Below are 461,373 nucleotides of genomic sequence, written 5' to 3'. Positions count from 1 at the left end.
GCGTTTTCTCAGGCCCTATCAGCTCAAAGCCATCCACAGCATTCAGGCCGCCGTTGGCGAAGGCAAAGACCGTTTCCTGTTCGAGATGGCCACCGGCACCGGCAAGACCCTGACCGCCGCCGCCGTGATCAAGCTGTTTCTGCGTTCCGGCAACGTGCGCCGCGTGCTGTTCCTGGTGGATCGCCTGGAACTGGAGAACCAGGCAAAGAAGGCCTTCGCAGCCGTGCTGTCCGCCGACTTTCAAACGGTGATCTACAAGGAGAAGCGCGACGATTGGCGCCGCGCCGAAATTGTCGTCACTACGGTGCAGTCGCTGTTGTTCAACAACAAATACCGCAAGCTGTTCTCGCCGACCGACTTCGATCTGGTCATCTCCGACGAAGCGCACCGCTCCATTGGCGGCAACGCCCGCGCCGTGTTCGACTACTTCATCGGCTACAAGCTCGGCCTCACCGCCACGCCGCGCGACTACCTGCGCCGCTTCGACAACGCAAACCCCACGACCCGCGACCCACGCGAGGCCGAGCGACGCCTGCTGCTCGATACCTATCGCACCTTTGGCTGCGAGAACAGCCAGCCAACCTTCCGCTACTCCTTGCTTGATGGCGTGAAGGAAGGCTTCCTGATCAATCCGACCGTGGTCGATGCGCGCACCGAGGTCACCACCACGCTGCTCTCCGAAGAGGGCTTTGTCGTCTCGTTCACCGATGACGCCGGCGACGACCAGCAGCAGGCCTTCAAGCAGCGCGAGTTCGAGAAGCGCTTCTTCGCCGACACCACCAACCAGCTCCTGTGCAAGACATTTCTGGAACACGCCATGCGCGACCCGGTCAGCGGCGAGATCGGCAAGTCGATCATCTTTGCCGTCAGCCAGAATCACGCCGCCAAGCTGGCGCAGATCCTCAATCAAATGGCCGACCGCATGTTCCCCGGCAAGTACCAGTCGGATTTTGCCGTGCAAGTCACCTCGCAGATTCCAGATGCCCAGCAGTTCACCATCAACTTCGCCAACAACAATCTGCTCGGCTCCGGCAATTTCATTCCCGCCTACAAGACCAGCAAGGCGCGCATCTGCGTGACCGTCGGCATGATGACTACCGGCTACGACTGCACCGACATCCTCAACATCGGCCTGTTTCGCCCGATCTTCTCACCCACCGATTTCATCCAGATCAAGGGACGCGGCACGCGCACGCACGATTTCCGCGAGGTGCTGTTCGACGACACCCGCAAGGAAGGCGTGCAGCAGCCGATCAAGACCGCCTTCAAGCTGTTCGACTTCTTCGCCAACTGCGAATACTTCGAGGAAGATTTCAACTACGACGAAGTGCTGAAGCTCCCGCCGCCCACGGGCCAGGCCAAAGAAGGCACCGCCGGCGGCGACCAAGGCGCCGTTGCCGTGGGCGGCTCCTACGAGCATCTCGGCGCCGACATCCTGGCGTCGATACGGGTCGAGCAGATAACGGACGAAGGCATGAGGATCGACCGCATGTTCTTCGAGCGGTTCGAGGACGCGGTCCGCGCCGATGACACTGTCGCCGCCGCCGTGGAAGCCGGAGAGTGGGACCGCGTCATCGACTACGTGAACCGAGAAGTGTTCGACAAGCCCGAGGAGTACTACACCCTCGACAAACTGCGCAAAGCCGCCGCCGTGGACCGGCGCCTGACCCTGCGCGAGATCCTGGAGAAGGTCTTCGGCCTCATCCCGCGCTTCAAGTCCAGGGATGAACTGCTGGAAGAGGAATTCTCGAAGTTCGTTGCCGACCGCGTGCCCGAGCCACCCTCGGCCATTCCGGCCATCAAGACCTTCTTCAAGGCCTACGTCACCAGCAACCGGGTGCGCGACATCATCGATAGCCGGCAATTCACCGATCTGGCGACCAACCCCTACTTCACCACCCACGATTTCAGAGCCGTGCCGCAGCCGTACCGCATGCTCGTCCCCGAATACATCAAGGACTACGTGCCCTTGAACCAGTTCGCGCCATAGGAACCGCAGTGAGCAAAGCCATGAAAAGCACCATCGAAGTCAAAGGCACTGCGGTCACGGTTCTCAGCCAGGCGAGTGATGACTATATTTCCCTGACGGACATTGCCAAGCACAAAGAACCGGATCGATCCGACCATGTCATCCAGAACTGGATGAGAAACCGCAACACCATCGAGTTCCTGGGCGTATGGGAGCGACTGAATAACGCCGGTTTCAAACCCCTCGAATTCGAGGGGTTTAAAAACAGGGCAGGGCTCAACAGCTTCGTCCTGACGCCACGTCAATGGATAGACGCAACCCATGCCAGCGGGCTGATCTCCAAGTCGGGGCGTTATGGCGGTACCTACGCACACAGAGACATCGCCTTCGAGTTCGCTTCCTGGATATCGGTTGAGTTCAAGCTCTACCTGATCAAGGAATTCCAGCGACTCAAGGTGGACGAGAACCGCCGCCTGTCGCTGGCCTGGAACCTCAATCGCACCCTGTCCAAGCTCAATTACCGCATCCACACCGACGCCATCCGGGCGCATCTGATCCCCGCTGCGGTCACGGCAGCGCAGGCCGCGATTACCTATGCCAGCGAAGCCGACCTGCTCAATGTCGCCCTGTTCGGCCAGACCGCCAAGCAATGGCGCGACGCCAACCCCAAGCTGGACGGCAACATGCGTGACTATGCCGGCGTCGAGCAACTGCTGGTGCTGGCCAACATCGAGGGCATGAACGCCGAACTGATCCATATGGCGCTGCCGCAAGGCGAGCGCCTCAAACGCCTCAACGAAATCGCCATCCGCCAGATGCAGGTGCTCACCGGCGCCACCGCGATCAAGCAACTCAAAGGTTAGCCCGTGCTCGACACCGACACCAAACGCCGCATCGACACCGCCCGCAACATCCTCGTCGGCAAAGTGCCCGACCCCAAGTCCCAGGTCGAGCAGATCACCATCGCGCTGATCTACAAATTCATGGACGACATGGACGCCGAGAGCGAGGAACTCGGCGGCAAGCGCAAGTTCTTCACCGGCGACTACGCCCGCTACGGCTGGGCCAAGCTCATGGCGCCCTCGCTCGGCGGCCACGAGATGCTCGGCCTCTACGGCGAAGGCATTGCCAAGATGCCCGAAAACCCCGGCATCCCGCCGCTGTTCCGCGACATCTTCAAGAACGCCTACCTGCCCTACCGCGACCCCGAAACGCTCAAGATGTTCCTCAAGATCATCGACGAGTTCAGCTACGACCACAGCGAGCGGCTTGGCGACGCCTTCGAGTATCTGCTCAGCGTCCTCGGCAGCCAGGGCGATGCCGGCCAGTTTCGCACGCCGCGCCACATCATCGACTTCATGGTCGAGGTCCTCGCTCCGAAGAAGACCGATACCCTCCTCGACCCTGCCTGCGGCACCGCCGGGTTCCTGATTTCGGCCTACAAGCACATCCTGCGCAGCAATACCGACGTCAAGGGCAACAGCACGCTGACGCCCGATGACAAGGGCCGCCTCGCCAGAAACTTCAAGGGTTACGACATCTCTCCCGACATGGTGCGGCTGTCGCTGGTGAATCTCTATCTGCACGGCTTCACCGATCCGCACATCTTCGAGTACGACAGCCTGACTTCCGAAGAGCGCTGGAACGAGTTTGCCGACGTGATCCTCGCCAACCCGCCGTTCATGTCGCCGAAGGGCGGCATCAAGCCGCACAAGCGCTTTTCCATCCAGGCCAAGCGCAGCGAAGTCCTGTTCGTGGACTACATGGCCGAGCACCTCACGCCCACCGGCCGCGCCGGCATCATCGTCCCCGAAGGCATCATCTTCCAGAGCCAGACCGCCTACAAAGACCTGCGCAAGATGCTCGTCGAGAACTCTCTCGTCGCCGTCGTCTCGCTGCCAGCGGGCTGCTTCAATCCCTACTCCGGCGTGAAGACCAGCATTCTCATCCTCGACAAGTCCCTCGCCAAGTCCGCCGACACCATCGCCTTCTTCAAAGTCGAGAACGACGGCTACGGCCTCGGCGCCCAGCGCCGCGCCATCGACAAGAACGACCTGCCGCAGGTGCAGGCCGAAGTCGCCACCTACCTCCAATCCCTGCGCGCCAAAACGCCCACCGACACGCTCACCCTCGCCACCGGCCTGATCGTGCCGAAGGAAAAGATCGCCGCGAATGGCGACTACAACCTCAGCGGCGAGCGGTATCGGGAGGGAGCGGCCTCCAATCATTCCTTCCCGCTCGTCTCTCTCGGCGAAGAGACCCTCTTTCGAGTTGAAAGCGGCGGCACTCCCAAGTCCGACGTCGAGGAATACTGGGGCGGTGGCATTCCTTGGGCGACGCTCGTTGACCTTCCGGCGACCGACTTCATCTCTGAGATCTTGGCAACGAAGCGGACAATCTCCGACAAGGGCCTGCGCGAATCTTCCGCGAAGATGATCCCTACAAATTCAGTCGTTGTCTCGACTCGTGCGACCATCGGACGCATTGCCATCAACCGTGTTCCCATCGCGACGAATCAAGGCTTCAAGAACATCGTCATCGAAGATGCTGCGCGAGCCGTGCCGGAGTATGTGGCGCTCGCGCTCACGAAGCTCGTCCCTACGATGCAGGCGTGGGCGACAGGCGGAACCTTCGCGGAGATTTCCAAATCCAAATTCTGCGAACTCCAAATCCCCCTGCCGCCGCTGGAAGTGCAGAAGGAGATCGTGGCGGAGATCGAGGGCTACCAGAAAGTCATCAACGGCGCCCGCGCCGTCCTCGACCACTACCGCCCCCACATCCCCATCCACCCAGACTGGCCGATGGTGCCAATCAAGGACGTGGCCGCAGTCGAAAGCGGGTTCGGGTTCCCCTTGGATTACCAAGGCAAGACCGATCAGGAGATTCCTTTTCTCAAAGTGAGCGACATGAACCTTCCCGGAAACGAGAAGGACATTGTCTCTTGGAACCACAGCGTATCGCGCAAGGTGTTGCGCGAACTGAAGGGCGATGCCTACCCTGAAGGCACTGTCATCTTCCCGAAGATTGGTGCGGCAATCGCCACCAACAAGAAGCGCATCCTCACGCGCGATTCGACCTACGATAACAACGTCATGGGCATCATTCCGGATACAGCGCGGCTGCTCCCCGACTTCCTTCATACTTATCTGCTCGCGTTCGACCTGTCTCGCTGGGCCAGCGAATCACAGCCGCCGTCCATGCGGAAGACAACAGTCGAGGCGCACGAAATCCCCATCCCGCCCCTCGCCACCCAGCAAGCCATCGTGGCCGAGATCGAAGCCGAGCAAGCGCTGGTCGCCGCCAACCGCGAGCTGATCGTCCGCTTCGAGAAGAAGATCCAGGCAACCCTCGCCCGCATTTGGGGCGAAGAAGAGCCGCTATCCACGGAGGCTGGCGCATGAATCTGCAGGACGCCTACTACGAACAGAGATTCGAGGTGGAATTTCTCCGCGCGAAGGGCGACGCGTTTCAGTCTCTCTTCGAGCGGCTAATGGGCTTGGCCTACAAGGCCGATTTCATGCCCTGCCGGCCGTGGGGGAATCAGGGAGACCGCAAGAACGACGGCTTCCTCAAATCGGAGCGCCGGCTGTTCCAGGTGTACGCGCCGAATCAGATGGATGCTGCCAAGGCGAAGGCCAAGATCACCGAGGACTTCGCGGGTGCGAGGGAGCATTGGGGCAAGCATTTCGACGCCTGGACGTTCGTCCATAACGCGACGGATGGGTTGCCGCCGCATGTTCAAGAACTGTTACTCGACTTCGAGGCGGCAAACCCTGGAATTCAGTTACAGCCATGGAGTCAGGAGGAGCTTCGGCTGATCTTCCGAAAGCTCACCGCAGACGACAAAGCGTCATGGTTCGGTCCTTCCCTGACCGACGCGACTAGGATCAAGTTGGGCTTCGGTGACTTGAAGGTCGTGCTGGAGAGAATCGCTGCGCTCCCAGCGCCTCCGATGACCGACGTGAAGGACGTGCCGTCGGGAAAGATCGAGGCAAACGCCTTGTCCGAGGCCGTAGCGCGCTTGCTCAAGGAAGGCATGATCAAGTCGCCGTTGGTCGCCGAGTTTCTCGCCCAATGGCACGATGAGACGCTTGGCGAACGATTGGCCGAGGCCTTCAAGGCCGAGTATCGGCGGTTGCGCGGGAGCGATGGCCCGAACCGGATTTTTGCCGCGCTTCAATCGTGGGTCGGGGGCGATCATCGCGGGACGCCGGAGCACGAGTTGGCTGTACTAGCGGTCATCGCGTACTACTTCGAGCGCTGCGACATCTTTGAAGAACCACGGAGAGCCGCACGATGATTCTTCCCTCCAAGCACCTGCCCCAGGATCGTGCCCTGCTGACTGCCGGCGCGGCGATCCTGCGGCGCCTGTCACACCCCGTCACCGTGTCAGCCTTGTGGGAGCAGATGCCGCGCACTGTCACTGACCCGAAGGCATCGCGATCCATGCACTACGACGGATTCGTGCTTGCGCTCGACCTGCTTTTTCTCATCGGGGCGATCGAGTTGCGTGACGGGCTGCTGGTTCGGAGGACATCATGATCCATCGCATCTACAGCAGTCTCGCGACATTCAAGGCGCTGGAGTTCAAGTCCGGATTGAATGTGCTGATCGCGCAAAAGGAAGCAGGCGCGACGGACAAGCAAACCCGCAACCGGGCGGGCAAGACCAGCTTGATCGAGATCGTGCACTTCCTGACCGGCTCGGATGCCGGGGAGGATTCCCTGTTCCGTTCGGACGCGCTCGACAACGCATTGTTTGGCATGGCATTCGATCTCGGTGGCGAGAAGCTTCGGGTTGAACGCTCTGGGCATCAGAAATCCAAGATTCATCTTGAAGGCGACAGCTTCGCGAAGGGGAAGACCAGCATCTCGAATTCCGAGTGGGTAGAACTCCTCGGCGAAAAGTTATTCGAGTTGCATGAGGTGCCTGAGTACGATGGGCGCGTCCCAACATTTCGTTCCTTGTTCGCCTATTTCGTGCGTCGGCAACTCAGCGGACCGTTCACCACACCTGAGAAGCAGGCAAACATGCAGCAGCCCGGTGACTATCAGGTCGCCCTGCTTTTCCTGCTTGGCCTGGATTGGAGGATTGCCAGCGACTGGCAGAAAGTTCGGGATCGGGAGAAGACCCTGGCTGAACTGAAGAAGGCGGCCGGGGCCGGTGCGTTCGGCAGTATCGTCGGGAAAGCGTCTGTTCTGCGCACCCAACTGACTGTGGCCGAGGCCAGACTGACAGATATCAAGTCCCAGGTTGCCTCGTTCCGAGTGCTGCCTCAGTACGCAGAACTGGAAGCGGAGGCTGATCAGCTCACGCGCGCAATCAATGACCTGTCGAACGCCAATGTGATTGACGCGGCAACGATCGGAGACCTGGAGCGCGCCTTACAGGCAGAAGCGCCCCCGTCACTCGCCGATCTTCAGAGTATCTACGCAGAAGCGGGCGTTGCATTGCCGAGTGTCGCCATCAAGCGCTACGAAGACGTGCGAAGTTTCCATGAGTCGGTCATTCGGAATCGGCGAGATTACCTCGCCGGAGAGCTGGATACAGCGAAGCAGCGCGTTGCGGTGCGCGAGCAGGAGAGGGTCCGGCTCGACGCACGGCGTGCTGTCGTGATGGGCGTCCTACAAAGTCACGGCGCGCTGGATCAGTTTTCTCAACTGCAAGGTGAAGCCGTGCGCATGGAAGCGGCGGTCGAGTCGCTGCGGCAACGCTTCGAGGCTGCCGCGCAACTGGAAGGCACGAAGAACGAACTGGAAATCGAACGAAACCGCCTGACACTGCGCCTGCGGCGCGACTTTGCCGAGCAGAGGACGCGCTTGTCTGAAGCAATTCTCGCGTTCGAGGAGACGTCAAAGCGGCTGTACGAGTCCGCCGGCAGCATGACCGTAGAGGAAACATCCAATGGGCCGGTATTCAAGTTTCCGATGCAAGGCTCACGCAGCAAGGGCATCAAGAACATGCAGATTTTCTGCTTCGACATGATGCTCATGCGGCTCTGTGCTAAGCACGGCATGGGGCCAGGATTCCTGATCCACGACAGCCATCTCTTCGACGGCGTTGATGGCCGACAGTTGATCAGCGCACTGAAAGTTGGCGCGGAAACGGCTGCGGAGCTGGGCTTTCAGTACATAGTCACGATGAATGAAGACGATGCGTTCAAGGAGACCGCCGCCGGCTTCGACCTGCGGGACCACGTGCTCCCGACGGTCCTGACTGATGCCAAGGAAGATGGCGGCCTGTTTGGCTTCCGTTTCTGAGCGATCGCCATGGAAGAAGCCGCCGAACTCGCCAACTACCTGCCGCTCTCCTTCAAGACCCCGAAGGAGCAGGAATACATCGAGTTCCTGTGGGACGCGTTCGAGACGAACCACACGCACGGCAAGTACCAGTTCGCCTTCCTCGCCTACCACATGCTCACGATGAGCTTCGTCTATTTCAGCATCTGGCAGATCAAGCAGACCGAGCCCGGCGACTTCGCCAAGGGCCTGATCGGCTTCGGCAAGGACGTGGAGAAGAACCTGCTCGAAGCGAGCTCGCCCTTCGTGTTCAGCGCCGTGAACGAGCGCAGCATCCTGCGCTTCCTCAAGCTCATCGCCTGCGACAACAGCAAGATCGGCACCTACGCCAAGCTGGTGGACGACCGCAACGAGTCCGCCCACCCCAACGGCAACATCTTCTACAGCACCGAGGCGGCGCTCGACATCAAGATCACCGAAATCCTGCGCGTGGTGGCGGAGATTCAAACCCACTCGAAGCCGGTCATCGAGCACTGCTACCGCGAGTTCCTGCTCCAGAACCACGACACCGACGGGCGCGAGTATGCCGATGCCGCCGACCAGATCCGCGAAGTGCTGATCTACGGCAACTACCTTTCGCAGAAGGACATCGAGATTTGTCTAGCCTTCGAAATTGAGACGCTTGCCGGCCAGCCTGGGATCGAAACAATGCGGGAGCTGCACGCGTCTCTTGCGGAGACCTATAAGTACGAGCATGCGAAAAGCGCGGCTTAACGACAGTTCGCATCAGTCTTCGGCTGAGCGCAGGTACTGCTTGAGGGCGCGGTAGAGGCGTTGGCGGTCCACTGGTTTCGACAGGTAGTCGTCCATGCCAGCGTCGAGGCTGGCCTGGCGGTCTTCGGGCAGGGCGTGGGCGGTCAGGGCGATGATCGGCACGTGCTTGAGCGTCTCGTCGGCGCGGATGCGGCGAGTGGTTTCGAGGCCGTCGATGCCGGGCATCTCGCAGTCCATCAGGATCAGGTCGGGATGGCGGGCGAGGTGCTGTGCGATCGCCTCGGCGCCGTCGCGGGCAGTGAGCACTTCGACGCCCATCGACTCCAGGAACAAGCGCGTGATCTCCAGGTTCAGCGCGTTGTCCTCGGCCACCAGCACGCACCCGGACAGCAGCGCGACCGACTCCTCCGGCTGCGCTTCGGGTTCCGACGCGAGCGCCGGTGAGGGCAGCAAGGGCAAGGTCATGATGAAGCGACTGCCGCGCGCGGGCAGACTGTCGCAACGGATGTCGCCATCCATCAATTGCACGATCTGGCGCACGATCGACAACCCGAGCCCGGTACCGCCGTAGCGGCGCCCAGCGGTGGCGTCGACCTGGGTGAACGGCTCGAACATGCGCTGCAGATCCTCGGCGGCAACGCCGATGCCGGAGTCCTCGACCGTCAGCGACCAGTGAGCTTCATCGACCCGATTCAGTTCGACGCGCAGGTGCCCGCGCTCGGTGAACTTCAGCGCGTTCGACAGCAGATTGCCGACGGTCTGCGCGAGGCGCTGGGCATCGACCAGCACGCGCGGCGGCAGCGCGGGGTCGATGCGCACGTCGAACTTGAGCCCGCGCTGCGCAGCCAGCATGCGGTAGGGCTGCACGCAGCGCTCGATCCATGCTGCCAGATCACAGGGCTCGGGGCGCAAGCTCATCTGGCTGGCCTGGATCTTGGCGAAGTCGAGCACGTCGTCGACCACCGCCAGCAGCGTACTGCCCGCGTGCAGCACCGAACGTGCGTGGTGATCGTGCGGTGCCGGCAGGTTGGCGTTGGCCAGCAACTCGGCCATGCCCATCATGCCGTTGATCGGGGTGCGGATCTCGTGGCTCATGCGGGCCAGAAAACGCGACTTGGCCTCGCTCGCCGCGCGCGCAGCGCGGCTCAGTTCGTCCGCACGCCAGCGTGCGCGGATGACGTCTGCGGCATTGGCGCTGACCAGGCTCGAACCGACCACCATGATCACCCCGAACAGCGGCACCATGATCGCGACCTCGCGCGCCAACGCCACCTCTCCAGCCACAACCGTGAACAACATCGAGCACACCAGCGGCAGCAGGAAAGCGGCGAATGATTCCGCCATCGCGTGGAAACTGAACAGTCCGATCGCGGCGATCGCCATCAGCAGGCAGTAGACCAGCAGGCGCACATCCGGCCCCATCTCGAGCAACGGCCAGGCCAGCGCGCTCCAGCCGACCCCGACCAGGGCCGCGACCAGCATGAAGCCGAAGCGCCAGCGGCCGAGCGCATCGGCCCGCGGCGGTTGGCGCAGATAGCGCTGCACGACCACGGCGCGCAACAGCGCCGCCACGACCATCAGCCATGCCCAGTAATGGAACTGAAGCGCAGGCGCGTGCAGACCGAGCCGCCACGCCGCAAACGGCACCAGCACCAGCGTCAGCCAGACGCCACGCTGGTTGGCGCGCGCATTCGAATCCAGGCATTCGCGCAACACCACTTCTTCGAGCAGACGCGTGCGCGCTGCCGATTCGGTGCCCTCTTGTTGCATACGCGAAGCCCCAAGCATCGGCGCAGTTTGGCAGTGCCCGGCAGACACTGCCAGCAAGGTCGCCGCGAGATCTAGTCGAAGCCGTCGGCGAACAGCAGCGCGGCATCGTCGCGTTCGACCGCGCCGATGTCCGGCGCCGCGCCGACGAAACCGTCGTTGATGCCAGCGATCACCACGCCGCCATCGATCGCCGGACTGGCTGCTGCGGGACGGAAGTCGCCGGCGTCTGGCGCCACCAGCTGCGGCGCGCCACTGCGCCCGTTCGCTTCGGCGCCGGTGCCGACCTGCAGCGCGGACAGACTGGCGTAGTGGACGCCCTGCCAGCGCACGAAGCGCGTCGGGTCGGTGCTGTGCAGCAGGTCGTGGTCCAGATCGAGCGCGATCGGGTTGATCTTCTCCAACGCATACCGCGTGCCGGCAATGATGTTGTTGCGGCTGCGCAGCCAGGTGCTGGCACCGGGATCGAGCAGCAGCAGCGAATCGGTATTCGGTGCGCGCGTGTAGAAGGTGTTGTGGTAAAGCAGCAGCGGACCGACCGGCGTCGGATAGCCGCTGTTGATCTTGAGCGCGCTGGCGCCGTAGCCGTCGATCTGGCTGGTGCGGGTGCTGCCGGTGTCGAGTGCGGTGTTGCGCACCAGGAACGTCGGCCCGGGTGCCGCCGGCGCGACGGCGAAGGCCATGTGCGAATCGCGAATGGCGTTCTCGAACAGGCGCAGGTTGGCGCAGTAGCCTTCGGGTTCGAGGGCATCGTCGTTGTGGTCGCGGAAACGGTTGCGATAGACATCGACTTCGCTGGTGATGCCATCCGGTCCGACGCTGCCGCCGCAAGGGCCGATGCCGTTGAAGGTGGCGCTGAACTGATTGCGTCGCACCACGTGACCACGCCCGGGGTTGTCGGTGAAGGCGACGCCGTTGTTCTCGGCGCTGCTGCCCTTGGTCAGTTCCCAGGGCCAGCCCGGGATGGATGTGTCGCTGAAAACGTTGTCCTCGATGCGATGGCGCGCACCGCCCTTGACCCAGACGCCGGCGGCGCCGATCTCGTGCATGCGGTTGTTGCGCACGATGCAGTCGCTGCTGAAGCGCAGGTACACGCCCTTGCCGTAGTCGCCGGAGCCAAAGTGGCGGATCGCGAAGTTCTCGATGCGCACGTGGTTGCGACCATCGAGCACGAAGCCGCTGTCGAAACGCGCCACGTGCAGGCTGCGTGCGGCCGGCGCGCTGGCGTCGGCGAACTTGAGGTAGAGATCGGTGCCGTCGAAGTGATAGCCGCCAGGCGCTCCGGCCGCAAGCGCCTCCAGTTCGGCCAGCGAGTCGTAGCGATAGAGCCGGCCCTGGTCGCTGCTGACATGCCCGGTGGCGAAACCGAGCGTGCGCCGGTATACGCCGTTCGCCAGCGCGGTCCAGCTGACGCCGGCGGCGATCGCGGCGTCGCCGCCATCGAGCAGCACGGCGTCGCCCACGCCGCGGAACACGATCGGCTGCGGCGCGGTGCCCGAGCGCGGCACGGTGACCGATTCGCGATAGACGCCCGCGGCGACGGCCACGACATCGCCGGCCTGGGCCAGGTCAGCGCCGCGCTGGATCGTGCGCACCGCGCTCGCCGGAGCGAGCCCATCATTGCTGTCGTTGCCGTCCGGGCGCACATACAGGGTGCGCAGCGTCGGCTCGACCAGCACGTCGGCGCGGGTCGAAAAGCCGCCGAGCATCATGGCGGCGCCGCCCACGCCATCGGGGTCGGCGAGGGTGACGCGCAGTTCGTGCGCGACTCCGGGCGCGAGTCCGAACAGGCTGCTGGCGAAATGCGTGGCGTCGAAGCGCACGCCCGGGTGGGCGACGCGATACACGGCATCACCGCTGCGCCGCCACTCGACCTGGAGGCTGGCATCTCGGTCACTGTCGCCGCTGATGGTGACGACCACACCCGCGGTCTCCAGATTGCCGTAGCCCTCCAACGCCACCAGGCTGGACGCGGTCTGTGCGCCCGCAGGCAGGGCGGCGAGCCAGATCGGCAGGCCAGCCAGGATCGATCGGATGGGTTTCATGGCGTCACTGTAGGGAAGCCGACGGCGGTCGCGGCGTGCGCGCGGTCACAGCCGGCGCAAGTTCAGATTGAACAAGACATATCCCGGCCAAGCCGCGATAATCCCGCGAGTTTTTTCCTTCACTTGAGGTGGTTTCGAGCAACCGCCGGGAGCGCGCCATGGCCGAACTTGCCCAGATCGACAAGGCCGCGCGGCAGATGAAGACGCTGTCGCAAGCGCTCGATTCCGGCCGACTCGGGCCGGTGCGGCGCATGGTCAATACCTTGTCCCCGGCCGAGATCGGCAACCTGCTCGAATCGTTGCCACCGGCCAAGCGCCTGATGGTCTGGGGACTGGTCGACGCCGAGGACGACGGCGAGGTGCTGGTGCACGTCGGCGAAGAGGTGCGCGAAAGCCTGCTGCGCGACATGGACGAGGACGAGATCGTCGCCGCCGCCGAGTCGCTCGACATCGACGACCTCGCCGACCTGTTCGACGACCTGCCGGACACGGTCACCGACAGCGTGCTGCAGTCGCTCGACCGCAGCGACCGCGACCGTCTGGAACAGGCGCTGTCCTACCCCGAGGACAGCGCCGGACGACTGATGAACCCGGACGCGGTGACGGTGCGCCCGGACGTGACCGTCGATGTCGTGCTGCGCTACCTGCGCCTGCGCGGCGAACTGCCCGACCACACCGACCATCTGTACGTGGTCAGCCGCCGCAACCAGTACCTCGGCCGCGTGGCGCTGTCGCGCATCATCACCTCGCAGGCGGAGACACCGATCAACGAACTGGTCGACGACACCCAGCCGCCGGTCTCGGTCGAGATGTCAAGCGAGGCGGTGGCGCAGAGCTTCGCCGACCACGACTGGATCACCGCGCCGGTGGTCGACGACAACAACGTGCTGCTCGGGCGCATCACCATCGACGACGTCGTCGACATCATCCGCTACCAGGCCGAGCACCAGGTGATGAGCGCCGCCGGCCTCGACGAGGAGGAAGACCTGTTCAGCCCGGTACCGCGCGCGGTACGTCGGCGTCTGGTCTGGCTTGGCATCAACCTCGCCACCGCGTTCCTGGCGGCGAGCGTGGTCGGCCGCTTCGAGGGCACCATCGAGAAGATCGTCGCACTCGCGATTCTGATGCCGATCGTCGCCGGCATGGGCGGCAATGCCGGCACCCAGGTGCTGGCGCTGATGATCCGCGGACTCGCGCTCGGCCAGGTCAGCGCGTCGAATGCTGCGGTACTGCTGTGGAAGGAAGTGCGCGTCGCGCTGATGAACGGCATCGTGCTCGGACTCCTGCTCGGCGCCATCGTCTGGCTGTGGTTCGGCGACCCGGCCTTGTCGGCGGTGATCGCGAGTGCGCTCACCATCAACCTGCTGTCGGCCGCGAGCGCCGGGGTGATGGTGCCGCTGACGCTCAAGCGCCTCGGTTTCGATCCGGCGCTCGCCGGTGGTGTGATCCTGACCACAGTCACCGACGTGATGGGTTTTCTCGCCTTCCTCGGCCTCGGCACGGTGTTCCTGCTGTGAACGCGATGCACAGCGATGTGCTGGTCGTGGGTGGCGGCGTCATCGGGCTGTCCTGCGCACTCGCGTTGGCGCGCGGCGGACGCAGCGTGACCGTACTCGAACGCGCCGGCGTCGGTTCCGGCGCGTCGCACGGCAACTGCGGCACGATCACGCCCTCGCACGCGCTGCCGCTGGCGCAACCGGGCGTCATCGCGCAGGGCCTGCGCTGGATGATGCAGGCGGACGCGCCGTTGCGCATCGCCCCGACACTCGACCCGCAGCGCCTGGCCTGGCTCGCACGCTTCGCCCTCCATTGCACGCATGGCCAAGTGGAACGTGTCGCACCGGCCAAGGCCGCGCTGCTGAACCGCTCGCGCACGCTGATCGAAGCCTTCGTGCAGGCCGAAGCGATCGACTGCGAATTCGCCCACGACGGCGCGCTGCAAGTGTTTCGCAGTCAACGCGGATTCGACGCCGGCTGCGCCGAGCTCGAACTGCTGCGCGCGCATGGCGTGCCGGTCGAAGTCTGGGACCGCGCCCGTGTCGAACGCGAGGAACCGGCGCTGAAGCCCGGCGTCGTCGGCGGCCTGTACTGGCCGAACGACGCGCACCTGCGCCCGGACCGCTACGTCGCCGCGCTCGCCGCGCGTGCCCGCGACGCGGGCGTCGTGATCCGCGAACAGACCGAAGTCGCCGGCTTCGACCGCTCCGGCGGGCACATCAGCGGCGTGCGCGTCGGCCAGGAAACCTGGTCCGCAGGTACTGTGTTGCTCGCCGCTGGCGCCTGGTCGCCACCGATTGCGCGCGATCTCGGCCTGCGCCTGCCGATCCAGCCCGGCAAGGGCTACTCGATCACTTACTCGCGCCCGCCGCAGACGCCGCGCTGCCCGCTGGTGCTGGCCGAACCGCGCGTCTGCGTCACCACCTGGGGTTCGGGTTTTCGTCTCGGCAGCACCATGGAATTCGCCGGCCACGACGAGACGATGAATCGCGTCCGCCTCGACGCCCTGGTGCGCGGCGCGCAGGAATTCCTGCACCACCCGATCGGCCCCGAACACATCGAAGACTGGTGGGGCTGGCGTCCGATGACCCCCGACGACCTGCCGATCATCGGCCCCTCGACCCGCATCGCCAACCTCTGGTTCGCCACCGGCCACGGCATGCTCGGCATGAGCATGTCCAACGCCACCGCCGAACTGCTCGCGGCGCAGATGCTCGGGCAGGACAGCGTGATCGATCCGCGCCCCTACCTGCCAGCGCGCTTTGCGCTTTAACGGCTCGACTGCATCGCCGTCACGCGTTCCCCGATTCGTTCTCTGGCGAGAGAACCGATCAAATTCTTCCCTTCTCCCACCGGGAGAAGGTGGCGCGCAGCGCCGGATGAGGGATGCCCTTGATGTGCGCGCACAAAGATCACCAGTCAAGAGCCCCTCATCCGCCCTACGGGCACCTTCTCCCGGCGGGAGAAGGAATGACCGCAGCTCCGGCGTGGTGGCAGGGCGTGATCCGCTTCTTCCGTTACGATCGCGTCCCTGACCGTTCCGGAATCCGCATGATCCACAACGACGTACTGCGCACCTCTCGCCCCCGGCCACCACCAGCGAGGGCGATCAGTATCATGGTGCAGCGGTTCCTGACGTGGGTCTTTCAAGGCTGCGGATCTGGCAAGTAGCGCACCGCGGCCCCAGAGGCAGTCCAACCCTGGTCTAGCACTGCCAACCAAGTCGATTGCCCCATCCTTACCGGAGATCTGAGTGAACAAGCTCAAAGTAGTCCTCCTGCTGTTGGGCGCGCTGGTGCTCTCGGTACTCTGCGGCTTTCAGGGGCTCGCCCGCCACGACCAGATTCCGGATGGCAATCGCGCACTCGTCATCGGCGGCGAGATCTTGTCTGTCATGCTGAGCTTTGCGTTGCTTGCGACGCTCTACCTGATACCGAAAGCAAACAGGAATTGGCTGTCCTACCTCTCAGCATTCAATGTGCTGGCCCTGCTGCTTATGCTCGGACAATGCAGCGACTGGAACGCCAGGTTCTCTGGTCCAGACAAAGTGATCACGAGTGCAGACGGAAGGTACGCCGCCGATGTTCCGTCGGATTGGGCAATCGTGCAGTCGAACAACCCTGCACTTCAGCTCTTGACTGCGGATTGGGCGGGCACCCGGTCGATGAGCGTGATGTCCGCCGGATTCGTCGAAGCGGAAACCAAAGATCTGGCCCTTCAGGAGACCCGCGAGTCCATCCACAGCCAACTCGGTCAGCTAGGTGCCGTCCCGGTGAGGGAATACAGCTGTGGCATCGGCTGTTCCGGAGATCTGTTCGCCGTTACTTCACGTGGCAAGGACATGCTCATGCTTTCCACTGCCAAGCTCATCGGATTGGAAATCGTCATAGTGCAGGGCACAATCATGAAATCCAGCGAAGACGAAGGTTTCGCCGTTCTCGAGCGAGTTGTTGGCAGCGCACGCGTAGCGAGGCAACAGTAATCGGCCGGATTTCGCGCGCTCTCTTACCCCATTCCCTCGAAGCAACCCGGTCTCGCCTTGGTGGGGCTGGCGTCCGATGACCCCCGACGACCTGCCGATCATTGGCCCCTCGACCCGCATCGCCAACCTCTGGTTCGCCACCGGCCACGGCATGCTCGGCATGAGCATGTCCAACGCCACCGCCGAACTGCTCGCGGCGCAGATGCTCGGGCGTGGACGGCGCGATTGATCCGCGCCCCTATTTGCCGGGGCGCTTTGCGCTTTAACGGCTCGACTGCATCGCCGTCACGCGTTCCCCGATTCGTTCTCTGGCGAGAGAACCGATCAAATTCTTCCCTTCTCCCACCGGGAGAAGGTGGCGCGCAGCGTCGGATGAGGGATGCCCTTGATGTGCGCGCACAAAGATCACCAGTCAAGAGCCCCTCATCCGCCCTACGGGCACCTTCTCCCGGCGGGAGAAGGAATGACCGCAGCTCCGGCGTGGTGGCAGGGCGTGATCCGCTTCTTCCGTTACGATCGCGTCCCTGACCGTTCCGGAATCCGCATGATCCACAACGACGTACTGCGCACCGCGCGCCCCCGGCCACCACCAGCGAGGGCGATCAGTATCATGGTGCAGCGGTTCCTGACGTGGGTCTTTCAAGGCTGCGGATCTGGCAAGTAGCGCACCGCGGCCCCAGAGGCAGTCCAACCCTGGTCTAGCACTGCCAACCAAGTCGATTGCCCCATCCTTGCTGCCCGGCTCGCTGTCGGCATTCATCCCGCTCGCCGTCACGAGCCTGGCTGCGCTGTTCTGGCTCGGCGCCCGTCTGTTCCATGCTTTGCTGCGTCGACTATCGCTGCATGCTGCTGCAGCCAACGCAACGCGCTCGATCGCATGGGCATCGAGAAACTACTTCTGCACGAGCATGCTGTGGCTGAGCATCGCTCCCGCTGCACCGCTCGCGTTCGCGCTTGCATTTGGCCTGCCCGACGCCTGGCTGCTCGCGATCGGCGCAGCCTGCACGCTGGCTACCTGCCTGCTGCCGGTGCTGGCACTGAACGTCGACTCCCTTAGCGCAACGCAACCCGGATTTCGCCGCAGCCTGCGATGGCCGGGATGGCAGCACGCAGCGCTGTTCCTCGCGGGGCTCGTTGCGCTCCCGGTGGGTGGTTTTCTGCTCGCGGCGCTGACTCCAGGACGATGGCCGTGGGAGGCGGCCGTCGGCTTGAGCCATTACCTGCTCGATGCCATTGTCACCGGCGCGGTGCTCGCGCTCGTGATCCATCGCGCGCCGCTGTCGTCGTTCGTCGCGGAGATCCGTCGTCGAGCCAGACCGGACTTCATCGCGGCGTGGATCATCCTCGATCTGCACCTTGGGGAGATCCTGGCGTGGCTGGCGCCACCGCTGGTGCTGTCCATGCTGGCTTCGATCTACGTCTGGCCGCAGCTGCAGCACACCCTCTCAGCAACCGGGGAGGGCGCCGGATCGAACTTGCTCGCAGTCGCCGGCCTGATCGACTGGATGGCAACGCACTGGATTCTGATTGCCCTGCCCTTGAACACTTGGCTGACCATGATCTCGGCGAAGTTCCTGATGGATTTCGATGCAGGGCAGCGGCAGAAGACGATTACCTAGCCATCCGGCACGAGGACGCATCATCAGACTCGCAATCGGCGGACGCCACCTTCCCGCGCCCGCATCATGCTGCAACCGCTCGACTGGCCCTTGTCACTTGTTGCCGGATAGGTTCCCGGCCGAGCCCGCAGCGGTGGTGTCGTGCTGAATCGCACGCATGGCGCGAAGGCCGGTTTCGAGTGGCAGATACAACGTCATCGGTCGGTCGGTAATCACAAGGAATCCGTGCCGAAGGTAGAAATCTCGGGCCTTGGCGTCGACGGCATCGACCACCAGCGCAAAAACTCCGCTCTGCTGGCCGACCAGCACTGTCCTCTTCAAGGCATCCATCAGCAACCAAGTTCCCAATTGCTTGCCCTGTTCGCGCCTGTCCACCGCGAGTCGGCCCAGCATCACGGCGGGGATGGGATGTCGGGGCAGCGTCTTGCCGACATCTTCACTCAGCAGTTGACGGTCGATCTGACAATTGCTGAGGCTGTAGTAGCCCAGAATGCGTCTCGGATCAGCTTCGGAAACGAGCACGAAAGTTCGCGAGATCCGCTGCGATTGATGCTTCGCGGCTTTGGTCTGCAGGAACTCGTCAAGATCCGGATTCCCGCACTGAAAGGCAGCTCGATCGTGCGCAGACTTGTCGAGTGCGCAAATGATCAGCGCCACTGGATGCCAGCGGCTTCGTAGTCGCGCATGGACAGGATCAATGCCGCGGTCGGCGGCGGCGGATTCGCGAGCGCGTCGAGCACGTCCTGATAGGCCTTCGCCGAAACCGTCAGCTGCTCAGCATCAGCAATCACCTGGCGGGCGCGCTCAAGGGCAGGCGCCAGAACAAACTGACTCACCTTCACCCCTTCCAGCTGCGCAGCACGCGCCAGCACCCGCTTCTCGTCGGGCGGCAGTCGGATATCCAGGCGATCGGTGGCGGCGTTCATCGGCGACCTCGGCGCTACTCCCGTACATTGTACGGAATCACAGCGTGTTCAACAACGCTCCCCTGCGCACCGATCCCGCGGTGCTGACTGAGACATCGTCCTGTGAACGCATCGGGCGCCGGCTTCGGGCCACTTTGGCTCTTCCAGTAGGATCGCGGCCCCAACGTTCCGGAATGGCCATGATCCACAACGACGTACTGCGCAGCATCCGCTACATGCTGGATCTCAGCGACCAGATGGTGATCGATATCGCCAAGTTGGCCGATGCCGGTTTCGCGATCGACAAGGATCAGGTGCAGGGGTTCCTGAAGCGCGACGATGATCCCGGGCATGTCGAGTGCAGCGATGCCGTGCTCGCGCATTTCCTCGACGGGCTGATCATCCACCGCCGCGGTCGCGACACCAGCCGGCCGCCGCGGCCGGTCGAGAAGCGCATCAGCAACAACCTCGTGCTGAAGAAGCTGCGCGTGGCGTTCGAGTTGCAGGATGCCGACATGCACCAGGCCTTCGAGGAGGTCGGCTTCCCGGTGTCGAAACCTGAATTGTCGGCCTTCTTCCGCCAGGCCGATCACCGCAACTACCGCGCCTGCGGCGACCAGATCCTGCGCAATTTCCTCAAGGGACTGACGATCATGGTGCGCGGCGCCTGAACGGCGCAGGGCTACTTCGGGTCGAGCGAGTACGTGTAGCGCAAGTAGCCGACGTTGTCTTCGTAGGCGCCGGGCTCACCGTAGAAGCCGCCAGCATCGGCGAAGCCGAGGTAGAGCGTGGTCGCGCCTTCGGGTTTGACGAAGGACTGCAGCTGGCCGTCGGCGGTCTTGCCATCACCGATCACGAATACCTGGTTCGCCTTCGGCGCGATGCGCGCTTCGCTGTCGGTCTCGGGTGCGACACCCGCCTCGACTTCCACTTCCGGTTTCGGATCGACTGGGAACACGCCGACCAGGAACAGCGAGCGGTTGCTCGACTTCGAACCCGAGTAGCCGTTCTTGGCGGTGATGTCGGTCGACGGCGACACACACTGGCCACCGTCCGGGCCATCGACCGGTTCGCCGCCGGCGCAGCCGAGCAGGCCTTCGATCACCGGAAACTGGATGGTGGTGGCGGTAGCCAAGTTGATCGCGACCGGCAACATGCCCTGCCCGGGGTCGGCTGCCGGCGCCTCTGCTTGCCCAGCGAGGTAGATGTTGGCGCGAGCGTCGACGCGCGCCGCATCGTCGGACAGCGTCCACTTGTGGTGGACCAGCGGATCCGCGGCCGCCATCTCATCCGGTGCCGGTTCCTGCACCGGCATTTCTTCGGCGGGTGGGGCGGCTTCGGGTACGGCCACCGGTCGCTCTGTTTCCTCCTGCCTGTCGCAGGCCAGGAGCGCGGCAATCGACAGGGACAGCATCAGGGTACGGTGCAGGCGCATGGGACTCTCCGTCAGAATGGCGGGAAGTCTCGCAAGAACTTCGGGATGCGACAATCACCAACATGGACATCGTCTCCCTGCACCGCGGCACCTCGCCGCTGATCCTCAGCTGTCCGCACGATGGCAGCTTCATCCCGGAACCGATCCGGGCGCGCCTGCAGCCGCGGGCGCAGCTCGCACCGGATACCGACTGGCATATCAGCCGGCTCTACGGCTTCGCGCGCGCGGAACTTGGCGCGTCGATGCTGGTGCCGGCGCATTCGCGTTATGTCGTGGATCTCAACCGGCCACCGGATGGCATCGCGCTCTATCCCGGGCGCCGCGAAACCGGCCTGGTGCCGACGACCCGCTTCGACGGCGAGCCGGTGTACCTCGACGGTGGTGAGCCCGAGGCCGACGAGATTCGCGCTCGCGTCGACACCTACTGGCGCCCTTACCACGAGGCGCTGGCGGCCGAGATTGCGCGCGTGCACGCCGTGCACGGCCGCGTGCTGCTGTGGGAAGCGCACTCGATCCGCTCACAGGTGCCGATGTTCTTCGACGGCCGCCTGCCCGACCTCAACCTCGGCACCGCCGATGGCGCCTCGGCGGGCGCGGCGCTAACCACGCGCATGCGCAACCTGCTCGAGGGCCAGTCCGCGTTCAGCCACGTGATCAACGGCCGCTTCAAGGGCGGCTACATCACCCGCCACTACGCCGAGCCCGCGCGCGGCATCGAGGCGGTGCAACTGGAAATGGCCCAGTGCAGCTACATGGACGAAGACAGCTTCGCGTACCGCGACGAACTCGCGGCGATGGTCCAGCCGGTCCTGCGCGCCCTGCTCACGGCAGGCCTCGGATGACCGGCGTCGCGATGCCCAGCAACTGCACCCCACCCCAACCCTCCCCTGCGCTGCGCGCAAGGGAGGGGGCCATGTCCGCTGGTCTCCTCCCCTTTGCGCAGCAAGGGGGAGGCCGGGAGGGGGTCCGGTCGGTATGAGCGACGCCCTCAAGGAATTGCTGGAAAAGCACGGCAAGCGCCTGCGCATGCTGATCGAGGTGCATTGCAGCCGCGACCAGGGCCTGGACGCCGACGATATCGAGCAGGAAGTGCGCATCAAACTGTGGAAGGCGCTGGAGAGTGACAAGAATCTCGTCGCGGCTGCGTCTTATATCCAGAAGGTGGTCGTCACGACCGTGGTGGATGCAGTGCGCCGGGCCCAGGTCCGGCATGCCGAATCCATCGAGGACAAGGACGAATCCGGCTTCGACCCCAGTGTTTCCAGCCCCTTGCGGCCGGAAGCGCAGGCCGGTCGGGGCCAGTGGTCGGACCTGCTGATGCGCTGCATCGGGGAATTGCCGGAACGCCGGCGTCTCCCGGTCCAGCTCGCCCTGCAGGGTTTTACCGCCGACGAAGTGGCCCGGCTGACCGGGTCGAGTGTCACGGCCGCACAACAACTGTGCTACCGCGGCATCGAGGAATTGAAGACGCGCCTGCGTGAGTTGGGCGCGGATGCCATCGAGGACTGAGCCATGGACCCGCTGAACCTCAACGCCCTGTATCGCGACGCCACCCGCGGCCTGCCGCAGGACGCCGATCGTCGCCTGACGCTGGACGAACTCGCCTCGCTCGGTCGTGGCGAGTCCCTCGGCGCGCGTCACGACGCCGCGCTTGCCGGGCTGGCCAGCTCGTCGGACCAAGCACTCGCCGCGCGCATCTCGATGACAACCGCAGACTGGTCACAGGCCCTGGCGTCCGATCTCGCCGACCTGCGCCGTCCGCGCCTGGCCGCACGCATCGGCGAGTGGTTCAGGGCCGCCACCTTGCCGCCGGTATTCGCCGCCTGCGCCATCTCCTTGCTCGCCGTCGCCGCCTGGCGCGTCGGCGAACCCGCGGTCGGTCCGATCATCGCGCCGACGCCACAATTGGCGGCCGACGATGTGCTGTTCTCCGGCGAGTTCGACGGAAGCGTGGCCCAATACTCGGATCCAGACCGACTGTTCGGCGGCGATTTCGACAGCTGAGTACTGCCCCTACCCATTGCATTCGCCACGCGGCGGTTTAGGATCGAGCCCGCCGCAGGCGATCGGCGTCGGCGGTCACATTCACTGGAGAGTTCGCAATGGCCAAGGGCATGGAACAAAAGAAGCAGGCAAAGAAGGCACCGCAGAAGACTCCCAAGGAAAAGAAGGCTGCAAAAGCCGCGAAGAAAGCCAGCAAGTAAGCCGACCGCTACAATGACGACGCCCGGGACCACCGGGCGTTTCTTTTTGCCGCGATGACCGATGAAAGAGCCGGCCAGCTCGCGACGACATGAGCGCCGGAGCAGTTCCTTGACGATCAGGCGCGCATCGCTTCCTGCGCAGCGCGAGCCAGAAAACCGCTGCGGCTCTCGCCGCGCGCGCGGGCGTATTCGTCCACCCGCACCAGCAGGCGGCGCGGGATGGTGATGTTGATCTTCTCGGCCTTGCCCTGATACCGGCTCAGATCGACATCCACCACAGCCCAGACGCCACTCGCGTAGTCGGGATTGGCCCGGTGTTCGGTGATCGCGTGAGCCACTGGCAAGTCTTGATCTTCTGCGGCGAGACCCTCTGCATGCAGGTCAATGGCCTCGCGCGCGCTGTCGAGCGCATCGTCGAAGGTATCGCCCGCCGAGAAGCAACCGGGCAGGTCAGGGACGGTCACGCCGTAGCGGATTCCGTCGTCGGTGTGCAGCACGATGGGGTAGCGCATGTGAGCCTCCTATTTCCAACCCGCCTGCCTGCGGATGCTGAGCAGCGTTCCCGTGGGGATGTCGCCGTCCGGGTGTTTCACCGTCACCAAGCCCGGCTTCGTCGGATGCTTGAACTGGTGATGCGAGCCCTTGACTCGCGCCAGAACCCACCCCTCCGCCTCCAGCTTCTTGATGAGCTTGCGGCTGTCCATGGTGGTTGTTATACCCACCGATTTCGAAAAGTCAACACCATAACCACCGCAGCGTCGCGCAAGGTGCTGGCGCACCTCCGTGAACCGATGCCCGACTGACTCCGGGCCATGGCGGAAGGCGCGGACGTCTGATCGTGCGGCTTCTCCGCGGCGTCTTCGATGCGAGATGCGTGGAGAATCACCTAGACTTCGAGACCCAATGCGTGCGGACGATCACCCGCATCCGCCGGCATCGCTTCTGGCATGCCGCCCCGTGGGCCACCGCACCATTGGTACCCGAATGGCGCGGGCGGCTCGAAAATCCGAGGCAAGGAAACCGCCCTTCAGGTAGGCACAGGTCAAAGTGGACGCAGCAGAATCAACGACATCGGCACCACGCTTGGACTGGCGCCTGTGCGTCGCGCCGATGATGGAATGGACGACAAGTCCGTGCCGCATCTTCCATCGGCTGCTGGCGCCGCATGCGCGGCTGTATACCGAGATGGTTCACGCGAATGCGGCGATCCACGGCGATCGCGCGCGCCTGCTCGACTTCGACGCCAGCGAGCATCCGCTCGCACTGCAGCTCGGCGGCTCGGAACCGGCACTGCTGGCACAGGCCGCGCGCATCGGCGAAGACTTCGTCTACGACGAGATCAACCTCAACTGCGGCTGTCCGAGCGAGCGGGTGCAGTCGGGTGCATTCGGTGCCTGCCTGATGCGCGAGCCGGAACTGGTCGCCGACTGCGTCGCCGCGATGCGCGCAGCGGTGAAGATTCCGGTGACGGTGAAATGCCGCATCGGTGTCGACGAGCAGGATGACGACGCCGGCCTGCATGCCTTCATCGACACCGTGCACCGCGCTGGCTGCGACGTGTTCCTCGTGCATGCGCGCAAGGCCTGGCTGAAGGGCCTGAGCCCCAAGGAAAACCGCGAGATTCCGCCGCTGAACTACGAGCGCGTGCGGCGCCTGCGCAGCGAATTCCCGCAGCTGACCCTCGTGCTCAATGGCGGTCTGGCTACACGTGCTGCGGTAGCCGCAGTGATCGATGATTTCGACGGCGTGATGCTCGGCCGCGCCGCCTATCACCAGCCCTACCTGCTCGCTGAACTCGAACGCGACCTGTTCGATGCCGACTACGCCCTGCCCGATCGCGCCGCGGTCCTGCGCGCACTGCGCCCGCAGATCGAAGCCCGCCTGGCGCGCGGCGAATCGATCGCCCATTTCACCCGCCACCTGCTCGACCTCTACCAGGGCCAACCCGGGGCGCGCCGCTTCCGCCGCGTGCTCAGCGAGAACGCCCACCGCCCCGGCACCGGCTTTGAACTGATCGAGCAGGCGATCACAGCCGTAGGAGCGCCGCCGATCGCGGCGTGATGCACGCGCTCAGTAGCCGGCTTCGCGGTGATGGCGAACCGCCAGGACTACGACGGTCGTCCCGTCCCAGCGATAAAGCACGACGTAGCCACTATTGCCGAAGTCGATCAGCCACTCGCGAAACTCGACCGGCAGATCAACCGTCGTACGACCCGCCTCCGGGTGCTGTGCAATCGTTCGCATGCCCAAACGGATCGCTCGAACGGCCCTCGTTGCTGCCTGCGGATACTTGCCAGTCAGGAATGCGTGCAGCCGTTGCACATCCAGGAGCGCACGCGGTGACCAGATCAGCTTCGCCACGGCGGAAGGTCTGGGGTTTTGCCATCTTCCAGCTCGGCCAACCACGCATCGGCGACCGCTGATGGCACGTGCTGCCCGGTCAGCTGATACGCGTTCCAGGCATTCACGCCATCTTGATGAAACGCCGTGCGCTTCTCCTCGCGATCGACATATTCGCGCACAGCCTCTGCGATGAGCCAGTCCGTACTGCGCTGACGAAGCTCAGCCAACTTTCGAGTTCGCGAGCCCACATTCGCATCGAGTGCAATGGCGACTGTCGTGGTTTCAGCTTTGCTCATGACCGGGTTCCCGCTGTCGCCTCATTGAAATCCTACTCCGAACAGCGACCAGCAACACGACTGCTCAGGCCGATCCGCCCTTGCGCGCATGACGTGGACCAGACCGTCCAGGTGAAGCGTCCGTGGCCGGCGTCTGCCCGGGAAACCGCCGAACCTGTGCCAACCCCGACTTGGCGGCTCGGCGGCCTTCACGCACAATCGGGCGAAGGTCGCTTCCCTCCCCGCGGCCGGGTTGATCCCATGTCCACCGGCGTCTCCGACCAGGCCGCGAGCAGCGGCCTGCATTCCGACCCTGTCGCCTTTCGCGATGCGCTGCGCGCGCAGGCGCCGGCGCTCGATCGGCCGGCGACGGCGCGCGCCGCGTTCTTCGTGCGCCCGGATCATTTCGCGCTCGCCCCCGAGTCGGCGACCGACAATCGCTACATGGCCACCGGCGGGGTCGATCGCGAACGCGCGCTGCGCGAGCACGCGGCCCTGGTCGAGGAAATCGGCCGCGTGATCCCGACCCAGATTTTCCCCGGCCTGCCCGATGCCCCCGACGCGGTGTTTCCGAACAACGTGTTCGCGACCGTGCCCGGCAAGCTGATGATCGGCGCGATGCGCCATGCGGTGCGCCAGCGCGAGGCGCAGCGCGACGACATTCCCGACTGGTTCCGCACGCGCCATGGCTACGGCGTCGAATCGCTGATCGCAACCGGCATCGTCGCCGAACTCACCGGCGCGCTGGTGCCGGATCGCGCTGCCGGCATCGGCTACTTCGGCCTGAGCGAGCGCCTGAACCGCGCCGGCGCCGAGACCATGCATCGCGCCTTCGGTTTCGGCAACAGCATCATGTTCGATCTCGCCGCCGGCGAGTACCACACCAATGTCGTGATGAGCGTGCTCGCCGGACGCGCGCTGGTGTTGCACGCGGGATCGTTTGCCGACCCGCGCGTGCCCGCGATGATCGCCGAGCGCTACGCGCCGAACGTGATCTGGCTGGACGACGACGAGAAAGCAAACTTCGTCGGCAACTGCATCGCGCTCGCCCCCGGCACCGTGTTCATGAGCGCGCGCGCCGATGCGGCCCTGAGCACCGCGCATCGCGATCTGCTCGGCAATGCCGGTTTCAGCGTGCGCAGTGTCGACCTCACCGAAATCGAAAAAGCAGGCGGCAGCCTTCGCTGCTGCGTCGCGGAGATCTTCTGATGAACCAGTCCCACGCATTCGTCGCCCACAAGTTCGGCGGCTCCTCGATGCGCGACGCCGAACGCATCGCCCAGGTTGCGGCCATCCTGGCGGCGCGCAGCGACGAACGCCAGATCGTGGTGGTCTCGGCGATGCAGGGCGTCACCGACGCGCTGATCGATCTCGCCAACAGCGCTGCGGCACGCAGCAAGCATTGGCGCGAGGCCCTGTCGCAACTGCGCGAGCGCCACCTTGCCGCCGCGCTGGCCCTGCTCGGCGCCCGCGCCGAAACCACGGTCGAATGGCTGGAACAGGAATTCGCCGACCTCGCCGACGTGCTGCACGCGCTCGCTTTGCTCGGCAGCCCGTCGCGCGAGGCGCTGGACCTGGTGCAGGGACTCGGCGAGGTGTGGTCGTCGCGATTGCTGGCCGAGCACTTCCTGGTGCGCGGCGACGCCGCGGTCTGGTGCGACGCGCGCGAAGTGCTGCGCGTGCGCGCCGAGGAACTCGGGGTGATGGTCGACTGGGCGCAGTCGCAGACGCTGTTTGACACCTGGCGCGAACAGCATCCGAGCACGCGCTACGTCGTCACCGGCTTCGTCGCGCGCGACGGTGAAGGCCGTGCGACCACGCTCGGGCGCAACGGCTCCGACTACTCCGGCGCGATCTTCGGCGCCCTCGCCGAAGCCGCGGAAGTGCATATCTGGACCGATGTCGACGGCGTTTACAGCGCCGACCCGCGCGCGGTGCCGGAAGCGGTGCTGATCCCGGAGTTGAGCTACCACGAGGCCTGCGAACTGGCCTACTTCGGCGCCAAGGTGATCCATCCGCAGACCATGGCGCCGGCGATCGAACGCAACATCCCGATCTACATCCGCAACACCTTCAACCCCGAGCACCGCGGCTCGCGCATCAGCGCCGAGCGCTCGCTGGAACCGCCGGTGAAGGGCGTCAGCGCCTTCGGCGGTCTGGCCATCCTCAACGTCGAAGGCGCCGGCATGATCGGCGTGCCCGGCACCGCCGAGCGCGTGTTCGGGGCGCTGCGCCACGGCGGCATCTCGGTGGTGATGATCTCCCAGGGTTCAAGCGAGCACTCGATCTGCTGCGTGGTGCGCGAAGCCGAGGTCGATCGTGCCGAACGCCTGCTCGCCGAGGCGTTCGCGCGCGAACTGGACCGCGGCATGATCGAACGCATCGCGGTGACGCGCGGCATCAGCGTGCTCGCCGTGGTCGGCGACGGCATGGCCGGGCACCCGGGCACCGCGGCGCAGCTGTTCGATCAACTCGGTCGCGGCCGCATCAATGTTCGCGCCATCGCGCAAGGTGCGAGCGAGCGCAACATCTCGGTGGCGATCGACAGCGTCGATGCCGCCCGCGCGCTGCGCGCCGTGCATGCCGGCTTCTACCTCTCGGCGCAGGCGATCTCGGTCGGCGTGGTCGGCCCCGGCCATGTCGGTGCGGTGCTGATCGACCAGTTGCGCGAAGCCGCGCCGCGCCTGCGCGAACGCTTCGGCATCGACCTGCGCGTGCGCGCCATCGCCGGCAGTCGCAAGCTCGCAACCGCGGAAACCGGCATCGATCTGGCGCACTGGCGCGACGCCTGGGCGCAGGCCGGGGAAGCCGATCTCGACGCCTTCGCCAGACACGTACATGCCTCGCACCTGCCGCACGCACTGATCGCCGACTGCTCGGCCTCGCCGCTGGTGGCGGCGCAGTATCCGAAGTGGCTGGCGCACGGCATCCACATCGTGACTCCGAACAAGCAGGCCGGCAGCGGGCCACTTGCACGTTATCGCGAGATCCAGCATCAGGCACGCGAATCCGGCGCTCGTTTCCGCTACGAGGCCACGGTCGGCGCCGGCCTGCCGATCATCTCGACGCTGCGCGACCTGATCGACACCGGTGATCGCATCGACCGCATCGAGGGCATGTTCTCGGGCACGCTCGCCTTCCTGTGCAACCGCTTCGACGGTTCGCAGCCGTTCTCGGAACTGGTCTGCGAAGCGCGCCGCCTCGGCTACACCGAGCCCGACCCGCGCGACGACCTCGACGGCCGCGACGTCGCGCGCAAGCTGGTGATCCTGGCGCGCGAGCTGGGCCTGTCCACCGAACTCGGCGATGTCGAGGTCGACAGCCTGGTGCCGGCTTCGCTCGCCGGCGGCTCGGTCGAGGAGTTCATGGCGAAGTTGCCCGAGCTCGATGCCGCGATGCAGGCGAAGCTCGACACGGCGCGTGCGAATGGCGAGGTGCTGCGCTTCGTCGCCTCGCTCGATGCCGAAGGCCACGCCCGCGTCGGACTGCGCGCGTTGCCCAAGTCGCATGCGTTCGCCAACGGCAAGCTCACCGACAACTTCGTGCAGTTCACCACCGCGCGTTACAACCAGAACCCGCTGGTGGTGCAGGGACCGGGCGCCGGCCCGGACGTGACCGCGGCCGGCGTGTTCGCCGACCTGCTGCGCGTCGCCGCCTATCTCGGGGCGCGCGTATGAGCCACGACCGCGCCGTCGCCTTCGCCCCGGCCAGCATCGGCAACTGCGCGGTCGGATGCGACCTGATCGGACAGGCCCTGGAAGGCCCGGGCGATCGCGTGATGGCGACCCGCACGGCGACACCCGGCGTGCGCGTCGACGCCATCCGCGGCCTGCCGATGGAACTGCCGCGCGAGATCGAGAAGAACACCGGGCGCGCGCCGTCGCGTCGCTGCTGCATACGCGCGGTGCCGATTTCGGCGTCGCGCTCGAGATCGAGAAGGGCATCGCGCTCGGCTCGGGCATGGGCGGTTCGTCGGCCTCCGCGGTGGCCGCGCTGGTCGCCGCGAATGCGCTGTTCGACGCGCCGCTGCCGCTCGAAGCACTGTATCCGCATGCACTCGAAGGCGAGTTCGCGGCGAGCGGAGGTCACCACGGCGACAACGTCGCACCCAGTCTGCTCGGCGGCCTGGTGCTGGCCGCGCGCGATCGACGCGTGCAACTGCCAGTACCTGCCGGCCTGCATGCGCTGATCGTGCATCCGGACCTGGTGGTGGAAACCCGCGTCGCCCGCGAGCGCCTGCGTGCGCCCTTCGCGATCGGCGAGTTCGTCCCGCAATCGGAGGCGCTGGCCTTGTTCCTGGTCGGCCTGTACACGAATGATCACGCGTTGATCCGCGCCGGCCTGCGCGACGTGCTGGTCGAGCCGCGTCGCGCCGACCTGATCCCCGGATTCGCCGCGGTGAAACAGGCGCTGCTCCACCACGATGCCTACGGTGCCAGCATCTCCGGCGCCGGACCGAGCGTGTTCGGCTGGTTCGCCACGCGCGCCGCCGCGGAAGCCGCACAGGACGACGCCGTGCGCGCCTTTGCCGCAGCCGGCCTGTCGGCACGCACCTTCGTCTCAGCCGTCGCCGCCCCCGGCGCGAGGATCGAAACATGCACGTGATCTCCACCCGCGGCGGCGACCGCTGCAGCGTCGTCGATGCCTTGCAACGTGGCCTGGCGCGCGATGGCGGACTGTATGTGCCCGAGCACTGGCTGCGGCTCACCGCCGCGGATTTCACCGGCCAGGACGCGCTTTGCGACGTCGCCGCCACGCTGCTGCGCCCGTTCCTCGCCGATTCGCCACTGGCCGACCAGGTCGATGCGATCTGCCACGAGGCGCTCGACTTCGACACCCCGCTGGTGGCGCTGAACGACGGCCGCACGCATCTGCTGGAGCTGTTCCACGGCCCGACCGGCGCGTTCAAGGATGTCGGTGCGCGCGTGCTCGCGGCCTGCCTGTCGCGTCTGCGTGAACCGGATGCCGCGGATTTGACGGTCTTGGTCGCAACCAGCGGCGATACCGGTTCGGCGGTCGCTGGCGCTTTCCACCGACGTTCTGGCTTCAAGGTTGCGGTGCTGTTCCCGGACCACGGCGTGTCGCCGCGCCAGAAGCACCTGCTGTCCTGTTTCGGCGACAACGTCGCCAGCTTCGCCGTCGATGGCAGCTTCGACGACTGCCAGGCCATGGTCAAAGCCGCGTTCGCCAACGCCGAACTGCAGGCGGCAGTACCGCTGACCAGCGCCAACAGCATCAGCATCGGCCGCTTGCTGCCGCAGATGGCCTACTACGCACAGGCCGCCCTGCGCCACGCGCGACGAGGCGGCGCGCCCCTGAACTTCGCGATCCCGAGCGGCAACCTCGGCAACGCGCTGGCTGCGGTCTGGGCACGCGCGCTCGGCCTGCCGATCGGCGACATCGCGATCGTGACCAATGCCAACCGCGTGCTGCCCGAATTCTTCGCCAGCGGCGAATACCGGCCGCATCCCTCGATCGCCACCATCGCCAACGCGATGGACGTGGGCGCGCCGAGCAACCTCGAACGCCTGCGCGCAGGGTTCGCCGACAGCAGCGGTCTGCATGCGCTCGCGGTCGACGATGACACCATCCGTCACCGCGTCGGGGCTTTCCTTGCCGAGTTCGACACGGTGATTTGCCCGCACACCGCGACCGCCGCCGAGTTCGTCGCGCAGCGGCGCGAAGCCGGGGATCGGCGTGACTGGGCGATCGTCGCGACCGCGCATCCGGCCAAGTTCGAGGCGGTGGTCGAGCCCCTGATCGGTCGCCGCGTGCCCGTTCCGGAGACGCTGGCACGCTGGCTGCGCGAACCGGCGCAGGCACGCCCGCTGCGCGCCGAAGCTGAAGCGCTGGCCACTGCGCTCGGCGCCGGTTGATCCGCTTCAGCCGAGATTCAATGCCACTGGACCATCGTGGCCTCGTTTCCCGGGGACTGGCCCGGGGCTATGATCCAGCCATGACCGCAACCCGCCCGCTGTTGTTCGCCTGCCTCGCCGCTCTCGCGGCGGCATCGGCGCATGTCGCGGCCGAGCCCCCGGAAGCCCCGACCAGCGCGCGTGCACCCGAAATCGGCGGCGGCGCGCCCGCCGATGCTGGTTCGCGCTTCAGTCGCTCCGGCTACGAGCGCATGCCCACTGCTCCCGCAAGCCAAGACCGCTTTGCGCCGCGTGGCGACGCGCGCGAACTGCGCGCGCAATCGCTGCGCAGCCGCTACGAAATGCCGCGCGAAATCAGCCAGGACATGCACCGCGCAATCGAGGATGCCCAGCGCCAACACGGCGGCAAGATCCTGTCGGCAGACCGCATGCGCAACGAGGGTCGCGATGTCTACCGCGTCAAGCTGCTGACTCCGGCCGGCCGCGTACGCGTGGTACAGATGCCCGACAACGAAGCGCCGGAAGCTGCCGGACGGCCACCACAACAAGGAGAAAAGTGAATGCGGATCCTGCTCGTCGAAGATGAAGCGCCGCTGCGCGAGACCCTGGCCGCGCGCCTGAAGCGCGAAGGCTATGCCGTCGACACCGCCTGCGACGGCGAAGAAGCGATCTTCCTCGGCAAGGAAGTTCCGTTCGATGTCGCCATCATCGATCTCGGGCTGCCGAAAATGACCGGCCTGGAACTGATCCAGAAGCTGCGCGGCATGGGCCAGAAGTACCCGATCCTGATCCTGACCGCGCGTTCGAGCTGGCAGGACAAGGTCGAAGGCCTGAAGACCGGCGCCGACGATTACCTGGTGAAGCCGTTCCATGTCGAGGAACTGCTCGCGCGCATCAATGCCCTGATGCGCCGCGCCACCGGCTGGAGCAAGCCGCAGCTCGAATGCGGCCCGATCGAACTCGACACCACGGCGCAGACTGTGGCCGTTTCCGGCAACAGCGTCGAGCTCACCACCTACGAATACAAGGTGCTCGAGTACCTGATGCTGCACGCCGGCGAACTGGTTTCCAAGGCCGACCTGACCGAACACATCTACCAGCAGGACTTCGATCGCGATTCGAACGTGCTCGAAGTGTTCATTGGGCGCCTGCGCCGCAAGCTCGATCCGGATACCACACTCAAGCCGATCGAGACCGTGCGCGGCCGCGGCTACCGCTTCGCGATTCCGCGCACGAACTGAAGCCGGCCGCATGCGTCGCGCCCTGTCGTTGCAGACGCGACTGCTGTGGGCGGCGAGCCTGGCGCTCGCCGCCTTTCTCGGCGCCACCGGCTACGCCCTCGACCTGGCCTTCAAGCGCAGCGCGTTGCAGGCGATGCGCGACCGAATGCAGAGCTATGTCTGGGCCTACCTGTCCGGCTCCGACATCAACGTCCGCGGCGGCCTGATCCTGCCCGACATCCCGCCCGAGCCGCGTTTTGATCGACCGCAGTCCGGGCTCTACGCCGGCGTCGTCGGGCCGGAGATCGAATGGCGCTCGGCCTCGGCGCTCGGACGGCAGCTGCCGTTCGACCTGCGCCTCGAACCCGGCCGTACTCAGTTCGACGGCCCGATCGAAACCAACGTCGGTGGCGTCTACCGTTTTGCCCAAGGCGTGGCATGGGAGATGTCCAGTGGCGACAAGGAGATGCGGCTCACCTTCTTCGTCGCCGAGCACGAGGCGGTGCTCAAGCGCCAGATCACGGTGTATCGGCGCACGCTGTTCGCACACCTTGGAACCTCTGCGCTGATGCTGCTGCTGGTGCAATTGCTGATGCTGCGTTGGAGCCTGCGCCCGCTACGCCAGGTCACCAGCGATCTGGCGCGCGTCGAGCGCGGCGAGCGCGATGCCCTGCCCGACCGCTATCCGCGCGAATTGACGCCGCTCACCTCGAGCATCAACGACATCATTGCCGACGAGCGCGAGCAGCGCCTGCGCTACCGCAATACGCTCGGTGATCTCGCGCACAGTCTGAAGACGCCGCTGGCGGTGATCCGCGGCCAGCTCGAACAACCTGATCCGGACGCCGCGACGCAAGGCACTATCGCCGAGCAGGTGCGCCGCATGGATGAACTGGTCGCCTACCAACTGGCACGCGCCGCCGCCTCCGGCCACGCTCCGTTTGCGGCGCCGATCGAGATCGAGAAGCACGCCGAAGCGATCGTCTCCGGTCTCGAAAAGGTCTATGCCGGCCGCGGCATACTGTGCGAGTTCGAGATCGACCCGCAGGCGCGCTTCTACGGCGAAACCGGCGATCTGCTCGAACTGCTCGGCAACCTGCTCGAGAACGCATTCAAATGGGCCAAGGGCCGGGTCGTGCTGCAGGCCACACGCATCCACCCACCCGGCACGCGCCGCCCCGGCCTCGACCTGTGTGTCGACGACGACGGCCCCGGCATCCCCGCAGACAAGGTTGAAGCCCTGCTCAAGCGCGGCGTCCGCGGCGACGAACGCGTCCAGGGCCACGGCATCGGTCTCGCCATCGTCCAGGACATCGTCCGCAGCTACCGCGGCAACCTCAACGTCGAACCCTCCCCCGAACTCGGCGGCGCCCGCTTCCACGTCCGCTTCGAAGCCACGCGCTGAGAAACGGGGTCAGCGTCCCGCCCCCGTTTTCAGCGGCGCAACGGCTGCCACTTCAGATAGGTGGCAGAGCGCCACAGCCATTCCATCGGGCCGTAGTGGAAGTGCGCGAGCCAGACGCGTGAGCCGATCACTTGCAGGCTGATCATGGCCAGCACCAGACCCATCTGCGGGAAGCGCGAGACCTGGCCGAACCAGCCGGCGCCGTAGCCGTAGAACAGGGTGGAGAACACCAGCGAGTGGGTCAGGTAGTTGGTCAGGGCCATGCGTCCGAGTGGCGCCAACCAGCCGAACAGCCGCTTGAAGAAGGCCTTGCGCAGCAGCAGCACGAAGCTGCCGACGTAGGCAGCGCACAGCAACATCTGGCCGCACCAGTGCAGCGACTGGGTGACGACATCCGGACCGCGCGCCTCGACCCAGGCGGGGTGGTAGGTCAGGATTGCGGCCGCCATCGCGAACACCAGCCCGAATGGCCACCCGACCCAGACCATGGCGCGGAACAGGTTCAGATGCGCTTCCGGATTGCGCATCTTGCCGGTCTCGACCAGCCACCAGCCCAGCAGGAAAATCGGCAGCAGCAGGAACAGCGCGAAGAACGGCGCGCCGGCCATGCTCTCCAGCGTCTGCCCCCAGCGATAGCGCGTGGCCACGGCGTAGCTCGGGCTGGTCATCGCCTGCTCTTCCCAGAAGATCGCCTTGGTCTGGAATTCGCGGCGCTTGAACCAGTTCTCGGCGGGCAGCTTGTCCTTTGCTTTTGCCTTCGCGTCGCCCTTCGACTTCTTTTCGTCTTCCGCCGCCTGCTTGCTCGCGGCCTTCTTCTCGCGCGCACTGGGCTTGGCGCCTGCTGCCTCCACTGCCTGCGGAGCTGCGCCAGTGAGCGGAGCGAGTTTTGCAGCAGTCTCGGTCGCGGGCGCGTCGGCTGCGTCTTCCTCGTCTTCATCGGGCCGCTCGCCGACCTCTCCCGGCGCGATCTTGCGCGCCTCGGCCAGTAACTCGGCCTCGCGCTTCGGCCAGGCCTTTTCGAGTTCGGCGCGCTTGGCCTCGCTCAGCACGAAGCGCTCGCGCATATCGGTGGGATCACGGGTCACGGCACTGCCGATCCCGACCGCGGACATGATCAGGATCGGCACGATCATCATGCCGATCGAGATTCGCAGCAGCGACTGCGGATTGCGCAGGAAGGCGAAACGCGGCTTGGTGCGCAGCCAGGCGATGCCGAGCAGCAGGAAGGCACCGATTGCATAGTCGTGCAGGATGTCGCCGGTCCACAGGAAGATGCTGTGCGCCAGGCCGATCGCGAGCAGCACGCCGGCACGACGCGCGAACCAGGCGAAGAACGGGCGCCCGGCTTCCTCGGCGCGCAACAGCATGACCGCGAAACCCATGCCGAACAGCAGCGAGAACAGCTTGTAGAACTTGCCTTCGACAAACACCTTGACCAGGAATCCGGCGCCGTGATCGAGATCGCGCAGCCCCATGTCGCCCATGGTCAGCACCGCGATGGCGCGATTGAACCACTCGATGTTCATCAGCAGGATGCCGATCAACGCAAAGCCACGCAGCACGTCGAGCACATCGAGGCGCTGGGCCTCGGCCACCGGCGTCAGTTCAACCGGTTCCGCTGGTGCCGGCTCTGGCCTTGCATCGATCGCGTCGCCAGCGACCGCAGGCAGTTCTTGCGTCATGGTCCGGTTCCGTTAGGTGCGCCGTCCGCACGGCGTCGCGGCAGACTAGCAACGCCATGGTGAAAACCGCCGTGCCGGGAGTCATGGCAACGCCAGCGCCACATCAGGCATCGCCGATGCTGAGCTCGTGGCGCGGATGGCCGGAGGCCGCGTACTTGCGCTCGAACGGCGTCAGCAACTCGGCATCCGCGGGCAGCGTCACCACCCGGCCACGGCGTCCGCACAACGCGGCCGCGCGCGCGAATTCTTCTGCATAGATGCGCCAGTTGCTGCGCAGCACGATCCCACGTGCGTTCGCGAGCAAGATCGGGAGCACCGGATGCCCGTGCCAGCGCCGCATCAGGTGCTCGGGTTTCGGCCACGGATTCGGATACAACAGGTAGAGCCGCTCAATCGGCAGCGCCTGCGCCGCGAGCAGGCGCAGCAGCGTCGCGCCTTCCGCACGCATCAGCACGACGCGGTCATGCACCGCGAACCCTTCCGGCGCGAGCCGCGACAGCCGATGCGCGGACTGATCGATCCCGAGCACGATCGCATCCTCATGCCGTTGCGCCAGCAACACGCTGCTGTCGCCGTGGCCGCAGCCGAGATCGAGCACCAGGGGTCGCGCGCGCTCATGCTGCGCCAGCCAGCGCCCGAACTGCGCCACGCTGGGCGCATGCAGCGGCGCGCGCCAGGCATGTTCGCGATGGCGCTGCACGATCTCGTCGAGGCGCGGGTGCAGGCCTGACTGCGCACTGGTGACTTGCGGCGAGTTTCCGTCCATGGCGCCATCTTGCCTGCATTGAGCCACGCCGCGCGCTGCGGCTAAGCTCGCCGCTCCCGATCTGCCCGGACCCGCATGAGCGCCACCCGCTATCTCGACTTGCCATCGCCCTACACGCTGTATCGTGGCGGCCAGTTGCACGGCGCGCGCCTCGCCTACGAAACCTGGGGCGAGCTCGATGCCGAGCACGGCAACGCGGTGCTGATCCTGACCGGATTGTCCCCGGGCGCACACGCGGCCTCGTCCGCTGCCGACCCGAGCCAGGGCTGGTGGGAAGCGATGGTCGGCCCGGGCAAGGCCATCGACACGTCGCGTCACTTCGTCCTCTGCGTGAACTCGCTCGGCAGCTGCAAGGGCTCGACCGGCGCCGCCTCGATGAATCCGGCGACCGGGCAACCCTATCGACTCGACTTCCCCGAACTCGCGCTCGAGGACATCGCGCTTTCGGCGCGGCACGTGCTCGATGCGCTCGGCATCCAGCGTTTGCGCGCGCTGGTCGGCCCGTCGATGGGCGGCATGACCGCGCTTGCCTTCGCGGTGCTGCATCCCGGCCTGGCGCCGAACCTGGCATTGATCTCGACCGCCCCGCACTCGCTGCCGTTCGCGACCGCGATCCGTTCCGTGCAACGCGAAGCCATCCGCCGCGATCCGAACTGGAAGAACGGCGACTACAGCGCCGACGCTTGGCCCGAGAACGGCTTTCGCATCGCACGCAAGCTCGGCATGGTCACCTACCGCTCGCCGCAGGAATGGCGCAACCGCTTCGGCCGCAAGCGCATGCACGATCCCGACCCGCGCCCGTTCGAGCGCGAGTTCGAGGTCGAGGCCTATCTCGACGCGCACGCCGACCGCTTCGTCGGCAGCTTCGATCCCAACAGCTACCTGTACCTGTCGCGCGCGATGGACTGGTTCGACCTCGCCGACCACGGCGGCGCCGTCGACATCGCGCTGGCCCGCACCCAGGCGCGGCGCGCGCTGGTGATCGGCGTCACCACCGACATCCTGTTCCCGATCGAGCAGCAACGCGAAATCGCCGAAGGCCTGCGCGGCGGCGGTGCCGTGGTCGAATACCACGCGCTGCCGAGCCTCCAGGGCCACGACTCGTTCCTGGTCGACTTCGAACGCTTCGCGCCCCCGGTCGCCGAGTTCTTGAACGCGCTGTAGCTGCACCAGCACCTTCCTCCCACCGCGCCCGCCCGCTATGATGCGCGCCCCTGCACGGCCGGTGTGGCGGAATTGGTAGACGCGGCGGACTCAAAATCCGTTTGTGGTGACACAGTGTGGGTTCGAGTCCCTCCACCGGCACCAGCACTTGCGGCAATTTCCTAGAATTCGCATTAAGTGTTGGGATACCTCGGGGATACCCTGAGAATACAAAAAGGCCACCCATGCGGTGGCTTTTTTGTTGCCTCGATTCCAGGTGATTGCCGGCATCGGTCGCAGGCGGTCCCGGCAGTGATCGCAGGCTCGGTCCCGATGTTTCGCAGCAACGGCGGCGCCAGGTCGCAGATGGTGAGGCGCGAGCCTTGGATCGTCGCGCCAGATCGGCCGGCGTCGGGAGTGCAGGACGTTCAGCGCTTACCGCCGCGACGGCTCGGCCTTCGTGCAGGTCGGGCAATTCAGCGATTCGCCCACTTCGCCCTGCGACATTTCGCACCCCATTCTCCGATTCCGTCCGATGTTGGATCGGGCCGCACGGCCGAGAATGGCGACATGTCTCCGGAAGCCGCCATGACCGACACCGAATCCGCGCGCCAGTGGATCAAGCGCCTGCAAGCCGAACTTGCCGAACTCGAATCGAGCCCCGACTATCTCGGCACGCAAGCCACGATCGAAGGCATCCGGGAGGAGATGGCCAGGGTGGAGCGGTTGATCGCCGACGCCGCGCGCCGTCATTCAGAGCCGGCGCCGGCATGAACTCGATCAAGCTCTCCAAGGTCAGCCGGTCAATCTCGGCTTGCTCGTCCGAGGATGCCCGAGACCGCACTCGGCACTGCGCGAAGTCGCGATGCCTTGAAGCTCGTCCAACGCCGCCCGCAGTAGCGCATCGGTTCCGCAGTCGCGCAGGAAGTGAGCCGCACCACGCCGACCATGATGCGCGTCGCCGAGCACGCGGCGCGCGGCGAAGCGGAGCACGTGCCCACGCTCCACGATGCAGCGATTGACCGCCCAGGCTGAATAGGCTTCCGCCATGCGATCGGGCCCGCATCGCGGTTCGTAGCAGTCAACGGCATCCGGCGCCAGACGCGCAGCAAGCTCGCGCAACAGCGCATGGCATCGTGAGGCAGCCAGCGTGTCCAAGGCGCCTTGCTGAAGCGCTTGCGCTTGATCCAGCGCGGCCGCAACAAGGTCGGCAGTCAGAACGAAACGGAAGTCGGAGCCGGTGGTCATGCGACGCAAGGTAGGCGCGCCGCGTCTCAGCACATGATCCGCACAAGCGTCAGCCGATCGGCTTGCGCTTCAGTGCTGAAAATGGATTGTCCGCGCCGCTCGATCCGATGCCGGCGGCGACGCGGCTTCGATCCGCAGGCGTCATCCCGAGGCGCGCGAGCATCGTTTCGAGCCGCGTCAGCATCGCCGGCGGCATCATGCCGACGCCACCAACGCGGAACGTCGCGAGCAACGCGGCAGTGACTTCAACCGCGATGCGATCGCCGAATCGCAACCATGGCGCCAAGCGCTCTATTTCGAGCCAGGCGGCGCGTTGATCGGGTCGCATGGTGTCCGGTGGCGGGCCGAGCGCGCGATCGTCTACGGGCTCGCTGGCGCGGTCTGCGTAACGGCCGGGATTCTTGGCCAGGGTGCCATTGATCGCGAGCAGCGAAGTCGGTTTGCGTGGTCTGGCCATGGTCGGTCTCCTACAAACTGCCGGGACTCCGGTTTCGTGGACGGGTTTTTGTGACTCCGGCCGCGTGCCTTCATTTCAGGCATTCCAAGTTCGCAACCACGTACCGGGGGTAGGTGCCCCGAGCCGGTGGATAGTCGGCTCGGGGCGTGCTCGATTGCTACGCGGCACGAGCAGGCCGCACTGACGACGGAACAAGTTGCAGCCGGGCATCGTCAGTCCATCCCGGCAACATCAGGTGAGTGAGCCCAGGTCAACCCGGCGAAATGCCGATTCGTTGAAGATCGCGAGACCGAGGCGAGCCTCGACCAGGATCAGGACCAGATTGCGCGTGCGGTAGTCCAAGTGATCGCGCGACAGGAAAACCGTCGGCTGCATGCGGTCGCGGACTTCGGTTTGCGCCGTGTCGCCGATGACTGCGGTCCCGGCCGGAACGTTCGGATTGGTGATGATGGCGCGGTTCCACAACGTCGGCGCTGCCGGCGCGGCGGGGTTGCCGAACAGGTAGCGGGCATCGGCGGACTTCATGGTTTGGACCGTGAACCAATCCGTCGGGTTCAGCAAAATCACGTTGGGCGAATGGCCGTCGGTTTCCATGGCAACGATGGCGGTGCCGAGGCGATCGACGATTGAATCCGGCGATGTCGCGATCGCCGTGGCGGCAGTGTGCAGCCCTTCAATGTGCAGTCCGGTTCCGGAGCCGACGATCAATTGCTGTTCGATCTTCGCCACCACCGAATGCGCCAGGATGCGCGACAGCTCGGCCTGCAATTGCGTGTCGTCATCCAAGACTTGCGCGCTGCAAGTCGTGTGCACCGCGATCGTCGCGACGCGGCCGGTGACGAGTTCGCCGTCGAATCGCATCGGGGCCTTTTCGTCGCCCTCGCCGTCTTGGACTTCAGCGCCGCCGGATGCCGAAATGCGGACATACTCAAACGTGCCGGTCGTCTGCGGTACTGCCGTCAGAACATCGAGCAGGCGAAGCGGACGCATCGCGTAGCCGTGCAGGCCGGGCAGGCGTTCCACGCGGCCAGGATAGAGACCGTTTGCAGTGTCCGGGTCGCCGGTGTCCGTCAGCAGCGCCTTGATCGACAGCGGCAGCGAATAGCGCTCGCTGCGATCCATGCGGCGCTGGCGGAAGTGCTCGAAGGATTCGGATTCGGTGATGCTCTTGAACTGCATGCGGCCGGCGTTCGTGGGCGCGGCTGCGCCATAGCCGTCATCGCGTGCGAGCTTCTGTTCCGTTTCCTGCAGGCGCGCCAGAATCTCGCCGTGCTTGGCCTTCATTTCCTTCTGTTCGGTGGCGACGGCCTCGATCGTCTGCGCGGCCTTCGTCAACAGCGCGGCGGCGGCGTCGCCGTCGGCGCCCTGATAGTTCTTCGTGCGAATGGTTGCGGTGTTCATGTCGATTACCTCGCGTTGGCGATTCGAGAAAGTGCGGCCTTGACGGTCGCGGATAGTGGTGCGTGTTCGGCCGCTTCGGACTCGTCGCGAGTCAGGGCAGCCCATCCGCCGGCAGCGAGACGTTTCGCTTCGTTTGCCGACAGGTGCAGCGCGTCGCGAGCTGCATGTTCAAAGTCTTTGCGGCTGGAGAATCGTTCCGCCATGGACTTGACGGCGGTCACGATCGCGCCAGCCTGCGCCGGCACTGATACGAGCGACAGCTCTGCCCAATCAATGCGCGTGAATGTCGGGACGCGCGCGCCGTGGTCCATGTCCAAGACGACGAAGCCGGGCGACAGCGCGAGCGCGCCGGGTCCGGCTTGCAGCAGCGCGTGGGCGCGCCGGCCGCTGTCCGTGCCGAGTGCGATGCGTCCAACGACTTCGAGGCCGGCGGCGGTTTCCTGCGCGTCGATCAGGACGCCGATCGGTTCGGCTGGGTCGTGTTGCCAGAGCAGCGGCGGCAGCGAGCCGCGCTTGCGCCAGGACGCGAGTGATTCGGCGAAGGCACCGCGGCGGAAGGCTTCGCCGTCGCGATCGACGGCCCAGGTTGCGGCGATGCCGGAAAACTCGCCGGCCGCATCGGGCTTGGCGAGTTTCAGAACGAAAGGCGTTGCGGTTGCGATGCGCATGGAAACGGCTCCGGGAAGCGGATGGATCAGGCTTCAAGCTGGAGCGCGTTGCGCGCTTTGTCGACGCGTTGCGCGGCGACGTGCGCATGATAGCGCGCTCCGTGAGGAACTGGTCAATGCATCGGAGCGCTCGGTGTGATGACTTGAACCGACGCGAGCGCGACGCGATTTCCGCGCCCGTCTTTCACCGAGAGCACGATTCGCGATTGCGCGCCGAACTCGAATTCGAGCGCGAGCTTCGAGCCGTGTTCGACCGCGGCACGGGCCTTGCTCATCACCTCGCCGCAGCGGGCGTCGCTGCGCGCTACGTCCAGCATCTCGCGCGCCAGCGCTTGCGCCGCGCCCAAGGCGTCCTTGGCCGCGCTGTGCTGTTCGTCGGCCCCGTCAGCGGGTTGTTGTCGCCGGGTGCGTGCCATATCACGCCGCTCCGGCCAGGACGGCAAACGTCGCGATTTCTTCGCGGCGCTTGGCGTTCGCCACGGCGATCGTCGCCGTTCGCCTGCGGCCCATGCCGAGCGTGATCTCGACGTGTCCGCGCATCCGGCGCACCGCGTGCGCTGCGCGGGTCCTTGCGCGCTGGGTCGCCGGGTCTGGCGACGCGAGCAGCGCTTGGAGGATTGCATCGGCGGAAGCGGACGCACGGGAGATGGCGATTGCGGTGGTTGCGGTGGCGATCATGGTCTTGCTCCTTTCGGTGGGTGGGAATTGCTCAGAATTCGCCGCGGGTCAGTGGATAGCGCCGCCGGCCAGATCAACGGTGACGTTCGCGATCGGGAAGCGCGCGTCGTCTGCGTCGTCTTCGCCAACCACTGCGAGCAAAATCTCAGTCTTCGCGCCGAACGCGAACGTCACCGCGTAGCGCGCGCCGCATTCGACCAGTTGGCGCGCGGCCGTCGTCGCTTCCGCGCATTCCGGATCGGCGCGCGCAGCCCGGAGCATCTCGCGCGCCAGGTCGAATGCGGCATGCAAGGCGGCGGCGGTCCGGTCGTTCTGACTGGTGGTTTCGGGCGTCATGGGTCGTTCCTTGGTTGGGCTGAATCAAGTTTCGCCGTCGCGGCGGCGTCGGTAGTCGGCTGCGCCGGTTTCGCCGGTTTCGCCGGTTCTCGGCAATTGGCGCAACCCGCGAGACTGGCGGACCGGCTGCGCCGGTTTCGCCGGTTCGGCGGTAGGGGGTGTGGGGGATTGGAGCGGCGCAGAAACCAGCGCAAACCGGGAGCGTTCGCGTAGCGCTTCGCAGTCATTTCGGCGCTCCGACGACATGGGTCTGCCAGCGGCCAAAATCGTGTACGCAGATCTCGACGGCCTTGGGCCGCAAAATCGCATCGGGTCCAGAAGGCGGGATTACGCCGCGCTGCGAAGGGCCGGCGAGGATGACGACCGAGTTCGTTTCGCGCAGGCGATCGGCGACGCGCTCGCCGAGCAACGCGGGCAGCTCTTTTTCGCGAGCGTTGCTTGCGATCAGGGTCGCCGCGCGCTGCGTGTAGCGGCCATCGACCAGCGCGAACAACGTCGCCGCCTCGAACTCGGTCAAAGCCTTGACGCCGATCTCGTCCAACGCCAGCAGATCGCAGCTCATCGGGCCTTCCATCGGCGAACGGTCGTCAGCGTGGCGCTCGCCGAATGACGCCTTCAGGTCAGCGACCAGCTCGGGGAAGCCGACGTACTGCGCCGCCACGCCGTCTTTGCACAGCGTGTTGACCAGGGCGCACAGCGCCAACGTCTTGCCGGTGCCGACGGGCCCGAGCAACGTCAGCCCATCGCCGTCGGCGAGCCGATCGCCGATGTTCGCCATGTAGTTGGCTACTGAACTCCGAAGCCGCTTCGCGCTCGCGTTCACCGGCTGGATGTGGCCGATCGTCGCGCACCGATAGCGCGTAGGCACGCCGGCGTTTTCGTCCCACGCGCGGAATGTGCGCATGCTTTCGGCGTGCTCGCGCTCGATCTCGCGCAGGCGATCGCTGCAGCCGCTGCAGTCCGTTGGAGTGCGGCCGTAGACGGTCCGATCGCCGTAAACGCCATGCTCGGGGCATTGCCACGGCCCGCGGTTCGCCCTGCCCCGCGCCATCGCCTCGTCGAAGCGGTTCATGTCGTTGCTCCCGTTTTCCAGCGCGCAAGTTGTTGCGCAGCCGCGGCATCGAGTTCGTCGTCGGTCCGGCCGTCTTCGCCAAGGCGCTGATGTGGCGTTGTGGAATCGTCAGAGCGCCATTCGTCGTTCCATCGTTTCCCGCGCAGGTATGTGGCAGGCAACGGCACGAAGCGGCGGTCTTGCCATTGATCGCAGGCGGCAATGCGTGCTGCAACATCAGCGTTGATCGCGTCGGCGAGTTGATCCAGCTTGCCGGATGCCCACGCCTTTTCTGCAGGCGCTTTCGCTTCCTTTCGTGGATAGATCGCCCAGAACTCATGGAAGCGATATCCAGGCGAAGCCGGTGATTGATTGCTCTTATCAAGTTGCTCTTTGGTTAAAGAGCAAGTTCGGGTCGCATCTATGCGACCGGTCTTGTGCACGGATGCGACCGGTTTTGTGCGTGCATGCGACCGGTCGGATACACGGATGCGACCGGTCACTTCCGCACTACCGGTTGCGTCGATATGACCGGTCGCGTTTGCACTACCGGTCGCACTCGCGCGACTGGTCGGCCACTCGTTACTTGTCGGCCACGCGGTCAGCAGGTAACGGTTTGGCCGATTCAGTTCGCGCTGAACCTCTATGTAGCCGAATCGCTCAAGCTCTGCGGCGCCGCGCATTCCCGACGTGCGGTGCAATCCCGTGATGCCGCGCATTCGATCGAAGCCGGGAAATGCCTTGCCGGTACGACTGTTCACGTGGTCAACGACGACGGCCAGGACGGCGACAGCAGCGGCGGACAAGCGCCTATCGACTGACGCATTTCGCAGCAGCAAATAGCGCTGCAACAGCGTTATCTCTGCCGCTGTATCATCGGCCTGCCTGAACTCGCCAAAGTCGGCAGCCGCGTCCCGCATCGTCGGGGCGTGTGCGTTTTCAGGCCCGTCCATCCGCCTCTCCCATGCACGCGCGCAGGCGCAGCAGGTGGCGGCGCAAGCCCTCCACAGTCGCGAGCGCGGCGTCGATATGCGCGACGGTGCGGAAGTCGCCTGCAGACTCGCCCAGGGCGTATGCGGCGGCTTCGACCGTGTTGCGCAATTCGCCGGCGCCGGGACCGTAGAGGCGACCGAGCGCGGCCAGGTGGTCGGCGGTGTTCATGCGGCGGCCTCGCGATCGTGCAGGTTCTCAGCGATCAATCGCGCGAGGTCGGGCTCTCGATAGCGAACAGCGTGGCCGATCTTCACGTAGGCGAGTGCCGGCCCGCCTCCGCGGCACCGCCACGCTTCGAGCGTGGATTCTTTGACGCCGAGCCGTTCGGCGACTTCGGACGGTTTCAGCAGTTTCATGCGGCGTGCTCCGGTGACGTGGGACGCCAGCGGGTGCGCTTGGCGTCAGCCCGGTTTCGTCGGGCTGACGTAGATTGGATATCGCGGAATGCGGAACTGCACCCTATCGAATGCGGTGCATTTATTTTCGCTTCTTCGGGTCGGCGAATTCGATCTTGGCCTCGCGCATCAATTCCGCTCCGTGCTTCTGCCACGCGGCGCTGTAAGACTTCGCGCTCGACGCCGGCACGGGGTGCTTTTTCTCCATGTTGTACTCGACGACGCGAATGATCGCATCCTCCGGGAGGAGGTCCTTCCACTCCATGAAATGCAGCACCTCGCGCGCGCGCGATTCGGATCGCCGGTCAGTCGCCACCTTGGGAGGCCTGCCCTTCTTTCCCGCGCGCTGCACTTGCAAGTCCACGGCAAGTTGCTGTGCCATTTCGCGTCCGCCACCGCGCGCCGCTCCATGGGTTCGACCGATGTCGTCATGGCGCCGGGAATGGACTGTGCGGGCGACCGCCAGCAGCCGGGCCGCCAGCCACGCGGCAATCGGTGCGGGAACAGGCACGCCGGCCGCGACGAAGGCGCTTGCGTGGCCGTAGAGCAGGGTCAGTGCCTCCTTATCGCCGGCCTCGGCGCGTTCGATCAGCTCGCTTGTGCCCGGCCGAAGCACGATCTCAACATCAACGCTGCGTTCACTTGCCATCGGAGTCCCCCTGATGCGAAACGCTGGCCAGCTCGATAACGCGATCCTCGATTCGCTGCATTGCACCGCGAAGCCGCTCCGCACTTGGAACGATGTAGCCCTCGGTCACGTCACTGCGGCCGGTGCGGTGATTGAGCAACCGCTTGACGGTGCTGCCGCTGATGTCCAACGACTCCGCGATGGTCGCGAATGTGCGGCGACAATCGTGCGCTGACACTCGGACACCGCACTCCGCGGCGACGGTCTCGAACCAGCCGCGAAGCGTGTTGTAGTTGAAAGGTTCATCCGGTTCCGACTTCGATCCGAAGACGTAGCGTCCACGCCTGTGTTTGGACCGTTCGCGAAAAATCGAGTGCAGCTCTTTCCCCAATGGCAGAACGTGGGGGTCACGGTTCTTGGTGTCGGGGATCTCGATCATGCCGCCGCGATCGTCGACGTAGGCCCATTCAAGCGCGCAGGCCTCGCCAGCGCGTAGCCCGGTCAACAACAGGCATCGCAGCAGGTCGGATGCGTCACGCGCGCCTGAGTCGCGCCGCCGGCCGCTCAATTCGGACACGGCGACCCACCATGCTGGAAGGTCTGAATCACGGATCAGCGTGCGCTTGCGGTTCACGTCGAACAAGAACGCGCCGGCCTCGCCTGCCCGTTTGCGCTTCGGGTTCGATGCCGGATTCGGAACAACGCCCGCGAAGTTGTAGAGCGCGCGCAATACGCGCACCGCGTTGTTCGCCCGCGCGCGCGATCGTTCTGCGCCGTGGCGCGTATGCCGGGACTTCAGATGCTCGCGTGTGATATCGGCAAGCGGCTTTTCAAGCCAATCCGCGCAGAACTCGCGCAGCACGTTCTGATAGTCGCTGCGTGTGCGCGGTTTCAGATCGCGGTTTGCTTCCAGGTACTCCGCCAGCCAATAGGCGACGCTCCGACCAACAGCGCGCTCGGCTCGCTTCGCCGCGTTGACGTTCTCGCCGGTCGCGATCTTCCCTTCGGCCTTCCTGAGTTCTTTGCGCGCCATGTCGACCGTCATGCGCGGCTGCAAGTCGGTTGCGCGCTTGAACGTCCCGAGCGTGACGCGAACGAATCGGCCGGCCACTTTGCGCCCAACGCAAAACGACTTCGTGCCACTACTCGCGACGCGCAGAACGAGAGCTGGATTCTTGGCGTCGCGGTACTCGACACGACCGGTCGGCGGCGATGGCAGCGCGTCTATCGCCGTGTTCGTGAAGTCGAACGAAAGCGCGGCCACTAGACGCAACTCCGCAAGAGTCCGTTGTGCACGCGGGGATACCGCGGGGATACCTTCTGCATCGAACTAGGCCCGGTTAAATCCGTTGCGCCTAGGCTATAACACGCTGCCTTTGTTGGCAATTTACGGCTGCATCCAATTGCGCCGGGATACCGCAGGAATGGCCGTTTTCGGACTCAAAATCCGTTTGTGGTGACACAGTGTGGGTTCGAGTCCCTCCACCGGCACCAGGCTCCACAAGAACCCGCGCGAGCGGGTTTTTTGTTGGGTGCGGGCGTAGGATCGTGGCCATGAACGAAGCTCGCGACACCCGCATCCAGATCGATCCCGCCATCTGCGGCGGGTGCCCGACTCACGCACGGTTGCCGATGTGGTCGGCCTGCGATCGCGCATTCTCTCGGCAACGGCGCTTGTCCTTCGGATTCCTGGCCGCTTGGCCTTCCTTGAACACGATCGTCTTCGGCGCCTCATCCATGAGTCGTTCGCGGCCGGCTCTTGCTCCGGCACGGCCGGCGGAGCCCACTACTTCATGCGGACGCCTGCTCGCGGCGCGTCTGAGATTGCGCAATGGCCTGCTCTACGCGCTGAATCTCTTCGCGAATGTCGTCGGCAATGTGCAACTGCTCCCGATAGTCGGAGCACGCTTCGAGTTTGGCCAACTCGGCGCGCAGGCGGCGGATCCACTGTTGGGCGTCAGCGATGCAGGTCTCGGTCACAGTGCGGCTCCAGGTACGTTGTCGACATAATCGACACGAACGGGCCGAGCGGCGTCGGAGGGTTTCGGATTCTGGCCTAGGAAATTTCGCAACTTTGCGTCTAGACGGCGGACTGACCCCAAAGCCCCCCGGCGTGAACGACGAGGAAGTCTTCGAGCTGTGCCAAGCGTTGGCGCGCGACGCGCGCGACAGCGACTCGGCGCTGCTGACCAGTGCATCCCAACCTTGGTGTGAGTAGATTCGTGAGTAGATTTGCGGCCTCGATCGCGACCGTCGAGGCGCATCAACGCGTGGAGCCGCGAGTTCGACGCCCTCCATCGCACCAGGCTCCACAAGAACCCGCGCAAGCGGGTTTTTTTTTGAGCGCGGGCGTAGAATCGTGGCCATGAACGAAACTCGCGACACCCGCATCCAGATCGATCCCGCCATCTGCGGCGGGCGCCCGGTGATCGGCGGCACCCGCGTTCCGGTGGCCATCATCGTGGGTAGTCTCGCGGGCGGCATGAGCATGGAGGAAGTGGCGCGCGAATACGACCTGCTCCCAGAAGACATTCGCGCTGCGCTGAAATTCGCGAGCGAGCGCTTGGGCGACGAATCGTTCCATCTCCTGCCTTCGCAGGCCGCGTGAAGTTCCTGCTCGACGCGAACATGCCGCGCTCGGCACTTGTGGTCCTGCGCGAAGCCGGACATGAGGCCAACCACGTTCGCGATCTGGGCTTGGGTGACGCCACCGATGCCGCCATTGACGATCGTGCACGCGCAATGGACGCGGTGATCGTCAGCCGCGATCTCGATTTCGCCGACGTTCGCCGATTTCCTCCGGAACTGCGCCCGGGTCTGCTGGTTCTGCGCATGTCCGACTCCAGCACAGCCGCCGATGTGGCCGGGCTGCTCTCGCGCTTTCTCTCGGCAACAGCGCTCGTTCAGCAGATTCCTGGCCGCTTGGCCATCCTCGAACCCAATCGCCTGCGCTTCCGTCCAGCGCTCCATCCATAAGTTATCTACGACCAGCACGAGCCCACTCGCCACGATTGTTCCGCCGGTCGTGGTCACAGCTCGGCAATGTCCTGCGACCCCGATCGCGCGCTGCAATTCGACGCCAACCCATCAATCGACCATCTGGCTCCAGTTGCTGGTGGCGTCGAAGCGCACGAAACGGATATGCGGCGCCTGTCGGAACAACTCGCTGTAGGAAAATTCCTGGCCGCGTTCGAGGCGCGCCAGGAAGGGCTCGAACCAGTCGAGCGGAAACTCCGGTCGGCGCTTGCGCACCTGTTCGTAGTCGGCGCGAAACTGTTCGATGCTGCACGGACAGGGTCCATCGTAATCGCCGCCGGAAAGAAACGGCGTGTCCGGCTGGCCGATGCGATAGATCAGCCCGTCGGCCTTGTCGTAGATCAGGCAGATGTCACGGACGCCGCGTGCGCGCGCCTCGCGTGATTGTCGCGGGCCATAGTCGCGACCGTGTTCGCGCAGCACTTGTCCGGCTTCGTTGTCGTGGCGTTGGGCAGCCAGGGCAAAGGCGTCCAGGCCGTCCGCATCACGCAGTTCGGGCACTGCGCCCAGGCGCAGCAGTTCGTGCACCAGTTCCGCCCGTTCGGCGGGCGCCAGACGCGCGCAGCGCAGGGCGAAGTGCAGCGGGTAGCCGTGACGCCGCCAGGCGACATTGGGCTTCGCTCCCGCCGCGACCAGCAGCCGCAGCGCATCGATGACACCGGCTTCGGCAGCAGCGACCAGCGGCACTTCGCCAAGCGCACTGGCGCCGTACTCCTGGGCGGACGTGCAAGTCGCTGCCAGACGCTGAACCAGCGGCAAGCGCCCGCAACGCAGCGCCTGCACGAGAAATGCACCACGGTTCGTGCCACAGGCGGCAACCACAGACGCCACGCGCTCGTCCTCCAGTTGCATTTCGGCCACCACCGCCATCGCCACCCGATCGACCAAGGCCACGTCGTGACCCAGTGGGGGCAACACCTCGCCCAGCATCAGCAACTCGATCAGGCAGCGCAGCTTTCCCGTCGCCAAGCAGGCTTCGGCCAGTTGCGTCAGCAACGCGCGCGAGTAGATTCCGAAGAGGTCGTAGATCTGCCCGGAGCGCCCCAGATCAAGCAAGTCGCGCAAGGCCTCGGCACGATCGAGACGCACCGCGCTTTCGACCAGATCAAGCCCGTCGCGCCGCAACGCGACACGCTCCTTGCGCACGCGCTGAACGCCGCTCCGCAGCCGCGGCAGGTCATCGCGCTCGAGCGCGTCGAGCAGTTCCAGCGCAACCGCGGTCGCATCCATGTACGCGCTCCTCAGGTTCAGCGGCTGCCGCGATTGTGCCGCGAAACACGGGCTCCCGGTCAGCCGCAACCGCGATTGCTCGGCACCATCACCCCGGGCTGGCCGCTTGACTGCCGCTTGCGCATGCACATACTGTATGCATGCCATGACGCAGGAAATCGAATTCGATCCGGACAAGGCCAATGCGAACCTGCGCAAGCATGGCGTGAGCTTTGCGGAAGCGGCATCGTGCTTTCTGGACCCGAACGCGCTCGCAATGGAAGACATGAGCGAGGGCGAGGCGCGGTGGCTTCTGGTCGGACGCAGTGAAGTCGGGCGCACCCTGACGATTGCCTATACCTTGCGCGGCGAAATCCCGCGCATCATCTCGGCCCGCAAGGCCAGCGCACGCGAGAGGACGAGTTATGCGAGCTGAATACGATTTCTCCAAGGCCAAACGCGCAAAGGATGTTCCGCATCTGGCACGGCTGCAGGCGGCGCAGAGCAAAGGCAAGACCCGAATCACGATCATGCTCGACGACGACATCATCGAGACCTTCCGCGCGCGCGCCGAAGCGGAAGGGCGCGGCTATCAAACCGCGATCAATGCCGCTCTGCGCGCCGCGCTCGATGCCGATCAAGCGCCAGTCACGCTCGCGACCCTGCGCAAGGAACTGCGTCGAGCGCTGAAGTCGGCGGCATAGGGCCCGTCCCGCGTTCGCTGCCCCTCAATCTCCGCCACCCCCAACCGCTCGCTGCAATTCGATGTGAGCGCGCGCCAGCGCCAGACGTGCGTCGAGTTGCTGGCGTTGGGCGGCGAGCACGTTGCGCTGCGCGTCGATGCGCTCGATCAGGCCGATGCTGCCGTTGCGGTGCTGGCGTTCGGCGAGTGCGTCGGCGGTTTGGGTGCGGGCCAGGTGCTCGGCGGTGCCGGCGACTTGATCGGCGGCAGCGAGCAGCAGATCCAGCGCGCGCTCGACCGCCAGCAACACATTGCGGCGCTGGGCTGCGTCGCGATGAGCGGCCTCACGCACCATCGCGCCGGCGCGATCGGCGCGGGCGCGACCGTTGTCGAAGATCGGCAGCGCGACGCGCAGTTCGGGACCGGTCATGGCCATGCCCTCGGCATCGCGCTCGATGCGCGCGCCAAGATCCGGCTCGGTCTTGCGCCAGGTGCCGGTTTCGAGTGCGCGCTCTGCCTTCGCCGCGTCGACCGCGGCAGTACTCGCCGACAGCTCTGCGCGCTGGGCGAGCGCACGTTGCTGCCAGGCGGCAGCCTCGCGCATTGGCAATTCCGGCAGTTCGAAGTCCGCAGGCAGCTGCAGCCCGTGACGGGTATCCAGACCGATGCGCTCGGCCAGCATCGACAGCGCATCGACTTGCTCGGCATGCAAATCATGCAGCATGTGCCGGCGCTCGTCCTGCATCGCCTGCAGCTCCAGCAGTTCGCGCTGCGCTGCGAGACCGCTGTGGGTGAGACGCGACTGCAGATCGAGTGCCTGGGCGTCGAGTGCGAGTTCCTGCTGCAGCAGCTGTGCGCGCTGTGCGGCGGCGACCGCGTCGTAGAACGCGGTTTGCGCCGACCAGCCGACGTCGAGCAGACGCGCGCCGACCTCGGCACGCGCGCGCCGCGCGTTGGCATCGGCCAGGTCGATGCGACGCGTGCGTGTCAGCAGATCGAACAGGCTCTGCATCCACCCGGCCTCGATCGCCAGGCGCCCACCGCCCTCGGGCTGCAGCAGCATCAGGCTCAGCATCGGATTGCGCAGCAGCCCGGCCTGCACGCGCTCGGCCTCGATGGCATCGAGCCGCGCCATCTCCGCCTGCAGTTCATGGTTCTGCGCGAGCGCGGCCTGCATCGCGCGCACTGCGGTCAAGGGTTCGTCCACTGTCAGCGGTGCCGCGGTGTCGTCGCTCGCAGCCGCCGCTGGCGGTGTCGGACGCGTCGTAGCGCAGGCCATCAACATGCCAGCCAGCGAGATCGCAAGGATCGATTTCATGGCACGGCCCTCCGCATCCGCCGCAGCCAGAGTCGTTTGTAGATCGCCGGCAAGACGATCATCGACAGCAGCGGCGCGCTCAACATGCCGCCAAGCATCGGTGCGGCGATGCGACTCATGGTCGCCGCGCCGGCGCCTTCGGCAAGCAGGATCGGCAACAGCCCGGCCAGGATCGTGACCACCGTCATCGCCTTCGGTCGCACGCGCCGCAATGCACCTTCGCGCAGTGCCGCGTCCAGCGCCGCCTCGTCACGCAAGTGACCGGCCTGCTGCGCGTGTCGCACCGAGCCATCGAGGGTGATCAGCATGACCACACCGAACTCGGCGGCAACACCGGCGAGCGCGATGAAACCCACCGCGACCGCGACCGAGAACGCATGCCCCAGCGCCCACAACAGCCACAGCCCGCCGACCAGCGCGAACGGCACCGTCAGCATGATCAGCGCCGCCTCGCCGAAGCGCCGGAACACCGCGTACAGCAACGCGAACACGATCAGCAGCGTGAACGGCACCGCGACACGCAGGCGATCGCCGGCACGGCTCAGCGCCTCGTAGCTGCCGACCCAATGCCACTGCGCCCCCGCCGGCAGCGCACCTTGCGCCAACGCCGCATCGGCGCGCGCGATGTAGCCGGCCAGGTCGGGCGTGTCCAGATCGACGAAGACATAGGTCGACAGCTGTGCATCCTCGCTGCGAATCATTGGCGGCCCGGACTCGATGCTGACCTCGGCCAACTGCCCGAACGGCAACTGCACGCCGCTTGGCGTGACCATCGGAATGGCGCGCAGGGCTTCGGGCGAATCACGCCACTCCGGTGCCAGACGCAGGCTCACCGGATAGCGTTCGCGGCCCTCGACGGCGCGCGTGACCGACGCACCGCCAACCGCGCTCGCCAGCCATTCCTGCGCCTCCTGCATGCTGAACCCGTACTGCGCCAGACGCGCGCGATCAGGCACGACATGGAGCTCGCGCGCGTCGGCGGCGCGCTCGGCGAAGGCCGTGCGCGTGCCCGCGACCGGCCCGAGCAGCACCGCGATCCGCTCCGAAGCCTGCGCCAGGGTTTCCAGATCAGGCGCGCTCACGCGCAGGCCGAGCGGCGTGCGGATGCCGCTGACCTGCATGTTGATGCGATTGAGGATCGGCGGCACGAAGGCATTGGTCAGCCCGGGCAACTGCAGCTTCTCGTGCAGTTCCGCGCGCAGCTTCTCCGCGGTCATGCCGGGGCGCCATTCGCTCTCGGGCTTGAACTGGATGACGCTCTCGATCATGGTCAATGGTGCCGGATCGGTCGCGGTCTCCGCACGTCCGGCCTTGCCGAACACGTGCGCCACTTCCGGCACCGACTTGATCAGGCGGTCGGTGCGCCCGAGCAGCGCCTGCGCCTGCGATGGCGACAAGCCCGGCAGCGTCGTCGGCATGTACAGCAGGTCGCCTTCCTCCAGCTCCGGCATGAACTCGGAGCCGGTGCGCGACAACGGCCACCACGCGCTCGCCAACCCGAGCAGTGCACAGAGCACGACCACGCCCGGGCGCCGCAACGCGAACTCAAGCAGCGGCCGGTAGCCGGCAACCAGCAGCCGCGTCAGCCCATGTTCGGATTCGTCCTTGAAGCGGCCGCGCACCCACAGCGCGATCAGCACCGGCACCAGGGTGATCGACAGCAGCGCGGCGACGGTCAGCGCCCAGGTCTTGGTCCAGGCCAGCGGCGCGAACATGCGTCCTTCCTGGGCTTCGAGCAGGAACACTGGCAGGAACGAGAGCGCGGTGATCAGCAGCGAGAAGAACAACGCCGGACCGACTTCGACCGCGCTCGCGGCAATCACCCGCGCGTGGTCGAGACCGGCGGCCTCGACGCCATGCTCGCGCGCGTGGCGCTCCAGATGCGCGTGCGCGTTCTCGATCATCACCACCGCGGCGTCGACCATGGCGCCGATGGCGATGGCGATGCCGCCAAGCGACATGATGTTCGCGTTCAGGCCCTGCCAGCGCATGATCGCGAGCGCGACCAGCACGCCGAGCGGCAGGCTCAGGATCGCCACCAGCGCCGAGCGCGCATGCCACAGGAACAGTGCGCAGACCAGCGACACCAGCAGCAACTCCTCGACCAGCTTGACGCTGAGGTTGTTCACGGCGCGCGCGATCAGCGCCGAACGGTCGTAGGTGGTGACCACTTCGACCCCCTGCGGCAGGCGCGACTTGACCTGGTCGAGGCGCACCTTGACCGCATCGATCACCGCCTTGGCGTTTTCGCCGTCGCGCATCACCACGATGCCGCCGACCACCTCGCCCTCGCCGTCGAGTTCGGCGATGCCGTTGCGCGATGCCGGGCCGAAGCGCAGCTCGGCGACATCGCGCAGCAGCACGGCGCGGCCGTCCTTGAGCACGCCGGTCGGCACCGCGCCGAGATCGTCGAGCGAGCGCAGGTAACCGATACCACGCACGATGTACTCGGCCTCGGCCATCTCGATGCGCGCGCCGCCGTCTTCCGCATTCGCGGCGCGGATCGCCATCAGCAGCTGGTTGAAGCCGATGCCGTAGGACTGCAGCCGGCGCGGATCGACCACGGCTTCGTACTGACGGACAAAGCCACCGACGCTGGCCACTTCGGCAACGCCGGGCACGCGCTGCAGCTCGAAGCGCAGGAACCAGTCCTGCAACGAACGCAGTTCGGCCAGATCGTGGCCGCCGCTGCGATCGACCAGTGCGTACTGGTAGACCCAGCCGACGCCGGTTGCGTCCGGACCGAGCACCGGGTCAACGCCATCGGGCAGCTCGCCGCGCACCTGCGACAACGCTTCCAGCACGCGCGAGCGCGCCCAGTACAGGTCGGTGCCGTCCTCGAACAGCACGTAGACAAAGGAGTCGCCGTACATCGAGAAGCCGCGCACTGCCTTCGCCTTGGGCAACGCCAGCATGCGCGTGGTGATCGGGTAGGTGATCTGGTCCTCGACGATCTGCGGCGCCTGCCCCATGGCCGGGGTGCGGATGATGACCTGCACGTCGCTGAGATCGGGGATGGCATCGAGCGCGAGCCCACGCAGCGAGAGCAGGCTCGCCACGGTCAGCAGCACGGTCGCGACCAGCACCAACGCGCGCTGCGCCAGCGACCAGCGAATGATGCGCTCAATCATGGCGATGGCCCGCGCTGCGCACTTCCATCTGCTGCGGGCCACGCAGCTGCGCCTCGCTGTCGAGCAGGAACTGTCCGGAAACGACGATGCGTTCGCCCGCGGCGAGCCCGTGCAGGATCTCGACTTCGTCGCCATAGCGCGCGCCGAGGTGTACCGGCACTGGCACGAACACGCCGCGCTGGTCTTCGCGCAGCACGCGCGCCTGGTCAGTGGTGCGGATCACCGCCGCAGTCGGCACCACCAGCACGTCGCTGCGCAGCGGGCCGCGCAGCTCAGCGTCGAGTACGGTGCCGAGCGCAAGCTCGCCGCCGGCATCGACACGCCAACGCAGACCGAGCGTGCGCGTGACCGGATCGACCACGTCGAGCCACTGAGGATCGCGCCCGGCCCAGCGCGCGTCCGCCACGCCCGGTTGCGTGAAGTCGGCCTCGACCGGCGTCCCGAGCAACGGCCGCTGCGCCGGGAACAGCTGCGCTTCGACGCGCACGCCGCCGCGCCCGGCGATTTCGACCAGCACGTCGGCGGCGTCGAAGCTGCTGCCTTCGCGCACGCCGATCGACGTGATGGTGCCGCTCGCCGGCGCTCGCAGCGGCAGCCGGCGCTGCGATGTACCGGCAGCGCGTACCGCATCGATGTCGCGCTCGGCGATGCCGTAGCGGCGCAGGCGCTCGGCTGCCGGTGCGGCGGCATCGCCACCCAGCAGCAGTTCCTCCTGCGCCTGCACCAGTTCCGGCGCGTAAACCTCGGCGACGACGCTGCCGGCCGTGATCGCAGCACCGGTGTTGCGCACCCGCAAGCGCTCGACGAAGCCGGACACGCGCGCCTGCAGCCGCACTTCTCCGCCCGCGTCGGCCACCACCAGCGCCGGCACCCGCAACACCGTGCGCAGATCGCGCCGCTGCACCGGCGCCGTGCGTACCCCGAGCGACTGCAGCACGGCGGCATCGACCACGACCGCATTGGCCGCAGGCGCCGCTGCCGGCGTCGGTTTCAGCGGCTTCTTCAGCACCAGGTCCATGCCGCAGATCGGGCACTTGCCGGGTTCGTGCGAAGTGATGTGCGGATGCATCGGACACACATACAGCGGCGCCACTTCCGCGCCCGGCAAGGCCAGGGCTGCGGGCGCGGCCTGGGCGGTGGCGACCGGCACCTCACGCGCGCAGGCGCCGAGCCACAGCAGGGAGATCAGCGCGGCGAACGCCAGCGCGACAGGCCGCAAGCGCGGCAAAGAACAACGGGACATGGCAATTCCTCGGGAACGCGAACACGCGCGAACGCCAGCAGCGCCGCGATGCGGATCAGTCGTTCAGGCGAGGATCGGAGGAGGCGTCGGCGGAACCCGCGGCCCCGGCAGCAGGCGTGCGACGCGCACGGTCACGGGCGCAGCGACCGGCGCAACCCGCGGCGGCAGCGGCAAATCGATCGTCAACGAAGCCAGTCCGGCGCGATAACACGCCACGCCGCAATCCTCGCCCTCGTCACAACACGGCATCGACGCCGGCTCGCGTCCACCGGCCGCCGCATCGCCCACGTCGCCAGCGCGCGGCGGCGTCACGTTCAACGCATGCCCGCACGGCGTCATCACTGTCTCGACCACCTCGCGCAGCGCAGGCGCCTGCTCCCCCACCCGCCCCGGCAACCACGCCACCCCGCCCAACGCCTGCACCACCGCCAGCACGCAAAGCGCGCAGCGCATGCAAACTTCCATCCAGCGGGCTCGAAACCGTTTCATCACGCCTCAGACTCTACCGCCGCAGGGAAGTTCCGCCAATGGCGCGGCCTTCAGATCGGCGCCCAGCGGGCGAAGGCGCGCACGTAGTCCTCGACCGTTTCGATGGAACCGCTTTCGAAGCGCGCACCTCGGGCCGCGGCCCAGCGGCGCAGCTCCGCAGCCAGCAATCCATGTCCGGAGTCGAATTCCCACCCGGGGTCCGCACACAGTTCGTGCGCCAAACGATCGGTCGGCAGCAAGCGTTCCAGGGGCGCATCCAGTTCTGCCGCCAGATGCCACAGCGCCGGCTCGACGCGATCCGAAGGCAAGTCCGCGAAGTGCGTTTCCGCAAGTTGTTGCGGCGTCCGCACGGCCCGTCCCGCGAAGCGCGCCGCCATGCGCCGCCTCGCCAAACGCGAAGCATGCACGACACCCCCGACCAGCAACCCGCCCACCGTCGCCGCCAGCGCCCAGTTCAAGTCCGCACTCCCGTGTCCCGCTCGTAGCGCCGCAGCAACGCAAGATGCGTCCATGCGCAGGGAATCGCGAACTGCCAGCCACCCGAGCCCGCTGCCGCGATCAACCATGACCCCACCGGCACCGATGCAAAGGTCGTTGCATCGGTCATCACCACACAGCCGAAGAACGCCAGCACCCACCCCAGAAACACGGCCCAGGCAAAGGTGCCCGCATAGGCCGGAAACGAGCGCCTGCGCGCAGCGGCGACCCCCACCAGCCCGATCGACAGCACCAGCGTCGGCAGGAACACCCGCGCGAACGGCACGAACGCCAGCGCCTGGTCGTGGTACCGGCCCGAGCCCGGGAAGTACACATCGAGCCACGGTATCCCGCTGCCGAAGAAGCCGAACAGCAACGCCCAGAACAACACCACCACGAACGCCAGTGCCAGCGAGATCAACAGCCGCTCAGCCCCCACCGCGCCCGCACTCCTGCCGTGCGCGGCGCTCTGCCCAGCAAGATGGCCTCGATCATTCTCCATGCGGCATCCTCAGCCCCATCAGCAACCCAAGCAGGAACATCGAGATCCACAGCCCGTGCAGAACCGTCAGCGGGCTCATCCCATGCGCATTCGCGACCACGATTCCCAGCCCGAGCAGCGCGGTTTGCACCAGCGTTGCGAACGCCAATAGAACCAGCGCGAGGCCAGATCGCAGCGAAGCCCGCGAGCCATTCCACGCACCGCGCACTTCTCGCCCCAGAACCCATGGCACAACGAACGACACCACTGTGCCAAACAAGAGCCCCCACAGCGACGGCACCGGATTGCCGTTCACCACGAAGCCGGATGTCGCTTGCACGCATATGACGCCGCCCAACCCAACCGCCGCGGCGAGGCAGAGCACAGTCAGTGCGACTCGCCTCATCGACTCACCCGTTCCGTTCACCGCCGCATCCAGCCGCAACGATGCATGCGGTCGCGTCGACCGGAGTTGATTCCCATCCGGCTCCGCCGTCATAGCTCGGCCTTCCGACTGACGGCCAACAGCAGCCCTTCCGCGTCGCGCAACACGAACTCGCATTCGATGCGCTGGCGTCCGCGCACGTGTTCTGGCGTCAATCGAATCTCGCCGAGGATGAACCCGCGCCCGAGCACCGAGACCACCTCGTTGCGTCCTTCCTCCGCAATGGTCGAGGTCCAAGCAACGGGCGTGGAGCAGGAGAGGTCGACCAGCGCTGGCGGGCGTCTGCCCTCGCGCGCGCCATAGACCTGCACGAAATATGGCCCCACGTACCGTCCGAACAGGAACTGCCGCGAAACGCTTCCCTCGACACGACCAAGCGCGATCGGCGCATTGTGGTCCGCCGGAGAGAACACGAGCGAAATCGTCCGCCGACACCACACGCAGTCAACATCTTTCAAGACCACGTCTCGCAATCCGAGCAATGCCAAGCCCGAGACCCCGCCGATGCACAAGAGCAGCGCCATTCGCCCCAGCAGCGTCGTCACTTCAATCCCGCCCTCGCTCTCTAGAACAACTTGTCGAGTCCGCCGGTCGCAAAGTCGTTGGTGGAAGTCTCGACAAAAACGAAGTCACCGTCCACCATTTGCCGACCGCACTCTGCCGGATACCGTGCATGCTGCAACAGGCTGAACTCGAACCTGATCTTGATTCCAAGGCCAGCCTCGGTGCGCTCGGCCACCTGCAGCGACCCTTCGGTTGGATAGCCGAGACACCCAGATCGCGCTCCCGCGTGACGATCGCCATGGAACAAACCCGCAACACGGATTCTCCTGTCGCCAAGCCTGAGTGTTTCACCAGCAACCGGGAGAGACTCAAGTTCAATGACCATCAACCACTGTCCATCGCAGCCTGAAGGGGCGTATCCCGGCGCTGGTGAACGACCGCATTCGTTGTTCAGCACTCCCAAGACGATGCCGCGCCCTGATGCAAATGCGTCGATGTTGCTCGGCATGTGCCTAGGCCAGGGACCGGGTTGCTCGCGTGGTGCCTGAACAAACTCCACCAACTCTTCTGCGTAAACCAGCTTCGCGGGAATACCTCAGCGTCCGCGCCCCGCCTGGATCCTTGACTCAGGGTTAGTCTGAAATCTGTACTTCTTCAAACCCGTCTCTACGCCAATAGAAGAGTGTCTCGGATGATTCAGGCTGGGCCAAGGCTACAACCATCCCATTTATCGCAATTGGCACCGAACTACTGCCCTTTCCGGCGGCCGTTGACGTGATTATTTTCGCATAGCGACAAGAGACCAGCAAATTACCTTCCTTGCCGCGGTAGAGCACGCGCCCGTCATAACCCGATTCTCTGTGCAACAGGACAATCAGTTCCACGAGGCCATCTCGCCGAACAAGAAGTGCGAGATCGTCCAGCCGATCACGATCAAAGTCTACCGCGCACCCACCCTGAAATGCGACCGCATTGCCGGAGAGCGCGCCTGCTGCATACAACACAGCCCCAGTCAAAACACCGAGCGCAAGACACTTAGTCAGGATCATATTCGCAATGTACATGATCGCCTTCATCGATAACATCGTAATCATCTCCGAGGTTTTCAATCAGATTGTCCACGAATTCTTGGCGCTCTTCATCAGTCAGATCTCTGACTCGCAGATCAATCGCATCACCATCGTCGTGCAGAGAATTTGCACCATGCCGTCCATTTGTAGTGTAGGTGACAGTTGCTTCGGCTTCTTCGTCTCCGCTGGCATCTCGATACGCTTGGTCAACGATGTCCTCAACTGCTGTCATGTTCTCAGTTAGGGCATCACCCGTCGTGCTGTATTCGCTGGCGTAATTCCAAAGCCCGAGGGGATCAAGCCAATTAACTGGGTTACTCCTAACGTAGGCATAGAGATTGGTATCAAGACCGCGAAATCTCGTCGGATCCTTCGCCGTCCACCTCCCCGCCACCGGGTCGTAGTCACGCGCGCCGAAGCGGGTAAAGCCGGTATCGGGGTCGTAGAGGCCGCCGGCGTAGGCGAAGGGTTGGAAACCTGGTTGGGTGTCTTCGACGACGTTGCCGTATTCGTCATACGCGAGGCGTTGGGCGATGCTGCCGTCGGCAAGGTCGATCACCAGGCGGACGCTGCCGAGGTGGTCGCTGAGGATGCGATAGGTGTGGCCGCCCTTGAGCATCAGGCTCGGCACGTGCGGGCGGTCGGCGTAGAGGAAGCTCGCGACGATGTTGCCGGCGCCGTCGAGTTCGGCCACCGGTTCCAGCTGGTTCGCGTACAGCAGGCCCCACTGGCGCACGCCGTCGATGCTCTTGCCGACGCGGCGATTCAATCCATCGATGTGGTAGGTGACCACGCGAGCGTCCGCCAGATCGACGCGGCGCAGGTTGCCGAACTCGTCGTATTGGTAGTTCGTCACCGCGCCGCTGGCGCTGTCGGTGCGCCGCGTCAGCTCGCCGTTGCGGGTGTATTCGTACTGGCAGGTGCCGTAGCTCAGCATGCGATCCTGCGCATCGAAACTGCCCGCGACCGTCACCTCGGCAGTCCCCGCCAGATCGCCCAGGCAAGGCCACACCCTACCCCGCAACGGCGACGCCGCACCAATGCGGTGGCTGGTGCGATTGCCGTTCGAGTCGAAGCCGTAGTCGCTCACCAGCGCACCGCCGCGATGCACCGTGTCGAGGCTGGAGAGTTCACCAATGCGAATCCATGAACAATTGTTTGGATCCATTGCGCCGAACATCCAACGCCCGAGACTCGACTTCGAACGTCCGGTTGATCGTTCGTTCGCCGCAATCGCGTGGCTTCGCGGCCTGACTCCTCAGAGAGAATCGAGCGTTCAACTCCAGCCGCACCTTGTTGCCGTCGGCCGAAACCCGCTTCACGACGGCCCGTGTTGCCAACCCGAGACATGCGGACCGAGTCGGACCGAAGCGCGACCCCAGCATCATGCCCGCCGCGCGCACCGACAGCTCCACAGCCTCACTCTCGACCGAATCGGCAGGGCCATCGAGTTCGAAGACGACGACTTCCTCGTCTCCGCAATGAGAGGGGGCGTAGTCTCCCTCGGCATATTCTCGACACTCGGCGAGGTGCAGTCCGAGCACGACGCCGGAACCTGAGGTATCCCCACGTTTTTCATGATAGCGGGCAGGTCTGAAGCGGTGGTGGAGCGCCATGCGCCAGGTGCGAGAGGAAGCGGAGGAGTTGATGCGGCGACGGCCACCAAGCGGGTCGGCGCAGGACTTCGAGGCCGAGGCGCATGGTGGAGTGGTGGCTGCGCACGCAGGTGTTTTTGCCTTCGAGCCTGCCGCCGCGGCCCTGGTGTTCTTCGTGCAGTCCGACAAGCCAGGTCGCGAGTTGCACGAGTGCGAACAGCAGGAGCAGGTTGGAGAGGCGGGAGTCTTTCCGGGTCAGGCTGTGTTCGAAGCCGGCGCCAAAGGTTCCGCTCTTGAGGTCACGGAAGCCTTGCTCGATGGTCATGCGGCGCTGGTAGAGGCACGCCAGTTGCACCGGTGTGCCGCGCTCGGGTGGAAGCGATGTGGCGAGAACCCACGGTTCGCGTGCCGAGCGGGCAGCGCTCTGGCTGGTGCTGTCGCGTCGACGCGCACCGCGCCGGGTCAAGGCGCGACGCCCCTTCGGCCGCGACTGGTGGACAACGATCCGCGTTGTTACGGTCTTGGTGCGCCCGAGATGAAAGGCACCGAGTTCACGGCTGCGTTCCGGCAAGGCCAGTTCGTGGAGCGCGCTGCACGGCAACCAGTCGGCGGCGTTGATCGCAGCCTTCCGGACGGGCTGCACATGGACCGTGCCGCGCACTCGTCCAACGTAATCCCAGCCGAGTGCGGTGACTGCCGTGAACCATGGTCGACGGAATCCGGCGTCGCTCAGGATGACCGGTCGACAACCTTGCGGCAGCAAGCTCGCCAGCTTGCGCAGGAAGGCGCGCTCCACGACTGCCGAACCGGCGCTTTTCTCGGGGGTGGACTTCTTCCCAGAGCGTCAGCGTTCGCCCGCGCACCGCCAGGCCGGCGCGCAACAGTTTGAAGCTGCCATCGGGCTTGAGGTCGGACCAGTCGACGACGATCAACGGGTGGGGTTCGCGAATCAGCCAACGCAACATCGCCTGATAGATGGCGGCACGCTGTCGTTCGAGCGGTGCACTGCGCAGCAGGCGGTCGATCGCCTTGAGTGGTGCGGCGACGCGCATCGCACCGGGCCAGTGGCGCGCGATCTCGGTCATGGTCAACCAGCTACCGCTAGCCAGCGCATCGAGCGCCTTGAGCAGCACGGTGGCGGTTGCTGCGTGCAGGGTGGAGAAGACAGAGGGGAGGCATTGCGGCAAGATGGCGCTGGGGCGCATGAGCGTCGGTGATCCTTGGTCTAGACACCCGAACGATTACCGACCTCATGTCGCTCCGCAAGCTATCGCTTTGATTTCGCAGGGCATCGTCGCGCGAAAAGGTGGGGATACCTCAGCGCCGGAACCCGCAGCAACCGTGTCGATGCGTTGTGCCATCCGGTCCGATGGGGCGTGCTTCGGCCCATTTCCAGCGCTTTGTGTCAGATCGGCGAGTTCGGCAGCAAACACCAGCCTCGCGTTTGTGACCAAGCGCGCGTCGTAGAATTCGTCATCATCCGAGCACCGAGACTCACCGACCCACAGTGCGCTCAAAAGCAGTCCGCAAACGACGATTAATCGCATTTCCATTTTCGCCTCTCGTCGTGAAACTTGTCACGCAAATCAATGGCCGTATTTGCGGCGTCGTGCGTCAGCTCCTCGTGAAACGCTCGCTTCTTCTCCGGATTCGGCTCAGTCCACGCAGAATCAGGCTGCGCCACGTGCATCGACTCGTGAACCAGCGCCTCCAACAGATCATCCAAACCAGCCCTTTCTAAAGGTTCTAAGAACGTGTCATTGACCTGAACCGTATACTCGCCAGGATTTGGATTTTTCTGATCTTTCGGGTGAAACGTGCGTCCGAGATGCCCTGGATGCGATGTGATCGTGCCAATTTCGGCGGGCATATTTGCTCCAGGCAAGTTTGCCTGAACAAAATCTCGCGTAAAATCTATATCGCATCTGGTAAATCCGCTCGGATCAAACGCGTTTAGCGGCTCACCCGCCAAATACGAATACAAGCCAGAGCTTCCACCCCCAAACCCAATCGGATCCTTCGCCGTCCACCTTCCCGCCACCGCGTCGTAATCGCGCGCGCCGAAGCGGGTGAGGCCGGTGTCTCGGTCGTAGAGGCCGCCGGCGTAGGCGAAGGTTTGAAGCCTGGGTTCGTGTCTTCGACGATGTTGCCGTATTCGTCATACGCGAGGCGTTGGGCGATGCTGCCGTCATTGATGTCGATCACCAGGCGGACGCTGCCGAGGTGGTCGCTCAGGATGCGGTAGGTGTGTCCGCCCTTGAGCATCAGGCTCGGCACGTGCGGGCGGTCGGCGTAGAGGAAGCTCGCGACGATGTTGCCGGCGCCATCGAGTTCGGCCACCGGCTCCAATTGGCTCGCATAAAGCAGGCCCCACTGGCGCACGCCGTCGATGCTCTTGCCGACGCGGCGATTCAATCCATCGATGTGGTAGGTGACCACGCGAGCGTCCGCCAGATCGACGCCGCGCAGGTTGCCGAACTCGTCGTATTGGTAGTTCGTCACCGCGCCGCTGGCGCTGTCGGTGCGCCGCGTCAGCTCGCCGTTGCGGGTGTATTCGTACTGGCAGGTGCCGTAGCTCAGCATGCGATCCTGCGCATCGAAACTGCCCGCGACCGTCACCTCGGCACTACCCGCGAGATCGCCCAGGCAAGGCCACACCCGACCCCGCAACGGCGACGCCGCACCGATGCGGTGGCTGGTGCGATTGCCGTTCGAGTCGAAGCCGTAGTCGCTCACCAGCGCACCACCGCGATGCACCGTGTCAAGCCGGCCCGAGAGCTCATAACCATACGCCTCCGCAAACCCCACCCCGCCCGCGCTCTCGCTGCGTGTGCCGATCCGGCCAAGCCGGTCGCGGGTGTAGGTCGATTCCATCACAGCGGCGCCACTGTAGGTCGCGGTAGCTCATTGGTTAGGCGAAGTCGCTGTCATGGCTCAAGCATCAACGACATCGCCCGGGTAAACCGAAAATTCAAGCGTGGCACCCATTTGAGCCAGCAGGTTCGCGGTTGCTGGCTCAAGCCTAACGGTAAAGCACATTGTCGCAACAAACACACCCACTCGAACAAGTGGCGAAAACCCATGATTGCTAACTCTAGCGATCGAATCATGTAAAGGTTCGATAAATGAATGAATCAAATCTGAGATCCTTCTGCGATCCCCACTCCATCCCTCCTCCAAACGAATCGTTGGCCCCCATCCACTTTGAGAGCGATCTTCAATACCATGATTCTTCGGAATGATGTGGAACGAACCGCTAACCAGTTTCATCTCTGCCCCAGGAAAACACACTTCAATATCACACACGACAGACCATGAATCACTCATATTCATACGCCTCCTACATTATCAATCATCGCTGCATGGAATGCCGTTTCCTATCACGACATCCCTGTCGTCAATGCCGTCACGCGGATTGCAGTCGAAGTCAGCACAGCCAAACTCAGAAGGAGCAAACAGAAACCCAGTTGGCCCCATGGCATCAAAAATCATCTCGGGATCAAAAAAACCCTCTTCATACTTGCGGTATCTTCCCTTGCTGTCTGGCCCCGGCTGCCCCAGTTTCTTCCATTCATCAAACAACTCCATCGCAGCCTCGCGATCTGGAATATCCGGAGCTCCGTCGACCTTGCTGTTCCTGTGATACCAACGCCTGAACTTTTCTGGCAGCCCCCACCACCTGTCAAATTTCGACTTTCCACCTATATCTACATAGTTAATAGCATCCGAGCCAACATAAGCAAAGACGTTACTGTCTCCACCCCAGAACCGTATCGGATCCTTCGCCGTCCACCTCCCGCTGATCGGGTCGTAGTCACGCGCACCGAATCGCGTCAGGCCAGTGTCTCGGTCGTAGAGGCCGCCGGCGTAGGCGAAGGGTTGGAGGCCGGGGTTGGTGTCTTCGATGACGTTGCCGTATTCGTCATACGCGAGCCGTTGGGCGATGCTGCCGTCGGCAAGGTCGATCACCAGGCGGACGCTGCCGAGGTGGTCGCTCAGGATGCGATAGGTGTGGCCGCCCTTGAGCATCAGGCTGGGCACGTGCGGGCGGTCGGCGTAGAGGAAGCTGGCGACGATGTTGCCGGCGCCGTCGAGTTCGGCCACCGGTTCCAACTGACTCGCGTACAGCAGGCCCCACTTGCGCACGCCGTCGATGCTCTTGCCGACGCGGCGATTCAATCCGTCGATGTGGTAGCTGACGACGCGGCCGTCGGGCAGATCGACGCCGCGCAGGTTGCCGAACTCGTCGTACTGGTAGTTCGTCACCGCGCCGGTCGCGCTGTCGGTGCGCCGCGTCAGTTCGCCGTTGCGGGTGTATTCGTACTGGCAGGTGCCGTAGCTCTGCATGCGATCCTGCGCATCGAAACTGCCCGCGACCGTCACCTCGGCAGTCCCCGCGAGATCGCCCAGGCAAGGCCACACCCGACCCCGCAACGGCGACGCCGCACCGATGCGGTGGCTGGTGCGATTGCCGTTCGAGTCGAAGCCGTAGTCGCTCACCAGCGCACCACCGCGATGCACCGTGTCAAGCCGGCCTGAGAGCTCATAGCCATACGCCTCCGCAAACCCCGCTCCGCCCGCGTTCTCGCTGCGTGTGGCGATGCGGCTAGCGAACATCGTCCCCCCGAACGCCGTCAGCGCGTGTCCGGTTGATCTGGCACTTCCCATGGTTGCTGGGAGGACACTCGTACGCGCGCACGGCGTGCTCTAGATCCAGACAGATACTCCGGCTGTCGGCGTCCATGATCGTTTGCCCCAGCGTCTTCTCCAGCTCGCTGAGGATTGCGTCCGCGACCGTGGCCTCGCCGCTATACATGACCTCGATCACCGGTTCTCTCGGCAACACAACGTACAAGAGTCGAACGGCACCGACAGTCGCGAGCAGGCATTGCCCACCGTCTCGACCGAAACCGCGCATGCAACCGCGCTGGTTCGGGCCGCACGCTTGATTCCGCTCCGCAATACGCATCATCAGGTATTCGCCACCGATGTTCACCGACGCCCCCTTCTGGATGTCATTGAACAAGATCATCGTCGCACCTGTGCTCCGATCCAGACCGCCGCTGCGTCCCTGCCCCGGCACGAAAGTAATGGCCTTGCCTCCAAATTGAACGGTCGACTCGAACCAGGCCCGAATCGCCAGCAAGGCAACCCCGAGCACCGCGACCAGCAGCCAGACGCCGAAGATCACCTTCCTCACTTGGCGGCCTCCAGAATCTTGTGCAACTTCCCAAGCGCACGCAGTGCGTCGAGTTGGTCAGGCACCAGAGTTTCCTCCGCCACGTCCGCCGTTTCACTGAGCAGGTGATTGAGGGCCTCTCGTTGACCGTCTCTCGCGCTGTTGAACTGCTCCAGGAGCAGGAGGTTCATCATATCCGGGTCTGGACAGATGGCTTCTTGCTGCTCCTGCGATAGTTTTTCCCACTTATCCAGTGCTTCGCGGGCTGCACGATTGCGATCCATCTTCTCGGCCATTTCTGAGCCAGCACTCGCAGCGTCCAAGATTTCAGAACCCACTTCAACCGCAGCGATCACGCCGGCAATTACCACCACAACCGCCAGCCATGCAGGCTTTCCTTCGACATCCAGATAGTTGATCGGGTCCAGCAGTGCGTATGCATAGAAATTGGTCTCTCTTCCCGAAAACCCCACCGGATCCTTCGCCGTCCACCTTCCCGCCACCGCGTCGTAATCGCGCGCGCCGAAGCGGGTGAGGCCGGTGTCTCGGTCGTAGAGGCCGCCGGCGTAGGCGAAGGGTTGGAAGCCTGGGTTCGTGTCTTCGACGATGTTGCCGTATTCGTCATACGCGAGGCGTTGGGCGATGCTGCCGTCATTGATGTCGATCACCAGGCGGACGCTGCCGAGGTGGTCGCTCAGGATGCGGTAGGTGTGTCCGCCCTTGAGCATCAGGCTCGGCACGTGCGGACGGTCGGCGTAAAGGAAGCTCGCGACGATGTTACCGGCGCCGTCGAGTTCGGCCACCGGTTCCAGCTGGTTCGCGTACAGCAGGCCCCACTGGCGCACGCCGTCGATGCTCTTGCCGACGCGACGATTCAGTCCATCGATGTGGTAGGTGACCACGCGAGCGTCCGCCAGATCGACGCGGCGCAGGTTGCCGAACTCGTCGTATTGGTAGTTCGTCACCGCGCCGCTGGCGCTGTCGGTGCGCCGCGTCAGCTCGCCGTTGCGGGTGTATTCGTACTGGCAGGTGCCGTAGCTCAGCATGCGATCCTGCGCATCGAAACTGCCCGCGACCGTCACCTCGGCAGTCCCCGCCAGATCGCCCAGGCAAGGCCACACCCTACCCCGCAACGGCGACGCCGCACCGATGCGGTGGCTGACGTTCATTCCGATTCCGCCCTCGTTTCACTAACCGACATTCTCAACTCTTGAGTCGGCTCGCTCTCGGTTTCAGGACCGTCGCTTACCGGTGCACGCCACGCTGGAACGTAGCCGCTCGGCCACGCCCCCTCAAAACAATGTGCGGTGGGCCTTTCTATCAACGCATCCGCGATGCTCTTCATCTCACGGGGATCGGTCCACCAGTATGAGAATCGGACGCCCAAGTCGCGCCTTCTTGAAAGCACTTCGGCCGACACATCGAGCAAACCTTCCTTCAGTCGAAAGACCCTCACGTAGCACAGGACATCGCCATCATCGAAATGCGTAACCAGGACGCAATTTCGATTGCCTGCACAAATCTTCTTGGAAATCACCCGAGGCATTCTGGATTCAATCTGTTTGCTCGTCCCAATCTCATACCAGATCGGCGGCCGGCCTCGCTTCCCTGCTTGGTACGCAGACGTGAGTGGATTGTCACCTTGCCCCCTCTCCAGAACCCATCCACCAGAGGGCAAGATAACTGGCCTTCCGCCGATGATGGCAACGTGCCCAAAGAAGTGAATTGTCGATCTCGCGGCTGCACCAACAAGTATGCAGACCAGCACGAAAACGAACCATCTAGCCGACCGCCTCATCGCGGCTTCGACAAATCATTGATCGATGGCAACGGCATGTTTGACTTCACCGCCTCCTTCGCGTGTTCGCCGGCCTGCCACGCTTCTCCAATTTGTTCCTTCTTAAGTTCCAAGATCCTGTCTTCAACCGTACCGTCACTGCACATAGCCTGTTCTTCTGCTGTGCATTCGTTGTATAGACACCTATCTAGCATGTCATTCAGTCTATCGATTTCCTTATCTATATTATCGACGTCAATTTTTGATTGTGCCATTTCAGCAAAATGCTCGCTCGTTTCAGACGGCGAAATAACATGTTTGTCGACAATGTACCAACCCACACCTATTGCAATCGCAGCAACCGCAATAACGTAATAAACTTCGCCATTTATGTCCAAAAGGTTTATTGGATCATCGCCGCAGTAGTAGTAGCGATTTGGGTAGGCAGAAATCACATTGAGTCGATCCTTCGCCGTCCACCTCCCCGCCACCGCGTCGTAATCGCGCGCCCCGAATCGCGTGAGGCCGGCGTCTCGGTCGTAGAGGCCGCCGGCGTAGGCGAAGGGTTGGAAGCCTGGGTTCGTGTCTTCGATGACGTTGCCGTATTCGTCATACGCGAGCCGTTGGGCGATGCTGCCGTCGGCAAGGTCGATCACCAGGCGGACGCTGCCGAGGTGGTCGCTCAGGATGCGGTAGGTGTGGCCGCCCTTGAGCATCAGGCTCGGCACGTGCGGGCGGTCGGCGTAGAGGAAGCTGGTGACGATGTTGCCGGCGCCGTCGAGTTCGGCCACCGGCTCCAGCTGGTTCGCGTACAGCAGGCCCCACTGGCGCACGCCGTCGATGCTCTTGCCGACGCGACGATTCAGTCCATCGATGTGGTAGGTGACCACGCGAGCGTCCGCCAGATCGACGCGGCGCAGGTTGCCGAACTCGTCGTATTGGTAGTTCGTCACCGCGCCGCTGGCGCTGTCGGTGCGCCGCGTCAGCTCGCCGTTGCGGGTGTATTCGTACTGGCAGGTGCCGTAGCTCAGCATGCGATCCTGCGCATCGAAACTGCCCGCGACCGTCACCTCGGCAGTCCCCGCGAGATCGCCCAGGCAAGGCCACACTCGATCCCGCAACGACGACGCCGCACCAATGCGGTGGCTGGTGCGATTGCCGTTCGAGTCGAAGCCGTAGTCGCTCACCAGCGCACCACCGCGATGCACCGTGTCAAGCCGGCCCGAGAGCTCATAGCCATACGCCTCCGCAAACCCCTCCCCGCCCGCGCTCTCGCTGCGCGTGCTGATCCGGCCAAGCCGGTCGCGGGTGTAGGTCGATTCCATCATCGGGGCAACGGGGCAACGTCGGATGCGCGCTCAATTCTCAGCAGGCGCCAGCGGCCATCGGCGGTACGCTGGTATGAAGCCTGAAACTGCAGCTCGCCAGTCGGCGGTGCATCCTCACCAATGCAATCGACGCCCGGTTGACCCGAACATCGCACCTCCACGGTCACACTCAATTCCACGCCATCGCTCCATCCGTCTTCCGGCATCACGCGCAGCACCGACTGTGCCCTCACACGACTTCCGGACGATTGCAGCATTTCATCGATGTCCGTGCGAATCTGCTCTGCGTTCGGAGGGTCCCCGTGCATGCATCCGCCGACGACGATTGCGCATCCGACGACAACAATCGCGATACTTGATCTCACGGCGCCGATCCGACTATCGGTCATCGCTGTTCCGAACTTCCGGCACTGCCGATGCCTTCGTGACGGTTAGCCACCCACTGTAGAACTCTCCCGGCGTGTTATCGCCGTAGCGGAATACACCTTTAACCATTACCGGACGACCGGTCAGCTTGTCGATCTTGGCCGCACTCGCCTTGCGCGTCAGAAAAATGCAGTCACTGGTCCATGCCATTCGTGGTTGAGGACACAGCGCAGATTGCTCAACACCGACTAGGTAATAGCCGAACGTCGTCAACTCCTGCCCATCGAAGCGACTTGGGTTGGCGACGAGTGCGGTCAGCGCCACCCATCCCGTGTGCGCGCCAGATTCTTCGCGTCCGTGTGATACCAACTGCGTCACCAGGATCGCACCGAGTGCCGCAAGGATCGGAGCCGCCGATATAGCTTTGTTGTACATGCGCCCTCCTCCGCTCATCAGTCAGGGACGGGGATGAACGGCTGCGAGCTAGCCGCATCCACATCCCAACCCGGTTCAAAGTGATGAAATGACTCAGTACCCGAAGCGTCCTTGACGCCCGAGTATCCGGTCTTCTCGAAATGATCGGTTACCACCTTGTCGGGACCAGAAAAAGCGGGGTCCTTGATGTGGTTGTGGTACCACGCCACATCGTCCGAATCGGGCCTTCCGACCCGACACTCACCCCTCGCACCATCTCCGACATCATCCGGTGGCGTTCCCGGCTTGGGCTCCTCGTACGTGAAGCAATCGCCGTCCTGCCGAATCCATCCGCAATATTCACGGATTGGGCTATCCGGGTATTTTTCCCAGATATGCCGCAGCGCGTCGACCGCAGCGGCTTGGTGCGTATCAAACCTGTCCCCCGGTGCCAAACCGGAGGGATCAATCAAATTGATCGAGTCCCCCGCAGCATACCGATACATGTTGGTGTCGCGCCCTCGGAACCCAATCGGATCCTTCGCCGTCCACCTCCCGCTGAGCGGGTCGTAGTCGCGCGCGCCGAAGCGGGTGAGGCCGGTGTCTCGGTCGTAGAGGCCGCCGGCGTAGGCGAAGGGTTGGAAGCCTGGGTTCGTGTCTTCGACGATGTTGCCGTATTCGTCATACGCGAGGCGTTGGGCGATGCTGCCGTCGGCGAGGTCGATGACCAGGCGGACGCTGCCGAGGTGGTCGCTGAGGATGCGGTAGGTGTGGCCGCCCTTGAGCATCAGGCTCGGCACGTGCGGGCGGTCGGCGTAGAGGAAGCTGGCGACGATGTTGCCGGCGCCGTCGAGTTCGGCCACGGGTTCCAGCTGGTTCGCGTACAGCAGGCCCCACTGGCGCACGCCGTCGATGCTCTTGCCGACGCGACGGTTCAGGCCGTCGATGTGGTAGGTGACCACGCGAGCGTCCGCCAGATCGACGCGGCGCAGGTTGCCGAACTCGTCGTATTGGTAGTTCGTCACCGCGCCGCTGGCGCTGTCGGTGCGCCGCGTCAGCTCGCCGTTGCGGGTGTATTCGTACTGGCAGGTGCCATAGCTCTGCATGCGATCCTGCGCATCGAAACTGCCCGCGACCGTCACCTCGGCAGTCCCCGCGAGATCGCCCAGGCAAGGCCACGCCCGACCCCGCAACGGCGACGCCGCACCAATGCGGTGGCTGGTGCGATTGCCGTTCGAGTCGAAGCCGTAGTCGCTCACCAGCGCACCGCCGCGATGCACCGTGTCAAGCCGGCCTGAGAGCTCATAGCCATACGCCTCCGCAAACCCCGCTCCGCCCGCGTTCTCGCTGCGTGTGGCGATGCGGCCGAGGCGGTCGCGGGTGTAGGTCGATTCCATCATCGGGGCGCCATTGTAGGTCGCGCGGTAGCTCAGCGGTTCGGCGAAGTCGTTGTGGGTCCAGGTGTCGCCGAGACCGCCGATCTGCGTGCCGGTGAGCAGGCCATTCGCGGCGTGACGGCTCAGCGTCAGCGTTGCGCCGGCGACGCTCGCCGAAGTGACCAGACTGTCGTTGTCATAGCCATAGGTCACCGCCGCACCGCCGACCACGCTCAGGCTTTGGATGCGGCGGCCGGAGCCGTAGGTGTAGTCGACGCGGCCGTTGAGTTCCGGGCCGAACCAGATCTGGGCACCCAGGACTTCCTCGTTCCAACTCAGGTTCAGCTGGTTGTCGCCTTCAGAGACTGCATCGATCCGACCGGCCGTTCGCGCAATTCCGCGATTCCCGCCCGAGTAGGCAACGCTGTTGACCGCGGAGCTTCCGAAACTGCGCCCGAGCAAGACGCTGCGCCCATCGGGCCGCACGGCTGCCGTCAGCTCCGAATCCAGATCGCGCGGGTAATTCGTGTGCCAGTCGCCCGCACCCGCCGACGGTGGTCGGTAGGCCGCCAGCTTGTTGGTGGGTGTGTAGTCGAACTCGTGGGCCGGACGACCGGGCGGAGTCACCCGCGTCAGGTTCGACTCGGCGTCCCAACCGAGCCCGATCACGCGCGAGTCCGGCAGCGTGATCTGCTCGGGACGACCGGCGTCGTCGCGGTCATAGCTGACGCGGCGGCCGGCGGGATCTTCGACCCATTCGAGGTAACCCTGCGCGCCGTAACCGACACGGATCACGCGCTGGTCTGCACCAGCGCCGACGCGAACTTCGTCCAGTCGACCGTCGGCGCGATAGTGATAGGCCACATCGGCCAACCCACCCGCCGTCTGCCGCACCGGCTGCCCCTGCAGGTTGAACTGCGCCGTGTGCTGGCGGCCCTGCGGAGAGGTGGAGGTCCAGGTGCGCGTGGCGCTGTCGTAATGGCGCGTGTAGGTGCGACCATCGACCACCGTCGTCTCGGTGCGGTCGATCGTGCCGAGCGAGCCATCGCCGGCGACCTGGAAATCACGGCGCTGCTCGACCACGGCGCCGAGACCCTGGCTGCGCCCGGCGTAGCTGGCGAGCGGAAATTGCGGGTCGAACGCGCCCCGCGTCTGGACTGTGCGACCTTGGCTGTCGCTGAACTGCTCCGATCCATCCTGGCGTTCGCTCGAACGCGTAAAGGAGCGGTCGCGGCGCACACTGTAGCGGCTGACACCACCCAGCCGATCGAACTCGACGCTGGTATGGCTTTGGCGGAGATGAGGTGAAATGCGTTCACCGCTCTTTGCCCAACGACTGGGCCAGACCCGGGGGAAGGAGTTCCAAGTGCGGCCGCTCGCATCCGTGGTGGACAACAATCGTCCCAGCCTGAGTGGATGCCATTCGTAGGACTTTTGACTGCCGCGCGGCGTCACTGCGCTGGTGTAGAAGCCATTGATGTCTGGCTCGAACGACCATGTGTCTCCTCCCGACAGTTCCGCGTGCACCATGCGCCCTTGCGGGCTGGTCTGGAACGTGGACGTACTCCCCCAAGGTCCGGCTATGGCGAAGCCGTTCGCATTGCGGGTGATCGACGTGCGATTGCCGAAACCATCCTCGATGGCGTTGATTCTGCCGCTGCCATCATATTGATAGGACCGCAGCACGCCACCGGTGAGCGGATGCAGCGTCCGCAGATGCCGACCGCGGGCGTCGAATTCCTGCACTGCCGAGCCATCTTGTTCTGCAATCAGGTGCTTGGACACATGCGAGGTATCGGCAAAGGTCTGGCCCAAGGTCAGCAAGTCGTTGGAGAAGCCGTAGTCAACCAGTCGAACCACCCCGTCGGGCAGCAGCATGGGCCGGACGCCAATGCCCAAGCGCAAATTGCGCGCGAACGCCCGGTTACCCCCGGCCGCGTCCCAGCCAAGCGCGCCGCCACCCGCTCGGGTGAAGATCCGGCCGTCCCGCGAAATTTCGCGTAGCCGTCCACCGCTGGCCCCGTCCCGGTCCGTAAAGTAGAGGACTCCCTCGCGACCTACGGCCAGGACGAGCAAATTGCCGAGAGGTTGGCTGGTGGCTGGCGCTCCCTCCTCCGGCGAGCCGACCAGTCCGTTGCCGGCCAAGGTCGTCACCAGGCCCTGTGCAGAAATGCGGCGAACCCGTGTGCCGGCGATGACGATCAGATCGCCGTCGAGGTCGGTATCGAGCGCCCGGATTTCGCCGAGCAGCGCTTCGCGCGCTGGAACGCTCTCGCCGGTATCGGCGCCGCCGCCGGCGACGTGGCTCAGACCACCCTGATCGGCGACGTAGATCTTCCCGGCGCAAGCGAGGTAGACCTGGTCCATGAATGCTGCGATCTGACGTTGAGGGCCAGACGCACAATTCGCCGCCGCGAGCGTCTCGATGGGAACCAGCCGCTGCAATCGACCCGTACGATCAATCCGCAGGAGCCCCTGCGCGTCCATCAACAGGATCCGACCGCGATGATCGGGTTGCGGCGCCACAGTTTCCTCAGACCAAAGCGTTGAGCCCGCGGGGCAACCGAGCCCGTCCTCTCCCGTGCTTCGACCGAGCATTCCGATGCAAGATCGCGCAATCTCCCGCCACTGTCCGTCCGGCCGTTGCTCACCCAGTGTTTCCCAGTACAGGTAGTCTGCATCCTCGTGCCCGCTGAGCGCGATGATCCCTCCCTCGGGCGTAAGCCGGTTCGACAACCGGCCCAAGGGAACGCCTCCTGTCGACCTCGTCAATGTCGCGCCGCCGATGCCGGCACGGCCAGGTTCGATCTTGCGCTGACCACCGCTGCCGCCAAATACCACCATCGCGGCCGGATCCAGCACCTGATGCAAGTCGATGCTCCAGCCTCCCATCCCCTGCCCGTCGGCATTCCACGACACGGACTTGGCGAGCGGCAATGACTCCGGCCGCCACTGCTTGGTCAATGTGATCTCCGAACCGCCACGCCCAGTCACAGTCAGACCGCCAGTCGACAACGAGCCGGAAAAACGCGCGAAGGCGCGCGCGAATTCGCTCGGCGCCACGTATCGAGCCGGATAGCGGTAGTGCAATTCGAACGAGTAGGGAATCGCGCCTTGCCAGCCTGGGCGGCGGTAGGCATCTTGAGTGGGGACATCGAACAGCGCCTTCGAGTCCTGCAGCCGCTGTCGGCCACCCTCGGCCGGCAGCAAGGTCAAGTTTCGAGTTTGCCGAACACCGAGTAGCTGAAAACTGACCGCTGCACTGCGCAGACTGCCCGGCAGCGTGTTGGAGGTGAGTCGCAACGAAATCCGCGTCCGTATCGCTGCGCCACTGATCCGGTCGCTGCGATAGCTCAGACCATTGCCGGTGCCGGGAAGCGGCAATTTCAGGCCCATCGACTGCGTCTTGCAGTAGTAGATGCTGCCCTCCTCGCAATCCTCCTTTTCGGGATCGTCGGTCTCGTCGTCGTCTTCGGCACTATCGGGATCGTTCGCCGGATCATCGTCGTAGGGGTCGTCCTCAAGGTCTGGGTCGGTCGGTTCCTCAACGTCATCTGGTGGCACATAGGGCCAGTTGCAGTCCCAGGGTGTGAGGTGATCGAGCGGCGTGCGCCAGAGTTCGGCGCCGACGGCGTAGGTTTGCGCGAGGCGCGCGCGCTCGGCGCCGGAGATGCCCATTTCGGTCAAGGCCTCGGCAGTTGCCGCCAGCCCGCTCCCGTCGATGTCGATCTGCGCCAGCGCGTTCTCGACGCCGACGATCTTGATCACGCGGCCGTTGTCGGAAGGTGCCCACGATCCCGCACGGAAGTCGTACCAGCCTGCCGGCACGCTCTGACCCACCGGAAAGCCGAGGAAATTGTCGACGTAGAGACCCACCGGCTGCGAAAACTGCACACGCTTGGCGCCAACAGCCAACGCCTGGTCGGCCGACAACTCCACCGCATAGGTGTAGGCAGATGTCGGCGGCAACTGCCCCGGCATGCGCTCCGGCCCACCCGCGCCCACCGTGTACTCGGTGGCACGGAAGTTCAGCACCGGCATCGCTACCTCGCGCCCATCGGACAGCGTCATCGTCGCTTCGGTTCCGGCCGGGAAGAACACGCGCGCCTGGCGCGTACCGTCTTCGTCGAGAATGCTGCTGCCCGAAACCAACTGCGCCGGCGCGGAGGGACCGAGCACCACTGCGGTCATCTGCGCATCGAGCGCGATCATGCGCAGATCATCGACCAGCGCCCAGTCACGCCAGGTGGTGCGGAGCTGGCGTTGCACGCGCAGCCGGTCCGACTTCTGGAAGTCGAGGATCAAGTCGCCGCCGCCATTGACCAGCAGGTCGTAATGACCGTCGAAGCGGCTGTAGGTGTAGCCGAACTCGGGATGATCGAGGATGCGCACCAGCACGCCGGGCAGCGGCTGTCCGTCTTCGTCGAGCACGCGCCCGCGCAGGATCGCCGCGCTGTAGCGCTCGACCAATCCCTGCGGCAGCCCGCGCTGGATCGGCTGCGGACCAAACGCGATGAACTCGCTCACATCGAGAAAATCGGTGGCGACGGTGGGATCGATCGGGGGCGCGACAACGGTGGGATCGGGCGGCACGAACTCCTCGATGCAGGCGAGATCGAGCAGGCCGTCGTCGTCGGCATCGCCCTGCGTCGCGCAGTTCTGCTCGCCTTCCTCGAAGCTGCTGCCAAAGATGCCGTCGGTCTTTGCGGCAACGACTGCCGACGCGCCGGCAGCCGGTACCACGATCGCGGCCGAGCCGACCGGCAACGCGCCGAGGCCGAGCATCAGCATCGAGAGCACCGCCAACCACGGCGGCAGGCGCAAGGCATGCGAGCGAGGCAAGACGCCGGCGTGCGCAGCGGTGGCGCGGGAAGCATCTGAGCGCCCGAAGACTCGCGCCGAAGAGATGCACGCAAGTGGAGTTTGGGTGACGGAGGGCATCAGGGGATTCCTCAAGGAAAAGGACACCCGCCGCGACCAGCGCCGCAGGTTGGAAAACAGGGAGATTGCTGGCTCCGCCGAGAGACGGACCCGGGCGGGCGCAGAACGCGGCCCGAGCGAGGGCGGGGATCTTAGCGCCGTGTGTCAGTTTGTCAACGAAGCGTGACGACGCATGGACAGATGATTCTGCGGGAAATGGCGCGATTGCCGCGCGCAGTAAAGCCGATGAGACGCGACGAAACCGGAAAACTGGCGGCGGTCGTCACGCCGCTCGCTTACATCGTATGCGTCGGTCGCTCGGCGTTGAGGGTGGCGCCGAGGAGGGCTTCGATCTTGGACTTGGCGGTTTCACCGTCGGCAGTTTCGTTGAACTGCACGCCGATGCCGGCGGTGCGGTTGCCCTGGGCGCCTTGCGGGGTGATCCAGACGACTTTGCCGGCGACCGGGAGGCGGTCCTTGTCTTCCATCAGCGAGAGCAGGATGAACACTTCGTCGCCGAGGTTGTAGCGCTTGGTGGTTGGCACGAACAGGCCGCCGCCTTTCACGAACGACATGTAGGCGTTGTACAGCGCGCCCTTGTCCTTGATCGCGAGCGAGAGGATGCCCTGACGCGGCATGCCCCCCATTGCACCTGGTGTTGCGCCCATCTCCGACTCCTCAGGCGGCGTTCGCGTTGACCGCAGCGCGCCATTCGTCCAGCAATTCGATGATCGCGAGATCCTTGCGCAATGGCGTCGACAAGCGCGCCCGCGCCAGGTTCAGGTGATCCCACCATGTCTGCAGCTTGCGGAAATCAGCCGGCGCGGTCAAGCGCGCGATCGCGCTGACGCGCGCGGACGACGGCAACGGCAGCGGCGGGCGCAGTGACAGCAGCACCAGCCGCGCCAGCATCGCGAACAGGAATTCGCAGTCCTGCTCGCCCCAGCGCGCCGCGATCGCAGCAAGCGGTTGCCCGCGCGCGGCATCCCCCAGATCGCCGATCAGCGCATCGAGCACGCGCCCGGCATCGGCATCGAGCAGGCCCTTGGCGGCGCCGGGATTGCCATCGGCGAGCAGCAGCGCTTCGTCGACGCTGGCCGCAGCCGCGCCCTGCGCGATCAGCCAGGCACGCGCAAGCGCGAGTTCCGGCGGTCGCAGTTCGATGCGCTGGCAACGGCTGCGGATGGTCGCCGGCAGCCGCGCCGGGTCATCCGCGATCAGGATCAGCGCGGTGTTCGCGGCCGGTTCCTCCAGGGTTTTCAGCAACGCATTCGCGGCTGCGGTGTTCATGCGCTCGGCGGGATCGATCACCACCACCTGCCAGCCACCGAACGAAGGACGCGACGCAAAACGCTCGCCGAGTGCACGGATCTGATCGATGGTGATTTCGGTGCGCAGCTTGCCGTCGTCGCGTGCCTCCAGTTGCACCGTCACCCGGTCCGGATGCGTGCCGGCGCGCTGCAGGGTGCAGCCACGGCAGCGGCCACAGGCGAAGCCGTCGAGGCCCGGCGCGGTGCACAGCATGCGTTCGACCAGGGCCGCGACCAGATCGCGCTTGCCTAGACCACTCGGTCCGGTGAGCAACAGCGCATGCGGAAAGCGTTGCGCATCGATGCGCGCGCACAGCCCTTCCCACAATGGCTGCAGCCAGGGTTGCAGGCTCATGGCGCGTCGATCCAGCGGCGCAGCTCGGACTTCACCGCCGCCGCCACTTCGGCCTGCGACTGGCGCGCGTCGATCACGCGGAAGCGCGCCGGATCGGAGGCGGCACGCGCGTGATAGGCGTCCTGCACGCGCTGGTGGAACTCGGCCTGTTCGCGCTCCATGCGGTCGCGTTCGCCGCGCGAGAATGCGCGTGCCAGGCCTTGCTCCACCGGCACATCGAGCAGCAGGGTGAGATCGGGCGCAAGCGGCGCTGCCCATTGCTCGAGCGCGGCGATGCGCTCCAGCGGTTGCCCGCGTCCGCCGCCCTGGTAGGCATAGCTCGCGTCGGTGTAGCGGTCCGACACCACCCAGCGACCCGCCGCCAGCGCCGGCAATATGCGCTCGCGAACATGCTGCGCGCGCGCCGCGAACACCAGCAGCAGTTCGGTCTCCGGCTGCATCACGCCAGTCCAGCGGGCATCGAGCGCGAGCGCGCGGATGGCTTCGGCCAGCGGCGTGCCGCCCGGCTCGCGGGTCAGTTCACAGGCGATGCCGCACTCGGCCAGGGTCGCGGCGATCACCGCCATCACCGTGCTCTTGCCGGCGCCCTCGCCGCCTTCGAGCGTGATGAAGCGCCCGCGGCTCATCGCAACTGGTACTCGCGCACGGCGCGGTTGTGCTCGGCCAGCGTCGCCGAGAAGGCATGCTCGCCATTGCCCTTGGCGACGAAATACAACTCGTCGCCCGCGGCCGGACGCGCGACCGCGAGCAGCGCCGCATCGCCGGGCAAGGCGATCGGCGTCGGCGGCAGGCCGAAGCGGGTGTAGGTGTTGTAGGGCGTGTCGGTCTCGAGATGGCGGCGGGTGATGTTGCCGTTGTAGCTGTCGCCGATGCCGTAGATCACGGTCGGGTCGGTCTGCAGCATCATCGGCATCTTCAAGCGCCGCACGAACACGCCGGCGATGCGCGACCGTTCTCCGGCACGACCGGTTTCCTTTTCGACGATCGAGGCCAGCGTCAGCATCTCGTCGGGCGAACCGAGCGGCAGTTGCGGATCGCGCTCGGCCCAGCGCTGGGCAAGCCGCGACTGCATCGCCTTGTAGGCGCGTTTCAGCACGTCGACATCTTTCTGGCCGCGCACGAACGAGTAGGTCTCAGGCAGGAAGCGGCCTTCGGGGTGCACGCCGCCGGCACCGATGCGCTCCATCACGTCGTCATCGGACAGCGCGTTCAGGGTCTGTTCGAGTCTCTCTTCGCGCGACAGTGCCAGGCGCAATTCGCGAAACCGCCAGCCCTCGATGATGGTGAACTGGTGGTGGATGACATCGCCGTCGGCCATGCGCCGCAGCAGCCGCCGCGGCGTCATGTTCTGGGTCAACGCATACTCGCCTGCGTGCAGACCGTCGAGCACGCCCATTTCGTGCGCGAGCGCACGCCAGTACCACCAGGGCGCATCATTGCCGGTCGCGGCCTTGATCTTGCGCACGATGCTGCGAAACGAGGTACCGAGATGCACGTCGAGCACGACTTCGTGCGCCTGCATCCGCAGTGCCCGGTCGGAAAACAGCCGGTAGTCGCGATACAGGTAGGCGCCGGCACCGAGGGCAATGACGAGGAGCAACAGCAACAGTCGCTGGATCATGCGCATCTCAGGGCACCGGAAGTCCGAGTTCGGGGTGGAAACGACGCTGCAATGCATCGATCGCATCGCGTCGCCGGTAGTGACGCTCGCCAAGGCGCGCGACCGGCACGAACCCGCGCACGGCATTGCTCAGGATCAGGGCGTCGGCATGCGAGAGGGCGTCGCGGTGCATGGCCTGCACCCTAACCGAAAACCCCGGCGGCGGCGATTGCAGCAGCGTGTGGCGCGTCACACCGGCGATCACGCCGACGCCCACTGGTGGCGTCGCCAGCACGGTTCCGAACTGCGCAAACAGATTGGCCGACTGCGCGCCGAGCACGAAGCCATCAGCGTCACAGCGCAGCGTCGCACGATCCGGCATTGCGGCGGCTGCCAGCACCTGATCGAGTCGCGACAAGGTCTTGCAACCGCTGGTGTTCCCATCCAGCTGCAACGCTGGCGCAAACTCGGCGACGACGCCATCGCGATACTGCGCCGCCAGCAGTGCCGGCGCCGGATACACCAGCACGAACACATCGCTCGGGCTTGGCCATGCGCGCGCATAGCCGCGACCGCTCGCCCGCGCCACCAGCATCAGCTTGATCACGCCCGCCGCGGGCGCCGCGGCTGCGCGCGCCAACAGCGCTTCGACCTCCGCCCACAGCGGCTCGATCAGATGCAGCAGCGCGCACGCCGCACGCAGACGCGCGTGATGCGCCGGCCACCAGCAAACCTGCCCGTCGTGCACGCGCAGCGTCGTGAACGCACCATCGCCGTAATGCGCGGCGCGCGAATCCAGCGGCCACGACTCGATCGGCTGGCCATTGCACCAGGCGGCGATCATTGCGCTTCCTCGACCAGCGCGCGGATCAGGCCGCGCGCCTTGGCCCGGGTTTCCTCGAGCTCGCGCTGCGGGTCCGAGTCGGCGACGATGCCGGCGCCGGCGCGGAACTCGATCGCGTCGCCCGCGATCGTCATGCTGCGGATCAGGATGTTCAGGTCCAGCTCGCCATCGCTGCCGAGATAGCCGAGCGCTCCGGTGTAGAAGCCGCGGCCTTCGCCCTCGAGCTCGGCGATGATCTCCATGCAGCGCACCTTCGGACATCCGGTGATGGTGCCACCGGGAAACACGGCGCGGATCGCGTCCACCGGACCGAGCCCGGCGCGCAGCTCGGCGCGCACGTTCGACACGATGTGGTGGACATGGGCATAGCTCTCGACCGTCATCAGCTCATCGACCACGACCGAACCCGGCACCGCAACGCGACCGAGATCGTTGCGTTCGAGGTCGATCAGCATGATGTGCTCGGCGCGTTCCTTCGGGTGACCGACCAGTTCACGCATGCGCGCAGCGTCATCGTCGCCGGCAAAGCGCGGCCGCGTACCCGCGATCGGCCGCGTCTGCAGCACGCCCTGATGCAGCGACACCAGGCGCTCGGGCGAAGAACAGGCGAGCGCCCAATCGTCCCACTGCACCAGCCCCGCAAACGGCGCCGGATTCGACTCGCGCAGCGCCGCATAAATCGAAGCCGCGTCCAACCCATGCGGGCGCTGCGCACGCCAGGCCCGCGACAGGTTCACCTGGAACACGTCGCCGGCGGCGATGTAGTCGAGCGCGCGACGCACGCCGTCGAGATAGCGCGACGGCGCTTCCTCTGCGATCGCGGCAAGCCGGCGCTGCGGCGGAATCGGGCCGCGTTCGATCGCAGCATCGACGCAGGCACGTTCGATCAGATCCGGGTGCGTCGCCTCGCCGGCGACCCATGCGCGGCCAAGGATGCGGTCGCGCACGATCGCCACCGGCGTGCGCCAGGCGATCGCCTGCGGCACCGCCAGTCGCGACGGCGGCAGCCGCAGGCTTGGCTCGACTTCTGCCGCGAGTTCATAGCCGAGCAGCAGCGCAAAGCCGCCGCGAAAGGGCTGTGTGGCCGTGACCACGGGTAGCGCGACTTCGCGCTGCCAAGCCGCCAATGCCGCGAGAAAGCTGCCGCACTCGGCATGCGGCCCCAGGATTGCTCCGTCGCCATCGCGCAACAGCACCTCGCCGGTGGTCGCGAACAGCAGGTCGTAACGGGCACTGTCGCCACCGCTGGCGACCGACTCCAGCAACACCGGATAGCGCGCCGGCTCGGCTGCATGCAGCGCGAGCAGGTCCGGGATGCACGCCAGCTCGCGGATCAGGATCATGCGCGGTGAGGTCAGAGCTTGCGCATCACCACCGACGCATTGGTGCCGCCGAAGCCAAAGCCGTTGCTGATCGCGACCGTGATCTGCTTCTCGCGGGCCACATTCGGCACGTAGTCGAGATCGCAGCCTTCGCCCGGATTCTCCAGGTTGATCGTCGGTGGAATGATGCCGGTGTGCAGCGCCATGGCGGTGAAAATTGCCTCGACGCCGCCGGCCGCACCGAGCAAGTGCCCGGTCATCGACTTGGTCGAGCTGACCATGGTCTTGTAGGCATGTGCACCAAGTGCGCGCTTCACCGCCAGCGTCTCGGCGAGATCGCCGAGCGGGGTCGAGGTACCGTGCGCATTGAGGTATTCGATCTGATCGGCGTTGACGCCGGCATCGCGGAACGCCGCCGCCATGCAGCGCGCCGGACCGTCGCCGTCTTCGCTCGGTGCGGTCATGTGGAAAGCGTCGGAACTCGCACCGAAACCGGCGAGCTCGCAGTAGATGCGCGCGCCGCGTGCCTTCGCGGCTTCGTATTCCTCCAGCACCAGGATGCCGGCACCATCGCCGAGCACGAAGCCGTCGCGGTCGCGGTCCCAGGGGCGCGAGGCGCGGGTCGGGTCGTCGTTGCGCGTCGACATCGCGCGCATCGCGCAGAAGCCGGCGACCGAAGTCGGCGCCGAGCCGAACTCGGCGCCACCGGCGACCATGGCATCGGCATCGCCATACTGGATCAGGCGCATGGCCATGCCGATCGAATGATTGGATGTGGCGCAGGCGGATACCGCCGAGAAGTTCGGGCCCTTGAGGCCCTTCAGGATGCAGAGCTGGCCGGAAACCATGTTGATGATGGTCGAGGGCACGTAGAACGGCGACACCTTGCGTGGACCGCCCTTGTCGAGCGTCAGCGTGGTTTCCTCGATACCGCGGATGCCGCCGATGCCGGAGCCGACGATGGCGCCGATGCGTTCGGCGTTGGCGTCGGTGATTTCCAGCCCGGAGTCCTGCAACGCCATCATCGACGCGGCCAGGCCGTAGTGGATGAACGGGTCCATCTTCTTCGCGTCCTTGGGGGACACGAAAGTGGTCGGATCGAAATCATGCACCTCGCCGGCAATGCGGGTGTTGTAGGCACTGCAGTCGAAGCCGGTGATCGGCCCGATGCCGGAGCGGCCGTTGACGATGTTGTCCCAGGCCTGGGCGATGGAATTGCCGACCGGCGAGACGATGCCCATGCCGGTGACGACGACGCGACGCTTCTGACTCATGGCTCACTCCACAAAGTTCGATCGGCAAAAACGCAAACTGCGCCACGCGGGCGCAGTTCACATCCGCCGCAACGGGCGATCAGGCCTTGACGTGCGCCTTGACGTAGTCGATCGCCATCTGGACGCTGGTGATCTTCTCGGCGTCTTCGTCCGGGATCTCGCACTCGAACTCTTCCTCGAGCGCCATGACGAGTTCGACCGTATCGAGCGAGTCGGCGCCGAGATCATCGACGAACGACGCGTTCGCAGTGACTTCGTCTTCCTTCACGCCGAGTTGTTCGACGACGATCTTCTTGACGCGTTCTTCGATGCTGCTCATTGCTTTGAAACCTCCGGGATGGAAAACCCCGGAGGAGGTCCGGGGTTGAAAGCGGCGCGCATTGTAGAGCAAAGATTCGGCTTTGGCTCAAACACACGTTGGAGCGGGGGCGTATGGTGCGCGCTCAGACCTTCCCCCCCCCCCCCCCCCCCCCCCCCCCCCCCCCCCCCCCCCCCCCCCCCCCCCCCCCCCCCCCCCCCCCCCCCCCCCCCCCCCCCCCCCCCCCCCCCCCCCCCCCCCCCCCCCCCCCCCCCGGCCCCCCCCCCCCCCCCCCCCCCGCCCCCGCGGCGCGCCCCCGGCCGCCGCCCGCCCCCCCCCCCCCCCCGCCCCGGGCGCGGGGGCGGCGGCCCCGCCCGCCCCGCGCGCCCCGCCCCCGCGGGCGCCCCCCGGCCCGCCCCCCCCCCCCCGCCCCCCCGCGCCCCGCCCCCGCGGGGCGCGCGCCCCCCCCCCCCCGCGCCCCGCGCCCCGCCCCCCCCCGCCCGCCCCCCCCCCGCCCCCCGGCCCCCCCCCCGCGCGCGCGCCGCGCCCCCCCCCCCCCCCCCCCCCCCCCCCCCCCCAGGGGGGGGGGCCGCGGGGGGGCGGGGGCCCCGGGGGCGCCCCCGGGCGGGGGGCCCGCCCGCGCGCGGCCCCCGGCCGGCGGCCCCGCCCCCCGGGGCCGGGCCCCGGCGGGGGGCGGCCCCCCCGGGGGCCCCCGCGGGCGCCGGCCCCGGCGCCCCCCCCCCCCCGGGGGGCCGCCCCAGACCACCCCCCCCCCCCCCCCCCCCCCCCCCCCCCCCCCCCCCCCCCCCCCCCCCCCCCCCCCCCCTGTGCATGCCGCCATTCACGTGCAAAGTCTCGCCGGTGATGTAGGCGGCCAGCGGCGAGGCGAGGAACAGCACGGCGTTGGCGATGTCTTCGGGCGCACCGAAGCGGCCGAGCGCGATCGCATCCATCATCGCCTTCTTGTTCTCTTCCGGCAACGCACGGGTCATGTCGGTTTCGATGAAGCCGGGCGCGACCACGTTGACGGTGATGCCGCGGCTGCCGATCTCCTTCGCCAGCGACTTGGAGAAGCCGATGATGCCGGCCTTGGCCGCCGCGTAGTTGGCCTGGCCGGCATTGCCCATCACGCCGATCACGGAAGCGATCGAGATGATGCGCCCCTTGCGCGCCTTCATCATGCCGCGCATCGTTGCCTTGCTGGTGCGGTAAACCGAACTCAGGTTGGTATCGAGGATCGCTTGCCAGTCCTCGTCCTTCATGCGCATCAAAAGACCATCGCGAGTGATGCCGGCGTTGTTGACCAGAACACTGATCGCGCCGAATTCCTTGCTGACCGCGTCGACCAGTGCATCCACCGACGTGCTGCTGCCGACATCGAGCACGCGCCCGACGCCGCCGAGCGCGGCCATGCGTTCACTGATCGCAGCCGCACCGGATTCGCTGGTGGCGGTGCCGATGACTTTCGCGCCGGCTCGGGCCAGCGTGTCCGCGATGGCCGCGCCGATGCCGCGGCTGGCGCCGGTGACGAGCGCGATCTCGCCTTGAAGATTGATCTGCATGGGGCTTCCTCAGGTCCAGTCGTTGCGGGCGGCGTCGAGGTCGGTCGCGAGCGCGCGTCCATCGAGGCCCTTGTCGATGCGTTTGCACAGACCGGCGAGCACCTTGCCCGGGCCACACTCGCCAATGCGGCTGATACCGCGCGCAGCCAGCGCCTGCACGCACTCGGTCCAGCGCACCGGCAGGTAGAGCTGGCGCACCAGTGCGTCCTGGATCGCAGCGATCGAATCCTGCGCGAGTGCATCGGCGTTCTGGATCACCGGGCGATCCGGCAGCGTCCACGCCAGCGTCTGCATCTTCGCGCGCAGCGCATCTGCAGCCGGCTGCATCAAGGCACTGTGCGAAGGCACCGAGACCGCGAGCTTTACTGCCTTCTTGACGCCACGCTCGGCAAGCAATGCGATCGCACGATCCACCGCTTCGGCATGGCCGGCGATCACGGTCTGGCCGGGGCTGTTGAAGTTCGCGGGCGCGACGATCTGGCCCTGGGCCGCGTCAACGCAGGCCTGCGCGATCACCGCGTCATCGGCCATCAGGATCGCTGCCATCGCGCCGACGCCGGTCGGTACCGCGTCCTGCATCAGGCGACCGCGCTCGCGCACCAGGGCTGCACCATCGGCCAGCGACAGTGCACCGGCCGCGACCAGCGCCGCGTATTCGCCAAGACTGTGCCCAGCGAATGCCGCCGGCTGCGCTCCACCACGTTCATTCCAGACACGCCACACCGCGACACCGGCGGCGAGCAATGCCGGCTGGGTGTGCTCGGTGCGATTCAGTTGCTCCTCTGGGCCTTGCTGGCTCAGCGTCCACAAATCGAGACCGCAGCCGAGGCCGGCTTCCTCAAACGTGGCCCGCACCGTCGGCGACGCCGCTGCGAGATCGGCCAGCATGCCAAGCGACTGCGAGCCCTGGCCCGGAAACACGAAGGCGAGATTGGATGGCATCGATTTCTCCCGAATTACACGTCACATGTAGGAGGGCCACTTGTGGCCCGATCACCCTCGCCGCAGACACGGCCCAAGAAACGGGATCAGAAACGCACCAGTGCCGAACCCCAGGTGAAGCCGCCGCCGAAGGCCTCCATCAGCACCATCTGGCCGGGCTGGATCTTGCCGCTGCGCACCGCATGATCGAGCGCCATCGGCACCGACGCGGACGAGGTGTTGCCGTGTTTGTCGACGGTCACGATGACGCGATCCATCGGCATGTCCAGGCGCTTCGCGGTGGCGGTGATGATGCGCAGATTGGCCTGGTGCGGCACCAACCAGTCGATGTCCGACTTCTGCAGGTTGTTCGCGCTCAGCGTCTCTTCGACCACGGCGTCGAGCGTCTTGACCGCGACCTTGAACACGTCGTTGCCGGTCATCATCACGCGCACGCCGGCGTTCTTCTCGTCCAGCTTGAACCCCGCCGACACGCCGACCGGGTTGTACAGCAGTTCCTTGTAGGCACCGTCGGCATGCAGGTGCGTAGACAGGATGCCAGGCTCGGCCGATGGCTTCAGCACCACCGCGCCGGCGCCGTCGCCAAACAGCACGCAGGTGCCGCGGTCGGACCAGTCGAGCATGCGCGTCAGCGTCTCGGCACCGATCACCAATGCGCACTTGCTCGATCCCGAACGCACGAACTTGTCCGCGGTGGAGAGCGCGAAGATGAAACCCGAGCAGGCGGCATTGACATCGAATGCGGCGCAGCCGTTGGCGCCGAGGCGATGCTGCACCAGGCAGGCCGTGCTCGGGAAGATGATGTCCGGAGTGGTGGTACCGACGATCAGCAGATCGATCTCGGCCGCAGTGACGCCGGCCGCGGCCATCGCCTGCTTCGCGGCTTCGACCGCAAGATCGCTGGTGGTCTGGCCTTCCGCGGCGACATGGCGCTCGCGGATGCCGGTGCGTTCACGGATCCATTCGTCGTTGGTGTCGACCAGCTTCTCGAGGTCGGCGTTGGTCAGCACTTTCTCCGGCAGATAAGCGCCGGTGCCCACGATGCGCGAATAGATCACGATTCCTTCCCCGGGGAATGGGCAGCGTCACGCAGTCCGGTGGCGCCGCCAAAGAAAAACGAACCGGCGTTCGTCACACCGGTTCGATCGGACAGGCACGACTCCTTGCGGAGGCGGGATCAATCTTCGCTGGATGCGACCTTGTCGGCCTTGGTCTGGATGACCTTCTTGCCACGATAGAAGCCGTCCTTGGTGATGTGGTGACGCAGGTGCGTCTCGCCGCTGACCTTGTCGGTCGAAAGCTGCTTCACGGTCAGCGCATCGTGCGAACGGCGCATGCCGCGGGTGGAAGGGGTCTTGCGGCTTTTCTGGACGGCCATTTCGTTTCTCCAACTATTGCTTCTTGAGCGATACGAGCGCCGCGAACGGATGTTCACGGACACGCGCTTCGGCGTTTTCGGTCGTGAAGACGATTTCCCCGGCTTCGTCCGCGCCGGGCTTGGTCGGCACGATCGGCAGGGCCAGGATCAATTCGTCTTCGATCACATCGGACAGGCGCAGTCCGCCGTCGCCAGCCACCAGCAAGGGCTCGTATCCCGGCGGCAAGGCCGCTTCATCGGCCTCGAGTCGGATCAGGCCCAGGCGCGCGCTCAGCGATACCGGCCAGGCGAACGCTTCGAGCGTGCGCTGGCAGATCAACGAGAGTGCACCCTCGACGCGCAGCGCGAGAAACGCGACCCCGAGTCCGTCACGCCCGAACTCGAGTTCGTAGCGCAACTGACCGGACGGATCGGCGAGGCTCTCGCACAAACGCGGCAACGCGGCGATCGGCAGACTCCCGATGAAGCGACGGTGGGATGTCACCATCCGCCACGCATCGACGGTTTCGGGGAAGGCCGCTGACATAAGGGCGGGGATACTAGGCAGCGAACCCGTTGAAGTCAATCCGGATTTTGCGCTGGGGCCGCCAATTGGCCGGCATTCGGGCCAAGCCGCTAGACTTCCGCCACCTCTGCCGGGGCCGCCGCATGCCGCTGATCCTCTCCCTGTTCGTCGTCATCGCGGCCGTGGGCCTCGGTTTCGCCGTCGCAAACTGGCGCCAGCAACGGCGCAATCTGGCGATCCAGGCCCTGCTCGACGATGCCGACGCCCTCGAAGCCTGTCTGCTCGACACTCGCACGCGCATGCGCGAGCTCGAAGGCATGCTCGGACGACTGCCAGCCGATATCACCGAGAGCGCTCGCGCCTCGCTCGCTTCCGAGGCCGGCATCCAGGACGCGATGAAGCGCGTGCTCAGCCATCGCCTGTGGATCCGCGAACACTCCGCCACCGCGCCGATCGCCAAGCTGCACGAAGTGCGCGACACCGCGCGCAAGTCGCTGCTGCAACTGGAGCAGCAACTGGCTCGCCTGCAGCAGGCCGGCAGCGAACTGCAAACCGCCTACGCGCAATCTGACGCGCTGCTCGGAACGCAGGCACCGGTGGTTTCGAACAGCGCTGCCGAGGGCTGATCCGGTGTCGCGGCCAATCGTGCTCTGCTCCACTTCCCGCTACCGCCGCGACTTGCTGGAGCGCTTGCGGCTGCCGTTCATTTGCGCCGCACCGGAGATCGACGAGGCGCCGCGTCCGCAGGAACCGGTGGCCGCGCTCAGCGAACGACTGGCGATCGCGAAAGCGCGCGTGCTGACTGCCGACTTTCCCGATGCATTGCTGATCGGCTCCGACCAGGCTGCCAGCGCCGACGGACGACTGCTCGGCAAGCCCATGCATCGCGAGGCGGCGATCGCGCAATTGCTGCACGCATCCGGTCGCGAAGTCGTATTTCATACCGCTGTTGCCGTGCTCGATGTTGCAACGGACACCTGTCGGGTCGAGCGCGACCTCACCTGCGTGCGCTTTCGCACCCTTCAGCGTCGCGAGATCGAGCGCTATCTGGACCAGGAAGCCACGCTCGATTGCGCCGGCAGTTTCAAGTGCGAAGGCCTCGGCATCGCCCTGTTCGACGCCATCGAAACCCGCGACCCCACCGCCCTCATCGGCCTCCCGCTGATCGCCACCGCCCGCCTGCTGCGCGGCTTCGGAGTCGATCCGCTGGGGTGAATGCGTCGCCGACGCTCGACCCTTTCGCTCAAAGCTCCAGTTGCCGAATCAGGTCCGGCACGGCCATGCCGTGATGTGCGGCGATGTTTCGCAGCAGACTCTGCAGCGTTCCGATCTTGATCGGAGAGTGATTGGGGATTACCTCATGGTGCTCCCCACCGCGAAGCGTAGTGATGCGCAAGTGGGAACCACTCTGGCGCGTGACAACGTAGTCGAGCCGATGCAGCGCCTTGGCCAAATCGGCACCGGTCAAGTCGCGCGGCAGCTTCATGCCGCCAGCACTTCGTCCCGGACGTAGTGCAGGCGGATCAGTTTGGGGGCCTGGGCTGGATCTTCGAAGTAGCAGGCGACTGCATCGCGGACCATGGCGCGCAGTTCAGCCATGGTCTCGGCCTGCGTGGTGATGCCAAAACCAAAGGCACAGGCGACATAGCCGCCCTCGGTTGCGTCGGTGACTTCAAACACGATTTCCGTAGCCATGGGGCCATGATGCGGCGCGGCCGCCATACTGTCAAAAGCGCTCCGCGGCGCCTGCTGCGAAACTCGGCGCGGCAGCGGTATCGGCGAGGCTGACCCGCCTACTCGACGATCACGTCCACCAGCGCAATCCGGCGCCAGAGGCCGTCGGCCTGCGCCAGCACTTCGATGCGATGACGGCCGGGCGCGAGGTCGGCGCCGGCATGGTGGTGGAAGAAGCCAATGTTGGGCCAGTGCGGGTCGTGCAGGTCGGGCCAGGTGGAGCGCACGTATTCGGCGCCGGTGCCGTAGCTCGCACTCAGCGCGGGATCGCGGCGGCCATCTACGCGCACCTCGAAGCCGTCGATGCCTTGCGGCTCACGCACAACCCAGCCAGACAGCGAGAAGCCGTCGCCTGCGCGCATGCGTTGCCCAGCGACCGGCGCATTGAGCAGGCCGAGAGGTGGCAGCCGGCAGTCACGATCGACATTGGGCTGCAGTTCCAGCCAGACGAAGCGCTTCGCGGTTGCGAACAGGGCGCGATCCTGCAGCAAGCGGACGTGACCGAAGTCGCGGCACAGGCGCCGGTAGAACGGCAGCGTGTCGGCGGCGTACAGCGCATTCTCCTCGACCACGAGCAGCATTCGCGGCGCATGCAGCGCGCTCAGCGACTGCTCGTCGCGACCCCAGATCGCAAGCTGCGGCTGGCGTCCGTGCTTGCGGTTGCGCGGATGGTCGAGCACGTACACCGGGCGTACCCCCCGCAGCGCGAAATCGAGCTGCGCCGCGAGCAGAAAATTGTCGGCGACCAGCACCGTGTCCGCCGGCAGCGCGTCAAGCTGCCGGCGTGTCTCGTTGGCCGCGACACCCCAGCCGAGAAAGGGCTCACCGATGCGGCGGTCTCCGCCCGGGGGCCAGCGATCATCGACCTGGTCGAAACTCACCAGAACTGCGGCGAGCACGAGCGCCATCAGGCCCCCGCTGGCGCGCGCCCAGCGCTGCCAGCGTTGCCGCCCACGCCCCGCGTCTGCTGGCACGAGTGCGGGCATCACCAGCAGCAGCGGCAAATACGCCGGCAGCGGCCAGTGGAAACGCGTGCGCTCGGCATCGGCGAACAGCCCGGCGAAGAAGTAGACGCCGGCGATCGCGACTGCCATGGCCGCGATCACATCGAAACCGGGCTCGCGGCGCCGCTGCCAGGCGCGCCACATCGCCCACAGCAGCAGCGGGTACAGCAACACGCCCACGGTGGCCGCCTGCTCCAACGGCTGCAGCAAGGACATCGCGTTGAACTGCCAGGCGTGGCGCTCGACGGCCTGGAAGCGGAACCCGATCCAGTCGTGACCGAGGTTGAACAGCAGCGTTGGCAACAAGCCGACCAGACCGATCAGCTGCGCGATCCAGAAGCGTGCGCTGCCGGCCGCGGTTCGCGCGCGCGGGCTGATCGCAAGCAGCAGCAGCCCGACCGGATACAGCATCGCCGCGCGCCAGTGCGTCAGCCAGGCCAGCGCCAGCGCCGCGCCAAACAGCAACCAATGGCGCCAGCGCTGATCGTCGAGCGCGCGATCCAGCGCATACGCAGCCGCGATGAAAGCCAGCGTCAACGGCGCATCCGGCGTCGCCAACTGGCCGCTCAAGGCGAGCAGCGGCAGTGCCAGCGCATACGCTGCCACCGTGCGCGGTTCCACCTGGCGGAACCGAGCCCAGTGCAGCAGCAGCAAGAGGGTGGCGAACCCGCACAAGACGAAGCCGACGCGCAGGCCGAAGCGGTTGTCGCCGAACACCGCACAACCGGCGCGCACCAGCCACGCTGTCAGCGCCGGCAGATCGGTGTAGGCAGCGGCCAGATGGCGCCCTTCCTGCCAGTAGAAGACTTCGTCGCCGAACGGCGGCACCGCCAGGGCGAGGGCCAGCTTGGCGGCCAGCAGCAGCCACAGCCAGCGCCACCATCCGCAGGCGACGAACGCCATCAATGCCCTGCTCCAGCGGCAATTGCGGCTTCTGCACGTCGCATCGGGCAAGCTAGCATCGGGCGCAAGGCCAGGGAGTCGAAAGCATGAGTGTGGAACCGGTTCGCGTCGAACGCCATGATGCCACGCAGGTCGCGCTGCGCGCGGCGATCGAGCAGGTCAACCAGGTGGTGTTCGGCAAGCGCGCGCAGATCGACCTCGCCTTCGCCTGCCTGCTCGCCGGCGGGCATCTGCTGATCGAGGACGTGCCCGGCGTCGGCAAGACCACGCTCGCCCACGCCATGGCCACCAGCCTTGGGCTCAGCTACCAGCGCATCCAGTTCACCAGCGATTTGTTGCCTTCCGACATCCTCGGCGTGTCGATCTTCGACCGCGACAGCGGCCAGTTCCGTTTCCATGCCGGGCCGATCTTCGCGCAACTGGTGCTGGCCGACGAGATCAACCGCGCCACGCCGAAGACGCAGTCGGCGCTGCTCGAGGCGATGGCCGAGCAGCAGGTGACCGCGGATGGCGAATCGCGACCACTGCCCCAGCCGTTTCTGGTGGTGGCGACGCAGAACCCGGTCGACCTGGCCGGCACCTTTCCGCTGCCCGATTCGCAGCTCGATCGTTTCCTGATGCGCATCTCGCTCGGCTATCCGGATGCCGAAGGCGAGCGCCAGATGCTCGCCGCCTGTGATCGTCGCGAGCTGCTGACGCAACTCGGCCCGCGCCTGGACAGCGCGCAGTTGCTGGAGATCCGGCACCGCGTCGCGCACGTCACCACCAGCGCCGCGCTGATCGACTACGTGCAGCGCCTGCTCGCCGCAACCCGCCAGCACGCGCAAATCCGCATCGGGCTGTCGCCACGGGCGGGCTTGGCCCTGCTCGCAGGCGCGCGCGCGGTCAGCTTCCTCGGCGGCCGCAGCTTCGTGCTACCCGAGGACGTGCAAGCGGTCTTCGCCGCAGTCGCCGCGCACCGTCTGGTGCCGGCTTCCGAAGCGACACTGGCGCGCCCCGCGCTCGCGGCCGAGATCGTCAAGTCGGTGCGCGTCGACTGACATGTGGGCCCGCTGGCGCGACGCCCTGATGCGCTACGCCGAACGCCGCTTGCCGGCGCTGACGCGCTATCGCCAGGTCGAGGCACTGCCGATCCGGCTGCACCCGCGCCGCGTCTACATCCTGCCGACGCGCTTCGGGCTCGCGTTCGCGGTGCTGCTGCTGGCGATGCTGATCGGTGCGCTGAACTTCAACAACAACCCGGCCCTGCTGCTGGCGCTGCTGGTCATCGCCATGACCATGATCGGATTCCACCATTGCGTTGCGCAATTGAACCGGGTCGAGTTGCGCAGTGTCGGCGCCGACCCGGTGCATGCCGGGCAACCCCTGCGCCTGCGCCTGGGCTTCCACGCTGGCGCCGGCGCCGAACGTCCGCAACTGGTGCTCGACCAGGAGCAACGCGCGACCTGCTTCACGCTGCAGCCGGACACGGACGGCAAGGCCGAGATCCTGTTGCCGACGACGCGACGCGGGCGAATGGCGGTCGGTCGCTTCCGGCTCTGGACCCAGTATCCATTCGGCATCACCTGGGCCTGGTCGGTGCTGCATCCGGACGTGCAGGTGCTGGTGTACCCGAAGCCGGAAGACGGCGCCCCGACACTGCCGCTGGGCGACCCGCGCGAGCAGGGTCAGCGCCTGCGCTTCCCCGGCGACGACTGGCACGGACTGCGTGAGCACCGCACCGGCGATCCGCCCAAGCACGTCGCATGGAAGGCGAGCGCGCGGCTGGAGCGACTGCTGGTCAAGGAGTTCGCCGATCCGCAGAGCCATGCAGTCATGCTCGACTGGGAGGCGGTGCAACTCGACAAGGAGGCGCGCATCTCGCGGCTGACGCGCTGGGTGATCGAAGCGCGCGACCGCCAGATTCCATTTCGCCTGCGCCTGCCGGACGCTGAACTCGGCCCCGGCAGCGGCGCCGCGTTCGCGGCCACGTGCCTGCGCGAACTGGCGCTGCTGCCATGAATCCGGCGATCGATCGCAGTCGCTACGCGCTGGTGCTCGCCCTCGACACCTTGCTGCTCGCCGGGCAGCTGCACTGGATGCCCGCTGTCTACGCGCTCTGGCTTGGCCTGCTGCTGCTGCTTGCCACCTGGCTGGCGCGCCAGCGCGTGCGCGCGGCCCCGGCGCTGATCCGAATTCCCCTGCTGTTCGCAACCCTCGGGCTGCTGGTCTATTCCACCGGTTCTCCGATCGGCCGCGAGGGCGGCAGCGCCCTGCTCGGTGGCCTGATCTTCCTGAAACTGTTCGAGACCGCCACCCTGCGCGATGCGCGCGTCACCGCCGCGGCCGCGCTGTTTTTCTGCATGATCGGGTTCTTGTTCGGTCAAGGCATGTTGCTGACGCTGTACTTCTGCCTGGTCGCACTTGCCTGTTTCGTGGTGCTGCATGTGGCCAGCAACGACCGTGACGACGCTTCCGTGCAGTGGTTCGACCGGCTGCGGCGCGGACTGCGGCTGAGCGCGCGCGTCGCCACCGCGGCGATCCCGCTGACACTGATCGTGTTCGTGCTGTTTCCCCGCTTGTCGTCGCCGCTGTGGGGTGCGCCCTGGGATGCGACGCAGGGCAAGACCGGCATCTCCGACCGCATGCGTCCCGGACAGTTGAGCGCGCTGTGGAACGACGATTCCCCGGCCTTCCGCGTCACCTTCGAGGGCGCGGTGCCGCCGCCGGCGTCGCGCTACTGGCGTGGCCCGGTGCTGTGGTCGTTCGACGGCCAGGAATGGTCGCGCTCCGATCTGTTTCGCGGTTCGCGGGTTGGCGCATTGAGTTATCCGCCCGACAGCGTCGTCGACTACGAAGTGCTGATGGAACCCAGCGAGCGCAACTGGTGGTTCCCGCTCGATTTCGCCTTGCAGACTCCGGAGGGCACGCGCATCGGCGGCGATGGCCAGGTCACCAGCTTCCGCCCGATCATCGGCCCGCGCAAGGCCAATTTCCGCTCCGCCTGGCGCTACCAGCTTGACGTCAACCCGGCCCTGGGCCAGCGCTGGGCCGCATTGCGCCTGCCCGAGACCGGCAATGCGCGCGCACGCGCGCTTGCTGCCGGCTGGCGCAGCACGCATAACGGAAATGCCGACGCCATCATCGACGCCGCGCTGCAGATGTTTCATCGTGATTTCGCCTACACCCTCGAACCGCCGCCGCTCGGCGTGGAAACCGTCGACGATTTCCTGTTCAACACCAAGGCCGGCTACTGCGAGTACTTCGCCTCCAGCTTCGCCTTCCTGATGCGCGCCGCCGGCGTGCCGACGCGCATCGTCACCGGCTATCAGGGCGGCAGCTACAACGCCTCCGGCGACTACTGGATCGTGCGCAACTCGGACGCACACGCGTGGACCGAGGTGTGGCTGACAGGTCGCGGCTGGGTGCGCGTCGATCCGACTGCGGCGGTGGCGCCCGAACGCATCAACCGCGGCAGCCTCAGCGCAGCGCTGCCAGAGGCTGCTTCCTGGTATAGCGAAGGCTGGGGTGCCGAGTGGCGCAACCGCTTCGACCTGATCGCGCGCTACTGGCGCCAGGCGGTGATCGAATTCGACGCGGTGCGGCAACGCAATCTGCTGCAGCAGGTGGGTCTGGAAGACATGAGTTGGCAGGCGCTCGGAGGTGGCTTGCTGGTGTTCGGTGGCATCGGGTTGTTGCTCGGCGTCTGGCTCAGCCTGCGCGGGCTCACGCCGCAGACACGCGACCCGCTTCTGCTTGCCTATCGTCGCTTCGGCGCACGCCTGGCGCGGGCCGGCGTTGCGCGAGCCGAAGCCGAGGGACCGATCACGTTCGGCGAACGCGCCGCGCAACAGTTGCCGTCCGCGGCGCCGGCCATTCTCGAACTGACGCGCCGCTTCGCCGAACAGCGCTACGGCGTCTCCGCCAACGACCAGGACCTCAGCCACCGCTTGCGGCTGGCGCGAGAGCTGCGTGCATTCCGCAGCCGACGCTGAGTCTTCAGCCCGGCGGCCAGGTCAGTTGGCGGCCAGCGAGAAGATGCAGGTGGATGTGATAGACGCTCTGCCCGCCATCGGCGTTGCAGTTGAATACGGTGCGGTAGCCGCGCTCGGCGAAGCCTTCGCGCTTGGCGTAGGCTGCGGCAGCGAGCAACAGCTTCCCGACCAGCACGCCATCGTCGGGCCCGAGGTCGTTCAGCGTCGGCACTGCACGCTTGGGCACGAACAGTACGTGCACCGGCGCCTGCGGCTGGATGTCGCGAAACGCGAGAACCTCCTCGTCTTCGTAGACGATGGCGGCCGGAATCTCGCGGCGGATGATCTTGCTGAACAGGGTGTCGGACATGGTCTCTCCGTCAGGTCAATTCGAGGCGACCGCCAAAGGCATGCGCAAGCGTGCCACGGTCGATGAACTCCAGTTCCGAACCCAGCGGCACGCCATGCGCCAGCCGGCTCGCGCGCACGCCGGCGTGTTTCGCCAACTGCGCCAGGTAATGCGCGGTGGCCTCGCCTTCCACGGTCGGATTGGTGGCGACGATCAGCTCCCGCACTTCCCCCTCCGCCAGCCGCCGTGCCAGCAGGTCCAACCCAAGCTCCTCGGGGCCGAGCCCATCCAGTGGCGAGAGTCGGCCGAGCATCACGAAGTAGCGTCCGCGATATCCGGTCGCCTGTTCGATCGCGAGCTGATCGGTCGGTGACTCGACCACACACAACAGTGCCGCGTCGCGCGCCGGGCTGCTGCACACCGGGCACAGCTCGCCCTCGCTGAATGTGCGGCAGCGCTTGCAGTGACCGATCTTCTCGGCGGCAAGCGCAAGTTGGTGCGCCAGCTTCTGCGCACCCGGACGATCGCGTTCGAGCAAGTGGAAGGCCATGCGCTGCGCCGACTTCGCGCCCACGCCGGGCAGCACGCGCAAGGCCTCGATCAGGGCATCGAGCAGTGGCGAAGCGGTCGCCATCAGAACGGCAGCTTGAATCCCGGCGGCAGGTTCATGCCCCCGGTGACCTGGGCCATGCGCGCCGCGGCGGCTTCGCCGACCTTGTTCACGGCGTCGTTGGTGGCGGCAACGATCAGGTCTTCGAGCATCTCGATGTCGTCGCCGATCAGCGCCTTGTCGATCTTGACGCGGCGTGCTTCATGGCGACCGTTCATGGTCACGCTGACCATGCCCCCGCCGGCGCTGCCGGTGACCTCCACGTTCGCAAGCTCCTCCTGCGCGCGCTTCATGTTTTCCTGCATCTTCTGCGCTTGCTGCATGATGTTGCCGAGTGGACCGCGCATGGGAATTCCTTAGTCGAGAGGTTTGGTGGAATCGGGGAGGATGCGCGCGCCGAACTCGCGGATCGCGCGCTGCACAAAGGGGTCAGCGGCAATTGCGGCCTCGGCGGCGGCATCGCGTTCGCTCTGGTCGCGCGCCGCGCGGGACGCAGCGGTGTCGCCCATCACGGCGGCGATCTCGACCTGGATACGCGCGCCGCGGCCGGTGCCGACCGCGAGCGCATCTTGCAGCTTGCGCAACGCGAACTCATTGCGCAGGTGCTCGTGGCTGGCGGGAAGCGATACGCGGATGTTCTCGCCATCGTCGCCGAGAAAGCCGAGGTTGGCTGCGAATTCACGCGCAGGTCCGCGCAACTCGGAGTGGTCGACGAAATCCATCCACGCCGCCGGATCGAAGCGCTGCGCCGGCGTCGCAGCCGGCGCGGGCGCCGGTTGCGCCGCGGCCGCAGGCATCGCCATCGACGCCGCTGCTCGGGGCGCGGCGACCGCTTCGCCGAGTTGCATCGACACCATCGCCGCGGCACTCGCGACCGGGCTACGCTCCGGCCCCGTCTGGGAAGGCGACTGCGAAGGAGCAGACATCGTTCGCGGAGCGCTGGTACTGCGGACCGGTGCATCACCGGCAGCCGGCGCCGGCTGGAACGCGAGCATGCGCATCAGCGTCATCTCGAAGCCGATGCGCGGGCTAGGTGCCAGTGCCAGATCACGGCGTCCGGTGATCGCCAGCTGATAGAACAGCTGCACGGTTTCCGGCGCCAGACGTTGGGCGAACCCGGCGACCGGCCAGGCGGCATCGCTGGCCGCGCCCGGAATCAACTGCTCGACCTGGATCGCGTGCATCGCTTCGGCGAAGGCGTCGAGCACGGTCGCGTAGTCGGGCTGGAATTCGGCGGCCTGCTGGATCAGCGCGGCGAGCGCGGCGGCATCGTCGCGCACGATCGCATCGAGGAAGTCGGTGACCGCGCCGCGGTCGATGGTGCCGAGCATGGTGCGCACTTCGGACGCAACCAGCTTGCCGCCGCCGAACGCGATCGCCTGGTCGAGCAGGCTCAGTGCATCGCGCAGGCTGCCATTGCCGCCGCGCGCGATCTCGCGCACCGACTCGGGATCGTGCTCGATCTGCTCGGCGGCGAGGATGCGGTCGACCTGGAACACGATCTGCTCGATCGTCAGTCGCTTCAGGTTGAACTGCAGGCAACGCGACAGCACGGTGACCGGCAGCTTCTGCGGATCGGTGGTCGCGAGCAGGAACTTGGCGTGACCCGGCGGCTCTTCGAGCGTCTTCAGCAGCGCGTTGAAGGCGCTCTTGGACAGCATGTGCACTTCGTCGATCAGATAGACCTTGTAGCGGCCGCGCGCCGGCAGGTACTGCGCGTTTTCGATCAACTCGCGCACGTCATCGACACCGGTGTTGCTGGCGGCGTCGATCTCGAGCAGGTCGAAGAAGCGCCCGGCATCGACGTCACTGCAGATCGAGCACACGCCACAAGGTTCAGCCGATGTGCCGCGTTCGCAGTTCAGCGATTTCGCGAAGATGCGCGCGATCGTGGTCTTGCCGACACCGCGGGTGCCGGTGAACAGGAAGGCGTGGTGGATGCGACCGCTGTCGAGCGCGTGGCTGAGCGCGCGCACCACATGCTCCTGCCCGACCAGTTCGGCGAAGCGCTTCGGGCGCCATTTGCGAGCAAGGACCTGATACGACATCACGGCACCGTTTGGGAACGTGCATTGTGCCAACCCCGGGCGCGCGCGGCCAGTTCGGCTTGAGCCAAGCCGCGCGAGCGGCTACAGTGCGCGCCCCCCGACGCGGCCATGGTCGCGTCGGGGTTCCAGTGGAGCGATGTCCGAGCGGTTGAAGGAGCACGCCTGGAAAGTGTGTATACGGCTTATACCCGTATCGAGGGTTCGAATCCCTCTCGCTCCGCCAGCTCTACCCTGCCCCAAGTTTCCGGCTCGCCGGTGCGACGGCAGGAAGCACCGGTTTCTATGGTGGTCTCCGTCGGTTCCTCGCGACGATAGGTGGAAAACCCCGCCAGGCCCGGAAGGGAGCAACGGTATTCACTGATTCGGGTGCCGAGGGCCAGCCGGCGGAGGCTGCCGCTCCGACGCGAGCAAGCCCGGAAGGGAGTCCACTTCGCTTTTCACTGATTCGGGTGCCGAGGACCAGCCGGCGGAGGCCGCCGCTCCTGTCTCAGTTTGTTGCACTGCCGCTTGCCCGCAACGGGCCGCGTCGCTATCAAGCGCAACACCGCAGCATTGCCGATCGATCCCGTCCGGGGTCGCGAGACGCTTGCGCGACGATTCAAGCAATCGTTTCAATCACAGGGGAAAACCATGGGGATGCTTCGCGGACTGTTGTTGTCCTTGCCTTTGCTCGCCGTGTTGCCGGCGCAGGCGATGGAGTTCGTTGCGCCTGACGCGTCTTCGGCGCGCGATGTTGTCGAATACGACACCAGCGCGGATCGCGCCGCGCTGAAGGCCCACTTCGCCGAAGCCTACGCCCGCTATCCACGACTGCCGCAGGGGTTGCTCGAAGCCCTGGCCTGGTCGCAGAGTCGTTGGCAACACCTGGCGCCGGCCAAGCGTGCCGACGCCCACCAACATCAACCCCGTGCGTTCGGAGTGATGGGTCTGTATCGCGGCGAAGGCTTCGCGAACCAGGTCGAAGCGGGTGCAGCTCTGATCGGAGTACCCGGCGATCTGGTGGCGAGCGATGCCCGCCACAACATCCTCGCTGCCGCCGCCCTGCTCGATCGAGAAGCCTCGTCACTGCCGTCGAAGGCAGCGCCCAGCGATTACGCCGAGGTGTTGCAGCGTTACGCGAGTTTCGGCGGCGAGGCCAAGAGCCGCATCCAGCAATTTGCACGTGCCAGCTTCGCCTACGACGTGCTTCTTGCGCTTGACCGTGGCGTGAACGAAGACGGCGCCGCGGTACCCGAGCGCGCGATCGAATGGGAGAAGGCGTTCGACGTCGACACGCTGTCCAAGCTCGGCGCGCCGTTCGTGCGCCTCGACGCCAGCAAGGATCGCATCGAAACCGATGGCTACCTGCTCGATCCGCGCGACGAAACCCTGCACTCGACCGCGCCTTCGCCAAAGAGCACCGACTACGCACCTGCACTCTGGGTCGCATCGCCCTACCACTCGGCACGCTCGGTCGCAAAGCCGACGGCGGTGGCGATCCACATCACCCAAGGCAGCTACGCCGGAACGATTTCCTGGTTCCAGAGCAACCCGTACAGTGTCAGCGCACACTTCGTGATCCGCAGTTCCGACGGCCAGCTCACGCAGATGGTGCGCGAGTATCGCGTCGCCAACCACGTCAAGTCGCACAACGACTACACGCTGGGCATCGAACACGAAGGCTACGTATCGAACAGCGCCTGGTACACGAGTGCGATGTACAACGCGTCGAGCGCACTCACGCGTCACTTCTGCGCGGTCTGGAGCATCGACTGCAGGACCGCCTACAGCGGCCCCTCCGGCAGCACCATCAATGTGCTTTCAACCGCAGTTAAGATCAAAGGCCATCAGCATTTTTCCAACAACACCCACACCGACCCGGGCATCCACTGGGACTGGGCGCGCTACTACAACCTGTTGAATCCGGCGCAGACCGTGGTGCTCGACAACTTCGAAGCGGGTGAAGGCCACTTCACCACCAGCCCGACCTACTCGGGCAGCACCACCGGCATCAGCACCGCATCGACCGCCGACCGCTACTGCACGTTCGCGCAAAGCGGCGCGTGCTCGGAACGCGTCCTGTTAGTTGACAACAGCGCGTCGACCGCATCCTGGGCAGTGCGATTCCTGTCCGGCGCCGGCAGCCCCGGCGCGAACACCGCGCTGGCACGCGCCGGCGGCAAGGTCGGCTTCTGGATCTACACCGGCGGCACCGGCATGAGTGCTGCGCTGGGCGTCGATGACAGTGACGGCACCGAGCGCTCCATCGCGAAGGCCATCCCGGCGAACACCTGGACCTGGCTCGAATGGCGCCTCGACGACGCCGCGCAATGGGACGCCTGGGCCGGCGGCAACGGCACGATCAGCGCCGCCAGCGTCACCCTCGACGCGATCTGGCTGTACCGCGCGCAGACCAGCTACAACGTCAACGTCTACATCGACGACGTCAGCCACAGCACCGGCTTGTGAGCGTCGCACCCGGCGAGCGGATTCAGCTCGCCGGGTTCCAGTCCACGAGTTCGCGCAGCACGGTGGTCGCGTAGGCGCCGGCGGGCAAGGTGAAGCGTGCGATCAAGGTGTCGCCATCCCAGTCGCAGCGGAAGTCGCGTGCGGGCAGGCGCAAGGCGCGACGTTCCTGGTCGAGGCCGGCGGCGGCGAGGCCGGCGCAGAGCTCCGGGAACTGCGCGAACAGTGAGGACTCCAGCGCATGCACGGCCAGCGTGCTGCGCAATTCGCCGCGGCCGAACATCGGGCCGGTGGCATGAATGTCGCCGCGCGCGACACGGTCGCGCAGTTCGTCAGTAAGTGGTTCGGGGCCAAAGATCGCGGAACGGCCGTCGAGTTGGAACACATCGCCGTCCAGCGCACGCTGCCAGCTGCCGTCACTGACCCGTGCGGCGAGTACCGCGTTGAAGATTTCGGAACGCGCGGCGCTGAGCAGAATCGAGCGCTCGGCGCGTTCGACACGTTTTCCGGCAAACATCGCCAGCGCCTTGTCGACGTTGCCGCCACCGCGTCCGAAGCGTTGCTCGCCGAAGTAGTTGGGCACGCCCATGGCCGTGATCGCGACGATGCGCTGGGCCGCAAGATCGCGGTCACCGTCGACCTCACGCAGGCGGATCACGAAGGCGTTGCCGCGCAACGCCCCGCGCTGGATCTTGCGGGCATGCCGCTGTGCCGAGAGCACGCTCACGCCTTCGATCGCACACTGCGTCCAGTCGGTGTCCCGCCCCTTCTTCGCCAGCACCGAGAACGACTGCCGCGTGACCGCGTGACGGTCCTTCATGCCGGCATAACCGACGTCGCGCTCGGTCACGCCGGCGAAGCTCGCGAGCTGTTTGGCAACGAAGCCGGTATTCGCGCCACGCTTCTCGACATGCACGAGCCAGTGCTCGCCGCTGCCGCTGGCCTCGAAGCCGAGTTGCTCCTCGACGAAGAAGTCCTCGATCTCGGCTCGCAGGCGACCGCGCAGCGGAGCGCCGCCGTGGGCGAACGGCAACTCGATCATCGCAGGATCCGGTCGATCAACACCACGGCTTCCGCGGCCAGGCCCTCGCGGCGGCCGATGTAGCCGAGCTTCTCGGTGGTCGTGGCCTTGACCGAGATGCGCTCGATCTCGATGCCGAGTTCCTGTGCAATCGCGGCGCGCATGGCCTCGCGGTGCGGGCCGATCTTCGGCGCCTCGGCAAGCACGGTGATGTCGGAATTGCTGACGTGCCAGCCGCGCTCGGCCAGCAAGGTCGCGCAATGGCGCACGAACACGCGGCTGTCGCAATCCTTCCAGCGCGCGTCGGAGGGCGGAAAATGCTGGCCGATATCGCCGAGCGCGAGCGCCCCCAGCAAGGCATCGCAGAGCGCGTGCAGGACCACGTCGCCATCGGAGTGGGCGTCGATGCCGCGCTCATGCGCGATGCGCACGCCACCGAGCATCACATGGTCACCATCGCGGAATGCGTGGACGTCGTAGCCGTGGCCGATGCGGTGGCTCATGCCGGCGAAGTCAGGATGAATTCGGCGAGCGCCAGGTCGTGCAGCGTCGTCACCTTGATGTTGTCGTCGGCACCGACCACCAACAGTGGTCGGCCGCCGCTGCGCTCGATCGCCGATGCCTCGTCGGTGATCGCGACCTCACCATTGCCTTCGGCGAGGGCCGCGCGCAAAGCGCTGCGCAGCCGCCCGAAGCGAAACAGCTGCGGCGTCAGCGCGCGCCACAGCTCGCTGCGCGGCACGCTGGCTTCGATGCGGCCACCAGCGGCGCCGCGCTTCACCGTGTCGCGCATTGGCGCGGCGAGGATGGCACCGTCGTCGTGGCGCGTGCCCTGTTCGATCAGCGCGTCGATATCGCCATGGCGGATGCACGGACGCGCGGCGTCGTGTACCAGTACCCAATCGGAATCGGCCACGGTGCCGGCGAGCGCGTCGAGTGCTGCGAGCACCGACTGCGCGCGCTCTTCGCCGCCGATGCAGGTGCGCACCGGCTTGCCCTCGAGTTCCTCGATGCCGGGCCAGTGTGGATCATCCTTGGCCAGCGCCACCATCAAACCAGCGACGCGCGGGTGCGCGGCCAGTCGATCGAGCGTGCGCACGATCATTGGCTCCGAGACCAGCGGCGCATACTGCTTCGGCAGGGCCGAACCAAAGCGCTGTCCGCTTCCCGCGGCGGGCACCACACACCAGATCATTCGCTCTCCTTGGCCGGTGCTTCCGGCTCCACCACCTGGTAGAACACCTCACCCGGCTTGATCATGCCGAGCTCGCTGCGCGCGCGCTCTTCGATCGCTTCGGTGCCGGACTTCAGATCCTCCACTTCCGCCGCCAGCGCTTCTTTGCGTTTGCGCAGCTCGGCATTTTCGCGCCGCTGGGTGGCGACACGCTCCTGCAGATGCTGCACCTCGGGCCGCCCACCCTGCCCGAACCACAGCTTGGCCTGCAGGCCGATCAGCAACACGATCAACCCGAGCATCAGCCAGCGATACGGATGGCGCAGCTTCACCGAGTTCGATTACTGGAATGCCGGCAGGCTGATGAAGGCGGCACGACCGGCGTAGCGCGCCTTCGCGCCGAGCACTTCCTCGATGCGCAGCAGCTGGTTGTACTTGGCGACACGGTCACTGCGGCACAGCGAACCGGTCTTGATCTGGGTGGCGGTGGTCGCGACCGACAGATCGGCGATGGTGGTGTCCTCGGTCTCGCCGGAGCGGTGCGAGATGATCGCGGCGTAGCGGTTGGCGTGCGCCAGCGCAATCGCGTCGAGCGTCTCGCTGAGCGTTCCGATCTGGTTGACCTTGATCAGGATGGCATTGCCGATGCCCTTGTCGATGCCCTCGCGCAAGATCTTCGGGTTGGTCACGAACAGATCGTCGCCGACCAGTTGCACGCTCTTGCCGAGACGCTCGGTCTGCAGCTTCCAGCCGTCCCAGTCACCCTCGGCCATGCCGTCCTCGATCGACACGATCGGGTACTTCGCGCACCACGCGGCATAGAACTCGACCATCTGCTCCGAGCTCAGCTTCTTGCCCTCGCCGGTGAGGTGGTACCTGCCGTCGTCCTTGTAGAACTCGGACGCGGCGGCATCGAGCGCCAGCCACACGTCTTCGCCGGCCTTGTAGCCGGCCTTGGCCACTGCTTCCAGGATGGTCTCGATCGCTTCTTCATTCGAGCGCAGGTCGGGTGCGAAGCCGCCTTCGTCACCGACGGCAGTGGCGAGACCGCGTGCCTTCAGCACCGACTTCAGTGCATGGAAGATCTCGGTGCCGCAGCGCAGCGCCTCCGAGAAACTGCCGATGCCGGCGGGCATGACCATGAACTCCTGCAGATCGACGTTGTTGTCGGCATGCGCACCGCCGTTGATGATGTTCATCATCGGCACCGGCAACAGCGCTTCGCGATCACCGGCGAGGTGATGCCACAGCGGCAGACCCTTGGCCGCGGCGACCGCGTGCGCATTCGCCATCGACACCGCGAGCAGCGCATTGGCACCGAGCCGTCCCTTGTTGTCGCTGCCGTCGAGCGCGATCAACACATCGTCGAGCCCGCGCTGGTCGCTGCCATCTCGACCGACAACTGCGGCGCCGATGACGCCGTTCACGTTTGCAACCGCCTTGCGCACACCCTTGCCGAGGTAGCGCGTCCTGTCGCCGTCGCGCAGTTCCACCGCCTCGCGCGATCCGGTCGAGGCACCGCTCGGCACTGCGGCGCGGCCCATCGCTCCGGATTCCAGCGTCACTTCGGCTTCAAGGGTGGGGTTGCCGCGCGAATCAAGAATTTCGCGCGCATGCACATGACGGATCTTCATCGGGTCCACGGCCTCAAAAAAGGGCGCGTAGCTTAGCAGGGATGCCTCTGCCCCCTCGCCGGAAGCGCGGTGGTTCTCAGGCGTTCGCGGCCCGGAAACCGCGTCGCAGCAGGGCGCTGGCGAACGGAACCAACAACAACCACAGCGGCGCCGGACCGATCGGCGTGGACATGGACAGCAATTCCGGCGCGCACAACATCAGTGACAGACCGCAGGCGGCCCAGACGCAATAGGGGCAAATCGACGTGGACATGACGCTCTCCTCGACCAGTGCGCGCAGCCTTGCCGAGGCCGGTCTCGCCGGCTGAGACGCGCTCAGCCTGGTCCGGGGTCGTAGTTCGACAACGCCAACTGCAACTGGATCCGCGCTTCCTCGCGCAAGGGAATCGGCGCGACGATCTCGGCGTCCGGGCCATAGCGCAATACATCCATCAGCAGCTCGCGCGCGTTCGAGTACGGCACGCGCAGCTCGTAGCGGCCGTCGTCAAGGAAACGACCTTCCTGTTTGGAATGCCAGCGCTCGTCGGCGACCCAGCGCGAAGCCTTGGGCGAGAAGCGGATCGTCGCCCAGGCCTTGGGTGCGCCCGAGAAGATGCCATAGCTCGAGGCCAGGTGGGTGTCGAGCTCGGTTTCCTGGACATCGTCGGCGCGCGCATCCAGCACCGCAGCATCGCGCACGCGGTCGAGCGCGAAACTGCGCAGAGCCTCGCGTTCGTGATCGAAGGCGTCGAGATACCAGTTCTCGCGGTAATGCGTGAGTCGCTGTGGCGAGACCAGGCGTTCGGTCACCGCATTGGTCGAACGAGCGCGGTAGCCGAACTTCAGCTTGCGTCGTTCGAGCACGCTGCTGGCGACACGACGAAACACGATCTCGTCGATCACGCGCGACAGCGCACGCGTGACGCGGATGCGTTCGAGCGGCCAGCGCTTGCCCTGCGACTGGTCGGACAGCAGCTTGTCGATGCGCGCCTTGAGCGGCGCCAGCGCTCCCGACAACACCTCGCCACCGCTGCGCGCGATCAGCTGGTGCATCGCCAGCAGCGACTCGAGTTCGGCGCTCGACAACCACAGTCCCGGCAACTCGAAGGTCTCGGCATCAGCGCCGGCATAGAAGATTGCCGCCTGGTCGCGGTCCGATTCGATCGGCGCGCCGAGGGCGTCGCGCAGGAAGGCGATGTCGCGGTAGAGCGTGGCGCGCGAGCACTCGAGTTCGTCGTAGAGCCGGCTCAGTGCGACCGGATAACGCGAGGTCTTGAGCATGCGATGCAGCTTGAGCGTGCGTTCGTAGCGGTCCATGTCGGCGTTCCGTGGCTGGCGCGAGGGTAACGCGGTTTAACATCGTGTAAATCCCCGAGCGCGTACAAGACCGCCCATGATGCAAGGAAGCGACTGGCCCATCCCCACGGCACCACGACTGCCGGAAACCGCGCGCGAACAGCTGCAGCGCGCGGCCCCGGCGATAGCCTTCACCCTGCTGTTGCACGCGACCATGGCCTGGTGGTTGCTGCGCGCACCGACGCCATGGCAACGCGCCGCAACGACCGCACACGCAACAACGCCAGCCACGTTGATCGTCGAGTTCGACGAACCAGCCCCGGCGCCGCCCGCGCCGGCCGCGGCGGAACGCATCGACGCCGTGCCCTTCCCGACGCCGCGACCGAGCGTCGTGCGGGCGGTGCTGCAAGCGCGCACCCCCGCGACCACGACGTCGAACATCGAGCCGCAACCGACTGCGATCGATAGCGCGCAGTTGTTCGGCGACATCGCTGGCGTCGCCTCCGACATTGCGGGGCAAGGCACGCGGGCCGACGGTCGTGTTGCAGCGCCGATCTCCGGACGCGCCGAAGCCTTCATCGACGCCGGCATCGTGTTCAAGCGGCCGCCGCCGAGCCCGGAACGGGTCGCGATTGCGGTCATGCACAAGCTGATGAGCACGCGCGGTGCGAACAACGTCACCGACTTCATGGGCATCACCGAAGGCCGCGACCCCGGTCGCGAGATCCAGCGCGCGCACCACACCGACCTCTACGTGCCGCGCGGCTGCGACGATCCCGACGACCCGAATACCAGCGACGAGTGCATGGGCATCCCCAAGCGGTGACGACCTTGGTCAGCGCCGGCACACATGCTCCAATCCACGCATGAATGGAGTTCCGCCATGACCCCCGAGGCCTGGATCACCATCGCCGTGCTGGCTCTGGCGGTGCTGCTGTTCCTGACCGAAAGACTGCCGATGGACGTGGTCGGGGTCGGCGTACTTTCGGTACTGCTGCTCGCGGGCGTGGTGACGCCCAGCGAGGGATTCGCCGGCTTCAGCAGCAGTGCCGTGCTGACCGTAGCGGCCATGTTCGTGCTGTCCGCCGGGCTGCGCGAAACCGGCGTGCTCGAACGCGCGGCTCGATTGCTGGCACGTGCCGGCGAATGGCCCAGCATGCTGTTGCTGGCGATGATGCTGATGGCCGGATCGGTCTCGGCTTTCATGAACAACACCGCAGCCGTGGCGGTGCTGCTGCCGCTGGTGGTGGCGGCGGCGCGACTGCGCCGGATTGCGCCGTCGCGGCTGCTGATCCCGCTGTCCTATGCGGCGCAGTTCGGCGGCGTGTGCACTCTGATCGGCACCTCGACCAACATCCTGGTCAGCAACATCGCCGAAGCACAAGGCCTGCGTGCCTTCAGCATGTTCGAACTCGGCCAGGTCGGCCTGCCCCTGTTCGGTGCTGGCGTGCTGTTCCTGATGCTGTTCGGACGCTGGCTACTGCCGACCCATCCGGATCGCAGCCTCGGCGAGAGCTATGGCGTCGGCGAATACGTGACCGACCTGCGCGTGCGCGCCAGTTCGCCGTTGATCGATCAGACCCTGCGCGAATCGCGCTTCGCCGAGAACCATGGCGTCACCGTGATCGAGTTGTTGCGCGACCAGCGCCGGCTGTGGTCGCGCCGCGCCGACGCGATTCGCGCCGGCGACGTCATCCGTGTCGCCGCCCCGCTGGACAAGCTGACGGCGCTGCGCGCCCAAACGGGCCTGGAGATCGATGCCGAGTACCAGCTGGGCGTCGACTCCAAGGCCGGTGACCGCCAGCTGTTTGAAGTGCTGATCGCACCCCACTCGCGACTGCACGGGCGGCCACTCGGAGCCCTCACCATGGAACTCGGGGATGCGGCCCTGATCGTCGCCGTGCGCCACCGTGACCAGGTGCTGCGCGGCACCGCACTCGACCAGATACTGCTCGCCTCCGGCGACGCGCTGCTGATGCTGATCGACGAACATGAACTGGAGCGCGTGCGTGGCCGTCCCGAACTGATCGTGCTCAAGGAGTGGCCGACGCAGCAGCACGGCCGCCTGCGCGCCCTGCTCTCGGTCGCCATCATGTGCGCGGTGATCGCACTTGCGGCGATGGGCTGGGTGGCGATCCAGACCGTTGCCGTGGCCGGTGCCGCGCTGATGGTCGCGAGCCGTTGTCTGAGCCGTGAACAGGCCTACCGCGCAGTCGAATGGCCGGTGATCATCCTGCTCGCCAGCCTGATTCCGCTCGGCACCGCACTCGATAAACACGGCATCGCCAGCGAGATCGCCTTCCTGGTCCAGAGCCACATCGGCGTGCATGGCCCGCTGGCCGCGCTCGCTGCGATCTACCTGACCACCGCCGTGCTTACCGAGTTCATGAGCAACAACGCCGCCGCGGTGCTGCTCGCCCCGATCGCGATCTCCACCGCACATGCGCTCGGTGTTGACCCGATGCCCTTCCTGGTGGTCGTGGCGGTGGCGGCGTCGACCAGTTTCGCGACCCCGGTCGGCTATCAGACCAACACCATGGTCTACCAGGCCGGCGGCTACCGCTTCTCCGACTTCGCCCGCGTCGGCATCCCGCTGAACGCGCTGTTCTTCGGCGTCAGCATGTGGCTGGTCCCGCACTACTGGCCGTTCTGAGACGTTCTTGGCAGCTGCCTCGACGCGCACCGTCGACGCAGCTTCATTGCCGGTTCATTGGCGCCGCCTAGGATGCGCGGCTTCGCCCATGACGCCGCCTGCTGGCGAGGGCATTTTCTAAGGAGTTTTCGGATGATCCCAAAGACCCTCGCGATCGCCATTCTTTCGGCGATCACGTTCGCCGCCACGGCACAGGAGTGGACCGGTCAGGGCGAGTTCGGCCTGGTGCTGTCGAGTGGCAATGCCGACAACCTGACGGTGAACGGCAAGCTCGACTTCAAGTTCGAGGAAGACCAGTGGCTGTACAACGTCTATGCGCTGGCGCTGCGCGCCGAGAGCACGAACCTGGAAACCGCGAACCGCTTCGAACTCGGCGGCAAAGCCGGTTACAAGTTCAACGAGCGCGCCTACCTGGTGGGCTCGGCGCGCTACGAAAACGATGACTTCGCCCCTTACGACTACCAGGCCACCGTTGCCATCGGTTTCGGTTACAAGGCGATCGACAACGACAGCACTCAGCTCGCGTTCGAGGCCGGCCCCGGTTATCGCCGCTACCGGCCGGCCGACCTGTTCGTCACCACGCCGGCGCCCGGGCATTACGTCGAGTTCGACGCGGAGGGCGACTTCGTCGGCCGCGGTTTCGTCGATTTCAAGCACAAGCTGACCGGCAACACCTCGCTCTACGACACGTTCCTGGTGGAAGGCGGCAACGACAACACCTTCGCGCAAAACGATTTCGGCGTGCAGGTGGCGATGAGCGAGAAGTTCGCGATCAAAGCCGGCGTTCAGGTGCGTCACAACACTGACGTGGTGGCCCCGATCAAGAAGACCGACACGCTGACCACGGTGAATCTGGTCTACGGGTTCTGATCGAGCCGGTACTCTCGGGCGCTGTCGCGAGAACGCTCATTGACCTGCGGCAGTGTTCATCGCATTGTCCGCGCAACGCAGCGCGCGAGCATCGGCTCGGGAACGATGATGCCAGAACTCCCCACGTGCGTGGGGAAGACCAGCACCAGCCCTTCCCTAGCGCTCAAAATCATCGGAGAACAAGGGCAGTTCGTGCACGAACACCGAGCCGGCCCGGTGGATGCCAGGCGAGTGACCGGGGGTTCCCGGCGCACCCACATACAGGTGGTCGCCGACGGCGGTGAAGCTTGTGGAATACGATTCGAACCGGGGTTCACCGCCCAGCGCAAATGACTGCTGCAGTTGCCAGTGTCCATCGCGAAGCTGGTATCGATGCACACCACCCACTCCGGTTTCGGCACCGACCCATAATTGTCCATCGCTCACGCCGAGTTTCGAACCGAATCCACTCAGGCTGGCGTCGGGCGCAGTCAGCATCTCCATCCAGGACCAGTTCTCTCCCTGCCGCATGAAGATGTGAACTTGCTCCGCACGCGGTGCGCCTACAAACAGCGTCTCGCCAAGCATGGCAACGGCCATGCCGAACGCACCAGGCAGGTCCTCGTCAATCGGTCGGAGCAGCTTTGCTTGCTCAACCCAACCTTGCGCGGTTCGGACAAACACATAGGCTGCGCCTTCGCCCAGTTCAGGGAACCCGAATGGGTTGGCAATGAATGGCACGGCGCCCAGCGCGATGGTGTCCTGTTCGATGGCGACGGCTCGGCCGACGCTCGACTGCGAGTCCGCGTCGCTGACCTGCAGACGGTCCGGGGCTTGCCAACCGGCAGCGCCGCGTTCGTAGACATAGGCCACGCCCGATCCGCCGGTGCCGGGAATGGGTTCATTCTCGGCGCCGATGACTACCCGCTGGCTGGTGGCCGCAATCGCGTTGCCAAACAGCGATTGGCTTGTTGAGGACGGCGCCGGCCACTTGTCGATCTGCATCCACTGCGAACCGACCCACGCGAAGTGATAAACCGCACCGGCGTTGCCCGGTGCGCCGACGAGCAGCGTGTCATCGCTCCACGCAAGCGTCGAGCCGAAGCGATCGCGAGGCACAGCATCGTTGCCCCACAGCGCAGCCGGCTGTACCTGATCGACGGCTTCGCGCGGGTATGCAAACACCGCGCCCGCCGTGGCTGAACGGCGCCGCTCACCCGGCGTGCCGACCAGCAACCACTCCGCGTTTGCCGCAACTGCGCTACCGAAACCTTCGCCGGTCGCTGTGCCGCCGTTGTTCAAGGTCAACTGGGCGCCAGCGCCAGGTGGCACCATGTCGTGGACACGAACTTCGCCCGCCTCGGCGTACGGAAACGCAAAGCTCTCCGGCAAGCCCACCAGCACCTGATCTGCGCTCGACGCCAGACTACGCACGCCGTAGCCACTGCCGCCCGCATAAGGCAAGCCGATCTGCTGCGTGCGGCTCAGGCTACCGGCGATCACTTCATACACGAACAGATCAACGCCCGTCATGGATTGCGCTGACGGCATGTACACGGCGCTCACCAGCCATCGGCCATCGCGATAGTTGAGGCCGCGCCCGAATTTGCTCAAGTTCGGCAGCATCTCGGTACTGAAACTTTGGCCCTGGACCCATTGACCGGCGATGCGTCGCCATTCGATCACCTGGCTAGGCGCGCTGCTGTTTATCCAATGCGCGGGGCTGGAAATCAGCACGCGGTCGGAGTTGCCAGCGATGTCTGTGCCGAACAGGTCTTGGGCGTTGGCGACCTGCGGTACCAAGCGCTGACGCATGGCCCAGAGCGTGTCCTCGCGCCCGAAGACATAGGCTGCACCGGCTTTCTGTTCCTCACCGCTGGCGCCAACGAGCAGTTCGTCGTCCAACAGCAACAGCGAACTGCCGAACACGCCGTCCGCTACCGGTTCCGGTGCGGTGATCTCCTGCTGGGACTGCCATTGACCGCCGTTGCGTGCGAACAGGTACACCGCGCCGGCACGGGATAGCGCGCCGATCTGGCGCACAGGCGAGGAAATGGCCAAGGTGTTCTGGTTCAGCGCGATCACCGCGCCGAAGCGGCCGCTGGACTGTGGTGTCGTTTCCAGCAACGTCTGTTGGTAGTGCCAACCGAGCGCGTCGCGCGCGAACACGTAGGCAGCACCCTGGTACGAAAATGGCGGGCGCGAATAGTTGTGTGCACCGACAATCAGTGTGTTTCCCTCCAGTGCAAGTTCGCCGCCGAATGCGTCGTAGCTTCTTGCATCCGGCGCGAGCAGCTTGGCCTGACGCACCCACTCGCCACCCACTCGGGCGAAAATGTAGACGGCACCGGTGGGCTGGCCTTGATCGTTCCAGCCACGCCAAGCGCCGACGGCAAGCGTGTCGCCATCCAGCGCCATGGAGTCACCGAACAATTGACCGGGCGCGCCCTCACCGAGTTGCGGGTCGTCGTTCGGGTTGCCCAGCCGGAACTGCGGAGCCGACCAGGATGCGATGCGCAATTCGCCGGAAACGTTCGGCGCACCGGAAGCGCTCGCGATGCCCTCCCGGCCCTGGGCTGCGCACGCCAGACCCAGTCCCAGCCACAGCCCGAGGGCGGCGACGAGCCGAACGCCGGCATTGCAGCGGGAATCGCGCGAGCGGCAGGGAACACTCGGCGGAGCGCGGTGCATTGATGACCTCATGATTGCCCTCGAATCCGTTTGGTTGCTTCAGCGTCTAGCAGCGCAATTTCCTGGCGATACCCGACATCAACTGCACGGATGGACGGTGTAGCCCGTGGATGCCTCTTACCGTCGACGGTCCCGGGCTCCGGAGCCCCCAAGCTCCCGCAACCAATCGCGTAAGTCCCTGATTTGCCTATCGGGAGACAGGCACAAATGACACAACTGCGCATGGCGCGGCGGAAATTGAGGGCGCCAGCGCGAGCGGGACTCAGTGCGCTGCGTGCAGCAGCCGGTCTGCACCCAGCGCGCGCAACTGCGCGGCTACGGATCGTCCAAGCCTCTCCGGATCGTCCGCGGCGGCGCTGGCCTCGGCGCGCAGGATCTCGCCGGTGACGGTGTCGCCGACCAGTGCGCGCAGATGCAGCTGGCCATCGACCAGCGTCGCGAAGCCGGCGATCGGCACCTGGCAGGAGCCGTGCAGTTCCAGGTTCATCGCGCGCTCGGCGCGCACCCGCAACCCGGTTTCGACATCGTGCAGCACGCCGCATAGCGCGCCGACTGCGGCATCGCCTTCGCGCACTTCGATCGCGATCGCGCCCTGTGCTACGGCCGGAAGGAAGCGCGGCGGCATCAGTTGCGCGCGAATGCGGTCGTGGAAGCCGAGCCGCTCGAGACCGGCGCAGGCGAGGACGATGGCGTCGTACTCGCCGCCATCAAGCTTGGCCAGGCGCGTGTTGACGTTGCCGCGCAGGTCACGCACCTGCAGATCGGGACGCAGTGCGCGGATCTGCGCGTGGCGCCGCAGTGACGAGGTGCCGATCACGGCACGTTGCGGCAACTCGTCGAATTCGGCGAAGCGGTTGGACACGAAGGCATCGTAGGGATTGGCGCGTGCGAGGATTGCCGCCAGCGCGAAACCGGGATCAAGCTGCATCGGCACGTCCTTGAGCGAGTGCACGGCCAGATCGGCGCGGCCCTCCTGCATCGCCTCTTCCAGTTCCTTGAGGAACAGGCCCTTGCCGCCAATGGCCGCGAGCGAGCGGTCGAGCACGACGTCGCCGCGCGTCGACAGCGGCAACAGCTCGACCCTCAATCCGGGGTGCGCTTGACGCAGTCGTTGTGCCACGTGCTCGGTTTGCCAGAGCGCAAGCGGGCTCTTGCGCGTGGCGATGCGCAACCTTCCAACCATGTTCGGATTCCTCAGAGATGCTTGACCAGATCACGCACCGCCGGCAGGCAGCGACGGCTGACCTCGAGCGGATTCGGTGCCCCGCGCACCAGCGCCATGGTGCCGCCTTCGCTGTTGCGTTCGAGCGCGAGGATGCGACCGACCGCGACCAGACAATTGCGATGGATGCGCACGAACAGATCCTTGAACTCGTCTTCCAGTGCTTTCAGCGATTCTTCGATCAGCACTTCGCCGGCATCGTGGTGTACGACGACGTACTTGTCCTCGGCCAGGAAATAGGCGATGTCGGCCACCGCCACCAGCCGCAGGCTGCCACGGATGCGCGCGCAGATGTGCGAGCGCACCTGCGGCTGCACTTCTTCGCCGACGCGTCGCATCTGGTCGCCGGAAAAGCGGCGCGCGCGTTCAATGGCAATGCGCAGACGCTCACGCGCAACCGGCTTGACCAGATAGTCGACCGCATGTGCTTCGAATGCGGCGAGCGCGTGCTCGTCGAAGGCGGTGCAAAAGATCACCGCCGGCGCTGGCTCCTGTGCCGACAGGTGACGTGCCGCTTCGAGGCCATCCATGCGCGGCATCGCGATATCAAGCAACACTACGTCGAATGCCGCACTCTCGTGCGCGAGGATGGCATCGACGCCATCGACCGCTTCGCCCGCCACTTCCACGCCGGGCATGCCGAGTTCTTCGACCAGGGTGCGCAAGCGCGCGCGCGCCAGGGGTTCATCGTCAACGATCAGGATTCGCATCGATCGGTATCCGCAGGGTGACGGCATGGTAGTCGGCGCCGGCGTCGACCGAAAGCGCCGCGCGCTCGCCGTAGCGCATGCGCAGGCGCTCGCGGATGTTGCCGAGCGCAATATGGTTGCCGCCAAGCCGTGGCGCGGCATGCAGCGGCTTCGGGTTACGCACGCCTAGGCACAACTGCGGACCTTCGCGCCAGGCGCTGATCGCGATCACCCCGCCCTGTGGCAGGGCCTGCACGCCGTGGTGGATCGCATTCTCGACCAGCGGCTGCAGGCTGAGCGCGGGGACGCGTTGTTCGAGCAGGCCCGCTTCGATCGCGCGCGTGACCTGCAAACGTTCGCCGAGGCGCAGCGCCTCGATCGCCAGATAGTGGTCGACCAGATCGAGTTCGTCGGCGAGCTTGTGGTCGGCGCGCTCCTCACGCAGGGTGGCGCGGAACACCGTTGCCAGGTCTTCTACCGCGGTCTCGGCCTTGCCAGGGTCGATGCGCACCAGGCTGGCGATGGCGTTGAGGCTGTTGAAAAGAAAATGCGGGCGGATCCGCGCCTGCAACGTCTCGATGCGCGCCGCGGCCTGGGCTTCGACGCCGCGCTGCCACTGCTGCAGCACGAAGATGTAGCGCAACATCAGCAGGCCGATCACCGCCGCCAGCGCCGCGTTCGACCAAAGGAAGGTGCCCGCCTCGGCGCTCGGAATCCAGCCCAGCGCCAGCGAGTCATCGAGCGAGACCGCGATCATGCTGCAGCAAGCGGCGACCAGGGCCGGCAGCAAGGTCGCGATGATGCCGCCCGACCAGAAACGGCGCCGCCCGAGCCATGGCCCGAGCTTGCACAACAAGGCCGCGCTGATCATCGCCACCCACTGCGCCAGGAAGCTGGCCGCGAACAGGTCGCGCAAGGTTGGCCAGCCACCCTGTCCGGGCGCGATCAGCACGATCACGACGATCAACTCGACCAGCAGCACGACGCTGCCGAGGATCGGCAGGCTGCAGAAGTCCGGCATCCAGCCCGGCGCTGGTTTCGCGCTGGCGCCGCGCCCGCTCATGCGGTGGCGCGCAGACGCTCGCCGATCCACTGCGTGAGTTGGCGGATTTCGTCCATGCTCACGCTGTGCGGCATCGGGTAACTGTGCCAGTCGACCTTGAAGCCGTGGCGCGTCAGCCATTCACGCGACATCAGGCCAAGCCCCTGCGGCACCACCGGGTCAAGACTGCCGTGCGCCATGAACAACGGAATCGCCGTCGCCGCTTCGGCCCATTCGTGTTCGGCGAGATCGGCCAGCGGCAGGTACGTAGACAACGCGATCGCGCCAGCCAACGTTTCGCGCCGTCGCACCAGCACCGACAGCGTGATCGCGCCTCCTTGCGAAAATCCGGCAATGAACTGGCGCTGCGGCGCGATGCCGCGGGCGGCTTCGCGCGCCAGCAAGGCGTCGATCTGCTGCATCGACTGGCGGATGCCGGTCTCGTCCTGGCGATGCGCGATCTCGGTGCCGGAGATGTCGTACCAGGCCCGCATGCGCATGCCGCCGTTGACCGTCACCGGTCGCATCGGGGCATGCGGGAAGACGAAACGAATCGCCGGCCATTCCGGCCGCACCAACTGCGGCACCACCGACTCGAAGTCATGTCCGTCGGCACCAAGGCCGTGCAGCCACAGCACGCTGAAGCGCGGGTCCGGCCCGGTTTCGAGTTCGACGGTTTCGAGCAGGTCCATGCGCAGTCCTTCAAGTCGGGGCCGGGCATTCTCCCGCGCCGGCCCCGGGACTGTCACTCAGGGCGCAGCCTGCGCCGCCCCTGCCACTCCGCCCGCCAGCGCCAAACCGGACGCCTTGGGTTGGAAGAAGAACTCGCCGGCTTCATGCCCGGCGAACTGGATCGGCGCGTACTCGGGGAACTGCACCAGCGACGACTCGGCCGCGGCCAACGCCAGCGACGAGGACACTTCGCGGAACAGTCGCTGCCCTTCCAGCAATTGCGCGTTGTCCTCGAGCGCGGCGATCAGCGCCAGTGCGAAATGCGAGTTGTTGCCGCGACCTGTGTCCGGCACCGGCGCCAACCCGCCCGAGGTCAGCGCGGTACGCGAGCGGCTCTGGCTCATCGCCTTGACCCACTGCCCCCAGGCCTTGTCGGGCATGGCGCTGCTGAAGGTCGGCACCGCGGCACGGGTCATCGCACCCGAGTAGCAGGAGTCGGCCACGACCATCACGTGCTTCGCGTTCATGGTGTTGAGGATGTCGCTGATGGCGCGGTTCGACAGCCAGCTGTTCGGCGTGCTGCGACGGCCGTCGGCCGGCACCCAGTAACCCTGCTTGGTGCCCGCGTCGATTTCGCCATGGCCGGCGAAGTAGACGACCAGGTTGTCATCCGGTCCCAACGCTTCGCGTTTGGCATTCAACGCCGAGAGGATTTCGAAGCGGTTGGCGTTCTTCAGCAGCGTGGTGGTGAAGCCGTAGCGGCGGGCGAGCACACCGGCGACCTTGTCGGCATCGTTGCTGGCACTGCTCAGTGCCGGGTAGTCGGTGTACTGGTTGTTGCCGATCACGATGGCGTGATAGTTGCCGAGCTTGACGCCGCCCGGGGCTGCGCGCTGGGCGATGCCGCCGCTTGCAGCAGCCGAGGCCGAAGGCAGCAACAGGAACTCGACGCCGCTGCGGGCACCGGTGCGATCGACTGCGGTGACGGCGACATTGGTGCCTTCAGCCGCCACCGGCATGCGGGCGCGGAACATACCGTCGCCGCCAACCGTGACGCTGGTACCGTTGATCAGCACCGACTGCACGCCAGCGCGGGCGATGACCTTGCCCACCACCTCGGTCTGTTCGCCCTTCGGCGCCAGTGCGGCGGTGCGGCCACGGGTCACGGTCAGTGCCGGTTCCAGGATTTCGACCATCGGGCCGCTGCCGGCGAGCACCGGCACGGCGCTCCCCGCCACACCGCCGCCGACGTGCTGTTCCAGTGCCGTGATCTGCGCGCGCTGGCGCACCACTTCACGCTGCTTCGCGGTCAATTGCTGCTCCAGCAGCAGCAGCAGTTCGCGATCTTCGCGCGAGGCGGCGACAGCGGATTGCATCTGTTTGCGCTCGGCGTCGAAGCGTTCGAGCTCGGCCTTCAGCTGCGCATCCTTCTCCTTCAGTGCCGCCTCCAGCGAGTTCATGCGCCCGAGCGCGGCGTCGAGTTCAAGCGCCAGGTCGGACGCGGCCACACGCACGCGCTTGAGTTCGCCGCTCGCGGCAGCAGCTTCGGCACCGCCGCTCCGCACCTTGGCGTCGAGCGCGCTTTCCTCGGCGCGCAGCTCGGCCAGCCGTTTCTGGTCGGCGGCACGCGCGACGTTGAAGCGCTGTTGGTCCTGCTCGAGTTTGGCGCGCTCCAGCTCGATGCGCTCCTGCTCGCGCGCCAGCTTGTCATTCAGCGCGACCAGGTCGGGACTGGCAGCGCCGAGTTCGGCCTGTTTCGCCGCCAACTGCTCACGTGTCTGCTGCAATTCCGCCTGCGCGCTTTCGACCGCACGCTTGCGTTCACCAATCTCGCCCTTCAGCCGCTCGTTTTCGGCACGCAAGGCCGCAGCCGCGGCCTTCTGCTGTTCAATGTCCTGGCGCAGGCCGGCGATCTCGGTTTCGCGGGCGCTGACGGCGGCAGTCATGGTCGATGCGTAAATCAGGTCATCGCCAGTCAGCCCCGAGGCTTCGCGGTACAAGTTCAGTGCCCGGGTCATGTCCTTGGTCACGCCGAGACCCTGCTCATACAGGTAACCGAGGTTGATCTTGGCTCGCTTGAGCCCCTGTGCGGCGGCCTTCTCGTACCAGCCGGCGGCGCGCGCCGGGTCGGGTGCGGTACCCAGGCCCTTGTCATAGATCTCGCCGACGTAGTTCTGGGCTTCGGCGTCGCCCGACTCGGCTTGGCCCATCCACACCTTGAGCGCGGTTTCGTAATTCGCGCGGTCGTAGGCAACGAACTCGCCACCGCGGATCTCGCAATCGGACTGGATGGTGCGGATCGGGCGGCGCGCACTCATGTAGGTGCTGACCTTGCCAAGCTTGCGCACCTGTCCGGGCAGCAGGCAGTCGACGACCATCAGGTCTTCGGCATTGCGGATCGAAGCGCGCGGCGCCGATACCGGGACGGCGGCCAAGAACATGGTCGCAGCGATGGCGACGCTCAGGGAACTCGACTTCAGGATCTGGGTGACAGCCATACGCTTGCGCTCCATGGTTGGGGACGCACCGGGCGCTACCTGCACCGCACGGCGCTGTAGTAGGCTCGGAGTATAGCCACAGTGTCCAAGAGGAGTTCGCGCCATGACGCCGTCCATCCACTCCGTTGGGTCTCTGCTCCGCAGGCTGGCGTCGCGCTCGCTGGTTCTCGCGACCACGGTGTGGCTAGGCACCACTCCAGTCTGGGCCGGCACTCCCTGCATCACGCCCACGACCACCAGTTTTGCCGTGGTCGAGGGGACTCTGGTCGATGTGGACTATCTGTTCTCCGCCATGGGCAGCAGCGTGCCACCAGCGCCGGAGGACATTACGTGGCAGTCCAGTTCTCCCCACGGTAACTTTTTCTTTTCCAATGGCAATCTCACGCTGACCAATTTCGGTGTGGCCTGGACCGAGACATCTCCGGGGTCAATGTCGTGGGAACTGGGCGATAGCGAGAAAGTCTACGTGGGCGTCTCTTCGGCGACCGGCCCCTACAGCGGCAGCGTGCAAGCGCAGAACAGCGGCTGTCTCATCACCCCCACGCCGGTCACGATCAACGTCCAACTGCTCAGCAATGCGCAGGCGACGATGTCAAGCAGCGGCACCGCGACACCCGGCGCGACCGTCTATGCACAGGTGCACGCCACCCACCAGGTGGGAGCTTCGGTGCTCGATGCGGTGAACGTGCCGTTCACCTTCAACATCTCGGGCCCCGGTTCCTTCGGCATCCCCGCGCCATTCACCGTCGTGACCAACAGCGTCGGCATCGCCAGCATCCCGGTCAACATCTCGAATTCGGCGACCGCCGGCCAAAGCATCACCGTCTCGGCCAGTGCACCGGGCTATGGCTCCCCAACCACCATGTTCACCGTGGTCGGCGGAAGCAATGTGACCTCCGTGACTGGCGGGGTCGATCCGATGTCGCCCGGGCAGACCGGACCCGATTATGTCGTGACCGTGATGGACCCTTACGGCTACCCGATTTCCACATTCTCGGGCTCGGTGCAAATCACGCAGGGCAGCGCGCTGGTGGAGAACGGCGGCGCGCCCGCCCTGAGCATTCCGCTGACCTCGAATCCAATGACCGGCGAGGCCAGGTTCCGCATCGTCGCCGGAACCGCCCCGGGCCCGGTGGCCGCGAAGATCGCGATCTCGGGTGCTGCCGATGTCTTCGTCTACACCAGCGTCAATGCACCGGCCGCCTTCGTCGTCACCAACGGCGACAACCAGCAACTCCTTCCCGGACAGCTCAGTGAACCGATCGGCTTCCGGATCGACGGGTTGTTGATACGCAGCCCCGCTGGCAGCGCGCCCTCCACGGCGCAGGTGAGCATCCTGTCGGGCGACGCCGTGATCGCCGAAAGCGGCGGATCCACGGCGATGATCACGCTGAATGCGACCCTGCCGCCCACCGGGCAGTTCTCGATCGTCGCCGGCAACACGCCCGGCCCGGTAGAAATCGGGATCGCATCCGCTGGTACCGCACCGACGATCACCCCGGCCACCGCGTATGCAGAAATCCTGAATCCGGTGCCGCTGCAGCCGCTGGCCATTGCCGGTGGCGATGGGCAAGTTCGCGAGGTGGGCACCGTGCTGCCGATCCCGCTGGCGGTGCGGGTTCCGCCTGATCCGGTCGCCGCTGCCGCGCTCGGCAAGACGGCGAGCGCGATCCAATTCAACGTGATCTCCGGCCAGGCCCGCTTCAGTGCCAACGGTCAGTCGAGCATCGTTACGCCAGTGGACGCCACCAGCGGCATCGCCCAAGCCGAACTGCGCCTGCTTTACGAGATCGGCCAGGTTCGCATTCAGGCCAGTGCGCCGGGTTACTTGCCGGTGGTGTTCACGGCCAATGCCGTGGCGCCAGGTCAGGTGCTGGAGCTGACCCGGCTGTCGGCGCCGCCGCTCGGCGCCGCAGGCACGCTGAGCGACCCGATGGTCGTGCAGTTGACGCGCTCGGGCGTACCGGTGGCATCAGCACGCATCGACTGGCAACTGATCTCGGGCAACGCCACGCTCACCGCGTCGGATTCGCAAACCGACGCCAATGGTCGATCCAGCAACACGCTCACCTTCGGCACCTTCGCCGGCGACATCGTGGTGCGCGCCACGCACACGCCCGTGGACGGCACCTTCAGCGTCAGCACCGACTTCACCCTCGGCGCCCCGGCCCAGGGCGCGCTGCTCTCGGTAAGCGCCGGCAATGGCCAGAGCGGGCCGATCGGCGGCACCCTCGACCAGCCGATCGAGTTCTGGCTGCACAACCACTCCGGCCCGATCGCTGGTGAAATCGTGAACTTCAGCGTGGCCGGAGCGGCCACGCTGACCGCAACCTCGGCGACCACGGACAGCGAAGGCAAGGTGCGCGCGAACTTGCGCTTTGGTGGCACGGCCGGAGCAGTCACGGTGACCGCCCGCGCCTTCGCCAACCAGATCAGCGCCAGCGCGGTAGCGACCAGCTTCGTGCCGAATCTGGCCATTGTCTCCGGCGACGGCCAGTCGGCCGCGGCCAGCGCCGCCCTGCCCGATCCATTGGTGATCGGCATCAGCCAGCCGGCGGCGGCACTATTGGGCAAGGCCCTCGGCGGCCTTGCCGTGAACTGGCGCGTGCTCTGCGGCAATGGCACCCTGACCGCGGCGAGCACCCAGACCGACAGCTTCGGCCACAGCCAGAACCGGCTCACGCTCGGACCCAGCCCGGGCTGCAACCAGGTCGAAGCAGCGATTCAGGGCGTCGGCACGGTCACTTTCAACGCCACCGCCACGGTACCCTCCGGCACCATCCTCGAGATCGTCTCGGGCAACGGCCAGGCATTGGTGCCGCTCGCGGATTCCGCGCCACTGCGCGTTCGTGCCCGCACCCCGGACGGCCAGAATCTCGCCGGCATCGTGATCGCCTTCAGCGCCGATCGCAGCGAAGCGACGTTGGACCCGACCGAAGCCACCACGGCCGCCGACGGCACCGCATCGACCATCGCCCGCATCGGACTGCCGCTCGGTGTGCGTGTCAGCGCGCGCATCCGCGACGCGTCTGCGGTCGCTGCGGTCGAGTTCGCGCTGAACGCGGGCGTGGTCAACACGGCGAATCTCGGCGCCGCAGAAACCGGCGTCGCCATCGCCATCGACAGCGCCTGTCCGCGACTCGCCGGCATGAACAACCTCACCGCCGGCCAGGCCGACCTGCTGGCGCGTTGCAGCGAACTCGTCGGCAACGCCGCGAATCATCCATCGGAAGTGAACCGCGCGCTCGGCGAGATGCTCGGCGACGAGGCCTCGTCGCAGAACAGTGCGGCATTGGCGGCGGCAACGAGCCAACTCGACCATCTGAAGTCGCGCTTCGCGGCACTGCGCTCCGGCTCACGTGGGCTCGACCTCGCCGGCCTGAACCTGATGGTGCCGGGCGGCGCGATTCCGCTCAGCTTGCTGCCGAGCGCGATCGCACTCGCCGTGGGCGAAACGCCGGAAGAAGTCGGCGCCGAGTTCTCGCGCTGGGGCTTCTTCGCCACCGGCACCATCGGTCGTGGTGAGCGCGATCCGGACACGCTCGACCCGGGCTACAAGTACGACAGCTACGACGTCACCGCCGGTGTCGACTACCGCGCCACCGATTCCTGGGTGCTGGGCGCCGCGCTCGGCTTCAACGGCAACGACACCCGCCTGCCCAACGCGCGCGGCGGCATGGATGCCACCGGCTGGACCGTCTCCGGCTACGCCAGCTGGTTCTCTGGCTCGCAGTGGTACGTGGACGGCGTGCTCAGCTACGGCAGCAACCAGTTCGATCTGGAACGCGGCATCGACTACAGCATCGGCGCGCTCGCCGGTGGCCTGACCCGCGTCGATCAGATCGCGCTGGCCTCTCCCGACGGCGACCGCCAGTCGTTCTCGCTCTCGCTCGGACGCGACTTCAACAAGGGCGCATGGAGTTTCGGCCCCTACCTGCGCGCCGCCTACACCAGCATCGACTTCGACAGTTACAGCGAGACCATGTCGAACCCGTCGGCGGCCGGTTCCGGACTGGCGCTGCAGGTCGATGGACGCACGCTCAAGAGCCTACAGGGCGTGGTCGGCGGCAAGCTCAGCTACGCCATCAGCACCTCCTGGGGTGTGCTGCTGCCGAGCGCACAGATCGAATGGGTCAACGAGTTCGAGGACGACCCGGAACTGCTGGTCACGCGCTTCCTGCATGACCCGATGCAGACGCCGATCCTGATCGAGAGCGACCGTATCGATGACAACTACTTCAATATCGGGCTGGGTCTGTCCGGAGTATTCGCCAGCGGACGCAGTGCCTACCTGTACTACGAACACGTCGCCGGTCAGGAGCGCATGAGCTCGGACAGCCTCGCCATCGGCATTCGCATCGAGTTCTGAGGGGGCTTGGCGGAATGCGCGAACTCGTCATAATTCGGGACCATATGCAGTTGCAGCCAACATGATCGAATTCGGGCATTCCACCCACGTCGGGCTCCGTCGCGAGCACAACGAAGACACCTACTACGCCGACAGCGAACTCGGCTTGTGGCTGGTCGCCGACGGCATGGGCGGTCACGAGAACGGCGAGGTCGCGAGCGCCTTGGCGCGCGATACGCTGGTACGCGAGATCAAGGCCGGCGAACTGCTGGCGCGCGCCATCCAGATGGCCGACGAAGAGATCATCAAGCACTCGAATCGCAGGCCGCAAGCGCTGCCGATGGGCACCACCATCGCTGCCGTGCGTGTGCAGGGCAACGACTACGAAATCGCATGGGTTGGCGACAGCCGCGTCTACTGCGTTGAGGGCGGCCGCTTCCGCCAGTTGTCGCAGGATCACTCCTACGTGCGCGAACTGGTCGAACAAGGCGCCATCAGCGCCGAGCAGGCGCGCACTCACCCGCATCGCAATGTGGTCACCCAGGCACTCGGCGTCACCGATCCGCAGAGCCTGCGCGTCGAGACTGTCACCGGCACCCTCGCCCCGGGTAGCCAGCTGCTGCTGTGCAGCGACGGCCTGACCGAAGAGGTGGACGATGCCGACATCGCCGGCGTGCTCGCACGCAGCGATCTATCGGCCCAGGAATGCGTCGATCACTTGATCCTGGCCGCGCTCGACGGCGGCGGCTCGGACAACGTCACGGTGATCCTCCTGCGCAGCCAGTAGGCGCCGGCGTGCGTCACTGCGCCGGGCACTCCCGCTCACGCAGCGCCAATAGCGTCGGTCGGTCTGGAACCGCCAGCAGTCCGGCCTCCGCCAACAGGTTGCAGCCGGTGACCGAACCCCGATCGAGCGCCGCGCGCGCCTTGGACTCGTAGAAGTCGGCGATCCGCAGCAGTCCCTCGTTGGCTTCGCTGTTGCCCGGATCGAGACGCAACACCTGCTGATAAATTTCGATCGCGTTGTCGCCCGGCGGCGAAGAGAGCTTGCGCCCGACCAAGGTCGATTCGCCGCTCGGCACGATCGCTTCGCGCACGTAGCCGCTCGCCTTGGCGAGCAACGACTGGACATCGCCCTCGATCACCGGCGGGGCCCCGACCGCGTCCGGCTCGACGACTGCGGGCGCGACTGGCTGCGCCGACTCCGCCACCGCGGTCGGCGCACGCAGCTTGGACCAGGAGAACAGCGCGGCGATCAGCGCGCCCGCACCGACCAGCGCCCAGACCCAGGGCCTGGCCGCTTCCGGCTGCGCGGAAGCGGCCTGTTCCGGTTCCACGGCCAAGCCGCGCTGCGTCGCGGCAGTCTGGTCGACCGGTCCCACGGCCACGCGCGCCGCCGCCCGCTTGCGCGTGGTTTGCGCATCGCGCATCGCCTTGGCCTCGGGCGCGGTGGCAATCAGTTTGTCGCAGGCCGCAACGAAATCGTCCCCGGTACGAAAGCGTTCGTCCGGTAGCTTGGCCATCAGGCGATCAATCAGCGGTTGCAACCAGGCCAAACTCTGCGGCAGGCGCGGGATCGGATGGGTCACGTGCATCAGCGCGATCGTGTATGGATCGCTGGAGTCGTAGGGCGGACCGCCGGTGAGCAGTTCGAACATCATCGCGCCGAGACTGTAGAGATCGGAGCGCCCGTCCACCTTCTCAGCACGCGCCTGCTCCGGGCTCATGTAGTGCGGCGTGCCGATCGAATTGCCGGCCTGCGTCGCCATGGTGTTCGAGTTCATCGCCTTGGCGATGCCGAAATCCGCGAGAACGGCGGTGCCGTTGGCACGGAACAGTACATTGCCGGGCTTGACGTCGCGATGCACCACACCCTTCTCGTGGGCATAGGCGAGACCGAGTGCAACATCGCGCGCGACGTCGAGGATCGCCGGCACCGTCATCGCCTGGTCCATGCGCTCGCGCAGGGTACCTCCAGGAATGAACTCCTGGGCCAGGTAGTACACGCCCTCGTGCTGCCCGATGTCGTACACCGTGACCAGATTCGGGTGACTGAGCTTGGCGGTGAGCCGGCCTTCCTTCAGAAAGCGGTCGGTGAACTCGGCGTTCGCGGCCAGCGTCGGCGCCATCACCTTGAGCGCGACCTCTCGGTCCAGCGACTCCTGCATCGCCAGGTAGACCGATGCCATTCCGCCCTCACCCAGCCCGCGCAGAATGCGGTATCCGGGGATATCGACGCTTTTCAGGACCTGTGTGACACTCATGCCGATCGGAGCCTGCGCGGGATCATCCGGCAAAGATAGCAAAGCCGGTCATGCCGCAGGCGAATTGCCACTTGCTGCATGATCAGGAGGGGAGCGTGCGCCACAACGGCATCTGCTTGGCCGCCTTGGCCACGGCATCGAGCCGAGCCTCATGGGCAACGAGTTCCTCGGCCCCGGCGCGCAGCACGCGCAGCGCGCCACGGAAAGCCCGCGGCGCCTGGTCGGCTTGCGTTCCGACGGGTGTCACAGCACCCTCGAAACTCATTTCGCCCTGCCCGGCGGTGAGCGCCAAGTACACCTCCGCGAGGAGGTTCGCGTCCAGCAGGGCGCCATGCAACTCGCGACCACTGTTGTCCACGCCGAGGCGCTTGCACAGTGCATCCAGTGAATTGCGCTGCCCGGGAAATCGCTCCCGCGCCAGCTTCAGCGTGTCGAGCACACTGCAGCGCTCTCCGATCCGGCCTTCGGCGGGCTCCAGGCGTGCCAGTTCCGCATCGAGGAACCCGACGTCGAAGGACGCGTTGTGCATGATCAGTTCGGCGCCCTCGATGAAGCCGAGGAACTCGCCGGCGACCTGTGCGAACAACGGCTTGTCGGCGAGGAACTCGTCGCTCAGACCATGCACTTCGGCGGCACCACGATCGACCTCGCGTTGCGGATTGAGATAGCGATGGAACTCGCGCCCGCTGCGCCGGCGCTCGCACAGTTCGATGCAACCGATCTCGATGATGCGATGGCCGCGCGAGACTTCCAGGCCGGTGGTCTCGGTGTCGAGGATGATCTGGCGCATTCAGCGTGGCTCCTGGCCCAGCAAGTCGCGGATGGCGGCGCGCGCGTGCGCGTCCACGGCTTCGTTTTCGGCATGGCCATCGTGGCCGCGCACCCAGTGGAAGCGCACCTCGTGTAGCCCCAGAACCCGATCGATGGCTTCCCACAGGTCCCGATTCTTGACCGGATCACGGCCACTGGTGCGCCAGCCGTTGCGCTTCCAGCCCGCCATCCACTGCTCGACGCCCTGCTTCAGGTACTGCGAATCGGTGGTCAGATCCACTGCACAAGATTTCTTGAGCGACTCCAGTGCCCGCAGCGCCGCGGTCAGCTCCATGCGATTGTTCGTGGTCTGCGGCTCTGCGCCATTCAGCCAGCGCTCCTGACCGCGGTAACGCAACAGTGCCGCCCAGCCACCGGGACCGGGATTTCCGGAGCAGGCACCATCGGTGTAGATCGCCACGCGCTCGCCGCTCACGCCGCCAACCCGCTGCGCGAAGTAGGACGCGCGACCCATCCGGATACCGGCGTTGCAGCACGGCTGCGCGCGCGCAACTGGCGTACGTTCGGCAGTTCGCGCCGCTTGCGCGCCTCGATCAGGCACAGTCCGGACCAGATCCGCGCGGGCGCCGCAATGCGCACTTCGGCCAAGCCATCGAAATCGACCTGCGACACCCGCAGATCGACGCACCCCCGCACCGCCAGCGCCTCCAGCAACGCCCGCGTCGAGCGCACCCGCAACGGCGGTGCACCACAGTCTCCGAAGCGCAACTTGCAGCGCGTCCAACCCAGCGCGCCGACCACGAACAGCGCGATGCCGCGCTCCGGTTTCAACACCCGGATGGACTCATCGAGCAACTCTTCGATGCGGCCACCGGCCTCCAGAACATGCTGCAGGACCACGCGATCGATACTGTCGTCGCGCAATGGCCACTGTGATTCGATCGCGCGCAAATCGCCTTCCAGGTGTCGGCCCCGCTGGGCCAGGGCGAGCACGCCTGGCGCCGGTTCAAACGCAGCTGCACCGTCCACTGCAAGCCAGATCTCACGCTCGTCGTCGACCAAACCCGCGGCCAGGGTCTGGCGTTCAGCTACAAGCAGCCGTTGCCACCAACTGGCGGGCACGGCAACTGCAGGTGTGGATTGCAAAACCATGGGCGACTCGGGAATTGCCGGAGCCCGATTGTGATACAAGCCGAGCTTGCTCCGAAAGAAGTTTCCCGCCATGCCCCTGGTCGCCAGCACTCCCCTCGCGGGACTGACCGCACATGCCGTGACCGCCTTTGCCGACAACTACCTGTGGCTGTTGCAATCGGATCGGCAGGCGATTGCGATCGATCCGGGCGATGCCGCGCCAGTACTCGCGACGATGGAATCGCTGCGGCTCACACCCGCCGCGATTCTGGTGACGCACCACCATCCCGACCACATCGGCGGCGTCGAAGCCCTGGCCGTGCACTGGAACTGCCCGGTGTTCGGCCCCGCCGACACGCGCATCGCCGGCATCAACACGCCATGCGTCGAGGGCGACCGCATCCGGCTCAGTGGCTTTCCCGAATTCGAGGTTTGGCACCTCCCGGGGCACACGATCTCCCATCTCGCATTTCGGCTCGAAGACGCGATCTTCGTTGGCGACACCCTGTTCGGCGCCGGCTGCGGTCGCGTGTTCGAGGGGTCGGCCTCGGATCTGTATGCTTCGCTGCAACGCATCGTCGCGCTGCCGCCCGCCACGCTGGTGTTCTGCAGTCACGAATACACCCGCGCCAACCTGCGTTTCGCCGCGCTCGTGGAGTCAGGCAACGAAGCGGTGCATCTGCGCGCGCTGGCACTGGCCGATCCCGGCCCCAGCGTACCGTTTGCACTCGGCGAGGAACTCGCCAGCAACGTCTTCCTGCGCTGCCATCTGGCCTCGGTGCGCACCGCCGTCAACGCACATTTCGGTACGGCGCTTGATGCCCCGCCGAGGTCTTCGCCGCACTTCGTCGATGGAAGAACAGCCATGTCTAGGCAATGCATCCAGCCCCGGCCACTGCGCTGGCTGTTCGTGCCAGCGCTGCTGGCGCTGCTCGGTGCGTGCACGCCGGAGCGGGTACGCGAAGCCCCTGCGGGCGAGCCGGTCGCCGCCGATGACGCACAACCTATGCCCCGGTCTGCACCGCTGCCGGAACCGACGCCGCCACACGCGATGGAGGCCGCTGCGGTGGCGCCGCCCGCCGAGATCGCTGCCACGGCGGAGGCGACCCTGTGGCAGGCCATTGTCGCCCGCCACGCGTTCTCCAATTGCGCGAAGCCGTCCCCGGCAGTGCGTCGCTGGCAACGCATCTATCTGCAGTCGCCGACACGTCATGCCGAAAGCCTGACGCGCGCAGCGCCATGGATCGCCTACGTCGCCGAAGAACTGGCGCGACGCGATCTGCCTTCGGAGTTCGTGTGGCTGCCCTTCGTTGAGAGCGGCTACCAGCCGATTCGGGCGCGTGGTGGGCGCCCCGCTGGCGCATGGCAATTGATGCCGGCCACGGCGCGCTGGCGCGGTCTGCGAATTGAGCATGGCTACGATGGCCGCATCGATTTCGTCGCCGCCACGCGCGCCGCGCTCGATCTGATCGAATACCTTGCGCGCACCTTTGATCGCGACTGGGCATTGGTGACCATGGCCTACAATGCCGGCGAATACCGCATCAAAGGTGCACTCAAGCGCGGGCGCGCGCCGGGTACAACGGTCGCGCCCGAGAGACTCGCGGTCAGCCCGATCACACACGAACATCTGGTCAAACTGCGCGCGTTGGCCTGCGTGATCGCTGCGCCGTCTGAGTTCGCGCTGACCTTGCCCGAGGTAGATCGCGAGGAGCAGCTCGTGGCGCTGCACCTTGCGGCCGCGATGCCGGTCACGCAACTCGCGGCCCTCGCCGGCGCGACTCCAACCGAATGGCAGAAATGGAATCCAGCCTGGACGCGCCGCCACGTCGACGCCGCCGCCGACGTGCTGGTACCTCGGCGGCTCGCCACCGCCGCCGCACAGGCTTTCGCCACCGCAACACCGGAGCCGGTTCCGGCAGTCGCAGCGGCGGCATCGCATGGCCAGACCCACGTCGTGCGCGCCGGCGAGTCAGCCTGGCTCATCGCCCGTCGCTACGCGCTCTCGCTCGCCGAACTGTTGGCCGCCAATGCCCTCGATGCGAGTGCCGTGCTGCACCCGGGTCAGATCCTGCGCCTGCCCTGATCCGATACGCCTGTGCATCGTTGCCGTCGTCGAAAGCCGCCGGATAGACTGCGCTCCCAGCGTTCACGACGAGAGATCTTCCATGGGCTTCCTGCAAGGCAAGCGTGCACTGATCATCGGCATCGCCAGCGACCGTTCCATCGCCTCCGGCATCGCCGAGGCAATGCACCGTGAAGGCGCCATCCTGGCCTTCAGCTACCAGAACGACCGGCTGAAGTCGCGTGTGCAGGATGCCGCAAAGGAGTTCGGTTCGGAGATCGTTCTCCCTTGCGATGTCGCCTCCGATACCGAGATCGCGGCCCTGTTCGCAGAACTCGGCCAGCACTGGGGCCAGCTGGATGTCCTGGTGCACTCAGTTGGCTTCGCGCCACGTGAGTCGATCCAGGGCGACTTCCTCGACAGCATTTCGCGCGAGAGCTTCGCCATCGCCCACGACATCTCGAGCTACAGCCTGGCGGCGCTGGCCAAGGCGGCACGGCCGATGATGCGCGGCCACGACAGCGCCATCCTGACACTGAGCTATCTCGGCGCCGTGCGCGCAATGGCCAACTACAACGTCATGGGCCTGGCCAAGGCCTCGCTGGAGGCAAACGTGCGCTACCTCGCGCGCTGCCTCGGCCCCGAAGGCATCCGTGTCAACGGTATCTCGGCCGGGCCGATCAAGACCTTGGCCGCCGCCGGCGTGAGCAATTTCCGCAAGATGCTGGAACATGTCGAAGAGACCTCGCCGCTGCGTCGCAACGTCACCATCGAGCAGGTCGGCAACGTCGGCGCGTTCCTCTGCTCCGACCTCGCCGCCGGCGTCACCGGCGAGATCAGCTACGTCGATTCGGGCTACAACATCCTGGGCATGACCGGCATCTGAGGTCGCCCGAGCGGCGCAGAAAAAAGGCGCCTCGCGGCGCCCTTCTTCATTTTGATCCTAACGCCGCGATCAGAGCCGGTCCTCATGCACCACGATCGCTACGCGCTTGCGCAAGGCGTCGCGCAACGCTTCATTGTCGCTGCTCGCCAAGCCGGACTTGAGGCTGGCACGGGCAGCGTCGCGTGCTGCAGCGTCGATGCTCTTGACATCGATGTCCGTGACCGCCGTGAGTTCGAGCAATGCATGGCGCTGATCACCTCCCTGCACTAGGGCGGGGGAAACCTTGCCGGAAAGCGGCCGCGGCAGCTTGAAGGCTTCGGTCACGAGCTTGGCATCATGGGTCATGGCGTTGCGACCCACGCCTTCGGCCGAAGTCACTTGCGCACTCACCGATGCAGCCAGGGCATCCAGCGTCTCTCCCGCCCGCAGTCGCTTGTAAAAGCCATCGGCGGCATCCTTCGCCTGCTTGCCTTTGCGCTCGATGGCCAGCAAGCCCTTGACCTCAGCCAACACGTCTTCCAGCTTGCGTGGCAGCGACGGCTTGTGCTCAAGCAAGCGCACGATGACCACGTGGTTCTCGCCCAACTCGATCGGCTCGCTGTTGTTGCGCTCCAGCAATACCGCATCCGAGAACGCCGCCTCGCGCACCTTCGGGAACATGGCAATGCCGCCACCGGAATCGCGATCGAAGAGTTCGGTTTTCTGGATCGAAGCTTCCAGGGCTTTCGCTGCAGGTTCCAGCGAGCCGGGGCTCGCAAATCCCTCATCGACCAGATCGTTGAAGCGTTCACCGTATAGTTGCTCACGCTCGCCGACCGTGTATTCGCTCTCCAACTCGGCGCGCACCTCCTCGAACGGGCGGAAACTGGCGGAACGCGCCTCGCGAACCGTGATCAGGTGATAACCCTGATCGGTGCGAACCGGGTCGGAAACCGCTCCCACCTGCAAACCGAACAGGGCTTCCTCGAACGCCGGCTCGAACGTGCCGGTCTTCTCGATCCAGCCCAAATCGCCGCCGCTCTCCTTCGAACCCACGTCTTCGGACGAACTCTTCGCGACGGCATCGAAGCTCTCGCCGCCACGGACCTTGGCCAGCAGAGCCTCGGCCTTGGCGAGCGCGACCTTCTGCGCCTCTGCTTCGGCACCCGCGGCCACCGACACCAGGATGTGCGAGGACAAGCGCTGTTCGCCGCTGCCGAAACGGGTGGCCTTCTGCTGCTCGTAGCGATCGCGCAGCGTGGCTTCATCGGCGGGCGGAACCGGCAAGGTCGCAGCGTTCAGCTCGATGTACTCGAGCGACGCCTGTTCCTTGGTCGCGAACTTCTCCGGATTCTTCAGGAAATAGGTCTTGGCCTCCTCGTCGCTGACCTGTTCAGCAGTGACGCTCGGTGTATTCAGCGCCAGGTAGCGGAAGCTGCGCGTCTGGTCGCGAAGGCGGAGGAAGCTGTCGACATCGGCCTCGGTGACCAGAGCACTGGCGGCGATCTGGGACGGCAACTCACGCACGGCGAGATCGCGCCGCATGCGCTGCTCGAATTGCTCAATGGTCATCTTGTTGGCCTGCAGCACCAGCGCGTACTGCTTGCCATCGAATGCGCCATCGACATGGAACGCCTCGATCTTGCCGATCTCCTCGCGCAGACGCGCGTCCGAAACGGCCACGCCGGCAGCTGCGCCTGCCTGGGTCATCAGTTCCTCATCGACCAGCTGATCGACAACCTGGCGCTTGTACTGCGGCGTGTTGAAGAACTCGGACTGGAATGACTCGCCCATCATCGTGCGCATGCGCTGAAGCGTCTCGTTCATGCGTTCGCGGTAAGCGCCCGAGCTGATGTCGGTGCCTCCGACCTTGGCCACGCCAGTATCGCCGCTCGCGACGAAATACCCCTGAATGCCGAAGAACATGAACGCCGCCATCAACAGCGCAAGGATGGCGTAGGCGATCTTGGAACCGGATTTGTCGCGAATACTCTGCAGCATGGATGGCTCTCGAATGGGCGCACCGCGATGCGCTTCACCGCAAAAAACAAAGGCGCCACTACGGGCGCCCTTGCAGGAGTTGGCGGAGTGGACGGGGCTCGAACCCGCGACCCCCGGCGTGACAGGCCGGTATTCTAACCAACTGAACTACCACTCCGTTTTCTTCTGGTGGGTGCTGAGGGTTTCGAACCCCCGACCCTCGCCTTGTAAGGGCGACGCTCTACCGCTGAGCTAAGCACCCAGCAAAGCGCGCTAGTTTATAGCGTCTTTGAGCGCTTTGCCAGCCTTGAAGGCAGGAATCTTCGAAGCCTTGATCTTGATCGTCGCACCGGTACGCGGGTTGCGACCAGTGCGCGCTGCGCGCTTGCGAACCGCGAAGGTTCCGAAGCCGACGAGCGACACGCTGTCACCCTTCTTCAGCGACTTCTTGACGACTTCGATCAGCGCATCGAGTGCACGGCCGGAATCGGCTTTGCTCAGCTCAGCGTGATCGGCGATCGCGTTGATGATATCACCTTTGTTCATGTGTCACTCCCTCAGGATTTCTGGGTAATCAGCTTGGGCATCGTTCCGTCGCGCGAGGCGAACCGCACTTCGCCGAACCGGATCCACCACCCATGCATCCAGCGATTCGATCACTGAAACGCATGCGGCGTGGGCGCGCTTTTATACCAGTCCATTTCTGGGCACGCAACAAAACCGCTAGGAAAAACGCGGGTTGCGCCTAGTGTTTGCGCGACGCCCCATCACCCTTGACTTCGCTTTCGATCTTCGCGGTTGCTTGCGCGTCGACAGTCACCGGTTCCGCTTGCGTGACCTGCGCGCGCACCGCCATGAGCGGCCGTTCAAGTGCGATGTCGAGCACCTCGTCGATCCATCGCACCGGCTTGATCTCGATCGCTTCGGCGATGTTCTTCGGCATGTCGACAAGATCCTTGCGATTGTCTTCTGGGATGACGACCAGCTTGATCCCTCCGCGGTGCGCGGCCAACAGCTTCTCCTTCAACCCGCCGATCGGCAACACGCGCCCGCGCAGCGTGATCTCTCCGGTCATGGCGATATCCGAACGCACCGGCACCTTGGTTAGCGCCGAGACCAGCGCGGTACACATCGCGATGCCTGCGCTCGGTCCATCCTTGGGAGTCGCTCCCTCCGGAACATGGATGTGGATGTCGGCCTTCTGGTTGAACTCGGGGTCGATTCCGAAATGGTCAGCGCGCGCGCGTACCACCGACAACGCTGCCTGGATCGACTCCTGCATCACGTCGCCGAGTTGCCCGGTGTGGATCAGCTTGCCCTTTCCTGGAACCGTCGCCGCCTCGATGCTGAGCAGATCGCCACCGACCTGCGTCCACGCCAGCCCAGTCACCAGTCCGACTTCGTTCTGCTGTTCGGCACGGCCATAATCGAAGCGGCGCACGCCGAGGTACTTTTCGATCTGCTCAGCTCCAACTTCCATCAGTCCAGGCGTCGCAGCAACGCCGCTTCCGGAGAGACGCGTCTGCTCGGCCTGTAACAGGATCTCCTTGACCACCTTGCGGCAGATCTTGGCGATCTCGCGATCAAGGTTGCGCACGCCGGACTCGCGCGTGTAGAAGCGCACGATATCGCGCAGCGCGTCGTCCTTGATGCGAAGCTCGCTCGGCGCAAGTCCGGCGGCAGCCATTTCCTTGGCCACCAGGTAGCGCGATGCGATGCTGATCTTCTCCTCTTCCGTATAGCCCGGAATACGGATGATTTCCATGCGATCGAGTAGCGCCGGTGGAATGTTGAGGCTGTTCGCGGTGGCGATGAACATCACCTCGGACAAGTCGAAATCGACCTCGAGGTAGTGATCATTGAAAGTGTGGTTCTGTTCGGGGTCGAGCACCTCCAGCAGCGCCGAGGACGGGTCGCCACGGAAGTCCGTCGACATCTTGTCGATCTCGTCGAGCATGACCAGAGGGTTGCGCACACCGACCCGCGACAGGTTCTGGATGACGCGGCCCGGCATCGAGCCGATATAGGTTCGGCGATGCCCGCGGATCTCGGCCTCGTCGCGAACGCCACCAAGCGCCATCCGCACGAACTTGCGATTGGTAGCCTTGGCGATGGATTGCCCCAATGAGGTCTTGCCGACACCGGGCGGACCGACCAGACACAGGATCGGCCCCTTCAACTTGCGCACGCGCTGCTGCACCGCCAGGAACTCGAGAATGCGCTCCTTGACCTTCTCCAGTCCGTAGTGATCCTCGTCGAGCACCAGATCCGCCTGCTTCAGATCGCGACGCACCTTGGAGCGCTTCTTCCACGGCGTGCCGACCAGCCAGTCGAGATAGTTGCGCACGACGGCAGCCTCGGCTGACATCGGCGACATCTGCTTCAACTTGGCCAGTTCCGCCCGTGCCTTTGCCTCAACTGGCTTCGGCATTCCCGCGGTCGCGATCTTCTTGGCCATCTCCTCCAGTTCATTTGGTGCAGCCTCGTCGATCTCGCCAAGCTCCTTCTGGATCGCCTTCATTTGCTCGTTGAGGTAGTACTCGCGCTGGCTCTTCTCCATCTGCGACTTGACACGGCCGCGAATGCGCTTCTCCATCTGCTGCATGTCGATTTCGCCGGTGACGAAACCGATCAGCAGTTCCAGTCGCTCGAACACATCGACCGCTTCCAGTACACGCTGCTTGTCCTGCAGGCGAATCGAGAGGTGCGCGGCGACGGTGTCGGCGAGGCGCCCGGCATCATCCAGCCCGGACAAGGTGGTCATCAACTCAGGCGGTACCTTGCGGTTGATCTTGATGAACTGTTCGAACATGGATAGCAGCGACTTCGAGGCTGCCTCCAACTCTCGCTCGTCCCGCTGCGAGCCGGACTCGATGGGCTCCGCGCTGGCGCTGACGAAACTCGCACCATCGTTGAGTTGCGTGACGCGAACACGGGCACCGCCCTCGACCAAGACCTTGATCGTGCCATCCGGAAGCTTCAGCAGTTGCAACACCGTCGCCAGCGTGCCGACATGGAAGAGTTCATCGGCGCCGGGATCGTCGGTGTCTGGGCTCTTCTGCGCCAGCAGAAATACATGCCGATCGGCCTCCATTGCCGCATCCAGGGCGCGAATCGACTTCTCGCGCCCGACGAAGAGTGGAATGACCATGCTCGGATAGACCACAACGTCGCGCAGCGGCAGCACCGGTACGCTCACATTCACCGCTGCTGGGGTACTGGCAGTCATGCGATTCTCCATAGGAGGCGTGCCAGCGCACAGTGCGCCAGCGAACATGCTGCGTCAAGTAAGGGCCCGCGCCGCGATTTGCAAGCGTTCCGGATGCCCCGGTCAGTCCCCGGAAGCCACCCGGGCCACTGGTTGCGGCAGGCCGCTGTAGATCAAGTAAGGCTCCGCCGAGCCATTGATGACGCCTTCGTCAAGCACGACCTTGCTGACATTTTCCAGTGACGGCAGCTCGTACATGGTGTCGAGCAGCACCTGCTCGATGATGGTGCGCAGACCGCGCGCTCCGGTCTTGCGCTTCAGCGCCTTGCGCGCCACCGCACGCAGCGCATCTTCGCGGAACTCGAGTTCCACACCTTCCATCTCGAACAGCTTGCGGAACTGCTTGGTGATGGCGTTCTTGGGTTCGCTCAGGATCTTGATCAGGGCGTCCTCGTCCAGTTCGTCCAGTGTCGCCACCACCGGCAAGCGGCCGACGAACTCCGGGATGAGCCCAAACTTGATCAGGTCTTCAGGCTCGATGGTCTTGAGCACGTCGCCGACGCTGGCACGGCGTTCCTTGCTGCGAATCTCGGCCGAGAAGCCGATCCCGGTCGACTCGGAACGCGCCTGGATGACCTTTTCAAGGCCGGCGAAGGCTCCGCCACAGATGAACAGGATATTGCGCGTATCCACCTGCAGGAACTCCTGCTGCGGATGCTTGCGGCCACCTTGCGGAGGAACCGAAGCAATGGTTCCCTCGATCAGCTTCAGCAGCGCCTGTTGCACGCCTTCGCCAGACACATCACGGGTGATCGAGGGGTTCTCCGACTTGCGCGAGATCTTGTCGATTTCGTCGATGTAGACGATTCCGGTCTGCGCCTTTTCGGTATCGTAGTCACACTTTTGCAGCAACTTCTGAATGATGTTCTCGACGTCCTCGCCGACATATCCAGCCTCGGTGAGCGTCGTCGCATCGGCGATCGTGAACGGCACATTGAGTAGCCGCGCCAGCGTCTCCGCGAGCAGCGTCTTGCCCGAACCGGTCGGGCCGACCAGCAGGATATTGCTCTTTGACAGCTCGATCTCGTCGCTGCGTTGCCTGGACTCCAGCCGCTTGTAGTGGTTGTAGACCGCCACCGCGAGCACCTTCTTGGCGCGCGGCTGGCCGACCACGTACTGATCCAGCGTGTCCAGGATCTCGCGAGGTTTCGGCAAGTGACTGCGCGCCGTCGCCGCCTTCTCCTCGAGTTCCTCGCGGATGATGTCGTTGCACAGTTCGACGCACTCGTCGCAAATGAACACGGACGGTCCGGCAATCAGCTTGCGCACCTCATGCTGGCTCTTGCCGCAGAAGGAGCAGTAGAGAACCTTGGTGGACTCGCCGCGGGTGCTTCGATCGTCGCTCATCTTGCCTTGTGTTCCTTGCTGCGATGCCGCTCGGGGCGCAGAATAGCACAGCGAATCCCGCCCGCTTTTGGCGCGGGAATCACGCGATTTCTCGGAGTTCCGGTCCGGACTAGCCGGCCTTCACGCTCTCGCTGGGACGTTGTGCCAGCACCGAATCAACCAGACCGTAGTCCCTGGCTTCCTCGGCGCTCATGAAGTAGTCGCGATCGACGTCGCGCTCGACCTGCTCCAACGCCCGTCCGGTGTGATCTGCCAGCATCGCATTGAGCTTGGCCTTGATTGCCAGGATCTCCTTGGCATGGATGGCGATGTCCGAAGCCTGCCCGGAAAATCCGGCCGAAGGCTGGTGGATCATCACCCGCGAATTGGGCAAGCAGTAGCGCTTGCCCCTCGCGCCCGCAGAAAGCAGGAACGCGCCCATGCTGGCCGCCTGGCCGATGCAGATCGTGCTCACGTCGGACTTGATGAACTTCATGGTGTCGTAAATGGCCAATCCAGCCGTCACCGAGCCACCGGGGCTGTTGATGTATAGACTGATGTCCTTATCCGGATTCTCGGATTCGAGAAACAGCATCTGCGCAACGATCACGTTGGCCATGTAGTCCTCAACCGGACCAACGCAGAAGATCACGCGCTCCTTGAGCAGTCGCGAGTAGATGTCGTAGGCACGCTCGCCACGCGAGGTCTGCTCGACCACCATCGGTACCAGATTCAATCCTGTGATCACCGTGTCTCTCCGTCAGCGGTCGGGCAGTGGTGGGGGCAACGGCGCATCAATTCAACGAGGCGCTTGCATCAGTTGCTGGAACGTCACCAACTGCGGCGTGACCTTGGCATGACCGAACACCCAGTCGACGACCTCATCTTCCATCGCGCGGATGCGCAACCCGGACATCAGTTGCTGGTCATGCAGATACATTTCGACGACCTTCTGCGGTTCTTCATAGGTCGATGCAATGGTCGAGAGCATCTCCGAAACGCGCTGCTGGGTGGGGCGAATCTGGTTGCGGATCGACAGTTCTTCCAGCAGGACACTGGCGTGTACGCGATTGCGCGCCACCGTGCGCATCTGCTCGGTTGCTTCCGTCGGCGCCTCAGACTCGCGCCCGGCGCGGGTCGCGGATTCCTGAGCCTGCGCCAGCAAAGCCCGCGTCTCCGCCTCGATGCGCGACTTCGGCAAGTCGAAACCCTTGAACGCGAATACCAGCGTGTCGACAGCGTGCAGCTTGTTACGACCGTTCAGCGTGGTGCGCATTTCCCGCTCGAGATTGGCGCGCACATCTTGGCGGAACCTCTCCAGGCCGCCGTCGATGCCGAAGCTCGCGGCAAACGCCGCATCGACTTCGGGCAAGCTGCTTTCCTGTACGCGCACCGCCTTGAGGTGCACGTCGGCGGTCTTGCCGGCCAGCAGTGCATCCCGGAAATCGGCGGGGAATTCGAGGCGCGCATCTTTCTCTTCGCCGGCACTCAGTCCGAGCAACGCGTCCTCGAAGTTCTTGAACAGTGCGCCCGAACCGATGACCGTACCGGCGCGCTCGCTGCCCGACGCCGGAAAGCGCGCGTCGCCGGCTTGCGCCGAAAACTCGAACACAACCATGTCGGCGACGCGCGCAGCGCGATCCACCGGGCTCCATTGACGGCGCTGCTGGCGCAGCGTCTCGATCATGCGTTCGACATCAGCTTCGTCGACACGCGATTCCAGCCGGGTCAAGGCCAGGTTGGCGACATCGACCTCACCGACTTCCGGCATCACGTCGAAGGTGGCGGTGTAGACCAACTCTTCCTTGGGCGCGTCGGCGTCGCGAGCAATTCGCGGCGACATCGCCGGACGGAGTTTTTGCTGGGTGATGGCTTCCTGGAACGAGCCACCGATCACGTCACCGAGGATCTCCGAGCGCACCTGTTCACCAAAGCGTTTCTCGATCACCGTGCTCGGCACCTTGCCGGGCCGAAAGCCTTTCAAACGAACATTCTGTCCCAGCTCGCGAATTCGATCGCGCACACGCTCCTCGTAGCGCGCTGCCGGAACGCGCACCGTCATCTTGCGCTCAAGAGTGCTGATCTGTTCGATCGAAACTTGCATGGAAACTCCCGAAAACTGAACGTTGTTGAGTGCGCGGCGCGGCGCTGGTGCGAAAGGAGAGACTCGAACTCTCACGGGTTGCCCCGCTGGAACCTAAATCCAGTGCGTCTACCGATTCCGCCACTTTCGCATGAAGCCGTCGACCGCGGTGAGCTGAACCTGAGAGTGAGAGGAGGTGGTGGGCCGTCTAGGACTCGAACCTAGAACCTGCGGATTAAGAGTCCGTTGCTCTACCATTGAGCTAACGGCCCACACTGGAAAACTGGGGTGGATAATGGGATTTGAACCCACGACCCTCGGAATCACAATCCGATGCTCTAACCAACTGAGCTATATCCACCACTCCGAACAAAAACTTGCCCCGGTGGCGCGCCCGACAGGACTCGAACCTGCAACCGCCGGCTTAGAAGGCCGGTGCTCTATCCGGTTGAGCTACAGGCGCCGAATCCAGGGGACCAGATGGTCGGGGTAGAGGGATTCGAACCCCCGACATCCTGCTCCCAAAGCAGGCGCGCTACCAGACTGCGCTATACCCCGCTGGTTCTGGCTGCGTCGCATTTCAGACGGTGACAGAAGCCGCCGCATGGTACGCACCGCAACCCACAACGTCAACGAAGAACCAAATCAAAGCACTCGCCGCAACCACTTCGTTCAAACGAAGCGGGGCGCTTTCGCGCCCCGCTTTGTCTCAACCATGTTGGCGCGCCCGGAGAGATTCGAACTCCCGACCACCAAGTTCGTAGCCTGGTACTCTATCCAACTGAGCTACGGGCGCAAGCAAGGAGCGGAATTATGAAGGGCTCCGATCGAATCGTCAACACTCTGCTGCGAACTTTTCACGCAAGCGACTGAGGCCGCCGCACCAAAGCAAACGGCCCCGAAGGGCCGTTTCTTGACTGGCGGAGAGAGAGGGATTCGAACCCTCGATAAGGCTTTTGACCCTATACTCCCTTAGCAGGGGAGCCCCTTCGGCCTCTCGGGCATCTCTCCGGAACCGTCAAACCTTGTTCGCGTTCTCGCCGGAGTCGGGGGCGGGTTCCTTGTGCCCCTCCTGCTCGCGCCGAATGCGCTGATAAATCTCTTCCCGATGCACCGCGAGATCCTTGGGTGCGTTGATGCCGATGCGAACCTGGTTGCCTTTCACGCCGAGTACCGTGACCGTTACCTGGTCTCCGATCATCAGCGTCTCACCCACACGACGCGTCAGAATCAACATGCCCTACCTCCCCCGGTGCAGACCGAACTGCCGTCTCACCGTGCAGTCCATCGCCTTGTTCGGCCAAAGCCGTCATGCGCCGGATACTACAGACCACCCTATCCGATCGCAATGAAAACGAAGGCCGCCCACAGGCGGCCCCGGTCTGGCGTCCCCAAGGGGATTCGAACCCCTGTTACAGCCGTGAAAGGGCCGTGTCCTAGGCCTCTAGACGATGGGGACTTGCTTCCTTTCGTGGTGGAGCCAGCCGGAGTCGAACCGGCGGCCTCTACAATGCCATTGTAGCGCTCTACCAGCTGAGCTATGGCCCCCGCGAAAGGGCGCGCATCATAACAGCTGATCGTCGTCCGTCAACAGCTGTCGCTGCCTTCTGTGGCGTCTTTCGACCGTCGCGCGGTTCCCGCAACTGCACGTTGACAATCGCCGCTTGCTTGTCTGGATAGGACCCCTGTGATGCAATCCGACGGGGTCGGATGCGCATGCATTCCGCGATCAATTGGCAGCAAGAGACACCGGAGAGACACGCATGCAGATCGAGCGACCCTGGCTGACCACGTATCCGAAGGGCGTGCCAGCGGAAATCGATGTCAATGCCTATGGCTCGATCGTCTCGGTACTGCGCGAAGCCTGCGACAGCTATCGCCAGAAGCCCGCCTTCACCAACATGGGCAGGACCATTACCTACGACGACCTCGACGCGCTCAGCGCCAACTTCGCGTCATACCTGCTCAACGATCTGCAGCTGAAGAAGGGCGATCGCATCGCGATCATGCTGCCCAACCTGCTGCAGTATCCGATCGCGATCTTCGGCGCACTTCGCGCCGGCCTGACCGTGGTCAACACCAATCCGATGTACACCGCCCGGGAGCTCAAGCACCAGCTCAACGATGCCGGCGCCAGCGCGATTGTCGTGCTCGACAATTTCGCCGCGACGCTGAGCGATGTGCTGGAGGAGACGTCGATCCGACATGTCATCACGACCGCGATCGGCGACCTGCTCGGCTTCCCAAAGTCGCTGCTCGTGAACTTTGTCGCCAGGCACGTCAAGAAGATTGTGCCTGACTACCACATCGAGGGCGCCATCCGCTTCAACGAGGTCCTGGCGGCCGGTGCGCGCAAGCCGGCGCCGAAAGTGGACCTGGTCGCCGACGACATCGCCTTCCTGCAGTACACCGGCGGCACCACCGGCGTCGCCAAGGGCGCCATGCTGACGCATCGCAACCTGATCGCGAACATGCAGATGGTGTCGGCCTGGTTCGGCGCCAACATCAAGCTCGGCGAGGAGGTGATGATCACCGCCCTGCCGCTCTATCACATCTTCGCACTCACCTGTAATTGCCTGGTGTTCATCAAGTTCGGCGGACTGAACGTCCTGGTCACGAATCCGCGCGACATGCCCGGCTTCGTCAAGGAACTTGCGAAGACACCGTTCACCGCGATCACCGGCGTCAACACGCTGTTCAATGGCCTGCTCAACACGCCGGGCTTCGCCGAGGTGGACTTCTCGCACCTGAAGATGAGCTTCGGTGGCGGCATGGCAGTGCAACGCGCGGTCGCCGAGCGCTGGAAGAAGGTCACCAACTGCACACTGATCGAAGGCTTCGGCATGACCGAAAGCTCACCGGTGGCCACGATCAATCCGCTCGACAACCCCGAATACAGCGGCTCGATCGGCCTCCCTGCCCCGTCGACCGACCTGTGCATCCAGGACGAGGACGGCAAGATTCTCGGCCTCGGCGAGATCGGCGAGATCTGCATCCGCGGCCCACAGGTGATGAAGGGCTACTGGCAGCGCCCGGAAGACACCGCCAAGACCATCGTCGATGGCTGGCTGCGCACCGGGGACATGGGCAAGTACGACGAGCGCGGTTTCTTCTACATCGTCGACCGCAAGAAGGACATGATCCTGGTCTCGGGATTCAACGTCTATCCCAACGAGATCGAGGATGTGGTCGCGAGCATGGCCGGCGTGCTGGAAGTGGCCGCGGTCGGGGTGCCCGACGACAAGTCCGGCGAAGCGGTGAAGCTGGTGATCGTGCGCAAGGACGCGGGCCTGACGGCCGAGCAGGTCAAGGCGCATTGCAAGGACAATCTCACCGGTTACAAGCAGCCGAAGATCATCGAGTTCCGCGACTCGCTGCCGAAGACCAACGTCGGCAAGATCCTGCGCCGAGAACTGCGCGACGCGCCCAAGCAGGCGTCCTGAGCCGCGAAGCGGCGGCGTATCATGGAGATGCGCCGCCAGCGTGTCAGCGCTCGACTTCCGGACGCATGTACGGAAACAGCAACACGTCGCGAATCGACGGCACGTCGGCCAGCAGCATGACCAAACGGTCGATGCCGACACCGAGTCCACCGGTCGGCGGCAATCCGTATTCGAGCGCACGAATGTAATCGGCGTCGAAATGCATGGCCTCGTCGTCTCCGGAGTCCTTGGCTTCCACCTGAGCGAGGAAACGCGCGGCCTGGTCTTCGGGATCGTTCAACTCCGAGAAGCCGTTGGCCAATTCCTTGCCGCCGATGAACAACTCGAAGCGATCGGTGATGCCGGGGTCCTGATCATTCGCGCGTGCCAGTGGTGACACCTCGGTCGGATGCGCGGTGATGAAGGTCGGCTGCACCAGGTGCTGCTCGACCGTCTTCTCGAAGATCTCGAGCAGGATCTTGCCCCAGCCGTAGTCCTTCTTGACGTGGATGCCGAGGCGCGCGCAGTGCGCGACCATGGCCTCGCGGTCGCGCAACTGCTCGCGACGGATCTCGGGATTGGCGGCGAGCACGGCGTCGTCCATGCGCGTGCGCGCGAAGGCCGGGCCCACGTCGATGGCGCGGCCTTCCCAGTTCAATGACGTGGTGCCGGCGCCGGCCTGTGCGGCGCAGCGGATCATCGCCTCGGTCATGTCCATGACTTCGTTGAACGTGGCGTAGGCCTCGTACGACTCGAGCATGGTGAATTCGGGGTTGTGACGCGTGCTCACGCCCTCGTTGCGGAAGTTGCGGTTGATCTCGAAGACACGATCGAGCCCACCGACGACCAGCCGCTTCAGATACAGCTCCGGCGCGACGCGCAGATACATCTGCAGATCGAGCGCGTTGTGGTGCGTCACGAACGGACGCGCGGTGGCGCCGCCCGGGATCGGATGCATCATCGGCGTCTCGACCTCGACGAAGCCGCGCCCTTCCATGAAGTCGCGAATGGCTCGTACGGCTCTCGAGCGCAGTGCGAACACGCGCTGCGAATCCTCGTTGACGATCAGGTCAACGTAGCGCTGGCGATAGCGCTGCTCGACATTCTCGAGGCCATGCCACTTGTCCGGCAGCGGCCGCAGCGACTTGGTCAGCAGCCGCAACTGATCGACCTTGATCGACAGCTCGCCGGTCTTGGTGCGCATCACCTGCCCTTCGGCGCCAACGATGTCGCCGACGTCGAAGCTCTTGAAAGCCTCGTAAGCATCACCGAGCGTGCTCTGTTGCAGGAACAGCTGGATGCGCCCGCTCTGGTCCTGGATCTGCGTGAACGCGGCCTTGCCCATGATGCGCTTTGCGAGCATGCGTCCCGCCACGCGCACCCGGCGCGCCAGGCCGTCGATGGCCTCGGCGCTCCACTGTTCCTTGTCGGCGTAGTCGTCCTGCAGCTGGCCGGCGAAGGCATCCGGGTGGAAGTCGTTCGGGTAGGCATTGCCGTGCGCGCGCAGTTCATGCAGCTTGGCGCGACGCTCGGCAATCAGGCGGTTCTCGTCGACGATTGGCGTAGCGTTGTCGGTCATGGTCATTCCCGGGTTCAGGCGTCTGCGCGCTTGGAGCCGGCTTCGAGGCCGGACTTGAGGCTGGCTTCGACGAACTCGTCGAGGTCGCCGTCGAGGACTTTCTGGGTGTCGGTGCGCTCGATGCCGGTGCGCAGGTCCTTGATGCGCGACTGGTCGAGCACGTAGGAGCGGATCTGCGAGCCCCAGCCGATGTCCGACTTCGACGCTTCCAATGCGGCCTTCTCGGTATTGCGCTTCTGCATTTCGAGCTCATAGAGCTTGGCCTTCAGCATCTTCATCGCGTGATCGCGATTGGCGTGCTGCGAGCGCTGCGTCTGGCAGGCGACCACGGTGTTCGTCGGCACATGCGTGATGCGCACCGCCGATTCGGTCTTGTTGACGTGCTGACCACCGGCACCGGACGAGCGATAGACATCGGTCTTCAGGTCGGCCGGATTGATCTCGATGTCGATGTCGTCATCGACTTCCGGCGCCACGAACACCGAGGTGAACGAGGTGTGGCGACGGTTGTCGGAATCGAACGGCGACTTGCGCACCAGGCGATGCACGCCGGTCTCGGTCTTCAGCCAGCCGTAGACATAGTCGCCTTCGACTCGAAAAGTTGCGGACTTCAGCCCCGCCACTTCGCCCTCCGAAGCTTCCAGCAGCTCTGCCTTCCAGCCGCGCTTTTCGGCGAAGCGCAGATACATGCGCAGGAGCATCTCGGCCCAATCTTGCGCTTCGGTGCCGCCGGCGCCGGCCTGGATGTCGACGAAGGCATTGTGTGCGTCCATCTTGCCGGAGAACATGCGCTGGAATTCGAGCTTGTCGACGCGCGCCGCCTGGGCATCAAGGTCATCGCGCACGGCGATCGCGGTGCTGTCGTCGCTTTCGGCGATGGCGAGTTCCAGCAGCTCGCCGGCCTCGGTCAATGCTTGCGTGAGTCCGGAGATCTCGCCGACGATCTTCTCCAGCAGTGCGCGTTCGCGCCCCAACTCCTGCGCCCGCGTCGGATTGTCCCAGATACTCGGCAGTTCGAGTTCGCGACTTACTTCTTCGAGACGTTCGCTCTTGCTGTCGAAGTCAAAGGTACCCCCTGAGCGAAGTGACTCGCTCGAGCAGATCCGCGATGCGGCCGGCAATCGGATTGGTTTCGATCATGATCGTGATTCGCTGAAAAACGGCCGGCGAGAATACCAGAGCCGCCCGCGCGCCCGCGCTCGAACGCCGCGTCAAGCGGCTGCGAAATCCCGAATCAGCAGCTTCACCCGCCGCTCGCCGCGCCATTCGTCAACGATGGGCTGGAACACGGCGCCGATGCGACCGCTGGGCAGTTTCCCGGTGTAGGCGCCGAAGGCGATGGCATCGAACCCCAAGCCGCTCGGATCGAGCAGGCGCATCGCGACATGGCGCTCAGCGACGACGCGCGCCGAGCTGACCTCGAACTCCCCGTCGAACAGCGGTTCGGGGAATGCCTGGCCCCAGGGTCCGCCATCGCGCAACGCCTGGGCCAGGACGAGGTCGATCTGGTCGCCATCGAGCGCGCCATCGGTCCACACCTCGGCCGCCAGCAGCGCGGCGTCGATGCGTGCGTTCGCCAGTTCCTCGATCAGAACGCGGAAGCGCGGCAGATTCGCGGCGACCAGGCTCAGACCGGCAGCCATCGCATGGCCGCCGAAGCGCAGGATCAGGCCCGGTTCGTTCATGTCCAGCTCGGCGATCAGGTCGCGCAGGTGCACGCCGGGTACCGATCGCGCGGAGGCCTTCAGCTCGTCGCTGCCAGAGCTAGCCGCCGCGAACGCGAACACCGGGCGATGCACGCGCTCCTTGATTTTCGAAGCCACCAGACCAACGACACCGGCGTGCCAATCTGCTTCATGCAGGCACAGAACGGCCGGCAGTTCGCCATCCAGACGCAGACCGGCCACGGCCGCCTCCGCCTGCGCCACCATGTCCTGCTGCACGCCGCGGCGTTCCGAATTGATCGCATCGAGGCGTGCGGCCAGTTCGCGCGCCACCAGCGGATCGTCGGCGCAGAGGCAGGCGATGCCGAGGCTCATGTCCTCCAGTCGCCCGGCAGCGTTGACGCGCGGTCCGAGACTGAAGGCCAGATCGGTGGCGGTCAGATCGACCGCACGACGTTTGGAGACTTCGATCAGCGCGGCGACACCGGCGCTTGCCCGGCCCGCGCGGATGCGCTTCAGTCCGGCCGCGACCAGCACACGATTGTTGTGATCGAGCGCAACCAGGTCGGCGACGGTACCGAGCGCGACCAGATCCAGCAGGACCGCCAGATCCGGCTCCTCGCGCTGCGCAAACGCGCCCGCATCGCGCAGCGCCGCACGCAGTGCCAGCAGAAGATAGAACACGACCCCGACGCCCGCCAGGGCCTTGCTCGCAAAGCCATCGCCGCGCAGGTTCGGGTTGACGATCGCATCGGCCATCGGCAATTCCGCTGGTGGCAAATGGTGATCAGTGACCAGCACCGTGCAGCCCGCCGCCTTGGCCGCGCGCACGCCGGCCAGACAGGCGATGCCGCTGTCGACAGTGAGCAGCAGGTCGGGCGCACCGGCAGCGAGGATTTCCTCGACCAGCAACGGGGTCAGGCCATAACCGTGGATCGCGCGATTCGGCACCCGTACCTCGACACGGCGCGCGCCGAGCATGCGCAATCCGCGCCAGGCAACGGCTGCTCCGGTCGCTCCATCGCAGTCGAAGTCGCCAACGATCAGGATGCGCGCATCGGCGGCGATCGCGGCGCCGAGCAGCGCACAAGCCGCATCAAGTCCACCGAGACCCTGTGGGGCCAGCATGCGCGTAAGTCGCAGATCGAGTTCGTCGCCGGAAACCACGCCACGGGCTGCATAAACGCGCGCCAGCACCGGATGTAGTGCCGCGTCCGCAAGCAACGGCACATCGGGCACCATGCGGCGGCGCAGCTTTGCCATCATGGCGTCGCGCGACGCCAGAATCGCAGGCGATGCCAGGGCCGCCAGGCAAAGCGTTCGCCGCTTTCCAGTTGCAGCTGCAAGGACAGGTGTCGATCCAGCAGGCGCCCGAGCAACTCGACCGTTGCGTCGTCATCAGCGTCGCGCGCGTCGACCAGGATGCGGTCAGTCTCGCCGTTGGGGCGAGCGAGTGCCGGCACACCGGCCAGCGCCATGCAGGCGCGCAGCAGCGGGTCATGCGAATGCGCCGCTGCGATGGCGGTCCTCAGTGACCCCGGCGCAACGCCATCACCGTGCAGCCACAGACTATTGATCTCCGGCTGGCCGCGACTGCGGCGTGCACGATTGCAGGGGTGCTCATGCAAGGCCATCTGCAGTTCATTGAGCCAGCGCCGCGTCGCGCGGCCGGCATCACCGACAGGCAAGGCGGCGTCGATGTAGGCCCCGAGCACAAGCTCCGGGTCCTGGCCGCCGAGGCGCGGATGCGCGGCATCGGGGCGCACGTACCAGCGCTCGGGCGCGGCCGCATGCAAGACCCAGCCGGCATCGGCGAACAGCGGCTGCATCGTCGCGCAGAAATCGCGAACCTCATCCGCGCTCGGTGCCAGTGCGCCGCAGGCAAGCATGCGTACCCCCGCCGACTCGACGCGCAACATGCAGGGGTCGGCACGCAGCCAACGCCCGCCACAGTCATCGGGCGCATCCACGATTCGGGTCAGCGCCGCCGTCGGCAGTTCCGCTGGCAACCCGGTGAACACACCGCAGAGCAAGCCCCCGCAGCCCGGCTCGGCATCGGCGAGACGCGAGCCCTGCTCCAGCACTGCGCGCAACTTCGGCAGGCGTGCGGTCAGCGCACCCAGACGGCGCCGCGCCGGCAACCACAGCAGCGCCGGCACCGGACTACTCGTAGCGAACCGCCATGATCTCGAACTCGCGAATGCCGTTCGCGGCATGCAGTTCGACGGTGTCGCCCTCGCTCTTGCCGATCAGCACGCGCGCCATCGGCGAAGTCACCGAGATCAGCCGCTGCTTGATGTCGGCCTCGAGCTCGCCCACGATCTGGTAGGTGATCTGGTTGTTGTTGTGCAGTTCGAGCAGTTCGACCGTGGCTCCGAAAACGATGCGCGTCCCGGCCGACAGCTGGCTCACGTCGATCACTTCGGCAAACGAGAGCGCCGCTTCGAGTTCGTTGATGCGCCCTTCGGTGAAGCCCTGCTGCTCGCGCGCGGCGTGATACTCGGCATTTTCCTTGAGGTCGCCATGCGCGCGCGCTTCGGCGATCGCCAGGATGATGCGCGGCCGCTCAACCGACTTCAGCCGATCCAGTTCGTCGCGCAGGCGCTCGACGCCACGTTTGGTCAAAGGGGGTCTTCTCATGACTGCAGTTCCCGGTGGAGTTCCTGGAGCGAGCTGACCCGCTCCGAATCGCGATAGTCGAGCGAGTGCAGCAATGCGCGCGCGCCGGCGACGGTGGTCGAATAGGTGACGCGGTGCTGCAAGGCATCGCGGCGGATCGAGAACGAGTCAGCGATCGCCTGCTTGCCTTCGGTGGTGTTGATGATGAACACGATCCCGCCATTCTTGATCGCGTCGCCGATGTGCGGCCGGCCTTCGAGCACCTTGTTGATGCGCTCGCACGGAAAGCCCATGCCCCGCAGGTAGTCGCAGGTGCCACTGGTTGCGACCATCGTGAACCCGCGTCGCAACAATTCCTCGGCCACCGCTTCGACGCGCGGCTTGTCGGCGTCACGGACGCTGACGAAGACCTTGCCGAGCGGTGGCGCCTTGATGTTCGCGGCTTCGTGCGCCTTCGCGAACGCCTCGCCGAAATTGCGGCCGACGCCCATGACTTCGCCGGTCGAGCGCATTTCCGGGCCGAGGATCGGATCGACGTTCTGGAACTTCAGGAACGGAAAGATCGCCTCCTTGACCGAGTAGTAGCCGGGGATGATCTCGCGTGTTGCACCCTGCGCCGCCAGCGTCTGCCCAGCCATGCAGCGCGCGGCGATCTTGGCCAGCGGCATGCCGGTGGCCTTGGACACGAACGGCACCGTGCGCGAAGCGCGCGGATTCACTTCCAGCACGAAGATGGTCTCGCCCTGGATCGCGAACTGCGTGTTCATCAGCCCGACCACCTTGAGCGCGCGCGCCATCGCCTGCACCTGCTCGCGCAGACGATCCTGGATCGATGCGGACAGCGAATACGGCGGCAGCGAGCAGGAACTGTCGCCGGAATGCACGCCGGCCTCCTCGATGTGCTCCATGATGCCGCCGATCATGGTGGCGCCGGTGTGGTCGGCGATCAGATCGACATCGACCTCGACGGCGTTGTCGAGGAAGCGGTCGAGCAACACCGGCGACTCGTTCGACACCCGCACTGCCTCGGTGATATAGCGCTTCAGGTCGGCATCGCCATGCACGACCTCCATCGCCCGGCCGCCGAGCACATAACTCGGACGCACCACCAGCGGATAGCCGATCTCGCGCGCAAGCGCGAGCGCTTCATCCGGATTACGCGCGGTGCGGTTCGCCGGCTGCAGCAACCCGAGTTCGCTCACGAGTTTCTGGAAGCGCTCGCGGTCTTCGGCCAGGTCTATTGAGTCCGGCGAGGTGCCGATCACCGGCACGCCATTCGCCTCGAGCGCGCGCGCCAGCTTGAGCGGAGTCTGCCCGCCGTACTGGACGATCACGCCCTTGGGCCTTTCAAGGCCAACGATCTCAAGCACGTCTTCGAGCGTCAGCGGCTCGAAATAAAGGCGATCGGAGGTGTCGTAGTCGGTCGACACGGTCTCCGGATTGCAGTTGACCATGATCGTTTCATAGCCGTCGTCGCGCAGCGCCAGCGCCGCATGCACGCAGCAGTAGTCAAACTCGATGCCCTGGCCGATGCGATTCGGCCCGCCACCGAGCACGATGATCTTGTCGCGCTCTGTCGGCGCCGCCTCGCACTCTTCCTCATAGGTCGAGTACATGTACGCGGTATTGGTGGCAAATTCGGCGGCGCAGGAATCGACACGCTTGTAAACCGGGCGCACGTTCAAGGCGCGACGCAGGTGACGGATCGCGTCCTCGTTGGTGCCCACCAGTTGCGCCAGGCGCGCGTCCGAGAAACCGGCTCGCTTCAGCTCGCGCAGGCGCGTCGCGTCGAGCGCAGCCAGGCCGCGCTGCGCGACTGCGCCCTCCATCTGCACCAATTCCTCGATCTGGCGCAGGAACCAGTGGTCGATGAAGCTGAGCTCGTAGATCTGCTCGCGCGTCAGCCCGGCACGGAAGGCGTCGGCGACATAGAACACGCGGTCCGGTCCCGGCTCACGCACCTGGCGCTTCAATTCGATCAGCGCGTCCTCGCTGGAAAACTCGCTGCGCGTGGGATCGAGCCCGACCTTGCCGGTCTCCAATCCGCGCAGTGCCTTCTGCAGCGACTCCTGGAAATTGCGGCCCATGGCCATGACTTCACCGACCGACTTCATCTGCGTGGTCAGGCGCGAATCGGCGGCCGGAAACTTCTCGAACGCGAAGCGCGGGATCTTGGTCACGACGTAGTCGATCGCCGGCTCGAACGAGGCCGGCGTGAGACCGCCGGTGATGTCGTTGCGCAGTTCGTCGAGCGTGTAGCCAACCGCGAGCTTGGCGGCGATCTTGGCGATCGGGAAGCCGGTTGCCTTCGAGGCCAGCGCCGAAGAACGCGACACGCGCGGATTCATTTCGATGACGACGACGCGGCCGTTTTCGCTGTTCACGCCGAACTGGACGTTCGAACCACCGGTGTCGACACCGATCTTGCGCAGCACCGCGATCGAGGCGTCGCGCAGGCGCTGGTATTCCTTGTCGGTCAGGGTCTGCGCCGGCGCCACGGTGATCGAGTCGCCGGTGTGCACGCCCATCGGATCGAAGTTCTCGATCGAACAGACGATGATGCAGTTGTCCGCCTTGTCGCGGACCACTTCCATCTCGAATTCCTTCCAGCCGAGCACCGACTCCTCGACCAGCACTTCGCTGGTCGGCGAGAGCTCGAGACCGCGCTTGATGATCTCGACGAATTCTTCGCGGTTGTAGGCGATGCCACCGCCGGAACCGCCCAGCGTGAAACTGGGGCGGATGATGGTCGGGTAGCCGACGCGGGTCTGGATGTCGAGCGCCTGCTCGAGCGTGCGCGCCACTTCCGCCTTCGGGCACTCGAGGCCGATGTCGAGCATGGCGCGGCGGAACAGTTCACGGTCCTCGGCCATGCGGATGGCGTCGCGCGAGGCGCCAATCATCTCGACGCCGTATTTTTCCAGGACCCCGTGGTCGGCGAGATCGAGCGCGGTGTTCAGCGCGGTTTGGCCACCCATCGTCGGCAACACCGCGTCCGGGCGTTCCTTGGCAATGATGCGTTCGATGGTGCGCCAGGTGATCGGCTCGATGTAGACCGCGTCCGCCATCTCGGGGTCAGTCATGATCGTGGCCGGATTCGAGTTCACCAGCACGACGCGATAACCCTCGGCCTTCAGCGCCTTGCATGCCTGTGCGCCGGAGTAGTCGAACTCGCAGGCCTGGCCGATGACGATCGGACCGGCGCCGATGATCAGGATGGTCTTGAGGTCGGAACGCTTGGGCATGGACACCTCGGCCCCGCACTCGCGTGCGGAACGATTCGATGGTTTGGGAGTGCGCGGATTCTAGCCGGTTCGCGCGCGCGAATCGCGCCAGCACGCGGACTGCCTGCACCCGGCCAGAGTCAGTCCTTGACCTGCACTTCGACGACGGTGCTGCGTGGAATGTCGATTTCCATGGAGAAGCCGCGACTCACGTCGGCGATGATCAAGCCGGCACGGTTGAACCGTTTCAGTGTGCCCTTGCGCGTGGTGCGCATGTTGGTCTTGATCTGGATCGCCTTGCCGACGTATTGCTCCAGCTCGTCGAACGCGACTACACGCGGACCGGCGGCATGCAGCGGATCGAAAGCGGCTTGGGCCGGTGCGGCGGCGGCAGGGCTTGTCGCGACCACCGGCGCCTTGGCCGGCACCGGCGCCACCGGCGCCTTGGCCGGAACTGCCGCAGCGGGTGCCGGCGCCGCCTTGGTCGTAGCCGGTACCGGAGAATTGAGCGGATCGAACACCGGCTTCGCAACCGCGGCAGCAGGCGCCGCGAGCACGGCGATCAGACAGAAGCGAAATGACACACGCGACATGGCCGTCCTCAAGCAGACACTGCCTGTTCCGAAGCACGAATCACGCCACGCGCTGCATGCATCGCCCGCACAAACGGGGCAAACACGCCGGCGACATCGTGCGGACCGGGGCTCGCCTCCGGATGACCCTGAAAACCGTAGGCCGGCGCGTCGGTCAACGCGATGCCCTGCAGCGAGCCATCGAACAGGGAGCGGTGCGTTGCCCGTACATTCGTTGGCAGCGTCGCTTCGTCCACCGCGAAGCCGTGGTTCTGCGACGAGATCATGACCCGCCCTGTATCGAGGTCGATCACCGGATGGTTGGCACCATGGTGGCCGAACTTCATCTTCAGGGTCTTCGCACCCGCGGCCAACCCAAGCAGTTGATGGCCGAGGCAGATGCCGAAGGTCGGAACGCGCGCGGCGATGAACTCGCGGATCGCCGCGATCGCGTAGTCGCAGGGCTCCGGGTCGCCCGGACCGTTCGACAGGAACACGCCGTCCGGTTTCAGGGCGAACACGTCGCGCGCCGGTGTCTGCGCCGGCACCACGGTGACGCGGCAGCCGCGATCGACCAGCATGCGCAGAATGTTGTGCTTGAGCCCGAAGTCGTAGGCGACCACGTGCAACTCGCCGCAATCCCTGGTCGAGACCCCACGATCGAGGTCGAAACTGCCCTGTTCCCAGCCATAGGACTGGCACGTGCTCACTACCTTGGCCAGATCCATGCCCTTCAGCCCCGGGAAGGCGCGTGCCGAGGCCAACGCGGCTTCAACGTCGCCTGCTTCGTCGCCGGCCACGATGCAACCGGACTGTGCCCCGCTTTGACGCAGGATGCGCGTCAACCGACGCGTGTCGATCTCGGCGATGGCGATGATGCCGTGCCGGCTCAGGTACTCCGGCAGCGAGATCTCGCTGCGCCAGTGATCGCTTCGCCGGGTTGCGCTGCGCACGACCAATCCAGCGGCATGCACGCCATTCGACTCGACATCGGCGGCATTGCAGCCGGTATTGCCGATGTGCGGATAGGTCAGGGTCACAATCTGACGGCTGTAGGACGGATCGGTCAGGATTTCCTGATAGCCGGTCATGGCCGTGTTGAACACGACCTCGCCGGTGGTTTGGCCCTCGGCACCGATCGAGGTACCACGAAACACGCTGCCGTCCGCGAGGGCCAGCAGTGCAGGAAGACTGTGCATGAAAACGCTCCGAGATGGGCGGACGCCGCGAGCGGGCCGGGATTCTAGCAGCCCACGACCTCAATCCGGCGCGGCGGCGGCCACGGCTTGGTCCAGCGTGGACTTGCCCGCAGATCGCCCGACGATCCATCGCGCCGCGAGCAAGGCGCCGCGCGCGAACAGTGCGCGCGTACCCGCGCGGTGGGTGAGCTCCAGTCGCTCGCCGTCGCCGGCAAACAACACGGTGTGATCGCCGACGACATCGCCACCACGCACGCTCGCGAAGCCGATCTCACCGCGACGGCGCTGCGTATCCTTGCCATGCCGGACGAAAGCGCCGACCTCGTCGAGACTGCGGCCACGGCAATCGGCGATGGCGCGCCCCAGAGCCAGGGCGGTGCCAGAGGGAGCATCTCGCTTCAAGCGGTGGTGCGCCTCGATGATCTCGATGTCGAAATCCTCACCCAGCAGGCTCGCAGCTTCCAGCGCCAACCTCCGCAACAGCGCTACACCGATGCTGAAGTTGGCCGACCACAGCACCGGAATGCGCTGCGCCGCCGACTCCAGTTCGTCGTGCTGCGCATCGCTCAGACCCGTGGTTCCGCTGACGAAGGCCATCTCGCGCTCCACCGCGAGCGCGAGCGCGGCGTCAAAACTGGCGGGGCTCGAAAAGTCAACCAGCACTTCGCCCTGCTGCTCGGGTTCCAGCGTGCGCTCGTAGACAAGGGACGACGTCCGGCCCGGCCACACCGGCTCTCCATCCAGCACCGAACCCGGTCGCACCAGCGCCGATACCACACTGATGCCAGGCTCGTTGGGGACAAGGCGCAGAATTTCCTGGCCCATGCGGCCGGAAGCTCCAAACAGGACGATGCGGGTCGCGGCGGTCATGTGCTTATGCTAATCGCTCGCATCTCCGACCGAAAGGTTCATCCGGTTGACCGTCGCAGCGCCGGCCCGTATAGTCCGCGCCCCGAAATCGGGCATCCCATTCGGGCGGTTAGCTCAGCGGTAGAGCACTGCTTTCACACGGCAGGGGTCACAGGTTCGAACCCTGTACCGCCCACCAATAAGATCAAAGGGTTACGAGCAATCGTAGCCCTTTTTTCTTGGCGCTCGAAAAGCCCGTGGTCCACATGTGGTCCAGTGTTCTTGCGACGGGATGAAGCCGGTTGGCCGTGGTCTAGCGGAAGCCTTCGCAGGGCTTCCAATGACGCGCGACGGTTCAACAATGAAGCGGCGAAGCCGCGAGCGCAACTTTAGGCGGCAGCGACAGCACAGGCCGCGTCGCGGACGCCTTGAAGGTAGTCGGCCGCCTGCTGTGCCTTGGTGGCGGCCACGAAGATGGCTCGGGAGTCATGCTCTAGCAACGCCACCCATTGGCCGATGTACTCCGCGTGTTGCAGCCGACCGTCCACCCGGCAGTCGGCGCAGAGGAAGGCAGAGCCAAGTTCCGCGACAAGCTCTTCGGCCGCGTAGGCGCGATCACCGAAACGCTTGCCGAACTCTCGATTGCACCGGCCAGCGCGGCCTGTCCAGTGAACCAGTTCATGCAGTGCCGTGGCGTAGTATGCGCCCGCATCCTCGAACGCCTTTGGCTCAGGCAACTGGATCGAGTCGGTCGCCGGACGATAGTAGGCCCGGTTTCCCCCATGCCGGATCATTGCGCCTGACAGGCGCAGCAGGCTTTCTGCTCGTTCATTTGCATCTTCAGGTACGTGGCTGTTGTCCTGTGCGTCCAGCCGCAAGCCATCGATCTGAGCGACGCTAAACACGGTGTAGACGCGGATGATCGGGGAGCGCGCCCCGCTGCCATTCGCGCACTCCACATCCTGAGCTTCTGAGCCCGGCTCGCGTCGCTGGTAGAAGATGACGGGAACGCCTCTCTCGCCGCGTCTGACATGCGCTCCTAGCGAAGCGGCTTGGCGGTAGGTTAGCCAGCGATTTGACGAATAGCCGGCTTCCTCCGCGAGCAGGTGCAGCATGAAGGCATTGATGCCTCGATAGGGGCGGTTCGTGGTCATGTTGCACGGAATCGGATCGGCAACGGTGCGCCAAGGGCGGACCCAAGGGGCGACGCCTGAAGACAGCTTGTCCAGAATGGTCTGCGTAATGCGCTGATAGATGGTGCTCATTTCGGGGCTCCAAGAAATGAAAAAGCCCGCGTTGCGCGGGCTCGGTGGATGAGGTTTGGTGAGGGGCCGATCAGTGCCGGATATGCAGTAGTCCGGGGTAATACGTACTGCCTCGCGCATAGCCGAAGACTCTGCGGGCGAGACTCGTGGATACGCTGGTGAGAAGTCCTGCGATGGTGGCCGCCATGACTCCCGTGAACGTTCCCCAATGAAGGAGCAACGTCGCCGAGGCCACTGACAAGTCCAGCAGCAGCGGCCTGCCCAGCAAGCGAAGCTGCCAGTGCCGAGACAACTTGAAGAAGATCAGCAGGACGCTGAGGAAGACGAAGATGCCCGATGCGATCATGGTGGTTTCCTTCTGCATGCGCGGGAGTGCGCACGCGCAGCGGGCATCTGGCGCGTAGCGCCGGGGAACATTGGATGTGGCGTCGGGCTGCTACGTTCTCAGAACAAGAACACCGAGCCTTGCGGGATGGTAGGTGCTGTCAAGGGCGGTCGAAGACCGGCAGAGCGAACCCTTGACAGCCTATGCGCTGCCAAACGATGAAGTCTGGTCGAAGCTGACGGAGGAAGGCTTCGACCATGGAGAACCGCAATTTGACGTTGCGTCCTCGGACGACGCTCGGATGGGGCCCCTTCGGGCCGACAGGAAACCGAATCCGAAGTGGCCTCCGGCATTCCCATAGACGGGGGTGGGGGTACCTCGCGGTTACGGAAATCCGCCGCTCAGACTTCGCGGTCGCGCAGGTGATTGCAGGTCCGCTTGATGAGGTCGAGCACGAAGGTTCGGTCGGTCTCATCAAGATCAGCAAGCCACGCGCTGAGTGTGGAGGCTTGATCGTCAGGTTGTGCCGAGCTTTCGGCCAACAGTTCTCCGACGCCAACCCGCAGGGACCTGCTGATCTTGTCCAAGGTCAGCAGAGATGGAAGCGTCGCGCCCCGCTCGAAACGGGAGATCGTCTCGGTGTCTACGCCCACCCGCTCAGCAAGGTCGGATTGGGTCCACTCCCTCGCCTTGCGCAGGGCGGCGATGTTCGCCCCAAGGCGGCGCGCTATCGAAGTTCCTGATTGCCTTGACCCGACCATATCTGTCGCCCCTAAAATCGACAGAAATGGTTGTCTCGACAGGCTTTTCGGGACAGAATCCTATCTGTTGCCTGTCAACACATAATGTTGATGTCCGGCCAGTTCCGGCGTGGACAAGCTGTGGTGATAGCAGGCCCACCTAGCTGGCCGCTGCCGGTCGTGACCGAACAGTAGCGGTGTCGAACATCCCACAGGAGCGCATTGCAATGGCATGGAGCACTCTGCGAGACCTTTTCGGACGTAGGCATGCCGACCAGTGGGCCTACAAGGCAGCGGCGGAAGAAATCCAATCCGGGCATATCCGGGACGGCCTCATGCTCAAGGCGGCGGCGCATGCGGCGGGTGATGCTGCACGAACAAAAGCTGTCTATCTCAAGTTTTTGGCGGAGCAGATTGTCGAAGATGCTGTCAAGGGTAAATTCAAGCAGCAAGCAGAAAACATGGCCGAGCAAGCCAAACTTTTAGCTGCCAAGGCCTACGACGACGGCAAGAAGATAAGCCTTCCTGCTGCGAGCGCAGCAAGAAAATGGAGCGACGCATTTGCACGCAATCTGGCTACCGGCCTCGTCCTTTCGCTGGTGGTTGCATGGTACTTGACCTATCTAGGGGGCTCAGACGGGAGGTCCGGGCTGCTGGGCTTCGTCGGGGCCAATCTCTTCTCGGGCTACGTGTGGGGAACGGTCCTCGGCCGCGCGATTCCCATTGCACTCGTGATCGTGCCGACACTTGCGGTCCTCATGTGTTTCGAGTTCATGAGGCGCGAGAGCGGATTCGCGTGGCTGATCCTACTCATTCCCATCGGATTGACGACCTTCGGGCTTTGGAAGAATCAGCAGGCATTGGTTGCCTACCAAACCAGTGCATACGATAGGGCGCTACGGGCCTATGAACGGCAGATTCCCCAGATCAATCCGGACTCTCCGCACTTCGACAAAGCACTGACCGATCAAGTAGCCGCCCGGATGCAAGAGTACAAGCGAGCAGGCCACACAACGGAGAGGTCTTTGGAACTCGCAGTGTTTGCGGTGTTTTCACCTCCCGCTGCTTCCTCGACTGCTTCGACAACTGGACAAAGATCAGTTCTGCCTTCATCGCCAGAACCGTCAGAGAACTGCCAGCGCATCTACTGGCAAACCGTTAACGCGGCACCGCAAGATATGCCACTTGGGCAGTATGTCGAGCTAGAAAGGCAGGCCAAAGATCAGCTTTCCAGATGCAGGTAGCTTTCAGCCGTATGAATCCGGGAATTTCAAAACGCCAAGCGCAATTCGTAGACGAGTACGCGATCAGCCGGAACGGCGCAGGGGCGGCGGTACGTGCCGGCTACTCCAAGCGTTCCGCAAAGGTGACGGCGGCAAGGCTGCTAACCAATGCTAACGTTCGGGCTGCACTGACAGTGCGTGAGGCCGAGAACGCTCGGGCGCTGAATGTCACTCGTGAACGGGTACTTGCCGAGGTGCAGAACGCCATCGCGCTTGCCGCCGAGAAAGCCGATGCCATGGCGATGATCGCTGGTTGGCGCGAGGTGGCGAAGATGTGTGGCTTCTACGCGCCGCAGCCGCAGCGCGTCACACTGTCCGCCGACGGCGCGGCCTACTTGGAGAAGCTGCACGCCATGAGCGATGAAGAATTGGCCGCCTTCGATGGCGGCCATCCCTAGTAGTAGGGGGATCGGCCGATAACAGTCTGATTCAAAAAGGAATTTCAGGCTTCATCGTTCGATGGGTGTCGAGCGCAAGTACTTGAATTGAAAGGTCCGTTCGTTCGATAGGCTCGTAACGCAAGGATATCGAGCCACCGAGCTATCGGCCTACGGCTTGGCGTTGGGCGGACTGCCGGCGAGCGGAACGAGGTGGCGCGCTCGTCCTTGCTTCCGCAGACTCCCCGCCGCGATCAGGTGCTTGACCGCCTCCCGCACTTTGAGCTTCCCGGCCGAAAGACGGCCGTTCTCGCCACCGAACGCATTCTCGATCCCGTTGGCCGAATAGGTGTGACCCGCCTGCGTCTCGTCGCGGATCAATTGAAGCAGTCGATCTTCAAGTGTCACGGGCACACCGGCAGCACGGAGGCTCGTCAGATAGCCGTTCGGCTTGCGGATCAGGATTTCCGGATCAATGGGCGGGCCATAGTTGCTCTTGGTCAGTTCCGCATTGAGATAGCGCTTGCTCACGTCCAGTCCTTGCAGCGTCTTCTTCGGCACCGCAGAGAGGTTCAACTGCCAGCGCACGCCATCGGTCATGGCGCTGGAACCGCGCGTGGCAGCCTGACCCCGCACACCCGTCGTTTCATTCATGCTTAACTTGTTGGCATGGTGGCAGACCAGAACAGTCGCGCCCGTCGCTTGACGCAGACGCTCCAACTGCTCGATGAACCGCGTAACGTCGTCGGCTGAGTTTTCGTTGCCACCGCGAAAGCGGGACGCGGGGTCGATCACGATGAGCTTCAGATCGGGAATGCCTGCGACCGTCATCAGCAGGCGATCCACGTAGTCTGTTGCTTCTACGTCTCCGTGACGCGGAGCACGCGTCATCAAATTGTTGGCAGCCATCAGCGACCTTACCAACAGCTTCTGTTCCAGATCAGAAACCATTCCCGGATTTGTGGGGCCAAGTTCCGTAATGATGCGATGCAGCCGACGACTTACCTCATCCATCTCGTCTTCGGCCAGAAGCAGCAGTGCTTTTCCTTGTTCGCTGGGTTGCCACAGGCCGCAAAGCGGGATTCCAGTCGCGACAGCCACGCCGAGTTGCAGCACGAACTGACTCTTTCCGGTGCCCCCCGGGGCGACGATCATGCCGACGATCCCCATGGGCAGCATGTCTTGCAACAGCCAACGTCGAGCAGGCGGACTTGTGCGCAGCCAGTGGCTGATGTCAGCTTCGGCAATGTCAAACAGCGGTGTTAGCTGCCCCTTGTGGCGTTCGGGATGATTGCGCGCATCGGTCCTTGCGAGGCTCTCCACGGTGCTACGCACCTTATCCGCGTCGAGCGGCGGATTCTGGCGAGCGTTCCAGTCAAGCGCGATTCGCTCCACCTCAGCGATGTCCAGTCCTTTGGAGATCAAACGCCCGACAAGCTTGGTCAGCGCGCCCGTGCGCTCACCATCCGGGTGGCTGTGCAGTAGCGGGCTTCCCGCTGCCCCGGTGATACGGGACGAATGAAAGTTGGCGTGAGACGACGGCGGAACTGTCGATGCGACCAAACGCAGACCCGCTTTCAACGCGGCGGCAGAGTAGCGTTGTCCCGGATCGGTAAGCTTGATCGGCAGCATGTCAGTTTCCCATTCCAAGGTGCATGCGCGTCATGAAAGGGATGCTGTTCTTCTTCTGATGGTAGAAGCCCGGCAAGCGCATGATGCGCGAAACATCGCCTACGGAGGTGTCACCTTCGAACCGGTCCGCGAGCGAACGCTGCAACGCCGGAAACTCGTCGAGCGAGGCCCCAGCCTCCGCCAACCAGTAGGCGTGCCACTTTCCCGCGCTGCTCTCCACGATGATGTGCGGTGGCAGTTCGGCCGTAAGCACCGGATCGATGCCCGGTTTGTCGAGGTCAATGAAGTGCGCGCGTACGCGCACTACGTTCTCTGCCTTCCTGCCTTTCTGATCACCAGCATTCACCATGAAGAAGACCCCGGCACCAGCCTGATTGGCCGCCGTGAGTTGGGCAGCCAGTTCATCAATCGATCCGTGAAAAATCGTGCGCGCAATCCGGCAACCTTCCTTTTCGGGGAGTACCTGAAAAGTGAAGCTGGCGGGGTCAGAGTCGAACATGGCGAGGAACTGGCGCGCATGTTCGATATCGGGACGAAGATCAGTCATCGCTGCCTTCCTCCGCCATCCATGCTCCCGTATCGTCCGGAACGAAAGTCAAGGCCATGGACGAAACATTGCCATCCCTGTCAGTGCACAAAAGGCTGCCAATGACGATCCAGCCGCCCGGAGCGCGGATGCGAAAAATGCGCCCGCTACGATCCGGAAGGTTAGCGATATGCTCCGCAGTGACTTTCTCCTTGCGCTGACCGTTAGCCATGGCCCACCTCCTGGCGGACGGACAGGTCGCAACGGTTCTGCGCCAGCCACGTGTCAAGATCGTCTTTCAGGTAGACGATCTTCCGGCCAAGGCGGACGAAGGGCGGAGGCGGCATGCGGCCGTCGCGGCGACCATCGCAACGGCCGTGACGCAGGGTCGAGCGGGAGATTCCCAGATAGGCGGCAGCCTGTTCTTCCGTCATTCCACGCACAAGTTCAGTGGTCTGCATGATTTGTCCTCTGATGCGAGGAACACCCTCGCTGTGCGACGAGGGTCAGCGAGACCGTGGACGGGTCGTTAGGAAGAAACGCCCCTGATTGCCGACGTTTCTTCCTTGACGCGCATGCTGGCTACTTCACAGGCTTCACTCGCCCGGATCGAGCTTGGCGATGTGTGTGTGGTGGATAGGATCGTCGGGATCATCGACGATGACATTCACGAAGTCCGCGACGACGCTGTACTGCGGCCTGCCGGTTCTATCGCGGAGCAGTCGAATCAGGTGCTGCGCGACAGATGTCCGGAATGCACTACGGTGATGCGGCTTCGAGGGGCGCTTCATGCCTCCTTCCCATGTTGTTGGCTCGCGCAACAGGTCGTGCAGTCGAAGCAATACCGCTTGCAAGCAGAGCGGGGATGCCTCGCCAGAGGCTTTGCGCAAATAGTCGCGATCAGTTTCAGGAAACAGCGTCTCGACTGTGAGGGGCAATGCGCAGTGCGCTCGAAGTGCCTGTTCATGGCGCTTCATCGAGACCGTCAGCTTTTCAACGAGCCCGCGAACATCATTGACAGCTTCATGCTGCTCGCTTGCCGATACCTTTGGCATCGCCTCCCATGAGCCACGCGCCGACAGACAAGCTTCCAAGACTTCTTGCCCGACGTTCCGACCACATTCATGCGCTATCGCTTCCAAGCGATCACATAGCGCCGGGCTGTCGATGATGCGTGCCAGAACGGTGCGATCCCAGTACGGCGGCCAGAACTCAGGGCTGCCGTTGTATGCATTGATCCATGTAGGAGGGGGCTGCGAGCGAGTCATCTTGCCTTCCTATGCTGCCCGTACCAGCTTAGCTACGGCATTAGCCTTGTGCTCCGGCGCGAGATGCGCGTAGCGAAGCGTCATCTTCAAGTCGGCATGGCCGAGCAGTTCCCGAACGGTGTTGAGGTCTACGCCCGACATGACGAGCCGCGACGCGAAGTGATGCCGAAGATCGTGCCAGCGAAAGTCCTTCAACTTCGCTGCGGCGGAAACGGTCCGCCATGACGAATCGATATTGGTCATGGGCTTGCCGTCCTTGCCCGGAAAGATGAGGTCATCCGGCCCACCCGGATGCTGCCGCATCCAGCGCGTGACCGCCTCGAATGCTTCGGTATTCAGGGGAACATGCCGAGCCTTCCCGCTCTTCGCGGCGGCTGCACGGACCTTGACTTGCTGCTTCTCCATGTCGATATCGGTCCTGCGCAGCTTGAACATTTCTCCCCGACGAAGCCCCGTGTTGATGGTGAGAAGGACCATAGGCTGGATGTGGTCGGCATAGTCTTCGGTTCCAATGGCAGCCACTGGTTCCAGTCCGCGTTCGGTCAACCACCGACGATGGCTTTCACGGGCCGTCTTTGCTGCATCTTCACGGTCCATGAGAGCTTGCCGAAGGCGCTTCTCTTCATCATCGCTCAGGTACCGGACACGGTGATCGTCTTCCACTCGCGCTTGCTTGACCTTTCGCATCGGATGATCCACCAAATGGTCCCATTCGACGGCTTTGGTCAGGGCTGAACGAAGCGCAGCCATCTCGCGGTTGACCGTGCTTGCCTTGATGCCGGACTTGAGGCGATTGGACTTCCACTTGTCGAGTTGCCATGCCGTCAGGCTGTCCAGCCGCTTGTCGAGCAGGTCATGGAAGGAATGTCGAAGCCGGGCAAGGGTCATTTCCGCCGTACCAAGATGCGTCCCGGCCCATGGACCGTAGTGTTCTTCAAGGAACTGGCTGAGCGTCGGCTTCCGCTGTTCGCGCTGACGTTCGCGCTTCGCTTCGTTGGGATCGATGCCACGCGCCACGTCGCCCAATACTTTCTTGGCCTCGTCTCGGGCTTGGGTCGGCGTCAGCGGCGGAGTGCGGCCGATGACGTAGCGGTTCTTGCGACCGTTCCCGCGCAGCCGGTAGACGCACAGGAAGGTCTTGGTGCCGGAGGGATGGACCCGGAGTTGAAACCCGCGCAGGTCCGTGTCGTGGACATCGTAGGGGCGCTCGGCCGGTTGCAATGCGGCGACAAGCTGAGCGGTGATCTTGGCTTTCATGGATGAAGACCTCTCCTGAATGACGGAAGAGGCTTCATCCCGTTGCGTGGTCCACCTGTGGTCCAATTTGAGGGCACGGGGGCGAATCGTCAAGCACAATCCTGCACTTGCTCCCTGTCCTATCTATCTGATATAGAAGGGAAGCGAGGTGCCTCCATGTGCATGTTCGCGCCTTGGTGTGCTAGCCTCGGAGGCATTCACACGGCAGGGGTCACAAGTTCGAAACTTGTACCGCCCACCAGATCGACCAGACACCCGGCGGCGACGTCGGGTGTTTCATTTTCAAGCGAACGCTGCGTCGCCGATGCCGGCCCGAGGCTACGAGTGTTTCTCCGCGCTGTCTTCGATCTTCTCGCCGGCCTTCTGCAAGTCTTTGCCCACGCCCTTGACGGTGTTGCACGCGAGCAGTCCGGCCGCAAACGCGACCAGCACGATGCCGCGCAGGATCTTGTGGATCATGGAAGTCTCCCTGTCTGGATCGGGGCGCGAAACTAGCACAGCCCGCGCAGCGCAGGCGTGCGCTCCGACGCAGGATTCAGGCCAGTTCGCGCAACTTGCGCCGCTGCGCCTCGGCGCGGGTTTCGCGCTTTGCTGCTGGCTTTGCAGCGGGCTTCGACGCGGGCTTCGCCTTCGCCTTCGACTTCGGCACCGCGGCCTGGCCAGTGACGAAGCGGCGCAGCGTGGCCTCGGCGTCGGCTGGCGTGATGTCGGTGTTCCAGTCTTCCATCAGCGCGATCAGCAACAGCTTCTCGAACTCGGTGGCGAACCGATTGATGATCGCCTCCGGATCGGGAACCAGTTTGGCATCGGTGATCAGGCCGAAGTGCACCGCGCCATCGTAACTCAGGATGCTGATGCCCATGCCGATCGAGCCAGTCTGCGGCACCCAAAACATCTGCTCGACGATGCGACAACCAGCGAAGAACAGCGGCATCTGCGGTCCCGGCACATTGGTCGCAACAGCGGTCGCCTTGCGGCTGAACATCTCGAGCGCAGTCTTCTGCAATGCCGCCGGTGCCATGCCCAAGGCGGCGAGCAATCCGAATGCAACGATGGCCTGGCGCGAGCGCTTGAGTTCGCGCATGCATTCGGCGACGCGCTCCAGCCGCCGCAACGGATTCGACTCGCCGATCGGCAGGTTCAGAAACACCAGCCCGAAGTGGTTGCCGAGCTTCTTGGCGTGCTCCAGCGGTCGTAGGTTGACCGGCACGGTGGCGCGGATGGTCAGCCCCTCGGGGTCTTCGCCTCGCTCCAGCAGATAGGAGCGCAAGGCCCCGGCGGCGCAGGCCAGCAGCACGTCATTAACGGTGCAGCCAAGCGCGCGGCCAACGATCTTCACTTCCTCCAGCGGCAGCGGCTCGGCCCAGGCACAGCGCTTGCTGACACCGAGCGATCCCTTGAAACGGGTGATCGGATCGTCGGGAAGGCTGACGGCAATCGCGAGCTCGCGTGCGATCTCGCCGCCTTCGTGCGCAAGCTTCTGCACCATCTCCGGATGCTGCAGCAGTTCGTGTCCCTTCTCGATCACCTTCTCGCCGATGTGCAACGCGCTGGTCAGCCCCTCGCGTGCCGGCTGCAACAGGCGCTCGAGTACCGAGCCGCGGTCCTCGCTGAGCCAGGTCTTGGCGAGTTCGATGTGCTTTTCGGGCGAGGGCTTCACATCGGTCAGCGACAGCAGCACCTGGATCAGCGCGATGCCGTCGGCATAGCAGTGGTGGATGCGCGTGATCAGCGCGCTGCCACCGTTGTACTTCTCGACAACGTGGAATTGCCAGCGCGGCTTCGACGCATCGAGCGGCGTCGAGGCGAGATGCGAGACCAGCCGCTGCAACTCCTCGCGCCCGCCCTTGCCGGGCAGCGCGGTCAGCCGCACGTGCCAGTCGAGATCGAAGTCGGCATCGGTCTCCCAGTAGGCGCCAGCGGGCGTGTCCACCGCCTTCTGCTGGAAACGGCGATAGGCGAGGAAGCGCTCGCGCAGCATGCGCTTGAAGCGGTCGATGTCGAGATGCGACTCGAACATCATCACGCCGCTGATCATCATCAGGTTGGTGGCGCGTTCCATGCGCAACCACGCGGTGTCCACCTTGGACATCGGCTCGCGATTGCGCCGCCCCATCGTCATCACCGCCATGACCCGCGCTCCCCGTTTCCGAATGCCTGCTTCGGTTGTACCGGTGCGTCCGGGATGCGTCAACGAGGATCGGCGGCGCGCATCTGCGCATGGGCTGCAAGCGCCGCTTCACGACTGCGGGCGAGGTCCACCAACGGCCTCGCATACACGCCGCTGACGCCGAACTCGGCCTGCTGCGCCGGCGCGAGCGTCCATGGACGATGCACGCGCGCGGCCGGAACCCGGGCCAGCTCGGGCAGGTAACGCTTGACGTAGTGCCCATGTGGATCGAAGCGCTCGCCCTGCAGCACCGGATTGAAGATGCGGAAATAGGGCGCGGCATCGGCGCCAGTTCCGGCTACCCACTGCCAGCCCAGCGTGTTCGCGGCGAGATCGGCGTCGACCAGCGTGTCCCAGAACCAGCGCGCGCCGTGGATCCAGTGGTAGCGCAGGTTCTTGGTCAGGAACGAGGCGACGATCATGCGCACGCGGTTGTGCATCCAGCCGGTCTCCCAGAGCTGGCGCATGCCGGCGTCGACGATGGGGATGCCGGTGTGGCCGTGCTGCCAAGCCCGCAGCAGCTTCGGTTCCGGTTCGGCCCACGCCAGTTGATCGAAGCGGGCATTGAGGTTGTGCTCGACCGTCGCCGGAAAGTGGTACAGCAGATGGTGCGCGAACTCACGCCAGCCGAGCTCGCGCACGAAGGGCTCGATGCGTTCCATGAAGCCCGGATCGCCCTGGGCTTCGAGCTGCAGCGCAGCCAATACCTGACGCGGAGAAATCTCGCCGAAATGCAGGTGCGGCGACAGCATCGAGGTGCCCGTGAGGTCCGGCCGATCGCGCTCCTGCGCGTAGCGCGTTGCCTGCGCCGCGAACGCGCGCACGCGCATCAACCCGCCCTGCTCGCCCGGCGTCCAGGTCGCGCGTAGCCCGCCGTCCCAGGCGACTGCCGGCGACAACGCCAGCGACTCGATGGCTTCGCTCGGCAGCGCCGCACCCGCCCAGCGCAACGCCTGCGGCGCCGGCAGCGGCAGCGCGTCCGCGATGCGTCCGAGGGCATTGCGCCAGAACGGCGTGAACACGCGGTAGGGCTGCCCGGTCTGGGTCGAAACCTGCCACGGCTCGACAAACAGCGCGGCATTGTGACTCTCGACCGCGATCCGATCGGTCGCCAGCCTTTGCTCGATCGCCTGATCGCGCGCGATCGCCGCGGGCTCGTACAGGCGATTCCAATGCACCGCCACGGCACCGGTCTCGCCGATCAAGCGCGTGATCGCATCCAGCGCCGGCCCGCGCCGCACCAGCAGGCGCCCACCGCGCTCCCGCAACTCGGCATCGAGCGCAACCAGGCTCTGCTGCAGCCACCAGTCGCTGGCTGCCCCCGCACGCCAGGCTCCGTCTTCCTCCGGACTGTGCACATACAACGCGACCAGCGGCAGCCCGCTCTGCGCCGCTGCATCGAGCGCAGGATGGTCGATCAGGCGCAGATCACGACGGAACCAGACGATGGCGGTAGACATCGATCACTCCGATCGCGGAAGCAGGTGGTGCGGGTGGCCATTTCAGCGCAATTGATGCGAAAACCTTGCCGAGGCAGCGTCGACCGAGAGTCTCTGAATGGTGCAGTGACCTTCGTCGGAATCTGCCCGGCGAACTGTACCGCGAGCGATTGGTCGAAGTACCATGGGAGGCGGAGCGCATTCCGCCCTCTGTCCATCGTCAGACCAGGGATTGCCCGAAGTTCTGCCGGCAACGACGACGACAACCGAAGCAAATTCAACTCACTGGAAATCGCATGATCAGGAATATTCCACGCTTCATTGTCTTGATTTCGGCATTGAACCTGATCACCGGCGCTTGCGAAGTGCGCGCTGCAGAGAAGACCACCAAGAACGTTCCCGTGACCGGCATGACGCCGGAACAGCTCTCTGAGCGATGGTGGCAATGGGCGTTATCGGCTCCCGACGACCAACACCCGCTGAAGGATGTACAAGGGGTGCATTGCGCGGTGGGTCAGAAGGGAGGCGTATGGTTTCTTGCCGGCGGATTTGGTTCGTCGCGGATCGCGCGCACATGTACCGTTCCTCATGGGAAAAGCATCTTCTTCCCCATCATCAATTTCGCCCACTATCGTCCACGTGGAACTGACGCGCTGACCTGCGAGCGCGCAAAAGAACTCTCTGCGCTAAAAAACGACTCCGCAATCGACTTGTTCGCGGTGCTCGACGATACCCCCATCGACAATCTACGCGGACGCAGGATCCGGTCGTCGAGCTGCTTCAACGTGTTCGAAGGCGTCCCCGGCGCATACGACGCCTACCCGTCGGCATCGGACGGTTTTTGGGTGCTGCTGAAACCTCTGGCAAAAGGCCGGCACACACTGTCGTTTGGCGGTCAGTACAGCAACGGCGGCATGTTGCAGGACATCGCCTATACCCTGATTGTCGAATGACGTCGACGAATCCTTTGTTCTTCTCGGAAAGGACGGCATCGATTGACGCTGGCTTCACCGCTTCAGTCGATAACCGCTCAGGATTATCCAGCGGGCGGTGAGGATGCAGGTGAGCAGGAAACCGAGGATGGCGGCGAGGCTGATCTCGATCTGCACGTCGGAGACGCCGTAGAAGCTCCAGCGGAAGCCGGAGATCAGATAGACGATCGGATTGAAGAAGGTGAGCTCGCGCCACGGTGAGGGCAGCATGTCGAGCGAGTAGAACGCGCCACCGAGGAAGGTGAGCGGCGTGATCACCAGCATCGGCACGGTCTGCAGCTTCTCCCAGCTGTCGGCCCAGATGCCGATCAGGAACCCGAACAGCGAGAAGCTCGCGGCGGTGAGCAGCAGGAAGCACAACATCCAGAACGGATGCGCGATCTCGTAGGGGACGAACACGCGCGCGGTGACCAGGATCAGCGCGCCGAGCAGCATCGACTTGGTGGTCGCGGCGCCGACGTAGCCGAGCAACATCTCGCCCCAGGACACCGGCGCGGACAGGATCTCGAAGATGGTGCCCGACCATTTCGGGAAGTAGATGCCGAACGAGGCATTGCCGATGCTCTCGTTCAAGATCGACAGCATCATCAGGCCGGGGATGATGAAGGCACCGTAGGCGACGCCGTCGATGGCGCCCATGCGCGCGCCGATCGCGGCACCGAACACAATGAAATACAGCGAGGTCGACAGCACCGGCGAAGCCACGCTCTGGCCGATGGTGCGGAACCAGCGCGACATTTCGAACTTGTAGATTGCGGCAATCGCGAGCCAGTTCATGCGCGCTCCCTCACCAGGCTGACGAAGATCTCCTCGAGCGTGCTTTCGCTGGTCTTCAGGTCATGGAAGCCGATGCCCTCGCCCCCGAGTCGATTCAGCAGCCGCGAGATCCCGGTGGCCTCGCCACCGGCATCGAATCGGTAGACGAGCACCAGCCCCTCTTCCTGCAATTCGAGCGAGAAGTCGGACAGCGCCACCGGCAGCGCGGCCAGCGGCTCGTTCAAATGCAGCGCCAGTTCGCGCTTGCCGAGCTTCTGCATCAACGTGGCCTTGTCCTCGACCAGGATGATTTCGCCTTTCAGGATCACGCCGACACGGTCGGCCATCTCCTCGGCCTCCTCGATGTAGTGCGTGGTCAGGATGATGGTGACGCCGCGTTCCCGCAGCCGACGTACGACATTCCACATGTCATGGCGCAGCTCGACATCGACACCGGCCGTCGGCTCGTCGAGGAACAGGATGCTCGGCTCATGCGCCAGCGCCTTCGCGATCAGCACGCGCCGCTTCATGCCACCGGACAGCGTCATGATCTTGTCGTTGCGCTTGTCCCACAGACTCAGGTCCCTGAGCACCTGTTCGACATGCGCCGGGTTGGGCTTGAAGCCGAACAGGCCACGGCTGAAATTGCAGGTGGCCCACACCGTTTCGAACGCGTCGGTATGCAGCTCTTGCGGCACCAGCCCGATGCGCGCCCGCGCCCCACGGAACTCGCGCACATTGTCGAAGCCATCGGCGACCACCGAACCCGAACTGGCGTTGACGATGCCGCAGATGATGCTGATCAGCGTCGTCTTGCCGGCCCCGTTCGGCCCGAGCAGCGCGAAGATCTCTCCGCGCCGGATTTCGAGGTCGATGCCCTTCAGCGCCGAAAACCCGTTGGCGTAGGTCTTGGTCAGGCCGCGCACGGTGACGATCGGTCCCGCGGTCGCGCGCGAGTCCGTCTGCATCACTGCCGCCATACTCGTCTCCCGCCGATGCCGTGAGCGCCGAGTGTAGCGAGGCGCCGGGAATTCCATGGCAAGCCCAGGCAGGGAGTGCCGCCACGCAAGACCGTCTTCGTCCCACGATCCCGTCGAAACCAAACTGTAGCCCCGAGCCCGCGCCGAGATCGCCGCGGGCGCGTCTTGCCGTCGGTCCATTGATGTCAGGACACTTGTGTCCTATCTTTCGGCCGATGAAGACACGCCAGTTCCTGAGGTTGCTCAAGGCGCATGGCGCGACGATTGACCAAGGGCGCGGCAAGGGTGGGCATGTGTTGGTTACCCTGAATGATCGGCAGGCCACAGTGCCGACCCATGGCGATACCGATTTTGACCCCGATTTCCTCGACGACATCTGCAAACAACTGGGCACGCGACTGAAGGAGTTGAATCGATGAGCCTTGCTTACCCGGTTACGCTGAAGCGCTACGCCAGCGGGCAAGTGGGCGTGCGTTTTGTCGATGTTCCCGAGGCGATCACGGCAGGCGTGTCCAGAGCGGAAGCCCTGGCCTTGGCCGAAGACGCCTTGCTGGTGGCGCTTTCCGGATACGTCGATGCCGGGCGCCCATTGCCGCGAGCGTCCAAACCGACTCGCGGTCAGCCTCTGATCACATTGCCTGCGCGGGTGGCCTTCAAGTTCGCGATTCATCTCGCCATGCGCCAGGCCGGCATGACCCAGACGCTGCTGGCTGCACGACTCGGTGTCGATGCCCGTCAAGTGCGTCGCATCCTCGACATCGACCACGAATCCACGCTCGACCAGCTCGAGTGCGCACTTGCCGCACTCGGCCTGCGCGCATCGCTGGTCGTGACGAAAATTGCGGCGTAGCGGCCCGCCACTGCGCTGCCTTCACACCGCCATCCCGGCCGCATGGCCAGACGCCCACGCCCACTGGAAATTGTAGCCGCCGAGCCAGCCGGTGACGTCGACGACTTCGCCGATGAAGTAGAGGCCGGGCACGCGCTTGGATTGCATCGTGGTCGAAGACAGTTCGTCGGTGTCGACGCCGCCGAGGGTGACTTCGGCGGTGCGATAGCCTTCGGTGCCGCTGGCGACCAGCGGCCAGTCCTGCAGTTGCGCGGCAATGGTGCGCAAGGCCGGATCGTTGAACTGCTTGATCGGGCGTGACTCGAACCAGACTTCGCACAAGCGCTCGGCGAAGCGCTTGGGCAGCAGTTCGGCGAGCACGGTGCGCAACTCGGCCGCCGGGCGTTGCGCCTGCAGCCGCTTCAGTGCATCGAACGCGTTCGTCTGCGGCAGCAAATCGAGTCGCAGGTCGTCGCCCGGCTGCCAGTACGAGGAAATCTGCAGGATCGCCGGACCACTGACGCCGCGATGAGTGATCAGCATGAAGTTGTCGAAGCGTTGGCCGTTGCATTGCGCCGACACCGGCAAGGCGACGCCGCTCAAGCCTTCGAATCGCTCCTGGTGCTTGCCGGAGAGTGTCAGCGGCACCAGGCCAGCACGCGTCGGCAATACCGAGTGCCCGAACTGGCGCGCCAGCTCGAAGCCGAATCCGCTCGCGCCCATGCTCGGAATCGACAGGCCGCCGGTCGCGACCACCACTGCCGGCGCGCGCACGCGGCCGAGTGCGGTGTCGACCATGAAGCCGTCCTCGACCTGCTGCACGCCCTCGACCGTGCAACTCGTGTCGATTTGCACCTCGGCCGCGGCACATTCGTCCAGCAGCATGCGCACGATCAACTTCGCCGACTCGTCGCAGAAAAGCTGGCCGAGTTCCTTCTCGTGATACGCAATGCCGTGGCGATCGACCAGGTCGATGAACTGCTGCGGCCGGAAGCGCGCCAGTGCCGACTTGCAGAAGTGCGGATTCGCAGAAATGAAATTCGCCGCGCTGGTGCCGGTATTGGTGAAATTGCAGCGGCCACCGCCGGACATCAGGATCTTCTTGCCGACCCGATTCGCGTGCTCGATCACGCGCACGCGCCGACCGCGCTGGCCGGCGGTCAGCGCACACATCAACCCGGCAGCACCGCCGCCAATCACGATGACATCAGCATCTTCAGCCGATTGGCTCATTCAATCCTGACTCCGTTCGTCCTGAGCTTGCCGACATGATCCGTTCGCCCTGAGCTTGCCCACATGATCCGTTCGCCCTGAGCCTGTCGAAGAGCGTTGCGAAACCCTCGCACATTCCGTCCATGGTTCGACAGGCTCACCACGAACGGAATCACGACCGTTCGCCCTGAGCCTGTCGAAGGGCGTTGCGAAACCCTCGCACATTCCGTCCATGGTTCGACAGGCTCACCACGAACGGAATCACGACCGTTCGCCCTGAGCCTGTCGAAGGGCGTTGCGAAACCCTCGCACATTCCGTCCATGGTTCGACAGGCTCACCACGAACGGAATCACGACCGTTCGCCCTGAGCCTGTCGAAGGGCGTTGCGAAACCCTCGCACATTCCGTCCATGGTTCGACAGGCTCACCACGAACGGAATCACGACCGTTCGCCCTGAGCCTGTCGAAGGGCGTTGCGAAACCCTCGCACATTCCGTCCATGGTTCGACAGGCTCACCACGAACGGAATCACGACCGTTCGCCCTGAGCCTGTCGAAGGGCGTTGCGAAACCCTCGCACATTCCGTCCATGGTTCGACAGGCTCACCACGAACGGAATCACGACCGTTCGCCCTGAGCCTGTCGAAGGGCGTTGCGAAACCCTCGCACATTCCGTCCATGGTTCGACAGGCTCACCACGAACGGAATCACGACCGTTCGCCCTGAGCCTGTCGAAGGGCGTTGCGAAACCCTCGCACATTCCGTCCATGGTTCGACAGGCTCACCACGAACGGAATCACGACCGTTCGCCCTGAGCCTGTCGAAGGGCGTTGCGAAACCCTCGCACATTCCGTCCATGGCTCGACAGGCTCACCACGAACGGAATCACGACCGTTCGCCCTGAGCCCATCGCAGTTCGCGCAGGATCCCCCGGTCTCGACTAGCATGCGCGCCGAACCTGAAACGAATCGACCCATGCTGCGACTCACCGAAATCAAGCTGCCGCTCGGCCACCCCGGGGAGGCGCTGCGCGCGGCCATCGTGCAGCGCCTGGGCATCGACACCGAGGACCTGCTCGAGTTCACGGTCTACAAGCGCAGCTACGACGCGCGCCAGCGCCGCGCCATCCTGTTGATCTACACCGTCGACGTGAAGCTCGGCGACGCTGCAGCGGCGAGTGTTGCCAAACGCAGCATCGCCCACGTCGGACCGACGCCGGACATGCGCTACCGCTTCGTCACGCAAGCGCCGAGTGGCCTGCGCGAACGACCACTGATCATCGGTTTCGGCCCGTGTGGATTGTTCGCGGCCTTGATCCTGGCGCAGATGGGTTTCCGCCCGATCGTGCTCGAACGAGGCAAGGCGGTTCGTGAGCGCACCCGCGACACCTGGGGGCTGTGGCGCGGCAAGGTGTTGAACCCGGAGTCGAACGTGCAGTTCGGCGAGGGCGGCGCCGGTACCTTTTCGGACGGCAAGCTGTACAGCCAGATCAAGGACCCGCACCACTACGGCCGCAAGGTGCTGCAGGAATTCGTCGCTGCCGGCGCGCCCGAGGAAATCCTCTGCGTCAGCAAGCCGCATATCGGCACCTTCCGCCTGGTCAGCATGATCGAGAAGATGCGTGGCGATATCGAAGCGCTCGGCGGCGAAATCCGCTTCGAAGCGCGCGTCGAACGCTTGCTGATGGACGATCGCCAGGTGCGCGGCGTGCGTTTCGCCAGCGGCGAGGAACTGCGCAGCAACCACGTCGTGCTCGCGGTCGGGCACAGCGCGCGCGACACCTTCCAGACGTTGTACGCGCAGGGCGTGCACATCGAGGCCAAGCCGTTCTCGATCGGTTTCCGCATCGAACATCCGCAGTCGATGGTCGATCAGGCGCGCTTCGGTGATTTCGCCGGCGACCCGATCCTCGGCGCGGCCGACTACAAACTCGTGCACCACGCCCGCAATGGCCGCTCGGTGTACAGCTTCTGCATGTGCCCGGGTGGCACCGTGGTCGCCGCGACGTCGGAAGCGGGCCAGGTGGTCACCAATGGCATGAGCCAGTATTCGCGCAACGAACGCAATGCGAACGCCGGGCTCGTGGTCGGCATCAGCCCCGAAGATTATCCCGGCGGCGCGCTCGCCGGCATCGACTTCCAGCGCCATTGGGAACGGCGCGCGTTTGAACTTGGCGGTGGCGACTATCTCGCGCCGGCACAACGCGTCGGCGACTTCCTGGCCGGCCGCGCATCGACCGAGTTCGGCAGCGTGTTGCCCTCCTACCAACCCGGCGTGCACCTGTGCGACCTGAGCACCGCCCTGCCCGACTACGCGATCACCGCGATGCGCGAAGCAATCCCGGCGCTGGATCGACAGCTCAAGGGCTTCGCGCTGCCCGACGCGATCCTGACCGCGGTGGAGACACGCACCTCTTCACCGATCCGCATCAACCGCGGCGCCGACTACCAGAGCATCAACACCCGCGGCCTGTATCCCGCCGGCGAAGGCGCGAGTTACGCCGGCGGCATCTACTCCGCGGCGATCGACGGCATCGAAGTGGCGCAGGCAGTGGCGCTGGCGATGACCGCGACGTCGCGCTGAGTCCGCCCTGTCGTCAGTCATGCCTCTCTCTCCTTGACGACTTAGGGGAATGCGCTAGGCTTGCCTAAACTTCTTAGGCGAGACCATGAACCCTGCCCCGATCATTCCCGGAACCCTGGACCTGCTGGTGCTCAAGGCCGTGTCGCTCGGTCGCGAGCATGGTTATGGCGTGTTGCTGCGCATCCAGCGCGCGTCGCACGATGCGTTGCTGGTTGAACAAGGTGCGCTCTACCCGGCCCTGGCGCGGCTCGAGCAGCAGGGCTTGATCGAGTCGGAATGGGGCGTGTCGGAGAACAATCGCCGCGCCAAGTTCTACGTGCTGACGCGCGACGGCAAGGCGCGCCTGAAGAGTGACACCGCCGACTGGAAACGATTCTCGGCAGCACTCGAGCAGGTGCTGGCGACGCCGAACCTGGAGGCACTGGCATGAGCCTGAGAGACCTGTGGCAACGATTGCGCCATCGCCGCCAGTTCGAGCGCGACCTCGACAGCGAACTGCAATTCCATTTCGAGTCGCGACGTGACGACTTGATCCGTCGCGGCACTGCCGCCGACGAAGCCGCGCGCATCGCGCGCATCGAACTAGGCATGGTCGAGCTGCACAAGGACTCGGTACGCCATGCACTCGGCCTCGGTGCCTTCGACGACTGGTCCGGCGAACTGCGCCGTGCCTTGCGCAGCCTGGCGCGCAGCCCCTTGTTCACGCTGTCGGCCACACTGATCCTCGGCGCCGCGATTGCCATCAACCTGGTGTTGTTCTCGGTCTACGGCAGCTACCTGCTGCGCACGCCCGAGATCGTGCAACGCGGCGAAGTGATCGACCTGGTGCGGTTGTACGGTGCAGACGGCTCGCGCCGGGTACGACCCACTGCCGACGAGTTGCGCAGCATCAGCCCGGCCATCGAATCGGACAGCAGCGGGCTGCTGATCAGCAACATGGTGCGGATGATGCTCGGCGGCAGTTCGCCGCGCACCGCCTATGGCCTGGCGGTCAACGGCGACTACCTGCCGCTGCTGCGGTCGCGACCGCGGATCGGGCGCATTCTCGATGCCCGCGACGACGTCTCTGGCGCCGCGCCGACGCTGTTGCTGAGCGACGCGGGTTGGCGCGTGCTCACCCATTCGGACCCGAATGTCGTTGGCAAGTCGCTGATGTTCAGCGGCGTCGCGTTCACCATCGTCGGCGTGATGCCGCCGGATTTTCTCGATCTGCAGCCGCTGCCGCCTCAGTTCTGGATCACGACCGAGGGTTATGCCACCTGGCGCGGCCACTATTCGGGCAGCGACTACAGCGACGGCTATGACCTCAGCGTGCTGCTCACGAGCGGGGCCAGCCCCGAGAGTCTGCGCCAGCGCCTGTTGCCCGCATTGCAGGCGCTCGCCTCGCGCCAAGGCAAGGACGAGGACATCGCCAGCGTGCAGTTGCTGAAGCGCACTTCCCTGCTCGCCGCCGGCGATGCGCAAGACCTGAACATGGCCGCGGTGCCGATCTTCGCGCTGGTCTTGCTGGTGCTGGTCGTCGCCTGCGCCAATCTCGCCAACCTGATGCTGGCCCGCGCCACCGCACGGCGACAGGAACTGGCGATTCGCGCCAGCATGGGTGCCTCGCGCTGGCGCATGGTCCGCCAGTTGATGACCGAATGCAGCCTGCTCGCGACCGCTGCCGCGGCACTCGGGCTCGTGCTTTGCGCGCTGACCGTCGAACCGCTTCATCGCTACGCGCTGTCGATGATGATCGGGCTCGGCATGGAACCAATCGCGATCCACATCGACTGGCGCGTGTTCCTCGCCGCCACCGTCCTCGCCGGCATCACCACGATGAGTTTCGGCCTGTTGCCGGCGTTGGCCAGCACCGGGCGCAACCTGTCCGCTGGTGCGCGTCGCGACTCGGTGATCGGATCGATCACGCCGTCGCGACTGCGCGCGGCACTGATGGTGTCGCAGATCGCCGCCAGCCTGGTCCTGCTGGTGGTGGCCGCGCTGATCGTGGCGACTGCGCACCGCGCCCAGCACATTGACATCGGATTTGACGAACAACGCCTGTTCGACCTGCGCCATCCCGCCCCCGATGCGGCCCTGCGACGCCGCATCGAGCAGGTGCCTGGCGTCGTCGGCAGCACCGCGGTGATGCGTGTGCCGCTGTACGGCTGGCCCTCGCCGGCACCGGCGCAGGTCGGCGAACGCAGCCGTTCGGTCGGCCTCAATCGCGTCGACGAACGCTTCTTCTCGACACTCGGCATCCCGCTGGAACTGGGTCGGGATTTTCGTGCCGATGAAGCCACGAACCGCGCTGCCGTCGCGATCGTCAGCGCCGCCACCGCGCGTGACCTGTGGCCCGGGCAGTCGCCGATCGGCCAACGCATCCAGTTCCCGCCGGACCCGCTGGATGTGCTCGGACTCGGCAACGCCGGAATCGTGGGTGAAGTCGAAGTGGTGGGTGTCGCGGCCGATGTCGCCAGCGGCCTGCTGTTCACGGGCATGGACGAGAGCGCGGTCTATCTGCCCGCGCCGCTCGCGCCGGGCCAGTTGAACGAACTGGTGGTTGCAGTCGATCCGCGGCAAGCGGCAGCGGCGAAGCGCGAATTGATCCGCATCTGCAATCAGATCGACGCAGCGAGGCCCTGTGAACCCTGGGCGCTGACCGACGTGGTGGCGATGCAGCGGCTGCCGTTCGAGATCGCGCGCAGCGTTGCCAGCGTGCTCGGCCTCGTTGCCCTGCTCATCTCGGCGGTCGGCCTCTACGGAGTGGTCCGATTCACCGTCGTCAGCCGCACGCGCGAGATCGGCGTGCGCATCGCGCTCGGCGCCACGGCCAACGGCGTGGTGAGACTGGTGCTCAGCGGTGCGCTGCGGCAGGTGGTGCTCGGGGTGGTCATCGGACTGCCGGTCTGTTTGCTGGTGTCCTGGCTGGCCTCGGGAACGCTCGGTTGGTCGGTGGCGTTCACCCCGGTGGCCTATGTGGGCGTGCCATTGTTGCTGATGGCCACCGCAGTGCTTTCCACTGTGCTGCCCGCGCGCCACGCCACCCGCGTCACCCCGACCGAAGCGCTGCGCCAGGAGTGAGCGCGCCCGCAATTCGCCCGAAGCGGGCCGAGTCCGGGCCGCGCAAGGGCTCATTGCGCAACACGCGGCAACACCCGCGCGGCATACTTCCGCCACGCCGCGGGAACGGGTCTCGCGCGCGAACTTGCGGGAACAACACATGCGTATGGCGCGATGGTCGGGATGGACACTGGCACTGCTGTTCGGACTGGCTGCTTGCGGAGGTCGCGACAGCGGCGCGCCACCGCAGGTACAGCAGAGCGAGGCCACGGCGGCAGCTGCGGCACGCAAGGATTTCGCATTGGACACGCCAATCGGCGAGTCCTACGACGGTCGCGCCTCGATCGTGCTGCCGTTCTCGCAGCCATTGGTGTCGCAGCAGGCCTTCGATGAGCTGATCGCGATCACGCTCAAGGACGGCGCCAAGCCGGACGGCAGCTGGATGCTCGAGGACGGCCAGAAGCTGCGCTTCCCGTATCTCGAGGCCGACAAGACCTATGTCGTGACGATCAGGGGCGGCCTGATGGCGACCGACGGCCGCTCGCTCGGCAAGGACCAGACCCACGAGGTCTATGCCGGCGAACAGGAGCCGGTGATCGGCTTTGCCAGCCATGGCCACATCCTGCCCCAGCACGAATCGCGCGGGCTGCCGATCGTCTCGGTCAACGTCGCCGAGGCCGATGTCGAGTTCTTCCGCATCCGCGAACAGCAGGTGCGTCCGTTCATCGACGAGTTCCAGAAGAACGGCACGCGCTGGAACTGGTCGGTCGACCAGCTGACCAAGTACGGCGAGTCGGTCTATGCGAACCGCTTCGCGCTGGAACTGAAACGCAACGAGCGCAGCGTCAGCTACCTGCCGATCCGCGACATCGACGAAATGAAGGCCCCCGGCCTGTACTACGCCGTGCTGAAGAAGGCCGGCAGCTATCGCGGCGAATACGACACCGCGATGTTCTTCGTCAGCGACATCGGCCTGCACGTGCGCGCCTACGCCGACAAGCTGCTGGTGCACACGACCTCGCTCGAGACCGGTGAAGCCAAACCGAACGTCGCAATAGAGATCCGCGACCGCAAGGGCCAGACCCTCGTGTCCGCGGCCAGCGACGACCACGGCCTGGCCATGATCGCCTACACGCTCAGCGCCGCCGATACCCTGGTCGCGAACTGGGGCAACGACCATGCCCTGCTCAGCTTCAACACCCCGGCACTGGACCTGTCCGAGTTCGCGATCGCCGGCCGCTCGCAGTTGCCGCTCGACGTGTTCCCGTGGTCGGGCCGCGATCTCTATCGGCCCGGCGAAATGATCGGCGTGAATGCGATCCTGCGCGACTTCGACGGTCGCATGGTCGCGAAGCAGCCGCTGTTCGTGTCGCTGCGCCAGCCCGATGGCCGTGAACTCGCCCGCACCCAACTTGATCCTGGCGCACTGAACTACGTGCGTTACGAACGCGTGCTCGATGGCGACGTGCCGACCGGCAAATGGAGCGTCGACTTCAGTACTGACCCGGGCATGCTCAATCCGGTCAGCTATCCGGTGCGCGTCGAGGAGTTCCTTCCCGAACGCATGAAGCTGGTGCTCGATGCGCAGCCGACGCTGACGGCCGGCGAAGCGCTGCAACTCAAGGTCGATGGCGACTGGCTGTACGGCGCACCGGCCGCGGGCAACCGCTTCACCGCACGCGTGTCGGTGCAGGCCGACGTGCATCCGGTCGCGGCACTCAAGGATTTCCATTTCGGCGACCCGCTCGCCGAGCTGCCGAAGGAACCGCGCGAGGCACTCGACGACGTGCTCGACGAAGAGGGTCTGCTCGAAGCCGAGATCGCGATCGACGAGGCCAAGGCGCCGACCGGGCCGCTGCAGGTGATCGTGGTCGGTTCCCTGTTCGAGAGTGGCGGCCGTGCCGTCACTCGTCCGCTCAAGCGCACCATATGGCCGGCGAGCGAACTGGTCGGTGCGCGGCCGCTGTTCGACCTGGCCGACGGTGCCGATCCCGGCGACAACGCCGGTTTCGAGATCGTGCGCAGCAATCCCAACGGCGACCTGCTCGCCGGCGCCGGGCTCAAGCTCAAGCTGCTGCGCGAGATCCGCAACTACAACTGGCGCTGGGTCTCGGGCAGCGGTTGGCAGAGCGATTATCTGTCGCGCTTCGAAACCGTCGAGGAACGCAGTATCGATGTGGCTGCGGGAAGCCGCTTGCGTTACGACGCCCGCGTCGATTGGGGCGGCTACCGCCTCGAAATCTTCGATCCCGCCACCCAGCTGACCACGCGCCTGCCCTTCACTGCGGGCTGGAACTGGTACAACGAAGGCCAGGACCGCGGCAGTCGCCCGGACAAGGTCAAGCTCGCGCTCGACAAGGCCGCCTATGCGCCCGGCGACACCGCGAAGATCGCGATCAAGCCGCCGCATGCCGGCAGCGCGCTGATCCTGGTCGAGAGCGACCAGTTGCTGTGGCAGCAACGCATCGACGTGCGCGGCGAGACCACGCTCGACATTCCTGTCGCGAAAGAATGGGACCGCCACGACCTGTACATCACCGCGCTGGTGTTCCGCCCCGGTTCCTCAGCCGAGAAGATCACGCCCAATCGCGCCGTCGGCGTGATCCACCTGCCGCTTGATCGCAAGAGCCGCAAGGTCGAGGTCAGCGTGTCTGCGCCGGACAAGGCGCGCCCGGACCAATCGATCGAGGTCAAGCTGGCCGCGCCGGCACTCGCCGGCAAGACCGCGCAGGTCACGATGTCGGCGACCGACGTCGGCATCCTCAACCTCACCCAGTTCCCGCTGCCGGACCCGATCGCGTGGTTCTTCTCGCCGCGTCGCCACGGCATCAATGCCTACGACCTGTTCGGCCGCATCATCGAATCGCTCGACGGCCTGCAAGCGCGCCTGCGCTACGGTGGCGACGCCGCGCTGCTCGGCCTGCCGCAGGCCAAGCGCCCGAACGTGAAGGTGCAGACCATCGACCTGTTCAATGCCCCGGTCGCGCTCGATGCGCAGGGTAATGCCGCGATCGCGCTCAAGCTGCCGGACTTCAACGGCACCCTGCGCCTGGCCGCGGTCGCGTTCGGCGAGAGCCAGTACGGCGCCGGCGAGCGCGAGATCATCGTGCAGGCACCACTCGTGGTCGAAGCCAGCGCACCGCGTGCGATGGCCAGCGGCGACAGCGCCGAACTGGCGCTCGATCTCGACAACCTCAGCGGCGCCGAAGGCAGCTACGAAGTGCTGGTCGATGGCGGCGACTACATCCAGGTCGGCAACGGCAAGCGCAACGTCAAGCTCGCCGACGGCGACCGCACCACGCTGAACTTCCCGCTCAGCGCGCGCGAGAAATTCGGCGTCGCCAAGGTCAGGATCGAAGTGCGCGGCAAGGACATCCGCGTCGACCGCAGCATCGAATTTGCGGTGCGCCCGGCCTATCCGGTCGAACGCCGCGCGCGCGTCGAGGTGCTCGGCGCGAATCCGACGATCACGCCTGCTCCATCGCTGCGCAGCGGCCTGGTCAGCGAGTCGACGGTGTCGCGGGTGACGCTCGGCACGCTGCCGCCACTGCCGTTCGGCTCGGTGGTCGCCGACCTGATCGGGTACCCCTACGGCTGCGTCGAGCAGACCACCAGCAAGGCGTTCCCGCTCGTCTATCTCGATGAAGCCACCGCGAAGCAGTTTGCGGTCAGCCCGCTGACGCAGAAGGAACGCGCCGAACGCATGACCGTCGCGTTCTCGCGCCTGGCCTCGATGCAGGTCGAGAACGGCCACTTCAACATGTGGCCGGAAGGCGACTACATCGTCTCGACGATCACGCCCTATGTCGCGGAGATGCTGGTCGCCGCCAAGGACGCCGGCTTCGAACCGCCGGCCACCCTGCTCGACCGCACCCTGAAGCGCCTCGAGGACGACCTGCTCGCCGGCGGCAATCCGCATTACGACTACGAGTACTCCGAGCATCTGCGCCTAGCCGAGATGATGCATGCCGGCTACGTGCTCGCGCGCCAGAAGCGTGCGCCACTCGGTACCCTGCGCGCGCTGTACGACAACGAGCGCAGCAAGCTGATCGCGCCGCTGCCGCTGGTGCACCTCGGCGTCGCGCTGGTCCTGCAGGGCGACAAGGATCGCGGCGAGAAGGCGATCGAGGAAGCGTTCACGCGCGAGTTCAAGCGCCCGGCCTGGATCGGCGACTACGGCACCGACCTGCGCGATCTGGCGCTGATGGTCGCGCTCACCCACGAAGCCGGGCTGGCGCAGCCTGCCTACGACGCCAAGGTGTTCGCGATGGCGCGCGAGATCACCGGACGCAATGTCTGGGACGGCCGCTTCTACTTCAGCACCCAGGAACAGATCGCGCTGTTCCGCCTCGGCCGTGCACTGCTGAACGATCCCGACCGCAAGATCGAGGGAGATGTCTTCGCCGGTGAACTCAACGAACCGTTCGCGCCGACCGCCCAGATCGCGCGCAGCTTCACCGCACCCGATCTGGCCGCCGGCGTGAAGCTCGACGTGCGTGGCGATGGTCCGATCTACCTGACCGAGGACGTGGTCGGCTACCCGAGCAGCGCGCCCAAGCAGAGCAGCAATGGCGTCGCCGTGCGTCGCGACTACTACCGTCTGGATGGCACGAAGTACGACGGCAAGCCGCTGACCGAGGGTGATTCGCTGGTCGCGATGGTCACGGTCGAATCGGACGAGATGATGAAGGACGCGTTGATCGTCGACCTGCTGCCCGGGGGGCTGGAGATCGAGAACTTCAATCTCGGCGACCAGAGCCAGTGGTCCAGTGTGACCATTGACGGCGTGACCTTGTCGGAGCGCGGATCGGAAGCCGAGATCGCGTTCGAGGAATACCGCGAGGACCGCTACGTCGCCGCGATCAAGCTCTACGACGGCTCCAAGGCACGCCTGTTCTATGCCGTGCGCGCGGTGTCGCCGGGCACGTACAAGGTGCCGTCATCCCTCGTCGAGGACATGTATCGCCCGACCCTGCGCGGTATCGGCGAGGCGGTGCCGGCGACGATCAGGGTGGTGTCGCCGGAATGATTCGCCCATGTAGGAGGGCCACTTGTGGCCCGATGCTCTGGCTCTCTTCGCATGCCAGAGCGAGAGCATCGGGCCACAAGTGGCCCTCCTACAGGAAGCTCCGCAACACGCTCGTCGCGCTCGCGCTGATCGTGCTGCTCGATCGCCTGTTCCCGCCGCCGATTCCGGACATCGCCGACGACAGCGCGACCCTCGTGCTGGCGCGTGACGGCACGCCCTTGCGCGCGTTCGCGAATGCGCAGGGCGTGTGGCGATATCCAGTCACGATCGAGCAGGTCTCGCCGCGTTACCTCGAGGCCCTGCTCGGCTACGAGGACCGCTGGTTCTGGCATCACCCCGGGGTCAATCCGTTCGCGTTCGCTCGCGCGGTCGCGCAGGCCGCCTGGCATGGGCGCATCGTCTCCGGCGGTTCGACCCTGACCATGCAGGTCGCGCGCCTGATCGAGCCGATCCCGCACTCAGGCTTCGGCAAGGTAAGGCAGATGATCCGCGCCGTGCAGCTCGAGATCCGCCTCAGCAAGCGCGACATCCTGACGCTGTATCTGAACCTGGCGCCATTCGGCGGCAGCATCGAGGGCGTGCAGGCGGCGTCGTTCGCGTATCTCGGCAAGCCTTCCGCACAACTCTCGCATTCGGAAGCGGCCCTGCTCGCGGTGCTACCGCAGTCGCCGAGCCGCAACCGTCCCGACCGTCATCCCGAGCGTGCACGCATCGCGCGCGACAAGGTGCTGGCGCGGCTGGCCGAGTTCGGCGATTGGCCGGCGGCAGTGATCGATGAGGCGCGTGATGAGAACGTGGTCGCGCGCCGCCTGCGCGCGCCGATGCTGGCCGCGCTGTTCGCCGAACGCATGCGCCGCGAACATCCGCAGCAGCGGGTGATCGCCAGCACCATCGATGCGCAGGCGCAGCGCGCGCTCGAGGAGCGCATCGGTAGCTGGATCTCGCGCCTACCCGACAAGACCTCGGCCGCGGCGATCGTGATCGACAATGTCGAGCGCGAGGTGCTCGCCTACGTCGGTTCGGCCACCTTCGCTGATGAAGCCCGCCACGGCCATGTCGACATGGTCGCGGCGCGGCGCTCGCCGGGTTCGACGCTAAAGCCGTTCCTGTACGCGCTCGCGCTCGACGAGGGTCTGATCCATTCCGAGAGCCTGCTGGTCGACGCGCCGCAGGATTTCGCCGGTTATCGTCCCGCCAATTTCGGCGACGATTTCAACGGCCCGGTGTCGGTCGCGGAGGCGCTTCGCCTTTCTTTGAACGTGCCGGCAGTCGACGTGCTGGAACGCGTCACGCCGAACGCATTCGCTGCGCGTCTGCGCCATGTCGGCGTGAAGCTCGATCTGCCGCTCGGCGCCAAACCGAACCTGACCATGGCACTCGGCGGCACGGCGACCTCGCTGGATGAACTGGTCGGCGCGTATGCGGCGTTCGGCAATGGCGGACTCGCCGGCCCGGTGCGCTTCCAGCGCGAGAGCACACGTGAGGATCGTCGTATCGTCAGCGCAGGTGCCGCCTGGGTCGTGCGCCGCATGCTCGAAGACCATGGTCGTCCCGGTGATCCCGCGGGGCTGATCGACACCGGTCGGCGCACGCGCATCGCCTGGAAGACCGGCACCAGTTACGGCTTCCGCGATGCCTGGGCGATCGGCGTGACGCCGCATTACACGGTCGGGGTCTGGGTCGGTCGGCCCGACGGCACACCGATTCCCGGCCAGTACGGTGCGGCAACGGCGCTGCCCTTGTTGCTTGCGGTTACCGACCGCCTGCCGCGGGTGCATGGCGCCGCGAGTTTCGACACGCAGCCGAAGTCGGTGTCGAAGACGGAGATCTGCTGGCCGCTCGGCGAGGCTTTCGATGCTGCCGAACCGACGCTGTGCCATCGCAAGCGCGAAGCCTGGATCCTCGATGGCCGCATCCCGCCGACGCTGCCGGCGCGTGGCAGCGCGGCCAGTGAGTCCTTGCGTGAAGTCGTGCAGGTGAACGCGCGCGGTGAACGCATCCTGCCCGCGTGTTCGGAATCGGCATCGACCGCGACCACGATTGCGCACTGGCCGCTGCTCGCCGAGCCTTGGCTGTCGCGACGCGAACGCAACGCCGCCAGTGCTCCCGTGTTCGCCCCCGAATGTCGCGACGCGCAACGCCAGATCGCCCGCCGCCTGCACATCGATGGTTTGATCCATGGCGCCGTATTGCGCCGCCCGCCCGGTGTCAGCGATCCCCCCGCCGCCCGCCTGCGCGCACTCGGCGCTGAAGGCGATGTGCACTGGCTGCTCAACGGCAAGCTGATTGCCGTAAGCCCTGCGGCCGAGCCGATCGAGCACCGCTTCGTCGAGAGCGGCACACAGCGCATATTGGCGCTCGCCGGCAACGGCTCGTACGACGCGATCGAAGTACGCGTCCTCGATCCGTCGCCGCGCTGAGGCAGAACGCGCCCGCCACCCTCTACGCGCGCGTGCCCGCCTGCACCAGCTGTGCCAACCGCCGCACCGCGACCGAGACGGTCGGGTAATCCATGTTCACCTGTGCGCGCATGTCGGAGAACATCGCCAGCGTGAACTTGAGCGGCGCGTCATCGCGCTGGATCCAGGTCTGCACCAGTGCCGCGCCGTCGCTGCGGCCATCACCGCGTTCCAGCACCTGCGCAGCGAGTGCGCGCTGCTGCGCGAACAGCTCGTCGCGCGACACGCCGCGCGCATGCGCATGCCAACGACCTTCCACCGGCAACTCATCGATCTTCTGCATCAGCCATTTCAAGTGCAGCGCCTCGCCAAGGCTGAAGTAGACCTTGGCGACCTGCTTCAAAGGCAATTTTCGCTCCAGCGCCACCTCGACAACATCGAGCCCGGAGGCCAACGCCGGCAGACCCGACAGCCTGTTGGCCAGCGCCTCGTCGAAGCCGGCATTGATCCAGCGCTCGCGTCCCTGCTTCGCGATTTGCCGATCGGTGTCGGCGAACACATCGGCGAGACCGTCGCGCAGTTCCTTGAATGCGGTCCCGTAGCGCGCGACCGCACCGGCGATATCGAGCCGCTCACCCGGCAGGTTGAGCAGCCAGCGCGTCAGGTTGCGGATCAGGCTCCACACTTGCAGCATCGCGTCGATCTGCGCATCGCCATGCACCTTGCCATCCAGTGCCTCGATCGCCGCCCAGATGCTGCGCGAGTCGAGCAGTTCACGGGCGATGGCATAGGCCTTGGCGATCTGCGCCGGCGTCTCGCCGGTGTCTTCCTGCATGCGCATGACGAAGGTCGCACCCATGCGGTTGACGATCGAATTCGTCACCGCAGTGGCGATGATCTCGCGCTTCAGGCGATGCCCCTGCATTTCGTTCGCGTAGCGGCTCTGCAGCGGCTTCGGGAAGTAACGCACCAGCTCCGCCGACAGGAACGGATCTTCCGGCACGTCGGATTCCAGCAGCTGGTTGAACAGCACGATCTTGGCGTAGGAGAGCAGCACCGAGAGTTCAGGGCGGGTCAATCCGAGGCCGCGCGCCTTGCGCTCGGTGAACTCGGCATCCGAGGGCAGGAACTCGAGCTGGCGATCGAGCAGCCCCTTCGACTCAAGCGTACGAATGAAGTGCTGCTTCGAGCCGAGGCGCGACACGCTCATGCGCTCCATGACGCTGATCGCCTGGTTCTGCAGGTAGTTGTCGCGCAGCACCAGCACGCCGACTTCGTCGGTCATCGCCGCCAACAACTCGTTGCGCGCCGGCATCGTCAGCGCACCGCCGGCGACGATTTCGTTGAGCAGGATTTTGATGTTGACCTCGTGATCCGAGGTGTCCACACCCGCCGAATTGTCGATGAAGTCGGTGTTCAGCAACACCCCGTTCAACGCCGCCTCGACGCGACCCTTCTGGGTCATGCCCAGATTGCCGCCCTCGCCTACGATCTTCGCGCGCAGGTCGCGGCCATTGACGCGGATGGCGTTGTTGGCGCGGTCGCCGCAGTCGGCGTGGGTCTCGGCCGAGGACTTCACGTAGGTGCCGATGCCGCCATTCCAGAGCAGATCGACCGGCGCTTTCAGGATCGCGGTCATCAGCTCGTTCGGCGTCATCGACTCGACGCTTTCGTCGAGACCGAGAGCAACGCGTACCTCAGGCGAAATTGCGATGGTCTTGGCCGCGCGCGGGAACACGCCGCCACCATGCGAGAGCAGCGACTTGTCGTAGTCGTCCCAGCTCGAACGCGGCACCGTGAACAGGCGCGCCCGCTCCTTGAACGAGACTGCGGCATCCGGATTCGGGTCGAGGAAGATGTGGCGATGATCGAACGCGGCGAGCAGCCGAATGTGCTCGGACAGCAGCATGCCGTTGCCGAACACGTCGCCGGACATGTCGCCGACGCCGACGCAAGTGAAGTCCTGCGACTGCGAATCGGCACCGAGCGCACGGAAGTGACGCTTGACCGACTCCCATCCGCCCTTGGCGGTGATGCCCATGCCCTTGTGGTCGTAGCCGACCGAGCCGCCCGATGCGAACGCATCGCCGAGCCAGAAGTCGTGCTCGAGCGAAATCGAGTTGGCGATGTCGGAGAACGTCGCGGTGCCCTTGTCGGCCGCGACCACCAGATAAGGATCGTCGCCATCATGGCGCACCACCAGCTGCGGATGGGCCAGTTTGCCTTCGACGAAGTTGTCGGTGATGTCGAGCAATGCATTGATGAAGATGCGGTAGCAGGCGATGCCTTCGGCGAGCTGGGCGTCGCGGTCGCCGCCGATCGGCGGCTTCTTGACGAAAAAACCGCCCTTGGCGCCGACCGGCACAATCACCGTGTTCTTGACCATCTGCGCCTTGACCAGACCCAGCACCTCGGTACGGAAGTCTTCGCGCCGGTCCGACCAGCGCAGCCCGCCACGGGCCACCGGTCCGAAGCGCAAATGCACCCCCTCGACACGCGCCGAGTACACGAAGATCTCGCGATACGGGCGCGGCTTGGGCAGATCCGGCAGCTTGGCCGGATCGAACTTGAAGCACAGGTAGTCGCGCGCCTTGTCGTGCTTGAGCTGGTAGTAGTTGGTGCGCAACGTGGCCTGGATCACGCTGATGAAGCTGCGCAGGATGCGGTCGTCGTCGAGGCTGGCGACGCTGTCGAGCATCAGCTTCAGCGCTTTCGAAGCGGCATCCATCTGCACCGTGCGATCGGTGCGTGCCGGATCGAAGCGCGCTTCGAACAGTTCGGCGAGTTGCCGAGCGATGTGCGGGTAACGGTTCAGCGCTTCTTCCATATAGGCCTGCGAGAACGGCACGCCGGTCTGCAGCAGGTACTTGCAGTATCCGCGCAACATCGCAACCTGGCGCCAGTCCATCTGCGCCGACAGGATCAGCCGGTTGAAGCCGTCGCTCTCGACCTCGCCGCGCCAGGTGCGCTCGAACGCGGCCTGGAACGCCTCGCGCACCACGGCTGGATCGACGGCGATACCGGCTGCCTGCGACTGCACCTCGAAATCCTGGATGAAGATGCGCGCGCCACCGGTCAACGCCATTTCGTAAGGGTGCTCGGAGAGCACGCGCAGTCCCATGTTCTCCATCATCGGCAGCGCTTCCGAGAGCGCGATCGGGGCACCGAAGCGGAACAGCTTCAGGCGCAGGCGACTGTCGTCGCCGGGCGCATGGTAAAGCCCCAGACGCAAGTCGTCCGAACTCTTCAGCGACGCACAAGTGTCGACGTCGGCTGCAGCAACCTCGGTGGAACTGGCCTCGATGTATCCCCCCGGCAGGGCCTTGCCGTACTTGGCGGCGAGCTTCAGGCCGCGCTCCTCGCCATGTCGCGCCACCAGCAGGTCACGCAACTCGTCGTACCAGTTGCGCACGATCTGGGCGATGCGCGCCTCCAGCTGAGCGGCATCGACTTCAACATGGGCGCCGGCCTTCGGGCGCACGGTCAGATGCAGGCGCGCCAGCACTTCATCGCCGACGTGCGCGGTGGAGTCCACGCGTTCGCCGCAGAGCGCCTCGCGCAGCAGTACTTCGACGCCCTCGCGCACGGTTTGCGTGAAGCGGTCACGCGGCAGGAACACAAGACAGGAATAGAATCGCCCGTAGACGTCGCGGCGCAGGAACAGGCGCGTGCGTGCTCGCTCCTGCAGCGCCAGCACCGCCATCGCGGTATCGAACAGTTCACCAGTGGCGGCCTGCAGCATCTCGTCGCGCGGCAGGGTTTCAAGAATGTGGCGCAAGGCCTTGCCGCTGTGCCCGGCCGGCTTGAGCCCGGAGTCGCGCATCACCGACTCGTATTTCTTGCGCACTAGCGGGATATCCCACGGCCGAGCGGTATAAGCCGACGAGGTGAACAGGCCGAGGAAGCGCTCCTCGGAAACCGGGACTCCCTGCTCGTCGAAGCTGAGGATGCCGATGTAGTCCATGTAGCCGGGACGATGCACGTTCGAGCGCGCATTGGTCTTGGTCAGAATCACGACCTTGCCGCCCTCGCTGGCCGGTACATCGCGCGCCGACAGTGATTTCAGCGGACGCGTCTTGGCTTCGGCATCGCGCAGGATGCCGAGACCGGAACCTTCGACCGTGAGCAACATGCCCTCACCGCTGTCGCGTACCGTGCGGTACTCGCGATAACCGAGGAAGGTGAAATGGTCGTCTGCCGCCCAGCGCAGGAACTCCTGCAACTCGGCGCGCGCCTCGGCGTCCACCGGCAGTCGCCGCGAAGCCAGTTCTCCGGCGATGGTGTGCATGCGCGCGCGCATCGCCGACCAGTCGCGCACGCAGGCGCGTACGTCGTGCAAGGCCAACAGCACGGTCTCGGACACGCGCGCCATTTCCTCGGGGTCGGCGCGACGGTCGATCTCGAAATGCATGAACGACTCGATGCGCCCACGCGCGCCGGAAGCGGCCTCTTCGTGCATGCCGAGCACGTGACCACCCGCGTCACGGTCCACCTGCAGCACCGGATGCATCACCGCGTGCACGAGGTTGTCGCAGCCAGCGATTGCCATGGTCACCGAATCGACCAGGAACGGCATGTCGTCGGTGAGCACCTGGACCACGGTATGCGTCGACTCCCAGCCGTGTTCCGCGCGACTCGGGTTGTACACGCGCACCGCCTCCCGATCGCCGCTGCGCACCTGGATGAAGTCGAGCGCATCGCGTACCAGGCCGGCCCAGTCAGCGACCTCACGAGCCGCCATGTCCTCATCCGGAACTCGCCGCAGCAGCAGCGTCGCGAACGTCTCCGCCACACCCAGGCGGGCGGCGCTGAACTCCGATTTCAATCCGGCGACGATCGCGTCGACCAGCGCATTTTTCTCGGGCATGACGTTCACAACCATATGACCTGCAAGGGGCGCGAAGGATAGCGGCTGGCGCGAAACCAGAGCCAGAGAAACAAGCGTTTGAAAGCGAATGCTCACCAAGCTTGTCACTCCGGGCAACCTTTGGTCGCAAACCCCTGAAATTGTTGTCGTTTGTGACACTGACGCGGCGCGTCAGAGTTTGCCGAATTTGTGAATGACCGCACACTTTCCGGCGACCAGCGGATTAAAGTTGCGCCTAGGAATCGGGGCACGTCCATGAGCAGCGCCAACATCGTCGACATCAACGCGCGTCGCCCACTCTCCGATGCCGGGAACGCGAGCTCCGACGCGGCGAGCGCCGCGCTCAAGTTGCTGGCAAGCCTGCGCGACCTTGCCTCGTCGCAGTTGACACCGGCGGTGGTGCGCGCTTTCTCCGAGATCGACGACGTGCTGTTCGAGATGTCGGAGAAGGCACCCGACGGCAACCTCAGGCAGCAATATTTCGACGACGTGCGCGCGCTGCGACGCACTCGTGATGGCGCCGCCGAACGTTTCGACGGTGCGCTGCGAAGCGCCTTCACGCTCTATGGCAACGGTCGACAGCTGCTGAAGGCCAGCAACCCAGCCGAAGCAACCGAAGCCGAGCTCAGCCTGGTCGACGAGGGTGAACTCGAGCTCTCGCTCGCGTTGTCGCGCATTGCCGCACGATGCGACGAGAGCGCGACGCGACCGCGCCTGGAACTCACCCGACGGCTGCAGCACCTATTCCGCCGTGCCGAAGCCGACACCCTGATGCCGCTGTCCGGCGCCATGATCGCCGAGTTCGTGAAAGTGGCGGTCGCCAGCTTGCCCATCGGAATCGGATCGCGGCTGGTGCTGCTGAAGCGCATCGAACGCGGTGTTGCCGATGGCAGCACAGATGCGGTTCAGGATGGAAACAAGCTGCTGTACGAGGCCGGCGTACTGCCCGAGATCAAGCTCACCTATGCGCGACGGGCCAGTGAACCGACGCGTCCAGCGGCAGAAGCCCCGGCTGTGCCGGCGCCACAGCTCGCGGCGGCACCGCAAATCGATCTGGGCGCTCTCGCCAGCGAGATTACCCGCCTTCTGACCGCTTCACGACCGCGCCAACCCAGCAGCGATGGCCAAGCGCCTGAAGTCGATGCAACCGCCGCCGACAAGAAACTGAGCCAGTTGCGCGATCCCGGCACTCTGGACAGCAACCAGTTTGCGCAGGCCGTTCGCGGCATGCTGAGCGCAGGTCCAAATGGGCAGCCAGGCGCTTCGACGTTGGCCGAGCCCGTGGAAAATGCCATCGATCTGGTGTCACTGATGTTCGATTTCGTCGCCCGCGACGAGTCCCTGCCCAGGGAAGTCCAGCAGTCGCTCACGCCACTGCGGATGCCGCTGCTGCGCAGCGCGCTACGCGGAGCGCAGTTGTTCAATGGTTCCGAGCATCCGCTGCGAGCGCTGATGGAGAGCGCCGCCGAAATCGGTCGTTCGTGGTCGGCGGACAGTGATCGAGACGGGCGTGTGCTCGGTCAAATCAAGAGTGCGGTCGCCAACGCGGTCGCCGAGAGCGAACTCGATCCGGAGGGCGTTGAGCGCGTGCAGCAGGACCTGCGTGCATTCATCGCCGGCGAACAGAAGCGTTCGCAGCTGCTGGAAAAGCGCTCCGCCGAGGCCGCACAGGCGCAGGAACGCAGGATTGCAGCGCAACGCACCAGCCAGCAGACGATCGCCGAGGTACTCGACCAGACACCGGTTCCCCCGGTCGTCGGCACTCTGCTGAACGGCCCGCTGCGCCGGCACCTGGAGCTGGTCCATGCCCGTCGCGGCGAGGACTCGAAAGACTGGAAGTCAGCAAAGAAGTTGGTTCGCGACATCGTCTGGAGTTTCGATCCGGAAACGATCTCGGTCGAGCGCGCGCACTGGCAGGCGATGCTGCCGAACATCGTAACCGCGCTGCGCGGCGCGCTCACTGCAGTAGGCATGCACGACAACGACATCGACGGTGTCGTTGTCGAGTTCCGCAATCGCTACCGCGACCTGGTCGCAGCCACCCAACTGGCGCCCGGCGCAACGCCCGATTCATTCACCCGGATTGACCCAGAAACGATGCCGGATGCGCCTGCGCCGCAGGTGGATGCCGAGGCCGAGATGCCGCCGGCAGAGATCATCGAGCACGCTGCAAAAACCGGCATCACATACGGCGACGCACTGGACAAGGTACGCAACCTGGTGGTCGGCAACTGGGTCGAACTGCTTGATGGCAAGGGAGAAACCCAGCGCGCAAAGCTCATCTGGAACAGCGCCATTTCGCAACGCTGCCTGTTCGTGAACCGCAACGGTCAGATGATCGCAGACCGTACTTTCCAGAATCTGGCCAGCGAGTGGATGCTTGGACATCTCAAGCCGATCGAAGAGGCACCATTGTTCCAGCGCGCCCTCGAAGCCGTGAAGCTGAGGCTCGTGACGGCGCAACGCAGTCGCGCCGCATGAGGACGCCGGACCGCATCGGTTGACAGTGCGAACAAGCGTGGCGCCAGCATGAGGTCAGGGTCGTGGCGTCAGTCGATTGCCGCGGTTGACATACAACAATCTCGTGTCGGTTGGTATCCTGACGCCATCCAAGTGCGGGCCGAAGCGATGGAAGACAGGGTCGAACTTGACACGGGGCCAGTCCAGCAGCCTCGGTCCAATGTGCTCCTCGACATCGAGACACGCACTACCCGGATTCTGGTCGCTGTATTGCTGGACACGCTGTCCGCATGCGACGAAGTTCTCTTTGGTCGTGCGCAGCAAGCGAACAACGGCATGCGTCAGGCGCAGTACTTCGACGACCAGAGACAGCTCCGCGATGACCGCGACATCGCTGCCAATCGTTTCCGCACAGCCTGCCGGCACGCATTCCGCAACATGGGCCAGCCGTTGCCCGGGAACGAAGCCGCCAAGCGAGGGGGCGGCGAACTTCACTTGGTCGCAGATGAGGATCTCGAGCTGGACCTGGCACTGCTTCGCATAGGCACGTGTTGCGAGGACGTGGCATCACGCGTCCGCCATCAGGTGCGGCGTCGGCTGCAAGTGTTGCTCGGGCTCAATGAGAGCATGACCAGCCCGTTTTGCGGCGCAGCCATCGCGCACATGTGCCGCGCCGCAATCGCTCCGATCGAACTCGGCATGGAATCCCGGCTGCTCGTGCTCAAGCAACTGGAGCGAAATCTCGCAAATGCGATGGAACCGGTGCTTGAGTTCGCAAACTCGGCATTGCTGGCGCACGGCGTGCTTCCGCAACTGCGCGCAACCCCCGCCGTTTCACGAGGCCCCGCGCCGCCAGCGTCCCCGCCCGCTGCTGCGGCAACCCAAGCCGTTGCGGCCGCATCCGCGGCAGCAATTTCCGGCACCGACCTGAACGCCCTCATGGCACAGGTGGCGGAGTGGCTGTCCCAGAATGGCGCGGATGCCGCCCCCGAGGCCGCCTCCACGCCAGCGCTGGAGCCTGAACAAGCCAACGCGGTGCCCGCCGAAACGCAGGAACGGGAACTTGCTCGCGAACGCCGTCGTCTGGAAATTGCCGAACGTCGCAGTGCCGAACTGACCCGCGCGCGCGAGCTTCGCGCCGCCGCGGAACATTCCGCGGATGCCGTGCTCGGCGGCGTGATCGACCAAGCGCACGTGCCGCAGAGCATCTGCGAAGTGATGCGCGGCCCGCTGCGCCGACACCTTCAGGCGGTGCATGCACGTCGCGGCGAAAGCTCAACTGAGTGGCGCAACGCCTGCAAGCTGGTGCGGGACATCGGCTGGGCGCTCGATCCTGAGTCCGCGCGAAGCGAACAGGCGCACTGGCGTGAGATGCTGCCCGCGATCGGCGAATCGCTGCGCTCGGCGCTGCACTCCGCCCGTATCGTCGACCATGAAGCCAACCGCGTGGTGCGCGGCTTCAGCGACCACTGCGAACACCTGCTGTCGCTCACCCCACCTGCCCAGGTGGCGACCGAGATTGGGGCGATCGAAGGGGCCTCGGTCGATGCTGCACTTGCAGCGCAAGATGAGCCCGAGTCATGTACAGAAGCAACGACCGCAACGCCGGCTACAGCGCACCTCGCCGCCCCGAGTTTCACCGATGCGTTGCGTCAGGTTCGCCAACTCACGCCTGGGCGGTGGTTCGAACTGCCCGACGACCATGGCCGTTGCCAGCGTGCGAAGCTGGTGTGGACCAGCGCCACGACCGAACGCTGCCTGTTCGTCAACGGACAGGGGAAACTGGTCGCCGATCGAGCCTATGCTCGAGTGGCCCACGACCTCGCCGCCGGCTCATTTCGCGAAATCGACAGCGCGGGAAACAGGTTGACCTGAAAAGGCCCCGCAGTGCCGGCTTCCGCCGCGGCCTCGCCAATCAGCGCAGCCCGGTCTCGTTACGGGCGATCACCAAGCGCTGGATCTCGCTGGTGCCCTCGTAGATCTCGGTGATCTTGGCGTCACGGAAATAGCGCTCCAGCGGCATTTCCTTCGAGTAACCCATGCCGCCGTGGATCTGCAGCGCCTGATGGGTGATGAACATCGCCGCCTCCGACGCGGTCAGCTTGGCGACTGCCGCTTCGGTGCTGAAGCGGCCGCCATTCTTGTCCGTCTCGCCCTTGGTCCACGCCGCCCGCAGGGTCAGGATGGTGGCCGCATCGAGCCGGCACTTCATGTCGGCGATCTTCGCCTGGATCATCTGGAACGAACCGATCGGCTGCCCGAAGCTCTTGCGCTCGCGCACGTAGGCGACGGCCGCCTGATACGCGGCGCGCGCCAAACCCACCGCTTGTGAGGCGATACCGATGCGGCCAGCGTCAAGCACACCCATCGCGATCTTGAAGCCCTCGCCTTCGGTGCCCAGCACTTCATCGACTTCAGCGATGTAATCGGTGAACTCAATCTCGCAGGTCGCCGAAGCGCGAATGCCGAGCTTGGGCTCGGTCTTGCCGCGGTGGAAGCCAGGCTTCTGGGTGTCGACCATGAACGCGGTGATGCCCTTGGCGCCCTTGCCCGGTTCACTCATCGCGAACAACACGATGTAGCGCGCGACCGGACCCGAGGTGATCCAGCTCTTCTTGCCGTTGATCACGAAGCGGCCGTCGGCCTGTTTCACCGCGCGGCACTTCATCGCGGTCGCGTCCGAACCCGACTGCGGCTCGGTCAGCGCGAACGCGCCAATCTCGCGGCCTTCGGCGATGGCGCGCACATACAGCTGTTTCTGCGCCTCCGTGCCGAACTTCAGGATGCCATTGCAGAACAGCGAATTGTTCACCGAGACGATGGTCGAATGGGCGCAGTCGGCGTGCGCGATCTCGATCATCGCCAGCACGTAGGAAATCGGGTCCATGCCGCCACCGCCGTATTCGTGCGGCACCTCGATGCCCATCAGGCCGTTTTCACCGAGAGTGCGGATGTTCGCGAGCGGGAACTCCCCGGTCACGTCGTGGTGTTCCGCACTCGGCGCGATCTTCTCCTGTGCGATGCGGCGGGCAACGTCCTGAATGGCCAGTTGTTCTTCGGTGAATGCAAAGTCCATGGTCGATCTCGCTGGGTTTTCGGGGAGGGCTCGCGCGCACTGGGTGCCACGACGGCCGCCAATTCTAGCGAACCACCGAGCCGTCATACGTATGGTGCGCAATTCTCCTGCGATTGACCTCCCGCACGCGGCGCTCTACCGTGTCGCATCTTTATATCGCGATACAACGATAAACATGGATCTGACCGCTCTCTCCAGCCTGTTCCGGACCCTGTCCGACGCCACCCGGGTGCGCCTGCTGGTGCTGCTCGAGGCCGAGGAGTTGACCGTTGCCGAACTGGCCGCGATCACCCAGCTGGCGCAGCCGCGCGTGTCGACGCACCTGGCCAAGCTCAAGGAACTTGACCTGGTGCGCGACCGCCGCGCCGGCGTCTCTGCGTACTACCGTTTCAATGCCGAGATCGACGATCGCCACGCGCAGTTGTGGCGCACGATGCGCAGCGCCATCGACGACTCGGTGCTCGAAGACGACGCGCGCCGCTTGCCGGCGGTGCTGGCCAAGCGCGCCAAGTCCGAAGGCTGGTCCGACGCGGTGGCCGGCGACATGGAACGCCATTACTCGCCCGGACGAACGTGGGAAGCGCTGGCGCGCGGCGTCATGCATCTGGTCGAACTCGGCGACGTGCTCGATGTCGCCTCCGGCGACGGCGTGCTCGCCGAATTGCTGGCGCCGCATGCGAAGTCCATCCTCTGCGTCGATGCCAGCGAGCGCGTGATCAGTTCGGCGCGCGAACGCCTGAGGCCGCTGCGCCACGTCCGCGTCGAGCATGGCGACATGCACGCACTCGACCTGCCCGATGCCAGGTTCGACCTGGTGTTGCTGATGCATGCCCTCACCTACTCCGAACAGCCCGCCGTCGCGGTGCGCGAAGCTGCGCGCGTACTGCGTCCGGGCGGTCGGCTGCTGGCGCTGACGCTGAACCGGCACGCGCACAAAGCCGCGGCCGAGGAGTTCGATCACTGCAATCTCGGATTCACCGTCGATGAATTGCGCAAGCTCGCAAAGAAAGCGGGTCTTGAGGTCATCGACTGCGAAGTCAGCTCGCGCGAGAAGCGCGCGCCGAACTTCGAAGTGCTCACGCTGCTGGCGCGCAAGGCATGACGGTCCTGCCCTGGTTACATCCATCGCGTGTCGCGGCGCTCGAAGCCGCGCTGGTCCATCGCATCCTGATCCTCGACGGCGCGATGGGCACAATGCTGCAGCGGCATGCACTCGACGAGGCCGGCTTTCGCGGCGACCGCTTCCTCGCCGGACACGCCTGTGGCGGTGCCTGCGCGGCGCATGGGCCGCACGATCACGCCCAGAAGGACCTCAAGGGCAACAACGACCTGCTCTCGCTGACCCAGCCACAACTGATCCGCGACGTGCATCGCCAGTACCTCGAAGCCGGTGCCGACCTGCTCGAAACCAACACTTTCAACGCCACGCGGGTTTCCCAGTCCGACTACGAACTCGAACGCATCGTCTACGAATTGAACCGCGAAGGCGCGCGCCTGGCGCGGCTTGAATGCGACGCGATGGAAGCGCGAACGCCAGCGCAGCCACGCTTCGTCGTCGGCGTACTCGGCCCGACCAGCCGCACTGCATCGCTGTCGCCAGACGTGAACAACCCCGGCTTCCGCAACATCGATTTCGACGCCCTGGTCGCGACCTATCGCGAAGCCGCAGACGGGCTGATCGACGGCGGTTCCGACGCGATCATGGTCGAGACCATCTTCGACACCCTGAACGCCAAGGCCGCGCTGTTCGCACTCGATGAAGTGTTTGCCGCGCGCGGCGCGCGCCTGCCGCTGATGATCTCGGGGACCATCACCGACCGCTCCGGCCGCACCCTCAGCGGCCAGACCGCCGAGGCCTTCTGGTACTCGGTGCGCCACGCGAAACCGCTGTCGATCGGCTTCAACTGCGCACTCGGCGCCAAGGACCTGCGCGTCCATCTCGACGTGTTGTCCGAGATCGCCGACACCCATGTCAGCACGCATCCAAACGCTGGTCTGCCGAATGCATTTGGTGGCTATGACGAGACGCCGGAAGACATGGCTGCGGTGCTCGGCGAGTTCGCGCGCGCCGGCCTCTTGAACATCGTCGGCGGCTGCTGCGGCACCACGCCCGAACACATCGCCGCGATCGCGGCCGCGGTGCGCGGTGTCGCACCGCGCGCACTGGCCACGCCAGCGCCGTACACGCGTCTGGCGGGGCTCGAACCGTTCGTGATCACGCCGACCACCAACTTCGTGAACGTCGGCGAGCGTACCAATGTCACCGGCTCGGCGCAGTTCCGCAAGCTGATCAAGGAAGACCGCTACGACGAAGCGCTCGTCGTCGCGCGCCAGCAGGTCGAGAGCGGCGCCCAGATCATCGACGTGAACATGGACGAGGGTCTGCTCGACTCCAAGGCGGCGATGCAGAAGTTTCTGTACCTGATCGCTTCCGAGCCGGACATCGCGCGCGTGCCGGTGATGATCGACTCGTCCAAGTGGGAAGTGATCGAGGCCGGCCTGAAGTGCGTGCAAGGCAAGGCCATCGTCAATTCGATCTCGCTCAAGGAAGGTGAAGCCGCCTTCCTCGAGCAGGCCCGCAAAGTGCAGCGCTACGGCGCGGCGGTGGTGGTGATGGCCTTCGACGAGACCGGCCAGGCCGACACCATGGATCGCAAGGTCGAGATCCTGGCGCGCGCTCACTCGCTGCTGGTGAACGAGGTCGGCTTCGCGTCCGAGGACATCGTCTTCGACCCGAACGTGTTCGCGATCGCCACCGGCATCGACGAGCACAGTGCCTACGGCATCGACTTCATCGAGGCGACACGTGCGCTCAAGCAGCGTTTTCCGCTCGCGCATGTCTCGGGTGGCGTCTCGAATGTCAGCTTCTCGTTTCGCGGCAACAACCACACCCGCGAAGCCATCCACGCCGTGTTCCTGTACCACGCCATCCATGCCGGCATGGACATGGGCATCGTCAACGCCGGCGCGCTGCCGCTGTATGACGATCTCGATGCCGAGTTGCGCGACCGCGTCGAGGACGTGGTGCTGAACCGACGCGCCGACGGCACCGAACGCCTGATCGAGATCGCCGAACGCTTCAAGGGCAAGAAGTCCGAGAACGGCGACAACGGTGCCGCCCTGGCTTGGCGCGAGGCGCCGGTCGCGGAACGACTCAAGCATGCGCTGGTGCACGGCATCGACGCCTTCGTCGAACTCGACACGGAAGAAGCGCGGCTGGCGACGACGCGGCCGCTGGATGTGATCGAAGGGCCGCTGATGGCCGGCATGAACGTGGTTGGCGACCTGTTCGGTGCCGGAAAGATGTTCCTGCCGCAAGTCGTGAAGTCGGCGCGGGTGATGAAACGCGCGGTCGCACACCTGATCCCCTACATCGAGGAAGAAAAAGCGCGCAGCGGTCAGACGCACCGGTCGAACGGCAAGATCGTCATCGCCACGGTCAAGGGCGACGTGCACGACATCGGCAAGAATATCGTCGCCGTTGTCCTTCGCTGCAACAACTTCGAGGTCGTCGATCTCGGCGTGATGGTCGCTGCCCAACACATCCTCGACGCCGCGCGCGCCGAGAATGCCGACATCATCGGCCTGTCCGGCCTGATCACGCCCTCGCTCGACGAGATGGCGCACATGGCGCGCGAGATGAAGCGCCAGGGATTCAGCCAGCCGTTGTTGATCGGTGGCGCAACCACGTCGCGTGCACACACCGCGCTGAAGATCGCGCCGCACCTCGCCTCGCCAGTGGCGTGGGTGAAGGATGCATCGCGCGCGGTCGGTGTCGCGCAGTCACTGATGAGCCCGGAACTGCGCGCCGACTTCGTCGCCAAGACCGAAGCCGACTACGCCGACGTGCGCGCGCGCCATGCCAATCGCGGCGACGCCAAGCGCCTGGTCTCGATCGACGCCGCGCGCCGCCAGGCCTTCAAGCCGGGCGAACATGTGCCGGAGGCGCCGAAGCAACCTGGCATCACGGTGTTCGAGGACTGGCCGCTGGCCGAACTCGTGCCCTTCATCGACTGGACTCCATTCTTCCAGACCTGGGAACTGGCTGGCCGTTATCCGGCCATCCTCGACGATGCCATCGTCGGCGTAGAGGCAACCAAGCTGTTCGCGGATGCGCGCGCGATGCTCGACACCATCGTGCGCGAGCGCTGGCTGCAGGCCAGAGCCGTGGTCGGCATCTGGCCAGCGCATCGCGTGGGCGATGACGTATTGGTGCAACATGCTCGCGATGTAGGAGCGGCCCCGGCCGCGACCGTCGACGCCGCGACGCCGGATTGTCGCCGTACCGCGTCATCGGTCGCGGCCGGGGCCGCTCCTACGTCGCAGGTCCACACGACCTTGCGCTTCCTGCGCCAACAGGTCGACAAACCGGTCGAACGCCCGGACTTCTGCCTGGCCGATTTCATCCACGACGCGAGTGGGCCACCGGACTGGATCGGTGCGTTCGCGGTCACTGCCGGCCTCGGCATCGAGTCACATATCGCGCGCTTCGAGGCGCAGCACGACGACTACAACGCGATCCTGCTCAAGGCGCTCGCCGATCGCCTCGCCGAAGCGCTGGCCGAAGCCCTGCATCGCAAGGTGCGGCGCGAACTCTGGGGCTATGCGGCGGACGAGTCGCTCGACAACGATGCGCTGATCGCCGAGCACTACCGCGGCATCCGCCCTGCCCCGGGTTACCCGGCCTGCCCCGACCACAGCGAAAAGGCGACGCTGTTCCGTCTGCTCGACGCCGAACGCAACGCCGGCGTGAAGCTGACCGAGAACTTCGCGATGTACCCGACCGCGGCCGTCAGCGGCTACTACTTCGCGCATCCGCAGAGCCAGTATTTCGTGGTCGGCCGCGTCTCGAGGGAACAGGTCGAGGACTACGCCAAGCGCAAAGGCTGGACCCTCGAACAAGCCGAACGCTGGCTCGCCCCGAACCTCGACTACGATCCCGAGTAGGAGCGCCGCGTGCGGCGCGATGCCGACCCACGATATCGCGACGTTCAGCGCGCCCGTCTACTCGAACCCATCGCTGAATATTGCGTAGAGCAGTTCCTCCTCGATGGCGACGAAGACATCGGTGTGGGTGTTGCCGTCGCCGGGGTCGAGGTCGGATGCGTCCGAGTCGAATACCAGCACGTCGCCGTTGTCGCTGAGGTCGGTCAGGTCGCCGGAGATGTTGTTGCCATTCGCGTTCGCCGGTGTGCTGCTGAGTCGGAAGCTGGCACCGTCGCTGCCCTGCACGAACCAGGCTTGCCGCGAGACGCCGCCGAGGCTGCTCTCGCACTGCATGACGATGTCGGCATCGTTGCTGACCTGCGGCTCCTGGCACACCGTCGCGGTCGGCGGCGCCGGAATGTTGACGGTCGTGTTGAGCTGACGGTCGCGCAGGAACACCATGCTGGTGCCGGCCTGCAGCGAACGGAACGCAACATAGCGGGCGTTCGGCGAGATCGAAGGCTGGTCGGACGAAGAAGTGAGCGGCGTGCCGTTGCTGGCGCGACTGAGCAAGGTGGTCGTCCCTGCAGTGCGGTCGCGCAGGTACACGTCTTCCAGGTTTCCAGGGTGGGCGCCATCGAGTTCGGCATCGGCGGAGAACACGACATAACGCCCATCGTTCGACAGTGCGTTGTTGGAAAGCGCGCGACTGTAGCCGGGGATCTGCGCTTCGCTCGAGGTCACGCTGATGCGTTCGATCGGCCCCAGCATCGGAAACGTCGACGTCGACGACGAAAATGTCCGGCGCACCATTGGTATCTGCGGCCACCAGGTTCGATGCATCCGACCAGAACACGACAACGCGGCCATCGCCGGAAATCGAGGCATGACGCGACGCCCCGTTTGGCGCCTGGCCACCCATGCCGCGACTGACCAGCTGCGTCTCGAACCCGATTTCGTCCTGCGGCAGCGAGATCTGGTAACTGACATAGACGTCGCTGAAGCCGCCCTGTGTGCCACCAAGATTGGTTGCCAAGGTCTCGAACGCGACCACCGTTCCGCTGTTCGATGCCGATGGCGAGTAGGTATTGCCATTACCGAGCCACGGCAGCGCCAAGGCCAGCGACAGATTGGCCGGCGTCGCCGCAGCCATGTCGGCGCGATACAGATTCAGCGCGCCATTCGAGACGACGCCAAGGTTGTTCGACGAAGACACGAAGAAGAGAAAGCGGCCGTCCCCAGACACCGCCGGATAACTGGTTCCAGCGACGGGTTCCGCGCTCGTCACCGGATTCAGGATTCGCCCCGCCAGGATCGGGTCTGCACCCGCGACACTGCTCCAACCGAGCCACAAGCAACCGACACACGCACACAACCTCGCACCAACCATTGCCATCTCCCGTGGACTGCGCGCTGTGTACGCAGAACGGAGGGGAGAACTGTCAGTTGGCGCCGCTACGGTGCAGTGGCCGCGTCGCATGCGACCACCGCGTTGCCCTCGAAGCCATCCGCGAACAGCGTCGAGATCGCTTCGAGATTGGGGAACGTCGAGCCGTCGCGCATCTGAGAGAGGGTCCAGAACATCATGCCTTTCATGCCGTGCTGGCCGACGTAGGCGGACTTCGCGACCATCGACCGCGGCGTCTCGTAGAAGATCAGGCTGACGTCCGCAGTGGTCGCGCAATTGCTCCAGAGCACGCAGTAGAGATCATCGACGGTGACCTGGACCGAGGTCGAAGCGGTGCGCCAGTAGGAGATCTTCTGCGCTTCGTCCCAGACCTCGGTGAACGCTCCCGGGTGCTCGGACAGCGTTTCGCTGAGCCACGACTGCGTGACCGCGTTGTCGGAGGCGATGCCTTCCCACTCGCCCGCCGCCGCACCGCTGCCGTCACTCGAATACGGAGTGACCGGCGCGAGGTTGTCGGCGTTGCTGTCGCCCCAAACCAGACCGAAGCCGCCGACCCCCATCACCAGCTTGCTCGTCGGCACGCCGGCGGCCTGCCAGCGTCCGCGTACGGTGTCGATCGAGTTGCTGTTGGCGCCGACCACGTAGAGTGGCGTCAGCGGTGAAGGCAGCGTCCAGCCGCCCCACTGCGGCACCGCGATGTAGGTCATCGGCATGAACGCATCGACCGCTGCCGCCGCCGGCGCGAGCGCTGCCGCGTCCTCGCCGGTGAACGCGGTCGGGATGGTGATGACCGCTTGCGGCCACGCCGTGCGCAGTGCCTGCGCGAGGCGGACCAACGCGGCGTAGTCGACGCCGTTCTCCCAGTCCAGATCGACCCCGGTGCAACCAAGCGGCTGGACCACGGCCTTGATGTTGGCGGCGAACGCGGCGACGCGCGCCGGCGTGGTCGCGTTGTTCCAGACGTTGCCCGGGTTCGACCCATCGCCGCCGAGCATGCAGGTGACCACACGCCCTGCCGCCGCACCTGCAGCCGAGTACGCCGCGGCCTCGGATGCAAAGGCGGCATCGCCGTACCAGTTCGGCGGCGCGACCGTGAAGTTCCCAGGCGGCCCCTCCTCCGGCAGCAGATAGCCCACGATCAGATGCGTGATCGAGTTCCACGGCACCGCTGCCGGCGGCACCTCCGACCACTGGTACAGCGGGTGGTAGACCGCAACCCACGGTTCGGCAGCAACCGATGGCGCAGCAGTTGCGAATGCGAGCGACAACAACATCGCGGAGACAGATCGGGCCACGGGCGTCCTCAACGGAATCGGCGAGCGATGCTAGCCAGTCGCGTGCGCACGCGGCTGAGACTCTGATCACGGCCGGCGGGTGCGCGATCGCGCGATTTCACGCCGTACGCGCCGCGGCCATGGGTGCACAAGCATCAGGGTGACCTTGACTTCGACCCGCCCAGCAAGGCCGCGTGCTCGGAAGCGACCGAACGCAATGCGCGCAGGCCTTCGTCGGCGCGCTTGCGCCAACCCGGGCCACGCCCACGCGCGTCGTGCCAGGCGGCGATCAGCGGATCAATGTCGTTGCTCGCGAAATACTCGATCAGCGATGCGGCCTGCGCCACATCCTTGGCGATCTTGGCGCGATAGGCCCCGCTGCGCTCGCCGACGATGAGCAACTTGTGCACGGCGTAGCGCGCGGGCGCCGGCAGGCTGACGACGACGCAGCGGCCGGTCTGCTCGAACAAGGTCGCCTGCTCAATGCCTTCGAGCGAAAATTCCATGAACCGAAGTGGCTGCAGCGCGACGTCGAGGTGCCCGACCTCGATGGGGTCGTCAGTACGACCGGTCTTCGGTGTCAGGAAGTCGACCTGGAACTCGGGCTCGTCCCTCTTGCGATAACTCGCGCCGGCTTGGCCGCGATACTGCACGAGCGGCAGGAAGCCTTCCTCCATCGTCGTCAGCGCGGCGTGCGGCGTCGAGTCGACATCGGCCGGCAAGGCAATCGAGACATTGCGGCCGGCATGCGCAAAATCGACATCCGCCGTCTGGTCGCAGCCGGCCCACTGCAATCCAAGCTGGTTCGCATACGCAAGAAACGCATGCGTGCCTACGAGCACGCCGCCGGCGCGGAAGAAGCCGAACTCGTTGAGGCGCAGGATCACCGACAGGTGCTTGCGCTGCACGGTGGCGTTGCCCAGTGATGCCGCACTCTTCGCCAGCGGCTTCAACGCCGCAATCGGCGCATTGGCCCTGGCGCGCTCGACCAGCGCACGCACTTCGGCAGAATCGGGCCCGACATAGATCTGTCGGATTCGCTGATCGGGCTCGCGAAACGCAAAATACCAATGCCGACTGCCACGCACGGTCTTGGTCGCGAAGCTCCCCTGCAGGTGCGACACATCCCGCGCCAACTCCAGCGCCATCGCCGCCGCATGCACCTGCGCATACGCCGTCGACGCCGACACCGAAAGCTCGCGATAGAACTTGGGCATGGCGCGTTATACAACACTTTTCAATTTGTTGTATAGCTCCATGCAAACGCGACCACCATCAGGAAAACCATCACCCAGCTGTCCCGCCGCTCGGCACGAATCAACGCACGCGTGTAGGCGAAGAGCTCAAGGGCAGGCGTAGCGACCACCAAGCATTGGATCGGGCCGACCAGAACCGTCAAGAACGCGCTGTGTCCCATGAACTATCGCTCGCACATCAATGGCAACCACCTCATCCAACTCTCACTCCCCCGTCTGCAACCGCCACAGCGCGGCGTAGGTGCCGTTGCTGGCGAGCAGTTGGTCGTGGGTGCCGGATTCGCGCAGGTGGCCCTGGTCGATGACGTGGATGCAGTCCGCGTGACTCACGGTCGAGAGGCGGTGGGCGACGACGATGGTGGTGCGGCCCTTGGAAACGTGGGCGAGCGAGCGCTGGATGGCGGCTTCGGTTTCGTTGTCGACGGCGGAGGTGGCTTCGTCGAGGATCAGGATGACCGGATCGCGATAGAGCGCACGCGCGAGCGCGATGCGTTGGCGTTGGCCGCCGGAGAGATTGGCGCCGCGTTCGCCGACGGCGCTCGCGTATCCATTCGGCAATGCGGCGATGAAGTCATGTGCTTCGGCCGCGCGTGCGGCGGCCTCGACGCGGGCGCGATCAGGTTCGCGTTCGCCGTAGGCGATGTTGTCGGCGATGCTGCCGTCCGTCAGGAACGGGTCTTGGGCAACGTAGCCGATGCGCTTGCGAAGCGCGACCGGATCGATCGCGGCGAGGTCGGCGCCATCGAGCAGGATGCGGCCGCTGGCCGGATCGTGGAAGCGCAGCAGCAGCTTGAGCAGCGTGCTCTTGCCGCTGCCGGTGCCGCCAACCAGTGCGATCGTCTGCCCGGCCGGCACCTCGAGACTGACGTCGATCAGCGTCGGTGTGTCGGCATAGGCGAAACCCACATGCTCGAAGCGCAGCGCGCCCTGCGGCCGCTGCGCGATTGCGGCGTCGCCGCGTCGGGCAATCGGTGTCTCCAGCAAGTCCATCACCCGATTCACCGAAGCCATCGCGCGCTGATAAAGGTCGGTCATGTCGGCGAGGCGTGTCAGCGGCCACAGCAGACGCTGGGTCAGGTACACCAGTGCCGAGTAGCTGCCGACGCCGATCTCGCCGCTCAGGGCGAGATGACCGCCATACAACAGGGTCGCGACGAAGCCGGCCAGGATCGCCATGCGGATCACCGGCGTGATCGCCGCCGATACGCGGATCGCGTCGGCATTGCGCGCGCGGAACTGCTCCGAGGCCGCGCGCACGTGTTCGCTCTCGAAGGCCTCGGCGGTATAGGCCTGGATCGTGGCCATGCCGCCGAGGTTGTTGTTGAGCCGGTTCGACACCACCGCTGCTGCATCGCGCGCCGCCGCATAGCGCGGATACAGCCGCCGCTGGAACCAGAATGCACCGAACAGGATCAGCGGGATCGGCAGCAGGGCCAGCACCGCAAGCTTGCTGGTGATCACGAAGAACACCGCGCCGACCATCAGCGACGAGCAGAACACCTGGATCAGGTCGTTCGCGCCGGTGTTGAGGAAACGCTCGATCTGGTTCACGTCCTCGTTCATCAGCGCCATCAGCTTGCCGCTGCGTTCGCGCGCGATGAAGTCCGGCGGCAGTTTCTGCACATGCGCATACGCCGCCTGGCGCAACTCGTGCTGCAGGTCCTGCGCCAGCCCGCGCCACTTCAGCGCGTACAGGTATTCGAACAGGGACTCGCAAACCCAGATCAGCACGGTCAACGCGACCAGCCACCACAACTGGGTCATCGGCTCGATGATGCCGAGCCCGGCCAGGAAACTCTGCTTCTGGTTCACGACAACATCGACCGCAACGCCGATCAGCAACTCCGGCAACACGTCGAAGAACTTGTTCAGCACCGAGAACATCGATGCCAGGCCGGCATTGCGGCGATACGGTCGCGCGAACGCGAACAGTCGGGTCAACGGGTGGATGGCGGGCCTCGGCATCAGTTCACGAGGCCGCCATTACAGCATGATGCGACTCGGATGCCGCGGCCGAAGCCGCGGCATCCGAGGTGGTTCACTTCGAGTGCTCGACCATGTAGGTCACGGCAGCCTTGACCTCGTCGTCGGACAGACCGACCGAGCCGCCCTTGGCCGGCATCATGCCCTTCTGGCCGGTGAAGCCCTTGATCGCATGCTCGAACAGCATCGCCTCGCCCTGCGCGGCGCGCGTCCCCCAGTCTGCGGCATCGCCGAACTTCGGCGCACCGGCGACACCGGCGCCGTGGCAGAGCACGCAGGCCTTCTTGTACACGGCTTCGCCATCGACCGTGGCCACGGCAGCCGGCGCGGCATCCACCGGAGCAGCGCCATCGGCAGGCGCAGCACCTTCGGCCGGGGCTGCGGTGGGATCGACAGCGGCAGGATCGGCAACTGGTGCCGGCTCGGCGGGTGCGGCAACCGGGGCCGGAGCAGCGGTGGCTTCGGCCGGCAGCGGCGCCGGGTCCTGCGGCTTGCAGGCGGCGAGCGAGGCAACGATCAGGAGCGCAAGGATCGACTTCTTCATGGAACTTTCCCTCAAGGATTGAATGAACGACTCAGGTTGCTGGATCAACACGATCCTGCCCGCCGGGCGCCTCCGTCGCGGTCCGGAAACCGGGCACGAACGCATCCGAAAAACAGGCATTTTCATCTAGGCCCTGCGCCAGCGCCGGTACCGCATTTTCAACCATTCGCACCGATCCGCAAACATAGACTTCGTGGCCGCGCAGGTCCGGGAAGTCGGCGAGCATGGCTTCGTGCACGAAACCGGTGCGACCCTGCCAGGCATCTTCCGGTGCCGGCTCGGACAGCACCGGCACGAAGCGGAAATTGGGGTGCTCGCTCGCCCAGCGTTCGGCCAGATCGCGCAGGTACAGGTCGGCTTTCTGACGCACGCCCCAATACAAGTGCATCGGCCGCTGTACGCCACGGTGGAAGGCGTCCTCGACGATGCTCTTGATCGGCGCAAACCCGGTGGCGCCGGCTACCAGCAGGATCGGCCGCTGACCGGCATGCAGGGTGAAGCGACCGACCGGCCCCTCGAAGCGCAGTTCGTCGCCCACCTGCATCGACTCGAATACGCGCGTGGTGAAGCGCCCACCCGGCACCAGACGAACGTGCAACTCGATCTGCGCGTTGTCGTGCGGCGCCGAAGCGAATGAGAACGCGCGCTTCTCGCCGTCTTCGAGCAGGATGTTGATGTACTGGCCAGCGGCGAAGTCGATGCGCTTGCCCGCGGGCAGGGACAGCTGCATGCGGATCACGTCCGCGTTCAACCGTTCCATGCGTTCGACGCGACCGCTGTACACGGCCACCGTGTCCGCCACGCCCGGCCGCAAAGATTCCACCGGCACATCAATCTCGACGTCCTCCAGCGGCGTTGCCATGCACATCAGCGTCTTGCCGGCGGCGCGCATGGCGTCGGTCAGCACCGCGGGCTGGTAGGCGCCGTGCTCGACGCGACCATTCAGCACGCTGCACACGCAGACGCCACAGCCGCCATTGCGGCAGTCGTAGGGCAAGGCCAGGCCGGCGCGCAGCCCGGCGTCGAGCAGGGTCTCGCCCGGCTTGGCTCCCACATGCTGGTCACCGGGATGGAACGCCAGCTGGAATTCGCGCTGGCCGCCGGCACGACGCCAGGGCAGCCAGGGCAGCGCGCGAGCAGCAGCAGCGTGCCGACGATCACCACCGCCCAGGCGGTCTGCGGCGAGGTGCGATACATCAGCGGCAACACCGGCAGGAACACCCAGTCCAGGCGCACGGCATCGATCGCGCGTGTCAAATCGGCCATGCCGCCGGGATGGCTCAGCACCGGCAGCAGCAATGCCAGCGCCAGCAGCGTCAGCAGCAGGCTCAGCGCGATCGGACGCGGCGGCTGCGTGGCCGCCTTCGGCACGCGCTGCACGTGCACCCACATCAGCAGCAGGATCAGGAACGAAACGCCGATATGGATGAAGGCGAGCAGCGAGAAGAAGCGATCGGTCATGCTCGCCGGGTAGATGAAGTTGCGCATGATGGTGGCGCCGAACAGCGGCAGCGCGCTCATCCACTCGAACGCGCCGACGGTGACGAACTGGGCGTAGCGATCCCAGGGCAGCATGTAGCCATTGATGCCGACGATGTAGACCAGCCAGATCAATCCGACGCCAGACACCCACGAGAACCAGCGGAAACCGCGCAACCGGTCGAACGCAAAGTAGCGCAGCATGTGCAGCAGCATGATCACCACCATCGCGTCCGACGCGTAGCGATGCACGCTGCGCAGGATGCCGCCGGCAAACCACTGGCGATGCGTCAGCGACTCCACCGACGGATAGGCCGCAGCCACCGCGGTATCGAAGAATGCGTACAGATAAGTGCCGGTGATGGTCACCACCCAGAACAGGAAGAACGCGGTCGCGCCCAGATGATAGAGCGGGTTGAAGCGATCGCCGAAGGCGCGGTTGAACACGTCCTCGACCAGCATGAACCCGGAACGCAGTACCCGTTTCAGCAGCGCGATCATTGCCTGACTCCCGGTTGCACCGGCGCGCGCATCGCCCGGATCACCACCACGACGAACAACACGCCGCCGATGATCGCGACCAGGCCACCGAGGCCCATCACGCCCATCCCGGCAATCTCCGACTTGCTGCGCAGCACCTGCTCGGCGCCGGCCACCTTGCGCTGCACGCCGTAGCCACCGGACCACACCAGACCAAGAATGTGCAGCGTCTGCCCGATGGCGTACAGCACCGGCTGCCACCGCGCCATGCGCGAATCCGGCGCCGCATACCCGAGCCGCGGCAGCAGGAAATAGACCACACCCATCAGCGCCAGCGTCACCCCGACGATGCTGCCGTGGTAGTGCGCCGGGATGCGCACGTTGTTGCCGCTGATCAGCATGCCGATCACGCCGCCGAGCGCGAACACCGCCATCGACGACCAAAGCGCCGCGCGCAGCGGACGCTGTGCCGGGTCCAACGTCCGCAGCGGCCACATCGACAGCGTCACCGCCAGCATCACCGGCAGGATCGCCAGGCCGCCACCGATGCGCATCGCCATGGTCAACAGATTGCGGTGCTCGACCGAGGCGATGTCGTGCGCGAGATAGGCGTAGGGCGTCACGAACACGCTCGCCAGCGCCAGCAGGAACATCAGCACCACCAGCCGCGGGCTCAGCGCCACGCGTCCGCCACAGGCACCGGCCAACCACAGCCACGACAGCAGCATCAGGATGGTCCAGGCGAACTGCAGCGCGTGCCCGCCGCCCCAGAACAGCACTTCGTAGTAGGCCTTGCCTGCGAGTTGGCCCGGCATCACCAGGAACGACCACGCGAACGCGATCAGCGCGACCGCCAGCGCAACCATGCTGGCGTTGGCGCCGAACTGCAGCGCAGCGACCGCGGGCGCCGCGCGCGCGGGTCGCGGTGCCGCCGACAACGCATGCAGCACCATCAGCGTCGTTCCGCTCGCGAACACCAGCAGCGAACCCAGGAACACCGGTCCGTCGAGCACCGGGATGTAGTTGGCCATCAGCACTTCGCCACCACCGAGGAACGGCGCCAGCAGCATGCCTGCGGTGCCTGCGGCGCACAGCCAGGCTGCGCCTCGCGCCAACGCCAGCGCCACCGGGCGCAACTGCAGGCTGCAGATCATCCCGGCCATGGCCACGAACCAGACCAGCACCGACAGATCGACGTGCACCACCAGCGCGACGCGGAAGAAGTCGGCGACCGGGAACCACGACTGCAGCCCGGGCGTGCGCGACACCACCAGCAGGATCGAGAACAGGCCGGCACCGATCAGCGCGAACAGCCCGAGCCACAGCCAGGCGCGCGCCAGCGAACGCTGCGCATCGCCGAAGGCTTCGGGGAGATAGAGCGTGCCGGGCCGGGCTGCGCGCTCCTGCCCGTGCTCGACCAGGGGAGCGTTCATCGGATCGTGATCCCGCCCTGTTCGGCCGAGAAGTCGACCACGCGCACCTGCAACGGCTCGAACTGCACCAGGTCCTCGCGCTCGAAGTCGAAGCCTGCGGTGCGTGCGCTGTCGCGGATGCGCACCTGCACGCGATGCGCGCCGGCCGTCACCGGGATGCTGCGGTACACGCTCGCCGTGCCATCCCGCGACAGACCCGAAGGCGCGGCGGTCTGGCGATAGACGAGACTGCCGTCGAGATCAACCTCGACCGTGACTGGAGAACGTTCGCGCGGGCAGCGCGAGGGCGCACGCATGTTCGGTGGCAGCTTCGCCAACTCCTGCGGCGTCTGCTCGACGCAGGCCTGCAGACGCTGACCGTGGTGCAGGAAACTGACCTTGAGCAAGGCCTGGTCAGCGGCGAGCGGCCGGTATTCGGGCCATTGCGACAGTACGGCGATGGCCGCGGCGAATGCTGCGTACAGCACGATCTGGCCGATCCATCGGGCAGCTTGGGAACTCATCTGGCGGGGAACTCCACGGCGACTTGCGACCGGGCTTCCCCGGTGGTCTGCGCACGCAGTCTCGCGAGCGCTTCCGACACCGCAAGGATATCGCCTGGACCGGCAGCGACGCATGCAAACTTCTCGGTCGGAACCGTGGCACGCAACGCCGGCTCGCGTTCACGCGCCAGTCGCTCCGCAGTCCAGCGCTGACCCAGGCGGAACGCACAGCCGCCATCGCGACAAGTGACCACGACCACGCCGGCCGCGCCATCGCGCAGCGCGTATTCGATGAACGACGGTGGCAACATGCCGGTGCAGATCAGGCTGAAGGCGGCGACATCGTCGTGCTCCAACTTGCGCACCGATGCCCCGTGATCGCAGCCGAACACGACCAGCGCGCCCTTCGCGGAAGCCTGCCCGAGGCGTTCGCGCAACGCCCGACGCAGCGCGTCGATCGGCTGCTGCGGCATGTCGATGCCGGTGCGCAGATGCTGCATCGAACGAAACGGCGTCGACGACGGGCAGGAACCGACGCAGATGCCGCAGGACGCGCAGGCATCGGCATCGACCTCGGCCAGGGCGAAACCGCGCCGGGTCGGATGCGGCAGCATGCGGATCGCGTCGTACGGACAATCGGCCACACAACGCCGACAACCACTGCAATGCGCAGGATCCACTTCCGCCACCGCCGGAGCCGCCACCGGCGTGGCGCGCCAGAACGGCAGCAACAGCAACAACGCGAGCAAGCCGAGCGCGGCCAACCACACCGTCGTCGACGAGGTCGCCGTCACCAGCGGATGCACGAACAGCAAGATCCAGTCGTATGCCAGGACCTCGGGCACGCGCGCCAGGTCGGCCGGCGCATGGCTCAGCACCGGAGCCACCACGGCCAGGCCCAGCAGCAGCAACAGCATCGTCCACAGCATCGGTCGCGGCGGCCACACCGCCGCATGCGCCAGGCGGCGCACATGGAACCAGATGCCGAACACCATCAGCAACGGCACGCCGATGTGCACGAACACAAACAGCGAAAACAACCGGTCGCTGATCGAGGCAACGCCGAGAAAGTTGCGTGTGAAGGGAGACGCGAACAACGGCCACCAGTCCAGCCATTCGGCGGTGGCGATGGCCGAGTACTGGCCGAGCTGGTCCCAGTTCAGCCAGAAGCCGCCGATCGCGCTGACCGTGATCAGCGGCAGCAGCGCCACGCCGGTCCACCAGCTCGCGGCGCGGAAGTGCCGGAAGCGCCCGAAGCTCCACTCGCGCAGCAGGTGCAGCGTCGTCGTCAGCACCAGCACATCGGCGGCGTAGCGATGCATGCTGCGCAACAGCCCACCGAAGTACCACTGTTCGCGCGACAGCCGGTCGATCGACGCATGCGCGTCGTCCACCGAGGTGTCGATCATCGCGTACAGATAGACGCCGCTCGCGACCAGCACCCAGAACATCAGCAGCGCGATCGAGCCGAGGTGGCGCAGCGGATTCAGTCGCGGCGACGCCAGATCGAGCCGGTCCTCGCACCACGCCCACGCCGCCTGTACGCGCGACGGAGGCAGATGCGTGCTCACGCCGGCCGCTCCCGAGCGCGCCGCGCCTTGCGCTGGCTCCACCATTCCGCCAGCCCGAACCAGACCATGAACACGAAGAAGGTAACGCCACCGGCGATCTGCAGGATCAGGGTGTAGTCGGCCTTGTACTTGCCGGTGGTCGGATCGTAGACGGAACAGAAGATGCGCACGCGGTCGACGAAATCCGCGGCGTTGTGGGTGTCGGTGAGCAACATGCCGCGCAGCAGGCGCCGGATCGGCTCGCCCAGCACCTCGGCGCTGAAGTCGCCGTAGACCTGGCTGCGGATCGTGCCCTGCGCGTCGAGCAACGACACCTGCACGGTGTGGTCGAAACCCGAAGGGCTCGGGCGGAAGCGGAAGCCGTAGGCCTCGGTCATCGCGGCGACGTCTTCCTGGCGCGGACTCAGGAACTCCCAGTTGGCATCGCGGATGCGCAACTGCGCGGCGAAGGTTCGCATCGCCGTCGGCGAATCCTCGGGCTGGTTGAAGCCGATGCTGACGATGTTGAACTGGTCCGGACCGAAGCGCTCGCGCATCGCGCTCACGGCGTTTTGCAGATCACGGGTGCTGGTCGGGCAGACCTGGAAGCAGCCGGTGAAGACGAAGCTGACCACCAGCGGCTTGCCGCGGAACTGCGACAGCGACAGGGGCTGGCCATCGCGGTCGCTCAGAACGAAATCCGGCGGCGTGGTGCCGACGCGCGAACGGCTGAAAGCCAGTGCTTCGTCGATATCGATCGTTGGCCCGGCCGTCGCCGCCACCGCCAGCCCGCACCAGCCGAGCGTGGCGAGCAGCGCAAGCGCGCGCATCAGGAAGCTGGAGCACCCGTAACGCCGGACCATCGCATGACAGACACGTTCCGGCATGGAGAAGGCGTCAGGCCACCGCCCGGTCGACGCAGGCGGCAATCAGCAGCAGCGAGAGCTGCAGCAACGAGGCATGGAAACTGCGCATCGCTTCACCGCGTTGCGGCTGGCGCATCAGCTGAAAGGCGCGCCACAGGAAGTAGAAGCCACCAGCGAGCGCGCCGGCCAGATAGATCGGCCCCAGACCGAAGGCCGCCGGCAATAGCGAAGCGGCCACCAGCAGCACGGTGCTGACGAAGACGGTGGTGGCGGCGCGTGGCACCCCGACGACCACCGGCAGCATCGGCACGCCCGCTGCGGCGTATTCGTCGCGATTGGCGATCGCCAAACTCCAGAAATGCGGCGGCGTCCACAGGAACAACACCAGCGCGAACAGCAGCGGGACCGGCGCCAGTTCAGGCAGTACCGCTGCGCCACCGGCGAGCACCGAAAAACTGCCGGCGAGGCCGCCGATGACGATGTTCCATGCAGTGCGCCGTTTCAGCCACACCGTGTACACCACGCCATAGAACAGCGCCCCCAGGAACACGAACGCAGCCGAGACCGGATTGACGTAGAACCATGCGGCAGCGACCGCGAGCAGGAGCATCAGCGCCATCGGCAACAACCACAGGCGCGAGTGCGGCAACGCCCCGGTGACGAAGGCACGACGCCGCGTGCGCGCCATGCGGTGGTCCTGATCGGCCTCGAAATACTGATTGAACATGCCGGCGCTGGCCGAAGCCACGAGCACCGAGAGCGCGAGCACGAGCGTGGACTTCAGGCCCGGATAGGCGCCGGGCGTGACCAGCATGCCGACCAGCGCGGTCAGCATGATCATCACGCCGATGCGCAACTTCATCAGTCCGAGCACTTCACGCAGCAGGATCGGTAGCGAACGCGCGCGTGTTGCAGGCATCGGGTTCATCACCGACCTCCAGAAAAACCGCGGCATTCCCGGCCGCTCCATTGCACCTTGGAAAATGCGACGGGCCCGGAGCTTGGCTCCGGGCCCGTCGCCGATTGCTTAGCTCAAACCCCACAACTGCGACAGATACTTCCAGTTGATGAAGTAGTAGAGGACGAACGCGACCAGGAAGATGATCGCCAGCACGAAGCTGCCCGGAGCGACCAGACCGCTCGAACCGTAGGTCTGCACTGCCGCCGCCGGAGCGGTGACCGGCACCGGGGTCGGCGCCGACGACACCTGGCCCTGGTCAAGCCTCTTGCCCCACAGCAGCGAGCCGACGGTGACGTAGATGTAGATGGCGCCGCCGACGATCGCGGCGATGCCCATCACGCCGACCAGGCCCATCATCATGTACGCGGCACCCGGCCACTCATAGGCCAGCGCCGAACCCTGGAACGCCATGTCCCAATGGCGACGCGAGACGCCGAGCGTGCCGGCACCCATCATCACCAGGCAGAAGCCGTACATCGACAGACCGAACAGGTAGGGCTGCCACTTGGCCAGCGTCGGCGCGATCATCTCGCGCTTGAACAGCACCGGGATCAGGAAGTAGGTCAGCGCCATGAAACTCAACATGGTGCCGATCACCACCGTGGCATGGAAATGACCCGGGACGTAGATGGTGTTGTGGATGATCATGTTCAGCTGTTCGGTGCCCATCATCACGCCGGAGATGCCGCCGAGGAAACCGAAGCCGATGATCGAGATGAACACGCCGGAGAAGGTCGGGTTGCCCCAGGGTGCCTTGCGCAGCCACTCGAACAGGCCCTTGTTGTAGCCCTTCTGGCGCTGCGCCACTTCCATCGCACCGGGAACGGTCAGGCCGTGGATCATCGACGCCAGCACCGCGAAGTACATGAAGTACGAAGTGTTGACGACCTTCCACTCGGTACTCATGCCCGGATCGGCGAGCAGATGGTGCGCGCTCGCCAGTTGCAGGAACAGGATGTAGAGCAGGAAGGCGCCACGGCTGACGCGCTCGGACATCGGGCGCGCACCGAACGCGATGGCGGCGACCGCGTACCAGATCGAGATGTGCGCAGAAACGTTGATCTGCTGCGACGAATGACCGAAGGCCCACCAGATCGTACGGTACACGAGCGGGTCAACCGCATCGATCACGCCGATCGAAAGCAGGAAGGTCGGCACCAGGATGATCGCGCCGGAGACGATGGTGAACACCGCGATGATCGTCGCCGTGATTGCACCGAAGGTAACCAGCGGCACCGAACCCTGGTAGGTCTTCTCGGCCTTGGCCACGACCAGCGTGCCGAGGAACACGAAGCAGGCGATCAGGGCACCGACCGCGAACAGGATCAACCCGAGGTAGAAGTGCGGCGCGGCCATCATCGGCACGTAGGAGGTCATCATCACGCTTGACCCGCCCTGGTAGACGGCGACGTTGTTCATCACCGCGCCGATCACCATCAGCACGAACGCGGCCCACGCGATCTTGGGCGTGGCCAGTCGGCAGCGCAACAAGGTCGAGGAACAGAAGTACAGCACCGCGATCTCGAAGAAGATGATCCAGAAGATCAGCATGTCGATGCCGTGCGCGGTCAGCACCTGATAGAAGGTGTCGGCCTCTAGCCAGTGGATGCTCGGCCAGCGCGTCAGCACGACGCCGACGGCGAGAATGCCGCCGATGAGCAGGAATACGACCGCGGCCACGGCGTTGGCGAGCATCAGCTTCTCAGCCTGAGACTCGAACTGCAGTCCCGAACGCGGGCAGGTCCGATAGGTTGTTGCGATAGACATGTCCGGGTTCCTCACTTGACGTAGATGCGACCGACCATCGTGTGATGGCCGATTCCGCAATACTCGTTGCACACGACGGAGTAGGTGCCGCTCTGGTTCGGCGTCACCGTCACCACATGCTCATAGCCGGGAACGATCTGGATGTTGATGTTCGCCGGCTGCAGCGAGAACCCATGGTTGTAGTCCAGCGAGGTGAGGTGCAGGCGGTAGGTCTGCCCCTTTTCCAGCTGCAGGATCGGCCAGAAGTTCCACAAGCGCGCGATCATGTAGACGTCGCTGCCGACCGGCGGTGCAACCACCGGATACTGGCCGTCGACCTCGGTGCGCACGGTGTATTGGTCGACCATCGCCTGCGCCTTGGCGGTGAACTGCTCGGGCGTGGTCTTGTAGGTCTCGGTCGACAGGTTCTGGCCGCCGTACATGTGCCAGTACACCATCATGAAGAACATCACCATGGACCAGACGAAGGCGATGCCGATCCACATCCCTTCGACCCGGTCGATTGGATGCTTCCACCAAAGTCGTTCAGCAGGCGGCGAAATGGCAGTCATGATTGATAACCCCCAAGGAAATCAGAAATATTGGATTGGTGTGACCGGACCCGCGTCACTTCGCGAGCGGAATGGTGAGGATGTCGTACACGCCCCAGACGGTGTAGACCACCATCGGCACCATCACTCCGATGAACAGGAGCAGAAACGGATTGTCCAGCAGCTTCTGCATCATCGGAACGGGTTCGTTGTCGTCATGGCTCATTGGCAGGCTCCTCTCGCGGGTGCGGCGAGCTTAGCGGCCCTGCGACGATCTGTCGCAGGGGGCGTCGCGGCCATATGATCTAGATCAATTGGCCGATTTCCGTGCCTCGCGCGAGCCGTCAGCGGCGATTCCGGATGCTTGCCGCAGCTGCCCGCCGCACCAGTACCATGGCCGACCGCCACGGCCCGGATGCCCCGCACGATGCCCACGATCAACCCGCGCCAACACACCGTTCGGCGCCTGGCCCTGCTCAGTTTCGTGCTGGTGCTGGTGGTGACCACGCTGAGCGCCTACATGCGCCTGAGCGCGGCCGGACTCGGCTGCGCCGACTGGCCGAACTGTTACGGCGCGTCGCTGCGGGCCGACGCGGAACCGGTGGTCGCGCAGGCCGGGGTTTTGCTGGCACGCATGCTGCACCGACTCGCTGCGGTCACCGTGCTGGTGCTGGCGCTGACCATGGCAGCGGCCAGCTTCCTCGCCAAGCCGCGCCTGCGGCGCGAAGGCTGGATGGCGCTCGGCTTGATCGTTTTGGCGCTCGGACTGGCGGTGCTCGGCCGCTTCACCCCGGCGCGAAGTTGCCCGCAGTCGCAATCGGCAACGTGCTCGGTGGCTTCGCCATGCTGCTGCTGAGCTGGCGCATCCATCAAGGCGCCGGACCGGCGGCGCGCTGGTCGCCAGCGGCACTCGCCCTGATGCTGTTGCTGCTGGCCCAGATCGCGCTCGGTGTGCTGGTCAGCGCCGGCTACTCGGGCCTGAGCTGCACCGGTTTCCCGGGCTGCGGCCAAGAATTCGACGCTTCGCTGGCGCTACTCGACCCGACCCGCGTTCCGGTGTTCGACCCGACCCCGCCGATCCATCCGCGAGGCGCGTTCTCGCACCTGCTGCATCGCGTTCTCGGGCTCGCCGTCGCGCTCACTGCGCTGTTCGTGGCGATCGGCTCCTGGCGCCGCGGCCTGCGCACACCGGCGATGATCCTGGTCGCACTGCTGACCCTGCAGATCGCGCTCGGCCTGATCCTGGTCTTCGCCGCCCTTCCGCTGCTGCCGGCGGTCGCCCACAACCTGCTCGCCGCGCTGATGCTGGCCGCAGCCAGCCAGCACGCGCGCCGCTGAATCAGAACGCGTCGATGTCGCCCAGCGCGCGGATCAGTCGTCGCGCCTTCTTGTCCGGCTTCGAGTCCGGCGCCTGGTAACCGGCGCGCTCATCGCGCCGCCGCGCCGCCGCGCTCTCGCGCTGCGCTCGGCTTTCCTCGCTCTCCGCATACAAAGCCTGCGCCACCGCCGCCGGACCGCGCCGCTCGTCCAGCCCAAGCACCCGCAGCTCGAACCGCTCCTCGCCGCGACGCAGCACCAGCCGATCACCCACCCGCACCGCCTTCGCCGCCTTCCCCGCCACCTGCCCCTGCACTTCCACCCGCCCAGCCTCGATCGCCTGCTTGGCCAGGCTCCGCGTTCTGAAGAAGCGCGCCGCCCACAGCCAAACATCCAGCCGTACCTCTGCCGTGACCTCCAGGCTCACCACGGCCGATACCTCGCCACATCAATACCTTGGCCCATCCTCATCTTCGCTACCATCGCCGCTCGTGATGCGCACGGCGGCATTGTAGAGATCGCACGCGGACTGTGTTCGCCGGCCGCAGATGACGCCAGACACTTCTACAATCACCTCTCCCGCCACGTCACGAGAGAGTCACAATCCTGTCGTCTAATGCCGACAGCGAGATTGCAGCTTGGAAGCCATGCTGAAGCAAATCCTGATCGTCGAAGACGAAACCGCGATCCGTGACATGGTCGGGCTGGCGATTTCACGAGCGGGCATGCAGGCGGTGCATGCGGCCGACGTGCGTGCGGCACAGGAGGCAATTGCGAACAAGGTGCCGGACCTGATCCTGCTCGACTGGATGCTACCCGGAGTGAGCGGCATCGACTATGCGCGGCGGCTGCGTCGCGACGACCTGACGCGCTCGGTACCGGTGATCATGCTGACCGCGCGCGGCGAGGAGAACGACAAGGTCAGCGGGCTCGATGCGGGCGTCGACGACTACGTGGTCAAGCCGTTTTCGGCACGCGAGCTGATCGCCCGCATCAAGGCGGTGCTGCGCCGTGCGCAAGGCGACGGCGAGGACGGCAGCGTCGAGATCGGCGGGTTGCGCATCGACGGGCCCGCGCATCGAGTGTTCGCCAACGACCAGCCGGTCGCGATCGGGCCGACCGAATATCGACTGCTGTATTTCTTCATGACCCACGCCGACCGCGTCTACGCGCGCGGGCAATTGCTCGACCATGTCTGGGGCGGCAACGTCTACGTCGAGGAACGCACCGTGGATGTGCACATCCGCCGCCTGCGCAAAACCCTGGAACCGTTCGCCAAGGAAAACCTGGTGCAGACCGTGCGCGGAGCCGGCTATCGCTTCTCGGCGATCGCCTGAACCGCTAGCGTAGGCGCATGCCCGGGCCCAACCTCAGCGTTCTGCGTTCGCATGCCTGGCAGGTGTCGATCGGTCGCCTGCTGCTGCTGGTCGCCGCTGCCGTCCTCGTCGGCTATCTCGGCGACCACGTCCAGCTGGCGCTGATCGTCGCGCTCAGCTGCTATGCGTTGTGGTCGTTGCATCACCTGCTGCGCATGCAGCGCTGGTTGCTGGCGCGTACGCGGCTGCCGCCGCCGTCGGGCATGGGCGTATGGAGCGACGTCGCCGAGTTCGTTTTCCGCCGCCACCAGGCCAGTCGCCAGCGCCAGCGCCGCCTGGTGCGACTGCTGCGCGCCTATCGCGAGGCTGCAGCGGTGCTGCCCGATGGCGTCGTGGTGCTGAGCCCGATGCGGCAACTGGTGTGGTTCAACGCCTCCGCCGCGCGCCTGCTCGGGCTTGACGCGCAGCGCCACCGCGGCGTCATCCTCGACCGCCTGCTGCGCAATGCGCAGATCCTGGCGTGGCTGCGCACCGCGCGTGCGAATGATCCGCTGATCGATGTACCGTCGCCGGCGCTACCCGAGGTGCGCATGAGCATGCGCCTGATCCCGTATGCGCAGGACCAGTGGCTGCTGGTGGTGCGCGATGTGTCGGTACTGCTCAAGCTGGAACAGGTTCGACGCGATTTCGTCGCAAACGTCTCGCACGAATTGCGCACGCCGCTCACCGTGCTGCACGGCTATCTCGACCTGATCGAAAGCGACCGCGACCCCGAACTGGATGGCATGGTGCGCGAAATGCGCAAGCAGTCGCTGCGCATGACCCGTATCGTTGAGGATCTGCTGACGCTGTCGCGGCTCGATCACCAGTCCGAGTCCGAGGACGAAACCGTCTCGATGGCAGCGATGCTGGCCGGGCTCGAGCGCGATGCCAAGGCGTTGTCGCAGCAGCAGCATGAGATTCGCGTCGAGTCCAGTTCCATGCGCAACCTGCGCGGTTCGGAGAAGGATCTGCACAGCGCCTTCGGCAACCTGGTCGCCAACGCGGTGCGCTACACCCCGGCGGGTGGTCGCATCGTGCTGCGCTGGTTCGACGAGGACGGCGGCAGCTGCTTCGCCGTGCAAGACAGCGGTCAGGGCATTCCCGCCGAGCACCTGCCGCGCATCAGCGAACGCTTCTACCGCGTCTCGACCAGCCGCTCGCGCGAAAAGGGCGGCACCGGGCTTGGCCTGTCGATCGTCAAGCACGTGCTCGGCCTGCACCAGGCGCGGCTCGATATCCGCAGCGAAGTCGGTGTCGGCAGCACCTTCTCGGCCCACTTCCCGCCGCATCGCGTGATCGCCACGGATGGCCGCGACGCGGCGTGAGCCGGTTGCGGCTGCGCCTCGCTATGCTTGCCCCCTTCCGTTTTGGGCCCCAACCATGAGCACCAGCCGCGACCTGCGCGATCCCGCGCTCTACATCAACCGCGAGCTTTCGCAGATTGAGTTCAACTTCCGCGTGCTGGCACAGGCGCAGGACCCGGCGACGCCGCTGCTGGAGCGCGTGCGTTTCCTTTGCATCTGCTCGTCGAACATCGACGAGTTCTTCGAGATCCGCATCGCCGCGCTCAAGCTCGGCGGCACCACTGTCGGCCCGGACGGACTGAGCACCCTGGAAACGTTGCAGCGTGTGCGGGCACGTGCTCTGGAATTGCTCGAAGAGCAGTACCGCCTGTGGAACCGCACGCTGCGCCCGGCGCTGGCCGCCGAGGGCATCCAGGTGCTGCTGCGCGACGAGTGGAACGCCAAGCAGCGGCGCTGGCTGCAGGGCTATTTCCAGAACGAGATCCTGCCGGTGCTGTCGCCGCTCGGGCTCGATCCCGCGCACCCGTTCCCGCGCATCCTCAACAAGAGCCTGAACCTGGCGGTGCTGCTCAAGGGCAAGGATGCGTTCGGGCGCGAAGGCAACATGGCGCTGGTGCGGGCGCCGCGCTCGCTGCCGCGCGTGATTCGCCTGCCGGCAGAACTGTCCGATGGCTCGCAGGACTTCGTGCTGCTGTCGGGCGTGCTGCAGGAGTTCGTCGAAGAACTGTTCCCGGGCATGCAGGTGAAAGGTTCGTACCAGTTCCGCGTGACCCGCAACAGCGAGCTGTCTCTGGACGAGGACGAGACCGAGAACCTGGCACACGCGATGAAGGAGGAACTGCAGGAACGCGGATTCGCGCGTGCCGTGCGCCTCGAGGTGGCCGACGCGCTGCCGAAGACGACACTGAAGATCCTGATGGCCAACTTCGCCGTCGGTGAAGACGACGTCTATCGTTGCCAGGGACCGGTGAACCTCAATCGCGTGGTCGCGATCTACGACATGATCGACCGCCCCGACCTGAAGTTCCCGAAGTTCACGCCGCGCGTCGAGGCGCGCATCAACAACGTCCCGACCGTGTTCGACGCCATCCGCGGCGGCGACGTGCTGCTGCACCATCCGTTCGATTCGTTCGCCACGGTGCTCGAGTTCGTGCGCCAGGCCGCGACCGACCCCGGCGTGCTGGCGATCAAGCAGACGCTGTACCGCGCCGGCAAGGACTCGCCGCTGGTCACCTACCTGATCGAAGCGGCACGCGCCGGCAAGGACGTGACCGTGGTCATCGAGCTGCGCGCACGCTTCGACGAGGAAGCCAACCTCAGCCTTGCCGACCGCTTGCAGGAAGCCGGGGTACAAGTCGTCTACGGCGTGGTCGGATTCAAGACCCACGCCAAGATGATGCTGGTGGTGCGACGTGAAGCCAACGGTTTGCGCCGCTACGTGCATCTGTCCACCGGCAACTACCACGCCAGCACCGCGCGCACCTACACCGACCTCGGCCTGCTGACCTGCGACAGCGAGATCGGCGAGGACGTGCACAAGTTGTTCCAGCAACTCTCCGGGCTCGGCCCGGTGATCAAGCTCAAGCGCGTGCTGCAGTCGCCGTTCACGCTGCACAAGGCGCTGCTGGCGAAGATCGAGCGCGAGATCGAGCACGCGCGCCAGGGTCGGCCGGCGGCGATCCGCGCCAAGATCAACCATCTCAACGAAGCCGGCGTCATCCGTTGGCTCTACGAAGCATCGCGCGCCGGCGTGCAGATCTGCCTGAGCGTGCGTGGCACGTGCGCGCTGCGCCCGGGCATCGCCGGCGTCTCCGAGCGCATTCAGGTGCGTTCGCTGGTCGGACGCTTCCTCGAACACAGCCGCGTCTACTGGTTCCAGAACGGCGATGAGCCCGAGATCTTCTGCTCCAGTGCCGACTGGCTGGAACGCAACCTGCTGCGTCGCGTAGAAACCTGCTTTCCGATCCTCGACGCCGAACTCGCGCGCCGCGCCTACGACGAGGAGATCGACAACTACCTGGCCGACAACCAGCAGGCCTGGACACTGGATGCCGAGGGTCGCTACCTGCGCATCCAGCCGGGCGAAGCGATGCCGCATTCGGCGCAGCAGTCGCTGCTGGCCCGACTCTGCGGCGGCTGACCATGCACAGCGTGCTGCCCGAAGGCGAAGAACTGGCTGCGGTCGATATCGGCTCAAACAGCTTTCATCTGGTCGTGGCCCGCTACGAGCGCGGGCAGTTGCAGGTCATCGACCGCTTGCGCGAAGCGGTGCGTCTGGCCGCAGGCCTCGGCGAGGATGGATCGCTCAGCGCCGACAAGCGCCGCCAAGCACTGAACTGCCTGGCCCAGTTCGGGCAACGCATCGCGCACCTGCCCGACGACCGCGTCTGGGCGGTCGGCCCCCACACCGTGCGCAAGCCGAAGCCGCCGCGCGCGTTCCTGATCGCCGCCGAGAGCGCGCTCGGGCATCCGATCGAAATCGTCTCCGGACGTGAGGAGGCACGCCTGATCTACCTCGGCGTCGCGCACGGCATTCCAGAGAGCGGCAAGCGCCGTCTGGTGGTCGATATCGGCGGCGGTTCGACCGAGTTCATCATCGGCGAACGCTTCAGTCCGATCGAGCGCGAGAGCCTGCAGATGGGCTGCATCGCCTCGACCCTGAAGTACTTCCCGGACGGTGCCATCACCCGTCGCCGCTACGATGATGCGCGTACCGCGATCGCGCTCGAACTGCAGCAGTTCGCCACCGAGTACAAGGCGCGCGGCTGGAAGGAGTGCTGGGGTTCGTCGGGAACGATCAAGGCGATCGGCGACATTGCGCACAAGCTTGGCGAAAAGGACGGCACCATCACGCGCGCAGTGATGGACGAAATCCGCGACGCCATGGTCAAGGCCGGGCAAGTCGATGCGATCAAGCTGCCGACGCTCAGCGACGAGCGCCGCAGCGTGATTGCCGGCGGCGCGGTGATCCTGCACTCGGTGATCGAGACGCTCGGTATCAAGTCGATGCAGGCCTGCGAAACCGCGATGCGCGAAGGCCTGCTCTGGGACATGGTCGGGCGCGCCGAACACAGCGACCCGCGCGAGGCGACGATCCAGGCACTGTGCCAGCGCTACAGCGTCGACGAGACCCATGCCGAGCGCGTCGAACGCAGCGCGCTGACCATGTTCGATGCGGTTGCCGCAGTCTGGGGTCTGGACGAGAGCCATCGCACCTGGCTGCACTTCGCGGCGCGCGTGCATGAAGTCGGGCTCGCGATCGCGCACAGCCAGCACCACCAGCACGCCGAATACGTGCTCGCCAATTCCGATCTCGCCGGCTTCACCCGCCTCGAACAACAGGTGCTCGCCACCGTCGTGCGCGGGCACCGCCGCGGCGTTCCGGTGAATGCGCTGAAGGCACTTCCGTCACGCGCCGCGCCGTTCGCCGAGCGCCTCGTGATCCTGCTGCGCCTGGCCGCACTGCTGCACCGCTCGCGCGTTGACGAGCGCGTGCCCAAGCTCGCGATCGAAGGCGGCGAACGCACGCTGCGGCTATCGCTGCCGGACCGCTGGCTGCAATCGCATCCGCTCACCCAGACCGATCTCGAACAGGAACGGGACTACCTCGCGGCGATCGACTTCAGGCTGGTGGTGAAGACGATTTGAGGCGGAGAGCGTCCAGCTGAAGCTGGACCCACGGAGAGCGCGTCCAGCTGAAGCTGGACCCACGGAGAGCGCCCCAATGTGGGTCTGGCTTCAGCCAGGCTCTTTCGCGCGCCGAGAACAGTGTCCGGCTGAAGCTGGACCCACGCTAGGCTAGCGACCCCACCACGGAGGTCGCCATGCTTCACGACAGCATCCTCGACACCATCGGGCGCACGCCGATCGTGCGCATCCAGCGACTGGCGCCGGCCGGAGTCTCGATGTACGTCAAGATCGAGGCCTTCAACCCGATGTCCTCGGTCAAGGACCGGCTCGCGCTCGGCATCGTCATCGACGCCGAAGCGCGCGGCGTGCTCAAGCCCGGGCAGATGGTGGTCGAGGCGACCTCGGGCAACACCGGCATCGCGCTGGCGATGGTCTGCGCTGCACGCGGCTACCCATTCGTGAGCTTCATGTCGGAGACCTTTTCGGTCGAGCGGCGCAAGCTGATGCGCGCCTTCGGTGCCAAGGTGATCCTGACCACGGCGGCCGAACGCGGCAGCGGCATGGTGCGACGCGCACGTGAATACGCCGCCGAGCACGGCGCGTTCTTCGCCGACCAGTTCGAGAACCGCGCCAATCCGGCCTATCACCGCAACAGCACCGGCCCGGAAATCCTGAGCGACTTCGCCGGCAAACGCCTCGACTGGTTCGTCACCGGCTACGGCACCGGCGGCACCCTGACCGGCGCCGGCGAAATGCTCAAGCTGGCGCGCCCGGACCTGCGCATCTGCGTCGCCGAACCCGAAGGTGCGGCCCTGCTCAGCGGTCGCGAATGGGCTCCGCACAAGATCCAGGGCTGGACCCCGGACTTCGTTCCGCCGGTGCTGAACCGCGAAGTGTTCGACCACATCGCCACCATAGGCGACATCGAAGCCCGCGACTGCGCCCGCGACCTTGCCCGCCTCGAAGGCATCTTCTGCGGCCTGTCCTCCGGCGCCACCTTCGCCGCCGCACTCAAGGTCGCACGCGCCTCCGATCCAGGAACCGTGATCCTGGCCATGCTCCCCGACACCGGCGAACGCTACCTCAGCACCTTCCTGTTCGAAGGCGTCAATGAGGGATCGGACGAGTAGGTCCCCGGTCAGGCGACGCCGAGCAATTTCCCGATACTCGCCGCCGCCTCGCGGCCGTCGTGCACGGCGGTGACGACGAGGTCGGCGCCGCGGACGAGGTCGCCGCCGGCGAACAGTTTCGGGTTCGCGGTCTGGAACGGCAGGCGGCCGTTCTGGCCGACGAGCAGGCGCTGGTCGGGGGTCTGCTCGGGTGCGTGTTGCGTCAACCAATTGGCCGGGTCGGGACGGAAGCCAAAGGCGAGGAGCACGATGTCGGCAGCGATTACCGTCTCGCTGCCATCGACGATCTCGGGGCCGACGCTGCGCGAACCACTCGCCGCGGCGCGGGTCTCGACCACGCGCACGCCGGTGGCCTGCGCGTCGCCTTCGATCGCGAGCGGCTGGCGGTTGAACAGGAACTGCACGCCTTCGTCGCGCGCGTTCTTCACTTCGCGCTTGGAGCCCGGCATCGCCGCCTCGTCGCGGCGATAGATGCAGGTCACCTCACGCGCACCGAGGCGCACGGCGGTACGCACGCAGTCCATGCCGGTATCGCCACCACCGAGCACGACCACGCGCTTGCCGCGTACATCGATCTCCGGCGCCGACAGCGACCAACCCGCGATCGGCCTCATTGTGGGAGCGGCCTCCTGGCCGCGATCCTGTGCCTCGCCATGCAGCACGCGACGCCCATTCGCGACCAGAAACGGCAACGCCGGCAACACGCCGGCGAGTTGCTGCCCCGGCAACTGCGCATCGACGTACCGATACGCACCGGTGCCGGCGAACACTGCGTCGAATTCCGCGAGCAACTGGTCGAGCGTGCGATCGCGGCCGATCTCGACGCCGAGATGGAAGCGCACGCCCATGGCTTCGAGCACGGCACGCCGCGTCGCGATCACCTGCTTCTCCAGCTTGAACGGCGGAATGCCGAAGGTCAGCAGGCCACCGATCTCTTCGTAGCGATCGAACACATGCGCTTCGATGCCGATGCGTGCTAGTCGATCGGCGCAGCTCAAGCCGGCCGGCCCGGCACCGATGATGGCGACGCGCTTGCCGGTGGCGACCACGCGCGACAGGTCCGGTCGCCAACCCTGCTGGAAAGCTTCATCGACGATGTACTTTTCGACCGCGCCGATGGTCACCGCTTCGAAGCCGACGTTGATCGTGCAGGCACCCTCGCACAAGCGATCCTGCGGGCAGACGCGGCCGCAGATTTCCGGCAAGGGGTTGGTGCTGTGCGCGAGCTCGGCGGCTTCGAACAGGCGCCCTTCCTTGACCAGACCCAGCCAGTTCGGAATGTCGTTGTGCACCGGGCATTTCCACGAGCAGTAGGGATTGCCGCAGTCGAGGCAACGCGCGCTCTGCTCGAGCGCGCCCGGCGCGTCGAAACCGCCGTAGATCTCGTTCCAGCCGAGCACGCGCACCGGCACCGCCAGCTCACGCGGCGTGCGCCGCGGCACGTCGAGAAACTGGAACACGCCGGGCTTGCCGCCTTGCTTGCTCATGCCGCCCTCCCGAGGGTGTCGATCAGCGACTCGAGACTCGCCGCCTTCGGCTTCACCAGCCAGAACTTGCCGAGGTAATCGCGGTATTCGGTGAGCAGTGTGCGACCCCAAGCGCTCTCGGTCTCGAACACGTGGCGCCGCACCAGACGCTGCAGATGCTGCAGGTGATGTTCCATGCCTTCCGGCGAGAGCCGGAGGATATCGATCAGCTCGTGGTTGTAGCGATCGACGAAATCGCGTTCGAGATCGAGCACATAGGCAAAACCTCCGGTGAAGCCGGCACCGAAGTTCTGCCCGACGCGACCGAGCACCACGACGACGCCGCCGGTCATGTATTCGCAGCAGTGGTCACCGGCGCCCTCGACCACAGCGGTCGCGCCGGAGTTGCGCACCGCGAAGCGCTCGCCAGCACGCCCGGCCGCATACAACTCGCCACCGGTGGCGCCATACAGGCAGGTGTTGCCCATGATCGGCGTCTCGCGCGCGATGAAGCGTGCGTCGTGCGGCGGACGGATCACGATCTTGCCGTCGCACATGCCCTTGCCCACGTAGTCGTTGGCATCGCCTTCCAGATGCAGGTGTAGTCCACCGGCATTCCAGGCACCGAAGCTTTGCCCGCAGTGGCCCTTGAAGCGCGCATGGACCGGCTTGTCGCGCATGCCGTGGTTGCCGTGCTGGCGCGCGATCATGCCGGAGATGCGTGCACCGATGGCACGGTCGGCATTGCGAATCGTGTATTCGAATTCACCACCCAGCCTGCCGGCGATGGCGGCCGTCATGTCCGTGGCCATGCGCGTCGCGAGCACCGCCGGGTCGCGCGGCGGGTTGCGCGTTCCGGCGGCACAGCTGCGCACGTCGTCGAGCGCTGCATCCTCGGCCAGCAGCGGCTGCAGATCGAGACCCTGCTGCTTCTCGGTCTCACCTTCAAGGATGCACAGCAAATCGGTGCGCCCGATCAGGTCATCCAGCCGCGCTACGCCAAGTCGCGCCAGCCATTCGCGCGTCTCCATCGCGACGAAGCGGAAGTAGTTCATCACGCGCTCGGGCAGGCCGGTGAAATGACCCTCGCGCAGACGTTCGTCCTGGGTCGCGATGCCGGTGGCGCAGTTGTTGAGGTGGCAGATGCGCAGGTACTTGCAGCCGAGCGCGATCATCGGACCGGTGCCGAAACCGAAGCTGTCGGCACCGAGGATCGCGGCCTTGACCACGTCGAGACCGGTCTTGAGCCCACCATCAACCTGCAACCGCACCTTGCCGCGCAAGCCATTGCGGCGCAGCGTCTGGCGCGCCTCGCAGATGCCCATCTCCCATGGACCGCCGACATGCTTGATCGAGGAAATCGGGCTGGCTCCGGTGCCACCGTCGTAACCCGAAATGGTGATCATGTCGGCATAGGCCTTGGCGACGCCGGCAGCGATCGTGCCGATGCCGGCATGCGCCACCAGCTTCACCGAAACCAGCGCCGCGGGATTCACTTCCTTGAGGTCGAAGATCAGTTCGGCCAGATCCTCGATCGAGTAGATGTCGTGGTGCGGCGGCGGCGAAATCAGGCCAATGCCCGGACGCGCGTAGCGCAGTCGCGCGATCAGCTCGTTGACCTTGTGCCCCGGCAACTGGCCACCCTCGCCCGGCTTGGCGCCCTGCGCGATCTTGATCTGCAGCACCTCGGCATGGATCAGATATTCGGGGGTGACGCCGAAGCGGCCGGAAGCGACCTGCTTGATCTTCGACATTTTCTCGGTGCCGTGGCGCGCCGGATCTTCGCCGCCTTCGCCCGAGTTCGAGCGCCCGCCAAGTCGATTCATCGCGATCGCCAGCGCCTCGTGCGCCTCCGGCGACAAGGCGCCGAGCGACATGCCGGCGGAATCGAAGCGCGGCAGCAGCGATTCCAGCGTTTCGACCTGATCGATCGGCAGCGGCTCGCTGCGCAGGTTCAGTGCGAGCAGATCACGCAGGGCCGAGGCCGGACGCGTGTTCACGTGCTCGGCGTAGACGCGATAGTCGGCGTAGTCGCCGGTCAGCACTGCGCGCTGCAGACTCTGCACCACGTCCGGGTTGAACATGTGGTATTCGCCGCCGTGGCGATACTTGAGCAGGCTGCCAGCTTCGATGTCGCCAGCGGCTTCGAAGGCGAGCGCGTGCAGCGCGCGCGCGTCGGCCTCGAGATCGGCGAATCCGGCGCCGCCGATGCGGCTCGGCGTGTGCGCAAAGCACAGGCGGACGACCTCCTGCTTCAGGCCGATGATCTCGAACAGGCGTGCCCCTCGATACGAACCGATGGTGCTGATGCCCATTTTCGAGATGATCTTGAGCAGGCCTTTCTTGATGCCGCGGCGATAGCTGCGCCCGAGCTCGATCAGCTCACCACCGCGCTTGGGCTTGATCACCTTGCCGCGCGCCAGTTCGATCAGCGTCTGGTACGCGAGGTAGGGATAGACCGCAGTCGCGCCATAGCCGATCAGGCAGGCGAAGTGGTGCGGGTCGCGGGCGGTTCCGGTCTCGATGATCAGGTTGCACTCGCAGCGCAGGCCGACGCGCACCAGATGGTCGTGCACCGCACCGGTCGCGAGCAGCGCATGCAGGGTCAGCCATTGCGGCTGCGGATGCATGTCGCTCAGGATCACGATCACGGTGCCGGCGCGCACTGCCGCCTCGACCTGCAGGCACAAGTCGCGAATGGCCTGTTCGAGCCCGATCGATTCGGCGTAATGCAGCGGGAAGCGCTGGTGTGCGCTGGCAAACTCCTCGTGTGCCAGCATCTGCCGCAGCTTGCGTTGCGACAGCACCGGCGAGTTGAGCACGGTCTGGCGCGCGTTCTCCGGCGCCATCTCGAAGACATTGCCCTCACGCCCGATCTGGGTGACCAGGCTCATCACGCACTGCTCGCGCAGCGGGTCGATCGGCGGATTGGTGACCTGCGCGAAGGCCTGGCGGAAATAGTCGTAGAGCGAACGCGTCTGCCGCGACAGCACCGCGAGCGGGGTATCGTCGCCCATCGAGCCGATCGGTTCCTGCTCGGTCTCGGCGAGCACGCGCAACTGGTCCTCGCGCTCCTCGCGGGTCAACTGGAACAGCTTCTGATGACGATGCAGCGTCGGCGCGTCGAAAGGTTCGGTCGCAAGCGCGGGGTCGATCAGGTCCGAGATCAGGTAACGGTTGCCCTGCTTCAGCCAGCGCTTGAACGGCGCGCGCGCGCGATTGATCGAGTCGATCGCGGGCGAATCGAGGAACTCGCCGGAATACAGATCGACTGCGATCATCTCGCCGGGACCGATCTTGCCCTTGGCGGTGATGTCGGCGGCGTCGATGTCGTAGATGCCGGTTTCCGAACCGATCACCAGATGGCGATCCCGCGTCATCAGCCAGCGCGCCGGACGCAGGCCGTTGCGATCGACCGTGCAACCGGCATGGCGGCCATCGCACAGCACGATGCCGGCGGGGCCATCCCATGGGTCGATCGACAATGCGTGGTAGTCGTAGAACGCGGCCAGGTCGGGATCGCGCGCTTCGAGACTGCCGGTCGCAGGCGGAATCAGCACGCGCATCGCCTGCAGCAGGTCCATGCCGCCGGCGAGCAGCACCTCGAGCATGTTGTCGAGACTCATCGAATCCGAGCCGCTCAGCGACACCAGCGGCTTCAGCTCGCGCAGGTCGATCGCCGGTGTGCGCCATTTCGCGCTGCGCGCCTCGGCCCAGTGGCGATTGCCTTCGATGGTGTTGATCTCGCCGTTGTGCGCGAGCAGGCGGAACGGCTGCGCCAGCCGCCATTGCGGCGCGGTGTTGGTCGAGAAACGCTGATGAAAGGTCGCGAAGGCAGCCGCCAGCAATGGGTGCGCGAGATCCGGATAGAAAATACGCAGGCCGGCCGGCAGCACCATCGCCTTGTAGCCGAGACTGTGCGCCGACAGCGTGACGACGTAAAAATCGGCATCGTCGGCAAGGCGCATCTCGCTGCGCCGACGCGCCAGAAACAGCGCGCGCTGGAAGCTCGACTGGTCCATCGCCACCGTCGGCATCACGAACACCTGCTCCATGCGCGGCATGCTGGCCAGCGCCTGGGCACCGCAGGGTTCGCTATCGGTCGGCAGCTCGCGCCAGCCGGCGACGCGCAGCTCGACCCCGTGGCACTCGGCCTCGAGCACCGCACGTGCCGCGCTTGCGCGCGCGGCGTCCCGGCTCAGAAACACATTGCCGGCCGCGAAACTCGGGCCGAGGCGGATGCCCGTTTCGGCAGCGACATGGCGCAGGAATTTTTCCGGACGCTGCAGCAGCAATCCGCAGCCATCACCGGACTTGCCGTCGGCACCGACCGCGCCGCGATGCGCCATGCGCTCGAGCGCGGTCAGCGCGGCATCGATGAGCGCGCGTGAGGGCGCGTTGTCGAGATTCGCGATCAGCCCGAAACCGCAACTGTCGCGCTCGAAGCGCGGGTCGTACAAGCCTTGCCGAAGGTCTTCGCCCATATTGCCCCGCCACGCAAGCAGGCTCGACGCGGAAGTGCGTCGCCGCCGGAACCAGTGTGACTTCAGCTATACGGGGCCGTCGCTAGAGCCTTGGCTCTAGCGCCGATGAAAACGAATACAGGCGATGGCGGCGCGACCGGCGCGGTTGTGCGACAGCGGCGATTGGCCGAGGATCGCGCGGCGCGCATTGGCCCATCGGAGTGAATCGGCATGAAGCAAGACAAGGACGAGCGTGGCATCCATCGCACGTTCCGCCGCGTCGAGCGCCGCTTTCCCGGGCGCTTCGCGCATTTCCTGCGCTGGCTGCGCCAACCGGGCTCGCGCTGGGTGCGCGTTCCGCTCGCACTGCTGTTCAGCGTCGCCGGTGTGGTCGGTTTTCTTCCCGTCGTCGGCTTCTGGATGCTGCCGCTCGGCCTGCTGCTGCTCGCCCAGGACCTGCCCCTGCTACGCCGCCCGATGCGCCGCCTGCTGGTCTGCAGCGAACGCCGCTGGCGCAAGCGTCAGTGGGCGCGCAGTGGGCAACGCAAGAACGGCGCGCGCTGAGCGGTTGGCGGTTTCGCGCGGATCGACCATCCATCGTTCGAACATCCGGCAGTGCGTGTGGACCAACAGGCCTGCCGCATGGGTTACGCCGACGCTTCCTGCGCCGCTTCTTCGATCAATTTCGCCGATACGCCTCGCTTGCGCAACGCTTGAGCCAGGCGAGCGGCGGGGCCGAACAGGTGAGTCGATTCATCGCGGCGCAATCCTTCGCTCACATAGGCCTTGAGCAAAGCCTGATAACCGGTCATGCCCTTGTGTGGCGCGATGGCCTTGAGCGACTCGACGACGTCCACCGGCACGCGCAACGTGATGCTGGTCATCGCGCGGTCCTTCTTCATGCGAGCCTTGAGCTTGTCAGGAATCATGCTGATCGCGCTCCTGCTTGGTGGCCTTGCGAGCCGAGACGATGCGAATGTGGTCATCTTCGAATGCAACGTGCACGACAAACAACATTCGCCCCAGCGTGTCGTATCCGATTACTGCGTCGCGTGCTTCGTCGTTCCGGTCGGCATCGACAATCCGGAAGAAGGGATCGAAGAACACCTCGGCCGCTCGATCGAAGGTGATGCCGTCATGCTTCAGCGCATTCGCCTTGGCCTTGGCGGCATCCCAAACGAAACTCGTCCCGTTGAGTTCGAAACGAATGTCCATGGCGGCATCGTGCTCGCCTGTATGTACACTGTCAATACCCGATCATCGACCCGTTCAGCCGCGCATCGGCGGTCAACTTCCGCTTCGTCAATCAAGCCGCGCGCTGGCGCACGACTTCGAACAACGCCACGCCGGTGGCGACGGAGACGTTGAGGGATTCCATCGGGCCCGGCATCGGGATGGTGACGAGGAAATCGCAGCGTTCGCGGGTGAGGCGGCGCATGCCCTCGCCTTCGGCGCCCATGACGAGCGCGCAGGGGCCGCGGAAGTCGGTCTGGTGGATCGACTGCGTGGCCTCGCCTTCGAGACCGCTGATCCAGACGCCGGCTTCCTTGAGCACGTCCATCGCCCGCGCCAGGTTGGTCGCGCGCACGATCGGGATGCGGTCGGCGGCACCGGCCGAGGAGCGACGCACGGTCGCGTTCAGCGGCGCCGCGCGGTCCTTGGGCACGATCACCGCGGTGACCTTGGCCGCGAGCGCACTGCGCAGGCAAGCGCCGAAATTGTGCGGGTCGGTGATCTCGTCGAGGATCAGGAACAGCGCTTCGCTGCCCGCCGCCTCGATCAGGGCCGGCAGGTCCTTCTCCGACTTCGCCGCCGGCGCGTTGTAGAACGCGACCACGCCCTGGTGGCGCTCGCCGCCGCAGAGCTTGTCGAGTTGCGCCATGTCGCGCGCATGCACCTTGATGTCGAGCTCGCGCGCCTCGTCGACCAGGCGCTTCAGGCGCGGGTTCTTGGCGGCATCGGCGACCATGATCTCGACCACGTTGCCGGCGTCATGTTTCATCGCCGCTTCGACGGCGTGGATGCCGGCGAGGATGTCCTTGCTCATCGTTTCTTCTTCCCTTGTCCCTGGCGCGCATCGCGCCCCTGTTCCGCGCGCGGCGCATGCACCGCAGCCGGGCGCTGGCCCTGCACCTGCGGCGGTGGCACCAGGCGCAGATCGACCTTGCGCTCTTCCATGCTCGCGCGCAGCACCTGCACACGGATGCTGTCGCCGAGGCGGAAGCGCAGGCCCTGGCGGTCGCCGACCATTTCGCGACGAACGGCATCGAAGTGGTAGTAGTCGTTCGGCAACTGGGTCACGTGGATCAGGCCGGTGACGCCGGTGTCGGCGATGCCGACGAACAGTCCGAACGAGGTGACGCCGCTGATGATGCCGTCAAACTCGGAACCGACGTGTTTGCTCATCCACGCGCACTGGTAGCGCTCGTTCACTTCGCGCGAGGCTTCATCGGCACGACGTTCGCGCTGCGAGCAGTGCTGCGCGCGCGCCAGCATTTCGCTCGGGCCGGCTTCATAGTTCGCGGCCTTGCCGCCGTTCAGCACATGGCGGATGGCGCGATGCACGAGCAGGTCTGGGTAGCGCCGGATCGGCGAGGTGAAATGCGCGTAAGCATCGAGCGCCAAGCCGAAGTGGCCGTTGCAGTCCGGGTGGTAGACGGCGAGGCTCTGCGAGCGCAACAGCACCTGTTCGAGCAGCAGCGCATCCGGGCGCTTGCGGATCTTGCGCAGCAGCGCGGCATAGTCGCCCGGCTTCACCGATGCATGCGGCGGCAGGCTCAGCGAGAACTCGGCCAGGAAGGCCTGCAGTTCCTCGAACTTCTCTTCCGGCGGCGACGGATGCACGCGGTACGGCGCCGGCACCTTGGCCTTGTTCAGGAATTTCGCGGCCTCGACATTGGCCGCAATCATGCATTCCTCGATCAGCTTGTGGGCGTCGTTGCGCGCCTGCGGCTGCATCGCCAGCACTTCGCCGGCGGCACCGAGCGAGAACTTCACTTCCTGCGATTCGAACTCGATCGCGCCGCGCTCGCTGCGGCGCTTCACGAAGGCCTTGTACAGGTCGTGCAGGTGCTCGAGGTGTGGCAGCAGGTCGGCCATCGCCGCGCGTTCGTCGGCATCACGCTCGCCGAGCGCACGCCAGACGCGGGTATAGGTCAGGCGGGCGTGCGAGCGCATCACCGCCGGATAGAAGCGCGAGCGCGAGACTTCGCCTTCGGCACTGACGGTCATCTCGCAGACCATGCACAGGCGTTCGACGTTCGGGTTCAGCGAGCAGATGCCGTTCGACAGGGTCTCGGGCAGCATCGGCACGACGAAGCCGGGGAAATACACCGAGGTTGCGCGATCGAACGCCTCGCGATCGAGTTCGCTGCCGACCGGCACGTAATGCGAGACATCGGCGATCGCGACCAGCAGTCGCCAGCCGCCGCCCTTGCGCGGTTCGCAGAACACGGCGTCGTCGAAGTCGCGCGCGTCCTCGCCGTCGATGGTCACGAGCGGCGTGTCGCGCAGGTCGACGCGCATCTCGCGGTCCTGCTTGCTCACTTCCGGTTCGACGCGTTCGGCTTCGCGCGTCACTTCGATCGGCCATTCATGCGGCAGGCCATGCGATTCGATCGCGACGCGCACGATCAGCGACGCGGTCAGCTTCTCGCCAAGCACGGCGACGACGCGCCCGAGCGGCGGACGTTCCTTGGTCGGCGGTTCGACGATTTCGGCGACGACGATCTGGCCGGCGACGGCACCGCCACGCTGGTCGGGCGGGATCAGCAGGTCCTGGTTGAGGCGACGATCGTCGGGAATGACGATGCCGAGGCCGCGGCGCTCGTCGAAACGGCCGACGAGGCGCGGGCGACGTCGCTCCAGCACTTCCGCAATCGCGGCTTCGCGACGGCCGCGACGGTCGATATTGGTGACGTTCACCAGCACGCGGTCGCCATGCATCACCGCGCGCATTTCGTTGGGCGGAATGAACAGGTCGTCGCTGCCGTCGTCCGGTTTCAGGAAGCCGAAACCGTCGGGATTGGCGATCACCGAGCCGGCGATCAGGTCGAGCTTCTCGGCCACGCCGTAACCGCCGCGGCGGTTCACCAGCAACTGGCCGTCGCGCACCATCGCGGTCAGGCGGCGCGTGAGTGCGTCCAGCCGTTCTTCGTCGCGGTAACCGAGCTTGATCGCGATGCGCTCGACCGTCATCAACTCGGCCGACTCGCTCAGGAACTGGATGATGCCTTCGCGCGACAGGATCGGATTCTCATAACGCAGCAATTCGCGCTCGCCCTGCGGATCGGCATACCGACTGCCACGCCGCTTGGGCGGTGTGCCACTGGGCGCGATGCTCTTTCCGGCCACCGACGCCCGCTCACCCCGCACCGGCGCCATCACCAACACATCCGGCAACCACGGCGCCGCCTTCTTCGGCTTCGCCCCCGGCTTGCCCCCGCGCGCGCCCACCGGCGCACCTACTCCAGCACCCACCCGCTTGCCCGGCCCGCGCGCCCGCCGATCACCCGCCCCGGCCCCGCCCGCGCCCTTGCCACTGCCACGTTTCGTCACTGGTCGCTCCCGATCATGCGCACATGGTAAGCGCAATGGCCGCGCAGCGCCGCGCGCGTTGACAAATCCCACCACCATCCTTAGAGTGCGCGCCCTTGCACGATTTCAGTCGCGCAAGCACCTGCCCAGGTGGCGGAATTGGTAGACGCACTAGTTTCAGGTACTAGCGGGGCAACTCGTGGAGGTTCGAGTCCTCTCCTGGGCACCATGTTCAAGACACCACGCCGGCCTTGTGCCGGCGTTGTTGTTTCTGCGGCCCGCTCTCCATCCCTCCAACCTTCATGGAGGAAGCGTAGGAGCGCCCTCCCGGCGCGATGCCTCGATACCACAGCCCCACGGGCGTCGACCCGCAGAGCGGGGAGCGGGTTCCTGGGTCTCGATCCTGACCCACTGCTCAGATGAGCCTCGGGTCAGCCTCTCCCTGAATCCTGCTCGCTGGCTGAAATCGAGTCGTAGATCGCCTTCGACAGTACGGCGAACGCAGCACTACCGAACTCCTTGTCGTCCATGTAGCGAGTGACGATCTTGTCGTTGTCGGCCATGCGCTGAATCATGAGATTCTCGATCAGCTGCCTCAGGCCCAACTGGAACTTGTCGAAGGGATTCGCGCGGCGAAGCTGGATGACCTGTTCGTTGCTGGATGCCTTCTGGCGGATCTGCTCGAAGAAGAAGCGATCTTCGTCGGTGAAATTCGTGCCGAAGCGCTCGTTCAGGATCTGGATGATTTCCGACAAGGGCACTTTTTCGTCCTTCGACCTGCCCGTACCGACGTCGGTGGGACTCTTGACGCCCTCGGGGTCGCCGTCGCGCAGCGTGATCTCGCCGGAGTAGATGCGCTGCAGACGGTAGTACTGCAGGCCGACTTCGTCGCCGAGCTTCACTCGTTCGATGTCACGGTCGAGCGGCAAGTGCGGCAGCAGAAACCGCCCATAGCTGTAGAGCATTTCCAGCGCCGGATCGCCGTACGGCATGATCTGGCTCATGAACGAGTAGATGTTGACGAAGCCGCTCAACTTCTCGCGGAATTCACCGCGCTTGGGTTCATCCGTCATGGCCTTGAACCGATCCACCGCAGGTTGAAGATGGAGTTGCATCCCCGCGTGATCCTGGGCGCTTTGCAGCGCCAAAGGCTTGTAGAACACGCGAGCGAACGCCTCGACCTCACTCCAGTAATAGACCTGCAAGGCGTCCAACTCATGCTTCAGCTTTTCCAACTGCTGCGGGTCTGAACCTTCCTGCAAGCTCGTCGCGTCGTAGTAGGGCTTGAAGGCGCGGTAGACGTCCTCGGCCTCGTTGACGAAATCCAGCACAAACGGTGTTTGCTTGCCGGGGATCATCCGATTCAAGCGCGAGAGCGTTTGCACAGCCTGCACGCCATCAAGTCGCTTATCCACGTACATAGCGCACAGCAATGGTTGGTCGAAGCCGGTCTGGTACTTATTAGCTACCAGCAACACTTGATAGTCGGGCGAGGCGAATCGCTCGGGCAGCTGCTTTTCGCTGATGCCCTTTCCGCTCACGCAATCCATGTTCATGCCCGTCTCTGTGTACTCGAGACCGGTTTCCGGGTCCTTTACTGTCCCACTGAAGGCAACGAGCGGACGAACCTCGGCAATCTTGTTTTCCTCGATGTAACGCTGGAACGCGTTCATGTAGCGCACTGCGTGCAATCGAGACGACGTGACCACCATCGCCTTCGCTCGCCCTCCGAGATGGCTCTTCACCTTCTGGCGGAAGTGTTCCACCATCACTTCGGTCTTCTGCTCGATATTGTGTGGATGCAGACTCATGAACTTGGCGAGCGCCCTCGCTGCCTTCTTCTTGGGCAGATCGGGATCGTTCTCCACCGCTTTCACCAGCCGGTAATACGTGGCGTAGGTGGTGTAGTTCTTCACGACGTCGAGAATGAATCCTTCCTCGATCGCCTGGCGCATGGAGTAGAGGTGGAACGCCTCGGGCAGTCCGCTCGCACCCTTGCGCCCGAACAGTTCTAGCGTCTTGCCCTTGGGCGTCGCAGTGAAGGCAAAGAAGCTCAGATTGGGCTGTCTACCTCGCGACTGCATCACCTGATTCAGGCGATCTTCCCAATCTGGCTCTTCCTCCGGGTTCTCGTTGCTGGCCGACGTGCCAAGGATCGCCTTCAACTCCCGCGCCGTCTCGCCGCTTTGACTGGAGTGTGCCTCATCGACGATCAGCGCATAGCGTCGCTTGGCAATCTCTGCCTGCCACTTCGCCGCCTCCGACTTCTGTTCGTCGCTGGCTTGTTCCTGGCTCTCCGCGCCAGCAGCATGGAGCAGCCCGCGCAGCACGAATGGAAACTTCTGCAGCGTCGTGATGACGATCTTGGTCCCGTCAATCAGCGCCGCCGCCAATTGCTTCGAATCCTGATCGATTGCTTTCACCACGCCTTGCGCGTGTTCGATCTGATAGATCGCATCCTGCAGCTGCCGATCGAGCACTTGGCGGTCGGTGATGACCACGACGCAGTCGAAGACTTTCACATCGTTCCTGTCGTGCAGGGACGCCAAACGATGCGAGAGCCATGAAATGCTGTTGGTCTTGCCGCTGCCGGCAGAGTGCTGAATCAGGTAGTTTCGTCCCGGCCCTTCATCGCGGCTGGCTTCGACCAGCTTTCCCACGGCGTCAAATTGGTGAAAGCGCGGGAAGACCATCGTCTCTTTCGTGACGACGCGGTGTCCGCCGCGCTCGTCGTCCACCTTTTCCGTTTTCGTTTCAAGAAACAGGTAGTGGCCAAGGAGGTCCATGAAGCTCGCGAACTGGAGCACGTCTTCCCAGAAGTAACCGGTGCGATAACCCGACTCGTGCTGTGGATTTCCCGCACCACAGATGATCTTTCCCGGATGGCTGCCGCGGTTGAGCGGCAGGAAAACAGTCTTCTCTCCCGCCAGCCGCGTGGTCATGTGGACTTCATCGGGATCGGCAGCGAAATGCACCAGCGCACGCTTCTTGAAGTCGAACAACGGCTCACGTGCGTCGCGGTCTTCCCGATACTGCCGCACGGCGTGCCGCCAATTCTGGCCGGTGCCGGGATTCTTCAACTCGATCGTAGCGACAGGTAGTCCGTTCACTGACAGCACGATGTCCAGCGTACGGTTGTCCCCGCGATGACACGGCACTTGGCGCGTCACCGTGAGCTGGTTCTTGTTGAACAACGCGAGCACTTCGTAGTTCGCACCGTGTGCGGGCTTGAAGTACGCGAGTCGAAACGTCTTCCCGTAGAACTTGAATCCGTGCCGCAACACATGCAGCGCACCCTTGCCGTCCAGCTCCTTGACCAACGCGGTGAGCAGCAGCGCCTCCAACCCGGCCGCGTGCAGGGCCCGCATCTCCGCCCAAAGCTTCGGCTGCGTCTCTTCGACAAACGCAAACACTCGCGCCGGAAACAACGCCCGCTCCTTGTCCCACTCCGCATTGCTGCCGGACTTCCATCCGCCGCGCGTCAGCAGAATTTCTTCAACGTAGGTCTCGAAGGCCTTTTCGTTCGTTTGGGGCATGGAATCAAATTGCCGTCAAAAGAGCTGGCGAAGGGTTAAGGCGGTGAACTCTTTGAAAATCAGCGGGCACGAGTTGAAAATCCAGGCCGAACTCGTGCACTCGGAGACTCCCATCAAATAACCATCAAATAAATCGCGTCTCGCACTCAGGCAGGTTCGTGCTCGATCAGGTATAGAGTCCGCTGTTCCCGGCCGGTTGCTTCGACTTCCTCGATCTCCTCAATGCACGAGAACCTGTAGTTCCCGCCAATCTTGAGGCCCTCAAGGCTTGGCCCACCCTCTTTGACTTTGCCGGACATTACGCCGTCCTCAGTCAGCAAACCCCATGTGCCTGATCCTCGATTCGCCTTTTCAAATGCTCCAACGAGCGTGACCGATTCGCCGCTGAGATTGGAAATTCCAGACAATGCATCGACCAAGGGCCCGGCGTCGGCCTCCTTGACGGCACGAGTGCTCGATTTGGTGAAACCCGGTTCGGCCCATGAATAGCGCAGCCCGGTCTTGTGCTGCACGAGAAATCGAAGGAATCGGAGATAAGCCCCCGCGAGATGGCCGCGATGCGCTTTGACTGTGGCCAGTACCGCCTCGGGATTGCCAGAGTTCTCGAACAGCACATCCAACCTTTGCAGCGCGCGCGCGAGCTCGCTTTGACCGAACATGTTCGGCGTCTTGGACGCTTCCATAACGACGCGGAACGACCCTGCCGCCGCAGGAACAACCACGTCCATCAAATGGGCGTCAGTCCTGTCAATTGCACGACGGTTACCGGGCGACAGTTCACGCAAAGCTGTGCCATATGCGTGCTTCACCATAAGCTGAACGTGCCCCAGCAACTCCACCAACGTCCCGACTCGAATGCGGTGCTCTTCTGCCGCCTCTGGCGGATCCGCGGCAATCTCAAGCACAAGGTTGTTGCGCTCTCGCGCTTCTCGCAGCGCGAGTTCCTCTGCCGGTCGGTCGTGCATCAAGAAACCGGGTTCGGGAAGAAGTTCATTCTCAGCGAGCTTGCCTGTTGCGGGCTCCAAGACCAGCGGTTCGTTCATGCCACCAGGCGCAACCGCGAAAAACCACTCTTCAATCGCTCGTTCCGCCAGCAAACTCCTCAGGTCCAACAAACCACCGCGAAATTGCCGCAATCGTTCCGGTTCGATGCCTGCGACCAAGTAGCGATCTATCCCACGATCAGGATCGACCATTACACCAACGTAATGACCGCCGATTGCATCGCGGGCCTCGAAGACCTGCGGTCCATCGTAGTAAAACAGTGTCGACGTGTGGCGGATCGTCTTCATGCGGTTTCCATTCCACAGTGCGTCAAAATATCGAAGGCCGCCAGCGGCCACCAAGTGTGATGACTGGGTTGGAACGTCTGTTGAATGCGTCCCGCTCCCGCTTCGAGCGTGACACGGCAGACCAAGCAACCGCGAAACCGCGGCAACTTGAGTGCCCTCGCCTCGGCGTCCTGGCGTTCGGCAAAAACCGAAAGCCCACGAGCCTGACACTCGGACACCTGAAAAACCGTCTCAGGCTTCTCGGCTCGCTGCGAGCGGAAATCGTCCAGCGTTGGCGGCATGTTGCGCACAAGACGAAAAACATCCCGTGGCGCGGCAATTTCCTCCGCTGCTTCCGGCGGGCATTCTTCGGGTAGTAAGTCTCGGTAGTTCATGGACGGGCAGAGGTTACTCGAGGTTCTGTCGGGATGATAACGCTAGCGCGCACGTCAATTTTGCCGGTAACGGCCGCGGTGATGAGCGCAGTTCGATATTCCTGCAACCGCTCGACCGCCGCTTCCACCTTCCCCACCAGCGCATCCAGCTTCGCGGTCTCCGCGTCCAGATAGGCCGCAATCGCGACTTGCTCCGGGAGTGGGGGGCGCGGAACGGGCATGAACCGCACGATGGGAACGCTGATGTTCGTCTGGGCTGTGCCCCAACCTTCCATTTCAAAGTAGCTCGCGCCTGGATTCGAGTTCAGAACCCAGGAGAAAAATGGGCCGTGCGCTGTTCTCTTCGGTGTCGAAAGAACGAGTGTGAAGCATTGGCATCCGTCGAACTCCGGCGGAACGGCAGCCGTCGTTCCAGGGTACCCGGTTCGGACGGTGACGAGGTCGCCCGCTCGCAGCGTTTTTGTTCGGTTCTTTTCAGCAAACCAAGGCTCAATGCGAAGCACGTCCGAGGTGTTCAGCTTGTTGGCCTTCACATTGGTCGAGCGAATGATTGGCACGCCATCGTCACAGTAAGCATGAGTGGCTGCCTCGGCGATTCCAACATCGACGCGAGTGCAGACGCGCTTGTATGCCACGAGATCCCAATGTTTAGGAATATCGCCAATCCACTCCACACCAGAGGGCTTCAGAGGCGGGCTTTCGGGGAGACCAGCCGCACGCGCAGAAGCGGGCGGCAGTCCGCGGGTGACGGTGCGGGAGATGAGCGCGGTGCGCTGCTCCTTTAGCCGCGCAATCAATTGCCGCTTCCGCTTCATCAAGCGGTCAAACCGCTCGGTCTCTCGATCAAGAAACGCGGCGATCATTTGTTGCTCGTCTGGCGGCGGATACGCCACAGGGATGCTGTTCATGTCCGCTTGCGTGAGCTTGTCTCGCGTTGCGCCGTCGATGAACGCACCGAACTGCGTTTGGTTGAGGGCGTAGGACAAGTAGCGAGGGTCACATGACTTTGTCGGTCGCAGAACATGGGCGTGGTTGTTCACCCAAATTCTTCCCTGCACGAAGAAGGCCACAGTCTTGTTGCGTTCGAAGAAAGGCGCTCCATCCTCCCCAAGTAGGACGAGAGGCTCGTCAAACAACCAAGCGTCAACGTGGTCCACGATGCTGTTTGCACCCCAGTACGGATAGTCTCCGCGCCTGTCACTCCTGGCTTCGCTGTTTAGAGGAATGCGCATTCCGTCCAAGCACTGAGTAACGTATCCGAGCCGCTTCACCTCCCAATGCTCCGGCACATCGCCGAGCCATTCGACGCCGCTGGGCTTGGTGCGCGGGTAGGCAGCGAACTTCACGACTGGTCTCGCTTCTTCGGCTTGCGCTTCGGCGGTCCGGGCTGCTGCTGCAACTGCTTCACGGCCTGCTCGAAGTCCGCGTCTACCGGACGTGGTTGGGCGTCCATGAGTGCGTGATAGCGGTCGAATTCGCGTTCGGCTTTGGCCTTGGCGGCCTCCGCACTGATCTTGCCGGCGTGGTCGAGCAGTTGGCGTCCCGCGATCTTCAGGAACTCGTCCAACTTCGTGATCCAGTCGCGCATCGTCATCGGCCGGCGCTCGAGCGCCTGCAACTCCGCGTATTCGATGTAGAGATTGACGATGCGGTTGAGGACCTGCAGTTCCGCTTCGGTCAGGTAGTTCTTGGCGACGAGAGAGTCTTCCTTGCGCACGCGACCGCCGGGGCGGGTGGTGTGCATCCCCATGAACGGTTGCCCGGCATCGGCGCGCTCGTGGATCAGTTCGGCCGCCGTGTATCCGTGCGTGGCCCAGTGCATCTTGTTCTGCACGGCGGCAAAGAATTGCTGCGTTGTTTCGACGGCCGGGTCATAGTCCACGCTGGTCGCGTAGATATCGAGCACCTTCTGGTAGAAACGCCGTTCCGAAGAGCGGATATCGCGAATGCGCTCGAGCAGCTCGTCGAAGTAATCCTGATGACCTTTGCCGGGCGGATTCTTGAGCCGCTCGTCGTCCATCGTGAAGCCCTTGACGAGATACTCCTGCAAGCGCGCCGTCGCCCACTGGCGGAACTGCGTACCGCGATGGCTGCGGACGCGGAAGCCGACAGCAAGAATGGCGGGCAAGCTGTAGTGCAGAACGTCGCGGGACACCTGTCTCGCCCCTTCGGTTCGAACCATTAAGTAAGACTTAATGGTTGCCGCCTCCGCCAACTCCGCTTCTGAAAATATCGCCTTCAGGTGCAGGTTGATGTTGGGGATCGAGGTTTGAAACAACTCCGCGATCTGCGCCTGCGTCAGCCAGAGAGTGTCGCCATCGAATCGGCATTGGATGCGCGTGCGGCCATCCTCGGTCTGGTACAGGATGATGCTCGATTGAGATTGGGGCCCCTCGCTCACGCCGTGACTTCCTTGAGCAGATCAAGGATCTCGCCTTCGAGCCGCTTGATGTCGGCCTCGATGACTTCCAGCGGTCGCGGCGGCTCGTAGCGGTAGAAGTGGCGGTTGAGCGGGATTTCGTAGCCGACCTTGGTCTTGCTGGTGTCGATCCATGCGTCGGGAACGTGCGGCAGCACCTCACGATTGAAATACGCGTCGATGCTTTCCTTGAGCGGCACAGTCTCGGTGTCGCGCAGGTCGGTGTCGGGCTCGGGGCGACCTTCGCGATCGCGGCAGATCTCGGCGGTCTCGTCGCGCTCTCCCAGCGCGGCAAGTACGGCTTTCAGCTCGGGCGCACTGAGGCGCACACCCTTCTGCTCGTCGATACGCTTGAGTGCGGCGAGGAACGCTTTTCGGTCCTTGAACAACTTTTCCTCAGTGGCTTGCGCGAATTCGCGCAGCAGCGCGCGGACGATTTCCTGTCGCTGCTTGCCGGCGTCGATCTCCTGCAGGCGTACAGCAGGGTCTTTCTTGGCGCTGCTCGCAAGGTTCTTGAAGCCACTTTCGTCTTCGAGCCGAGCGATGCGCTCGGCGCTCGCCTGGAAGTTCAATCGCAACGGGCGCTCGACGGTGATCTTGTGATAGCCGAAGTCTTCGTTGTCGAACACCATGCTGACGACGCGCTGGCGCGGTACGGGCTGGTGAGAGATCGGGTCTTCCTCGCTGAACGTGCGCGTTTCGCCGCCCTGGAATCGACCGAAGATCTTGGTCAGTTCGCCGATATGGTCGGGATCTTTCTCTTTGTCGGCGGGATCACCGATGCGACGACGCTTGTTGCCGAGGCTCTTTTCCATCTGCACCCAGAACTGGCGGGCGTCGATGAGCTGGACCTTGCCCTTGCGGTGCTTCTCTTTTCGATTGGTGAGCACCCACAGATAGGTCGAGATGCCGGTGTTGTAGAAGAGCTGTTCGGGCAGCGCGACGATGGCTTCCAGCCAATCGTTCTCGATGATCCAGCGACGGATCTCGCTCTCGCCGCCCCCCGCGTCGCCAGTGAACAGCGGCGAGCCGTTGAAGACAATCGCGATACGGCTGCCGCCGTCCTGCGGCGCACGCATCTTGGCCAGCATGTGCTGGAGGAACAGCAACGCACCGTCATTGACACGGGGCGTGCCCGCGCCGAAGCGTCCTGCGAAGCCCAGCGTGTTTTTTTCGTTCTCGACGTACTTCTGCTGCTGCTTCCACTCCACGCCGAATGGTGGGTTGGCGAGCATGTAGTCGAAGGTCCATTTCTTGCCGTCCTGGTCGCGGTCGAAGCCGTCCTTGGTGAAGGTGTCGCCGAGCATGATGTTGTCGGCGTCCTCGCCCTTGATGAGCATGTCCGACTTGCACACCGCCCACGCTTCGTCGTTCCAGTCCTGCCCGAACAGCTTGGGCTGTGCATCGGCATTGAGGTCGCGGATGTACTTCTCGGCGACCGACAACATGCCGCCGGTGCCGCAGGCAGGATCGTAGATGGTCTTGACGACGTGGCTGCGCGCCAGGTCCTTCTCGGGCGCGAGAAGGAGATTGACCATGAGCTTGATCACTTCGCGCGGCGTGAAGTGCTCCCCAGCCTCCTCGTTGGATTGCTCCGCGCCGATCCGGATGAGTTCTTCGAAGACGTAGCCCATCTGAACGTTGTCGACACGGACAGGAGACAGATCGATCGCAGCGAACTGCTTGATGACCAGGTAAAGCAGGTCCTTGTCGGCCATCCTGGCGATCTGCGCATCGAAGCCGAAGCGCTCCATGATCGCGCGGACATTCGGCGAGAAGCCATTGATGTAGCTGTTGAGGTTCGGCGCGAGCTGATTCGGATCGTCTAGCAGACGCGAAAAGTCCAGCTTCGAGAGGTTGTAGAACGCGTGACCCGTCACTGCACAAAGCTTGTGCCGGATGATGTTCTCCGGCTTGGCTTTGATGGCGGCATGTTCTTTCAGCACCGTCGCTTTCGTGGGCGCAAGAATGCAATCGAAACGGCGCAAGACGGTGAGCGGAAGAATGACCTTGCGGTACTCGTTCCGCTTGTAGGGCCCGCGGAGCAAATTGCAGATGCTCCAGATGAAGGACGCAATTTGGGAATGGGTTTCGGCGGGCATGAATTCAGCTCGGTGAATGAGTTTGGCCAAGGCGGTAACGCTCAGAACTAGCGCCGCTGTGTCTCAGGGGTCTGCTTGGAGCATACCAATCCGCGACGCGAGGCCACTGTTGGCGGATTGACCCCTACGCCGGCCAGTAGATTCGTTTCAATGGCACCAACTGTCGCGTTTCGCTGTCGAGCTGATCGTAATACTCAACCAAGTAGCGGACGATGTCTTCAAGTTCCCACAACGTAACCGGGATACTCGCCCTGTCGGCTTCGTATCTGGCGTCCTTGCTGAAACCTCCGGTGCTCACGTAGAGGCCGCGATCATCCTTGTGTCGACCGCCCAGGAAACTGCGCACTTCCTTGCTGCCCATCGAACCTTGGCGATGTTTCACTTCGACAACGATCCTCGGAGTCTCAAATCCGAGGCCATCCGGGGAAGCGAAGATATCGGCGCCACGATCTGGCCCGGCCTTGGCAATCCGCGTCTTGTATCCCATCGCTCGCAAAATCCCAGCGATCAGCTCTTGCATGTCATCCCAAGCAAGTTTGGAGACGCGGTCCTCGATGAAGGAGCGCCCCCGCGCCTCGGTGTCTTCCAGCAACTTCTGTGATTCGACGCTGCTGTCTTCGTCTTCTTCGTCTTCGACAATGCCTTTCGACTTCAGTGGTGGTGTTGCCTTCGGCTTTCCGTTCAGGGCCGACATGATGTCGTTGGCTGCATCGCTCGGCACCTTGAACACGGTCAAGGTCGAGCCGAGCGAATTCTTTGTCGGTACCGAGAGCACGTCGCGATCGACCTCGCCCAGCCATTTCGCCTTGCGGGAAATCGCAATACCAGTATCCCGAAGCTCCGGCTCAGGTTTGGCCGGACCAACTACCTCACCGACCAGATACTTGCGCAACGACGGACTGTAGGTGAGCACCAGGTCGCCTTCACGAATTTCGTTGATGAATCGCCAGACTTGAGAAGCGCCGGAAATGATCGTGCCCCGCTTGTATTCCGGCCGATGCGCGACGAAGCGCTTCGCAAGATCGGAGCGCGATTCGCCAGGCTTCCAATCCATCATCTCCCACCAACCAATCGCGACAATGCCTCGCTCCCGCAGCTCGTCGTAGAGCCGACCCGATTCGCCGCGCGCCATCCACATCGTCTTCTGGCGCATCATTGCCCCGCCCAGAGTGAAACCGTCCGCCGATCATACGCGGGCGGGCCAAGGCCCAGTAGCGACCCGGCGCAGCTGTTGAATGGAGCGATTCGCCTCAAATTCACTTGAAGCGGTTTGTCGTCTGGTAGAACTACCTCGTCACCCACCCAAAGGCTCTTCCCATGACGCCCAACCGACTTCGCTCCGCTGCAAGCCTGAGCCTTGCCATTGCGACACTGCTCGCCTTCGCCGGCTCGGCCGTCGCGGCCGCCACCGACCTCGCCCCGATCCGCGCCCAGCTCACCGCCCAACACGACACCAACGTGAAGCGGCTGAAGGACTGGATCGCGTTGCCGTCGATTGCGGCGGAGGATCTGAATTATCCGCAGGGTGCGGAGTATCAGGCGCGGTTGTTGCGGGAGGCGGGTTTCCAGCAGGTCGAGATCATTCCGACCGACGGCAAGCCGGGGGTGTTCGCGACGCTGGATGCCGGTGCAGCGAAGACGGTGGGTGTGTACTTCATGTACGACGTGAAGCAGTACGACGCGTCCGAGTGGAGTTCGCCGCCGCTCGAAGGGCGCATCGTCGACGTGCCCGATGTCGGCAAGGTGATGATGGGCCGCGGTGCGGTCAACCAGAAGGGGCCGCAGTCGGCGTTCCTGGCTGCGCTGCATGCGTACAAGGCTGCAGGCCAGAAGTTGCCGGTGAACCTCGTGCTCGTGGCCGAGGGAGAGGAAGAGATCGGCTCGGTGCATATCCGCCAGCTCGTGCATACGCCGAAGGTGCAGGCGGCGCTCGCCAAGACCGTCGGCGTGTTCATGCCGACCGCGATGCAGGGCCTCGATGGCGTCGTCAGCGTCAGCCTCGGTGCCAAGGGCATCGTCGAACTGGAACTGATTGCGAGCGGCGAGCGCTGGGGCCGCGGCCCGAGCAAGGACGTGCACTCCTCGCTCAAGGCGATGGTCGACAGCCCGGCCTGGCGCCTGGTGAAGGCGCTCGACACCCTGGTCTCCGAGGATGGCAACAGCATCACCATCGAGGGTTATCCGCAGGCACCGCCGCTGAGCGACGAGCACAGGGCGATGATCGCCGCGGCATCCGCGCGTCGCGACGAAGCACTGCTCAAGAAGCAGCTCGGCGTGGCGCACTGGATCGACGACCTGCCGTGGCAGCAGGCGCAGGAGCGGCTGGTGTCGCAGCCGACGGTGAACATCGAGGGCCTGGTCGGTGGCTACACCGGCCCCGGCGGCAAGACCGTGCTGCCGCACAAAGGAATAGCCAAGATCGACCTGCGCCTGGTGCCGGGCATGCAGTTCGACGACGCCGTCGCGGCATTGAAGTCGCACCTGACCAAGCGCGGTTACGGCGACATCGAAGTCAAGGTGTCCGGCGGCTACAACCCGACCGAAACGCGCGCCGACAGCACGCTGATCCAGGCCGCGCTGGCCGCGCTGAGAAACCGCGGCATCGACCCGCTGCTGTGGCCGCGCAATGCCGGCTCCTACCCCGGTTTCGTGTTCACCGATCCACCGCTCAGCCTGCCCGCCGGCCATTTCGGTCTGGGCTACGGCACCGGCGCACACGCACCGAACGAGTACTACGTGATCGAATCGGCCAACCCGAAGATCGATGGCTTTGACGGCGCCGCGTTGTCGTTCGCGCAGTTCCTGGTCGAGTTGGGGAAGTAGGCGCGAAGCAGTGAGTGGGGTGTGCTGCTCCTTCTCCATGCAGTCGGAGTGCGCGCCCCCGCACAGCGTCACCGGCTAGAATGCACCGACGGCGTTGAGGTCCAGCCTAATCGCAGCCTGGCCCTTTCCGCGCGTCGCTCTGGTAACTGGGTGAATCGATGCCGTCCTTGCTCGAACAGAATCGCTGGTTGCGCGACCCCAAGACAAGAACCAAGTCTCTGCGCATGGCTGCGTCCAGTTCGTCTGCTGTCGAAGGCATTCGCAAGCCATTCGCGTCATCGAAGTCGACCGTCACTCTGGCGCCCCGAAAGAAATCGAAGTCCGCCGGATGACTTTGGCGAAACATGCTGCGAGCGGCGCGTAGTCATTGCCTTGCCCGGCACGGATGGCAGTGAAGTACCCTTCCTTCTCCGCATCCCAGACGCTGTAGTCCAGCGTCCGGAGACTGCGGCGCGGGGGTCGATTCATACGATACTGCGCGCCCCGCGATCAGACCTCTGCCATGCCCCACTACACCGGCCCTTTGCTGACTCGTGATGTTGCCGATGCGCTGCTTGCGGCGCGTACGAGTGGCGCGGTGTGTGTGGTCGGGTCGTTCGATCTAGGTCGCACCAAGGATGAAGCGACGATGGAGGCCGATCATTGGCGATGGCGCGGTGCGCGTTATCCGTGGCCGGAGGGACTGAAGGAGCGCACGATCTACTGGTTCGACGGCGAATCGTTTGCGCCGTTGCAGCGCTACGCCGGTTCGCTGATCAAGCTGGTGCCGACCGACTGGGGCACGCCGACCTTCGAGATCGACGGCATCAAGATGCTGGTCTCGGCGCAGATCGCGCCGATGGCGGACGCGCAGCGCAAAGTCGCGCTGGTGCAGCCGCGCGGCAAACAGATCCTCGATACCTGCGGCGGGCTCGGCTACTTCGCGGCCTGTTGCCTGGCCGAGGGCGCGACGCGCGTGCTCAGTTTCGAGAAGAACGCGAGCGTGTTGTGGTTGCGCGACCACAATCCGTGGTCGCCGGACCCGGACAGCGCGGAGGCCGGGGGACGCCTGCAACTCGTGCATGGCGATGTCGCCGAAGCGATCCGCGCCGTGCCCGACCAGTCGTTCGATGCCGTGTTGCACGACCCGCCGCGCTTCGGCATCGCCGGTGAGTTGTACGCGCAGGTGTTCTACGACCAGCTCGCGCGCGTGCTGCGTCCGGGTGGGCGCTTGTTCCACTACACCGGCGCGCCGAACAAGAAAACCAGTGGGCGCGATGTACCCGCAGAAGTCGCGAAGCGCCTGGGCAAGGCGGGGTTGGCGACGGAGCTGGCGCTGGATGGGGTGTACGCGGTGAAGGACGCGGGGCGCGTACGGCGGTAGGCGGGGGCTAACTCGCCAGTTCTGTGCGTACCAGGCGCGCCCATTGCCGCAGCACCGCCTGCAGGTCGAAATCGTTGCTGGCGCGGCTGCGCTGCTGGATCGACGGGTCGCGGCGGGTGTGCTCGTGGTCGATGATCCGCGCCACTGAAGCATCGCCGGCACGCAGGTCGAGATTCAGGGTCAGCTCGCCGGCCGACTCGGACCAGATCCGAACCAGCCCCGGCGAATCGACATCGGGCGCGTACAAATCCAGATCCACGATCGCCGGCTGCAGCACCAGCACATCGGCGCCGGCGTCGGTTACCACTTCCAGGCCGGCATCCGCCAACGCCTTGCTGAAGATGTCGCGGCAGGCAGTGGCCAGGCGCGTGCCGATGCGATCCATGTCGCGCTGGTCGACCCGCAGCGTCAATGGGCGGTCGCGATTCTGGTCGCGCAGCCAGTTCTTGCGGAACGACACGCTGCATTCCTGCACCGCGACCTTTCGATATTGGGCGAGCGCGGCTCCGGGCCGCTCGTAGAGCGCATCGATGCGCCGGTGTTCGACGCGCGCTAGGCCATCGTCGGTGCTGGCCGGATAGCGTTCGACGGCCAAGACCGCGAACGGGCCGATGCACAGGGACAAGATCAGGGCGAAACGGGGCGCGGCGAGCAACATGGCGAATCCCTCCGGGTGGGCTGGTAGCGATCTTGTACGCCCATCTCGCCGCGCCGCCAACGGATCGGCCGCACTCCGTTGGCGGCCGTACAAGATCGGGGCCATCGGATTTGCAAGCCCGGGTCGCTTCGGGCACCGTAACGCCTCTTCAAGCCCGCCGGAGGAGTCCCGATGAGCACACCCTGCCCTTCCTGCACCAGCAGCCAGCTCCACGCCACCGCGCTGGCCGACCAGTTGCCGGCGGAGTCCTGCCCGGACTGCCGCGGCGCGATGCTGTCGTTGATCCACTACCGCGACTGGCGCGATGCGCATGCGGCGCCCGAGGAGTCGGTGACCGACGCCGGCGAGGCAAGCCACGTCGATGACAACAAGGCGATGCTGCGTTGTCCGCGCTGCAACGGCTTCATGACCAAGTTCCGCTTCTCTGCCGACGCCGCCAATCACATCGACCACTGCGACCGTTGCGATCTGGTCTGGCTCGACCACGGCGAATGGCGCCTGGTCGAACAACTGGCGCGCAGCGGCCAATTCGCCAAGGTGTTCGACGCGACCTGGCAGAAGCGCCTGCGCGAAGAACAGGCCAAGCGTCGCGCCGAGCTGCGCTGGCGCGAACAACTCGGCGATGACTACGCGCGCGCGAAGGAACTGCGCGGCTGGCTCGCCGGACACCCGCGCGGCAAGGAACTGCTGGCCTATCTGTTCCTGTCGCAGACCGAAGGCGCCTGACCGGCTCGCGGTCGCAAGCGCTGCTTCGAGAGTCGTTCAGGCATACGCCGGCTGCAGGGCGGTGCGCAGCGGCTCCAGGTACTGCTCGTAAGGCGCCCAGGCACGACCACGGTCGCGCCGGAAACCTTGGCGCGCCAGCGTCGCACTCGGCGTTGCCACGCTGCCGCTGCTGCGCCCGATGTCGATCATCCCCGTCTCGAATTCCACGCCGCAGTGCGCCGCGACCCGCGCCGCCACCGCGGCGGGATCGGACACCAACTCGTCGTAGTCGATGTCGAGCACGCGCCCCGGCAACGCCCGACGCCAGTGCGCCATCATGCGCTGGTACTGCAGGTAGAACTGGCCGAGTTCGGTCTGCTCGTAGGAGTACAGGGCGGCACCGGAAAACAGTGTTCGCAAGTTCGAGAAACAGGTGTCCATCGGATCGCGCAGCAGGTGCAGGAAGCGCGCCTGCGGCAGCGCCTTGGCGATCAAGCCGACATTGAGGAAGTTCTGTGGCAGCTTTTCGGTAAAAAATGGTTTGCCGCGCGTCAGCCAGCGTGCACGCTCGGCATAACCGCGCGCCACGGCATCGAAGTCCGCAGCGGCCAGTCGTTGCACGAAGGCCGCGTCGGGCCCTGCGGGCGCGGACGTGTCGATCGCAAGTTCCAGTTCGGCGTGGAAGGCCGAGGTCTCGCCGGCATCGGCGATCTGCGAATGCCCGGACAGCATGCGTTCCAGCAAGGTGGTGCCGGATCGGTGCATGCCGACGATAAAGATCGGCGTGGTCGACTGCGGCACGCCGCTGGCTGCCGAAACGAAATCGGGAGCGCAGAGCGAGATCAGGCCGGATACCAGCTGCACACTCTGCGCCGACTGGTAGCTCAGCTGACGGCGCTTGGCCTGGCAGCCGCGATCGAGTGCGGCCCAGGCTGCGTCGTGGCGGCCGAGATCGTGCAGCTCCTTGTGCAGGGCGAAGCACAGATAGACCTCGCCGGTGCCGCGCGGCTTGGCCCGCAGCAGCTGCGCCTGCAGCCGCTCGACGTGGTTGCGCTCGGGCGTCTGGGTGCGCGCGCCGGCGAGCATCAGCGAGTTCTGGAACAGAGTCGGATCAGCCTGCAACGAGGCCTCGTGGCAACGCTCGGCGGCATCGTAGTCGCCGCGGAACTGGTGATAGTTGCCAAGCACATGCTGCGCCGCTGCACAGCGCGGATCGCGCTTCACCGCGGCTTCGGCCAGGGCGGTGGCCTGCGCATGCGCGCCTATCGAACTCAGCATGACCGAGGCCTTGGCGATGATCTCCGGCGGCGCCTCAATCGCGAACTCCGGACTGGACAGGCAGCTGACCAGTCGTTCGAATTCATGGAAATAGCGCAGGCGCTGCGCCAACGCATAGACCAGCGGCGGTTCGGTCGGATGCGCAGCAAATGCCTGCAGAATGGTGGCATGCGCTTCTTGATGCGCGCCGCGCCGGCCGAGCACGGTGGAGAGACCGATCAGCGAGGCTGCGTGTGCCGGCACCAAGGTCAGTGCGCGACGGAACAGGGCCTCGGCTTCGGCAGTCTGCTTACGCTCGGCCGCCTGTTCGCCGGCCAGCCACAACCGGTTCGCTTCGTTCGTCGTCGCCATCTCGCGTCCTTGGGTCATGCCGGCCATCGGGCCGCATGAAGAGCGGGGTTTTCGTCCCCCGGACAAAACTACGGCCCCTTTCGGGGCCGTAGTGAAGCACTTTCGAGCGAACCCGATCAGAACTTCTGGTTGTACTGCACGTAGAAGAAGCGACCCGGCAATTCGTACTGCGGATCGAAGCTGTTCGCGAACGTGCTGTACGCAATCGGCGGATCCTTGTCGAACAGGTTGTTGATGCCGAGCGTGACCTTCGCGTCCCACGGTGCCTTCCAGTAGAAGCTGGCGTCGTGGTAGGTGCTGCCACCGATCGAGTTCTCGCCACCCGGCTGGATGACGCCGTCGCCGTCGACCACTACGTCACTGCACAGTTCGCCGAAGCCGTAGTCGTTGTAATAGAACGGGCAGGCTTCGTCCTGACGCGAGTAGTAACGGGTGAACAGGGTCGCGCCAAAGTCGCCCTTCTCCCAACGCGCCATCAGGTTGCTGCGGATGCGCCAACCGTTGTTGCGGTCGAAGTATTCGCCAACGCGGCTGCCGCCATCGAGTTCATCGATGTCGCCATCCGCGTCGTTGTCGGATGCATCTTCCGACATGTAGGTCGTATCCCAACCGAACGAGAACGTGCCGAAACTCGTTTCCGGCAGGCGATAGTTCAGGGTCATGTCCCAACCTTCGGTCAGCTGGGCGCCGATGTTCACACCGCTTGAGAGCAGGGTGTCGACCTGGCCACCGGCCAAACGCGTGAACTGGTCGCAGAACACCTGGATGCCTTCGACGATGCACTGGTTCATGATGAACCCACCGCTGAAGCCGCTGATGGTGTTCTCAAGCTCGACCTGCCACCAGTCGAGGGAGATGTCGGCACCTTCGATGAACTCGGGGCTCCACACGGCGCCGAGCGTCTTGGTGACCGAAGACTCCGGTCCGAGCAGCGCGTTGCCGCCGGTGCTGATACGGATCTGCGCGTTGCCCTGGTCATAACCACCGACCGGCACGCCCTGCGCGTGGCAGCGGCCCTGCTGCTCGGCGCTCAGCTGGTTGTAGATACCGCCGAAGGTGGTGGAGCACGGATCAGCGAAGGACGGGAAGGAATCGGACACGCCCTGGTAGAGCTCGCCGATCGAGGGAGCACGGAAACCTTCGGCCCAGTTGCCGCGAACCAGCAGCTGGTCGATCGGACGCCACTTGAAGCCGAACGCCGAGTTGGTGGTGTCGCCGAAGTTCGAGTAGTCGGAATAGCGCGACGACAGGCTGAACTCGAGGCTCTTGGCGAAGGCCACATCGGTCAGCAGCGGCATCGAGAACTCGACATAAGCCTCATCGACCGAATACGCACCCGCCGTGGCGGTGCGCGCATTGCCGGTGGTGTTGCCCGAGTTGATCAGCGCATCCGGCTGGTCGAAGCCTTCTTCGTCGCGACGCTCAAGACCGGCCGCGAACGCCATCATGCCGCCCGGCAGTTCCACGATTTCGCCGGTGATGTTGGCGTAGTACTGCTTCATCTTGTAGCCGTACTCGTCATGCGCCACGAAGGTGACGTAGTCGAGCATGTCCTGGGTGATCGAGCCTTCGGCGCCGAGCAGGTTCAGCGGCACGCAGCCGGAGATCACCGAGCCGCCCGGGGCGCTGACGCACACCGGCGCACCGTTGCGGATTTCCGACGGACCGAGCGCAGCACGCAGGGCCGGGATGTTGAACAGACCATAGGTGGTGTCGTTCTGGTCGTTGCGCGCATAGACCATGCCCGCATCCCAGGTGAAGTAGCGATCACCGGCTTCAAACGCGCCATCCAGGCCCATGCTGAAGGCATAGGTGTCGACGTCCTGATTGAACGAACGGCCACCGGTCTCGGTGACGCGACGCTGGATGCGCGACACCGGGGCGCCGAACGGATTGTAGATGCTGTTCGCGCTGATCGAGATCGTGCGCGCCTGCACGCCGGCGCCAGGGCCGCTGCCGAGCACGACCGGCATCGCCGCGAGCAACTGCTCGGAACGACGGTTGTTGTAGGTGCCCTGCATCGAGAACTGGATGTCGTCGGTCAGTGCGAACGAGGCCTTGCCGAAGATCGACTTGCGCTCTTGCGGCGTAACCAGGTAGTTGTCCGGGGCGAAGTTGTACATGTCCGCCGGGAACGCCCAGTTGCGCCAGCTGCTGCCGGTCTGGCCAGGCGAGTAGGTGAACTGACCGCCGGTGCCATCCGGGCGCACTTCGGCGATCGAGCAACGACCGGTGGTGGCGCTGATGGTGCCGTTGCAAAGCGCGAAACGACCAAACGGCGAGGTCGAACTGCCGAAGGCGAGGCCGGTGCCAATGGTCGGGATCGCCGAGATCTCGCGGTCGCCCGCGCCGATCGGCTCTTCCTTGACGTAGGAGGCCGAGAACATCGCCGACATGCGGTCATCGGCGGTGCCGATGGTCATGTCGTAGGCTTCCTTGACGCCGTCACCTTCATCGGTGACGCCGTAGAAACCATTCGCTTCGGCACCGGTGTAGTCGCTGCGCAGGATCAGGTTGACCACGCCAGCGATGGCGTCGGAACCGTAGATCGAGGACGCGCCGGCCTTCAGCACTTCGATGCGCTCGACCGCTGCGGTCGGGATGGTGTTCAGGTCGACGGCGCCGCCGAGACCGGTACCACCGACCCAACGACGGCCATTGACCAGCACCAGGGTGCGGTTCGAGCCGAGGTTGCGCAGGCTGACGCGGGTTTCGCCGTTGCCGCCGTTGTTGAACGTGGTGTTCAGCGTGGAGCCGTTGGCGGTCAGGTTCTGCAGCACGTCACCGACCGAGGTCAGGCCCTGGGCCTGGATTTCTTCGCGGGTCAGTGCGAACACCGGCTGCGAGGTCTCGATTTCGACGCGCTTGATTTTCGAACCCGTCACCTCGATGCGTTCAAGGGTGGTGTCGTCTTTCTTTTCCTCTTCCTGCGCGAAGGCAGGTTGGGCGATCAGCGAGACGGCGCTCGCAAAAAGCGCGAAATGGATCGCACCGGACAGCTTGTTACGCTTGGACATTTGATCTCTCCAACGGTTTGAGTGTTTCTGGAATCTTCCGGCGGTGTACGCCGCTCAGACCTGGCGCCCAGTGATGGACGCTTCGGCTGGGTGCTGAAGCCCTCCCCCGCCAACAGGTTCGGACGAGTGACACTCCCCGGGGCACGTGGGTGTCGGCGGAAGCATAACGCTAATTTTACGATCCGGGAATGGTCCGTTCAGCCGGAGGCGCCCGACGCCGGCCGGCACCCGAAGGGGACGGGTGCCTGACACTGGGCTCCTCAGGGGGCCGCCTGCAACCCCATCTCCCGGATCAGCCGGTCGGCCTGGTCGACCTCGTCCATGATCCACAGCAGGTAGCGGATATCGACGTGGATGGCTCGCGTCAGCGCCGGGTTGTAAACCCAGCTGGCACTGACCGACTCCCAGTTGCCGTCGAACACCAGCCCGACCAGTTCGCCGCGCTTGTTCAGAGTCGGCGACCCGGAGTTGCCACCGGTGATGTCGACGTCGGTCAGGAAGTTGACCGGAACCGTGCCCAGCCGGGGATCGGCGTAGCGACCGTAGTGCTTGGCGCGCATCAGTTCGGTCGCGCGCTTGGGGTGCAGGAACGGGTCTTGGTCGGTGACCTTGGCAAGCACGCCTTCAAGCGTGGTGAACTCGGTGTTGGTGACGCCGTCCTTGGGCGAGTAGCCAGTGACGGTGCCGTAGGTGACGCGCAACGAGTTGTTGGCATCGGGATAGGCCGGTCGGCCCTCCGCCTGACGGAACGCGATCAGCGCATCCAGGTAGGCGGCGCGGTAGCGGCCGTCGTTGCCGGAGCGCACCTTGGCTTCGGTGTCCAGGCGCTCGAACGCCGGAAACAAGGCCACGGCGTACTGCACGAAGCTGTCGCTCGATCGCTCGAAGTCGGCTGGCCTGGCCTCGATCAGGGCCATGCGCGCCGCAGCGTCGCCGAGGCGCGTTCCGGCGTAGAGCGCGTCGAGCTTCGCGTCCAGATCAGCCACGCTCATGCCGTCGCGGTCGATGCCGAGCGCGCGGTCGATCTCGACGATACGCGCTGCCTTCGGCAACTTCAGGTAGCGGCCGAGGCCAAGTTCGAACAAGGCGCGATCGACCGCCGGGTCGAAGCGCTTGTCGATCATCGCCATGCGCCCCTTGAACTTGATCTCGTCGCGCTGCTGGAAGCCGAAGCTGCGCTCGGTGTCGGGTTTGCGCCGCTCTCGGGCGAGCTTGTACAGGTCGCGCGCGACACCATACAGGGTAGGCCCCATGGCCAGCAGCGGGTTGGCCTGCAGTTCGGTCTCGCGCTGCGCACGGATACGCGCCAATTCGGCCTTGAGCCCGGCCACTGCGCCGCCGTACTTCGCCTGGCGCGCAGCATCGGCCTCGATCCAGGCGAGCAGGCGCGCTTCTTCGGCCTCCTTGTCGGCCACCGCGGTGGTCTTGGCGAAGCCTTCAAGCTGGCCCTGCTGGTTCTTGTAGCCGTTGCTGATGCCCTGAACGGTCGATGCGTACTTGATCGCCGCCTCCGGCCGGTCCTTGGTCGCCGCCTCGATGGTCGCAAGCGACTCACCCATGTTGCGGATGTTGCGCGGGTAGCTCCATTCGATCGCATCGCGCAGTTCCTCGGCCAGGCGCGAGCGGTTGGTGCGGCCGGGGTAGCCGGTGACCATGGCGTAGTCGCCGACCGACAGCCCCTTCGGATCAACCTTGAGCCAGCTCTTCGGCCGGTACGGCTGGTTGTCCTTGTGGAACGGTGCCGGCTTGCCGTCGGGACCGACGTAGGCGCGCAGGAAGGTGAAATCACCGGTGTGCCGCGGCCACATCCAGTTGTCGACGTCGCCGCCGAAGTTGCCGATCTGCTCGGATGGCGCGTACACCAGGCGCACGTCCTTGATCTCGAGCTGCTTGATCATCAGATAGTTGCGGCCGCCGTTGAAGTTGTACACGTCGCAGCGGTAGCCCGGCTCGCGCTCGCATTCGGCGACCGCCTGCTTCGAGCGCTTGTCGAGCGTGGTGTAGCGCTTGAGGCCAGCGACGCCATCGAGCCCCTTGGTCAGGCGCGCCGTGACATCGCTGATCGCCTCGGTCACATACAGGCGCTGGTTCGGGTCGGCCGGCAATTCCGCGGCGAAGTCGTTGGCGAGGAAGCCATCGACCATCAGGTTCTTCGCCGGCGTCGAGTTGTACTGGACGATGCCGAATCCGCAGTGGTGGTTGGTCACGGCGAGCCCTTGCGGCGAGACGAAGGACCCGGTGCAGTAGCCGAGTCCGACGATCGCGTTCAGCGGATACTCGGTCAGCGAGGACAGATCCTTCGCCGCGAGTTCCAGACCGCGCTCCTTGAGCTTGGCTTCGATCGCCGGCAACTGCGACGGCGGCCACATGCCCTCGTCGGCCTGGATAACGCCGGCGGCGAGCAGAAGACAGTGGATACGAAAGAACATGCGCATGGCGGCCTCGCAGAAGAAATCGGGGCGCGCTTTATGCCCCACACCGTCCTCCTACGCAAACCGCAGCCCCGGCACTTGGTGCGGTGCGTGGGCAGGGTGATTTGAATCGCACCCACAAGGGCTTCACCCATTGGAGCGGCATCCGCAAGAGAGCCCCTGCCGGGCCGACATCGAACACCTATAATCCGCCTCCCATTCCGGAGATTCCCGATGTCGCGAGCGATGATGAAGGCCCTGGTCAAGAAGGAAGCGGCGAAGGGGATCTGGATGGAGCAGGTGCCGGTGCCTGCTGTGGGACCGAACGAGGTGCTGATCAAGTTGGAGAAGACCGCGATCTGCGGCACCGACCTGCACATCTACAAGTGGGACGAGTGGAGCCAGCGCACGATCAAGCCTGGGCTCGTGATCGGGCACGAGTTCGTCGGGCGCATCGTGGAGGTGGGTCCCGGCGTGACCGGCTACCGTGTCGGCGACCGCGTCTCGGCCGAAGGCCACATCGTCTGCGGCCACTGCCGCAACTGCCGCGCCGGGCGCCAGCACCTGTGCCCGAACACCATCGGCATCGGCGTCAACCGCAACGGCGCGTTCGCCGAGTACATCGCCATGCCGGCTTCGAACCTGTGGCCGATTCCGGACCAGATCCCGAGTGAACTGGCGGCGTTCTTCGATCCCTACGGCAATGCGGCGCACTGCGCGCTCGAGTTCGACGTGATCGGCGAGGACGTGCTGATCACCGGCGCCGGCCCGATCGGCATCATCGCCGCCGGCATCTGCAAGCACGTCGGCGCGCGCAATGTCGTGGTCACCGACGTGAACGACTATCGCCTGAAGCTCGCCGCTGACATGGGCGCGACGCGGGTCGTCAACGTGTCGAAACAATCGCTCAAGGAAGTCGTCAAGGACCTGCACATGGAAGGCTTTGACGTCGGCCTCGAGATGAGCGGCAACACCCACGCCTTCAACGACATGCTCGACTGCATGTACCACGGCGGCAAGATCGCCCTGCTCGGCATCCTGCCCAAGGGCGCCGGCATCGACTGGGACAAGGTCATCTTCAAGGGCCTGACCCTGCATGGCATGTACGGACGCAAGATGTACGAGACCTGGTACAAAATGACGCAGATGGTGCTGACCGGCTTCCCGCTGCAGAAGGCGCTTACCCACCAGATCCACATCGACGACTTCCAGCGCGGCTTCGACCTGATGGAATCCGGCAACTGCGGCAAGGTGGTTTGCAGCTGGAACTGATCAGTTGATCGCGCGCGGATAGTGCGCGAGCAGGGTCGTGTCGAGGGTGATCAGCGGAACCCGCAGCAAGTCGGCGTGGGCAACGATCATGCGGTCGAAGGGATCCCGCGTGAAGCGCAGCGGCAGCGCGTGGCGAACGATTTCCGACAGTCGCTCCTGACTCTCGACGACGTTCAGCTCACGCGCCAGATATCCGCAGACATCAGCTGCGCCCAGGCGGATGCGCCCGATCTCGTGGAGCAGTTCGAGCTCGAATGACACCATCGGCGAGTATTGGATGTTCGCGCTATCGAGCAGTCGTTGCGCCGTCCGCGACAGGCCCGTCGTCCGCCCCTTGAACAGCGTGACGGCGACTTGCGTGTCGATCATCACGCGGTTCATCGCGGGGCCTTTCCGGAACGCGGTCGCGGCTTGGCAGCCACGCGCTTGCCGGACCGGCCCGTGCCTGACTTTCGCCCGATCGCGTACTCAACCGGAGGTTCGGCGACACGATCCAGCTCGGACCATCGGGCGGGCGATTCGTGCGGATCAAGCGGCGGCCCGATCTCCAACTCCTGGAGCCGCAATTTCGCAAGTCGAGAATAGGGCGTGCTGGCTTCGTCGTCGCGCACGATGCGCAACTTGCGGCCGCGACGCGTGATGATGATCGCTTCGCCGGTCTCGAGCACGCGATCAGCGAGTTCGAAAAGGCGTTGGCGCAATTCGGTCAGGGACAGTTCCACTGGGGCGACTCCAGTACAGGTACGTACTGTACGTTCGGACCTCGTCGCGGTCAACCGCATGAGGCCGGAGCCCCTAGTCGAAACCATCTGCGAACAGCACGCTGATGCCGCCGGCCAATCGCGTGTCGCAGACGCCGTCACCGTCGTATTCGACGGCGCCGATGTCGGGCGCTCCGTCGTCGCGCGCGTTGGCACAATAGTCATCGCTGACCAGCGGCGCAGCGCTGCCGACATCGATGATCGCGGCCCCATTCAGCAGACGGAAGTCAGCGATCGCCGGGGCCTGGAACCAAGCGGCAAGGGTCGCCAGCGGCACCTGACTGAGGTCGCCGGCACTGGTGCTGATGCCGCCGTCGCGATTGCGGATCTGCCCGCTGAGCAGGTTGTTGCGCAAGTCGGCGCTCGATGTCGCGAAACGCACGTCGATCCCGGCGGTGTTGTACAGGGTGTTGTGCTGGATGCGCGCGTTCGTGGCGGCGTTGAGGTAGATGCCAACATCGGCCGGGCAGTTGACGATGAGATTGTTGCGCATGATCCCGTTCTGGTGTTCGGGTGTGCAGACGCCGTCCTCGCAGATCGAGCCCGGGCTGGTACCGCCGCCGCCGAAGGACAATCCGAGACGGATGCCACCGCTGAACGCCTGTTCGCAGATCACCAGGTTGCGCTCGAACAGCCCGTCGCGCGAATTGCCCTTCAGGAACGCTGCATAGCTGATGAAATTGCCGCCGTTTTTCTCGAAGTCGCGGATCAGGTTCGCGCGCACGATCCAGCGCCGGCCACCGACCACGTCGATCTTGGTGACTGGATTGCCGGTGTTGCGTGGGCGCGTGTCGTAGAACTGGTTGTGCTCGATCAGCACGTCGTCCGGAAACACGAAGGCGGCACCGACGCTCGCGCCATTGCTCTTGATCTGCGCGTTGAAGTCGCGCACCCGGTTGTCACGGATGGTCGTGCGGTCGGCGGCACCGAACAGGTGGAAAGCGTGCTCGCAGTCGCTGTCGGCGGCGCAAACCCCTTCGATATCGAGTCCCTCGAAACGCCAGTAGGGTTCGCTGACCTTGAAGCCTTCGAGTGCATCGAAGCGGATCGTCGCCGTGTGTGGCGTCGCCGCGCGCAAGACGATCGGTGCGCCAGCGGTTCCTGCAACATCGCAGAGCAGGTTTCCGATCACCATGTACACGCCGGGTGCGAGCACGATCTCCTGCCCGGGCGCGGCATTGTTGATCGCGTCACGCAGCGCCGTCGTATCCGCCACCGGAACGATCTGGGCAGTGACCCGCGGCAGCACCGCCAGCAACAGCACCGCGATCATGGCGCGGCCTGCACCGATGCCGCGCCACCCTTGCGAACGCATGCTCGCTTCCATCTGCACCTCGCTGTTCGGAGTCGTGCGACCTCAAGTCGACGCACACGGAGCCTACGCCGAGTTCCTGCCTGCGCAAGCGCGCGTGCTCGAACCGCCGCCTATACTGTCACCCCGCCCCGTCCAATCGCCGCCGGCCAACCCATGCACACCTCTCCGATGCAAGCCCGCTACCTCAACTCACGCCGTCGCGCTGGCAGCCGCTGGCTGCTGGCACTTGGCCTGCTCATGGGCGGTGTGCTGGCCGCCGCGGCAGCGGAAACAACCGCCACGCCCAGCGAGGACTACGAAGCGGAACCGTCCTACAGCGCCGACCAGTTGCTGGAGCCGTCGCTGCTGTCGGGGCCGGGCTGGAAGATCCACCCAGTGGTGCCGGTACGCGGTTACCTGGCGCAGTTCCGGGTCACGACCGAGTTCGGCGACTTGCAGGTCGAGGGTCGCGCCGAGTTGCTGGAGCGCATCCATGAAATCGAGGTGATCAGGGAACTGGTCGCGATCTCGCGCAGCAAGGCATTCGCCACAGCGATCGGCCGTTCCGGCAAGGACATCGCAAAGATGATCGGGCGCATCGGCACGCATCCGATCCGGACGCTGACATCCATTCCGACTGGGCTGGTGCGCAGCCTGCGCTCGAAGTGGCGCGACCTGCGCGAGCAGAGTGCGAAGGCGCGAGACCAGGCCGCGGAGGAGTTGCGCGAGGACGACACCGCGCCCGGCATCGGGCCACAGCCGCCGACGCCGCATGCGCGCGATTCCGACTGGTGGCTCAAGTCGCAGAAGGCCAGCGGTAAACTGGCCAAGCGCTGGCTCGGCTTCACCAAAGTGCGACGCGAACTGGCGCGGCGCATGGCGGTGGATCCGTACTCGCGCAACCTGCTGCTGAATCGCGAACTGGATCGCATCGCCTGGGCCAGTCTGGTCGGCGAAAAGAGCCTCGGCGCCGCGATCGACGCCGCCGCGCCCGGCGCGAGCGAGGCGCTCGGCTGGTCCGAGCGCATCGACGACGTGGTCTGGACACTCGACCCGGTCGCACTCGGCCGCTTGCAGCAGGAGCGCATGGCCGCGATCTGCGGCGCCGACCCGATGATCGCCCGCTCGATGCATCAAGGCTCGTTGTCGCCGACGCAATGGCAGGCGCTGGTCGACAGCGTCGAAGCTCTGGGCGTGAAACGCTGCGCGCCGTTGCTGGAGCTGATCGCCGCCACCGAAACCGATGCCGAGGCACGCTACCTGTTGCGCGCGCTGGCCTTGCTCGAAGCGCATCGCAGCGAAGGCGACACGATCGAACTGGTGGTGGCCGGCCGCATGCTGGTCGCGCGCATCGGGCGCCAACTGGTGGTGCCGATGCCGGTCGACGTGCTCAGCTGGACCGCCCCGGTAGCGGCGCTGTTCGACGACCCCGCGCTGCGTGCCGCCGAACGCGAGATGTGGCTGGACGGCGAAGCGACCATGCGCACCCAGCGCGAACTCACCCGCCGCGGCTTCGGGCTGCGCATCGACCTGCCGCGCTCGCTGCGCGGTTCGATGCCGCTGCCACCGGGGTTCGATGCGCAATGAGCGCCCGCGAAATCACCATCAAGCTCCTGCGCACCAACGAACACCAGTGCGGCTATTACCGCGACCGGCTGGCGCGCGATCTGGTGCTCGATCCGGACTCGCCGGAATTGCGCCACGTGTTCCCGGGCGCGCTCGGTTCCGGCTTCCGCCGCTCCGGTCCCCGCGTGTACCGACCCGATTGCATCGGCTGCCACGAGTGCGTGTCGAGCCGCATCGTGGTCGCCGGCTTCACGCCGAACCGCAGCCAGAGCCGTTGTCTGAAGCGCAACCAGGGCCTGCGCACGACGCTGGAACCGCCGTTCTGCAGCGACGAGCGCCTGGCGCTGTACCAGCGCTACCTCGGCTCGCGTCATGCCGGCGGCGGCATGGACGGCGCGCAGGCTGCCGACTTCGAGCAGTTCCTGCAGGCGCGCTGGTGCGACACGCGCATGCTGTGCGTGCGCGATGGCGAGCGCCTGCTGGCCTGCGCCGTCACCGATGTCACCAGCGTCGGATTGAGTGCGGTCTACACCTTTTTCGAGCCCGCGGAACAGACGCGCAGCCTTGGCGTCTACTGCATCCTGCAGCAGATCGAACTGGCACGGCGCATGCAGTTGCCGCACCTCTACCTCGGCTACTGGATCGATGGTCACCCGAAGATGGGCTACAAGCGCAACTACAATCGGTTCGAAATCCTGCGCGCAGGGGCGTGGCTGCCGCTCGACGTGGCGGCTACGTAACAGCCCGCACGCGAATCCGGCGCACGGTTCAGCCGGGATCCACCATCAAGGGCTCCGACTCGCGTTCGACGGCACCGAGGTCCAGGGGGCCGTATCGGTCGTGGCGCAGCGGGTCGTTGTCGAGTCGCGGCCGGCCGCGGGCATCGCTGGACACCGACCTGAGCCCGGCCGTGTCGCAGTAGTCGAGCGCGGGCGAGGACCAGGCTGGCACGAACGACCCAGCCTGGAACACCGGCGCGCCGGCAACGAGTCGCGACCGGGTCACCGGGACCTCCGGGGCGATGGTCGTCAGCAGGCAATCCAGCGTGCCCGTGACGATGCGCCCTGGGTCGGTGAGCGGCGTGTTGCCCAGCAGGATCGATGCACGCAGGTCGACTGGCAACACCGTGTCCAAGATCGGTGGCGCATATTGCGATCCCAGTAATGACGTGAACTGGTCGGCTTGACTGGTGATCGATTGCGCACGCACGCGCCCGGCTGCGGATGCATCGTCGCCGGCCGTCAACTCGGCGCCGAACAGATACGGCGCCAGGTTCCGGTTGAACACGGTGTTGTCGATCTCGGCCAAGCTGCCACCGGACGCGAAGGGCTGCACGCTGATGATCGCGCCGCCGCGGTTGCCCGCCGAGCTGACCGTGTTGTCCTCGAACACGGCCGACGAAATCGTCAGGCGCCCACCCGCGCGTACGTCGACGATACTCGGGAACTCCGGGAATCCCCCGGATTGCGCCCAGTTTTTGTAGAAGCGCGTGCAGCCATTGATCGACGCGGGACACAGGGGATCCCGGAGCAATCTCGCGCTGGCGCCCCAGCCCACCAAGAGTGCCGCGCCTTCACCACCCACATCCGGCGGCTCGGCCTGGTTGCCGATCCACTGGCTCCCCCGGGCCAGCAGGTCCGTACCCGATCCGGTCAGGAACATGCCACCACCCCAGAAGCCGGCGCGGTTCCCGACCAGGCGCGGGCCCTGCGTGCGCTCGCTCCACCGCATCGACACGATGGTCCCGGCGCTCCCGTACAAGCCGCCGCCTCGGCTGGCCTGATTGTCCACAAGCGTGGTTCGGCTCAGCATGACCACTGAACACCCTTGCGACCAGATGCCGCCGCCTTCGTCGCCAGCGACATTCCCGGCGACGATGGCGCCGGGTTCCATCCAGATCCCGCCCAGGCCGAGGCAATGCAGGCCACCACCATCGGAAGCCCGATTGCCACGGATCTCGGTCTGTCGCAGGTTGATCAGGGGCGAACCACTTGGTTCATCGCGGATGGCGATGGCACCACCGGCCGAAGCACGGAAGTCATGGATGCGCGAATCGACAACGATGGCGCGGACGTTGCCACGCAACTGCAGCGCGCCACCCGCTGCAACCGTGCCCAAGCTGCGCGTGGTCAGTTCCAAGCGTTCCAGCGTGACCGTCGTCCGCTGCGCCAGCGAGTTGCTGATGGCGAACAGACTGCCGACATCACCACGGACGATCGTCGTCCGAGGACCGCTGGGCGCGCTCGAGGCACACGTCGGGAACCCGCCCCGGAGCGTGACCGACTGGTTCCGGATCGTCCAGGGATCGGCGAAATCGGAAAACGCGAATCCGGGGACAAGTCGAATCTCGTCGAGGCCCGGACCGTTCGCCGCGGTGGTGTTGAGCGCCGCCCCGAGACTGCTGTGGGTGCAGGCGGCATCCGATCCGACGGTGAATACGGCAGCGTCGGCGGCGCCGGCCAGCGCCATCGCCAGGGCGATCGGCAGCGTTCGGTACAACGGCTTCATGCGATGGCTCCAGCCCGCGGCGATTTGCCGCCAGTCCGGTAGCGACAGAACCGGCGGCCAGGCGACAGAGCGCGCAGCGCGTCGTCAGGCGCACCCATCCGCGCGATGCGGCGGCCTCAGAGCGGTTCGCAGTCGAGATCGAAGCCGTTCGCGAACAGGGCGACGCGATCGGTGTCGCTGGCGCTGTTGTTGGAGGGGGTGCTGTCCTCGACGTCGATGCCCGCGGCGATGGTGGCGGTGTTGGTGACGACCGTTGGCGGCCCGTCGCCGACCGCGACCAGGAACCCGATCTCCACGTGGCTGCCCGCGGGCAGGTCCGCCAGCAGGTCAAGATCGCCGCTGCCGTTGCTGGCGCAGGCGGCTCCTGCGAAGGGGCTGCAAAACCACGAGTCGGCGCTGAGCACGCCGCTCGGCGCGTCCTGGATGCGCGTACCCGGGGCGTCGCTCGGGCCGGCGTTGCTGACGCTGATCCGGTACAGCGCGAAGCCGCCGGCCGGCACGAACGAGCACTGGTTGGTCTTGACCACGCTCAGGTCGGCGACACGGCGCGTGCTGTTGCTGTCGCTGGCCAGGTTGTTGGCGGGATTGGCGTCGGCGCGGTCGCTGCCGACCGCGAATCCGGCACTGACCGAGCCGACGTGGCTGGCCGCAAGCGTCGCCGTGAACAGGAAATCGAGCTGGCCGCCGGAGGCGATGTCGACCCACTGATCGAGCGCGCCGCTGCCATTCGCCGTCGTGCCGGAGGGCTGGCCGGCGATGCAACTCGCCGCACCGCTCGAGGTGCAGCTCCAGGCGCCCGCCGCGAGCGCCGGGTCGAGCAGCGACTGCACGCGCGCATTGGCGACCGCGGTCGGCCCGGCGCTGCCGACGCTGACGGCGTACTGGGTCGAGGTTCCCGCCACCATCTGGGTCTGTCCGTCGCTGACGCTGAGCGACAGGTCGGCGCCGTCCTCGACCCGATGCGGCACGGCGCTGGCGCTCGACGCCAGGAAACGGACGTCGCCGGCGTATTCAGCGCCGATGGCGTAGTCGCCGTTGGCCGGCAGGGCCAGCGTGCAACTGCCGCTGCCACCCGCCAGCGTGGCGTTGCAGGTGGCGCCCGCCGGCACGGTCGAAATGGCCACGACCCCACCCGGAGTGCCCGCGCCGGGAGCCGCCGCAACCACCATCACCTGCACGCTGACCGACTGGTTGGCGACCGAGGGATCGGGCGCGTCGGATTGAATCGTGGTCGTGCTCGCGGCGGCTTGCACGTCATGCGATGCGCTGCCGGAACTCGGCTGGAACAGCCCCTCGCCCGCGTACTGCGCGGTGATCGTGTGCGGGCCAACGTCCGCACTCGCCAGCGTGCAACTGCCGCTGCCGGCGAGCAGCGTCACCTGGCACTGCGCACCGGCGCCATCCTCCACCTGCACGTTGCCGGTCGGCGTGCCACTGCCCGAGACCGTGACCGGAACGTCGTAGCCCTGCCCGACCACCGATACCGCCGGAGTGATGGTGCCGATGCTGGTCGTGGTGGCCACGCTGGTCGGCAGCACGCGCGCGATCGGAAACGCTGCCATGCGGCCCGCCTCGGCGTTGTGCACGGTGATCGACAGGGACGAGCCCATCGAACCCTGCGTCACCGCACCCAGGGCGTCGAGCGCGAACGCCTGCACGTCGTGCAGCCCGAGCGTCAGCGGTACTGTAGCGTCGAAGCTGCCTGGTCCCGACGCCGTGGCTCGGCCGAGGGCACCGTGATCCACGCGATAGAACAATGCCAGCGGCTGCGGCGCATTCGGCGTCACGCTGGAACTGGCGGAGAAGTTCAGGGACGCGCTCGCTGACTCGGTGCGATGGCCGTTGCTGCTGGTGATCGTGGTGGTCAGAGGATGCGCCGCGGCCGGTTCGCTGTTCAGGCGCAGCAGGTTGCTGCCATCTGAAAAGAACGCGCGCCCGCGCAGCGGATCGAGCAGCGGCGCCTGCGCGCCACTGGCGAGGTTGCGCGAGACCATCGCGTTCGCCGGTCCGCGCAGCACCACCGCCTTGGCCTGCCCGCCCCCATCCATGCCAAGGGCGAAGCTGCGGTCGTTCACCGAATCCACCAGGACCCAGGACGCAGCCGTTCCGATGTCGAGCGTGCTCGGTGTCGCAAGCGTCGCCGTGTTGAGCAAGCTCAGGCGCGTCTCGAAACCCTGGTGGCCGATCAGCAACTGGCCGCGCTGCGGATTCAGCGCCATGCCGCCGGCATTCGCCACCAGGTTCACCTCGCTCGTTGCGAGCGTGCTGGCGTCGAGCACTGCCAGCTTCGGCACATTGAGCATGGACGCGAACAGCCGCTGCGTTGCGCGATCGAAGACCAGGCGCGTCGTGCGCGCGCTGAGCGTAACCGTGGTCGGCGTCAGCGTCGTACCGTCGATGCGGGTCAGTGTCTTCGCGGCATCGGTGTGGCCGACGTACACCGTGCCGGTCGCCTCGTCCAGCGCCAGGTAGTAGGGCTGGTCGGCGATGGCGATCGAACTGACCGCCAGCGTGGCGCAGGCCAGGATGCGCAACTGGTCGCCGTTGGTATCGGCCAGCAGAACGCGATCACGGGCGGCATCGACCAGCACCGACTGCATAGCGGTGGCGATCACCGCCGAGATGCGCACCTCCAGATCGTCTCCGTCGATCAGCGCCACGCGCCCATCGCTGAGCAGCGCCACGATGCGATTGCCGGCCGCATCAAACGCCAGCTGCGCGATCGCAGCAGCGGGCACCGGCACCACCGTGGTGACGGCGCCGGTCTCGGCGTCGATGAGGCGTAGGGTATCCGTGTAGTTGGCGGACACGATGCGCCGCTGCACACTGTCGAACACCTTCGAGGAACCGGGGATCGCGGCGGCGTGGGTCGCCACGTCGAGCGTGGCGCCGTCGATGACCGCAATGACGCCGGTGTTCTGGCACTTCACGTAGACCCGGTGCGTGACCGGGTTCAACGCGATGTAATTGGCCTGGCTGCCGCTGCAGGTGGCGATCCCCGCGACCACGGTCTGCGTGTCGGCATCGATCACGCTGGTCGATCCGGCGAGCCGGTTGACCACGAACAGGCGGCGGGTGCCCGCATCGAAGGCGAGCAACCCGGGGCGCGCACCGACCGCGATCGGCGTCGCCACGCGCGTGGCGCCGTCGATGACGGTGATCGCCGCCGGATCGGTCGAAGTCGGAGAGTGCGCGACGTAGATCTTGTTCAGCGCCGCGTCGATCACTAGGTCGCTCGGTCGCTCGGCCACCGCGATGTCGGTACGCGCCAGCGTCACCGCGTCGAACTCGGCGACGTTGCCGCCGTACTGGACGACGTAGAAGCGCCGGGTCTGGGGGTTGACCGCGATCGCGATCGGATCAAACACCGAAGCGAGCGTCTGCACCGCATGGCTGCTGCCGTCGATCACGTGCACGGAGGCCGAGGCGGCGTTGCCGAGGAAGATCTGATTGGCGAGCGGATCGACCGCGATGATGCCGCCGCCGACCCCGCCGATCAGCGCGATTTCGCTGTCGTCGTCAGCATCGAGCACGCGCAGCCCCGAGCCGCCCGGAACATAGACACGGCCGCTCGCGAGGTTGAAGGCGATCGCGCCGGATCCGGCGATGCTGGTGACGATGGCGTGGGTGTCGCCGTCGAGCACCTGCACCAGGCTGCCGCTGCTCTGCACGTACACGCGATTGCTGATCGGGTTGACCGCGATGCCGGCCGGAAACGTCGAAGGCGGCATCACCATGTTGGTGACGGCGTGGCTGTAGCCATCCACCCGGACCACCGAGCCGCCACCGCTGTTGCTCACGTACAGCGTGTTGGTACGCGGGTTCACCGCCATCAGCTCCCCGGCGGCCCCGATGCTGCCGATCAGCGTCTGCGCCGAGGCAGTACGGCTGGGGAAAAGTGTCAGCGCGAGCAACGCCGCAGCGCCGAGCAGGATCGTGGTCGAGCGACGCATGAGCCCCCCTCGTGCGCGTGCCGGGCGACGGGGTGACCGACCGGACCTGCCGCACCCGAAAAGGCGCACCGCGAAAGGCTAGTACCGCTTGCGGCAGGTCACAAGTGACCGCGGTTGCCGCTCCCGCGGCGCCGTGCTTTGATGGGAATCCTCCTGTTCGAAGCGTCTGGAGCGCGGACCATGGATTTGACTCGATTGCTGGCGGCCTGGCTGTTCCTCGCCGCCCTCACGCTGGCCGGAAGTAACATCGCGAAGGAACCTTCGGGTGAATCTTCGGCACCGGCAGAGGTTCAGCGCACCGCGCGCGAACTGGCCCCGGCCACCTTGCGCGTCGAGCGCATCGAGGCAATGGGCGAGGACCAGCGCAAGTTCAAGATCAGCGGCCGCGCCGACCGCAACGCCACGATCAGCGCGTACCTGCGCGCACTGGATGCCTCGGCGAAGTTCGAGCGCACGGAACTGCTGCAGATCATGCTCGACGCCGACGGCCGACCGAGCTTCGCGATCATGGTGCAGCGCGCGCGCCCGATCGAGGTCGAAACCGCACAAGCACCGGCGCCAGCCGGCACGAACGCCCCGCCGCAACCGGCAAGGAATCCGCAGTGATTCAGGACACCGAACTGGAAGGCCGCCTGCGTTTCGCCGTCATCGAGGCGTCGCGGCGGCTGCTCGACGCGCGACTGAATACCGGCACCGCCGGCAATGTCAGCGTGCGCTTTGGCAATGACTACCTGATCTCGCCAAGCGGCCTCGACCCGCATCGCACGACCCCGGCCGATGTCGTCATGCTGCATCCGGACGGCAGCCACAGCGGCCGGCGCGCACCATCGAGCGAGTGGCCGTTCCATCTCGATCTGTACACGGCACGGCCCGACATCAGCGCGATCATCCACACGCATTCGCCATTCGCGACCACGCTTGCCTGCCAGCGGCGCGAGATTCCGCCGTTCCACTACACCGTCGCGCGCTTCGGCGGCGACACGGTGCGCTGCGCGGCCTACGCGGCCTTCGGCAGCAAGACGCTGTCGCAGGCGCTGCAGGTGGCGATGCAGGACCGCCGCGCCTGCCTGATGGCCAACCACGGCGCAGCGGTGATGGGCCGCAGCATCGAGGAAGCGATCGACCTCGCCTTCGAGCTGGAACTGCTGAGCGAGCTGTACTGGCGATCCCTGCAGGGCGGCCCGCCGGTACTGCTCACCGCGGCGGAGATGGCCGACGTGCGCGAGCGCTACCGCAGCTACGGCCGCCAGCCGCCGCTGCCGGAGGACGTCGCCGGCTGAGCATCGGCGGCACGCGCGGAGTATGCTCGGCGCGCGCCCGGCACCGGGCCGGGCCCTGCTCCGCGGAGGGACTGGTCATGCCCGTCGTCACCCACCGGTTGCATGGACGAACCGCACTGCTGCTGGCGCTGGTCTGCGCCGCGTTTCCCGAACGACTGCAAGCGCAAGCGCCCGATGCCGGTTTTTTGGAAGTGCCGGTCGAGCATTACGGCCACGAGCGCATCGTGGCCGGGCCGAACCTGCCGGCCGGCCTCGGCCTGACCACGACGCCACCCTACGCCGCGGCCGACGTGACCATCAGCGGCAATGGCACTCGCCTGTGGTTCGTGCTCTACAACCACTTCCAGAATCCGCGGCACCAGGTATTCAGCATCGGCGTCGATGGCAGCAGTCCGGCGCAGTCGGCGCTCAGCGGCACGGTCAACGATCCGGGCACGACGCTGAACGGCCTGTTCGTGCGCACCGATCTCGATGGCGACATCGCGATGCTCGACTCGACCACGCAGTTCTGGCGCATCCTCGGCGCCGGTGCGCCGATGCAGCTGATGTTCGACCTGACCGGGCCGAACTACGCGCTCGCCGACGGCCAGCAGCGACTGACCCACGATGGCACGCTGGGCGTGTTTCTGGACCGCTGGCAGTTGCGCGTATTCCGCGTGGACCTGACGGCACCGAGCCCAGCGGCGACGCCGATCGCCACTGCCGCGTTCTTCTCGTACCTCGGCATGAACCCGCGCTCGATGTTCGGCTTCGACCTGAGCGCCGACGGCGGGCACTGGTATGTCGGCGCCGAGAACCACGACTACGGCATCGGCCGCAACCGCTACTGGATCAATCACGGCAGCGGTACCGTCGCCCCGACGCGCGTGGTCGAGAACATCGGCGACGACGCCCAGCCGGTGAGTCGCGACCAGCAGGTGAGCGACGACGGCAGCCGCTTCGGCTACTGCGTCGATGGCGTCACCGGCGTACCGGCCAGTTGCTTTCTGCAGTCACCGGGCAGTGCGGCGCGCGTGCATCTGCACGATGGCGCGCGCTACACCGGGCGCATGGTGCTGGCCGACGACGGCAGTCGCGTGTACCTGCTCAGCGATCCGCAGACCGGCAATCCCTACGGCTATTTCCAGAGCGCCGACGCACTCGAGCGCCGCGTTGCCGGCTCGCAGCGTCTGCTCGGCAGTCCCAATCCCTTCGTGCTGCGTGCGCAGCTGAGTGACGACGGCCGCACGCTGGTCGGCCCCTCCTCGCTCGGCGTGTACGTGCTGCGTGACGGCGAACCGGCGCCGACCGATTTCACCCGTGCGTTGCGCGTGCTCTACCGCTACGACCCCGGCACCGACGAACTGGTGACGCGGGTGCAGATTGCCGACGGCGGTCGCGGTCTCGAACGCATCTACACGCTGCCGTTGTGGCGCGGGTTGGAACCAACCCGCTACCTGGGCGAAGTCGAGAACCCGCTGTACTGGGACCGCAGCGGCGGCGGCGTCAACTGGAGCACGACGTTCACGCCGGTCGACGGCCATTCCGGCTGGCACGAACGCCGCATGCCGTTGCAGGGCAAGCTCGGTCGCCTGAACGCGGACTTCCAGTTCCGCCTGGTGGTGGTCGAAGGCAGCGGCCACCGCACCGCCCTCTACGACGTGACCCCGCGACCCTACGTGCACTTCGACGGCTTCGAGACCGCGCCGACGTTCACGCCCTGAACCGAAGGCCGTTCCCGATCGGCGATGGGGGCTGCACGCCTGCCGTCCGGGCGCGCAGCGGGCGCGTGTCAGCCCTCGAAACCGTTGACGAACAGTGCATCGGGATTGCCGCCGAGCCGGAACAGGAATGCGTCGCGGTTGGCGGAGCCATTGAAGTCGCCCACCCCGAGGATGCGCGCGCCATCGAATCCCAACGCACGCAGCGCACGGTCGTCGGCCGCGGGTGCCGCGAAGTACTCGACCAGCGCGCTGGCGCCACCGAAACCCGCATCCAGTTGGCCGTTGTCGCCCATGCGGGCGATGAAGATGCGCCGCAGCGTCGCGTGTTCGCCCTGCCCGCCCACCACCAGCCGCCCCAAGGCGTCGAGCGCGAGCGAACTCGGCGTCAACGGCACGCTGCTCAGAGCGAGGTTCTGGAAGCCCGGCGTGGCCGGTGCACCGAAGCTGCTGTCGAGTTCGCCATTGGCATTGAGCCGCACGAACAGCAGCCGTTCGGCGGCTGCCGATGCCAGCGTCGCCTGACCGCCGAGCACGATCCGGCCGACCCCGTCGCGCAGCACGACGGTGGTCGCCAGATCGGTGACGGTTTGCCCGTCGATCTGCAGGTTGCGCACCACCCGGCGACCGCTGTTGGCGCCAGCCACCGACGCAGCGATGCACGCGCTGCTGGCGCAGAAGCTGGTGTCCAGTTGGCCCGTGGTGGCGGTCAGCTGCGCTGCGGCCGGTAGGCAGCCGAGCGCGACGGTGCAGGACTGCGCAAGCGCCAGCACGCGCCCGTCCGCCAGCGTGGACAGGCCGACCACGGTGTCGCGGGCCGCATTCGCACCCGGTTGCAGATCGATGATCTTGAAGCCGAAGCCATCGCCCCAGGTCGTCACCGGCGCTCCGTTCGTGCCACTGATCCGCTGCAGCAGGAGGTCGCCGTTGCCCTGGTCCAAATTGGCCGCGGAGACCAGATCGCCGCTCGGCAACTGCGTCACTGCCACCATCCGGTTTGCGGCGCTGGAGCCGAAGAGGTAGCAGGCGATGCCTTCGTTGCCGACACCTCCGGTGAAGCTGAGGTCGCGACCGCCGTCTGCGAGCAGCCGCATCACGCAGGACGCCGCGCCCACCGCGGTGCCATCGAGGATCGTCCCTGCGACCAGGATGCGGTTTTGCGAGTCGATCAACGCACCGCGGAACTCCGTCCAGTCGGCGAGGACTCTTACGAAGCCGTGGCCCGATCCGAAGCTGGTGTCCACGCTGCCATCCGCCAGGTCGCGAAACAGCATCAGCTCGAAGGGTCGCAGCGGATCCAGCGGGGTCGGATTGCGTCGCACGACGATCACGATGCGCCGGTCGAACCCGTCGCGCAGAATCGCCAGACCCTCATCCGCCTCGTTGCTCGCAGACGGCTGGTAGCTCAACATGCGCTGCCCGCCGATGCCGAAACTCGTATCCAGAGTGCTGTCCAGAGCCGCCACGGTACCGGAGCACAAGCAGCCCACGACGACTGCCATCCACCGCATCCAGATCGACATCGCGCACCCCTCGCGTCCAGGGACAGGATCATCGCCGCCGATGCTACGCCCGGATTCCGCGCGAGTGCTACCGCTGCGGCCCGCAGCCGCGATCGTCCTCGCCGAAACACGCAGTGCGGGCGTCCGCCACAGCACGCGCGAGGCCGCGGTCATGGCCGCACGCGCGGTGTCTCGGCAACGCCGGGGTCTCGCTCGCCCCGGCGCCTTGCTCGATCAGTCGAACTGGCGTCCGCCCGTGAACGCGAATCCCCAGACGGCCAGTGCCAGCAACAGCAAGGCCCAGCGCGCGTCGAGCGGAACCGGAACCAGCGGCGTGCCCGGACCGACGTTGATCACGACCACCGGATCGTCGTCGTTGTTGTTGGCCGGATCGCTGTCACCACCGCCGCTGACCATCGCGCTGTTCAGCAGATTGTCGGGCGCACCCACATCCACCGTGACGCCGATGGTGATCGGCGGGAAGCTCGCGCCCGCGGCCAACGCATCGGCGCGGGTGCAGGTCAGCGTCGCCAGCACACAGCTCCAGCCTGTGCCGCCGATGCTGTCCGCAGTCAGGCCCACCGGCAGCGTGTCAACCACCGTCACCAGTCCGCTGCTCGCGGCGCTGCCGACGTTGCTGATCGTCAGCGTGTAGATGCCGCCGGGCTGGCCACGCACGAAGCTGCCGCTGTGCGTCTTGACCAGGGCCAGATCGGTCCGCGTCACCGGAACCACGACGGTGTCATCGCAACGCGGTGCGGCGGGACAGCCTGGATCACCGCCACCAGTCGCCACCGCGGTGTTGGTCGCATCGGTCGCTGAATCACCGACGATCACGTTCAAGGTCAGCACCGTGCTGGCACCGGCGCCAAGCACGCCCGCGTAGGTGCAGACCAGGTTGCTGGTGCCGACGCAACTCCATCCGGCGCCGATCGCCGACTGCAGCGAGATGCCGGCCGGCAGGTTGTCGGTGATGACGATCGGCGCGGTGGTCGCCGCGCTGCCGCTGTTGAGCACGGTGATGGCGTAGGCCGCCGGTTGACCGATGACGAAGGGATTCGGCGATGCCGTCTTGGTCAGGGTCAGTTGCGGCGCGACCAGCGGCACCAGCACGGTGTCATCGCAGCGTGCATCCGCCGGGCAGGTCGGGTCGCCGCCGCCACTCACGGTCGCGGTGTTGTCGCCATTCACTGCACTGATCGTCGGCGTCACCGGGATCACGAAGCTGACGCTCGCGGCCGGTGCGAGACCCGCAGCAATCGTGCAGGTCACGACCTGGCCTGCGGCACCGCAGCCGGCGGGCATCGCACCGAGGGTGATGCCGGCATTGATCGTGTCGCTGATCGTTGCGACCGCGGTCGTTGCGGTCGTGCCGGTGTTCTGCACGGTGATGGTGTAGCTCGCGGGCACGCCGACGGTCCACGGCGTCGCGCTCGCGGTCTTGGTCAGGGTCAGTTGCGGCGCAACCAGCGGCACCAGCACGGTGTCATCGCAGCGCGCATCCGCCGGGCAGGTCGGGTCGCCGCCGCCACTCACGGTCGCGGTGTTGTCGCCATTCACTGCACTGATCGTCGGCGTCACCGGGATCACGAAGCTGACGCTCGCGGCCGGTGCGAGACCCGCAGCAATCGTGCAGGTCACGACCTGGCCTGCGGCACCGCAGCCGGCGGGCATCGCACCGAGGGTGATGCCGGCATTGATCGTGTCGCTGATCGTTGCGACCGCGGTCGTTGCGGTCGTGCCGGTGTTCTGCACGGTGATGGTGTAGCTCGCGGGCACGCCGACGGTCCACGGCGTCGCGCTCGCGGTCTTGGTCAGGGTCAGTTGCGGCGCGACCAGCGGCACCAGCACGGTGTCATCGCAGCGCGCATCCGCCGGGCAGGTCGGGTCGCCGCCGCCACTCACCGTCGCGGTGTTGACGACATTCACGGCACTGATCGTCGGCGTCACCGGGATCACGAAGCTGACGCTCGCGGCCGGTGCGAGACCCGCAGCAATCGTGCAGGTCACGACCTGGCCTGCGGCACCGCAGCCGGCGGGCATCGCACCGAGGGTGATGCCGGCATTGATCGTGTCGCTGATCGTTGCGACCGCGGTCGTTGCGGTCGTGCCGGTGTTCTGCACGGTGATCGTGTAGCTCGCCGGTACACCGACGGTCCACGGGGTCGCGCTTGCAGTCTTGGTCAGGGTCAGTTGCGGCACCACGAGCGGCACCAGCACGGTGTCACTGCAGCGGGCAGCGACCGGACAGGTCGGGTCGCCACCGCCACTCACGGTCGCGGTGTTGTCGCCATTCACTGCACTGATCGTTGGGGTCACCGGGATCACGAAGCTGACGCTCGCGGCCACTGCGAGTCCAGCAGCAATCGTGCAGGTCACGGCCTGGCCTGCGGCACCGCAGCCCGCAGGCATGGCGCCGAGGGTGATGCCGGCATTGATCGTGTCGGTGATCGTCGCCACGGCGGTCGTCGCCGCGGTGCCGGTGTTCTGCACGGTGATGGTGTAGCTCGCGGGCACGCCGACGGTCCACGGCGTCGCGCTCGCGGTCTTGGTCAGGGTCAGTTGCGGCGCGACCAGCGGCACCAGCACGGTGTCATCGCAGCGCGCATCCGCCGGGCAGGTCGGGTCGCCGCCGCCACTCACGGTCGCGGTGTTGTCGCCATTCACTGCACTGATCGTCGGCGTCACCGGGATCACGAAGCTGACGCTCGCGGCCGGTGCGAGACCCGCAGCAATCGTGCAGGTCACGACCTGGCCTGCGGCACCGCAGCCGGCGGGCATCGCACCGAGGGTGATGCCGGCATTGATCGTGTCGCTGATCGTTGCGACCGCGGTCGTTGCGGTCGTGCCGGTGTTCTGCACGGTGATCGTGTAGCTCGCGGGCACGCCGACGGTCCACGGCGTCGCGCTCGCGGTCTTGGTCAGGGTCAGTTGCGGCGCGACCAGCGGCACCAGCACGGTGTCATCGCAGCGCGCATCCGCCGGGCAGGTCGGGTCGCCGCCGCCACTCACGGTCGCGGTGTTGTCGCCATTCACTGCACTGATCGTCGGCGTCACCGGGATCACGAAGCTGACGCTCGCGGCCGGTGCGAGACCCGCAGCAATCGTGCAGGTCACGACCTGGCCTGCGGCACCGCAGCCGGCGGGCATCGCACCGAGGGTGATGCCGGCATTGATCGTGTCGCTGATCGTTGCGACCGCGGTCGTTGCGGTCGTGCCGGTGTTCTGCACGGTGATGGTGTAGCTCGCGGGCACGCCGACGGTCCACGGCGTCGCGCTCGCGGTCTTGGTCAGGGTCAGTTGCGGCGCGACCAGCGGCACCAGCACGGTGTCATCGCAGCGCGCATCCGCCGGGCAGGTCGGGTCGCCGCCGCCACTCACCGTCGCGGTGTTGTCGCCATTCACTGCACTGATCGTCGGCGTCACCGGGATCACGAAGCTGACGCTCGCGGCCGGTGCGAGACCCGCAGCAATCGTGCAGGTCACGACCTGGCCTGCGGCACCGCAGCCGGCGGGCATCGCACCGAGGGTGATGCCGGCATTGATCGTGTCGCTGATCGTTGCGACCGCGGTCGTTGCGGTCGTGCCGGTGTTCTGCACGGTGATGGTGTAGCTCGCGGGCACGCCGACGGTCCACGGCGTCGCGCTCGCGGTCTTGGTCAGGGTCAGTTGCGGCGCGACCAGCGGCACCAGCACGGTGTCATCGCAGCGCGCATCCGCCGGGCAGGTCGGGTCGCCGCCGCCACTCACCGTCGCGGTGTTGTCGCCATTCACTGCACTGATCGTCGGCGTCACCGGGATCACGAAGCTGACGCTCGCGGCCGGTGCGAGACCCGCAGCAATCGTGCAGGTCACGACCTGGCCTGCGGCACCGCAGCCGGCGGGCATCGCACCGAGGGTGATGCCGGCATTGATCGTGTCGCTGATCGTTGCGACCGCGGTCGTTGCGGTCGTGCCGGTGTTCTGCACGGTGATGGTGTAGCTCGCGGGCACGCCGACGGTCCACGGCGTCGCGCTCGCGGTCTTGGTCAGGGTCAGTTGCGGCGCGACCAGCGGCACCAGCACGGTGTCATCGCAGCGCGCATCCGCCGGGCAGGTCGGGTCGCCGCCGCCACTCACCGTCGCGGTGTTGTCGCCATTCACTGCACTGATCGTCGGCGTCACCGGGATCACGAAGCTGACGCTCGCGGCCGGTGCGAGACCCGCAGCAATCGTGCAGGTCACGACCTGGCCTGCGGCACCGCAGCCGGCGGGCATCGCACCGCGGGTGATGCCGGCATTGATCGTGTCGCTGATCGTTGCGACCGCGGTCGTTGCGGTCGTGCCGGTGTTCTGCACGGTGATGGTGTAGCTCGCGGGCACGCCGACGGTCCACGGCGTCGCGCTCGCGGTCTTGGTCAGGGTCAGTTGCGGCGCGACCAGCGGCACCAGCACGGTGTCATCGCAGCGCGCATCCGCCGGGCAGGTCGGGTCGCCGCCGCCACTCACCGTCGCGGTGTTGTCGCCATTCACTGCACTGATCGTCGGCGTCACCGGGATCACGAAGCTGACGCTCGCGGCCGGTGCGAGACCCGCAGCAATCGTGCAGGTCACGACCTGGCCTGCGGCACCGCAGCCGGCGGGCATCGCACCGAGGGTGATGCCGGCATTGATCGTGTCGCTGATCGTTGCGACCGCGGTCGTTGCGGTCGTGCCGGTGTTCTGCACGGTGATGGTGTAGCTCGCGGGCACGCCGACGGTCCACGGCGTCGCGCTCGCGGTCTTGGTCAGGGTCAGTTGCGGCGCGACCAGCGGCACCAGCACGGTGTCATCGCAGCGCGCATCCGCCGGGCAGGTCGGGTCGCCGCCGCCACTCACCGTCGCGGTGTTGTCGCCATTCACTGCACTGATCGTCGGCGTCACCGGGATCACGAAGCTGACGCTCGCGGCCGGTGCGAGACCCGCAGCAATCGTGCAGGTCACGACCTGGCCTGCGGCACCGCAGCCGGCGGGCATCGCACCGAGGGTGATGCCGGCATTGATCGTGTCGCTGATCGTTGCGACCGCGGTCGTTGCGGTCGTGCCGGTGTTCTGCACGGTGATGGTGTAGCTCGCGGGCACGCCGACGGTCCACGGCGTCGCGCTCGCGGTCTTGGTCAGGGTCAGTTGCGGCGCGACCAGCGGCACCAGCACGGTGTCATCGCAGCGCGCATCCGCCGGGCAGGTCGGGTCGCCGCCGCCACTCACCGTCGCGGTGTTGTCGCCATTCACTGCACTGATCGTCGGCGTCACCGGGATCACGAAGCTGACGCTCGCGGCCGGTGCGAGACCCGCAGCAATCGTGCAGGTCACGACCTGGCCTGCGGCACCGCAGCCGGCGGGCATCGCACCGAGGGTGATGCCGGCATTGATCGTGTCGCTGATCGTTGCGACCGCGGTCGTTGCGGTCGTGCCGGTGTTCTGCACGGTGATGGTGTAGCTCGCGGGCACGCCGACGGTCCACGGCGTCGCGCTCGCGGTCTTGGTCAGGGTCAGTTGCGGCGCGACCAGCGGCACCAGCACGGTGTCATCGCAGCGCGCATCCGCCGGGCAGGTCGGGTCGCCGCCGCCACTCACCGTCGCGGTGTTGTCGCCATTCACTGCACTGATCGTCGGCGTCACCGGGATCACGAAGCTGACGCTCGCGGCCGGTGCGAGACCCGCAGCAATCGTGCAGGTCACGACCCTGGCCTGCGGCACCGCAGCCGGCGGGCATCGCACCGAGGGTGATGCCGGCATTGATCGTGTCGCTGATCGTTGCGACCGCGGTCGTTGCGGTCGTGCCGGTGTTCTGCACGGTGATCGTGTAGCTCGCCGGTACACCGACGGTCCACGGGGTCGCGCTTGCAGTCTTGGTCAGGGTCAGTTGCGGCACCACGAGCGGCACCAGCACGGTGTCACTGCAGCGGGCAGCGACCGGACAAGTCGGGTCGCCACCGCCACTCACGGTCGCGGTGTTGTCGCCATTCACTGCACTGATCGTCGGCGTCACCGGGATCACGAAGCTGACGCTCGCGGCCGGTGCCAGACCAGCAGCAATCGTGCAGGTCACGACCTGGCCTGCGGCACCGCAGCCCGCAGGCATGGCGCCGAGGGTGATGCCGGCATTGATCGTGTCGGTGATCGTCGCCACGGCGGTCGTCGCCGCGGTGCCGGTGTTCTGCACGGTGATCGTGTAGCTCGCCGGCACGCCGACCGTCCACGGAGTCGCGCTCGCGGTCTTGGTCAGGGTCAGTTGCGGCGCAACCAGCGGCACCAGCACGGTGTCATCGCAGCGCGCATCCGCCGGGCAGGTCGGGTCGCCGCCGCCACTCACGGTCGCGGTGTTGTCGCCATTCACTGCACTGATCGTCGGCGTCACCGGGATCACGAAGCTGACGCTCGCGGCCGGTGCGAGACCCGCAGCAATCGTGCAGGTCACGACCTGGCCTGCGGCACCGCAGCCGGCGGGCATCGCACCGAGGGTGATGCCGGCATTGATCGTGTCGCTGATCGTTGCGACCGCGGTCGTTGCGGTCGTGCCGGTGTTCTGCACGGTGATGGTGTAGCTCGCGGGCACGCCGACGGTCCACGGCGTCGCGCTCGCGGTCTTGGTCAGGGTCAGTTGCGGCACCACGAGCGGCACCAGCACGGTGTCACTGCAGCGGGCAGCGACCGGACAAGTCGGGTCGCCACCGCCACTCACGGTCGCGGTGTTGTCGCCATTCACTGCACTGATCGTCGGCGTCACCGGGATCACGAAGCTGACGCTCGCGGCCGGTGCGAGACCCGCAGCAATCGTGCAGGTCACGACCTGGCCTGCGGCACCGCAGCCGGCGGGCATCGCACCGAGGGTGATGCCGGCATTGATCGTGTCGCTGATCGTTGCGACCGCGGTCGTTGCGGTCGTGCCGGTGTTCTGCACGGTGATGGTGTAGCTCGCGGGCACGCCGACGGTCCACGGCGTCGCGCTCGCGGTCTTGGTCAGGGTCAGTTGCGGCGCGACCAGCGGCACCAGCACGGTGTCATCGCAGCGCGCATCCGCCGGGCAGGTCGGGTCGCCGCCGCCACTCACGGTCGCGGTGTTGTCGCCATTCACTGCACTGATCGTCGGCGTCACCGGGATCACGAAGCTGACGCTCGCGGCCGGTGCGAGACCCGCAGCAATCGTGCAGGTCACGACCTGGCCTGCGGCACCGCAGCCGGCGGGCATCGCACCGAGGGTGATGCCGGCATTGATCGTGTCGCTGATCGTTGCGACCGCGGTCGTTGCGGTCGTGCCGGTGTTCTGCACGGTGATCGTGTAGCTCGCCGGTACACCGACGGTCCACGGGGTCGCGCTTGCAGTCTTGGTCAGGGTCAGTTGCGGCACCACGAGCGGCACCAGCACGGTGTCACTGCAGCGGGCAGCGACCGGACAAGTCGGGTCGCCACCGCCACTCACGGTCGCGGTGTTGTCGCCATTCACTGCACTGATCGTCGGCGTCACCGGGATCACGAAGCTGACGCTCGCGGCCGGTGCCAGACCAGCAGCAATCGTGCAGGTCACGACCTGGCCTGCGGCACCGCAGCCCGCAGGCATGGCGCCGAGGGTGATGCCGGCATTGATCGTGTCGGTGATCGTCGCCACGGCGGTCGTCGCCGCGGTGCCGGTGTTCTGCACGGTGATGGTGTAGCTCGCGGGCACGCCGACGGTCCACGGCGTCGCGCTCGCGGTCTTGGTCAGGGTCAGTTGCGGCGCGACCAGCGGCACCAGCACGGTGTCATCGCAGCGCGCATCCGCCGGGCAGGTCGGGTCGCCGCCGCCACTCACGGTCGCGGTGTTGTCGCCATTCACTGCACTGATCGTCGGCGTCACCGGGATCACGAAGCTGACGCTCGCGGCCGGTGCGAGACCCGCAGCAATCGTGCAGGTCACGACCTGGCCTGCGGCACCGCAGCCGGCGGGCATCGCACCGAGGGTGATGCCGGCATTGATCGTGTCGCTGATCGTTGCGACCGCGGTCGTTGCGGTCGTGCCGGTGTTCTGCACGGTGATCGTGTAGCTCGCGGGCACGCCGACGGTCCACGGCGTCGCGCTCGCGGTCTTGGTCAGGGTCAGTTGCGGCGCGACCAGCGGCACCAGCACGGTGTCATCGCAGCGCGCATCCGCCGGGCAGGTCGGGTCGCCGCCGCCACTCACGGTCGCGGTGTTGTCGCCATTCACTGCACTGATCGTCGGCGTCACCGGGATCACGAAGCTGACGCTCGCGGCCGGTGCGAGACCCGCAGCAATCGTGCAGGTCACGACCTGGCCTGCGGCACCGCAGCCGGCGGGCATCGCACCGAGGGTGATGCCGGCATTGATCGTGTCGCTGATCGTTGCGACCGCGGTCGTTGCGGTCGTGCCGGTGTTCTGCACGGTGATGGTGTAGCTCGCGGGCACGCCGACGGTCCACGGCGTCGCGCTCGCGGTCTTGGTCAGGGTCAGTTGCGGCGCGACCAGCGGCACCAGCACGGTGTCATCGCAGCGCGCATCCGCCGGGCAGGTCGGGTCGCCGCCGCCACTCACCGTCGCGGTGTTGTCGCCATTCACTGCACTGATCGTCGGCGTCACCGGGATCACGAAGCTGACGCTCGCGGCCGGTGCGAGACCCGCAGCAATCGTGCAGGTCACGACCTGGCCTGCGGCACCGCAGCCGGCGGGCATCGCACCGAGGGTGATGCCGGCATTGATCGTGTCGCTGATCGTTGCGACCGCGGTCGTTGCGGTCGTGCCGGTGTTCTGCACGGTGATGGTGTAGCTCGCGGGCACGCCGACGGTCCACGGCGTCGCGCTCGCGGTCTTGGTCAGGGTCAGTTGCGGCGCGACCAGCGGCACCAGCACGGTGTCATCGCAGCGCGCATCCGCCGGGCAGGTCGGGTCGCCGCCGCCACTCACCGTCGCGGTGTTGTCGCCATTCACTGCACTGATCGTCGGCGTCACCGGGATCACGAAGCTGACGCTCGCGGCCGGTGCGAGACCCGCAGCAATCGTGCAGGTCACGACCTGGCCTGCGGCACCGCAGCCGGCGGGCATCGCACCGAGGGTGATGCCGGCATTGATCGTGTCGCTGATCGTTGCGACCGCGGTCGTTGCGGTCGTGCCGGTGTTCTGCACGGTGATGGTGTAGCTCGCGGGCACGCCGACGGTCCACGGCGTCGCGCTCGCGGTCTTGGTCAGGGTCAGTTGCGGCGCGACCAGCGGCACCAGCACGGTGTCATCGCAGCGCGCATCCGCCGGGCAGGTCGGGTCGCCGCCGCCACTCACCGTCGCGGTGTTGTCGCCATTCACTGCACTGATCGTCGGCGTCACCGGGATCACGAAGCTGACGCTCGCGGCCGGTGCGAGACCCGCAGCAATCGTGCAGGTCACGACCTGGCCTGCGGCACCGCAGCCGGCGGGCATCGCACCGAGGGTGATGCCGGCATTGATCGTGTCGCTGATCGTTGCGACCGCGGTCGTTGCGGTCGTGCCGGTGTTCTGCACGGTGATGGTGTAGCTCGCGGGCACGCCGACGGTCCACGGCGTCGCGCTCGCGGTCTTGGTCAGGGTCAGTTGCGGCGCGACCAGCGGCACCAGCACGGTGTCATCGCAGCGCGCATCCGCCGGGCAGGTCGGGTCGCCGCCGCCACTCACCGTCGCGGTGTTGTCGCCATTCACTGCACTGATCGTCGGCGTCACCGGGATCACGAAGCTGACGCTCGCGGCCGGTGCGAGACCCGCAGCAATCGTGCAGGTCACGACCTGGCCTGCGGCACCGCAGCCGGCGGGCATCGCACCGAGGGTGATGCCGGCATTGATCGTGTCGCTGATCGTTGCGACCGCGGTCGTTGCGGTCGTGCCGGTGTTCTGCACGGTGATGGTGTAGCTCGCGGGCACGCCGACGGTCCACGGCGTCGCGCTCGCGGTCTTGGTCAGGGTCAGTTGCGGCGCGACCAGCGGCACCAGCACGGTGTCATCGCAGCGCGCATCCGCCGGGCAGGTCGGGTCGCCGCCGCCACTCACCGTCGCGGTGTTGTCGCCATTCACTGCACTGATCGTCGGCGTCACCGGGATCACGAAGCTGACGCTCGCGGCCGGTGCGAGACCCGCAGCAATCGTGCAGGTCACGACCTGGCCTGCGGCACCGCAGCCGGCGGGCATCGCACCGAGGGTGATGCCGGCATTGATCGTGTCGCTGATCGTTGCGACCGCGGTCGTTGCGGTCGTGCCGGTGTTCTGCACGGTGATGGTGTAGCTCGCGGGCACGCCGACGGTCCACGGCGTCGCGCTCGCGGTCTTGGTCAGGGTCAGTTGCGGCGCGACCAGCGGCACCAGCACGGTGTCATCGCAGCGCGCATCCGCCGGGCAGGTCGGGTCGCCGCCGCCACTCACCGTCGCGGTGTTGTCGCCATTCACTGCACTGATCGTCGGCGTCACCGGGATCACGAAGCTGACGCTCGCGGCCGGTGCCAGACCAGCAGCAATCGTGCAGGTCACGACCTGGCCTGCGGCACCGCAGCCCGCGGGCATGGCGCCGAGGGTGATGCCGGCATTGATCGTGTCGCTGATCGTTGCGATGGCCGTCGTTGCGGTCGTGCCGGTGTTCTGCACGGTGATGGTGTAGCTCGCGGGCACGCCGACGGTCCACGGCGTCGCGCTCGCGGTCTTGGTCAGGGTCAGTTGCGGCGCGACGATATTGTCCGTGTCGGACGCGGAGTTATTGCCGGGTGTTGGATCGCCAACGCCACTCGGCATCGCTACCGATGCTGTATTCGTGACGCTACCGCTGCCAGCGGTCACAGTTGCCGTGATCTGGATCTCGTAGAACTGGCCGATCGCCAGCGCGGGCAGCGACTCGCCTGCCCCTTCGAGGACTGCGATTGCTGGAGCAGCGACGCACTGATTTCCGACTGCAGCGCTGCATGCAACCAAGCTCTTCGACAGCCCGGCCGCCGCCAAGTCGGTGAGGACCGCACCCGTGACCGACGACGGGCCTGCGTTGGTGACACGCACAACGTAGGTTGTGCTCGATCCTGGTGTGACTACCGCCACGCCATCGGATTTCGTGACCTGCAAATCTGCGGACGAGGAAAAGATCTCGATCGTCTCGTCAATGGAACCGGTAGAGACGTGCGTCCAGAGATCCAGACCTTTTGCATCCCCGAATCCTTGCGTCGTCGGTGCCACCACGCAGTCTGCGTTGCTGTTGCCGTTGGCGGGCCATGCGCGATAGGCGGTACTGGAGTCCACTCCGAGCAGGTTGTAGGCGGGAGATGGCGGCGTACCCCCGGAACCTGCGGGACAGAGCGTGCCGTTCAAGACACCCACCGCGGTGGCATTGCTGGTTACGTAGCCCCGATCATCGAAGAAGACCGTGCGTCGCTGCACCAGCGTGCCTGGACCGTTCAGGCGCGTGACCGTGGGACCACCGTTGATATTTCCCTCCGCGTCGATCATGGGGAAATGGACCTCGCCGTTGTGCGCGGTCACCTGGTACGGATAACTGCCGACGGGGAATGCAGCACCAGCGTTGTCGAGGCCATCCCACGTCACCACGACCACACCTCCAGGCGCCAATCCGGACAGCACTCGATTCAGTGGATTGCCCGGATCGAAATTGATCCCGTCGCGACTGATGACGACCTGATAGGTCATGGTGTTCGTGGTCGAGAGCGTGAAGGAACCGCCCAGGTTGACGACCGTCTGCCCACTGCCAACCGTGCCGGTGAAACTCGCCGCATCAAGGGAAGCGGCCGGCGGTGCCAACGGAATACCGAGTGCCGTCAACACTTGTCCGACGTTGGCCGCATTGGCGCCGGCGGCATCGATGTCGACGAAGAACGCCGGATACCGCGCAGTCTGCGCCGTGATCCCTGACCCACCAGGCAGAAACGGAAACACCGAGAAGTTGGCACCGCGGACGCCCTTGTACAGCGGCTCGCCCGCGTCCAGAAAACCAAAGGAATTTGCGTAGACGGCATAGCCGTTGGGATCGAATCCGCGGAACTCCTGCCGATAGCGGAACCCGTCCAGCGTCGCATAGAACAGGTCCGAGCTCACCGGCAGGTTGTTGCCCCCGGTAAAGAACACGAATGCGTAGGTGAACACACGACCGGCCAGCGTGGCCGTGGAAGCGGCCGTCGTGCGAACCGCCACTTCCCAGGCAGAAACCGAGTTGTTGTTCTGATCTGGCGGATCGACCACTGCGTCGGGACCGCCACCACCATTGGACACCTCGAAGACCACACCGTAGACACCCGTCACCGGCGCGCGATAGGCGCAGGGCGCCCAAGTGTCGACACCACCCGCACTGTTGTCGGCACTGCGCGGTCCCGCCAATTCCGCCAGGCGCGTCGGGATTGCCCCTCGTGGCTGGATTGGCCCCGCTCCATCGGCATCGCCAAAATAGTGGGGGCCCACGGCGCCGCCGGTGGCGCCGAGCACGCAATCGAACTGGGATGTTCCCGGGATGGTTTCGTCACCCTTTGTTCCGAAAGCCTGCGGGTCGTAGATGCGAATGTTGCCGGCGGGATTGTTGTTGATTCGATTGCGCGAACCGACGGCGAGATACTCGCCCGCCTCCACATAGGCATACAAGAACGTACGGCGCCGCACGACGCCCACATAGACGTCTGCCGGCTGCAAGTCGAGCGCTGCGCGCCGCCCCGTATAACCGAATGGGAAGAGATCGCGACTGCCGTCTGCCTGGGCGACGTTCGTGCCCAGGCCGAGCGCGAGCAACCCCGCGCACAGGGCAATCCCCACGAGTCGTTCAGCGCGCAAGGCAGCGAATGCCGCACGCCGATCCAATATCTCCACGACCCAACCCGAGAACCTCGCCATCGCAACGCGCAACCAATTCACAACTACCCCCAGTGCGAAATTCTCGAGAAGGACGGAAAGCTCTGCTGACAATGTGCCATGAAACGCGCAGTGCATCACGGAATGATTGCAACAAATGCCCATCACCACCGCCTTCCCGCAACACCGCCGATCAAGACTTCGGGTGGTTCTTGTGGCGCTCTGAGGCTTGCGCATCGCTAGCAACGCTTGGGCGCGCAATCAGCACATGCAACGCCCGACGCCCTTCACCCGCGCAGGCCCGACTCACGCGCCCGATGGATCTCGTCACGAATCTTTGCAGCCTGCTCGAACTCGAGGTTCTGTGCGTGCTTGTACATCTGCACTTCGAGCTTCTTGATCGCGGCGGCCAGCTTCTGCGGAGCGAGCACGGTGTAATCAAACTTCTCTTCGGCGACACGGAACATCTGCCGCGGCCCGCGTTTGCCGACCGCCACCAGGTCCTCGTTCGCCGCCTCGCGTGCCCCTTCCATGTAATCCGCGACGGACTTGATGACCGAACGCGGCGTGATGCCATGCGCCGCATTGAACTCGATCTGCTTGTTGCGGCGGCGCTCGGTCTCGCCGATCGCGACCTGCATCGAGCGCGTGATCTTGTCGGCATACAGGATCGCCCGCCCGCGCAGGTTGCGTGCGGCCCGGCCGATGGTCTGGATCAGGGAACCGCTGCTGCGCAGGAAGCCTTCCTTGTCGGCATCGAGGATCGCGACCAGAGACACCTCGGGCATGTCCAAGCCTTCACGCAGCAGGTTGATGCCGATCAGCACGTCGAACTTTCCAAGGCGCAGGTCGCGGATGATCTCGACCCGCTCCACGGTCTCGATGTCCGAGTGCAGGTAGCGCACCTTGAGTCCCTGCTCGCCGTAGTACTCGGTCAGGTTCTCGGCCATGCGCTTGGTCAGGGTCGTGACCAGCACGCGATCGCCGAGCGCGATGCGCTGGTGGATCTCGCTCAGCAGGTCATCGACCTGGGTACCGACCGGGCGCACCTCGACTTCGGGATCGACCAGGCCGGTTGGGCGCACGACCTGCTCGACGATGGCATCACCGCTGCGCTCCAGTTCATACGGCCCCGGTGTCGCCGAGACGTAGATCGCACGCGGCGAGCGGCGTTCGAACTCCTCGAACTTCAACGGCCGGTTGTCGAGCGCCGAGGGCAGACGGAAACCGAACTCGACCAGGGTTTCCTTGCGCGAACGATCACCGCGATACATGCCGCCGATCTGCGGCACGGTCACGTGTGATTCGTCGATGACCAGCAGGGCATCGGCCGGCAGATAATCGAACAGGGTCGGTGGCGGCTCGCCCGGTGCGTAACCGGTCAAGTGGCGCGAGTAGTTCTCGATGCCCTGGCAGTAACCGACCTCGGCCATCATCTCCAGATCGAACTGGGTGCGCTGCTTGAGCCGCTGCGCCTCGACCAGCTTGTTCGCCGCGTACAGCTGCTCCAGGCGCTCGGCCAGTTCAGCCTTGATCGTGTCGATGGCTTCGAGCGCAGTGCGGCGCGTGGTCACGTAGTGCGAACCCGGGAAGATCGTGCAGCGCGGCAGCTTGCGCTTGATGTGGCCGGTGAGCGGATCGAACACCGCGAGCTGTTCGATTTCGCCGTCGAACAACTCGATGCGGATCGCGTCCTGTTCGGACTCGGCCGGAAACACGTCGATGGTCTCGCCTCGCACGCGGTACGAACCGCGCTTGAGCTCGAACTCGCCGCGCTCGTACTGGATCTCGGTCAGACGGCGCAGCAACTCCCGTTGCTCGACGCGATCGCCGCGCACCAGGTGGATGACCATGCGGAAATATTCGCCGGGGTCGCCGAGGCCGTAGATCGCCGACACCGTCGCGACGATCAGCGCGTCCTTGCGTTCGAGCAGTGCCTTGGTCGCCGACAGGCGCATCTGCTCGATGTGCTCGTTGATCGACGCGTCCTTCTCGATGTAGGTGTCGCTCGAAGGCACGTAGGCCTCGGGCTGGTAGTAGTCGTAGTAGGAAACGAAGTACTCGACGGCGTTGTGCGGGAAGAACTGCTTGAACTCGCCATACAACTGCGCCGCCAAAGTCTTGTTCGGCGCCATCACGATGGTCGGCTTTTGCACCGCCTGCACCAGATTCGCGATGGTGAAGGTCTTGCCCGAGCCGGTCACGCCCAGCAACGTCTGGTGCGCCAGCCCCGCCTCGAAGCCCGCGATCAACTTGCGGATCGCCTCCGGCTGGTCGCCGGCCGGCTGGTAGTCGGATACGAGTTCGAATTTGCGGTCGTCGTCATTCATTCAGCCATTGTCGCAGAGGCGGCAGTCTCGCTTCAGTAGTTCGTACCGAGGATGCGATTGCTGATGGCATTGATGGGCCTGGACAGCAGGCGCGAGATGACACCAGTTTCCAGCTGCGCTTCCTGGGGCAACTGGGAGAGCAGTTGGGCCAGTTGTTCGCGGCCGAGCACGGCGGTGCCGATCAATAGGGACAACAGGTATCCGATCAGCGCACACAGGTAGACGCCGACCATCGCGAGTCCGAGCGAAACGAAGATGACCGGCCAACCAACGGGTTCAAGTCCGAAGACGCCTGCGCGCGCGAGAGTCATGCCCGAAACGAATCCGAGCACGATGCCGGTTCCTAGAAACGGCAAGAGGAAAGCTGTGAGCAATGGTGCGTACAGCCTCGACTTCGACGCGAGAGGCGCCGCGTGTTGCTGCCATTCGTCGTCACTCAAGATGACGGACCCGAGCCATGGGACGAGACGATGCACCACCACCGCACCGAGCGCAGCACCTAGCGCCCCCAGGCCGAGGCCGAGGATCAACGCCGGCCAACCCCCTTGGGGTCCGACGCCGACAGCGCCACTCGGCAGGATCTGCTCGCCCAGCCGGACGCCCGCTGCGAATCCCCCAAGCATGCAGAATATCGATAGGAAACCACCCAGGAACCGAAACAGCCATACGTGCATGCCGGACGCCTCCAATCGTCGATCTCGCAATTCGGACGACGTCGATTCAACCACGACGCCGCTACTCGGTGCAGAAGATTGCACGGAATACGCCGCTTTCAATCATGACGCGAGCGCGCCGCAAAAAGCGCGGGTCGCCCGCAACGATCAACGATGCGGGCACCCCGCCCAGCAACCCGGCCTGCGCATGCCTGAGCGTATCTGGTCGATGCCGACGTCGATGCGCTTGCGCCGGGCTTCTTCCTTCTTCGGTGATCTCACCCAACGCGGTGCCGCGTTCGAGCTTTGCACCGCTCATCCACCCATCCACATTCGATTCGCGATTGCCGATCTCCCGGGGCGCGCAAGCCCCGAAGGGGCGCAACGACAGGAGCCCGGGGCAACGCCCCGGGTGGACCACCCCCGCGGGAAAACGCCGCGAGTTACAAATCCCCACCCGCATGCCGCGCCTGCCTCGATGGCGTCGCGCCCGCGGCCTTGCGCGGTCGTGGTGCCGGTAGCAGCGAATCTGCGGGCTCGAAGTCCAGGCGCGTGCGACCGCCGGCGGCGCGGTAGTCGGCGAGCAGGGCAGCGTTGACGACCGACGCATCGAGCCCGCGTGCCGCGCACAGGTGCTCGTGCAGCAGGTGCACCATGCGTTCGTGGGCGAGTGCGTGGGTCTGGCGGGTCTTCGCGTACAGCCAGTCGGACAGCGCGAGGAAGTGCGCGAACGGCGCGTCGCCCAAGATCAGCGCCGTCGTCTGCGGGTAGCGGCCGGAATTCGCGACGTTGTCCCAGTAGCGCGAGAAGCGCGATAGCCGCTGCATGGTCGCGAAGTCGATCGCGTCGGTGGCGAGGATGTTGTACGGCGGCTCCGGATTGAAGCGCAGGCCGTAAGCCTCGACGTGTCGCACGATCGGCGCACCGCGCAGGCGTTTCAGGATTCCGAACTGGATCTCGTGCGGTCCCATCGCCACCAGGCGATCGAAGCCGGCGGCAAAGGTGTCGATGTCCTCGCCCGGCAGTCCGGCAATCAGGTCGATGTGCAGGTGCGCATGCGAGTGTTCGTGCAGCCAGCGGATGTTGGCTTCGGCGACGTTGTTCTTCTGGCGCCGCGAGATGCGTGCCTGCACCACCGGATCGAAGGTCTGGATGCCGATCTCGAACTGCAGCGAACCTTCGGGAAACCCTGCGATCGCGGTTTTCAGTCGCTCCGGCAGATGGTCGGGGATCAGCTCGAAATGCACGAACGGCGGATCGGCGGGGTCGGCATCGAGCTTGGCGAGGAAGAAACCGAGGATCGCCAGCGAAGCGTCGATCTTGAGATTGAAGGTGCGATCCAGAAACTTGAAACGGCGCACGCCACGCTGCCAGAGCTGCTCCATCTGCGCGAGAAACGGATCAAGCGGGAACGGCCACGCCGTCAGGTCGCGCGCCGAGAGGCAGAACTCGCACTTGAACGGGCAGCCCCGCGAGGCTTCGACGTAGATGTGGCGACGCGCGACATCTTCGTCGCTGTACTCGTCGTAGGGCAGGACGATGGACGCGAGCGGAGGCTGTTCGCCGGCGATGAAGCGCGCGGCCGGCGCCGCGCCACCCAGCACCTGCGCACACAGCTTCGCGAAGCTGAGATCGCCCCAGCCGGTGATCACGTGATCGGCCAGCGCGCAGATGCGGCCCGGGTCGGAGGCCTCGCTGACTTCAGGTCCGCCGAGCACGACGCAGACCTCGGGCGCCACCACCTTGAGCTGCGCGACCAGGCGCGTGGTCTCCTCGACGTTCCAGATGTACACGCCGATGCCAACGATGCGCGGCGACTCGGCGAGGATCTCCTCGAGGATCTCCTCGGTCTTCTGTCCGATCACAAACTCGCGGATGCACGAGCGTGCGCGCAGTTCACCCAGGTTGGCGCGCAGGCAGCGCAGCCCGAGCGAGGCGTGCGCATAGCGCGAGTTCAGGGTGGCGAGAACGATGTCGGTCATCGCCGCATTATCACCCGGAGCCGCACTCCGGCCGCACCGCGAATTCACCATCGTTCACCCGCTCTCCACATTTCCACTCGGCCGCATTCCCTATGTTTCTGTTTCCAGGCCTCGTGCCGCGCAGGGGTGTGCATGAATGTCTTGTTCGAGTGGAAGGATGCGCTGCTCACCGGGCTCGATTCGGTGGACGAGCAGCATCACCGCCTCGTCGACCTGATCAATGGACTGGCCGCCAGCCTGGTGAACGGCCGCGTGCCCGACCGCGAGCGCATGGCCGGCGCTCACGCCGCGCTGCTCGAGTACACGCAAACGCACTTCGCCGACGAGGAACGGCTGATGGCCGAGTCCCGCCTTGATCCACGCTTCGTCGCCTACCATTTGTCGCAACACCACTTCTTCATACAGCAACTGTCGTCGCTGCCCTTGCAGGGCGACGACGCTTCGACCCAGACCACGCTGCGCTTCCTGGTGGGCTGGTTGTCGCACCACATCCTCGGTATCGACCACAGTCTGGCGCGTCAGGTGATTGCGATCCGTGCCGGCAGCGATGCCACTGCCGCCTTCCATGCCGAAGCCACACGGCGCAAGCAGGATGCCGAACCCCTGCTGGAAGCGATCAATGTGATGTTCAAGGTCGTGTCCGAGCGCAACCAGGAATTGCTGCGCGCGAACCAGTTGCTGGAGCAACGCGTCGCCGAACGCACCGCCGAGTTGACCCACGCCAACCAGCAGCTGCAATTGCTTGCGGTCAACGACGAGCTCACCGGGCTGCCGAACCGCCGCTTCGCGGTATCGGTGCTGACCGAACTATGGCAGGGACTGCAACGCAACGAGGGCTTCGTCGCGGTGTTGATGCTGGATGCCGACAAGTTCAAGCAGGTCAACGACCGCCACGGGCACGCTGCCGGCGACACGCTGCTGCGCAAGCTGGCGGTGCAGTTGCGCCAGGCGGTGCGCGCGAGCGACATCGTCTGTCGGCTCGGCGGCGACGAATTCCTGGTGGTGTGCCCGCGCTGCGACCGCGACGGCGCGCTGCAGGTCGCACAGAAGATCCTGGAGTCGGCGACGCCACAGCACACCGGCGACGGCGAGGTCTGCTGGGACGGCCGCATGAGCATCGGCGTGGCCGTACTCACTTTCGAGATGAGGCAGCCCGAAGAACTGCTGCACGCCGCCGACAACGCTTTGTATCGCGCCAAGCGCAACGGCGGCCATCGCATCGAGTGTGCCTGAGTGCCTGCGGGCACTTCCCGCGCAACGCACGCCGCGACATCATCCGCGCCCCGATTCCCCCGAGGTAACCGCCCCATGTTCGTTCGAGGCTTGCTGCTCGCCATCCCCGCACTGCTTTCCGCCTGCGCCACCCACGGAACGAAACCCGATACCGCAGCGGCGCCGGCGCCCGTCGCGGCCGTTTCCGCGTTCGACACCGCGCATGCGTTCGACCAGATCCTGGTCGCGGGCCAGCCGACGCAGGCGGATCTGGCGCAACTGCGCGAGCGCGGCATCACCCAGGTGTTCAACCTGCGCGCGCCCGAGGAAATGAGCGCACTCGGCTTCGACGAATCCACAGAACTCGCCGCGCTCGGCATCGGCTACCGCAATCTTCCGGTCGGCGGCGGCAAGGCGTTCACCCCCGAACTGCTCGCCGCCTTCGCCGAACAGGCCAAGGCCAGCAATGGCAAGATCCTGTTGCACTGCGCTTCCGGAGCGCGTGCCGCCCAACTGTACGCGGCCTATGCGGTGAAGCACCTCGGCCTCAGCGTCGATGCCGCGATGCGTACGCTCGAACCGTTCGGCGGCTGGCCACTGCCGCTGGAGCGCATGACCGGCGAACATCTTTCGGTGGTACGCGCGAGCGAAGTGCAGCACACCGGCGCGCGCCGCGTGCAGACCAATGCCGTGGACAGCGCGCTTGGCCGCAGCGAGTTCACCACCTGTCCGCAGTGAGCTTCGCGCCGATCAGAACACCCGGCAGAACACGGCCTTGAGGTAGCGCGAGTCCTGGACGTGCGCCATCCACGGATGGTCGGCGCCGGCGCCGCGCACTTCGAGGATCTGCACCTGGCGGTTCGCGTAGAACGCGGCGCGGCGGATCATGTCGAGGAACTGTTCCTCACTGACCAGCCCGGTGCAGGAGCAGGTCACGAAGATGCCGCCCGGCTTCACCACACCGAGCGCAAGCTTGTTCATGTCCAGGTACTTCTTCAGCGCCGGGATCACCTGCTCGCGGTCGCGCGTCATCTTGGCCGGGTCGAGGATGACGGTGTCGAACTCCTCGCCGTTGTTCGCGGCATCACGCAGCCACGGGAAGATGTCGGCGTGGATGAAGCGCACCTTGGCCTTGTTCAACTGCGCGTTCTGCTTCGCCACCTCGATGATCTGCTCATCAAGATCGACCGCGACCACTTCCTCGGCGCCGCCGAGCGCCTTCGCGTACACCGCAAAGCCACCGGAGTTACAGCACAGGTCGAGCACGCGTGCGCCCTGGGTGAAGTCGGCCAGGCGGCGGCGATTGTCGCGCTGGTCGCAGAAGAAGCCGGTCTTGTGGCGACCACCGGCGGCGACGCGGAACTTCAGACCATGTTCGGTGATGGTCACCGGCGGCGGCGAGCTCGGCACGTTGCAGTCGAAGCTCTCCTGCTTGGCGACATGTTCCTCGGCGAACCAGTACATGGTCGAGTTCGGGAAGTGTTCGTCGAGGATGCGCCGCACCAGATCGCGCTGCTTCCACATGCCGGCCGAGAAATACTCGATCACCAGCAGCGAACCGAAGCGGTCGACGACCAGGCCGGACAACCCATCGCCTTCCGAGTGCACGACACGATAGGCATCGGTCACCGCGTCGAGCCTCAGGATGTCGCGACGCAGCGCAATGGCCTGCGCGATCTTGCGCCGGAAGAAGTCGTCGTCGATGTCTTCGTCCGGGTTCTCGCTGAGCACGCGCAGGGTGATGCGCGAGTGGCCGTTGTAGAAGCCGCGCCCGCAATAGGTGCCCTCGCGATCGTAGATCTCGACGATGGTGCCCGGGCGCGGTTTCGGCTCCGGCTTCTCGACCATCTTCTGGAAGATCCACGGATGGTTCGACTTGCGTTCGATCTTGAGGCGCACCACGGGCAGCGCGTCCGCGGCGTGAAGGTTCTTCATCGACGGTTCCCTTGTTGATTCAGGTCGGTCGCCGCCGCCAGGCAGCGCGAGGCGGCGATTGTAGTGGGGCGTCAGAGATCGCGCGCGACGCGGAAGCCGACTCGGCCGCTGCTGACCTCGGCGCTTACGCCGAGACGGTAGGCCGAACGCGCCTTGTCCGGTTCGCTGCCCCAGGATGCACCGCGGATCACGCGTCGGGCACAACCACGATTGACCCACGCCGAGCCGTCCTCGGGTGCACGCAGATAATTCTGATGCCAGCAATCCTCGACCCACTCGGACACGTTGCTGCCCATGTCGTGCAGACCGAAGGCATTGGCTTCGAACCGCGCGACCGGCGCCGGTCCCCAGAAACCATCGCGGTAATGAGCGAAGGCCTTGCCCCAGGCACGCTTGCTGCGCGAGCGGTCGCCGTCGCCGGTCAGGTTGCCGACCAACCGCGGCGGATCGCCATCGCCCCACCAATAGCGTGTGTGCGAGCCGGCACGCAAGGCGAACTCGAACTCTGCCTCGCTGAGCAGCCGGTAGGACTTGCCGGTGACCTTGCCCAGCCATGCCGCGTAGGCTGCTGCGTCGTTCCACGATACGTGCACGACCGGGTCTCCGCTGCGCGCCCGCCCTCCCTGGTAGTCGTTCTGCCAAGTGACGCCGGCGCGCTTGACGATGCGCCCGGTGCGCTCGTCGTAGACGCTGGATGCGCTGCTGCGTTCGACATCGGAGCGATACGCGGTCTCGCTGGCGAAGCGGCGGAATTCGCCGACGCTGACCTCGTAGCGCGCCGCCGCGAACGGCCGGGTGATGCGCACCGAATGCACCGGCCCCTCGGCGGCCCCGCGCCCGGGCTCGCTGTCGGGCGAACCCATGGCGAACTCGCCCACCGGAACGACCACCAACTCCGGGCCCTGCCCGCTGCGGTCGGTGAACGCATCGCTGAAGTGGTCGCCCGGCTGATAATTCGCGTACAGCGCGGCGTTGCTGCGGCGCTGTTCCACTTCGGCGATGCGCGCCTCGGAAACCCCAAGTGCGCGCGCCTGTCCGAGCAACTGCGCCGCACTGGCGAGATCGCGCGCAGCGAGCGCGGCTTCGGCGCGCAGCACCAGATCCTCGCCGGAGCGCTGTTTCAGGCTCGCGATCCGGGTCTCGACAGCGACACGATTCGATTTCTCGGCGCCGATTCCGATCGCTTTGGCCAGCAAGGCATCGGCATCGGCGAAGCGTTGCTCCGAAGCCGCCCTCAACGCATCGTCGAGAACCCGATCCTCGATCTCGACCATGCCCTTCTGTGCTGCGCGGTTGCGCGGATCGAGCGCGAGCGCAGCACGGAACGCCGACACTGCACTGGTCTCGGCTGGCTCGAGGATGGCGCCGGCAGCGATGCGCCCGGCCGCCTCCGCGAGTTGTGCACGCACGTCATTCAGGCGCGTGATGCGCACCGCGATCGCGCGTGCGCGACGATCGCTGATCGCGTAGTCGTCGAGGGCAGCAAGCAGATCCTCGGCATACTTGGCGTCGCCGTCGTCGAGCAGGGCATCGGCCTGTGCGAACAGCGAGTCCAGCACCGCAGCGCGGCCGACGCTCGCCGCGCCGCTGCCGGCATCGACTCCGAGCACCTCGCCGTACCACTTCAGCGCATTGTCGTCCTCGGGCGAAATCCAGCGACGTTCGACCACGGCGGCATTGGCGGCGGCGAGCCACTCGTCGACCTGCTTGCGCTGCGCAGCATCCAGTTTGCCCGGCGTCGGCGCCGGCTCATCCTCGACCTCCGCCTCCGCCGCGGGCTCGGGCTGCGCCGCCAGTTCCTGCACGCGTGCGGGCACGACCAGTTCCTGCGGAGCGGGCGGCGGACGCGACCAGTCGATGCGCTCGATCCAGGGAAACAACCAGCGCCAGGCCATCGCCAGCGCAAGCAGCGCGATGCCGGCAACGGCACCCTGCAACTCGCGCTTCTGCATCTTCTCCGACATGCCCCGGGTATCTCCGCGGGCGCCACTCTGCGATCATCTCGCGCCCTGATGCTCCGGATTCTGACATGGCCCGATGGGTTGCAGATCGCTCGGCCCTGAACGAAACCCTTGCCCAATTGCGTGAATTGCCGCGGCTTGCGCTCGATACCGAGTTCGAACGCATTCGCACCTACTGGCCGAAACTGGCGCTGGTCCAGGCCATGCTCGCGGATGATGTAGCGCTGATCGATCCGCTCGCATTCGCGGAACTCAATGACCTCGGCGGGGCTCTCGTCGGCCGCGCACAAACCTGGCTGATGCACAGCCCGAGCGAAGACCTGGTCGCGCTTGGGCCAATATTGCCGCAACCGCCGGCGGCGCTGATCGACACGCAACTCGCGGCCGCACTCGCCGGACTCGGCAGCGGACTCGGCTATCAGAAACTGGTCGCACTGGTGCTCGGCGTCGAACTCGCCAAAACTGAAACGCGCTCCGACTGGATGCGACGTCCGCTCAGTGCGCAGCAGCTCGACTACGCCGCCGAGGACGTCGTACACCTCGACGCGCTCGGCGACGCTCTGCTCGACCGACTCGATGCACTCGGCCGTCGCGACTGGATCGTGCAAGAGGGACACCGCACGCTGCAGGCGGCGTTCACTCCTGCGGAACCCGGCAACCTGCATCATGACTATCGCAGCGCCTGCAAGCTTGATCTCGACGCGCAGCGGCGTCTCGACGCGATCCTGCGCTGGCGCGAAGAGGTGGCACGCGAGACCGACCGACCCAAGCCCTGGGTGATCGACAACCAGGTTGCGCATGATCTCGCCGCCAAGCCACCACAGCAGGCATCCGATCTGCAACGCGCGCTGCAGGCACAACGGGCGTTCCCGCGCGCCAGGGCCGGCGAGTTGCTGGAACTGTTGAGCGCACCGCCGGTGCATGCCGATTTCCTGCCCGCACCGAAGCCCTTCACCCGCGACGAGGAGGTGCAACTCGATCGCCTCAAGTCCGGCATCGAAGCGGAAGCTGCTGCACTCGCCATCGAACCGGCACTGCTGGCTCCGCGCAAGGCCCAGGAAGCGCGCCTGCGCAACGGCCGCTGGCCCGCCGAAATGCCCGCATGGCGCCGCGAACGTCTCGACGCGATCGCCATGCACGCCTTGGGTTGAATCCACCCCCACCCGCGGCTAAGATGCGCGCCCCGCCGGGGAGACATCCCGGTGGCGTCGTGTGGGGGGGTAGCTCAGTTGGTAGAGCGCATCGTTCGCAATGATGAGGTCGTGGGTTCGATTCCCATCCTCTCCACCAGTAACGGGAAGTGGGTATGATTCACTTACGAATCAATACCTTAGAGGGTTGCTCGCGGACCCCGATGTGACAGGTTGATGTGACAACTTCCATCCCTGTCCGAGGCGCTGAGTGTTTGTCTTTTTCGTGGTCGATCCTGATGGACGATCCACCATCGCGGAGCATTCAGGCGTCACACCGTAGCCCATGTGCATCCTTCGTGCCGCCTTGGCACCTTCCGCGTCCCCTGCGGCATCCCGTCGCGGGCATGAAGGGAGCAAGGCGCATGCGTGGAATGGATCGCTGGGACTGGGGACTAGGAGCCGTCAACCCGGAGGAGCTGCGGCAGATTGGCGCCTCTTGGTGGTTGTCACTGCAACCGGGGCACCTTGAGGACTCGGGCGGCGTGTTCAGGCTCGTGGTCATGGGCTGGGGTTTGATCGTCTGGCGTCCGATGCGGTCCTGATGACCAGCGAGGCGGCGGCCGGGCCACTCCGGCCGGCGCCCTCGGGCGCATCCGGTGCCAATAGGTGCAGCCTGTACCGGCGCCAACAGGAGTCCCCTAGGCGGGGAACGGCATCAGGGCGTGTCTGTAGAACAGCCAATCAGGGCGTAACGTGCGGGGATCATGCAGCGATTGTGCGGTCATCGTGCACATGGGCAGCATACGCCGTCCAGCCCGTCCTCGCCCAGGTCCGGAGCCTCGCCCCAGCAGATGCCGGGCCTGAACGGGGAAGAAGAGGAAGGGGAAGATATAGATGGGGTAGGAGATGATGGGGAACCTTTAGGTTCTCTTTGGGCGCCCTTCGGCCCCTCGCTTGGTTCTGCATGATGAAGGTAACCATAGGGTCCCTCTGGACCTCCTGCGGATAACCTGAAGTCTCTTCAAGTTATCCCGATGACAGCTCAGGTTCCCCGCAGGAGGCTTAGTGTCGACGTAGTGTTGACACAGGACTCACTGCGTTCGTCCTGTTCACTTCGTTCACAGCTCGCGCCACACGGCGGTCCAGTCTCGCAGGTCGCGCCGGTCTCACGCTCTGGCGATACTTTTCCGGACCACCCCGGTCCGGATGCCTCCAGAAGCTCACAGGACGCCCAACAGGGCACAATCTCGTCCTTAGCCGAACGTGGGATGCCCAGCGTCGGCAACAGGCCTTCCTTGGGCGCCTAGGTGCCTTTGCGTGGGCCGGCGGTTTTCGCCAGTGCCTGCCTAGGGTCTCGGTCAAGAATCCGCATGGCGCTTGCGCCGCACAGGAAGCCCTACAAGCGACCCTCCCGAGGATGGTCAGTGCGCGGTACGTCCGGCGCCCTCTCTGGCCGCTCCGTGGGCGCAGGGTCGGCGATGGTTTGGCGCAGAAATCCGCGACGGCAGTTACATAGGGGAGGTAATGCAAGCGGTTCCCCCCGTGGCCCCGCTCGATACCGCACCGGGCACCCCGTGCGCTCCCTTCGTGACTTGATGCGCGGCCTGCGGGCTTGCGCCGGTCCGAGGGTTGAGCGCCGGGGCGGTGCAACTGCGTCAGGCGATCCCGGCTTCGGCAAGCACGCGGCGCACAGTGCCAACGCCGCAGCCCAACTGCTTGGCGATCTTCAACTGCCCAAGTCCCTCCGCGCGAAGCTTGCGAATCCTCGCTTCCACTTTGTCAGCAACCTGCGGACGCCCAAGGCGAACACCCTTGGCGCGTGCGGTGGCGAGGCCGGCGTTGACGCGCTCCACGATGATGTCCCGCTCAAACTCGGCAAACACTGCCGCCATGTGCAGAAACGCCCGCTGCGACGGGCTTGTCGTGTCGATGGCTTGCTGGTGCAGGTAGAGGTTGCAGTCGTGCGAGCGCAGCTCATCCAAGCACTGCACGAGGCCAGAAAGCGAACGCCCGAGGCGGTCGATGGACCACGCCATCACAAGGCCGAACTTGGCGCGTGTTGCGTCCTTCAACATCGCATCGAACTGGGGGCGCTTGTCGCGTCCCTTCGTGCCGCTGATGCCTTCGTCTGCGTATTCCTGCACGACGGTCCAACCCTTGTTTGCCGCGACTTCGCGCAGCTCCCGGATCTGGTGCTCTACCGTCTGTCCCTTGGTCGAAACTCGGGCGTAGATCGCGACGCGCTTGGCCTTCGGTGCCATGTTCCATCCTCGCTGGTGAAGTGTGCGAGGAGTATACCGAAATCATTTGATTACGGAATGTCCTAAAGTCGCCTTCGTGACCCCAGCAAGAATGCGGGGGCTAGCCGGTGGGCGCTGAGGGGGATTTTGGAATGGGCTGGCCGGTCCCCGTGACCTTGCCGGGATATCCTCCCCCAAACCGTGTCGGAGGTCAGGTCAGATGCTCACCTACAAACGCTTCATCGAAGAGCTGCGCGAGTTCCTGAAGCAGGCGGAAGACGTAATGGGGCCAATTGGCCCACAGAGTCCGGAAGTCTTGCCAACGTGGCAGCGCGGCCTTGTCGCGCTCGTGGAGCGTATCGAGGCCGAGGGATATCGGATCAACTGCACCGCTGCATCACGACCGTTCCACGTCAAAGGCTTGCCCTTCCACGCGGTAACTGCAGGCAAGCATCGTCAGCAAATGATGGACGATCTTGGTGCCGTGATTTTGGAACTCCGAGTCCTAATCACGACCTACGACAAACTGGGCGAACCCCGCAAACAAGCCGAGGTAAACGCCACAAGGACGCCGCTCGTACTCCCGGAAGAAGTGACGATTCGTTGGGTCATCAATCACGTCCCTGTTCGCGGATGGTTCGCCGCTGGCGCCGTCCTTGTTGCAGCGTTTGGAGGAGGAATCGGGTTCGGAAGAAGCAAGCTTTATGAGGTACTCATGCACCTTGCCGGACTTCAACCATGAGCATCCGCTGCGCCGCAGCCACGATGTCATCCGGGTAGGCGATCCGCTTCGCGTAGCCCATGAGCCGTTCGACCTTGGGGCCATCGCTGTACAGGTCGCGGACCATGACGCCGGTTTCATGTCCGAGCATGCGGGCAATCACGTCGTCCGCCAGGTCCTCGTTGTCCAGTTTTGTCGCCACCGTGCGCCGGAAGGAATGGAAGTCGGTCGCGCGAGTCAGCCCGACACCATCGCGGTGGCGGCCGAATGCCTTGGATACGTGCCATGACTGCTTGCCCGCCCCCGGCCCACCGGGCACGAATTCCGGGAACAACAGCCCGGCACCATCGGCTTGCTGCGCCACACGAGCGCGGAGCACGGAGCACGGCAACCCATGCACCACGACCACGGTGCGTGTCGCTGCTTTCGATTTGCCGCCTTTACCGCGGACGACGCGGGCAACCTGCAATAGCATCGCGTCGCCGCGGTCGCTCACGTCCCGCCTACGCAGCGAGCAAAGCTCGTCGATGCGGGCTCCGGTCCACATGGCGAGCACGATAACTTCGTCGAGGGCGCGATAAGTCGGCTTTCGGCTCAGGACACGCAACAGCTCGTCATCTCGATAGCCGCGCTTGGGCTCCTCGGGCTCACGATTCGTTGCCAATCCCTCGAAGCTGAAGCCGTGCCATGGGTTACTGATTTCCCGCGGGAACCGTCGACACTCGGCAAGCCAGCCCCATAAGCCGCCAAGCGGATGCACCCGCTTTTCCTTGCTCACCTTGGACAGGCCCAACCGCTTAACGGACGCCACGTAGTCGGCGGCACGATCATGCGTCACGTCCTGCACCAGAACGCCATCGCCGCCCATGAACTTGATCAGCAACTGGACCGCGCGGCGGTAGTCTTCGACGGTGCCGGGCATGCGCTTGAAAGCGGCTAGCCACTCTTCCGCCACCTCAGCCAACAGCTCGCCCCCACACGTCGCGACGCGGTAGAAGCCCTGCGCCTGTGCATCAGTCATCTTCCCCGCCGCAATGCGTTCCTCCAGGTCATCGGCGATCATCGCCGCGAACGTGTAGTCATCGCCTGACGTGGGTTCGGTCGGCGAAACGCCCCGCGCCTCCAACTCCTTCGCGTGCCGCCGCGCCAACAACGCCTCAGCCATTTCCGGCGTGGCCGCTTCTATTGATCCGGCCAAGTGAAGTTTGAACTTTTCATGCGGCGTACTTTACGTGAGGATCTTGGAAATAGCTGCGCACGCGCTCGGGTGATTTTTCGAGGCGCTCCATGTGCTCGGTCGCGGCAGCTTTCAGCCTTGCCTTGGTGCGTGCCGGGACTTTCGAGCCGATGTGGTGCTTGAGATCGGCGTTGAGTCGTTCTTCGGGATTCAGTTCCGGGCTGTAGCTCGGCAGGTAGAACAGTTCGATCTGCTCTGCGCGTTCGGCGACCCACGCTTTGACCAGCTTGCTGTGATGCACGCGCAAGTTGTCGAGAATCAGAAACACCTTGCGCTGTGTGTCTTTGATCAGCGCGCCGAGAAACTCGATCAATCGATCTGCATTGAACGCATCGTCGATGATCATCCAGCGCGTCTTGCCCTGGTTGGTCACGGTCGCAATCATCGACAGCTTCTGGCGTGTGCCGCCCACGGCGTAAGCCACCGGCGTCTTGCCCGCTGGCGCATAGCTGCGACCGCGCACGTCGGTGTTGACCAACGCGGTCTCGTCGCCCCAGTGAATCTCTGCGCCCTCGGCCTTGGCGCGTTGCTCGATCTCGGGATACTGCTCATCGAGCCACGCTTGCACTGCTTCTGGGCGCTGTTCGTAGGCCTTCTTGATCGGCTTCTGCGGCGTGAAGCCCCAGCGCTGCAGATAGTTGCCGACGCCGCGCACCGACAGCGTGATGCCGAGTTCGCGTTCGATCAGCTGCATCACTGCCGATCGTGTCCACAGCGCGAAGTCCATCTTCAGCTGCTCCGGCCGCTTGTCGATAATGATTCGCTGTATCGAAACCTCCTGCGCTTCACTCAGGCTGCGTCCCGAACCCGACTGCTTGCCACGCGGCTTCGGTTTGTTCGCCGACGAACCGCCGTCTTCAAAGCGATCAATCGCCGCGCGAACCGTCGGATACGACAGCCCGCTCAGTTCGACGATGCGCATCACGCCCATGCCTTGACGGTGCAATCGCACCACCTGCTTGCGTCGCTCGTGCAACTGCTCCAGCGACTGAAATCTTGCGTCTTCTTTGTCCATGCATCTTCGACAACCCGATGCGCGAATAGTTCAAATATATTCGTGCCGAGTCAATAGCTTGCGGAAGAGGCTTACCGTCTCAGCGACAAGCCGATGCTTGCGGACCACGGCCTCGCGGTGATCACGCGTGCTTAACGCCTTGCGGACGTGCGTCTTCCCGCTGAAGTGGTGCCGTAGTTTGGTGGGAATGATCATGTTGAAGTAGAAGCTGTGGCCTCGCTTCAACAGATGCTGCATGTCCAACGTGCGGCTTCCTCTTGGACGACGGACGGAAGCCGTCGATGTGACAGGTTGATGTTACAGGCGGACCTCTCGAAACCCAATATTGGCGGGGGAATGCGGGTTGCAGACCTCGGCTTGCGCTACTCCCATCCTCTCCACCATTGAACAAGCCGGCCTTCAAGGCCGGTTTTTTGTTGCCCATTGGCGGCGACACCATGGCGCGGGATTGCGCGGGCAAAGTGTCTGGCGCAAGCCGATGTCGAGCGGCACGCAGCCACGGCCACGAGCCGCCCGTGGGTACCGATCGGATCGAAGCTTCTCGCATGCAAGCGCCGCGAGGACCGGAGGCCCGAGGTCGATGCCAGTCCGATCTTCGCCACGACCCTCAATCGCGGTCGAACCACCGTCGCAGGAAGCCGCGCCCGGCCTTCACCTCCGCGGCCCGGCGCGCGGTCTCGCGGGCACGCAGGCGCGCAATCATGGCCTTCATTGCCGGTCTGAGGGGATGCCCCGCATCCAGCAGGGTCGGCACGTTGCGCTCGATCTCGGCCAGCACCTCGTCGAGACGCGGGTGCCGGGCCTGCTCGAAGGCCAGCGGCAGCGAATACTGGAGGTAGCTGCTGAACATCGGCGAGCGCGAAAGCGGCACCGCATCAAAGGCTGCAGCCAGCGATGCGGCATCTTCGATCCGCCGAAGCAGGGGCAGCGCGAAGTCCGCCAGCCTCCGGCCGAGCCAGCCGAGCAGCGGTTCGATGTCCCCTTCGCCTGCGACCCGGAAGCCCTGCCAGCGATTGGTATCGACTCGCGGGCCAGTCCAGCCCTTGGCGAGGGTCGCCAGCGGAACGAAAGCCGTGGGCGCGGCCGCAGAGGTCATGTGCGGCAGGTCGGTGCGCCCTTCCGTGTACACCAGCGCGCCCAGCGACTTGAGGTTCGTCTCCAGTGCCAGGTCAATGCCGAGCCCGCGCCCGCCGGGCAGCGGGTAGTCGAACGACCTCAGGCGCACCAACTGGAGGAAGCCATCGCCACGGCGCACGTACTCGGCTGTTTCCGCATCCGCGCTCCACTGCGTCGACGCGCTCGGCGTGAATCCCGCAGCCTCCATCACCGTCGTTAGCGCCGCGGTCGCGCGCGCGAGAAGTTGTTGGCGCGACGGCAGCGTGGCGGCGATCTTCCATTCGCCATGGGCAGCGTCGAGGAAACCGTCAACGATGCGCTGGTTGCCCGGACTGTCCTCCGCTGCGGCCAGCGCGTCGGGCGTATCGTCGTGCAGGGCGAGCGCTTCGCGGTATTTCGCGACGTATCGGTCCGCGTACCAGGCGCTGGCGAACGCGCCGCCCTCCTCGGAGAGATCGCGTGTCATCAGCTTGCCGTCACAGCGCTCGAACAGCACGTACCGTCCAGTGGTCGTGCCGGATTCGAGCGCGGGCAGACAATCCGCGAACGCCGACGCCGCAAGCCCACGCCGGATGGCCCAACTGAGGAACATGCCGATATGCGTCCCACCCGCCTCGTTGGGCAGATCGGTCGCGAAGTGCAGGAACCAGGTTTCGGCGTCGTCGATATTCATGTACTTGCGGGCGGCCTGCGTTGCGGAGGAACCCGCACCGAGATCGCAATATGCCACAGGTCGCTGACCAGCCAGACCATGGACACGGCCGATACCACGATGGCATTGGCAAGCGTGCTGCCCGCTTCCGGAATCTCGATCCTTGTCACGACGAACGTTACGGTGATCACGAACGCCGCCATGAAGATCGCGATGAAGCGATCACTCGACTGGCGGCACCTGCGGCACTGGACGCATCGTTGTCGTATCCACTCCCTGCGCCGCCAGTCTTGCCATTTGTGCCTCGTGGCGTTCGGGTGTCATCACCGGGTCACGACCAAACACCCACGCCAGCTCCCGATCCGGCGTAGCGATCGCCGCGGCCTGGTAATCGTCGTCAACGCTTACCACCACCAGTTCGGTCGAAAACGGCCACACGAACTGCACCTTCCAGCGTGCGCCGCCGCTGCCCGGCACCACGGTCGATACGCCGCGCCAGCGGCGGTCTTCCTCGCCGAACCGCTTCTTGAACACGAAGTCGTTGTCGATCCGCCCGTCGGGGGCGCAGGCGGTACTCGTCACGTGTGGCCACCTTGCCCTCCTCGAACGAGTACGGCACATGCGCGATCACGTACCAGGTACCCATGAAGCGCGGGAGGTCGACCGATGGCGCGGCGACCAGGGGCGGCCGTTCGCGTGCAGCGTGACCGGCGCAGCCGACCAGCAGGAGGATGGCGAGCAGGCTCAGCAGACGGGACATGGTCGAGCACTCCTTGAACGGGAAGACTGCAGACATTGGACCTGCCGCGCGATCCAGGTCGCGCTCACGCAGGCTGCACGCGACAAGCGACGAGTGGTTCGGTCAGCGCACGATCGAAGACCGCGGACTCGACTGCCAGCGGTGGTTCGGGAAACTCGATCCGCACCTTCAGCGGTGCACCGCCCGCGTCATCGCGCAGGTTCGACAAGCCCTCGAAGCGGACCAGCCGCCGAGTCTGCGCGTCGTAGGCAACATCGATCGACGGCACCAGCCAGGCAAGCCAGCCGCCCAACTGCAGCCGGAATGCACGCAGCCCCTCCTCCTCGGTGTCCAGCGGCGAGACCTCGAAGCGGTAGGCGCGCAGGCGAGAGGGCACGAGGAACTGGATCGACTGCGCGCCACCGCCGGCCAGCGATTCCCACTGCGCGCGCACCCATTCGTCGAAGCCGGCGTCGGTCACCATCGGGCCAGGCGGCAACAGGGCGGCTTCCTCCGCTTCGCCCGGCGCAGTCCAGGCCACTCGCAGCCCGTCACCTGTTTGCTCCGCGCCTTCGCGGTAGCCGCTGCGTGCGTCTTCGAGCAGGAACGACGGTGCGGCCGGATCGCTGCCGTAGCGCACGCGCTTGCGGGCAAACGCGGCACCGTCCAGACAACGGTACAACACGAGTCTCTCATCGAGCTTGCCGTAGGACTCGCGCATGAGGTGCTCCTCGCGGTACAGGGGCGCGCCGTCGCGCAGGGCGCTGGCGAAGGCGTATTCGCGCTGCACCGAGGCCTCGGCCTGGGCAACGTGCAGAGCCGTCAGCAAGAAGGCTGTGGCAAGGCTCTTCAGCATGCTGTTCATCGTGAGGCACTCCGTATCAACCAACGCGGACCATCGGCGCACGACCATGCTGCGTCTTGCGACCTTCGAATAGGCGCAGGTTTCGTGAAATTCGCTGCAGCGGTTCAGGTGCCGCACCAATGGAGAGATTGGACGCGTACGGCGATGACGGTTGCGTCGATGGCGCGTGACGGTTGCGTGCATGGCTGGTGCATGCCATCCGTCCGCATACGCGCCCGATCGCGCCCCGCCGAACCGCCCGGCTCCTGTCCCGCGTGATCCGGTTTGCCGCCGAATCTCGTAACCCTGTGTCAGTTCCCACAAGCGGAGTGATGCGATGCGCGTGATACGTGGTTCCCTTGCGATGGCGATGATGGTCGCCGAGGCGGCGCAACACCGATGCCGAGGATACCCGCGCAGCCGCCGCCCGCCGCAGCGCTGGGGGACACGCCACCGCACCTCGTCTGCACGGTTGTTGCCCCACCGCGCCATCGACGAGGAGTTCTCCATGCGCCACCTGTTCGCACTCGGTTTCCTGCTCCTGCTTTGCGGCGCGTCGCTGCCGGCCCTGGCGGGCACGCCGAGCTTCTCCAATCTGCACGTGATCGCGGACGCCAGCGGCGGCCCCGGCCTGTTCGCGCGGGTTCGGTACTACTGCGGTGACACGGTGTGGGACGGCGTGACGGCGACGGTCAGTCGGGAGGCGAATATGGTGACCGTCACGATCCCGAGTTCGGAGGGTTTTGTCTGCATCGGCGTGCCGCCGCCACCGGCGGACTTCGACCTGGCGCTCGGCAGCCTTGGTCCCGGCGACTACACCTTGGTGATGCAGCAGGCGCCGACGCCGCCGCAGACGTTGCCGACGCCGCTGCTCTCGACCGCCTTCTCCGTCACCGGCTTCCCGCCCTATTCGAACCTGCGCGTGGTTCCGAATCCGGCCAGTGCGTCCACCGCGGTCCGTGCACGCATGCTGTTCAGCTGCGGCAACGGCACCGCAGACGGTCCGCCGTCGGTGACGGTGCAGGGCGACCGGGTCACGCTGCGCCTGCCCGTATTCCTGGAGCCCTGCTTCGCCGGCGTGCCGCCGCCGCCGGGGGACGTGGACTTCGCGCTCGGACAATTGCCGCCGGGCGATTACACCGTGGTCGTGCTGCAGGATGTGTCGCCAAACTCGATCGTCATCCCGGCACTCAGCAGCGCGCTCCAGGTCCTGGGCCCGGCGGCGACGCATCCGGTACCGACCAACGCGCGCTGGGCCTTGATCGTGCTGATCGGCGTGCTTGCGATCGTCGGGGCCGTTGCGATCACGGAGGGCGGGCAGCGCCGGATCGCGTAGGGCGTTGCACCGCGCCGCTTCCGGCAGCGGCTCGGCGGGATCGACAGCGAGTGGCACCATGTCGAGATCGACCGGGATCGGAAGCAGGCCGTGCGCCTCCAGGACCCGGGTCGTGTCGCGGATGGTGATCGCCGAGACGATCACCTCCGAACTGCGCGGCAGATTGAGCGCGCCATCCGATGTCGAGCCTTCCACGCGGAAGCATCTTCAGAGCCTTCCTCGGCAGCGAATTCCGCAGCGTTCTCTCCGACACATCCGGTCGACCCTGCACGCCGCTTCAAGCATCGAACGGCCAGTACGGCCGGCCGAGCACGCGGCGCACGATGGCGAGGCCGGCCAGCGGCAGCCACAGCAGCACCAGCAGGCTGAGCAGGCCGCCGACGTAGAGCCCCATTACACGGTGCGCGTAGAAGGACAGATCGAGCGCGCGGCTTTGGGGGTCGTCGATGAACCCCTGGGCCTGCGCCAGCACCTCGTCCATGAGATCGACTTCAACCATGGCGCTGGCGCCTTCGCCGGCACCGAGGAAATGGATCGTGGCGTTATCTTCGGTCTTGCCGCGCCGGTTCACGCGGTTGGCGTATTCGCTGAGGTGGGCGTTGAAACCCACCCGCTCGCCGCTGCTGAACTCGAGCTCCACGCGCCGCACGTCACGCTCGTGTTGGCACCAGTAGGGAATGAAGAACAGGGTGTGGGCGCAGGTGGTGACGCGGACGCCGGAGGCATCGCGCTGCAAGGCGACCGTGGTGCGCGGTGCTACCGCGGTGAAGGTCGCGGGAAACACGACCAGGAACAGGAAGGCGCCGAATTGGGTGGTGAAATCGCCACGGCGGCGGCGCGCGGAAAAGAATGCGTTCATTGACAATTGGCCCTCGTCACTTGGCGGTGCAGGCAAGTCGCTGCTCGCCCCTGAAAGCGGGTTGCAACCGGGCGAGAGATCCATGGCGCGTGCGCCGCGCAAGGTACTCCCGTCCGCCCGCTGCGGTGAAACGTCGCGCTCACGGCTGTTTGACGATGAGCACCGTTCCGTGACAGTACCCCGTGCTGATGGATAGCGGGGTGTTGGTCGAGACCCCGGCCGCGAACAGGTAGGTCCAGCCCGCGACCAGGTTGATCCGCTTGGACGTACTCACATGGGCGGTGCCGTCCGCCATCGACTCGGCGCTGTCTTCCAGCGTCTGGATCGCGAAAGCGCCGCCGTTCACCGACATCATCACGTTGAGGTAGAGCGCATCGGCGACCGGACTGCTCGAAGCCGCCGTCGCATCGAGGTGCACGATCGCCACTTCGCCGGCGCCGGCGGTGTACGGCGGGTTGTTCACCGTGCGGCAGACCGAAGGAGTGAGGATCGCGTTGCCGTTGTTTCCGAGGGTGTTGGCGGGTGACCACTTTGCGTCGAAGTCGAGCACCCTGACCACGCCGGACGGAGCCATGGCGTGCTGCGCGTACGGGGTGGCGGACAGCGGTTGCCGCGGTGTCAGCGCCTCGTAACTGCCGCTGCCGGCGCCTTCGCGCACCGCGATCGACAGCCAGCGTGCCTCGCCGGCGAACATGCCTGGGCCGAAATCGAGTTGCACGGTAAACACGCCGTGCTCGACCGGAATGTCCGCGAGCGTGACCAGCGGACCGACCTGGTTACCGCCGATCAGGTTGTCATGCAGCCGGAACTCGAAGTCGTACAGACCCTGGGCTGGCGCGATGTCGTCCTGCAGCCGCCCCTGGTAGGTGAACTCGGTGCCGAGCGCGCTGGCCGTCGGCGCGGCAAGGGCCGCGACAAGCAAGAGGCACAGCGCGGTGAAGGTGGAACGGGTGAACAGGCGCATGGGATCAGTCCTCGAAACTGTCGCGGAAAATGGAGTTGGAAGCGGGCAGCGCGGGGTCCGCCGACCAGAACCCGCTATCGATCACGAAGCGCAAACCTTCGGCGCGGCCGGCGTCCGGCTGGCCGATCGTTCCTTCCAGCGCGAATCGTGCCCCTTGGCTATGCCCACCGCCGCCGTCGACCGTGCCACTGACCAGCTTCAGCGGGCCCGAAGCCGCCAGGCCGCTCAGGGCCACGACCAGCAGCAGGACTGGGGCGACCCGCCTGCAGACGCGAACAGGACTGCGACAGGAGGCTGTCTCAGGTTCGTTTCGGCGGTTTCGCACGGTGAGCTCCCTTCACCCCCGCCTGCAGCCACCATGACTCGCGATCCGGCGGGGTCAGTGAAGGGAACGCCAAATCACGACCAGACCGGACATGGCCGTCCGAGTCGGCACTTCGTCATGGGCTGCTCGTTCCGCGCAAAACGCCAACGCTGCGTGGTCTGGACACGGATTCCCCAGCGCGAGGCGATGTCACCTTCGATGCGTGCGATCTCCGGTGACATCCTGCTCCCGCCAGACGTTGGCGCCGCGGCTCGCGGGCGAAGGATCGGCCAAGAGCCAAGTCGGCGACCTGGCGTACCGATGCCCGCGTCCGGCCCCGGGGCACACACCCGCGCGCGGCCGCCGATCCACTAGAATCGCGCCCCACTTCTTGGCCCCGTAGCTCAGTTGGATAGAGCGCGCCCCTCCTAAGGGCGAGGTCGCACGTTCGAATCGTGTCGGGGCCGCCATCGTTTCTTCCTCTGGAGTTCCCCATGTCCGCACACGGCATTCTCAAGTCGCTTGGCCTCAGCGCCGACAATTCCGGCACCTATCTCGGCAACGGCGAATGGGCGAAGACCCAGGACGCGGGCGTGCTCGAGCCGATCAACCCGAGCAGCGGCGAAGTGATTTCGCGGGTGCACGCGAGTTCGATCAGCGATTACGAGACCATCGTCGCCCGCGCTCAGAACTCGTTCAAGGTCTGGCGCACGACGCCGGCGCCGAAGCGCGGCGAAGCCATCCGCCTGTGCGGTGACGCCCTGCGCAAGCACAAGGACGCGCTCGGTTCGCTGGTCGCGCTCGAGATGGGCAAGATCAAGCCGGAAGGCGACGGCGAAGTGCAGGAAATGATCGACATCGCCGACTTCGCCGTCGGTCAGTCGCGCATGCTGTACGGCTACACCATGCACTCGGAGCGTCCGGGCCACCGCATGTACGAGCAATGGCAGCCGCTTGGCCTGGTCGGCATCATCAGTGCGTTCAATTTCCCGGTCGCGGTGTGGGCGTGGAACTCGTTCATGGCCGCGATCTGCGGCGACATCTCGATCTGGAAGCCGAGCCCGAAGGTGCCGCTGTCCGCCGTCGCGGCGATGAAGATCTGCAATGACGCGCTCAAGGAAGGCGGTTTCCCGGACCTGTTCTACCTGTTCAACGACGCCGGTACCCAGATCGCGCAGAAGTTCGTCGACGACCATCGCATCCCGCTGATCAGCTTCACCGGCTCGACCCAGGTCGGCCGTCTGGTCGGCGAGCGCGTTGCGCAGCGCATGGGACGCAGCCTGCTCGAACTCGGCGGCAACAACGCGATCATCCTCGACGAAACCGCTGACCTGAAGCTCGCGGTCCCGGGCATCGTGTTCGGCGCCGTCGGCACCGCCGGCCAGCGCTGCACGACCACGCGCCGCCTGTTCGTGCACGAGTCGATCTACAACGACGTGCTCACGACCCTGGTCAAGGCGTACAAGCAGGTCGAAGGCAAGATCGGCGATCCGACCCTGACGACGACGCTGATGGGTCCGCTCAACGACCAGTCCGCGGTGAAGCGCTACCTGGCCGCGATCGAACTCGCGAAGCAGCACGGTGGCAAGGTCGAGACCGGCGGTGCCGCGTTGACCGATCGCCCGGGCAACTTCGTGCTGCCGACCATCATCAGCGGCGTCAAGAACTCCGACGAATGCGTGCAGACCGAAACCTGTGCGCCGATCCTGTACGTGATGCCGTTTGCGACCATCGATGAAGCCATCGACATGCAGAACGGCGTGCCGCAGGGCCTGTCGTCGTCGGTATTCACCAGCAACCTCAAGGTCGCGGAACAGTTCCTGTCGGCGGCCGGTTCCGATTGCGGCATTGCCAACGTCAACATCGGCACCTCGGGGGCCGAGATCGGTGGCGCGTTCGGCGGCGAGAAGGAGACCGGCGGTGGTCGCGAGTCTGGCTCCGACTCGTGGAAGGCCTACATGCGCCGCCAGACCAACACCATCAACTACTCGAGCTCGCTGCCGCTGGCGCAGGGCATCAAGTTCGATTTCTGATGCGCAACCCGTCGCGCGCCGATGCCAGCGGTGCGCGACAAGCTGTCCGATCCCGGGCGTTCGAACGGCGGGGGTTACGGCCTCAAATGGGCGCTGGTATCCTGCGCGCCTCGTTGTTCAACCCATTGATTTGCAAAGCCAAGACCCGTCTGGCTGGAGGCACCCATGAAGCTCGTCGAGAAACTCAATGTCCTGCGCACGGCCGGCGCCAAGGCGCGCACCATCGGCCTGCCCGACGCCACCATCGAACGCTTCGCTGCGCGCTATCCGGAACTGGTCGCTGCAATCGATGATGCCTGCGCCCGCTTCGAGCAGCTTCGCGCCGAATTCCCGGACATCATCGCGATGGACGAGAACGCGCAGATGCTCGCGGTGCAGGAAGGCTTCGTGAACTTCTACGCCGACGACAACGTCAACCCCTATCTCGCCATCGCCGCACGCGGCCCGTGGCTGGTCACGCTCAAGGGCGCGGTCGTGCACGACTCCGGTGGCTACGGCATGCTCGGATTCGGCCACGCGCCCGAAGTCGTGCTCAATGCCATGAGCCAGCCGCATGTGATGGCCAACGTAATGACGCCGAGCCTGTCGCAGCTGCGTCTCGCACGCGCGCTGCGCCGTGAGATCGGCCACAGTCGCGGCGGCTGTCCGTACACGAAGTTCCTGTGCCTGAACTCGGGATCGGAGTCGGTCTCGCTGGCCGGTCGCATCGCCGACGTGAACACCCGCCTGATGACCGACCCGGGCGCACCGCACGCCGGCTGGAAGGTCAAGCGCATCGCGGTCAAGGGCGCCTTCCATGGCCGCACCGAACTGCCGATGCTGTACTCGGACTCGACGCGCAAGGCCTATGCCACCCACCTCGGCAGCTACCGCCAGCAGGAAGCGAACACGATCACCGTCGAGCCCTACGACGTCGAAGCGCTGCAGCGCGTGTTCGACGAGGCGGCACGCGACCAGGTGCACATCGAGGCGATGTTCCTGGAACCGGTGATGGGCGAAGGCAACCCGGGGCGCGCCGTGCCGCGCGCGTTCTACGCTGCCGCACGCGAGCTGACGCGCAAGCACCACACCTTGCTGCTGATGGATTCGATCCAGGCCGGCCTGCGCACCACCGGCAACCTGTCGGTGGTCGACTCGCCCGAATTCGCCGGACTCGACGCACCGGACATGGAAACCTATTCCAAGGCGCTCAACGCCGGCCAGTATCCGCTGTCGGTGCTGGCCGTGACCGAGCGCGCCGAGAAGCTGTATCGCAAGGGCATCTACGGCAACACCATGACCACCAACCCGCGCGCGATGGACGTGGCCTGCGCGGTGCTCGGCGCGCTGACGCCGGAGCTGCGCGCCAACATCCAGGCACGTGGCCGCGAGTTCGTCGCCAAGCTCGATCAGCTCGCGAAGGAACTGCCGGGCCTGATCACCAACGTCCAGGGTACCGGCCTGCTGTTCTCGGCCGAACTGTCGCCGAACTTCAAGTGCTACGGCACCGGCAGCACCGAGGAATACCTGCGTGAACACGGCTACGGCGTGATCCACGGCGGCACCAACTCGCTGCGCTTCACTCCGCCCTTCACCATCACCGGCGACGAAGTGGACCTGATCATCGCCGGCGTCCGCGACGCGCTGCTCAACGGCCCGCGCATCGCGGTCGAGGCGCCAAAGGCCGTGGCAGCTTGATGTTCTTGCTGGTCTCCTCTCTCCCCCTGTGGGAGAGAGGTCGGGAAGAGGGGGTTCGATGCGACGCCGCTCCGATTTCACCCTCTCCCCTACCCCTCTCCCATCGAGGGAGAGGGGAACAACGGCAAATCGAGTCGCCCCATGAGCCTGCGCCGCCGTCTCGCCGAGTTCGGCTTTGAGTCGAACGACGACTACACGTTCCAGATCGACTGCCTGCTGCGCGCCGAGATCGCGCACCTGCGCACGCTGCACATTGCCGGCGAATCCGGTCGGCGCAAGACCGCGCTCGCCAACGCACTGGCGCAGGCGCTGGAGTTCCCGCGCATCCTCTACCACGACTTCGCGCAACCGGAACCCCCAGCGCCGCCGATCCTCATCACCACCCACGAGGACGGAACCACTGGCGATGGCCCGCAGGAACTGCCGCCGACCGCATTCGAGCGTGCGCTGACCGAAGCCTGCGCGTTCAGCGAAGGCGAGCGCACGGCATTGATCATCGACCAGTTGCAGCTCGCCGATTTCCACGACCAGACACGGTTGTTCCAGTTCATCCAGACGCACCTGTGGAGTACCAGTGCGGGCAGCGTCAAGGCCAATGCCCGGCAGTTGCTGCTGGTGCTGATCAGCGAAGACGCGCTCTACCACCCGCTCGCGCATGTCAGCTACCGCATCTGGGCCGATGCCTCGGGCGGTCGCTTCGATTACCGCCCGGAAGAGTTCGGGCTCGGCCTCGATGCGCGCGAACTGTTCGCGGCCTTCGCGGCGCTGTTCGATGCACTGGGCGCAGTGCCGACCGCCAGCGAGCTGCGCAAGCTGCTTGGCGATGCGCTCGCCAACGCGCGCACCGAGGAACACTTGCGCCACTGCATCTTCGGCTGGATGGAACACGTCGATCGCGCACGTCTGTTCTCGCTGGCAATGACGCCGCTGGTGCACGAAGCGGTGATGGCAGTGAACCGCTACCAGGGCATGGACCACATCGAAATCGGCTGAGCCGACTGGTTCAGAACGAAGGCTCCTGGTGTTGCGGTGGCTGCGAGCGGCGGATGTGCGGCAACAGCTGCGCCAACAGCGCGACCACGCACAGGGTCCACACGATCAGCGCCCCGCTCGGCAGGTCGAACAAGGCCGAGCAGACCAGGCCCGCGGCATAGCCGAGCGCGCCGATCAGATATCCGGCGAACAGGCGCGCAGCGCCGCTCATGCCGGCGGTGGCCAGTGCCGGCACGATCAGGCTGGCGAACACCAGGTACACGCCGACCAGTTGCACCGAAGCCGTGACCGCGAGTGCGAACAAGGCATAGAACAGCCAGCCGTCCATGCGCTCGCGTCGCCACCAGAGCACGGCGAGCATGACGATCGAGAGCAGCCCGACCGGCAACAGCTGTGCGAAGCCGACCCACAGGATCTGGCCGACGAGCAAGTCCTTGAGATGCTCGCCGCCCTGCGGGTGGTTCGCCAGCAGCAACAAGCCGCCGGTGGCCGCGAGCACGAACAGCGTGCCGATCAGCGGTTCCTGGTAGTTCGGCCAGCGGCGGTCGGTCCAACTCAGCAGCGCGGCACCGGCGAGTGCTGCGGCCGCGGCCGCGACCTGCACCATCGCGCCGTCTTCCTCGACACCGAGGTACTGCGCGAGGATCACGCCGAGCGCTGCGATCTGCGCGATTGCCAGGTCGATGAAGATGATGCCGCGCGCCAAAACGCGCTGGCCGAGTGGCACGTGCGTGGACAGCACGATCAGCCCGGCCAGCGCCGCCGGGCCGAGGATGGTCGGGTCAAGCCCTGCCAGCGCAAGGTTCACTGCACCGCACCGAGCAGCAGGTCGATGGTGACGTCGAACAATGCGAACAGGTCGGTGGCACGTTCGTCGCCGCCGACCGTCAGCGGCAAGCGGATCGCGGGCACGCCGCTGCGCTCCGACAACCAGCGGCTGGCCTTCGCGTCCTGGTAGGCGGCGCGCACGATCGCCAAGGTCTGGCCATCCTTGGTCAACGCGACCAGACCAGCCAGGTGCGCGCTGGTCGGCGGCACCCCGGGTTTGGCTTCGAGCGCACCGATCTCGTTCAAGCCCAGCCACTCTTCCAGGTACACCCAGCTCTTGTGGTGGACGACGATGTTGCGTCCGCGCAGCGGTGCCGCGCGCTGCTGCCAGCGAGAAATCGCCGCCTGCCAGCGCGTGCTGAAGTCAGCCAGGCTTTGCGCGTAGCGCGCGGCGTTGGCGGGATCGATCTTCTGCAGTCTTGCGGCCAGTGCATTGGCCACCTGCAGCACGCGACGCGGGTCCATCTGGATGTGCGGATTGCCTTCGGCGTGCAGATCGCCGGCGGCGCGATCGAGCTGGCTCGGCCGCTCCAGCGTGCTCACCTGCGCGACCGCGAGGAACATGCCGTCACCCGAGGCGATGCGAGCGTTACCGGCCTGGCGGATCAGTTGCGGCAACCAGCCCGCCTCCAGCCCACCGCCGCTGCAGACCAGCAGGTCAGCACGACGAAGCTTCGCGATCAGGCTCGGCCGCGCCTCGATCTGGTGCACGTCCTGCAGCGCCGAAGTCGCGACATCGACGGAGACGACATCCCCGGCAAGTTCGGTGACCAGCGCGCCCCACTCCGGCTCGCAGGCGAACACGCGGATCTGCGCCGAAGCCGAGAGCGCGAACGCCGACAGCAGCAGGCCCGAAAGCAGGTGGCGGAGTGTCATGCGGATTCCTCAGAATTTGTGTGCGCCATGCGCGCCGAGAGCGGTCTGGTACTGCAGCGTGAGCGCATGGTCGCGTTGTGCGGGCGCGGCGTCGTCGCGGCTGTATTGCAGGCGGATCAGACTGAACTCGCTGTTGCGCCAGGTCAGCATCAGGTTGTGGCGCACCGGGTCGGTGTCGCTGGCGAATGGCCCCGAGGCATCCGGCCATAGCCGGTCGTAGCGGTAGCCGGTATCCCACTGCCGGTTCAGGCGCCACACGCCTTCGATGTAGGCGCCATCGCGCGAACCCGCCCATGGCACCTCGATGCCCTGCGTCGAGGCGAGATAGCGCCCCTCGCGGCGGTCGTGCAGGTATTCGCTGCGCAGGGTCACACCGCCGTCGCGGGTATTGCCATTCGGCGCCCATTTCCAGGTCAGATCGGCGATATACAAACGGTTGTCGCCGCTGAATCCGTCCTCGCCTTCCGTGGTACGTGCATCCAGCACCGAGACGCCGGCGAGCCAGGAACTCTCGTCGCCGATATCGCCTCCGGCATGTGCGGACAAGCTGCGCACACCGGTGCCGGAGCGCGCCGCGCCACCGCTCGGAAAGGACTGGCCGCGCATCCACTCGCCGCCGAGTTCAAGATACACGTCGGTCGGCGCCACCCAGCGCAGTTGCACGCCATCGTCGGCGTACTGGTTGCCGAGCAGTGCCTGATACGCCAGCGGCCGATCAGAGAACGCATCGGTATGCGCATGGTGGGTGTTGAGGTAACCGATGTTCGAGAAGAAGCGCCCGGCGCGAACGCTCAACCCGGCCGGCAAGGCCGTGGTCTCGATATAGGCCTCCTCGACGCCGATGCCATCCTCGCCGTCCTCGCTCTCGATCGCGAGCGTGAGCTGGCCGTAGAACTTCTCGTCGATGTTGGCCGCGAACGCGATCTCGCTCTCGCCGAGGGACAAGCCCTGCGCACCGGGCCCGGCCTCTCCGGCGAGCGGGAATCCGGCGATCTCATAGCTTTCCGGATCGAACGAATGGTGCGCAAAGCTGCCATTGAGGATGATGCTGATCGCGGGATTGAAGGCGTTGGGACCGGACGCTGTGCCTGGCTCCGGCAGCGCCGCCACTGCCACCGCATCCGTCGGTGTCGCTCGCAGCGCTGCGATCTCCGCACGCGCCTGCTCAAGCGCCTGGAGCATTTCGCGGGACTGCGCCTCCAGCATCCGGATGCGCGCCTCCAGTGCCTCAACCGGAGGCGCCGCAGCCGGCTCGGCCAACGCCGTGGACGCCAGCATCAGGGCGAAAAGGGAAATCGTCGGTCGAAATCGCATCGGAGAAATCCTCGCCAAAACAACGAAATAAGCGCCAAGGCGGGTCCTAACTCGGTCGCTTGCGATGTTATATTGTCACGTTCATGGCGACACCGCAACGCATCGCCACACCCCTCGCGGCGGCGCCGCGACCCCCGGCGCGCGTGCTGCGCCGCGCAATCGAAACCAGTTGCAACGGATCGATGGGCGTCGATAGCTTCGACGGGTTGCCCGCAGCGGCGACATCCACGCAAACACATTCGAAACTCTGGGGAGAGCACATGATTCAGCGCAATTCGGCCGCTGTTCGCGGTCTCGGAACACTCGTGTTGTCGATCACCGCAGCGCTTGCGGCCACATCGGTGCAGGCTGCCGGTCTGAGCGTGGTGATGGCGCCTTCGCTCGACAAGGCCAGCCAGGACATCGGCTCCGCGGTCCACTTCACCATGCGCAACGACGGCAAAGAAGCCGTCAGCGTCCTGAAGTGGCAGACGCCGTTCTTCGGCATTGAGCATGACCTGTTCGATGTGGCCGTCGGCGGCATGGACTCCGACTACAACGGTCGCTGGATCAAGCGCGGCGCGCCAAGCGCGGACGACTGGATGACGCTGCAGCCGGGCGAGTCCAAGTCGATCGAACTCGACCTGTCGGAAGCCTACGACTTCTCAGCCTCCGGCCAGTACGAGATGAAGTACGCGATCGACCTGGCTGCGGGCGCCGACGCCCACGACAGCCCTCGCGGTGGCCACGCCAAGCGCATCGAATCGTTCCCGATCCTGCGCTGGGTGGACGGCGCCGGCGAGCCGAACAACTACGACGAAGCCTTCCCGATCGGCATGAAGGCGCTGAATCCGACACCGGCGTTCGAGAGCTGTTCGACCACGCGCCAGAGCTCGATCAAGACCGCACTCACCTCGGCACGCAGCTACGCCATCAACTCCGACAGCTACTTCACCAGCAAGACCTACTCGACCGTCACCACCCGCTACAAGACCTGGTTCGGCACCGCCACCAGTTCGCGCTTCAACAGCGTCAAGGGCAACTACGACCGCATCGAATACGCGCTGGCCAACACCAAGCTGACCTTCAACTGCGGCTGCACCCAGAACTACTACGCCTACGTCTACCCGACCCAGCCCTACCGCGTGTACCTGTGCAACGCCTTCTGGTCGGCACCGAACACCGGCACCGACTCCAAGGCCGGCACCATCATCCACGAACTCAGCCACTTCGACGTACTCGGCAACACCGACGACATCGTCTACGGCCAGTCCGGCGCCAAGAGCCTCGCCATCAGCAATCCGTCGAGCGCCATCAAGAACGCCGACAGCCACGAGTACTTCTCGGAAAATACCCCGAGCCAGAACTGACTGGCGACCGCCCTCGCCCGCATCGGCCCGCCTCGCGCGGGCCGATGTCGTTTCAGGGTGCTGCGCAGCTCATTTCCTACCGCGGCGGCGTCGTCGTTGTCGAAGCCGGCGCGGAGGATGAGGTCGGGGGGGAGCGGGAGACGGGGGGAGTCGATGCGGATGGCGTCGAGGTGGAAGCCTTGCAGTTCGATGCCGGGGTCGGTGGAGAGGCGCCAGCGGATGCGCACGCGTTGGCCGGCGTAGGCGGCGAGCGATCTGGCGTAGGTCTGGAAGGCGCCGTTGTCGCCGCTGAAGGCGCCTCGCGTGGACGGGTAGCCGCAGGCGTTGATCGGCGGACTGCCGGTGGCCTCGAAGCTGCCGGGGTAGCCACCGCTCGGGGGCAGGTCGGACCAGGTGGCGCCGTCGTCGGTGGAGATCTCTACAACCACGCCGTCCCAGCCGGTCTCCAGCTGGAAGCGGGCGTCGTAGCGCAGGGTTGCGTCATCGGGAAGGGTGAGCGCCGGCAACGTCACGCTGGCGCAGGTGTTGCGCGGATAGACCGCCGCGCTGGCACCGGTCTTGTACGCGTAGCTGCCGTCGGCGACCAATCCGCTCGCGAACTGCCAGGGAGTTTCGAGTTCGGCGTGGGTGCGGGTATCGGCATCGTCGATGAAGCCGAGGCCGGCCGGGCCACCGGCGCCGACCGGAGTGGCGTTGCGGATCGCGCTCGGCAGGCTTTCGTTGCCGAACGAATCCCGGGCGAGCACGCGGTAGAAATACGGCACGCCGTTGGCGACGCTGGTGTCGAGATAATTGGCCGACGATGCGATGAAGGAAGCGAATGCGGCGAAGTCCGGCGTCAGCGAGCGCTGCACCGTGTACTCCACCGCGCTCGACAACGCGCAGCGCGCCGGCGCCGGATTCCAGCTGAGCGCGACGCGGCAACTGGCCGCAGCGGCATCGGCCACGGGCGCTTCGCGATCGAACAAGGGCGGCAGCGTGCAGTCGTCATTCGAAACCGCTTCGATGCAGGCGCTGGCCGTGCCCTCGACATCGTTGCCGATGGCGCGCACACGATAAGCGTAGGTGTCGCCGCCGATGGTGTTGGGGTCGAGGACGCTGGCGCCGGTGGCGACGCCGGCGAGATGGAAGTCGGCGATGTCGGCGGCGGCGCAACTGCCGATGGCACGGTACAACTGGTACGCAGTCGCACCGACCACGGCATCGAATTCGACGCGGATGCCGCTGCTGTCGTTCTGCGTGACCGCGGGATTCTGCGGCGCGGCCGCGGGCGGCGCGGCCGGCAGTCCGAAGGCACCAGCGACCACCAGTCCGTAACCTTGCCGATCGCTGCCGACGCGATCGTTGCCGGGCACCGAGAATCCGCGCACGCGAAATACGTAGCGTCCCGGCGTCGGCGCCAGCAGACGGATCGCTTCGAGGTTGTTGCGTGAGTCGCGGCTGCCGACGTTTGCGATCGAAATCGTGCTGTTGACCGGGCGCTGCGGCAGCGTCGCTTCGCAGGGGTCGTAGCAGGCCTGCGTCTGGCAACTGGTGTCGTCGCCGAAAGCATTGCCGCGATACAGCTCGCCGCCGGGGCCGACGACTTCGAGGTCGAGATCGTTAACCAGCGGATAGTCGACGCCCGGGATCGACGCAACGTCGAACCAGGCCAGCGTCGCGCGCAACGCTTGCCCGGAGGCGACGTTTTCGATCGCGTACTCATGCACTTCGCCGGTGGCGAGTCCACTGCCGTGGCTGCGCTCGAACACCCGCTGGCGGCGACTGTCGCCGGGAAAGTAGAGGTCGCGATCCAGGTACATGCGACCCCAGCCGCTGATGTAGCTCGGCAACCGTGTCTCGCCGATGAAGCTGTTGAGGATCTCGCCGGTGCTGTTGACCACGGCCGCCTTCAGCGTCGGCGCCAGCAGGTGGAGACGATCGCCGGCGCTGACGCTGCCGTGCGGATAGCGGCCCTCGGCGAAATACTGACGCATCAGTGCAGCGCCGCCGGCGACCGTCGGGGTCGCCATCGAGGTACCGCTCAGCGCCTTGCTCTCGGCCGGTTCCTCGGCACCGAAGCTGAAGTCGTCGCCGGCCGCGGAGATCGTGGCCACGCCGGGCGCGCTGATCTCGGGCTTGTCGCGCCAGCCGCTGCCGGGGCCGATGCTCGTACCCCAGACGCCAGCGGTGGTGTGCAGGCTGGCCGCACACTCGCTGGCACCGTGCAGCAGTGCGCCGACGGTCAGCGCATTCTTGGCGTTGCCGGGCGAGCCGATGGCGGCGATGGCGTCGGCACGATTGCCGGCCGAGGCGACCAGGAGCAGGTCCTGCAGCGCCCAGGTGGTGTCGTCGGCATCGAAGTCGTAGCCGGTGTAGCTGTTGCCGGTGGGCGCGCCCCAGCTGTTGCTGTGGATGTGCGCGCCGCCGGCGCGCGCCTGCAGCAACGTGGCCGCGTAGTCGGCGACGACCAGGCAATCGGCACCGATGTCCTGGAACAGCAACTGAGCGTTCGGCGCCATGCCATCACCGGCATCGGCGTGGGCGAGCAGCGGCGTCGCGGTGACGCCGCTATCCCCAGCGACGCTGCCGCTGACGTGGGTGCCGTGCTGGATCGCCTCGACGGTACCGCAGGGAGCGAGCGTCTCGTACGCGGTCGCGCCGGGCTGCACCCAGTTCGCGATCACCTTGGCATTGCTGACCAGTGAGCCCGGCGCCGGCGGGGTCGTGTCCTGCGCCGGCGTGACGAACACCAGCGCGCCGCTGCCCGGGTCGTAACGGGTGAACCAGCGCTCGTTGGCATCGAGTCCGCTGTCGGCAACCGCAACCACCTGGCCATGCCCGGTAAGCCCGCGCGTCCACAGCGGATGCGTGCCGACGACACCGCTCTGGATCGCGCCGCTAGCCTCGGTGTTGTGCGGCTCGGGCGCCGCATGCGGCGCGATCCAGCTGATTGCGTCGGCTCGCGCGAGTGCATCGAGCATGGCATTCGCGTCGACCGACAGCGCGATCGTCGCGCGCGGCAAGCGGTCGCTGCCGTGAATCTCGATGCGCGCCGTCGGCGCGAGCTTGGCGATCGCCGCAAGCAGTGCATCCAGATCGCCATCGACGTGGCCGTAGACATCGAAGCGCGTGCCCGGAGTCGCTGCACGCAAGGCCGGCGCCAGCTTCCATTCGCTGCGCCAATGGCCGACCCAGGTCACGCCCGGGATCGCGCGCAACGCGTCGCCGGACACGCCGTTGCGACGCACACGGAAAGCCGCATCCGGCACGTAGGCTTCGATGGCAGCCCCGGAGCGCGCGAGCGCCGCGCGCACATCCGCTGTCGATGCGCGATCGAACTGGACGATCAGATGCGATACCCGCGATTCGGCTTCGACTTCGGCGCTGCTGCGCGTCAAGCCATCGGTGTCGACATCACCGGTCGCCAGCCGCAGCTGGCCGGCGCCGACCGGGTCCGCGTGCAACACGAACGCGATCGCGACCGCGACCGCGAGAACCAGCACGCCAGAACGGAATCGCATCGGCAATAGACCTTCCCAGCCATGAGGCGGACGATGCTACCCGATGCGCTCCAAGGCGCCGTGAGCGCCCACAAAAAACCCGGCCGCAGCCGGGTTCCTGATCCAGATTGGTCGGGACGGCGGGATTCGAACCCACGACCCTTTGCCCCCCAGGCAAATGCGCTACCAGGCTGCGCTACGCCCCGACATCGGATTCCGCGACGAGCGCGGGCGCGGATTGTGACCGCTCGCCGCCAATCCCGCAACGCGCTCAGCGCTTCAGGATGACCAACACCTCTTCCAGTTCCTGCCGCACCTGCTTGACGATCTGCGTACCGATCGTCGCTTCAGCCTTTCCCTGGTTACCCTCCAGGCGCTGGCGCGCGCCACCGATGGTGAAGCCCTGGTCGTACAGCAGCGAACGGATCTGGCGGATCATCAGCACGTCGTGGCGTTGGTAGTAGCGACGGTTGCCGCGACGCTTGACCGGGTTCAGGCTGGTGAATTCCTGCTCCCAATAACGCAGCACGTGCGGCTTCACGGCGCACAGGTCGCTCACCTCACCGATGGTGAAGTAGCGCTTCGCCGGGATCGGCGGGAGCTCGTTATTGCTGCCCTGATCCAGCATACGCCTCGACCCTCACCTTGAGCTTCTGGCCCGGACGAAACGTGACCACACGTCGAGCCGAGATCGGGATTTCTTCGCCGGTTTTCGGATTGCGGCCGGGGCGCTGGTTCTTCTGGCGCAGATCGAAGTTGCCGAAACCCGACAATTTCACCTGCTCTCCACGCGCCAAGGCATCGCGCATCACGTCGAAGAACGAGTCGACGAACTCCTTCGCCTCGCGCTTGTTCAGGCCGACGTGCTCAAAGAGCCGTTCGGCGAGTTCTGCCTTGGTCAACGCCATCTCAGCCTCGCAACTTCGCGCCCGTCTTCTGTTCCAGTGCAGCCAACACGGACTGCACCGCAGAATCGGCATCCACGTCCGCAAGGGTGCGCGAAGCCTCCTGCAAAATCAAGCCCATAGCGAGGCTTCTTGTGTTTTCAGGCAAGCCTTTGCCGGCAAACTCGTCAAACAGCACGAATTCCCGCAGTAGCGGCCCAAGCGTTTCCCGCACAATGTCTTCCAATCGCGCGAATTCAATGGTTTTTTCGACGACGATCGCAATGTCGCGGCGCAGCGATGGATAACGGCTCAGATCGCCTGCCCGCGGCAGATCGCGCGCGGTCAATGCGGCCAGTTCCAGTTCCGCGACGTACACATCGCCCGCAAGGCCGAGTTCCCCGGCCAAGCGCGGATCGAGGCAGCCAGCGAAGCCGACCACATGCCCTTCACGCAGCAACTCGGCGCCGCGACCGGCGTGCAGCCACCGCACCCGTGCCGGACGCAGCGTGAACGCCGCCGCCTGCCCGGTCAGCGCGAACAACTGTTCCAGGTCCCCCTTGATGTCGAAGAAGTCGATCTCGCGCGCGGACACGCCCCACTGCTCGGCGGCCGCGGTTCCGGTCGCGACCAGCGCCAGACGCGGCGTTTCGATCGGCGGGTCACCGGCCTGGAACGACTTGCCGATCTCGAACAGGCGCACGCGCTCCAGTTGCCGCGACTGGTTGCGACGCAAGGCATCCACCAGACCCGGCAACAGGCTGGTGCGCATCACATCCAGATCGGCCGACAGCGGATTGGCCAACGCGACTGCGCCCTCCGCCATGCCCCACTGCTGCAGCCAGGACGAGGCGACGAAACTGAAGTGCAGGCACTCGCGGTAATCGCGCGCGATCAGCGCCGCGCGCATCGCCGCGCTCGGAACCTGCGCCTCGGGCGGAAGCCGCAGCGCGATCTCGCCGCGCGGCACCGCTGTCGGCACGCGTTCGTAGCCATGCACGCGAACGACTTCTTCGATCAGGTCTTCCTCGATCTCTATGTCGAAACGCTGGCTCGGCGGCACCGCCTCCCAGCCCCCCTCGCAAGCACTGACGCGCAGCCCGAGCGCGTGCAGGATGCGCTCGACCTCCGTCGCCGCCAGAGCAATTCCGGTCACGCGCGCCAGACGCGCGGCGCGCAGGCGCACCGGAGCACGCACTGGCAGGTGCGCGTCCGACTTCGCCTCGACCACCGGGCCGGGCACGCCGCCGGCGATCTCGACGATCAACTGCGTCAAGCGCTCGATCGCCTGGCGCGGCAGTTCCGGATCGACACCGCGTTCGAAGCGGTGCGAGGCATCGGTATGCAGCCCGAGCTTGCGCGCGCGCCCCTGCACCGCGGCCGGCGCGAAATGTGCGGACTCGAGGAACAGGTTGCGACTGGTCGTGGTCACGCGCGAGTCGTAGCCGCCCATCACCCCGGCGACGGCGAGCGCGTTCTTGTCATCGGCGATGATCAGAAACCCGGCATCGAGTTCGACCTCGCGCTCATCGAGCAGCTTGATCTTCTCGCCCGTGCGCGCGCGGCGCACGCTGATGCCGCCGTGCAGCGCATCGAGGTCGAAGGTATGCATCGGCTGCCCGAGTTCGAGCATCACGTAATTGGTCGCATCGACCACCGCGCTGATCGAGCGCAGACCGCAACGGCGCAGGCGCTCCTTCAGCCACAGCGGCGTCGCTGCCGCGGGGTCGATGCCCTCGATCGCACGCCCGAGATAGCGCGGGCAGTCGGCGGGTGCATCGAGTCGCACGTTGCGCGCCACCGACGACTGCGCGTCCACCACGATCTGCGCAGCATCGTCAGGCGTCAAGCCATACAGCGCGGAGACCTCCGCAGCCAGTCCGCGCAGGCTCAGGCAATCCGGACGATTCGGCGTCAGTTTGATCTCGATGCTGGCATCGGGCAGTCCGATCCAGGTGGCAAATGCCTGCCCGACCGGCGCGTCGGCCGGCAACTCCATCAAGCCGGCGTGGTCGTCACTCAAACCCAGTTCGCGCGTCGAGCACAACATGCCGAACGAATCGACATCACGCAGCTTGGCCTGCTTGATTGCGATGCCGTTCGGAAGGGTCGCACCGATCGTCGCCAACGGTGCCTTCAGACCGACGCGCGCATTGGGTGCGCCGCAGACGATCTGCAGCGGCTCACCCTGCCCGACCGCGACCATGCACACACGCAACTTGTCTGCGTTGGGATGTTTTTCGGCTTCGATGATCTCCCCGATGACCACGCCATCGAGACCTTCACCCAGCACCTCCACGCCCTCGACCTCGAGTCCGGCCATGGTCAGGCGATGCATCAGGTCAGCACGATCCGCATCCACGGGCGCCAGCGCGCGCAACCAGTTTTCAGAGAATTTCATTGCATCAGTTCCTTCTGGCGGCGATCACGCGAACTGCGCGAGGAAGCGCGCGTCGTTTTCGAACAGGGAGCGCAGGTCATCGACGCCGTAACGCAGCATGGCGAAACGCTCGACACCGAGGCCAAAGGCAAAGCCGGTGTAACGCTCGGCATCGATGCCGCAGGCCTTGAGCACGTTCGGATGGACCATGCCGCAACCAAGCACTTCGAGCCAGCCTTGCGTCCCATCCGCCCGGTCCCAACGAATATCGACTTCGGCCGAAGGCTCGGTAAACGGGAAGTAGCTCGGGCGGAAGCGCATGTCGAAATCGCGCTCGAAGAACGCGCCAACGAACTGCTTGAGCGTGCCCTTCAAGTCGGCGAAGTTCGAGGTCTCGTCGACCAGCAGGCCCTCGACCTGATGGAACATCGGCGTATGCGTCTGGTCGGAATCGGAGCGATAGACCTTGCCGGCGGCGATGATGCGGATCGGCGGCGTGCGCCCCTGCATCGCGCGGATCTGCACCGGCGACGTATGCGTGCGCAGCAGGCGCCCGTCCGGAAAATAAAAGGTGTCGTGCATCGCGCGCGCCGGATGGTGCTCCGGGAAGTTCAGCGCTTCGAAGTTGTGATAGTCGTCCTCGATTTCGGGGCCATCGGCGAGCTGATAGCCGAGGCGGCCGAAGATGTCGGTGATGCGATCAAGCGTTCGCGTCACCGGATGCAGGTTCGCGCGCGAACCGTTGCGGCCGGGCATGGTGACGTCGATGCGCTCGGACGCGAGACGCGCGGTGTGGGCGGCGGTCTCCAGTTCGCCACGACGGGCGTCGATCGCGTCGCCGAGAAGCGCCTTGACCTGGTTCACGCGCTCGCCGGTGGCCTTGCGCTCCTCGGGCGGCAACTTGCCCAGCAGCTTCAACTGTTCGGTCAACCGGCCCTGCTTGCCGAGCCACGCGACGCGGATGGCGTCGAGGGCTTCGAGCGTAGCGGCATCCTTGATCGAACCTTTGGCTTCAACAGCAGCGGTCTGCAATTCGTCCATCGTCATTCCTTCGCTGGCGCCTCATTTCTTCGGCGCAAAAAAAACGTGGGGAAGAGCCCAAGCCCTTCCCCACGCGTGTACTGCATTGGCCAGGCGAACCCGGCATTGAAGCTTACGCGGCGAGAGCGGTCTTGGCCTTCGTTGCGAGCACTTCAAACGCCTTCAGGTCGTGCACGGCGAGATCAGCCAGCGCCTTGCGATCGAGCGTGATCCCCGCCTTGAGCAGACCGTTCATGAAACGGCTGTAGCTCAGGTCGAACATGCGCGCAGCGGCATTGATGCGTACGATCCACAAGCCACGGAACTGGCGCTTGCGCTGCTTGCGACCGATGTAGGCGTACTGGGCAGCCTTGGTAACGGCCTGCTTGGCCACACGCAACACCTTGCGGCGTGCGTTGTAGTAGCCCTTGGCCTGGGAAAGGATTTTCTTGTGACGTGCGCGGGCGGTTACACCACGTTTGACTCGTGCCATGGTCTATACCTCCGGCTTACAAGTAGGGAACCATGCGGGCGACGCGACCTGCGTCCTCCGCACGAACATGATTGGTGCCACGAAGGTTGCGCTTCCGCTTGGTCGACTTCTTGGTCAGGATGTGGCTCTTGAACGCATGCCCGGCCTTGAACTTGCCGGATGCGGTCTTCCGGAATCGCTTGGCAGCGGCCCGGTTGGTCTTGATTTTGGTTTTTGCCATGACACTTCCTATGAGTGTTGTTTGACTGTACCGAGCGGTGGCCGCGGCCACGCTTTCCGTCCTGCTCGATGCGGCTTGTGCGGATTTCCCGTCCGCGATCCTACGACGCCTTACTTGCGCTTCGGCGCCACCATCATGACCATCTGGCGGCCCTCCAAACGGGGCCATTGCTCGATCGTCACTTCTTCCTTCAGGTCCTCCTCCAGTCGCTTGGCCATGGCGATACCGAGTTCGGTATGCGCCATCTCGCGGCCGCGGAAGCGGATGTTGATCTTGACTTTGTCGCCTTCCGAGATGAAACGGCGCAGGTTGCGCAGCTTGATGTCGTAGTCGCCATCGTCGGTGGTCGGGCGGAACTTGAGTTCCTTGATCTCGACCACTTTCTGCTTCTTGCGGGCGGCGTGCGCCTTCTTCTGTTCTTCGAACCGGAACTTGCCGAAATCCATGATGCGGCACACCGGCGGGTCGGCGTTCGGAACGATCTCGACCAGATCGAGTTCCAGATCCATCGCCATGCGCAGGGCTTCGTCGCGACCGACGACGCCGACCTGCTCCCCATCCGCGCCGATCAGGCGCACACGCGGAACACGAATTTCGTTGTTCCGCCGGTTCAATTTTTCAGTGCTGATACCGCTACCTCCGCCAAGCCCTGTCTGCTGAAACACCGAGCCAGGCTCAGTGCTTCTCCGTTTCCGATCGCAACCGTGCAATGAACTGATCGAGCGTCATCACGCCCAGATCTTCCCCGTTCAATGCGCGCACCGCCACCTGGCCATTGTCGCGCTCGCGGTCACCGACGACGAGCAGATACGGCACCTTCTGCAGCGTGTGCTCGCGGATCTTATAGCCGATCTTGTCGCCGCGCAAATCGGCCTTGACCCGGAAGCCTTGATTTACAAGGGTTTCGCCGACCGCGTCCACGTACTCGGCCTGGCCCTCGGTAATGTTCATGACCACCGCCTGCACCGGGGCCAGCCAGGGCGGCAGGATTCCGGCGTGGTGTTCGATCAGGATGCCAATGAAGCGCTCCATCGAGCCGACGATGGCCCGGTGCAGCATCACCGGGGTCTTGCGGGCGGATTCCTCGGTCACGTATTCGGCGCCGAGGCGGCCGGGCATGAAGAAGTCGACCTGCATCGTGCCGACCTGCCAGCCGCGGCCAATCGAGTCGCGGAAGTGGTACTCGATTTTCGGGCCGTAGAACGCACCCTCGCCCGGCAGTTCCTGCCATTCGACGTCGCAGGAGCGCAGCGCCGAGCGCAGGGCGTCTTCGGCCTTGTCCCAGGCGGCGTCGTCACCGATGCGTTTTTCCGGTCGCAGCGCGATCTTGAGCGCAATCTCGGTGAAGCCGAAGTCGGCATAGACCTTCATCGCCTGGCGGTGGAATGCGGTCACTTCCGGCTCGATCTGCGCTTCGGTACAGAAGATGTGGCCGTCGTCCTGAGTGAAGCCGCGCACGCGCATGATGCCGTGCAGCGCGCCCGAGGGCTCGTTGCGATGGCAGGCGCCAAATTCGCCATAGCGGATCGGCAGTTCGCGATAGCTATGCAGGCCATGATTGAAGATCTGCACGTGACCCGGACAGTTCATCGGCTTGACCGCGTAGTCGCGGTTCTCCGAATGCGTCGTGAACATGTTGTCGCGGTAGTTCTCCCAGTGCCCGGTCTTCTCCCACAGCGACTTGTCGAGGATCTGCGGGCAACGCACTTCCTGGTAGCCGTTGTCGCGGTAAACCTTGCGCATGTACTGCTCGACCACCTGCCACACCTGCCAGCCCTTCGGGTGCCAGAACACCAGGCCCGGGGCCTCTTCCTGCATGTGGAACAGATCGAGCTGGCGGCCGAGCCTGCGGTGGTCGCGCTTCTCGGCTTCCTCCAGCTGGAACAGATGCGCCTTGAGGTCCTTGTCGTTCAGCCAGGCGGTGCCGTACACGCGCTGCAGCATCTCGTTGTTCGCGTCGGCGCGCCAATAGGCCCCGGAGATCTTCATCAGCTTGAAAGCGCGCAGCTTCGAGGTATTCGGCACGTGTGGACCACGACACAGGTCGATGAACTCGCCCTGCGCGTACAGCGACAGATCCTCGTTCGCCGGGATGCTCGCAATGATCTCGGCCTTGAGTGCTCGTTCTTGTTCTTGAAGAAGGCCACTGCCTCGTCGCGAGGCATCAGCGAGCGCACCACCGGCAGACCTTCCGCGACGATCCGCGTCATCTCGGCCTCGATCGTGGCAAGGTCATCGGGCGTGAACGGCGTCTTGCGCGCGAAGTCGTAGTAGAAGCCGTTCTCGATCACCGGACCGATCGTGACCTGGGTATCCGGGAACAGCCGCTGCGTCGCCTGCGCAAGCAAATGTGCGGTCGAGTGGCGCAGCACTTCCAGCGCATCCGGGTGCTTGTCGGTGACGATCTCGAGTGCAGCGTCGGCGCCAAGCGGATGACTCAGGTCGACGAGCTTGCCGTCGACCTTGCCAGCCAGTGCCGCCTTGGCCAGTCCGGGGCCAATGCTTGCGGCAACTTCGCCGATCGTCGTGCTCGGCGCATATTCGCGCTTCGCACCATCCGGCAGCGTGATCGTGATCATCGGGTCGTTCCTTGCAGAAATAGAAAAGGGCGCAGAAAGCGCCCTTCGTCATTCGGAGCCAGTCTGCGGATTCGCTAGAGGTGGTTACCGGTTCGCGTCATCGTGATCGTGTTCGTTGGAACTACGGCTCTCGGAGTTGGACTTTGCGGAAAATTCGCTTTCGCGAATTGGTGGGCGCATCAGGGATCGAACCTGAGACCCCTACCATGTCAAGGTAGTGCTCTACCGCTGAGCTATGCGCCCGCAAGGGCCGCGAACTTTACCCAAAGACGCTGCGCGACACAAGCGGCTTGGCGATCGGCGGGCCGACCCGCCACGCTGCTGTCGGTCGCGCTCCGAGGAGAGTCTGCATGTCGATCTACGCACTGAAACCGGCCTTCCAGAACCTGCTGCGGCCGCTGGTGCGGCAACTGCACGCCGCCGGGGTCACCGCGAATCAGGTCACCAGTATCGCGACGCTGGCTTCGGTCGGAGTCGGCGCCTTGCTCTGGTGGCAGGCTGCCGGCGACCGCCGCCTGTTCCTGCTGCTGCCGCTGTGGATGTTCCTGCGCATGGCGCTGAACGCGATCGACGGCATGCTGGCACGCGAGTTCGGCCAGAAATCGCGGCTCGGCGCGATGCTCAACGAGTTGGGAGACGTGGTCTCGGATGCCGCGCTGTACGCGCCGCTCGCGCTGGTCGCGCCTTTCCAGCCGGTCTCAGTCGCAGTGGTCATCGTGCTCGCCACGATCAGCGAATTCGCCGGTGCACTGGGCCCGAGCATCGGTGCCCAGCGCCGTTACGACGGCCCGATGGGCAAGAGCGACCGCGCCGCGATATTCGGCGCGCTCGGTCTGTGGATCGGCGTCGGCGCACCGCTTCCGGAATTCTTGCACTGGCTGATGCCATTGATCGCCGCCGCCATTGCCTGGACCATCGTGCGCCGTGTCCGCAATGCAATGCGCAGTATCCCGCCTGCAGCCAACCGCGATTCGCAGACATGATCGAACGCCTCGTGGCCTGGATGATCCTGACCTTCGCGCGCCTGCTCACCGGCGTGCAGGCGTTCTGGCGTGGCTGCCAGCCCTCCGCAGAACAACGCATCTACTTCAGCAACCATGCCAGCCATGGCGACTTCGTGCTGATTTGGGCGACCTTGCCCTCGACTCTGCGCCGGCTGGTGCGCCCGATCGCCGGTGCCGACTACTGGAACCGCAGTGCCCTGCGTCGCTTCATCGCTGGTCGTGTGTTCCGCGCCGTGCTGATCGATCGCACTCAGAGCGAGGGCGCACCCGACCCGGTGCAGCAGATGCTCGACGCACTCGTCCACGGCGACTCGCTGATCATGTTCCCGGAAGGCACGCGCAACACCAGCGACGCCGTGCTGCTGCCGTTCAAGAGCGGCCTGTTCCACCTCGCCAGCGGCCACCCGCGCGCGAAACTGATCCCGGTCTGGATCAACAACCTCAACCGGGTGATGCCGAAGGGTGAGCTTCTGCCGGTGCCGCTGATCTGCACCGTCAGTTACGGCGCACCGCTCGAACGCATCGAAGGCGAGTCCAAGGCGGAGTTCCTGGAGCGCGCGCGCGCCGCGATGCTGTCCCTGCGCCCCGACGATGGAGAGCACGCATGAGGGCATGGATGCAGGACCCGGTGCTGCAGCTGTTCGCGGGTGCATTGCTGGTGCTGGCGCTGGCGACCACGATCGGCTCGATCCTTTCCCTCCGCATCGCCAAGGGCAAACCGCATGCGGTGCTCGACAACCTCAACAGCCGCATCTTCGCGTGGTGGTGGATGGTCGGCCTGCTCGGCGCGTCCTTTGCCTGCGGCAAGACGGGCGTGATCGCGCTGTTCGCGGCCTTGTCTTTCTTCGCGCTGCGCGAATTCATCACCCTCGCTTACACCCGCCGCGGCGACCACATCGCACTCGCGGTGAGCTTCTTCATCGCGTTGCCGACCCAATACGCGCTGATCTGGATCGACTGGTATGGCCTGTATTCGATCCTGATCCCGGTCTACGCGTTCCTGCTGTTGCCGATCCTGGCTGCGGTCTCCGCCGACACCACGCGTTTCCTCGAACGTGCGGCCAAGGTGCAGTGGGGGCTGATGATCTGCGTGTATTGCCTGTCGCATCTGCCAGCGCTGGCGACGCTCGAGGTGCGCGGCCAACCCGGCAGCGAGCTGCTGCTGATCGCGTGGCTAGTGATCGTCGTGCAGGGCAGTGATGTGCTGCAGTACATCTGGGGCAAGCTCACTGGCCGGCACAAGGTCGCGCCGACCTTGTCACCCTCGAAGACCTGGGAAGGCCTGCTCGGCGGCATTGCCAGCGCGACCGCGCTCGGCGCCAGCCTGCACGGCTTCACCGCGTTCAGCGCACTCGAAGCGGCCGCGATCGCATTCACCGTCTGCGTGATGGGCTTCTTCGGCGGGCTGGTCATGTCGGCGATCAAGCGCGACCGCGGTGTGAAGGACTGGGGCCACATGATCGAGGGCCATGGCGGCGTGCTCGACCGCATCGACTCCCTGGTGTTCGCGGCTCCGGTTTATTTCCACGTGATCCGCTACTGGTGGACCTGAGGCGCTGAGCAGCCGCCCCCCTCTATACTGCGCGGCCGCCAGCCTCGCCGCCCATGACCTTCGATTCGCTCACCTTCGTCGGGTTCTTCATCGCCGTGGTGGCGTTGTTCAACCTGCCGGGTCTGTCGTGGTCGCTGCGCAAGAACCTCCTGCTCGGCGCCAGTTTCGTTTTCTACGGCGCCTGGAACCCGCCTTTCCTGCTGCTGCTGATCGGCTCGGCGACGATGGACTGGTGGTTGGCCCTGCGCATGGCCGACGCCGGCAAGGGCATACGCAAGCCGTGGCTGGTGGCATCGCTGATCGCGAACCTCGGCCTGCTCGGCTTCTTCAAGTACGGCGATTTCCTGCGCAACAACACCCAGTCGCTGCTCGCGCTCGCCGGCATCGACTGGCAACCGGCCGGCTTCGACATCCTGCTGCCGGTCGGCATTTCGTTCTACACGTTCCAGTCGCTGAGTTATTGCATCGATGTCTATCGCGGCGAGGTGCGCGCGCAACGCTCGCTGCGTGATTACTTGCTGTTCGTCGGCTTCTTCCCGCAGCTGGTCGCCGGCCCGATCGTGCGTTACCACGACTTCAGCGCGCAATTGCACACGCCGCGGCGGACCACCTCGGAAGGCTTCACGCTCGGTCTGTCGCTGCTGCTGCTCGGTCTGTTCGAAAAAGTCGTGCTTGCCGATTCGGTGTTCGCGCCGGTGGTCGATCCGGTGTTCCAGGCCGGCGCCAGCATCGACACCGCCGCTGCCTGGACCGGCACGATCGCGTTCGCCGGCCAGATCTTCTGCGACTTCGCCGGATATTCGACGTGTGCGATCGGCTGCGCCGCGATGCTCGGCTTCTGGCTGCCGGACAATTTCCGCGCGCCCTATGCCGCTGTGGGTTTCTCGGATTTCTGGCGACGCTGGCATGTGTCGCTGTCGACCTGGCTGCGCGATTACCTGTACGTGTCGCTCGGCGGCAATCGTGGATCGCGGCTGTTCACGCTGCGCAACCTGATGCTGACCATGCTGCTCGGCGGTCTATGGCATGGCGCGGCCTGGACCTTCGTCGCCTGGGGCGCCTTCCACGGCCTGGTGCTGGTCGGCGAGCGCCTGTCACGGCCGTTGCTCGAACGCGCCGGCACGATGCTGGGTGGCTTTGGCACCCTGCTCGGTGGGCTCATCACCTTGCTCGGCGTGTTGATCGCCTGGGTCTGGTTTCGCGCACCGGACTTCGCACACGCGGCGAAGATCCATCAGGCGATGTTCGTCGTCACCGACAGCTCAGCCGCGCTGAGCGCGGACGCGAAGATCGCGCTGATCGTGTTCGGCCTGCTCTGGCTGATGCATTGGCTGCTGCGCCATCACGACCTGCGTCGCTGGCTGCGCCAGCGCGATGCGCTTTCGCTCGCCGTGATCTGGGCGATACTCGCGGTCGCGATCGTGCTCTCGCCCGGCGTCTCGCGCGCCTTCATCTACTTCCAGTTCTGACATGCGCCGCGCCCTCACCGCCCTCGCCATCGCCCTCGTGCTCGCCGGTTCGGCGCTGGTCGCGGTCGAGCAGCATTGGCGCGGGCGTGGCTACACGCCGATCATCGTTGACGCCCCCGACCTGTGGTCGCTGCAGCGCGCGAAGGCGTCGTCGGCCGATCGCGCGATCGTGTTCCTTGGTGCGTCACGCACGCTGTATGCGATCGATCGCGCGACCGTGCGTGAGCGTCTGCCTGGTTTGGAGCCGGTGATGCTGGCGATGGATGGCCGCTACCCGCTCGCGACCCTGCGCGACCTCGCCGCCGACGAAGCCTTTCGCGGCATCGTGGTCTGCGATATCGACGGGGCCGGATTCGCGCAGCCAAGTCTCGAGATGCAGCGACCGGAAGTCGATTACTACCACCGTGAGTTCTCGCCCAGTCGCGCCGGGCATCGGATGTTGCTCAATCACTGGCAATTGAACGCCGTGATCGCGCGCAGCGATTTCAGTCTGCTGCGCACGGTCGTACGGTTCTGGAAGGGCGAAGGCGAGCCATTCCATCCCTACCAGTGGTTCGATCGCCGCCGCTTCGGACACATCGACTACGACCGCGGCGACCGCGACTGGCAGAAGCGCGCATTGCAGGAAAACCTCGATCGCCACGGCGGCCACCTGCCGCGGATCGCGTTTGCCGAGTGGTGGCCACAAGTGCAGGCGAGCCACGCCTGGGTGAGCGCGATCCAGGCCCGCGGTGGCGAAGTGATCTTCTATGCCTCGCCCACCAGCGGCCTGCGCCGCTGGGCCGAAGAAGACTGGTTCCCGCGCGCCGACTACTGGGACCGTATGGTCGCCGCAACACCGGCGAAAACCCTGCACGCCCTCGACGTGCCCGCGCTGCGCGACTTCCCGCTGCCGGACGAATCGCACATCGATTACCGCCAGAAACCGGCGTACACCAAGGCGTTGATCGATGCATTGCTCAAACGTGGATTGCTTGCGCCCGGCGGCAGGTGAGGCCACGCCCGGACCGGTTGGCGACGATCAACCCAACTTGCCGACTTTTGCGGAGAACAAGCCGGCGCTCCAAAGACGCAGGCTGTGCTGTTGCGCCGGGGCCAGAAAGCGCCGGACGTCTTCCGCTGCCGCCCGCCAATCGATGCTTGCGAGCTTGTGCCGCAACGTCGCCTGCAGCCACGCGACATCGACGACGAGTGGCTGATCCCGCCACGGTCCTTGCTGCAGCAAAGCGGCTTGCAGCAACGGCAGATTCGGTTGCACGTCTTGCGCGACGTACCAGCCGAAGTCGAACCAGTCGCGCCCTTTCAGATACGGACGACACAGCAAGGCGTGAATCTTCAACGCGAAGTTGCTGGCGAGGTCCTGATGGCAGACTTCGTGATCGAGCGGAAAATCGAGATACGTGTATGCGAAGCCGGAGCCCGCTGGCGGATTCACGTCGATCTCGAGCTTGATCCGCAGCTTCTTGTCGGTGGGCCCATGCACGAATTCAAGATTCAGCTGCTGGCTGATCGAGTCACCCTTGAGCACGGCGGTGCGCACCGCGCTGTCCATGCGGCTCTTGTCGAGCAATTCGCTGCGCAATCCAAACTCGGTCAGCACCGCCGTCATCGGCTCGAGATAGCGCTGCCAGTCGAAGCCAGGATTCGGCGTCTTCAGGATGAAGTCGAGGCCCTCGGAGAAGCGCGGCAGACGCTGCAGGATGCGCAGGCTGGTGCCACCCTGGAACGCAGCGACATCGAAGAAGTCGGCGCGCCACAGTGCATACAGCCCGACTTCCTGCAGGATTTCCTTCAGCGCATGTTCCTGCTCGAGCGCATTGCCGACGCGGTAGCGATCGAGTCGTTGCTGGAGGATCTCAATCATCGCCGAGTGCTCGCGACAGTGCCTTCAGGAATGCCTGGACGCGTCGTTGACGATAGACCTGACGCAGCGCGCGCAGTTCGTCGCCGGTCACGCTGCGCAGCGCGTCGGCATCGATGCGCAGTCCTTCGATCAACCAGGCGATGCCTTGCCAGGCCTGTTTGCGCAGACAGACGAGATCCATCAACGCGCGTAGCGGACGCGCCACGAGCGCGCACTGTCCGCTCAATTCGACGCGCTCGACCAGCAACAGGAATCCACTCGGTTCGATCGCCAGCGGATGGAACGAATAGCTGCCGAACCCTGCCGGCTGGTACGTCGCAGACTTGCTTCCGGAGGTGACGCTCGCGACGCTGCGCACCGCTTCCGGAATCCAGCCGTGATACGCGAGCGCGGTCTCGAACGACACATAGCTGCCCGCCTCGAACCCCTGCGCCAACACAAACGGATGCGCCGCCCGCCGCTGCAACGCATGGCCGAGCACATAGCGCCCGCGCCGCAGCCGCACCAACTCGCCCGCCGCCGCCGCGCGATTGACGAGGTGATAGCGCCGCTGATCACTCCCCGAAACCAAGCGCCGCAACTGCCCCTCCGAAATCACGCGCTCGGACCAGCCTGCTTCGATGATTCCTTCAGTCAAGGTCTGCATCGCCCACTCCCAGCAACAAATTACTGAATCTTCCACTACATGGAAGATTAGCTACGAGATTTGCTCACGTCAAAGCAGAAACTGGCGCTTTTCGCCATGTTTGGCGCATATCCGCCACCAAGCAGCGCGCCCGTTCGACTCGGTTGCAGGCGGGATCAAAGCGCGTAGCGCTGGCCTTCAACAGCGGAGCTGGCCAGCCGAAGAGTGCTGCGTCAGTCGCCTTGGCGATCGCGAAGCGCGCGCAGTTCCAGCGCCACCATCCGGTCCTTGGGTCGGGCCAGCGTCTCCTTGGCGCGGATCAGGTCGGCCACCGAGATCACCCGCACCTGTTGCCCAAACAGTTCAACTGCCACGGCATGCTCGCGCACCGCTTCGAATCCGCCCACACCGGTGATTGATCCGAGCACGTCGAGCGGACCGAGGTCGGTCTGCAGATAGAGATGGTTCATCACGACGCCAGGCGCAGGATGGTCCAGAAAGGACCAACGTTCCGGACTCATGCGATAGACCGGATGCAGATCCGCGAACGCACGTCGGAGCTTCTCGATATTTTCCTCGGAAACCACGGCGCAGACATCGAGGTCGCGCGTGAGCATGCTGGAGCCGTGCAGCGTCGCCGCGAAGCCGCCGACAATGACAAAGTCGAACTCAGCGGCGATCAGACGTTGCAGCAGTCGATTCAGTTCGTTCACGCAGCTTCCGCCCCGCATCGATCATCGCCAGCGCCAGATTCAGCGCCTCCTGGTGCTGCAGCGCACGCTGCGTCGGCGTCAGCCGCAGATTCTCGCGCCCCAGGCTCAAGTCGATCCCGAACGCCTCAGCCAACGCGACCGCCGACTGTGTCGGACCGAAATCAACGGGCGGCGGCGTGCTGGCTGGCATGGCGACATCATAAGCGCGACGAGCCAAGCGAGCCACTGCGCGCGGCTATCGATTGCCCTCGCGTACCGACTCTCCGCTCTCGCCCCAACGGGGCCATCCCTTCCAGCCCAGGGCAACGCCCTGGGGCCAGAGGGCAACGCCCTGGGGCCAGAGGGCAACGCCCTGGGGCCAGAGGGCAACGCCCTGGGGTCATCGGGCAACGCCCTGGGTGTATCGGGTTAGGATTTGGCCGCACCAACAAGCTGAGCCGACCCCAGTCATGCCGCAGTCACTCGCACGCCTGCACGTCCACCTGATCTTCGCGACCAAACACCGCACGCCGTGGCTGCGTGATGAGGTGCGAGAGTCGCTACACCGCTACATGGCCAGCGTGCTGCACAACGACGGCTGCCCGGCGGAATTGATCAATTCGGTCGAAGACCACGTGCACCTGCTCATCCTGCTCGGCCGAACCTGCTCGATCAGCCACGCTGTCGAGCAGGTCAAGAGGGCATCGTCGAAGTGGATCAAGACACAGGGCATCGACTACACCGAATTCGCGTGGCAAGCCGGCTACGGCGCATTCGCGGTTTCGGAGTCGCAGACCGAACCGGTGCGACGGTACATCGCCAACCAGCGCGAACATCACCGCAAGCAGCCGTTCGAGGATGAGTACCGCGCGTTCCTGAAACGCAATCGGGTTCCGTTCGATGAACGATTTGTCTGGGATTGAATTGCCCTGTGACCCATGACCCCAGGGCTTTGCCCTGTGAACCCAGGGCCCCCAGGGCGTTGCCCTGGGCTGGATTGAATGGCCCCGTTGGGGCGAAACAGCAGAGCGAAGTGACACCCGCCGCGTAATGCGTGCGGCGGGGCGTTGTCTGCTGGGTTATTGCGCGATCAGCGCGTTCATGCGTTTGACGAAGCCGGCGGGGTCTTCGAGGGCTGCGCCTTCGAGTAGCTGGGCCTGTTCGAGGAGCAGCGTCGCGAGTTCGCGGGCGAGGTCTTCATCCGACTCGTTTGCGGCACGTTGAACCAATGCGTGTTGCGGGTTCACTTCGAGTGCGGGTGCGGTGTCGGGCATGTCCTGGCCTGCAGCTTTCAGCATGCGCTTGAGGTGCGGGGCCATGTCGTATTCGTCGACGACGACGCATGAGGCCGATTCGGTCAGGCGCTTGCTGGCGCGCACGTCCTTGACCTTGGCGCCGAGCAGGGTCTTGATGCGCTCGACCACCGGCTTCGCCGCCTCGTCGGCCTTCTGCTGCTCGGCTTCGTCGACCTTGCCGAGTGCGGACAAGTCGAGTTCGCCCTTGGCGACATTGCGCAGCTTCTTGCCGGCGTATTCATGCAGGTAACCCATCATCCACTCGTCGATACGCTCGCCCATCAGCAGCACTTCCACGCCACGTGCCTTCAAGGCCTCGATCTGCGGACTGCCGTTGGCGGCGCTGAAGCTGTCGGCGGTGATGTAGTAGATGGTGTCCTGGCCTTCGACCATGCGCGCCAGGTAGTCGTCGAGCGACACCTTCGCCGCACTGCCCTCGCCCTTGGTCGAGGCGAAGCGCAGCAGCTTGGCGATGCGCTCGCGGTTGCCGTGGTCCTCGGCCACGCCTTCCTTGAGCAGAGCACCGAAGTTGCCCCAGAAGGTCGCGAACTTTTCCGGCTGGTCGGTGGCGAGCGAATCCAGCAGGTCGAGCGCGCGCTTGGTCAGGCCGGCGCGGATCTGCGCGACCAGCTTGTTCTCCTGCAGGATTTCGCGCGACACGTTCAGCGGCAGATCGTCCGAGTCGATCACGCCGCGCACGAAGCGCAGGTAGGCCGGCAGCAGGTGTTCGCTGGCGTCCATGATGAACACGCGGCGGATGTAGAGCTTCAGGCCCTTGCGTTCGTCGCGGCCGGAGAAGGCCAGGTCGAACGGCGCCTGGGTCGGCAGGTACAGCAGACTGGTGTAGCTCTGGTTGCCCTCGACACGGTTGTGCGTCCACGCCAGCGGCTCGTCATAGGCATGCGCGGCGTGCTTGTAGAACGCCGTGTAGTCCTCGTCCTTGAGTTCACTCTTGGGCCGCGTCCACAGCGCCGACGCGTGGTTGATCGTCTCGATTTCGGCCTCCGTGGCCTCGCCCTCTTCGCCGAACTTTTCCTTGAGCATGCGGATCGGGAATGCGATGTGGTCGGAGTACTTGCCGACCAGGGAACGCAGCTTCCAGCTGTCGAGGAACTCGTCTTCCTCCGGCTTCAGGTGCAGCGTGATCGTCGTGCCGCGACGCGCTTCGGTCACGGAATCGAGTTCATAGTCGCTGGTGCCGGCCGAGGACCAGCGCACTGCGGCTTCGGCCGGCAAGTCGGCACGTCGAGTCACCAACGTAACCTGGTCGGCGACGACGAAACTCGAATAGAAGCCGACGCCGAACTGGCCGATCAGGGCCATGTCCTTGCGCGAGTCGCCGGTCATCGCGTCGAGGAAACGGCGCGTTCCCGAGCGCGCGATGGTGCCGATGTTCTCGATCACTTCCTCGCGGCTCATGCCGATGCCGTTGTCGCGCAGGGTCAGCGTGCGCGCGGCCTTGTCGAATTCGATTTCGACATGCAGGTCGCTGTCGCCGGCGGCAAGCGCCGGATTCGCGATCGCCTCGAAGCGCAACTTGTCGAGCGCATCGGAGGCGTTCGAGACCAGCTCGCGCAGGAAGATCTCCTTGTGCGAGTAAAGCGAATGGGTGACCAGTTTCAGGACCTGCTCGACTTCGGCTTCGAAGCGGCGGGTTTCGGTGGCGGGGGCGGTTTCGGCGTTCATGGCGAGGCTTCCGGCGATCAATGGAGACCGCTGCCTGTTGGGGGCGGGGTCGCGCGTTTCAAGGCGCTCTCTGCTCTGCGTGACGCGTCACAGCCGAAATTGACGTACTGGCTAGCATCGCCCGCACTTCCGGAGTCCTGATCATGCGCTTTCGCTGCCTTCTGCTGTTGCTCCTGTTGCCGCTGCCAGGCCTCGCGCAGAACCTCGTCTGGTACGCCGACGCGCCGCGCGCCGGGCTGCAGGACTGGAGCTGGACCACGCACAACCTCGCCAACACCAGTCCGGTGCATGCGGGCACGAATTCGATCAGCATGGAGCCGGACAACTGGGGCGGCGTCTATCTGGTCAACCAGACCGAGAAGCATCGCTTCACCGATTACCAGTCACTGACGCTATGGGTGCACGGCGGCAGCACCGGCGGGCAGCAGGTCAGCATCTACCTGACCTATGGCGGTCTCAATGTCGCCGCGTTCGACCTCAACGACTACATCAGCGGCGGCAACGTGGTCGCCAATCAGTGGCGGCAGGTGACCGTGCCCTTCGACGCCACCACAACGCTCACGCACGGCGCCTTCGACGGTCTGTTCGTGATGGACGACACCGGCGGCAACCAGGGCACGTTGTACCTCGACGACCTCCAGTTCAACGCGCGTGGCACGCCGCTCGCTGCCAGCCCGCTGTCGGTGTCGGTGAACCTGTCCGGACCGCGGCGCGCGATTCGCCCCGAGATCTATGGCGTGAACTTCGGCGACGACGCCCAGCACGTCGATCTGCGCTATCCCCTGCGCCGCTCCGGCGGCAACAGCACCACCCGTTACAACTGGCAGTCCGATTCCCACAACACTGCGTTCGACTGGTTCTGGCAGAACATCGCCGACGGCTCCGGCAGCGGACTGCCGGGCAATTCGACCCTGAACGAATTCGTCGCGACCACGCGCGCGAACGGTGGTCAGGCGATCGTGAGCATTCCGACCATCGGCCTCAAGCCGATCGGCGACCGCATCAAGCGCTGGTCGTTCTCGATCGCCAAGTACGGCCCGCAGGACCAGAACGAATGCTCCTACTTCGGCGGCAGTCCACCCGGCTGGTGCAGCGCCGACGCCGGCAACGGCGAGTGCCAGAACGTCGTCAACAACACCGGATATTGCGTCAACGGGCTGATCATCAACAACGACATCGCGGACACTTCGGTGCCGCTGACCAACACCGAGATCGGCAACTGGATCACGCACCTGGCGACGCGCCCGGGCGCAGCGGATGCGGGCGTGGTGCGCTGGTATGCGCTCGACAACGAGCCGATGCTGTGGAACTCGACCCACCGCGACGTGCACCCGGTGCCGCCGACCTACGACGAGGTCTGGACGCGCGGCCGCGATGTCGCGCTCGCGATCAAGCAGGCCGACCCGGCCGCGAAGGTGCTCGGGCCGGTGACCTGGGGCTGGTGCGACCTGTTCAGCTCGGCGGCCGATGCCGCCGGCGGCGTCAGCTGCATCGACGGTCCCGACCGCCAGGCCCATGGCGGCCTGCCCTTCGTCGAGTGGTACGTGAAGCAGGTCTGCGACTACGCCACCGCACACGGCGGCTTGCGTCTGGTCGATGCGCTCGACGTGCACTTCTATCCGCAGGGCAATGTCACCGGCTTGGGCGGCAGTTCGGACTCGGAACTGCCCGCGGACTCGGCGCGGCGCCTGCGCTCGCTGCGCGAGCTGTACGACCCCGCCTATACCTCGGAGTCCTGGGTCGATGACGAGGTGCGGCTGATCCCGCGCCTGCGCGAATGGATCGACGCGCGCTGCCCCGGTCTCGACATCGCCCTCACCGAGTACAAGTGGGGACCGGACGAAGGCCCGAGCGGTGCGCTGGCGCAGGCCGAAGCCCTGGCCATCTTCGGGCGCGAAGGCGTCGATGTGGCCACGCGCTGGGTCGCGCCGGAGACCGGCTCGTTGAGCGAGGACGCCTTCCGCATGTTCCTCGACTACGACGGCGCGAACACGCGCGTGCTCGGCGACAGCATCCCCGCCACCGCGAGCAATGGCACGGAGCTCGGCGCCTACGCCATCGACCAGCCCGGACAGGCGCTGCGCATCGTGCTGATCAACCGCGCCACCGCACCGCGCGACATCAGCATCAACCTCTCCGGCACCATGAGCGGCAACTGGCAGCTGTATCGCTTCGATGCCTTCCAGCGTTTCGCGCAGGCCGGCAATGGCAGCATCAATGGCACCACCCTGACCCTGACCAGCGTCCCCGGCCGCTCCGCCAACCTGTTGGTGCTGCCTGCGTCAACAACGTCCACCGCGGTGTTCGCGGATGGGTTTGAATAGCGCGCCACCGCATCCAGGCGACGGTCGCGGAAAACCGCCGCTGCTACATCGCGTTGATCAGATGAGCAGGCGTATCGACCAATGCATCGGCATGCGCCAGTTCCTCTCGGGTGCCAAAACCCCACAACACGCCGATGGCGCGCATACCGTGGTGGCGGGCGCCGTCGATGTCGAGGTGACGGTCGCCGATCATCACGCATTCGTGTGCGTGCAATGCCAGCCGCGCCATGGCTTCGCCGATCAACTCGGGCTTGTGGCTGACACGGCCATCGAGGGTGGCGCCGACGATGGTGTCGAAGTGATGGGCGAAGTCGAAGCCGGCGACGATGCGGCGCGCGTGCGGTTCGTTCTTCGCGGTCACCACTGCAACCCGATGGCCGCGATCGGACAGGGCCTCGATCGCCGCGCCAATGCCGTCGTAGAGGCGGTGCTCGGTGAAACCGACGGCATCGAAGCGTTCGCGATAGAAGCCGATCGCGCGCTCGATGCGTTCATCGTCGTGCAGCACCGAGCGGAAACTGTCGCGCAGCGGCGGCCCCAGCCAGCGGCGCAGCTCGGCCGCATCCGGCAGTGGTTCACCGATACGTTCGAAGGCGTAGGCGACGCAACGGGTGATGGCGTCGGCCGAGTCGATCAGGGTGCCGTCGAGGTCGAAGAACAGGGTCGGCTTCATCTCAGGCTCCGCGCGCACGGCGCAGTTCGACCGTGAGGAAGCCGGCAATCGCCGCCAGTACCAGGCCGACCGCGGTCCACAGGCCAAAGTCGATCCAGTAGCCGGTGTTGAACGCGAAACTGAGGCTCGACGTCGCCAGCCACATGCGCATCCAGCTGATCGGCAGCATCAGCAGCGAGGCGCCCAGTGAGGCCAGCGCGCCATGCAGCGGCCCGTCGCGATTGGCGATGTAGCCGGCGATGCCGCCGCTGCCGATATCGGCCAGCGCCGAAACCACGCGCAGCACGAAACTCAGCAGGGCGAACCACGACGCATCGACCAGGCCGAACAGGAATCCGCTGCCGAAACTCATCAGCAGCGAGATCGCGACATTGAAGCCGGCGCCAGCCAGCAGCGCGCGCCAGACCAGCGGCCCGCTCACGCCGCGCGCGCCTTCAACGCGGTCACTGCCGGCAGCTCCTTGCCCTCGAGGAATTCGAGGAAGGCTCCGCCGCCGGTCGAGATATAGCTGACCTGGTCGACCACGCCGTACTTGTCGATCGCGGCGAGGTGTCGCCGCCACCGGCGATCGAGAATGCGGTCGAGGCGGCGATCGACTTGGCCAGCGCCTCGGTGCCATGGCCGAAGGCGTCGAACTCGAACACGCCGACCGGGCCGTTCCAGACCACGGTGCCGACCTGCAGGATGCGCGCGGCATAGGCCTTGGCAGTCTCCGGCCCGATGTCGAGGATCATGTCGTCGGCCGCGACTTCGTCGACGCGCTTCACCGTCGCCGGTGCCAACGCACTGAACTCGGGCGCGACCACGACATCGACCGGCAACGGGATCTCGGTGCCACGCGCCTTGGCAGCGGCCATGATCTGTTTCGCGGTATCGACCAGGTCGGGTTCGTACAGCGACTTGCCGACCGGGTAGCCGCTGGCGGCAAGGAAGGTGTTGGCAATGCCGCCGCCGACGATCAACTGATCGACCTTGTTGATCAGGCTGGCCAGCAGTTCGAGCTTGGTCGAAACCTTGGAGCCGGCGACGATCGCCAGCAGCGGCCGCGCGGGATCCTGCAGCGCCTTCGCCAGCGCATCCAGTTCCGCCATCAGCAGCGGGCCGCCCGCGGCCTGCTTCGCGAAACGGATGGCGCCATGGGTGGACGCCTGCGCGCGGTGCGCGGTGCCGAACGCATCCATCACGAACACGTCGCACAGCGCCGCGTACTTGCGCGCCAGTGCCTCGTCGTCCTTGGCCTCGCCGACATTCATGCGGCAGTTTTCAAGCAACACCAGCTGCCCGGGCTGCACGCTCACGCCATCGATCCAGTCGCGCAGCAGCGGCACGTCCATGCCCAGCAGTTCGGACAGGCGCTTCGCAACCAGCGCCAGCGAATCGGCCTCGCTCCACTGCCCCTCCTTGGGGCGACCGAGGTGCGACATCACCATCACCGCCGCACCCTTCTTCAGCGCCATCTTCAGGGTCGGGATCGACGCGACGATGCGCTGGTCGGAGGTGACGCGTCCGTCCTCGACCGGCACGTTCAGATCCTGGCGGATCAGCACGCGACGCCCGTGCACGTCGAGATCGGAAAGCGCAGCACAGCCATGTTTCCACTCCGGATCGCATTGCAAGCCGCGCATTACAGCCGCATCGGCGCGGCGCCGCAACGGGCTGCAGCCAAGGCGGGGCAAGGTGCTTACTTGACCCGGATCAAAACGCCTTTGCCGCGGAGTGCTTAGGCTTGCGGCATTCGCGGAGGTGCCTTTGTCCGTCTTGCCGGTTTTCGACCACGACCTGCTGCGCCGTTATGACGGCCCGGGTCCGCGCTACACCTCGTACCCGACCGCGCCGCATTTCGACGCGCGCTTTGGCGCAGCCGACTATCGCCGTCATGCCCGCGCTTCCAACGACGACCCGGTGCCGAGCCCACTGTCGGTCTACGTGCACGTGCCGTTCTGCCACAGCGCCTGCTACTACTGCGGCTGCACGCGCATCATCGCGCGCAATCCCGAGCGTGGTCGCGAATACATCGAACGCCTCGGACTCGAGATCGACCTGCAGGCCAAACTGTTCGACCGTGATCGCCTGCTCACCCAGATCCATTTTGGCGGCGGCACCCCGAATTTCCTTGGTTCCGAGGGCATTCTCGCGGTCATGGCGCGGCTCGAGTCCGCGTTCAGCTTCGACCCCGAGGCCAGCCGCGAGTATTCAGTGGAACTCGACCCACGCCACGCCGACGCCCAACTGGTGGCCGACATCGCCGCAGCCGGCATCAACCGCATCAGCCTCGGCATCAGGACTTCGACGCCGACGTGCAGAAGGCGGTCAACCGCATCCAGTCGGTCGAACAGACCGCCGCCCTGATCGAAGCGGCACGCAGCAACGGCATGCGCTCGACCAATGTCGATCTGATCTACGGCCTGCCGCGGCAGAACCAGCGCGCCTTCGGGCAAACCCTCGATACCGTCATCGGCATGCGCCCGGACCGCATCGCCACCTACAGCTATGCGCACCTGCCGAACCACTTCAAGGCGCAGAACCAGATCCGCGCCGAGGATCTGCCGAGCGCCGAGGAGAAGCTCGGCCTGCTCGAACTCGCGATCGACAAGCTGTGTGGCGCCGGCTACGTCTACATCGGCATGGACCACTTCGCCCTGCCCGACGACGAACTGGTGCTGGCGCAGGAGCGCGGCGGGCTGCACCGCAACTTCCAGGGCTATTCAACCCGCGCCGAGTGCGACCTGATCGGGCTCGGCATGAGCTCGATCGGCAAGATCGGCCATGCCTACGTGCAGAACGCCAAGGACCTGCCGGCCTACTACACGCCGCTGCTCGCCGGCCAGTTGCCGATCGTGCGCGGCTACGAAATGACCGCCCAGGACCGCATCATCGCCGACGCCATCCAGAGTCTGATGTGCCACTGCCGACTGGTAAAAAATACCTTCGGCAGGCGCCATGATCTCGTATTCGACGAGTATTTCGCGTCAGAATTGACGCGTCTTGCCCCCCTGGCCGCCGATGGACTCGTCAACCTCAAACCGGACTGCATCGAAATCACCGCGCGCGGGCGTCTGCTCATGCGCGTCGTCGCCATGTGTTTCGACCGTCATCTGCACCAGTCGCAGGTCGTGCCGCACAAGTTCTCGCGCGTGGTGTAAGCCATGAGTGCGCCGGGCAACATCCTGCGCTGGCCGAGCCCGCAGGACCCGGGCGATGGCGACGACCAGCGCTTCTGCAGCACCTGCGCGTTCGGCCGCGTGTGCATGGTCGGCGGCTACGACAAGCGCGCGCTCGAAGAGTTGCACTGCCTGGTCGAGCACACCGCGCCGATCCACGCCGGCGAAGAAGCGTTCCGCTACGGCGAGCCCTTCGCGGCGATCTACGCGGTGCGCGCCGGCATGGTCAAGACCCGTCGCATCGATGAACAGGGGCGCGAGCAGATCCTCGGCTTCTTCCTGCCGGGCGAGCTGATCGGCCTCAACGGTTTGTACAGCGCGCTATCCCTGTGACGCGATCGCGCTCGACACCGTCACGCTGTGCCGTTTTCGTTCCCGCAACTGAGCATCCTGGCCACGCGCCTGCCTGGCATCCAGGAAACCCTGTTCAAGCTGATGAGCAAGGACATCGTCAATGCCGCACTGCTCGGTGGCGACTACAGCGCCGACGAGCGCCTGGCGGCGTTCCTGCTCAATCTCTCGGAGCGCTTCGCCGACCGCGGCTACTCGGCCACGCGCCTGCACCTGATGATGCCGCGCGCCGACATCGCCAACTACCTGCGCCTGGCCCCGGAGACGGTGAGCCGGGTGCTGCGTCGTTTCCAGGACGATGGGCTGATCGAAGTGGACAAGCGCGAAGTCGCGATCACCAGCATGGATCGGCTGAAGCACGTGGCGCGTTGCGTGCTGCAGCGCTAGTCGCGTGGCGATGGTCTCCACGTACCCACTGATCAAGGCCGTACACGTGCATGCGATCGGCGTGTCGTTCGCGATCTTTTTCCTGCGCGGTCTGCTGATGCTGGCGCGTTCGAAGTACGCCAATCACGCCGTCTTGCGTCACACCAGCTACGTCGTGGACACCACGCTGCTGGCCGCGGCGCTGATGCTCTCGGCGCTGCTCGGGCAGTACCCGTTCGTGCACGCCTGGCTGACCGCCAAGTGCTGCTGCTCGTCGCCTACATCGTCACAGGCAGCTACGCGCTCAAGCGTGCCCGCACGCAGCGCGGACGCATCATCGCGCTGCTGCTGGCGCTCGGCTGCTTCGGGCTGATCGTGGCCATCGCCCGCGCCCACCACTGGGCTGGGCCATTCGCAGCATCGCTGCGCTGAGCGGCGCAGGCACGACTTGCGCGATCGTCGCGAATTGCGCAGGCTCGCGCCATGTCGATCGAAGCCAACGAACCCTGACCTGCTGATCGGCCTTGCGGTCGCGCTCGGCGTCGGGCTGCTGATCGGGGTCGAACGCGAACAGCGCAAGGGCGAAGACCCGGCGCACATCGTTGCGGGGGTGCGTACCTTCGCCCTGATTTCGCTCGCAGGCGCCGTCAGCACGCTGATGGGCACCGCCCTGATCGCCATCGCCGGCGCCTTCGTCGGTCTCGCCGCGCTGCTCAGCTACCACCGCTCGCGCGAGGCCGACCCCGGCCTGACCACCGAAGTGGCAATGTTCGTCGCCTTCCTGCTCGGCGTGCTGGCGATGTCGCAGCGCGAACTGGCGGCCGGGCTCGGCGTGGGGGTGGCGCTGATTCTGGCGCTGAAGTCGCGTCTGCACGCGTTCACGCGCGAGGTGCTGACGCCACAGGAACTGCACGATGGCCTGCTGCTGATCGCCTCGGCGCTGATCGTGCTGCCGCTGCTGCCGGACCGTGCCATCGACCCGTGGCAAGTCTTCAATCCGCACCGGCTGTGGCGACTCGTGGTGCTGGTGATGTCGATCAACGCGCTCGGCTATGTTGCCCAGCGCGCGCTCGGATCGCGCCTGGGACTGCCGCTCTCGGGCTTTGCCAGCGGCTTCGTGTCGGCGACCGCGACCATCGGCGCGATGGCGGCACGTGCGCGCGCAGCCGGAACAGCGGCCTTCCTGCGTCGCCGCAGCGACCCTGGCGAACGTCGCCACCATCCTGCAGTTGGCGCTGGTGCTCGGCGCACTGTCGCGGCCACTGCTGCAGGCGCTGGTCTGGCCGCTGGCCGCCGCTGGCCTGGCCACGCTGGTCGCCGCCAGCTTCTCCGGCCTCGCCGCCTGGCGCGACGGGCGCAATGGCATCGAACCGCTCAAGGGCCGACCGTTCCATCCGACCCATGCGTTGCTGTTCCGTGGCCCTGGTCTCGGCGATCCTGCTGACTTCGGCGATCCTGCAGCACTGGTTCGGCGACGCCGGCGCGCTGGCCGCGGCTGGCGTGTCCGGCTTTGCCGATGCGCACGCCTCCGCGGCCTCGATCGCGCAGGTGTTCAACGCCGGCCAGGTCGATCCCGGTGTGGCCGGCATCGGCGTGCTGATCGGCTTCGCCACCAACACCATCAGCAAGACCACCATCGCCTTCGTCGCCGGCGGCCGCAGCTTCGCTGCACCTGCTGCCAAGCCACATCGCGATGCTGGTCGCGTTCGCGGTGTGTTGTTGGTTCGTTGAACGCGTTTCCGATTCAAGAACATCGCGCCGTGGCCGGCGTAAGAGCATCGCGCCGTGGCCGGCGTAAGAGCATCGCGCCGTTGCCGGCGTAAGAGCATCGCGCCGTTGCCGGCGCTCCTACAAAACAGCGCGCGGCGTCGAGGCCGTTTGTAGGAGCGCCGGCAACGGCGCGATCCATCACCGCGACACACCCACAACGGCGCGATCCATCACCGCGACACCCCCACAACGGCGCGATTCATCACCGCGACACGCCCACAACGGCGCGATCCATCACCGCGACACCCCACAACGGTGCGATCCATCACCGCGGCCCAATCACAACCGCGCGATTCGTCACCGCTTCACCATCACAACGGCGCGATTCATCATCGCGACCCAATCACATCGCGCCCGATCAACCCCGATCCGGAACGAGACCATGAACGATCGCCCGGACTGCGTCGCCAGGTCGACTCGCGCGCGTCCGGCGCGAATCCGCGCACCGAGCTCCACTGCCAGTAGCGACGGTCGCCGAGGTTGCTGATGCCGGCATCGACGCGCATCCAGTCGGTCGCATCAAAGTGCCAGAACAGATCGAACACGCCGTAGCCCGGCGTCGCGAACAGCGCGCCGCGGACGTATCCAGATCATCCTTGCCCGCCGCGAAGCGACCGAGCAGCTCGACGCGATGACGACCATCGCCGCTGTCGCGAGCGAGCCCGAGCACCAGGCGCGCCGGATCGATCGTGTTCAAGGGCAGGTTGCGCTGGGTGTCTTCGCCCTTCGACCAGCTCGCCGACCAGGTCGTGCTGTAGGCGTCAAGCCCGACCGCGGCCAGGCTGGCGTCACCGGACAGCTCGATGCCATGGATGCGCGCGCGATCGCGGTTCTGCGACTGGAACACCAGCAGCCCGCTCTGCGGGTCGCGACCGAGGTTCACGCGTGACTCGATCAGGTCGCGGTAGCGGTTGTCGTACAGCGCGATCTCGGCGTTCGCCTGCTCGCCCGACCAGCGCGCGCCGATCTCGAAACCGTGGCTGCGCTCGGGGCGCAGGTCCGGGTTCGGAATGGCGCTGTAGCCGAACGCGGGGATGTTCAGGCCGATGTTGACGTCGGAGAACGGCGGCGCGCGGAAGCCACGCGCGTATTGCGCGAACAGGCCGAGCGACTCGCTCGCGGCGTAGCGCAGACCAAGCTTCGGCGTGACACTGTGTTCGGTGCTGTCCACGACCGCAGTGCTCGGGTTGTCGGCCAGCCACATCGCGTCGGGATCGGCATCGGTGCGATAGCGGTCCAGACGCAGCGCCGGGATCAAAAACCAGCGCTCGCCGAAACCGATCTCGTCCTGCGCGTAGACGCCGAGTTCCTGCACGGTTGAATTCGGAAAGTCGCGCACCGGCAGGCGTTCGCCGAGGATCACCGGCAAGCTGACGCCGGTCGCGAGGTTGGTCTCCGAACCGTTGCGCGACTCTTCGAGCGCGGTGCGCGCAAAGTCGAAACCGAGCACGTAGCGGTGCGCGAGCGCGCCGGACTGCGCCTCGCCCGCGACCAGCCCTTCGAGACCGACCTGCTGCGTGTCGAAGCGGAACTCGCGCAGGCGGCGCGTTGCCGCGGCGCTCGGCGTCGCGCCGCGGCGGTCCTGCAGCGTGTCCTGCTCGATCTCGGAACGCTGCACGTAGCCCATCAGGTTCCAGCTGCGGAACACGCTGCCGCCAGACTCGCCGCTCCAGGCCAGCGAGGCGCGGCCGCGGCTCTCGCGATCATCGGCCCGCATCGCGGTGGTGCTCGCGTACTGGCCGGGGCCATTGACCAAGGAACGCACATCGGTCTCGACTTCGGCACGGTAGCCATCGAAGCCGAAGCTCAGGCGACCGGGAACGATGTCATCGTGGATCAACTTGGCCAGCACGAAGCGTTCGTCGCCCTCGGCCGGGTTCGATTGCAGGCCGCCGCTGCGCGCAGGTTGTCGCGCTCGTGCTCCTGGCGCTGGTTCGCGCTCAGCAGCATCTGCCAGCCGCCGAGCACGGTCGCGGTCGAAGCGCTCACCGCGGTCGAGGCGTCGCGCGAATCGTGGGTGATGCGCGATCCGACGAAGACGTCTCCGCTGCCTTCGGCGAGCAGATCGCCGGGATCTCGGGTACGCATGGCGACCACACCCGCGAGTGCGTCCGATCCGTACAGGCTCGATGCCGGGCCGCGCAGGAACTCGACCCGCTCCAGCAACTCCGGATCGACCAGGTTGCGCCCTGCGCGAGAAGCTGCCGACCGAGAAGCCATCGCCGAGCGGCACGCCATCGAGTTCGACTGCGACGCGGTTGCCTTCGAGCCCGCGGATCGCGAAGCCCTGGGCACCGAAGCGGCTGGCGTCCTCGTTGACGCTGAGGCTGGCGTCGTAGCGCGCGAGATCGCGGATGTCGCGGATCAGGCGGGTCTCGATGCGCTCGCGCTCGATCAGCGCGACCGAGCCGGCAATCTCTCCGACCGGCTGTTCGACGCGGCTTGCGACCACGACCACGGACTGCAGCTTGCGCGGCGTGGACGACGCTGCAGGATCGGCGGCGAACGCGGGCTGGGCGAAAACTAGGGTGATGGCGATAGCCAGTGAATTGCGACGCATTCTTGTTGCTCCAAAGGGATGCGCGCACCTTACGCGCGACCCGGCCGCAATCTGTTGACCAAAGTCAGTTTGGACCGGTTCGCCAGTTGACCCACGTCAATGTGCAATAAGCCCACGCAAGGAACCTGCGCGCATGCGGGAACCAGCCGCCCCGATTCATCAAAACCAGGAGAACGCCATGCGTAAAACCACCCCCTGCTGTGGCTCGCGCTCGCTCTGAGCGGCGCGGTTGCAGCGGATGACGTCGCCAACGAGCGGCTGCCCAAGCAGGGCCTGGAAGCGGGCAAGGCCGCCTTCCTGGCCAGTGCGCAGCCTGCCATCAGCCCGAGGCACCGGCATGGCCGGCGCCTTCCCGCCGCTCGCCGGTTCCGACTTCCTGACCAAGAACGACAAGCAGATGGTCGTTGCCTCGATCCTCAAGGGCATCAGCGGCGAGATCACCGTCAACGGCAACAAGTTCAACGGCGTGATGCCGGCGATGAGCCACCTCAGCGATGACGAGGTCGCCAATATCGTCACCTTCATCCGCCAGCTGGGGCAACAATGGCCAGGTGGTGTCGAAGAAGGACGTGGCTGCGGCACGCAAGACCTCGCGGTCAGCAGCGACCCGGCCCAGGGCGAACGCCACGTCGGCACCAAGCAGAGCGAGCAGGGCTATCAGGGCGCGCCGTCGTCGGTGAAGTCGAAGGACGTCAAGATGATCGTCAGCCCGGGCGCGCCCTCGCTGTCGAGACCGAGTTCAACCGCGCCCACCCAGATCTTCTTCGAGCGTTGCGCCGGTTGCCACGGCGTGTTGCGCAAGGGCGCAACCGGCAAGCCGCTGACCCCGGACATCACCCGTGCCAAGGGCACCGACTACCTGAAGGCGCTGATCAACTTCGGCTCGCCCGCAGGCATGCCGAACTGGGGTACCTCGGGTGCGCTGACCGCGGCTGAGGTCGACATCATGGCCCGCTTCCTCCAGCACGAACCGCCGGCACCGCCGGAGTGGGGCATGAAGGAGATGAAGGAGAGCTGGAAGGTGCTGGTTCCGGAATCGGAGCGCCCGACCAAGCCGATGCACAGCCGCAACATCGACAATTTCTTCGTCGTCACCCTGCGTGATGCCGGCGAAATCGCGATCATCGACGGCGACACCAAGGAACTCGTCAATACCCTGACGACCGGCTATGCGGTGCACATCACGCGTCCGTCGCACTCACGGCGTTATGCGTACACCATCGGCCGCGACGCCAAGATCGATCTGATCGATCTGTGGATGAACCCGCCGGCAGATCGTCGCCGAGATCAAGATCGGCCTGGAAGCACGCTCGGTCGAGACCTCGAAGTACAAGGGCTTTGAAGACAAGCTTGCGATCGCCGGTGCCTACTGGCCGCCGCAATTCGTGATCATGGACGGTCCGACCCTGGAGCCGAAGAAGATCGTCTCGACCCGCGGCATGACCGTCGATACCCAGGAATATCACCCGGAACCGCGCGTCGCGGCGATCGTCGCCAGCCACGAGCACCCGGAGTTCATCGTCAACGTCAAGGGAAACCGGCCGCATCCTGCTGGTGAACTACGAAGATCTCGACAACCTGTCGGTGACCACGCTCGACGCCGCGCGCTTCCTGCATGACGGCGGCTGGGATGTCACCCACCGCTACTTCATCACCGCCGCGAACCAGTCGAACAAGATCGCCGTGGTCGACTCGAAGGAACGCAAGATGGTCGCGCTGGTCGACGCCGACAAGATCCCGCATCCGGGTCGCGGCGCCAACTTCAACCATCCGACCTTCGGCCCGGTCTGGGCCACCTCGGCGCTCGGCAACGAGAAGGTGACGCTGATCGCCACCGATCCGGAAGGCCACAAGGAGCACGCCTGGAAGGCAGTCGAAGTGCTCAAGGGCCAGGGCGGCGGTTCGCTGTTCGTCAAGACCCATCCGAAGTCGACGCACCTCTATGTCGATACCACGCTGAACCCCGATCCGAAGGCCAGCCAGAGCATCGCCGTGTTCAACATCAACAACCTCGCCGCCGGCTACAAGGTGCTGCCGATCGCCGAGTGGGCCAAGCTCGGCCTGGGCCCGAAGCGCGTCGTGCAGCCGGAATACAACCAGGCCGGCGACGAAGTGTGGTTCTCGGTGTGGAGTGGTTCCAAGGAAGAATCGGCGATCGTCGTGATCAACGACAAGACGCTGAAGCTGAAGAAGGTGATCAAGGGACCGACCCTGATCACGCCGACCGGCAAGTTCAACGTGTTCAACACCGCGAACGACATCTACTGATCGGATGACTGGTGTTCTCCCCTCTCCCTCAAGGGGGAGGAAGAACGCGCGGTCGCCTTTCCTGAGTCGCGTCGCGACGCGCTTCAGGAAAGGCGCAAGCCGAACCGTTTCAAACTTGAGGATTCCACTCATGCGTATTTCCCCGACTGGCCCTGCTGCCGCTGGCCATGGCCGCTGCTTGCGTGCACGCCGAAGAACCCGCCTCCTGGGCGACGCGCTGATCGGCGGCAAGTTCAACCTCGACTCGCGCGTCCGCTATGAAGGCGTCGATGACGACGCCATCACCCGCGACGCGAGCGCCGTGACCCTGCGCAACCGCCTCGGCTACAAGACCGCCCCGTGGCACGGTTTCACCCTGTTCGCCGAACTGGAAGACGTGCGCGACCTCGACGAGAGCTACAACTCGACAGGCAATGGCCGCACCCAGTACCCGGTGGTCGCCGACCCCGAGGGCAGCGAATGGAACCAGGCCTATGTGGCCTGGGATTCCGGCAAGGGCACGCAGCTCATCGCCGGACGCCAGCGCATCATCCTCGACAACGCCCGCTTCATCGGCAATGTCGGCTGGCGCCAGAACGAGCAGACCTACGACGCGTTCACGCTGAACCAGAAGGTCGGCACGAGCGGCATGTTCCGCTACAGCTTCATCGATGACGTGCAGCGCATCTTCGGCAACGAGCATCCGAACCCGCTGTCGGCCGAATACAACGTCGCCGGGCACCTGCTGAACGCTTCGCAGACCTACGCCTCCGGCACCCTCACCGCCTACGGCTACCTCGTCGACAACGCCGATTTGCCGCTGACCTCGAACAAGACGCTGGGCGTTCGCTTCGCTGGTGCGCACCCGCTGTCCGAACCGTGGAAGCTGGTGTACGCGCTGGAGTTCGCGCAGCAGGGTGACTGGCGCAACGGCGCAGACATCATCGATGCCGACTACTACCTGACCGAACTCGGCGCGTCGCGCGGCGCCTACACCGGCAAGTTCGGCCGCGAACAGCTCGGCGGCGATGGCCACTATGCCTTCCAGACCCCGTTGGCGACCCTGCACGCCTTCAACGGCTGGGCCGACAAGTTCCTGGCCACGCCAGTCAACGGCCTGGTCGATACCTTCGTCAGCTTCAATGGCCCGGTCGGCAAGCTGCAGTGGGTCGCTTCCCTACCACCAGTACGAAGCCGACCACGGCCATGCCGACTACGGATCGAGTGGGACGCCTCGCTCAGCTACCCGTTCCTGACCCGCTTCACCGCGATGGCCAAGTTCGCCAGCTACGATGCCGACGGCTACTCGACCGACGCCGACAAGATCTGGCTGTCGCTCGAATACAAGTACTGATCTTGGCTTCGAGGCCCGGCACGGCGCCACCTGGCGTTGTGCCGGGCCTTTGTTTCGTGCGTCCGCCCCCTGCCCGAAGGTACGGCTGGAATTCGCGGGCAAGCGGGTAAGATCGCACCCTCAAGACGGAGGATGCGATGTCGGAAGCGACGCAGGCTGCGCCCACGCGCGGCAAATCGAAGGTGTATCCGGATGCGGCCACGGCGCTGCGTGATCTGGTTGCGGATGGCCAGACGCTCGCGGTCGGCGGCTTCGGCCTGTGCGGCATTCCCGAGGCGCTGATCGCGGCGCTGCGCGATACCGGCGTCAAGGGCCTGACCGCGATCTCGAACAACGCCGGCGTCGATGGCTTCGGGCTCGGGCAACTGCTCAGCACGCGGCAGATCCGCAAGATGATTTCGTCCTACGTCGGCGAGAACAAGGAGTTCGAGCGCCAGTACCTTTCCGGCGAACTCGAACTCGAGTTCAACCCGCAAGGCACGCTGGCCGAGCGCCTGCGCGCCGGCGGCGCCGGCATTCCCGCGTTCTTCACCCGCACCGGTTACGGCACCATCGTCGCTGACGGCAAGGAAACGCGGCAGTTCCCCGACGGCCACTGGTACGTGCTCGAAACCGCGCTCAAGGCCGACGTCGCGCTGGTCAAGGCCTGGAAGGCGGACCGCAGCGGCAACCTGGTGTTCCGCAGGACCGCGCGCAACTTCAACCCGGCCTGCGCGATGGCGGGAAAGGTCTGCGTCGCCGAGGTCGAACAGATCGTCGAGACCGGCGCGATCGATCCCGACCACGTCCACCTGCCCGGCATCTACGTCGACCGCATCGTGTTGAATGCGACGCCGGAGAAACGCATCGAACAGCGCACGGTGCGGGCAGGTTGAGCGGAGCGACGCAGCATGCTCAACGAATTTGACGTGCTGCGCATCGTCGACGAGCGCCTGCGGCAAGCCGGCATCGACTACATGCTGACCGGTTCGTTCGCGATGGCGTTCTACACCACGCCGAGAATGACGCGCGATCTTGACCTTTGTCGTCGCCTTGTCGGCAGACCAGGTGCCGACGCTATTGAACGCCTTCGCCGCCGATTTCTACCTCGATTGCGATGATGCTCGTGCTGCCGTTGCGCAGCAACGCATGTTCAACCTGATGCACCTCGACAGCGCCATCAAGGTCGATCTGATCGTGCGCAAGAACGACGACTATCGTCGCGAGGAATTCGCGCGCCGCCATGCAGTCCGATTCGGCACCGTCGATCTCTGGATCGCGAGTCGCGAAGACCTCATCCTGTCCAAGCTCGTATGGGCGCTGGAAAGCAACTCGGAACTGCAGCGCCGCGATGTGCGGGCACTGGCGCAGGGCGATGTCGACCGCGAGTATCTGCATCGTTGGGCGCCGCGACTCGGCGTCGCCGTTGCACTGGAGGCGGCATGGGCGTGATCGACACCAGTCCCGCGATCGCGGCAATGGTGCATGCCAGGCATCTCGCGATGAGTCCGGAAGAGAGAATGCTGGCTGCCGCCGAGATGTTCGAGGTCGCGCGCTCGATCATCGACGCATCGTTGCCGCCGGACCTGTCAGCGATCGAACGGCGATTCGCGTTCGCAAAGCGCATGTACGGCGACGAACTCCCGGAGGACGCGCTCCTCGCACATGCACATTGGCCCAACAAACCATGAGGAATCGACATGCCCTGGACCCGCGATGAAATGGCGCAGCGCGCCGCGAAAGAACTTTCCGACGGCGCGTATGTGAACCTCGGTATCGGCCTGCCGACGCTGGTCGCGAACTTCATTCCCGAGGGCATGGACGTGTGGCTGCAGAGCGAAAACGGCCTGCTCGGCATCGGCCCGTTCCCGACCGAGGCTGAAGTCGATGCCGACCTGATCAACGCCGGCAAGCAGACGGTCACCGCGCGAAGGCGCCAGTTACTTCGGCAGCCATGATTCGTTCGCGATGATCCGCGGCGGCCACATCGACGTCACCATCCTCGGCGCGATGCAGGTGACGCACCAGGGCGACCTTGCCAACTGGATGGTGCCGGGCAAGATGGTCAAGGGCATGGGCGGCGCGATGGACCTGGTCGCGGGCGTGAAGCGCGTGGTGGTGCTGATGGAACACACCGCCAAGGGCGGCGAACACAAGATCCTGCCGCAGTGCACGCTGCCGCTGACCGGCGTCGGCGTGGTCAATCGCATCATCACGGAACTCGCGGTGATGGACGTGACACCGCAGGGCTTGAAGCTGGTCGAGACCGCACCGGGCGTCAGCGTCGAGGAACTGCGCGAGAAGACCGGCGTTTCGCTGCTCTGATCCTCCGGGTACGCTTGGGCTCCCGACCGAGAGGAGCCTGCGCCATGAACCTGCGCATCGCCGGCATTGCCGGCATCGTCCTGGGCACGCTGTTCAGCGCCGGCGTCGGCGCTGAATCGACCCACTACATCGTGTTCGCCGGCGAGCCGGGACAACCCGCGCAACCGGTGTTCTACGCGCGCGTCGAGCGCGCCGCCGACGCCGCACCGGAACCGAGCGACGATGCCGCCGAACTGAGTTACCGACCGCTGCGCGCCGGCGTGGCCGGTGCCGAGCGCCGCGTCGAACGTCCGCTGCTGCGCGCCGAGTTCGCGCGCGATCCCGAGCACGGCGACCTGCACCTCGAAATGCGGCCGCTGCCGGCGACGACCGAGAACAGTTTCCTGCTGCGCCTGCCGGTGGCCGCGGCCGATGCGATCGAACTGGACGATGGCCGCGTGTTCGATCTCGAAGCGCTGGCGCGCGATGCGGCGCGACTGCCGCTCGCCGGCATCGAGGCGCAGGTCGAACTGCAACGTGCGCCGAACACCGGCCCACCCGCCAACCGCGTCGACATTCTGGTGCTTGGCGATGGCTACACCGCAGCGCAAACCGCGACCTTCGCCACCCATGCGCAGAACCTCTACGACGCGATGTTCAATGTCAGTCCCTACGAGGACTACGCCAACCTGGTGAACTGGACCGCCGGCTTCGTTACCTCGAACCAGTCCGGCGCCGACCATCCGCCCTACCAGGCCGGATGCGGCACCCTCGCCTGCTGCGCCGACAGTGCCGCCAGCACTGATCCGTTTGCCGGCCAGTTCAGCGACACCGCGCTCGACGCGCGCTTCTGCACCAGCAACATCCACCGCCTGCTGACGACCAGTTCCAGCAAGACCATGGCGGCAGCCGCTGCGTACGCGAACTGGGACCACATCCTGGTGACCGTGAACGACAGCGTGTACGGCGGCGCCGGCGGCAGCTATGCGGTGACTTCGGCGAATGCCTCGGGGCCGCTGGTGGTGATCCACGAATACGGCCACAGCTTCACCAAGCTCGCCGACGAATACACCTCGGCCTACCCAGGCTTCCCGGCCTGCAGTGACATCACCTCACCGCCCTGCGAAGCCAATGTCACCAACCAGACCACGCCGGCGCTGATCAAGTGGGCGCCGCTGCTGACGCCGGCAATCCCGATTCCGACGCCGCCGGGCACCGCCGGCACCGGCCTGTTCGAGGGCGCACGCTACCTCACCACCGGCATGTATCGGCCGACGTATTCGATGTGCCTGATGCGTTCGCTCGGCAGCACCTTCTGCCCGGTCTGCGCGGCGGCCTACGTCAAGCGCCTGTATAGCGGCGGCTTCGGCGCGCCGGCGGCCGGCATCGACCTGATCGAACCCGGAACCGAATCGCCGCCCTCATCGGGCCCGGTGGCCTACACCGCCGGCGACAGTCTCAGCGTCGGCGCCACGGTGCTGGTGCCCACGCTCGGCTCGGTGACGCGGCAATGGCTGCTCGATGGCGTCGAGATCCCGGGCGCCACCGGCAGCAGCCACGTGTTCAATCAGGCCACCGCCACGCCGGCCACGCGCACGCTGCGCCTGCGCGTGACCGACACCACCGGCACCCTGCCCACGAGCATGGCTGGCGGTGTGCTCGAACACACCCGCGACTGGACGATCAACATCTCGGCTTCGATCGGACTGATCTTCGCCAACGGCTTCGAATAGGGGCTCACGCCGCCGCGTCGATCCAGCGCGGCGGCGCCAGTTCGACTTCGACCTGCCCGGCGATTCCGATCTGGCGCAGGGCCAGCGTGCCGTCGCGGGACTCGGTCAGCGCGGTCAGGCTTTCGACCCAGTCGCCGTCGTTGGCGTACACCAGCCCGTCGATCTCGCGCAGTTCCGGCCGGTGGATGTGGCCGCAGACCACGCCATCGAGACCGCGCCGTCGCACGTCGGCGAGGACGGCCGCGCGAAAGCGCGCGATGTAGCGCTCGGCACCGCTGCTCTGCCGCTTGAGAAACCCCGCGAGCGAGAAGTAGCGATAGCCGAAGCGTGCTCGCAGCCGGTTCCAGCGACGATTGCCGCCGAGCAGGATGCGTTCGTACAGCCACTCGCCCAGCCATTCGCCGGCGCCGCCGAGGCGCACCTCGTCATCGAACTCGTCGCCATGGGTGACGAGCAGGCGGCGCCCGTCCGCGGTGGTGTGCACCGCACGCCGGCGCATGCGCACGCCCGGCAGCGCCAGTCCGCACCAGCGACGCAAGGGACCATCGTGGTTGCCGGGGATGTAGACGACGTCGACGCCACGGCGCAGCAGCCGTTGCAGGGCGTCGAGCACCTGCGTGTGCGCCGCCGACCAGGCCGCGCGCCGACGCAACAGCCAATGCAGGTCGAACACGTCGCCGACCAAGTAGAGCCGCTCGCATCGCACGGTTTCCAGAAACCCGGCCAGCGCTTCGGCGTGGCAGTGCGGCGAACCGAGGTGCAGATCGGAGAGGAACACGCTGCGCAGTGCCGGGCGCAGTGCCACGACCCCAGCGTTCATGCCGCGACTCCGGCGAGCACGTTGCGGCCGCCGGCCGGCGGCTCCAGGTAACGCGCGCGCTTCTTCGCGGTCACGCGGTCCAGATCGACCAGGATCAGGCCATCGACCACGCTGGCGAAATCCGGGTCGGTACCAAAGGCAAGGAAGCGCGCGCCGCCGGGTTCGCACAGTTCGGTGTATTGCTTGTACAGCGTCGGCACGCGCGCGCCGAGCGCGGCGAGGTTGTCGCGCAACACGCGCATCGCCGCATCGGCATCCAGGTCGTCGAACAGCGACGCGACCGCATCGACCGCGAAGGGCCGATGCGACGACGCCAGCCGGCGCGCCTCGCCATGAAAGCGCTGGTAGTAGGCGACCAGCAGGGCGCGGGCGCGCGGCGACAACTCGGCACTGATCGAAACCGGCCCGAACAGGCGGCGGATTTCCGGATGCGCGCGCAGATAGGCGCCGATCCCGAGCCACAGGTAGTCGAGGCTGCGCGAGCCCCAGTACTTCGGCTGCACGAAGCTGCGCCCGAGTTCCATCGCGTCGTCGAGCTGCGCCATCAGCTCGGGCGAGAAGTCGAACAGGCTGGCGGTGTACAGGCCGGAGATGCCGCGCTGGCTCAGGATCGGCGCGCAGCGACCGACGCGGTACGCACCGGCGACTTCCAGCCGCTCCTCGTCCCACAGCACAAGCTGGTCATAGTGCGCGTCGTAGCGATCGAGATCGAGACGCTTGCCGCTGCCCTCGCCCACCGCGCGGAAGGTGAACTCGCGCAGACGTGCAATCTCTCGCATCAGCGGCCGGTCCGGATCGAGCCGCCCGGCGCAGATGCGCTTGCCGTCCGGTGTGCGACCGAGTTCTTCCAGGCGACATAGGTCGATGATCTGATCGCGCAGTTTCGGTGCATGCAGGATCGGCGTGGGTCGGGTCGGCAGCAGGTCGCGACCGCGCGCGAGTGCCTCGGTACCTGCGCGCACCAGTGCCAGTCGACCGGCGCTGTCGGCGGCACATGCCTGCAACTGCAGCGGCGTCACCGGCTTGCCGACGCGCAGTTCGATGCGTTGACCGCGGCGCGTGAACATCTCGCGCGGCAGCATCGCCGTACCGAGCGGCGACGCGAGCCGCGACAGCCCGTAGAACCAGGCCGAGTTGCGGCCCGAGACATGCACCGGCACGATCGGCGCGTTCGCGTTCTCGGCGAAGCGCAGGAAGCCGCGCCGCCAACGCGCGTCGCGCACGCCGCGCCAGCCGAGGCGCGAGACGGCGCCGGCCGGAAACACAATCAGCGCCTGCTCCTCGGCCAGCGCCTGTTCCGCTGCGGCGATCGACTCGGCCGCGGGCTTGCCACCGAGAATGCGAAACGGCAACAGCAGGTCGGTCAATGGCTCCAGCGACAGCAGCAAATCGTTCGCCAGGATCTTCACGTCGCGACGCACACTGCCGACACACTGCAGCAGGGCCAGCGCATCGACCGCGCCGAGCGGATGGTTGGCAACGATCACGCAGCGCCCGTGCTCGGGAATGTGCTCGCGTTCGACATGGTCGACCAGACAGCGCGCATCCAGATGGTCGAGCGCGGCCTCGACGAATCCGAAGCCGCGCAAATGCGCATTGCCGGCGAGAAACGCATTGATCTCGGGCACCCGTGAAAATCGCGACAGCGCGCGCGCCAACGGCCGCGAAACGTGCGCGCGACGGCCATGGAACCAGTGCGGGAAGCGTGCCTGCAGCGTCGCCTCAAGATCGATCATGGACTGCCCCCGTAGCTTCGACGGGAGCACAGGCTACGGCGTCACCGCGTCAGATCGATTGCGCCGAGGTGCGATCGCGATGACCATGGCACGACAGTTCCGTGTCGGCGGCCGTGAATGGCCACCGAACGCAAACGCCCCTTGCCGCTAAAGTGCTGCGCGGCGCGCGCGAGTTCTGTATAGTGCCGGCCCCTTTCAATCCCGCCATCCGAATCAAAGGATATTTGCCTCGATGAGCAGCTATCTCTTCACCTCCGAATCCGTTTCCGAAGGCCATCCCGACAAGCTCGCCGACCAGATCTCCGATGCCGTGCTGGACGCGATCCTCGCGCAGGACAAGCGCGCCCGTGTCGCCTGCGAAACGATGGTGAAGACGGGTGCCGCGATCGTCGCCGGCGAGATCACGACGGACGCCTGGGTCGACATCGAGGCGCTGGCGCGCAAGGTCATCAACGACATCGGCTACGACAATTCCAAGGTCGGCTTCGACGGCCACACCTGCGCCATCATCAACATGCTCGGCAAGCAGTCGCCGGACATCAACCAGGGCGTGGACCGCAAGAAGCCGGAGGAACAGGGCGCCGGCGACCAGGGCCTGATGTTCGGCTACGCCTGCAACGAAGCCCCGGAATACATGCCGGCGCCGATCTATTACTCGCATCGCCTGGTCGAACAGCAAGCCAAGATCCGCAAGAAGAAGAATTCGCCGCTACCGTGGCTGCGCCCGGACGCGAAGTCGCAGGTCACGCTGCGTTATGACGGCAACAAGATCGCCGGCATCGACGCGGTCGTGCTCTCGACCCAGCACGACGAGGACGTGAAGCAGAAGCACCTGGTCGAAGCGGTGATGGAAGAGATCATCAAGCCGGTGCTGCCGTCCAAGCTGATCGACAAGAAGACCAAGTTCCACATCAACCCGACCGGCAAGTTCGTGATCGGTGGCCCGGTGGGCGACTGCGGTCTGACCGGTCGCAAGATCATCGTCGACAGCTACGGCGGCATGGCCCGCCACGGCGGCGGCGCGTTCTCGGGCAAGGACCCGTCCAAGGTCGATCGTTCGGCTGCATACGCTGCGCGCTACGTCGCGAAGAACCTCGTCGCGGCGGGCTTGGCCGACAAGTGCGAAGTCCAGGTCAGCTACGCCATCGGCGTGGCCGAACCAACCTCGATCTCGGTGACGACGTTTGGCACCGGCAAGATCAGCGACGACAAGATCGAGAAGCTGATCCGCGCGCATTTCGACCTGCGCCCCTACGGCATCATCCAGATGCTGGATCTGATCCACCCGGTGTACCAGGCCACCGCGAGCTACGGCCACTTCGGCCGCAAGCCCTACGAGCACGAATACACCGACGCCGCCGGCAAGAAGCACAAGGCCACCGCGTTCTCGTGGGAAAAGACCGACCGCGCCGAAGCCCTGCGCAAGGCCGCCGGCCTCAAGTCCTGAATGTAGGAGGGCCACTTGTGGCCCGATGCTCTGCACCAACACGGCCCGCGCAAGCGGGCCGTTCTGGTTCTCACATCGATACAAGATCAGGAGAAGGATCCATGCTGAATCCGATTCGCGGCGTCCGCCAGTTCGCGTTGACGTTGTCGGTGCTGTGCTCTTGCGCGCAAGCCACCCCGCAATCTCCCTTCCTGCAACTGGATGCGCAGATCGGACGTGAGCCGGCGAGCACTGCTGCGCAGCCGATCTACACGCAGGAGAGTGGCGAAGGATTCCGCGTCCATTTCCAGGATCCGGTGTCGGCAGACACCTTCCAAGTCTTCGTCGACCCGAACCTGGTTGCAACGCCGATCGTCGATTCCGTCGTCGGGGCGTCGCCGGCCTGCCGCGACAGCATCGATGACCAAACAGAACTGGGGCCGCACGTGCTGTGCCGGAATATCGCGAGCGACGCATTCGGCAGTCACTTCTACGTCGATGGCCACAGCGACGAAATTGTCAGCTTCGCCAAGGACGGACAGCGCTACGTGCGAGCACTCGGCTTTGACGCGCAAGCGTGGCGTGCAACCGCGATGGCTGCCTCGGACGGTGGCGCGGTGTTTGCGATTCCGACCGCTGCGCAACGACTCGAGTTGCTCGCCGTCGACGCCCGCATGAACCCGCGCTGGCGGCACGATCTCGGATCCTTTGCCAACGACGGCCGGGCACAGCCGGGCGCGCAGGGCAGCGCCCGCGTGCTTGTACGCACGCAGGGCTCGAGCCTGCGGATCGATCGGATCGCGGCCGATGGCACGCTGTCGTCGCAAGCCAATCTCGCGATCGCCCCGGGGCTCGCGGCGAGCAATGTCTCGCTCGACGCGGCTGGCAATGTTTTCGTCGCGCTCGCCAACCCCGAGGCCGCCAGCTCGCTGCTGTGGCGGGTTTCGGGTGAGGGCGTCGTCTCCCATGAAGCCGTGCTCAACTGCGACCTCGGCCTCCACGGCGGGTTCTCCTGGCCGACGCCGCCGCCGGTCTGCATCCCGGTCAGTCAGGGGATGCACACGCACTGGCTGTCGCTGGCTGCCGACGGCTCCCTCTCCCTGTTCAAGACTCGGGCCGACACGACCCCGCAGTTGGCCTGGGCTTCGCCCGACCCCGTCCTGTCGATGGCGCTGAGCAGCGAGGGGGCAACTCTGCTCGTCGCCGAAGGCCCTGGCACCGGGCTGCTGCCTGTCCCACGATTGGTCCGCGTTGGCTACGCGGCGAGCGAACGGCGTGATCCCGCAGTGGTGACGCCCGAACCGCGCGGCAGCTCGACCCCCAGCGCGCACCTGCTCGCCGATGGCCTGCTCGTTGACGATCGCCAGGGATTCTCCTCCGCCGCGCTTCGCCGCTACGAATCCGACGGCAGCTTGCGCTGGCGGATGCCGCTCGCACCGGGTCACGAACATGCCGGCCACAATGCAGAGCAGGCCTGCGCCGCCAGCAGCAGGAGCTACGTGATCGGTACGCAGCCGCTGGGCGAAGTCGAGTGTTACCGCCAAAGCGACGGCGTGTCGGTGTTGAGCGCGAGCCTTGCGGATGTGCGCGTAGTCGCTCCCGGAGTATTGCCGCTGCGCCGGGTCGGTCGCGTCTTCGCATTCTTCCGGCCGGAGACTGCCGGCGCGGCCACTCGCCTGTACCAACTTCGTCAGGGCGAAACGCCACGTCTGCTGGCCGACCACTTCCAGTCGCCAAGCGCCTGGACCGACGCGCAGGATCGATTGTTGGTCGTCGACACCGTCTCGGCGCCGATGCGTTTCGAACGCTACGACGCGAATGGCAATCACATCGCGGGTGGTCAGCTGCCGGCGTCGGTCATGTACCTGCACAGCGCGATGTTCGACCCGCAGGACCGGCTATGGATCGACTTCAGCAGCGGCGGGGACGGGACGAAGCAGCTTGCCCGTATTGCGGAGGACGGCAGCTTCGCCGACGCGACCCGTCGCATCCTGTCCGGTGGCGACCTCGTTTCCATCGACGCGCTCGACAGCGGCATGCTGTTCATGATCAAGCGCACACCGACCGGTGGGCCGGACGGCTCACCGGATGCGACGCTGTATGCGCTGAATGCCGACGGCAGCGAGCGCTGGTTCCACCCCGCGCATGCAGACATGCCGACGATGCTGGCCGTGCATCTTTCACCGCAGCGGGTGCGCGTGCTCGAGGCCGGACTCTCACCGGCGCGTTCGTGGCGAATCACCGATCTCAACCCGTCGACTGGCGATGCCGTCACCAGTGCGACCACGCTGCCTTGGCCAACGCAGCTCCGCGGCCGGCTGCCGGTGGTGCGTGCGCGTGATGCCGATGCATTCGTGTTTGCGGGCGACGACGGCCACGCGCTCGCGCTCGGCAGCGTCGGACTGGTCGATGCGTCCGCGATCGCCGACGCCGCACCCGCCCTGTCCGGCGTCTGGGTGATGCCGGGTTTGAGCGGCCAGGGATTCGTGTTCGAGCACAATGCCAGTGCCGGCGTGCTCTCGGCTGCGTGGTACTCGCACGATGCCGCCCAACCTTGTTGCGACTACGATCATTCGACCTTGCGCTGGAACACGCTGGCCGGCCAGATCGTTCAGGGCGACAGCATGACCCAGACACTCTCGATCTTCGAAAACCGCGGCGGGGTCTTCGATGACGCACCTGCCACCACCGCGAACGCCGTTGGCGAGGCCTCGGTCAGCCTGATCGACTGTGACCACGCGACGCTCAGCTACCGCTTCGACGACGGGCGCGTGGTGCCGCGCACGGTCGCGCTGCTGCGTGCTTCACCACGCACCAGCACCTGCAGCCTACGCATTCCTGGCTCGCCCGACACCACGACGACGCCACCCGCCTACACACCGGCGTCCGATCTCGCCGGCGCCTGGTTCGAGCCGCGCACTTCGGGCCAGGGCCTGCACATCGCGATCTATCCGCCCTCCGGCGAAACCGTGACCGAGACCGTCGGACTCGGCTGGTTCACCTACGACCCCGCCGGTGCGGCCGACGAGAGCACGCAGCAGCACTGGTTCACCGCCTCCGGCAGCTTCGACGACGCCAGCGAGCAGCGCGCCGCACTGACGCTCTACCGCACCACCGGCGGAAATCGCGACAGCATCGCGACGCAGAACACGCACCGCGTCGGCGAAGCCACGCTGGAGCGCATCGACTGCGACTCGGCAACGCTCAGCTACCGCTTCGACGACACCCTCATCGCCAACAGCTTCGCGCTGCGCACGCGCGTCATTCCGCTGCAGCGGCTCGGCGGCTGCCGCCCCTGAGCCGGGGCGGGCTTGCGGCTCGGCAGTCTCGGTCCGGAATGGCGTGCATCCGATCCAACCGTGGCCACCGCCGAAGTCGCGCGCCCATCGCATCATCCGCTGCTGGGGGAAGGCGCCTGCAGCTGCGTCGTGAAAAGCACACCACGACGAGCTCCGCACCTCTATGACGATCCGCCCGCACCGCTACTTTGAACCTGTCGACGCTCCGCCGCCAACAGCACGCATCATTTCGACCGGCTTGTGCTGCGCCGTGTTGCTGGCGGCTGCAACGCTGGCCAGGGCACATGAGTTCGACACGTGGACACTGGCGCATACGGGGGTTCCGGTCGCCAGCTTGAACAAGGCGGTCGCGCTCGACAATGGCGACATCGTGCTGCACGAAAGCAGCGGGCAGAACTTTCATCGATATTCGCACTTCGATGCGAGTGGCCGCCTCCAGGGCGCCACCTCGTTTTGGGATCGACGCCTCGTGCTCGGGTCCAGCAACGCGCATGGTCTGGTCAGCGCCGGCTGCAACTCAGGAGACATCAGCGAACGTTCCGCCGACGGCCAACTGCGCTGGCGCTTCGTGCCCACGGCCTGGCGTCTCGACTGCGACTGGATCGAACCCCAGTGGCAAACCGGTATCGACCGCGACGGACGCGTCTGGCACTTTACCTGGCGATCCTGGACCGTCGGAACGGTCCACGCCGAATCCGGCCAGGTCGGGCATCTCGACTTCGCCCAGACCGTCGCGGCCGACACCACCGAGCTGCGCCTGTTTGCCTGGCCAAGCCGCAGCGGCGCAGTGTTGGCCGCGGGCAGCGCGTCGGCACCGCAGTTCGCGGCGATCGACGCAACTGGCAGCGTGCTCTGGCGCCATCAACTGCCTGCTCCCAGCGCGACCAATGCCGAATGGGATCTCCGGCATGCACTTTTTGCGACCAGCAATCGATCTGGCGCAGTCGCACTCACCGACTTCGTCGGGCAGTCGCACGATAACGGTTCCATGAGTTACTCCTTCGAAACGCTTGGCGTTCACATCGCCGTGGTCGACTCGTCCGGCCGTTTGATCTGGCGCCGCGATGTCACCGATCGAGAACCGATGACTTTTGTCGCGCAGCACCTGTTCGACGACGGCACGCTGGCCGTGGTGACCCGACCTGGCCTGCGCATGCGTCTGTTCGCAGCCGATGGCACTTTGCTCACGGATCACACCGACGGAGAGATGCGCTGGTGCCACGTCGTCGCGCCGCGCGGCCGCCATTGGGCGATCTGCACTAGATACGGCCAACTGAACAAAGCGATCTCGCTCGATGACGGTAGCAGTCGTGTTCTGACATCGATTGGGATCGAGCATCTCGTTCGCCGAACCGATGGCTCTGCGCTCATCTTCGAGAAATCAACACCGCCATTCACTGCCGAGGTCTTCGACGGATCGAACACATCGACGATGATCGACTTCACCAACCCGAACGGAATGGGCTACTCCCTTGCGTCGCCGATTGGCAGCCGCGCTCTGGCAAACGGCGACCAGCTGTTGCTGTTGAGCAATGGACTCAGCCGCGTCAACCGCTCCGGTGACGTGCTCTGGACCCGACCGCTACCCAATACCTACGGGACAAGTGCGAGCGGTGGCCTGATCGCCGGGGACCAGTCGCAATTGCTGCTGGTTGCAGACCACGCCTGCTTCGTCCGCAGCGACCCGCAACGGCGCGTGCTCTGTTACCACCAAGACACCGGCAACCAGTCGCTGTCGCGCCTGTTGAGCGGTACGGCGACCGAAAGGGTCTGGGTGATCGCTCGCAACGGCGCACTGGAACTGCTGTTTCGCGATGTTGCGCTGTATGTGCAGCACTGGTTGCTGAACCTGGGTGGCGAATTGGTGATGAGCCGCGACCTCGGTGTCGGCACGGCGGTCTGGCTCGATGCCGACGGCGCGTTGGCACAACGCCAGCAGGACAGTGCATTGATCACATCGGACCCCGATGCCGCAGCGCCGGTGGTGCACCCCTTGCCCGCGGACTCACCATTGCGCACCGAACAGATCGTCAACCGCATCGACCGTAGCACCTGGTTGTCACTCGGCTCCCCGGCTACGTCGGGTGCCACTTCGGTGCAGGTACGCGTCCATGACGCGAGCTTCAGGCAGCTCTGGTTGCGCGACTTCCCCGTCACGCCCGGCGCACTGACGCTGGTGTCGACCGACGCCGACTACGTCAAGTTGCTGCTGCGAGATTCCACCGGCGCCCGCCAGATGCAGTTCCTGAGCGCGACGACCGGAGAGCCCGTCGCTCCCGCCCTCGCGATGCCGTATCCAGGCGCCGTGCTGCGCGGTCCTGCGGGCGCCTTCGGCCTGACGTACGCGGACCGGGGAACGATCGTCTGGCGCACCTGGGACGCACTCGGTCGCGAACTGGGGTCTCATGCTTGGCGGTGCCCGCAATACTGCGGAGCGGGCGGCGCGACCATCAACGGCGGGCGACTCGACGGGTTCACCTTTGGACGCGAAGAAACGTTCGCGTTGGCGCTCGAAGACGCCTTCGCGCCACGCCGCGCACCACACGGCGACGACGGCGCGATTGCCGGCGTGTTCACCGCCGCGAACGAGACCAATCGCGGTTATGTGATCGACTGGCTGCCTTCCTCGCGCACGCTGTTCGTCGCACGCTTCGCCGGTGACACCTCGAATGAGACGCGACGCGAACTGCTCGATTGGGAGACGATGCAGGGCACCGTGTCCGCTGGCGCGAGCGAAATCACCCTGTCGCATTATCACACTGCCGACGGTCGCTTCGCTGCAGCGGACAATGCGACGATCACGCGCTTTGGCAGCGCAACCTTCCGCTTCGACGGCTGCGATGCCGCCGAAGTGGTGCTCACCGACACCTCTGGTGCACAGCCCGTCACGGAAGTCGTGCACCTGCTTCGCAGCGGTCCGCGCGTGAAGACCTGCGCCCTGCTCGATGGCACCCAGATCGCAGCACAGGCGACGCGGCCGGCGCGCGGCGGTTTCGACACACGCCAGTCCGGCGCCTGGGTCGCCGCCGGTGCCAGCGACCAAGGCCTGCTCGCTGCCGTGTTGCCCGCGACCGCCGACGGCAACGGCGTGTTCTTCGCGCCGTGGTTCACCTACTGGACCGACGTCGGCGCGAACCCCGGCACGGCGAACCGTCACTGGCTGGTCCTGCAGGGCGCACTGACGCCGGCCAGCAACGGCAGCGCCGCACTGACCATCTACCGCGCGACCGCGGGATCGTACGGACCGGTGCGACCAAGCGATACCCATCGTATCGGCACCGCGACCTGGACCCTGGTCGACTGCGAGCACGCAACGCTCGACTACCAGTTCGACCCAGGCGAACTGGCGCGACCGTACGCAGGCCGCAGCGGCACACTCAACTTCTCCCGCCCCGGTGCGTGTAGCGGGGGGCCGTGATTCGAGCGGGGCTCTTCGCCTGCGTTACCCCGGTTGCCTGACTGATATCCTGCTCACACCCCGTGGCAATACCGGAATGGAATCACACCAGATGGCTTCGCTGTTCGACAGTCTCGGTCCGGAATGGCGTGCACCCGATGTGATCGAGGCCGTGCGCAGCATGGCCGAGGCGGATGCGACCGACCGCGGCGCAGTGTTCACCCGCGTGGAGATCGTTGAAGCCATTCTGGACCTGAGCGGATACACCGCAAACCGTCCGCTAAGCACCTACCGATTGCTGGAACCCTCGTTCGGCGACGGCGATTTCCTGGTCCCGGCGGTTTCCCGCCTACTGGCGTCGGTCCGACGTTCCGGGCAGCAACCTGCACGGTCCCTCACCGCGTTGCGGTTGGCCGTGCGCGGCGTCGAACTCAGCCGCGAGCACCACGCGCGCACTACCCGGCGATTGGTTGCATTGCTCTGCGATAACGGGCTCAGTGATACCGAGGCCCATTCGCTCTGCAAGACATGGCTGCTCTGCGATGACTTTCTGCTCTGCGAGCTTGGCACCGAATTCGACTTCGTGGTCGGCAATCCGCCGTATGTGCGGCAGGAGCGGATTCCCGCAGCTCTGCTCAGCGAGTATCGCGCCCGCTTCAACACGCTTTACGATCGCGCCGACTTGTATGTGCCGTTCTACGAGCGCGCGCTCGATCTGTTGAAGTCCGACGGCACCCTCGGCTTCATCTGCGCGAACCGTTGGCTCAAGAACAAGTACGGGGGTCCGTTGCGAAACAAGATCGCTTCCGGCTTCCATGTAACGCACTTCATCGACATGGAGGGCGTCGATGCGTTCCATGCCGATGTCATCGCCTATCCGGCCATCACCATCATTCGCCGCCCAGCCCTCCCCGGCGTCAGCGCGCTGCCGACGCGCATCGCCGCCCGTGGCGCTGCATCGGCCATGGCGCTGGGTGAACTGTCGGAACGGCTCGCGTCGCCGGCAGCCAACGACGACGCGGTGCAACAGGTCATGCTCGGTGGATACGGTGACGCGCCGTGGCTGTTCGACGATGAGCCTCGCCTTGCCCTGTTGCGAAAGATCGAAGCGCGCTTTCCCACCATTGAGCAGGCGGGGTGCAAGGTCCGCATCGGCGTCGCCACCGGTTGCGACCGCGTGTTCATCGGCGACTTCGAGGCGCTGGATATTGAATCGGCGCGCAAGCTGCCGCTGGTGATGGCCCGAGATCTGGTCGATGGCCACATTCAGTGGGGTGGCAAGGGCCTGGTCAATCCATTCGAAACGGACGGCCGACTTGCCCCGCTCGCTGCCTATCCGAAGTTCGCGGCCTACATCGACCGGCATCGCGAGGCCGTCGCCGGACGTCATGTCGCGGCGCGCAGCGGTGATCGCTGGTACCGAACGATCGATCGCGTCTACGCCGAACTGGTGCAGCGCCCCAAACTGTTGATTCCCGACATCAAGGGCGCTTCGACCGTCGTTCTCGATGAAGGCCACTACTACCCGCACCACAACCTCTATTTCGTAACCGCCGAGGATTGGGACATCCGCGCTTTGCAGACGGTGTTGCGGTCTTCCATCAGCATCCTGACCGTGGCGAGTTACTGCACGCGCATGGCCGGCGGCTTCCTCCGGTTCCAGGCGCAATACCTGCGCCGCATCCGGGTTCCACGCTGGCAGCAGGTTCCGCTGTCGCTCCGCAGCGAACTCGTTGCCGCGTCGAAATCGCTGAATCAGAACGACATCGACGCGCCCGTGTTCGCACTGTTCGGCCTCACACCGGCAGAACAGAACCTGGTCCGCACCGAGGCCGACGCGGCCCAGGTCACCACCGCGCGCAGGAAGCTCCGCGCTTGAGCCGCCTGCTGCCGCCCGACTTTGACGAGTGCGTCAACCGGGCGGTTGCGGCGTTCTGGCGTGGCCGGGCCTCCGCCATCGGAAAGTCCCAGGGCGGCTCGCGCGATGGCGTGCTCGCCGGCAAGAACATGGACGGCTTCGTCGGGCTCGTCGTGCAAGTCGCGGTGCATTGCGGCCTGGACGCCGCAGCCGTTCGCACCCGCAAGTCCGATCTGGTGCTGCCAGGGTTCTTCCGGGCGACGAAAAACTGGGACGTGCTCGTGATCCACGAGGACCGACTGGTGGCGGTGTTCGAGTTCAAGTCCCAGGTCGGATCGTTCGGCAACAACTTCAACAATCGCAGTGAAGAAGTGATCGGATCGGCTGCGGATCTCTGGGTTGCCCACCACCACGGCGCGTATGGTTCAGGCCCGCACCGCAGCCGCAGCGTGGTGGCCGAGTATCAGCCCGCGCTACTGAATCCGGCGATCCAGTCCGACCCGCGTCCGCCCTTTCTCGCCTGGCTGATGTTGCTGGAAGAATGCGATGCATCATTGCGCTCGGTGCGCTGCGACGAACCGAACTTCCCGGTGTTCGCGGAATTCAAGTCGGCCTCGTATGCGCGGCGATACCAGATTCTTTGCGAGCGACTGGTCGAACGCCAACTCTATAGCGCTGCGGCACTGGAACTTTCCGCACGAGACAGTTCAGCCTCCCACGCCCTGTCCGCGAGCACCAGCATCAGGAACCTGTTCGCGGAGTTCGCCGGCCGGGTGCTCGCCGCCTTGGCATGAACCAGCGTGCACAAGCCCGTGCCGCCCAAGCTCGTCTTCCGGCTATTCACCGGCTGCTTTCAGCCACTTCAGCGGTTCAAGTTCCGGCGCGACACGTTGCAACGCCGCGCGCCCACGCAGCACGCGGCTGACCCAGCCCGGCCCGCGCCCGAGCATGTCCTTCCAGGCATCTTCCACTTGGCCGGGGGCGAGTTCTTTCAGCGCGCTGAGCGCCATCGCAGCCTGAAGGATGTCTTTGTTCGACTTCGCAATCCGGCTTACAGGCCGCTCGCCGGCAACGATCAGCTTGTGCAACGCGTAGCGGGCAGGATGCGGCACGTTGACGATGCAGGCACCCGACTTGCAGAACAGAACCGCCTGCTGCAAGTCCTCCAGCAGGTATTCCATGAACTTCAGCGGTTGCAGGCGAATGCCCAACTTCGGGTGCAGGTACGGTTCGTGGCCGCCGCGATACAGCGGCGTCAGGAAATCGATCTGGAAATCGGGCTCGCGCGGATCGATGTAGCTGGCGCCGACGGCGCCGTCGGAATGGCGGATCGGCAGCAGCCCCATTTGCAGCGATTCGATCGCTGCGTGCACGTCGATGTCAGCATCAACCGGAAGCGCGATCGACATCGATCTGCCTGCGTGCGCGAAGTCGACGTCCTGGGTTCTCTGCCCGTCGCTCCAATGCATTCCAAGCATGTTGCCAAAGACAGAAATGCATGCGTGCCAACGAGCACGCCTCCCGCTCGGAAGAATCCATAGTCCGAGAGGCGTTGCGCCACCTTGAAGTGGCGCGCCAGTATTGGTGCATTCCCCAGGGCTTCCGCTGATTGAGCCAAAGGCGGCAACGCCTCGCGCATTCCGGCCTGAGCGCGGGCATCGATCAAGGCGTGAACTCGGACGCTGTCGGGCCCCACGTAGACTTGCCGCTTGCTGCCCGAAACATCAAGGAACTGGTAGTACCAGTAGTCCTTGCCTTTGACAGTCTTGCGCGTGAACGTCCCCGGCAAGTCCGCGACCGTGCGCGACAATTCGGCAGCCTGTGCGGCGTCGAACAGTTGTGCATAGGCAGTTTGTGCGGAACTGGTGAGTGCCGTGTACAGGATCATGTCGGCCTCGGCTTGATCAACCGGTTTTGAATCTATCGCATCGGTTATACGCAATCAACGCAAACGTGCGTATAACCGCGAACGAGCCGCCGGAGCAGGCGCGCGGATCAGGCGGCAACGCTGGAGGTACGTGACAGCCGGCCATGCGATCATGTCGGCATGAATCCATTTTCCGAACTGAGCCTGAGCGAGGCCCTGGTCAAGGGGCTGGCGTCGATTGAATACCTTGAGATGACGCCGATCCAGGCGGCGGCGTTGCCGTTGATCCTGGCCGGGCACGACGTGATCGCGCAGGCGCGCACCGGCAGCGGCAAGACCGCCGCGTTCGCGCTCGGCTTGCTGCAGATGCTCGATGTCGGGTCGGTGCAACTGCAGGGGCTGGTGCTCTGCCCGACGCGCGAACTGGCCGATCAGGTCAGCAAGGAGATCCGCCGCATCGCCCGACCGCTGCCGAACGTCAAGGTGCTGACGCTGTGCGGCGGCGTGCCGCTGCGCCCGCACCTCGCTTCGCTGGCGCACGAGCCGCACATCGTGGTCGGCACGCCGGGGCGCATTCTCGAACTGATCCAGAAGCAGGCGCTGCCGCTGAAGGCGTTGCAGATGCTGGTGCTGGATGAGGCCGACCGCATGCTCGACATGGGCTTCGCCGACGACATCGCGGCGGTCCTGAAGGCCGCGCCGAAGGAACGCCAGACGCTGCTGTTCTCGGCGACCTATCCGGATGCGATCCGCGAGATCTCGAAGCGGTTCCAGCGCGATCCGGAAACGATCACGGTCGATGCCGAACCGGCGCACAGCGACATCAGCCAGCAATGCATCGAGGTCGCCAGCGACGAACGCAAGCTCGACGCGCTGATCGACCTGCTGGTCACGCACCGGCCGGAATCGGCGCTGGTGTTCTGCAACACCCGCCATGCCACGCGCGATGTCGCCGAGTCGCTGGAGCGCTGCGGGTTTTCGGTGCTGGCCCTGCACGGCGACCTGGACCAGCGCGAGCGCGACGAGATGCTGGTGCGCTTCGCCAACCACAGTTGCACCGTGCTCGTCGCCACCGATGTCGCCGCGCGCGGGCTCGACATCAAGGAGCTGCCGATGGTGGTGAATTTCGAGGTCGCCAGCGACGCCGATGCACACACCCACCGCATCGGTCGCACCGGCCGTGCCGGCGCACAGGGCCTGGCGCTGACGCTGTTCACGCCACGCGAAGCGGGCCGCATCAACACCGTCGAGGCGAACCTCGGACGCACGCTGCCCAAGGTGCCGCTGCCGCGCGTGCAGGGCAAGCCGCTGCCGCTGCTGAGCACGCATCTGACCCTGGCCGTCGATGGCGGCCGCGCCGACAAACTGCGCCCGGGCGATCTGCTCGGCGCGCTCACCGGCACTGCCGGCCTGCCCGCGGACGCGGTCGGCAAGATCGACATTTTCCCGACCCGCAGCTACGTCGCCATCGCCCGCAGCCACGCCGACATCGCCCTGCATCGCCTGCGCGACGGCAAGATCAAGGGCCGCAATTTCCGCGTGCGCCGCATCGGGCATTGAGGCGCACACTGCTATCATTTCCGCCATCAACATGCAGCCGGAGTGATGTCATGGCCACCATGAGTATCCGTGGAATCGATCGCAAGGCCGGTGACCGACTGAAGCGTCAGGCTCGGAGCGAGGGCAGCAGCTTGAACAAGCTGGCGGTGCGTTTGCTGCAGGGAGAGGCGCCGAAGCTGCGCGGCGCGGCGGCGTTGCAGACCTACGAAGACCTGGACGCGCTGGCCGGAACCTGGACTTCACGCCAGGCGTACCAATTCGAGCATGGCATCGCAGCGTTTTCGGAAATCGACCCGGCGCTCTGGAAGTAGAGTGCGTCCGATCGCAATCGACACCAACGCATACGTCGCGTTCAAGCGCGGCGACAGCGCGATCATTGAAGTGCTGCGCCACGCGCCGGAGATCCTGGTGAGCGTCACCGTGCTCGCGGAACTGCTCGCCGGGTTCGCCGCGGGAACGCGAGAGGCCGTCAACCGTCGCGAATTGACCCTGTTCCTGGGCTCACCACGCGTGCGCCTGGTTGCAAGCACCGCGGCAACCGCGGACATCTACGCCTTGGTCTATGCCGCCCTACGGCGGAAGGGCACGCCGATACCCAGCAACGACTTGTGGATCGCCGCGAGTGCGCTGGAGCACGGCGTCGCATTGCTCACCCTGGATGCGCATTTCTCGCAGGTCGGTGGGCTGCGCACCGGCGCCTGCCTCGACGCCTTTCTGCCCTAGCCGCCTACAACCCGCCAATGAACTCCGCCGCCGGTTTCGGGCGGCCGAAGAAAAAGCCCTGGGCGAGGTCGCAGCCCATCGCGGTGAGGCGGTCCAGAGTCGGCTGATCTTCGACGCCTTCGGCGACGGCGGTCAGATCAAGGTGATGCGCGAGGTCGATCATCGAATGCACCAGCCGCGCCGAACGCGGGCTGTTGCAGATGTCGAGCACGAACTCCTGGTCGATCTTCAACTCGGTGGCGGGAAAGCGCTTGAGGTAGGCGAACGACGAATAGCCGATACCGAAATCGTCGATCGAGATGCCGAAGCCGTGGTCACGCAACTGACCGAGCACCACCGCGCTCAAGCTTGGGTCTTCCATCACCGCGCTTTCGGTCACTTCCAGCACCACGTCTGCGGCCGGCACGTCCCAGATCGCGAGCGAGTTCTGGAACTGCTCGACCAGCCCGGGCTCGTGGAACACGCGCGGCGAGACGTTGATCGAGAAGCGCAGGCGATGTCCCGCAGCGCGCGCGGTGGCGCAGTGCCGCAGCGTGGTATTGACGCTCCAGCGTGTCAGCGATTCGATCAGCCCGGTCTGCTCGGCGACCAGCACGAAATCGGTCGGGCTGATCGCGCCGTGCACTTCGCTGTTCCAACGCGCCAGCGATTCGGCGCCGATCACGCGCGCGGCGCGGATGTCCCACAGCGGCTGGAAGAACACCTCCAGGCGATTGTTGATGATGGCCTCGCGCAGGTCCACGTAGGGCGGATGCGCGCGCATGTGCTCCGGCTGGTGCAACTGATAGCGGTCGCGCGAAGTCAGCGCCAGCGCGAACGCGGCCTCCGCGGCCCGGCACAGCGGCTCAGCGGCGGCGCCGTGTTCCGGATACATCGCGATACCAAGCGTCGGCAACGCCTGTTGCAGTCGATCGCCGACCAGCAGCGGTTCACGGAACGCACGCACCAGGCGGTTCGCCGCGAGCAGCGCATGACCGCTGTCACGCAACGCTGGCAGCAGCAGGGCGAAGACGTTGTCGCCGATCGGCAAGATTCGGTCCTGCGGCCGCAGCGCCGTACGCACGCGAGTGCGCGCCGCGGTGCTCAGGAAATCACCGAACAGCAGCTGTTCTTCGCGGTGACGTTGCACGCGCAGCAGCAGCAGGGCGAAGCGTTCGCCGGCCTCGTCGGCACGCACGACCTCGGCCTCGATCTCGCGCAGCACATCAGCCCGGTTCAGCATCCCCGTGCCATCCGCATCAACCCAGGTAAAGTTCGGTCGGATCGAGGCCGTAGGCCCCGGGCTCCAGCGTCGCCACGACCTCGCGCTGCACGCCCTGATCTTCGCTCTGGCCCATCAGGTCGCACTCGATGAAATTCTCGCGCAGCACCTTGTCCGCGGTCATCAGCAGCATCACCCGCGGACGCAACCGGCGCGCGTGGTTCTGCGCCATCACGATCGCCACCTCGCCGCTGTTGAGCTCGACCAGCGACCCGGTCGGATACACGCTCAGGCATTGCATCAACTGTTCGACCACTTCGCGCTGGAACAACTGATCACCGTGGCGATACAGCTGTTGCAGCGCGTGGTGCGCCGACGCCGCCTTGCGGAACACGCGCGTGCTGGTCATCGCGTCGTAGGAGTCAATCAGCCCGGCGATGCGCCCGAACAGCGGGATCTGGTTGCGCATCAACCGGTCCGGGTAGCCGCTACCGTCGTGGCGCTCGTGGTGGGTCAGCACCATTTCGCGCACGTCGGCATGGTGGATGCCGGCCTCCTCGATGATGCGCAGGCTGTTCTCGACGTGCTTGCGCACCTGCCCGGTCTCCGCCTCGGTCAGAGCCTCCGGCTTGGCGAGCAGTGTCTCGTCGATCTCGGTCTTGCCCACATCCATCAACAGACCGCCGGTGGCGAGATTGACCAGCACGTCCTCGGTGAATCCCATGTGCCGACCGAAGGCGGCGGCGAGCAGGCTGCAATGGATGGCATGGCTGTATTCGTAGGCGTCGCGCTTGCGCAGGCTGGTCACCCAGAAATAGGCATCGGCATTGCGCAGCACCGACTTCACCACCGGCACCACCGCGTTGCGCACATCTTCGACGCTGAGCCGCTGTCCGGCACGCACCTCGTTGAGGATCTTGGCGGCCAGCGTCGACGCCTGGGCGTGTGCCTCGCGTGCGTGCGGCAGTTCCTCGTGCAGCGTCGCGCTATCCACATGTCGGACCACAGTACGCTGGCGCTCGTGCTGGCGCGGATGTGCCATGTAGGCGCGGATCGGCGTGTGGCTGCGCGGCACATCGACAAACACATGGTCGCAGTGCTGCCGCAGCACCTCGATCTGCTTCGGGTTCTGCACCAGGAAGCCTTCGAGCGGAAACGGCAGGCCAAGCCACGGCCGATCGAGACGGAACACGTACATGTCCGTCTTCAGATGGTCGACGTGCACTTGGCGTTCTTCGATTTCCACGCGTGGCCCATGCCTCCGGGGTTCGCCGTCCAGGGATCGCAGCGGCCCGACGCCCTCGGGACCGTGAGAGGATCGCACGATTCTAGATCCGACAAACACCCGACAGATGGGACAGGTTGCCAAAGACTGATTCGGCGGGTCCAGCTGATCCGCCCGCCGCCCCGGGGGGGTCTCATGCAACATCAGCGTCGCATCGCGGCGATACGATGGGGCCATGGCATCTGCACAACGACCGGTCTTCATCCGCAATCGTCTGCCCGTTTTCGGTTGGTTCTTTGCCACCTGCTTCGACGCCATGCTGCTGGCTTTCCTGTGGATCATCGTGCGCGATGGCTGGCCCGCTCATGTGCCGTTCTTGGTGCAATGGGCAGCCGTGCCGGTGCTCGTCTGCGCGGCGCTGGGTCTGTCGATCTGGCTGTTCGGGATGCCCATTACCGAAGCCCGCATCGGCCGCGACCGCGTTTTGCGGCTGAAACGCCGCTGGCTGCTGAGCTCAAGCGAAGAGAGGATCCACCCGGAGCAGGCAAGCTCGGTGCAGGCGTTCGAGGAAACCGACAGCGATGGCGACCCGTATTTTCGATGCCGGCTGTGGTTCAAGGACGGCCGCCATGCCGATCTCAACGAAGGCCGGGACCGTGAGCGCGTGGCCGCCGATGTCGTCCGGGTTCGCGACGCGCTCGGCCTCGACTGAATTGCCGGTTCACGCTTCGCCGATGATTCGCCGCTAGAATCCGCGCCGCACTTCCCGTCGAGGGGCGCTGCAAGCCCGGCCAGGTCCGGGAACAGGCTCGACGGATGACCTATCGAACCGCGCCCGCTCATCCAACGGAGTCCAAACCCGATGAACGCAGTCGTTCAATCCCTGCCCTTTTCCGATTTCAAGGTCCGCGACATGGGCCTGGCCGAATGGGGCCGCAAGGAAATCGACATCGCCGAGCACGAGATGCCGGGGCTGATGTCGATCCGCAAGAAATACGCTGCCAGCAAGCCGCTCAAGGGCGTACGCGTGACCGGCTCGCTGCACATGACCATCCAGACCGCGGTGCTGATCGAGACCCTGGTCGACCTCGGCGCTACCGTGCGCTGGGCCAGCTGCAACATCTTCTCGATCCAGGACCACGCCGCTGCGGCGATTGCGGCGGCGAAGGTGCCGGTGTTCGCGTGGAAGGGCGAGACGCTGGAAGAATATTGGGACTGCACGATGGATGCGGTCACTCATGCCGGCATAACCGGCCCGGAGCTGGTCGTCGACGATGGCGGTGACGTCACCCTGCTGATCCACAAGGGTTATGAACTCGAACAGGGTTCGGACTGGGTCAACACGGCGAGTGGCTCGCACGAAGAGCAGATCATCAAGAACCTGCTCAAGCGTGTCGCCAAGGAACGCCCGGGTTTCTGGACCAAGGTCGTGAAGGCCTGGAAGGGTGTCTCCGAAGAGACCACCACCGGCGTGCATCGCCTCTACCAGATGCTCGAACAGGGCAAGCTGCTGGTGCCGGCAATCAATGTCAACGACTCGGTCACCAAGTCCAAGTTCGACAATCTGTACGGTTGCCGCGAATCGCTGGCCGATGGCCTGAAGCGCGCGATGGACGTGATGCTCGCCGGCAAGGTCGCGGTCGTCTGCGGCTACGGTGATGTCGGCAAGGGGTCGGCACACAGCTTGCGCGCCTACGGTGCCCGCGTCGTGGTCACCGAGATCGACCCGATCAACGCGCTGCAGGCGTCCATGGAAGGCTTCGAGGTCAACACCGTCGAATCGACCCTCGGCCGCGGCGACATCTACGTCACCACCACCGGCAACAAGGACGTGCTGACGCTCGAGCACATGCAGGCGATGAAGGACCAGGCGATCGTCTGCAACATCGGTCACTTCGACAACGAGATCCAGGTCGACAAGCTCAACGACTCGGGCGCGGTCAAGACCAACATCAAGCCGCAGGTCGACAAGTACACGTTTGCGAACGGCAATTCGATCTTCCTGCTCGCCGAAGGCCGTCTCGTGAACCTCGGTTGCGCCACCGGCCATCCGAGCTTCGTGATGTCGAACAGCTTCAGCAACCAGACGCTGGCGCAGATCGACCTGTGGGCGAACAAGGACAAGTACGAGGCCAAGGTCTACATCCTGCCCAAGAAGCTCGACGAAGAAGTCGCCCGCCTGCACCTGGAGAAGATCGGCGTCAAGCTGACCGTCCTCACCGACGACCAGGCCGCCTACCTCGGCGTCGACAAGATGGGCCCGTACAAGCCCGAGCACTACCGCTACTGATCGACCGCTGCATCGCGACCCAAGAACGCCGCGCCGCAAGCCGCGGCGTTTTTGTTTGTGCCGGCGCTGGGTTATCGTCGGCGCCGCATCACCGGGGAGATGCGATGGCTTCGCCGCAGGCTTTCAACGAACTGGCTCGTGCCATGCACCATGCGCGCTTCGGCGAAGCGTTGGCACTGATCGACGCGCTGCTGGCGCAGATGCCGGAGTCGTCGAGCCTGCGCCGGCAGCGGTTGCAATGCGAGGCGGCGCTTGCCCGCGGCGCCGAGGCCGAGCGGGAAGCGCAGGCGCTGGCGGTCGCGATCGAGGCGCCCGAACTGATCCGCGTGGACGCCGCGCTGTTCAATGTCGAGCAGCAGATGCATTGCAAGGCCGCGGCCGCCGAACTGGGGGCGCTCGGCCTGCTGCCGCTGGTCGATGCCGCATCCCCGGCATTCTCCAAGTTGAGCCAGGCGCCAGTGCTGATCCGCTTCTACGGCGACGACTCCGGCGACGCCGTGGTCGTGTGCTTCGCCGCAGTCCTGCGACAGCTACCGGCACGCCTGCTCGCCTGCGTATCCGCGTTTGACGACGGATCCTTCGTGTTGACGCATCGCGACGGCGAACTGGCGATTGCATCGACCGATCAGGTCGCGATCTGCACGCTGCCGCAGCACGCCAGCCTCGCCGAACTGGTGACTCGACACGCCGGCCAGCGCGCGATCCGCCTGCGCGCCAAGCCCGGTCTGGGTTTGCTGGCGCTGCGCACCCTGTCCGACTGCGACCGGGTCTGGCGCATGGTCGCCGGCTCCTGAGCCGCGGTCATCCGCCGGATGACCGTCCGGGCAAGAAGTCCTGCCGTCGGTCAGATACGACCCGTCGGACCGGCGTCAACTTCGGTTACGTTTGCCCCTTGGTCACAATCCGACTCAGCAGATGCGCCTTCCCGTCGAGTTCGCCCGCTTTGTTTCCGCCTTCAAGCAGGGTCGGCATCTCGATGCGCTGACCAGCATCGACGCCTTGATCGGCGCCCACCCGAAGGCGGCCGCCCTGCACTGGCATCGCGCCAACTGCCTGGAGGCGCTCGAGCGCTACACCGAAATGGCGCCGGAGCTCGACCGCCTGCTGGCACTGCAGCCCGACTACGTCCCAGCCATCGTCAAGCGCGTGCGCTTTGCCGACATCGGCTGCGACGAGTTCGATGCCTGCGCCGAGGACCTGCCGAGCAGCGAAAGGGCGCGACGAGACCGTGACCACGCCGCACGCGCCGCGGCGCACTCCAGGCGCAACGAGGCGGACCTGCGGCGCGCGCTGCAGATCGATCCGAACCACGTCGAGGCGCTGCACCTGCTGTCCAACGTGCTGCGCTACCGCGAACCCGGACGCAGCGAGCATGCCGAGGCCGACGCGCTGTTGGCACGCGCGATCGAGATCGCACCGATGCGCGTCGAACTGCTCGATGCCCGCGCCACGCTGTTGCGCAGTTCGGCGCTGCGGCGCGACGACGGCCCCGACGATTCCGACACGGTCAAGACCTTCAGCGGCATGCGCTTCTCGCGCAGCAAGCTCGAAGCCGCGCTCGACGACTACGACACCTGCTACGCGCTCAGCGGCGAGTATGTCTATGCGCTGCGCATGGGCACACTGCTCCACGATCTCGGCCGCTATGCCGAGGCGCTGCAGCACTACGACATGGCGCTGGACAAGCTCGAGCCCGAGGACGCCAAGCGTGAGCTGATCCTGGACATGCGCGCGCGCTCCGAGAACAACGGCGCCGGCGAACGCGAGCAGATGGCGAAGCTGATCGAGTCGGCCGTGGTCGGTGACGGCCGTGACCGCTCGCTCGGAGACGACGTCGCGGCGCAGGCGCTGTTCGGGGCGGCCAACGCCATCCGTGCTGGGCGCGCCGTGGGCGAAGCGCTGGACGCACGCATGAGCGAGGACCCCGACACCCTGCTCGCGACCAGCATCGCCCAGCAGATCCTCAACGTCGCGCATGAGCCGCCGCCGCAACTGGAGGCGGTGGCCGCCGCCGACTATCCGGCCTACCAGCGCCGCTTCGTTGACCACGTCGCGGGCGAAGCCGGTGCCCTCGGCTTGCGCCCAATCGGCGACGCCGAAGCCAAGGGCCTGTTCCCGATCCTCGGCCAACGCGTGTTGCTGCGCTTCTTCGCCGATGACAGTGGCGAAATCGGCATCGCCAGCTTTGCGCTCAAGCCGAAGTGGCCGGGCATTCTCGGATTCCTGTGGCTGCTGCTGACCGGCAAGTGGAGAGTCGCCACCATGGTCGAGTGCGTTTCCCAGTTCGACGACGGCACGCACCTGTCGACGCAGTACGAGAACCCTTCCCCGTTCGAGTACGGCGACCGCATCGATATCGAGCGGCTGCCACGCAAGACACCGATCCGTGACCTGCTTGCCCGGCACATCGCCCGCGTCGCCCGCTTCAAGCTGCAGCACCCGACCAACGTTGCCATGGTCGCCGACGACCTCGACGGCATGGAGCTGCGCTGGCGCGAAGGCCAGCGCGTGAAGTGCGACTACCGCACCTCGATCGGCTACGTCACCGAGTCCGAACTGAAGCGCCTGCTCGGTGCCCAGCATGAGCGCTTCGGCGACAAGGTGCGCACCCAGCTAGCGATGCTGGCCGAGGATCTCGCCGACCAGGACTGAAGGCGCGAGCGAGGCGCGACACACGCGATCACGCCCGCCGCCCTTGGCCCGATACAGGGCGCCGTCCACTTCGCTGAGGAAATGATCGGCATTGCCGTGGCGGCTGGCGCTGAATGCGCCGACGCCGATGCTGACGCGCACGCGCAGATCAGCCAGTTCCGGCACCACCGCGACCGCGCCAAGGCCGATGCGGAAGGCGTCGGCACGCGCGGCCGCCTGCGCTTCGTACTGGCGGCGCAGTTCCTCGTCGAAATCGAGGCGACTGTGAAAATCGCGGTGGCTGCGCACCAGCGAGCTGATCACGTAGAGCAGGTACACACTGAGACTGAAGGCGACCGCGCGGTCCTGCCCCGGCATCCAGGTGTACATGGTGCTTGGCAGGTAGATCGCGGTAATCGCCAGCAACGACGGCCAGAAGCGCATGCAGTAGGTATTGGCGATCGCGGTTGCGAAGCCGGCAGCGCCGATGATCAGGGCGATGCGTGCATCGACCAGCACCGGATCCATCAACGTCCACAACACGATGCCGCCCCAAGTCGCAGCCGAGACCTGAATGATGATCCACTGCAGGTCAAGCCAGCGCACCATCGTCTCGGCCGTCCGCGCCTGCGGCGGGCGCAACACCACGCGCGCCACGGCCAATCCGACGAAGATCGCCGCGAGTACCGCCGAAGTCGCCGGATACGTGCGCACCACCGGCGTGAACAGGCACACAAGCACCCAGCCGAGCACGTAGAACGAGCCGCCGATGACCATGCGCCGACGCGTCTCGCCAACCTCTTGGGCGATGCGGCGCAGATCCGTACCCAGTGCTTCCAGGTCCCTATCCATCCACGCACTACCCACCCGCTGGGGGTTTCCCTTGACCGGCGGCAAGTTCCTCCAAGTGTCAGTGCCCGTCAACGCCGTGCACCTGCGCAGGCCGACCGTCGGTCGGGGACCAACGGGAACCTCCGCCGGCGCAGGCTTTCATCGCTTCATGCGGACAGAAAGATATACTCCGGCTTTCCCCACGGCCCCGCCCATGACCGCGATCAGCTTCGAGTTCTTCCCGCCCAAGACCGACGAACAGCGCGAACAGCTCGAACGCAGCGCGCAGAAGCTGAAACAGCGCGGCCCGGAATACGTTTCGGTGACCTTCGGCGCCGGCGGCTCGACGCTGTCCTACACGCCGGAAACGGTGCGCCACCTGCGCCAGGAGCACGGACTCGACGTCGCCCCGCACCTGTCCTGCGTCGGTGGCACCCGCGCCGAGATCGCGAACCTGCTGCAACTCTACCGCGCGCTCGGCTGCCGGCGGCTGGTGGCACTGCGCGGCGACATGCCCTCGGGCATGGCCGCGTTCGGCGACTTCCGCTACGCCAACGAGCTGGTGGCCTTCATCCGCGAGGAAACCGGCGACTGGTTCCAGATCGAGGTGGGCTGCTACCCGGAGACGCACCCGCAGGCGAGCGATGCCTTCGCCGACATCGCCAACCTCAGGCGCAAGTTCGAGGCCGGTGCCAACGGCGCGATCACCCAGTACTTCTTCAATGCCGACGCCTATTTTCGCTTCGTCGAGGACGCGCGCCGCGTCGGCATCACCCAACCGATCGTGCCGGGCATCATGCCGATCGGAAACTTCTCGCAGCTGAAGCGCTTTTCCGAGATGTGCGGCGCCGAGATTCCACGCTGGATCGCCAAGCGCATGCTCGCCCATGGCGACGACGCCGAATCGGTGCGCGCGTTCGGCATCGAGGTGGTGGCAAACCTTTGCCGGCAACTGATCGCCGGCGGTGCCGAGTCGCTGCACTTCTACACGCTCAATCGCGCCAAGACCACGCTCGCCGTGCTCGACGCGATCAGCTGAGCCACGCCATGCCCCTGTCCGATGCCGCGCGCGCCCAGTGGCAGATCCACCTGTGCGTGCTGCTCTGGGGCTTCACCGCGATCCTCGGCAAGCTGATCAGCCTGGCGGCATTGCCGCTGGTGTGGTGGCGCATGGCGCTGGTGGCCGCGATGCTGGCGCTGGCGCCGCGGGTGTGGCGCTCGCTGCGCGCTCTGGACGCGCGCCGCATCGCCGCGATCGCCGGCGTCGGCGTGGTGGTGGCGCTGCACTGGCTCACCTTCTACGCCTCGATCAAGCTGTCGAACGCTTCGGTGGCGGCCACCTGCATGGCGCTCGGCTCGGTGTTCACCGCGCTGATCGAACCGTTCGCAGCGCATCGGCGCTTCGCCTTCGGCGAGGTGTTGCTCGGCATCGCCGCGATCCCGGGCGTGGTGCTGGTGGTCGGCGGCGTGCCCTCGGGCATGTGGCTCGGCATCGCCGTGGGCGTGCTCTCGGCGCTGTTCGCGGCAACGTTTGGTTCGCTCAACAAGCGCTTCGTCGCCGACGCTGACCCGCTCGCCATCACCTTCATCGAGATGGCCGCCGGAGTGCTGCTGCTCAGCCTCGCGACACCGCTGCTCGGCGGCGCCATCCCGCTGTTCGACACGCCGCTGCTGGTCGCACCCGACGCCCGCGACTTCGCCTACCTGCTGCTGCTCGCCGTCGCCTGCACCCTGCTGCCGTTCGCACTGTCGCTGGTCGCGCTGCGCCACATGAGCGCCTTCAACCCCCAACTCGTGATCCACCTCCAACCCCTCTCCACGGACCTGCACGCGATCGTGCTGCTCAACGAACAACGCGAACTCACCCCGACGTTTTACCTCGGCGTCACCCTCCTCGTCGCCTGCGTGTTTGCGCCGATGGTGTTCAGGGCGAGGGCTGCTGCGGCGGCGTGACGGGCTCATCTCGTCGCAGCGGACCGACGAAAGCGGTGCGTAGCTTTCACACACTGCTCCGGGAGCCTCACCCCAAACGGCCCGCGGTGGACAGAGATCAGGGTCAGACGCCCGCATTGACGGGTCCGCCCGGCAAGCCTAGTCTTACCTTCGTCTTACCGATGGAGCGCCCCATGGAAACCACCAAGCTGTCCAGCAAGGGCCAGGTGATCATCCCCAAGGCCTTTCGCAACACGCACCGCTGGGAACCAGGCCTCGAACTCATGGTGATCGACACCGGGGATGGGCTTCTGCTGAAGCCCAAGGCCCCGTTCGCCCCCTCGGAGCTTGCGTCGGTCCAGGGCATGTTCAAGGGCAAGGTCGCTGCCCGAACCGACGACGAGATCAAGGCCGCACTGGCCAAGGACCTGCGGAGGAAGTGGCGTGATCGCGGTTGATACCAACGTGCTGGTGCGACTGCTGGTGAGCGACAACCCGGCACAGGGCAAGGCCAGCCACAGGCTGTTTGCCAACGAGGACATCTTCATCCCGGACACGGTGCTGCTCGAAACCGAGTGGGTCTTGCGCGCCGCCTTCGACCGGACCCCCGCCGACATCTGCACCGCGTTTCGACGACTTTGCGGCTTGCACAACGTGACCGTCAGCGATGGGCCCCTCGTAGCGCAAGTGATCGACTGGCACGAAGCCGGCCTCGACTTCGCCGATGCATTCCATCTCGCGCTCAGCAAAGATCAAGACACGCTCAAGACCTTCGACGCCGATTTCATCAAGAACGCCAAGAAGCACACGGACCGGCGCGTGGAGCGCCCCTGACGCCGCCGCGCGACGGTGTGTGGATGATACGCGCAGCTTCCTCGGCGGTCGTCAGAGTGAATAATCGGGCTGCACCCCGTCACCCTAAGGCTCCAGCCCTCATGGCTTTGGTTGTACCCAACTTGAATCGGCGTACGCCTGCCTCACGAATTGCGACAGCCTTGGAGAGTGCCGAATCGTAGCGCTCCTGAGTCATGGTGTTTTCGGTTGCGATGTAGACGCTTCGATTGACAGGTTTTTCCCCTACAACTGGGAACGTGACCTGGAAGTAGTACTGGATAAAGTTCCTTCGCGGCCGGCTCCTCTCGATCGGCCCGGATACACCAACGGGAAGATCACTGGATTTGTTCTGGTTCGACGCGACTCTTAGGCCGGTTGGCGCCGGCAACTTCATCATCCGCTTTCTCAGCTCTTCGGTGGCCAGATGCAGAGCCTTCTCAGATCCGGAGCCGTCATTCGAGTGGTCTGCGAAGAACTGCCATCGTCCAAAGCGAAGCTGCCATCCGTGCGTGTGCTTGTGGTCGATTCGCTGGATGTTGGTAGGCACACTGAATGTGTGCCCGAATGCCGTGGTGCAATCGCGCAACTTCATATTGCCTCCGTGAGCAGAGCATCCAGACGCGCCAAACGCTAATCCTCCGACTGCGGGGTCGGGCAATGGGACGAGTCTGGGCCGGCTGGACCGGCGTGGTCAAGGATTCTGGAGGGCGGTCGGCGTGACGTGTGGGATCACGGGGCTGCGGGGCCGGGATCGGGCGGCATCGCGCGCGAGGCGATAGTGGCTGGGAGCAGCGGCGTCGGTGCGTGGGGGTCAGCCCTGCCAGCGTCCGAGCGTGACGCGGTCGCGGTCTTCCATGTCGGGGATGGTTTCGATGTTGGCGTAGGCGTCGCGGCTCAGGATCTGGCGGACGGCGGGGCCTTGGTCGTGGCCGTGTTCGAGCAGCAGCCAGCCGCCTGCTTGCAGATGCGCGCGGGCGTCGGCGCTGATGCGGCGGATCGCGGCCAGGCCGTCGCCTTCGGGCGTCAGCGCCATGCGCGGTTCGTAGCGCAGGTCGCCTTGCAGCAGATGTGGATCGTCGCCGGCGACGTAGGGCGGGTTTGCGGCGATCAGGTCGAAGCGCAGGTCCGGCGGCAGCGCGCGTTCGGGCGCTTCCGGCAACGCGCGAAACCAGTCGCCGAGCGCGCAGCGGACATTGCCGAGACCGAGCCGCTGCGCATTTTCCTGCGCGACCGCGAGTGCTGCGGCGCTGGCATCGACAGCATGCACCCGTGCGCGCGGCCGCGCCTTCGCCAGCGCCAGCGCGATCGCGCCGCTGCCGGTACCAAGATCAAGCAGGAGCAAGTCGCGATCGTTCGGCAATCGCGCTAGCGCCTGCTCGACCAGCACTTCGGTCTCGGCGCGCGGCACCAGCACGGCCGAGGTGATCTTCAGCGGCAGGAACCAGAACTCGCGCACGCCGGTGATGTAGGCGATCGGCTCGCCGCGCGCACGCCGCGCCAGCAGTGCGTCGGCACTCGCGACAATGTCGTCTGCCAGCGCGTCGCGCAGGCGCGCATACAGCGCCGCGCGACTGATGCCGAGCAGGTGCGTCAGCAACAGCTCGGCATCGAGTCGCGCCGACTCGTGGTTCAGCCTTGCCGCTGCCGCACGCAGCCAGGCATCGATGGTCATTCCGCAGCGGGCTCGGCGGGCGCGGCCGGTTCCAGCGGCGGTGGCTCGACCGGCGCCGCGACTGCCTTCGGCTGCGCCCACTTCGCCCAGGCGCCGCCCGCGGTCCAGCTCTCGAATGCGAAGCGGCCGATGCGGATCAAGAACCACGCCATCCAGAACGCCCACGCCAGCATCAGCGCGCGATACACCCACATCGGCAGCACCCAGGCACTCGCCGCCGGCAGCGCGCCCTCGGTCTGGTCGGCGAACCAGCGCAGCTGCGTCGCACTCGAACCATGGCCGGTGACGTGCAGGTTCGGGTAGCCAAGCAGGCCGCCGTTCAGCGCCGCCAGCAGCACCCCGGCGCCGATCAGCGCCGCCACCGCCAGCGCCAGCTGGGTCAGGTTGAAGCGCCAGTTGCGGCCATCCTCGCTCCAGCGCGCGCGCCAGGCGAAGGCGCCGAGCACCGCGACGAACACCACCAGCGACCACCACGATACCGTCGAGAAGCCGATGCCGAGCAGGAACGCCTCGTGCAGCCGCAATGGCAGCACGCGCGCACGTGCGATCGCGAAGGCGACCAGCAACATCACGATCAGCTCGCCCCAATACAGCACCGCCGGGCCGATGCGCGGACCGTCGGTCAGCAGCAGCCAGCGATCCGCCGGCAACTGCATCGACAGCTCGATGTTCGAGGCATGCGTGCCGAGATCCAGCGCCGGCAGACGTGGATGCAAGCCGGGCTCGCCATTGATGCGAAGCCCGATCTCGACCGCATTCACCCCCGGTCGCAGCGGCAGCCGCAGCACGCCTTTCTCGGGGCGCAAGTTGAGCAGCTCGCCGCGCACCAGCACGCGCAGCACTTCGGCATCGGCCGGCAGCGTCAGCGCATGCTGACCGCCCTGGGTCGCGCGCAGCGACAGCGTCAGCGTGTGTTCGCTGGAGCGCTTGCTGATGCTGCTCGTCAGCGCCGCCTGGTCAATCGCAGCCACGCGCCCAACCACGGCTTCGGGGCGCGAGACATCGAGCCGCAAGGTTTCACCCGGCAACGGATGGAACTGCTGCAGCGTGGCATCGTCCTCGGGATGCACGCCGGGCACGCCCTCGGCACGCACGTTCCAGGTCGGGCTCGCGACCAGCTTCCAGATCTCGGCGCGTTGGCCGAGTTCGGGAGCCACCAGCTGCAGGGCATCGACCGCCTCCAGCCGCGACATCCAGCCGAGCGCGCCATCGTTCTCGGCGAAGCGTACCTGCACCGCACCATCGACGACCTCGAAGTCCTCGCTGGTCACGCGCTCGCCTGCGAGCAGCGGCACCGCGATCGAGAAGGCGGCGCCTTCGGGGGCGATGCGTTGCACCGTGGTCGCGACTTCCCAGTCGAGGTCGAAGCGCAGCTCGCGGGTGACGACGACGTAGGGATCGAAGCGCTGCGCCACGCCTGCGGTCGGCGCATCGGTACCGGTCGAGAGCCGCGTCAGTTCCAGCGTCGCATTCGGCAGCCGACCCTGTTCGATGCCGGCCGCTTCCCATCCGTCGCCGCGGAAACGCACCAGCGCCGGCGGCATCGGAAAGGCGAGCGAGATCTGATCGGCCGCGGCCGCCGCGAAGCCGAGCGTGGCCCGGTGCACGCCACGCGGCACGTCGATCCAGACCCGGGCCTCGTCATCGCGATATAGCGCGGTCACCGCCTCGGCATCGAGCTGCACGCCATCGAGCGCGAGCAGCTGCGCGTTGCCAGGCAGCGGCAAGCCGATGCGCTCGGCCGCGTGCAGGGTCAGCGCGACCTCGATGCGATTGCCCGCCGCGACCACTTCGGCATTCGCCACCGAGCCGCAGCCGGGCATGCAGTCCGGCGCCTTGAGCAAGCGCTCGCGCAGTTCCTTGATCAGCTCGGCGTCGGGCAGATCCTGCGCCTGCACCGCACCGCCGAGCCCGAGCAAGGCGAGCGCGAGCGCCGCCGCCGACGCGCGTCGCAGCGGCAGCTTCGGCGTCCAGCCGAAACCGGCCCGCGCCAGTTGCAGCGCGATCAGCACGAACAGCGTCGCGATCGCGAATCGCGCCAATCGCGTCAGCCACGGCGGCGACAGCCACAACTTGACTTCCTGGGTCGGCAGCACCGGCCCGGCCAGTTCGATCGAATAGCTGCGCCAGTTCCACGACGGCTCGCCGCCGCCGGCCTGGATCATGGTGTTGCTGGCATAGCGCTTGAGCTTGCGCGGTGCATACGATTCCTTGGACAGGCGGGAGCCGGTCACCTGAATCGACTCCAGCATCTGCTTCTGCTCCATTGGCGCCGGCGCGGATGCCGGCGCTGGCATGTCCGCCGAGGCGGCGCGGTCGTACATCACCTCTTCCTGGACCTGCGGCGCGACATTCATGTTCATGCCCGCCGCCATCGTGTTGCGACCGTAGTAATCGGAATACGAGGTGCGCCCATATTCGGCTTCGAGCTGCGGGTGCAGGCCGAGCCGCAACTGCGTCGCGACGAAGGGCACGGCCGCCAGCAATGGCAGGATGAGCACGACCTGCGCCACGCGCTGCGACCAGCGCGGCAGCTTCTCGCGCCAGCGCGGAGACAGCAGCATGGCCGCGACCACGGCCAGCATCAGCGACCACTGCGGCATGTCCGGCTCGTGCCAGGCGAGCAGCACGAACGCCGCCGGCACCAGGGCCGCAACCTTGCCGAAACCGACCACGAACAGGAACACGATCAGGGCCGCGACGAACACGTCCATCAGGTTCCAGCGATCAAGCCACGCCGCCGGCGCGCGATCGGCACCGGTGGCGGCGACCAGCTCGAACCCGGGCGGCACGCTGAGCGTGGTCTGCACCGACTCGAACGCCTGCTGCCAGCCGGTCGCCGGCAGCACATTGCCCTTCGGCTCCAGACGCGCGGTGGCGCTCAGATTCAGATCGCGCGAACGCAGCTCGACGCCGCTGAAGCCCGGATGGCGGCCCTCGGTGATCAGCACCGGTTCGCCGTTTTCGGAGGCGCGCATGGCCTTGAACGGCGGCGCGAAATCCAGGCGCCAGTCGCGCAGCATGCGCCCGCTGACCTGGTCGCGCGCGGTGTAGCCATCACCGTCGTGGTCGAGCCACAGCGTGCGGTTCAGGTGCAGGCGATTCTGGTCCTGCTGCGACAACCCGCGCGAGCGCTCGGCGATGCTCAGGCGCTGGCCCGGATCGAGCGCGAACGCCGGCAAGTCGCGCCAGTCCTGCGGCACTTCGGCCAGCGCCGGGTCGATCTGCGGCGCGCCTTCGGCTTCGGTGACGCGCAACTGCGTCTGCGCGCGATAGCTCCAGATCTCGGCTTCCGGCCACGGCGCCGGCAAGGTGCGGGTCTGCACCGCGACCAGCGGTGCCTCGGCGCGCGCCACCAGCGTCAACCAGTGTTCACCGGAACGCACCTGCAAGGTCAGCGTACCGTCGCCATCGAAGCGCGCATTCAGATCACCGGACAACGCCACCGGCACGAAGCCTGCGGGCAAGGCCTGCGCCAACTTCTCCTCGCGACCCTTGCCGGAAACGGTGATCTTGAAGCGCGTCTCCAGACGCGCCGGCACGCGGTCTTCGAGCAGGCGGAAGACATCGACCGCGAGGCTGTCGCGCTCGGCCACCGCGGCGCTGACGCGACCGAGCCACAGCGCATCGTCGTCGCGTTGCACGAAGGGCTGCGCCACTGCATCGAGGCTGAGCGCGATGCGCGCGATCAAAGCGGGCAATGCGATCGACTCCGGGCGCTCGGACCACACGAAACGACCTTCGATGCGGTACTTGCCCGGCGCCAGCCAGACCACCGGCACGCCGTCCTCGTTCGCGATCACGGCCAGGCTGCGGCCGTCGCTGCTGACGTCCTGCGGCCAGAAATCGATGTCGCCCGGCAGCGGCACCGCCGACCGCGCATGCACGGTCACCGGCAAGCTGAAGCTGGCGCCATCGTCGCGCGCCGCGAGCTGCAATTCGCCTGGCCACAGACAGGCATGCGCCGCGTCCTCGTCATCGATGCCGGCCAGGCGCGGACACGCCGCCGACTCGTGGCCCTTGAGCGCCCAGCCGACCCAGTCGCGCAGGGCCTCGGGCACCGGCGTATCCGGCACTGCCGCCAGCGCGGGAAGAGCCAGGCTTGCAAGCAGGACGGATCGGAACAGGATCGAACGCATCGTCGGTCTCCAGTGGGCAAGCAGGCGACTGCAACGCAGCAGCCGCAACGCCAGGGTTAACGCACCAGCAGCATCACCGCCTCGACCAACCCGGACACGATGAATCCGGTGAGCAGGAAGGCATAGGCATAACGCAGGTAAGGGTACTTGTAGTGGGCGAGGTAGTAGCCGAGGCTGTACAGGTCATCAGCCATGGCGCGATAGACGCTGCCGTCGCTGGCCATGGCGCGCGCGACCTCGTCGAGGAAGCGCTCGCGCGGCAGCTGCGCGAAGTGGCCGAAGAAGAGCAGATTGAACCCTGGGGGCAACGGACCGTCGCCGACCTTCAGCGCCTTGAACTTCGGCAGCACCGCCAGGATGGCGAGGATCAGCGCGACCATGGTGAAGGCGCCGAGCACGATCGCGCTCAGTCCGTGCAGCTCGTCGCGCGTGCGCCCCAACGCGATGGTCAGTACCACCGAGGAAACCGTGATGATGATGTTGGCCTTGGTGTCGGCCATCACGCTCATCTGCACGTGGTGCTGCTGCGCGGTGCGCAGGATCACGTCGCCGGTATTGCGCTCGGGCACCACGGAGAACTGCTGGGCGCTTGGGTCCATGATGGCGTTCCGATCCTCGTGCGACTGGCGCTTCGCTAGCATAGCCGCGGAAAAGCGTCCTCCGGAACCCGAATGTCCCTGCCCCGCCCGATCCTGTTCCTGTTGCTCCTGCTCGGCGGCTGCCACCGCACCTACTTCGGCACCATCAACCTTGGCGCCGACGCGCCGCTGGTCGTGTCGCGCTCGCACAGTTATGACCCGCAGCATCGGCTTGAGCTCGATGTCTACCGAGCCAGCGATGCTCCGGCCAACGCGCCACTGATCCTGTTCTTCTACGGCGGCACCTGGCGCTACGGCCAGCGCGAGTGGTACCGCTTCGTCGGCGAGTCGCTGGCCGACCACGGTTTCGTCGTGGTGATCCCCGACTATCGCACCGCACCGGACGTGACCTTCCCGGCTTTCGTCGAGGACGCCGCGCGCGCCGCGGCGTGGACGCGAGGCAACGCCGCCCGCCTCGGCGCCGACCCGCAGCGGATGTTCCTGATGGGCCACTCGGCCGGCGCGCACATTGCCGCGCTGCTCGCCACCGATGCGCGCTGGCTCGCCGCAGTCGACATGAAGCCGCGCGACTTCCGCGCCTTCATCGGCGTTGCCGGCCCCTACGACTTCCTGCCGATCTGGAATCCGCGCATGAAGGAAGTGTTCCCTGACGACGGTCATCTGACCGATACCCAGCCGATCCATTTCGTCGATGGCGACGAGCCGCCGATGCTGCTGCTGCGCGGCGACCAGGACATCGTCGTGCTGCCGCGCCACAACGAGCAGATGGCAGCGCTCGCCGCCGCCGCCGATGTGGCGGTCGAGGTGAAAACCTACCGCGGCGTCGGCCACTCGCAGATCGTCACCGCGCTGGCACGCGACCGCTCCGACCTCGCTCCGACCCTGCGCGATGTCGTCGACTACGTGCAGCGCATGAGCGCCGCAACGAAGCCCGACTCATAGACCGATGTGGTCGTCGGCCAGAAAACGACGCGCCTTCTGCGCGTCGAACGGCCAGCGAAGTTCTTCGCCGTCCGCGCGCAGTAGCACCGGCACGTGCCAGCCGTAGCGGGTTTCGAGCGCGTCGTCGTCGTCGACGTAGCGGGTGTCGCTCGGCGCCGCGCCGAGTTCCTCGCAGATCGCCTGCGCCATGTCGCACAGCGAACAGCGCTCGCGGCGGATGAAATCGAATGCGTGCATGGGTTTCTTCGTGGGCCGCGCTGACGACGATCGCGCGGCACGAAAGATATCGCGCCGCGCGCGGCGCTCCTACAATGGCGGCCCCTCGCACCGAGTCGCACCATGGGCGTCAGCGTCTTCGACCTGTTCAAGATCGGCATCGGACCGTCCAGCTCGCACACGGTCGGGCCGATGCGCGCGGCCGCACGCTTCGTCTCGCGCTGGCTGGTCGAGCCGGCACAGCTCGAGCGCTGCGTGCGCGTGCGCGCGGAAGTGTTCGGCTCGCTGGCGCTGACCGGGCGCGGCCACGGCACCGACAAGGCGCTGCTGATGGGGCTCGAAGGCCATCTGCCCAACCGCATCGACCCCGACCTGATTCCGGCGGCGCTCGAACGCATCCGCAAGCACAAGCGCATCCGCTTGCATGGCAGCCACGAGATCGACTTCGACGAGAAGCGCGACCTGGTCATGAACAAACGCCAGAAGCTGCCGTTTCACACCAATGGCATGCGCTTCGCCGCATTCGACAGCGACGGCCGCGAGCTCGCGACGCGCGACTACTACTCGGTCGGCGGCGGCTTCGTGGTCAACCAGGACGAGGCGGCGGAGGACCGCATCGTCGCCGACGAGACCGAACTTCCGCATCCGTTCCATTCCGGCGCCGAGCTGCTGGCCGAGTGTCGGCACAGCGGCCTGTCCATCGCACAACTGATGCACGCGAACGAACAGGCATGGCGCGACGCCGCCGAGGTCGAAGCCGGCCTCGACGAGATCTGGGCGGCGATGCAGGCCTGCGTCGAACGCGGCATTCGCACCCGCATCACCACCTTGCCCGGCGGCCTGCACGTGTCTCGACGTGCGCCGTCGCTGCATGCCGAGCTGTCGTCGAAACCGGAAGCGGCGATGCGCGACCCGCTGACCGTGCTCGACTGGGTCAACCTGTATGCACTCGCGGTCAACGAGGAGAACGCCGCCGGCGGTCGCGTCGTCACCGCACCGACCAATGGCGCCGCCGGCATCATCCCGGCGGTGCTGCACTACTACGATCGCTTCTGCCCAGGCGCGAACCTGGCCGGCGTGCGCACCTTCCTGCTCACCGCCGCCGCAATCGGGATTCTGTACAAGGAAAACGCCTCGATCTCCGGCGCCGAAGTCGGCTGCCAGGGCGAGGTCGGCGTCGCCTGTTCGATGGCCGCAGCCGGGCTCACCGCCGCGCTCGGCGGCAGCAGCGGCCAGATCGAAAACGCCGCCGAAATCGGCATGGAGCACAACCTCGGCCTCACCTGCGACCCGATCGGGGGGCTGGTGCAGATCCCCTGCATCGAACGCAACGCGATGGGCGCAGTCAAGGCGATCAACGCCTCGCGCATGGCGCTGCGCGGCGACGGCCAACACAAAGTCAGCCTCGACAAAGTGATCAAGACCATGCGCGACACCGGCCGCGACATGCAGGACAAGTACAAGGAAACCAGCCGCGGCGGCCTCGCGGTCAACGTGATCGAGTGCTGAGGTGGCGGCTGCGAAACTGCCTCAAGCCGCCGCGATCTCCAACACCTCATCGAGCAGCGCAGCGGCGGTGAGGTCGGTGCCGGCGCCGGGGCCCTGGATGACGAGGGGGCGTTCGCGATAGCGGGTGCTGTGCAGGACCAGGCGATTGTCGGTGCCGGAACCGCTGGCGAGTTCGTCGGCGGCGGTGAGTGCTTCGAGCCCGACGCTGGCGCCACTCGCGTGCCAGCGCGCAACCACGCGCAGGCGCGCACCGCGCGAGCGCGCGGCGTCGAGGCGCAGGCGCAGCGGCGCGTCGAGGCGCGGCAGCGTCGCATCGACCTGCTCGCTCGCGACTTCAGCCAGCGCCGCATCAAGCAGCGGTGCCACCTGCACTTCCTGCTCGTCGAGCGCGATGCCGGCGGCGCGCGCCAGAATCAGCAATTTGCGGCGCACGTCGGACCCGGACAGGTCCTCGCGCGGATCGGGTTCGGTGTAGCCGAGATCGCGCGCTTCGCGCACCAGCGCACTGAACGGGCGGGTGCCATCGAAGCGGTCGAACAGCCAGGCGAGCGAACCGGACAGCACGCCGGAGATGGCGTCGATGCGGTCGCCGCCAGCGACCAATGCGCGGATCGAACGCAGCAACGGCAATCCGGCACCGACCGTGGCGGCATCGCCATAGCGTACGCGGCCCGAGGCCTGCGCGGCGCGGATCGCCTGCCAGCGCAGCAGCGAGGCGCCCTGGCCGAGCTTGTTCGCGGTGACCACGTCGACGCCCTGCGCCAGCCAGTGCGCGTGGCGCGCCGCGACCGCGTCGCTGGCGGTGGCATCGATCACCACGCGTCGCCCCGCAGCCGCAGCGGTTGCCGCGAACGCGCGATCGGCGAAGTCGATCGAGCCCGGCAGGTCCAGGCCGTCGTGGCGCGCTGCAACCTGGTCCGGCACGAGCGTCGCATCCACCGTCCCGCAGCGCGAATTGGCCACGCCGACCAGGCTCAGGTCCGCTGCCAGACCGCGATGCTGAAGCTCGGAAAACCGCCGCAGCAACGCGCGTCCGACACCACCGGTGCCAAGCAGGACGGCGCGCGTTGCCGCGGCGTGGGGAACGATGCGGGATGCGAGCACCGCGCTCATTGCGCGAGCCCGACCGGTTTTCGTGCCGGCGCGGTCACCGCCGCGGCGCGTGCCAGCGCCGCTTCGAGATCGCGCCGCAGATCGCGCGCGTCCTCGATGCCGACCGAGAGGCGCAGCAGGCCATCGCCGATGCCGGCAGCGGCGCGCGCTGCCGGGCTCATCGCGGCATGCGTCATCGTCGCCGGATGCGCGACCAGGCTTTCGACGCCGCCGAGCGATTCGGCCAGCGTGAACTGTTCCAGGCCATCGAGGAAAGCACGCACCGCATCGACGCCACCGGCCAGTTCAATCGACAGCATTGCGCCGAAGCCGCGCTGCTGGCGCAACGCCAGCGCGTGGTTCGGGTGTGTCGCCAGGCCCGGAAAGTGCACCGCCGCGACGGCGCCATGGTTGGCGGCGAGATCCGCCAGTTCGAGCGCATTTTCCTGGTGCACGCGCAGGCGTGCATCGAGCGTGCGCAGGCCACGCAGGGTCAGGAAACTGTCGAACGGCGAGCCGGTGAGGCCGAGTGCGTTCGCCCACCACACCAGCTGCTGGTGCAGCTCGGCGTCCTTCGCGATCACCGCACCGCCAACGACGTCGCTGTGTCCGTTGATGTACTTCGTCGTCGAGTGCACGACCAGGTCGGCACCGAACGCGATCGGGGTCTGCAGCGCAGGCGACAGGAAGGTGTTGTCGGCGACCACGGTGGCGCCGATGCGATGCGCGGCCTCGGTGACGAAGCGCAGGTCGGTCAGGCGCAACAGCGGATTCGACGGGGATTCGATCCACACCCATTTCGGCTGCTGCGCCAAGGCCTCGGCCAGCGTGCGCGGATCGGTCAGGTCGGCGGTGATCAGCTCGAACTGGCCTTTCTTTGCCAGCGCGTTGAACAAGCGCCAGCTGCCGCCGTAGCAGTCATGCGGCACCAGCAGGCGTTCGCCCGGCTGCACCAGCGCGAGCACCAGGGTGATCGCGGCCATGCCGGTCGCGGTGATCACCGCGCCGGCGCCGCCCTCGAGTTCGGCCAGCGCATCCGCGAGCAGGTCGCGGGTCGGGTTGCCGCTGCGCGTGTAGTCGTACTTGCGCTTCTGGTTGAAGCCCTCGAAGCTGAAGTTGCTCGACAGCACGATCGGCGGCACAACTGCGCCATGGGCGCTGTCGCAGTCGATGCCGGCGCGCACGGCCGCGGTTGCGGTACAGCGCGCGCTCATGCCGCACCTCCGCAGGCACTCAACGCATCCAGCAGCACTTCCTGCACGCGGGCATCCTCCTTCAGGAACGAATCGTGGCCGAACACCGAATCGACCTCGTGATAGCGATGCAGCAGTGGCACCGCGACCGCGAACGCGCGCACGTCTTCGACCGGTACGATCTGGTCGCTGCGCGCGGCGAACACGGTCACCGGCACCGGCACGTCGGCCGGGTCGATGTCGTGCAGGTCGATCGATTCGGACAGGCGCAGGAACGCGGTGGCCGGGAAGCGCGCGGCGAAGCGCTCGCCCTGCGCTTCCAGGTACGACTCGGCGGCGCAGCGCGCGACGCCGTCTTCCAGTGCGACCGCGCCGCCAAAACGCGTGCCGAACTCCGCCGGCGTGCGGTAGCTCAGCACCGCCAGCTGACGCGCCAGCGCCACCGCTTCCGCGTCGTTGCCGGCGCGGAGGCGCACGATGCGGCGCTGTATCGCGCGCCAAGCCGACGCAAACGGATGCGGCCGATGCGCGGCATTGAGCACCACCAGATGACCGAGGCGCGCGCCCAAGCGCTTGGCCAGATGCAGCCCGACCATCGCACCGTAGGACGCGCCGATGCAGGCGGCGACGTGCCGCACCTGCAGGTGTTCGAGCAGCGCCACCAGCGCCTGCGCCTGGTCATCGGGATCGATCGCGACATCGAGCGTGCCGTCGGCACCGACCCAGTCGATCGACAGCAGGCGGTTCGTCCACGGATCGAGCGCAGCACCGGCGCGCACCTGCTGCGGCCACCAGCCTTCGCTGCCGTCAATCGCATTGGCGGCCAGCTGGCGATGCGCGGAGATGCCACCGAGCACGATCAGCAGCGGCGCTTCCTGGGTGCCAAGAATCTGCCAGCGCAGCACGGCTTCGTGCGTGCCGCCGTGGCGCAGGTTCAGGCGCAGCGGAAACGAACCGCGCTGCACCGGCACCGGGCCGCGCACGGGCGGCGCAAAGCGCAGCGAAGGCTCGAACGGGGCACGGGCTTCGTGGGTACAAGTCTCGGCTGCGGCGACCAGCGACATGGCGATTTCCTCCTGGAACCTCGCCCATCCAGTTGCCTGCGGATGCGTCGCCACGCTGCCCTTGCGGCAACGCTGCGACCCATCTTCCGGAGGACCGAGGTCCGCCGCAGGACTTGGCACCTGGCGCCACGCTTGCGCGTCACGCTGGTTGCCCCGGCATCCAAGGGCCTATCCCTCCGCCGGTCTTGATGGGTATGTGCGGCCAGCATGCCGTCCTCACCCATCCTTGTCAATCTCTCTATCGCGATAAAGAGATATAACTATTTTTCATGAGTGGATTTGTCGAACCGCAACGGCAAAACGCTAGCGCTTCACCAAGTAGCCGACCGCGTCTGCTGCGGCGTCGATGAGGTCGGCGATCAGCGGGTCGGCCAGCATGCGATGGAAGTCGGGCGTGCGCGGAAATGGCAGCTTCCGCAATGCGCGCTCATTCAGCACATACGCGACCGCGTTGCCGTTCATCGAACTGCAGTACGCGAACCCATCGATGGATTCGTAGGCGGAGTGCAAGGCCGCTGCCCACTGCTGGGCACGCGCTCGGGGCCCCGAGTGGATCGCGGTGGATGCGCCCATGCGCGTGACGAATGCGCCGGTCAGATCGAGCAGACTCAAATCGGCGGCGAGCGCCCACACCGCGAGGTAAGGCTGGTGTTTCAGGACATCGACGACACGCGTTGCCTGATACACCTCGGCGATGCAGGTCTGCGCGGCTGCGGCGCAGTAGTACACGCCGCGCTGTTGCAGTTGTGGCTGGCCGTGCTGGTCACGAGCCTGGTGATCGAAGCGCGACTGCGTCGGACCCCAATGGCGGAACTGATTCCAACGGGTTGGATGGTCACCGCCCGCGAAGCCGATGCGGGCCAGGGGCGTGCCCGCCGCCAGTCGCTTCGTGGGCGGCGTCAGGCTGCGCAGGCGTTCGACTGCCGGCGCGAGCGGCAACTTGGCCACTACAAGCCTTCCGCGAGCGCCAGCACCGGATCCACGTCGCCGGTTCGCAACAGCCAATCGCGCGGCGACACGGCCCCACCCCCGGCTCCGGAACGCAAGTCCGGAGTCGGCGTCAGGAACCACATCGCGAAGGCCAACGGCGAAACCTTGTCACCCACCGTGGCAAGCACCTTGGGCAATCCCGGAACCTCGACCCCACGCTCGAACTGGAACTGCGGGACACGCTTCTCCCCATTGAGTTCGACCGCCAGCAGCGTGCCCTCGCGGATGCGCTGCCGAATGCGGCTTGGGTCCAGTCCCAGCGTCTCGGCGAGTTCCGCCGGGGTGTCTGCCTTCTGGAACAGGTCCAGGAAGGTCGCGGCATAGCGTCCACGGGCGTTCGCGGCAGCCTGACGCGTCCGCAGCGTGGTGCGCATGCCCACCGCCGCGAGCGCGCGCGCTTCGGCTTCCGGCAAGGCGGATTCGAGCGGGTGAGCGGAGGGCAGCAACGAACGGAAGCCTGCGTCCTGCAAGACGGCTTCCGCGAGGCGCAATCGCTCCTTGCGGGACAGGCCTTCCAGCGCCGGAATGATGCCGGTGGCAGAGACGCTCATTCTCGTGTACTCCCGTCGCGATTTTGCGGGAATTGTCGGTTCGACGCGGCGTGATTGCAAGGCCAGGACGCAGGGCGGGGCGCATCGGCATGCGCCCCGCTATGGAACACCGCATCGGTTGCCGCCGCGACCCATGTCGACGGCGGCGACCGCCTCACCTCGCCGCGAGGTCGTAGCTGAGCACGTCGAAGCTCAGCGTGTCCTCGGGGTTCTGGCTGAGCGAGGCTTCGCGCGTGATGAACACGTAGGACTTACCCTCCTCCAGCTTGCTCGTCATCAACCCTTCGGTGTGCGGGTGCGCGTACACCAGCAGGTTGCGGCCGTCGGCGCTGAGCACGTGCATCGGCGCGCCGACCATTTCGGCATGGACGTCGTTGATCCACTTCGATTGTTCACCGGCAGCCGGGTTGCGGCTGACCAGCTTGCCCTCGATGCGGGTGATCTTGCGCCAGGTCGGGTCCTGTTCCGGCTCGATGTCGGTGCCGTTCATGCGCGCATTCGAGATCTCCTCGAACTTCGCCATCAGCTCGCCCAGGTTCTGGTAGCGGATCTGGAAGTCCCAGTGGCTGACCGACTGCGCGACATGTTCGGCGGCGCCGAAGGCCATTTCGGTCTGCGCGTCGTTGCACGCGCCCTTGCAGTAGGGCACGCCGATTTCGAGGAAGCCCTTGAGGCGGTCTTTCTCCAGATCGACGTAGTCGCGCATCTCGAGCATCACGCCCGGACCCATGGCGACGCCGGCCTGGCCTTCGCCCGGCACCGCCACCAGCACCGCACCGTTGCCAACGTCGAGCTTGCCGACGCGCAGCTGGCGCATCATCGCGTAGGCGTAGTCGTCCGCGCTCATGCCGTGCAGGCTCTTGGCGATGATGGTGACGATCTCGACCTGATGCTGCTCGGCGGTTTCGTACATGCGCTTCTCGAATGCCGCGCGCGTGGCCGTATCGAGCAGGCCGACCTCGTCGATCACGAACTTGCCGAACTTGGCCGGGATCGCGTTCGCGTCCGGCTTCGGCAGCACATCGGCCGGGCCCTTTGCCGCAACCGTCGTGCTCGCCGGCTTGTCACCGCCCATGGTCGGGAAGGTCGGGAAGGCCGGGGCATCGGCGGGCCGGGTGGTGGCTGGCGTGGCCGTGGCCGTGGCCGGCGCCGAGTCTGCGGGAGCGTTCTGCGCGACGCTGTCCGCGGCCGGGGTGCGCGTGGGCGCATTCAGCGAAGCGACAGTGCCGCTGCAATCTCCGCCCTGCTGCGCGCAGGCCTGTTCCCAGCCTTCGGCAATGGCGGTGACGCGCTTGCCGCGACCCGGATGGGTCGGGCCGTCGGCTTCGGGCACCAGGGTGTTCATCGCCTTCTGCGCGTCGGCGAGCAAGGCGCCCATCTTGTACAGCACATAGCCGCTGAACTTGTCGGCTTCGAGTTCGGTCGGCGGCTGGCTGCCACCGGGCTGGATGGTGTGGCCGGACAGGTGATGCCCGACCTCGTGCGCCATGATGCTGACCGGCGCCCAGTTGTTGTTCGCGGTGGCCTTCTGCACGTCGGCCATGAAGCGTTCGTTGTAGGCGATGACCCGATGCGGCAGCTTGTCGTCGCCGACCAGAATGACCGCGGCCGCGTTCGGTACCTGCGGATGCGGCAGCACGTCGAAGTTCTGCGGCAGGCCGGTGTACTTCATGATTTCGGCGACCACCTGCTGCCCGGCGCCGGGGTCGCTGCCGGACAAGCCGTGCGAGTCGATCGTGACCGGCGCGCCGTCGTAGGAACAGGCCTGAAGCTGGCTGGCGAGTTCGTCGATCATCGCCGCCTCGCTCATCCCGCCTTTCGGCGCGGGCGAATTGGCAGCCAGGGTCTGGCCGTTGGCGGTGGCGTCTTCGCTGCCGCCACAGGCAGCGAGTGCGACGGCGAGGGCGGAACAGAGCAGCGTGCGGCGCAGCGGGAGTTTCGGATTCATGGAGGCGATTCCAGTGGTTTGAAGGGGGAGAAGTCAGGCGGATGCGGCAAGTTGTGCCAGGACAATCTTGATCACGGCGAACGAATACAGGCGCACCAGCAGGAACTTGATGGCGACGAAGGCGACGGCGGCGAGCAGCAGTCGCCACCAGTCGCGGCGCCACTCGAGCAGGAAGAACTGACGAAACGCGAACACCAGGATCAACGACTCGATGCCATCCATCGGCCACGCGCGGAAGATCTTGTGCGCGGCCAGGAACTCGGCGCTGCGAACGAGCAGCGCGGGCAGCCACACAAAGATGTTCGCGGCGATCACCAGAAAATGGACGTAAAGGCCGAGGACGAGGTGCTCGGTGAGGTTGTAGGGCTGCCGCCAGCGCAGCACCAGCAATGAAGCGGCAGTGATTGCGAACACCCCGAGCGACACCGACCAGTTCGCGTAGGCGCGGACCAGTTCCATCGCCTGGCTCAGGCTCGCATCCTGCGACGCCAGGTGATTGGCGCGGAACAGAATCAGCAGCAACACACCAATCGCGATCAACAGCAGCTTGAGCGGGTGCACGTGCTTGGCGCGTGCGCCGAGCACGAACTCGCGGGCGATGTGGCCGGGGGAATGCGCGAGGCGCCACGCGGCTTTGACGATGCCGAACTCGAACACCCGGTAGCTCTGCCAGGCCTCGGCGCGCACCGCGCCGAAGTCGAGCCGATGCGCCCGCTTCTGACCGCAGCGACCACAGAACGGCGTCGTCAGTTCGGCGCCGCAGTTGTGGCAGACCGGCGCCGCGAAATGGGCGGCGTCGGGTGGCTGCGGGTCGGGAAGCGTGGACATCGTCGTGGCCGTTCGGCGCGTGCGCGGGTCAGTTCGCGATTTCGGCGAGTTCGAAGTTGTCGAACACGGCGCTGGTGCCGGCGGTCTTTTCGCCCATCACGATCAGCCCGGCGCCGCCCTTGGTCAGCGCGGCATCGTCGGCCTCGGCAACCACTTCACCGTCGAGCGACAGCTTCAGCGAACTGCCGACGCACTGCGCACCGATGCGGACATCGGCGATGTTCGGCATCGTGCCCTCGAAGCGGCCGCTGGTCAGCGTCGTCGCCTGCCCGCCCTGCACCTTCAGGATCGCGTAGCCGTGGCCGCCGGAGACCATGAAGGCGTAGAAGTGGTCGTTGTCGGCATGGCGGCAGACGACGCCACCGGTGCCCTGGCCGACGCCGGTGTACAGGAACAGGTTGGCCTCGACGCGCACATCGGCGCCCTTGGCCTGGCGCGGCGCCGGCATGACGCCGTAGGTGGCGTCGTCGACCGGGGTCATCTGGTAGCCGCCGGAACCGTCATACAGCGCGATGCCCTTGGCGTTGTGGTCGGCCACCTGGGTGTTGACCCAGCCGCTGCCGTCGTTGGAGAAGTCGTCCTGCATGACCAGCTTCTCGCCCGCCAGTACCGGGGCGGCGGCCAGCAGGGCAGTCACGAGGGCGACCAGGGCGGTACGGGAATGACGCTTCATCTTGCTCTCCGAGTTTCGGCGGCGGAATGCCGCGGTCATGGGGCAGTACGCAATCGAGCGGCGTTTTCTCCGGCCGGTCCGAATGCGATCGTGCGACGAAAGCGCCGCCGTTCTGCGTACAGTCAGCCAAGCCACCCGAATCCCCATGCACATCATGCCCGCAATCCTGGCGCCCTGTCTGCCGCGCCGCCACGCGCAACCGCTGCGCGCCCGCTCGCGTCCCGAGCACTGCCGCCGCACGCCCCTTCGGCCCTATGCTTCGCCCATGACGGCGAATGCGGACGACATCACCGGCTGGCTCAACGACTGGCAACAGGGCGACGCGCTTGCGCGCGACCGCGTGTTCGGGCGCCTGTACGTGGAGATGAAGCGGCTGGCGGCGACGGTGCTCAGATCCGAGTCCGGCCACGACACGCTGCAGCCGACGGCATTGCTCAACGACGCGCTGATGAAACTGATCCAGGCGCGCGCTCCCGATGTCGAGGACCGCGGGCACTTCATCCGCGTCGTCGCCCGCGCCATGCGCCAGATCCTGATCGACCGCGCGCGCCGCAAGCTCGCGGAGAAACGCGGCGCCGGCGTGGTACCGGAGTCGATCGACGACATCGACGTCGCCGGCATCGGCTCGCCGCATGAACTGGTCGCGCTCGACGACGCGCTCAGCGTGCTGGCCAAGCTCGACCCGCGCGCCGCCGCGGTGGTCGAAATGCGCGTGTTCGGCGGGCTGACCATCGAGGAAACCGCGCAGGCGCTGGACATCCATCCGTCTTCGGTGAACCGCGAATGGGCGCAGGCCAGCGCCTGGCTGCGCGAGCAACTCGGCGATGACCGCGGTGCCTGATCCGGCGCGGTATGCGCGCCTCAAGGACCTGCATTTCGAACTCGACGCGCTGGAACCGGCACGGCGCGAGGAACGCCTGCGCGAACTCGCCACGAACGAGCCCGGGTTGGCCACGGTCCTGCGCCGCCGTTTTACCGCAGCGCAGCGGCCGCTCGACATCCTCGATCGCGCCGAGCGCACCGAACGCGACAGCGCCGCACCGCAACTGCCGCACTACCGCATCGTGCGCGAACTGGGCCGCGGCGGCATGGGTCGGGTGTGGCTGGCCGAGCGCCGCCTCGACGACGCGGCGCAACTGGTCGCGCTCAAGCAGATTGCCAACGCCCACTGGAGCGACGACGACGAACGCCGCTTCCAGCGCGAGCGCCGCATCCTGGCCACGCTCGACCATCCGAACATCGCCGCGCTCCTCGACGGCGGCCGCGATGCGCAGGGCGCGCCCTACCTGGCGACGACCTTCGTCGACGGCCAGCGCCTCGATCGCTGGTGCACCGATCGCGACGCCTCGCGGCGCGAACGCGTGCGCCTGATCCGCGACCTCGCCGCAGCGGTCGCCTATGCGCACCGCAAGCTGGTCGTGCACCGCGACCTCAAGCCGGCGAACATCCTGGTCACCGCCGATGGCGTACCCAAGCTGCTCGACTTCGGTATCGCGCGGCTGCTCGACGAAGACGCGGTCACCGCCACCGGACCGAGCCAGATGACGCTGCGCTACGCCGCGCCCGAACAGGTGCAGGGCACGGCCGGTGGCGGCGTCGGCGTGGACATTTACGCGCTTGGCGTTTTGCTCTACGAGCTGCTCGCAGGACAGTCGCCGTATGGTCGCCCCGAAGGCGCCGCGGCGCTGGTGCGCGCCATCCTCGAAACCCGACCGGGCGCGCCGACGCGCCAGCCCGGCACGATCGATTCCGGCCTCGCCGCGATTTGTCTGAAGGCGCTGCGCAAGCTGCCCGAGGAACGCTACGCCAGCGCCGACGCGCTCTGCCTCGACCTCGATCGCTGGCTGCACGGCGAAGCGGTGGAAGCACGCCGTGGCGAACGCGGCTATCGGGCGCGCGCCTTCCTGCGTCGCTACTGGATGGTCGTGGCCAGCCTTGCTGCCGTGCTTGTCGCGGCTGCGGTATTTCTCGCCTATCACGTTGCCTCGCTCGACAGGCAACTCGCCGAGACCGCGCGCGAGCGCGACAAGGCGCGCGCGGTCGCGTCCTATTTCCAGGAACTGTTCGCGTCCGCCAATCCCTCGGCGACGCGCGGCGACGAACTGAGCGCACGCGAATTGCTGGCACGCAGCGTCAAGCGCCTGGAACAGGGCGACACCACTGGCATGGACGACGATGCGCGGGCGTCGATGTTCCATGCCGCGGCAAGGATCATGCGCTCGCAGGGACTGAACAACGAATCCGCGCGCATGTTCGATCGCGCCTTGCAGCTGTGGCTGAGCCTGCCCGCGGTGCCGGAAGACGACGTCGCCGACGCCTACAACGAACGCGCGCTGGTCCATTTCGGCCGCGGCGAATACGACGAGACGCTGGCGCTGCTGCACACCGCGCTGGCCCGACGCGACGCGATGAACGACCACGACAGCGTGCCGCGCGGCGTGCTGCTGCAGCAGCTGTCGGTGACGCTGCGTTCGCTCGGGCGCAATGCCGAGGCGACCGCGGCGCTCTCCGAGTCGGTCGAAGTGCTGGCGCGCAACCTGCCCGAGGCACGCGCGAACTATGCAGTCTCGCTCGGCAACCTCGGCACCTTCCTGGTCACCGAAGGTGACGCCGCGCAAGGCCACGCCAAGCTCGCCGAGGCGGTACGGCAGATCACCCAGCTCAAGCCGGAGCGCACCTCGCTGCTGCTGGCGATGCGGCGCAACCATGCCATGAGCCTGCGCGAACTCGGGCGCTTTGATGAGGCCGACCGCGAATACGCCAACCTGCTCGAGCGCATGCGCGACTTCTTCGGGCCAGAGCACATCGAGATCGCGCGCACCCATCATTCGTGGGCGCAGGGCTTGATCGTTCAGGGCCGACTCGACGAAGCCGAGCGCGCACTTGCGGAGGCCGAACGCGTCGAACACGCGCTCGGCAACGCCGACGATCCGCGCCTGCTGGCCTACCGCGCCGACCGCGCGCGCATCCACATCGAACGCGGCGAGTTTCCCCGCGCCATCGAGTTGCTGGAACCGGTGCTGGTCAAGCGCGATGCCGGCGTGGTCAGCGAGCGCAGCAGTGTCGACGCCGAGCGCGCCGCGCTCGCGCACGCCCGCTGCACGCTGCAACCGCACCGCGACCAGGCCGAAGCCCTGCGTGCCGCGCTCGCGGGCATGCGCGCCAAGCCGCCGCTGCCGCACGCGCTGATCGCGCAGTCCGAAGGCTGGCTGGAGCGCTGCGCCGGCGCGGTCGACGCACTTCACTGATCTTCACTGCGCGACGCCCCGGGGCCGGGTCTAGACTGGCGCCGTGCTCGCCGCCAACCACCCGGTCCGTCGCTTCCTGCTGCTGACGACGCTGTTCGTCGTCGGCGCTTGGCTGTCGACGTGGTTCATCCAGGGATCCAGCCAGGTCACGCTGATCTGGCCCCCGGCCGGCGTAGCGATGGGCGCGCTGATCGTGTTCGGGCTGCGCGCCTGGCCGTTCATCGCGGTCGGCGTGCTGCTGTTGCACTTGGTCATCGCCCCGGCGCCGTGGCCGTTCATCCCGTTTTCGCTGGCCTCCAACCTTGGTGCTGCGCTGATCGCGGCGGCCTGGACGCGGCGGCGCATGCCGCAGGCGGCGACCGTGCTCAGCATGCGTTCCGGGCTGGTCCTGTTCGAGCCGGCGCTGGTGTCGGTGGTGGTCGGCGGTGTGATCGGGGCGGCCGGTCTGGTCGCCGCCGGGATGGCGCCCATCGCCGCGTTCTGGGGGGCTGCGCTGCGCTGGGCACTCGGCGATCTGTTCGGCGCCGTCGCGGTGCTGCCCTCGATGCTGATCGCATTCCACTGGCAGGGCTGGCGCAGCGCCGAGCCGCTGCCGTTCCGCTACGCCGGCATCGGCGAGAAGTGGCTGTGGTGCTGGGCCTTCGCGGTCTCGTTGCTGCTGGTGGCGCTGGTCGCCAACCGCAGCGGCGCCTATGCGCTGGGCTTCGCCGTGTTACCCATCGTGTTCGTGATCTGGAGCGCAATCCGCTTCGAGCCGCTGTGGACCGCGCTTTCGACCACCACCATGAGCCTGTACCTTGCGACGCTGATCGGGCTTGGTCACGCCGGACTGGCGCCCCCCAAGGACCTGGCCTCGATCGCCATCCTGACCGCGTTTCTGTGCATTCTCACCGCCGCGCCGCTGATCGTGACGGCGGCCGCGCACGAGAACCGCGTCGCCAGCGTGCGCGCGCTGCGCCGCGCCAGCCGCGACGCACTCACCGGACTGGTCAATCGTCCTGCGTTCGAGGACGGCGTGCGCCAGGCGTGCGCGCGCAAACCGCGCGAGTTGATGGCGCTCGCCTATCTCGATCTCGATCAGTTCAAGCTGGTCAACGACACCTTGAGCCATGGCATCGGCGACGAACTGCTGCGCTCGCTGGCCGCAGCCATCGCCAGCGTGGTGCGCCCCGGCGACCTCCTGGCGCGGCTCGGCGGCGACGAGTTCGCCTTGCTGCTGCGCGACGTCGATCGCGCCGGCGCCGAGCGCGTGGCGGGCGGGCTGCGCAACGTCGTCGCCGACTTCCGCTATGCCCATGGCGGCCGCGTGATCGCACCCACCGTCAGCATCGGGCTGATCCCCTTCGCCGCCGCCGACGCCGACTATGCCGCGCTGTTCGCGCAAGCCGACGCCGCCTGCTTCACCGCCAAGGAGCTCGGCGGCAACCGCGTCCAGGTCGCGCTGCCGGACGACCGCCACATCCGCGACCGCCACGCGGCGATGGACTGGGCGGTCCGCATCGACAATGCCATCGCGCATGGCCACCTGCGCCTGTACGCGCAGGTGATCGCGCCGCTGAAGGCCGAGCCGGCGCGCCCGACCGCTCGTCACTTCGAGATCCTGCTGCGCATCCACGACCCGGAAACCGGCACCCTGCTCGAACCCGGCCCATACATCGCCGCCGCCGAACGCTTCAAGTTCGCGACCCGGCTCGACCGTCAGGTGTTGCAGCAGACGCTCGACTGGCTCGAAGCGCAGCCGCACTACGCCGCGCAGTGCGGCCTGGTCGGCATCAACCTGTCCGGAGCGTCGGTGGTCGACGACGAATTCGCGCAGTTCGTCGAGGAACGCATCCGCGCCAGCAGCGTCGCGCCGCAGCAACTCTGTTTCGAGATCACCGAGACCAGCGCGGTGCGCGACCTGGCCCAGGCGCAACGCTTCATCCAGCGCGTGCGCGCGCTCGGCTGCAAGTTCGCGCTCGACGATTTCGGCGCCGGATTCTGCTCCTTCGCCTACCTCAACGCGCTCGACGTCGACTTCTTCAAGATCGACGGCAGCTTCGTCCGCGACCTGCACACTTCGCCGCTGGCGCTGGCGATCGTGCGCTCGATCGCCGAGATCGCGCGCGTCCTGCACAAGCAGACCGTGGCCGAGTGCACCGAGTCGGAATCGGTACGCACGCGCCTGGCTGCGCTTGGCGTCGACTATGCCCAGGGCTTCGCGATCGGACGACCGCTGCCCCTTGAACAAATCTTCCTGCAGCCCGATCCTGCACTGACCCTGCGCGAGGCCTCCTGATGATGCTGCGTCCGCTGCTTCTGCTCGCCCTCGTGCTGCTGTCGTTGGCGTCGCCGCTGGCGGCCAAGCGCCTGTACCAGTACCGCGACCAGAACGGCGTGCTGCACGTGACCGACCGCCCACCCGCCGATGCCGCACAGGTGAGCGAGGTCAAGGAAACCCTGGTCCGCGCCGAGGAACAGGACATCGTGCAGATGTTCACCAACGACGCCGGCGACGAGCACACCATGACCTTCGTCAACAAGATCGCCGGGCCGGTGGCGGTCGGGCTCAAGTTCGTCGATGCCTTCAACGTTGCCGCCGAACCGCCGCTACCGCTGCAGACCGTGCTCGGCGCGTTCGAACAGCGCCTGGTCGCGCGCGCGTTCCCCGCCGACCACTACCAGGATTCGCGCTTCGGGCTGCGCTACACCGCCGCCCCCGGGGACCCGGGCGCGCAGCACGACGACAGCGTGCGCTACTCGGTTCCGTTCGGCCGCGGCGTGAAGTTCGTCCTGGCCCAGGGTTTCAATGGTCCCTTCACTCACACCGGGGCGCAGTCGCGCTATGCGGTGGATCTCGGGGTCGACGAGGGCACGCCGGTGTTGTGCGCGCGGGAGGGTATCGTGATGATGGTCGAGCGCGACTTCTACGGTGCCGGCCTCGACAAGGAGAAGTTCGGCGGCCGCGCCAACCACGTGCGGGTGCTGCACGCCGACGGTTCGATGGCGGTCTACGCCCACCTGCAGCTGGAATCCGCCAGCGTCAGCCCGGGCCAGCGCGTGCGTCGCGGCCAGCAACTCGGCCTGTCCGGCAACACCGGCTTCTCCACCGGTCCGCATCTGCACTTCGCGGTGCAGGTGAATCGCGCGATGGAACTCACCGCGGTCCCGTTCCGCTTCGAGGGCGACGCCATCCCGCTGCAATGACGCCGCGCTCTTGTGCGGTGCATCACGCTTTTCCTTTGCGGCCACTGAGGCTTCCGGCTAGGCTGCCGTTCCGCCGAGCGTTTGGCCGGCGTTCAGCCCCCTTGTTCCATCGCCTTCCACGACCGAGGTGTCCCGTGCATTTGCGCCGTCCTTCCCTGCTGTTGCTGATTTCCATCATGGCCACTGCCGCCACTGCCGCCGAAACCGCGCGTTATCGCGTGCTGCCCGGCGGCGAAGCCGCGAACAAGGGCCGCGATGTCTATTCCCGGGTCGATGCGCCGACGGCGACGGTGAACTACTCGGACACGATCGCGGCCGCTCCAACCTTCAATCGCCCGCTGGCTGTGGCGGCCTTTCGGGCGTCGGCACCGCGGTCGGCTACCACGTCCAGCAGTTCAGCGTGGACATGTCCGGCTCCTACACCATCGAGGTACTCGGGACCTCCACGATCAGCGACGGCGATAGCTATCTGATCATCTACCAGACCGCGTTCGATCCGATGACTCCGCTCACGAACTGCATGTTCTCCGATGACGACAGCGGTACCGGAGCCTATTCGCTGGCCACCGGCGCCCTGACGGCAGGCACGCAGTATTTCGCGGTAACCACCACGTTCGCCAATGGCGCGACCGGCAATTTCGACAACCAGATCAGTGGTCCCGGCAACATCACCCTCGGCGGTGGCGGTCCGCAGGCTGATCTGGGCGTGACCGTCGCAGCGCCCTCGGGCGTGGCGACCGGCGGCACCTTCACCTACACCCTGACCGCCACCAACAACGGCCCCGACCCGGCCACCGGCGTGCTCGTCACCGACGTGCTCTCGCCGTCCGTGACCTTCGTCAGCAGCGACTGCGGCGCCACCGAAATGGCCGGAACGGTGTTCTGGAACATCGGTGCCATGGCCAATGGCGCCTCGGCGACCTGCACCATCACCGTCAGCATGGGCGCGGTCTGCGCAGTGGTCGACAACGTTGCCAGCATCGACGGTGTCGAGGGTGATCCGGGCGCAGGCAACAACAGTTCGGCGATCTCCAACAGTGCCGGCAACCTCGTGCTCGATCCGGGCTTCGAAGGCGGCACGCCGAATGCCACCTGGACCGAAGCCTCGACCAACTTCGGTACGCCGATCTGCGATGTGAGCTGCGGCCTTGGCAGTGGTACCGGCCCACGTACCGGCACCTTCTGGGCCTGGTTCGGCGGCTATGGCGCCGGCGCGGAAGCCGGCTCGGTAGCGCAGGCGATGGTCATCCCGACCGGCTCGACCGCACTCGACTTCTATGTGGAGTTCCCGGTGTGCAATGCCGCCAACGGCGCCAACGACTACGTACGCGTGCTGGTCGACGGCACCGAACTCTGGCGCGAGAACGCCACGTCCGCACGCTGCGGTGTCATCGGCTACCAGCAGGTCAGCGTCGACATCAGCGCCTACGACGACGGCCTCAGCCATACCGTGACCTTCGACTCGACCACGGTCGGCGGCGGCGCAGTTTCCAACTTCTTCGTCGACGATGTCTCCATCGCTGCGGCTCCGGTCTGCGTCGCCGGCTTCGTGCCGAAGGTGCCGGTACCGGCCTTTGATCGTGGCGGCCTGGCGCTGCTGACGCTGCTGCTTGGCATGCTCGGCATTGCAGCAGCGCGTCGCAATCCGGCCTGAGGCCAACGCACGACCGCACCATCAAGACGCCCGCTTCGGCGGGCGTCTTCTTTTTCGGCCGCGTATACTCCGCGCCCCCGAGCCGCCTGTGGCGGCGCATCGAACCAATCCCATGTCCGAACAACACACCGAAACGGCGCGACGACGCACGTTCGCGATCATTTCGCATCCCGACGCCGGCAAGACCACGCTCACCGAGAAACTGCTGCTGTTCGGCGGCGCGATCCAGATGGCTGGCAGCGTCAAGTCGCGCAAGGCGGCCCGCCATGCCACTTCGGACTGGATGGCGCTGGAAAAGGAACGCGGCATCTCGGTCACTTCGTCGGTGATGCAGTTCCCGTACGAGGGCCGCATCGTCAACCTGCTCGATACGCCGGGCCACGCCGACTTCTCGGAAGACACCTATCGCGTGCTGACCGCGGTCGACTCGGCGCTGATGGTGATCGACTGCGCCAAGGGCGTCGAGGAACGCACGATCAAGCTGATGGATGTCTGTCGTCTGCGCGACACGCCGATCCTCACCTTCATCAACAAGCTCGATCGCGAAGGCCGCAGCGGCATCGATCCGATCGACGAGGTCGAATCGGTGCTCAAGATCTCCTGCGCTCCGATCACCTGGCCGGTGGGCATGGGCTCGCGCCTGCGCGGCATCGTGCACCTGCTCGACAACGAGGTGCACCTGTTCGAGGCCGGCAAGAACTTCACGCGCCAGGACTCGACCATCCTCAAGCTCGATGACCCGAGCCTGCCGGAGCGAGTCGGCCACGAGAACTACAAGGAACTGATGGGCGAACTCGAACTGGTGCAGGGCGCCTCGCAGCCGTTCGACCGCGCGGCCTATCTCGCCGGCAAGCAGACCCCGGTGTTCTTCGGCTCGGCGGTGAACAACTTCGGCGTGCAGATCCTGCTCGATGCCTTCGTCGACTGGGCGCCGGCACCGAAGACCCACGCCACCACGTCGCGCCCGGTGGCTGCGACCGAAGACAAGATGACCGGCTTCGTCTTCAAGATCCAGGCGAACATGGACCCGGACCACCGCGACCGCGTCGCCTTCCTGCGCATCTGCTCGGGCCGCTACGAACAAGGCATGAAGGCCTTCCACGTGCGCACCGGCAAGGAGGTGAAACTCGCGAACGCACTCACCTTCATGGCCAGCGACCGCGAGATCGTCGAGCGAGCCTGGCCGGGCGATGTCATCGGCCTGCACAACCACGGCACCATTTCGATCGGCGACACGTTCACCGAGGGCGAGCAACTCTCGTTCACCGGCATCCCGAACTTCGCACCGGAGCTGTTCCGCCGCGCGCGCCTGCGCGATCCGCTCAAGCTCAAGCAACTGCAAAAGGGCCTGGCGCAGCTATCCGAAGAAGGCGCAACGCAGTTCTTCAAACCGATCATGTCCAATGACCTGATTCTCGGCGCGGTCGGCACCTTGCAGTTCGACGTTGTCGCCTATCGGCTCAAGGACGAATACTCGGTCGATTGCAGCTTCGAGGCCGTGCAGGTTGCAACCGCGCGCTGGATCCGCTGCGACAACGCAAGAAAGCTGGAGGAGTTCCGCGAGAAGGCGGCGATGAACCTCGCGCTCGATGCCGCCGGCAAGCTCGTGTACATCGCGCCGACCCGGGTCAACCTGCAGCTGACCCAGGAACGCTGGCCCGACGTGGTGTTCATGGCCACACGCGAGCACGCGCACGCGGTGGATGCCGACTGACATGCTGCTGCGCTGGTGGCGCTACCTCTGGGGCAAGCGCGACGAGGTCGCGGCGATGGACTGGAAGGACGCCGAGCTCGCGCGCATCGTGCTGCGCATCCATCGCCACCGCCGCGGTGTCGAATGGCGGAGCGTGCCGCTTGGCGCGATCGCACCGATCCATCCGATCAATCGGCCCACCGCGCTCGCCAGCGCGCAGGCCCGCGCCGACCTGATCCGCCCGCTCGCCGGGCAATTGCGTGTCGAGGGTCGTATCGACCGCGAACGCCTGCAGGCGGTGCTGCCTTCGGTTTCGGCGATCAAGGTGGTCGAAACCGCTCCGCAACGATTCGTCTCGTTCGAGGGCAACGGCCGCCTCGCCGCGCTGCGCGATGTGTTCGCGGACACACCGGCGCTGCTGATCGAATGCGAGTGCTATGACATCCGCCATGCACCGCGCCTGCAGCGTCGCATCGAGCGCCTGCGCACCGCGCACGCGCTGCCCTGAGGGCTCCGCGTTCCCGATGGGCACAAGGCCGCCCAGGTAACAACTCGGCACACTCACGACGCGAGTGCGATCGCATACTGGCGGCATCCGACCCGACGCATCGACCGCGCCCATGGCCCATGACTTCGAACAGCGCCTGCTCGTGCTACGCACGATGGCGGCAATCCGCGCCTATCTGGACAGCTACCCGATCGCGCCGGCCGAGTCCGCCGACATCAGTTGGCTGACCGAACCCGAGTGGCTGGCCGAGGGCGACGACGCCGACGAGGACCGCTTTCATCTTGCGGTGCGGCTGAGCTATCCGGCGGTGCGCCTGCGCGCCTACGACGAGCGCGGCGCATCCGATAGCGTCACCCCGGAGCTGGCACGTCGAATGCGCGCGGTCCCGCTCCAGAACAGCAAAGGCCTGGTCGCGGTCGCGCTTGAGGATTGCGAGAACCCCGAAGCGCTGCAACAACTGAACTTCCTGTTGCGTGACCGCGTGCTGCCGATGATCGCGACGCCGCGAACCATCCGCGAATGCATCGGCCACTTCTACGATCACGACCAGGACCTTGCAGTCGCCCGCCAGCTCGGTCTCGACCCGCTGCTTGATGCACCGCAGCGCGACATGGAGCGACTGGCGCGCGAGAGGCCGGTGGTGCGCATCGTCACCGACCTGATCAGTGAGGCGGTTGCGCGACGCGCCTCCGACATCCATATCCGTCCCGGCGAACAGGGCGCCGACGCGCTCTATCGCATCGACGATGAACTGGTTGCGGTTCGCCGCTTCATGCGCGCCCTGCTGCCGGCGGTGGTGTCGCGCATCAAGGTGCTGGGCGAGATGAATCTGGCCGAGCACCGCAAGCCGCAGGACGGCCGCAGCAGTTTCGTACTCGACAATGGCCGCAAGGTCGATCTGCGGATCTCGGTGATGCCGGCGGTGTTCGGCGAGTCGGTGGTGATCCGCCTGCTCGACACCATGGAGAGCCTGTGGAGCATCGATCAATTGGGATTGAGCGCAGCCGACCGCGTGCGTCTCGACGACGTCATGGCGCGCAGCCACGGCATGTTCCTGACCACCGGCCCGACTGGTTGCGGCAAGTCGACGACGCTGTACGCGATGCTGCTGGAGTTGCGCAAGCAGCGCATCAATATTTTGACCATCGAGGATCCAGTCGAGTTCTACATCGAAGAAATCCAGCAGATGCAGGTGAACCGCGCTGCGGGTTTCACCTTCGCAACCGCAATGCGCAATTTCCTGCGACACGATCCGGACGTGATCATGGTCGGCGAGATGCGCGATCGCGAGACCGCGGCGATCGGCGTCGAATCGGCTTTGACCGGACACCTGGTGCTGTCGACGTTGCACACGAATACCGCCGCGGCGACCGTCACCCGGCTGCTCGATCTCGGCGTCGAGGCCTACCTGCTGCGCGCCTCGCTGCTCGCGGTGATGGCGCAACGCCTGGCGCGGCTGACCTGCACGCATTGTCGCGAGGTCGAGCAGGTCGCGCCGCACATCCGCGAAGCGCTTGGCGTCGGTGCCGACGAGGTGTTCTACAGCGGCCGCGGCTGTTCGCGCTGCGAGGGTCTTGGCGTGAAAAAGCGCCGCGCTGTTTACGAACTGATGGTGATCACGCCCGCGATCCAGCGCCTGATCGTCCCCGGCGCCGAAGCCGACACCATCCACGCCACCGCGATCGAGGAAGGCATGACGCCACTCACCCAGGCCGCCGTGCAACTGGCACGCAGCGGCGCCATCTCGCTGGGCGAGGCTTGGCGGCTGCGGGCGGATTGAGGGTTGCGATCAGCCGCGGCACGAGTCGCGTCCACCGCCCCTCGTCCCGGAAAATTGTTCAGCTTGTGTTATCGTTCGCACTTGCGCCCCCTGATTGGCGCACTTTGCGCCCACCGACCAGAAAGGAATACCGCATGAACCTCAAGATCACGACATCCCTGCTTGCCGGCGCGATCGTGCTGGCGCTGCCGATGATGGCTGCGGCGCAGACAGGCGCCCGCACAGCGCCAGTCGGCACACCCGACGCCCCTGCTGCCGCTTCGCCGTTCGCGCCGCTGGCCACGATTACCGAGTCCTTCGACGTGGTTCCGGGCACCGATCCCAACAAGTGCCCGACCGGCTGGATCTGCAGCAACGTCAGCTCCCCGCTCGGCACCACCAACTGGTTCCAGGGCAACGATGTGGTGTTCCCGGCTCAAGCCGGCCCGACGACCGGCTATATCGCCACCAACTTCAACAACACCACCGGCGGCACTGGCGACATCAGCAACTGGTTGATTACTCCGGTGATGCAGTTCGGTAACGGCTCCGAATTGCGTTTCTGGGCGCGGGTCAACACAGGCTCAAGCATTTTCCCGGACCGCGTCGAGATCCGTGCCAGCACCGGTGGCAGCAACAATGGCGGAACCGCAGCCAGCACGGGCGATTTCTCGATCTTGCTCGGCACGATCAATCCTTCGCTATCGAATGCGGCCGGTGCCTGCGCCATGCCGGCCGGAGCTCCAGGTGCGGGCGGCTTCCCCGAGACATGGTGCGAATACCTGCTGACCACTGCTGATGGCATTCCGAACAGTGGCTCGGGCCGCATCGCCTTCCGTTATTTCGTGACCAACGGCGGCCCAACCGGCGCCAACTCGAACTACATCGGCATCGACACCTTCAGCTTCGTCGAAGGTTCGGCTGTCGTTCCCAGCCAGCCGGTCCCCGCCTTCGGTGACACCGCTCGCTGGTTGCTGCTGTTCGGCGTGCTCGGACTGGGTGCGTTCGCGGCGCGTCGCCGCTGGGCCTGATTCAAGCTCCGGAAAGGCAATACGACGAAGGGCGCCGCGAGGCGCCCTTCGACTTTTCAGGCCGGCTCGATTTCGATGCGCACGCGCTCGGCCACTCGGCGCGCTTTTTCCTTGGCAGCGAACAGGCTGTCGCCGCGCGCGAGCGCGACGCCGAGGCGGCGCTTGCCCTCGACTGCGGGCTTGCCGAACAGGCGCAGGTCGGTGTCCGGCTCGGACAGGGCATCGGCGACCCCATGGAACTTCGCCACGCCATGGCCGCTGCCGAGGATCGCCATCGATGCCGACGGCCCGCGCGCGCGGATCACCGGAATCGGCAGACCAAGGATGGCGCGCACATGCAACTCGAACTCCGACAGGTCCTGGCTGATCAGCGTCACCAGCCCGGTGTCGTGCGGCCGTGGCGAGACCTCGGAGAACAGCACCTGGTCGCCGCACACGAACAATTCGACGCCGAACACGCCGAAGCCGCCGAGCGCGTCGGTGACCTGGCGCGCGATCGTGCGTGCGGCGGCGAGCGCGGGGTCGGACATCGGCTGCGGCTGCCAGCTCTCGCGATAGTCGCCGTCTTCCTGGTAATGGCCGATCGGGTCGCAGAAGCTGACGCCGTCGCGATGGCGCACGGTCAGCAGGGTGATCTCGTAGTCGAAGCGCACGAAACCTTCGACGATGACGCGGCCGGCGCCGGCACGACCGCCGGCCTGCGCGTAGTCCCAGGCGGCATCGATCTCGGCCGGCGCGCGCACCAGGCTCTGGCCCTTGCCCGATGAACTCATCACCGGCTTGACCACGCACGGCAGGCCAAGCGCGGCCACCGCGTCGCGGTACTGCTCGGGCGTGTCGACGAAGCGATACGGCGAGGTCGGCACGCCCAGCGTTTCCGCGGCTAGCCGGCGGATGCCCTCGCGGTCCATGGTCAGTTGCGTCGCCTTCGCGGTCGGTACCACGCGCAGCCCGCGCGCTTCCAGTTCGACCAGGGTCGGCGTGTGGATCGCCTCGATCTCGGGCACGACCAGCGTCGGCCGCTCCAGCTCAATCACGCGGCGCAGCGCTTCGGCATCGAGCATCGGGATCACGTGGCAGCGATGCGCGACCTGCATCGCCGGCGCGTGCGCGTAGCGATCGACCGCGATCACCTCGACGCCGAGCCGTTGCGCGGCGATCGCGACCTCCTTGCCGAGTTCGCCGGACCCGAGCAACAACAGGCGGATGGCATCGGGCTGCAGCGGTGTTCCGAAGGCAAACATGGCGGCTTCTCCAGACCGGGGCGCGCATTGTAGGTTCGCGGCCGACTACGATGCGCGAACCCGCGGCCCTGCCCGCAGATTTCCCGGAGCTCCATGCGCCTGTCCACGATCCTGGCTGCGTTGTTGCTGAGCGTATGCGTGCTTGGCGCGCGCGCGGCAGAGTCCGAGCGCGAATGGTTCCGGCTGCGCCTTGGCGAGGAGAGCATCGGCCACGTCTGGCGCGAGCGCCGGGTCGAGGGCGGGACCGTGACCCACCACGAGCACTTCGAGGCGCGCTTTCGGCGCAATGGCGAGCCGCTCGATTTCCGCAGCGACGAAATCCATCGCGAGACACTCGATGCCCGTCCGCTCGGCTTCCGCATGGAGCAGCAGACCGGCAGCCATGCGCTGACCATCGACGGCGAGGTCGTCGCCGGGCGCATCCATCTGCGCACGCGTGATGGCGGCCGCGCGCAATCGCGCTGGGTCGACTGGCCACAAGGCGCGCTGATGAGCGAGGGACTTGAGCAGGCCACTGCCGCACTCGCGCCAGTCGATGGCGCGAGCGCCAAGGTGCAGCTGTTCCTGGTCACGTCGCAAACCGCGGCGGAAGCCACCGTTACCCGCGTCGGTCGCGAGACCATCCACATCGACGCACGGGCGCAAGAAGCGACCCGCTACGACACCGAACTCGCACTCGGCACCGAGCCGATGCGCAGCGTCAGCCATGAAGACACCGAGGGCCGCATTTTGCGCACGGCGATCCCGATGTTCGGCCAGCAACTGCTGCTCGAGCGCATGGCCAGGCCGCCCGCCACCGACGCGCCCGCGCCCGCCGGCGTTGAGCTGTACGACTACGCGCTGATCGCCTCGCCGCGGCCGCTCACCGCCGAGGAGCGTCGCGGCACGCTGCGCTACGCGCTCGCCTGGTCCGGGGATTCGTTGCTGCGCGGGGTGGCCAGCGACGAGCAGGACTGGCAGCCCGAGTCGGACACGCGGGCGACGCTGACGGTCACGCCGCTGCCTTCGGCCCGTCGTGCCGATCCGCCGACCGCGCGCGATCGTGAGGCCACGGTCTGGCTCGACGCCGATGATCCCGGCATCCGCCGCTTCGCCAAGCGCGCGACGCGCGGCGCCGGCGACGACCGCTCCCGCATGCGCATGCTTGAAGCCGCGGTGGCTCGCCACATCCGCGACAAGTCGATGCGCGTCGGTTACGCCAGTGCCTCGCAGGCGCTGGCCGCGCGCGAAGGCGACTGCACCGAGCACGCGCTGCTGCTGGCCGCAGCTGGGCGCGCGCTCGGTATCGCCACGCGCGTCGCCAGTGGCGTCGCCTATGTCGAGCGTTTCGGCGAACGCAGCGACGTATTCGTCCCGCACGCTTGGGCCCAGGCCTGGGTCGATGGTCACTGGCGCAGTTACGACGCCGCACTTGGTGGCTTCGGCGCCGACCACATCGCCTTCGCCGTCGGCCACGGTGACCCCGCCGATCACTTCGCCGCCGTCGCCTGGATCGGCGCGCTGCGCATCACCGCGATCGAAGCGATCACCCCCTGATCGCGGGGTGCCGTCGCCAGCAGCGCACCCTTAGAGTTTCCCCGACCATTGGGGAACCCGTGCCATGACCGCCGCCCGCTGCTGCACCCGAATCCTGCTCGCGCTGAGCGCGCTCACCGTCACGCCGAGTGCCAACGCGGCGCTCTGGCTGAAGCTGCGCACCGGTCACATGCACGACGCACACCCCATCTCGCAGCCGCATTTGGGACCCCATGTCGCGACCTACGACGCCGCCTACACCTTCGTCGGCGTGGCCTACGAGGGCGGCGTCGCGAGCGCGCCGGTGACCTTCACCACGCGCGTGCCGGATGGCTTCAGCATCACCCGATTTGTCGCAGACAACTGGAACTGCAATCAGAGCGGCGCAGACGTCAGCTGCGTGTCGATCGCCGACATCCCGGTGCCGAGTTATGGCGGCGTCGGCGGCATCGAAGTGATCCCGCCGGCGCAGGGGCAGATTCGCATCTACTACGACATCAGCCCGAGCCTGGCGCCGAATACGCCGTTCACGCTGCGCGGCGCGGCCGCCAATGCCGCCAACCCGCATGACCCGGGCGGCGTCTGCAACTACTGGAACAGTTGCCGGGAGGAGAGCGGCCAGGTGCTGGAATCCTGGCTCAAGCCTTCGCTCGGCTTCTCCGGCAGTCCAACCTATTTCGTGCCGGGGACCGAGCGCCCGCTGACCTTCCTTGCCGACGTCCGCGGCTACAACGTCAACAACGGGCCGGCGGCCTATCGCCTGTACCTGCCGGAACACGTGAGCTACGACCACATCGTGTTCACCACGCCAACCTCGGGCTGGACCTGCACCCCGATCGCACTGCCCGCCGGTCGAACGCGGCTGGACTGCACCACGCCGGCGCTGCACAACGCCATCACCGAACCCTATGGCGCCAGCATCGGCGGCGCGTTGTTCCTCGACCTCGATCCGGCCACGCCGGTGCCGGGTTCGATCGACCTGTTCGCGACCTTCGAGAACGCCGACCAACCGGCACCGGCCGACTGCTATGTCGATCCGCTGCCGAAGGGCTGCGCGCGCATCACCATCCCGGTCGATGCCGCGCCGTCACCGCGACTGGTGGTGGAGCGCATCGCGCCGAGCTATCCCCAAGGCATCGAAGCGTCTCCCGCGAGCTTCACGCCCGGCGGCGCGCAGGTCGCAATCGCCCTGCACTACCGGAATACCGGCAATGCGTCGGCGGCGGCGCCGCACATCGACCTGCGCCTGCCCGCCGGGCTCGGCCACGTCGCCGTCGGCAACTCGCAGCCGGCCGCCAGCTGCAGTGTCAGCGGCAGCGTTGCTGCCGGCCAGACGCTGCGTTGCATTGCCCAGCCACTTGCGGTCGCACCCAATCACGTGGGGCGCCTGGAACTGGTGCTGCAGCCGACGCTGGCGCTGCCGATCCCGATGACCACGCTGACCGGTGCCGTGCGCCTCGATGGCGCGATCACCGCCGACGAGTCGCTCGCCGACTGCGAGGCCACGCCGGGCCAAGTCCACTGCGCGCGCCGTGGTGCCGGTGGTCCAGCCCAGCACCTGCAGCGGACTGCCGGAAAACGAGGGTCTGTACTGCGACGGCTTCGAGGAGCGCTGATCCAGCCGACGAACGGCAGTTGCATGATGATATCGTTTTGATATCTTTGCCTCCGTCCACCACGGAGGCTGTCATGAACCAGAACGCCCAGATCAACGAATCCCGCGCCACCAGTGCCGCCGGCATCCCGATGCTGCTGCTGATGCTGGCCCTGACCTTCTTCGCCCTGCCGGCGCTGTTCGTGATCGGCCTGCGCATTCCGGCAGTACTGGCCGCGATCGTCGTGTTCTTCTGCTGGTTCGGCTTCTTCATGGTGCAGCCGAACCAGGGCGCGGTGCTACAGCTGTTCGGCCGCTATGTCGGCAGCGTTCGCGACGAGGGCCTGCGCTGGGCCAATCCGTTCTACTCGAAGAAGACGGTTTCCTTGCGCATCCGCAACTTCGAGTCGAACAAGCTCAAGGTCAACGACCTCGAAGGCTCGCCGATCGAGATCGGCGCGGTCGTGGTCTGGCAGGTGATCGACACCGCCGAGGCCACCTTCGCGGTCGACGACTACGAGGACTTCGTGCACGTCCAGGCCGAATCCGCGCTGCGCCAGTCGGCCACCAGTTATCCCTATGACCTGCACGACGAGCACAAGGTGTCGCTGCGCAGCCATACCCAGGAAATCGCCGACCACCTGCGCAAGGAGATCCAGGAACGCCTGACCAGCGCCGGCGTCAAGGTGCTGGAAGCGCGCATCAGCCACCTCGCCTACGCGCCGGAAATCGCCCAGGCCATGCTGCAGCGCCAGCAGGCAACCGCGATCATCGCCGCGCGCACCAAGATCGTCGAAGGCGCGGTCAGCATGGTGCACATGGCGCTGGACCAGCTCGACGCCAAGGGTGCGATCAAGCTCGACGAGGAGCGCAAGGCGGCGATGGTCAGCAACCTGCTGGTCGTGCTCTGCGGCGAGCGCGGCACCCAGCCAATCGTCAACGCCGGCTCGATCTACTGAGGCCGCAGCCATGGACGAGCGCAGTGTCGCCGCTCTGGCCGTGATGCCGGCGGCGATCCTCATCGGCGTACTCGGCGTGCAAATGCGCGCCGGGCGCTGTCTGCATCTGCTCAACGGCATCGACCTCGCCAAGGTGCGCGACCGCGACGGACTCGGCCAGTTCGCCGGCACCCTGATGTTGGCGCTGGCCCTGGTGCTGATGCTGCTCGGCGCAGCGCTCGCGGTATTGCCCGAGGCGCAGATGCCGGTCGCGATCTGCATCTGCGTCGCCGCGAACCTCGGCATCGCCCTGCGCCTCGCCTATGGCGTACGCGGTTTCCAGCGCAGGTGACGCGATGAACGAGAAGAAGGCCTATCCGCTGCGCATCAACGCCAACGTGCTCGAAGCCGTGCAGCGCTGGGCCGACGACGAACTGCGCAGCCTGAATGCGCAGATCGAATACGTGCTGCGCGACGCGCTGCGCAAGGCCGGGCGCCTGCCCGCGTCCAGCGAGCGCAAGCCGGACGAAGCCGAATGAATCGCCCCGTCCTGGTCTTCCTGGTCCTCGCCTACGCCATCAGCTGGGGCGTTTCGGAACTCGGTTTCCGCATGCTGCAACTGCCGGCGGTGGCGGTCGGCGTCGCTTTCATGTTTGGCCCTGCGCTCGCCGCCGTGCTGACCACGAAGTTCGTGCTGCGCAGGCCCATCGCCAGTCTCGGCCCGTGGTGGCGACCGAACCGCTGGCTCGCTGTCGCGGTGATCGCACCCATGCTGTTCACCTTCGCGTGGATCGCAATCTCGCCGCTGGTACCTGGCTTGTCGGTCGCACTCGACAGCCAGGGCTTGATCGACAACGTCCTGACGTCGGTGCCGGCCGATCAGCAAGCCATGGTACGCGGCGAACTGGAGAAGCTCGGCGGCGCCCTGCTGCCGATGCTGTTGTTGCAGATGACCCTGGTCGCAGCCGGTGTCGGCATGACGCTCAATGCCGTCGCCGCCTTCGGCGAGGAACTCGGTTGGCGCGGCTTCCTGCATCAGCATCTGGCGACCATGGGATTCTGGTCGCGCGCGGCGCTGGTCGGCTTCTTCTGGGGCCTGTGGCATTTGCCGCTGACGCTGCGTGGCCACAACTACCCGAGCCACCCGGAACTCGGGGTCGCGATGATGATCGCGTTCTGCCTGCTGCTGGCGCCCGCATTCGAATGGATTCGCGCCCGCTCGGGCTGCGTGATCGGGCCCACCTGGCTGCACGGCACCCTGAATGCGCTCGGTGGCGCCGGTGCCCTGGTCGGCGGCAGCGACCTGATGCGCGGCCCCGCGGGCGCGGCCGGCATGATCGTGCTCGCCGCGTTCAACCTCGGCCTGTGGTGGTCGGCCCGGCGCGGCTGGACGCGCTTGCAGCCGTAGTAGCATCGATTCGTGTCCCGCCCCTTTCCCTACCGACTGAACGGCCGCCGCTTCGTCCTCGCGACGGCGCACGCGACGAACGCAGACGCCGCCTCCGCGATCGCCGATGCGCGCGGCCGCCGCTGGCTCGACGTGCAGATTCGCCGTCGCGCCGACGATGCCTTCCTCGCCACGGACCGCGCGTGGGTCGATGCAAATGGCCGCATCCTCGCCGTGGCCTCGGAACTCGGGCAGCTCGCATGGGCGGACGTCGATCGGCGCCGCATCGCGGCGATGCACCGAAGCGGTGGACGCGACGCGGGTCTCGCGTCACCCGCTGCGCGCCCGCCCGAATGGGACGCGATCGCGCGGTCCCGCGGCTTCGAACGCAGCGACGAGCCGCGTCGGCTCGACTTCGTCGGATTCGCAACCGACGGACGCCCGATGTTCCTCGCGTCGAAAGCAGCGAGCGCATGGCGCGCGATGCAAGCCGCAGCGCAGGCCGATGCCGTCGTGCTGGAACCCGTCTCGACGTTTCGCTCGATCGCGCACCAGCACGCACTGGTCGCACGCAAGCTCGCGCGCGGCGACAGTCTCGCGCAGGTCTTTGCCGTCAACGCCGTCCCCGGCTACAGCGAACACCACAGCGGCCGCGCCATCGACCTCGGCACCCCCGGCTGTCCCGCCCTCGACGAAGCCTTCGAACACACCGCCGCCTTCGCCTGGTTGCAGCAGCACGCCACCGACTTCGGCTTCCGAATGTCCTACCCGCGCGACAACCCGCTCGGCGTCATCCACGAGCCGTGGCATTGGTACTTTGTCGATCACGACAGCGCGCCGCCGCGACAGCTGTAACCTTTTTCGCGGCGGTGCATAGTCTGCACATGGACCGCAATGACACGGAGTTCAGCACGCTGTATCGCCGCCACTCGGCGGACGTGCTGCGCTTCGCGTTCTGGCTCTGCGGTCACCGCGCAGACGCCGAAGACATCGCCGCCGAGACGTTTGCGCGCGCGTACGCCGGTGCCGACACGCTGCGCGCAGAATCGGCCAAAGCCTACCTGCTGACGATCGCGCGCAATCTCGTGCTTGAGCGACAGCGTCGGCATCGGCCAAGCGACGCACTCGACGACAACACCCTCGACGAAAGCGCTACTCCGGAGCGTCACGCCGACGCCGCACAGAGCGTGCGCCGCACGCTCACGGCACTGGCCACGCTCAGCGAGCCGGATCGCGCCGCACTACTGCTCACCAGCCATGACGGCCTCGACTACCGCGCCATCGCCTTGCTGCTCGGCCTTTCGCTGCCCGCGGTCAAGGTCCGAATCCACCGTGCCCGTTTGCGCCTTGCTTCGGCGCTGGAGACATCCTCATGAAAGTCACCCGTGACGTGATCACCGATCTGCTGCCGCTGTATTTCAGCGACGAAGCCAGCGCCGACACGCGCACTCTGGTCGACGCGTATTTTGCGGGCGACCCGGATTTTGCCCGCCGCGCGCGTACCCACCCCGAGGCAAGCCTGCCGCAAGCTGCGTTGCCACAACCCACCGAGGAGACTGAAATGCTGACGCTACAGCGCACCCGCAAGCTGCTGAACCTGCGCGCCACGCTGCAGGGACTGGCCCTTTTTCTGACGTTGCTGCCGTGGACCTTCTTCGTCGACAGCAAGACCGGCGCCCACTGGCTGTTTCTGGACAAACCAGCTGCGATGGCCATCATCATTCCACTCGCCGCGGTTGCCTGGGGCGGCTACCTCACACTGCGCCACCGACTGCGCTCAAGCGGCGTCTGATCTCGACGCGCCGCGAATCGTCGGCGCCAAATCAGCTCGCGATGTAGCGCTGCAACTGGTCGATCTCGTTCTGCTTCTCTTCGAGGGCGTGCTTGATCAGGTCGCCGACCGAGAGCATGCCGACGACGCGGCCGGAGTCGACCACGGGCAGGTGGCGGAACTTGCGTTCGGTCATCAGCATCATGCAGGTCTGGGTGGTGTCATCGGGGGATACCGTCATCACCGGAGCGGACATGATCTGCCAGACCGGGGTCTCGGCCGAGGAACGGCCGAGCAGGATGACCTTGCGTGCGTAGTCACGCTCGGAAACGATGCCGGCGAGTTCGCCGTCCTTCATCACCAGCAGGGCGCCGATGCCGTGATCGGCCATCATCTGGATCGCCGCCAGCACCGGTTCGTCGGGGTGGATCGAGATGATGGCCGGAGGCTTCATCAACAGCAGTTCGCGCACCTTGGACATGGCCTGCCTCCGCGTCTGGACGTGGCCGCAGTGTACGCCCAACGGTCATCTTCCGCTGCCATAATCCCCGCCCTTTTTCCGACCCCTCCGCCCCGATGAAACGACTGCTCTTCGTCTGTGTCGAAAACTCCAACCGCAGCCAGATGGCACAGGCGTTCGCGCGCATGCATGGTGGCGCGTCGGTGCACGCCGAGTCCGCCGGCTCGCGCCCCTCCGGCGTGGTCAATCCGCGCGCGATCGAGTTCATGGCCGAGCGCGGCTACGACCCTCTCGGCGCATGCGTCGAAGTCGCTCGACCAGATCGGCGACGGCGAGTGGGATGCGGTGGTCACGATGGGCTGCGGCGACAACTGCCCATGGGTACCAGCCAAGCACCGCGAGGACTGGGCCTTGCCCGATCCCAAGCACATGCAGCCGGACGACTACCGCGCTGTGCGCGATGAAATCGAGCGGCGCGTGCTCGCGCTGATCGCTTCGGCATGAGCACCACTGTCAAGGCCGCGGCGGCCGAATTCGCCGGCACTCTGAGCCTGCTCGCGATCGTGATCGGCTCGGGCATCATGGGCGAGACGCTGGCGCAGGGCAATGTCGCAATCGCGCTGCTGGCGAACGCACTCGCCACCGCTGCCGGCCTGTACGTGCTGATCACCGCGCTCGGCCCCATTTCCGGCGCGCACTTCAATCCGGTGGTCACGCTGATGCAACGCCTGCGCGGCGAGACGCTTGGCGCGCACTGGTCGATCTACCTGCTCGCTCAGTTTGCCGGTGCCGTGCTTGGGGTGTGGCTGGCGCACGCGATGTTCGACCTGCCCATCCTGCAGGCCAGCGCCAAAGCGCGGGCAACGCCGGGGCTGTGGATCAGCGAAGTCGTCGCCACCGTCGGCTTGCTCGCGACCATCGCGCTCGGCGCCAAGGCCAGCCTCGACAGCATCGCGGCGCGCGTTGGCGGCTACATCTTCGCGGCGTACTGGTTCACCGCCAGCACCTCGTTCGCGAACCCGGCCGTGACTTTCGCGCGCATGTTCAGCGACACCTTCGCCGGCATCCTGCCCGCGCACGCGCCGGCATTCATCGCCGCGCAATGCGTCGGCCTCGGCCTCGTGCTCGGCGCGCTGCGCGTCACTCAGTCCGCGAGCAACGGCGCGAGATAGTCGCGACCGCCGAGCTGGCGCATCTGGCGTTCGATCCACTGCTGCCGCTGCAGCACGTAGGGCCCGGGACGCGCGGCGCTGTAGCGTTTCGGGTTCGGCAGCACGGCCGCGAGGCGGGCCGCCTGGGCCGCGTTCAGCGTTGCGGCGTCGCGGCCGAAAAACTGCTGCGCAGCAGCCTGCGCGCCGTAGATGCCATCGCCGAACTCGGCGAAGTTCAGGTACACCTCGAGAATGCGCCGCTTCGGCCAGGTCAGCTCGATCAACGCGGTGAACCAGACCTCCAGCCCCTTGCGCAACCAGCTGCGCCCGGACCACAGGAAGAAGTTCTTCGCGACCTGCTGCGACAGCGTGCTGGCGCCACGGACACGACCGCGTTCGCGGTCATCGAGCGCCTTGCTGATCGCGTCCAGATCGAACCCGTGGTGCTCGGGGAAGCGCTGGTCTTCTGCCGCGACCACGGCCAGAAAAAGCTCTGGCGATAGCCGCGACTGCGCCACCCACTGACGCCGGATCGGCAATGCCGGCGCTGCTCCGGTCCAGCCATCGACTCGGCGCGCCAGCACGAATGCACTGGTCGGCGGCGGCAGCCAGCGATACGCCAGCACCACGGCAAACGACAGTGCCGAAAAGCCAAGCATCAGCCACACCACGGCACGCAGCGCGCGTCGCCACAAGGGTTTGCGGGTCACGGCCATTTCGGCATCTCGGGCATAATCGCGGGCATGAACGAGCCCCTGTTTACTCCGGTCGATCCCGAAGGCATCCGCCGTTTCCTGTTCGAAGGCGCGGGTGTGCGCGGCGTCATTGTGCGGCTCGAACACAGTTGGCGCCAGATTCTCGATCGCGACCAATACCCGAAGAACGTAGCGCAACTGCTCGGCGAACTCACTGCGGCGACCGCGTTGTTCGCCGGCGACATCCAGTTCGCTGGCCACGTCTCGGTGCAGATGAAGGCATCGCCACTGCTGCCGTTGGTGTTTGCGGAGTGCACCGCGGAAAGCCACATGCGCGGGCTCGCGCGCTGGGGCGAGGGCGCGGGCGATTCGTCGCTGGCGCCGGATGCGCTGGCTGGAGCGGTGCTCGCGATCACCATCGAGCGCCAGGAAAACGGCGTGCGCTATCAGGGCCTGGTGCCGCTGCAGGGCGATCGCCTGGCGCGCAGCTTCGAAGCCTACTTCGCGCAGTCGGAGCAGTTGCCGACGACGATCCACCTGGCCGCCAACGCCAGTACCTGTGCCGGCGTGTTGATCCAGCAGATCCCGGCCGAGGGCGGCATCGAGCGCGAGCGCGATGCCATCACCTTCGAGCATGCAAAGATCCTAGCCGACACCCTCGCCGTCGAAGAACTGCTCACGCTCGACGCCCGGGAACTGCTGCGCCGCCTCTACCACGAAGACGATCTGCGCCTGTTCGATGCCCAGTCGGTGCGCTTCCAGTGCCGCTGTTCGCGCGAGCGAGTCGCGGCCATGCTGCGCACGCTCGGACGCGAGGAATCGTTCGCGGTACTGGCCGAGCGCGGTCAGGTCGCGGTCATCTGCGAATTCTGCAATGAACCGTATGCATTCGACGGGATCGATCTGGAACAGGTGTTCGCCAGCGCAACGCTGAATGCTGCACCGCAACGCGCGCAGTGACCGAAACTGCCAAGTCCAACCCATTCCGTGACTTGCAGAAATCTTGTAAACTCGGCCTCAATTCAGAAAGCGCCCGGTTCGGAAGGAACCGACCGGCCCCGGGCGAGGTCTGAGGCACGACCCGAGGATGATCATGAAACGCGTTCGCGCACCACTGGCCACTGCGATGCTCCTGGCGCTCTCTGCGCTCGGCAGCGCGCACGCCCGTGCCGACGAAGCGCAGCAAATCTGGTCGGCACGGCCAAGCGGCCTGCACTGGAGCAATGATCTCGCCCCCGCGCACACACTCGTTTCGCAACTCGTCGGCAATTCCGCAGAGAGCAACAGTGCCGGCCTGCGCTTCGACAGCAACGGTCGCATCAGCCTGAGCGCTGGCGTCGGCAGCGACGCTCCTGCCTCCGAGGGACTTACCCTGCCATGGTGTGCCGAGGCTTCCGGGCTGCTGCGCATCGGCGCGCTCGGCCGCGACTGCCTGGCGCAGGGCACCTTGCAGTTGGAACTGCCGGGTCGTGTCGCCACCGCAAGCTCGGCCGCACAGTGGCGTGGCGAGCGCTTCGATCTGTCACTGGCCTACGGCTTCTCCTGGCTGCTGCCGGACCAACGCGAACGCCTGAACGTGCCCTATGCAAACGTGCAGGACCTGAGCCTGTCGTCCGCGCTCGGCACGCAACCATTGCTGCCCGGTCTCAGTGGGGAGGCGCGCGGCCTCGGCCTCAATTCGCAGTGGCGCCTGACCGCAGAAAGCGCGGTGCAGTTGAATGCAGCGCTCAATCAGTTGCGCCTGCGCCGTGGCAGCGCCGCGCCGGTATTCGACCTGCAGCAGGCGATGCTCGACGTCGGCATGAATTATGGCGCCTTCAGCGGCAATGTCACCGGCCGCGTGAACCGACTAAATGAGCAACCGGGTTACCCGAACACGTACTGGAGCGGCATCGACATCGGCGTATCCTGGCGCACGCCTTGGCGTGGCCAGCTGACCGTCGGCGCACGCAACGTGGTCAGCAAGAGCGACGATGGCGAGGCACCCGTGGCAGCGCGCGTGCTCGACGACAGCTCGGCACGCACGCCCTACGTCCGCTACAAGCAAGACCTCTGACCCGGCCGGACCTCCGAGGTCGCGGCCATGTGGGCGCAACTTCATGGAGTCGTTGGGACGAGCTTCAGAGCCGCCTCGGCGGCGATTTCCAGCGCCTGCTTCATCCACGCCGACTTGTTCTGCGCGGTATCGGCCCCGCCCGTCGTCCAGCCAACGATGTTCGCGTGCTTCGGCGGGGGTTCTTGAGCGACGGCGTCGAGGTGAGCTTTTCTGACAACGCGCACGATGACAACGCCTGCACCGCGCAGGCTGAGAGCGTGAGAGTTTTTCCTCAACCCCACGGTTCTGGCACGCATCTGGCTTGCCTGCAGGCATGACGACACTCATGCATTGCGACGACGAAGTGACCCCGGCCGGCCTGTTCGCGGACCTGCCGGAACCCAGCCAGAGGCAGTTGCAGGAGGCGCAAGCGAAAGCGGCGCGCAAGCGCAGCCAAAACTCACCGCGACTGCTCGAAGCGAACCGCGCGCAAATCGAGCTGCGTGCATCGGACCTCGAATCGCTGTTGCCAGAAGACCATCGGGCGCGGTTGGTGTGGGGCTATGTCCTGCACCAGGACCTGAGCGCGTTGGTGGATGCGATCAAGGCGCGCGGCAGCAGCGCCGGTCGAGCGGCGATTGATCCGCGCATTCTGTTCGCGCTGTGGCTGTATGCCACGCTGGACGGTGTGGGCAGTGGTCGCGCAGTGGCGCGGTTGACCCTGGAACACGATGCGTACCGCTGGATTTGCGGCGGCGTTTCGGTGAACTACCACGCGCTCAACGACTTTCGTGCCGGCAACGAAGCACTGATGGACGAGTTGCTCACCGACAACGTCGCCGCACTTGCTGCTGCCGGCGTGATCGGGCTGGAGCGCGTCGCGCAGGACGGCATGCGTGTGCGCGCCGATGCTGGTGCCGCGTCGTTCCGCCGTGAGGCCAGTCTGGAAGAACACCTGAGCGAGGCGCGCGAACTGGTGCAGACGATCAAGACGCAGGCCGAGACCGACCCGGGCCAAACCAGCCGACAAGCGCAGGCGGCCAAGCTGCGCGCAGCGCAAGCGCGTGAAGAACGCATCCGCGCGGCGCTGGAACAATTGCCCGAAGTGGCCGCGACCAAGAAGCGCAACGGCGCGAAGGCCGAAGACGCCAGGGCCAGCACCACCGATGCCGATGCGCGCGTCATGAAGATGGGCGACGGCGGCTTCCGGCCTGCGTTCAACGTGCAGTTCGCCACCGCATGCGAAAGCCAGATCATCGTCGGCATGGACGTGGTCAACGTCGGCAGCGACATGGCCCAGTTGGCGCCGATGGTCGAGCAAGTCGAGCAGCGCGCGGGCCGCAGCCCCGGCGAGTGGCTGGTCGATGGCGGCTTCCCGGCACACGAGCAGATTGACGCAGTGGCCCACAAGACCGAGGTCTATGCGCCGGTCCCCGAGCCCAGAGCGAAGCAGGACGAACAAGGCAACCCGATCGAGCAGGACAAGCATCAGCGCAAGCCCGACGACTCCGATGCGGTGGCGCAATGGCGCGCACGCATGGCCAGCGATGCAGCCAAGGAAATCTACAAGCAGCGCGCAGCGACGGCCGAATGCGTCAACGCACAAGCACGCAACCGAGGGCTGCTGCGAATGCCCGTGCGCGGATTGAGCAAGGTCCGATCCGTGGTCGGCCTGTTCGTGCTCGCGCACAACTTGATGCGCATGGCGGTGCTCGCGCCGCAACTCATCGGCTGCAGCACAGCCATGTCCGCAATGAACCAGAGCGCAGCATGAAAGGACAAGAAGTGACCGAATCAGCCCGAATCGGCCCTACCAAACGTCACGCAGCACCATTAAAACACCTCGACGACGCAGCGCGAACGCAGGACGATGAGCGGATGCCGCCAACCGCTCGCCACCAAGTCTTCGACGAAAGTCGAAAAGTTCTCAGGCTCTGAGTCCTCTCGCCTCGCCGATCTTTCGTCCGGCATTCCAATCGATCTCGCAGTCCAAGCCGGGGCCACGAGTCACCGAGGTCTCCATCTTGAGTGGCCAGGGCATGAATGCATCGCCCCTAACTTTGCCATTCTTGATGTGGCTGCTGGAGAAAACAAAGCGAATCAAGACCTCTTCATTCGAGACGTACTTAGGCAGGCCGGATATTTCGCAGATGTCCATGGTCAGCGTCTCGAATGACTTCGAGGATTCTAGGGGATAGTTGTCCAGCGTGAGTGGTGCCAGCCGCGTGGCCGCGGTCGTCCCCAAGAATCCATGCGTAGGACACTCGCCCAACTGCGTCAACACTCAGGGCAGCAGTTTGCAATCTGCCGCGGCTCCATTCCAATGAAATGCCTGCGTCGGGCTGGGCAGCAATCGACGGCATGGAGACATCCGCAGGCAACGCCCGAATCAAGTCGGCGGTCCGCTTGGCGATGACCGCCGAAACCGGAAGCGCGTCGTAGCCATCCCACCCGGCTTGCGAGCATTCAGAAGCGAGCATTGCCAGTTCAGTCAGCACTTGAGCCTTTCCACCGAACAATGCCTCGGACCGCTCAGCATGTCGCGCGAGATCGGTCGAACTCTGTTCCAGGAACTCCGCTTCGCCAGAAACGCCGCTGCTGGGATACGACGACGCTGCCGCCGCAACACATCCGAGCGGCGCCCATCTCACTGAAAAAGTGTTTGGCATGATGGCTTCAAATTCTCGTCGAATACGCGATTCTTTACACCGCGAAGAATCGCGATGTGCGACGCGATGCTACTCCATTCGTGCTCATCAGGACCAAGGTCTGCCTCCGCCTCGATATCGAGCACCACCGGGAGAGTTTCACCATAGGGTTCCTGCGCAGCCAGCGTCGTGGTGAACCGTGCTTTCGTTGCGTGATCGATAGCGAGCGTCTTTACCAGAAAACTGGCTAACGCTGAACCGTCTGGTGACTGTGGGCCAAAAGCCAAGTAGTGCTCGAGTTCGACGTTTCCGTCAGTCAATGGCAATGGAATACGATTGATGTAGCGCAGCTTTACCGCCTTGATGCTTACCGGCCTGACAATGGACTCGAACAATCTCCAAGTCCTTTCTATTTCCGGAAGGTAATCATCGAGTCCCGTGTAGGGGGCAAGCCGATTGAATGAGTAGCCCGCGTTTCTGAACTGCACCATTTGCCGCTCGTCGTCGGAACGGAAGACCAATGCTTCGAGACCTTCCGCTTTCGAATGGGATGGGCTTGCGCCGCCAAGATCGGTCACTTGATACCGGAGAATTTTTCGCTGCTGCATCTTGGGGTAGTTCGAACGCAGTGCATCTCGGGCGGCAGCCTCCGTAGCTTCCAAGTCAAAATCGGGGCGCATCGCGCAAACGATATCGACGACTGCTTCGACAATGGGCGGGTGTTCGAGAGGCAAGCGCAACGAGTTCATGCCGACATTAGACAGCAAAGCGTGTGGATTTCTCCAGATCGGCTCACCCCCACGCCCCGGCTGTCAACGCTTGCGCAGGCGCACGTCGCCACTGAACGACTCGATTTCGATGGTGGCGCTGCCATCGCCGAGCTTGCCGCGCATGCTCGAGCCGGGGCCTTCCTCGTCCTCGACCGCCAGTCCGAACTCGTTGTCCAGGCGACCACTGAAGGATTCCGCCGACACCCGCGCACTCACGCCCGCCGGCAGCATGATGCCGATGTCGCCGCTCATGCTCTCGACATCCAGCCGACCACCGGCGGCGACATCGCCGTCGAAATCGATGTCGCCGGACACCGAAGAACCCTCGAACTCGCGTATCGACGCCACGCGCACCTCGGCGTTGCCGGATACGCTCTCGACCGAGATCTCGCCCGATGCTCCGCTTAGGTGCACATCACCACTGACGGTCTCGACATCGGCGCGCTGTGCCTCGCCCTCGAAACTCACGTCGCCGGAGACACTCGACAGATCGAGCTTGTCGGTGCGCACCGCCTTGAGGGTGACGTCGCCGCTGACCGACTCGGCTTCGATGCCGGCGCTTGCGCGCATCGCGGTCACGTCGATGTTGGCGCTGACCGCCGACAGATCGAGCGCGGCGCTGGCCGGAACCCGGATCACCAGCACGCTGTCCTCGCGCGGCCCGCGATTCCAGCCAAGCCAGCTGCTGCCGTTTTCCGACTCGACGCGCAACGAAACGCGGCTGGCGCTTTTCTCGACCACCAGCTTGGCGTCGGCGCCGAGCGAGCCGCTCCAGCCCACTTCGGCACGATCCCAGGCGGTGACGCTGATGCGACCGCGCACGTTGGATACTTCGAGTTCGCCGCGCGCATCGAGCGGCGCGCGCGTCTCCGCGATCGGTGTGGCGGCCTGGATCGGACTGGCGATGGCGGCCAGCAGGGCGAGGGAGAGCAGACTGCGTTTCATCGGAGACTCCAGATTCGGGTGGATGCGGAAAGGGCTCATGCGGAAAGGGCTTTTCGGGTCAGTTGCAGGCGTTGGTCCTGCACCTGCTTCAATCGATGCAACAGGAAGCGGGCATCGGGCGCGACTTCGAGCGCAGCAGTGAGCTCGGATTCGGCAGCATCGAGTTCAGTCCAGGCTGCCACGAGGCGCGGATCGGATTGCTCGCGCAGCTGCGACTGCTGGTTCGCGGAACCGCCCCTCGTCGCCGACTCGTACTCGACGCGCAGCGCCTGTGCCTCGCGCAGCAGCGGCGGCGTTTGCGCCAGCACATCGGGCGCGACTGCATCCGGTACGCGCTGCAAGGCCAACCAGCCCGCCGTGATCGAAACCACGACGAAGGCGGCCGCGGCAGCAAACGGAAACAGCGGCCGCGCGCTTCGGCTCCGGGCAGGCGTGCGCGCATCAAGTCGCGCGGCGATGCCGGGAAACAGATCACGCTCCGGTTCGATGTCCGGGGCCAGCGACTTCAACAGGCGTCGATATTCAAGCTCGTCCATGGGTTCCTCCGAGCCAATGCTTGATCAGGTTGCGCGCACGATGCAGCTGCGCCTTGGACGAACCGACGGCCATGCCGAGTTCGTTGGAGATCTCTTCGTGCTTCCAGCCTTCAACGTCGTGCAGCACGAGTACGGCGCGGGCGCGCGGTGGCAACTTCGCGATCAGCGCGTCGAGGTCGATGCCGAGGTCCGGGGCACGCGCCAGCGGGTCGGCGAGAGCGAACTCCGGGTCGCTCACGTCCTCGTCTGCACCAGGTTCTCCGCGCGCCGCGCGCAGCGCCATCAGCGCAGTGTTTACCGCGAGCCGGTGCAGCCAGGTCGAGAACGCGCTCTCGAAGCGAAACTCCGGCAACTTCTGCCAGACGCGCACGAAGGCATCCTGGGTGAGGTCCTCGGCACGCCCGCGATCGCCGCCCTGCAAGCGCAGGACCACCGCGAACACCCGCGCTGCGTGGCGCCGGTACAGCCGCTCGAAGGCGTGGCGGTCGCCATCGGCCGCGGCACGGACGAGCGCGTGATCGGCTGTTTCCGCGGGAATCGCGTGATTCACGAAGACCGTCGGGTTGGAGGAGATAGCCAGCATCATGCCGCATCTGATGCCGCACATGCAGCCAGGGTTTAAGCGATCCGCGATACTTCGCCCATGGACCTCGCCACTCGTGTCACAAGCATCGATGCCCTGCTGCCGCAAACCCAGTGCACGCGCTGCGGCTACCCCGCCTGCCGCCCTTACGCCGAAGCCATCGCTGCGGGCGAAACCGCGATCAACCGCTGTCCGCCCGGGGGCATCACCGGCATCCGCGCACTCGCCGCGCTACTCGGCCAGGCCGAGTTGGCACTCGACCCAAGTTGCGGTGCAGAGGCCCCGTTGCGCCTGGCCTTCATTCGCGAGGACGACTGCATCGGCTGCGTGAAGTGCATCCAGGCCTGCCCGGTCGACGCCATCGTCGGCAGCAGCAAGCGCATGCATACCGTCATCGCCGATCGCTGCACCGGCTGTGAGCTGTGCCTGCCACCCTGCCCGGTCGACTGCATCGAACTGATTCCCGCGCCCGCCACCCGCGACCTCATGCGCGAAGCCGACCCAGCGCGCGCGCGCCACCAGTTCCGCAACTTCCGCCTAGCCCGCGACGCCACCGAACGCGACGCGCGCCTGCGCGCGAAGCGGCACGCGCACGACGGCGCGTAGTCGACGCGACCAGCGCGGCGCGTGGTCATGTCAGTCAACACATATCGCGCGACATCGCAGCCACTTCCGGAACTGCACCGGCATCCGCGCGATGGAGGCCAGGAAGGCCAAAGACGAAGAGCGGCAGGACCAGAAGTCAAACCCACCGCGGGCGCCGTCCTCAACAAGTTCTTCGTCCGAAGAAGGCCGGCAGGTCAATTGGCGACGCCATCAAAGAAACCGATAAAGAAACTCTGGATGTTGTCGGCTTGAGACCAGAAAATCCAAAAGGCGAGGAGGAAGAACAACAGTCTGATCCAACCGTGATGAAGCAGATGACGATCAATCAGCTTGACGTGGGGGAGGAGTCCATAGACACATAGTTAGCCACCGCTGCCCCACTGTGGGTCTGCTAGAGCGGCCAAACCGGCGGCGTCGAAGAACTGCGCGAAGTCGCGCCGAGGTTGAGGAATTCCTGAAGTAAGCTTGGCCGGCTTGCACCTAAACCCGCCGTTGGCGGGCCTAGCCAGTTTGCTATACGGCAGGTAGGCGATGCAGGCCGGCGCCACACTTCGCACCCTTGCGGCAAAGAACGGTAAGGCGAGAATCATGTCTGGATGTGTAGCTGACAAATTGCCGCCCCAGCCGTATACGCCCTTGTCCTTTTTTACCGCCGTCGGATATAGGCCCTTTACTTGTACGGGCCGAAGCAAAGTTGTCAGCCCGACCTTTCTCGAGACGACGAAGTCAAAGCCAACGTCACGTTTCGGAAAGTAAACCGCCCAACCAGAATCTCCGAGAATTCCGGCCACATAAAGTTCGGCGAAGTAGTCACGTTGTGTTTCTGGCTGAGGCACGGTTGCAGTGGCCCATGCCTGAGCTAAGCAGATGTCCGCTTGCGGGACGTCCGCTTGAGCGAAGGCTTAGCCATCTCCTTCACCGGAGTGCGCAGGATGTCTTCCTCAACACACTTGATGCCAATTGGGCTGATGATCACCGTATCGCTTTCTTTGTCGTACTCGACCAAGTTGGCGGAATCGAGTTGGCTGAGAACGCTCTTTCGATACATGGCAAAGTTGCTGTACTTTGACCAAGAGTACAAATCTTCGGCGAGCACTGCGATGTCTACCGAAGCGTAAAGAAGCAGTAGCGTCTTCTGCTTGAAGTCAAGGTCATTCCGCAGGACGCGCTTCTTGCCACCGACTTCCCATATGTCAGGAATGTCGCGCGACGACAGTGATGACACTAAGGCATCGGCCTCTTCGAGCGACATAGTGTGGAAGTTTCGGATGAGCTCGCAGACGATCCAATCAGCGACTCTTGTGATGGTGGCGCCGTCAATCGCGTTCGCATCGACATCGCCACCGGCATGACCGATTCCGCGCTTGTTCCGCAGCGTGTATAGAAAATTCAACGCACGAGGGATGACTATCCGGAGTGACTCGTTGCCCGCAGCCTTGGGCACCTGTGCAAAGTTCTCGCATTCCCCAGCAAAGTTCGATATTTGCTGGCCGAAAGGCGTGACCGCCTTCTTCAGCTCATGCTGCAATAGACGAACCACCGTTTCGCACAGCTTTCCTGCGCTGACGCCTGCTGCGTCATGCTTGGCTTCCGCTTGCCGGGCCTTCAACTCCAGGTAGGTCTTGATGATTCTGTTTCGATAGTCAGTTGGCACGTTCGCCAACGCGTCCTGGAGGGGTGACCTATGCTTGGGTGTACTCATACTGGCCGTCCTTGTTTTTTCCGCGCCTTAACTTGCCATCTCGAAGGAGGCGGAGGAGTGCGGGCGAGCATTCGTTGGCCTTGTAGTGGTGACCCTTCGAGGTGCCACAGTGGGTGACGATGGCACCGATGGTCTTGGGAGTCTTGAAGAACCCGCCGCCGAGCAATTGGCTGATCATTGCAAAGGCCCCCGGGGACGCCGACGCACGCGTTGTCTTGCGGGCCGGCTTCTGAGTCTGGGTCTTCTCGACTTCTCTGGCTGGCGAGCCGGTCTTGGTGGAAGCCTTTCGACGCTTGGTGCGCTTTGACGGCTTTGGCTCGGCACTGCTCGAAAGCGCCGGCGGCACCTCGATTTGACCGAGGAGAACCTCAACTACGCGAAGTTGGACCGCTTCGCTCTTGAAGGCGTTGATAACTTCGGCGATCGCTTTGAGCCGCTTCTGCATTTCGTCGAGATTGTTCACGAGAAGACTCCCTTTCGATTGCGGTGGCTAACGCCAATTCTCCGGCCGAAGGGTCGGACTGTCGGGAAGAGTCTGTGTCGGGCCGGGCGTGTGGGTCAAGAAATATCGCGGGGAGAATGCCGAATTGCAGTGGGGATTCGGGCGCGGTGGGGCGCAAGGATCGGGGCATTGCTGACGATGTACCGGGGACAGGTGTTATCGCAACGGTGGTCTTGGCATAGTCGCCGTGACGACCGCACGGAGCGGCATCGATCGCAGGTCGGCGGCGCGACCGACGGTGCTCGCGCCACACCGGCGTCCGGTTGCCGGTCTTGTGATGGCGCCAGCGCAGTGGTCGCTTCAGGCCGCCGTGCACGACTACCGGAACCACCCTGCGCCGGCCTCGCGCTCAATGGCAAGGGCATCTTCGATGTCGCCGTCGCTGCGGAAGAAGCAGTAGCCGCCATTGGGCCGAGAGAGTTTGAACGGGCTCCAGACTCGAACGACCAGGGCAACGCCGAGTTCGGGTGCCGGCGAGGATTGGAAGGCAGATTCTGCCTGAACCGAAGCTCGAACCGCCGCGATCGCTGCTGCGCTCGCCGCCTCCGCGGTGGCGGCACGCACGAATCGCGTAGTGGCAAATCCGCCCGAGTCGTTGGGCGGAATGCGCATTCCAGTGGCGGTGACGACAACGCGATATCGAGGCATCTGGACGCAGTGACCAACACCCTGCACCGACGGGATTGTCGGACTGATCGTTGAGTCTCGTCCGTGCTGGAGCGCTGCGTCAACAACCCTGCCAGCGGGCACCTACGCCGGGATCAGTCACCGCCCTGCAGCGACGTGATGGCGTGCAGCACCGCGCCGAGAGTCCTGTCTCCAGGAAGCTGCGGTGGCGCCCGCCGCCCTCACCCGCGCACGAAACGCTGGAAGCCGGCGAACAGCAGCGCGAGCCCGAGCAGCGCCAAACCGAGCGTCGGGATCAAGAACAGGAACGGGACGGCAAACACGAACGCGCCCAGGGACCATGCGTAACCATCGCCGATCGGCTGCGGCCAGGTATCGGTACCGATACGGTCCGCGATCAGTTGATCGAGACTGAGCTTGCCTGGGCCGTTGAAGATCAGGGGCAGCAGCATGACCACGAACAACAACGGCAGCTTGAAGTTGCCATGGCCTTGGTCGGAGATCGCGTAGCCCTTGAGCAGGTCGCTCCACATCGACCACATGTCCGGCCAGTGCACGGCGGCGGTGGCGACGAAGGTCAGCACGAGCAAGCTGAAGGCGAAGAATCGGGTGCCAAGCCCGATCCAAAGTGCCACCGCGCCGATCAACTCGAACCAGGTGGCCATGCTCCAGCTGATGCTGGCCGGAATCCGATCGAACGGGAACGGAAAGTCCGCCTGGATCGATGCAAACCAGTTCTCGCCGCGCAGCTTCTCGCGCCCGGCCTCGAAGAACTCCCAGCCCATGATCAGGCGCAGGATCAGCGGCGGCAGCACCTCGCCCACGGCCCGCAGCCGTGCGGCCACGCCACTCCAGACATCGATGAGCATCGCCGTGATTTTCATGCCGGGGTTCCGGTGGTGGCAGCGCGTGCATCCGCCAACACGGTGCCGAGCAGAATGTCGCGGGCGCGGAATTCGCGCAGACTGCGCGTGGCGCCGTCGATGATCTGCTGCGGTGGGAACTGCGGCAGGGCTTCCGTCAGCCCCAGCGTCAGGTCGAGACCAGCACGTCCGGGGTTCGCCACCAGCAGATCGAACAGTACTTTGGTCATCGGACTGAGTTCCAGGAAGGAAATTTCGTCGCGGCGGTTGCGCACGATCACCAGGTGGGTCGGCTGCGTCGGTGCCCGCTCCGGCTGATGCTGCGCGCTCAGTCGTTGCACCGGCCAGCGGTAGCTGAATTGCCACGCCAGCGGTGACAGCACCGGTGCCGCGGCAACCACATCGCCGGCCGGGTCATGCGCGATGGTGTCGATCTCGTGCTCGTCGAGCGCCAACGCCAGCTCGACCCACTCGTAATGCGCGAGCTCGGGCAGGAACGGCGGATCGCCGCGACCGGCGTCGGCGCGGGAGTCGAGATAGCGCTGGAACTCGCACCCGATCTCGGTGAACAGCGGCGTGTGCGCAGCATGCTCGCGATAGAAATCGCGCACCAGTCTATGCCAGCGCTGCACTCCGAGAACATCCCGGATCACCGGAAAATTCGTCGCCAGCAGGCTCTCGATGTTGTTGTAGAACAGTTCGCGATACACCTGCAGACGCGGCTCCGCCATCTCCGGAGGTGGCGGAAACAATTGCGGATCGCGCAGATGCCGCGCGAACTCGCGCTGCAGCGCCAGGGTGCCAGCGTCATCAAGCGACATCGGCCAGCCCTCGCTGGGGTTGCGCCGCGGCTTGCAGCATTCGGATGCGCTCGATCTCCGCGAGCAGATCAGCCATCGGCGGGAAATTGAAATCGCGTTCGAGCAGTGTCGGCTGCGGCCCAAAGCAGCGATAAGCTTCGGCAAGCAGATCGAATACCGGATCGATCACTGCCGCGCCATGGGTATCGATGATCAGATCTGCGGCCTCCTGGTAGTGACCGGCGATATGCAACTGGCTGACGCGATCCGCGGGCATGGCGCGGATGAACTCGAGCGCGTCGTAGCCGTGGTTAACGCTGTTCACATGCACGTTGTTGACGTCGAGCAGCAGATCGCAATCGGCTTCGCCGAGCACCGCGAGCACGAAGTCGCGCTCGCTCATTTCGCCCGCAAGCGGTGCGTAGAAGGAGATGTTCTCGATCGCGATGCGGCGACCGAGCCGGTCCTGCACCTCGCCGATGCGCGCGGCGCAGCGATGCACCGCGGCCATGGTGAACGGGATCGGCATCAAGTCGTAGAGATGGCCGTGGTCGCTGCAATAGCTCAGATGTTCGCTGTATGCGGCGATGCCATGTTGATCCAGGAACCGGCGCAGCTTCGCCAGGAAGGTCGTATCCAGCGGCTCCGGGCCACCCAGCGAGAGCGAGAGGCCATGCGCCGAGAGCGGATAGCGCTCCGAGAGTTCACGGAAGCGGCGACCGAGGCGGCCGCCGACACCGATCCAGTTCTCCGGCGCCAATTCAAGGAAATCGATCGCGCCGGGCGCGACCGATTCCAGCGGTGTGAGCAATCCGCGACGCAGGCCGAGGCCGGCGCCGCAGATTGGCGCGTGCGCGCGCATGGATGGGTCGGGGTTCATCGCCTTACTTCTGCGGAGCGGCTTCCGTTTTCTTGTCGTCGCCGCATTTGCCTTCGCCACATTTGCCTTCACCGCACTTACCCTCACCCTCGGCCTTCTTCATGCCTTCACCGCACTTGCCCTCGCCCTCGGCTTTCTTCATGCCCTCACCGCATTTGCCCTCGGCTTCGGCTTTCTTCATGCCTTCGCCGCACTTGCCCTCGCCACACTTGCCCTCGCCCTCGGCCTTCTTCATGCCTTCGCCGCACTTGCCCTCGCCTTCGGCTTTCTTCATGGCTTCACCGCACTTGCCCTCGCCACACTTGCCTTCCGCAGCTTCCTCGCCCGTGAAGCGGTAGCCGAAGCCGAGATCCTGGACGCGAAACAAGTCGCCGGCATTGGCGACAGCAACACTGCCAAGCAGGGCCGCGCCCACAGCGATCGACAGGGACTGGATGGTTTTCTTGGACATGGAACTCTCCACAAAATGGGATCAGGAACGGGATACGCCCGCCAACGCGCCGCTGCCGCAGCATCGGATTGCGATCGCGACCCGGCCAGAGGTCGCGACGAAACTTGACCACCGCGGGCGTGAACGCCACGTGGTAACTCGGTCTTGGCAACAGACCCGAGTCGGCCGAAGTTCCTTACACGCGCGCCTTCCTGCCCGTGCCTGCCGGCGACGGCGGCACGCCCGGCGTCTTGGCGCGGAAGCCGCACAGATCGCGGATGACGCAAGTCGGACACTGCGGCTTGCGCGCCTTGCAGACGTAACGGCCGTGCAGGATCAGCCAATGGTGCGCGTCTTTCCGGAACTCGGCCGGCACGCGCTTCAGCAAACCACTCTCGACCGCCAGCGGCGTCTTGCCCGGCGCCAGCCCGGTACGGTTGGCGACGCGGAAGATGTGCGTGTCGACCGCGATGGTCGGCTCGCCAAATGCCGTGTTCAACACGACGTTTGCGGTCTTGCGTCCGACCCCGGGCAAGGCTTCGAGCGCGGCGCGGTCGCGCGGCACCTGTCCGCCATGTTGCTCGACCAGAATCTGGCAGCTGGCGAGGATGTGCCGAGCCTTGGCATTGAACAGACCGATGCTTGCGATGTAACGCTTCAGTCCGTCGCTGCCGAGCGCGAGCATCTGTGCCGGCGTGCGCGCGACCGCGAACAGTTTTCGTGTCGCCTTGTTGACGCCGATGTCGGTAGCCTGCGCCGACAGGATCACCGCGACCAGCAGTTCGAATGCGCTGGTGTATTCGAGTTCGGTGGTCGGGTGCGGATTCAATTCGCGCAGACGCTGGAACAGCTCGTGTCGGTAGGAAACTTTCATCCGGCGATTGTGGCCGCTTGGCTCGCGTTGCGAAATCGCGGCTATCCTGAGATCCGTTCCTGCGAGCCCGTATCGTGCGCCATTGCCTGCTTCGTTTCGCGATTTGTCTGGCGCTGCCGGCGTCAACCGGTGTCCATGCCGCGGAGTGGTTCGGCCATGCGCGTGCCGGTTTCGACCTCAGCGATGCGCCCACCTCGTGGCTCGACGGCGGCGTCGGCCGCCATCTCGCCGATGCCGAGCACAACCGCATGCAGATCGAGACCCAGATCGCCATGCTATGGGAGCCGGACCCGGCTTGGCGTCTCTACCTGCAGGCGCTGACGCGCGGCGTCGCGGCCGGCAGCGGCCGCCACGTCGGCCTGGTGGAGGCGCATCTCGAACGCGACTTCTTCCTGGCCGATGATCGCCGCATCGGCCTGCGCGTCGGCCAGTTCTTCCTGCCCACTTCGCGCGAGGCAGTCGATCCACTCTGGCAGTCGCGCTACACGCTGACGCTCTCGGCACTGAACAGCTGGATCGCCGAGGAGTTCCGCCCGATCGGCATCGATGCGGCGTGGCAGAGCCGCGACGGCGAGACAGCCGAATGGGAGCTGGCGGCCACCGCTTTCGGCGGCAACGACAGCGCCGGTGCCTTGCTGGCCTGGCGCGGATTCGCCCAGCACGACCGCCTCAGCGTGCTCGGCGAAGTGCTGCAGCTGCCGCCGCTGGCCTCGCTCGCCGACGCCGGTGAGTTCGGCGGCCAGCGCGACGATGGCACGCGACCCTTCGGTCGCGATCTCGACGGCCGCATTGGCTACGCCCTGCGCGCACACTACGGCGACCCCGAACGACTGCGCGGGTTCGCGAGCGTGGTCGACACACGCGGCGACCGCGGCTTGCACCGCGGCGAATACGCGTGGCGCACGCGCTTCGCCGTGCTCGGCGGCGAATGGCAGAGCGGCGAGCGTTGGACCTTGGCCGGAGAATGGCTGCGCGGCAACAGCGGCATGGGCTTCGCGCCAGGACCGCGCGTCGACATCGACTTCAGCGCTGCCTATCTGCTGGCGAGCTTTGCGGCAAACGAGAACTGGCGCTGCAGCGCGCGCATCGAGCACTTCCGCATCAGCGACCGCGATGGTGTCGCCGAAGACAACGGCGATCGCGGCCGAGCACTGACACTTTCCCTGTTCCGTCAGTTCGGGGCCGACTGGCGGGGGGCCATCGAACTCGCGCACGGCACCGGCGAACATGCCGCGGCGCCACCATCCGGCCCCGCGTTCGACAGCGGCGGAAGCCAGCTTCGCCTTGAAATCCGCCGCAGTTTCTGAACAGCGCGCGTGTGCAGCGGGGTGCCGCCCGCTACGCTTGAGCGATGAACCCGCCGATGCACGTATCCGAAGCCGAAATCGCCACCGCCTGCGCGGCGCTGGCGCGCGGCGAAGTGATCGGCCTGCCCACCGAAACCGTCTACGGCCTTGCCGGCGACGCGCGCAATTCCGCAGCCCTGCAACGCATTTTCGCGACCAAGGGGCGGCCGTCGGATCACCCGCTGATCGTGCACCTGGCCGACGCCTCCGACCTCGACACTTGGGCCAGCGCCATCCCGGATTCGGCGCGCACGCTCGCCGCCGCGTTCTGGCCCGGGCCGCTGACCTTGATCCTCAAGCGCGCCACCCACGTGTCCGAACTGGTCACCGGCGGCCAGGACAGCATCGGCCTGCGCGTACCGAATCACTCGCTCGCGCTCGAACTGCTGCGGCGGTTTGGCGGCGGCCTCGCGGCGCCTTCGGCCAACCGTTTCGGACACGTCAGCCCGACCACGGCCCAGCATGTGCGCGACGAATTCGGCGACGCGGTGCCGATCGTGCTCGACGGTGGCCCGTGCCGCATCGGCATCGAATCGACCATCGTCGACCTGACCGCCGCGGCGCCCTGCATCCTGCGCCCGGGTCAGATCGGCGCCGCGGCGATCGCGCAAGTACTGGGCGCACCGGTGGCGATCGGCGTGCAGGCGACAAGTCCGCGCGCCTCGGGTTCGCTCGCCAGCCACTATGCACCGGACACGCCGGCAGAACGCGTCGCCAACGATCGTCTCGACAGCGTCATCCGCAGCGCGCTCGGTGGCGGCGAAACCATCCGCGTGCTGGCGCTGCGACACCTGCCCGATGGCGTGCACGGCTTGGTGATGCCGAACGATCCTGAGCAGTACGCACGCCACCTCTACGCTGCCTTGCGCACGCTCGACGCCGAAGGCGCCGAGCGCCTGCTGATCGAGCTGCCGCCCGACACGCCGGCATGGGTTGCCGTGCATGATCGCATCGCCCGCGCCACCGTCTCGCCCAGCGACGACGACGCGCCTTAGCGAGATCAGCGCTTGCGCTTGCGCGCCGCGCGCTTCGCTGCGGGTTTGGCCGGTGCCGCTGGCGCTGCTTCGGGCGGGGCCGGTTGGTCGCCGATGATCGACTTCGCCGGACACACCGCAAACACCGGGCAACGCTTGCAGCCCACGGCAATGGCAACGGGGCAGATGGTCATGGCGCGCACTCCAGTGGTCGGGACCGCAGTCTAACGCGATACTGCACGCCCACCGATCGCGAGCTTCCGATGAGCACTACGCTGCGTACCGCCACGCCCGAGGACTTGGCGCTGATTCTCGGCTTCATCCGCGATCTGGCGACCTACGAGAAGTTGCTGGACCAGGTGGTCGCCGACGCGCCATCGCTCCAGGCCGCGCTGTTCGGCGCGCACCCGCAAGCCGAAGTGGTGATCGCCGAGCGCGACGGCAGTGCCGCAGGCTTCGCGCTGTACTTCCACAACTTCTCGACCTTTCGCGGTCGCCGCGGCCTCTATCTGGAAGACCTGTTCGTGCGCCCGGAGCATCGCGGCGCCGGCATCGGCAAGGCCCTGCTCGCGCATCTCGCGAAGCTCGCGATCGAGCGCGGCTGCGCGCGCTTCGAATGGGCGGTGCTCGACTGGAACGCGCCCGCGATCGGTTTCTACCAGTCGCTTGGCGCGCACGTGCTCGACGACTGGCGTGTCTGCCGACTCGATGGCGAGGCACTGGCGCGACTCGCGGCCAGCGCGGACTGATCAGGCGAACGGATCGCGCAGAACGATGGTGTCATCGCGGTCGGCGCCGGTGGCGACCAGGGCAATCGGACACTCGGCGAGTTCTTCGACTGCGCGCAGATAGGCGCGTGCGGCCGGCGGCAGCTTGCTGAATTCGCGGATGCCCTGGGTCGGTTCCGACCAGCCCGGAAATTCGAGATAGACCGGCTTGCACTCGTCCCAGCCGGCGGCATCGAGCGGCGCCAGCGTGCGCTGCTTGCCACGGTATTCGTAGGCGATGCAGACCTTGACCGTGGGCATGCCATCGAGCACGTCGAGCTTGGTGATGGCGAGACCGTTGATGCCGTTCACCTGCACCGCGCGGCGCAACGCGACCAGATCGATCCAGCCGCATCGGCGCGGGCGTCCGGTGGTCGCCCCGAATTCGTGACCGCGTGCACGCAGGCCTTCGCCTACAGCGTCGTTCAATTCGGTCGGGAACGGGCCGCCGCCAACGCGCGTTGCATAGGCCTTGCAGATGCCGAGCACGTAGTCGATCGCGTCGGCGCCAACGCCACAGCCGGCGAGCGCGCCGCCGACGGTGGTGTTGCTCGAAGTCACGTAGGGATAGGTGCCGTGGTCGATGTCGAGCAGCGAGCCCTGCGCGCCTTCGAACAGCACGCGCTTGCCGGCCTTGCGCAGATCGCAGAGCAAGGTCGAGACATCATCGACCATCGGCTTGACGTAGGCGCCAAATGCGAGCGCGTCGGCCAGCACCTGCTCGACGTCGACAGTCTCGGCCTTGAGCCAGTGCTCGAGCACGAAGTTGTGATACGCGCAGGCAGAACGCAATTTCTCGGCCAGCTGATCCGGATAGAACAGGTCGGCGACACGGATGCCACGGCGCGCGACCTTGTCCTCATAGGCCGGGCCGATGCCGCGTCCGGTGGTGCCGATTGCCTTCGCGCCCGAGGCCTTCTCGCGCGCCTGATCGATGGCGATGTGGTAGGGCATGATCAGCGGCGTTGCCGGCGAAATTTTCAGGCGCGGGCGCACATCGACACCCTGCGCTTCCAGCTCGGCGATCTCGGTCTGCAACGCGGCCGGCGAGAGCACCACGCCGTTGCCGATCAGGCACAGTACGCCGTCGCGCAGGATGCCGGACGGAATCAGGTGCAGCACCGTCTTCTTGCCGCCGATCACGAGGGTGTGGCCGGCATTGTGACCGCCCTGGAAGCGCACCACGGCGCCGACCTGTTCGGTCAGCAGATCGACGATCTTGCCCTTGCCTTCGTCGCCCCACTGCGCGCCAAGAATGACCACCGACTTGCCCATTGCGATCTCCGCGAAATCAAGAAAGGTTCAATGCGTCAGCAGTTGGATGCCGACCAGCCCGACCAGCATCGCGGCCACGCCGATCCAGCGCAGGCGCGCCGGATCGAAGGTGGCCATCTGGCTCATCATTTTCTGCCAGCTCGCCGGCATCGCCGCGAGCATCAGCCCCTCGAACACGAACACCAGGCAACCCGCGATCCACAGGGTATCGCCGAGGCCGCCCTCGTTCACCGCTTGGCGCCCTCGCCGAAGTACTGGAAGAACTCGGATTTCGGATCCAGCACCAGCACCGAGCCCGGCTCCGTGAAGGACGCCCGGTAGGCTTCCAGGCTGCGCCAGAAGGCGTAGAACTCGGCATCGCGATTGAACGCTTCGGCATAGATGCGCGCCGATTCGGCGTCGCCCGCACCGCGCAGCTCCTGCGCATCGCGTTGCGCCTCGGCCATCGCGATCTGCGCATCGCGCTCGGCGTTGGCGCGGATCTTCTCGGCCGCCTCGGTGCCCTGTGAACGCAAGCGGTTGGCGACTGCCTTGCGTTCCGAGGTCATGCGATCGAACACCTTCTGGCTGACCTCGTCGGGCAGGTCGATGCGCATCACGCGCAGGTCGACCACCTCGATGCCGAGTTCTTCGACGGCCTTGCTGATGTTGTCGCGCAGTTCCACCATGAGTTCGGAGCGCTGGTCGGAGACCACTTCCTGCAAGGAGCGCTTGACGATTTCCTTGCCGAGCGCATTGCGCGTGGTCGAATCGAGACGGCTCTCGGCCAGGCGTTCGTCACCGGAAGACGCCGTGTAGAACTTGGCCACATCCAGGATGCGCCACTTCACGAAGAAGTCGACCAGCACGTCCTTGCGCTCGGAAGTCAGGTAGCGCTGCGGCTCCTTGTCCAGCGTGACGATGCGGCGCTCGAACTTGCGCACGTTCTGCAACAGCGGCAGCTTCCAGTGCAGGCCGGGGCCGAAGTCGGAACGCAGCACGCGGCCGAACTGCAGCAGCACCGCGCGTTCGTTCTCGCGCACGACGAAAGCCGAGTTGCCGGCGACGATCGCGAGCACGGCGATCAAGAGCAGGATCAGGTTCTTCATTGCCGCGGCTCCCTCGCCACCCGGGCCGGATCGAAGGCTTCGCGCACCGTGCCGGCGCGCGTCGCGCCGGCCTTGGGACTGCCGTCATCGCGCACTTCCGGCAACACCGGCACGACCACGTTCTGCATCAACTTGTCGAGCGGCAGCACCATCACGTTGTTGCCACCGCCGGCATCGACCATGACCTTGGGATTGCGCGACAGCACTTCCTGCATGGTTTCCAGGAACAGGCGCTTGCGCGTGACCTGCGGTGCCCGCTGGTACTGCTCCAGCAACTGGCGGAAACGCGAGGCTTCACCGGTGGCGCGCGCGATCGCGCTCTGGCGCTCGCCTTCGGCCAACGCCTTGTTGCGCTCGGCCAGGCCGCGCGCCTCGGGCACGATCTTCTGCGCGTAGGCCTCCGCTTCGTTCTTGATACGCTGGTTGTCTTCGCGCGCCGCGATGGCGTCGTCGAAGGCTTCCTTGACCTCGGCCGGCGGCCGCAGGTTCTGGAAGTTCAGTTCGGTCACTTCGAGCCCGGTCTGGTAGCGCTGCAGGGTCAGCTGCAACTCGGCCCGGGCCGTGGCCGCGAGTTCGGTGCGCTTCTCGCTGAACACATCGTCCAAAGTCGAAGCGCCGATCACCTGGCGCACCGCGCTTTCCGCGGTCTGGCGCAGGGTGTCCTCGGTCGAGCGGCCGCCGAACAGGAACAGATAGGGATCGGACGCGGTGTACTGGACGTTGAAGTCGACCATGACCAGGGCTTCGTCCTTGGTCAGCATGCGCACTTCTGCGGAATCCGAACGGACGCGCGTGGTCTCGACCACATCGACGGTCTCGATCGGGCGCGGCCACTTGAAGTTCAGGCCGGAACCCATGACGCGGTCGAACTTGCCGAAGCGCAAGACGACGCCACGTTCGCGCTCGTCGATGGCCTGCCACGAGTCCATCGCAAACCAGGCGCCGAACACACCCAGCACAATCAGCAGCGGCCCGGGAAAGCCACCGCCAGCGCCGAAGAATCGGCCGAAACGGTCCTTCAGCTGCTTGAGTGCCGCATCCAAATCGCGGGGCTCCCCGTCCTGCCAGGGATCGCGGCGCTTGTCTTTGTTGCCAGGTTCGTTCCAGGCCATTTCCTGCTCCGCGCCACCACCGTGGCAGCGCTCTGTGGGTTCAGCCGTCTTCGGCGGGCGGCATTGTAGGGGAAGCGCCGGTCAAGGCCAGCACGAAATCTGGCAATGCGCGGCGCCGCGCTCGACGATCAGATGGCGTCCGCCGCGGCCAGCTTCAAGTGCCCGCGCAGGCGCTCGCCGTCGCCGTCGGGCAATCCGAACAGCGGTTCGAGGGCGGTACGCGGCGCGTCGATCTCGACCTGCCAGCCATCCTCGTTGCTGGTTTCGGCGGCGATCACACCGGCCGCGAACAGTCGTGCACGTAGCCGCGCCTGGTCGTGGCCGAGACAAATCGACTGGCGCACGCGGGTGCCGGCGAAGCGGTCTCCGATCGCGGCGCGAAGCAGGTCGAGCCCCTGCCCCACGATTGCGCTGACGAACACGCGCTCGCTGGCGCCGCCGTCGCCGGCATCGCGGCGCGGCGCCATGCCCTCGACGCGGTCGATCTTGTTGAACACCAGCAGTTGCGGCACATCGCCGGCGCCGATCTCGGCGAGCACGGCATTGACCTGGTCGATGCGTTCGCCGCGATTCGGATCGGAAGCATCGACGACATGCAGCAGCAGATCGGCCGACTTCACTTCCGACAGGGTGGAGCGGAATGCGGCGACCAGATCGTGTGGCAGGTCGCGCACGAAACCGACGGTGTCGGCGAGGATGGCCGGGCCGCTGGCCAGGCCGTCGAGCTTGCGCAAGGTCGGGTCGAGCGTGGCGAACAGTTGGTCGGCAGCGAACACGTCGGCGCCGGTGATGGCATTGAACAGCGTCGACTTGCCGGCATTGGTGTAGCCGACCAGGGTCACCACCGGCAGTTCGCCGCGTTCGCGCTTGCGCCGCGCCTGTGCGCGCTGCACCTCGACCTTGTCGAGCCGCGCCTCCAGCGCCTTGACCCGGTTCGCGATCATGCGCCGATCGAGTTCGAGCTGGGTTTCACCCGGACCGCGCAGACCGATGGCACCGCCGCGCTGGCGTTCGAGATGGGTCCAACCGCGCACCAGGCGCGTGGACAGATGCTTGAGCTGGGCCAACTCGACCTGCAGCTTGCCTTCGTGAGTGCGCGCACGACTCGCGAAGATGTCGAGGATCAGGCCGGTGCGATCGACCACGCGCGCACTCAGCGCCTTCTCCAGATTGCGCTCCTGCACCGGCGACAGGTTCGCGTTCACCAGGATCAGGTCGGCGCCATGCGCTTCCTTCAACTGGCGCAGTTCATCGACCTTGCCGGTACCGAGGTAGAAGCGCGGATTCGGCGACTCGATGCGCGCGCTCAGCGTATCCAGAATCTCGGCACCCGCCGAGCGCGCAAGTTCGGTGAACTCGAGCAAAGCCTCGGGATCGGGCCTGCCGACCGGATGCGGCTGAACCAGCAGGGCGCGTTCGCCGCCTTGACTGCGACCGAAGAAGTCCAAGAGGAATCAGCGCTCCGGCTCAACCTTCCGCAGCGGCATCGTGATGGTCGCCGGTGGCGCCGTGCGGGCCGTCGCCGACCTTGACGTTGCGTGCCGGAACCACGGTCGAGATCGCGTGCTTGTAGACCATCTGGCTGACGGTATTGCGCAGCAGCACCACGAACTGGTCGAAGGACTCGACCGTGCCCTGGAGCTTGCTGCCGTTGACGAGGTAGATGGACACCGGAATGCGTTCGCGACGCAGGGCATTCAGGAAGGGATCTTGCAGGGATTGGGCTTTCGACATGTTGTGCTCCCGGGGGTACGACCAAAATTCCGCACGGACGCCAGATTGGCGCCGGCCGGCCAGACGCGTTTGACACGCGCTGGCCTGAAAAGTGCGACGAGTGTAGCGGTTGTGCGGCCGCAAACGGGCGTTTCAAGCCCATGACCAATGGCGAACCGTTCAGCCGATCGCTCGCTGGATCAAGGACTTGGCTGAATCGAACGCGAACGGATCGAGTGGGTCGCGAACGAACACATCGTGCTCCGAACGGATCCAGGTGATCTGGCGCTTGGCCAGTTGGCGGGTCGCTTCGATGCCGGTGCGGCGAAAGGTCTCGGCATCGATCTCGCCACGCAGGTGCTGCCAGGCCTGGCGATAACCGACGCAGCGCATCGACGGCAGGTCCACATGCAGGCCGGGGCGCCGCACCAGGGTACGCACTTCGTCCAGAAATCCGGCCGCGAGCATCACATCGAATCGTTCGGCGATGCGTTGATGCAACACCGCGCGATCCGGCAACAACGCGAGCTTGAGCACGCGATATGGCAAGTCCGCCTGCGCCCGGCCCTGCAACGCCGACAGCGGCTGTCCGCTGATGCGGATCACTTCGAGGGCACGGCCGATGCGCTGCGGGTCGTTCGGGTGGATGCGTGCGCCGGCGACCGGATCCAGCGCCCGCAACTCCGCATGCAGCGCCGCCCAACCGCGCTCGGCTGCCTCGGCCTCGACGCGCGCGCGCATTTCGGGATCGGTCTGCGGCAGATCCGACAAACCGCGCCCGAGCGCGCGGAAGTACAGACCGGTGCCCCCGACCAGCAGCGGCACCTGTCCGCGCGCCGTGATCTCATCCATCGCCACGCGAGCATCGCGGCAGAACTCCGCCGCTGAATACGACTGTTCGGGATCGAGGATGTCGATCAGCGCATGCGGATAGCGCGCCAGCGTCGCCGCATCCGGCTTGGCACTGCCGATGTCGAGCCCGCGATAGATCAGGGCCGAGTCGACACTGATCAACCCGAACCGCCCCGAGTCCGCCAATTCCAGCGCCAACGCCGTCTTGCCGGACGCGGTCGGCCCCATCAGGAAGATCGCGAGCGGGCGGGAGTCGGTCTTGGCGGCGTCATGGCGCATTTGCACAAGCTTGCCAGAGCCTGCAGCACAATCTGAACGGGCAACCGTCGATTTTTTGACGGTCATGCCCCTGCCACCTATCCTCCTTGCACCATGGTCGCCGCGCAATTTCTCATCGAAGCACGTCGCAAGGCGCTTGCGTTGAACGCGATGCGCTACGCGCAGTTGCGCCGGGTCCATGCGTCCATCGCGACCGAGATCGAGACACATCCCACGGTCGGCGCGGAACTCGTCGACCGTGCCCGTCGTCAGGTCGCGCTGTGGGCAGAAGCGGAGACCTGCAGTCCGTTCTACGTTCGCGCCTGGAGACGCATCCTGCGCGCACATCCGGAAGCCGGGTTGAGACGACTCGTCGAAGGCAACGGCGGGATGACCAATGCCATGCTCCAGAACAGTCCGTTCTCGTTCGCTCTGACCGACGCACGTTTTGCCGAACCCACAGAATGATCGACCGACAAGCGATCGGCGTACTGCTGAAGGAAGCCAGCGCGCTTACCCAGCATCGGGAGTTCGTGATCATCGGCAGTCTTTCGGTACTCGGATCCTGTGCCGTTCCACCGCAATCGATGGTGCTATCGATTGACGTTGACCTGTATCCGCGATTCGACCCCGGCCGCGCCAGCGAAATCGGCGCCGCACTCGGACCGTCCAGCGCATTCCACTCGCAACACGGGTTTTACGCAGACGCAGTGGGGCCGGCACTTGCGGCGCTACCCGAGGACTGGGAGTCGCGCCTTTGCCGGATCGAGTTTGCGGATGGCATTGTTGGACTGTTTCTCGATCCTGATGACGCCGCAGTCTCGAAGCTCGCGCGCAGCGAGCCACACGACCTGCGCTGGGTGCGAGAAGGGCTGAAGGCGGGACTGCTCGACGCGGCCATCATCGAACGCCGAATGGGCGACGCACCGTTCGTCGATCAGGCCGAACATGAGCGCGCGCGCACATCCCTGCGTTCCGCGGTCGCTCGCATCGCGCGAATTGCCGGCCGTCGCCGCTAACATGCCGCCCCCCCACACGAGCATCATCGACATGATCGGCACTGCCATTCTTTCTCACGGCCTGGAATCGGGGCCGGAGGCGACCAAGGTTACGGCGATGGCGGAGGTGGCCGAGCGGCTGGGCTGGAAGACGATCCGGCCGGACTATCGTGATCTCGATGCGGCGCACGGACTCGAAGGGGCCGGTCAACGCCTGGCGCGACTGCTGGATGTCGCCAGGACGATCGAAGGGCCGCTGGTGCTGGCGGGTTCGAGTTTCGGCGCGTTCATCAGTGGCCTCGCGTCGCTGCAGGTCGAAACTGCGGGCCTGTTCCTGCTCGCCTTGCCGCTGCAACTGCTGGGCTACAACACCCGCTTCGATGCCGCACGCGTGCCGCTGGCGATCGTGCATGCCTGGGACGATGAACTGATTCCGGCGCGCGCCGTCATCGACTTCGCCGAGGCGCGGCGCGCAACCCTGCATCTGGTCGACGATGACCATCGTCTTTCCAGACACGTCGTCGAGACCGCGACCTGGTTCGGCCAGTTCCTGGAACGACTCGAGCTGAATGGGCGGGCGCGCTGATGCAGTTTTTTGCCGCCTGCCCGAAGGGACTCGAGGAACTGCTCGCGACCGAACTCGCCGCACTCGGTGCCGGCGAGGTCAAGCAGACCGTCGCCGGCGTGCATTTCGAAGGTGAGCTCGCCACCGCGTACCGCGCTTGTTTGTGGTCACGGCTCGCCAGCCGCATCCTGCTGCCGCTGCTGAAGATCGAGGAGATCAGCGCCGACCGCTTGTACGAGGCCGTGCACGCGCTGGCCTGGGAAGAGCATGTCGCCGCGAACGGCACGATCGCGGTCGATGCCCACGGCATCAACGACAGCCTGCGCAATACCCAGTTCACCCAGCAACGCGTGAAGGACGCCATCGTCGACCGCCTGCGCAACGTCAGTGGCGAGCGCCCGAACATCGACACCTGGACGCCCGACCTGCGCGTGCACGTGCTGGTGCGCGGCACGACGGCGCAGATCTCGCTCGACCTGTCCGGCGGCCCGCTGCACCAGCGCGGCTACCGCCGCAACACCGGCATTGCCCCGCTCAAGGAGAACCTCGCCGCGGCCATGCTGCTGCGCTCCGGCTGGCCGGAGATCGCGGCCAACGGTGGCGCCCTGGTTGATCCGATGTGCGGCTCGGGCACCCTGCTGATCGAGGGCGCTTTGATCGCCGCCGATGTCGCGCCTGGGCTGTTGCGTACGCACTACGGCTTCCTGCGCTGGCGCGGCCACCAGCCGCAGCTCTGGCAGGCCCTGCTCGACGAAGCCGAGCAGCGCGCCGCGAGTGGACGCAAGCAGGACAAGGCACGCTACTTCGGTTCCGACCGCGACGGCGCCGTGCTTGCCGCGGCCAAGCAGAACGCGCAGCAGGCCGGCATTTCCGGTTTCCTGAGCTTGCACCACCACGAGGTCGACAAGACACATCGCCCGGAGGGCTTCAGCGGCGGTCTGGTCATCACCAATCCGCCCTACGGCGAGCGCCTCGAGGACAACCGCGCCGCGGCACCGGCCTACGTCGCGTTCGGCGAACTGCTCAAGCGAGAATTCGGCGGCTGGCGCGCGGCCTTGATCACCTCGGATGAATCGCTGGCCCACGCGGTCGGGCTCAAGGCCGACAAGCGATACGCGCTGTTCAACGGCGCACTCGCCTGCACCCTGTACCGCTTCGAGGTGTTCGCCGCCCGTCCGGAACCGCGCGAAGCGCCGCCGCTGTCGGAAGCCGCGCAGGGCGTGCGCAACCGCATCGAGAAGAACCTCAAGCACCTGCGTCCGAAACTGAAGCGCGACGGCATCGAGTGTTACCGCGCCTACGACGCCGACCTGCCCGACTACGCCGCCGCGATCGACGTCTATGCCGATCACCTTCACATCCAGGAATACCAGGCGCCGAAGACCATCCCCGAGGACATCGCGCAGAAGCGCCTGCGCGAACTGGTGCGCGTCGCCGGCGAGGTGTTCGCGGTGCCGCGCGAGAAGATCGCGATCAAGACCCGCATGAAGCGCGGCCGGCTCGAACAATATGGCCGCCAGGACGAGCGCGGCCACGCGATGACGGTGAGCGAGGGCGGCCTCAAGTTCGAAGTGAACCTGTTCGACTTCCTCGATACCGGCCTGTTCCTCGACCATCGCCCGTTGCGCGCCAAGGTGCGCGAACTCGCGCGCGGCAAACGCTTCGTGAACCTGTTCTGCTACACCGGCGCGGTCACCGTCTATGCCTGCGCCGGCGGCGCCGCGAGCACCGCCAGCGTCGATCTCTCGAACACCTATCTCGACTGGGCCGAACGCAACCTGGCACTGAATGGCCTCGGCAGCGCCAAGGACCGACTCGTGCAGTCCGACGCGATGGAATGGATCGAGCGCGACCGCGGCGAATACGACCTGATCTACGTCGATCCGCCGACCTTCTCGAACTCCAAGCGCGCCGAGGACTTCGACGTGCAGCGTGACCATGTGCGCCTGCTCCAGGCCTGCGCAGCGCGGCTGGCGCCGGAGGGGCTGATTCTGTTCTCGAACAACAACCGCCGCTTCAAGATCGATCGCGATGCGCTCGCCGCACTCGACATCCACGACATTACGCCGGCGACCATCCCATTTGATTTCGCGCGCGATCCGAAAATCCATCACTGCTTCGAAATCCGGCACCGACGACTGGACTGAATCGCGGACAACAGCCGGGGCCGTTCAGCCCCGGTGCGGAGAAATTTCAGAAGCGATTCATCCTCGCAGCCGCAGAGTGTGCGCCACCTGAGGAGGTAACCACGATGAATGTTCTGACTCGCTTGGCTTCGGTGATTGGTCTGGGTGTGGCGGCGGCGATTGCGTCGACTGCGCCGGCGCAGGCCGGCGACTGGGGCGTGAATGTCCACGGTGGCGGCTGGAACAACGGCTGGTCGGTGAACTATCGCGACCATGACCGCCACCACGGTTACAGCCATGGCCATCGCAACCATGGTTATCGGCAGGCGCAGGCCTTCACGCCCTATCGCCCGGGCTACTACGGCCATTCGCGCTACCGCGATCATGACCGTCGCAGCTACAGCCGCCGCGACCCGTGGTGCTCCGCGCATCGTGTCTACCACGTGCACCACCGCCCCGCCGGCGGCTATGCCCAGGGCTACAGCAATGGCTACTCGGATGGCTACCGCGACGGCAGCTATCAACGCGACGATTACGGCAGCGCCGCGTACTACGACCGGGTTGAGGAAATGGCCTACGACACCAGCATCTACTACGGTCGGCGCTGGTAATTCACGGTCGATTCCGACACGACGACGCCCGGCTCCGGCCGGGCGTCTGCTTTTGCGGCTTGCGGTGTCATCCCGGCCCCGTATCATCCGGAGCAGTTCACACGGATTTCCTGCATGCCGCTACGCGGAACCAAGATCGGGCGCGTCCTGCGCCAGCGCCGCGAAGACGCGGCGATCGCCTGGACCTTCTTTCGGCAATGGCTGAAGGCGCCGCTGACGACGGCTGCGGTTTCACCCAGCAGCAAGGAACTGGCGGCCGAGATGCTGAGCCAGTTGCCGGACGGCGCGCGCAAGGTGATCGAACTCGGCGGCGGCACCGGCGTATTCACCGAAGCTCTGCTCGAACGCGGCATCGCGCCCGAAAATCTGCTGGTGTTCGAGCTCAACGAGTCGCTGCACCAGCACCTGATGCAGCGCTTCCCGCAGACGCGTGTGGTATGCGCCGACGCACTCTCGACCGCGCGCGTGGTCGAGCGCGAAAAGTTCGCGCAAGCCGGCGAGGTCGATGCCGTGATCAGCGGCCTTGGACTGTTGTCGATGAGCGCGGAGTTGCAGCAGGGAATCCTGGAGGCCGCATTCAGCGTGATGGGGCCGCAGGGCCGTTTCATCCAGTTCACCTACGGGCCGACCAACCCGGTCAAGCGCGAAGTCATGCGCGAACTGCACCTGAGCGCGAAACGAACCGGATTCACCGTGTGGAACGTGCCGCCGGCCTCGGTGTACGTGATCACGCGCAGCAAGTCGCGCGGCATCAAGCCGACGCGCGCCAAGTGACATGAGCGACCTCGCCATCCAGCAATGGCCGTTGCCCTACGTCGACCAACTGCAAGCGCGGCCGCGCGAGGCGGTCACCCTGGTCGTGATCCACTGCACCGAGCTGCCCGATCTGGCGATGGCGCGCGAGTTCGGCGAACGCATCCTCTACGCCGAGACCGGCACCGGCAATTCCGGGCACTACTACATCGACCGCGACGGTCGTATCCACGAATTCGTTCCGGTCACTCGCATCGCTCACCACACGCGCGGCTACAACCCGCAGTCGGTCGGCATCGAACTGGTCAACACCGGCCGGTATCCGGAATGGCTCGATTCGCGCCACCAACAGATGACCGAGCCGTACACCGCCGAGCAGATCGCGGCGTTGCGTGCACTGCTCTCGCAGCTGCGATCGCAACTGCCGAACCTGCGCGAGATCGCCGGGCACGAGGTTCTGGACACGACTGAAGTCGCAGCCAGCGACGACGCCGGCGTGAAGGTGCGGCGCAAGCGCGACCCGGGCCCGCTGTTTCCTTGGCCGCAGGTGCTGCAAGGCGTGGCGCTCGAACACCGCTGACGTGGGGAATGCAGTGCGCGACGGCGCACCGTTGCGCGGCCGTCTTTCGCAGTATCTTCGGCGCCCTGTCCCGAGCATCCGCGATGACCGAAGCAACAGGCTTCACCGAATTGCTGGCTGCATGGCGCGAGGGCGAACTGGCCGCGCGCGATGCGATGGTGAACCTCGTCTACCACGAGGTGCGAGCGATTGCGCGTCGGCAACTGGCGGCGCACCGCGACGCCACCCTGGCCGCAACCGAGCTCGCGCACGAGGCCCTGATGCGCGTCCTCGCGCAAGGCGGCGACTGGCAGAGCCGGCGCCATCTGATGAACGTGATCGCGCTGGCGACGCGGCAGATCCTGGTCGACTCGGCGCGACGCCGCCATGCGCAGAAGCGCGACGCTGGTCCGGTTACCGACCTCGACTCCAAGTCCGACCTGATCGCGGCAGCCGGCGATACGCTGCAGGTCGACGAGGCCATCCATGCGCTGGCCGCAGTCGACGCACGCGCCGCCGAGGTGATTTCGCTGACTTACTTCGCCGGCCTGGAACGCGAGGAAATCGCCAAGTTGATGGAGGTCTCGGCCAGCACCATCGACCGTGCCCTGCGCTTCGGTCGTGCCTGGCTCAAGGATGCACTGCGTGAACGTGAGTCCGGCTGACCCGCAACGCTCGCTGTCGGACTGGTTCGATGCCTTGCTCGCACTCGACGCGAAGGGGCGCGAGGCGCAACTGGACGCAATACCGACCGAACAGGCGGCGCGCCTGCGCGCGCTGCTCGCGGCCGATGCCGCGGCCGATGCTGCCATCGATGCGGCACTGCGCTCCGACGCCGAAGCCAGCATCGCGCCCGACCTCAGCGGCCAGCGCATCGGTTCCTGGCGAATTCTGCGCGAACTCGGCTGCGGCGGCATGGGCACGGTGCTGCTCGCGGAGCGCGACGAAGGCGGGTTCACGCAGCAGGCCGCGATCAAGCTGATCCGCGGCTTTCCATCGCAAGACGGCATGCGCCGCCTGCGCCAGGAGCGGCAGATCCTGGCCGCACTCGACCATCCCGACATCGCCCGCCTGATCGATGGCGGCGAAACCGAGGCGGGCCAGCCCTATCTGGTCGTCGAGTACGTGCGCGGCGAAACACTTGACACCTACCTGCGCCGCCGACGCCCTGACCGCGATGCCCGCATCGAGCTGGTCGAGCGCATCGGCGCCGCGGTCCAGCATGCGCACCAGCACCTGGTCATCCACCGCGATCTCAAGCCTTCCAACGTGATGGTCAATGAGGCCGGCGAGATCAAACTGCTCGACTTCGGCGTCGCCAAGCTGATCGACAACAGCGAAAGCGGGCTGCAAGGTTCCACGCGCGTGTTCACCCCCGGCTACGCCAGCCCCGAGCAGGCCGCCGGCCAGAGCGTCGGCATCGCCACCGACATCTACAGCCTCGGCGCGATGCTGCGCGAAACGCTGGCGGGCAACCCAACGGATGCCGAACTGTCCGGCATCATCGCCAAGGCGACCGCCGTCCGCGCCGCGGATCGCTACGTGACGATGGCGGCGTTCTGCGACGACCTCGCGCGCTATCGCCGCGGCCTGCCGGTCAGCGCCGCCGCCGACACCACCTGGTATCGCGCACGCAAGTTCATCGCACGGCACCGTCTCGGCAGCGCTGCCAGCCTGATCGCGCTTGCGCTGCTGACCGGCTTCGTCTGGCGTCTGCAAGTCGAACGTCTGCGCGCCGTCGCCGCCGAGGCCACCGCTGCCGCCGAACGCGACAGCGCGCGGCAGTCGCTGCAGTTGCTGCAGGGGGTGTTCGAGCGCGTGGCCCCCGGCGTGGCCCTGGGCCGGCCGGTCGGGGCTCGCGAATTCGTCGCCGCGATCGAGGAACAGCTGGCGCGCCAACCACTCGACGCCAGCCAGGCCGGCGTGTCGGTGTACGCCACGGTGGCCGGCGTCTATCAGCAGCTCGGCGAACCGGCGCGCGCCGCGACCCTGCTGCGCGCGGCGATCCAGCGGTTACCCGCGGGCAGCGCGCGCGACAGCGACCTGCTGCTTGGCGAACTGCAAGACGAACTCGCCAGCGCATTGCTCGGCATCAGCGACTTCGAGGGCGCGGCGGCCGCCAACGAGGTCTCGGCGGCACTACGCATGCGTTGGTTGCCGCAGGACCCGGCGATGCAGCTGCGCACCCTGCGCAACCACGCCTGGGTCGACTATCGGCGCGGGCTCTACGAAGTGGCGCGCCCGCAGCTGGAGGCAGCATTGGCATTGGCCGCCGCGCATCCGCAACTGCTCGACGAGCAGATCGAGGACTGCATCGCCGCACTCGCCGACATCGAGATGCGCGCCGGCGACCTCGAACCTGCCGAGCGCCATTCGCGCGAGCAGTTGCAGCGTGCCGAGGCGCGCACGCCCGCGGGCCACCCGGACCGTCTCGCCGCGATGCGCCTGCACGCCGCCGTGCTGAACCAGCTCGGGCGCTACCGCGAAGCGCAGCAACTGCTGCAATCGGCAATCATGGCGCATGAGCAGATCATCGGCAGCACCGGCGCGCGCCTCGCCGATCTCGAGAACGATCTCGCCGTGAGCTTGAACGACAGCGGCGAAGCCGTGGCGGCACTGCCGCACGCCGAGCGCGCTCTGGCGCTGACCGAACGCGACCGCGACTCGCCGCTGGACCGTGCCCTGGTGCTGCTGAACCTGGCGTCGACCTTCGAGAACGCCGGAGACTATGCACGCGCCGAGACGCTGGCACGCGAGAGCGTCGATCTCTATGTGGCCAACGTCGCACCGCTGTCGCGCGAGCGCCTGCGCGCCGAGGGCAATCTGGCGCGCAGCATCGGCCTGCGCGGCGGTTTCGAGGAAGCGCGCGCGCGTTTCGAGTCGGTGCGCTCCCGTCATCTCGAAATCGCCGGAGAACCGGACTGGAACTGGGCGTTCGAGACCATGCGCCAAGCGCAGCTGGAGCGGCGCGCCGGACGGCTGCCGGAGGCGCAGACGCTGCTCGACGCCGCAGAACCGATCTTCGTGTCGACCCTGCCGCCGAACCACCCGGCGCTGGCCCAACCGCACCGCTTGCGCGGCCAGGTCGCACTTGCCGGCGGCCAACTCGATGAAGCCGGGCGCGAGTTCGATCGTGCCGCGGCACAGCTCGGCGACGACGCACTTGCCTTCGACCGCGCCATCGTCGCCGCCGAGCAAGCCGCCGTCGCCGCCGCCCGCGGTGATCGCGCAGGCGCGCGCAGCCTGCTCGGCGAACACCTGCCAGTGTTGCGCGCCGCCACGCTCGAAGGCGAAGTCAACCGCGCCTTCGCCGAACGCCTGGCGCTGGAACTGGGAGTGCCCTGAATGCACGCAGGAGTGCAGATGAAGACCATCGAGCTGATCGGCGGGATGATCTGATCTTTGCCGCCTAGTGGGAGCACTCGCCAAGCCGGCTGCCGGGCTGTGGCACACTATTGATCCGGCCAAGTGAAGTTTGAACTTTTCATGCGGCGTACTTTACGTGAGGATCTTGGAAATAGCTGCGCACGCGCTCGGGTGATTTTTCGAGGCGCTCCATGTGCTCGGTCGCGGCGGCCTTCAGCCTTGCCTTGGTGCGTGCCGGGACTTTCGAGCCGATGTGGTGCTTGAGATCGGCGTTGAGTCGTTCTTCGGGATTCAGTTCCGGGCTGTAGCTCGGCAGGTAGAACAGTTCGATCTGCTCTGCGCGTTCGGCGACCCACGCTTTGACCAGCTTGCTGTGATGCACGCGCAAGTTGTCGAGAATCAGAAACACCTTGCGCTGTGTCTTTGATCAGCGCGCCGAGAAACTCGATCAATCGATCTGCATTGAACGCATCGTCGATGATCATCCAGCGCGTCTTGCCCTGGTTGGTCACGGTCGCAATCATCGACAGCTTGGCGCGTGCCGCCCACGGCGTAAGCCACCGGCGTCTTGCCCGCTGGCGCATAGCTGCGACCGCGCACGTCGGTGTTGACCAACGCGGTCTCGTCGCCCCAGTGAATCTCTGCGCCCTCGGCCTTGGCGCGTTGCTCGATCTCGGGATACTGCTCATCGAGCCACGCTTGCACTGCTTCTGGGCGCTGTTCGTAGGCCTTCTTGATCGGCTTCTGCGGCGTGAAGCCCCAGCGCTGCAGATAGTTGCCGACGCCGCGCACCGACAGCGTGATGCCGAGTTCGCGTTCGATCAGCTGCATCACTGCCGATCGTGTCCACAGCGCGAAGTCCATCTTCAGCTGCTCCGGCCGCTTGTCGATAATGATTCGCTGTATCGAAACCTCCTGCGCTTCACTCAGGCTGCGTCCCGAACCCGACTGCTTGCCACGCGGCTTCGGTTTGTTCGCCGACGAACCGCCGTCTTCAAAGCGATCAATCGCCGCGCGAACCGTCGGATACGACAGCCCGCTCAGTTCGACGATGCGCATCACGCCCATGCCTTGACGGTGCAATCGCACCACCTGCTTGCGTCGCTCGTGCAACTGCTCCAGCGACTGAAATCTTGCGTCTTCTTTGTCCATGCATCTTCGACAACCCGATGCGCGAATAGTTCAAATATATTCGTGCCGAGTCAATAGAAGCGCCCACATCGAGCCTGGTGCACGCATGACCATTCCCGTGGAAACCTTGGAAGTCGAACTGCTGCGCCTGCCCGCCTCGGATCGCGCTCGCCTGCTCGATCGCATCGTCGCCAGTCTGGATGACGACCAATCACGTGACGCCGCCTGGGAGGCTGTCGCGGCACAGCGCGAGGCCGCGCTCGCCATTGGCGAGGCCGCCGAGGTTTCGCTCGACGAGGTGTTGGCAAGGCTGCGGACCGAGTTGCCGTGACGCGATCGATTCACCGTGAGGCCGAGAAGGATCTGATCACCGCGTTCCGTTACTACAAGTCCGAAGCTGGCACCGGCATCGCGAAGCGCTTCCTCGACCAGTTCGAACGTGTCGCCCGATTGATCGAGGAGAATCCCGCAATCGGTGCGCTCGGTGACCACGAGCGCGGCAACCATCCGCTGTCGGTATTTCCGTACACGATCATCTATCGTCAGACCGCAACCGGGGTGCGCATTCTGGTTGTTCGACATCAGC

General features: G+C 65.7%; 386 protein-coding genes, 19 tRNA genes, 1 other RNA gene, 29 pseudogenes and 2 riboswitches (2 of these 437 running past the window's edge). Of the genes and pseudogenes, 168 read left to right on the top strand and 267 right to left on the bottom strand.

The genetic code is table 11. From position 1 onward, the window contains the following. The 7 genes in view from IPG63_15570 to IPG63_15540 are tightly spaced (at most 20 nt apart) and all read left to right on the top strand, a layout consistent with a single transcriptional unit that may run on beyond the window. A protein-coding gene (locus tag IPG63_15570) for a DEAD/DEAH box helicase family protein (GenBank protein MBK6728617.1) crosses the window boundary here: on the top strand, positions 1 to 1,990 show its 3' portion. It extends 557 nt beyond the left edge of the window; the window shows 1,990 of its 2,547 coding nt (coding positions 558-2,547); its start codon lies off the left edge, out of view; its stop codon occupies positions 1,988 to 1,990. Positions 1,991 to 2,010: 20 nt separating this feature from the next. Then, the gene (locus tag IPG63_15565; GenBank protein MBK6728616.1) at positions 2,011 to 2,832 is read left to right on the top strand and encodes a KilA-N domain-containing protein; all 822 of its coding nucleotides are present in this window, start codon (positions 2,011 to 2,013) and stop codon (positions 2,830 to 2,832) included. A gap of 3 nt (positions 2,833 to 2,835) precedes the next feature. Further along, complete coding sequence (locus IPG63_15560; GenBank protein MBK6728615.1) at positions 2,836 to 5,370, top strand: N-6 DNA methylase; 2,535 nt, start codon at positions 2,836 to 2,838, stop codon at positions 5,368 to 5,370. Next, positions 5,367 to 6,269: a hypothetical protein gene (locus IPG63_15555; GenBank protein ID MBK6728614.1), complete on the top strand. Its 903-nt coding sequence runs from the start codon at positions 5,367 to 5,369 to the stop codon at positions 6,267 to 6,269. The genes IPG63_15560 and IPG63_15555 overlap by 4 nt, the downstream gene beginning before the upstream one ends. Then, positions 6,266 to 6,511 carry a hypothetical protein gene (locus IPG63_15550; protein MBK6728613.1) on the top strand — a complete coding sequence of 82 codons (246 nt, stop codon included), beginning with the start codon at positions 6,266 to 6,268 and terminating at the stop codon, positions 6,509 to 6,511. The genes IPG63_15555 and IPG63_15550 overlap by 4 nt, the downstream gene beginning before the upstream one ends. Then, the gene (locus tag IPG63_15545; protein ID MBK6728612.1) at positions 6,508 to 8,229 is read left to right on the top strand and encodes a DUF2326 domain-containing protein; all 1,722 of its coding nucleotides are present in this window, start codon (positions 6,508 to 6,510) and stop codon (positions 8,227 to 8,229) included. The genes IPG63_15550 and IPG63_15545 overlap by 4 nt, the downstream gene beginning before the upstream one ends. Before the next feature lie 9 nt (positions 8,230 to 8,238). Continuing rightward, the gene (locus IPG63_15540) at positions 8,239 to 8,982 is read left to right on the top strand and encodes a hypothetical protein (GenBank protein MBK6728611.1); all 744 of its coding nucleotides are present in this window, start codon (positions 8,239 to 8,241) and stop codon (positions 8,980 to 8,982) included. A 12-nt stretch (positions 8,983 to 8,994) separates the two neighbouring features. On the opposite strand, the gene IPG63_15535 is transcribed toward IPG63_15540, so the two are convergent. Continuing rightward, the gene (locus tag IPG63_15535) at positions 8,995 to 10,752 is read right to left on the bottom strand and encodes a response regulator (protein ID MBK6728610.1); all 1,758 of its coding nucleotides are present in this window, start codon (positions 10,750 to 10,752) and stop codon (positions 8,995 to 8,997) included. A 71-nt stretch (positions 10,753 to 10,823) separates the two neighbouring features. Beyond that, positions 10,824 to 12,794, bottom strand: coding sequence for a right-handed parallel beta-helix repeat-containing protein (locus tag IPG63_15530; protein MBK6728609.1), 1,971 nt, complete (start codon positions 12,792 to 12,794; stop codon positions 10,824 to 10,826). A 158-nt stretch (positions 12,795 to 12,952) separates the two neighbouring features. Here IPG63_15530 and mgtE point away from each other — a divergent pair, with 158 nt between their 5' ends. From mgtE to IPG63_15505, 5 genes and pseudogenes are all read left to right on the top strand, one after another. Next, positions 12,953 to 14,311, top strand: coding sequence for a magnesium transporter (mgtE, locus tag IPG63_15525; GenBank protein ID MBK6728608.1), 1,359 nt, complete (start codon positions 12,953 to 12,955; stop codon positions 14,309 to 14,311). Then, on the top strand, positions 14,308 to 15,564 hold the full coding sequence (locus IPG63_15520; GenBank protein MBK6728607.1) for an FAD-dependent oxidoreductase: 1,257 nt from the start codon (positions 14,308 to 14,310) through the stop codon (positions 15,562 to 15,564). Before mgtE ends, IPG63_15520 begins: the two co-directional genes overlap by 4 nt. Before the next feature lie 480 nt (positions 15,565 to 16,044). Further along, positions 16,045 to 16,773, top strand: coding sequence for a hypothetical protein (locus IPG63_15515; GenBank protein MBK6728606.1), 729 nt, complete (start codon positions 16,045 to 16,047; stop codon positions 16,771 to 16,773). A gap of 76 nt (positions 16,774 to 16,849) precedes the next feature. Then, positions 16,850 to 17,039: pseudogene (locus tag IPG63_15510) on the top strand (FAD-dependent oxidoreductase). Positions 17,040 to 17,504: 465 nt separating this feature from the next. Continuing rightward, positions 17,505 to 18,392, top strand: a complete 888-nt coding sequence (locus tag IPG63_15505; protein ID MBK6728605.1) for a hypothetical protein — start codon at positions 17,505 to 17,507, stop codon at positions 18,390 to 18,392. 93 nt (positions 18,393 to 18,485) lie between these two features. On the opposite strand, the gene IPG63_15500 is transcribed toward IPG63_15505, so the two are convergent. Then, positions 18,486 to 19,049, bottom strand: a complete 564-nt coding sequence (locus IPG63_15500) for a GNAT family N-acetyltransferase (GenBank protein MBK6728604.1) — start codon at positions 19,047 to 19,049, stop codon at positions 18,486 to 18,488. Further along, complete coding sequence (locus IPG63_15495; GenBank protein ID MBK6728603.1) at positions 19,040 to 19,318, bottom strand: DUF1778 domain-containing protein; 279 nt, start codon at positions 19,316 to 19,318, stop codon at positions 19,040 to 19,042. The genes IPG63_15500 and IPG63_15495 overlap by 10 nt, the downstream gene beginning before the upstream one ends. A gap of 179 nt (positions 19,319 to 19,497) precedes the next feature. Here IPG63_15495 and IPG63_15490 point away from each other — a divergent pair, with 179 nt between their 5' ends. Next, positions 19,498 to 19,968, top strand: a complete 471-nt coding sequence (locus IPG63_15490) for a DUF1456 family protein (protein ID MBK6728602.1) — start codon at positions 19,498 to 19,500, stop codon at positions 19,966 to 19,968. Between the two features lie 11 nt (positions 19,969 to 19,979). On the opposite strand, the gene IPG63_15485 is transcribed toward IPG63_15490, so the two are convergent. Next, positions 19,980 to 20,732: a hypothetical protein gene (locus tag IPG63_15485; protein ID MBK6728601.1), complete on the bottom strand. Its 753-nt coding sequence runs from the start codon at positions 20,730 to 20,732 to the stop codon at positions 19,980 to 19,982. Positions 20,733 to 20,794: 62 nt separating this feature from the next. Here IPG63_15485 and hutG point away from each other — a divergent pair, with 62 nt between their 5' ends. The 3 genes from hutG to IPG63_15470 all read left to right on the top strand — a co-directional run bounded on the left by hutG (position 20,795) and on the right by IPG63_15470 (position 22,736). Beyond that, on the top strand, positions 20,795 to 21,574 hold the full coding sequence (gene hutG / locus IPG63_15480; protein MBK6728600.1) for an N-formylglutamate deformylase: 780 nt from the start codon (positions 20,795 to 20,797) through the stop codon (positions 21,572 to 21,574). Between the two features lie 133 nt (positions 21,575 to 21,707). Then, positions 21,708 to 22,241, top strand: coding sequence for an RNA polymerase sigma factor (locus IPG63_15475; protein ID MBK6728599.1), 534 nt, complete (start codon positions 21,708 to 21,710; stop codon positions 22,239 to 22,241). 3 nt (positions 22,242 to 22,244) lie between these two features. Beyond that, on the top strand, positions 22,245 to 22,736 hold the full coding sequence (locus IPG63_15470; GenBank protein ID MBK6728598.1) for a hypothetical protein: 492 nt from the start codon (positions 22,245 to 22,247) through the stop codon (positions 22,734 to 22,736). Between the two features lie 316 nt (positions 22,737 to 23,052). Here IPG63_15470 and IPG63_15465 read toward each other — a convergent pair whose 3' ends face one another. Beyond that, positions 23,053 to 23,448, bottom strand: a complete 396-nt coding sequence (locus IPG63_15465) for a type II toxin-antitoxin system HicB family antitoxin (protein ID MBK6728597.1) — start codon at positions 23,446 to 23,448, stop codon at positions 23,053 to 23,055. Positions 23,449 to 23,457: 9 nt separating this feature from the next. Beyond that, a complete protein-coding gene (locus IPG63_15460) occupies positions 23,458 to 23,640 on the bottom strand; it encodes a type II toxin-antitoxin system HicA family toxin (protein MBK6728596.1) in 183 nt (60 codons plus the stop codon). A 406-nt stretch (positions 23,641 to 24,046) separates the two neighbouring features. On the opposite strand from IPG63_15460, the gene dusA reads away from it, so the two are divergent. After that, a complete protein-coding gene (gene dusA / locus IPG63_15455) occupies positions 24,047 to 24,997 on the top strand; it encodes a tRNA dihydrouridine(20/20a) synthase DusA (GenBank protein ID MBK6728595.1) in 951 nt (316 codons plus the stop codon). Between the two features lie 9 nt (positions 24,998 to 25,006). On the opposite strand, the gene IPG63_15450 is transcribed toward dusA, so the two are convergent. Together IPG63_15450 and IPG63_15445 are read right to left on the bottom strand one after the other, a co-directional pair. Continuing rightward, on the bottom strand, positions 25,007 to 25,297 hold the full coding sequence (locus IPG63_15450) for a type II toxin-antitoxin system RelE/ParE family toxin (protein MBK6728594.1): 291 nt from the start codon (positions 25,295 to 25,297) through the stop codon (positions 25,007 to 25,009). Next, a complete protein-coding gene (locus IPG63_15445) occupies positions 25,285 to 25,575 on the bottom strand; it encodes a CopG family transcriptional regulator (GenBank protein MBK6728593.1) in 291 nt (96 codons plus the stop codon). The genes IPG63_15450 and IPG63_15445 overlap by 13 nt, the downstream gene beginning before the upstream one ends. Before the next feature lie 240 nt (positions 25,576 to 25,815). On the opposite strand from IPG63_15445, the gene IPG63_15440 reads away from it, so the two are divergent. The 7 genes and pseudogenes from IPG63_15440 to IPG63_15410 all read left to right on the top strand — a co-directional run bounded on the left by IPG63_15440 (position 25,816) and on the right by IPG63_15410 (position 34,055). Then, positions 25,816 to 26,763 (top strand): amidinotransferase, encoded by a 948-nt coding sequence (locus IPG63_15440; GenBank protein MBK6728592.1) that lies wholly within the window; start codon positions 25,816 to 25,818, stop codon positions 26,761 to 26,763. Then, entirely contained in the window at positions 26,763 to 29,231 is a 2,469-nt protein-coding gene (gene thrA / locus IPG63_15435) for a bifunctional aspartate kinase/homoserine dehydrogenase I (GenBank protein MBK6728591.1), read from the top strand. The genes IPG63_15440 and thrA overlap by 1 nt, the downstream gene beginning before the upstream one ends. Then, positions 29,228 to 30,159, top strand: a pseudogene (locus IPG63_15430) (homoserine kinase). Before thrA ends, IPG63_15430 begins: the two are co-directional and overlap by 4 nt. After that, a complete protein-coding gene (gene thrC / locus IPG63_15425) occupies positions 30,150 to 31,430 on the top strand; it encodes a threonine synthase (protein ID MBK6728590.1) in 1,281 nt (426 codons plus the stop codon). The pseudogene IPG63_15430 and the gene thrC overlap by 10 nt, the downstream one beginning before the upstream one ends. Before the next feature lie 80 nt (positions 31,431 to 31,510). Beyond that, on the top strand, positions 31,511 to 31,990 hold the full coding sequence (locus tag IPG63_15420; protein MBK6728589.1) for a hypothetical protein: 480 nt from the start codon (positions 31,511 to 31,513) through the stop codon (positions 31,988 to 31,990). Next, the gene (locus IPG63_15415) at positions 31,991 to 32,671 is read left to right on the top strand and encodes a response regulator transcription factor (protein MBK6728588.1); all 681 of its coding nucleotides are present in this window, start codon (positions 31,991 to 31,993) and stop codon (positions 32,669 to 32,671) included. A gap of 10 nt (positions 32,672 to 32,681) precedes the next feature. Next, complete coding sequence (locus tag IPG63_15410; protein MBK6728587.1) at positions 32,682 to 34,055, top strand: two-component sensor histidine kinase; 1,374 nt, start codon at positions 32,682 to 32,684, stop codon at positions 34,053 to 34,055. A gap of 29 nt (positions 34,056 to 34,084) precedes the next feature. On the opposite strand, the gene IPG63_15405 is transcribed toward IPG63_15410, so the two are convergent. Both IPG63_15405 and IPG63_15400 read right to left on the bottom strand, forming a co-directional pair. Further along, positions 34,085 to 35,737, bottom strand: a complete 1,653-nt coding sequence (locus tag IPG63_15405; GenBank protein MBK6728586.1) for a DUF418 domain-containing protein — start codon at positions 35,735 to 35,737, stop codon at positions 34,085 to 34,087. A gap of 103 nt (positions 35,738 to 35,840) precedes the next feature. Then, positions 35,841 to 36,503 (bottom strand): SAM-dependent methyltransferase, encoded by a 663-nt coding sequence (locus IPG63_15400; GenBank protein MBK6728585.1) that lies wholly within the window; start codon positions 36,501 to 36,503, stop codon positions 35,841 to 35,843. A 75-nt stretch (positions 36,504 to 36,578) separates the two neighbouring features. Here IPG63_15400 and IPG63_15395 point away from each other — a divergent pair, with 75 nt between their 5' ends. The 3 genes from IPG63_15395 (at position 36,579) to IPG63_15385 (ending at position 38,420) form a co-directional block, all read left to right on the top strand. Next, complete coding sequence (locus IPG63_15395) at positions 36,579 to 37,667, top strand: homoserine O-acetyltransferase (GenBank protein MBK6728584.1); 1,089 nt, start codon at positions 36,579 to 36,581, stop codon at positions 37,665 to 37,667. A gap of 57 nt (positions 37,668 to 37,724) precedes the next feature. Next, a tRNA-Leu gene (locus tag IPG63_15390) sits at positions 37,725 to 37,811 on the top strand. A gap of 423 nt (positions 37,812 to 38,234) precedes the next feature. Further along, a complete protein-coding gene (locus IPG63_15385; GenBank protein ID MBK6728583.1) occupies positions 38,235 to 38,420 on the top strand; it encodes a hypothetical protein in 186 nt (61 codons plus the stop codon). Positions 38,421 to 38,943: 523 nt separating this feature from the next. Here the strand turns inward: IPG63_15385 and IPG63_15380 are convergent. From IPG63_15380 to IPG63_15320, 13 genes are all read right to left on the bottom strand, one after another. After that, positions 38,944 to 39,351: a hypothetical protein gene (locus tag IPG63_15380; protein ID MBK6728582.1), complete on the bottom strand. Its 408-nt coding sequence runs from the start codon at positions 39,349 to 39,351 to the stop codon at positions 38,944 to 38,946. Positions 39,352 to 39,582: 231 nt separating this feature from the next. Beyond that, positions 39,583 to 40,752 carry a phage major capsid protein gene (locus IPG63_15375; protein ID MBK6728581.1) on the bottom strand — a complete coding sequence of 390 codons (1,170 nt, stop codon included), beginning with the start codon at positions 40,750 to 40,752 and terminating at the stop codon, positions 39,583 to 39,585. A gap of 5 nt (positions 40,753 to 40,757) precedes the next feature. Further along, positions 40,758 to 41,420, bottom strand: coding sequence for an HK97 family phage prohead protease (locus tag IPG63_15370; protein MBK6728580.1), 663 nt, complete (start codon positions 41,418 to 41,420; stop codon positions 40,758 to 40,760). A 113-nt stretch (positions 41,421 to 41,533) separates the two neighbouring features. Further along, positions 41,534 to 41,836, bottom strand: coding sequence for a hypothetical protein (locus IPG63_15365; protein MBK6728579.1), 303 nt, complete (start codon positions 41,834 to 41,836; stop codon positions 41,534 to 41,536). Position 41,837: 1 nt separating this feature from the next. Then, entirely contained in the window at positions 41,838 to 42,098 is a 261-nt protein-coding gene (locus IPG63_15360; GenBank protein MBK6728578.1) for a hypothetical protein, read from the bottom strand. Between the two features lie 48 nt (positions 42,099 to 42,146). After that, positions 42,147 to 42,434, bottom strand: coding sequence for a hypothetical protein (locus IPG63_15355; GenBank protein MBK6728577.1), 288 nt, complete (start codon positions 42,432 to 42,434; stop codon positions 42,147 to 42,149). A gap of 223 nt (positions 42,435 to 42,657) precedes the next feature. Further along, positions 42,658 to 43,506 (bottom strand): ATP-binding protein, encoded by an 849-nt coding sequence (locus IPG63_15350; GenBank protein ID MBK6728576.1) that lies wholly within the window; start codon positions 43,504 to 43,506, stop codon positions 42,658 to 42,660. After that, positions 43,503 to 44,438, bottom strand: coding sequence for a hypothetical protein (locus IPG63_15345; GenBank protein MBK6728575.1), 936 nt, complete (start codon positions 44,436 to 44,438; stop codon positions 43,503 to 43,505). The genes IPG63_15350 and IPG63_15345 overlap by 4 nt, the downstream gene beginning before the upstream one ends. Then, the gene (locus IPG63_15340) at positions 44,425 to 44,646 is read right to left on the bottom strand and encodes a hypothetical protein (protein ID MBK6728574.1); all 222 of its coding nucleotides are present in this window, start codon (positions 44,644 to 44,646) and stop codon (positions 44,425 to 44,427) included. Before IPG63_15340 ends, IPG63_15345 begins: the two co-directional genes overlap by 14 nt. Beyond that, the gene (locus tag IPG63_15335; protein MBK6728573.1) at positions 44,643 to 44,834 is read right to left on the bottom strand and encodes a helix-turn-helix domain-containing protein; all 192 of its coding nucleotides are present in this window, start codon (positions 44,832 to 44,834) and stop codon (positions 44,643 to 44,645) included. Before IPG63_15335 ends, IPG63_15340 begins: the two co-directional genes overlap by 4 nt. Before the next feature lie 121 nt (positions 44,835 to 44,955). Further along, a complete protein-coding gene (locus tag IPG63_15330; GenBank protein ID MBK6728572.1) occupies positions 44,956 to 45,522 on the bottom strand; it encodes a hypothetical protein in 567 nt (188 codons plus the stop codon). Next, complete coding sequence (locus tag IPG63_15325; GenBank protein ID MBK6728571.1) at positions 45,512 to 46,765, bottom strand: integrase family protein; 1,254 nt, start codon at positions 46,763 to 46,765, stop codon at positions 45,512 to 45,514. Before IPG63_15325 ends, IPG63_15330 begins: the two co-directional genes overlap by 11 nt. A 527-nt stretch (positions 46,766 to 47,292) precedes the next feature. Continuing rightward, complete coding sequence (locus IPG63_15320; protein ID MBK6728570.1) at positions 47,293 to 47,481, bottom strand: hypothetical protein; 189 nt, start codon at positions 47,479 to 47,481, stop codon at positions 47,293 to 47,295. Positions 47,482 to 47,866: 385 nt separating this feature from the next. Between IPG63_15320 and IPG63_15315 the strand changes: the two genes are divergently transcribed. Together IPG63_15315 and IPG63_15310 are read left to right on the top strand one after the other, a co-directional pair. Further along, positions 47,867 to 48,109, top strand: a complete 243-nt coding sequence (locus IPG63_15315) for a DUF433 domain-containing protein (protein MBK6728569.1) — start codon at positions 47,867 to 47,869, stop codon at positions 48,107 to 48,109. Further along, entirely contained in the window at positions 48,106 to 48,477 is a 372-nt protein-coding gene (locus IPG63_15310; protein MBK6728568.1) for a DUF5615 family PIN-like protein, read from the top strand. Before IPG63_15315 ends, IPG63_15310 begins: the two co-directional genes overlap by 4 nt. Positions 48,478 to 48,588: 111 nt before the next feature. On the opposite strand, the gene IPG63_15305 is transcribed toward IPG63_15310, so the two are convergent. Further along, positions 48,589 to 49,767 carry an ankyrin repeat domain-containing protein gene (locus tag IPG63_15305; GenBank protein MBK6728567.1) on the bottom strand — a complete coding sequence of 393 codons (1,179 nt, stop codon included), beginning with the start codon at positions 49,765 to 49,767 and terminating at the stop codon, positions 48,589 to 48,591. Between the two features lie 136 nt (positions 49,768 to 49,903). Between IPG63_15305 and IPG63_15300 the strand changes: the two genes are divergently transcribed. Then, complete coding sequence (locus IPG63_15300) at positions 49,904 to 50,182, top strand: BrnT family toxin (protein MBK6728566.1); 279 nt, start codon at positions 49,904 to 49,906, stop codon at positions 50,180 to 50,182. After that, positions 50,172 to 50,450: a BrnA antitoxin family protein gene (locus IPG63_15295; GenBank protein ID MBK6728565.1), complete on the top strand. Its 279-nt coding sequence runs from the start codon at positions 50,172 to 50,174 to the stop codon at positions 50,448 to 50,450. Before IPG63_15300 ends, IPG63_15295 begins: the two co-directional genes overlap by 11 nt. A 24-nt stretch (positions 50,451 to 50,474) precedes the next feature. Here the strand turns inward: IPG63_15295 and IPG63_15290 are convergent, their stop codons facing one another. The 23 genes from IPG63_15290 to IPG63_15180 form a co-directional block, all read right to left on the bottom strand. After that, positions 50,475 to 51,746, bottom strand: a complete 1,272-nt coding sequence (locus tag IPG63_15290; protein MBK6728564.1) for a TolC family protein — start codon at positions 51,744 to 51,746, stop codon at positions 50,475 to 50,477. Beyond that, the gene (locus IPG63_15285; protein ID MBK6728563.1) at positions 51,743 to 54,877 is read right to left on the bottom strand and encodes an efflux RND transporter permease subunit; all 3,135 of its coding nucleotides are present in this window, start codon (positions 54,875 to 54,877) and stop codon (positions 51,743 to 51,745) included. Before IPG63_15285 ends, IPG63_15290 begins: the two co-directional genes overlap by 4 nt. Next, positions 54,870 to 56,120 (bottom strand): efflux RND transporter periplasmic adaptor subunit, encoded by a 1,251-nt coding sequence (locus IPG63_15280; protein MBK6728562.1) that lies wholly within the window; start codon positions 56,118 to 56,120, stop codon positions 54,870 to 54,872. Before IPG63_15280 ends, IPG63_15285 begins: the two co-directional genes overlap by 8 nt. 63 nt (positions 56,121 to 56,183) lie before the next feature. Then, on the bottom strand, positions 56,184 to 56,573 hold the full coding sequence (locus tag IPG63_15275) for a hypothetical protein (GenBank protein MBK6728561.1): 390 nt from the start codon (positions 56,571 to 56,573) through the stop codon (positions 56,184 to 56,186). A gap of 86 nt (positions 56,574 to 56,659) precedes the next feature. Beyond that, on the bottom strand, positions 56,660 to 56,986 hold the full coding sequence (locus tag IPG63_15270; protein ID MBK6728560.1) for a hypothetical protein: 327 nt from the start codon (positions 56,984 to 56,986) through the stop codon (positions 56,660 to 56,662). A 77-nt stretch (positions 56,987 to 57,063) separates the two neighbouring features. Next, positions 57,064 to 57,588, bottom strand: a complete 525-nt coding sequence (locus IPG63_15265; GenBank protein MBK6728559.1) for a hypothetical protein — start codon at positions 57,586 to 57,588, stop codon at positions 57,064 to 57,066. After that, entirely contained in the window at positions 57,578 to 57,994 is a 417-nt protein-coding gene (locus tag IPG63_15260; protein MBK6728558.1) for a hypothetical protein, read from the bottom strand. The genes IPG63_15265 and IPG63_15260 overlap by 11 nt, the downstream gene beginning before the upstream one ends. Before the next feature lie 68 nt (positions 57,995 to 58,062). After that, positions 58,063 to 58,557, bottom strand: a complete 495-nt coding sequence (locus tag IPG63_15255; GenBank protein ID MBK6728557.1) for a hypothetical protein — start codon at positions 58,555 to 58,557, stop codon at positions 58,063 to 58,065. A 20-nt stretch (positions 58,558 to 58,577) separates the two neighbouring features. Beyond that, entirely contained in the window at positions 58,578 to 59,024 is a 447-nt protein-coding gene (locus IPG63_15250) for a hypothetical protein (GenBank protein ID MBK6728556.1), read from the bottom strand. A 124-nt stretch (positions 59,025 to 59,148) separates the two neighbouring features. Further along, positions 59,149 to 59,592, bottom strand: coding sequence for a hypothetical protein (locus tag IPG63_15245; protein MBK6728555.1), 444 nt, complete (start codon positions 59,590 to 59,592; stop codon positions 59,149 to 59,151). Beyond that, positions 59,552 to 60,754 (bottom strand): RHS repeat-associated core domain-containing protein, encoded by a 1,203-nt coding sequence (locus IPG63_15240; GenBank protein MBK6728554.1) that lies wholly within the window; start codon positions 60,752 to 60,754, stop codon positions 59,552 to 59,554. Before IPG63_15240 ends, IPG63_15245 begins: the two co-directional genes overlap by 41 nt. After that, a complete protein-coding gene (locus IPG63_15235; GenBank protein ID MBK6728553.1) occupies positions 60,717 to 61,130 on the bottom strand; it encodes a hypothetical protein in 414 nt (137 codons plus the stop codon). The genes IPG63_15240 and IPG63_15235 overlap by 38 nt, the downstream gene beginning before the upstream one ends. A 31-nt stretch (positions 61,131 to 61,161) precedes the next feature. Next, positions 61,162 to 61,977, bottom strand: coding sequence for an IS4 family transposase (locus tag IPG63_15230; GenBank protein MBK6728552.1), 816 nt, complete (start codon positions 61,975 to 61,977; stop codon positions 61,162 to 61,164). 741 nt (positions 61,978 to 62,718) lie between these two features. After that, positions 62,719 to 63,051 carry a hypothetical protein gene (locus IPG63_15225; protein ID MBK6728551.1) on the bottom strand — a complete coding sequence of 111 codons (333 nt, stop codon included), beginning with the start codon at positions 63,049 to 63,051 and terminating at the stop codon, positions 62,719 to 62,721. Positions 63,052 to 63,134: 83 nt separating this feature from the next. Next, positions 63,135 to 64,055 (bottom strand): RHS repeat protein, encoded by a 921-nt coding sequence (locus IPG63_15220; protein ID MBK6728550.1) that lies wholly within the window; start codon positions 64,053 to 64,055, stop codon positions 63,135 to 63,137. 60 nt (positions 64,056 to 64,115) lie between these two features. Beyond that, positions 64,116 to 64,508, bottom strand: a complete 393-nt coding sequence (locus IPG63_15215; GenBank protein MBK6728549.1) for a hypothetical protein — start codon at positions 64,506 to 64,508, stop codon at positions 64,116 to 64,118. A 21-nt stretch (positions 64,509 to 64,529) separates the two neighbouring features. Then, positions 64,530 to 65,798, bottom strand: a complete 1,269-nt coding sequence (locus IPG63_15210; protein ID MBK6728548.1) for an RHS repeat-associated core domain-containing protein — start codon at positions 65,796 to 65,798, stop codon at positions 64,530 to 64,532. Beyond that, positions 65,788 to 66,381, bottom strand: a complete 594-nt coding sequence (locus tag IPG63_15205; protein ID MBK6728547.1) for a hypothetical protein — start codon at positions 66,379 to 66,381, stop codon at positions 65,788 to 65,790. Before IPG63_15205 ends, IPG63_15210 begins: the two co-directional genes overlap by 11 nt. Then, the gene (locus IPG63_15200; GenBank protein ID MBK6728546.1) at positions 66,378 to 67,529 is read right to left on the bottom strand and encodes an RHS repeat-associated core domain-containing protein; all 1,152 of its coding nucleotides are present in this window, start codon (positions 67,527 to 67,529) and stop codon (positions 66,378 to 66,380) included. Before IPG63_15200 ends, IPG63_15205 begins: the two co-directional genes overlap by 4 nt. A 625-nt stretch (positions 67,530 to 68,154) precedes the next feature. Beyond that, positions 68,155 to 69,465: an RHS repeat-associated core domain-containing protein gene (locus tag IPG63_15195; GenBank protein MBK6728545.1), complete on the bottom strand. Its 1,311-nt coding sequence runs from the start codon at positions 69,463 to 69,465 to the stop codon at positions 68,155 to 68,157. Continuing rightward, positions 69,462 to 69,854 carry a hypothetical protein gene (locus IPG63_15190; protein ID MBK6728544.1) on the bottom strand — a complete coding sequence of 131 codons (393 nt, stop codon included), beginning with the start codon at positions 69,852 to 69,854 and terminating at the stop codon, positions 69,462 to 69,464. The genes IPG63_15195 and IPG63_15190 overlap by 4 nt, the downstream gene beginning before the upstream one ends. Continuing rightward, complete coding sequence (locus IPG63_15185) at positions 69,844 to 70,266, bottom strand: hypothetical protein (GenBank protein ID MBK6728543.1); 423 nt, start codon at positions 70,264 to 70,266, stop codon at positions 69,844 to 69,846. The genes IPG63_15190 and IPG63_15185 overlap by 11 nt, the downstream gene beginning before the upstream one ends. 17 nt (positions 70,267 to 70,283) lie before the next feature. Next, positions 70,284 to 75,299, bottom strand: coding sequence for a hypothetical protein (locus IPG63_15180; GenBank protein ID MBK6728542.1), 5,016 nt, complete (start codon positions 75,297 to 75,299; stop codon positions 70,284 to 70,286). On the opposite strand from IPG63_15180, the gene IPG63_15175 reads away from it, so the two are divergent. Next, a complete protein-coding gene (locus tag IPG63_15175; GenBank protein ID MBK6728541.1) occupies positions 75,261 to 76,502 on the top strand; it encodes a hypothetical protein in 1,242 nt (413 codons plus the stop codon). The two genes, IPG63_15180 and IPG63_15175, sit on opposite strands and share 39 nt — an antisense overlap. A gap of 335 nt (positions 76,503 to 76,837) precedes the next feature. On the opposite strand, the gene IPG63_15170 is transcribed toward IPG63_15175, so the two are convergent. The 13 genes from IPG63_15170 to IPG63_15110 all read right to left on the bottom strand — a co-directional run bounded on the left by IPG63_15170 (position 76,838) and on the right by IPG63_15110 (position 87,952). After that, positions 76,838 to 77,188 carry a PilZ domain-containing protein gene (locus IPG63_15170; GenBank protein MBK6728540.1) on the bottom strand — a complete coding sequence of 117 codons (351 nt, stop codon included), beginning with the start codon at positions 77,186 to 77,188 and terminating at the stop codon, positions 76,838 to 76,840. Positions 77,189 to 77,219: 31 nt separating this feature from the next. Then, positions 77,220 to 78,206: a DNA polymerase III subunit delta' gene (gene holB, locus IPG63_15165; GenBank protein ID MBK6728539.1), complete on the bottom strand. Its 987-nt coding sequence runs from the start codon at positions 78,204 to 78,206 to the stop codon at positions 77,220 to 77,222. Further along, on the bottom strand, positions 78,203 to 78,832 hold the full coding sequence (locus tag IPG63_15160) for a dTMP kinase (protein MBK6728538.1): 630 nt from the start codon (positions 78,830 to 78,832) through the stop codon (positions 78,203 to 78,205). Before IPG63_15160 ends, holB begins: the two co-directional genes overlap by 4 nt. Continuing rightward, positions 78,829 to 79,833, bottom strand: a complete 1,005-nt coding sequence (mltG, locus tag IPG63_15155) for an endolytic transglycosylase MltG (GenBank protein ID MBK6728537.1) — start codon at positions 79,831 to 79,833, stop codon at positions 78,829 to 78,831. The genes IPG63_15160 and mltG overlap by 4 nt, the downstream gene beginning before the upstream one ends. A gap of 1 nt (position 79,834) precedes the next feature. Then, positions 79,835 to 80,650 (bottom strand): aminotransferase class IV, encoded by an 816-nt coding sequence (locus tag IPG63_15150; GenBank protein MBK6728536.1) that lies wholly within the window; start codon positions 80,648 to 80,650, stop codon positions 79,835 to 79,837. Next, positions 80,647 to 81,993 carry an aminodeoxychorismate synthase component I gene (locus tag IPG63_15145; protein MBK6728535.1) on the bottom strand — a complete coding sequence of 449 codons (1,347 nt, stop codon included), beginning with the start codon at positions 81,991 to 81,993 and terminating at the stop codon, positions 80,647 to 80,649. Before IPG63_15145 ends, IPG63_15150 begins: the two co-directional genes overlap by 4 nt. A gap of 11 nt (positions 81,994 to 82,004) precedes the next feature. Continuing rightward, positions 82,005 to 83,246: a beta-ketoacyl-ACP synthase II gene (fabF, locus tag IPG63_15140; protein ID MBK6728534.1), complete on the bottom strand. Its 1,242-nt coding sequence runs from the start codon at positions 83,244 to 83,246 to the stop codon at positions 82,005 to 82,007. 79 nt (positions 83,247 to 83,325) lie between these two features. Continuing rightward, complete coding sequence (gene acpP / locus IPG63_15135; protein MBK6728533.1) at positions 83,326 to 83,565, bottom strand: acyl carrier protein; 240 nt, start codon at positions 83,563 to 83,565, stop codon at positions 83,326 to 83,328. Continuing rightward, a complete protein-coding gene (fabG, locus tag IPG63_15130; protein ID MBK6728532.1) occupies positions 83,562 to 85,106 on the bottom strand; it encodes a 3-oxoacyl-ACP reductase FabG in 1,545 nt (514 codons plus the stop codon). The genes acpP and fabG overlap by 4 nt, the downstream gene beginning before the upstream one ends. 9 nt (positions 85,107 to 85,115) lie before the next feature. Further along, positions 85,116 to 86,048: an ACP S-malonyltransferase gene (gene fabD, locus IPG63_15125; protein MBK6728531.1), complete on the bottom strand. Its 933-nt coding sequence runs from the start codon at positions 86,046 to 86,048 to the stop codon at positions 85,116 to 85,118. Between the two features lie 86 nt (positions 86,049 to 86,134). Continuing rightward, positions 86,135 to 87,103: a ketoacyl-ACP synthase III gene (locus tag IPG63_15120; protein ID MBK6728530.1), complete on the bottom strand. Its 969-nt coding sequence runs from the start codon at positions 87,101 to 87,103 to the stop codon at positions 86,135 to 86,137. 122 nt (positions 87,104 to 87,225) lie between these two features. Next, positions 87,226 to 87,426, bottom strand: a complete 201-nt coding sequence (gene rpmF, locus IPG63_15115) for a 50S ribosomal protein L32 (GenBank protein MBK6728529.1) — start codon at positions 87,424 to 87,426, stop codon at positions 87,226 to 87,228. Positions 87,427 to 87,439: 13 nt separating this feature from the next. Further along, complete coding sequence (locus tag IPG63_15110) at positions 87,440 to 87,952, bottom strand: DUF177 domain-containing protein (GenBank protein ID MBK6728528.1); 513 nt, start codon at positions 87,950 to 87,952, stop codon at positions 87,440 to 87,442. A gap of 122 nt (positions 87,953 to 88,074) precedes the next feature. Between IPG63_15110 and IPG63_15105 the strand changes: the two genes are divergently transcribed. Together IPG63_15105 and maf are read left to right on the top strand one after the other, a co-directional pair. Next, positions 88,075 to 88,557: a hypothetical protein gene (locus IPG63_15105; GenBank protein ID MBK6728527.1), complete on the top strand. Its 483-nt coding sequence runs from the start codon at positions 88,075 to 88,077 to the stop codon at positions 88,555 to 88,557. Between the two features lie 4 nt (positions 88,558 to 88,561). Then, positions 88,562 to 89,146 carry a septum formation inhibitor Maf gene (maf, locus tag IPG63_15100; GenBank protein ID MBK6728526.1) on the top strand — a complete coding sequence of 195 codons (585 nt, stop codon included), beginning with the start codon at positions 88,562 to 88,564 and terminating at the stop codon, positions 89,144 to 89,146. Between the two features lie 28 nt (positions 89,147 to 89,174). On the opposite strand, the gene IPG63_15095 is transcribed toward maf, so the two are convergent. From IPG63_15095 to IPG63_15085, 3 genes are all read right to left on the bottom strand, one after another. Beyond that, on the bottom strand, positions 89,175 to 89,417 hold the full coding sequence (locus tag IPG63_15095; GenBank protein MBK6728525.1) for a type II toxin-antitoxin system HicA family toxin: 243 nt from the start codon (positions 89,415 to 89,417) through the stop codon (positions 89,175 to 89,177). Continuing rightward, positions 89,414 to 89,626 (bottom strand): 2-oxoisovalerate dehydrogenase, encoded by a 213-nt coding sequence (locus IPG63_15090; protein MBK6728524.1) that lies wholly within the window; start codon positions 89,624 to 89,626, stop codon positions 89,414 to 89,416. The genes IPG63_15095 and IPG63_15090 overlap by 4 nt, the downstream gene beginning before the upstream one ends. Positions 89,627 to 89,724: 98 nt before the next feature. Beyond that, complete coding sequence (locus IPG63_15085) at positions 89,725 to 91,572, bottom strand: glycosyltransferase family 39 protein (GenBank protein ID MBK6728523.1); 1,848 nt, start codon at positions 91,570 to 91,572, stop codon at positions 89,725 to 89,727. An 86-nt stretch (positions 91,573 to 91,658) separates the two neighbouring features. On the opposite strand from IPG63_15085, the gene IPG63_15080 reads away from it, so the two are divergent. The 3 genes from IPG63_15080 to IPG63_15070 are packed head-to-tail and all read left to right on the top strand — an operon-like array spanning position 91,659 to position 95,546. Further along, on the top strand, positions 91,659 to 92,612 hold the full coding sequence (locus IPG63_15080) for an AAA family ATPase (protein MBK6728522.1): 954 nt from the start codon (positions 91,659 to 91,661) through the stop codon (positions 92,610 to 92,612). Between the two features lies 1 nt (position 92,613). Continuing rightward, positions 92,614 to 93,573, top strand: a complete 960-nt coding sequence (locus IPG63_15075) for a DUF58 domain-containing protein (protein MBK6728521.1) — start codon at positions 92,614 to 92,616, stop codon at positions 93,571 to 93,573. Continuing rightward, positions 93,570 to 95,546 (top strand): DUF3488 domain-containing transglutaminase family protein, encoded by a 1,977-nt coding sequence (locus IPG63_15070; GenBank protein MBK6728520.1) that lies wholly within the window; start codon positions 93,570 to 93,572, stop codon positions 95,544 to 95,546. The genes IPG63_15075 and IPG63_15070 overlap by 4 nt, the downstream gene beginning before the upstream one ends. Before the next feature lie 4 nt (positions 95,547 to 95,550). Here IPG63_15070 and IPG63_15065 read toward each other — a convergent pair whose 3' ends face one another. From IPG63_15065 to dnaX, 4 genes are read right to left on the bottom strand one after another with little or no spacing between them, the layout of a single operon-like run. After that, positions 95,551 to 95,895, bottom strand: coding sequence for a histidine triad nucleotide-binding protein (locus IPG63_15065; protein ID MBK6728519.1), 345 nt, complete (start codon positions 95,893 to 95,895; stop codon positions 95,551 to 95,553). Between the two features lie 10 nt (positions 95,896 to 95,905). Beyond that, positions 95,906 to 96,508, bottom strand: coding sequence for a recombination protein RecR (gene recR, locus IPG63_15060; protein ID MBK6728518.1), 603 nt, complete (start codon positions 96,506 to 96,508; stop codon positions 95,906 to 95,908). Further along, positions 96,508 to 96,831 carry a YbaB/EbfC family nucleoid-associated protein gene (locus tag IPG63_15055; GenBank protein ID MBK6728517.1) on the bottom strand — a complete coding sequence of 108 codons (324 nt, stop codon included), beginning with the start codon at positions 96,829 to 96,831 and terminating at the stop codon, positions 96,508 to 96,510. The genes recR and IPG63_15055 overlap by 1 nt, the downstream gene beginning before the upstream one ends. A 9-nt stretch (positions 96,832 to 96,840) precedes the next feature. Beyond that, positions 96,841 to 98,532, bottom strand: a complete 1,692-nt coding sequence (gene dnaX / locus IPG63_15050; protein ID MBK6728516.1) for a DNA polymerase III subunit gamma/tau — start codon at positions 98,530 to 98,532, stop codon at positions 96,841 to 96,843. Between the two features lie 130 nt (positions 98,533 to 98,662). Between dnaX and IPG63_15045 the strand changes: the two genes are divergently transcribed. From IPG63_15045 to IPG63_15035, 3 genes are all read left to right on the top strand, one after another. After that, positions 98,663 to 98,755: transfer RNA gene (locus IPG63_15045), tRNA-Ser, on the top strand. A gap of 69 nt (positions 98,756 to 98,824) precedes the next feature. Continuing rightward, an RNA gene (ffs, locus tag IPG63_15040) (signal recognition particle sRNA small type) lies at positions 98,825 to 98,922 on the top strand. A 240-nt stretch (positions 98,923 to 99,162) separates the two neighbouring features. Beyond that, positions 99,163 to 100,980, top strand: coding sequence for an N-acetylmuramoyl-L-alanine amidase (locus IPG63_15035; protein MBK6728515.1), 1,818 nt, complete (start codon positions 99,163 to 99,165; stop codon positions 100,978 to 100,980). A 22-nt stretch (positions 100,981 to 101,002) separates the two neighbouring features. On the opposite strand, the gene truD is transcribed toward IPG63_15035, so the two are convergent. From truD to IPG63_15000, 7 genes are all read right to left on the bottom strand, one after another. Next, positions 101,003 to 102,019, bottom strand: coding sequence for a tRNA pseudouridine(13) synthase TruD (truD, locus tag IPG63_15030; GenBank protein MBK6728514.1), 1,017 nt, complete (start codon positions 102,017 to 102,019; stop codon positions 101,003 to 101,005). Then, positions 102,016 to 102,501: a 2-C-methyl-D-erythritol 2,4-cyclodiphosphate synthase gene (ispF, locus tag IPG63_15025; GenBank protein MBK6728513.1), complete on the bottom strand. Its 486-nt coding sequence runs from the start codon at positions 102,499 to 102,501 to the stop codon at positions 102,016 to 102,018. Before ispF ends, truD begins: the two co-directional genes overlap by 4 nt. Next, positions 102,498 to 103,193: a 2-C-methyl-D-erythritol 4-phosphate cytidylyltransferase gene (locus IPG63_15020; protein MBK6728512.1), complete on the bottom strand. Its 696-nt coding sequence runs from the start codon at positions 103,191 to 103,193 to the stop codon at positions 102,498 to 102,500. The genes ispF and IPG63_15020 overlap by 4 nt, the downstream gene beginning before the upstream one ends. Further along, positions 103,190 to 103,474, bottom strand: a complete 285-nt coding sequence (gene ftsB / locus IPG63_15015) for a cell division protein FtsB (protein ID MBK6728511.1) — start codon at positions 103,472 to 103,474, stop codon at positions 103,190 to 103,192. Before ftsB ends, IPG63_15020 begins: the two co-directional genes overlap by 4 nt. Positions 103,475 to 103,513: 39 nt before the next feature. Further along, positions 103,514 to 104,806, bottom strand: coding sequence for a phosphopyruvate hydratase (gene eno, locus IPG63_15010; GenBank protein ID MBK6728510.1), 1,293 nt, complete (start codon positions 104,804 to 104,806; stop codon positions 103,514 to 103,516). Positions 104,807 to 104,882: 76 nt separating this feature from the next. Further along, entirely contained in the window at positions 104,883 to 105,059 is a 177-nt protein-coding gene (locus tag IPG63_15005) for a hypothetical protein (protein MBK6728509.1), read from the bottom strand. Positions 105,060 to 105,121: 62 nt separating this feature from the next. Continuing rightward, positions 105,122 to 106,102, bottom strand: a complete 981-nt coding sequence (locus IPG63_15000; GenBank protein MBK6728508.1) for a YafY family transcriptional regulator — start codon at positions 106,100 to 106,102, stop codon at positions 105,122 to 105,124. Positions 106,103 to 106,178: 76 nt separating this feature from the next. Between IPG63_15000 and IPG63_14995 the strand changes: the two genes are divergently transcribed. The 3 genes from IPG63_14995 (at position 106,179) to IPG63_14985 (ending at position 109,604) form a co-directional block, all read left to right on the top strand. Then, positions 106,179 to 106,907 carry a hypothetical protein gene (locus IPG63_14995; protein MBK6728507.1) on the top strand — a complete coding sequence of 243 codons (729 nt, stop codon included), beginning with the start codon at positions 106,179 to 106,181 and terminating at the stop codon, positions 106,905 to 106,907. Positions 106,908 to 106,964: 57 nt separating this feature from the next. Further along, on the top strand, positions 106,965 to 108,734 hold the full coding sequence (locus tag IPG63_14990) for an SLC13 family permease (protein ID MBK6728506.1): 1,770 nt from the start codon (positions 106,965 to 106,967) through the stop codon (positions 108,732 to 108,734). A 132-nt stretch (positions 108,735 to 108,866) separates the two neighbouring features. After that, the gene (locus IPG63_14985) at positions 108,867 to 109,604 is read left to right on the top strand and encodes a DUF481 domain-containing protein (protein MBK6728505.1); all 738 of its coding nucleotides are present in this window, start codon (positions 108,867 to 108,869) and stop codon (positions 109,602 to 109,604) included. 156 nt (positions 109,605 to 109,760) lie between these two features. Here IPG63_14985 and IPG63_14980 read toward each other — a convergent pair whose 3' ends face one another. From IPG63_14980 to IPG63_14955, 6 genes are all read right to left on the bottom strand, one after another. Beyond that, entirely contained in the window at positions 109,761 to 112,001 is a 2,241-nt protein-coding gene (locus IPG63_14980; GenBank protein ID MBK6728504.1) for an FG-GAP repeat protein, read from the bottom strand. A 535-nt stretch (positions 112,002 to 112,536) separates the two neighbouring features. Beyond that, complete coding sequence (gene hemC / locus IPG63_14975; protein ID MBK6728503.1) at positions 112,537 to 113,457, bottom strand: hydroxymethylbilane synthase; 921 nt, start codon at positions 113,455 to 113,457, stop codon at positions 112,537 to 112,539. 11 nt (positions 113,458 to 113,468) lie between these two features. Next, complete coding sequence (locus IPG63_14970) at positions 113,469 to 114,206, bottom strand: response regulator transcription factor (protein MBK6728502.1); 738 nt, start codon at positions 114,204 to 114,206, stop codon at positions 113,469 to 113,471. Further along, positions 114,187 to 115,248, bottom strand: coding sequence for a histidine kinase (locus IPG63_14965; protein MBK6728501.1), 1,062 nt, complete (start codon positions 115,246 to 115,248; stop codon positions 114,187 to 114,189). Before IPG63_14965 ends, IPG63_14970 begins: the two co-directional genes overlap by 20 nt. Continuing rightward, positions 115,245 to 115,919, bottom strand: a complete 675-nt coding sequence (locus IPG63_14960; protein MBK6728500.1) for a carboxylesterase — start codon at positions 115,917 to 115,919, stop codon at positions 115,245 to 115,247. The genes IPG63_14965 and IPG63_14960 overlap by 4 nt, the downstream gene beginning before the upstream one ends. Positions 115,920 to 115,976: 57 nt before the next feature. Continuing rightward, a complete protein-coding gene (locus IPG63_14955) occupies positions 115,977 to 118,412 on the bottom strand; it encodes a caspase family protein (GenBank protein ID MBK6728499.1) in 2,436 nt (811 codons plus the stop codon). Between the two features lie 88 nt (positions 118,413 to 118,500). Between IPG63_14955 and IPG63_14950 the strand changes: the two genes are divergently transcribed. Further along, positions 118,501 to 122,766, top strand: a complete 4,266-nt coding sequence (locus IPG63_14950; GenBank protein ID MBK6728498.1) for an autotransporter outer membrane beta-barrel domain-containing protein — start codon at positions 118,501 to 118,503, stop codon at positions 122,764 to 122,766. 61 nt (positions 122,767 to 122,827) lie between these two features. After that, positions 122,828 to 123,532, top strand: coding sequence for a serine/threonine-protein phosphatase (locus IPG63_14945; protein ID MBK6728497.1), 705 nt, complete (start codon positions 122,828 to 122,830; stop codon positions 123,530 to 123,532). Positions 123,533 to 123,545: 13 nt separating this feature from the next. Here IPG63_14945 and IPG63_14940 read toward each other — a convergent pair whose 3' ends face one another. The 4 genes from IPG63_14940 to IPG63_14925 all read right to left on the bottom strand — a co-directional run bounded on the left by IPG63_14940 (position 123,546) and on the right by IPG63_14925 (position 126,932). Continuing rightward, complete coding sequence (locus IPG63_14940; protein MBK6728496.1) at positions 123,546 to 125,009, bottom strand: serine/threonine protein kinase; 1,464 nt, start codon at positions 125,007 to 125,009, stop codon at positions 123,546 to 123,548. A gap of 82 nt (positions 125,010 to 125,091) precedes the next feature. Then, the gene (gene dnaQ / locus IPG63_14935) at positions 125,092 to 125,799 is read right to left on the bottom strand and encodes a DNA polymerase III subunit epsilon (GenBank protein ID MBK6728495.1); all 708 of its coding nucleotides are present in this window, start codon (positions 125,797 to 125,799) and stop codon (positions 125,092 to 125,094) included. Next, positions 125,800 to 126,255, bottom strand: coding sequence for a ribonuclease HI (rnhA, locus tag IPG63_14930; GenBank protein MBK6728494.1), 456 nt, complete (start codon positions 126,253 to 126,255; stop codon positions 125,800 to 125,802). It lies immediately after the preceding gene. Beyond that, on the bottom strand, positions 126,252 to 126,932 hold the full coding sequence (locus IPG63_14925; GenBank protein MBK6728493.1) for a methyltransferase domain-containing protein: 681 nt from the start codon (positions 126,930 to 126,932) through the stop codon (positions 126,252 to 126,254). Before IPG63_14925 ends, rnhA begins: the two co-directional genes overlap by 4 nt. A 103-nt stretch (positions 126,933 to 127,035) precedes the next feature. On the opposite strand from IPG63_14925, the pseudogene gloB reads away from it, so the two are divergent. From gloB to IPG63_14910, 3 genes and pseudogenes are all read left to right on the top strand, one after another. Next, positions 127,036 to 127,784: pseudogene (gloB, locus tag IPG63_14920) on the top strand (hydroxyacylglutathione hydrolase). Next, on the top strand, positions 127,777 to 128,997 hold the full coding sequence (locus IPG63_14915; protein ID MBK6728492.1) for a transglycosylase SLT domain-containing protein: 1,221 nt from the start codon (positions 127,777 to 127,779) through the stop codon (positions 128,995 to 128,997). Before gloB ends, IPG63_14915 begins: the two are co-directional and overlap by 8 nt. Positions 128,998 to 129,079: 82 nt before the next feature. After that, complete coding sequence (locus IPG63_14910) at positions 129,080 to 129,862, top strand: enoyl-ACP reductase (protein MBK6728491.1); 783 nt, start codon at positions 129,080 to 129,082, stop codon at positions 129,860 to 129,862. Between the two features lie 69 nt (positions 129,863 to 129,931). On the opposite strand, the gene IPG63_14905 is transcribed toward IPG63_14910, so the two are convergent. The 18 genes from IPG63_14905 to IPG63_14820 form a co-directional block, all read right to left on the bottom strand. Continuing rightward, a complete protein-coding gene (locus tag IPG63_14905; GenBank protein MBK6728490.1) occupies positions 129,932 to 131,842 on the bottom strand; it encodes a SurA N-terminal domain-containing protein in 1,911 nt (636 codons plus the stop codon). 80 nt (positions 131,843 to 131,922) lie between these two features. Then, positions 131,923 to 131,999, bottom strand: a tRNA-Asp gene (locus tag IPG63_14900). Between the two features lie 9 nt (positions 132,000 to 132,008). After that, positions 132,009 to 132,083 (bottom strand) — tRNA-Val (locus IPG63_14895). An 11-nt stretch (positions 132,084 to 132,094) separates the two neighbouring features. After that, a complete protein-coding gene (locus IPG63_14890) occupies positions 132,095 to 132,367 on the bottom strand; it encodes an HU family DNA-binding protein (protein ID MBK6728489.1) in 273 nt (90 codons plus the stop codon). Between the two features lie 199 nt (positions 132,368 to 132,566). Then, the gene (lon, locus tag IPG63_14885; GenBank protein MBK6728488.1) at positions 132,567 to 135,062 is read right to left on the bottom strand and encodes an endopeptidase La; all 2,496 of its coding nucleotides are present in this window, start codon (positions 135,060 to 135,062) and stop codon (positions 132,567 to 132,569) included. A gap of 90 nt (positions 135,063 to 135,152) precedes the next feature. Next, positions 135,153 to 136,436 carry an ATP-dependent Clp protease ATP-binding subunit ClpX gene (gene clpX, locus IPG63_14880; protein MBK6728487.1) on the bottom strand — a complete coding sequence of 428 codons (1,284 nt, stop codon included), beginning with the start codon at positions 136,434 to 136,436 and terminating at the stop codon, positions 135,153 to 135,155. Between the two features lie 109 nt (positions 136,437 to 136,545). Beyond that, positions 136,546 to 137,136, bottom strand: a complete 591-nt coding sequence (gene clpP, locus IPG63_14875; protein ID MBK6728486.1) for an ATP-dependent Clp endopeptidase proteolytic subunit ClpP — start codon at positions 137,134 to 137,136, stop codon at positions 136,546 to 136,548. Between the two features lie 78 nt (positions 137,137 to 137,214). Further along, positions 137,215 to 138,519, bottom strand: coding sequence for a trigger factor (locus tag IPG63_14870; GenBank protein ID MBK6728485.1), 1,305 nt, complete (start codon positions 138,517 to 138,519; stop codon positions 137,215 to 137,217). 45 nt (positions 138,520 to 138,564) lie between these two features. Continuing rightward, a tRNA-Leu gene (locus IPG63_14865) sits at positions 138,565 to 138,649 on the bottom strand. Positions 138,650 to 138,695: 46 nt separating this feature from the next. Then, positions 138,696 to 138,770 (bottom strand) — tRNA-Lys (locus tag IPG63_14860). Positions 138,771 to 138,782: 12 nt separating this feature from the next. Next, positions 138,783 to 138,859 (bottom strand) — tRNA-His (locus tag IPG63_14855). A gap of 25 nt (positions 138,860 to 138,884) precedes the next feature. After that, positions 138,885 to 138,961 (bottom strand) — tRNA-Arg (locus IPG63_14850). 18 nt (positions 138,962 to 138,979) lie between these two features. Next, positions 138,980 to 139,056: transfer RNA gene (locus IPG63_14845), tRNA-Pro, on the bottom strand. Between the two features lie 161 nt (positions 139,057 to 139,217). Further along, positions 139,218 to 139,294, bottom strand: a tRNA-Arg gene (locus IPG63_14840). 122 nt (positions 139,295 to 139,416) lie between these two features. Next, positions 139,417 to 139,509 (bottom strand) — tRNA-Ser (locus IPG63_14835). 7 nt (positions 139,510 to 139,516) lie between these two features. Next, positions 139,517 to 139,735: a carbon storage regulator CsrA gene (csrA, locus tag IPG63_14830; protein MBK6728484.1), complete on the bottom strand. Its 219-nt coding sequence runs from the start codon at positions 139,733 to 139,735 to the stop codon at positions 139,517 to 139,519. Positions 139,736 to 139,881: 146 nt separating this feature from the next. After that, positions 139,882 to 139,957: transfer RNA gene (locus IPG63_14825), tRNA-Glu, on the bottom strand. A gap of 13 nt (positions 139,958 to 139,970) precedes the next feature. After that, positions 139,971 to 140,046: transfer RNA gene (locus IPG63_14820), tRNA-Ala, on the bottom strand. Positions 140,047 to 140,261: 215 nt separating this feature from the next. On the opposite strand from IPG63_14820, the gene IPG63_14815 reads away from it, so the two are divergent. Continuing rightward, a complete protein-coding gene (locus tag IPG63_14815) occupies positions 140,262 to 141,941 on the top strand; it encodes an AMP-binding protein (GenBank protein MBK6728483.1) in 1,680 nt (559 codons plus the stop codon). Between the two features lie 43 nt (positions 141,942 to 141,984). Here IPG63_14815 and lysS read toward each other — a convergent pair whose 3' ends face one another. The 9 genes from lysS to IPG63_14770 all read right to left on the bottom strand — a co-directional run bounded on the left by lysS (position 141,985) and on the right by IPG63_14770 (position 153,647). After that, the gene (gene lysS / locus IPG63_14810; protein ID MBK6728482.1) at positions 141,985 to 143,505 is read right to left on the bottom strand and encodes a lysine--tRNA ligase; all 1,521 of its coding nucleotides are present in this window, start codon (positions 143,503 to 143,505) and stop codon (positions 141,985 to 141,987) included. An 8-nt stretch (positions 143,506 to 143,513) separates the two neighbouring features. Then, a protein-coding gene (gene prfB, locus IPG63_14805; GenBank protein ID MBK6728481.1) for a peptide chain release factor 2 occupies positions 143,514 to 144,639 on the bottom strand; the annotation gives its coding sequence in 2 pieces (ribosomal slippage) (positions 143,514 to 144,563 and positions 144,565 to 144,639; 1,125 coding nt in all). 71 nt (positions 144,640 to 144,710) lie between these two features. After that, on the bottom strand, positions 144,711 to 146,429 hold the full coding sequence (recJ, locus tag IPG63_14800) for a single-stranded-DNA-specific exonuclease RecJ (GenBank protein ID MBK6728480.1): 1,719 nt from the start codon (positions 146,427 to 146,429) through the stop codon (positions 144,711 to 144,713). Continuing rightward, positions 146,426 to 147,322: a phosphoglycerate mutase gene (locus IPG63_14795; GenBank protein ID MBK6728479.1), complete on the bottom strand. Its 897-nt coding sequence runs from the start codon at positions 147,320 to 147,322 to the stop codon at positions 146,426 to 146,428. The genes recJ and IPG63_14795 overlap by 4 nt, the downstream gene beginning before the upstream one ends. Before the next feature lie 4 nt (positions 147,323 to 147,326). Beyond that, positions 147,327 to 147,803, bottom strand: coding sequence for a transcription elongation factor GreA (gene greA, locus IPG63_14790; GenBank protein MBK6728478.1), 477 nt, complete (start codon positions 147,801 to 147,803; stop codon positions 147,327 to 147,329). Continuing rightward, positions 147,800 to 151,027 carry a carbamoyl-phosphate synthase large subunit gene (gene carB / locus IPG63_14785; protein ID MBK6728477.1) on the bottom strand — a complete coding sequence of 1,076 codons (3,228 nt, stop codon included), beginning with the start codon at positions 151,025 to 151,027 and terminating at the stop codon, positions 147,800 to 147,802. The genes greA and carB overlap by 4 nt, the downstream gene beginning before the upstream one ends. A gap of 119 nt (positions 151,028 to 151,146) precedes the next feature. Beyond that, positions 151,147 to 151,599 (bottom strand): hypothetical protein, encoded by a 453-nt coding sequence (locus IPG63_14780; protein ID MBK6728476.1) that lies wholly within the window; start codon positions 151,597 to 151,599, stop codon positions 151,147 to 151,149. An 8-nt stretch (positions 151,600 to 151,607) separates the two neighbouring features. Further along, on the bottom strand, positions 151,608 to 152,777 hold the full coding sequence (gene carA, locus IPG63_14775) for a glutamine-hydrolyzing carbamoyl-phosphate synthase small subunit (GenBank protein MBK6728475.1): 1,170 nt from the start codon (positions 152,775 to 152,777) through the stop codon (positions 151,608 to 151,610). Positions 152,778 to 152,837: 60 nt separating this feature from the next. After that, positions 152,838 to 153,647: a 4-hydroxy-tetrahydrodipicolinate reductase gene (locus tag IPG63_14770; GenBank protein ID MBK6728474.1), complete on the bottom strand. Its 810-nt coding sequence runs from the start codon at positions 153,645 to 153,647 to the stop codon at positions 152,838 to 152,840. Positions 153,648 to 153,750: 103 nt separating this feature from the next. Between IPG63_14770 and IPG63_14765 the strand changes: the two genes are divergently transcribed. Then, positions 153,751 to 153,825 (top strand) — tRNA-Val (locus IPG63_14765). 190 nt (positions 153,826 to 154,015) lie between these two features. Here IPG63_14765 and IPG63_14760 read toward each other — a convergent pair. The 3 genes from IPG63_14760 to IPG63_14750 form a co-directional block, all read right to left on the bottom strand. Further along, positions 154,016 to 154,891 carry a DUF1738 domain-containing protein gene (locus IPG63_14760; protein MBK6728473.1) on the bottom strand — a complete coding sequence of 292 codons (876 nt, stop codon included), beginning with the start codon at positions 154,889 to 154,891 and terminating at the stop codon, positions 154,016 to 154,018. 70 nt (positions 154,892 to 154,961) lie between these two features. Continuing rightward, a complete protein-coding gene (locus IPG63_14755) occupies positions 154,962 to 155,237 on the bottom strand; it encodes a hypothetical protein (protein ID MBK6728472.1) in 276 nt (91 codons plus the stop codon). 380 nt (positions 155,238 to 155,617) lie between these two features. After that, positions 155,618 to 155,977, bottom strand: coding sequence for a helix-turn-helix transcriptional regulator (locus IPG63_14750; GenBank protein ID MBK6728471.1), 360 nt, complete (start codon positions 155,975 to 155,977; stop codon positions 155,618 to 155,620). Between the two features lie 176 nt (positions 155,978 to 156,153). Between IPG63_14750 and IPG63_14745 the strand changes: the two genes are divergently transcribed. Continuing rightward, positions 156,154 to 157,200: a hypothetical protein gene (locus IPG63_14745; protein MBK6728470.1), complete on the top strand. Its 1,047-nt coding sequence runs from the start codon at positions 156,154 to 156,156 to the stop codon at positions 157,198 to 157,200. Beyond that, positions 157,191 to 157,637, top strand: coding sequence for a terminase small subunit (locus IPG63_14740; GenBank protein MBK6728469.1), 447 nt, complete (start codon positions 157,191 to 157,193; stop codon positions 157,635 to 157,637). Before IPG63_14745 ends, IPG63_14740 begins: the two co-directional genes overlap by 10 nt. 150 nt (positions 157,638 to 157,787) lie before the next feature. Here IPG63_14740 and IPG63_14735 read toward each other — a convergent pair whose 3' ends face one another. The 9 genes from IPG63_14735 to IPG63_14695 form a co-directional block, all read right to left on the bottom strand. After that, positions 157,788 to 159,248 carry an AAA family ATPase gene (locus IPG63_14735; protein MBK6728468.1) on the bottom strand — a complete coding sequence of 487 codons (1,461 nt, stop codon included), beginning with the start codon at positions 159,246 to 159,248 and terminating at the stop codon, positions 157,788 to 157,790. Position 159,249: 1 nt separating this feature from the next. Further along, positions 159,250 to 159,795 (bottom strand): hypothetical protein, encoded by a 546-nt coding sequence (locus IPG63_14730; protein MBK6728467.1) that lies wholly within the window; start codon positions 159,793 to 159,795, stop codon positions 159,250 to 159,252. After that, entirely contained in the window at positions 159,788 to 160,006 is a 219-nt protein-coding gene (locus tag IPG63_14725; protein ID MBK6728466.1) for a hypothetical protein, read from the bottom strand. Before IPG63_14725 ends, IPG63_14730 begins: the two co-directional genes overlap by 8 nt. Next, the gene (locus IPG63_14720; GenBank protein MBK6728465.1) at positions 159,999 to 160,235 is read right to left on the bottom strand and encodes a helix-turn-helix domain-containing protein; all 237 of its coding nucleotides are present in this window, start codon (positions 160,233 to 160,235) and stop codon (positions 159,999 to 160,001) included. Before IPG63_14720 ends, IPG63_14725 begins: the two co-directional genes overlap by 8 nt. A gap of 135 nt (positions 160,236 to 160,370) precedes the next feature. Further along, the gene (locus IPG63_14715) at positions 160,371 to 161,042 is read right to left on the bottom strand and encodes a hypothetical protein (protein MBK6728464.1); all 672 of its coding nucleotides are present in this window, start codon (positions 161,040 to 161,042) and stop codon (positions 160,371 to 160,373) included. 9 nt (positions 161,043 to 161,051) lie between these two features. Continuing rightward, the gene (locus IPG63_14710) at positions 161,052 to 162,299 is read right to left on the bottom strand and encodes a site-specific integrase (protein MBK6728463.1); all 1,248 of its coding nucleotides are present in this window, start codon (positions 162,297 to 162,299) and stop codon (positions 161,052 to 161,054) included. 318 nt (positions 162,300 to 162,617) lie between these two features. Continuing rightward, entirely contained in the window at positions 162,618 to 162,758 is a 141-nt protein-coding gene (locus IPG63_14705) for an entericidin A/B family lipoprotein (GenBank protein MBK6728462.1), read from the bottom strand. A 76-nt stretch (positions 162,759 to 162,834) separates the two neighbouring features. Next, on the bottom strand, positions 162,835 to 164,430 hold the full coding sequence (locus tag IPG63_14700; protein MBK6728461.1) for a wax ester/triacylglycerol synthase family O-acyltransferase: 1,596 nt from the start codon (positions 164,428 to 164,430) through the stop codon (positions 162,835 to 162,837). A gap of 59 nt (positions 164,431 to 164,489) precedes the next feature. Beyond that, positions 164,490 to 165,929, bottom strand: coding sequence for a deoxyribodipyrimidine photo-lyase (locus tag IPG63_14695; protein MBK6728460.1), 1,440 nt, complete (start codon positions 165,927 to 165,929; stop codon positions 164,490 to 164,492). 275 nt (positions 165,930 to 166,204) lie between these two features. On the opposite strand from IPG63_14695, the gene IPG63_14690 reads away from it, so the two are divergent. Then, a complete protein-coding gene (locus IPG63_14690) occupies positions 166,205 to 166,861 on the top strand; it encodes a hypothetical protein (protein ID MBK6728459.1) in 657 nt (218 codons plus the stop codon). A 54-nt stretch (positions 166,862 to 166,915) separates the two neighbouring features. On the opposite strand, the gene IPG63_14685 is transcribed toward IPG63_14690, so the two are convergent. Next, positions 166,916 to 167,677 carry an ABC transporter permease gene (locus IPG63_14685; protein MBK6728458.1) on the bottom strand — a complete coding sequence of 254 codons (762 nt, stop codon included), beginning with the start codon at positions 167,675 to 167,677 and terminating at the stop codon, positions 166,916 to 166,918. After that, positions 167,674 to 168,624: an ABC transporter ATP-binding protein gene (locus IPG63_14680; GenBank protein ID MBK6728457.1), complete on the bottom strand. Its 951-nt coding sequence runs from the start codon at positions 168,622 to 168,624 to the stop codon at positions 167,674 to 167,676. Before IPG63_14680 ends, IPG63_14685 begins: the two co-directional genes overlap by 4 nt. 227 nt (positions 168,625 to 168,851) lie before the next feature. On the opposite strand from IPG63_14680, the gene IPG63_14675 reads away from it, so the two are divergent. Beyond that, positions 168,852 to 169,055, top strand: a complete 204-nt coding sequence (locus tag IPG63_14675) for a type II toxin-antitoxin system HicA family toxin (protein MBK6728456.1) — start codon at positions 168,852 to 168,854, stop codon at positions 169,053 to 169,055. Further along, positions 169,052 to 169,486 (top strand): hypothetical protein, encoded by a 435-nt coding sequence (locus IPG63_14670; protein MBK6728455.1) that lies wholly within the window; start codon positions 169,052 to 169,054, stop codon positions 169,484 to 169,486. The genes IPG63_14675 and IPG63_14670 overlap by 4 nt, the downstream gene beginning before the upstream one ends. A 21-nt stretch (positions 169,487 to 169,507) precedes the next feature. Here IPG63_14670 and IPG63_14665 read toward each other — a convergent pair whose 3' ends face one another. Next, positions 169,508 to 170,698, bottom strand: a complete 1,191-nt coding sequence (locus tag IPG63_14665; GenBank protein MBK6728454.1) for an NAD(P)/FAD-dependent oxidoreductase — start codon at positions 170,696 to 170,698, stop codon at positions 169,508 to 169,510. A 953-nt stretch (positions 170,699 to 171,651) separates the two neighbouring features. On the opposite strand from IPG63_14665, the gene IPG63_14660 reads away from it, so the two are divergent. The 5 genes from IPG63_14660 (at position 171,652) to pbpC (ending at position 183,750) form a co-directional block, all read left to right on the top strand. Continuing rightward, complete coding sequence (locus IPG63_14660) at positions 171,652 to 173,259, top strand: NAD(P)/FAD-dependent oxidoreductase (protein ID MBK6728453.1); 1,608 nt, start codon at positions 171,652 to 171,654, stop codon at positions 173,257 to 173,259. A gap of 85 nt (positions 173,260 to 173,344) precedes the next feature. Beyond that, positions 173,345 to 173,689, top strand: coding sequence for a PadR family transcriptional regulator (locus tag IPG63_14655; GenBank protein ID MBK6728452.1), 345 nt, complete (start codon positions 173,345 to 173,347; stop codon positions 173,687 to 173,689). After that, positions 173,686 to 176,322 (top strand): ABC transporter permease, encoded by a 2,637-nt coding sequence (locus IPG63_14650; protein ID MBK6728451.1) that lies wholly within the window; start codon positions 173,686 to 173,688, stop codon positions 176,320 to 176,322. The genes IPG63_14655 and IPG63_14650 overlap by 4 nt, the downstream gene beginning before the upstream one ends. Positions 176,323 to 176,461: 139 nt before the next feature. Then, complete coding sequence (locus tag IPG63_14645) at positions 176,462 to 181,330, top strand: alpha-2-macroglobulin family protein (GenBank protein MBK6728450.1); 4,869 nt, start codon at positions 176,462 to 176,464, stop codon at positions 181,328 to 181,330. 32 nt (positions 181,331 to 181,362) lie between these two features. Continuing rightward, positions 181,363 to 183,750, top strand: a complete 2,388-nt coding sequence (gene pbpC, locus IPG63_14640; protein ID MBK6728449.1) for a penicillin-binding protein 1C — start codon at positions 181,363 to 181,365, stop codon at positions 183,748 to 183,750. 22 nt (positions 183,751 to 183,772) lie between these two features. Here pbpC and IPG63_14635 read toward each other — a convergent pair whose 3' ends face one another. Then, positions 183,773 to 188,611: an NAD-glutamate dehydrogenase gene (locus tag IPG63_14635; protein ID MBK6728448.1), complete on the bottom strand. Its 4,839-nt coding sequence runs from the start codon at positions 188,609 to 188,611 to the stop codon at positions 183,773 to 183,775. 240 nt (positions 188,612 to 188,851) lie between these two features. Here IPG63_14635 and IPG63_14630 point away from each other — a divergent pair, with 240 nt between their 5' ends. Together IPG63_14630 and IPG63_14625 are read left to right on the top strand one after the other, a co-directional pair. Continuing rightward, on the top strand, positions 188,852 to 191,077 hold the full coding sequence (locus IPG63_14630; GenBank protein ID MBK6728447.1) for a DUF1631 family protein: 2,226 nt from the start codon (positions 188,852 to 188,854) through the stop codon (positions 191,075 to 191,077). A gap of 201 nt (positions 191,078 to 191,278) precedes the next feature. Next, entirely contained in the window at positions 191,279 to 192,931 is a 1,653-nt protein-coding gene (locus IPG63_14625) for a DUF1631 family protein (GenBank protein ID MBK6728446.1), read from the top strand. Between the two features lie 40 nt (positions 192,932 to 192,971). Here IPG63_14625 and IPG63_14620 read toward each other — a convergent pair whose 3' ends face one another. Further along, the gene (locus IPG63_14620) at positions 192,972 to 194,132 is read right to left on the bottom strand and encodes an acyl-CoA dehydrogenase family protein (protein MBK6728445.1); all 1,161 of its coding nucleotides are present in this window, start codon (positions 194,130 to 194,132) and stop codon (positions 192,972 to 192,974) included. 175 nt (positions 194,133 to 194,307) lie between these two features. Between IPG63_14620 and IPG63_14615 the strand changes: the two genes are divergently transcribed. Further along, complete coding sequence (locus IPG63_14615; GenBank protein MBK6728444.1) at positions 194,308 to 195,234, top strand: metalloregulator ArsR/SmtB family transcription factor; 927 nt, start codon at positions 194,308 to 194,310, stop codon at positions 195,232 to 195,234. Then, complete coding sequence (gene metH / locus IPG63_14610) at positions 195,231 to 199,079, top strand: methionine synthase (GenBank protein MBK6728443.1); 3,849 nt, start codon at positions 195,231 to 195,233, stop codon at positions 199,077 to 199,079. Before IPG63_14615 ends, metH begins: the two co-directional genes overlap by 4 nt. Before the next feature lie 57 nt (positions 199,080 to 199,136). Here metH and IPG63_14605 read toward each other — a convergent pair whose 3' ends face one another. From IPG63_14605 to IPG63_14540, 14 genes and pseudogenes are all read right to left on the bottom strand, one after another. After that, a complete protein-coding gene (locus tag IPG63_14605; GenBank protein MBK6728442.1) occupies positions 199,137 to 199,829 on the bottom strand; it encodes a hypothetical protein in 693 nt (230 codons plus the stop codon). Between the two features lie 684 nt (positions 199,830 to 200,513). Beyond that, complete coding sequence (locus tag IPG63_14600; protein MBK6728441.1) at positions 200,514 to 201,761, bottom strand: hypothetical protein; 1,248 nt, start codon at positions 201,759 to 201,761, stop codon at positions 200,514 to 200,516. A 134-nt stretch (positions 201,762 to 201,895) separates the two neighbouring features. Further along, on the bottom strand, positions 201,896 to 202,957 hold the full coding sequence (locus IPG63_14595; GenBank protein MBK6728440.1) for a nucleotidyltransferase domain-containing protein: 1,062 nt from the start codon (positions 202,955 to 202,957) through the stop codon (positions 201,896 to 201,898). Between the two features lie 243 nt (positions 202,958 to 203,200). Further along, entirely contained in the window at positions 203,201 to 204,946 is a 1,746-nt protein-coding gene (locus tag IPG63_14590; GenBank protein ID MBK6728439.1) for an ABC transporter ATP-binding protein, read from the bottom strand. Between the two features lie 88 nt (positions 204,947 to 205,034). Next, entirely contained in the window at positions 205,035 to 205,523 is a 489-nt protein-coding gene (locus tag IPG63_14585) for a cytochrome c5 family protein (protein ID MBK6728438.1), read from the bottom strand. Between the two features lie 31 nt (positions 205,524 to 205,554). Continuing rightward, positions 205,555 to 207,503, bottom strand: a pseudogene (locus IPG63_14580) (cytochrome b N-terminal domain-containing protein). After that, positions 207,500 to 208,915, bottom strand: coding sequence for a cbb3-type cytochrome c oxidase subunit I (locus IPG63_14575; protein MBK6728437.1), 1,416 nt, complete (start codon positions 208,913 to 208,915; stop codon positions 207,500 to 207,502). The pseudogene IPG63_14580 and the gene IPG63_14575 overlap by 4 nt, the downstream one beginning before the upstream one ends. After that, the gene (locus tag IPG63_14570; GenBank protein ID MBK6728436.1) at positions 208,912 to 209,418 is read right to left on the bottom strand and encodes a hypothetical protein; all 507 of its coding nucleotides are present in this window, start codon (positions 209,416 to 209,418) and stop codon (positions 208,912 to 208,914) included. The genes IPG63_14575 and IPG63_14570 overlap by 4 nt, the downstream gene beginning before the upstream one ends. Continuing rightward, entirely contained in the window at positions 209,415 to 211,013 is a 1,599-nt protein-coding gene (locus IPG63_14565; protein MBK6728435.1) for a hydrogenase iron-sulfur subunit, read from the bottom strand. Before IPG63_14565 ends, IPG63_14570 begins: the two co-directional genes overlap by 4 nt. Further along, positions 210,965 to 211,777: an SCO family protein gene (locus IPG63_14560; protein ID MBK6728434.1), complete on the bottom strand. Its 813-nt coding sequence runs from the start codon at positions 211,775 to 211,777 to the stop codon at positions 210,965 to 210,967. Before IPG63_14560 ends, IPG63_14565 begins: the two co-directional genes overlap by 49 nt. A 67-nt stretch (positions 211,778 to 211,844) precedes the next feature. Continuing rightward, on the bottom strand, positions 211,845 to 212,732 hold the full coding sequence (gene cyoE, locus IPG63_14555; protein MBK6728433.1) for a protoheme IX farnesyltransferase: 888 nt from the start codon (positions 212,730 to 212,732) through the stop codon (positions 211,845 to 211,847). Positions 212,733 to 212,840: 108 nt separating this feature from the next. Continuing rightward, on the bottom strand, positions 212,841 to 214,541 hold the full coding sequence (locus IPG63_14550) for a cbb3-type cytochrome c oxidase subunit I (protein MBK6728432.1): 1,701 nt from the start codon (positions 214,539 to 214,541) through the stop codon (positions 212,841 to 212,843). Between the two features lie 11 nt (positions 214,542 to 214,552). After that, positions 214,553 to 215,092 carry a cytochrome C oxidase subunit II gene (locus tag IPG63_14545; protein MBK6728431.1) on the bottom strand — a complete coding sequence of 180 codons (540 nt, stop codon included), beginning with the start codon at positions 215,090 to 215,092 and terminating at the stop codon, positions 214,553 to 214,555. A 55-nt stretch (positions 215,093 to 215,147) separates the two neighbouring features. Beyond that, positions 215,148 to 215,297 carry a hypothetical protein gene (locus tag IPG63_14540; GenBank protein ID MBK6728430.1) on the bottom strand — a complete coding sequence of 50 codons (150 nt, stop codon included), beginning with the start codon at positions 215,295 to 215,297 and terminating at the stop codon, positions 215,148 to 215,150. 201 nt (positions 215,298 to 215,498) lie between these two features. Between IPG63_14540 and IPG63_14535 the strand changes: the two genes are divergently transcribed. Beyond that, entirely contained in the window at positions 215,499 to 215,927 is a 429-nt protein-coding gene (locus tag IPG63_14535; GenBank protein MBK6728429.1) for a COX15/CtaA family protein, read from the top strand. Further along, positions 215,873 to 216,409: a COX15/CtaA family protein gene (locus IPG63_14530; GenBank protein ID MBK6728428.1), complete on the top strand. Its 537-nt coding sequence runs from the start codon at positions 215,873 to 215,875 to the stop codon at positions 216,407 to 216,409. Before IPG63_14535 ends, IPG63_14530 begins: the two co-directional genes overlap by 55 nt. 1 nt (position 216,410) lies before the next feature. Here the strand turns inward: IPG63_14530 and IPG63_14525 are convergent, their stop codons facing one another. After that, positions 216,411 to 216,818 (bottom strand): RNA-binding S4 domain-containing protein, encoded by a 408-nt coding sequence (locus IPG63_14525; protein MBK6728427.1) that lies wholly within the window; start codon positions 216,816 to 216,818, stop codon positions 216,411 to 216,413. A 217-nt stretch (positions 216,819 to 217,035) separates the two neighbouring features. On the opposite strand from IPG63_14525, the gene phoB reads away from it, so the two are divergent. The 5 genes from phoB to cysK all read left to right on the top strand — a co-directional run bounded on the left by phoB (position 217,036) and on the right by cysK (position 223,810). Continuing rightward, positions 217,036 to 217,725: a phosphate regulon transcriptional regulator PhoB gene (gene phoB / locus IPG63_14520; GenBank protein MBK6728426.1), complete on the top strand. Its 690-nt coding sequence runs from the start codon at positions 217,036 to 217,038 to the stop codon at positions 217,723 to 217,725. A 17-nt stretch (positions 217,726 to 217,742) separates the two neighbouring features. Then, positions 217,743 to 219,071 (top strand): phosphate regulon sensor histidine kinase PhoR, encoded by a 1,329-nt coding sequence (phoR, locus tag IPG63_14515; GenBank protein ID MBK6728425.1) that lies wholly within the window; start codon positions 217,743 to 217,745, stop codon positions 219,069 to 219,071. Positions 219,072 to 219,126: 55 nt separating this feature from the next. Then, entirely contained in the window at positions 219,127 to 221,190 is a 2,064-nt protein-coding gene (gene ppk1 / locus IPG63_14510) for a polyphosphate kinase 1 (protein MBK6728424.1), read from the top strand. 2 nt (positions 221,191 to 221,192) lie between these two features. Then, positions 221,193 to 222,698 (top strand): Ppx/GppA family phosphatase, encoded by a 1,506-nt coding sequence (locus IPG63_14505; GenBank protein MBK6728423.1) that lies wholly within the window; start codon positions 221,193 to 221,195, stop codon positions 222,696 to 222,698. 176 nt (positions 222,699 to 222,874) lie between these two features. Next, the gene (cysK, locus tag IPG63_14500) at positions 222,875 to 223,810 is read left to right on the top strand and encodes a cysteine synthase A (GenBank protein ID MBK6728422.1); all 936 of its coding nucleotides are present in this window, start codon (positions 222,875 to 222,877) and stop codon (positions 223,808 to 223,810) included. 8 nt (positions 223,811 to 223,818) lie between these two features. Here cysK and IPG63_14495 read toward each other — a convergent pair whose 3' ends face one another. Both IPG63_14495 and gltB read right to left on the bottom strand, forming a co-directional pair. Next, positions 223,819 to 225,297 carry an FAD-dependent oxidoreductase gene (locus IPG63_14495; GenBank protein MBK6728421.1) on the bottom strand — a complete coding sequence of 493 codons (1,479 nt, stop codon included), beginning with the start codon at positions 225,295 to 225,297 and terminating at the stop codon, positions 223,819 to 223,821. After that, positions 225,294 to 229,760, bottom strand: a complete 4,467-nt coding sequence (gene gltB / locus IPG63_14490; protein ID MBK6728420.1) for a glutamate synthase large subunit — start codon at positions 229,758 to 229,760, stop codon at positions 225,294 to 225,296. The genes IPG63_14495 and gltB overlap by 4 nt, the downstream gene beginning before the upstream one ends. Positions 229,761 to 229,970: 210 nt before the next feature. On the opposite strand from gltB, the gene IPG63_14485 reads away from it, so the two are divergent. Then, the gene (locus tag IPG63_14485; GenBank protein ID MBK6728419.1) at positions 229,971 to 230,303 is read left to right on the top strand and encodes a hypothetical protein; all 333 of its coding nucleotides are present in this window, start codon (positions 229,971 to 229,973) and stop codon (positions 230,301 to 230,303) included. A gap of 83 nt (positions 230,304 to 230,386) precedes the next feature. Here the strand turns inward: IPG63_14485 and IPG63_14480 are convergent, their stop codons facing one another. The 4 genes from IPG63_14480 to rnr all read right to left on the bottom strand — a co-directional run bounded on the left by IPG63_14480 (position 230,387) and on the right by rnr (position 234,374). Continuing rightward, positions 230,387 to 230,668, bottom strand: coding sequence for a hypothetical protein (locus tag IPG63_14480; protein MBK6728418.1), 282 nt, complete (start codon positions 230,666 to 230,668; stop codon positions 230,387 to 230,389). Continuing rightward, positions 230,658 to 230,954 (bottom strand): BrnT family toxin, encoded by a 297-nt coding sequence (locus IPG63_14475; protein MBK6728417.1) that lies wholly within the window; start codon positions 230,952 to 230,954, stop codon positions 230,658 to 230,660. The genes IPG63_14480 and IPG63_14475 overlap by 11 nt, the downstream gene beginning before the upstream one ends. Before the next feature lie 91 nt (positions 230,955 to 231,045). Continuing rightward, entirely contained in the window at positions 231,046 to 231,786 is a 741-nt protein-coding gene (rlmB, locus tag IPG63_14470) for a 23S rRNA (guanosine(2251)-2'-O)-methyltransferase RlmB (protein ID MBK6728416.1), read from the bottom strand. Beyond that, the gene (gene rnr, locus IPG63_14465) at positions 231,783 to 234,374 is read right to left on the bottom strand and encodes a ribonuclease R (GenBank protein ID MBK6728415.1); all 2,592 of its coding nucleotides are present in this window, start codon (positions 234,372 to 234,374) and stop codon (positions 231,783 to 231,785) included. Before rnr ends, rlmB begins: the two co-directional genes overlap by 4 nt. Before the next feature lie 45 nt (positions 234,375 to 234,419). On the opposite strand from rnr, the gene IPG63_14460 reads away from it, so the two are divergent. Further along, positions 234,420 to 234,504: transfer RNA gene (locus IPG63_14460), tRNA-Leu, on the top strand. A 202-nt stretch (positions 234,505 to 234,706) separates the two neighbouring features. Here the strand turns inward: IPG63_14460 and IPG63_14455 are convergent. The 7 genes from IPG63_14455 to IPG63_14425 all read right to left on the bottom strand — a co-directional run bounded on the left by IPG63_14455 (position 234,707) and on the right by IPG63_14425 (position 245,136). Then, positions 234,707 to 237,811, bottom strand: coding sequence for a type I restriction endonuclease subunit R (locus IPG63_14455; protein MBK6728414.1), 3,105 nt, complete (start codon positions 237,809 to 237,811; stop codon positions 234,707 to 234,709). Between the two features lie 146 nt (positions 237,812 to 237,957). Continuing rightward, on the bottom strand, positions 237,958 to 239,103 hold the full coding sequence (locus tag IPG63_14450) for a hypothetical protein (protein ID MBK6728413.1): 1,146 nt from the start codon (positions 239,101 to 239,103) through the stop codon (positions 237,958 to 237,960). Next, positions 239,100 to 239,477 (bottom strand): hypothetical protein, encoded by a 378-nt coding sequence (locus IPG63_14445; protein MBK6728412.1) that lies wholly within the window; start codon positions 239,475 to 239,477, stop codon positions 239,100 to 239,102. The genes IPG63_14450 and IPG63_14445 overlap by 4 nt, the downstream gene beginning before the upstream one ends. Then, positions 239,474 to 240,823 carry a restriction endonuclease subunit S gene (locus IPG63_14440; protein MBK6728411.1) on the bottom strand — a complete coding sequence of 450 codons (1,350 nt, stop codon included), beginning with the start codon at positions 240,821 to 240,823 and terminating at the stop codon, positions 239,474 to 239,476. Before IPG63_14440 ends, IPG63_14445 begins: the two co-directional genes overlap by 4 nt. Further along, positions 240,820 to 241,878 carry a virulence RhuM family protein gene (locus IPG63_14435; GenBank protein ID MBK6728410.1) on the bottom strand — a complete coding sequence of 353 codons (1,059 nt, stop codon included), beginning with the start codon at positions 241,876 to 241,878 and terminating at the stop codon, positions 240,820 to 240,822. Before IPG63_14435 ends, IPG63_14440 begins: the two co-directional genes overlap by 4 nt. After that, on the bottom strand, positions 241,875 to 243,998 hold the full coding sequence (locus IPG63_14430; GenBank protein ID MBK6728409.1) for an SAM-dependent DNA methyltransferase: 2,124 nt from the start codon (positions 243,996 to 243,998) through the stop codon (positions 241,875 to 241,877). The genes IPG63_14435 and IPG63_14430 overlap by 4 nt, the downstream gene beginning before the upstream one ends. Positions 243,999 to 244,122: 124 nt before the next feature. After that, the gene (locus IPG63_14425; protein ID MBK6728408.1) at positions 244,123 to 245,136 is read right to left on the bottom strand and encodes a restriction endonuclease; all 1,014 of its coding nucleotides are present in this window, start codon (positions 245,134 to 245,136) and stop codon (positions 244,123 to 244,125) included. Positions 245,137 to 245,315: 179 nt separating this feature from the next. On the opposite strand from IPG63_14425, the gene IPG63_14420 reads away from it, so the two are divergent. Both IPG63_14420 and IPG63_14415 read left to right on the top strand, forming a co-directional pair. Further along, positions 245,316 to 246,821, top strand: coding sequence for a M20/M25/M40 family metallo-hydrolase (locus IPG63_14420; GenBank protein ID MBK6728407.1), 1,506 nt, complete (start codon positions 245,316 to 245,318; stop codon positions 246,819 to 246,821). Positions 246,822 to 247,323: 502 nt separating this feature from the next. After that, positions 247,324 to 248,184, top strand: coding sequence for a methyltransferase (locus IPG63_14415; protein MBK6728406.1), 861 nt, complete (start codon positions 247,324 to 247,326; stop codon positions 248,182 to 248,184). A 7-nt stretch (positions 248,185 to 248,191) separates the two neighbouring features. Here IPG63_14415 and IPG63_14410 read toward each other — a convergent pair whose 3' ends face one another. After that, on the bottom strand, positions 248,192 to 248,842 hold the full coding sequence (locus tag IPG63_14410; protein MBK6728405.1) for a DUF3313 family protein: 651 nt from the start codon (positions 248,840 to 248,842) through the stop codon (positions 248,192 to 248,194). Positions 248,843 to 249,013: 171 nt separating this feature from the next. Between IPG63_14410 and IPG63_14405 the strand changes: the two genes are divergently transcribed. Beyond that, entirely contained in the window at positions 249,014 to 249,568 is a 555-nt protein-coding gene (locus IPG63_14405; protein MBK6728404.1) for a zf-TFIIB domain-containing protein, read from the top strand. A gap of 36 nt (positions 249,569 to 249,604) precedes the next feature. Here the strand turns inward: IPG63_14405 and IPG63_14400 are convergent, their stop codons facing one another. The 3 genes from IPG63_14400 to IPG63_14390 form a co-directional block, all read right to left on the bottom strand. Further along, positions 249,605 to 251,194: a sulfotransferase gene (locus tag IPG63_14400; protein MBK6728403.1), complete on the bottom strand. Its 1,590-nt coding sequence runs from the start codon at positions 251,192 to 251,194 to the stop codon at positions 249,605 to 249,607. A 98-nt stretch (positions 251,195 to 251,292) separates the two neighbouring features. Next, a complete protein-coding gene (locus tag IPG63_14395) occupies positions 251,293 to 254,193 on the bottom strand; it encodes a TonB-dependent receptor (protein ID MBK6728402.1) in 2,901 nt (966 codons plus the stop codon). A 260-nt stretch (positions 254,194 to 254,453) separates the two neighbouring features. Further along, positions 254,454 to 256,628, bottom strand: coding sequence for a S46 family peptidase (locus tag IPG63_14390; GenBank protein MBK6728401.1), 2,175 nt, complete (start codon positions 256,626 to 256,628; stop codon positions 254,454 to 254,456). Between the two features lie 225 nt (positions 256,629 to 256,853). Between IPG63_14390 and tdh the strand changes: the two genes are divergently transcribed. Then, on the top strand, positions 256,854 to 257,876 hold the full coding sequence (gene tdh / locus IPG63_14385) for an L-threonine 3-dehydrogenase (protein MBK6728400.1): 1,023 nt from the start codon (positions 256,854 to 256,856) through the stop codon (positions 257,874 to 257,876). Here the strand turns inward: tdh and IPG63_14380 are convergent, their stop codons facing one another. Genes IPG63_14380 through IPG63_14370 form a run of 3 tightly spaced genes read right to left on the bottom strand, consistent with a single transcriptional unit; the run spans position 257,877 to position 259,952 of the window. Next, positions 257,877 to 258,248 carry a PIN domain-containing protein gene (locus tag IPG63_14380; protein MBK6728399.1) on the bottom strand — a complete coding sequence of 124 codons (372 nt, stop codon included), beginning with the start codon at positions 258,246 to 258,248 and terminating at the stop codon, positions 257,877 to 257,879. It abuts the gene before it with no gap. Between the two features lie 5 nt (positions 258,249 to 258,253). Next, complete coding sequence (locus tag IPG63_14375; GenBank protein ID MBK6728398.1) at positions 258,254 to 258,658, bottom strand: type II toxin-antitoxin system Phd/YefM family antitoxin; 405 nt, start codon at positions 258,656 to 258,658, stop codon at positions 258,254 to 258,256. A 13-nt stretch (positions 258,659 to 258,671) separates the two neighbouring features. Next, a complete protein-coding gene (locus IPG63_14370) occupies positions 258,672 to 259,952 on the bottom strand; it encodes a right-handed parallel beta-helix repeat-containing protein (GenBank protein MBK6728397.1) in 1,281 nt (426 codons plus the stop codon). Between the two features lie 168 nt (positions 259,953 to 260,120). Here IPG63_14370 and IPG63_14365 point away from each other — a divergent pair, with 168 nt between their 5' ends. After that, positions 260,121 to 261,518: a hypothetical protein gene (locus IPG63_14365; GenBank protein MBK6728396.1), complete on the top strand. Its 1,398-nt coding sequence runs from the start codon at positions 260,121 to 260,123 to the stop codon at positions 261,516 to 261,518. After that, positions 261,515 to 262,237 (top strand): arginyltransferase, encoded by a 723-nt coding sequence (locus IPG63_14360; GenBank protein ID MBK6728395.1) that lies wholly within the window; start codon positions 261,515 to 261,517, stop codon positions 262,235 to 262,237. The genes IPG63_14365 and IPG63_14360 overlap by 4 nt, the downstream gene beginning before the upstream one ends. Positions 262,238 to 262,265: 28 nt before the next feature. Here the strand turns inward: IPG63_14360 and IPG63_14355 are convergent, their stop codons facing one another. Then, a complete protein-coding gene (locus IPG63_14355; GenBank protein MBK6728394.1) occupies positions 262,266 to 264,005 on the bottom strand; it encodes a hypothetical protein in 1,740 nt (579 codons plus the stop codon). 116 nt (positions 264,006 to 264,121) lie between these two features. Then, the gene (locus tag IPG63_14350) at positions 264,122 to 267,958 is read right to left on the bottom strand and encodes an Ig-like domain repeat protein (GenBank protein MBK6728393.1); all 3,837 of its coding nucleotides are present in this window, start codon (positions 267,956 to 267,958) and stop codon (positions 264,122 to 264,124) included. A gap of 180 nt (positions 267,959 to 268,138) precedes the next feature. On the opposite strand from IPG63_14350, the gene IPG63_14345 reads away from it, so the two are divergent. From IPG63_14345 to IPG63_14335, 3 genes are all read left to right on the top strand, one after another. Then, a complete protein-coding gene (locus IPG63_14345; GenBank protein MBK6728392.1) occupies positions 268,139 to 268,564 on the top strand; it encodes a PilN domain-containing protein in 426 nt (141 codons plus the stop codon). Then, positions 268,564 to 269,238, top strand: a complete 675-nt coding sequence (locus tag IPG63_14340) for a class II aldolase/adducin family protein (protein ID MBK6728391.1) — start codon at positions 268,564 to 268,566, stop codon at positions 269,236 to 269,238. Before IPG63_14345 ends, IPG63_14340 begins: the two co-directional genes overlap by 1 nt. 77 nt (positions 269,239 to 269,315) lie before the next feature. Continuing rightward, on the top strand, positions 269,316 to 270,941 hold the full coding sequence (locus tag IPG63_14335; protein ID MBK6728390.1) for a hypothetical protein: 1,626 nt from the start codon (positions 269,316 to 269,318) through the stop codon (positions 270,939 to 270,941). A 68-nt stretch (positions 270,942 to 271,009) separates the two neighbouring features. Here IPG63_14335 and IPG63_14330 read toward each other — a convergent pair whose 3' ends face one another. From IPG63_14330 to IPG63_14235, 20 genes and pseudogenes are all read right to left on the bottom strand, one after another. Continuing rightward, positions 271,010 to 272,440, bottom strand: a complete 1,431-nt coding sequence (locus tag IPG63_14330; GenBank protein ID MBK6728389.1) for a delta-60 repeat domain-containing protein — start codon at positions 272,438 to 272,440, stop codon at positions 271,010 to 271,012. A 234-nt stretch (positions 272,441 to 272,674) separates the two neighbouring features. Continuing rightward, positions 272,675 to 278,140: a DUF11 domain-containing protein gene (locus IPG63_14325; protein MBK6728388.1), complete on the bottom strand. Its 5,466-nt coding sequence runs from the start codon at positions 278,138 to 278,140 to the stop codon at positions 272,675 to 272,677. Between the two features lie 412 nt (positions 278,141 to 278,552). Then, a pseudogene (locus tag IPG63_14320) lies at positions 278,553 to 278,912 on the bottom strand (hypothetical protein). A 9-nt stretch (positions 278,913 to 278,921) separates the two neighbouring features. After that, positions 278,922 to 279,281: pseudogene (locus IPG63_14315) on the bottom strand (hypothetical protein). A gap of 9 nt (positions 279,282 to 279,290) precedes the next feature. After that, a pseudogene (locus IPG63_14310) lies at positions 279,291 to 279,650 on the bottom strand (hypothetical protein). Positions 279,651 to 279,659: 9 nt separating this feature from the next. Continuing rightward, positions 279,660 to 280,019: pseudogene (locus IPG63_14305) on the bottom strand (hypothetical protein). Positions 280,020 to 280,028: 9 nt separating this feature from the next. Beyond that, positions 280,029 to 280,388: pseudogene (locus IPG63_14300) on the bottom strand (hypothetical protein). Between the two features lie 9 nt (positions 280,389 to 280,397). Then, positions 280,398 to 280,757: pseudogene (locus IPG63_14295) on the bottom strand (hypothetical protein). Positions 280,758 to 280,766: 9 nt separating this feature from the next. Continuing rightward, a pseudogene (locus tag IPG63_14290) lies at positions 280,767 to 281,126 on the bottom strand (hypothetical protein). Between the two features lie 9 nt (positions 281,127 to 281,135). Beyond that, positions 281,136 to 281,495 (bottom strand): annotated as a pseudogene (locus tag IPG63_14285) (hypothetical protein). A 9-nt stretch (positions 281,496 to 281,504) separates the two neighbouring features. After that, positions 281,505 to 281,864 (bottom strand): annotated as a pseudogene (locus tag IPG63_14280) (hypothetical protein). 9 nt (positions 281,865 to 281,873) lie between these two features. Further along, a pseudogene (locus IPG63_14275) lies at positions 281,874 to 282,233 on the bottom strand (hypothetical protein). Positions 282,234 to 282,242: 9 nt separating this feature from the next. Continuing rightward, positions 282,243 to 282,602 (bottom strand): annotated as a pseudogene (locus IPG63_14270) (hypothetical protein). A gap of 9 nt (positions 282,603 to 282,611) precedes the next feature. After that, positions 282,612 to 282,971: pseudogene (locus IPG63_14265) on the bottom strand (hypothetical protein). 9 nt (positions 282,972 to 282,980) lie between these two features. Further along, a pseudogene (locus IPG63_14260) lies at positions 282,981 to 283,196 on the bottom strand (hypothetical protein). 9 nt (positions 283,197 to 283,205) lie between these two features. Then, positions 283,206 to 285,479, bottom strand: a pseudogene (locus IPG63_14255) (DUF11 domain-containing protein). A gap of 50 nt (positions 285,480 to 285,529) precedes the next feature. Then, complete coding sequence (gene uvrB / locus IPG63_14250) at positions 285,530 to 287,572, bottom strand: excinuclease ABC subunit UvrB (GenBank protein ID MBK6728387.1); 2,043 nt, start codon at positions 287,570 to 287,572, stop codon at positions 285,530 to 285,532. A gap of 32 nt (positions 287,573 to 287,604) precedes the next feature. After that, positions 287,605 to 288,246 (bottom strand): hypothetical protein, encoded by a 642-nt coding sequence (locus IPG63_14245; protein ID MBK6728386.1) that lies wholly within the window; start codon positions 288,244 to 288,246, stop codon positions 287,605 to 287,607. Between the two features lie 61 nt (positions 288,247 to 288,307). Beyond that, positions 288,308 to 288,544 carry a hypothetical protein gene (locus IPG63_14240; protein ID MBK6728385.1) on the bottom strand — a complete coding sequence of 79 codons (237 nt, stop codon included), beginning with the start codon at positions 288,542 to 288,544 and terminating at the stop codon, positions 288,308 to 288,310. A 124-nt stretch (positions 288,545 to 288,668) separates the two neighbouring features. Continuing rightward, on the bottom strand, positions 288,669 to 290,207 hold the full coding sequence (locus IPG63_14235) for a DUF4080 domain-containing protein (protein ID MBK6728384.1): 1,539 nt from the start codon (positions 290,205 to 290,207) through the stop codon (positions 288,669 to 288,671). 132 nt (positions 290,208 to 290,339) lie between these two features. Here IPG63_14235 and IPG63_14230 point away from each other — a divergent pair, with 132 nt between their 5' ends. Both IPG63_14230 and IPG63_14225 read left to right on the top strand, forming a co-directional pair. Next, complete coding sequence (locus IPG63_14230) at positions 290,340 to 291,440, top strand: diguanylate cyclase (GenBank protein MBK6728383.1); 1,101 nt, start codon at positions 290,340 to 290,342, stop codon at positions 291,438 to 291,440. Positions 291,441 to 291,515: 75 nt separating this feature from the next. Next, positions 291,516 to 292,157: a dual specificity protein phosphatase family protein gene (locus tag IPG63_14225; GenBank protein ID MBK6728382.1), complete on the top strand. Its 642-nt coding sequence runs from the start codon at positions 291,516 to 291,518 to the stop codon at positions 292,155 to 292,157. A gap of 12 nt (positions 292,158 to 292,169) precedes the next feature. On the opposite strand, the gene IPG63_14220 is transcribed toward IPG63_14225, so the two are convergent. Together IPG63_14220 and IPG63_14215 are read right to left on the bottom strand one after the other, a co-directional pair. Next, positions 292,170 to 293,354, bottom strand: a complete 1,185-nt coding sequence (locus IPG63_14220) for a class I SAM-dependent rRNA methyltransferase (GenBank protein MBK6728381.1) — start codon at positions 293,352 to 293,354, stop codon at positions 292,170 to 292,172. Positions 293,355 to 293,425: 71 nt separating this feature from the next. Beyond that, entirely contained in the window at positions 293,426 to 295,318 is a 1,893-nt protein-coding gene (locus IPG63_14215) for a formylglycine-generating enzyme family protein (protein MBK6728380.1), read from the bottom strand. 65 nt (positions 295,319 to 295,383) lie between these two features. Between IPG63_14215 and IPG63_14210 the strand changes: the two genes are divergently transcribed. Continuing rightward, positions 295,384 to 296,466: an HRDC domain-containing protein gene (locus IPG63_14210; GenBank protein ID MBK6728379.1), complete on the top strand. Its 1,083-nt coding sequence runs from the start codon at positions 295,384 to 295,386 to the stop codon at positions 296,464 to 296,466. A 63-nt stretch (positions 296,467 to 296,529) separates the two neighbouring features. After that, positions 296,530 to 296,605 (top strand) — tRNA-Ala (locus tag IPG63_14205). Between the two features lie 1,498 nt (positions 296,606 to 298,103). On the opposite strand, the gene IPG63_14200 is transcribed toward IPG63_14205, so the two are convergent. Then, on the bottom strand, positions 298,104 to 298,709 hold the full coding sequence (locus tag IPG63_14200; protein MBK6728378.1) for a recombinase family protein: 606 nt from the start codon (positions 298,707 to 298,709) through the stop codon (positions 298,104 to 298,106). A gap of 199 nt (positions 298,710 to 298,908) precedes the next feature. Here IPG63_14200 and IPG63_14195 point away from each other — a divergent pair, with 199 nt between their 5' ends. Next, on the top strand, positions 298,909 to 299,430 hold the full coding sequence (locus IPG63_14195; GenBank protein ID MBK6728377.1) for a hypothetical protein: 522 nt from the start codon (positions 298,909 to 298,911) through the stop codon (positions 299,428 to 299,430). Here IPG63_14195 and IPG63_14190 read toward each other — a convergent pair. From IPG63_14190 to IPG63_14155, 8 genes are all read right to left on the bottom strand, one after another. Further along, positions 299,402 to 300,574 (bottom strand): tyrosine-type recombinase/integrase, encoded by a 1,173-nt coding sequence (locus IPG63_14190; protein MBK6728376.1) that lies wholly within the window; start codon positions 300,572 to 300,574, stop codon positions 299,402 to 299,404. The genes IPG63_14195 and IPG63_14190 overlap by 29 nt on opposite strands. Positions 300,575 to 300,623: 49 nt before the next feature. Beyond that, positions 300,624 to 301,661 carry an IS630 family transposase gene (locus IPG63_14185; GenBank protein ID MBK6728375.1) on the bottom strand — a complete coding sequence of 346 codons (1,038 nt, stop codon included), beginning with the start codon at positions 301,659 to 301,661 and terminating at the stop codon, positions 300,624 to 300,626. Between the two features lie 30 nt (positions 301,662 to 301,691). Then, positions 301,692 to 301,898 carry a hypothetical protein gene (locus tag IPG63_14180; protein MBK6728374.1) on the bottom strand — a complete coding sequence of 69 codons (207 nt, stop codon included), beginning with the start codon at positions 301,896 to 301,898 and terminating at the stop codon, positions 301,692 to 301,694. A gap of 370 nt (positions 301,899 to 302,268) precedes the next feature. Continuing rightward, entirely contained in the window at positions 302,269 to 303,450 is a 1,182-nt protein-coding gene (locus tag IPG63_14175; GenBank protein MBK6728373.1) for a hypothetical protein, read from the bottom strand. After that, positions 303,447 to 303,632 carry a hypothetical protein gene (locus tag IPG63_14170; protein MBK6728372.1) on the bottom strand — a complete coding sequence of 62 codons (186 nt, stop codon included), beginning with the start codon at positions 303,630 to 303,632 and terminating at the stop codon, positions 303,447 to 303,449. The genes IPG63_14175 and IPG63_14170 overlap by 4 nt, the downstream gene beginning before the upstream one ends. A 19-nt stretch (positions 303,633 to 303,651) precedes the next feature. After that, positions 303,652 to 303,909 carry a lipocalin family protein gene (locus tag IPG63_14165; protein MBK6728371.1) on the bottom strand — a complete coding sequence of 86 codons (258 nt, stop codon included), beginning with the start codon at positions 303,907 to 303,909 and terminating at the stop codon, positions 303,652 to 303,654. Further along, entirely contained in the window at positions 303,827 to 304,189 is a 363-nt protein-coding gene (locus IPG63_14160) for a lipocalin family protein (protein ID MBK6728370.1), read from the bottom strand. The genes IPG63_14165 and IPG63_14160 overlap by 83 nt, the downstream gene beginning before the upstream one ends. Before the next feature lie 64 nt (positions 304,190 to 304,253). Then, entirely contained in the window at positions 304,254 to 305,033 is a 780-nt protein-coding gene (locus IPG63_14155) for a hypothetical protein (GenBank protein MBK6728369.1), read from the bottom strand. 487 nt (positions 305,034 to 305,520) lie between these two features. Between IPG63_14155 and IPG63_14150 the strand changes: the two genes are divergently transcribed. Continuing rightward, positions 305,521 to 306,348: a hypothetical protein gene (locus IPG63_14150; protein MBK6728368.1), complete on the top strand. Its 828-nt coding sequence runs from the start codon at positions 305,521 to 305,523 to the stop codon at positions 306,346 to 306,348. Between the two features lie 277 nt (positions 306,349 to 306,625). Here IPG63_14150 and IPG63_14145 read toward each other — a convergent pair whose 3' ends face one another. The 3 genes from IPG63_14145 to IPG63_14135 form a co-directional block, all read right to left on the bottom strand. Next, positions 306,626 to 307,207, bottom strand: coding sequence for a hypothetical protein (locus IPG63_14145; protein MBK6728367.1), 582 nt, complete (start codon positions 307,205 to 307,207; stop codon positions 306,626 to 306,628). A 139-nt stretch (positions 307,208 to 307,346) separates the two neighbouring features. Next, positions 307,347 to 308,171, bottom strand: coding sequence for a hypothetical protein (locus IPG63_14140; protein MBK6728366.1), 825 nt, complete (start codon positions 308,169 to 308,171; stop codon positions 307,347 to 307,349). Between the two features lie 4 nt (positions 308,172 to 308,175). Beyond that, positions 308,176 to 308,406, bottom strand: a complete 231-nt coding sequence (locus IPG63_14135; GenBank protein ID MBK6728365.1) for a hypothetical protein — start codon at positions 308,404 to 308,406, stop codon at positions 308,176 to 308,178. 462 nt (positions 308,407 to 308,868) lie between these two features. Here IPG63_14135 and IPG63_14130 point away from each other — a divergent pair. The 4 genes from IPG63_14130 (at position 308,869) to IPG63_14115 (ending at position 313,178) form a co-directional block, all read left to right on the top strand. Then, positions 308,869 to 308,945, top strand: a tRNA-Arg gene (locus IPG63_14130). Between the two features lie 24 nt (positions 308,946 to 308,969). Further along, on the top strand, positions 308,970 to 310,508 hold the full coding sequence (locus IPG63_14125; GenBank protein ID MBK6728364.1) for an aldehyde dehydrogenase family protein: 1,539 nt from the start codon (positions 308,970 to 308,972) through the stop codon (positions 310,506 to 310,508). Positions 310,509 to 310,673: 165 nt separating this feature from the next. Further along, positions 310,674 to 312,185, top strand: a complete 1,512-nt coding sequence (locus IPG63_14120; GenBank protein MBK6728363.1) for an aminotransferase class III-fold pyridoxal phosphate-dependent enzyme — start codon at positions 310,674 to 310,676, stop codon at positions 312,183 to 312,185. Positions 312,186 to 312,326: 141 nt separating this feature from the next. Further along, the gene (locus tag IPG63_14115; GenBank protein ID MBK6728362.1) at positions 312,327 to 313,178 is read left to right on the top strand and encodes a hypothetical protein; all 852 of its coding nucleotides are present in this window, start codon (positions 312,327 to 312,329) and stop codon (positions 313,176 to 313,178) included. 10 nt (positions 313,179 to 313,188) lie between these two features. Here IPG63_14115 and IPG63_14110 read toward each other — a convergent pair whose 3' ends face one another. The 3 genes from IPG63_14110 to IPG63_14100 are packed head-to-tail and all read right to left on the bottom strand — an operon-like array spanning position 313,189 to position 316,196. Beyond that, positions 313,189 to 313,974, bottom strand: coding sequence for a metal ABC transporter permease (locus IPG63_14110; GenBank protein ID MBK6728361.1), 786 nt, complete (start codon positions 313,972 to 313,974; stop codon positions 313,189 to 313,191). A gap of 8 nt (positions 313,975 to 313,982) precedes the next feature. Continuing rightward, positions 313,983 to 314,882, bottom strand: a complete 900-nt coding sequence (locus IPG63_14105; GenBank protein MBK6728360.1) for a zinc ABC transporter substrate-binding protein — start codon at positions 314,880 to 314,882, stop codon at positions 313,983 to 313,985. 9 nt (positions 314,883 to 314,891) lie between these two features. Continuing rightward, complete coding sequence (locus tag IPG63_14100) at positions 314,892 to 316,196, bottom strand: hypothetical protein (protein ID MBK6728359.1); 1,305 nt, start codon at positions 316,194 to 316,196, stop codon at positions 314,892 to 314,894. Positions 316,197 to 316,456: 260 nt separating this feature from the next. Between IPG63_14100 and IPG63_14095 the strand changes: the two genes are divergently transcribed. Beyond that, on the top strand, positions 316,457 to 317,545 hold the full coding sequence (locus IPG63_14095) for a peptidase M35 (GenBank protein MBK6728358.1): 1,089 nt from the start codon (positions 316,457 to 316,459) through the stop codon (positions 317,543 to 317,545). On the opposite strand, the gene IPG63_14090 is transcribed toward IPG63_14095, so the two are convergent. The 11 genes and pseudogenes from IPG63_14090 to IPG63_14040 all read right to left on the bottom strand — a co-directional run bounded on the left by IPG63_14090 (position 317,437) and on the right by IPG63_14040 (position 328,846). Next, on the bottom strand, positions 317,437 to 321,048 hold the full coding sequence (locus IPG63_14090; protein MBK6728357.1) for a S8 family serine peptidase: 3,612 nt from the start codon (positions 321,046 to 321,048) through the stop codon (positions 317,437 to 317,439). The two genes, IPG63_14095 and IPG63_14090, sit on opposite strands and share 109 nt — an antisense overlap. Before the next feature lie 108 nt (positions 321,049 to 321,156). Continuing rightward, positions 321,157 to 321,233, bottom strand: a tRNA-Pro gene (locus IPG63_14085). Positions 321,234 to 321,298: 65 nt separating this feature from the next. Continuing rightward, positions 321,299 to 321,655: a MerR family transcriptional regulator gene (locus IPG63_14080; GenBank protein MBK6728356.1), complete on the bottom strand. Its 357-nt coding sequence runs from the start codon at positions 321,653 to 321,655 to the stop codon at positions 321,299 to 321,301. Next, a complete protein-coding gene (gene ihfA, locus IPG63_14075) occupies positions 321,633 to 321,935 on the bottom strand; it encodes an integration host factor subunit alpha (protein MBK6728355.1) in 303 nt (100 codons plus the stop codon). Before ihfA ends, IPG63_14080 begins: the two co-directional genes overlap by 23 nt. 1 nt (position 321,936) lies before the next feature. Continuing rightward, on the bottom strand, positions 321,937 to 324,312 hold the full coding sequence (locus IPG63_14070; GenBank protein MBK6728354.1) for a phenylalanine--tRNA ligase subunit beta: 2,376 nt from the start codon (positions 324,310 to 324,312) through the stop codon (positions 321,937 to 321,939). A gap of 24 nt (positions 324,313 to 324,336) precedes the next feature. Then, a complete protein-coding gene (gene pheS, locus IPG63_14065) occupies positions 324,337 to 325,332 on the bottom strand; it encodes a phenylalanine--tRNA ligase subunit alpha (GenBank protein MBK6728353.1) in 996 nt (331 codons plus the stop codon). A 112-nt stretch (positions 325,333 to 325,444) separates the two neighbouring features. Then, positions 325,445 to 325,804 (bottom strand): 50S ribosomal protein L20, encoded by a 360-nt coding sequence (gene rplT, locus IPG63_14060; protein ID MBK6728352.1) that lies wholly within the window; start codon positions 325,802 to 325,804, stop codon positions 325,445 to 325,447. A 16-nt stretch (positions 325,805 to 325,820) separates the two neighbouring features. Beyond that, positions 325,821 to 326,024 carry a 50S ribosomal protein L35 gene (gene rpmI / locus IPG63_14055; GenBank protein MBK6728351.1) on the bottom strand — a complete coding sequence of 68 codons (204 nt, stop codon included), beginning with the start codon at positions 326,022 to 326,024 and terminating at the stop codon, positions 325,821 to 325,823. Between the two features lie 110 nt (positions 326,025 to 326,134). Beyond that, positions 326,135 to 326,653: a translation initiation factor IF-3 gene (gene infC / locus IPG63_14050; protein ID MBK6728350.1), complete on the bottom strand. Its 519-nt coding sequence runs from the start codon at positions 326,651 to 326,653 to the stop codon at positions 326,135 to 326,137. 46 nt (positions 326,654 to 326,699) lie between these two features. Further along, positions 326,700 to 328,603, bottom strand: a pseudogene (thrS, locus tag IPG63_14045) (threonine--tRNA ligase). Between the two features lie 168 nt (positions 328,604 to 328,771). Continuing rightward, positions 328,772 to 328,846 (bottom strand) — tRNA-Val (locus IPG63_14040). A 107-nt stretch (positions 328,847 to 328,953) separates the two neighbouring features. Here IPG63_14040 and IPG63_14035 point away from each other — a divergent pair. The 5 genes from IPG63_14035 to IPG63_14015 are packed head-to-tail and all read left to right on the top strand — an operon-like array spanning position 328,954 to position 333,622. Further along, a complete protein-coding gene (locus IPG63_14035) occupies positions 328,954 to 329,586 on the top strand; it encodes a CDP-alcohol phosphatidyltransferase family protein (GenBank protein MBK6728349.1) in 633 nt (210 codons plus the stop codon). Continuing rightward, entirely contained in the window at positions 329,583 to 330,215 is a 633-nt protein-coding gene (locus IPG63_14030; protein ID MBK6728348.1) for a 1-acyl-sn-glycerol-3-phosphate acyltransferase, read from the top strand. Before IPG63_14035 ends, IPG63_14030 begins: the two co-directional genes overlap by 4 nt. Further along, positions 330,212 to 331,159, top strand: a complete 948-nt coding sequence (locus IPG63_14025) for a phosphatidate cytidylyltransferase (protein MBK6728347.1) — start codon at positions 330,212 to 330,214, stop codon at positions 331,157 to 331,159. The genes IPG63_14030 and IPG63_14025 overlap by 4 nt, the downstream gene beginning before the upstream one ends. A 53-nt stretch (positions 331,160 to 331,212) precedes the next feature. After that, positions 331,213 to 332,628 (top strand): MBOAT family protein, encoded by a 1,416-nt coding sequence (locus IPG63_14020; GenBank protein MBK6728346.1) that lies wholly within the window; start codon positions 331,213 to 331,215, stop codon positions 332,626 to 332,628. A gap of 1 nt (position 332,629) precedes the next feature. Next, positions 332,630 to 333,622: a hypothetical protein gene (locus tag IPG63_14015; GenBank protein MBK6728345.1), complete on the top strand. Its 993-nt coding sequence runs from the start codon at positions 332,630 to 332,632 to the stop codon at positions 333,620 to 333,622. A gap of 27 nt (positions 333,623 to 333,649) precedes the next feature. On the opposite strand, the gene IPG63_14010 is transcribed toward IPG63_14015, so the two are convergent. From IPG63_14010 to IPG63_13995, 4 genes are all read right to left on the bottom strand, one after another. Next, positions 333,650 to 334,492: a nucleotidyl transferase AbiEii/AbiGii toxin family protein gene (locus IPG63_14010; protein MBK6728344.1), complete on the bottom strand. Its 843-nt coding sequence runs from the start codon at positions 334,490 to 334,492 to the stop codon at positions 333,650 to 333,652. Then, positions 334,485 to 335,138 (bottom strand): hypothetical protein, encoded by a 654-nt coding sequence (locus tag IPG63_14005; protein MBK6728343.1) that lies wholly within the window; start codon positions 335,136 to 335,138, stop codon positions 334,485 to 334,487. Before IPG63_14005 ends, IPG63_14010 begins: the two co-directional genes overlap by 8 nt. Positions 335,139 to 335,350: 212 nt before the next feature. Further along, positions 335,351 to 335,830, bottom strand: a complete 480-nt coding sequence (locus IPG63_14000; protein MBK6728342.1) for a nucleotidyltransferase — start codon at positions 335,828 to 335,830, stop codon at positions 335,351 to 335,353. Then, positions 335,787 to 336,020 (bottom strand): hypothetical protein, encoded by a 234-nt coding sequence (locus tag IPG63_13995; GenBank protein MBK6728341.1) that lies wholly within the window; start codon positions 336,018 to 336,020, stop codon positions 335,787 to 335,789. The genes IPG63_14000 and IPG63_13995 overlap by 44 nt, the downstream gene beginning before the upstream one ends. Before the next feature lie 259 nt (positions 336,021 to 336,279). On the opposite strand from IPG63_13995, the gene tnpA reads away from it, so the two are divergent. Then, positions 336,280 to 336,732, top strand: coding sequence for an IS200/IS605 family transposase (tnpA, locus tag IPG63_13990; protein MBK6728340.1), 453 nt, complete (start codon positions 336,280 to 336,282; stop codon positions 336,730 to 336,732). Between the two features lie 156 nt (positions 336,733 to 336,888). On the opposite strand, the gene htpG is transcribed toward tnpA, so the two are convergent. Next, positions 336,889 to 338,790 carry a molecular chaperone HtpG gene (gene htpG, locus IPG63_13985; protein MBK6728339.1) on the bottom strand — a complete coding sequence of 634 codons (1,902 nt, stop codon included), beginning with the start codon at positions 338,788 to 338,790 and terminating at the stop codon, positions 336,889 to 336,891. Between the two features lie 143 nt (positions 338,791 to 338,933). On the opposite strand from htpG, the gene IPG63_13980 reads away from it, so the two are divergent. Further along, positions 338,934 to 341,114, top strand: a complete 2,181-nt coding sequence (locus IPG63_13980; GenBank protein ID MBK6728338.1) for a glycoside hydrolase family 44 protein — start codon at positions 338,934 to 338,936, stop codon at positions 341,112 to 341,114. Positions 341,115 to 341,157: 43 nt separating this feature from the next. Here the strand turns inward: IPG63_13980 and IPG63_13975 are convergent, their stop codons facing one another. From IPG63_13975 to IPG63_13965, 3 genes and pseudogenes are all read right to left on the bottom strand, one after another. After that, positions 341,158 to 341,787 (bottom strand): HAD hydrolase-like protein, encoded by a 630-nt coding sequence (locus IPG63_13975; GenBank protein ID MBK6728337.1) that lies wholly within the window; start codon positions 341,785 to 341,787, stop codon positions 341,158 to 341,160. 1 nt (position 341,788) lies between these two features. Then, positions 341,789 to 342,208 (bottom strand): hypothetical protein, encoded by a 420-nt coding sequence (locus IPG63_13970; GenBank protein MBK6728336.1) that lies wholly within the window; start codon positions 342,206 to 342,208, stop codon positions 341,789 to 341,791. Further along, positions 342,205 to 343,412, bottom strand: a pseudogene (locus tag IPG63_13965) (phosphoglycerate kinase). The gene IPG63_13970 and the pseudogene IPG63_13965 overlap by 4 nt, the downstream one beginning before the upstream one ends. A gap of 118 nt (positions 343,413 to 343,530) precedes the next feature. On the opposite strand from IPG63_13965, the pseudogene hemN reads away from it, so the two are divergent. The 4 pseudogenes from hemN (at position 343,531) to IPG63_13945 (ending at position 347,396) form a co-directional block, all read left to right on the top strand. Beyond that, positions 343,531 to 344,930, top strand: a pseudogene (gene hemN / locus IPG63_13960) (oxygen-independent coproporphyrinogen III oxidase). Positions 344,931 to 344,933: 3 nt separating this feature from the next. Further along, positions 344,934 to 345,686: pseudogene (locus IPG63_13955) on the top strand (helix-turn-helix domain-containing protein). Positions 345,687 to 345,696: 10 nt separating this feature from the next. Continuing rightward, positions 345,697 to 346,097 (top strand): annotated as a pseudogene (locus IPG63_13950) (SirB2 family protein). Positions 346,098 to 346,176: 79 nt separating this feature from the next. Continuing rightward, a pseudogene (locus IPG63_13945) lies at positions 346,177 to 347,396 on the top strand (MgtC/SapB family protein). 397 nt (positions 347,397 to 347,793) lie between these two features. Here IPG63_13945 and IPG63_13940 read toward each other — a convergent pair. Continuing rightward, complete coding sequence (locus IPG63_13940) at positions 347,794 to 349,995, bottom strand: TonB-dependent receptor (protein MBK6728335.1); 2,202 nt, start codon at positions 349,993 to 349,995, stop codon at positions 347,794 to 347,796. A gap of 337 nt (positions 349,996 to 350,332) precedes the next feature. Here IPG63_13940 and IPG63_13935 point away from each other — a divergent pair. The 8 genes and pseudogenes from IPG63_13935 to IPG63_13900 all read left to right on the top strand — a co-directional run bounded on the left by IPG63_13935 (position 350,333) and on the right by IPG63_13900 (position 357,612). Further along, a pseudogene (locus tag IPG63_13935) lies at positions 350,333 to 352,263 on the top strand (c-type cytochrome). A gap of 130 nt (positions 352,264 to 352,393) precedes the next feature. Beyond that, a complete protein-coding gene (locus IPG63_13930; GenBank protein MBK6728334.1) occupies positions 352,394 to 353,596 on the top strand; it encodes an alginate export family protein in 1,203 nt (400 codons plus the stop codon). A gap of 137 nt (positions 353,597 to 353,733) precedes the next feature. Then, complete coding sequence (locus tag IPG63_13925; protein MBK6728333.1) at positions 353,734 to 354,471, top strand: CoA transferase subunit A; 738 nt, start codon at positions 353,734 to 353,736, stop codon at positions 354,469 to 354,471. A 15-nt stretch (positions 354,472 to 354,486) separates the two neighbouring features. Next, positions 354,487 to 354,696, top strand: coding sequence for a hypothetical protein (locus IPG63_13920; protein ID MBK6728332.1), 210 nt, complete (start codon positions 354,487 to 354,489; stop codon positions 354,694 to 354,696). Positions 354,697 to 354,724: 28 nt separating this feature from the next. Further along, positions 354,725 to 355,027, top strand: a complete 303-nt coding sequence (locus IPG63_13915; protein MBK6728331.1) for a hypothetical protein — start codon at positions 354,725 to 354,727, stop codon at positions 355,025 to 355,027. Then, positions 355,018 to 355,266, top strand: coding sequence for a hypothetical protein (locus IPG63_13910; GenBank protein MBK6728330.1), 249 nt, complete (start codon positions 355,018 to 355,020; stop codon positions 355,264 to 355,266). The genes IPG63_13915 and IPG63_13910 overlap by 10 nt, the downstream gene beginning before the upstream one ends. A 9-nt stretch (positions 355,267 to 355,275) precedes the next feature. Continuing rightward, positions 355,276 to 355,900 (top strand): annotated as a pseudogene (locus IPG63_13905) (CoA transferase subunit B). 44 nt (positions 355,901 to 355,944) lie between these two features. After that, positions 355,945 to 357,612: a hypothetical protein gene (locus IPG63_13900; protein MBK6728329.1), complete on the top strand. Its 1,668-nt coding sequence runs from the start codon at positions 355,945 to 355,947 to the stop codon at positions 357,610 to 357,612. Between the two features lie 4 nt (positions 357,613 to 357,616). On the opposite strand, the gene IPG63_13895 is transcribed toward IPG63_13900, so the two are convergent. Both IPG63_13895 and IPG63_13890 read right to left on the bottom strand, forming a co-directional pair. Further along, on the bottom strand, positions 357,617 to 358,432 hold the full coding sequence (locus tag IPG63_13895) for a UDP-2,3-diacylglucosamine diphosphatase (protein MBK6728328.1): 816 nt from the start codon (positions 358,430 to 358,432) through the stop codon (positions 357,617 to 357,619). Continuing rightward, the gene (locus IPG63_13890; protein MBK6728327.1) at positions 358,429 to 360,168 is read right to left on the bottom strand and encodes a lysophospholipid acyltransferase family protein; all 1,740 of its coding nucleotides are present in this window, start codon (positions 360,166 to 360,168) and stop codon (positions 358,429 to 358,431) included. The genes IPG63_13895 and IPG63_13890 overlap by 4 nt, the downstream gene beginning before the upstream one ends. Before the next feature lie 232 nt (positions 360,169 to 360,400). Between IPG63_13890 and IPG63_13885 the strand changes: the two genes are divergently transcribed. The 5 genes from IPG63_13885 (at position 360,401) to IPG63_13865 (ending at position 370,942) form a co-directional block, all read left to right on the top strand. Next, entirely contained in the window at positions 360,401 to 361,615 is a 1,215-nt protein-coding gene (locus IPG63_13885) for a methionine adenosyltransferase (GenBank protein ID MBK6728326.1), read from the top strand. A 101-nt stretch (positions 361,616 to 361,716) separates the two neighbouring features. Further along, positions 361,717 to 364,893, top strand: a complete 3,177-nt coding sequence (locus IPG63_13880) for a hypothetical protein (protein ID MBK6728325.1) — start codon at positions 361,717 to 361,719, stop codon at positions 364,891 to 364,893. A 163-nt stretch (positions 364,894 to 365,056) separates the two neighbouring features. Further along, the gene (locus IPG63_13875; protein MBK6728324.1) at positions 365,057 to 368,311 is read left to right on the top strand and encodes a hypothetical protein; all 3,255 of its coding nucleotides are present in this window, start codon (positions 365,057 to 365,059) and stop codon (positions 368,309 to 368,311) included. Positions 368,312 to 368,402: 91 nt separating this feature from the next. Continuing rightward, positions 368,403 to 370,169: an Eco57I restriction-modification methylase domain-containing protein gene (locus tag IPG63_13870; protein ID MBK6728323.1), complete on the top strand. Its 1,767-nt coding sequence runs from the start codon at positions 368,403 to 368,405 to the stop codon at positions 370,167 to 370,169. Positions 370,170 to 370,174: 5 nt separating this feature from the next. Continuing rightward, positions 370,175 to 370,942, top strand: a complete 768-nt coding sequence (locus tag IPG63_13865) for a restriction endonuclease (protein ID MBK6728322.1) — start codon at positions 370,175 to 370,177, stop codon at positions 370,940 to 370,942. 42 nt (positions 370,943 to 370,984) lie between these two features. On the opposite strand, the pseudogene IPG63_13860 reads toward IPG63_13865, so the two are convergent. Then, positions 370,985 to 372,036, bottom strand: a pseudogene (locus IPG63_13860) (nucleotidyltransferase domain-containing protein). Positions 372,037 to 372,195: 159 nt separating this feature from the next. On the opposite strand from IPG63_13860, the gene dbpA reads away from it, so the two are divergent. Genes dbpA through IPG63_13845 form a run of 3 tightly spaced genes read left to right on the top strand, consistent with a single transcriptional unit; the run spans position 372,196 to position 374,298 of the window. Further along, entirely contained in the window at positions 372,196 to 373,575 is a 1,380-nt protein-coding gene (gene dbpA, locus IPG63_13855; GenBank protein ID MBK6728321.1) for an ATP-dependent RNA helicase DbpA, read from the top strand. A gap of 50 nt (positions 373,576 to 373,625) precedes the next feature. Further along, a complete protein-coding gene (locus IPG63_13850) occupies positions 373,626 to 373,886 on the top strand; it encodes a hypothetical protein (GenBank protein MBK6728320.1) in 261 nt (86 codons plus the stop codon). 1 nt (position 373,887) lies between these two features. Next, entirely contained in the window at positions 373,888 to 374,298 is a 411-nt protein-coding gene (locus tag IPG63_13845) for a type II toxin-antitoxin system VapC family toxin (GenBank protein ID MBK6728319.1), read from the top strand. A gap of 4 nt (positions 374,299 to 374,302) precedes the next feature. Here the strand turns inward: IPG63_13845 and IPG63_13840 are convergent, their stop codons facing one another. Together IPG63_13840 and IPG63_13835 are read right to left on the bottom strand one after the other, a co-directional pair. Further along, the gene (locus IPG63_13840; protein ID MBK6728318.1) at positions 374,303 to 375,520 is read right to left on the bottom strand and encodes an EAL domain-containing protein; all 1,218 of its coding nucleotides are present in this window, start codon (positions 375,518 to 375,520) and stop codon (positions 374,303 to 374,305) included. A 16-nt stretch (positions 375,521 to 375,536) separates the two neighbouring features. Then, complete coding sequence (locus tag IPG63_13835; GenBank protein ID MBK6728317.1) at positions 375,537 to 376,745, bottom strand: HD-GYP domain-containing protein; 1,209 nt, start codon at positions 376,743 to 376,745, stop codon at positions 375,537 to 375,539. Between the two features lie 214 nt (positions 376,746 to 376,959). On the opposite strand from IPG63_13835, the gene IPG63_13830 reads away from it, so the two are divergent. From IPG63_13830 to IPG63_13815, 4 genes are all read left to right on the top strand, one after another. Next, positions 376,960 to 377,436, top strand: coding sequence for a hypothetical protein (locus IPG63_13830; protein ID MBK6728316.1), 477 nt, complete (start codon positions 376,960 to 376,962; stop codon positions 377,434 to 377,436). 53 nt (positions 377,437 to 377,489) lie between these two features. Next, positions 377,490 to 377,568, top strand: a riboswitch (S-adenosyl-L-homocysteine riboswitch). 18 nt (positions 377,569 to 377,586) lie between these two features. Next, a complete protein-coding gene (locus IPG63_13825; GenBank protein MBK6728315.1) occupies positions 377,587 to 379,014 on the top strand; it encodes an adenosylhomocysteinase in 1,428 nt (475 codons plus the stop codon). Positions 379,015 to 379,118: 104 nt separating this feature from the next. After that, entirely contained in the window at positions 379,119 to 379,808 is a 690-nt protein-coding gene (locus IPG63_13820) for a hypothetical protein (protein ID MBK6728314.1), read from the top strand. Between the two features lie 121 nt (positions 379,809 to 379,929). Beyond that, entirely contained in the window at positions 379,930 to 381,666 is a 1,737-nt protein-coding gene (locus IPG63_13815; GenBank protein MBK6728313.1) for a hypothetical protein, read from the top strand. Here the strand turns inward: IPG63_13815 and IPG63_13810 are convergent. Continuing rightward, positions 381,628 to 382,497 carry a GGDEF domain-containing protein gene (locus IPG63_13810; protein ID MBK6728312.1) on the bottom strand — a complete coding sequence of 290 codons (870 nt, stop codon included), beginning with the start codon at positions 382,495 to 382,497 and terminating at the stop codon, positions 381,628 to 381,630. The two genes, IPG63_13815 and IPG63_13810, sit on opposite strands and share 39 nt — an antisense overlap. A gap of 193 nt (positions 382,498 to 382,690) precedes the next feature. On the opposite strand from IPG63_13810, the gene metF reads away from it, so the two are divergent. From metF to IPG63_13790, 4 genes are all read left to right on the top strand, one after another. Next, positions 382,691 to 383,515: a methylenetetrahydrofolate reductase [NAD(P)H] gene (gene metF, locus IPG63_13805; GenBank protein ID MBK6728311.1), complete on the top strand. Its 825-nt coding sequence runs from the start codon at positions 382,691 to 382,693 to the stop codon at positions 383,513 to 383,515. Between the two features lie 8 nt (positions 383,516 to 383,523). Beyond that, positions 383,524 to 384,429: an EamA family transporter gene (locus IPG63_13800; protein ID MBK6728310.1), complete on the top strand. Its 906-nt coding sequence runs from the start codon at positions 383,524 to 383,526 to the stop codon at positions 384,427 to 384,429. Between the two features lie 173 nt (positions 384,430 to 384,602). Then, entirely contained in the window at positions 384,603 to 384,866 is a 264-nt protein-coding gene (locus IPG63_13795; protein MBK6728309.1) for an AbrB/MazE/SpoVT family DNA-binding domain-containing protein, read from the top strand. Next, on the top strand, positions 384,853 to 385,242 hold the full coding sequence (locus tag IPG63_13790; GenBank protein MBK6728308.1) for a type II toxin-antitoxin system VapC family toxin: 390 nt from the start codon (positions 384,853 to 384,855) through the stop codon (positions 385,240 to 385,242). Before IPG63_13795 ends, IPG63_13790 begins: the two co-directional genes overlap by 14 nt. Positions 385,243 to 385,321: 79 nt before the next feature. Here the strand turns inward: IPG63_13790 and IPG63_13785 are convergent, their stop codons facing one another. From IPG63_13785 to IPG63_13770, 4 genes are all read right to left on the bottom strand, one after another. After that, positions 385,322 to 385,834, bottom strand: a complete 513-nt coding sequence (locus IPG63_13785; protein MBK6728307.1) for a hypothetical protein — start codon at positions 385,832 to 385,834, stop codon at positions 385,322 to 385,324. Positions 385,835 to 386,053: 219 nt separating this feature from the next. Beyond that, on the bottom strand, positions 386,054 to 386,914 hold the full coding sequence (gene prmC / locus IPG63_13780) for a peptide chain release factor N(5)-glutamine methyltransferase (GenBank protein MBK6728306.1): 861 nt from the start codon (positions 386,912 to 386,914) through the stop codon (positions 386,054 to 386,056). After that, positions 386,911 to 391,053: a hypothetical protein gene (locus tag IPG63_13775; GenBank protein ID MBK6728305.1), complete on the bottom strand. Its 4,143-nt coding sequence runs from the start codon at positions 391,051 to 391,053 to the stop codon at positions 386,911 to 386,913. Before IPG63_13775 ends, prmC begins: the two co-directional genes overlap by 4 nt. 56 nt (positions 391,054 to 391,109) lie before the next feature. Further along, complete coding sequence (locus IPG63_13770) at positions 391,110 to 391,652, bottom strand: hypothetical protein (GenBank protein ID MBK6728304.1); 543 nt, start codon at positions 391,650 to 391,652, stop codon at positions 391,110 to 391,112. A gap of 72 nt (positions 391,653 to 391,724) precedes the next feature. Between IPG63_13770 and IPG63_13765 the strand changes: the two genes are divergently transcribed. Beyond that, positions 391,725 to 392,594 (top strand): alpha/beta hydrolase, encoded by an 870-nt coding sequence (locus tag IPG63_13765; protein ID MBK6728303.1) that lies wholly within the window; start codon positions 391,725 to 391,727, stop codon positions 392,592 to 392,594. Here the strand turns inward: IPG63_13765 and IPG63_13760 are convergent. Then, positions 392,589 to 392,831 carry a glutaredoxin family protein gene (locus IPG63_13760; GenBank protein ID MBK6728302.1) on the bottom strand — a complete coding sequence of 81 codons (243 nt, stop codon included), beginning with the start codon at positions 392,829 to 392,831 and terminating at the stop codon, positions 392,589 to 392,591. The two genes, IPG63_13765 and IPG63_13760, sit on opposite strands and share 6 nt — an antisense overlap. A 102-nt stretch (positions 392,832 to 392,933) precedes the next feature. Here IPG63_13760 and IPG63_13755 point away from each other — a divergent pair, with 102 nt between their 5' ends. Further along, positions 392,934 to 394,319, top strand: coding sequence for an L-serine ammonia-lyase (locus IPG63_13755; protein MBK6728301.1), 1,386 nt, complete (start codon positions 392,934 to 392,936; stop codon positions 394,317 to 394,319). 21 nt (positions 394,320 to 394,340) lie between these two features. On the opposite strand, the gene IPG63_13750 is transcribed toward IPG63_13755, so the two are convergent. From IPG63_13750 to IPG63_13715, 8 genes are all read right to left on the bottom strand, one after another. Continuing rightward, a complete protein-coding gene (locus tag IPG63_13750) occupies positions 394,341 to 395,432 on the bottom strand; it encodes a homoserine dehydrogenase (GenBank protein ID MBK6728300.1) in 1,092 nt (363 codons plus the stop codon). Then, complete coding sequence (gene metB / locus IPG63_13745; protein ID MBK6728299.1) at positions 395,429 to 396,625, bottom strand: cystathionine gamma-synthase; 1,197 nt, start codon at positions 396,623 to 396,625, stop codon at positions 395,429 to 395,431. Before metB ends, IPG63_13750 begins: the two co-directional genes overlap by 4 nt. Beyond that, entirely contained in the window at positions 396,622 to 397,668 is a 1,047-nt protein-coding gene (locus IPG63_13740) for a homoserine O-succinyltransferase (GenBank protein MBK6728298.1), read from the bottom strand. The genes metB and IPG63_13740 overlap by 4 nt, the downstream gene beginning before the upstream one ends. A 76-nt stretch (positions 397,669 to 397,744) precedes the next feature. Beyond that, positions 397,745 to 397,863: riboswitch (SAM riboswitch) on the bottom strand. A gap of 108 nt (positions 397,864 to 397,971) precedes the next feature. Next, entirely contained in the window at positions 397,972 to 398,616 is a 645-nt protein-coding gene (locus tag IPG63_13735) for an RES domain-containing protein (protein ID MBK6728297.1), read from the bottom strand. Then, positions 398,616 to 399,209, bottom strand: a complete 594-nt coding sequence (locus IPG63_13730; GenBank protein ID MBK6728296.1) for a hypothetical protein — start codon at positions 399,207 to 399,209, stop codon at positions 398,616 to 398,618. Before IPG63_13730 ends, IPG63_13735 begins: the two co-directional genes overlap by 1 nt. 154 nt (positions 399,210 to 399,363) lie before the next feature. Further along, entirely contained in the window at positions 399,364 to 401,157 is a 1,794-nt protein-coding gene (locus IPG63_13725; protein ID MBK6728295.1) for a TPM domain-containing protein, read from the bottom strand. 33 nt (positions 401,158 to 401,190) lie between these two features. Then, positions 401,191 to 401,985 (bottom strand): DUF3667 domain-containing protein, encoded by a 795-nt coding sequence (locus tag IPG63_13720; GenBank protein ID MBK6728294.1) that lies wholly within the window; start codon positions 401,983 to 401,985, stop codon positions 401,191 to 401,193. A gap of 28 nt (positions 401,986 to 402,013) precedes the next feature. Further along, on the bottom strand, positions 402,014 to 402,658 hold the full coding sequence (locus IPG63_13715) for a hypothetical protein (protein ID MBK6728293.1): 645 nt from the start codon (positions 402,656 to 402,658) through the stop codon (positions 402,014 to 402,016). Between the two features lie 265 nt (positions 402,659 to 402,923). On the opposite strand from IPG63_13715, the gene IPG63_13710 reads away from it, so the two are divergent. The 9 genes from IPG63_13710 to IPG63_13670 all read left to right on the top strand — a co-directional run bounded on the left by IPG63_13710 (position 402,924) and on the right by IPG63_13670 (position 415,737). Then, positions 402,924 to 403,499, top strand: coding sequence for a sigma-70 family RNA polymerase sigma factor (locus IPG63_13710; GenBank protein MBK6728292.1), 576 nt, complete (start codon positions 402,924 to 402,926; stop codon positions 403,497 to 403,499). After that, a complete protein-coding gene (locus tag IPG63_13705; GenBank protein MBK6728291.1) occupies positions 403,483 to 405,906 on the top strand; it encodes a serine/threonine protein kinase in 2,424 nt (807 codons plus the stop codon). The genes IPG63_13710 and IPG63_13705 overlap by 17 nt, the downstream gene beginning before the upstream one ends. A gap of 43 nt (positions 405,907 to 405,949) precedes the next feature. After that, entirely contained in the window at positions 405,950 to 408,184 is a 2,235-nt protein-coding gene (locus IPG63_13700; protein MBK6728290.1) for an EAL domain-containing protein, read from the top strand. Beyond that, positions 408,184 to 409,092: a peptidoglycan DD-metalloendopeptidase family protein gene (locus tag IPG63_13695; GenBank protein ID MBK6728289.1), complete on the top strand. Its 909-nt coding sequence runs from the start codon at positions 408,184 to 408,186 to the stop codon at positions 409,090 to 409,092. The genes IPG63_13700 and IPG63_13695 overlap by 1 nt, the downstream gene beginning before the upstream one ends. A 406-nt stretch (positions 409,093 to 409,498) precedes the next feature. Next, positions 409,499 to 410,746 (top strand): DUF11 domain-containing protein, encoded by a 1,248-nt coding sequence (locus IPG63_13690; GenBank protein ID MBK6728288.1) that lies wholly within the window; start codon positions 409,499 to 409,501, stop codon positions 410,744 to 410,746. Positions 410,747 to 410,858: 112 nt separating this feature from the next. Beyond that, on the top strand, positions 410,859 to 412,460 hold the full coding sequence (locus IPG63_13685) for a peptide chain release factor 3 (protein ID MBK6728287.1): 1,602 nt from the start codon (positions 410,859 to 410,861) through the stop codon (positions 412,458 to 412,460). Between the two features lies 1 nt (position 412,461). Further along, positions 412,462 to 412,947 (top strand): hypothetical protein, encoded by a 486-nt coding sequence (locus tag IPG63_13680; GenBank protein ID MBK6728286.1) that lies wholly within the window; start codon positions 412,462 to 412,464, stop codon positions 412,945 to 412,947. A gap of 112 nt (positions 412,948 to 413,059) precedes the next feature. After that, positions 413,060 to 414,727 (top strand): type II/IV secretion system protein, encoded by a 1,668-nt coding sequence (locus tag IPG63_13675; GenBank protein MBK6728285.1) that lies wholly within the window; start codon positions 413,060 to 413,062, stop codon positions 414,725 to 414,727. Continuing rightward, on the top strand, positions 414,706 to 415,737 hold the full coding sequence (locus tag IPG63_13670; GenBank protein MBK6728284.1) for a choice-of-anchor J domain-containing protein: 1,032 nt from the start codon (positions 414,706 to 414,708) through the stop codon (positions 415,735 to 415,737). The genes IPG63_13675 and IPG63_13670 overlap by 22 nt, the downstream gene beginning before the upstream one ends. Before the next feature lie 56 nt (positions 415,738 to 415,793). On the opposite strand, the gene purT is transcribed toward IPG63_13670, so the two are convergent. Further along, positions 415,794 to 416,981 (bottom strand): formate-dependent phosphoribosylglycinamide formyltransferase, encoded by a 1,188-nt coding sequence (gene purT / locus IPG63_13665; GenBank protein MBK6728283.1) that lies wholly within the window; start codon positions 416,979 to 416,981, stop codon positions 415,794 to 415,796. A gap of 93 nt (positions 416,982 to 417,074) precedes the next feature. On the opposite strand from purT, the gene IPG63_13660 reads away from it, so the two are divergent. From IPG63_13660 to IPG63_13620, 9 genes are all read left to right on the top strand, one after another. Next, on the top strand, positions 417,075 to 418,517 hold the full coding sequence (locus IPG63_13660; GenBank protein MBK6728282.1) for a transglutaminase domain-containing protein: 1,443 nt from the start codon (positions 417,075 to 417,077) through the stop codon (positions 418,515 to 418,517). A gap of 64 nt (positions 418,518 to 418,581) precedes the next feature. After that, a complete protein-coding gene (locus IPG63_13655; protein ID MBK6728281.1) occupies positions 418,582 to 420,153 on the top strand; it encodes a hypothetical protein in 1,572 nt (523 codons plus the stop codon). Positions 420,154 to 420,185: 32 nt separating this feature from the next. Then, positions 420,186 to 421,049, top strand: coding sequence for an SPFH domain-containing protein (locus IPG63_13650; GenBank protein MBK6728280.1), 864 nt, complete (start codon positions 420,186 to 420,188; stop codon positions 421,047 to 421,049). 10 nt (positions 421,050 to 421,059) lie between these two features. Then, complete coding sequence (locus IPG63_13645) at positions 421,060 to 421,380, top strand: hypothetical protein (GenBank protein ID MBK6728279.1); 321 nt, start codon at positions 421,060 to 421,062, stop codon at positions 421,378 to 421,380. A 4-nt stretch (positions 421,381 to 421,384) separates the two neighbouring features. Continuing rightward, positions 421,385 to 421,567 (top strand): Arc family DNA-binding protein, encoded by a 183-nt coding sequence (locus IPG63_13640; GenBank protein ID MBK6728278.1) that lies wholly within the window; start codon positions 421,385 to 421,387, stop codon positions 421,565 to 421,567. Next, positions 421,564 to 422,436 (top strand): CPBP family intramembrane metalloprotease, encoded by an 873-nt coding sequence (locus IPG63_13635; protein MBK6728277.1) that lies wholly within the window; start codon positions 421,564 to 421,566, stop codon positions 422,434 to 422,436. Before IPG63_13640 ends, IPG63_13635 begins: the two co-directional genes overlap by 4 nt. A gap of 12 nt (positions 422,437 to 422,448) precedes the next feature. Next, positions 422,449 to 423,270 (top strand): M15 family metallopeptidase, encoded by an 822-nt coding sequence (locus IPG63_13630; protein ID MBK6728276.1) that lies wholly within the window; start codon positions 422,449 to 422,451, stop codon positions 423,268 to 423,270. A gap of 29 nt (positions 423,271 to 423,299) precedes the next feature. Beyond that, positions 423,300 to 423,791 (top strand): sigma-70 family RNA polymerase sigma factor, encoded by a 492-nt coding sequence (locus tag IPG63_13625; GenBank protein ID MBK6728275.1) that lies wholly within the window; start codon positions 423,300 to 423,302, stop codon positions 423,789 to 423,791. Between the two features lie 14 nt (positions 423,792 to 423,805). Further along, on the top strand, positions 423,806 to 424,207 hold the full coding sequence (locus IPG63_13620; GenBank protein MBK6728274.1) for a hypothetical protein: 402 nt from the start codon (positions 423,806 to 423,808) through the stop codon (positions 424,205 to 424,207). 31 nt (positions 424,208 to 424,238) lie between these two features. Here the strand turns inward: IPG63_13620 and IPG63_13615 are convergent, their stop codons facing one another. Next, positions 424,239 to 424,667, bottom strand: a complete 429-nt coding sequence (locus tag IPG63_13615; GenBank protein ID MBK6728273.1) for a CBS domain-containing protein — start codon at positions 424,665 to 424,667, stop codon at positions 424,239 to 424,241. A 95-nt stretch (positions 424,668 to 424,762) separates the two neighbouring features. On the opposite strand from IPG63_13615, the pseudogene IPG63_13610 reads away from it, so the two are divergent. Together IPG63_13610 and IPG63_13605 are read left to right on the top strand one after the other, a co-directional pair. After that, positions 424,763 to 425,150, top strand: a pseudogene (locus IPG63_13610) (arsenate reductase ArsC). Further along, a complete protein-coding gene (locus IPG63_13605) occupies positions 425,147 to 425,818 on the top strand; it encodes an aquaporin (GenBank protein ID MBK6728272.1) in 672 nt (223 codons plus the stop codon). The pseudogene IPG63_13610 and the gene IPG63_13605 overlap by 4 nt, the downstream one beginning before the upstream one ends. Here IPG63_13605 and mtgA read toward each other — a convergent pair. Then, positions 425,791 to 426,513 (bottom strand): monofunctional biosynthetic peptidoglycan transglycosylase, encoded by a 723-nt coding sequence (mtgA, locus tag IPG63_13600; GenBank protein ID MBK6728271.1) that lies wholly within the window; start codon positions 426,511 to 426,513, stop codon positions 425,791 to 425,793. The genes IPG63_13605 and mtgA overlap by 28 nt on opposite strands. A gap of 27 nt (positions 426,514 to 426,540) precedes the next feature. On the opposite strand from mtgA, the gene IPG63_13595 reads away from it, so the two are divergent. Together IPG63_13595 and IPG63_13590 are read left to right on the top strand one after the other, a co-directional pair. Further along, entirely contained in the window at positions 426,541 to 427,452 is a 912-nt protein-coding gene (locus IPG63_13595) for an Hsp33 family molecular chaperone HslO (protein ID MBK6728270.1), read from the top strand. Between the two features lie 133 nt (positions 427,453 to 427,585). Further along, on the top strand, positions 427,586 to 428,548 hold the full coding sequence (locus IPG63_13590; GenBank protein ID MBK6728269.1) for a hypothetical protein: 963 nt from the start codon (positions 427,586 to 427,588) through the stop codon (positions 428,546 to 428,548). 41 nt (positions 428,549 to 428,589) lie between these two features. Here IPG63_13590 and IPG63_13585 read toward each other — a convergent pair whose 3' ends face one another. Further along, positions 428,590 to 428,844 (bottom strand): hypothetical protein, encoded by a 255-nt coding sequence (locus IPG63_13585; protein MBK6728268.1) that lies wholly within the window; start codon positions 428,842 to 428,844, stop codon positions 428,590 to 428,592. Between the two features lie 29 nt (positions 428,845 to 428,873). Between IPG63_13585 and IPG63_13580 the strand changes: the two genes are divergently transcribed. After that, positions 428,874 to 430,301: an IS1182 family transposase gene (locus IPG63_13580; GenBank protein ID MBK6728267.1), complete on the top strand. Its 1,428-nt coding sequence runs from the start codon at positions 428,874 to 428,876 to the stop codon at positions 430,299 to 430,301. A gap of 153 nt (positions 430,302 to 430,454) precedes the next feature. Here IPG63_13580 and IPG63_13575 read toward each other — a convergent pair whose 3' ends face one another. The 5 genes from IPG63_13575 to IPG63_13555 form a co-directional block, all read right to left on the bottom strand. Further along, positions 430,455 to 430,685, bottom strand: a complete 231-nt coding sequence (locus IPG63_13575; GenBank protein ID MBK6728266.1) for a hypothetical protein — start codon at positions 430,683 to 430,685, stop codon at positions 430,455 to 430,457. A 489-nt stretch (positions 430,686 to 431,174) separates the two neighbouring features. Next, positions 431,175 to 431,924, bottom strand: a complete 750-nt coding sequence (locus tag IPG63_13570; GenBank protein MBK6728265.1) for a TIGR04255 family protein — start codon at positions 431,922 to 431,924, stop codon at positions 431,175 to 431,177. Between the two features lie 63 nt (positions 431,925 to 431,987). Further along, complete coding sequence (locus tag IPG63_13565; protein MBK6728264.1) at positions 431,988 to 432,890, bottom strand: DUF4097 family beta strand repeat protein; 903 nt, start codon at positions 432,888 to 432,890, stop codon at positions 431,988 to 431,990. Between the two features lie 35 nt (positions 432,891 to 432,925). Next, positions 432,926 to 433,426 (bottom strand): hypothetical protein, encoded by a 501-nt coding sequence (locus tag IPG63_13560; protein ID MBK6728263.1) that lies wholly within the window; start codon positions 433,424 to 433,426, stop codon positions 432,926 to 432,928. Further along, positions 433,413 to 434,009 carry a sigma-70 family RNA polymerase sigma factor gene (locus tag IPG63_13555; protein MBK6728262.1) on the bottom strand — a complete coding sequence of 199 codons (597 nt, stop codon included), beginning with the start codon at positions 434,007 to 434,009 and terminating at the stop codon, positions 433,413 to 433,415. Before IPG63_13555 ends, IPG63_13560 begins: the two co-directional genes overlap by 14 nt. Before the next feature lie 60 nt (positions 434,010 to 434,069). Here IPG63_13555 and IPG63_13550 point away from each other — a divergent pair, with 60 nt between their 5' ends. Further along, complete coding sequence (locus IPG63_13550) at positions 434,070 to 434,615, top strand: RnfABCDGE type electron transport complex subunit B (protein MBK6728261.1); 546 nt, start codon at positions 434,070 to 434,072, stop codon at positions 434,613 to 434,615. A gap of 859 nt (positions 434,616 to 435,474) precedes the next feature. Here IPG63_13550 and IPG63_13545 read toward each other — a convergent pair. The 7 genes from IPG63_13545 to nth all read right to left on the bottom strand — a co-directional run bounded on the left by IPG63_13545 (position 435,475) and on the right by nth (position 441,293). Then, positions 435,475 to 436,317 carry a hypothetical protein gene (locus IPG63_13545; GenBank protein MBK6728260.1) on the bottom strand — a complete coding sequence of 281 codons (843 nt, stop codon included), beginning with the start codon at positions 436,315 to 436,317 and terminating at the stop codon, positions 435,475 to 435,477. Continuing rightward, positions 436,298 to 436,780 carry a hypothetical protein gene (locus IPG63_13540; GenBank protein MBK6728259.1) on the bottom strand — a complete coding sequence of 161 codons (483 nt, stop codon included), beginning with the start codon at positions 436,778 to 436,780 and terminating at the stop codon, positions 436,298 to 436,300. The genes IPG63_13545 and IPG63_13540 overlap by 20 nt, the downstream gene beginning before the upstream one ends. 887 nt (positions 436,781 to 437,667) lie before the next feature. After that, positions 437,668 to 438,315 carry a DoxX family protein gene (locus IPG63_13535; protein MBK6728258.1) on the bottom strand — a complete coding sequence of 216 codons (648 nt, stop codon included), beginning with the start codon at positions 438,313 to 438,315 and terminating at the stop codon, positions 437,668 to 437,670. An 11-nt stretch (positions 438,316 to 438,326) separates the two neighbouring features. Further along, the gene (locus IPG63_13530; protein ID MBK6728257.1) at positions 438,327 to 439,130 is read right to left on the bottom strand and encodes a putative DNA-binding domain-containing protein; all 804 of its coding nucleotides are present in this window, start codon (positions 439,128 to 439,130) and stop codon (positions 438,327 to 438,329) included. Beyond that, positions 439,120 to 439,971 carry a DUF692 domain-containing protein gene (locus tag IPG63_13525; GenBank protein MBK6728256.1) on the bottom strand — a complete coding sequence of 284 codons (852 nt, stop codon included), beginning with the start codon at positions 439,969 to 439,971 and terminating at the stop codon, positions 439,120 to 439,122. Before IPG63_13525 ends, IPG63_13530 begins: the two co-directional genes overlap by 11 nt. Before the next feature lie 22 nt (positions 439,972 to 439,993). Next, entirely contained in the window at positions 439,994 to 440,440 is a 447-nt protein-coding gene (locus IPG63_13520) for a hypothetical protein (protein ID MBK6728255.1), read from the bottom strand. Between the two features lie 175 nt (positions 440,441 to 440,615). Further along, complete coding sequence (gene nth / locus IPG63_13515; GenBank protein ID MBK6728254.1) at positions 440,616 to 441,293, bottom strand: endonuclease III; 678 nt, start codon at positions 441,291 to 441,293, stop codon at positions 440,616 to 440,618. 74 nt (positions 441,294 to 441,367) lie between these two features. On the opposite strand from nth, the gene IPG63_13510 reads away from it, so the two are divergent. Both IPG63_13510 and IPG63_13505 read left to right on the top strand, forming a co-directional pair. After that, positions 441,368 to 442,600 carry a hypothetical protein gene (locus IPG63_13510; protein ID MBK6728253.1) on the top strand — a complete coding sequence of 411 codons (1,233 nt, stop codon included), beginning with the start codon at positions 441,368 to 441,370 and terminating at the stop codon, positions 442,598 to 442,600. 44 nt (positions 442,601 to 442,644) lie between these two features. Further along, positions 442,645 to 443,634, top strand: a complete 990-nt coding sequence (locus IPG63_13505) for a threonylcarbamoyl-AMP synthase (protein ID MBK6728252.1) — start codon at positions 442,645 to 442,647, stop codon at positions 443,632 to 443,634. Positions 443,635 to 443,639: 5 nt separating this feature from the next. Here IPG63_13505 and IPG63_13500 read toward each other — a convergent pair whose 3' ends face one another. Further along, entirely contained in the window at positions 443,640 to 443,807 is a 168-nt protein-coding gene (locus IPG63_13500; GenBank protein ID MBK6728251.1) for a hypothetical protein, read from the bottom strand. 69 nt (positions 443,808 to 443,876) lie between these two features. Between IPG63_13500 and IPG63_13495 the strand changes: the two genes are divergently transcribed. Then, complete coding sequence (locus IPG63_13495; protein ID MBK6728250.1) at positions 443,877 to 444,362, top strand: GNAT family N-acetyltransferase; 486 nt, start codon at positions 443,877 to 443,879, stop codon at positions 444,360 to 444,362. Here IPG63_13495 and IPG63_13490 read toward each other — a convergent pair whose 3' ends face one another. From IPG63_13490 to miaA, 7 genes are all read right to left on the bottom strand, one after another. Continuing rightward, positions 444,363 to 445,655, bottom strand: a complete 1,293-nt coding sequence (locus IPG63_13490; protein MBK6728249.1) for an adenylosuccinate synthase — start codon at positions 445,653 to 445,655, stop codon at positions 444,363 to 444,365. A 27-nt stretch (positions 445,656 to 445,682) separates the two neighbouring features. Beyond that, positions 445,683 to 445,886: a DUF2065 domain-containing protein gene (locus IPG63_13485; protein MBK6728248.1), complete on the bottom strand. Its 204-nt coding sequence runs from the start codon at positions 445,884 to 445,886 to the stop codon at positions 445,683 to 445,685. After that, positions 445,883 to 446,743: a protease modulator HflC gene (gene hflC, locus IPG63_13480; protein MBK6728247.1), complete on the bottom strand. Its 861-nt coding sequence runs from the start codon at positions 446,741 to 446,743 to the stop codon at positions 445,883 to 445,885. Before hflC ends, IPG63_13485 begins: the two co-directional genes overlap by 4 nt. Then, positions 446,740 to 447,855: an FtsH protease activity modulator HflK gene (gene hflK, locus IPG63_13475; protein ID MBK6728246.1), complete on the bottom strand. Its 1,116-nt coding sequence runs from the start codon at positions 447,853 to 447,855 to the stop codon at positions 446,740 to 446,742. Before hflK ends, hflC begins: the two co-directional genes overlap by 4 nt. Positions 447,856 to 447,983: 128 nt before the next feature. Next, positions 447,984 to 449,303: a GTPase HflX gene (gene hflX / locus IPG63_13470; protein MBK6728245.1), complete on the bottom strand. Its 1,320-nt coding sequence runs from the start codon at positions 449,301 to 449,303 to the stop codon at positions 447,984 to 447,986. Positions 449,304 to 449,322: 19 nt separating this feature from the next. Beyond that, positions 449,323 to 449,589: an RNA chaperone Hfq gene (hfq, locus tag IPG63_13465; GenBank protein ID MBK6728244.1), complete on the bottom strand. Its 267-nt coding sequence runs from the start codon at positions 449,587 to 449,589 to the stop codon at positions 449,323 to 449,325. Positions 449,590 to 449,748: 159 nt separating this feature from the next. Continuing rightward, positions 449,749 to 450,699, bottom strand: coding sequence for a tRNA (adenosine(37)-N6)-dimethylallyltransferase MiaA (gene miaA / locus IPG63_13460; GenBank protein MBK6728243.1), 951 nt, complete (start codon positions 450,697 to 450,699; stop codon positions 449,749 to 449,751). A gap of 93 nt (positions 450,700 to 450,792) precedes the next feature. On the opposite strand from miaA, the gene IPG63_13455 reads away from it, so the two are divergent. The 9 genes from IPG63_13455 to IPG63_13415 all read left to right on the top strand — a co-directional run bounded on the left by IPG63_13455 (position 450,793) and on the right by IPG63_13415 (position 459,635). Continuing rightward, positions 450,793 to 451,146 carry a hypothetical protein gene (locus IPG63_13455; GenBank protein ID MBK6728242.1) on the top strand — a complete coding sequence of 118 codons (354 nt, stop codon included), beginning with the start codon at positions 450,793 to 450,795 and terminating at the stop codon, positions 451,144 to 451,146. Continuing rightward, positions 451,143 to 451,697: a hypothetical protein gene (locus IPG63_13450; GenBank protein MBK6728241.1), complete on the top strand. Its 555-nt coding sequence runs from the start codon at positions 451,143 to 451,145 to the stop codon at positions 451,695 to 451,697. The genes IPG63_13455 and IPG63_13450 overlap by 4 nt, the downstream gene beginning before the upstream one ends. Positions 451,698 to 451,728: 31 nt before the next feature. Further along, positions 451,729 to 452,262, top strand: a complete 534-nt coding sequence (locus tag IPG63_13445) for a hypothetical protein (protein ID MBK6728240.1) — start codon at positions 451,729 to 451,731, stop codon at positions 452,260 to 452,262. Further along, a complete protein-coding gene (rlmKL, locus tag IPG63_13440) occupies positions 452,259 to 454,388 on the top strand; it encodes a bifunctional 23S rRNA (guanine(2069)-N(7))-methyltransferase RlmK/23S rRNA (guanine(2445)-N(2))-methyltransferase RlmL (GenBank protein ID MBK6728239.1) in 2,130 nt (709 codons plus the stop codon). Before IPG63_13445 ends, rlmKL begins: the two co-directional genes overlap by 4 nt. 104 nt (positions 454,389 to 454,492) lie before the next feature. After that, complete coding sequence (locus tag IPG63_13435; protein MBK6728238.1) at positions 454,493 to 454,978, top strand: hypothetical protein; 486 nt, start codon at positions 454,493 to 454,495, stop codon at positions 454,976 to 454,978. 114 nt (positions 454,979 to 455,092) lie between these two features. Next, positions 455,093 to 455,752, top strand: coding sequence for a hypothetical protein (locus IPG63_13430; protein ID MBK6728237.1), 660 nt, complete (start codon positions 455,093 to 455,095; stop codon positions 455,750 to 455,752). Between the two features lies 1 nt (position 455,753). Then, positions 455,754 to 456,311, top strand: a complete 558-nt coding sequence (locus IPG63_13425) for an N-acetylmuramoyl-L-alanine amidase (GenBank protein MBK6728236.1) — start codon at positions 455,754 to 455,756, stop codon at positions 456,309 to 456,311. Positions 456,312 to 456,394: 83 nt separating this feature from the next. Beyond that, on the top strand, positions 456,395 to 456,955 hold the full coding sequence (locus IPG63_13420) for a sigma-70 family RNA polymerase sigma factor (protein ID MBK6728235.1): 561 nt from the start codon (positions 456,395 to 456,397) through the stop codon (positions 456,953 to 456,955). Then, complete coding sequence (locus IPG63_13415; protein MBK6728234.1) at positions 456,936 to 459,635, top strand: protein kinase; 2,700 nt, start codon at positions 456,936 to 456,938, stop codon at positions 459,633 to 459,635. Before IPG63_13420 ends, IPG63_13415 begins: the two co-directional genes overlap by 20 nt. 139 nt (positions 459,636 to 459,774) lie before the next feature. On the opposite strand, the pseudogene IPG63_13410 reads toward IPG63_13415, so the two are convergent. Then, positions 459,775 to 460,808: pseudogene (locus tag IPG63_13410) on the bottom strand (IS630 family transposase). An 85-nt stretch (positions 460,809 to 460,893) separates the two neighbouring features. Between IPG63_13410 and IPG63_13405 the strand changes: the two are divergent. Both IPG63_13405 and IPG63_13400 read left to right on the top strand, forming a co-directional pair. Further along, positions 460,894 to 461,118, top strand: a complete 225-nt coding sequence (locus tag IPG63_13405) for an addiction module protein (GenBank protein MBK6728233.1) — start codon at positions 460,894 to 460,896, stop codon at positions 461,116 to 461,118. Further along, on the top strand, positions 461,115 to 461,373 hold the 5' portion of the coding sequence (locus IPG63_13400) for a type II toxin-antitoxin system RelE/ParE family toxin (protein MBK6728232.1). It continues 35 nt past the right edge of the window; only the first 259 of its 294 coding nucleotides appear in the window; its start codon is at positions 461,115 to 461,117; its stop codon lies off the right edge, out of view. Before IPG63_13405 ends, IPG63_13400 begins: the two co-directional genes overlap by 4 nt.

Source organism: Lysobacterales bacterium (genome assembly GCA_016703225.1).
Classification (GTDB): Bacteria; Pseudomonadota; Gammaproteobacteria; order Xanthomonadales; family Ahniellaceae; genus JADKHK01.
This window is presented reverse-complemented; position numbering and strand designations above follow the sequence as displayed.

Coding starts and splice junctions, on each gene's coding strand:
- lon (MBK6728488.1), bottom strand. CDS start 135,062: ATGGAGAATCGCATGACTGCCAGTACCCCAGCAGCGGTGAATGTGAGC.
- IPG63_14190 (MBK6728376.1), bottom strand. CDS start 300,574: ATGGCTGAGGCGTTGTTGGCGCGGCGGCACGCGAAGGAGTTGGAGGCG.
- greA (MBK6728478.1), bottom strand. CDS start 147,803: ATGAGAAGACCCCCTTTGACCAAACGTGGCGTCGAGCGCCTGCGCGAC.
- IPG63_15375 (MBK6728581.1), bottom strand. CDS start 40,752: ATGAACACCGCAACCATTCGCACGAAGAACTATCAGGGCGCCGACGGC.
- htpG (MBK6728339.1), bottom strand. CDS start 338,790: ATGAACGCCGAAACCGCCCCCGCCACCGAAACCCGCCGCTTCGAAGCC.
- IPG63_14665 (MBK6728454.1), bottom strand. CDS start 170,698: ATGAGCCAATCGGCTGAAGATGCTGATGTCATCGTGATTGGCGGCGGT.
- IPG63_14660 (MBK6728453.1), top strand. CDS start 171,652: ATGCTGCGACTCACCGAAATCAAGCTGCCGCTCGGCCACCCCGGGGAG.
- IPG63_13525 (MBK6728256.1), bottom strand. CDS start 439,971: ATGCGCGCGCACGCGCCAATCTGCGGCGCCGGCCTCGGCCTGCGTCGC.
- IPG63_13430 (MBK6728237.1), top strand. CDS start 455,093: ATGCCGCTACGCGGAACCAAGATCGGGCGCGTCCTGCGCCAGCGCCGC.
- IPG63_14215 (MBK6728380.1), bottom strand. CDS start 295,318: ATGTCGGAGAAGATGCAGAAGCGCGAGTTGCAGGGTGCCGTTGCCGGC.
- IPG63_15465 (MBK6728597.1), bottom strand. CDS start 23,448: ATGCGCTACCCCATCGTGCTGCACACCGACGACGGAATCCGCTACGGC.
- IPG63_14540 (MBK6728430.1), bottom strand. CDS start 215,297: ATGAGCCATGACGACAACGAACCCGTTCCGATGATGCAGAAGCTGCTG.
- IPG63_14400 (MBK6728403.1), bottom strand. CDS start 251,194: ATGACCCAAGGACGCGAGATGGCGACGACGAACGAAGCGAACCGGTTG.
- IPG63_15340 (MBK6728574.1), bottom strand. CDS start 44,646: ATGAACACCGCCGACCACCTGGCCGCGCTCGGTCGCCTCTACGGTCCC.
- IPG63_14350 (MBK6728393.1), bottom strand. CDS start 267,958: ATGCGTCGCTCGACCACGATCCTGCTCGGCGCTGCGGCGTTGCTCGCG.
- recR (MBK6728518.1), bottom strand. CDS start 96,508: ATGGCGACCGCTTCGCCACTGCTCGATGCCCTGATCGAGGCCTTGCGC.
- IPG63_13825 (MBK6728315.1), top strand. CDS start 377,587: ATGAACGCAGTCGTTCAATCCCTGCCCTTTTCCGATTTCAAGGTCCGC.
- IPG63_14870 (MBK6728485.1), bottom strand. CDS start 138,519: ATGCAAGTTTCGATCGAACAGATCAGCACTCTTGAGCGCAAGATGACG.
- IPG63_13680 (MBK6728286.1), top strand. CDS start 412,462: ATGCTGCTGCGCTGGTGGCGCTACCTCTGGGGCAAGCGCGACGAGGTC.
- IPG63_14175 (MBK6728373.1), bottom strand. CDS start 303,450: ATGAATATCGACGACGCCGAAACCTGGTTCCTGCACTTCGCGACCGAT.
- IPG63_14725 (MBK6728466.1), bottom strand. CDS start 160,006: ATGGCTAACGGTCAGCGCAAGGAGAAAGTCACTGCGGAGCATATCGCT.
- IPG63_15545 (MBK6728612.1), top strand. CDS start 6,508: ATGATCCATCGCATCTACAGCAGTCTCGCGACATTCAAGGCGCTGGAG.
- rpmI (MBK6728351.1), bottom strand. CDS start 326,024: ATGGCAAAAACCAAAATCAAGACCAACCGGGCCGCTGCCAAGCGATTC.
- IPG63_15080 (MBK6728522.1), top strand. CDS start 91,659: ATGAGTGTGGAACCGGTTCGCGTCGAACGCCATGATGCCACGCAGGTC.
- IPG63_14585 (MBK6728438.1), bottom strand. CDS start 205,523: ATGAAGAAGTCGATCCTTGCGCTCCTGATCGTTGCCTCGCTCGCCGCC.
- IPG63_15350 (MBK6728576.1), bottom strand. CDS start 43,506: ATGAACCGCTTCGACGAGGCGATGGCGCGGGGCAGGGCGAACCGCGGG.
- IPG63_13505 (MBK6728252.1), top strand. CDS start 442,645: ATGAACCCGCCGATGCACGTATCCGAAGCCGAAATCGCCACCGCCTGC.
- IPG63_15445 (MBK6728593.1), bottom strand. CDS start 25,575: ATGAGCAAAGCTGAAACCACGACAGTCGCCATTGCACTCGATGCGAAT.
- IPG63_13880 (MBK6728325.1), top strand. CDS start 361,717: ATGCTGAATCCGATTCGCGGCGTCCGCCAGTTCGCGTTGACGTTGTCG.
- IPG63_13595 (MBK6728270.1), top strand. CDS start 426,541: ATGAACGAGCCCCTGTTTACTCCGGTCGATCCCGAAGGCATCCGCCGT.
- IPG63_13545 (MBK6728260.1), bottom strand. CDS start 436,317: ATGAGTACACCCAAGCATAGGTCACCCCTCCAGGACGCGTTGGCGAAC.
- IPG63_13685 (MBK6728287.1), top strand. CDS start 410,859: ATGTCCGAACAACACACCGAAACGGCGCGACGACGCACGTTCGCGATC.
- IPG63_15315 (MBK6728569.1), top strand. CDS start 47,867: ATGAACGAAACTCGCGACACCCGCATCCAGATCGATCCCGCCATCTGC.
- IPG63_14680 (MBK6728457.1), bottom strand. CDS start 168,624: ATGCAGACGGACTCGCGCGCGACCGCGGGACCGATCGTCACCGTGCGC.
- IPG63_13425 (MBK6728236.1), top strand. CDS start 455,754: ATGAGCGACCTCGCCATCCAGCAATGGCCGTTGCCCTACGTCGACCAA.
- IPG63_14200 (MBK6728378.1), bottom strand. CDS start 298,709: ATGGCACCGAAGGCCAAGCGCGTCGCGATCTACGCCCGAGTTTCGACC.
- hfq (MBK6728244.1), bottom strand. CDS start 449,589: ATGTCGAAAGCCCAATCCCTGCAAGATCCCTTCCTGAATGCCCTGCGT.
- IPG63_13555 (MBK6728262.1), bottom strand. CDS start 434,009: ATGCTGGCTATCTCCTCCAACCCGACGGTCTTCGTGAATCACGCGATT.
- carA (MBK6728475.1), bottom strand. CDS start 152,777: ATGCACAGTCTTCCTGCACTGCTGGCCCTCGCGGACGGCAGCGTGTTT.
- prmC (MBK6728306.1), bottom strand. CDS start 386,914: ATGACCATCGATGCCTGGCTGCGTGCGGCAGCGGCAAGGCTGAACCAC.
- IPG63_14375 (MBK6728398.1), bottom strand. CDS start 258,658: ATGCGGTTGACCGCGACGAGGTCCGAACGTACAGTACGTACCTGTACT.
- IPG63_14025 (MBK6728347.1), top strand. CDS start 330,212: ATGAGGGCATGGATGCAGGACCCGGTGCTGCAGCTGTTCGCGGGTGCA.
- IPG63_15055 (MBK6728517.1), bottom strand. CDS start 96,831: ATGCGCGGTCCACTCGGCAACATCATGCAGCAAGCGCAGAAGATGCAG.
- IPG63_13975 (MBK6728337.1), bottom strand. CDS start 341,787: ATGAAGCCGACCCTGTTCTTCGACCTCGACGGCACCCTGATCGACTCG.
- mtgA (MBK6728271.1), bottom strand. CDS start 426,513: ATGGCCGTGACCCGCAAACCCTTGTGGCGACGCGCGCTGCGTGCCGTG.
- IPG63_14070 (MBK6728354.1), bottom strand. CDS start 324,312: ATGAAATTCTCTGAAAACTGGTTGCGCGCGCTGGCGCCCGTGGATGCG.
- IPG63_13615 (MBK6728273.1), bottom strand. CDS start 424,667: ATGTCCAAGGTGCGCGAACTGCTGTTGATGAAGCCTCCGGCCATCATC.
- IPG63_14995 (MBK6728507.1), top strand. CDS start 106,179: ATGATGCAAGGAAGCGACTGGCCCATCCCCACGGCACCACGACTGCCG.
- IPG63_14550 (MBK6728432.1), bottom strand. CDS start 214,541: ATGTCTATCGCAACAACCTATCGGACCTGCCCGCGTTCGGGACTGCAG.
- IPG63_13930 (MBK6728334.1), top strand. CDS start 352,394: ATGCGTATTTCCCCGACTGGCCCTGCTGCCGCTGGCCATGGCCGCTGC.
- IPG63_14960 (MBK6728500.1), bottom strand. CDS start 115,919: ATGGACCTGCTCGAAACCGTCGAACTCGAAACCGGGCCGGACCCGCGC.
- hflK (MBK6728246.1), bottom strand. CDS start 447,855: ATGGCCTGGAACGAACCTGGCAACAAAGACAAGCGCCGCGATCCCTGG.
- IPG63_15485 (MBK6728601.1), bottom strand. CDS start 20,732: ATGCGCCTGCACCGTACCCTGATGCTGTCCCTGTCGATTGCCGCGCTC.
- IPG63_14235 (MBK6728384.1), bottom strand. CDS start 290,207: ATGACCGACATCGTTCTCGCCACCCTGAACTCGCGCTATGCGCACGCC.
- IPG63_15275 (MBK6728561.1), bottom strand. CDS start 56,573: ATGCGCTGCGCGCTTTGCGTGCTGGCGGTGGTGCAGGCGTTGGGCGGG.
- cysK (MBK6728422.1), top strand. CDS start 222,875: ATGCTTCACGACAGCATCCTCGACACCATCGGGCGCACGCCGATCGTG.
- IPG63_14635 (MBK6728448.1), bottom strand. CDS start 188,611: ATGGTTGTGAACGTCATGCCCGAGAAAAATGCGCTGGTCGACGCGATC.
- IPG63_14335 (MBK6728390.1), top strand. CDS start 269,316: ATGCCCGTCGTCACCCACCGGTTGCATGGACGAACCGCACTGCTGCTG.
- IPG63_15355 (MBK6728577.1), bottom strand. CDS start 42,434: ATGACGCCCGAAACCACCAGTCAGAACGACCGGACCGCCGCCGCCTTG.
- IPG63_15410 (MBK6728587.1), top strand. CDS start 32,682: ATGCGTCGCGCCCTGTCGTTGCAGACGCGACTGCTGTGGGCGGCGAGC.
- mgtE (MBK6728608.1), top strand. CDS start 12,953: ATGGCCGAACTTGCCCAGATCGACAAGGCCGCGCGGCAGATGAAGACG.
- IPG63_14105 (MBK6728360.1), bottom strand. CDS start 314,882: ATGACACTCCGCCACCTGCTTTCGGGCCTGCTGCTGTCGGCGTTCGCG.
- IPG63_14595 (MBK6728440.1), bottom strand. CDS start 202,957: ATGCCCAAGTTCTATCGCGAGCTTTCGGTGTCGGCGTCGACGGCGTAT.
- IPG63_15020 (MBK6728512.1), bottom strand. CDS start 103,193: ATGATCTGGTGTGTGGTGCCCGCCGCGGGAAGCGGACAGCGCTTTGGT.
- IPG63_13535 (MBK6728258.1), bottom strand. CDS start 438,315: ATGCTCATCGATGTCTGGAGTGGCGTGGCCGCACGGCTGCGGGCCGTG.
- IPG63_13565 (MBK6728264.1), bottom strand. CDS start 432,890: ATGAAACGCAGTCTGCTCTCCCTCGCCCTGCTGGCCGCCATCGCCAGT.
- IPG63_15270 (MBK6728560.1), bottom strand. CDS start 56,986: ATGGCGGCGCGCTTCGCGGGACGGGCCGTGCGGACGCCGCAACAACTT.
- IPG63_14965 (MBK6728501.1), bottom strand. CDS start 115,248: ATGAGCGGGCGCGGCGCCAGCGCGAAACCAGCGCCGGGCTGGATGCCG.
- rpmF (MBK6728529.1), bottom strand. CDS start 87,426: ATGGCCGTCCAGAAAAGCCGCAAGACCCCTTCCACCCGCGGCATGCGC.
- ppk1 (MBK6728424.1), top strand. CDS start 219,127: ATGAGCACCAGCCGCGACCTGCGCGATCCCGCGCTCTACATCAACCGC.
- IPG63_15265 (MBK6728559.1), bottom strand. CDS start 57,588: ATGGAGAATGATCGAGGCCATCTTGCTGGGCAGAGCGCCGCGCACGGC.
- IPG63_15295 (MBK6728565.1), top strand. CDS start 50,172: ATGCGAGCTGAATACGATTTCTCCAAGGCCAAACGCGCAAAGGATGTT.
- IPG63_14080 (MBK6728356.1), bottom strand. CDS start 321,655: ATGCTGGATCAGGGCAGCAATAACGAGCTCCCGCCGATCCCGGCGAAG.
- IPG63_13730 (MBK6728296.1), bottom strand. CDS start 399,209: ATGAGCGTCTCTGCCACCGGCATCATTCCGGCGCTGGAAGGCCTGTCC.
- mltG (MBK6728537.1), bottom strand. CDS start 79,833: ATGCGCATGATCCAGCGACTGTTGCTGTTGCTCCTCGTCATTGCCCTC.
- IPG63_15245 (MBK6728555.1), bottom strand. CDS start 59,592: ATGAAGGCGATCATGTACATTGCGAATATGATCCTGACTAAGTGTCTT.
- IPG63_15345 (MBK6728575.1), bottom strand. CDS start 44,438: ATGGACGGGCCTGAAAACGCACACGCCCCGACGATGCGGGACGCGGCT.
- IPG63_15105 (MBK6728527.1), top strand. CDS start 88,075: ATGCCGCTGATCCTCTCCCTGTTCGTCGTCATCGCGGCCGTGGGCCTC.
- IPG63_14945 (MBK6728497.1), top strand. CDS start 122,828: ATGATCGAATTCGGGCATTCCACCCACGTCGGGCTCCGTCGCGAGCAC.
- IPG63_14445 (MBK6728412.1), bottom strand. CDS start 239,477: ATGAACTACCGAGACTTACTACCCGAAGAATGCCCGCCGGAAGCAGCG.
- IPG63_14405 (MBK6728404.1), top strand. CDS start 249,014: ATGAGCACACCCTGCCCTTCCTGCACCAGCAGCCAGCTCCACGCCACC.
- IPG63_15085 (MBK6728523.1), bottom strand. CDS start 91,572: ATGGCGTTCGTCGCCTGCGGATGGTGGCGCTGGCTGTGGCTGCTGCTG.
- rnr (MBK6728415.1), bottom strand. CDS start 234,374: ATGGTGGTGGGATTTGTCAACGCGCGCGGCGCTGCGCGGCCATTGCGC.
- IPG63_14415 (MBK6728406.1), top strand. CDS start 247,324: ATGCCCCACTACACCGGCCCTTTGCTGACTCGTGATGTTGCCGATGCG.
- IPG63_13870 (MBK6728323.1), top strand. CDS start 368,403: ATGGCTTCGCTGTTCGACAGTCTCGGTCCGGAATGGCGTGCACCCGAT.
- IPG63_13895 (MBK6728328.1), bottom strand. CDS start 358,432: ATGAACGCTGGGGTCGTGGCACTGCGCCCGGCACTGCGCAGCGTGTTC.
- IPG63_13625 (MBK6728275.1), top strand. CDS start 423,300: ATGGACCGCAATGACACGGAGTTCAGCACGCTGTATCGCCGCCACTCG.
- IPG63_14710 (MBK6728463.1), bottom strand. CDS start 162,299: ATGAAAGCCAAGATCACCGCTCAGCTTGTCGCCGCATTGCAACCGGCC.
- IPG63_15090 (MBK6728524.1), bottom strand. CDS start 89,626: ATGGCTACGGAAATCGTGTTTGAAGTCACCGACGCAACCGAGGGCGGC.
- recJ (MBK6728480.1), bottom strand. CDS start 146,429: ATGATGGCAAAGCTGCGCCGCCGCATGGTGCCCGATGTGCCGTTGCTT.
- IPG63_13405 (MBK6728233.1), top strand. CDS start 460,894: ATGACCATTCCCGTGGAAACCTTGGAAGTCGAACTGCTGCGCCTGCCC.
- IPG63_14655 (MBK6728452.1), top strand. CDS start 173,345: ATGAACCCTGCCCCGATCATTCCCGGAACCCTGGACCTGCTGGTGCTC.
- IPG63_13910 (MBK6728330.1), top strand. CDS start 355,018: ATGGGCGTGATCGACACCAGTCCCGCGATCGCGGCAATGGTGCATGCC.
- IPG63_13420 (MBK6728235.1), top strand. CDS start 456,395: ATGACCGAAGCAACAGGCTTCACCGAATTGCTGGCTGCATGGCGCGAG.
- IPG63_14020 (MBK6728346.1), top strand. CDS start 331,213: ATGACCTTCGATTCGCTCACCTTCGTCGGGTTCTTCATCGCCGTGGTG.
- dnaX (MBK6728516.1), bottom strand. CDS start 98,532: ATGTCGTATCAGGTCCTTGCTCGCAAATGGCGCCCGAAGCGCTTCGCC.
- IPG63_15215 (MBK6728549.1), bottom strand. CDS start 64,508: ATGAGTGATTCATGGTCTGTCGTGTGTGATATTGAAGTGTGTTTTCCT.
- IPG63_13495 (MBK6728250.1), top strand. CDS start 443,877: ATGAGCACTACGCTGCGTACCGCCACGCCCGAGGACTTGGCGCTGATT.
- thrC (MBK6728590.1), top strand. CDS start 30,150: ATGCACGTGATCTCCACCCGCGGCGGCGACCGCTGCAGCGTCGTCGAT.
- IPG63_14360 (MBK6728395.1), top strand. CDS start 261,515: ATGAGCGCCCGCGAAATCACCATCAAGCTCCTGCGCACCAACGAACAC.
- IPG63_15385 (MBK6728583.1), top strand. CDS start 38,235: ATGACCGACACCGAATCCGCGCGCCAGTGGATCAAGCGCCTGCAAGCC.
- csrA (MBK6728484.1), bottom strand. CDS start 139,735: ATGTTGATTCTGACGCGTCGTGTGGGTGAGACGCTGATGATCGGAGAC.
- ftsB (MBK6728511.1), bottom strand. CDS start 103,474: ATGCTCGGGTTGATCGTGTTGCTGATCGGCCTGCAGGCCAAGCTGTGG.
- IPG63_13755 (MBK6728301.1), top strand. CDS start 392,934: ATGGGCGTCAGCGTCTTCGACCTGTTCAAGATCGGCATCGGACCGTCC.
- IPG63_13560 (MBK6728263.1), bottom strand. CDS start 433,426: ATGGACGAGCTTGAATATCGACGCCTGTTGAAGTCGCTGGCCCCGGAC.
- IPG63_13715 (MBK6728293.1), bottom strand. CDS start 402,658: ATGAAGCGTCATTCCCGTACCGCCCTGGTCGCCCTCGTGACTGCCCTG.
- IPG63_15420 (MBK6728589.1), top strand. CDS start 31,511: ATGACCGCAACCCGCCCGCTGTTGTTCGCCTGCCTCGCCGCTCTCGCG.
- IPG63_15150 (MBK6728536.1), bottom strand. CDS start 80,650: ATGATCGCCGCCTGGTGCAATGGCCAGCCGATCGAGTCGTGGCCGCTG.
- IPG63_14605 (MBK6728442.1), bottom strand. CDS start 199,829: ATGCTGGGGCCGATCGAACGCATCAGCGTGACCTCGAGCGAAGCGCAG.
- IPG63_15095 (MBK6728525.1), bottom strand. CDS start 89,417: ATGAAGCTGCCGCGCGACTTGACCGGTGCCGATTTGGCCAAGGCGCTG.
- IPG63_15470 (MBK6728598.1), top strand. CDS start 22,245: ATGGACCCGCTGAACCTCAACGCCCTGTATCGCGACGCCACCCGCGGC.
- IPG63_14950 (MBK6728498.1), top strand. CDS start 118,501: ATGACGCCGTCCATCCACTCCGTTGGGTCTCTGCTCCGCAGGCTGGCG.
- IPG63_13580 (MBK6728267.1), top strand. CDS start 428,874: ATGCATTGCGACGACGAAGTGACCCCGGCCGGCCTGTTCGCGGACCTG.
- IPG63_15475 (MBK6728599.1), top strand. CDS start 21,708: ATGAGCGACGCCCTCAAGGAATTGCTGGAAAAGCACGGCAAGCGCCTG.
- IPG63_14720 (MBK6728465.1), bottom strand. CDS start 160,235: ATGCAGACCACTGAACTTGTGCGTGGAATGACGGAAGAACAGGCTGCC.
- IPG63_14750 (MBK6728471.1), bottom strand. CDS start 155,977: ATGGTCGGGTCAAGGCAATCAGGAACTTCGATAGCGCGCCGCCTTGGG.
- IPG63_15035 (MBK6728515.1), top strand. CDS start 99,163: ATGGGGATGCTTCGCGGACTGTTGTTGTCCTTGCCTTTGCTCGCCGTG.
- gltB (MBK6728420.1), bottom strand. CDS start 229,760: ATGGGCGAAGACCTTCGGCAAGGCTTGTACGACCCGCGCTTCGAGCGC.
- acpP (MBK6728533.1), bottom strand. CDS start 83,565: ATGAGCAGCATCGAAGAACGCGTCAAGAAGATCGTCGTCGAACAACTC.
- clpP (MBK6728486.1), bottom strand. CDS start 137,136: ATGGTGGTCGAGCAGACCTCGCGTGGCGAGCGTGCCTACGACATCTAC.
- IPG63_15160 (MBK6728538.1), bottom strand. CDS start 78,832: ATGAGCCGCGGGCGCTTCATCACGCTCGAAGGCGGCGAGGGCGCCGGC.
- IPG63_14420 (MBK6728407.1), top strand. CDS start 245,316: ATGACGCCCAACCGACTTCGCTCCGCTGCAAGCCTGAGCCTTGCCATT.
- IPG63_14095 (MBK6728358.1), top strand. CDS start 316,457: ATGATTCAGCGCAATTCGGCCGCTGTTCGCGGTCTCGGAACACTCGTG.
- IPG63_15440 (MBK6728592.1), top strand. CDS start 25,816: ATGTCCACCGGCGTCTCCGACCAGGCCGCGAGCAGCGGCCTGCATTCC.
- IPG63_15240 (MBK6728554.1), bottom strand. CDS start 60,754: ATGGATCCAAACAATTGTTCATGGATTCGCATTGGTGAACTCTCCAGC.
- hutG (MBK6728600.1), top strand. CDS start 20,795: ATGGACATCGTCTCCCTGCACCGCGGCACCTCGCCGCTGATCCTCAGC.
- IPG63_14115 (MBK6728362.1), top strand. CDS start 312,327: ATGAGCCTGCGCCGCCGTCTCGCCGAGTTCGGCTTTGAGTCGAACGAC.
- metB (MBK6728299.1), bottom strand. CDS start 396,625: ATGAGCGCGCGCTGTACCGCAACCGCGGCCGTGCGCGCCGGCATCGAC.
- IPG63_14905 (MBK6728490.1), bottom strand. CDS start 131,842: ATGCTGCAGAGTATTCGCGACAAATCCGGTTCCAAGATCGCCTACGCC.
- IPG63_13650 (MBK6728280.1), top strand. CDS start 420,186: ATGAACCAGAACGCCCAGATCAACGAATCCCGCGCCACCAGTGCCGCC.
- IPG63_13585 (MBK6728268.1), bottom strand. CDS start 428,844: ATGCGTGCCAGAACCGTGGGGTTGAGGAAAAACTCTCACGCTCTCAGC.
- IPG63_14245 (MBK6728386.1), bottom strand. CDS start 288,246: ATGCACGTATGGCTGTTTCGGTTCCTGGGTGGTTTCCTATCGATATTC.
- purT (MBK6728283.1), bottom strand. CDS start 416,981: ATGTTTGCCTTCGGAACACCGCTGCAGCCCGATGCCATCCGCCTGTTG.
- IPG63_14395 (MBK6728402.1), bottom strand. CDS start 254,193: ATGTCCAAGCGTAACAAGCTGTCCGGTGCGATCCATTTCGCGCTTTTT.
- IPG63_15530 (MBK6728609.1), bottom strand. CDS start 12,794: ATGAAACCCATCCGATCGATCCTGGCTGGCCTGCCGATCTGGCTCGCC.
- IPG63_14090 (MBK6728357.1), bottom strand. CDS start 321,048: ATGCGATTCCGTTCTGGCGTGCTGGTTCTCGCGGTCGCGGTCGCGATC.
- IPG63_15495 (MBK6728603.1), bottom strand. CDS start 19,318: ATGAACGCCGCCACCGATCGCCTGGATATCCGACTGCCGCCCGACGAG.
- IPG63_13980 (MBK6728338.1), top strand. CDS start 338,934: ATGCGCTTTCGCTGCCTTCTGCTGTTGCTCCTGTTGCCGCTGCCAGGC.
- dbpA (MBK6728321.1), top strand. CDS start 372,196: ATGAATCCATTTTCCGAACTGAGCCTGAGCGAGGCCCTGGTCAAGGGG.
- nth (MBK6728254.1), bottom strand. CDS start 441,293: ATGAAAGTTTCCTACCGACACGAGCTGTTCCAGCGTCTGCGCGAATTG.
- IPG63_15415 (MBK6728588.1), top strand. CDS start 31,991: ATGCGGATCCTGCTCGTCGAAGATGAAGCGCCGCTGCGCGAGACCCTG.
- IPG63_14915 (MBK6728492.1), top strand. CDS start 127,777: ATGTCTAGGCAATGCATCCAGCCCCGGCCACTGCGCTGGCTGTTCGTG.
- IPG63_13635 (MBK6728277.1), top strand. CDS start 421,564: ATGAATCGCCCCGTCCTGGTCTTCCTGGTCCTCGCCTACGCCATCAGC.
- IPG63_15180 (MBK6728542.1), bottom strand. CDS start 75,299: ATGGGCATCTCCGGCGCCGAGCGCGCGCGCCTCGCGCAAACCTACGCC.
- thrA (MBK6728591.1), top strand. CDS start 26,763: ATGAACCAGTCCCACGCATTCGTCGCCCACAAGTTCGGCGGCTCCTCG.
- IPG63_14690 (MBK6728459.1), top strand. CDS start 166,205: ATGATCAGGAATATTCCACGCTTCATTGTCTTGATTTCGGCATTGAAC.
- IPG63_13705 (MBK6728291.1), top strand. CDS start 403,483: ATGACCGCGGTGCCTGATCCGGCGCGGTATGCGCGCCTCAAGGACCTG.
- IPG63_14100 (MBK6728359.1), bottom strand. CDS start 316,196: ATGCGATTTCGACCGACGATTTCCCTTTTCGCCCTGATGCTGGCGTCC.
- IPG63_15335 (MBK6728573.1), bottom strand. CDS start 44,834: ATGAAACTGCTGAAACCGTCCGAAGTCGCCGAACGGCTCGGCGTCAAA.
- IPG63_15540 (MBK6728611.1), top strand. CDS start 8,239: ATGGAAGAAGCCGCCGAACTCGCCAACTACCTGCCGCTCTCCTTCAAG.
- IPG63_13530 (MBK6728257.1), bottom strand. CDS start 439,130: ATGTCGCTTGATGACGCTGGCACCCTGGCGCTGCAGCGCGAGTTCGCG.
- ispF (MBK6728513.1), bottom strand. CDS start 102,501: ATGAGCCACCGCATCGGCCACGGCTACGACGTCCACGCATTCCGCGAT.
- fabG (MBK6728532.1), bottom strand. CDS start 85,106: ATGCAGATCAATCTTCAAGGCGAGATCGCGCTCGTCACCGGCGCCAGC.
- IPG63_14170 (MBK6728372.1), bottom strand. CDS start 303,632: ATGGCGGCGTTCGTGATCACCGTAACGTTCGTCGTGACAAGGATCGAG.
- dnaQ (MBK6728495.1), bottom strand. CDS start 125,799: ATGCGCCAGATCATCCTCGACACCGAGACCACCGGCCTGGAAGTCTCG.
- IPG63_13765 (MBK6728303.1), top strand. CDS start 391,725: ATGTCCCTGCCCCGCCCGATCCTGTTCCTGTTGCTCCTGCTCGGCGGC.
- lysS (MBK6728482.1), bottom strand. CDS start 143,505: ATGACCATGACCGACAACGCTACGCCAATCGTCGACGAGAACCGCCTG.
- IPG63_13915 (MBK6728331.1), top strand. CDS start 354,725: ATGTTCAACCTGATGCACCTCGACAGCGCCATCAAGGTCGATCTGATC.
- IPG63_15005 (MBK6728509.1), bottom strand. CDS start 105,059: ATGTCCACGTCGATTTGCCCCTATTGCGTCTGGGCCGCCTGCGGTCTG.
- cyoE (MBK6728433.1), bottom strand. CDS start 212,732: ATGCCTGCAACACGCGCGCGTTCGCTACCGATCCTGCTGCGTGAAGTG.
- IPG63_14650 (MBK6728451.1), top strand. CDS start 173,686: ATGAGCCTGAGAGACCTGTGGCAACGATTGCGCCATCGCCGCCAGTTC.
- IPG63_14030 (MBK6728348.1), top strand. CDS start 329,583: ATGATCGAACGCCTCGTGGCCTGGATGATCCTGACCTTCGCGCGCCTG.
- IPG63_15070 (MBK6728520.1), top strand. CDS start 93,570: ATGAATCCGGCGATCGATCGCAGTCGCTACGCGCTGGTGCTCGCCCTC.
- IPG63_13815 (MBK6728313.1), top strand. CDS start 379,930: ATGCGCCTTCCCGTCGAGTTCGCCCGCTTTGTTTCCGCCTTCAAGCAG.
- IPG63_13500 (MBK6728251.1), bottom strand. CDS start 443,807: ATGACCATCTGCCCCGTTGCCATTGCCGTGGGCTGCAAGCGTTGCCCG.
- phoB (MBK6728426.1), top strand. CDS start 217,036: ATGCTGAAGCAAATCCTGATCGTCGAAGACGAAACCGCGATCCGTGAC.
- IPG63_14495 (MBK6728421.1), bottom strand. CDS start 225,297: ATGAGCAAGCAAGGCGGCAAGCCCGGCGTGTTCCAGTTTCTCGACGTG.
- IPG63_13800 (MBK6728310.1), top strand. CDS start 383,524: ATGCCCCTGTCCGATGCCGCGCGCGCCCAGTGGCAGATCCACCTGTGC.
- IPG63_14140 (MBK6728366.1), bottom strand. CDS start 308,171: ATGCGCCTGTTCACCCGTTCCACCTTCACCGCGCTGTGCCTCTTGCTT.
- eno (MBK6728510.1), bottom strand. CDS start 104,806: ATGAAGATCCGTCATGTGCATGCGCGCGAAATTCTTGATTCGCGCGGC.
- IPG63_14755 (MBK6728472.1), bottom strand. CDS start 155,237: ATGATCGCATCGGGCATCTTCGTCTTCCTCAGCGTCCTGCTGATCTTC.
- IPG63_13450 (MBK6728241.1), top strand. CDS start 451,143: ATGATCGACCGACAAGCGATCGGCGTACTGCTGAAGGAAGCCAGCGCG.
- IPG63_14575 (MBK6728437.1), bottom strand. CDS start 208,915: ATGAACGCTCCCCTGGTCGAGCACGGGCAGGAGCGCGCAGCCCGGCCC.
- IPG63_14240 (MBK6728385.1), bottom strand. CDS start 288,544: ATGAGCGGTGCAAAGCTCGAACGCGGCACCGCGTTGGGTGAGATCACC.
- miaA (MBK6728243.1), bottom strand. CDS start 450,699: ATGCGCCATGACGCCGCCAAGACCGACTCCCGCCCGCTCGCGATCTTC.
- IPG63_14685 (MBK6728458.1), bottom strand. CDS start 167,677: ATGAACTGGCTCGCGATTGCCGCAATCTACAAGTTCGAAATGTCGCGC.
- IPG63_14615 (MBK6728444.1), top strand. CDS start 194,308: ATGGATCTGACCGCTCTCTCCAGCCTGTTCCGGACCCTGTCCGACGCC.
- IPG63_14730 (MBK6728467.1), bottom strand. CDS start 159,795: ATGACTGATCTTCGTCCCGATATCGAACATGCGCGCCAGTTCCTCGCC.
- carB (MBK6728477.1), bottom strand. CDS start 151,027: ATGCCCAAGCGTTCCGACCTCAAGACCATCCTGATCATCGGCGCCGGT.
- IPG63_15210 (MBK6728548.1), bottom strand. CDS start 65,798: ATGTTCGCTAGCCGCATCGCCACACGCAGCGAGAACGCGGGCGGAGCG.
- IPG63_15405 (MBK6728586.1), bottom strand. CDS start 35,737: ATGACGCAAGAACTGCCTGCGGTCGCTGGCGACGCGATCGATGCAAGG.
- IPG63_15395 (MBK6728584.1), top strand. CDS start 36,579: ATGAGCGCCACCCGCTATCTCGACTTGCCATCGCCCTACACGCTGTAT.
- IPG63_13940 (MBK6728335.1), bottom strand. CDS start 349,995: ATGCGTCGCAATTCACTGGCTATCGCCATCACCCTAGTTTTCGCCCAG.
- IPG63_13640 (MBK6728278.1), top strand. CDS start 421,385: ATGAACGAGAAGAAGGCCTATCCGCTGCGCATCAACGCCAACGTGCTC.
- IPG63_14925 (MBK6728493.1), bottom strand. CDS start 126,932: ATGGTTTTGCAATCCACACCTGCAGTTGCCGTGCCCGCCAGTTGGTGG.
- IPG63_13725 (MBK6728295.1), bottom strand. CDS start 401,157: ATGAATCCGAAACTCCCGCTGCGCCGCACGCTGCTCTGTTCCGCCCTC.
- IPG63_15370 (MBK6728580.1), bottom strand. CDS start 41,420: ATGCGCATCGCAACCGCAACGCCTTTCGTTCTGAAACTCGCCAAGCCC.
- IPG63_13760 (MBK6728302.1), bottom strand. CDS start 392,831: ATGCACGCATTCGATTTCATCCGCCGCGAGCGCTGTTCGCTGTGCGAC.
- IPG63_14695 (MBK6728460.1), bottom strand. CDS start 165,929: ATGTCTACCGCCATCGTCTGGTTCCGTCGTGATCTGCGCCTGATCGAC.
- IPG63_13575 (MBK6728266.1), bottom strand. CDS start 430,685: ATGGACATCTGCGAAATATCCGGCCTGCCTAAGTACGTCTCGAATGAA.
- fabD (MBK6728531.1), bottom strand. CDS start 86,048: ATGCCATCCAATCTCGCCTTCGTGTTTCCGGGCCAGGGCTCGCAGTCG.
- IPG63_14630 (MBK6728447.1), top strand. CDS start 188,852: ATGAGCAGCGCCAACATCGTCGACATCAACGCGCGTCGCCCACTCTCC.
- rlmB (MBK6728416.1), bottom strand. CDS start 231,786: ATGAGCAAGGACATCCTCGCCGGCATCCACGCCGTCGAAGCGGCGATG.
- IPG63_13875 (MBK6728324.1), top strand. CDS start 365,057: ATGACGATCCGCCCGCACCGCTACTTTGAACCTGTCGACGCTCCGCCG.
- IPG63_14430 (MBK6728409.1), bottom strand. CDS start 243,998: ATGCCCGCCGAAACCCATTCCCAAATTGCGTCCTTCATCTGGAGCATC.
- IPG63_13890 (MBK6728327.1), bottom strand. CDS start 360,168: ATGATCGATCTTGAGGCGACGCTGCAGGCACGCTTCCCGCACTGGTTC.
- IPG63_14450 (MBK6728413.1), bottom strand. CDS start 239,103: ATGAAGACGATCCGCCACACGTCGACACTGTTTTACTACGATGGACCG.
- clpX (MBK6728487.1), bottom strand. CDS start 136,436: ATGAGCGACGATCGAAGCACCCGCGGCGAGTCCACCAAGGTTCTCTAC.
- IPG63_15460 (MBK6728596.1), bottom strand. CDS start 23,640: ATGGACAGCCGCAAGCTCATCAAGAAGCTGGAGGCGGAGGGGTGGGTT.
- IPG63_14620 (MBK6728445.1), bottom strand. CDS start 194,132: ATGGACTTTGCATTCACCGAAGAACAACTGGCCATTCAGGACGTTGCC.
- phoR (MBK6728425.1), top strand. CDS start 217,743: ATGCCCGGGCCCAACCTCAGCGTTCTGCGTTCGCATGCCTGGCAGGTG.
- IPG63_15535 (MBK6728610.1), bottom strand. CDS start 10,752: ATGCAACAAGAGGGCACCGAATCGGCAGCGCGCACGCGTCTGCTCGAA.
- IPG63_15075 (MBK6728521.1), top strand. CDS start 92,614: ATGTGGGCCCGCTGGCGCGACGCCCTGATGCGCTACGCCGAACGCCGC.
- IPG63_14195 (MBK6728377.1), top strand. CDS start 298,909: ATGCTCACCTACAAACGCTTCATCGAAGAGCTGCGCGAGTTCCTGAAG.
- IPG63_14015 (MBK6728345.1), top strand. CDS start 332,630: ATGCGCCGCGCCCTCACCGCCCTCGCCATCGCCCTCGTGCTCGCCGGT.
- IPG63_14565 (MBK6728435.1), bottom strand. CDS start 211,013: ATGGTGGAGCCAGCGCAAGGCGCGGCGCGCTCGGGAGCGGCCGGCGTG.
- IPG63_14545 (MBK6728431.1), bottom strand. CDS start 215,092: ATGACTGCCATTTCGCCGCCTGCTGAACGACTTTGGTGGAAGCATCCA.
- IPG63_15300 (MBK6728566.1), top strand. CDS start 49,904: ATGCATGCCATGACGCAGGAAATCGAATTCGATCCGGACAAGGCCAAT.
- IPG63_14815 (MBK6728483.1), top strand. CDS start 140,262: ATGCAGATCGAGCGACCCTGGCTGACCACGTATCCGAAGGGCGTGCCA.
- IPG63_13995 (MBK6728341.1), bottom strand. CDS start 336,020: ATGCCAGCCAGCACGCCGCCGCCCGTTGATTTCGGTCCGACACAGTCG.
- IPG63_14410 (MBK6728405.1), bottom strand. CDS start 248,842: ATGTTGCTCGCCGCGCCCCGTTTCGCCCTGATCTTGTCCCTGTGCATC.
- IPG63_14715 (MBK6728464.1), bottom strand. CDS start 161,042: ATGACTCGCTCGCAGCCCCCTCCTACATGGATCAATGCATACAACGGC.
- IPG63_14890 (MBK6728489.1), bottom strand. CDS start 132,367: ATGAACAAAGGTGATATCATCAACGCGATCGCCGATCACGCTGAGCTG.
- IPG63_14120 (MBK6728363.1), top strand. CDS start 310,674: ATGAAGCTCGTCGAGAAACTCAATGTCCTGCGCACGGCCGGCGCCAAG.
- IPG63_13645 (MBK6728279.1), top strand. CDS start 421,060: ATGGACGAGCGCAGTGTCGCCGCTCTGGCCGTGATGCCGGCGGCGATC.
- IPG63_13695 (MBK6728289.1), top strand. CDS start 408,184: ATGATGCTGCGTCCGCTGCTTCTGCTCGCCCTCGTGCTGCTGTCGTTG.
- IPG63_14970 (MBK6728502.1), bottom strand. CDS start 114,206: ATGCGAATCCTGATCGTTGACGATGAACCCCTGGCGCGCGCGCGCTTG.
- IPG63_15280 (MBK6728562.1), bottom strand. CDS start 56,120: ATGTCCCGTTGTTCTTTGCCGCGCTTGCGGCCTGTCGCGCTGGCGTTC.
- IPG63_14570 (MBK6728436.1), bottom strand. CDS start 209,418: ATGAGTTCCCAAGCTGCCCGATGGATCGGCCAGATCGTGCTGTACGCA.
- IPG63_15250 (MBK6728556.1), bottom strand. CDS start 59,024: ATGCCGAGCAACATCGACGCATTTGCATCAGGGCGCGGCATCGTCTTG.
- IPG63_14365 (MBK6728396.1), top strand. CDS start 260,121: ATGCAAGCCCGCTACCTCAACTCACGCCGTCGCGCTGGCAGCCGCTGG.
- IPG63_13795 (MBK6728309.1), top strand. CDS start 384,603: ATGGAAACCACCAAGCTGTCCAGCAAGGGCCAGGTGATCATCCCCAAG.
- IPG63_14330 (MBK6728389.1), bottom strand. CDS start 272,440: ATGGCAGTCGTCGTGGGCTGCTTGTGCTCCGGTACCGTGGCGGCTCTG.
- IPG63_14125 (MBK6728364.1), top strand. CDS start 308,970: ATGTCCGCACACGGCATTCTCAAGTCGCTTGGCCTCAGCGCCGACAAT.
- IPG63_13720 (MBK6728294.1), bottom strand. CDS start 401,985: ATGTCCACGCTTCCCGACCCGCAGCCACCCGACGCCGCCCATTTCGCG.
- IPG63_13520 (MBK6728255.1), bottom strand. CDS start 440,440: ATGTCCAAGAAAACCATCCAGTCCCTGTCGATCGCTGTGGGCGCGGCC.
- IPG63_13690 (MBK6728288.1), top strand. CDS start 409,499: ATGTCCGGCTCCTACACCATCGAGGTACTCGGGACCTCCACGATCAGC.
- IPG63_15145 (MBK6728535.1), bottom strand. CDS start 81,993: ATGATCCTGATCCGCGAGCTGGCGTGCATCCCGGACCTGCTCGCGCTG.
- tdh (MBK6728400.1), top strand. CDS start 256,854: ATGAAGGCCCTGGTCAAGAAGGAAGCGGCGAAGGGGATCTGGATGGAG.
- IPG63_13570 (MBK6728265.1), bottom strand. CDS start 431,924: ATGAACTCGTTGCGCTTGCCTCTCGAACACCCGCCCATTGTCGAAGCA.
- IPG63_14180 (MBK6728374.1), bottom strand. CDS start 301,898: ATGCAGCATCTGTTGAAGCGAGGCCACAGCTTCTACTTCAACATGATC.
- IPG63_14560 (MBK6728434.1), bottom strand. CDS start 211,777: ATGCGCGCGCTTGCGCTGCTCGCCACGCTCGGCTGGTGCGGGCTGGCG.
- IPG63_15065 (MBK6728519.1), bottom strand. CDS start 95,895: ATGTCCGACACCCTGTTCAGCAAGATCATCCGCCGCGAGATTCCGGCC.
- dusA (MBK6728595.1), top strand. CDS start 24,047: ATGATGGAATGGACGACAAGTCCGTGCCGCATCTTCCATCGGCTGCTG.
- IPG63_15170 (MBK6728540.1), bottom strand. CDS start 77,188: ATGGGGGGCATGCCGCGTCAGGGCATCCTCTCGCTCGCGATCAAGGAC.
- metF (MBK6728311.1), top strand. CDS start 382,691: ATGACCGCGATCAGCTTCGAGTTCTTCCCGCCCAAGACCGACGAACAG.
- IPG63_13830 (MBK6728316.1), top strand. CDS start 376,960: ATGGCATCTGCACAACGACCGGTCTTCATCCGCAATCGTCTGCCCGTT.
- IPG63_13885 (MBK6728326.1), top strand. CDS start 360,401: ATGAGCAGCTATCTCTTCACCTCCGAATCCGTTTCCGAAGGCCATCCC.
- IPG63_14705 (MBK6728462.1), bottom strand. CDS start 162,758: ATGATCCACAAGATCCTGCGCGGCATCGTGCTGGTCGCGTTTGCGGCC.
- IPG63_13710 (MBK6728292.1), top strand. CDS start 402,924: ATGACGGCGAATGCGGACGACATCACCGGCTGGCTCAACGACTGGCAA.
- IPG63_14035 (MBK6728349.1), top strand. CDS start 328,954: ATGTCGATCTACGCACTGAAACCGGCCTTCCAGAACCTGCTGCGGCCG.
- IPG63_13675 (MBK6728285.1), top strand. CDS start 413,060: ATGGCCCATGACTTCGAACAGCGCCTGCTCGTGCTACGCACGATGGCG.
- IPG63_14700 (MBK6728461.1), bottom strand. CDS start 164,430: ATGGCGGTGATGACGATGGGGCGGCGCAATCGCGAGCCGATGTCCAAG.
- IPG63_13840 (MBK6728318.1), bottom strand. CDS start 375,520: ATGCTGAACCGGGCTGATGTGCTGCGCGAGATCGAGGCCGAGGTCGTG.
- IPG63_13740 (MBK6728298.1), bottom strand. CDS start 397,668: ATGTCGCTGGTCGCCGCAGCCGAGACTTGTACCCACGAAGCCCGTGCC.
- truD (MBK6728514.1), bottom strand. CDS start 102,019: ATGATCGAGTTGCCGTTCGCCCACGGCGGCGCTCCGCTGCGCGGTCGC.
- IPG63_14225 (MBK6728382.1), top strand. CDS start 291,516: ATGTTCGTTCGAGGCTTGCTGCTCGCCATCCCCGCACTGCTTTCCGCC.
- IPG63_13900 (MBK6728329.1), top strand. CDS start 355,945: ATGAACCTGCGCATCGCCGGCATTGCCGGCATCGTCCTGGGCACGCTG.
- IPG63_14480 (MBK6728418.1), bottom strand. CDS start 230,668: ATGATTCCTGACAAGCTCAAGGCTCGCATGAAGAAGGACCGCGCGATG.
- IPG63_15490 (MBK6728602.1), top strand. CDS start 19,498: ATGATCCACAACGACGTACTGCGCAGCATCCGCTACATGCTGGATCTC.
- IPG63_14770 (MBK6728474.1), bottom strand. CDS start 153,647: ATGACCGCCGCGACCCGCATCGTCCTGTTTGGAGCTTCCGGCCGCATG.
- IPG63_15285 (MBK6728563.1), bottom strand. CDS start 54,877: ATGATTGAGCGCATCATTCGCTGGTCGCTGGCGCAGCGCGCGTTGGTG.
- rplT (MBK6728352.1), bottom strand. CDS start 325,804: ATGGCACGAGTCAAACGTGGTGTAACCGCCCGCGCACGTCACAAGAAA.
- IPG63_13490 (MBK6728249.1), bottom strand. CDS start 445,655: ATGGGCAAGTCGGTGGTCATTCTTGGCGCGCAGTGGGGCGACGAAGGC.
- IPG63_13655 (MBK6728281.1), top strand. CDS start 418,582: ATGACCGCCGCCCGCTGCTGCACCCGAATCCTGCTCGCGCTGAGCGCG.
- IPG63_14010 (MBK6728344.1), bottom strand. CDS start 334,492: ATGATTGAGATCCTCCAGCAACGACTCGATCGCTACCGCGTCGGCAAT.
- IPG63_13770 (MBK6728304.1), bottom strand. CDS start 391,652: ATGGACCCAAGCGCCCAGCAGTTCTCCGTGGTGCCCGAGCGCAATACC.
- IPG63_13850 (MBK6728320.1), top strand. CDS start 373,626: ATGGCCACCATGAGTATCCGTGGAATCGATCGCAAGGCCGGTGACCGA.
- IPG63_14980 (MBK6728504.1), bottom strand. CDS start 112,001: ATGGCGCTGGATGGCGACACGCTTGCCGTCGGCGCTTGGCGTGGCTGG.
- metH (MBK6728443.1), top strand. CDS start 195,231: ATGACGGTCCTGCCCTGGTTACATCCATCGCGTGTCGCGGCGCTCGAA.
- IPG63_13455 (MBK6728242.1), top strand. CDS start 450,793: ATGGTCGCCGCGCAATTTCTCATCGAAGCACGTCGCAAGGCGCTTGCG.
- uvrB (MBK6728387.1), bottom strand. CDS start 287,572: ATGAATGACGACGACCGCAAATTCGAACTCGTATCCGACTACCAGCCG.
- IPG63_14150 (MBK6728368.1), top strand. CDS start 305,521: ATGCGCCACCTGTTCGCACTCGGTTTCCTGCTCCTGCTTTGCGGCGCG.
- IPG63_13550 (MBK6728261.1), top strand. CDS start 434,070: ATGGACCTCGCCACTCGTGTCACAAGCATCGATGCCCTGCTGCCGCAA.
- IPG63_14760 (MBK6728473.1), bottom strand. CDS start 154,891: ATGAGCACCATCTATCAGCGCATTACGCAGACCATTCTGGACAAGCTG.
- IPG63_14155 (MBK6728369.1), bottom strand. CDS start 305,033: ATGAACAGCATGCTGAAGAGCCTTGCCACAGCCTTCTTGCTGACGGCT.
- IPG63_14485 (MBK6728419.1), top strand. CDS start 229,971: ATGAAGCAAGACAAGGACGAGCGTGGCATCCATCGCACGTTCCGCCGC.
- IPG63_13810 (MBK6728312.1), bottom strand. CDS start 382,497: ATGGATAGGGACCTGGAAGCACTGGGTACGGATCTGCGCCGCATCGCC.
- IPG63_14955 (MBK6728499.1), bottom strand. CDS start 118,412: ATGGAGCGCAAGCGTATGGCTGTCACCCAGATCCTGAAGTCGAGTTCC.
- IPG63_15380 (MBK6728582.1), bottom strand. CDS start 39,351: ATGGCCAGACCACGCAAACCGACTTCGCTGCTCGCGATCAATGGCACC.
- IPG63_15365 (MBK6728579.1), bottom strand. CDS start 41,836: ATGGCACGCACCCGGCGACAACAACCCGCTGACGGGGCCGACGAACAG.
- IPG63_14740 (MBK6728469.1), top strand. CDS start 157,191: ATGCAGGTAGCTTTCAGCCGTATGAATCCGGGAATTTCAAAACGCCAA.
- IPG63_14645 (MBK6728450.1), top strand. CDS start 176,462: ATGCGTATGGCGCGATGGTCGGGATGGACACTGGCACTGCTGTTCGGA.
- IPG63_14145 (MBK6728367.1), bottom strand. CDS start 307,207: ATGAACGCATTCTTTTCCGCGCGCCGCCGCCGTGGCGATTTCACCACC.
- pheS (MBK6728353.1), bottom strand. CDS start 325,332: ATGGACGAATTGCAGACCGCTGCTGTTGAAGCCAAAGGTTCGATCAAG.
- IPG63_13785 (MBK6728307.1), bottom strand. CDS start 385,834: ATGAAGTTGCGCGATTGCACCACGGCATTCGGGCACACATTCAGTGTG.
- IPG63_14345 (MBK6728392.1), top strand. CDS start 268,139: ATGGATTTGACTCGATTGCTGGCGGCCTGGCTGTTCCTCGCCGCCCTC.
- hflC (MBK6728247.1), bottom strand. CDS start 446,743: ATGAAGAACCTGATCCTGCTCTTGATCGCCGTGCTCGCGATCGTCGCC.
- IPG63_14910 (MBK6728491.1), top strand. CDS start 129,080: ATGGGCTTCCTGCAAGGCAAGCGTGCACTGATCATCGGCATCGCCAGC.
- IPG63_13920 (MBK6728332.1), top strand. CDS start 354,487: ATGCTCAACGAATTTGACGTGCTGCGCATCGTCGACGAGCGCCTGCGG.
- IPG63_15190 (MBK6728544.1), bottom strand. CDS start 69,854: ATGACCGATAGTCGGATCGGCGCCGTGAGATCAAGTATCGCGATTGTT.
- IPG63_13925 (MBK6728333.1), top strand. CDS start 353,734: ATGTCGGAAGCGACGCAGGCTGCGCCCACGCGCGGCAAATCGAAGGTG.
- IPG63_14370 (MBK6728397.1), bottom strand. CDS start 259,952: ATGCGTTCGCAAGGGTGGCGCGGCATCGGTGCAGGCCGCGCCATGATC.
- IPG63_14160 (MBK6728370.1), bottom strand. CDS start 304,189: ATGTCCCGTCTGCTGAGCCTGCTCGCCATCCTCCTGCTGGTCGGCTGC.
- IPG63_14940 (MBK6728496.1), bottom strand. CDS start 125,009: ATGAGTGTCACACAGGTCCTGAAAAGCGTCGATATCCCCGGATACCGC.
- IPG63_15220 (MBK6728550.1), bottom strand. CDS start 64,055: ATGGAATCGACCTACACCCGCGACCGGCTTGGCCGGATCGGCACACGC.
- tnpA (MBK6728340.1), top strand. CDS start 336,280: ATGCCGCAGTCACTCGCACGCCTGCACGTCCACCTGATCTTCGCGACC.
- IPG63_15200 (MBK6728546.1), bottom strand. CDS start 67,529: ATGAACGTCAGCCACCGCATCGGTGCGGCGTCGCCGTTGCGGGGTAGG.
- IPG63_14735 (MBK6728468.1), bottom strand. CDS start 159,248: ATGCTGCCGATCAAGCTTACCGATCCGGGACAACGCTACTCTGCCGCC.
- IPG63_14210 (MBK6728379.1), top strand. CDS start 295,384: ATGGCCCGATGGGTTGCAGATCGCTCGGCCCTGAACGAAACCCTTGCC.
- IPG63_13435 (MBK6728238.1), top strand. CDS start 454,493: ATGAATGTTCTGACTCGCTTGGCTTCGGTGATTGGTCTGGGTGTGGCG.
- IPG63_15565 (MBK6728616.1), top strand. CDS start 2,011: ATGAAAAGCACCATCGAAGTCAAAGGCACTGCGGTCACGGTTCTCAGC.
- IPG63_15400 (MBK6728585.1), bottom strand. CDS start 36,503: ATGGACGGAAACTCGCCGCAAGTCACCAGTGCGCAGTCAGGCCTGCAC.
- IPG63_15330 (MBK6728572.1), bottom strand. CDS start 45,522: ATGGCAAGTGAACGCAGCGTTGATGTTGAGATCGTGCTTCGGCCGGGC.
- IPG63_14220 (MBK6728381.1), bottom strand. CDS start 293,354: ATGAAGAACCTTCACGCCGCGGACGCGCTGCCCGTGGTGCGCCTCAAG.
- IPG63_14990 (MBK6728506.1), top strand. CDS start 106,965: ATGACCCCCGAGGCCTGGATCACCATCGCCGTGCTGGCTCTGGCGGTG.
- IPG63_13660 (MBK6728282.1), top strand. CDS start 417,075: ATGCGCCTGTCCACGATCCTGGCTGCGTTGTTGCTGAGCGTATGCGTG.
- IPG63_15000 (MBK6728508.1), bottom strand. CDS start 106,102: ATGGACCGCTACGAACGCACGCTCAAGCTGCATCGCATGCTCAAGACC.
- IPG63_15305 (MBK6728567.1), bottom strand. CDS start 49,767: ATGGATGCGACCGCGGTTGCGCTGGAACTGCTCGACGCGCTCGAGCGC.
- IPG63_14535 (MBK6728429.1), top strand. CDS start 215,499: ATGCCCACGATCAACCCGCGCCAACACACCGTTCGGCGCCTGGCCCTG.
- IPG63_14985 (MBK6728505.1), top strand. CDS start 108,867: ATGATCCCAAAGACCCTCGCGATCGCCATTCTTTCGGCGATCACGTTC.
- IPG63_13590 (MBK6728269.1), top strand. CDS start 427,586: ATGAAACGCGTTCGCGCACCACTGGCCACTGCGATGCTCCTGGCGCTC.
- IPG63_14390 (MBK6728401.1), bottom strand. CDS start 256,628: ATGCGCATGTTCTTTCGTATCCACTGTCTTCTGCTCGCCGCCGGCGTT.
- IPG63_13605 (MBK6728272.1), top strand. CDS start 425,147: ATGAGCACCACTGTCAAGGCCGCGGCGGCCGAATTCGCCGGCACTCTG.
- ihfA (MBK6728355.1), bottom strand. CDS start 321,935: ATGGCGTTGACCAAGGCAGAACTCGCCGAACGGCTCTTTGAGCACGTC.
- IPG63_15225 (MBK6728551.1), bottom strand. CDS start 63,051: ATGCCCGCCGAAATTGGCACGATCACATCGCATCCAGGGCATCTCGGA.
- IPG63_14185 (MBK6728375.1), bottom strand. CDS start 301,661: ATGGACAAAGAAGACGCAAGATTTCAGTCGCTGGAGCAGTTGCACGAG.
- fabF (MBK6728534.1), bottom strand. CDS start 83,246: ATGAGTCAGAAGCGTCGCGTCGTCGTCACCGGCATGGGCATCGTCTCG.
- IPG63_13445 (MBK6728240.1), top strand. CDS start 451,729: ATGATCGGCACTGCCATTCTTTCTCACGGCCTGGAATCGGGGCCGGAG.
- IPG63_15185 (MBK6728543.1), bottom strand. CDS start 70,266: ATGTACAACAAAGCTATATCGGCGGCTCCGATCCTTGCGGCACTCGGT.
- IPG63_15555 (MBK6728614.1), top strand. CDS start 5,367: ATGAATCTGCAGGACGCCTACTACGAACAGAGATTCGAGGTGGAATTT.
- IPG63_15110 (MBK6728528.1), bottom strand. CDS start 87,952: ATGTCAGCGGCCTTCCCCGAAACCGTCGATGCGTGGCGGATGGTGACA.
- IPG63_15550 (MBK6728613.1), top strand. CDS start 6,266: ATGATTCTTCCCTCCAAGCACCTGCCCCAGGATCGTGCCCTGCTGACT.
- IPG63_14475 (MBK6728417.1), bottom strand. CDS start 230,954: ATGGACATTCGTTTCGAACTCAACGGGACGAGTTTCGTTTGGGATGCC.
- IPG63_14675 (MBK6728456.1), top strand. CDS start 168,852: ATGAAGACACGCCAGTTCCTGAGGTTGCTCAAGGCGCATGGCGCGACG.
- IPG63_14355 (MBK6728394.1), bottom strand. CDS start 264,005: ATGAAGCCGTTGTACCGAACGCTGCCGATCGCCCTGGCGATGGCGCTG.
- IPG63_14425 (MBK6728408.1), bottom strand. CDS start 245,136: ATGTGGATGGCGCGCGGCGAATCGGGTCGGCTCTACGACGAGCTGCGG.
- IPG63_13775 (MBK6728305.1), bottom strand. CDS start 391,053: ATGCGTTCGATCCTGTTCCGATCCGTCCTGCTTGCAAGCCTGGCTCTT.
- holB (MBK6728539.1), bottom strand. CDS start 78,206: ATGAGCCTGCAACCCTGGCTGCAGCCATTGTGGGAAGGGCTGTGCGCG.
- IPG63_15195 (MBK6728545.1), bottom strand. CDS start 69,465: ATGATGGAATCGACCTACACCCGCGACCGGCTTGGCCGGATCAGCACG.
- IPG63_14455 (MBK6728414.1), bottom strand. CDS start 237,811: ATGCCCCAAACGAACGAAAAGGCCTTCGAGACCTACGTTGAAGAAATT.
- IPG63_14230 (MBK6728383.1), top strand. CDS start 290,340: ATGAATGTCTTGTTCGAGTGGAAGGATGCGCTGCTCACCGGGCTCGAT.
- IPG63_14005 (MBK6728343.1), bottom strand. CDS start 335,138: ATGCAGACCTTGACTGAAGGAATCATCGAAGCAGGCTGGTCCGAGCGC.
- IPG63_14780 (MBK6728476.1), bottom strand. CDS start 151,599: ATGTCGCGTGTGTCATTTCGCTTCTGTCTGATCGCCGTGCTCGCGGCG.
- IPG63_15360 (MBK6728578.1), bottom strand. CDS start 42,098: ATGATCGCCACCGCAACCACCGCAATCGCCATCTCCCGTGCGTCCGCT.
- IPG63_14505 (MBK6728423.1), top strand. CDS start 221,193: ATGCACAGCGTGCTGCCCGAAGGCGAAGAACTGGCTGCGGTCGATATC.
- IPG63_15290 (MBK6728564.1), bottom strand. CDS start 51,746: ATGAAATCGATCCTTGCGATCTCGCTGGCTGGCATGTTGATGGCCTGC.
- IPG63_14670 (MBK6728455.1), top strand. CDS start 169,052: ATGAGCCTTGCTTACCCGGTTACGCTGAAGCGCTACGCCAGCGGGCAA.
- IPG63_13820 (MBK6728314.1), top strand. CDS start 379,119: ATGGCTTCGCCGCAGGCTTTCAACGAACTGGCTCGTGCCATGCACCAT.
- IPG63_13750 (MBK6728300.1), bottom strand. CDS start 395,432: ATGAGCGCGGTGCTCGCATCCCGCATCGTTCCCCACGCCGCGGCAACG.
- hemC (MBK6728503.1), bottom strand. CDS start 113,457: ATGGTTGGAAGGTTGCGCATCGCCACGCGCAAGAGCCCGCTTGCGCTC.
- pbpC (MBK6728449.1), top strand. CDS start 181,363: ATGCTCTGGCTCTCTTCGCATGCCAGAGCGAGAGCATCGGGCCACAAG.